Source organism: Macrococcus psychrotolerans (genome assembly GCF_038095555.1).
GTDB classification, from domain to species: Bacteria; Bacillota; Bacilli; order Staphylococcales; family Staphylococcaceae; genus Macrococcoides; species Macrococcoides psychrotolerans.
The window spans coordinates 57,672-519,044 of sequence record NZ_CP124591.1; the positions used below are offsets into that span (position 1 = coordinate 57,672).

At 36.5% G+C, this 461,373-nt stretch carries 466 protein-coding genes, 8 tRNA genes, 3 rRNA genes, 10 pseudogenes, 7 riboswitches and 1 other annotated feature (2 of these 495 running past the window's edge); of the genes and pseudogenes, 360 read left to right on the plus strand and 127 right to left on the minus strand.

All coding sequences use genetic code 11. The annotated features are described in order from the left end of the window. The 3 genes from QA539_RS00260 to QA539_RS00270 all read left to right on the plus strand — a co-directional run. Positions 1–42, plus strand: the end of a protein-coding gene (locus QA539_RS00260) for a DUF4004 family protein (RefSeq protein ID WP_219493453.1). 585 nt of this gene lie to the left of the window's left edge; the window shows 42 of its 627 coding nt (coding positions 586–627); the start codon falls outside the window, past its left edge; it ends in the stop codon at positions 40–42. Further along, entirely contained in the window at positions 17–742 is a 726-nt protein-coding gene (locus QA539_RS00265; protein WP_419895230.1) for a hypothetical protein, read from the plus strand. The genes QA539_RS00260 and QA539_RS00265 overlap by 26 nt, the downstream gene beginning before the upstream one ends. Before the next feature lie 129 nt (positions 743–871). Then, the gene (locus tag QA539_RS00270; RefSeq protein WP_419895231.1) at positions 872–1,456 is read left to right on the plus strand and encodes an NUDIX hydrolase; all 585 of its coding nucleotides are present in this window, start codon (positions 872–874) and stop codon (positions 1,454–1,456) included. Positions 1,457–1,563: 107 nt separating this feature from the next. Here QA539_RS00270 and hxlB read toward each other — a convergent pair whose 3' ends face one another. Both hxlB and hxlA read right to left on the minus strand, forming a co-directional pair. After that, positions 1,564–2,112 (minus strand): 6-phospho-3-hexuloisomerase, encoded by a 549-nt coding sequence (gene hxlB, locus QA539_RS00275; protein ID WP_219494790.1) that lies wholly within the window; start codon positions 2,110–2,112, stop codon positions 1,564–1,566. Beyond that, positions 2,099–2,734: a 3-hexulose-6-phosphate synthase gene (gene hxlA / locus QA539_RS00280; RefSeq protein ID WP_099482777.1), complete on the minus strand. Its 636-nt coding sequence runs from the start codon at positions 2,732–2,734 to the stop codon at positions 2,099–2,101. Before hxlA ends, hxlB begins: the two co-directional genes overlap by 14 nt. Before the next feature lie 102 nt (positions 2,735–2,836). On the opposite strand from hxlA, the gene QA539_RS00285 reads away from it, so the two are divergent. Next, the gene (locus QA539_RS00285) at positions 2,837–3,196 is read left to right on the plus strand and encodes a winged helix-turn-helix transcriptional regulator (RefSeq protein ID WP_012655949.1); all 360 of its coding nucleotides are present in this window, start codon (positions 2,837–2,839) and stop codon (positions 3,194–3,196) included. Between the two features lie 365 nt (positions 3,197–3,561). Here QA539_RS00285 and QA539_RS00290 read toward each other — a convergent pair whose 3' ends face one another. After that, positions 3,562–5,058 carry an LPXTG cell wall anchor domain-containing protein gene (locus QA539_RS00290; RefSeq protein ID WP_419895232.1) on the minus strand — a complete coding sequence of 499 codons (1,497 nt, stop codon included), beginning with the start codon at positions 5,056–5,058 and terminating at the stop codon, positions 3,562–3,564. Between the two features lie 1,246 nt (positions 5,059–6,304). Between QA539_RS00290 and QA539_RS00295 the strand changes: the two genes are divergently transcribed. Together QA539_RS00295 and QA539_RS00300 are read left to right on the plus strand one after the other, a co-directional pair. Next, complete coding sequence (locus QA539_RS00295) at positions 6,305–6,697, plus strand: hypothetical protein (protein ID WP_219493457.1); 393 nt, start codon at positions 6,305–6,307, stop codon at positions 6,695–6,697. A gap of 40 nt (positions 6,698–6,737) precedes the next feature. Continuing rightward, positions 6,738–8,999 (plus strand): excinuclease ABC subunit UvrA, encoded by a 2,262-nt coding sequence (locus QA539_RS00300; RefSeq protein ID WP_419895233.1) that lies wholly within the window; start codon positions 6,738–6,740, stop codon positions 8,997–8,999. A 148-nt stretch (positions 9,000–9,147) separates the two neighbouring features. Here the strand turns inward: QA539_RS00300 and QA539_RS00305 are convergent, their stop codons facing one another. Next, positions 9,148–10,476, minus strand: a complete 1,329-nt coding sequence (locus tag QA539_RS00305) for a sodium-dependent transporter (RefSeq protein ID WP_219493459.1) — start codon at positions 10,474–10,476, stop codon at positions 9,148–9,150. A 153-nt stretch (positions 10,477–10,629) separates the two neighbouring features. Between QA539_RS00305 and QA539_RS00310 the strand changes: the two genes are divergently transcribed. Together QA539_RS00310 and QA539_RS00315 are read left to right on the plus strand one after the other, a co-directional pair. After that, the gene (locus QA539_RS00310) at positions 10,630–11,121 is read left to right on the plus strand and encodes a TspO/MBR family protein (RefSeq protein WP_219493460.1); all 492 of its coding nucleotides are present in this window, start codon (positions 10,630–10,632) and stop codon (positions 11,119–11,121) included. A 126-nt stretch (positions 11,122–11,247) separates the two neighbouring features. Next, positions 11,248–11,601 (plus strand): DoxX family protein, encoded by a 354-nt coding sequence (locus tag QA539_RS00315; protein ID WP_101035576.1) that lies wholly within the window; start codon positions 11,248–11,250, stop codon positions 11,599–11,601. A gap of 44 nt (positions 11,602–11,645) precedes the next feature. Here the strand turns inward: QA539_RS00315 and QA539_RS00320 are convergent, their stop codons facing one another. Further along, positions 11,646–11,789: a hypothetical protein gene (locus tag QA539_RS00320; protein ID WP_157820802.1), complete on the minus strand. Its 144-nt coding sequence runs from the start codon at positions 11,787–11,789 to the stop codon at positions 11,646–11,648. Between the two features lie 247 nt (positions 11,790–12,036). On the opposite strand from QA539_RS00320, the pseudogene QA539_RS00325 reads away from it, so the two are divergent. After that, positions 12,037–12,147 (plus strand): annotated as a pseudogene (locus QA539_RS00325) (rhodanese-like domain-containing protein); the annotation flags it as partial. Between the two features lie 26 nt (positions 12,148–12,173). Here the strand turns inward: QA539_RS00325 and QA539_RS00330 are convergent. After that, the gene (locus tag QA539_RS00330) at positions 12,174–12,521 is read right to left on the minus strand and encodes a MerR family transcriptional regulator (protein WP_219493462.1); all 348 of its coding nucleotides are present in this window, start codon (positions 12,519–12,521) and stop codon (positions 12,174–12,176) included. Between the two features lie 76 nt (positions 12,522–12,597). Here QA539_RS00330 and QA539_RS00335 point away from each other — a divergent pair, with 76 nt between their 5' ends. From QA539_RS00335 to QA539_RS00375, 9 genes are all read left to right on the plus strand, one after another. After that, positions 12,598–13,281 (plus strand): type 1 glutamine amidotransferase domain-containing protein, encoded by a 684-nt coding sequence (locus QA539_RS00335; RefSeq protein ID WP_219493464.1) that lies wholly within the window; start codon positions 12,598–12,600, stop codon positions 13,279–13,281. A 22-nt stretch (positions 13,282–13,303) separates the two neighbouring features. After that, positions 13,304–13,969 (plus strand): NAD(P)-binding oxidoreductase, encoded by a 666-nt coding sequence (locus tag QA539_RS00340; RefSeq protein ID WP_419895234.1) that lies wholly within the window; start codon positions 13,304–13,306, stop codon positions 13,967–13,969. Positions 13,970–13,972: 3 nt separating this feature from the next. After that, complete coding sequence (locus tag QA539_RS00345; RefSeq protein ID WP_219493467.1) at positions 13,973–14,974, plus strand: NADP-dependent oxidoreductase; 1,002 nt, start codon at positions 13,973–13,975, stop codon at positions 14,972–14,974. A gap of 197 nt (positions 14,975–15,171) precedes the next feature. Beyond that, positions 15,172–15,654 carry a pyrimidine dimer DNA glycosylase/endonuclease V gene (locus QA539_RS00350; RefSeq protein WP_219493469.1) on the plus strand — a complete coding sequence of 161 codons (483 nt, stop codon included), beginning with the start codon at positions 15,172–15,174 and terminating at the stop codon, positions 15,652–15,654. Between the two features lie 90 nt (positions 15,655–15,744). After that, positions 15,745–17,115, plus strand: a complete 1,371-nt coding sequence (brnQ, locus tag QA539_RS00355; protein WP_219493472.1) for a branched-chain amino acid transport system II carrier protein — start codon at positions 15,745–15,747, stop codon at positions 17,113–17,115. A 183-nt stretch (positions 17,116–17,298) separates the two neighbouring features. Continuing rightward, positions 17,299–17,745, plus strand: coding sequence for a DUF2243 domain-containing protein (locus QA539_RS00360; protein ID WP_144781554.1), 447 nt, complete (start codon positions 17,299–17,301; stop codon positions 17,743–17,745). A gap of 52 nt (positions 17,746–17,797) precedes the next feature. After that, positions 17,798–18,496 carry a cytochrome c oxidase assembly protein gene (locus QA539_RS00365; RefSeq protein ID WP_257886439.1) on the plus strand — a complete coding sequence of 233 codons (699 nt, stop codon included), beginning with the start codon at positions 17,798–17,800 and terminating at the stop codon, positions 18,494–18,496. Positions 18,497–18,691: 195 nt separating this feature from the next. Further along, positions 18,692–19,882: an NAD(P)/FAD-dependent oxidoreductase gene (locus QA539_RS00370; protein ID WP_419895235.1), complete on the plus strand. Its 1,191-nt coding sequence runs from the start codon at positions 18,692–18,694 to the stop codon at positions 19,880–19,882. Positions 19,883–19,936: 54 nt separating this feature from the next. Further along, complete coding sequence (locus QA539_RS00375) at positions 19,937–20,869, plus strand: ketopantoate reductase family protein (RefSeq protein WP_419895236.1); 933 nt, start codon at positions 19,937–19,939, stop codon at positions 20,867–20,869. An 18-nt stretch (positions 20,870–20,887) separates the two neighbouring features. Here QA539_RS00375 and QA539_RS00380 read toward each other — a convergent pair whose 3' ends face one another. From QA539_RS00380 to QA539_RS00410, 7 genes are all read right to left on the minus strand, one after another. Next, on the minus strand, positions 20,888–21,376 hold the full coding sequence (locus QA539_RS00380) for a CHAP domain-containing protein (protein WP_419895237.1): 489 nt from the start codon (positions 21,374–21,376) through the stop codon (positions 20,888–20,890). 33 nt (positions 21,377–21,409) lie between these two features. After that, the gene (locus QA539_RS00385) at positions 21,410–22,897 is read right to left on the minus strand and encodes a catalase (RefSeq protein WP_419895238.1); all 1,488 of its coding nucleotides are present in this window, start codon (positions 22,895–22,897) and stop codon (positions 21,410–21,412) included. A gap of 215 nt (positions 22,898–23,112) precedes the next feature. After that, positions 23,113–24,063 carry a 2-hydroxyacid dehydrogenase family protein gene (locus QA539_RS00390; RefSeq protein ID WP_419895239.1) on the minus strand — a complete coding sequence of 317 codons (951 nt, stop codon included), beginning with the start codon at positions 24,061–24,063 and terminating at the stop codon, positions 23,113–23,115. Positions 24,064–24,195: 132 nt separating this feature from the next. Next, positions 24,196–25,116, minus strand: a complete 921-nt coding sequence (locus QA539_RS00395; RefSeq protein ID WP_419895240.1) for a 3-hydroxyacyl-CoA dehydrogenase — start codon at positions 25,114–25,116, stop codon at positions 24,196–24,198. Positions 25,117–25,228: 112 nt separating this feature from the next. After that, a complete protein-coding gene (locus QA539_RS00400; protein ID WP_419895241.1) occupies positions 25,229–25,993 on the minus strand; it encodes a homoserine O-acetyltransferase/O-succinyltransferase family protein in 765 nt (254 codons plus the stop codon). Position 25,994: 1 nt separating this feature from the next. Next, on the minus strand, positions 25,995–27,272 hold the full coding sequence (locus QA539_RS00405) for an O-acetylhomoserine aminocarboxypropyltransferase/cysteine synthase family protein (protein ID WP_419895242.1): 1,278 nt from the start codon (positions 27,270–27,272) through the stop codon (positions 25,995–25,997). A gap of 63 nt (positions 27,273–27,335) precedes the next feature. Beyond that, positions 27,336–27,431: riboswitch (SAM riboswitch) on the minus strand. A 74-nt stretch (positions 27,432–27,505) separates the two neighbouring features. Then, positions 27,506–28,288 (minus strand): hypothetical protein, encoded by a 783-nt coding sequence (locus QA539_RS00410; RefSeq protein WP_101040405.1) that lies wholly within the window; start codon positions 28,286–28,288, stop codon positions 27,506–27,508. A 161-nt stretch (positions 28,289–28,449) separates the two neighbouring features. On the opposite strand from QA539_RS00410, the gene QA539_RS00415 reads away from it, so the two are divergent. After that, on the plus strand, positions 28,450–28,968 hold the full coding sequence (locus QA539_RS00415) for a hypothetical protein (protein WP_219493495.1): 519 nt from the start codon (positions 28,450–28,452) through the stop codon (positions 28,966–28,968). 104 nt (positions 28,969–29,072) lie between these two features. On the opposite strand, the gene QA539_RS00420 is transcribed toward QA539_RS00415, so the two are convergent. Beyond that, entirely contained in the window at positions 29,073–29,390 is a 318-nt protein-coding gene (locus QA539_RS00420) for a thioredoxin family protein (protein WP_101141651.1), read from the minus strand. A gap of 25 nt (positions 29,391–29,415) precedes the next feature. Continuing rightward, positions 29,416–29,904 carry a GNAT family N-acetyltransferase gene (locus QA539_RS00425; protein WP_219493497.1) on the minus strand — a complete coding sequence of 163 codons (489 nt, stop codon included), beginning with the start codon at positions 29,902–29,904 and terminating at the stop codon, positions 29,416–29,418. Positions 29,905–30,036: 132 nt separating this feature from the next. Here QA539_RS00425 and QA539_RS00430 point away from each other — a divergent pair, with 132 nt between their 5' ends. Both QA539_RS00430 and QA539_RS00435 read left to right on the plus strand, forming a co-directional pair. Then, positions 30,037–30,564, plus strand: coding sequence for a hypothetical protein (locus QA539_RS00430; protein ID WP_419895243.1), 528 nt, complete (start codon positions 30,037–30,039; stop codon positions 30,562–30,564). 33 nt (positions 30,565–30,597) lie between these two features. Then, entirely contained in the window at positions 30,598–31,770 is a 1,173-nt protein-coding gene (locus QA539_RS00435; RefSeq protein WP_419895578.1) for an amidohydrolase, read from the plus strand. Between the two features lie 150 nt (positions 31,771–31,920). Here the strand turns inward: QA539_RS00435 and QA539_RS00440 are convergent, their stop codons facing one another. The 4 genes from QA539_RS00440 to QA539_RS00455 form a co-directional block, all read right to left on the minus strand. Beyond that, on the minus strand, positions 31,921–32,298 hold the full coding sequence (locus QA539_RS00440) for a DUF1722 domain-containing protein (protein WP_419895244.1): 378 nt from the start codon (positions 32,296–32,298) through the stop codon (positions 31,921–31,923). Then, on the minus strand, positions 32,295–33,185 hold the full coding sequence (locus QA539_RS00445; RefSeq protein ID WP_419895245.1) for a TIGR01777 family oxidoreductase: 891 nt from the start codon (positions 33,183–33,185) through the stop codon (positions 32,295–32,297). The genes QA539_RS00440 and QA539_RS00445 overlap by 4 nt, the downstream gene beginning before the upstream one ends. Positions 33,186–33,332: 147 nt before the next feature. Beyond that, the gene (locus tag QA539_RS00450; protein WP_419895246.1) at positions 33,333–34,325 is read right to left on the minus strand and encodes a D-2-hydroxyacid dehydrogenase; all 993 of its coding nucleotides are present in this window, start codon (positions 34,323–34,325) and stop codon (positions 33,333–33,335) included. A gap of 122 nt (positions 34,326–34,447) precedes the next feature. After that, positions 34,448–34,606 (minus strand): hypothetical protein, encoded by a 159-nt coding sequence (locus QA539_RS00455; RefSeq protein ID WP_419895247.1) that lies wholly within the window; start codon positions 34,604–34,606, stop codon positions 34,448–34,450. Positions 34,607–34,887: 281 nt separating this feature from the next. Here QA539_RS00455 and QA539_RS00460 point away from each other — a divergent pair, with 281 nt between their 5' ends. The 3 genes from QA539_RS00460 to QA539_RS00470 all read left to right on the plus strand — a co-directional run bounded on the left by QA539_RS00460 (position 34,888) and on the right by QA539_RS00470 (position 36,519). Continuing rightward, positions 34,888–35,235: a DoxX family protein gene (locus QA539_RS00460; protein ID WP_219493506.1), complete on the plus strand. Its 348-nt coding sequence runs from the start codon at positions 34,888–34,890 to the stop codon at positions 35,233–35,235. A gap of 430 nt (positions 35,236–35,665) precedes the next feature. Continuing rightward, a complete protein-coding gene (locus QA539_RS00465; RefSeq protein ID WP_219493508.1) occupies positions 35,666–35,959 on the plus strand; it encodes a HesB/YadR/YfhF family protein in 294 nt (97 codons plus the stop codon). Positions 35,960–35,979: 20 nt separating this feature from the next. Next, positions 35,980–36,519 carry a hypothetical protein gene (locus QA539_RS00470; protein ID WP_283722064.1) on the plus strand — a complete coding sequence of 180 codons (540 nt, stop codon included), beginning with the start codon at positions 35,980–35,982 and terminating at the stop codon, positions 36,517–36,519. Positions 36,520–36,565: 46 nt separating this feature from the next. Here QA539_RS00470 and QA539_RS00475 read toward each other — a convergent pair whose 3' ends face one another. Continuing rightward, positions 36,566–37,150, minus strand: coding sequence for a TetR/AcrR family transcriptional regulator (locus QA539_RS00475; protein WP_219493512.1), 585 nt, complete (start codon positions 37,148–37,150; stop codon positions 36,566–36,568). A gap of 156 nt (positions 37,151–37,306) precedes the next feature. Here QA539_RS00475 and QA539_RS00480 point away from each other — a divergent pair, with 156 nt between their 5' ends. The 5 genes from QA539_RS00480 (at position 37,307) to QA539_RS00500 (ending at position 45,376) form a co-directional block, all read left to right on the plus strand. After that, positions 37,307–39,076, plus strand: coding sequence for an oleate hydratase (locus QA539_RS00480; protein WP_219493514.1), 1,770 nt, complete (start codon positions 37,307–37,309; stop codon positions 39,074–39,076). Positions 39,077–40,263: 1,187 nt separating this feature from the next. Continuing rightward, a complete protein-coding gene (locus QA539_RS00485; protein WP_219493515.1) occupies positions 40,264–40,701 on the plus strand; it encodes a MarR family winged helix-turn-helix transcriptional regulator in 438 nt (145 codons plus the stop codon). A 12-nt stretch (positions 40,702–40,713) separates the two neighbouring features. Continuing rightward, positions 40,714–41,451 (plus strand): SDR family NAD(P)-dependent oxidoreductase, encoded by a 738-nt coding sequence (locus QA539_RS00490; protein WP_219493516.1) that lies wholly within the window; start codon positions 40,714–40,716, stop codon positions 41,449–41,451. Between the two features lie 346 nt (positions 41,452–41,797). Further along, complete coding sequence (locus QA539_RS00495) at positions 41,798–43,135, plus strand: sodium-dependent transporter (RefSeq protein WP_419895248.1); 1,338 nt, start codon at positions 41,798–41,800, stop codon at positions 43,133–43,135. A 240-nt stretch (positions 43,136–43,375) separates the two neighbouring features. Then, positions 43,376–45,376, plus strand: a complete 2,001-nt coding sequence (locus tag QA539_RS00500) for a catalase (protein ID WP_419895249.1) — start codon at positions 43,376–43,378, stop codon at positions 45,374–45,376. Positions 45,377–45,452: 76 nt separating this feature from the next. Here QA539_RS00500 and QA539_RS00505 read toward each other — a convergent pair whose 3' ends face one another. Continuing rightward, a complete protein-coding gene (locus QA539_RS00505) occupies positions 45,453–45,935 on the minus strand; it encodes a pyridoxamine 5'-phosphate oxidase family protein (RefSeq protein ID WP_219493522.1) in 483 nt (160 codons plus the stop codon). A 75-nt stretch (positions 45,936–46,010) separates the two neighbouring features. On the opposite strand from QA539_RS00505, the gene QA539_RS00510 reads away from it, so the two are divergent. The 4 genes from QA539_RS00510 (at position 46,011) to QA539_RS00525 (ending at position 49,835) form a co-directional block, all read left to right on the plus strand. Continuing rightward, on the plus strand, positions 46,011–46,181 hold the full coding sequence (locus QA539_RS00510; protein ID WP_219493524.1) for a hypothetical protein: 171 nt from the start codon (positions 46,011–46,013) through the stop codon (positions 46,179–46,181). 98 nt (positions 46,182–46,279) lie between these two features. After that, positions 46,280–47,845, plus strand: coding sequence for an alanine/glycine:cation symporter family protein (locus QA539_RS00515; protein WP_219493525.1), 1,566 nt, complete (start codon positions 46,280–46,282; stop codon positions 47,843–47,845). Between the two features lie 134 nt (positions 47,846–47,979). Further along, entirely contained in the window at positions 47,980–48,291 is a 312-nt protein-coding gene (locus tag QA539_RS00520) for a DUF485 domain-containing protein (RefSeq protein WP_086037847.1), read from the plus strand. Further along, on the plus strand, positions 48,288–49,835 hold the full coding sequence (locus tag QA539_RS00525; protein ID WP_219493526.1) for a solute symporter family protein: 1,548 nt from the start codon (positions 48,288–48,290) through the stop codon (positions 49,833–49,835). Before QA539_RS00520 ends, QA539_RS00525 begins: the two co-directional genes overlap by 4 nt. A gap of 79 nt (positions 49,836–49,914) precedes the next feature. On the opposite strand, the gene QA539_RS00530 is transcribed toward QA539_RS00525, so the two are convergent. Further along, entirely contained in the window at positions 49,915–50,586 is a 672-nt protein-coding gene (locus tag QA539_RS00530; protein ID WP_419956626.1) for an ABC transporter ATP-binding protein, read from the minus strand. A gap of 2 nt (positions 50,587–50,588) precedes the next feature. Further along, positions 50,589–51,611, minus strand: a complete 1,023-nt coding sequence (locus QA539_RS00535) for an FtsX-like permease family protein (protein WP_219493527.1) — start codon at positions 51,609–51,611, stop codon at positions 50,589–50,591. Positions 51,612–51,689: 78 nt separating this feature from the next. On the opposite strand from QA539_RS00535, the gene QA539_RS00540 reads away from it, so the two are divergent. From QA539_RS00540 to QA539_RS00560, 5 genes are all read left to right on the plus strand, one after another. After that, on the plus strand, positions 51,690–52,361 hold the full coding sequence (locus QA539_RS00540; protein WP_219493528.1) for a response regulator transcription factor: 672 nt from the start codon (positions 51,690–51,692) through the stop codon (positions 52,359–52,361). After that, on the plus strand, positions 52,354–53,691 hold the full coding sequence (locus tag QA539_RS00545; protein ID WP_419895250.1) for a sensor histidine kinase: 1,338 nt from the start codon (positions 52,354–52,356) through the stop codon (positions 53,689–53,691). Before QA539_RS00540 ends, QA539_RS00545 begins: the two co-directional genes overlap by 8 nt. Before the next feature lie 125 nt (positions 53,692–53,816). After that, entirely contained in the window at positions 53,817–54,692 is an 876-nt protein-coding gene (locus QA539_RS00550) for an SDR family oxidoreductase (RefSeq protein WP_219493530.1), read from the plus strand. Between the two features lie 111 nt (positions 54,693–54,803). Then, the gene (locus tag QA539_RS00555; RefSeq protein WP_419895251.1) at positions 54,804–55,913 is read left to right on the plus strand and encodes a YibE/F family protein; all 1,110 of its coding nucleotides are present in this window, start codon (positions 54,804–54,806) and stop codon (positions 55,911–55,913) included. Then, on the plus strand, positions 55,910–56,677 hold the full coding sequence (locus QA539_RS00560) for a YibE/F family protein (RefSeq protein ID WP_219493532.1): 768 nt from the start codon (positions 55,910–55,912) through the stop codon (positions 56,675–56,677). Before QA539_RS00555 ends, QA539_RS00560 begins: the two co-directional genes overlap by 4 nt. A 15-nt stretch (positions 56,678–56,692) precedes the next feature. Here QA539_RS00560 and QA539_RS00565 read toward each other — a convergent pair whose 3' ends face one another. From QA539_RS00565 to QA539_RS00575, 3 genes are read right to left on the minus strand one after another with little or no spacing between them, the layout of a single operon-like run. Then, positions 56,693–57,616 (minus strand): metal ABC transporter solute-binding protein, Zn/Mn family, encoded by a 924-nt coding sequence (locus QA539_RS00565; protein ID WP_283722067.1) that lies wholly within the window; start codon positions 57,614–57,616, stop codon positions 56,693–56,695. Positions 57,617–57,621: 5 nt separating this feature from the next. Continuing rightward, positions 57,622–58,449 carry a metal ABC transporter permease gene (locus QA539_RS00570; protein ID WP_219493536.1) on the minus strand — a complete coding sequence of 276 codons (828 nt, stop codon included), beginning with the start codon at positions 58,447–58,449 and terminating at the stop codon, positions 57,622–57,624. Beyond that, positions 58,450–59,151 carry a metal ABC transporter ATP-binding protein gene (locus tag QA539_RS00575; RefSeq protein WP_283722068.1) on the minus strand — a complete coding sequence of 234 codons (702 nt, stop codon included), beginning with the start codon at positions 59,149–59,151 and terminating at the stop codon, positions 58,450–58,452. Between the two features lie 128 nt (positions 59,152–59,279). On the opposite strand from QA539_RS00575, the gene QA539_RS00580 reads away from it, so the two are divergent. Further along, positions 59,280–59,918 (plus strand): metal-dependent transcriptional regulator, encoded by a 639-nt coding sequence (locus QA539_RS00580; protein WP_219493539.1) that lies wholly within the window; start codon positions 59,280–59,282, stop codon positions 59,916–59,918. Positions 59,919–59,951: 33 nt separating this feature from the next. Here QA539_RS00580 and QA539_RS00585 read toward each other — a convergent pair whose 3' ends face one another. Next, the gene (locus QA539_RS00585; RefSeq protein WP_283722069.1) at positions 59,952–60,776 is read right to left on the minus strand and encodes a formate/nitrite transporter family protein; all 825 of its coding nucleotides are present in this window, start codon (positions 60,774–60,776) and stop codon (positions 59,952–59,954) included. A gap of 344 nt (positions 60,777–61,120) precedes the next feature. Here QA539_RS00585 and ahpC point away from each other — a divergent pair, with 344 nt between their 5' ends. The 11 genes from ahpC (at position 61,121) to QA539_RS00640 (ending at position 71,365) form a co-directional block, all read left to right on the plus strand. Continuing rightward, on the plus strand, positions 61,121–61,690 hold the full coding sequence (gene ahpC / locus QA539_RS00590; RefSeq protein ID WP_012656009.1) for an alkyl hydroperoxide reductase subunit C: 570 nt from the start codon (positions 61,121–61,123) through the stop codon (positions 61,688–61,690). A gap of 106 nt (positions 61,691–61,796) precedes the next feature. Then, complete coding sequence (gene ahpF / locus QA539_RS00595; protein WP_219493542.1) at positions 61,797–63,320, plus strand: alkyl hydroperoxide reductase subunit F; 1,524 nt, start codon at positions 61,797–61,799, stop codon at positions 63,318–63,320. A gap of 88 nt (positions 63,321–63,408) precedes the next feature. Next, complete coding sequence (gene modA / locus QA539_RS00600) at positions 63,409–64,176, plus strand: molybdate ABC transporter substrate-binding protein (protein ID WP_241427466.1); 768 nt, start codon at positions 63,409–63,411, stop codon at positions 64,174–64,176. 165 nt (positions 64,177–64,341) lie between these two features. Next, positions 64,342–64,677 (plus strand): hypothetical protein, encoded by a 336-nt coding sequence (locus tag QA539_RS00605; protein ID WP_419895252.1) that lies wholly within the window; start codon positions 64,342–64,344, stop codon positions 64,675–64,677. 98 nt (positions 64,678–64,775) lie between these two features. Next, on the plus strand, positions 64,776–66,065 hold the full coding sequence (locus QA539_RS00610; RefSeq protein WP_219493547.1) for an MFS transporter: 1,290 nt from the start codon (positions 64,776–64,778) through the stop codon (positions 66,063–66,065). A 201-nt stretch (positions 66,066–66,266) separates the two neighbouring features. After that, the gene (locus QA539_RS00615) at positions 66,267–67,739 is read left to right on the plus strand and encodes a DUF6583 family protein (RefSeq protein WP_419895253.1); all 1,473 of its coding nucleotides are present in this window, start codon (positions 66,267–66,269) and stop codon (positions 67,737–67,739) included. A 20-nt stretch (positions 67,740–67,759) separates the two neighbouring features. Beyond that, on the plus strand, positions 67,760–68,920 hold the full coding sequence (locus tag QA539_RS00620; RefSeq protein WP_419895254.1) for an ABC transporter permease: 1,161 nt from the start codon (positions 67,760–67,762) through the stop codon (positions 68,918–68,920). Next, positions 68,917–69,837 carry an ABC transporter permease gene (locus QA539_RS00625; RefSeq protein WP_283722074.1) on the plus strand — a complete coding sequence of 307 codons (921 nt, stop codon included), beginning with the start codon at positions 68,917–68,919 and terminating at the stop codon, positions 69,835–69,837. The genes QA539_RS00620 and QA539_RS00625 overlap by 4 nt, the downstream gene beginning before the upstream one ends. Positions 69,838–69,841: 4 nt before the next feature. After that, positions 69,842–70,531, plus strand: coding sequence for an ABC transporter ATP-binding protein (locus QA539_RS00630; protein WP_041635758.1), 690 nt, complete (start codon positions 69,842–69,844; stop codon positions 70,529–70,531). Further along, positions 70,518–70,661 (plus strand): hypothetical protein, encoded by a 144-nt coding sequence (locus tag QA539_RS00635; RefSeq protein WP_219493554.1) that lies wholly within the window; start codon positions 70,518–70,520, stop codon positions 70,659–70,661. Before QA539_RS00630 ends, QA539_RS00635 begins: the two co-directional genes overlap by 14 nt. Positions 70,662–70,729: 68 nt before the next feature. Beyond that, positions 70,730–71,365, plus strand: coding sequence for an FMN-dependent NADH-azoreductase (locus QA539_RS00640; protein WP_283722075.1), 636 nt, complete (start codon positions 70,730–70,732; stop codon positions 71,363–71,365). Positions 71,366–71,410: 45 nt separating this feature from the next. Here QA539_RS00640 and QA539_RS00645 read toward each other — a convergent pair whose 3' ends face one another. Then, the gene (locus QA539_RS00645; protein ID WP_219493556.1) at positions 71,411–72,814 is read right to left on the minus strand and encodes a protein adenylyltransferase SelO; all 1,404 of its coding nucleotides are present in this window, start codon (positions 72,812–72,814) and stop codon (positions 71,411–71,413) included. A 140-nt stretch (positions 72,815–72,954) separates the two neighbouring features. On the opposite strand from QA539_RS00645, the gene QA539_RS00650 reads away from it, so the two are divergent. From QA539_RS00650 to QA539_RS00680, 7 genes are all read left to right on the plus strand, one after another. Beyond that, positions 72,955–74,700: an acyltransferase family protein gene (locus tag QA539_RS00650; RefSeq protein WP_419895255.1), complete on the plus strand. Its 1,746-nt coding sequence runs from the start codon at positions 72,955–72,957 to the stop codon at positions 74,698–74,700. A gap of 58 nt (positions 74,701–74,758) precedes the next feature. Then, positions 74,759–76,510, plus strand: a complete 1,752-nt coding sequence (locus tag QA539_RS00655; protein ID WP_219493558.1) for a sensor histidine kinase — start codon at positions 74,759–74,761, stop codon at positions 76,508–76,510. Further along, entirely contained in the window at positions 76,507–77,217 is a 711-nt protein-coding gene (locus QA539_RS00660) for a LytTR family transcriptional regulator DNA-binding domain-containing protein (protein WP_219493559.1), read from the plus strand. Before QA539_RS00655 ends, QA539_RS00660 begins: the two co-directional genes overlap by 4 nt. A 120-nt stretch (positions 77,218–77,337) precedes the next feature. After that, positions 77,338–77,757 carry an antiholin-like murein hydrolase modulator LrgA gene (lrgA, locus tag QA539_RS00665; protein WP_219493560.1) on the plus strand — a complete coding sequence of 140 codons (420 nt, stop codon included), beginning with the start codon at positions 77,338–77,340 and terminating at the stop codon, positions 77,755–77,757. 1 nt (position 77,758) lies between these two features. Next, positions 77,759–78,466 carry an antiholin-like protein LrgB gene (gene lrgB, locus QA539_RS00670; RefSeq protein ID WP_120786239.1) on the plus strand — a complete coding sequence of 236 codons (708 nt, stop codon included), beginning with the start codon at positions 77,759–77,761 and terminating at the stop codon, positions 78,464–78,466. A 139-nt stretch (positions 78,467–78,605) separates the two neighbouring features. After that, on the plus strand, positions 78,606–79,655 hold the full coding sequence (locus QA539_RS00675; protein ID WP_219493561.1) for an ABC transporter permease: 1,050 nt from the start codon (positions 78,606–78,608) through the stop codon (positions 79,653–79,655). A 10-nt stretch (positions 79,656–79,665) separates the two neighbouring features. Further along, entirely contained in the window at positions 79,666–80,331 is a 666-nt protein-coding gene (locus QA539_RS00680) for an ABC transporter ATP-binding protein (RefSeq protein WP_219493563.1), read from the plus strand. Positions 80,332–80,377: 46 nt separating this feature from the next. On the opposite strand, the gene QA539_RS00685 is transcribed toward QA539_RS00680, so the two are convergent. The 7 genes from QA539_RS00685 to QA539_RS00715 all read right to left on the minus strand — a co-directional run bounded on the left by QA539_RS00685 (position 80,378) and on the right by QA539_RS00715 (position 87,959). Next, positions 80,378–81,211, minus strand: a complete 834-nt coding sequence (locus QA539_RS00685; RefSeq protein ID WP_219493564.1) for a YitT family protein — start codon at positions 81,209–81,211, stop codon at positions 80,378–80,380. Between the two features lie 97 nt (positions 81,212–81,308). After that, on the minus strand, positions 81,309–84,173 hold the full coding sequence (locus tag QA539_RS00690) for a YhgE/Pip domain-containing protein (RefSeq protein ID WP_419895256.1): 2,865 nt from the start codon (positions 84,171–84,173) through the stop codon (positions 81,309–81,311). A gap of 195 nt (positions 84,174–84,368) precedes the next feature. Continuing rightward, positions 84,369–85,355, minus strand: coding sequence for a HesA/MoeB/ThiF family protein (locus QA539_RS00695; protein ID WP_419895257.1), 987 nt, complete (start codon positions 85,353–85,355; stop codon positions 84,369–84,371). Then, positions 85,352–86,119, minus strand: coding sequence for a thiazole synthase (locus QA539_RS00700; protein WP_219493570.1), 768 nt, complete (start codon positions 86,117–86,119; stop codon positions 85,352–85,354). Before QA539_RS00700 ends, QA539_RS00695 begins: the two co-directional genes overlap by 4 nt. Position 86,120: 1 nt before the next feature. Continuing rightward, on the minus strand, positions 86,121–86,318 hold the full coding sequence (gene thiS, locus QA539_RS00705) for a sulfur carrier protein ThiS (protein WP_099483314.1): 198 nt from the start codon (positions 86,316–86,318) through the stop codon (positions 86,121–86,123). Continuing rightward, positions 86,299–87,405 (minus strand): NAD(P)/FAD-dependent oxidoreductase, encoded by a 1,107-nt coding sequence (locus QA539_RS00710; RefSeq protein WP_419895258.1) that lies wholly within the window; start codon positions 87,403–87,405, stop codon positions 86,299–86,301. The genes thiS and QA539_RS00710 overlap by 20 nt, the downstream gene beginning before the upstream one ends. Further along, entirely contained in the window at positions 87,378–87,959 is a 582-nt protein-coding gene (locus QA539_RS00715; protein ID WP_283722083.1) for a thiamine phosphate synthase, read from the minus strand. Before QA539_RS00715 ends, QA539_RS00710 begins: the two co-directional genes overlap by 28 nt. Positions 87,960–88,041: 82 nt before the next feature. After that, positions 88,042–88,140: riboswitch (TPP riboswitch) on the minus strand. A gap of 89 nt (positions 88,141–88,229) precedes the next feature. Between QA539_RS00715 and QA539_RS00720 the strand changes: the two genes are divergently transcribed. The 3 genes from QA539_RS00720 to QA539_RS00730 all read left to right on the plus strand — a co-directional run bounded on the left by QA539_RS00720 (position 88,230) and on the right by QA539_RS00730 (position 89,760). Continuing rightward, entirely contained in the window at positions 88,230–88,688 is a 459-nt protein-coding gene (locus QA539_RS00720) for a hypothetical protein (RefSeq protein ID WP_419895259.1), read from the plus strand. 179 nt (positions 88,689–88,867) lie between these two features. Beyond that, positions 88,868–89,353 carry a GNAT family N-acetyltransferase gene (locus tag QA539_RS00725; protein WP_219493578.1) on the plus strand — a complete coding sequence of 162 codons (486 nt, stop codon included), beginning with the start codon at positions 88,868–88,870 and terminating at the stop codon, positions 89,351–89,353. Then, positions 89,350–89,760 carry a hypothetical protein gene (locus QA539_RS00730; protein WP_219493579.1) on the plus strand — a complete coding sequence of 137 codons (411 nt, stop codon included), beginning with the start codon at positions 89,350–89,352 and terminating at the stop codon, positions 89,758–89,760. Before QA539_RS00725 ends, QA539_RS00730 begins: the two co-directional genes overlap by 4 nt. A 104-nt stretch (positions 89,761–89,864) precedes the next feature. On the opposite strand, the gene QA539_RS00735 is transcribed toward QA539_RS00730, so the two are convergent. Continuing rightward, positions 89,865–90,653, minus strand: a complete 789-nt coding sequence (locus tag QA539_RS00735) for a TerC family protein (RefSeq protein ID WP_283722086.1) — start codon at positions 90,651–90,653, stop codon at positions 89,865–89,867. A 231-nt stretch (positions 90,654–90,884) separates the two neighbouring features. Next, entirely contained in the window at positions 90,885–91,490 is a 606-nt protein-coding gene (locus tag QA539_RS00740) for a DedA family protein (RefSeq protein WP_419895260.1), read from the minus strand. A gap of 173 nt (positions 91,491–91,663) precedes the next feature. Between QA539_RS00740 and QA539_RS00745 the strand changes: the two genes are divergently transcribed. After that, on the plus strand, positions 91,664–91,993 hold the full coding sequence (locus QA539_RS00745; protein WP_219493582.1) for a hypothetical protein: 330 nt from the start codon (positions 91,664–91,666) through the stop codon (positions 91,991–91,993). A 93-nt stretch (positions 91,994–92,086) separates the two neighbouring features. Further along, positions 92,087–93,325 (plus strand): aminoacyltransferase, encoded by a 1,239-nt coding sequence (locus QA539_RS00750; RefSeq protein ID WP_120786227.1) that lies wholly within the window; start codon positions 92,087–92,089, stop codon positions 93,323–93,325. Positions 93,326–93,373: 48 nt separating this feature from the next. Here QA539_RS00750 and deoD read toward each other — a convergent pair whose 3' ends face one another. After that, positions 93,374–94,090 carry a purine-nucleoside phosphorylase gene (gene deoD, locus QA539_RS00755; RefSeq protein ID WP_120786226.1) on the minus strand — a complete coding sequence of 239 codons (717 nt, stop codon included), beginning with the start codon at positions 94,088–94,090 and terminating at the stop codon, positions 93,374–93,376. A gap of 105 nt (positions 94,091–94,195) precedes the next feature. Continuing rightward, on the minus strand, positions 94,196–94,873 hold the full coding sequence (gene modB, locus QA539_RS00760; RefSeq protein WP_283722088.1) for a molybdate ABC transporter permease subunit: 678 nt from the start codon (positions 94,871–94,873) through the stop codon (positions 94,196–94,198). Between the two features lie 122 nt (positions 94,874–94,995). Between modB and QA539_RS00765 the strand changes: the two genes are divergently transcribed. Beyond that, complete coding sequence (locus QA539_RS00765; protein WP_283722089.1) at positions 94,996–96,153, plus strand: acyl-CoA dehydrogenase family protein; 1,158 nt, start codon at positions 94,996–94,998, stop codon at positions 96,151–96,153. Between the two features lie 10 nt (positions 96,154–96,163). On the opposite strand, the gene QA539_RS00770 is transcribed toward QA539_RS00765, so the two are convergent. Next, positions 96,164–97,078, minus strand: coding sequence for an EamA family transporter (locus tag QA539_RS00770; protein ID WP_283722090.1), 915 nt, complete (start codon positions 97,076–97,078; stop codon positions 96,164–96,166). Positions 97,079–97,232: 154 nt separating this feature from the next. On the opposite strand from QA539_RS00770, the gene QA539_RS00775 reads away from it, so the two are divergent. Together QA539_RS00775 and QA539_RS00780 are read left to right on the plus strand one after the other, a co-directional pair. Then, positions 97,233–98,144 carry an ABC transporter substrate-binding protein gene (locus QA539_RS00775; RefSeq protein ID WP_283722091.1) on the plus strand — a complete coding sequence of 304 codons (912 nt, stop codon included), beginning with the start codon at positions 97,233–97,235 and terminating at the stop codon, positions 98,142–98,144. 111 nt (positions 98,145–98,255) lie between these two features. Beyond that, complete coding sequence (locus QA539_RS00780; RefSeq protein WP_419895261.1) at positions 98,256–98,804, plus strand: biotin transporter BioY; 549 nt, start codon at positions 98,256–98,258, stop codon at positions 98,802–98,804. Between the two features lie 39 nt (positions 98,805–98,843). On the opposite strand, the gene fdhD is transcribed toward QA539_RS00780, so the two are convergent. Beyond that, a complete protein-coding gene (gene fdhD, locus QA539_RS00785; protein ID WP_219493590.1) occupies positions 98,844–99,632 on the minus strand; it encodes a formate dehydrogenase accessory sulfurtransferase FdhD in 789 nt (262 codons plus the stop codon). Positions 99,633–99,838: 206 nt separating this feature from the next. Here fdhD and QA539_RS00790 point away from each other — a divergent pair, with 206 nt between their 5' ends. The 11 genes from QA539_RS00790 to QA539_RS00840 all read left to right on the plus strand — a co-directional run bounded on the left by QA539_RS00790 (position 99,839) and on the right by QA539_RS00840 (position 111,808). After that, on the plus strand, positions 99,839–103,513 hold the full coding sequence (locus QA539_RS00790; RefSeq protein ID WP_419956627.1) for a nitrate reductase subunit alpha: 3,675 nt from the start codon (positions 99,839–99,841) through the stop codon (positions 103,511–103,513). Then, a complete protein-coding gene (narH, locus tag QA539_RS00795; protein WP_219493591.1) occupies positions 103,503–105,053 on the plus strand; it encodes a nitrate reductase subunit beta in 1,551 nt (516 codons plus the stop codon). The genes QA539_RS00790 and narH overlap by 11 nt, the downstream gene beginning before the upstream one ends. After that, positions 105,046–105,624 carry a nitrate reductase molybdenum cofactor assembly chaperone gene (narJ, locus tag QA539_RS00800; protein WP_219493592.1) on the plus strand — a complete coding sequence of 193 codons (579 nt, stop codon included), beginning with the start codon at positions 105,046–105,048 and terminating at the stop codon, positions 105,622–105,624. The genes narH and narJ overlap by 8 nt, the downstream gene beginning before the upstream one ends. Beyond that, entirely contained in the window at positions 105,617–106,291 is a 675-nt protein-coding gene (gene narI / locus QA539_RS00805; protein ID WP_099483331.1) for a respiratory nitrate reductase subunit gamma, read from the plus strand. The genes narJ and narI overlap by 8 nt, the downstream gene beginning before the upstream one ends. Positions 106,292–106,325: 34 nt before the next feature. Next, entirely contained in the window at positions 106,326–106,784 is a 459-nt protein-coding gene (locus QA539_RS00810) for a GAF domain-containing protein (RefSeq protein WP_219493593.1), read from the plus strand. After that, complete coding sequence (locus QA539_RS00815; RefSeq protein WP_419895262.1) at positions 106,771–107,802, plus strand: sensor histidine kinase; 1,032 nt, start codon at positions 106,771–106,773, stop codon at positions 107,800–107,802. The genes QA539_RS00810 and QA539_RS00815 overlap by 14 nt, the downstream gene beginning before the upstream one ends. Before the next feature lie 10 nt (positions 107,803–107,812). Continuing rightward, the gene (locus QA539_RS00820) at positions 107,813–108,463 is read left to right on the plus strand and encodes a response regulator (RefSeq protein ID WP_012656053.1); all 651 of its coding nucleotides are present in this window, start codon (positions 107,813–107,815) and stop codon (positions 108,461–108,463) included. A gap of 16 nt (positions 108,464–108,479) precedes the next feature. Further along, positions 108,480–108,986, plus strand: a complete 507-nt coding sequence (locus tag QA539_RS00825; RefSeq protein WP_419895263.1) for a hemerythrin domain-containing protein — start codon at positions 108,480–108,482, stop codon at positions 108,984–108,986. 152 nt (positions 108,987–109,138) lie between these two features. Next, on the plus strand, positions 109,139–110,296 hold the full coding sequence (locus QA539_RS00830) for a nitrate/nitrite transporter (RefSeq protein ID WP_419895264.1): 1,158 nt from the start codon (positions 109,139–109,141) through the stop codon (positions 110,294–110,296). A gap of 10 nt (positions 110,297–110,306) precedes the next feature. Then, entirely contained in the window at positions 110,307–111,296 is a 990-nt protein-coding gene (locus tag QA539_RS00835; protein WP_419895265.1) for a ThiF family adenylyltransferase, read from the plus strand. Positions 111,297–111,307: 11 nt separating this feature from the next. Then, positions 111,308–111,808, plus strand: coding sequence for a MogA/MoaB family molybdenum cofactor biosynthesis protein (locus tag QA539_RS00840; protein ID WP_219493600.1), 501 nt, complete (start codon positions 111,308–111,310; stop codon positions 111,806–111,808). Here QA539_RS00840 and moaC read toward each other — a convergent pair whose 3' ends face one another. After that, positions 111,809–112,285: a cyclic pyranopterin monophosphate synthase MoaC gene (gene moaC / locus QA539_RS00845; RefSeq protein WP_219493601.1), complete on the minus strand. Its 477-nt coding sequence runs from the start codon at positions 112,283–112,285 to the stop codon at positions 111,809–111,811. 62 nt (positions 112,286–112,347) lie between these two features. On the opposite strand from moaC, the gene glp reads away from it, so the two are divergent. The 7 genes from glp (at position 112,348) to QA539_RS00880 (ending at position 117,588) form a co-directional block, all read left to right on the plus strand. Then, a complete protein-coding gene (gene glp, locus QA539_RS00850; RefSeq protein ID WP_419895266.1) occupies positions 112,348–113,592 on the plus strand; it encodes a gephyrin-like molybdotransferase Glp in 1,245 nt (414 codons plus the stop codon). Continuing rightward, positions 113,586–114,065 carry a molybdopterin-guanine dinucleotide biosynthesis protein B gene (mobB, locus tag QA539_RS00855; RefSeq protein ID WP_219493603.1) on the plus strand — a complete coding sequence of 160 codons (480 nt, stop codon included), beginning with the start codon at positions 113,586–113,588 and terminating at the stop codon, positions 114,063–114,065. Before glp ends, mobB begins: the two co-directional genes overlap by 7 nt. Then, entirely contained in the window at positions 114,052–114,492 is a 441-nt protein-coding gene (locus tag QA539_RS00860; RefSeq protein ID WP_419895267.1) for a molybdenum cofactor biosynthesis protein MoaE, read from the plus strand. Before mobB ends, QA539_RS00860 begins: the two co-directional genes overlap by 14 nt. A gap of 4 nt (positions 114,493–114,496) precedes the next feature. Next, complete coding sequence (locus tag QA539_RS00865) at positions 114,497–114,730, plus strand: MoaD/ThiS family protein (RefSeq protein ID WP_219493605.1); 234 nt, start codon at positions 114,497–114,499, stop codon at positions 114,728–114,730. Continuing rightward, entirely contained in the window at positions 114,731–115,342 is a 612-nt protein-coding gene (gene mobA, locus QA539_RS00870) for a molybdenum cofactor guanylyltransferase MobA (protein ID WP_419895268.1), read from the plus strand. Beyond that, a complete protein-coding gene (moaA, locus tag QA539_RS00875; protein ID WP_219493607.1) occupies positions 115,323–116,333 on the plus strand; it encodes a GTP 3',8-cyclase MoaA in 1,011 nt (336 codons plus the stop codon). The genes mobA and moaA overlap by 20 nt, the downstream gene beginning before the upstream one ends. Before the next feature lie 241 nt (positions 116,334–116,574). Next, positions 116,575–117,588, plus strand: coding sequence for a fatty acid desaturase (locus tag QA539_RS00880; protein ID WP_219493608.1), 1,014 nt, complete (start codon positions 116,575–116,577; stop codon positions 117,586–117,588). Between the two features lie 34 nt (positions 117,589–117,622). Here the strand turns inward: QA539_RS00880 and QA539_RS00885 are convergent, their stop codons facing one another. The 4 genes from QA539_RS00885 to QA539_RS00900 all read right to left on the minus strand — a co-directional run bounded on the left by QA539_RS00885 (position 117,623) and on the right by QA539_RS00900 (position 121,905). Next, entirely contained in the window at positions 117,623–118,669 is a 1,047-nt protein-coding gene (locus QA539_RS00885) for an SDR family oxidoreductase (RefSeq protein WP_419895269.1), read from the minus strand. A 63-nt stretch (positions 118,670–118,732) separates the two neighbouring features. Next, positions 118,733–119,905 (minus strand): MFS transporter, encoded by a 1,173-nt coding sequence (locus QA539_RS00890; RefSeq protein WP_241427467.1) that lies wholly within the window; start codon positions 119,903–119,905, stop codon positions 118,733–118,735. A 15-nt stretch (positions 119,906–119,920) separates the two neighbouring features. Beyond that, on the minus strand, positions 119,921–120,346 hold the full coding sequence (locus QA539_RS00895; RefSeq protein WP_219493611.1) for a MarR family winged helix-turn-helix transcriptional regulator: 426 nt from the start codon (positions 120,344–120,346) through the stop codon (positions 119,921–119,923). Between the two features lie 107 nt (positions 120,347–120,453). After that, entirely contained in the window at positions 120,454–121,905 is a 1,452-nt protein-coding gene (locus QA539_RS00900) for an NAD-dependent succinate-semialdehyde dehydrogenase (protein ID WP_419895270.1), read from the minus strand. A gap of 125 nt (positions 121,906–122,030) precedes the next feature. Between QA539_RS00900 and QA539_RS00905 the strand changes: the two genes are divergently transcribed. The 4 genes from QA539_RS00905 to QA539_RS00920 all read left to right on the plus strand — a co-directional run bounded on the left by QA539_RS00905 (position 122,031) and on the right by QA539_RS00920 (position 126,607). Next, entirely contained in the window at positions 122,031–123,212 is a 1,182-nt protein-coding gene (locus QA539_RS00905; RefSeq protein ID WP_219493614.1) for a multidrug effflux MFS transporter, read from the plus strand. A 48-nt stretch (positions 123,213–123,260) separates the two neighbouring features. Then, positions 123,261–124,100, plus strand: coding sequence for a nuclease-related domain-containing protein (locus QA539_RS00910; protein WP_419895271.1), 840 nt, complete (start codon positions 123,261–123,263; stop codon positions 124,098–124,100). Between the two features lie 184 nt (positions 124,101–124,284). Further along, positions 124,285–125,043, plus strand: a complete 759-nt coding sequence (locus QA539_RS00915) for an ABC transporter ATP-binding protein (protein ID WP_419895272.1) — start codon at positions 124,285–124,287, stop codon at positions 125,041–125,043. Further along, positions 125,036–126,607 carry a hypothetical protein gene (locus QA539_RS00920; protein ID WP_419895273.1) on the plus strand — a complete coding sequence of 524 codons (1,572 nt, stop codon included), beginning with the start codon at positions 125,036–125,038 and terminating at the stop codon, positions 126,605–126,607. Before QA539_RS00915 ends, QA539_RS00920 begins: the two co-directional genes overlap by 8 nt. A 94-nt stretch (positions 126,608–126,701) precedes the next feature. Here QA539_RS00920 and QA539_RS00925 read toward each other — a convergent pair whose 3' ends face one another. Beyond that, on the minus strand, positions 126,702–127,988 hold the full coding sequence (locus QA539_RS00925) for a D-alanyl-D-alanine carboxypeptidase (protein WP_419895274.1): 1,287 nt from the start codon (positions 127,986–127,988) through the stop codon (positions 126,702–126,704). A gap of 258 nt (positions 127,989–128,246) precedes the next feature. Between QA539_RS00925 and QA539_RS00930 the strand changes: the two genes are divergently transcribed. The 4 genes from QA539_RS00930 to QA539_RS00945 all read left to right on the plus strand — a co-directional run bounded on the left by QA539_RS00930 (position 128,247) and on the right by QA539_RS00945 (position 133,309). Then, a complete protein-coding gene (locus QA539_RS00930; RefSeq protein ID WP_219493616.1) occupies positions 128,247–129,452 on the plus strand; it encodes a NupC/NupG family nucleoside CNT transporter in 1,206 nt (401 codons plus the stop codon). Between the two features lie 274 nt (positions 129,453–129,726). Next, a complete protein-coding gene (locus QA539_RS00935; RefSeq protein WP_419895275.1) occupies positions 129,727–131,322 on the plus strand; it encodes an L-lactate permease in 1,596 nt (531 codons plus the stop codon). 27 nt (positions 131,323–131,349) lie between these two features. Then, entirely contained in the window at positions 131,350–132,297 is a 948-nt protein-coding gene (locus QA539_RS00940; protein WP_012656074.1) for an L-lactate dehydrogenase, read from the plus strand. Positions 132,298–132,475: 178 nt separating this feature from the next. Beyond that, entirely contained in the window at positions 132,476–133,309 is an 834-nt protein-coding gene (locus QA539_RS00945) for a YitT family protein (RefSeq protein ID WP_219493618.1), read from the plus strand. 91 nt (positions 133,310–133,400) lie between these two features. Here the strand turns inward: QA539_RS00945 and QA539_RS00950 are convergent, their stop codons facing one another. Further along, positions 133,401–134,441, minus strand: coding sequence for an NAD(P)/FAD-dependent oxidoreductase (locus QA539_RS00950; protein ID WP_219494794.1), 1,041 nt, complete (start codon positions 134,439–134,441; stop codon positions 133,401–133,403). A 106-nt stretch (positions 134,442–134,547) separates the two neighbouring features. Here QA539_RS00950 and QA539_RS00955 point away from each other — a divergent pair, with 106 nt between their 5' ends. The 10 genes from QA539_RS00955 (at position 134,548) to QA539_RS01000 (ending at position 144,804) form a co-directional block, all read left to right on the plus strand. Further along, positions 134,548–135,369 (plus strand): ABC transporter ATP-binding protein, encoded by an 822-nt coding sequence (locus QA539_RS00955; protein WP_413474972.1) that lies wholly within the window; start codon positions 134,548–134,550, stop codon positions 135,367–135,369. Then, positions 135,362–136,357, plus strand: coding sequence for a FecCD family ABC transporter permease (locus tag QA539_RS00960; RefSeq protein ID WP_219493620.1), 996 nt, complete (start codon positions 135,362–135,364; stop codon positions 136,355–136,357). The genes QA539_RS00955 and QA539_RS00960 overlap by 8 nt, the downstream gene beginning before the upstream one ends. Continuing rightward, complete coding sequence (locus QA539_RS00965) at positions 136,354–137,361, plus strand: FecCD family ABC transporter permease (RefSeq protein WP_419895276.1); 1,008 nt, start codon at positions 136,354–136,356, stop codon at positions 137,359–137,361. Before QA539_RS00960 ends, QA539_RS00965 begins: the two co-directional genes overlap by 4 nt. Positions 137,362–137,458: 97 nt before the next feature. Beyond that, positions 137,459–138,508 (plus strand): GTPase domain-containing protein, encoded by a 1,050-nt coding sequence (locus QA539_RS00970; protein ID WP_419895277.1) that lies wholly within the window; start codon positions 137,459–137,461, stop codon positions 138,506–138,508. Positions 138,509–138,520: 12 nt separating this feature from the next. Then, on the plus strand, positions 138,521–140,194 hold the full coding sequence (locus QA539_RS00975) for a glycoside hydrolase family 13 protein (RefSeq protein ID WP_219493622.1): 1,674 nt from the start codon (positions 138,521–138,523) through the stop codon (positions 140,192–140,194). Positions 140,195–140,269: 75 nt separating this feature from the next. After that, on the plus strand, positions 140,270–140,968 hold the full coding sequence (locus QA539_RS00980; protein WP_219493623.1) for a FadR/GntR family transcriptional regulator: 699 nt from the start codon (positions 140,270–140,272) through the stop codon (positions 140,966–140,968). A gap of 118 nt (positions 140,969–141,086) precedes the next feature. Further along, on the plus strand, positions 141,087–141,824 hold the full coding sequence (locus tag QA539_RS00985; protein ID WP_219493625.1) for a (Fe-S)-binding protein: 738 nt from the start codon (positions 141,087–141,089) through the stop codon (positions 141,822–141,824). Beyond that, complete coding sequence (locus tag QA539_RS00990; RefSeq protein ID WP_219493627.1) at positions 141,821–143,254, plus strand: LutB/LldF family L-lactate oxidation iron-sulfur protein; 1,434 nt, start codon at positions 141,821–141,823, stop codon at positions 143,252–143,254. Before QA539_RS00985 ends, QA539_RS00990 begins: the two co-directional genes overlap by 4 nt. After that, complete coding sequence (locus QA539_RS00995; RefSeq protein ID WP_219493629.1) at positions 143,254–143,949, plus strand: LutC/YkgG family protein; 696 nt, start codon at positions 143,254–143,256, stop codon at positions 143,947–143,949. Before QA539_RS00990 ends, QA539_RS00995 begins: the two co-directional genes overlap by 1 nt. Before the next feature lie 120 nt (positions 143,950–144,069). Next, a complete protein-coding gene (locus QA539_RS01000; RefSeq protein WP_219493630.1) occupies positions 144,070–144,804 on the plus strand; it encodes a VOC family protein in 735 nt (244 codons plus the stop codon). Here the strand turns inward: QA539_RS01000 and QA539_RS01005 are convergent. Further along, positions 144,797–145,051, minus strand: coding sequence for a hypothetical protein (locus tag QA539_RS01005; protein WP_219493632.1), 255 nt, complete (start codon positions 145,049–145,051; stop codon positions 144,797–144,799). The two genes, QA539_RS01000 and QA539_RS01005, sit on opposite strands and share 8 nt — an antisense overlap. Before the next feature lie 85 nt (positions 145,052–145,136). On the opposite strand from QA539_RS01005, the gene QA539_RS01010 reads away from it, so the two are divergent. Beyond that, positions 145,137–146,378: a lipid II:glycine glycyltransferase FemX gene (locus tag QA539_RS01010; RefSeq protein ID WP_419895579.1), complete on the plus strand. Its 1,242-nt coding sequence runs from the start codon at positions 145,137–145,139 to the stop codon at positions 146,376–146,378. 89 nt (positions 146,379–146,467) lie between these two features. On the opposite strand, the gene QA539_RS01015 is transcribed toward QA539_RS01010, so the two are convergent. Beyond that, the gene (locus QA539_RS01015) at positions 146,468–146,782 is read right to left on the minus strand and encodes a hypothetical protein (protein ID WP_419895278.1); all 315 of its coding nucleotides are present in this window, start codon (positions 146,780–146,782) and stop codon (positions 146,468–146,470) included. 77 nt (positions 146,783–146,859) lie between these two features. Between QA539_RS01015 and QA539_RS01020 the strand changes: the two genes are divergently transcribed. The 3 genes from QA539_RS01020 (at position 146,860) to QA539_RS01030 (ending at position 152,356) form a co-directional block, all read left to right on the plus strand. Continuing rightward, on the plus strand, positions 146,860–147,717 hold the full coding sequence (locus QA539_RS01020) for an NAD(P)-dependent oxidoreductase (RefSeq protein ID WP_219493633.1): 858 nt from the start codon (positions 146,860–146,862) through the stop codon (positions 147,715–147,717). A gap of 70 nt (positions 147,718–147,787) precedes the next feature. Beyond that, on the plus strand, positions 147,788–150,970 hold the full coding sequence (locus tag QA539_RS01025; protein ID WP_419895279.1) for an efflux RND transporter permease subunit: 3,183 nt from the start codon (positions 147,788–147,790) through the stop codon (positions 150,968–150,970). A gap of 64 nt (positions 150,971–151,034) precedes the next feature. Next, a riboswitch (SAM riboswitch) is annotated at positions 151,035–151,135 on the plus strand. A 57-nt stretch (positions 151,136–151,192) separates the two neighbouring features. Continuing rightward, complete coding sequence (locus tag QA539_RS01030) at positions 151,193–152,356, plus strand: aminotransferase class I/II-fold pyridoxal phosphate-dependent enzyme (protein WP_419895280.1); 1,164 nt, start codon at positions 151,193–151,195, stop codon at positions 152,354–152,356. Between the two features lie 34 nt (positions 152,357–152,390). On the opposite strand, the gene QA539_RS01035 is transcribed toward QA539_RS01030, so the two are convergent. The 3 genes from QA539_RS01035 to QA539_RS01045 all read right to left on the minus strand — a co-directional run bounded on the left by QA539_RS01035 (position 152,391) and on the right by QA539_RS01045 (position 154,090). Next, a complete protein-coding gene (locus QA539_RS01035; RefSeq protein ID WP_219493638.1) occupies positions 152,391–152,708 on the minus strand; it encodes a hypothetical protein in 318 nt (105 codons plus the stop codon). Continuing rightward, positions 152,705–153,850, minus strand: a complete 1,146-nt coding sequence (locus tag QA539_RS01040) for an MFS transporter (protein ID WP_283722244.1) — start codon at positions 153,848–153,850, stop codon at positions 152,705–152,707. The genes QA539_RS01035 and QA539_RS01040 overlap by 4 nt, the downstream gene beginning before the upstream one ends. Before the next feature lie 81 nt (positions 153,851–153,931). Next, a complete protein-coding gene (locus QA539_RS01045; RefSeq protein ID WP_099483369.1) occupies positions 153,932–154,090 on the minus strand; it encodes an SE1832 family protein in 159 nt (52 codons plus the stop codon). 87 nt (positions 154,091–154,177) lie between these two features. Between QA539_RS01045 and ybaK the strand changes: the two genes are divergently transcribed. The 3 genes from ybaK to QA539_RS01060 are packed head-to-tail and all read left to right on the plus strand — an operon-like array spanning position 154,178 to position 156,647. Next, the gene (ybaK, locus tag QA539_RS01050; RefSeq protein WP_099483370.1) at positions 154,178–154,657 is read left to right on the plus strand and encodes a Cys-tRNA(Pro) deacylase; all 480 of its coding nucleotides are present in this window, start codon (positions 154,178–154,180) and stop codon (positions 154,655–154,657) included. Then, positions 154,647–155,708, plus strand: coding sequence for a metallophosphoesterase (locus QA539_RS01055; RefSeq protein ID WP_419895281.1), 1,062 nt, complete (start codon positions 154,647–154,649; stop codon positions 155,706–155,708). The genes ybaK and QA539_RS01055 overlap by 11 nt, the downstream gene beginning before the upstream one ends. Positions 155,709–155,741: 33 nt before the next feature. Continuing rightward, the gene (locus QA539_RS01060) at positions 155,742–156,647 is read left to right on the plus strand and encodes an AEC family transporter (protein WP_219493645.1); all 906 of its coding nucleotides are present in this window, start codon (positions 155,742–155,744) and stop codon (positions 156,645–156,647) included. A 38-nt stretch (positions 156,648–156,685) separates the two neighbouring features. Here QA539_RS01060 and QA539_RS01065 read toward each other — a convergent pair whose 3' ends face one another. The 3 genes from QA539_RS01065 to QA539_RS01075 all read right to left on the minus strand — a co-directional run bounded on the left by QA539_RS01065 (position 156,686) and on the right by QA539_RS01075 (position 159,321). Beyond that, the gene (locus QA539_RS01065; protein ID WP_283722247.1) at positions 156,686–157,471 is read right to left on the minus strand and encodes a glucose 1-dehydrogenase; all 786 of its coding nucleotides are present in this window, start codon (positions 157,469–157,471) and stop codon (positions 156,686–156,688) included. 13 nt (positions 157,472–157,484) lie between these two features. Next, a complete protein-coding gene (locus QA539_RS01070; RefSeq protein WP_283722248.1) occupies positions 157,485–158,336 on the minus strand; it encodes a GRP family sugar transporter in 852 nt (283 codons plus the stop codon). Positions 158,337–158,469: 133 nt separating this feature from the next. Continuing rightward, complete coding sequence (locus tag QA539_RS01075; RefSeq protein ID WP_419895282.1) at positions 158,470–159,321, minus strand: GNAT family N-acetyltransferase; 852 nt, start codon at positions 159,319–159,321, stop codon at positions 158,470–158,472. A gap of 236 nt (positions 159,322–159,557) precedes the next feature. On the opposite strand from QA539_RS01075, the gene QA539_RS01080 reads away from it, so the two are divergent. Continuing rightward, on the plus strand, positions 159,558–161,684 hold the full coding sequence (locus tag QA539_RS01080) for a DNA topoisomerase III (RefSeq protein WP_413474957.1): 2,127 nt from the start codon (positions 159,558–159,560) through the stop codon (positions 161,682–161,684). Between the two features lie 73 nt (positions 161,685–161,757). Continuing rightward, entirely contained in the window at positions 161,758–163,275 is a 1,518-nt protein-coding gene (locus QA539_RS01085) for an SLC13 family permease (RefSeq protein ID WP_419895283.1), read from the plus strand. A gap of 44 nt (positions 163,276–163,319) precedes the next feature. On the opposite strand, the gene QA539_RS01090 is transcribed toward QA539_RS01085, so the two are convergent. Further along, positions 163,320–164,036, minus strand: coding sequence for a PepSY domain-containing protein (locus QA539_RS01090; protein WP_219493650.1), 717 nt, complete (start codon positions 164,034–164,036; stop codon positions 163,320–163,322). Between the two features lie 255 nt (positions 164,037–164,291). Here QA539_RS01090 and QA539_RS01095 point away from each other — a divergent pair, with 255 nt between their 5' ends. Beyond that, the gene (locus QA539_RS01095; RefSeq protein ID WP_219493651.1) at positions 164,292–165,626 is read left to right on the plus strand and encodes an NCS2 family permease; all 1,335 of its coding nucleotides are present in this window, start codon (positions 164,292–164,294) and stop codon (positions 165,624–165,626) included. Positions 165,627–165,664: 38 nt separating this feature from the next. Here QA539_RS01095 and QA539_RS01100 read toward each other — a convergent pair whose 3' ends face one another. Then, positions 165,665–166,069 (minus strand): hypothetical protein, encoded by a 405-nt coding sequence (locus QA539_RS01100; RefSeq protein WP_419895284.1) that lies wholly within the window; start codon positions 166,067–166,069, stop codon positions 165,665–165,667. A gap of 400 nt (positions 166,070–166,469) precedes the next feature. On the opposite strand from QA539_RS01100, the gene rpsJ reads away from it, so the two are divergent. From rpsJ to rpsI, 36 genes are all read left to right on the plus strand, one after another. Continuing rightward, on the plus strand, positions 166,470–166,778 hold the full coding sequence (gene rpsJ / locus QA539_RS01105; RefSeq protein WP_012656105.1) for a 30S ribosomal protein S10: 309 nt from the start codon (positions 166,470–166,472) through the stop codon (positions 166,776–166,778). Between the two features lie 25 nt (positions 166,779–166,803). Next, a complete protein-coding gene (rplC, locus tag QA539_RS01110; protein WP_219493653.1) occupies positions 166,804–167,466 on the plus strand; it encodes a 50S ribosomal protein L3 in 663 nt (220 codons plus the stop codon). 26 nt (positions 167,467–167,492) lie between these two features. Continuing rightward, positions 167,493–168,116 (plus strand): 50S ribosomal protein L4, encoded by a 624-nt coding sequence (rplD, locus tag QA539_RS01115; protein ID WP_012656107.1) that lies wholly within the window; start codon positions 167,493–167,495, stop codon positions 168,114–168,116. Further along, a complete protein-coding gene (gene rplW / locus QA539_RS01120) occupies positions 168,116–168,391 on the plus strand; it encodes a 50S ribosomal protein L23 (protein ID WP_012656108.1) in 276 nt (91 codons plus the stop codon). The genes rplD and rplW overlap by 1 nt, the downstream gene beginning before the upstream one ends. A 34-nt stretch (positions 168,392–168,425) precedes the next feature. Further along, complete coding sequence (rplB, locus tag QA539_RS01125; RefSeq protein ID WP_219493655.1) at positions 168,426–169,256, plus strand: 50S ribosomal protein L2; 831 nt, start codon at positions 168,426–168,428, stop codon at positions 169,254–169,256. A 65-nt stretch (positions 169,257–169,321) separates the two neighbouring features. Then, entirely contained in the window at positions 169,322–169,600 is a 279-nt protein-coding gene (gene rpsS, locus QA539_RS01130) for a 30S ribosomal protein S19 (RefSeq protein WP_012656110.1), read from the plus strand. Positions 169,601–169,622: 22 nt separating this feature from the next. Continuing rightward, positions 169,623–169,997, plus strand: a complete 375-nt coding sequence (rplV, locus tag QA539_RS01135) for a 50S ribosomal protein L22 (protein ID WP_133419693.1) — start codon at positions 169,623–169,625, stop codon at positions 169,995–169,997. 25 nt (positions 169,998–170,022) lie between these two features. Next, positions 170,023–170,676: a 30S ribosomal protein S3 gene (gene rpsC / locus QA539_RS01140; protein WP_012656112.1), complete on the plus strand. Its 654-nt coding sequence runs from the start codon at positions 170,023–170,025 to the stop codon at positions 170,674–170,676. Positions 170,677–170,678: 2 nt separating this feature from the next. Then, positions 170,679–171,113, plus strand: coding sequence for a 50S ribosomal protein L16 (rplP, locus tag QA539_RS01145; RefSeq protein WP_012656113.1), 435 nt, complete (start codon positions 170,679–170,681; stop codon positions 171,111–171,113). Beyond that, a complete protein-coding gene (rpmC, locus tag QA539_RS01150; RefSeq protein WP_041635771.1) occupies positions 171,103–171,315 on the plus strand; it encodes a 50S ribosomal protein L29 in 213 nt (70 codons plus the stop codon). Before rplP ends, rpmC begins: the two co-directional genes overlap by 11 nt. Positions 171,316–171,337: 22 nt before the next feature. Continuing rightward, the gene (rpsQ, locus tag QA539_RS01155) at positions 171,338–171,601 is read left to right on the plus strand and encodes a 30S ribosomal protein S17 (RefSeq protein ID WP_012656115.1); all 264 of its coding nucleotides are present in this window, start codon (positions 171,338–171,340) and stop codon (positions 171,599–171,601) included. Between the two features lie 29 nt (positions 171,602–171,630). Then, a complete protein-coding gene (gene rplN / locus QA539_RS01160) occupies positions 171,631–171,999 on the plus strand; it encodes a 50S ribosomal protein L14 (RefSeq protein WP_086041702.1) in 369 nt (122 codons plus the stop codon). Between the two features lie 31 nt (positions 172,000–172,030). Then, positions 172,031–172,339, plus strand: coding sequence for a 50S ribosomal protein L24 (gene rplX / locus QA539_RS01165; protein WP_012656117.1), 309 nt, complete (start codon positions 172,031–172,033; stop codon positions 172,337–172,339). A gap of 23 nt (positions 172,340–172,362) precedes the next feature. After that, positions 172,363–172,902: a 50S ribosomal protein L5 gene (gene rplE, locus QA539_RS01170; RefSeq protein ID WP_012656118.1), complete on the plus strand. Its 540-nt coding sequence runs from the start codon at positions 172,363–172,365 to the stop codon at positions 172,900–172,902. Between the two features lie 28 nt (positions 172,903–172,930). Next, complete coding sequence (rpsN, locus tag QA539_RS01175; RefSeq protein WP_008356542.1) at positions 172,931–173,116, plus strand: 30S ribosomal protein S14; 186 nt, start codon at positions 172,931–172,933, stop codon at positions 173,114–173,116. A gap of 29 nt (positions 173,117–173,145) precedes the next feature. After that, positions 173,146–173,544: a 30S ribosomal protein S8 gene (gene rpsH, locus QA539_RS01180; RefSeq protein ID WP_012656119.1), complete on the plus strand. Its 399-nt coding sequence runs from the start codon at positions 173,146–173,148 to the stop codon at positions 173,542–173,544. A gap of 29 nt (positions 173,545–173,573) precedes the next feature. Then, complete coding sequence (rplF, locus tag QA539_RS01185) at positions 173,574–174,110, plus strand: 50S ribosomal protein L6 (RefSeq protein ID WP_219493657.1); 537 nt, start codon at positions 173,574–173,576, stop codon at positions 174,108–174,110. Between the two features lie 27 nt (positions 174,111–174,137). Beyond that, complete coding sequence (rplR, locus tag QA539_RS01190; protein WP_413474954.1) at positions 174,138–174,500, plus strand: 50S ribosomal protein L18; 363 nt, start codon at positions 174,138–174,140, stop codon at positions 174,498–174,500. Positions 174,501–174,518: 18 nt separating this feature from the next. Next, positions 174,519–175,016 carry a 30S ribosomal protein S5 gene (gene rpsE, locus QA539_RS01195; protein WP_012656122.1) on the plus strand — a complete coding sequence of 166 codons (498 nt, stop codon included), beginning with the start codon at positions 174,519–174,521 and terminating at the stop codon, positions 175,014–175,016. Positions 175,017–175,030: 14 nt separating this feature from the next. Continuing rightward, a complete protein-coding gene (rpmD, locus tag QA539_RS01200) occupies positions 175,031–175,210 on the plus strand; it encodes a 50S ribosomal protein L30 (RefSeq protein WP_012656123.1) in 180 nt (59 codons plus the stop codon). 29 nt (positions 175,211–175,239) lie between these two features. Beyond that, positions 175,240–175,680 carry a 50S ribosomal protein L15 gene (gene rplO, locus QA539_RS01205; protein WP_086037937.1) on the plus strand — a complete coding sequence of 147 codons (441 nt, stop codon included), beginning with the start codon at positions 175,240–175,242 and terminating at the stop codon, positions 175,678–175,680. Then, on the plus strand, positions 175,680–176,969 hold the full coding sequence (gene secY / locus QA539_RS01210; protein ID WP_219493660.1) for a preprotein translocase subunit SecY: 1,290 nt from the start codon (positions 175,680–175,682) through the stop codon (positions 176,967–176,969). Before rplO ends, secY begins: the two co-directional genes overlap by 1 nt. 17 nt (positions 176,970–176,986) lie before the next feature. Further along, entirely contained in the window at positions 176,987–177,634 is a 648-nt protein-coding gene (locus QA539_RS01215) for an adenylate kinase (protein WP_219493662.1), read from the plus strand. A gap of 54 nt (positions 177,635–177,688) precedes the next feature. Continuing rightward, the gene (locus QA539_RS01220) at positions 177,689–177,970 is read left to right on the plus strand and encodes a KOW motif-containing protein (protein ID WP_423245834.1); all 282 of its coding nucleotides are present in this window, start codon (positions 177,689–177,691) and stop codon (positions 177,968–177,970) included. A gap of 20 nt (positions 177,971–177,990) precedes the next feature. Continuing rightward, positions 177,991–178,209 (plus strand): translation initiation factor IF-1, encoded by a 219-nt coding sequence (gene infA / locus QA539_RS01225; RefSeq protein WP_001118443.1) that lies wholly within the window; start codon positions 177,991–177,993, stop codon positions 178,207–178,209. 35 nt (positions 178,210–178,244) lie between these two features. Continuing rightward, entirely contained in the window at positions 178,245–178,358 is a 114-nt protein-coding gene (gene rpmJ / locus QA539_RS01230; RefSeq protein WP_003156543.1) for a 50S ribosomal protein L36, read from the plus strand. 19 nt (positions 178,359–178,377) lie between these two features. Further along, positions 178,378–178,743 carry a 30S ribosomal protein S13 gene (gene rpsM, locus QA539_RS01235; RefSeq protein WP_219493663.1) on the plus strand — a complete coding sequence of 122 codons (366 nt, stop codon included), beginning with the start codon at positions 178,378–178,380 and terminating at the stop codon, positions 178,741–178,743. Between the two features lie 20 nt (positions 178,744–178,763). Further along, positions 178,764–179,153: a 30S ribosomal protein S11 gene (gene rpsK, locus QA539_RS01240; protein WP_012656128.1), complete on the plus strand. Its 390-nt coding sequence runs from the start codon at positions 178,764–178,766 to the stop codon at positions 179,151–179,153. Positions 179,154–179,233: 80 nt separating this feature from the next. Beyond that, complete coding sequence (locus tag QA539_RS01245) at positions 179,234–180,178, plus strand: DNA-directed RNA polymerase subunit alpha (RefSeq protein ID WP_219493664.1); 945 nt, start codon at positions 179,234–179,236, stop codon at positions 180,176–180,178. Between the two features lie 18 nt (positions 180,179–180,196). Then, a complete protein-coding gene (gene rplQ, locus QA539_RS01250; RefSeq protein WP_012656130.1) occupies positions 180,197–180,565 on the plus strand; it encodes a 50S ribosomal protein L17 in 369 nt (122 codons plus the stop codon). 267 nt (positions 180,566–180,832) lie between these two features. After that, a complete protein-coding gene (locus tag QA539_RS01255; protein ID WP_419895285.1) occupies positions 180,833–181,654 on the plus strand; it encodes an energy-coupling factor transporter ATPase in 822 nt (273 codons plus the stop codon). After that, the gene (locus QA539_RS01260) at positions 181,651–182,505 is read left to right on the plus strand and encodes an energy-coupling factor transporter ATPase (RefSeq protein WP_419895286.1); all 855 of its coding nucleotides are present in this window, start codon (positions 181,651–181,653) and stop codon (positions 182,503–182,505) included. Before QA539_RS01255 ends, QA539_RS01260 begins: the two co-directional genes overlap by 4 nt. After that, on the plus strand, positions 182,498–183,295 hold the full coding sequence (locus QA539_RS01265) for an energy-coupling factor transporter transmembrane component T family protein (RefSeq protein WP_419895287.1): 798 nt from the start codon (positions 182,498–182,500) through the stop codon (positions 183,293–183,295). The genes QA539_RS01260 and QA539_RS01265 overlap by 8 nt, the downstream gene beginning before the upstream one ends. A gap of 9 nt (positions 183,296–183,304) precedes the next feature. Continuing rightward, complete coding sequence (truA, locus tag QA539_RS01270; protein ID WP_419895288.1) at positions 183,305–184,126, plus strand: tRNA pseudouridine(38-40) synthase TruA; 822 nt, start codon at positions 183,305–183,307, stop codon at positions 184,124–184,126. Between the two features lie 184 nt (positions 184,127–184,310). Beyond that, positions 184,311–184,748 carry a 50S ribosomal protein L13 gene (rplM, locus tag QA539_RS01275; protein WP_219493668.1) on the plus strand — a complete coding sequence of 146 codons (438 nt, stop codon included), beginning with the start codon at positions 184,311–184,313 and terminating at the stop codon, positions 184,746–184,748. Positions 184,749–184,767: 19 nt separating this feature from the next. Then, positions 184,768–185,160, plus strand: coding sequence for a 30S ribosomal protein S9 (rpsI, locus tag QA539_RS01280; RefSeq protein ID WP_012656136.1), 393 nt, complete (start codon positions 184,768–184,770; stop codon positions 185,158–185,160). A 131-nt stretch (positions 185,161–185,291) separates the two neighbouring features. Here rpsI and QA539_RS01285 read toward each other — a convergent pair. Further along, a pseudogene (locus QA539_RS01285) lies at positions 185,292–185,702 on the minus strand (IS30 family transposase); the annotation flags it as partial. A gap of 235 nt (positions 185,703–185,937) precedes the next feature. On the opposite strand from QA539_RS01285, the gene copB reads away from it, so the two are divergent. The 3 genes and pseudogenes from copB to QA539_RS01300 all read left to right on the plus strand — a co-directional run bounded on the left by copB (position 185,938) and on the right by QA539_RS01300 (position 189,277). Then, positions 185,938–187,983 (plus strand): copper-translocating P-type ATPase CopB, encoded by a 2,046-nt coding sequence (copB, locus tag QA539_RS01290; RefSeq protein WP_283722257.1) that lies wholly within the window; start codon positions 185,938–185,940, stop codon positions 187,981–187,983. Positions 187,984–188,007: 24 nt separating this feature from the next. Then, positions 188,008–188,680, plus strand: a pseudogene (locus QA539_RS01295) (multicopper oxidase domain-containing protein); the annotation flags it as partial. Between the two features lie 54 nt (positions 188,681–188,734). Then, entirely contained in the window at positions 188,735–189,277 is a 543-nt protein-coding gene (locus tag QA539_RS01300; RefSeq protein ID WP_133445374.1) for a YdhK family protein, read from the plus strand. 391 nt (positions 189,278–189,668) lie between these two features. Here the strand turns inward: QA539_RS01300 and QA539_RS01305 are convergent, their stop codons facing one another. Continuing rightward, positions 189,669–190,010 (minus strand): hypothetical protein, encoded by a 342-nt coding sequence (locus QA539_RS01305; RefSeq protein ID WP_419895289.1) that lies wholly within the window; start codon positions 190,008–190,010, stop codon positions 189,669–189,671. A 126-nt stretch (positions 190,011–190,136) separates the two neighbouring features. Here QA539_RS01305 and QA539_RS01310 point away from each other — a divergent pair, with 126 nt between their 5' ends. From QA539_RS01310 to QA539_RS01375, 14 genes and pseudogenes are all read left to right on the plus strand, one after another. Next, complete coding sequence (locus QA539_RS01310; protein ID WP_419895290.1) at positions 190,137–191,144, plus strand: S66 family peptidase; 1,008 nt, start codon at positions 190,137–190,139, stop codon at positions 191,142–191,144. 264 nt (positions 191,145–191,408) lie between these two features. Then, positions 191,409–191,894 carry a GNAT family N-acetyltransferase gene (locus QA539_RS01315; protein ID WP_419895291.1) on the plus strand — a complete coding sequence of 162 codons (486 nt, stop codon included), beginning with the start codon at positions 191,409–191,411 and terminating at the stop codon, positions 191,892–191,894. A 230-nt stretch (positions 191,895–192,124) separates the two neighbouring features. Continuing rightward, a complete protein-coding gene (locus QA539_RS01320) occupies positions 192,125–192,475 on the plus strand; it encodes a DoxX family protein (protein ID WP_099483801.1) in 351 nt (116 codons plus the stop codon). Positions 192,476–192,592: 117 nt separating this feature from the next. Beyond that, on the plus strand, positions 192,593–193,804 hold the full coding sequence (locus QA539_RS01325; protein WP_419895292.1) for an NADH:flavin oxidoreductase/NADH oxidase family protein: 1,212 nt from the start codon (positions 192,593–192,595) through the stop codon (positions 193,802–193,804). A gap of 83 nt (positions 193,805–193,887) precedes the next feature. Further along, on the plus strand, positions 193,888–195,321 hold the full coding sequence (locus tag QA539_RS01330; RefSeq protein ID WP_219493690.1) for an NAD(P)H-binding protein: 1,434 nt from the start codon (positions 193,888–193,890) through the stop codon (positions 195,319–195,321). Between the two features lie 104 nt (positions 195,322–195,425). After that, positions 195,426–196,604 carry an NAD(P)/FAD-dependent oxidoreductase gene (locus QA539_RS01335; RefSeq protein ID WP_144781388.1) on the plus strand — a complete coding sequence of 393 codons (1,179 nt, stop codon included), beginning with the start codon at positions 195,426–195,428 and terminating at the stop codon, positions 196,602–196,604. Positions 196,605–196,832: 228 nt separating this feature from the next. Next, positions 196,833–198,458: a MutS-related protein gene (locus tag QA539_RS01340; RefSeq protein WP_419895293.1), complete on the plus strand. Its 1,626-nt coding sequence runs from the start codon at positions 196,833–196,835 to the stop codon at positions 198,456–198,458. A gap of 87 nt (positions 198,459–198,545) precedes the next feature. Further along, on the plus strand, positions 198,546–198,755 hold the full coding sequence (locus QA539_RS01345; protein WP_041635776.1) for a helix-turn-helix transcriptional regulator: 210 nt from the start codon (positions 198,546–198,548) through the stop codon (positions 198,753–198,755). Beyond that, positions 198,748–199,245: a hypothetical protein gene (locus tag QA539_RS01350; RefSeq protein ID WP_419895294.1), complete on the plus strand. Its 498-nt coding sequence runs from the start codon at positions 198,748–198,750 to the stop codon at positions 199,243–199,245. Before QA539_RS01345 ends, QA539_RS01350 begins: the two co-directional genes overlap by 8 nt. An 82-nt stretch (positions 199,246–199,327) precedes the next feature. After that, positions 199,328–199,430, plus strand: a riboswitch (SAM riboswitch). 86 nt (positions 199,431–199,516) lie between these two features. After that, positions 199,517–200,335 carry a MetQ/NlpA family ABC transporter substrate-binding protein gene (locus tag QA539_RS01355; RefSeq protein WP_283720479.1) on the plus strand — a complete coding sequence of 273 codons (819 nt, stop codon included), beginning with the start codon at positions 199,517–199,519 and terminating at the stop codon, positions 200,333–200,335. Then, complete coding sequence (locus QA539_RS01360; protein WP_419895295.1) at positions 200,336–201,247, plus strand: lactate/malate family dehydrogenase; 912 nt, start codon at positions 200,336–200,338, stop codon at positions 201,245–201,247. A gap of 307 nt (positions 201,248–201,554) precedes the next feature. Next, positions 201,555–202,106, plus strand: coding sequence for an immunodominant staphylococcal antigen IsaB family protein (gene isaB, locus QA539_RS01365; protein ID WP_419895296.1), 552 nt, complete (start codon positions 201,555–201,557; stop codon positions 202,104–202,106). A gap of 115 nt (positions 202,107–202,221) precedes the next feature. Continuing rightward, positions 202,222–203,355: pseudogene (locus tag QA539_RS01370) on the plus strand (SulP family inorganic anion transporter); the annotation flags it as partial. Positions 203,356–203,376: 21 nt separating this feature from the next. After that, positions 203,377–203,772, plus strand: coding sequence for a universal stress protein (locus tag QA539_RS01375; protein ID WP_283722273.1), 396 nt, complete (start codon positions 203,377–203,379; stop codon positions 203,770–203,772). A gap of 35 nt (positions 203,773–203,807) precedes the next feature. On the opposite strand, the gene QA539_RS01380 is transcribed toward QA539_RS01375, so the two are convergent. The 3 genes and pseudogenes from QA539_RS01380 to QA539_RS01390 all read right to left on the minus strand — a co-directional run bounded on the left by QA539_RS01380 (position 203,808) and on the right by QA539_RS01390 (position 207,524). Continuing rightward, positions 203,808–204,866 carry a YkvI family membrane protein gene (locus QA539_RS01380; RefSeq protein ID WP_219493699.1) on the minus strand — a complete coding sequence of 353 codons (1,059 nt, stop codon included), beginning with the start codon at positions 204,864–204,866 and terminating at the stop codon, positions 203,808–203,810. A gap of 127 nt (positions 204,867–204,993) precedes the next feature. Next, positions 204,994–206,244, minus strand: coding sequence for an aminotransferase class I/II-fold pyridoxal phosphate-dependent enzyme (locus QA539_RS01385; protein ID WP_419895297.1), 1,251 nt, complete (start codon positions 206,242–206,244; stop codon positions 204,994–204,996). Positions 206,245–206,383: 139 nt separating this feature from the next. After that, positions 206,384–207,524 (minus strand): annotated as a pseudogene (locus QA539_RS01390) (IS3 family transposase). A gap of 328 nt (positions 207,525–207,852) precedes the next feature. Then, positions 207,853–208,129 (plus strand) — a binding site (T-box leader). Positions 208,130–208,235: 106 nt separating this feature from the next. Here QA539_RS01390 and QA539_RS01395 point away from each other — a divergent pair. From QA539_RS01395 to QA539_RS01445, 11 genes are all read left to right on the plus strand, one after another. Then, on the plus strand, positions 208,236–209,393 hold the full coding sequence (locus QA539_RS01395; protein ID WP_419895298.1) for a 5-methyltetrahydropteroyltriglutamate--homocysteine S-methyltransferase: 1,158 nt from the start codon (positions 208,236–208,238) through the stop codon (positions 209,391–209,393). Between the two features lie 74 nt (positions 209,394–209,467). After that, complete coding sequence (locus QA539_RS01400) at positions 209,468–209,650, plus strand: CsbD family protein (protein WP_086037984.1); 183 nt, start codon at positions 209,468–209,470, stop codon at positions 209,648–209,650. A gap of 90 nt (positions 209,651–209,740) precedes the next feature. Beyond that, positions 209,741–210,208, plus strand: coding sequence for a peptide-methionine (S)-S-oxide reductase (locus QA539_RS01405; RefSeq protein WP_419895299.1), 468 nt, complete (start codon positions 209,741–209,743; stop codon positions 210,206–210,208). A gap of 66 nt (positions 210,209–210,274) precedes the next feature. Then, positions 210,275–210,676 (plus strand): HIT family protein, encoded by a 402-nt coding sequence (locus tag QA539_RS01410; protein ID WP_219493709.1) that lies wholly within the window; start codon positions 210,275–210,277, stop codon positions 210,674–210,676. Beyond that, the gene (locus QA539_RS01415; RefSeq protein ID WP_419895300.1) at positions 210,673–211,173 is read left to right on the plus strand and encodes a GNAT family N-acetyltransferase; all 501 of its coding nucleotides are present in this window, start codon (positions 210,673–210,675) and stop codon (positions 211,171–211,173) included. Before QA539_RS01410 ends, QA539_RS01415 begins: the two co-directional genes overlap by 4 nt. A gap of 114 nt (positions 211,174–211,287) precedes the next feature. After that, entirely contained in the window at positions 211,288–211,584 is a 297-nt protein-coding gene (locus tag QA539_RS01420) for a metal-sensing transcriptional repressor (protein ID WP_101141072.1), read from the plus strand. 13 nt (positions 211,585–211,597) lie between these two features. After that, a complete protein-coding gene (locus tag QA539_RS01425; RefSeq protein WP_283722280.1) occupies positions 211,598–213,973 on the plus strand; it encodes a heavy metal translocating P-type ATPase in 2,376 nt (791 codons plus the stop codon). A 24-nt stretch (positions 213,974–213,997) separates the two neighbouring features. Beyond that, complete coding sequence (locus QA539_RS01430; protein WP_050742418.1) at positions 213,998–214,198, plus strand: cation transporter; 201 nt, start codon at positions 213,998–214,000, stop codon at positions 214,196–214,198. A gap of 102 nt (positions 214,199–214,300) precedes the next feature. After that, positions 214,301–215,350 (plus strand): LLM class flavin-dependent oxidoreductase, encoded by a 1,050-nt coding sequence (locus QA539_RS01435; protein ID WP_419895301.1) that lies wholly within the window; start codon positions 214,301–214,303, stop codon positions 215,348–215,350. Between the two features lie 10 nt (positions 215,351–215,360). Beyond that, entirely contained in the window at positions 215,361–215,942 is a 582-nt protein-coding gene (locus QA539_RS01440) for an HD domain-containing protein (protein WP_419895302.1), read from the plus strand. Between the two features lie 51 nt (positions 215,943–215,993). Further along, on the plus strand, positions 215,994–216,560 hold the full coding sequence (locus QA539_RS01445) for a TIGR00730 family Rossman fold protein (protein WP_086037993.1): 567 nt from the start codon (positions 215,994–215,996) through the stop codon (positions 216,558–216,560). 23 nt (positions 216,561–216,583) lie between these two features. Here the strand turns inward: QA539_RS01445 and QA539_RS01450 are convergent, their stop codons facing one another. The 3 genes from QA539_RS01450 to QA539_RS01460 form a co-directional block, all read right to left on the minus strand. Further along, the gene (locus tag QA539_RS01450; RefSeq protein WP_219493717.1) at positions 216,584–217,978 is read right to left on the minus strand and encodes an L-cystine transporter; all 1,395 of its coding nucleotides are present in this window, start codon (positions 217,976–217,978) and stop codon (positions 216,584–216,586) included. A 564-nt stretch (positions 217,979–218,542) separates the two neighbouring features. Next, a complete protein-coding gene (locus QA539_RS01455; RefSeq protein ID WP_283722284.1) occupies positions 218,543–219,499 on the minus strand; it encodes a nuclease-related domain-containing protein in 957 nt (318 codons plus the stop codon). Positions 219,500–219,567: 68 nt separating this feature from the next. Next, on the minus strand, positions 219,568–220,320 hold the full coding sequence (locus QA539_RS01460) for a MerR family transcriptional regulator (RefSeq protein ID WP_419895303.1): 753 nt from the start codon (positions 220,318–220,320) through the stop codon (positions 219,568–219,570). Positions 220,321–220,413: 93 nt separating this feature from the next. Here QA539_RS01460 and QA539_RS01465 point away from each other — a divergent pair, with 93 nt between their 5' ends. Continuing rightward, positions 220,414–221,067 (plus strand): Type 1 glutamine amidotransferase-like domain-containing protein, encoded by a 654-nt coding sequence (locus tag QA539_RS01465; protein ID WP_283722286.1) that lies wholly within the window; start codon positions 220,414–220,416, stop codon positions 221,065–221,067. A gap of 63 nt (positions 221,068–221,130) precedes the next feature. Next, on the plus strand, positions 221,131–221,337 hold the full coding sequence (locus tag QA539_RS01470) for a hypothetical protein (protein ID WP_219493721.1): 207 nt from the start codon (positions 221,131–221,133) through the stop codon (positions 221,335–221,337). A 202-nt stretch (positions 221,338–221,539) separates the two neighbouring features. On the opposite strand, the gene QA539_RS01475 is transcribed toward QA539_RS01470, so the two are convergent. Both QA539_RS01475 and QA539_RS01480 read right to left on the minus strand, forming a co-directional pair. Further along, complete coding sequence (locus tag QA539_RS01475; RefSeq protein ID WP_283722319.1) at positions 221,540–221,932, minus strand: DUF3147 family protein; 393 nt, start codon at positions 221,930–221,932, stop codon at positions 221,540–221,542. A gap of 20 nt (positions 221,933–221,952) precedes the next feature. Then, positions 221,953–222,312 (minus strand): DUF3147 family protein, encoded by a 360-nt coding sequence (locus QA539_RS01480; RefSeq protein WP_101040840.1) that lies wholly within the window; start codon positions 222,310–222,312, stop codon positions 221,953–221,955. Between the two features lie 180 nt (positions 222,313–222,492). Here QA539_RS01480 and QA539_RS01485 point away from each other — a divergent pair, with 180 nt between their 5' ends. Beyond that, positions 222,493–222,861 (plus strand): YbaN family protein, encoded by a 369-nt coding sequence (locus QA539_RS01485; protein ID WP_413474923.1) that lies wholly within the window; start codon positions 222,493–222,495, stop codon positions 222,859–222,861. Positions 222,862–222,871: 10 nt separating this feature from the next. Here QA539_RS01485 and QA539_RS01490 read toward each other — a convergent pair whose 3' ends face one another. Next, on the minus strand, positions 222,872–223,894 hold the full coding sequence (locus tag QA539_RS01490; protein WP_413474922.1) for a LacI family DNA-binding transcriptional regulator: 1,023 nt from the start codon (positions 223,892–223,894) through the stop codon (positions 222,872–222,874). A gap of 165 nt (positions 223,895–224,059) precedes the next feature. Here QA539_RS01490 and QA539_RS01495 point away from each other — a divergent pair. The 7 genes and pseudogenes from QA539_RS01495 to QA539_RS01525 form a co-directional block, all read left to right on the plus strand. After that, a pseudogene (locus QA539_RS01495) lies at positions 224,060–225,685 on the plus strand (PTS transporter subunit IIBC); the annotation flags it as partial. A gap of 36 nt (positions 225,686–225,721) precedes the next feature. Beyond that, a complete protein-coding gene (locus QA539_RS01500; RefSeq protein ID WP_419895581.1) occupies positions 225,722–226,228 on the plus strand; it encodes a PTS glucose transporter subunit IIA in 507 nt (168 codons plus the stop codon). A 68-nt stretch (positions 226,229–226,296) separates the two neighbouring features. Next, complete coding sequence (locus QA539_RS01505) at positions 226,297–227,118, plus strand: endonuclease/exonuclease/phosphatase family protein (RefSeq protein WP_419895304.1); 822 nt, start codon at positions 226,297–226,299, stop codon at positions 227,116–227,118. Between the two features lie 70 nt (positions 227,119–227,188). Then, the gene (locus QA539_RS01510; protein WP_219493730.1) at positions 227,189–227,860 is read left to right on the plus strand and encodes a response regulator transcription factor; all 672 of its coding nucleotides are present in this window, start codon (positions 227,189–227,191) and stop codon (positions 227,858–227,860) included. Further along, complete coding sequence (locus QA539_RS01515) at positions 227,860–228,756, plus strand: sensor histidine kinase (RefSeq protein ID WP_419895305.1); 897 nt, start codon at positions 227,860–227,862, stop codon at positions 228,754–228,756. Before QA539_RS01510 ends, QA539_RS01515 begins: the two co-directional genes overlap by 1 nt. Positions 228,757–228,850: 94 nt before the next feature. Beyond that, on the plus strand, positions 228,851–229,600 hold the full coding sequence (locus tag QA539_RS01520) for an ABC transporter ATP-binding protein (protein WP_419895306.1): 750 nt from the start codon (positions 228,851–228,853) through the stop codon (positions 229,598–229,600). 1 nt (position 229,601) lies between these two features. Next, positions 229,602–231,563, plus strand: a complete 1,962-nt coding sequence (locus QA539_RS01525) for an ABC transporter permease (protein ID WP_419895307.1) — start codon at positions 229,602–229,604, stop codon at positions 231,561–231,563. A 137-nt stretch (positions 231,564–231,700) separates the two neighbouring features. Here QA539_RS01525 and QA539_RS01530 read toward each other — a convergent pair whose 3' ends face one another. The 3 genes from QA539_RS01530 to QA539_RS01540 all read right to left on the minus strand — a co-directional run bounded on the left by QA539_RS01530 (position 231,701) and on the right by QA539_RS01540 (position 234,548). Beyond that, positions 231,701–231,922, minus strand: a complete 222-nt coding sequence (locus QA539_RS01530; protein WP_041635787.1) for a heavy-metal-associated domain-containing protein — start codon at positions 231,920–231,922, stop codon at positions 231,701–231,703. 18 nt (positions 231,923–231,940) lie between these two features. Then, a complete protein-coding gene (locus QA539_RS01535; RefSeq protein ID WP_419895308.1) occupies positions 231,941–233,803 on the minus strand; it encodes a heavy metal translocating P-type ATPase in 1,863 nt (620 codons plus the stop codon). Positions 233,804–233,879: 76 nt separating this feature from the next. Beyond that, a complete protein-coding gene (locus QA539_RS01540) occupies positions 233,880–234,548 on the minus strand; it encodes a Crp/Fnr family transcriptional regulator (RefSeq protein WP_012656193.1) in 669 nt (222 codons plus the stop codon). Between the two features lie 162 nt (positions 234,549–234,710). On the opposite strand from QA539_RS01540, the gene ppdK reads away from it, so the two are divergent. From ppdK to QA539_RS01555, 3 genes are all read left to right on the plus strand, one after another. Then, positions 234,711–237,326, plus strand: coding sequence for a pyruvate, phosphate dikinase (gene ppdK / locus QA539_RS01545; RefSeq protein WP_419895309.1), 2,616 nt, complete (start codon positions 234,711–234,713; stop codon positions 237,324–237,326). Between the two features lie 18 nt (positions 237,327–237,344). Beyond that, positions 237,345–238,166 carry a pyruvate, water dikinase regulatory protein gene (locus QA539_RS01550; RefSeq protein ID WP_413474917.1) on the plus strand — a complete coding sequence of 274 codons (822 nt, stop codon included), beginning with the start codon at positions 237,345–237,347 and terminating at the stop codon, positions 238,164–238,166. Between the two features lie 96 nt (positions 238,167–238,262). Next, on the plus strand, positions 238,263–239,579 hold the full coding sequence (locus tag QA539_RS01555; RefSeq protein WP_413474916.1) for an APC family permease: 1,317 nt from the start codon (positions 238,263–238,265) through the stop codon (positions 239,577–239,579). Positions 239,580–239,596: 17 nt separating this feature from the next. Here the strand turns inward: QA539_RS01555 and QA539_RS01560 are convergent, their stop codons facing one another. Further along, positions 239,597–240,640, minus strand: a complete 1,044-nt coding sequence (locus tag QA539_RS01560) for an NAD(P)H-dependent flavin oxidoreductase (protein ID WP_219493742.1) — start codon at positions 240,638–240,640, stop codon at positions 239,597–239,599. Positions 240,641–240,756: 116 nt separating this feature from the next. Here QA539_RS01560 and QA539_RS01565 point away from each other — a divergent pair. Both QA539_RS01565 and QA539_RS01570 read left to right on the plus strand, forming a co-directional pair. Further along, positions 240,757–240,882 (plus strand): annotated as a pseudogene (locus tag QA539_RS01565) (VOC family protein); the annotation flags it as partial. Positions 240,883–240,989: 107 nt separating this feature from the next. Beyond that, positions 240,990–241,946: a CorA family divalent cation transporter gene (locus tag QA539_RS01570; RefSeq protein WP_219493743.1), complete on the plus strand. Its 957-nt coding sequence runs from the start codon at positions 240,990–240,992 to the stop codon at positions 241,944–241,946. A gap of 47 nt (positions 241,947–241,993) precedes the next feature. Here QA539_RS01570 and QA539_RS01575 read toward each other — a convergent pair whose 3' ends face one another. The 3 genes from QA539_RS01575 to QA539_RS01585 all read right to left on the minus strand — a co-directional run bounded on the left by QA539_RS01575 (position 241,994) and on the right by QA539_RS01585 (position 243,933). Further along, entirely contained in the window at positions 241,994–242,194 is a 201-nt protein-coding gene (locus QA539_RS01575; RefSeq protein WP_101141384.1) for a cold-shock protein, read from the minus strand. 292 nt (positions 242,195–242,486) lie between these two features. Further along, complete coding sequence (locus QA539_RS01580) at positions 242,487–242,687, minus strand: cold-shock protein (protein WP_086041794.1); 201 nt, start codon at positions 242,685–242,687, stop codon at positions 242,487–242,489. A gap of 298 nt (positions 242,688–242,985) precedes the next feature. Then, positions 242,986–243,933 (minus strand): DMT family transporter, encoded by a 948-nt coding sequence (locus QA539_RS01585; protein WP_419895310.1) that lies wholly within the window; start codon positions 243,931–243,933, stop codon positions 242,986–242,988. A gap of 265 nt (positions 243,934–244,198) precedes the next feature. On the opposite strand from QA539_RS01585, the gene QA539_RS01590 reads away from it, so the two are divergent. From QA539_RS01590 to thiC, 8 genes are all read left to right on the plus strand, one after another. After that, a complete protein-coding gene (locus QA539_RS01590) occupies positions 244,199–244,597 on the plus strand; it encodes a CidA/LrgA family protein (RefSeq protein ID WP_219493745.1) in 399 nt (132 codons plus the stop codon). Beyond that, positions 244,594–245,265, plus strand: a complete 672-nt coding sequence (locus QA539_RS01595; protein ID WP_219493746.1) for an LrgB family protein — start codon at positions 244,594–244,596, stop codon at positions 245,263–245,265. The genes QA539_RS01590 and QA539_RS01595 overlap by 4 nt, the downstream gene beginning before the upstream one ends. Positions 245,266–245,441: 176 nt before the next feature. Then, a complete protein-coding gene (gene lpdA / locus QA539_RS01600; RefSeq protein WP_419895311.1) occupies positions 245,442–246,800 on the plus strand; it encodes a dihydrolipoyl dehydrogenase in 1,359 nt (452 codons plus the stop codon). A 16-nt stretch (positions 246,801–246,816) separates the two neighbouring features. Next, on the plus strand, positions 246,817–247,767 hold the full coding sequence (locus QA539_RS01605) for a thiamine pyrophosphate-dependent dehydrogenase E1 component subunit alpha (protein ID WP_283722300.1): 951 nt from the start codon (positions 246,817–246,819) through the stop codon (positions 247,765–247,767). A 6-nt stretch (positions 247,768–247,773) separates the two neighbouring features. After that, a complete protein-coding gene (locus tag QA539_RS01610; protein WP_419895582.1) occupies positions 247,774–248,805 on the plus strand; it encodes an alpha-ketoacid dehydrogenase subunit beta in 1,032 nt (343 codons plus the stop codon). A gap of 10 nt (positions 248,806–248,815) precedes the next feature. Further along, entirely contained in the window at positions 248,816–250,123 is a 1,308-nt protein-coding gene (locus tag QA539_RS01615) for a dihydrolipoamide acetyltransferase family protein (RefSeq protein WP_219493752.1), read from the plus strand. 107 nt (positions 250,124–250,230) lie between these two features. Then, positions 250,231–250,647 carry a hypothetical protein gene (locus QA539_RS01620; protein WP_219493754.1) on the plus strand — a complete coding sequence of 139 codons (417 nt, stop codon included), beginning with the start codon at positions 250,231–250,233 and terminating at the stop codon, positions 250,645–250,647. Positions 250,648–250,699: 52 nt separating this feature from the next. Further along, positions 250,700–250,800: riboswitch (TPP riboswitch) on the plus strand. 64 nt (positions 250,801–250,864) lie between these two features. Further along, positions 250,865–252,580, plus strand: coding sequence for a phosphomethylpyrimidine synthase ThiC (gene thiC / locus QA539_RS01625; RefSeq protein ID WP_419895312.1), 1,716 nt, complete (start codon positions 250,865–250,867; stop codon positions 252,578–252,580). Between the two features lie 103 nt (positions 252,581–252,683). Here the strand turns inward: thiC and QA539_RS01630 are convergent. Together QA539_RS01630 and QA539_RS01635 are read right to left on the minus strand one after the other, a co-directional pair. After that, positions 252,684–253,825 (minus strand): IS3 family transposase gene (locus QA539_RS01630; RefSeq protein ID WP_198479331.1). Its coding sequence is split into 2 segments (ribosomal slippage): positions 252,684–253,555 and positions 253,555–253,825, totalling 1,143 coding nucleotides; the frame shifts between segments, so codons are not numbered across the junction. Positions 253,826–253,929: 104 nt separating this feature from the next. Further along, positions 253,930–254,433 (minus strand): DUF402 domain-containing protein, encoded by a 504-nt coding sequence (locus QA539_RS01635; RefSeq protein WP_413474905.1) that lies wholly within the window; start codon positions 254,431–254,433, stop codon positions 253,930–253,932. A gap of 160 nt (positions 254,434–254,593) precedes the next feature. Here QA539_RS01635 and QA539_RS01640 point away from each other — a divergent pair, with 160 nt between their 5' ends. Beyond that, a complete protein-coding gene (locus QA539_RS01640; RefSeq protein WP_413474904.1) occupies positions 254,594–254,806 on the plus strand; it encodes a DNA-3-methyladenine glycosylase I in 213 nt (70 codons plus the stop codon). 38 nt (positions 254,807–254,844) lie between these two features. Here the strand turns inward: QA539_RS01640 and QA539_RS01645 are convergent, their stop codons facing one another. After that, a complete protein-coding gene (locus QA539_RS01645; RefSeq protein WP_099483848.1) occupies positions 254,845–255,972 on the minus strand; it encodes an MFS transporter in 1,128 nt (375 codons plus the stop codon). A gap of 175 nt (positions 255,973–256,147) precedes the next feature. Between QA539_RS01645 and QA539_RS01650 the strand changes: the two genes are divergently transcribed. Both QA539_RS01650 and QA539_RS01655 read left to right on the plus strand, forming a co-directional pair. Continuing rightward, the gene (locus QA539_RS01650; RefSeq protein WP_413474903.1) at positions 256,148–256,648 is read left to right on the plus strand and encodes a hypothetical protein; all 501 of its coding nucleotides are present in this window, start codon (positions 256,148–256,150) and stop codon (positions 256,646–256,648) included. 242 nt (positions 256,649–256,890) lie between these two features. Next, a complete protein-coding gene (locus QA539_RS01655; RefSeq protein WP_423245835.1) occupies positions 256,891–258,243 on the plus strand; it encodes a YjiH family protein in 1,353 nt (450 codons plus the stop codon). A gap of 218 nt (positions 258,244–258,461) precedes the next feature. Here the strand turns inward: QA539_RS01655 and QA539_RS01660 are convergent, their stop codons facing one another. From QA539_RS01660 to QA539_RS01670, 3 genes are all read right to left on the minus strand, one after another. Beyond that, positions 258,462–258,773 carry a heme oxygenase gene (locus QA539_RS01660; protein WP_099483850.1) on the minus strand — a complete coding sequence of 104 codons (312 nt, stop codon included), beginning with the start codon at positions 258,771–258,773 and terminating at the stop codon, positions 258,462–258,464. A 10-nt stretch (positions 258,774–258,783) separates the two neighbouring features. Continuing rightward, the gene (locus QA539_RS01665; RefSeq protein WP_419895313.1) at positions 258,784–259,500 is read right to left on the minus strand and encodes an SDR family NAD(P)-dependent oxidoreductase; all 717 of its coding nucleotides are present in this window, start codon (positions 259,498–259,500) and stop codon (positions 258,784–258,786) included. Positions 259,501–259,586: 86 nt separating this feature from the next. Continuing rightward, positions 259,587–259,850 (minus strand): hypothetical protein, encoded by a 264-nt coding sequence (locus QA539_RS01670; RefSeq protein WP_041635795.1) that lies wholly within the window; start codon positions 259,848–259,850, stop codon positions 259,587–259,589. 207 nt (positions 259,851–260,057) lie between these two features. Between QA539_RS01670 and QA539_RS01675 the strand changes: the two genes are divergently transcribed. Next, complete coding sequence (locus tag QA539_RS01675; RefSeq protein WP_419895314.1) at positions 260,058–261,197, plus strand: CynX/NimT family MFS transporter; 1,140 nt, start codon at positions 260,058–260,060, stop codon at positions 261,195–261,197. Between the two features lie 65 nt (positions 261,198–261,262). Here the strand turns inward: QA539_RS01675 and rarD are convergent, their stop codons facing one another. Continuing rightward, entirely contained in the window at positions 261,263–262,162 is a 900-nt protein-coding gene (gene rarD, locus QA539_RS01680; protein WP_219493771.1) for an EamA family transporter RarD, read from the minus strand. Between the two features lie 125 nt (positions 262,163–262,287). On the opposite strand from rarD, the gene QA539_RS01685 reads away from it, so the two are divergent. From QA539_RS01685 to QA539_RS01715, 7 genes are all read left to right on the plus strand, one after another. After that, positions 262,288–262,944 carry a hypothetical protein gene (locus QA539_RS01685; RefSeq protein WP_419895315.1) on the plus strand — a complete coding sequence of 219 codons (657 nt, stop codon included), beginning with the start codon at positions 262,288–262,290 and terminating at the stop codon, positions 262,942–262,944. 160 nt (positions 262,945–263,104) lie between these two features. After that, the gene (locus tag QA539_RS01690; RefSeq protein WP_283722310.1) at positions 263,105–263,611 is read left to right on the plus strand and encodes a metal-dependent hydrolase; all 507 of its coding nucleotides are present in this window, start codon (positions 263,105–263,107) and stop codon (positions 263,609–263,611) included. A gap of 9 nt (positions 263,612–263,620) precedes the next feature. Beyond that, a complete protein-coding gene (locus QA539_RS01695; protein ID WP_423245844.1) occupies positions 263,621–264,802 on the plus strand; it encodes a UTP--glucose-1-phosphate uridylyltransferase in 1,182 nt (393 codons plus the stop codon). Between the two features lie 12 nt (positions 264,803–264,814). Continuing rightward, the gene (locus QA539_RS01700; protein ID WP_419895317.1) at positions 264,815–265,057 is read left to right on the plus strand and encodes a hypothetical protein; all 243 of its coding nucleotides are present in this window, start codon (positions 264,815–264,817) and stop codon (positions 265,055–265,057) included. Between the two features lie 78 nt (positions 265,058–265,135). Then, complete coding sequence (locus QA539_RS01705; protein ID WP_419895318.1) at positions 265,136–266,143, plus strand: hypothetical protein; 1,008 nt, start codon at positions 265,136–265,138, stop codon at positions 266,141–266,143. A 120-nt stretch (positions 266,144–266,263) separates the two neighbouring features. Then, the gene (gene ypfJ / locus QA539_RS01710; RefSeq protein ID WP_219493778.1) at positions 266,264–267,202 is read left to right on the plus strand and encodes a KPN_02809 family neutral zinc metallopeptidase; all 939 of its coding nucleotides are present in this window, start codon (positions 266,264–266,266) and stop codon (positions 267,200–267,202) included. Between the two features lie 83 nt (positions 267,203–267,285). Next, positions 267,286–267,756 carry a SepA family multidrug efflux transporter gene (locus tag QA539_RS01715; RefSeq protein ID WP_413474895.1) on the plus strand — a complete coding sequence of 157 codons (471 nt, stop codon included), beginning with the start codon at positions 267,286–267,288 and terminating at the stop codon, positions 267,754–267,756. A gap of 211 nt (positions 267,757–267,967) precedes the next feature. Here QA539_RS01715 and QA539_RS01720 read toward each other — a convergent pair whose 3' ends face one another. Continuing rightward, positions 267,968–269,419 carry an alpha-amylase gene (locus QA539_RS01720; RefSeq protein WP_219493779.1) on the minus strand — a complete coding sequence of 484 codons (1,452 nt, stop codon included), beginning with the start codon at positions 269,417–269,419 and terminating at the stop codon, positions 267,968–267,970. A 154-nt stretch (positions 269,420–269,573) separates the two neighbouring features. On the opposite strand from QA539_RS01720, the gene QA539_RS01725 reads away from it, so the two are divergent. The 19 genes from QA539_RS01725 to QA539_RS01815 all read left to right on the plus strand — a co-directional run bounded on the left by QA539_RS01725 (position 269,574) and on the right by QA539_RS01815 (position 283,535). Continuing rightward, positions 269,574–270,626, plus strand: coding sequence for a P-loop NTPase (locus QA539_RS01725; RefSeq protein ID WP_419895319.1), 1,053 nt, complete (start codon positions 269,574–269,576; stop codon positions 270,624–270,626). Positions 270,627–270,643: 17 nt separating this feature from the next. Beyond that, complete coding sequence (locus QA539_RS01730) at positions 270,644–271,360, plus strand: KinB-signaling pathway activation protein (protein ID WP_283722316.1); 717 nt, start codon at positions 270,644–270,646, stop codon at positions 271,358–271,360. A gap of 56 nt (positions 271,361–271,416) precedes the next feature. Next, the gene (locus tag QA539_RS01735; protein WP_419895320.1) at positions 271,417–272,715 is read left to right on the plus strand and encodes an MFS transporter; all 1,299 of its coding nucleotides are present in this window, start codon (positions 271,417–271,419) and stop codon (positions 272,713–272,715) included. A 470-nt stretch (positions 272,716–273,185) separates the two neighbouring features. After that, positions 273,186–274,739: ribosomal RNA gene (locus QA539_RS01740) — 16S ribosomal RNA — on the plus strand. Between the two features lie 89 nt (positions 274,740–274,828). Continuing rightward, positions 274,829–274,905, plus strand: a tRNA-Ile gene (locus QA539_RS01745). 32 nt (positions 274,906–274,937) lie between these two features. Continuing rightward, positions 274,938–275,013, plus strand: a tRNA-Ala gene (locus QA539_RS01750). 137 nt (positions 275,014–275,150) lie between these two features. Then, positions 275,151–278,078: ribosomal RNA gene (locus QA539_RS01755) — 23S ribosomal RNA — on the plus strand. 211 nt (positions 278,079–278,289) lie between these two features. Further along, a 5S ribosomal RNA gene (gene rrf, locus QA539_RS01760) occupies positions 278,290–278,404 on the plus strand. Together the 16S, 23S and 5S rRNA genes with 8 tRNA genes alongside form the textbook arrangement of a ribosomal RNA operon. A 12-nt stretch (positions 278,405–278,416) precedes the next feature. Continuing rightward, a tRNA-Asn gene (locus QA539_RS01765) sits at positions 278,417–278,491 on the plus strand. A gap of 4 nt (positions 278,492–278,495) precedes the next feature. Next, positions 278,496–278,570: transfer RNA gene (locus tag QA539_RS01770), tRNA-Glu, on the plus strand. A 3-nt stretch (positions 278,571–278,573) separates the two neighbouring features. Further along, a tRNA-Val gene (locus tag QA539_RS01775) sits at positions 278,574–278,649 on the plus strand. Positions 278,650–278,677: 28 nt separating this feature from the next. Next, positions 278,678–278,761: transfer RNA gene (locus tag QA539_RS01780), tRNA-Tyr, on the plus strand. Between the two features lie 5 nt (positions 278,762–278,766). After that, positions 278,767–278,841, plus strand: a tRNA-Gln gene (locus tag QA539_RS01785). Between the two features lie 6 nt (positions 278,842–278,847). Continuing rightward, a tRNA-Lys gene (locus QA539_RS01790) sits at positions 278,848–278,920 on the plus strand. 263 nt (positions 278,921–279,183) lie between these two features. Further along, entirely contained in the window at positions 279,184–280,089 is a 906-nt protein-coding gene (gene rocF / locus QA539_RS01795) for an arginase (RefSeq protein WP_419895321.1), read from the plus strand. 91 nt (positions 280,090–280,180) lie between these two features. Further along, positions 280,181–280,855: a response regulator transcription factor gene (locus tag QA539_RS01800; protein WP_101039701.1), complete on the plus strand. Its 675-nt coding sequence runs from the start codon at positions 280,181–280,183 to the stop codon at positions 280,853–280,855. Beyond that, complete coding sequence (locus tag QA539_RS01805) at positions 280,848–282,038, plus strand: sensor histidine kinase (protein WP_101039703.1); 1,191 nt, start codon at positions 280,848–280,850, stop codon at positions 282,036–282,038. Before QA539_RS01800 ends, QA539_RS01805 begins: the two co-directional genes overlap by 8 nt. A gap of 69 nt (positions 282,039–282,107) precedes the next feature. After that, a complete protein-coding gene (locus QA539_RS01810) occupies positions 282,108–282,563 on the plus strand; it encodes a DUF2231 domain-containing protein (protein ID WP_186309491.1) in 456 nt (151 codons plus the stop codon). A 15-nt stretch (positions 282,564–282,578) separates the two neighbouring features. Next, the gene (locus tag QA539_RS01815) at positions 282,579–283,535 is read left to right on the plus strand and encodes a cation diffusion facilitator family transporter (RefSeq protein WP_283711699.1); all 957 of its coding nucleotides are present in this window, start codon (positions 282,579–282,581) and stop codon (positions 283,533–283,535) included. A gap of 7 nt (positions 283,536–283,542) precedes the next feature. On the opposite strand, the gene QA539_RS01820 is transcribed toward QA539_RS01815, so the two are convergent. Next, positions 283,543–283,989: an ArsR/SmtB family transcription factor gene (locus QA539_RS01820; RefSeq protein WP_419895322.1), complete on the minus strand. Its 447-nt coding sequence runs from the start codon at positions 283,987–283,989 to the stop codon at positions 283,543–283,545. Positions 283,990–284,328: 339 nt separating this feature from the next. Between QA539_RS01820 and cdaA the strand changes: the two genes are divergently transcribed. The 7 genes from cdaA (at position 284,329) to QA539_RS01855 (ending at position 291,534) form a co-directional block, all read left to right on the plus strand. Then, a complete protein-coding gene (gene cdaA, locus QA539_RS01825) occupies positions 284,329–285,138 on the plus strand; it encodes a diadenylate cyclase CdaA (RefSeq protein ID WP_419895323.1) in 810 nt (269 codons plus the stop codon). Then, complete coding sequence (locus tag QA539_RS01830; protein WP_219493789.1) at positions 285,138–286,073, plus strand: CdaR family protein; 936 nt, start codon at positions 285,138–285,140, stop codon at positions 286,071–286,073. Before cdaA ends, QA539_RS01830 begins: the two co-directional genes overlap by 1 nt. A 12-nt stretch (positions 286,074–286,085) precedes the next feature. Next, positions 286,086–287,432 carry a phosphoglucosamine mutase gene (glmM, locus tag QA539_RS01835; protein ID WP_419895324.1) on the plus strand — a complete coding sequence of 449 codons (1,347 nt, stop codon included), beginning with the start codon at positions 286,086–286,088 and terminating at the stop codon, positions 287,430–287,432. A gap of 178 nt (positions 287,433–287,610) precedes the next feature. Continuing rightward, entirely contained in the window at positions 287,611–288,627 is a 1,017-nt protein-coding gene (locus tag QA539_RS01840) for a hypothetical protein (protein ID WP_419895325.1), read from the plus strand. Positions 288,628–288,758: 131 nt separating this feature from the next. Further along, positions 288,759–288,938, plus strand: a complete 180-nt coding sequence (locus QA539_RS01845; RefSeq protein WP_419895326.1) for a hypothetical protein — start codon at positions 288,759–288,761, stop codon at positions 288,936–288,938. Between the two features lie 402 nt (positions 288,939–289,340). Further along, positions 289,341–291,143, plus strand: a complete 1,803-nt coding sequence (gene glmS / locus QA539_RS01850; RefSeq protein WP_219493791.1) for a glutamine--fructose-6-phosphate transaminase (isomerizing) — start codon at positions 289,341–289,343, stop codon at positions 291,141–291,143. A 49-nt stretch (positions 291,144–291,192) separates the two neighbouring features. Beyond that, a complete protein-coding gene (locus QA539_RS01855; RefSeq protein ID WP_419895327.1) occupies positions 291,193–291,534 on the plus strand; it encodes a hypothetical protein in 342 nt (113 codons plus the stop codon). A gap of 133 nt (positions 291,535–291,667) precedes the next feature. Here QA539_RS01855 and QA539_RS01860 read toward each other — a convergent pair whose 3' ends face one another. Continuing rightward, positions 291,668–293,098, minus strand: a complete 1,431-nt coding sequence (locus QA539_RS01860; RefSeq protein ID WP_419895328.1) for a TcaA second domain-containing protein — start codon at positions 293,096–293,098, stop codon at positions 291,668–291,670. A gap of 182 nt (positions 293,099–293,280) precedes the next feature. Here QA539_RS01860 and QA539_RS01865 point away from each other — a divergent pair, with 182 nt between their 5' ends. Together QA539_RS01865 and QA539_RS01870 are read left to right on the plus strand one after the other, a co-directional pair. Then, positions 293,281–294,018, plus strand: a complete 738-nt coding sequence (locus QA539_RS01865; RefSeq protein WP_419895329.1) for an alpha/beta hydrolase — start codon at positions 293,281–293,283, stop codon at positions 294,016–294,018. A gap of 72 nt (positions 294,019–294,090) precedes the next feature. After that, a complete protein-coding gene (locus QA539_RS01870; RefSeq protein ID WP_086038067.1) occupies positions 294,091–294,723 on the plus strand; it encodes an endonuclease III domain-containing protein in 633 nt (210 codons plus the stop codon). Here the strand turns inward: QA539_RS01870 and QA539_RS01875 are convergent. Continuing rightward, complete coding sequence (locus QA539_RS01875; RefSeq protein WP_419895330.1) at positions 294,718–296,805, minus strand: Z1 domain-containing protein; 2,088 nt, start codon at positions 296,803–296,805, stop codon at positions 294,718–294,720. The two genes, QA539_RS01870 and QA539_RS01875, sit on opposite strands and share 6 nt — an antisense overlap. A 73-nt stretch (positions 296,806–296,878) precedes the next feature. Between QA539_RS01875 and QA539_RS01880 the strand changes: the two genes are divergently transcribed. Continuing rightward, on the plus strand, positions 296,879–297,259 hold the full coding sequence (locus QA539_RS01880; RefSeq protein ID WP_419895331.1) for a hypothetical protein: 381 nt from the start codon (positions 296,879–296,881) through the stop codon (positions 297,257–297,259). A 12-nt stretch (positions 297,260–297,271) separates the two neighbouring features. Continuing rightward, complete coding sequence (locus QA539_RS01885; RefSeq protein WP_283722470.1) at positions 297,272–297,559, plus strand: DUF3784 domain-containing protein; 288 nt, start codon at positions 297,272–297,274, stop codon at positions 297,557–297,559. A gap of 207 nt (positions 297,560–297,766) precedes the next feature. Here QA539_RS01885 and QA539_RS01890 read toward each other — a convergent pair. Next, positions 297,767–298,030: pseudogene (locus QA539_RS01890) on the minus strand (SDR family oxidoreductase); the annotation flags it as partial. Positions 298,031–298,149: 119 nt separating this feature from the next. Here QA539_RS01890 and QA539_RS01895 point away from each other — a divergent pair. From QA539_RS01895 to QA539_RS01905, 3 genes are read left to right on the plus strand one after another with little or no spacing between them, the layout of a single operon-like run. Continuing rightward, entirely contained in the window at positions 298,150–299,004 is an 855-nt protein-coding gene (locus tag QA539_RS01895; RefSeq protein ID WP_419895332.1) for an extracellular solute-binding protein, read from the plus strand. A 1-nt stretch (position 299,005) separates the two neighbouring features. Beyond that, positions 299,006–300,499 carry a sensor histidine kinase gene (locus QA539_RS01900; RefSeq protein ID WP_325885615.1) on the plus strand — a complete coding sequence of 498 codons (1,494 nt, stop codon included), beginning with the start codon at positions 299,006–299,008 and terminating at the stop codon, positions 300,497–300,499. Continuing rightward, positions 300,492–301,223: a response regulator transcription factor gene (locus QA539_RS01905; protein ID WP_283722474.1), complete on the plus strand. Its 732-nt coding sequence runs from the start codon at positions 300,492–300,494 to the stop codon at positions 301,221–301,223. The genes QA539_RS01900 and QA539_RS01905 overlap by 8 nt, the downstream gene beginning before the upstream one ends. A gap of 30 nt (positions 301,224–301,253) precedes the next feature. Here the strand turns inward: QA539_RS01905 and uhpT are convergent, their stop codons facing one another. After that, positions 301,254–302,645, minus strand: a complete 1,392-nt coding sequence (gene uhpT, locus QA539_RS01910; protein WP_325885617.1) for a hexose-6-phosphate:phosphate antiporter — start codon at positions 302,643–302,645, stop codon at positions 301,254–301,256. Between the two features lie 181 nt (positions 302,646–302,826). Here uhpT and manA point away from each other — a divergent pair, with 181 nt between their 5' ends. The 9 genes from manA (at position 302,827) to QA539_RS01955 (ending at position 313,272) form a co-directional block, all read left to right on the plus strand. Further along, on the plus strand, positions 302,827–303,765 hold the full coding sequence (gene manA, locus QA539_RS01915; RefSeq protein ID WP_325885618.1) for a mannose-6-phosphate isomerase, class I: 939 nt from the start codon (positions 302,827–302,829) through the stop codon (positions 303,763–303,765). 67 nt (positions 303,766–303,832) lie between these two features. After that, positions 303,833–303,931: riboswitch (SAM riboswitch) on the plus strand. A gap of 54 nt (positions 303,932–303,985) precedes the next feature. Then, positions 303,986–305,326, plus strand: coding sequence for an amino acid permease (locus tag QA539_RS01920; protein ID WP_283722476.1), 1,341 nt, complete (start codon positions 303,986–303,988; stop codon positions 305,324–305,326). Then, a complete protein-coding gene (mmuM, locus tag QA539_RS01925; RefSeq protein WP_325885619.1) occupies positions 305,310–306,197 on the plus strand; it encodes a homocysteine S-methyltransferase in 888 nt (295 codons plus the stop codon). The genes QA539_RS01920 and mmuM overlap by 17 nt, the downstream gene beginning before the upstream one ends. 107 nt (positions 306,198–306,304) lie before the next feature. Beyond that, positions 306,305–306,883: an immunodominant staphylococcal antigen IsaB family protein gene (gene isaB, locus QA539_RS01930; protein ID WP_283722478.1), complete on the plus strand. Its 579-nt coding sequence runs from the start codon at positions 306,305–306,307 to the stop codon at positions 306,881–306,883. 118 nt (positions 306,884–307,001) lie between these two features. Further along, entirely contained in the window at positions 307,002–307,901 is a 900-nt protein-coding gene (locus QA539_RS01935; protein WP_325885620.1) for a carbohydrate kinase family protein, read from the plus strand. Between the two features lie 82 nt (positions 307,902–307,983). Next, entirely contained in the window at positions 307,984–309,825 is a 1,842-nt protein-coding gene (locus tag QA539_RS01940) for a DUF262 domain-containing protein (protein WP_219493810.1), read from the plus strand. Between the two features lie 149 nt (positions 309,826–309,974). After that, complete coding sequence (locus tag QA539_RS01945; protein WP_325885621.1) at positions 309,975–311,552, plus strand: DUF2075 domain-containing protein; 1,578 nt, start codon at positions 309,975–309,977, stop codon at positions 311,550–311,552. Further along, positions 311,518–311,829 (plus strand): nucleotide pyrophosphohydrolase, encoded by a 312-nt coding sequence (locus QA539_RS01950; RefSeq protein ID WP_101035404.1) that lies wholly within the window; start codon positions 311,518–311,520, stop codon positions 311,827–311,829. The genes QA539_RS01945 and QA539_RS01950 overlap by 35 nt, the downstream gene beginning before the upstream one ends. 756 nt (positions 311,830–312,585) lie before the next feature. Further along, entirely contained in the window at positions 312,586–313,272 is a 687-nt protein-coding gene (locus QA539_RS01955) for an Ltp family lipoprotein (RefSeq protein ID WP_325885622.1), read from the plus strand. 171 nt (positions 313,273–313,443) lie between these two features. On the opposite strand, the gene QA539_RS01960 is transcribed toward QA539_RS01955, so the two are convergent. Continuing rightward, positions 313,444–314,585 (minus strand): IS3 family transposase gene (locus tag QA539_RS01960; RefSeq protein ID WP_198479331.1). Its coding sequence is split into 2 segments (ribosomal slippage): positions 313,444–314,315 and positions 314,315–314,585, totalling 1,143 coding nucleotides; the frame shifts between segments, so codons are not numbered across the junction. 419 nt (positions 314,586–315,004) lie between these two features. Between QA539_RS01960 and QA539_RS01965 the strand changes: the two genes are divergently transcribed. The 6 genes from QA539_RS01965 to QA539_RS01990 are packed head-to-tail and all read left to right on the plus strand — an operon-like array spanning position 315,005 to position 320,592. Continuing rightward, entirely contained in the window at positions 315,005–315,973 is a 969-nt protein-coding gene (locus QA539_RS01965; protein ID WP_419895333.1) for a LacI family DNA-binding transcriptional regulator, read from the plus strand. Between the two features lies 1 nt (position 315,974). Continuing rightward, complete coding sequence (gene rbsK, locus QA539_RS01970; RefSeq protein WP_219493819.1) at positions 315,975–316,844, plus strand: ribokinase; 870 nt, start codon at positions 315,975–315,977, stop codon at positions 316,842–316,844. Further along, positions 316,837–317,232 carry a D-ribose pyranase gene (gene rbsD / locus QA539_RS01975; RefSeq protein WP_325885624.1) on the plus strand — a complete coding sequence of 132 codons (396 nt, stop codon included), beginning with the start codon at positions 316,837–316,839 and terminating at the stop codon, positions 317,230–317,232. Before rbsK ends, rbsD begins: the two co-directional genes overlap by 8 nt. A gap of 14 nt (positions 317,233–317,246) precedes the next feature. Beyond that, entirely contained in the window at positions 317,247–318,731 is a 1,485-nt protein-coding gene (locus QA539_RS01980) for a sugar ABC transporter ATP-binding protein (protein ID WP_325885625.1), read from the plus strand. Next, positions 318,724–319,665, plus strand: a complete 942-nt coding sequence (locus QA539_RS01985; protein WP_325885626.1) for an ABC transporter permease — start codon at positions 318,724–318,726, stop codon at positions 319,663–319,665. The genes QA539_RS01980 and QA539_RS01985 overlap by 8 nt, the downstream gene beginning before the upstream one ends. A gap of 18 nt (positions 319,666–319,683) precedes the next feature. Beyond that, on the plus strand, positions 319,684–320,592 hold the full coding sequence (locus tag QA539_RS01990; RefSeq protein ID WP_419895334.1) for a D-ribose ABC transporter substrate-binding protein: 909 nt from the start codon (positions 319,684–319,686) through the stop codon (positions 320,590–320,592). Positions 320,593–320,687: 95 nt separating this feature from the next. Here the strand turns inward: QA539_RS01990 and QA539_RS01995 are convergent. Then, positions 320,688–320,777, minus strand: a pseudogene (locus QA539_RS01995) (hypothetical protein); the annotation flags it as partial. Between the two features lie 216 nt (positions 320,778–320,993). Between QA539_RS01995 and QA539_RS02000 the strand changes: the two are divergent. From QA539_RS02000 to QA539_RS02010, 3 genes are all read left to right on the plus strand, one after another. Next, entirely contained in the window at positions 320,994–321,302 is a 309-nt protein-coding gene (locus tag QA539_RS02000; RefSeq protein WP_419895335.1) for a zinc ribbon domain-containing protein, read from the plus strand. Between the two features lie 69 nt (positions 321,303–321,371). Then, a complete protein-coding gene (locus tag QA539_RS02005) occupies positions 321,372–322,241 on the plus strand; it encodes a DNA polymerase III subunit gamma/tau (RefSeq protein ID WP_101143698.1) in 870 nt (289 codons plus the stop codon). A gap of 13 nt (positions 322,242–322,254) precedes the next feature. Further along, positions 322,255–324,048: a hypothetical protein gene (locus tag QA539_RS02010; RefSeq protein ID WP_419895336.1), complete on the plus strand. Its 1,794-nt coding sequence runs from the start codon at positions 322,255–322,257 to the stop codon at positions 324,046–324,048. A gap of 67 nt (positions 324,049–324,115) precedes the next feature. Here QA539_RS02010 and QA539_RS02015 read toward each other — a convergent pair whose 3' ends face one another. After that, positions 324,116–325,066 carry a helix-turn-helix transcriptional regulator gene (locus tag QA539_RS02015; RefSeq protein ID WP_419895337.1) on the minus strand — a complete coding sequence of 317 codons (951 nt, stop codon included), beginning with the start codon at positions 325,064–325,066 and terminating at the stop codon, positions 324,116–324,118. Positions 325,067–325,184: 118 nt separating this feature from the next. On the opposite strand from QA539_RS02015, the gene QA539_RS02020 reads away from it, so the two are divergent. The 8 genes from QA539_RS02020 to QA539_RS10930 all read left to right on the plus strand — a co-directional run bounded on the left by QA539_RS02020 (position 325,185) and on the right by QA539_RS10930 (position 333,152). Then, complete coding sequence (locus tag QA539_RS02020) at positions 325,185–325,319, plus strand: hypothetical protein (protein ID WP_258182492.1); 135 nt, start codon at positions 325,185–325,187, stop codon at positions 325,317–325,319. Between the two features lie 4 nt (positions 325,320–325,323). After that, positions 325,324–325,476: a hypothetical protein gene (locus QA539_RS02025; RefSeq protein ID WP_419895338.1), complete on the plus strand. Its 153-nt coding sequence runs from the start codon at positions 325,324–325,326 to the stop codon at positions 325,474–325,476. Further along, the gene (locus QA539_RS02030) at positions 325,477–325,629 is read left to right on the plus strand and encodes a hypothetical protein (protein ID WP_419895339.1); all 153 of its coding nucleotides are present in this window, start codon (positions 325,477–325,479) and stop codon (positions 325,627–325,629) included. It abuts the gene before it with no gap. 323 nt (positions 325,630–325,952) lie between these two features. Beyond that, a complete protein-coding gene (locus QA539_RS02035) occupies positions 325,953–329,276 on the plus strand; it encodes a SpaA isopeptide-forming pilin-related protein (RefSeq protein WP_419895340.1) in 3,324 nt (1,107 codons plus the stop codon). 51 nt (positions 329,277–329,327) lie between these two features. After that, a complete protein-coding gene (locus QA539_RS02040) occupies positions 329,328–330,803 on the plus strand; it encodes a SpaH/EbpB family LPXTG-anchored major pilin (protein ID WP_419895341.1) in 1,476 nt (491 codons plus the stop codon). 59 nt (positions 330,804–330,862) lie between these two features. Further along, entirely contained in the window at positions 330,863–331,732 is an 870-nt protein-coding gene (locus tag QA539_RS02045) for a class C sortase (RefSeq protein ID WP_419895342.1), read from the plus strand. Further along, positions 331,729–332,541 carry a class C sortase gene (locus QA539_RS02050; RefSeq protein ID WP_419895343.1) on the plus strand — a complete coding sequence of 271 codons (813 nt, stop codon included), beginning with the start codon at positions 331,729–331,731 and terminating at the stop codon, positions 332,539–332,541. Before QA539_RS02045 ends, QA539_RS02050 begins: the two co-directional genes overlap by 4 nt. Before the next feature lie 317 nt (positions 332,542–332,858). Beyond that, a complete protein-coding gene (locus QA539_RS10930) occupies positions 332,859–333,152 on the plus strand; it encodes a DUF1963 domain-containing protein (protein ID WP_423245836.1) in 294 nt (97 codons plus the stop codon). A 179-nt stretch (positions 333,153–333,331) separates the two neighbouring features. On the opposite strand, the gene QA539_RS02060 is transcribed toward QA539_RS10930, so the two are convergent. Both QA539_RS02060 and lqo read right to left on the minus strand, forming a co-directional pair. Continuing rightward, positions 333,332–333,442, minus strand: coding sequence for an SE2200 family small protein (locus QA539_RS02060; protein ID WP_423245837.1), 111 nt, complete (start codon positions 333,440–333,442; stop codon positions 333,332–333,334). 13 nt (positions 333,443–333,455) lie between these two features. After that, positions 333,456–334,955: an L-lactate dehydrogenase (quinone) gene (lqo, locus tag QA539_RS02065; RefSeq protein WP_419895346.1), complete on the minus strand. Its 1,500-nt coding sequence runs from the start codon at positions 334,953–334,955 to the stop codon at positions 333,456–333,458. Positions 334,956–335,129: 174 nt separating this feature from the next. Between lqo and QA539_RS02070 the strand changes: the two are divergent. Next, positions 335,130–335,381 (plus strand): annotated as a pseudogene (locus tag QA539_RS02070) (PfkB family carbohydrate kinase); the annotation flags it as partial. 297 nt (positions 335,382–335,678) lie between these two features. Continuing rightward, on the plus strand, positions 335,679–336,905 hold the full coding sequence (locus tag QA539_RS02075) for an ArgE/DapE family deacylase (RefSeq protein ID WP_419895347.1): 1,227 nt from the start codon (positions 335,679–335,681) through the stop codon (positions 336,903–336,905). Between the two features lie 413 nt (positions 336,906–337,318). Here the strand turns inward: QA539_RS02075 and QA539_RS02080 are convergent, their stop codons facing one another. Further along, complete coding sequence (locus QA539_RS02080; RefSeq protein ID WP_283722496.1) at positions 337,319–337,831, minus strand: hypothetical protein; 513 nt, start codon at positions 337,829–337,831, stop codon at positions 337,319–337,321. Positions 337,832–338,452: 621 nt separating this feature from the next. Between QA539_RS02080 and QA539_RS02085 the strand changes: the two genes are divergently transcribed. Then, positions 338,453–339,775 carry an Nramp family divalent metal transporter gene (locus tag QA539_RS02085; protein WP_101035391.1) on the plus strand — a complete coding sequence of 441 codons (1,323 nt, stop codon included), beginning with the start codon at positions 338,453–338,455 and terminating at the stop codon, positions 339,773–339,775. Between the two features lie 262 nt (positions 339,776–340,037). Here the strand turns inward: QA539_RS02085 and QA539_RS02090 are convergent, their stop codons facing one another. After that, entirely contained in the window at positions 340,038–341,225 is a 1,188-nt protein-coding gene (locus QA539_RS02090; RefSeq protein ID WP_419895348.1) for an amidohydrolase, read from the minus strand. Between the two features lie 209 nt (positions 341,226–341,434). Here QA539_RS02090 and QA539_RS02095 point away from each other — a divergent pair, with 209 nt between their 5' ends. The 4 genes from QA539_RS02095 to bioB all read left to right on the plus strand — a co-directional run bounded on the left by QA539_RS02095 (position 341,435) and on the right by bioB (position 345,999). Continuing rightward, entirely contained in the window at positions 341,435–342,280 is an 846-nt protein-coding gene (locus QA539_RS02095; protein WP_419895349.1) for a CAP domain-containing protein, read from the plus strand. A gap of 158 nt (positions 342,281–342,438) precedes the next feature. Beyond that, positions 342,439–343,797, plus strand: a complete 1,359-nt coding sequence (gene glpT / locus QA539_RS02100) for a glycerol-3-phosphate transporter (RefSeq protein WP_413474053.1) — start codon at positions 342,439–342,441, stop codon at positions 343,795–343,797. 63 nt (positions 343,798–343,860) lie between these two features. Next, a complete protein-coding gene (locus tag QA539_RS02105) occupies positions 343,861–344,898 on the plus strand; it encodes an ABC transporter ATP-binding protein (protein ID WP_419895350.1) in 1,038 nt (345 codons plus the stop codon). Between the two features lie 108 nt (positions 344,899–345,006). Then, positions 345,007–345,999 (plus strand): biotin synthase BioB, encoded by a 993-nt coding sequence (gene bioB / locus QA539_RS02110; protein ID WP_419895351.1) that lies wholly within the window; start codon positions 345,007–345,009, stop codon positions 345,997–345,999. 8 nt (positions 346,000–346,007) lie between these two features. Here the strand turns inward: bioB and QA539_RS02115 are convergent, their stop codons facing one another. Beyond that, positions 346,008–348,077 (minus strand): RecQ family ATP-dependent DNA helicase, encoded by a 2,070-nt coding sequence (locus QA539_RS02115; protein WP_419895352.1) that lies wholly within the window; start codon positions 348,075–348,077, stop codon positions 346,008–346,010. 147 nt (positions 348,078–348,224) lie between these two features. On the opposite strand from QA539_RS02115, the gene QA539_RS02120 reads away from it, so the two are divergent. From QA539_RS02120 to QA539_RS02130, 3 genes are all read left to right on the plus strand, one after another. Beyond that, on the plus strand, positions 348,225–349,397 hold the full coding sequence (locus tag QA539_RS02120; protein WP_133453337.1) for a M20 family metallopeptidase: 1,173 nt from the start codon (positions 348,225–348,227) through the stop codon (positions 349,395–349,397). Between the two features lie 99 nt (positions 349,398–349,496). After that, complete coding sequence (locus QA539_RS02125; protein ID WP_219493863.1) at positions 349,497–350,573, plus strand: YeeE/YedE family protein; 1,077 nt, start codon at positions 349,497–349,499, stop codon at positions 350,571–350,573. A 10-nt stretch (positions 350,574–350,583) separates the two neighbouring features. After that, on the plus strand, positions 350,584–350,808 hold the full coding sequence (locus tag QA539_RS02130; RefSeq protein WP_099482697.1) for a sulfurtransferase TusA family protein: 225 nt from the start codon (positions 350,584–350,586) through the stop codon (positions 350,806–350,808). A 34-nt stretch (positions 350,809–350,842) separates the two neighbouring features. Here QA539_RS02130 and QA539_RS02135 read toward each other — a convergent pair whose 3' ends face one another. Next, on the minus strand, positions 350,843–351,253 hold the full coding sequence (locus QA539_RS02135) for a DUF2188 domain-containing protein (RefSeq protein WP_419895584.1): 411 nt from the start codon (positions 351,251–351,253) through the stop codon (positions 350,843–350,845). A 191-nt stretch (positions 351,254–351,444) separates the two neighbouring features. Here QA539_RS02135 and QA539_RS02140 point away from each other — a divergent pair, with 191 nt between their 5' ends. From QA539_RS02140 to dhaM, 6 genes are all read left to right on the plus strand, one after another. Next, a complete protein-coding gene (locus QA539_RS02140; protein ID WP_283722504.1) occupies positions 351,445–352,968 on the plus strand; it encodes an AbgT family transporter in 1,524 nt (507 codons plus the stop codon). Between the two features lie 16 nt (positions 352,969–352,984). Continuing rightward, on the plus strand, positions 352,985–353,269 hold the full coding sequence (locus tag QA539_RS02145; protein ID WP_419895353.1) for a hypothetical protein: 285 nt from the start codon (positions 352,985–352,987) through the stop codon (positions 353,267–353,269). 204 nt (positions 353,270–353,473) lie between these two features. Next, positions 353,474–353,947 carry a DUF805 domain-containing protein gene (locus tag QA539_RS02150; protein ID WP_086038111.1) on the plus strand — a complete coding sequence of 158 codons (474 nt, stop codon included), beginning with the start codon at positions 353,474–353,476 and terminating at the stop codon, positions 353,945–353,947. A 28-nt stretch (positions 353,948–353,975) separates the two neighbouring features. After that, the gene (dhaK, locus tag QA539_RS02155; protein ID WP_419895354.1) at positions 353,976–354,941 is read left to right on the plus strand and encodes a dihydroxyacetone kinase subunit DhaK; all 966 of its coding nucleotides are present in this window, start codon (positions 353,976–353,978) and stop codon (positions 354,939–354,941) included. 10 nt (positions 354,942–354,951) lie between these two features. Continuing rightward, positions 354,952–355,530, plus strand: a complete 579-nt coding sequence (gene dhaL, locus QA539_RS02160) for a dihydroxyacetone kinase subunit DhaL (protein WP_101035381.1) — start codon at positions 354,952–354,954, stop codon at positions 355,528–355,530. After that, on the plus strand, positions 355,530–355,892 hold the full coding sequence (gene dhaM, locus QA539_RS02165) for a dihydroxyacetone kinase phosphoryl donor subunit DhaM (RefSeq protein ID WP_419895355.1): 363 nt from the start codon (positions 355,530–355,532) through the stop codon (positions 355,890–355,892). Before dhaL ends, dhaM begins: the two co-directional genes overlap by 1 nt. A 39-nt stretch (positions 355,893–355,931) precedes the next feature. Here dhaM and QA539_RS02170 read toward each other — a convergent pair whose 3' ends face one another. From QA539_RS02170 to QA539_RS02180, 3 genes are read right to left on the minus strand one after another with little or no spacing between them, the layout of a single operon-like run. Next, positions 355,932–356,693: a sulfite exporter TauE/SafE family protein gene (locus QA539_RS02170; protein ID WP_419895356.1), complete on the minus strand. Its 762-nt coding sequence runs from the start codon at positions 356,691–356,693 to the stop codon at positions 355,932–355,934. After that, the gene (locus QA539_RS02175) at positions 356,678–356,968 is read right to left on the minus strand and encodes a rhodanese-like domain-containing protein (protein ID WP_099482693.1); all 291 of its coding nucleotides are present in this window, start codon (positions 356,966–356,968) and stop codon (positions 356,678–356,680) included. Before QA539_RS02175 ends, QA539_RS02170 begins: the two co-directional genes overlap by 16 nt. A 5-nt stretch (positions 356,969–356,973) precedes the next feature. Next, a complete protein-coding gene (locus tag QA539_RS02180) occupies positions 356,974–357,234 on the minus strand; it encodes a metal-sensitive transcriptional regulator (RefSeq protein ID WP_086039361.1) in 261 nt (86 codons plus the stop codon). A 149-nt stretch (positions 357,235–357,383) separates the two neighbouring features. Here QA539_RS02180 and QA539_RS02185 point away from each other — a divergent pair, with 149 nt between their 5' ends. Together QA539_RS02185 and QA539_RS02190 are read left to right on the plus strand one after the other, a co-directional pair. Then, a complete protein-coding gene (locus QA539_RS02185) occupies positions 357,384–359,822 on the plus strand; it encodes a CoA-disulfide reductase (protein WP_419895357.1) in 2,439 nt (812 codons plus the stop codon). A 10-nt stretch (positions 359,823–359,832) separates the two neighbouring features. After that, positions 359,833–361,146, plus strand: coding sequence for an MBL fold metallo-hydrolase (locus QA539_RS02190; protein ID WP_419895358.1), 1,314 nt, complete (start codon positions 359,833–359,835; stop codon positions 361,144–361,146). A gap of 66 nt (positions 361,147–361,212) precedes the next feature. Here the strand turns inward: QA539_RS02190 and QA539_RS02195 are convergent, their stop codons facing one another. The 3 genes from QA539_RS02195 to pcp form a co-directional block, all read right to left on the minus strand. Beyond that, entirely contained in the window at positions 361,213–362,736 is a 1,524-nt protein-coding gene (locus QA539_RS02195; RefSeq protein ID WP_419895359.1) for a TcaA second domain-containing protein, read from the minus strand. Positions 362,737–362,754: 18 nt separating this feature from the next. Further along, positions 362,755–363,672, minus strand: a complete 918-nt coding sequence (locus QA539_RS02200; protein ID WP_413474066.1) for a hypothetical protein — start codon at positions 363,670–363,672, stop codon at positions 362,755–362,757. A gap of 186 nt (positions 363,673–363,858) precedes the next feature. Next, positions 363,859–364,494, minus strand: a complete 636-nt coding sequence (gene pcp, locus QA539_RS02205; protein WP_419956629.1) for a pyroglutamyl-peptidase I — start codon at positions 364,492–364,494, stop codon at positions 363,859–363,861. A gap of 88 nt (positions 364,495–364,582) precedes the next feature. Here pcp and QA539_RS02210 point away from each other — a divergent pair, with 88 nt between their 5' ends. The 5 genes from QA539_RS02210 (at position 364,583) to QA539_RS02230 (ending at position 369,064) form a co-directional block, all read left to right on the plus strand. Next, positions 364,583–365,263, plus strand: coding sequence for a class I SAM-dependent methyltransferase (locus QA539_RS02210; protein WP_219493883.1), 681 nt, complete (start codon positions 364,583–364,585; stop codon positions 365,261–365,263). A gap of 114 nt (positions 365,264–365,377) precedes the next feature. Next, on the plus strand, positions 365,378–366,883 hold the full coding sequence (gene mqo, locus QA539_RS02215; RefSeq protein WP_256447897.1) for a malate dehydrogenase (quinone): 1,506 nt from the start codon (positions 365,378–365,380) through the stop codon (positions 366,881–366,883). Positions 366,884–367,052: 169 nt separating this feature from the next. Beyond that, entirely contained in the window at positions 367,053–367,994 is a 942-nt protein-coding gene (locus QA539_RS02220; RefSeq protein ID WP_419895360.1) for a bile acid:sodium symporter family protein, read from the plus strand. Between the two features lie 155 nt (positions 367,995–368,149). Beyond that, positions 368,150–368,329 (plus strand): hypothetical protein, encoded by a 180-nt coding sequence (locus tag QA539_RS02225; protein ID WP_419895361.1) that lies wholly within the window; start codon positions 368,150–368,152, stop codon positions 368,327–368,329. Positions 368,330–368,341: 12 nt separating this feature from the next. After that, positions 368,342–369,064 carry a nuclease-related domain-containing protein gene (locus QA539_RS02230; protein ID WP_419895362.1) on the plus strand — a complete coding sequence of 241 codons (723 nt, stop codon included), beginning with the start codon at positions 368,342–368,344 and terminating at the stop codon, positions 369,062–369,064. 569 nt (positions 369,065–369,633) lie between these two features. Here the strand turns inward: QA539_RS02230 and QA539_RS02235 are convergent. Then, on the minus strand, positions 369,634–371,112 hold the full coding sequence (locus QA539_RS02235) for an aldehyde dehydrogenase family protein (protein WP_419895363.1): 1,479 nt from the start codon (positions 371,110–371,112) through the stop codon (positions 369,634–369,636). A gap of 417 nt (positions 371,113–371,529) precedes the next feature. Here QA539_RS02235 and QA539_RS02240 point away from each other — a divergent pair, with 417 nt between their 5' ends. From QA539_RS02240 to QA539_RS02265, 6 genes are all read left to right on the plus strand, one after another. Then, on the plus strand, positions 371,530–372,192 hold the full coding sequence (locus QA539_RS02240) for a C40 family peptidase (RefSeq protein WP_419895364.1): 663 nt from the start codon (positions 371,530–371,532) through the stop codon (positions 372,190–372,192). 113 nt (positions 372,193–372,305) lie between these two features. Next, entirely contained in the window at positions 372,306–372,764 is a 459-nt protein-coding gene (locus QA539_RS02245) for a GNAT family N-acetyltransferase (RefSeq protein WP_219493897.1), read from the plus strand. A gap of 5 nt (positions 372,765–372,769) precedes the next feature. Beyond that, positions 372,770–373,279: a methylated-DNA--[protein]-cysteine S-methyltransferase gene (locus tag QA539_RS02250; RefSeq protein WP_419895365.1), complete on the plus strand. Its 510-nt coding sequence runs from the start codon at positions 372,770–372,772 to the stop codon at positions 373,277–373,279. Between the two features lie 19 nt (positions 373,280–373,298). Beyond that, on the plus strand, positions 373,299–373,631 hold the full coding sequence (locus tag QA539_RS02255; protein WP_219493899.1) for a zinc ribbon domain-containing protein YjdM: 333 nt from the start codon (positions 373,299–373,301) through the stop codon (positions 373,629–373,631). Continuing rightward, complete coding sequence (locus QA539_RS02260) at positions 373,628–374,764, plus strand: DUF418 domain-containing protein (RefSeq protein WP_419895366.1); 1,137 nt, start codon at positions 373,628–373,630, stop codon at positions 374,762–374,764. Before QA539_RS02255 ends, QA539_RS02260 begins: the two co-directional genes overlap by 4 nt. A gap of 75 nt (positions 374,765–374,839) precedes the next feature. Beyond that, complete coding sequence (locus tag QA539_RS02265; protein ID WP_419895585.1) at positions 374,840–375,337, plus strand: hypothetical protein; 498 nt, start codon at positions 374,840–374,842, stop codon at positions 375,335–375,337. 24 nt (positions 375,338–375,361) lie between these two features. Here QA539_RS02265 and QA539_RS02270 read toward each other — a convergent pair whose 3' ends face one another. Next, complete coding sequence (locus QA539_RS02270; protein WP_419895367.1) at positions 375,362–375,733, minus strand: hypothetical protein; 372 nt, start codon at positions 375,731–375,733, stop codon at positions 375,362–375,364. 164 nt (positions 375,734–375,897) lie between these two features. Here QA539_RS02270 and QA539_RS02275 point away from each other — a divergent pair, with 164 nt between their 5' ends. The 22 genes from QA539_RS02275 to QA539_RS02380 all read left to right on the plus strand — a co-directional run bounded on the left by QA539_RS02275 (position 375,898) and on the right by QA539_RS02380 (position 397,655). Next, positions 375,898–377,334, plus strand: coding sequence for a DHA2 family efflux MFS transporter permease subunit (locus QA539_RS02275; protein ID WP_283722520.1), 1,437 nt, complete (start codon positions 375,898–375,900; stop codon positions 377,332–377,334). Between the two features lie 91 nt (positions 377,335–377,425). Beyond that, complete coding sequence (locus tag QA539_RS02280; protein WP_219493904.1) at positions 377,426–378,526, plus strand: YkvI family membrane protein; 1,101 nt, start codon at positions 377,426–377,428, stop codon at positions 378,524–378,526. A 76-nt stretch (positions 378,527–378,602) separates the two neighbouring features. Next, on the plus strand, positions 378,603–379,613 hold the full coding sequence (locus QA539_RS02285) for an alpha/beta hydrolase (protein ID WP_419895368.1): 1,011 nt from the start codon (positions 378,603–378,605) through the stop codon (positions 379,611–379,613). A 15-nt stretch (positions 379,614–379,628) separates the two neighbouring features. Beyond that, positions 379,629–380,543 carry an NAD-dependent epimerase/dehydratase family protein gene (locus QA539_RS02290; protein ID WP_283727166.1) on the plus strand — a complete coding sequence of 305 codons (915 nt, stop codon included), beginning with the start codon at positions 379,629–379,631 and terminating at the stop codon, positions 380,541–380,543. Between the two features lie 217 nt (positions 380,544–380,760). After that, on the plus strand, positions 380,761–381,378 hold the full coding sequence (locus QA539_RS02295; protein ID WP_219493910.1) for a DUF47 domain-containing protein: 618 nt from the start codon (positions 380,761–380,763) through the stop codon (positions 381,376–381,378). An 11-nt stretch (positions 381,379–381,389) separates the two neighbouring features. After that, positions 381,390–382,400, plus strand: coding sequence for an inorganic phosphate transporter (locus QA539_RS02300; RefSeq protein WP_219493912.1), 1,011 nt, complete (start codon positions 381,390–381,392; stop codon positions 382,398–382,400). A 64-nt stretch (positions 382,401–382,464) separates the two neighbouring features. Then, positions 382,465–382,995 carry an alpha/beta fold hydrolase gene (locus tag QA539_RS02305; RefSeq protein ID WP_219493914.1) on the plus strand — a complete coding sequence of 177 codons (531 nt, stop codon included), beginning with the start codon at positions 382,465–382,467 and terminating at the stop codon, positions 382,993–382,995. Between the two features lie 125 nt (positions 382,996–383,120). After that, a complete protein-coding gene (locus QA539_RS02310) occupies positions 383,121–383,810 on the plus strand; it encodes a GntR family transcriptional regulator (RefSeq protein WP_419895369.1) in 690 nt (229 codons plus the stop codon). Beyond that, positions 383,810–385,354 (plus strand): gluconokinase, encoded by a 1,545-nt coding sequence (gntK, locus tag QA539_RS02315; protein WP_419895370.1) that lies wholly within the window; start codon positions 383,810–383,812, stop codon positions 385,352–385,354. Before QA539_RS02310 ends, gntK begins: the two co-directional genes overlap by 1 nt. Beyond that, the gene (locus tag QA539_RS02320; RefSeq protein ID WP_219493920.1) at positions 385,354–386,721 is read left to right on the plus strand and encodes a gluconate:H+ symporter; all 1,368 of its coding nucleotides are present in this window, start codon (positions 385,354–385,356) and stop codon (positions 386,719–386,721) included. Before gntK ends, QA539_RS02320 begins: the two co-directional genes overlap by 1 nt. A gap of 70 nt (positions 386,722–386,791) precedes the next feature. Continuing rightward, positions 386,792–387,427: a Bax inhibitor-1/YccA family protein gene (locus QA539_RS02325; RefSeq protein WP_012656316.1), complete on the plus strand. Its 636-nt coding sequence runs from the start codon at positions 386,792–386,794 to the stop codon at positions 387,425–387,427. An 85-nt stretch (positions 387,428–387,512) separates the two neighbouring features. After that, positions 387,513–388,226: a YebC/PmpR family DNA-binding transcriptional regulator gene (locus tag QA539_RS02330; RefSeq protein WP_086038139.1), complete on the plus strand. Its 714-nt coding sequence runs from the start codon at positions 387,513–387,515 to the stop codon at positions 388,224–388,226. A gap of 44 nt (positions 388,227–388,270) precedes the next feature. Further along, complete coding sequence (locus tag QA539_RS02335) at positions 388,271–388,756, plus strand: cupin domain-containing protein (RefSeq protein WP_419895371.1); 486 nt, start codon at positions 388,271–388,273, stop codon at positions 388,754–388,756. Next, positions 388,756–389,163: a VOC family protein gene (locus QA539_RS02340; protein ID WP_219493927.1), complete on the plus strand. Its 408-nt coding sequence runs from the start codon at positions 388,756–388,758 to the stop codon at positions 389,161–389,163. Before QA539_RS02335 ends, QA539_RS02340 begins: the two co-directional genes overlap by 1 nt. A gap of 76 nt (positions 389,164–389,239) precedes the next feature. Next, the gene (locus tag QA539_RS02345; protein ID WP_419895372.1) at positions 389,240–390,019 is read left to right on the plus strand and encodes an SDR family NAD(P)-dependent oxidoreductase; all 780 of its coding nucleotides are present in this window, start codon (positions 389,240–389,242) and stop codon (positions 390,017–390,019) included. 118 nt (positions 390,020–390,137) lie between these two features. Continuing rightward, complete coding sequence (locus QA539_RS02350) at positions 390,138–390,524, plus strand: GntR family transcriptional regulator (RefSeq protein ID WP_086038145.1); 387 nt, start codon at positions 390,138–390,140, stop codon at positions 390,522–390,524. Then, entirely contained in the window at positions 390,505–391,410 is a 906-nt protein-coding gene (locus tag QA539_RS02355) for an ABC transporter ATP-binding protein (RefSeq protein WP_086038146.1), read from the plus strand. The genes QA539_RS02350 and QA539_RS02355 overlap by 20 nt, the downstream gene beginning before the upstream one ends. After that, positions 391,382–393,289, plus strand: coding sequence for a hypothetical protein (locus tag QA539_RS02360; protein WP_419895373.1), 1,908 nt, complete (start codon positions 391,382–391,384; stop codon positions 393,287–393,289). Before QA539_RS02355 ends, QA539_RS02360 begins: the two co-directional genes overlap by 29 nt. Positions 393,290–393,337: 48 nt before the next feature. Next, entirely contained in the window at positions 393,338–394,867 is a 1,530-nt protein-coding gene (locus tag QA539_RS02365; RefSeq protein ID WP_219493932.1) for a phospholipase D family protein, read from the plus strand. A gap of 80 nt (positions 394,868–394,947) precedes the next feature. After that, a riboswitch (SAM riboswitch) is annotated at positions 394,948–395,053 on the plus strand. Positions 395,054–395,126: 73 nt separating this feature from the next. Beyond that, the gene (locus QA539_RS02370; RefSeq protein ID WP_219494806.1) at positions 395,127–396,143 is read left to right on the plus strand and encodes a methionine ABC transporter ATP-binding protein; all 1,017 of its coding nucleotides are present in this window, start codon (positions 395,127–395,129) and stop codon (positions 396,141–396,143) included. Next, the gene (locus QA539_RS02375) at positions 396,133–396,798 is read left to right on the plus strand and encodes a methionine ABC transporter permease (RefSeq protein ID WP_219493934.1); all 666 of its coding nucleotides are present in this window, start codon (positions 396,133–396,135) and stop codon (positions 396,796–396,798) included. Before QA539_RS02370 ends, QA539_RS02375 begins: the two co-directional genes overlap by 11 nt. A gap of 14 nt (positions 396,799–396,812) precedes the next feature. Beyond that, complete coding sequence (locus tag QA539_RS02380) at positions 396,813–397,655, plus strand: MetQ/NlpA family ABC transporter substrate-binding protein (protein ID WP_419895374.1); 843 nt, start codon at positions 396,813–396,815, stop codon at positions 397,653–397,655. A gap of 207 nt (positions 397,656–397,862) precedes the next feature. Here QA539_RS02380 and QA539_RS02385 read toward each other — a convergent pair whose 3' ends face one another. Next, positions 397,863–398,405, minus strand: coding sequence for a TetR/AcrR family transcriptional regulator (locus QA539_RS02385; protein ID WP_419895375.1), 543 nt, complete (start codon positions 398,403–398,405; stop codon positions 397,863–397,865). A gap of 140 nt (positions 398,406–398,545) precedes the next feature. Here QA539_RS02385 and QA539_RS02390 point away from each other — a divergent pair, with 140 nt between their 5' ends. The 3 genes from QA539_RS02390 (at position 398,546) to QA539_RS02400 (ending at position 401,606) form a co-directional block, all read left to right on the plus strand. Next, positions 398,546–399,196, plus strand: coding sequence for an HlyD family efflux transporter periplasmic adaptor subunit (locus tag QA539_RS02390; protein WP_219493937.1), 651 nt, complete (start codon positions 398,546–398,548; stop codon positions 399,194–399,196). A 12-nt stretch (positions 399,197–399,208) separates the two neighbouring features. After that, positions 399,209–400,987 (plus strand): DHA2 family efflux MFS transporter permease subunit, encoded by a 1,779-nt coding sequence (locus QA539_RS02395; protein WP_283721851.1) that lies wholly within the window; start codon positions 399,209–399,211, stop codon positions 400,985–400,987. Positions 400,988–401,066: 79 nt separating this feature from the next. Beyond that, entirely contained in the window at positions 401,067–401,606 is a 540-nt protein-coding gene (locus QA539_RS02400) for a DUF402 domain-containing protein (RefSeq protein WP_219493940.1), read from the plus strand. A 34-nt stretch (positions 401,607–401,640) separates the two neighbouring features. On the opposite strand, the gene QA539_RS02405 is transcribed toward QA539_RS02400, so the two are convergent. After that, the gene (locus tag QA539_RS02405) at positions 401,641–402,510 is read right to left on the minus strand and encodes an SDR family oxidoreductase (protein WP_283727175.1); all 870 of its coding nucleotides are present in this window, start codon (positions 402,508–402,510) and stop codon (positions 401,641–401,643) included. A 104-nt stretch (positions 402,511–402,614) separates the two neighbouring features. Between QA539_RS02405 and QA539_RS02410 the strand changes: the two genes are divergently transcribed. The 7 genes from QA539_RS02410 to QA539_RS02440 all read left to right on the plus strand — a co-directional run bounded on the left by QA539_RS02410 (position 402,615) and on the right by QA539_RS02440 (position 409,529). After that, the gene (locus QA539_RS02410) at positions 402,615–403,346 is read left to right on the plus strand and encodes a TatD family hydrolase (protein ID WP_419895376.1); all 732 of its coding nucleotides are present in this window, start codon (positions 402,615–402,617) and stop codon (positions 403,344–403,346) included. A 15-nt stretch (positions 403,347–403,361) separates the two neighbouring features. Then, complete coding sequence (locus QA539_RS02415) at positions 403,362–404,222, plus strand: LysR family transcriptional regulator (RefSeq protein WP_419895377.1); 861 nt, start codon at positions 403,362–403,364, stop codon at positions 404,220–404,222. An 18-nt stretch (positions 404,223–404,240) separates the two neighbouring features. Next, the gene (locus tag QA539_RS02420; RefSeq protein WP_419895378.1) at positions 404,241–404,897 is read left to right on the plus strand and encodes a GTP pyrophosphokinase; all 657 of its coding nucleotides are present in this window, start codon (positions 404,241–404,243) and stop codon (positions 404,895–404,897) included. Between the two features lie 166 nt (positions 404,898–405,063). Further along, entirely contained in the window at positions 405,064–406,266 is a 1,203-nt protein-coding gene (locus QA539_RS02425; protein WP_423245838.1) for a sugar efflux transporter, read from the plus strand. Further along, complete coding sequence (locus QA539_RS02430; RefSeq protein WP_219493951.1) at positions 406,263–406,745, plus strand: DUF456 domain-containing protein; 483 nt, start codon at positions 406,263–406,265, stop codon at positions 406,743–406,745. The genes QA539_RS02425 and QA539_RS02430 overlap by 4 nt, the downstream gene beginning before the upstream one ends. A gap of 156 nt (positions 406,746–406,901) precedes the next feature. Continuing rightward, positions 406,902–407,375, plus strand: a complete 474-nt coding sequence (locus QA539_RS02435) for a DinB family protein (RefSeq protein WP_219493953.1) — start codon at positions 406,902–406,904, stop codon at positions 407,373–407,375. A gap of 117 nt (positions 407,376–407,492) precedes the next feature. Next, positions 407,493–409,529, plus strand: a complete 2,037-nt coding sequence (locus QA539_RS02440; protein WP_219493954.1) for a cation:proton antiporter — start codon at positions 407,493–407,495, stop codon at positions 409,527–409,529. Between the two features lie 86 nt (positions 409,530–409,615). On the opposite strand, the gene pflA is transcribed toward QA539_RS02440, so the two are convergent. Both pflA and pflB read right to left on the minus strand, forming a co-directional pair. Beyond that, positions 409,616–410,371, minus strand: coding sequence for a pyruvate formate-lyase-activating protein (pflA, locus tag QA539_RS02445; RefSeq protein WP_419895380.1), 756 nt, complete (start codon positions 410,369–410,371; stop codon positions 409,616–409,618). Positions 410,372–410,406: 35 nt separating this feature from the next. Further along, the gene (gene pflB / locus QA539_RS02450) at positions 410,407–412,656 is read right to left on the minus strand and encodes a formate C-acetyltransferase (protein ID WP_219493956.1); all 2,250 of its coding nucleotides are present in this window, start codon (positions 412,654–412,656) and stop codon (positions 410,407–410,409) included. 248 nt (positions 412,657–412,904) lie between these two features. Here pflB and QA539_RS02455 point away from each other — a divergent pair, with 248 nt between their 5' ends. After that, the gene (locus tag QA539_RS02455; RefSeq protein WP_419895381.1) at positions 412,905–413,345 is read left to right on the plus strand and encodes a GNAT family N-acetyltransferase; all 441 of its coding nucleotides are present in this window, start codon (positions 412,905–412,907) and stop codon (positions 413,343–413,345) included. Between the two features lie 100 nt (positions 413,346–413,445). On the opposite strand, the gene QA539_RS02460 is transcribed toward QA539_RS02455, so the two are convergent. After that, entirely contained in the window at positions 413,446–413,955 is a 510-nt protein-coding gene (locus tag QA539_RS02460) for a cupin domain-containing protein (protein ID WP_419895382.1), read from the minus strand. Between the two features lie 109 nt (positions 413,956–414,064). On the opposite strand from QA539_RS02460, the gene QA539_RS02465 reads away from it, so the two are divergent. From QA539_RS02465 to QA539_RS02495, 7 genes are read left to right on the plus strand one after another with little or no spacing between them, the layout of a single operon-like run. Continuing rightward, positions 414,065–414,940, plus strand: a complete 876-nt coding sequence (locus QA539_RS02465; RefSeq protein ID WP_419895383.1) for a hypothetical protein — start codon at positions 414,065–414,067, stop codon at positions 414,938–414,940. A gap of 55 nt (positions 414,941–414,995) precedes the next feature. Beyond that, positions 414,996–415,292: a hypothetical protein gene (locus QA539_RS02470; RefSeq protein ID WP_219493961.1), complete on the plus strand. Its 297-nt coding sequence runs from the start codon at positions 414,996–414,998 to the stop codon at positions 415,290–415,292. A 41-nt stretch (positions 415,293–415,333) separates the two neighbouring features. Continuing rightward, a complete protein-coding gene (locus QA539_RS02475; RefSeq protein ID WP_419895384.1) occupies positions 415,334–416,794 on the plus strand; it encodes a DNA-binding protein in 1,461 nt (486 codons plus the stop codon). Between the two features lie 14 nt (positions 416,795–416,808). Then, positions 416,809–418,494 carry an immune inhibitor A domain-containing protein gene (locus tag QA539_RS02480; protein ID WP_419895385.1) on the plus strand — a complete coding sequence of 562 codons (1,686 nt, stop codon included), beginning with the start codon at positions 416,809–416,811 and terminating at the stop codon, positions 418,492–418,494. Between the two features lie 10 nt (positions 418,495–418,504). Next, complete coding sequence (locus QA539_RS02485; protein WP_419895386.1) at positions 418,505–419,032, plus strand: GNAT family N-acetyltransferase; 528 nt, start codon at positions 418,505–418,507, stop codon at positions 419,030–419,032. Then, the gene (locus QA539_RS02490) at positions 419,016–419,483 is read left to right on the plus strand and encodes a DUF523 domain-containing protein (RefSeq protein ID WP_219493984.1); all 468 of its coding nucleotides are present in this window, start codon (positions 419,016–419,018) and stop codon (positions 419,481–419,483) included. The genes QA539_RS02485 and QA539_RS02490 overlap by 17 nt, the downstream gene beginning before the upstream one ends. Positions 419,484–419,530: 47 nt before the next feature. Continuing rightward, complete coding sequence (locus QA539_RS02495) at positions 419,531–420,007, plus strand: GNAT family N-acetyltransferase (protein ID WP_120786668.1); 477 nt, start codon at positions 419,531–419,533, stop codon at positions 420,005–420,007. Here the strand turns inward: QA539_RS02495 and QA539_RS02500 are convergent. From QA539_RS02500 to QA539_RS02515, 4 genes are all read right to left on the minus strand, one after another. Beyond that, a complete protein-coding gene (locus tag QA539_RS02500) occupies positions 420,004–420,465 on the minus strand; it encodes a DUF188 domain-containing protein (RefSeq protein WP_419895387.1) in 462 nt (153 codons plus the stop codon). The two genes, QA539_RS02495 and QA539_RS02500, sit on opposite strands and share 4 nt — an antisense overlap. Then, a complete protein-coding gene (locus QA539_RS02505) occupies positions 420,452–421,267 on the minus strand; it encodes a hypothetical protein (protein ID WP_419895388.1) in 816 nt (271 codons plus the stop codon). The genes QA539_RS02500 and QA539_RS02505 overlap by 14 nt, the downstream gene beginning before the upstream one ends. Before the next feature lie 129 nt (positions 421,268–421,396). Next, positions 421,397–421,813: a MarR family winged helix-turn-helix transcriptional regulator gene (locus QA539_RS02510; protein ID WP_120786665.1), complete on the minus strand. Its 417-nt coding sequence runs from the start codon at positions 421,811–421,813 to the stop codon at positions 421,397–421,399. A gap of 123 nt (positions 421,814–421,936) precedes the next feature. Beyond that, positions 421,937–422,782: an undecaprenyl-diphosphate phosphatase gene (locus tag QA539_RS02515; protein WP_012656354.1), complete on the minus strand. Its 846-nt coding sequence runs from the start codon at positions 422,780–422,782 to the stop codon at positions 421,937–421,939. Positions 422,783–422,941: 159 nt separating this feature from the next. On the opposite strand from QA539_RS02515, the gene QA539_RS02520 reads away from it, so the two are divergent. The 3 genes from QA539_RS02520 (at position 422,942) to QA539_RS02530 (ending at position 427,089) form a co-directional block, all read left to right on the plus strand. Then, positions 422,942–424,540 (plus strand): ABC transporter ATP-binding protein/permease, encoded by a 1,599-nt coding sequence (locus tag QA539_RS02520; protein ID WP_283721839.1) that lies wholly within the window; start codon positions 422,942–422,944, stop codon positions 424,538–424,540. Then, on the plus strand, positions 424,521–426,137 hold the full coding sequence (locus QA539_RS02525) for an amino acid ABC transporter ATP-binding/permease protein (protein WP_419895389.1): 1,617 nt from the start codon (positions 424,521–424,523) through the stop codon (positions 426,135–426,137). The genes QA539_RS02520 and QA539_RS02525 overlap by 20 nt, the downstream gene beginning before the upstream one ends. A gap of 115 nt (positions 426,138–426,252) precedes the next feature. After that, on the plus strand, positions 426,253–427,089 hold the full coding sequence (locus tag QA539_RS02530) for a DegV family protein (RefSeq protein WP_419895390.1): 837 nt from the start codon (positions 426,253–426,255) through the stop codon (positions 427,087–427,089). A 51-nt stretch (positions 427,090–427,140) separates the two neighbouring features. On the opposite strand, the gene QA539_RS02535 is transcribed toward QA539_RS02530, so the two are convergent. Continuing rightward, the gene (locus QA539_RS02535; protein WP_120786660.1) at positions 427,141–427,575 is read right to left on the minus strand and encodes a MarR family winged helix-turn-helix transcriptional regulator; all 435 of its coding nucleotides are present in this window, start codon (positions 427,573–427,575) and stop codon (positions 427,141–427,143) included. A gap of 235 nt (positions 427,576–427,810) precedes the next feature. On the opposite strand from QA539_RS02535, the gene QA539_RS02540 reads away from it, so the two are divergent. The 8 genes from QA539_RS02540 to QA539_RS02575 all read left to right on the plus strand — a co-directional run bounded on the left by QA539_RS02540 (position 427,811) and on the right by QA539_RS02575 (position 436,000). After that, complete coding sequence (locus tag QA539_RS02540) at positions 427,811–428,722, plus strand: CobW family GTP-binding protein (RefSeq protein WP_219493993.1); 912 nt, start codon at positions 427,811–427,813, stop codon at positions 428,720–428,722. A 125-nt stretch (positions 428,723–428,847) separates the two neighbouring features. Next, positions 428,848–429,585, plus strand: coding sequence for a DeoR/GlpR family DNA-binding transcription regulator (locus QA539_RS02545; protein ID WP_219493995.1), 738 nt, complete (start codon positions 428,848–428,850; stop codon positions 429,583–429,585). Between the two features lie 10 nt (positions 429,586–429,595). Beyond that, positions 429,596–430,507, plus strand: coding sequence for a 1-phosphofructokinase (pfkB, locus tag QA539_RS02550; protein ID WP_419895391.1), 912 nt, complete (start codon positions 429,596–429,598; stop codon positions 430,505–430,507). Between the two features lie 18 nt (positions 430,508–430,525). Further along, positions 430,526–432,415: a PTS fructose transporter subunit IIABC gene (locus QA539_RS02555; RefSeq protein ID WP_219493999.1), complete on the plus strand. Its 1,890-nt coding sequence runs from the start codon at positions 430,526–430,528 to the stop codon at positions 432,413–432,415. Between the two features lie 173 nt (positions 432,416–432,588). After that, positions 432,589–433,371, plus strand: coding sequence for an alpha/beta fold hydrolase (locus tag QA539_RS02560; protein ID WP_219494000.1), 783 nt, complete (start codon positions 432,589–432,591; stop codon positions 433,369–433,371). Positions 433,372–433,598: 227 nt separating this feature from the next. Next, complete coding sequence (locus QA539_RS02565) at positions 433,599–434,936, plus strand: hemolysin family protein (protein WP_219494001.1); 1,338 nt, start codon at positions 433,599–433,601, stop codon at positions 434,934–434,936. Position 434,937: 1 nt separating this feature from the next. Then, positions 434,938–435,237, plus strand: coding sequence for a DUF3817 domain-containing protein (locus QA539_RS02570; RefSeq protein ID WP_219494003.1), 300 nt, complete (start codon positions 434,938–434,940; stop codon positions 435,235–435,237). A gap of 52 nt (positions 435,238–435,289) precedes the next feature. Beyond that, positions 435,290–436,000: a pseudouridine synthase gene (locus QA539_RS02575; protein ID WP_413474157.1), complete on the plus strand. Its 711-nt coding sequence runs from the start codon at positions 435,290–435,292 to the stop codon at positions 435,998–436,000. A gap of 65 nt (positions 436,001–436,065) precedes the next feature. Here the strand turns inward: QA539_RS02575 and QA539_RS02580 are convergent, their stop codons facing one another. Then, positions 436,066–436,851 carry a TIGR00266 family protein gene (locus QA539_RS02580; RefSeq protein WP_219494006.1) on the minus strand — a complete coding sequence of 262 codons (786 nt, stop codon included), beginning with the start codon at positions 436,849–436,851 and terminating at the stop codon, positions 436,066–436,068. Positions 436,852–436,973: 122 nt separating this feature from the next. On the opposite strand from QA539_RS02580, the gene QA539_RS02585 reads away from it, so the two are divergent. Next, the gene (locus QA539_RS02585; RefSeq protein WP_419895586.1) at positions 436,974–437,810 is read left to right on the plus strand and encodes an aldo/keto reductase; all 837 of its coding nucleotides are present in this window, start codon (positions 436,974–436,976) and stop codon (positions 437,808–437,810) included. Between the two features lie 129 nt (positions 437,811–437,939). After that, positions 437,940–438,665 carry a YwiC-like family protein gene (locus QA539_RS02590; protein ID WP_419895392.1) on the plus strand — a complete coding sequence of 242 codons (726 nt, stop codon included), beginning with the start codon at positions 437,940–437,942 and terminating at the stop codon, positions 438,663–438,665. Positions 438,666–438,708: 43 nt separating this feature from the next. Here the strand turns inward: QA539_RS02590 and QA539_RS02595 are convergent, their stop codons facing one another. The 5 genes from QA539_RS02595 to queC form a co-directional block, all read right to left on the minus strand. After that, the gene (locus QA539_RS02595) at positions 438,709–438,963 is read right to left on the minus strand and encodes a GlsB/YeaQ/YmgE family stress response membrane protein (protein WP_283721833.1); all 255 of its coding nucleotides are present in this window, start codon (positions 438,961–438,963) and stop codon (positions 438,709–438,711) included. 142 nt (positions 438,964–439,105) lie between these two features. Then, positions 439,106–439,708 carry a hypothetical protein gene (locus QA539_RS02600; protein WP_419895393.1) on the minus strand — a complete coding sequence of 201 codons (603 nt, stop codon included), beginning with the start codon at positions 439,706–439,708 and terminating at the stop codon, positions 439,106–439,108. A gap of 68 nt (positions 439,709–439,776) precedes the next feature. Continuing rightward, positions 439,777–440,490: a 7-carboxy-7-deazaguanine synthase QueE gene (queE, locus tag QA539_RS02605; protein WP_419895587.1), complete on the minus strand. Its 714-nt coding sequence runs from the start codon at positions 440,488–440,490 to the stop codon at positions 439,777–439,779. After that, positions 440,487–440,900 (minus strand): 6-carboxytetrahydropterin synthase QueD, encoded by a 414-nt coding sequence (gene queD, locus QA539_RS02610; RefSeq protein ID WP_086038220.1) that lies wholly within the window; start codon positions 440,898–440,900, stop codon positions 440,487–440,489. Before queD ends, queE begins: the two co-directional genes overlap by 4 nt. Then, positions 440,900–441,565: a 7-cyano-7-deazaguanine synthase QueC gene (gene queC, locus QA539_RS02615; RefSeq protein WP_086038221.1), complete on the minus strand. Its 666-nt coding sequence runs from the start codon at positions 441,563–441,565 to the stop codon at positions 440,900–440,902. The genes queD and queC overlap by 1 nt, the downstream gene beginning before the upstream one ends. A 171-nt stretch (positions 441,566–441,736) precedes the next feature. Here queC and QA539_RS02620 point away from each other — a divergent pair, with 171 nt between their 5' ends. The 4 genes from QA539_RS02620 (at position 441,737) to ltaS (ending at position 447,435) form a co-directional block, all read left to right on the plus strand. Beyond that, entirely contained in the window at positions 441,737–442,318 is a 582-nt protein-coding gene (locus QA539_RS02620; protein ID WP_419895394.1) for an anthranilate synthase component II, read from the plus strand. After that, positions 442,302–443,981 (plus strand): aminodeoxychorismate synthase component I, encoded by a 1,680-nt coding sequence (gene pabB, locus QA539_RS02625; protein ID WP_419895395.1) that lies wholly within the window; start codon positions 442,302–442,304, stop codon positions 443,979–443,981. Before QA539_RS02620 ends, pabB begins: the two co-directional genes overlap by 17 nt. A 370-nt stretch (positions 443,982–444,351) precedes the next feature. Then, positions 444,352–445,296, plus strand: coding sequence for a hypothetical protein (locus QA539_RS02630; protein ID WP_219494019.1), 945 nt, complete (start codon positions 444,352–444,354; stop codon positions 445,294–445,296). Positions 445,297–445,497: 201 nt separating this feature from the next. Then, on the plus strand, positions 445,498–447,435 hold the full coding sequence (gene ltaS, locus QA539_RS02635; protein ID WP_419895396.1) for a polyglycerol-phosphate lipoteichoic acid synthase LtaS: 1,938 nt from the start codon (positions 445,498–445,500) through the stop codon (positions 447,433–447,435). 234 nt (positions 447,436–447,669) lie between these two features. On the opposite strand, the gene QA539_RS02640 is transcribed toward ltaS, so the two are convergent. Beyond that, positions 447,670–448,485, minus strand: coding sequence for a ZIP family metal transporter (locus tag QA539_RS02640; RefSeq protein WP_219494022.1), 816 nt, complete (start codon positions 448,483–448,485; stop codon positions 447,670–447,672). A gap of 128 nt (positions 448,486–448,613) precedes the next feature. Here QA539_RS02640 and QA539_RS02645 point away from each other — a divergent pair, with 128 nt between their 5' ends. The 6 genes from QA539_RS02645 (at position 448,614) to QA539_RS02675 (ending at position 456,493) form a co-directional block, all read left to right on the plus strand. After that, positions 448,614–450,488, plus strand: a complete 1,875-nt coding sequence (locus QA539_RS02645) for an ABC-F family ATP-binding cassette domain-containing protein (RefSeq protein WP_419895397.1) — start codon at positions 448,614–448,616, stop codon at positions 450,486–450,488. Between the two features lie 3 nt (positions 450,489–450,491). Next, positions 450,492–452,258 (plus strand): DNA helicase RecQ, encoded by a 1,767-nt coding sequence (gene recQ, locus QA539_RS02650; RefSeq protein ID WP_419895398.1) that lies wholly within the window; start codon positions 450,492–450,494, stop codon positions 452,256–452,258. 64 nt (positions 452,259–452,322) lie between these two features. Further along, on the plus strand, positions 452,323–453,243 hold the full coding sequence (locus QA539_RS02655; RefSeq protein ID WP_423245839.1) for an ABC transporter ATP-binding protein: 921 nt from the start codon (positions 452,323–452,325) through the stop codon (positions 453,241–453,243). Beyond that, a complete protein-coding gene (locus tag QA539_RS02665) occupies positions 453,243–454,757 on the plus strand; it encodes an ABC transporter permease/substrate-binding protein (RefSeq protein WP_419895399.1) in 1,515 nt (504 codons plus the stop codon). Before QA539_RS02655 ends, QA539_RS02665 begins: the two co-directional genes overlap by 1 nt. A gap of 84 nt (positions 454,758–454,841) precedes the next feature. After that, positions 454,842–455,894 (plus strand): histidinol-phosphate transaminase, encoded by a 1,053-nt coding sequence (gene hisC, locus QA539_RS02670; protein WP_283721825.1) that lies wholly within the window; start codon positions 454,842–454,844, stop codon positions 455,892–455,894. A 65-nt stretch (positions 455,895–455,959) separates the two neighbouring features. Continuing rightward, positions 455,960–456,493: a 5' nucleotidase, NT5C type gene (locus tag QA539_RS02675; RefSeq protein WP_219494034.1), complete on the plus strand. Its 534-nt coding sequence runs from the start codon at positions 455,960–455,962 to the stop codon at positions 456,491–456,493. Positions 456,494–456,581: 88 nt separating this feature from the next. Here QA539_RS02675 and QA539_RS02680 read toward each other — a convergent pair whose 3' ends face one another. From QA539_RS02680 to queF, 4 genes are all read right to left on the minus strand, one after another. Further along, positions 456,582–457,490, minus strand: coding sequence for a diacylglycerol/lipid kinase family protein (locus QA539_RS02680; RefSeq protein ID WP_283721824.1), 909 nt, complete (start codon positions 457,488–457,490; stop codon positions 456,582–456,584). An 85-nt stretch (positions 457,491–457,575) separates the two neighbouring features. Then, positions 457,576–459,087, minus strand: coding sequence for a peptide MFS transporter (locus QA539_RS02685; protein ID WP_283721823.1), 1,512 nt, complete (start codon positions 459,085–459,087; stop codon positions 457,576–457,578). Between the two features lie 283 nt (positions 459,088–459,370). Continuing rightward, positions 459,371–460,885, minus strand: coding sequence for a peptide MFS transporter (locus tag QA539_RS02690; protein WP_219494038.1), 1,515 nt, complete (start codon positions 460,883–460,885; stop codon positions 459,371–459,373). 158 nt (positions 460,886–461,043) lie between these two features. After that, a protein-coding gene (gene queF, locus QA539_RS02695) for a preQ(1) synthase (protein ID WP_219494808.1) crosses the window boundary here: on the minus strand, positions 461,044–461,373 show its 3' portion. Its footprint extends 171 nt past the window's final position; the window shows 330 of its 501 coding nt (coding positions 172–501); its start codon lies beyond the right edge, outside the window — the gene reads right to left on this strand; it ends in the stop codon at positions 461,044–461,046.

The following is a 461,373-nucleotide window of genomic DNA, read 5'->3' on the forward strand; positions in this document are numbered from 1 at the left end:
TTGAAAAGAGGTAGTCATGATGACAACGAATCTAAATATTAATGCGATGACAACTATAGCTGCGGGAGAATATGATGAAATTAAAGTTACGGGTATAGGTTCAGTAACTGGAGATATTAAAGCTGACTTGATTAAAGTAAGTGGAAAAATGGATGCTGAGGGTGATATTTCAGTTAGAGATTTCAAAGTATCAGGAATGACTAGCATCAAAGGTTCCTTAAAAGCTGATACTATGAAAACAAGTGGCAAGACAAATATTGAGGGAAGTATAGAAGGTAATGACGTCCATGTATCTGGTATGTTAGATGTTGAAGGAAATATTACGGGTGAAAGATTAAAAGTATCTGGTTATTTAACAGTTGAAGGTGATATCGAAGTTGATCATTTTGAATGTAGTGGAAAAATTGAAAGTGATGGTTTGATAAATGCCGAAACGATTAATATTACGCTTGGGAATAATTGTTCAGCACAAGAAATTGGTGGAAAAGAAATTACTATACTAGATGGAAAGGCGACTGAGAATAAAGGTTTATTTGCATCATTGTTTATAGAAAATAAAAGTGGAAAGTTGACTTGTGATTTAATCGAGGGTGATGAAATTCGTCTAGAAAACGTGCTATGTGATGTAGTAAGAGGAAAGAATATTATCATTGGTAAAGGTTGTATTATAGAAAAAGTTGAATATACAAATACAATAGAGGTTATTGAAAATGCGACTATCAATGAGCAGATAAAAATATAAATGAAGAAAGTCACTTCTCGAAATTTGAGAAATGATTATTATTATAATCTAATAGATTAAAGTACATTAATTTATTTAGTAATAAAATAATTGATGAATTATATCAGTTCGGGGTAAGGGTGGATATTAATGAGTGAGTTATTAAATGTTTATTATAAAAATAGAAAATTAAAAGGTGTTGATAGTAGACAGAAAGTACATCAACAAGGCGAGTGGCATGAAACGTTTCAATGTATATTTATACAAGGTGATAATATATTTCTTCAAAAAAGAAGTTCTAATGTGAAAGATTATAAAGGTATGATTGATGTAACGGTTGGAGGACACCTATTGAATGATGAAACAGTTGATAATGGTACGCGTGAAATCGAAGAGGAGATGGGTATTCAAGTAGGTTTTGAAAGTTTAAGTTTTTTATGTACACTTCCTGAGGAGATGACTTCAGATAATATAATCGATAGAGAATTTATTAATATATATACTCTAGAGGTGTCAGAAGAGGATGTAAATAGTATTCACCACGACACAGAAGTAGACTATTTATTAAAGATAAACTTGGAAGACTTCTATAATTTCTGTATAAATAACACTGAAAATTGCAAAGGATATACAGTTATTAGCGATGAAGAGATTACTTTTACAAAAAATGATTTTCTACCATATAGCAATGCATACTTTATGTGTATTGGTGCATTGTTATACCATAAAAAGTAAGTGAGAATGAAATCCTTAAAGTTATCATAAATGATGTGATTTTTCTTAACAATAAAACGCCTCTCTATAATTATAGAGAGATGTTTTAATATTATTTCAAATTATTATTACTCTAAGTTTGCATGATTATTCTGCATTGTTTCTTCATCAACATTTAGGGATTCTTGAATCGTTAACACGATACTGTCTAAATAGATTTGACTGCTTTGCTCAAAGAGACTCCCTAAAGGTTGTTTTGAACCTTCTGCATCGTATTTTGTACCAGCAGGTAATACGATGGTTAAGTCTGCAATATCAGCAATTGGTGATTCGTCTTTTGTTGATAATAATAATACATATGCTTCATTATCTTTCGCTGTTTGTGCGAGCAATTTTAAATGAGCTGTAGATCCTGAACCTGATGCTATAACAAAGACATCATTTTTCTGGATTGATGGTGTAGTTGTTTCACCCACGACATAAGCTTTTTTGCCTAATTGATTTAATCTCATGGCAAAGCTCTTAATGACAAGACCTGAACGGCCTTTACCAGCTACAAATATTGATGATGCATCCATAAGATCTTTTGAAAATTTCTCTGATTCTGCTACATCAACATTTGACAATGTCTGCTTTATTTCATTTAAAATTAATTCAAAGTGATTATGCATGTGCATCAACGATTTCACGACATTTTTTAGCAGCAGCTTTTGGATCATCAGCATTTGCGATACCGCCACCTACGATAATTAGGTCAGGTTTTTCGGCTGCTACTGTTTCGATTGTATCAGGTTTAATACCTCCAGCTACAGCTACTTTAGAATTTGAAATCACTGATTTCACAGTACGTAAACTTTCTAAAGGTGATACACCTTCAGCTTGTAAATCATATCCAGTGTGAACTGCGATATAATCAGCACCCATTTTATCTAATTCAGCTGCGCGCTGTTCTAAATTTTGAACTGCGATCATATCAACTAATAGTTCTTTACCGTGTTTGTGTGCTTCTTCAATAGCGCTTTTGATTGAAGCATCTTCAGCCACTCCTAAGATTGTTACGATATCAGCACCAAACTTTATCGCTTGGCTTACTTCATATCCAGCAGCATCCATAATTTTTAAGTCTGCTAATACTTGTGTGTTATTAACTGATTTACTCATATGTTCAACGGCAGATAGCCCTTCGTTTATAACAATAGGTGTTCCAATTTCTACGATATCAATATATTCTTCTACTTCTTGTGCTAGCTTCGCTGCCTCTACTTGATCTAATAAATCGATTGCTAATTGTAATTTCATAATAATTTCCCCTCTCTATCTTTTATGTACCCATTATGGTATTATTTAAACAAAAAAACAATACTGACATTTTAGTCACTATAAATAAATGGAGGGTTTAAATTGTTAATTGAATATAATAATAAAGAATTTTATACATCGAAAGATTTGGCGTTATCTGTAATTGGAGGTAGATGGAAAATTGCAATCATCTATCATCTTTTGCATGAGGACAGATTAAGATTAAGTGAGTTACAAAATAAACTTCCTGATATCAATCAGCGTATGTTAATCAGACAACTTCGCGAGCTGGAACAAGACAAAATCATTGAAAGAACAGTGTACCCAGTAGTGCCTCCTAAGGTAGATTACAAATTGACAGAAATAGGGTTGAAACTTGATGGAGTAGTTTTTTCGATTTGTAATTGGGGAGATGAGTTTTTGCAGGTGATTAAAGGTGATAATCATAATAAGATAACATAGTGCTGCGTCGTTTAAAGATTTCTCGGAATTATAGTATAACTGGATAGGCATTAGGTATATATCGTATATGTATTTTTGAAATCAATTGTAGCAATCTATATAAGAAAAGAAGTAAGATGGAAAGATCGTAATATAAAACTAAAAAAACTGAAGCTAGGTTTTCAAAAAGAGTGAAATATATCAATTTATTGAACTCATATTCAAACTTTATTTTATAGCACAATTAAATAGTAGATAAAGTACGAATAGATTTATTTATTGCAGAAAAATATAATCGAACTAACATTAATTCAATAATAATTAAAAAGAGAATGAAGATGAAATTATTCATCTTCATTCTCTTTAAATATGTTTAGCAATGTCTATTATTTAAAACGTCTTGAGAATGCTAATAAGCTTAATCCGATAGCAGAGAAAAGTCCACCGAATAAAGTAGCGTTATTTGATTCTCCTGTATCAGGTAAGGTTTTAACATTTGTAGTTTGAGCAGCTTCAGTTTGAGCAGCTTCAGTTTGAGCAGCTTCAGTTTGAGCAGCTTCAGTTTGAGCAGCTTCAGTTTGAGCAGCTTCAGTTTGAGCAGCTTCAGTTTGAACAGCTTCAGTTTGAACAGCTTCAGTTTGAACGGCTTCAGTTTGAACAGCTTCAGTTTGAACGGCTTCAGTTTGAACAGCTTCAGTTTGAACGGCTTCAGTTTGAACAGCTTCAGTTTGAACGGCTTCAGTTTGAACGGTTTCAGTTTGAACAGCTTCAGTTTGAGTGCCTTCAGTTTGAGTGCCTTCAGTTTGAGAATTTAAAGCTTCATTAGCAGCATTTTCCCAAGCATCAGCGTGAGCATCTTCAGCGTCTTTACCTTCTTGAGCAGTAGGTGTATCAGTTTGAGGACTTAAAGCTTCGTTAGCAGCATTTTCCCAAGCATCAGCGTGAGCATCTTCAGCGTCTTTACCTTCTTGAGCAGTAGGTGTATCAGTTTGAGGACTTAAAGCTTCATTAGCAGCATTTTCCCAAGCATCAGCGTGAGCATCTTCAGCGTCTTTACCTTCTTGAGCAGTAGGTGTATCAGTTTGAGGACTTAAAGCTTCGTTAGCAGCATTTTCCCAAGCATCAGCGTGAGCATCTTCAGCGTCTTTACCTTCTTGAGCAGTAGGTGTATCAGTTTGAGGACTTAAAGCTTCGTTAGCAGCATTTTCCCAAGCATCAGCCTGAGCGTCTTCAGCGTCTTTACCTTCTTGAGCAGTAGGTGTATCAGTTTGAGGATTTAAAGCTTCGTTAGCAGCATTTTCCCAAGCATCAGCCTGAGCGTCTTCAGCGTCTTTACCTTCTTGAGCAGTAGGTGTATCAGTTTGAGGATTTAAAGCTTCGTTAGCAGCATTTTCCCAAGCATCAGCCTGAGCGTCTTCAGCGTCTTTACCTTCTTGAGCAGTAGGTGTATCAGTTTGAGGATTTAAAGCTTCGTTAGCAGCATTTTCCCAAGCATCAGCCTGAGCGTCTTCAGCGTCTTTACCTTCTTGAGCAGTAGGTGTATCAGTTTGAGGATTTAAAGCTTCGTTAGCAGCATTTTCCCAAGCATCAGCCTGAGCGTCTTCAGCGTCTTTACCTTCTTGAGCAGTAGGTGTATCAGTTTGAGGATTTAAAGCTTCGTTAGCAGCATTTTCCCAAGCATCAGCCTGAGCGTTTTCAGCAGCAGCACTCCATTGATCAGCTTGATAAGCTTCGACAGCGTCAGCTTGATAAGCACTTTGTGTAGAATCGTCAAGTCCTTGAGTTTCAGCAGCATCAGCTGGTGCGCCGAGCCCAAGCATTAAAGTAGCGGTTGTTGCAGCAACACCAAAAGCAAGTTTTTGATTGTAAGTCGTTTTTTTCATATTATTATCCTCCATTTAGTGAAATTTTAAATCTACAGAAATTATATATTAAGTAAAAAAAAAATCTACACATTTATGGAAATTATCAAAATATTATCAAATATATTATAAATGATAAAATAACCTTATATTTATTTACATATAAGGTCCAAAGCATAAGTGCATTATTCATTATTATTCTTTAAAACATGCTCGGTTCTGTTAATCATAGATATTATCAATATCTATAAATGACTTTAACTTAAATTAGCACCAACAGTTGTAAGATATTAATATCCTTTTCACTCAGTCATATACCAGAAGGCTTCAGAGCCTTTCGTCATTCGTGCACTAAATGGATAGATAAATAGATCAGACTTTCCAATCAAAGGTTCTATTTCTCTCTTCCAGCGTTCAGTATTACCAACTATTTCTTGATATGTACTGTTAGTAAAGTTGATATGACCATAGGAATGACTTACAAAGATCCATCCGTTACGTTTTAGGCATCTACAACCTTCGTTGCTTGTGCTCCGTATCTTTTCAACACCTTACTTTTTAGATTATTTGTTCGGTATCCTAATATTCTTTCGAACATACATCGAAAATTACGGATAGATATAGCTTAGTTCCATTTTAATGTTGAATTGTGTCACATCAGTAAGTATTTTTGATATGGTCGATTTGTTATGAATCTAAGATTCAATTTATTCTTGGCAGTTTTACCAACTTTCCCTTTGTATGAATTATATGTTCTATATTATTTTTCATATTTTCAGAGACACGACCTTTTTGTTTTGATTCTAAATCTAGAATAACATATTGATTATATTTCATCTGTTGAATATCTCTTTCTTGTCATACACGAAACTAGACCCTCAATAGGTATCAAATGATAAACCCGTGTTCTTAATAATGAATATTGACTATCATATATACTACTCAATGAATTATAGCCAATTTTTCTTTCTTTATATTCTTTGATAATTTTCAATTTAAAATCAAGTTCATGCTTTTTATTCAAAATAAACACCCCTAAAGTTAAATTTTAAGATTTAACTTTAAGGGTGCACTTCATTTCTATAAGTCTTTTGCATTTTTTCATACTTTCAGGGTATAAAATCTTGAATAAGAAAGATGGCTGTTTTCTTTTAGGATTGGTTACTTAACTTATAAAATTTAGTCAATAAATCCTTTAGTATAAATGTACTATATATAAGTACTAGAAAGATTAAAAGTAGATTACTATTATGATAGGAGTTTTGCTATGTTATTTAAAGGGATAGTTTCAGGATTAGCATTATACATTGTATTAGTGGCACTAGATATCCTATTTAAGACGAATACCGAGCGATTGCTATTGAATATCGATTTTATAACGGGTCAAGCGACCTCGCCGTTTTTACTGGAGGTCACATTACATCTGCTCGTAAGTATTATATTATATTTTAGTTTATCGCGATTGTTTCGTTATAAGGGTTTGTATATTGCAGCTTATATCGTTTTATTTGTAGTATTTATTGGATTATTCTTTATACTGTCACACCTATCGCTAACAATGCACTATGATCTTACTATAAAGCTGATGTTTGTATGGTTATTAGGTCATACCTTCTATTTATTCATAGTTCATCTAATGATTAAACATGCTTATAGTTAGAGTGAAATAGGGTATATTAACAAAAGTGAGGAGTGATTCAATGAAACCTATAAAGATTATTGGAGCAAAGCAGAATAATTTAAAAGATATATCACTGGAGATACCGAAACACCAGCTGACTGTCTTTACAGGGCGTTCGGGTTCTGGGAAGTCATCGCTAGTATTTAATACGATTGCCGCGGAGAGTGAGCGACTATTGAATGAAACATATAGTACTTATATACAGAACCAACTCAACCATTATGATAAGCCTGTTGTCGACCGTATTGAGAATTTGCCTGTATCAATGGTCATTGGACAAGATAGAATTGGTGGGAATTCAAGATCAACTGTAGGAACAATTTCAGATATCTATTCTGGTGTGAGATTATTGTGGTCACGTATTGGACAGCCATTTGTAGGATATTCTATGGACTTTTCTTTTAACAATACGAATGGCATGTGCAAAACGTGTGATGGATTAGGTTATGTAGAAGATATTGACTTAAATGAGTTATTACATTTCGATCGTTCATTAAATGAAGATGCGATCAAATTCCCCTCTTTTGCTCCAAATACTTGGCGTGGTAAACGGTATTTAAATACGGGATTATTTGACAATGATAAGAAATTGAAAGACTATTCTAAAGAAGAGATGGATACACTTTTGTATCAAGAACCTATTAAATTAAAAAATCCTCCATCAAACTGGCCGAAGACGGCTAAATATGAAGGGTTAATTTATCGATTTAGAAGATCTTTTCTAATCAACGATACATTTGAAAAGAAGAAGTTTATTAAAGGCGTAAATCGTATCGTCACAAAACAAGTGTGCCCAGATTGCGAAGGTAAACGTCTGAATGACAAGATATTAAGTTGCAAAATAGATGGATTAAATATTGCTGAATTTTGTGATCTAACAGTAGATGATGAGATTAAGTTTTTGAATAAAATTAATGATGATAAAGCACAGTATATTATTGAACCTTTAGTCAAACAATTAGAAGCATTAAAACGAATTGGCTTAGGTTATTTGACATTAAGTCGAGAAACGACAACTTTATCAGGGGGAGAGTCTCAAAGGATCAAATTGATTCGTCATTTAAATAGTCCGCTTACGGATTTAGTCTATATTATTGATGAACCGAGTATTGGTCTACATCCTGAAGATATAGAAAATATTAATCAAATCATGCTTTCAATTCGCGATAAAGGTAATACAGTGCTTGTTGTTGAGCATGATCCTGATGTAATTAAGATTGCGGATTATTGTGTTGATATAGGTCCGGGAAGTGGTAAGCGTGGAGGAGAGATTATATTTACTGGGAAATATAATGAATTACTTAAGAGTAATAGTCCAACAGGTAAGGCGCTATCACAACCACATGCTTTTAAAGAGGAAGTAAGGGTATCAAATGATTATATAGCACTAAAAAATATTACGAAGAATAACTTAAAAGATGTATCGGTTAATATTCCTGAACATGTGTTAACTGCTGTAACAGGTGTTGCAGGTTCAGGTAAAAGTACGTTAATACAAACAGGACTTCGCGAAAGAGAAGATGTAGTTTATATCGATCAGAAACCTGTACATGCGACGAATCGTTCAAATCTACTGACCTACCTTGATATCTTTGATGATATTAGAGGATACTATAGCAAAGAGACAGGTCTTAAAAAAGGGATGTTCAGCTACAACTCAGAAGGTGCATGTCCAAACTGCAATGGAAAAGGCGTAATAAAAACGGAGCTTGCATTTATGTCTGACTTTGTTCAACAATGTGAAGTATGTCATGGTAAACGTTATCGACCAGAAGTATTGGAAGCAAAAGTAAAAGGATACTCTATCGCAGACATGCTTGAGCTTTCTGTAGAAGAAGCAATCGATTTCTTTCAGATAGACAACGTTAATCAAGTGTTGAAGAGTGTAAAGCGTACAGGACTTGACTATATGACCTTAGGACAGTCATTAGATACTTTATCAGGTGGGGAGAGTCAGCGAGTAAAACTTAGTCGATATATTAACGAGGGTGTGAAAGATAAGATATTTATCTTTGATGAACCTACGACAGGTTTACATGAAGCAGATATAGATAATTTAAAACGCATCTTTGATTATTTAATTGATGAAGATAATACGGTGATTGTGATAGAACATAATTTGACAATGATGACTTATGCAGATTGGATTATAGACATTGGACCTCGTGCAGGATTAGGCGGAGGTAAAGTACTCTATAGTGGGGTGCCGAAGGAAATTGTCCATGAAGAAACATCATTAACTGGCAAACATTTATTGAAATATATTGATGATAGCAATTAAAGCATATTGCACATAGACAGTAAATTTAAGATATAAAACAGGCATTGTATAAATAATACAATGCCTGTTTATTTTTTTATATTTTAAGCGTTTCTTATTATTCCTCAATCTAGTTGTCATTAAAACACATGAATATAGCACTATGAGATTAAATTAACTGTGTTACAAACACAATTATAATGACAATAGGCAGAATATATTTTATTAAGGTATACCATAAGGTAAATAATTTGCTGTGTTGATTATCACGCATAAATATAGAGAATAATAATTGTTTGTTTAGTACAAATCCACAAAATAACGTTGTAAATAATACACCAAGCGGCATCATAATATTTGATACTAGAAAGTCCATATTATCAAATATTGTTCCTGCACCAAACGTAAAATCTTTATAAATACCAAATGATAAAGCAGGAAAAATACTTGTGATAAATACAGCTAAACTCAGCAGTAATGCATATTTTTTGCGCTTATTTTCATTATTTTTAATTAAGTTAGAAAGATTCAGTTCTAATAGTGAAATAGAAGATGTCAAAGCAGCAAATAAAAAGAGTATTAAAAATAACATATAGAAGCCAAAACCGAAAGTCATTTTTTCAAACAATTTTGGTAATACTAAAAATAATAATCCAGGACCTGCTTCTACTTCAATATTTAATGCGCTTGCAGCTGGGAAAATTGCGAGACCAGCAAGAATAGAAATTAGTAAGTTCATTATTACAATCCATAATGCAGACCGAATAACGTTTGTATCATCTTTAGTGTAAGATGCATAAGTAATCATACCAGTTGTTCCGAGTGATAAAGCAAAGAAAGACTGACCCATAGCATAAAGAGTACCTTCTATAGATAAATCCTCAAATCTGGGAATTAAAAAATATTTTAGTCCTTCGATAGCTCCTTCTAACATCAGTGCACGTCCGACAATAATTAAAAATAATAAAAATAATAATGGCATCATTATTTTTGAAGCTCTCTCTATACCATTTTGAATACCGAAAGATACGATCACTTCTGTGAGCATTATAAATAGCAATGCACCGAGAATAGATAATAAAGGATTGGCGATCATTTGCTCAAAATAATCTAATTGAAGTTCAAAGATATTCAAAATAATCCCTAAATAGTAGCCTATAAATAAAATAATCCATCCACCGATAACGCTGTAGAATGCGTATAAAATGAAAGCAGCAATATTTCCCCAAAGACCAATTAAGTTCATGAATTTTGAACCTGATAGTTTGCTAAAGATTGTTAACGAAAAAGTCTTGCCGGCATGCCCAATATAAAATTCAACGATAAGTAATGGAAGTCCAATTAATAAAGTGAACAAAATGAATTGAATTAAAAATGCTCCGCCACCATATTGTCCTGCTATGTAAGGAAACTTCCAAATGGCACCAAGGCCGATTGCTGATCCTGCACTTGCAAGGATAAATCCAAGAGAAGAATTCCAATGTTTATTTTTGTGCATAATTACACCCCTTCGTTTTAACGCTGTAAAGTGACATTGTATCAAATATCCTTTTTTACTGCAATATAGTATTAATGAAAGGTGAATGCTTCTTTCGGTGTTTCATTATTTATATCCTTAATTTTGGGTATAAGTATTATAGAGGTGAACAAAATGATAAATACTAAGAAAATAACTAGAACACTTATACCACTCGCTGGAGGTTTAATCGTTGGAAGGCTAACAGCTAAGGCGCAAGATGATTATAAACATTATAGAAAACCACCATTTTCACCACCTGCAATTGCTTTTCCAATTATTTGGCCAATATTATATACGTCAATGGGTGTGGCGTATCAAAGAGCAATGGCTAACGCTAAAAATGAGACTGAAAGCAGTGAACTTAAGCGTGCGCATTATACCCAGCTTGGCTTGAATTATGTATGGTCTATGTTATATTTTAATCTAAAATTCAGAAAAGCATCATTACTAGAAAGTTATGCATTATTAGCTGCAGGGAGTATTACTGCTACGAAATTTTATAAGATGGACAGAACTGCAGGACATTTGATGGTTCCTTATGTTATGTGGTTGAGTTATGCGAGTTATTTAAACGGGGGCAACTGGATTTTAAATAAGGATAAAGAAGGTTACTCTAGAGACTAACAATGAAAATATATAATATGCAATTATTTGAAGGAGATATAATATCCGAGTATATTTGTATATTGCCTTGCTCAAAAGAAGTATAGTAGAGTGGTAACGAATGTTGATAAGATAAAGGAGGAAACTATGAAATTTATTATTAGAATGATTCTTGGCACATTGTTTACAACAGCAGGAGTGTTACATTTTTTGCGTGAACCAAATTTCACGAAGATTATTCCTTCGTATATTCCATTAAAGAAAGAAATCACCTATATTACAGGTATTATGGAAGTGATGATGGGGATATATTTATGTTTGAAACGCCCAAGTGTTAGCGCGAAGAAATGGATCAACCGCTTCTTGCTGGCAGTATTTCCTGCAAATGTCTACATGGCGAGAAAGCAACTCTCGCTTGGTGACAAGCAGCTGTCTCAGTCTGCATTGTATGGCAGATTACCATTACAGTTTGTATTGATGAAATTGATAAAGTGGTTGTAGTAATATATTCAATAAAGGATAGCCGAAGTAAATATAAGCTTTGGCTATCCTTTATTATTACGTTGTAATTCAATTAATTGTTTATTTTGTTTAACGATTTCATCCGTATTACGTCTGATTTTATAGATATCCATAAATGATAAGAAAAACATGATCATTATTATAATTACAATAATAGTATTCCCCATTCAGTCCAACACCCCCTTTTGGTATATTATACCATAATAAGGAATCATTGAATAAATTATTCTCTTCTGATTATATTATTGTTTAATATAATTAGAGATTAATGAGAACATTAGAAATAATCAAGAAATTGGTTTAATATATCAAATAAATATTAGGTAAATTATTTTCTTAAACAGAGTAGATGTTATTTAAAGTAAGGCATATTAGAGGAGCGAACTAAAGATTATAAAGGAGAAGATTCTGTACTATGTAATCTGTCAATCTGGTATGCGTAGTAAACGTGCAGCTAAAGTAATGAAGAAAAACGGCATTGATGTGACAAATGTGCGTGGTAAAAGTGTTCAAGGTAAGAAATAATAATTCAAAGAAATCCAGATGATTGCTCATCTGGAAGTTTCTTTTTGTAGCTCTGTTTCGATTATATTGATATGGGAGCTAATAAGGTTTTTTTGCTCATTTAGAAACTCAAGATGCGCTTTTAATATCGTTTCAACATCTATTTTATTTTCATATAGCATATTTGTATTTGTCTGAATATCTTTTAATGGCATATTTAAGTTGCTTAAACACTTAATAAATTTGATCATTTCAATATCATCTTTTGTATACAATCTTTTATTATTACTGTCTCTTTCTATATATTTCAATATGTCTTTCTTTTCATAGTAACGTAACTTACTTTTAGGTATATCACAGTATTCTGCAACATGTTCTATATAATATTTTTCCATATGAGCATATCCCTTCTCTTAAACCAAGGTTTAACTGATATCGTATATATATAAACATTATAGAGGAGAAAATACAATGAAAAAGGCATTGATTGTTGTAACAAATATTGCGAAGTATGAAACTATAGAGAGAGCTACAGGAGCATGGTTTTCAGAAGTGACGCATTTTGCTAAGGATTTCTATGATGCAGGATATGAAGTAGATTTTGTTAGCCCTAATGGAGGATATGTTCCTTTAGATCCAGTAAGTTTAAATACTGAAATGATGTCTGAGGAAGACTGGGCATACTATACGGATCACGAGTATATGAATAAGTTTGGAAATTCATTATCGCCGTCAGAGATTAAAGCTGAGGATTATCAAGCAATCTATTTTGCTGGAGGGCATGGTGTCATATGGGATTTAAGAGATAATAAGCAGTTGAATGATATTGCATTAAGTATTTATAATAATAATGGGGTTTTATCATCAGTATGTCATGGTGCAGTTGGTTTACTTAATATTGAGCAAGATGGAGAATTTATTGTAAAAGGTAAATCAGTAACTGGATTTACAAATAGTGAAGAATCTGCAAATGGAACTATTGAGCATATGCCTTATTTATTGGAAGATGAATTTGTGAATATTGGTGCTAACTTTAAAAAGGAAGCAGACTGGAGTGCTTATGCAGTAGTAGATGGTCACGTCGTTACTGGACAAAATCCGCAGTCTGGCCATGCAGTTGCAGAGAAAGTATTAGCGATATTAGATAATCAATAATAAAATTTTAGGAGTGATGAAAATGAAATCTTTAATCATTGGAGCAAATGGTGGCGTTGGTAAACATCTCGTACGTAAATTGAATGAACGTAATATTGACTTTACTGCCGGTGTTAGAAAAGAAGAACAAGTAGAAGCTTTGAAGTCTGAAGGTATGGATGCAATATATGTTGATGTTGAAAAACAATCGATAGAGGAATTAGCAGTACTATTTAAACCATATGACCAAATTTTATTTTCTGTGGGCTCTGGTGGCAATACTGGTGCTGATATGACGATCATCGTGGACTTAGACGGTGCAGTAAAAGCGATAAAGGCAAGTGAAATTGCAGGAGACAAACATTTTATTATGGTATCAACTTATGACTCGCGTAGAGAAGTTTTCGATGCATCAGGAGATTTAAAACCATATACAATAGCAAAACATTATGCTGATGAATATTTAAGAAGTACTCAATTAAAATATACGATTGTTCATCCAGGTGCATTAACCGATGATGAAGCTATAGGTTTATTCGATATTAGTAGTCAGTTTACAGATGTTAAACACCCGTCGATTACAAGAGAAGATGTTGCAGAAGCCTTAGTTTCAGTACTAACAGATACTAGACTCAAAGGTCGAGAGTTCCAGATAATCAATGGTGAATTAAATCTAGATGATGCAGTCATCAAATACTTGGGGGAATAATGAATGAATAATGAACAAATTGTACTTGCTAAACGTCCTGAAGGACTACCACAAGCTGATGTATTTCGATATGAACCGATTGAGATAACAGCGCCTGAAGAGGGTGAAGTTCAAGTAGAATCTATCTATATCTCAGTTGATCCTTATATGAGAGGACGAATGAATGATACAAAGAGCTATGTTCAACCTTATGAAATCGATGCCCCGATTCATGGACATATCGTCGGAAAAATTATTCAGTCAAAGCATGCACAATATAAAAGTGGAGATTATATAACAGGGATATTACCTTGGAAGAAAGTGAATACGATTAGTGCAGACAAAGTAACCAAAGTTGCTTCTGAATCTGTACCTTTGTACTTATACTTAAGTGTATTAGGTATGCCTGGTATGACGGCGTATACAGGACTATTGCAAATAGGAAAGCCACAAGAAGGTGAAACCGTAGTGGTTTCTGCAGCTTCAGGTGCTGTGGGTTCAGTTGTGGGACAAATTGCCAAGATTAAAGGTGCACGAGTTGTGGGTATTGCAGGTGGGGAAAAGAAAACCTCATATTTAAAGGATGTGCTAGGTTTTGATGCTGTAATAGATTATAAAAGAGATGATTTCACGCAGCAGCTAAAATCTGCGGTACCAGACGGTATAGATGTGTATTTTGAAAATGTTGGTGGAGAAGTGTCAGACGAGGTTTTCAAATATTTAAATAAATTTGCTAGAATTCCTGTATGCGGTGCAATTTCAACGTACAATAGTAAAGAAGATATCGGACCAAGAATCCAAGGTACGTTAGTAAAAAGTCAGGCACTTATGCAAGGCTTTGTAGTAGCGCAGTTTGCTGAACACTTTAAAGAAGCGAGTGAACAATTAGCGCAATGGGTGGCAGAAGGTAAGGTTAAATCAGAAGTAACGATTGATGAAGGATTTGATCAGCTGCCATCAGCCTTCAGAAAGCTATTTACAGGAGAAAACTTTGGGAAACAAATTGTCAAGGTGGCAGAAGAATAAAGGAAAGACATGAGAATATTAATATCGAAATTATGCTCAGTACAAAGTATGTGCGTTAATCATGTAAAGATTACAGCAATTACTTTAACTGAATATATGGACTTATCGTTTTGTGGCTATCATCCACAAAACGATTTTTTTATGGATTTGATACAAATAAGGTATGATAAAGTAAATAAAAATTAAGGAGTATTATTATGCAGATCTTTAGAGTACATCCAGAGCATGAAATAAGTGCACGATATTTAGATAATAGACGGTTATCAAAGCAAGTGCTTGAACTATATCAAATTATTAGAGTGTGTCTCGCAGAGATGAAACTTATTGAAGGAAACACCAGATACTTGCATCATCCAATAGTAAAGCATGTCTATAATGAAGGACAACCATATATTATGGACACGTTCAAAATGCTTGAAGCAATGGATAAAGAGCATCTAAGAAGAGGTGGAAAACGTTCTCAAAACTTTAGGGAAGACTTGAAGGTTTTAGAAAACCAGATAGTGCAGTATGAAACTAAGTTTAGTCCATCACCACTACCGCCGATTTACGTATATGGTGATGATAAATTATATGGTGATGAAGTATATGAAGCTTATAAACGACTCCTTGAATTAAAATGGGAGAACGATACAATTGCACCTAGATGTAATATTATACAATATAAAAGGAAAAAGTAAATATACTTTTTTAATTAATCAGAAAATTCATATACTCAAACATACTTTAAAGTGATATAATTAAAAACTAAATTCACAATGAAGGAGTGTATGATTATTAACGCTAAAACGAAATTAACATTTAAAGAAAATATGTTTATCGGATCAATGCTGTTTGGACTGTTCTTCGGGGCTGGAAATTTAATTTTCCCGATTCATTTCGGTCAAACAGCAGGTAGCAATGTATGGCTTACAAACTTAGGATTTCTCATTACCGCGATTGGTTTACCATTCTTAGGTATAATCGCCATTGGTATATCTAAAACAAATGGTGTATTTGATATTTCAAGTCGAGTTAACCGTTCATATGCATACATATTCACGATCCTTCTATATTTAGTGATCGGACCGTTATTTGCATTGCCAAGACTTGCCACAACATCCTTTGAAATTGGTTTTTCTTCATACGTGACAGAACAAAACGGAAAATTGTTTTTATTTATTTTTAGTTTATTATTCTTTTTAGTTGCATGGATGTTCTCACGTAAACCTTCTAAAATATTGGATTATATCGGTAAATTCTTAAATCCTGTCTTTTTATTTCTTTTAGGGATTTTAATGTTACTTGCATTTATTAAACCGATGGGAAGCATTGGAAGCGCGCCTGTACAGGCCGACTATCAATCCAACGCCGTACTTAAAGGTTTTATCGATGGCTACAACACATTAGACGCGCTCGCTTCACTTGCGTTTGGTATTATTATTGTAACGACAATTAAGAAATTAGGGATTACAAACCCTGCGCATATCGCGAAAGAAACGGTGAAATCCGGATTTATCAGTATTATACTTATGGGACTAATCTATACATTGCTTGCCCTCATGGGAACGATGAGTTTAGGCCAGTTTAAAGTGAGTGAAAACGGTGGGATTGCATTAGCTCAAATTGCACATTACTACTTAGGTGATTACGGTATTATTTTATTATCATTAATCATTATTGTAGCTTGTTTAAAGACAGCAATTGGATTAATTACAGCATTCTCAGAAACATTTACAGAATTATTCCCGAAACGTAACTATTTAATGTTTGCAACAGTTGTGAGTATCGTTTCATTCGTCATTGCTAATGTGGGATTAACAAAGATAATTACATATTCTATACCAGTATTAATGTTTTTATATCCATTAGCGATCACGCTTATTTTACTGACGTTATTCAGTAAGTATTTTAATCATTCACGTACAGTTTATCAATTTACAACGTACTTTACGATGATTGCAGCGTTTGTGGATGGTTTAAAAGCAAGTCCTGAGTTTATTGCGAATACAGCATTCGCCAAAGGAATCGTGAACTTTGGAGATCACTATTTGCCCCTCTCATCGATCGGGATGGGATGGGTATTGCCGGCAGTAATCGGATTTGTGATTGGATGTATCGTTTATTTAGCAAGAGGGAAGAAGTCCATCACAGAGGCTTAATATTTCACGTGAAACACCTTACAGGAAATCTGTAAGGTGTTTTAAAATTATGAAAGATAGAAATCATTCAATTCCGTATTTCTTTAATAATTGAAGATAAATAAAATTTCTGACTTATTATCTTTTTTTCATTAACTCTTGTTTAAGAGGGTATGTGAAAGAAGAATATAAAGGAGGGTTTTTATGGTAGATAAACAGATAAAATCATATCGCTGGTCAGGTTTTATGTTCGGTATCGGGCTGGCTGGATTTATTGATGAGATTATTTTTCATCAGTTCTTGCAGTGGCATCATTTTTATGACAAGATGACAAATAAAGTTGGCTTGATTTCAGATGGAATACTTAATGCAATGTGCGGCTTCTTTATAATATTCGGTTTATTCTTACTGTCTGATGCACGCAGAAAAGTAAAGGTTAACTGGCGTTATTGGCTAGGTAGAGCATTAATGGGTATGGGATCATTTCAAGTATATGATGGAATTATTAATCATAAAGTATTAAGAATGCATCAAATAAGGTATGTAGATAATGTAATTACATATGACATTGTCTGGTTGATTACAGGGGGTCTCATGATTTTAATCGGATATTTACTTTCAAGAAAAAGAGACATCATACATGCAGCATAATAGTGCTACTTTTATTGTAATTGGATTAATCCTTGCGCTTTGGTATAGCAATATGTACTTAAAAGATCGAAGCTGGCCATTACACAGACTTTTATTATGGATAGCTGGTCTTATTTTTGGAGCGAGTGTTATGGTAGAACCATTTGCTTCAATGATGCACCATCGCTTTGATTATCATATGTACGGTCATTTATTGCTTGGGATGCTTTCACCACTATTACTTGTACTTAGCAGACCAGTTACGCTGTTATTAAAGACGAGTTCTGTTAACTTTAGTAGAAAAGTGTCGCGTTTGATGCAATCTAGATACGTTTCTTTTATATCACATCCAGTGACTGCGCTTATACTTAATATAGGCGGATTATGGGTGCTCTATCGTACCCCATTATTTTCTCTTATGCATGAATCGATGTTAGTTTATTATCTGGTACATCTTCATATATTTTTAGCAGGCTATCTTTTTACAAGTGTGATTCTTGCTTTCGAACCGATGATGCATAGATATTCATTTAAGTTGAGATCTATTGTACTCATCGTATCTATTGCGTTACATCAGATATTATCTAAGTCGTTTTATCCTTATCCTCCTGTTGGCGTCGAGAAGATAGATGCAGAAAAAGGAGCGATGATTATGTACTATGGAGGAGATGTCATAGAACTTATTATCATCTATCTGTTATGTCGAAATTGGTATTACTCTGTGAGACCCAATAAACATTTAATAATACAAAGAAAACCTGAAGATAGATGAGAGCAGTCAATACTTTCTAGATTATTATTCTAATAAAGCGTAGCGGAGTTTAATCATCTCACTTTTAAATTATTAATCATTAACAACCGCTAACTCACTATCGATGTTGTCGTTTTGCATTTGACTTATAAAATTGGGAATATCATAAATTATGAACTAAATATTATCATAACTACATGGAAAGAGGTAATCGATATGCATAACGGAAATTTGTATTGGCCCCATACATATGTGAAAGAAGATTATAATGATAGTTTAGAAGCGGAATATGATGTTGTGATTATCGGTGGAGGGATGAGTGGTGCACTTTGTGCTTACCGTTTCTCGAAAGCAGGATATCGCACGCTTATTGTTGAACAACACGAAATAGGTAGCGGTAGTAGTGCTGCAAATACAGGATTAATGCAATATATGAGTGATAAACTGCTGCATGAATGTGTTGAGGATTTTGGAGTATTAGAAGCTTATCATTTTTATAAAGCGAGTAAAGAAGGTTTACAAGACATCGGAGAGATTTCAAAGTTACTGCATCCGGATGTTAATTTTATACAAAGGGATAGTTTATTCTATGCATCTAAGAAAAAACATCGACAAACGATTATAGATGAATACAATGCATTGAAACGCTATGGTTTTCCGGCGGAATATGTGGCAGATGAACGGTTGAAATCAGAATATGGAATAAATAAGCATAACGCACTGATAACTCGTGAAGATGCTGAGATTAATCCATATATATTTGTTAATGAACTCGTTAAATATGCACATACACATTACAATCTCCATTGTATTGAGCATTGTGAACTTACTTCTTATAAAGCATATGATGATATTATTGAATGTAAACTTGCGGACCGAAAAGTATTGGCAAAACATCTAATAATGACAACGGGCTATGCTAAAAATAAGATAACAAAAAAATATATTCATAGAGAAACATTTGTAGCCAGTTATGCTGTAGTAACAAAACCGATTCATAATAATTTCTGGAAAGATAAAGTGATGATCTGGGAATCTACCAGACCATATCTATATATAAGACATGTCCCAGGAAATAGAGTGTTGATTGGCGGTCTAGATGAGTCTACAGATAAAATTCCATCAAAGCGACATATTGACAAAAGAGGGAAACAATTAATAAAAGCATTTAATAAGTTGTTTTCTAATATAGAAGTAGAGATGGATTATGCATATGGAGCACGCTTTGGTGAAACAAAAGATGGGAAACCGTTTATCGGCAAGCTAGAAGATAATGCTGAAGTTTATGGTCTATATGGTTACGGAGGAAATGGGACTGTGTATTCATCTTTTGGTAGCAAGTTGCTACTAGATATGATAGACGGGAAGTACAATCCTCTAAGTGAGATATTTAAAATGAAAAGATAGATAGACTTTTGGTATCAGAACGAAGAATAGCAAGATATTTAAGGAGGAATTCGTATGTATAAAATCGCAATCGCCGGAGCAGGTGCAATGGGTGGTAGAATTGGAGCTTATTTAAAGCAAAACGATGAAGACGTGGTGTTGATTGATCGTTGGCAAGATCACATCGATGAAATCAACAAAAATGGTATGGAAATTCAAACAGAAACTGAAACATATACGCTTGAAATACGAGCTATGCAACCGGAAGAAGTTAAAGAAAAATTTGATTTAATTATATTATTAACGAAAGCAATGTATGCAGAAGATATGTTAAAGGCATTAAAAGATATTGGAGCAATTACTGAAAGCACTGCAATTCTTTCAATGATGAATGGATTAGGACATGCAGATTACTTATCGAAGTATGTTCCAAAGTCTCAAATTTTCTTAGCAGTAACAATGTGGACAGCAGGGCTTAGAGGACCTGGTCAATTGTTGCTTGAAGGGAAAGGTGGTATAGAATGTCAACGTTCAGACGGACAGCCTGATGAACGTACTGAAAGGATTGTGCAAGTATTAGATAACGCAGGATTAAATGCTAAGATTAGTGACGATGTATTCTTCTCAATATGGTCTAAAGTAGCAGTGAATAGTGTGCTGAATCCTTTATGTACAATCCTTGATAAAACGATTGGAGAGTTTGGTGAATATGAAGATGCACGTGAAATGTTAACGCCAATATTAAAAGAACTTGTTGCAGTGGCAAATGCACGTGGTACGAACGTTGTATTTGAAACGTTGCTAGCGAAGATTGAGGCTACTTATCCTAATGAAGCGCAGGGATTACATCATCCGTCGATGCACCAAGATTATACGAATAAACGTCTGACTGAAATTGATTATTTAAACGGACAGATTGCTAAATATGGTGATGAGCTCGGTATTGAAACACCTACAAATGACTTAATTACGCATTTGATTCATCAGTTGGAAATGAAATATGCATAAAAAAGAAGCTTCCTAAATTTAGGAAGCTTCTTTTTGTTTAGGATTAACTTTAGGATGAATAATATTATAACGTGTCACATCTTGTGGAGTTAATATTCTACTCGTAATTTTGAAAGGCTCTGAGTAATTCATTTCTGATATCTTAAAATTACCATTTTTATATACATGCTCAATATATGCAACATGGCCCAATGACCCTCTTGAAGATTGTAATATGGAACCTTCTTTAGGTGTTTTGTTGACGAGATAACCATCTTTTTGTGCTGCATCAGCCCAATATTTTGCGTCATGCCAGTCACGTTCAATCATTGTTTCATTCTCTTTCACTTTATCGAATGCATAGGCAGTACATTGTCCATCCGTGTAAGTATTTAAAGCCATTGGATCTGGCAAGAGGGAAAGAGTAATCTCGTCAAATTTATTAGCCAGTTCATGTTTGTTTAACAACGTATATAGACCAGTACTTAAAATTATGATTACAAATATCATTGTTATGAATCTTTTCATTACAATCTCCATTATGTGGATTTAAATTAATGATTATTTATCTTCAGCGTCTAAATCTACATCGTTAATATTAATGCCCATTGCTTGAGCAACACCTTGTCCGTATAACGGATCTGCTTTATAACAATGTCTGATGTGACGATGTTTAATATGTTCTGAAACTGGCGCCATTTCATTTGCAGTATTTTCGAATAAACGCTGTTGTTCTTCAGGTGATAATAGGTTGAACAGACGTCCTGGCTGTTCAAAATAATTATTATCATCTTCACGGAAGTTCCATTCGTAAGCTGCACCATCAAGTTCTAATGCAGGTTTTTTATAACGTGCATCATCTTGGTGATCACCATACTGATTTGGATAGTAGTTAGTATGACCTCCTAAATTACCATCGACACGCATTTGTCCATCACGAGAGAATGGGCATCCCCCTCCTGTTAGGCCTTTTGGTTGGTTCACTGGTATCTGGAAGTGATTAACCCCTAGACGATAACGTTGCGTATCTCCATATGAGAATAAACGCCCTTGTAACATCTTGTCAGGAGAGAAGTCAAGTCCAGGTATAATATTAGTAGGTGCAAATGCAGCTTGTTCCACTTCAGCAAAGTAGTTTTCTGGATTACGATTTAATTCGAATTCTCCTACTGGAATTAATGGATACTCACCTTTGTACCATACTTTTGTTAAGTCGAATGGATTATCTTTATGGTTTTTTGCTTGTTCATCTGTCATGACTTGAATATACATTTTCCATTTTGGGAAATTACCTTCTTCAATTGCATTGAATAAGTCGCGCTGACTTGATTCTCTATCGCTTGCAATAATAGCATCTGCTTCATCTGAAGTTAAGTTCTCAATGCCTTGTTCAGTTCTAAAGTGGAATTTCACCCATACGCGTTCACCGGCGTCATTATACATGCTGTATGTATGAGAACCAAACCCGTGCATGTGTCGGAAGCCATTTGGAATACCACGGTCACTCATTAGAATTGTTACTTGATGTAACGCTTCAGGAAGTGAAGTCCAGAAATCCCAGTTACTTTCAGGGTTATGCATATTAGTCTTTGGATCGCGCTTCACAACGTGATTTAAACTTGCGAATAATTTAGGGTCACGGAAGAAGAATACAGGTGTATTGTTACCTACTAAATCCCAGTTTCCATCTTCTGTATAAAATTTAAGGGCAAATCCTCTAATATCGCGTTCAGCATCTGCTGCTCCACGTTCACCAGCTACAGTAGAAAAACGTGCAAACATTTCAGTTTGTTTACCGATTTCTGAGAAAATCTTAGCACTTGTATATTGTGTAATGTCATGTGTAACCGTAAAAGTCCCGAATGCACCGGAGCCTTTGGCATGCATTCTTCTTTCAGGAATGACTTCACGGTCAAAGTGCGCCATTTGTTCCAAGAAGTAGATATCTTGCATTAGTAATGGACCACGAGGACCTGCAGTCATTGAATTTTCTCTATCTCCAACAGGTGCACCAAATAAACCACGTAATTTTTTGTTGTTATCTTCCATAGTTACCTCCCAAATTATAATAATTATTTCTTAATAATTATTATAATGTACAAAAAAGATAAATGCAACTAGAACGATGAATTTATTATTAAATAGATAATAACAATTGGTAGAAAGTGTTGCCTCTTATAATTATGAAAATTAAAGAACGTACAGTAAGTAAAGTTTTACTGAACTGCACGTTTTTAAGGTGTAATACGAATATTATAGGTCTGTTAGTTGATAATATATTCAGGTGTCTTGTCATTAAGCTTTTTAAAGATATTTTGTGTTACGATATCAGCCATCATATCACGTGCTTCAAATGTTGCATTGCCAATATGTGGTGTAATCACAACGTTATCTAATGTTTTGAGCTTGTCGTTGATTTCAGGTTCAAATTCAAAGACATCAAGTGCGGCACCTTCAATTACTTTGTCTTCTAAAGCATCTGCTAAAGCTGCTTCATGTACGACGGGACCACGAGAAGCATTAATTAAATATGCAGTAGGCTTCATCATTTCAAGCTGTTCTTTATCGATCATATGTTTCATAGAAGGATTATATGCAGCGTTGATTGTAATAAAATCAGATTGCTTAAGTAGTTCTTCTAAAGAAACGTATGTTGCATCAATTCCTTTTTCGCGTTCTTCATGGCGATTTGGACCCGCATATAAAATGTTCATGTCAAAACCTTTCGCACGTCTTGCTACAGCTAGTCCGATTTCACCTAACCCGATAATTCCTAATGTTTTTCCGGATACTTCTCGGCCACGAAAGAACAGAGGTGCCCAGCCATTAAAACCAGTTGTACGGCATAAATTATCTCCTTCAACAACACGACGCGCACTTGCTAAGAGTAGAGCCATAGTTAAATCGGCTGTCGCATTTGTTGAAGCTTTTGGTGTATTGGTAACATCAATGCCTTTTTCACGTGCGTACTCATATTCAATATTATTAAATCCTGCACCGTAGTTAGCGATGATTTGAAGATTGGGTGCTGCATCAATCACTGCTTTATCAACATTTGTAGATAATAGACTTACGAGTGCATCTTTATCTTTAATACGATCAATGAGCTCTTCTTTTGTGATGAGTTTATCTCCTTCAAACAATTCAACTTCAAAATGCTCTTTTAAAAAGGCTAAGCCTTTTTCTGGAATTTCACCTGCTACTAATACTTTCATATATGATCCCCTCCGTAACTTTTATTTACCTTTATCTTAACAAATTAAAATGTAGTTTCATATTATATGGTATTCATTTCATAACTATGGTTATAACTGCAGATGGTTTATATAAAAAGAGAGATAAGGGGATTACGCATCACCCTTATCTCTTTTTTTCATAGTTTTTTTAACAAAGTTTTCTTCTCTATAACTAGGATTAGGATATTTGTAAAATCCTTCTCCAGTTGAAGTACCTAAATTCCCTTTGTCGACGTATTCTTTTTTTAGCATTTCAGCAACTGCATGCATAGCTGGATTTGCACTAGCAGAAGCAGTAGCAATATTATAAGCGGTATTTAAACCTACGACATCTAAAATAGCAAATGGTCCTAGAGGAGCGCCGGTTGCTGCCATCCAAGTACGATCAATCGTTTCGATATCTGCAATACCATGAGCGTATAATTGTTCTGCAGCCTGTAGTAATGGTACAAGCAGAGAATTTAATACGTATCCAGGCTGTTCTTTTTTTACATGTATTGGAATCATGCCTATTTCAGCAGCGAAAGTTAGGACATCCTGAACATACTGTTCATGAGTTCTATCATGTCCCATAACTTCACCCGTATTATTTTTCCACACTTCATTAGCGAAATGCAGCGCGAGGAATTTTTCTTCTCTTCCTGTATCTTCTCTGAATTGACTTGGCATCATTGTAGATGAATTCGTTGCAAAAATAGTCTTTTCTGGTGCAAGATTAGCCACAGATTTGTAGAAATCTACTTTAATATTGAATAATTCAGGAATTGCTTCAATCATTAAATCTGAATCTTTAAGAGATGCCTCTAGGTCAGATGTAATTTTAATTTTATTCAAGGTCTCCTGTGCCAGTTTTTCATTATTGAAATAATCAGCATATATTGGTACTAATTTCTGTAATTTCTCTCGTCCTGCTTTAACAGCCTCATCATTTATATCATACAACGTGACCTTAAATCCAAAGAATGCAGCTTGAAAAGCAATTTGGCTACCTAAGACGCCTGCTCCGGCGACGGTTACGTTTTTAATATCCATATCACCATCTCCTAAATATGTTATTGTTTTTAATATATCACAATATTCTGAAAATAAAAGGACGGCTAATGGCTATCTGTATGATAAAAGACAAATGATGTGAATTTGACGTTTATTCTTTTTTTAGAATAAATTCATAGATTTCTTCAGCACTACTATACCATCTTGCTTCTAAAGGTGTGCTAGAGTCATCTATAAAATAATTTTCAGGGATAGGGGTATCACTATTTATTTTTAAATCGCGTTCATATTCTTTAGCTAATGTATATTGATTGTATTCTAAATGTCCGGCAAAGTAATAATCAGTATGTTTTTTATTCGTTATTATGTCGATATCATTTCCTTTATACGATATTAAGCTCAGATCATTAATTGCTTTTATTTCGGGGTTAATTTGCATGTACCTAGACTGAGGTGAATAATAGTATGTTCTATCTTTATAAAGGGGATGGGATGGATTAATGTTATAAAGATATATTCCCGACAACTTTTTATCATTTTTTATAGGTTTGATACCGTAGTTCTTATAGAGGGCATACTGTGCTGCCCAGCAAATGAAAATCCTTTTTTTTATATGTTCTTTGGACCATTCCATAATTTTATTGAGTTCATCAATATAGGTAACTTCATTAAATTCCAGATGCTCTAGCGCTGCACCAGTAATAATCATGGCGTCATAATCAGTATCCTTAATATCGTTCAAACACTTATAATGTTGCTTTAAGTAGGAGATGCTCGTATTTTTGTAATGGTGTGAAGTCAGATAGAGATATTCAGTCTTAATATCAAAACTTAATGCATCTGTTATTCTTTTAAAGTGTTGTTCTGTTGCTTGTTTATCTGGCATGAGATTGATGATGAGAAGACGTACTGTCATATTATATTGCAGAGAGTCCTTTCTCTAAATCAGCTATAATATCATCAACATGCTCAATCCCGATAGATAAACGGATGGTTTCTGGTCGAACACCAGCTTCAAGTTGCTCGCTGTCAGTCAATTGTGCATGCGTGGTACTTGCAGGGTGTATTACTAGTGATTTAGCATCGCCGACATTTGCAAGCAATGAAAATAATTCTAGTGATTCAATGAACTTCTTACCAGCTTCATAACCTCCAGTAACACCAAATGTAAAAATAGATCCAGCACCATTAGGTAAATACTTTTGTTTTAAGTTAAAGTATTTGCTTGAAGATAATCCGGCATATTTCACCCATGCAACTTTTGGATGTGATTCAAGATACTCTGCTACTTTCTGAGCATTTTCTACATGTCTTTCTACGCGTAAGGAAAGTGTTTCAAGTCCTTGGATTAGTAAGAAAGCATTAAATGGTGAAAGTGATGCGCCAGTATCTCGTAATAATGTAGTACGAATTTTAGCAGCATATGCAGCGTCTTTAAAGGCTTCTGTAAATACTAAGTTATGATATGATGCATCAGGTGCAGAAAGCCCTTCAAATTTGCCGTTATCCCAATTAAAGTTCCCACCATCTATTATAATTCCGCCGATAGAATTACCATGTCCACCAATAAATTTAGTGGCTGAATGCACAACGATATGAGCACCGTGTTCAATTGGACGGAATAAATAAGGGGAAGCAAATGTGTTATCTACAATCAGTGGAATATCTGCTGACTTTGCGATGGCTGACAGTTGTTCGAAGTCTTCGATATTACCTTCAGGATTACCAATCGTTTCAATAAAGACAGCTTTAGTATTACCTTTAATAGCATTTCTAATATTGTCGATATTTGAAGTGTCTACGATATCAACCTCAATACCATATTTCGGTAAAGTGTGACTGAATAATGTATGTGTCCCGCCATATAGTGATGCAGATGAAACGATATGATCTCCACTTGATGCAAGTGCTAAGATTGCATACGTAATTGCGGCCATGCCTGAAGATACTGCCACAGCAGCAACGCCTCCTTCAAGCTGGGCAACACGTTCTTCTAAGACTGCGTTTGTAGGATTAGTCAATCTTGAATAAATATTACCTGCTTCTTTCAAACCGAATAAATTAGCAGCATGCTCCGTGTCATCAAACACGAAAGAAGAAGTTTGGTAGATAGGCACAGCACGTGAATGAGATGCACTATCAACTGAATGGCCAGCGTGAACCTGAATGGTTTCAAAATGGAATGAATTTGTCATATGATGACCTCCTCGTAAATTAATATAAAAAAAGAGTCTACCTAAAAGATAGACTCATAAAATACCTTATCTTTCAGGATATACCTGCTGGAATTAGCACCTAAATTAATAGGTTGCCGGGTTTCATAGGGCCAGTCCCTCCACCGCTCTGGATAAGCATATGAAATTGTTAATTAGTATAATATAACGCATTTTAAAAATTGTCAAACTATAATTTGAATTTTTAAAATATTTTATTCTAAGGTTATGCCTTCTTCGTTTCTATGTTGATTTGATATTTTATACATCTCTGAACGTAAATTTAATATTTCGTCATAGACAGCATCCAGTGATCCAGTTTGCAACGGGTCGAACGTAGTATATGTTTCGCTTGTTTCGGATGTAAGTTCAATATGAGCAATTTCTTCAATAACAGCGTCTTTCCGTAATTCTGAAATCGGTTTAATCTCATCATAAATTTCGGCATATAATGTTATTTGATTGTACTTCTTACGTGCATGAAATCTTATAAATTGTTCATTGTATTTAAAATAATGTAAGTTATGAAATGTTTGATTCATAGTTGTCTTGATCGGTTGATTAAGAATAAACTTCATAAGATGTTTATTGAAATCTTCAATTTTTAATAAATGTCTTAATAAATTAATTTTCAATAATTTACTTTCACTTTTATGAATGGCATGTATGTATTGAGCGATTTTCACTATAGAGACCTCTTTTGTCCAGGGGAAGTACGGAAATGTTACCATCACAAGATTAATATGTGCCTGTTTAATATGCAACGCAAGTCCTTTAAGTGGTACTAGATTAGAAGGTACATTTCTATTGGGAGGTGCGTCTGAAAGTCTGACAATCACATCTAATTGTGTATCGTCTAAATTGAATATCCGTTTTCCCATCTCATTTAACTGTAGTTTCCCTATATATTGGTTTCCTTTAGCATGTGCTCTTTTAGCACCTCGTGTTGTAGTTGCATAGCGTTCAATTGTATCAACGATAAAAGTAGCGTTATCCATAAAGTCACCTGCTTGTTATTTTTAATATGTTTACCCATATTTTAAATATATAATACTACATACAAATTTTTATTCCTCAAACATATTTGAAAACGCTTACTTTATCTCTTGTTTTTCGATATAATTGTATTAAGAGATGTTAAATGTTAGGGGGAATCTATATGAATAACCACCAGAAAGTATTGGTGTTTGGATGTTTACTAGCAATTATTTTATTTTCACTGATTGTATGGCAGAAATTACCGCAGGATACAGCGCAACATGAAGTGAAGACGAAAGAAATTAAGGCGATAGAAAAAGGCACCTACAATTCTATGGAAGAAGCGCAAAAGGCATTGGTGAACGATGTGATTAAAAGTGATGATCTTGTATCCGCAATCTATACGCCGAATAAAAAATGGAAGACACCATTTTATGTTATACAAGTTTCATACAAAGAAAATAAGCAGACATACTCAGGGTTTGCTTTTGTTGTACCGGAAAATGGGAAGTATAAACTAGAGCTTGCTGATATTAGAATAAAAACATATGATGGGATGCAACCGATTAAGGACAGTATAAAAATAGGTGAGAATAAAGTGCATATTTATGTAGGCACACCACTTGATAACCCATTTGCAGATAGTATCAGACATTCTTTTGTAGACGATAGTATAGAAGTGGCGTTCCAGGTAGAATAGAGTACGATTATAAGAAGGGCATATCCGCTATTAAATAACCTGAGCGATGCAGAAAATATTATTTCTGCATCGTTCAGGTTCAATGATAGATGGAGTGAAGGTAATTAATATTCTTGAAGTAGTTGATTGATACGTAGCTTTAGCATATCAAAATCGATAATACGAGCTTGTCGATGGTACTCTTTCTCATGATTAAATAAAATGACGACAGGTGAAGAAAATAAACTGAGCTGGCCCGCAGCTTCTGGAACTTCGTCTGCGAGTAGATATACAGATGGTATATTTATATCTGTTGCAATAGCCTTAACTTTTGGATAATCTGCATGACATACTGAACAACCAGTAGTCATGACGTATACAAGTGCCTTTTCGTTGTTTTGTAAAAAGGATTGTAATTCATCATATGCATGGATTTGTTTCATGTGAAACTCCTTTATTATTTATTATTTATTTCAAGAGTAACTGATAGAAATCAAGATCAAGCCATTTATTAAACTTATAACCAACGTCCTTTAAAGTGCCTGTATATTTAAAATTAAATTTTTTGTGTAGATAAATGCTACCTTTATTTTCTGAATCGATACCTGCTACCATTGTCTTGTAACCTTCGCTGCGTGCACTATCGATAATATGACTCAGCAGTTTTTCTCCGATACCCATATGTCTGAAATAAGGTGAGACATATACAGAGTGTTCTACGGTAAATTGATAAGCTGCAAAGTTTCTGAAAGGACCATAAGTAGCAAAACCAGCTACACGACCATCAATTTCAAAGATAAACACTGGATACCCTTGCTTTTCTTTTTCCATTAACCATTGTTTACGTTCCAGCAAACTCGTTTTTTCATAAGTATATATTGCTGTTGTATTTAAAATGGCATGATTATAAATGTCCAATATTTTCGGTAAGTCATTCTGAGTTGCATGTCTAATCATTATAAACCTCCACAATTTTTTAATATTAAAAGCATAACGCATTTATAATATTACGTATAATAATATGATTTAAAATATATTTCTAAAATAAGGGAATGATAGTGTAAACTAATGTTAAAGGAGTGGATGCATATGAACAACCAAAAAAAGCTAATAAGTTTTATAACCCTAATTGTAATCACAGCAGCGATTATACTATTGTGGCAATGGAATTATCAATACCCTGAATTGAGTAAAGCAGATATTAAGAAAATTGAAGGTAAGCATTATAAAGATACCGATGAATTGACTCGTCATCTTGCTCAATTAGACAACAAACAAATTGCTTCCAGTGCTACTACAAGCATTGTTGTAGAGGAGAAGGAACTCCCACTCGTCATTTTAAGTTCATTTTCTGGTGAAAGAAGTGATGCGACTTATAGAACATTTATTTATTTAATACCAGAGGGTGAAGGGTATAAAGCAGATGTACGAAAAAATGGTATAAGATTTAGTCCGGATATGAAACCTGTACTTGATGAGTTTAAATTTAACAACCATATTATCAAATCATATTTAGGACCAAAGTCGGATAACTTGATTGGAGAAGGTCAGTTAATTATGGATGACGGAAAAGATTTAGAACTTGTCGTTTATCCTGAAAAAGTTATTGGCAAGTAATGGTGTAATATCGTGAATGAAGGAGAGAGTATCGTGCATACGCGTTTAATTGAGAAGCTCGAACATAAAGAACAAAGGATGATAGAAATCAGGAGATACTTGCACGAAAATCCAGAACTTTCATATAAAGAATATAATACAGCGGAATATATTACGAATTTTTATGAAGATATGGATGTTTCAGTTGAAACAAATATTGGTGGTTTAGGTATAAAGGTAACGATTGATAGTGGAATTCCGGGACGAACGATTGGTATTCGGGCAGACTTTGATGCACTCGCCATTCAAGAAGAAACTGGGCTGCCTTTCGCTTCGAATAATCCCGGCGTAATGCATGCATGTGGCCACGATGCCCATACGGCATATTTATTAGTACTAGCAGAAACATTGTATGAAATTAAAGACACACTGAAAGGCAGAATAATTATTATTCATCAACCAGCAGAAGAAGTTCCGCCTGGTGGTGCGTTAGCGATGATTAAAGACAATATACTTGATGAGATAGACCATATGATTGGCCTACACGTCATTTCAGATTTAGAAGCGGGTAAAGTATATTATCGTCCAGGGTATACACAAACAGGCAGTGCAGCCTTTAAACTCACAATTCAAGGGCGTGGCGGCCATGGCTCTTCGCCACATACAGCGAATGATGCGATTGTTGCTGCAAGTTACTATGTTAATGCGTTACAAACAATTGTATCAAGAAGATTGAGTCCGTTTGAAACGGGGGTTGTGACCATTGGCTCGTTCGAAGGACAAGGACAGTTTAATGTCATCAAGGATAGTGTATTGATACAAGGCGATGTCAGAGGACTGACAGATAATACGAAGAAAAAAATAGAAGAAGAAATTAAAAGGATTACATATGGACTAGAAGTCATGTACGGTGTGCAGTGTCATTTAGATTACTTGGATGATTATCCTGCACTATACAATGATCCAGAACTCACTGAAGCGGTAGCCAGAAGTATTAGAACTCACTTGCAGGATATCCCTATAGAGTTAACAGAGCCACAGCCTTCTAGTGAAGATTTTGCGTATTACGCAAAAGAACGGCCATCCGCATTTATTTATGTTGGAGCAGCACCCGTAAATGGTGAAGTTTATCCTCATCATCATCCCAAATTTAATATCGATGAAAGTGCACTACTGATAGCTGCAAAATCAGTCGGTGTAGCTGTGCTTGATTATTTAAAAGCTTAAAATGGAATAAATACCTTATAGGCAAAAAGTATTGTCACACTTGAAAAGGCAATTTATTAATATACTCCTTATAAAGTAGACACTTAAAAGTGAAAGCTTTATAAGGAGCATAATTAATAACTCTATAGATTAAAGAAGAAATGTGAAACGTTAAGCCGCTTCCTTAAGAATAGAACTTTGTAATAAGTATGAGACACGATACCGAGTTGCCAGTAACAATAAATAGCTTTTAATGTCTCTATCGTTACGTGAAACATCAGTGAGAAGGCTGAAAAAATATGCTTTTTCCTCTTCGGCAGCAATCTTTTTAAAATACCCCCACATATGTTCAAAGCTATTACGCATTGAACCTTCACTCGGCTGCATATTGTAAGTCTCTTCAATAATGTCCTCTAATACCTGAGGTTCATCTAATCCATTATTCAGTTCTTGACGAATCAATAGATATTGTCTTTGACTAAAATACATAACTTTATATTTCTCTTGCTTCCATAATCGTTCTACTTGTTTGCGTGATTCCTTATTCATGACTGCCTCAATAGATCTGATAGTGCAATTTTGACATTCGGATATGAAAATTTAAAACCATGAGCTAATAATTTTTCTGGTAATACTTTTTGACCCTTTGTAACCATAATCGACTGTTCGCCTAATAGAAGCTCGATTAATTTAGTTGGAGTAACAAAGTAATGTGGACGATGAATCGTTTCAGCAATCACTTTTCCAAGCTGCTGCTGCGTTACAGGGTAGGGTGCAGTTAAATTATATATACCTGTCAAACGATGTTTATATATATAAAGTATCGCATCGACTAAATCATCCAGGTGAATCCATGAGTAAGGTTGTGTACCTTTACCTATAGGTCCCCCTGCAAATAATTGATAAGGCTTAATCATAAGTGGTAGTGCACCGCCTTTGTCGGAGAATATTACGCCGAAACGTACATAAGCAACATCAGCTCCATTCTGCTCTATTTTTTTGGCCTCTTGTTCCCATAGATGCACGGTTTCAGATAAGAAATCAAAGGGTGAAATCGTATCTTGTTCAGAATATACTGCTTCAATTGAAGGCGGATAATAACCCACCGCACTTGCAGAAATGAGTAGAGGTACACTTTGCATGTTATCGATGATAGGCAACAATTTCTTTGTAGACTCGATTCTGCTGATTTGTATCGCTTCTTTGTGTTCTTTCGTCCATCGTTGATTAAGAGAAGCTCCTGCTAAGTTGATGACGAGATCGACATCAGGAATATTCTGCTCATAATTTTCTTTGTCCCAATTGATATATGTAATATTGTCATGGTTTTCTTTATCCGAACGTGTAAGGATATACACTTCATCTTCAGAAGAAAACTTTTGTTGTAAAGCGTTTCCGACAAGGCCGGTTCCACCAGTCATTAATATTTTAGTCATAACAGCACTCCCTTTTAAAATTGTATTTTATATACTTATACCCTTTTATTAATATTTTAATGAATAAAAATTCGGTAGTACGTATAGAATTAAAATTTAATGGCGCTCTGTGTATGAGCTAATGACATTCTAGGGATACGCCTCCTTTTAATTTACTCGATTATCACAGCTACCTGTTTCAATGACTTGTTTTGCAGAATCAAGACCACCTTCTACTAAGTTCATTACGGCAGTTTCTGTATAAAAAGCGATATGCTGAGAGATGAGAACATCTTCACGCTGTATGAGTTCTAGCAGTACGTCATCTTCTACTGATTTATCGCTAAAGTCTTTCGGGAAATAAGGTGCTTCATTTTCATAAGTATCTAAGGCAGCAGCAGCTACTTTTCCTGAATTTAATGCATCCAGCAAGTCTTTAGTGTTTACAATCTTTCCTCGTGCAGTATTGACAATGAATACACCATCTTTCATTTTTGCAAATAAAGACTTATCAAACATATACGTATTTTCCTTTGTAAGTGGCATATGTATTGAAATTAAATCTGCATTTCCAATTGCTTCTTCAAGTGAGTCTGTATATGTTAAGAATGCTTCTGCTTTTTCATTTGGATCTAGATCATAGCCGATGACTTTGGCACCAAAGCCATTAAATATTTGAGCTGCAATCGTACCAATTCTTCCAGTCCCAATAATGGCAACAGTCATTGAACGGATTTCTTTACTGATGATAGATTTGTTCCAGGTAAAATCATGTTGCTTTACTTTATTTTGAATCTTTTCAGTATTTCTAATAATGTTCATGGCTGCAGTTACAGCATATTCTGCAATTGCATTTGGAGAATAACTAGGAACGTTCGATATGATTAGGTTGTGTGCAGCAGCTTTCTCAAGGTTGAACATGTCGAAGCCAGCAGAACGCTGGGCAACTTGCTTTATACCTTGAGCTGCAATTTTTTCATAAATATCATCTTCAAATGGTGCTGTCTGACTTGTTGATAGTCCGTCGTATTCTTCTAATAAATGTACGTTCTCTAAAGTTAACGGACCAGGATTAAAGGTAATTTCTACATTGTTCTTCTCGGCCCAGCTTAATGCCGCCTTTTTTTCGTCTTCTCTCGTCCCAAACATGATTAATTTCATTGTGCATCGCTCCTGTTCATATTGTTATGTATGTCATATGTGCATGAATAATTATATTGTACCTATATTGCTTTTATTACTCACGGCAAATGCTTGAATTGTTTGATTATTTAAATTATTTTTTAAAATTGATGATATGCAGTAATCTTTGCATTCAAGATAAGTCCGAAACCTGTAAGTGTGAAGACTGGTACTGCGCCGTTCACCAGCATGAGTGCAATATAGACAATGAGACTGAACATAAAGAATGACAAAGTTAATTGTACTTCTGCAGCAATCAACGCATTTCCTAGGAAATATATTACTCATGGTACTACGATGAATAATACGATACGACAAATATCAGCTGCTATCGGAACTGCAATATTTATTACGATAATGAATTTGTCAGTACAATCGGGAATACAAATGAATATTACTTATATAAGCATGTTCATACTTTCATTATTTGGATTAGTATTATCTTTACGCTATCCCAAAAATGAAAAATCAGTCTAATGGACTATAGATATATTAAATATATTATAGTATATTTAATATATTAAATTTAGGAGGCAATAAAATGCATAAACATATTGTAAATGGATACGTAGCAAAAGACATTCTCAAAAGTAGTTTACCGAAAGTGAAAAATGATGAGGCGATGGCTCAGCAATTCAAAGAAGGATTCAACCTATCTCCGAGTATGATGAAAGTCGCAGGATACTTTGAATTAATCGGTTCAATCTTCTTGATGTTATCTGTATTTAATAAAAAATTTGCAAGAATCGGTGCAATGCTAATCAATGTTATTATGTTAGGTGCAATGTATAACCACCTAAAAGCAGGTCATGGAGTAAAATCATTAAGCGCGGCAGGTAAGTACTTTGGTTTAAATATGGTTACATTATTTGATTCTTTTAGAAAATAATGTTTAACGTTGATAGATGCCCTTAGATTAGTGTCTATCAATCAAAATAAGCATGGAATTACAGTTATTTTCACAAAGTGGATGAGTAGATATAGGACATCTTCACAGGTCAAATTGGTAATTGTCAAGTAAGCTTGCTGGTCAGAACAATATTGAACTAGGTAATATTGTCACATTTGAAACACCACAATAAATAAAGCCCGAATGATGCTAGTAAATGGTGAACATTTACATCGTCATTCGGGCTTGTTTTTCATATTGTTCCACTAATTTCTTTATATGTGATATGTTTATTATACTATTTATATGCTGGAAAATAGATGATCGATTTGATTTCTATTGTTCGCAGTTTCGTATGAATCGTTTAAAGATTATCTTGAATGATAAAGTTGTAAAATATTTGCAATAAACAATAGATAGGAGAATAATTATGAATATATATATAACGGACAAAGCTAATCAATGGTTCAAAGAAGAAGTAGGACTAGGATCAGGTGACAAAGTTAGATTTTACAGTAAAATCTATGGATCCAGTAAAGTTCAGGAGAATTACTCGCTAGCTTTTACTATAGATGCAGATGATGATAAAGCAGTGACAGCTATTACTGCAGATGGCATAGTATATTATGTGAATGAGCCAGATTTATGGTTTTTTGATGGTCATGATTTATATATTGAGTACGATGAACAACTTGAAGAAGTTGCATACGATTATAAAAAATAATGCACTTGAGGTGAAGTACATTGTATCTATTAGAAATAACGGAACAAAGTTATAGGCAAGTGGTTGGTGTGTTTGACAAGGAATCAGATATTGAGCAATGGATCGCCTCGGTTCCTTTCATAAAAATGGATAAATACGGGAACACGGTGTTATTATATGACGAAATTCCTGCCTATTACGAAGTTAAGTTTGGTGGAAGTATCTATCCATTTACTCGCTATGCTTTTACAGGGGAGGACACGATCTATGTTGTATGGAACGAAATTGCTCATATTAATACGACTCAAGGGCTTGTGAATGGAACATCAAAGGTTGGCGTTTACATTTATGAAAATACAGAAATTAGACAAGCAGTTAATTCACGTGAAACTTTGAAAAAGGAGTTAGCGACATATTATGATGCACGAGATACTTCTTACTATTTCGGAGGCATTGGATCAGAAGATGGAGAGTATATTAATATTGAAAATGGACCATTTATCCATTTTGATCCAATGACAATAGAGCATTATGAAAGCTCAGAAAATATAGAGACATTTATTAAAGAGATTACAAATTAATTTATATCGATTAAAGAACTAGGAGAATACTTCCTAGTTCTTTATTTTACTTTTGAAATCTCATTTTGCTCCAGAATTGGTTTAACATTTCTTCTAGTGAACTAGACAGGTGATCGACATTGTTGCCGCCTGCTTGTAACCAGTTAAATATAATGCGCATTATACCCCCAGCGGAAAACTCTGCAAGCAGATTGATGTCTTGGTTAAAAACATAGCCGTTTTCCATCTCACGATTTAAATGAGATTCAATAATTAAATAAAGTTGTTTATAAATAATCATTGAGATGACACCATAGATTTCACTGCATATTACAGATTTTGCAAGCGATTTATTTTGGTCTAAAAATAATAATACATCGTGAATCATAGCAGCATAAAATTTTTCAGGATGATAGTGATTGTAATGTACATCATTTTTTTCATTATAAATGTTGAGGAGATGAATGATTGTACATTGATAAAAATCATATTTATCTTCGTAATGACGATAAAATGTAGAACGTCTGACTAATGCCTTTTCACAAATTTCGTTAATGGTGATGGAATCAAAATCTTTAGCATTTCCTAATTCAAGTAGTGCATTCCGTAACGCCTGTTCAGTCTTGATAACTCTTAAGTCTTTTTTATCCATATGTACACCTTCTTTTGAGACATATTTATACATAATGTCACATAAGTGACAAAACTATTTATAAAATTCTCTGAATATGAAAAATAATGCGATAGAGTAATGAATATAAAGCAAGCATGCAACTTTAAATTATATATATCGAATGGAGTGGTATTTATGTATTATAGTAATGGAAACTATGAAGCATTTGCAAGTCCGAAAAAGCCAGAAGGGGTAGATAATAAGTCTGCATACTTAGTTGGTTCTGGTATAGCGTCATTAGCAGCAGCGAGTTTTTTAATACGAGACGGGCGAATGAAAGGTGAAAATATCCATATATTAGAAGAGCTTGATCTTCCTGGAGGAAGTTTGGATGGAATATTGAATCCTGAACGTGGCTATATAATGCGTGGCGGTCGTGAAATGGAGAATCATTTTGAATGCTTATGGGATTTATTCCGTTCGGTGCCATCATTGGAAGTCGAAGATGCTTCTGTCCTTGATGAATTCTACTGGTTAAATAAAGAAGATCCAAACTATTCGAAGTGCCGCGTAATAGAAAATCGTGGACAACGCCTAGAATCAGATGGAAAAATGACTCTAACAAAAAAAGCGAATAAAGAAATCGTCGAGCTTTGCTTAATGAAAGAAGAACAGCTGAATGATGTGAAGATATCTGATGTCTTCAGTAAAGACTTCTTAGACTCAAATTTCTGGATTTACTGGAAAACGATGTTTGCATTCGAACCTTGGCATTCTGCTATGGAGATGCGTCGATATTTAATGCGTTTTATCCATCATATTGGTGGACTTGCAGACTTTTCAGCTCTAAAATTTACGAAGTTCAATCAATTTGAATCACTTGTTATGCCTTTGATCGAGCATCTTAAAGCGAACAATGTAACATTTGAATATGGTGTAACCGTTAAGAATATACAAGTTGAATGTTCAAAAGAGTCAAAAGTTGCAAAGGCAATAGACATCGTGCGTAAAGGTAATGAAGAATCAATTCCTTTAACAGAAAATGATTTAGTATTTGTAACAAATGGCAGCATCACTGAAAGTACTACTTATGGAGATAACGATACACCTGCCCCACCTACAACAAAACCTGGAGGTGCATGGCAATTATGGGAAAATTTAAGTGCGCAATGTGATGAGTTCGGTAATCCGTCTAAATTCTATAAAGATTTACCAGAGAAAAGTTGGTTCGTTTCTGCTACAGCAACAACAAATAATAAAAAAGTTATAGATTATATTCAAAAAATTTGTAAACGTGATCCATTATCAGGCCGTACAGTAACTGGTGGTATCGTTACTGTAGATGATTCAAAGTGGCAGTTAAGCTTTACGTTAAACCGACAACAGCAGTTTAAAAATCAACCGGATGATCAAGTGAGTGTGTGGATTTACGCACTTTATTCAGATGAACGTGGAGAACGTACGAATAAAACAATTGTTGAGTGTTCTGGTAAAGAAATTTGTGAAGAATGGCTTTATCATATGGGTGTTCCTGAAGAAGAAATTTCAGCACTAGCAGCAGAATGTAATACAATTCCAAGCTATATGCCGTACATTACTGCTTACTTTATGCCACGTAAAGAAGGAGACCGTCCTTTAGTAGTACCACATGGTTCAAAGAATATTGCATTTATAGGTAACTTTGCAGAAACAGAAAGAGATACCGTATTTACAACAGAATATTCAGTAAGAACTGCTATGGAAGCGGTGTATAAACTTCTAGAAGTAGACCGTGGAGTGCCTGAAGTATTCGCTTCAGTATACGATGTGAGAATTTTATTACATGCGTTATCTGTACTGAATGATGGCAAGAAACTAGATGAAATTGATATGCCATTCTATGAAAGATTGGTAGAAAAACGCTTATTGAAGAAAGCATCTGGTACATTCATTGAAGAATTATTAGAAGAAGCTAAATTAATATAATAGATTTTTATCGTTTGATATCTCTAGTGAAAACTGGTTTCATTACAGTGATTATAAAAATGGGTAAGCATCTATGAGGGTTTCCTTGGTATGTTTGCTATTGAGATCATAATATGAAACTCTGTATAACATCTTTTAACGAGGCCTAAAGTAATAGGCCTCTATTTATTTTGTTTGGAGAACGCACTTTCATATTCCTATAAGTTTATAAATAATCTGTTGTGAAATTTATAATCATTTGTTGCTATTTGAATATAATCAATACCTGAAATAGAAGATATATTTCAATCGTATAGAATAGATGCCAATCTGTTCATTCAATCAATTGACGATGTATAGTTTACGAAGAAGAACGCAGATTATTTATTAGAAACTGTTAAAGTGCATGTTCAAGACTTTGAAATGCCGACACCAGCATAATTAAGTAAACTATTTAGTAAAATGAAGAAACAAAAAACTCTTGATATCAATGCGATTATGCTGAAGAAACATCTTGCCTTGAATGTAATGATGTATCGACGAATAGAAAATATATTGTATATAAAAATAAAACGGATCAGTTTGAAGATATTTATAGTGAAATTTCAACGAATAAAGTGAAAGGGTTCTGTAATATATGTAATGCGGAATTAGATGTTGTGCTAGTTTTAAATAAAACGAAACATAATAAGAGTGATGAGACTTACACGAAGAAAGGGGATTGTATTTGTCACAATACTGTGAAGTGTAACCAAAACTTAGACAATGTAGAAGATTTTATGAATTTGTTGCGCGTACGAAATAATTAGCTAATTAAAAATGGTTGAATTTATAGTCGGAGTACATAATGTATGCTTCGGTTATTGTTTGTCTTTGTTGTAGAGATTGAGGAGTTGTTCATTTTGTTTAATATTCTCATCTTTATTTCCGATTGTCTTATAAATATCCATGAATACCAGGTGAATTTAAGATAGGTTACATTAAAGGCGCAAAGAATGTGCCACTAAATTACATTGAGAATTACAAAGGCACAGAAAATATATATGATTTACCAATCAGGTATGAGAGGTAAGCGTGCAGTAACAAGGAGTAGATGTAATTAACGTAAGAGGTGGGCAAGTATCTTTATTTTTGAGTATTTTAATTTACTATTAAATAGTTTAGTGTTAAATTATTTAATAATAAATTAATGATATAGAGGTGTATATATGGAAGAATCTAACTTCTTCAGACTTGTTCATGATGGGAATCAACTTAGCTATAAGATGATATCGTTATTTTTAAAGCACTTTGACCATAAACTTAACATTTCCCAAGTAATATTACTCGAATATATTAAGCGAAATGGTCATGCAAAGCCTTCAGACATTGCAAAAGCATTAGGTTTTACATATGGTGCAATTACGACAATGACAAACAAGCTTGTAGAAATGGAATATGTCGTGCGTATTAATCATTCAGGTGACAGACGTGTCGTAATGCTCAATATAACTGAAACAGGTTTGAAAGTGTTGGAAGAAGCAGAAAGTGTTGGAAAGCAAGTACGTAATGCAGTATATGATATATTATCTGAAGAAGAACTTAAACAAATGAAACAGATTCAGGAAAAATTATTAAATCATGTAGCATCAATCAAAACATTGTAAGGAGGAAATAAAATGGAACGTTTAAAAGACAAAGTAATTATTATTACGGGTGCAGCTCAGGGTATGGGGAAAGTGCATGCAGAGCGTGCAATTGCAGAAGGCGCTAAAGTAGTGATTACAGATATAAATGAGGAAAAGGGGCAAGCTGTAGCAGTGACATTAGGCTCAGATGCATTGTTTATCAAACATAATGTTGTAAGTGAATCAGATTGGGAAAATGTTGTACAGACGACACTTGAATATTGGGGTAAGATTGATGTGCTTGTTAATAATGCTGGTATTACATATAATATGAAAATTGAAGAAATTACTTTAGATGACTATATGAAGATTGTAAATATTAATCAAGTTTCTGTGTTCTTAGGTATTAAGTCAGTAACCGCAACTATGAAAGCTCAAAATTCAGGTGCGATTATTAATATATCATCTATGAATGGTCTTGCCGGCGGCGCAATTGGATATACAGATACGAAGTTTGCGGTAAGAGGTATGACAAAGGCAGCAGCAAGAGAATTATCACCGTTTAATATTACAGTAAACTCTGTGCACCCTGGTGTTATTCATACACCGATGCTTGAACAACCTGGCGTAAAAGAAGCGGTGGATAAATTTAAACAAATGATTCCAATGCGTCGTGTAGCGCAAGCTGAAGAAGTTTCAAATATGATCATATTCTTGGCATCAGATGAAGCAAGATATTCAACAGGCTCAGAATTTGTCATTGACGGTGGTGTAACAGCCACTGTTTAGAAGAAATTTTGATAAAATTGTTTGATTTACTTCCATCTCAGGTGGCTAACTTGATTATAAATATCGCACAGAATTTTCAGAAAATAAATTGACATAAAAAATGAAATCTGATAATATTAAATCAATTCAACGCTAAAGGAGTTAGTATTATGACAAACACAAAGCTACAGTTAAATAATTGGTGGCAGCTGTCCTGATACTTATAACCGTCATAGGTATAAGTATCTATGACGGCTTCCTTAGCATTCGCTTAAGAGGCCGATGTATGAGCGGTCTCTATACTTAAGAGATCGTGTGTACACACGGTCTCTTTTTTATTTTTATATTTATTTTAGGAGGGATTTATATGGAGAGGCAATCAGGTTTCACATCAAAATTAGGTTTTATACTAGCAAGTGCAGGTTCAGCGATAGGGTTGGGGGCGATGTGGAAATTCCCTTATGTGATGGCTGATAATGGAGGAGCAGCATTCCTTATTTTGTTTATCATTTTCACTTTATTTATTGGATTACCAATATTAATGAGTGAATTTGTGATGGGCGTCGCTGGGGAGACTTATAGTACACGAGCATTTAGTAAGTTATCTGGTAAGAAGAAGTATGATTTAATCGGCTATCTTGGTAATATCGGGGTATTTTTATTAATGAGTTTTTACAGCGTTATCGGCGGCTTCATCTTAATATATATTATTCGTACGATAAAAGTGATTTTTACTGGAGATGCGACCAAAGATTATACAGTGTTATTTGGTAGTATCATATCAAATCCATTGAATACAATTGCAGGGGTTATTTTGTTCCTGGCATTAACGGGCATTATTGTTATTAAAGGGGTGCAAAATGGTATTGAACGTGTCTCTAAGTTTATGATGCCGATGTTATTTGTAATGTTTCTCATTATGATCATTCGATCAATAACATTACCAAATGCGATGGAAGGTGTATCATTCTTTTTAAATCCAGACTTTAATAAACTAGATCAAGAAGCCATTTTATTTGCGTTAGGACAATCATTCTTTTCTTTATCTGTAGGGTTTGGAGGGATGTTGACTTATGCTTCTTATATGAAAAAAGGAACTGATCTTGTGCAAGCAGGAGGATATATTGTATTACTTAACATTTTAGTAACGTTATTAGCGGGATTAGCGATATTTCCAGCCACGGCATCTTTGGGCATAGATAATGCGCAAGGCCCTGGTCTACTCTTTATCGTGTTACCTTATGTGTTTAATCAGCTGCCATTTGGTTCGATGTTCTATTTAATTTTTTTATTGCTATTTTTCTTTGCAACGATTACGTCATCGATCAATCTTGTAGAAATCAACGTTTCAAATATGACAAAGAATGACAATACGAAACGTCTAAAGTCTGTTCTTGTGATTATTTTAGGTATATTCATTGTAAGTATTCCGTGTGCACTATCATTTGGACCGATAAGTGACATGAAGTTCTTAAAAGGAACATTCTTTGATAATATGGACTTCCTTGTATCCAATATCATGTTACCAATTGGTGTATTATGCTATACGTTGTTCTCAGGTTACGTATTAGATAAAAAGATAATGAAAGCATACTTCGTCCAGAAGCCATATCAGAATAAACTGTTTAATGTATGGATCATATTACTGCGATATGTTATTCCACTGGTCATATTATTGGTGATTATCAATCAATTGGTGCAGTAAATGCTTAGCCATTTCTTTATGTAAGTTGAACGATGATATAACGTTTCGTTTCTTCTTGGCACGACCGCTAGACATAAGGTAACCAGCTTCTTAAATAGTTTTTTATTGGTTTATTCTCTGAAAGTTCATTTCAGAGAATATTTTTGTGCATTATTTTGCTGAATATTAGTATTCCTTAATGTTTTGAATGCATTAAATAGGGAATTGTCAAATGTATAAAAACTTATAGGGGGAACGATAATGACTAATAAAAAAGATGAGCAATTAGAAGCATTTCGTAGAGACCACTCAGAAGATACTGCACTTACGACAAACCAAGGGTTAAAAATGGCAGAAGATGAATTCTCGCTTAAAGCTGGAGAACGTGGACCAACCTTATTAGAGGACTTCCATTTCAGAGAAAAAATGACGCATTTTGACCATGAAAGAATTCCTGAAAGAATTGTACATGCTCGTGGCTATGGTGCACATGGAGAATTTGAGGTATATGAAGATTTAAGTAATTATACTAAAGCGAAATTTTTAACAGATACATCTAAAAAGACACCTGTATTTGTACGTTTTTCGACAGTGCAAGGTTCTAAAGGATCAAATGATACAGTACGTGATGCACGCGGATTTGCGACTAAATTCTATACTGAAGAAGGGAATTATGATTTAGTAGGTAACAATATTCCTGTATTCTTTATTCAGGATGCAATCAAATTCCCGGACTTAGTACACGCAATAAAACCAGAACCACATAATGAAATTCCTCAAGGTGGAACAGCTCACGACACGTTTTGGGATTTCTTTGCACAAAACCCCGAGTCAACACATATGACGATGTGGACGATGAGTGATAGAGGCCTTCCGAAGAGCTTCCGTACAATGGAAGGGTTCGGTGTGCATACATTCCGTTTAATCAATAAAGAAGGAAAGTCACACTTTGTGAAATTTCATTGGAAACCTCTACTCGGCACACATTCTTTAGTATGGGATGAAGCGCAAATTATCGCGGGGAAAAACTCTGACTTTAACCGTGAAGATTTATATGAATCAATCGAAAAAGGTGACTATCCAGAATGGGAATTAGGACTACAAATTATTTCAGAAGAAGATGAATTTAAGTTTGATTTCGATATATTAGATCCAACGAAATTATGGCCAGAAGAAGAAGTGCCAGTTAAACGTGTGGGTAAAATGACTTTAAATCGCAATGTAGATAATGTCTTTGCAGAAACAGAGCAAGTTGCATTCCATCCAGGACATCTTGTACCGGGAATTGACTTTAGTAACGATCCATTATTACAAGGGCGATTATTCTCATATACTGATACACAGTTATCTCGTTTAGGTGGACCAAACTTCCACCAAATTCCTATCAACAGACCTGTATGCCCATTTGCGAATAATCAACGTGATGGTATGCACCAATCATTTGTGCATAAAGGACAAACATCCTACCATAAGAATGCAATCAATAATAATAATCCCCATACGACACCCGTTGAAGAAGGTGGATTTGAATCTTACCATGAGAAGATTGATGCACATAAAGTGCGTGCCAGAAGTGAAAGTTTTAAAGATCACTACTCACAAGCAAAGTTATACTATAATAGCTTAACGCAGCCTGAAAAAGAGCATCTAAGAGATGGATTTGCTTTTGAATTAGGTAAATGTAAGCATGATTTCGTTAAAGAAAATGCAATTGCTAATATTAATAAAGTCGATAAAGACTTAGCGACTCAAATTGCAGATAAAATTGGCGTTCAAGCCCCTACAACAGATGAAGAAGTGAAATCAGATAAGAAATCACCGGCACTTAGCATGGAAAACACAATTAAGAAGTTAGACACATTATCTGTCGCTATTATAGTTACTGCAAGTTCAAAAGAAGCAGAGATTAAAGACATCGTGCAAAACTTAAGCGATAACAAGGTTAATTTTAAACTTGTTGCTGAGAAAGCAATGACAATTGGAGCATTTAAAGTATCTGAGACATTTGATACAGTGCACTCTACATTCTTTGACGGTATTATCGTACTGGATGCAAAAGTACCCCTCTTGCCACCAGCGAAAGACTATATTGAAGCAGCAAATCGCCACTTTAAGACAATTGGTTTTAGTAAACAAGCTGAAGCAGCAATCGATGCAACATCTGTGAAAAAAGATGAGCCAGGTATCATTGAAATTGATGCCTCTGCAAACAATTATCTTGATGCATTAGTAAAACAAAGACATTGGGATAGACAACCATAAATTAAAGACCTCTACGTGAGGTCTTTTTAATTTTGAATTTAAAAAACACAGTAGAGCAATCTACTGTGTTTACATATTATTTAAGATTAAGTGATTCATTCAATGAACTGTTTTCTCTACTACCTTTTTCTTTGGAAAAAAGTGATTTAATGCCTTCAACAACAGTTTTCACTGATTCATCTGTTGCCCAGTATTCAGCAGTTTCTGGAACTACTTTAATAAGCACGACATTTGGATCTTCAGGATTTGTTTTTAAGAAAGCTTCTATTCCTTTACTCCAGTATTCTTTAATCTTGTCGTTGTCATTTACGATAAAGGCATTTCCTGAGATTGATACATATCCTTTATTAGCGAATGATAAGTTCACACGATTATCTTGCTCAATTTCTTCAGTTTTTTCAGTGCGTGTTGACATAAACCAAATATCCCCATTCGCATCTACATCTTGATAACTCATTGGTCGTGAAACGAGTTTATTATCTTGAATGGTTGTCATCATTGCAATATCATTCTTTTCAATCAGTTCAAATAACTTATCATAGATTTCTTTTTGATTCATATTATCGCCTCCATTATCTTTATATATTATAATTACCCTTAAGATTAGTACTTTATGCATAGAAAGAGGTTAAATATGGAAAGGGAATTTGTAACGATTGACGACATTATTGAGATGGGAGTTCCTTATCCGTTGTTTTCGATGTGGATGACGAATAGTCTGATTGAGGTTGCTTACCAATCAAAGAAAGAACGATTTTTCTGGAAAAAGGATATAGAGAAGTTAAAAAGGGAATACATAAATTAAATTTTCAGAATAATCTATAAATACATTGCCATACGTCTTTAGTGAATATATAATTAATAAGTGTATCACTTCACTATTATATTTAAGGGGTTGGATGTATGGAAGGGATTATAAGCTTTTTAAACGAGATTGTATGGAGTAAACCATTAGTCTACGGCTTGTTAATTACAGGGATTTCATTTTCATTAATAATGAAGTTCTTTCAAGTCAGGCATCTAAAAGAGATGATCCGACTGATGTTTCAAGGGGAGAAGTCACCTACAGGAATTTCTAGTTTCCAGGCAATTGCTTTATCGCTTGCTGGACGTGTAGGGACGGGTAATATAGTCGGTGTTTCAACAGCAATTTATATCGGTGGCCCGGGAGCTGTATTCTGGATGTGGATGACTGCATTTTTGGGTGCGAGTTCAGCATTCATCGAATCTACACTAGCTCAAATTTATAAGAGAGAGATTAACGGTGAGTATCGAGGGGGTCCCGCATATTATATTGAAGCAGGAATGAAAGGCGGATTTGCGAAAGGTTATGCGATATTATTCGCAATACTGGCAATAGTATCAACAGCATTATTATTACCTGGTATTCAATCTAACGCCATTGCAAGTTCTATGAAGAATGCTTTTGGATTCGAAGGATGGATTATCGGTATAGCGCTTGTAGTGGTTTTAGCATTAATTATTTTTGGAGGAGTTCGCTGGATTGCATCTGTAGCGACTGCAGTAGTCCCTTTTATGGCAATCTTATATATTTTATTAGCGGTTGTTATTATTGTTCTTAATATTGATAAAGTCCCTGGTTTATTTGCATTAATATTCAAGTCAGCATTCAATATGGAATCAGCGTTTGGTGGGATACTTGGTGCAATGATTGAAATCGGTGTTAAACGTGGACTTTATTCTAATGAAGCTGGTCAAGGTACAGGGCCTCATCCGGCGGCAGCAGCAGAAGTATCACACCCTGCTAAACAAGGTTTAGTTCAAGCTTTCTCGGTATATGTTGATACGCTGTTTGTATGTACAGCAACAGCATTAATTATTTTATTATCAGGTACATTCAATACAACGGACGGCTCGATGAAGGGTGATATGCCGAACTTAATTAAAGATGGCGGTGTATATGCACTAAATGCTGATGGAGAGAAGGACTACTCTGGAACAGCAATGTATGTTCAAGCGGGCATTGATAAAGCATTCCATGGAAGTGGTTATCAATTTGATCCGGCATATTCGGGTATTGGTTCATATTTTGTTGCTATTGCACTGTTCTTCTTTGCATTTACGACCATATTAGCATATGCATATATAGCAGAAACCAATGTATCTTATTTGACGAAAAATGGTAGTGTATCTTTAAATAAGTTTTTAATTAACGTCACACGTTTAATTATTGTTGGTGCAACATTCTATGGTGCAATAAAAACAGCAGACGTTGCCTGGGCGATGGGTGATTTAGGTGTAGGACTTATGGCATGGTGTAACATTATTGCGATCTGGATTTTACACAAACCTGCAATACGTGCGCTAAAAGACTTTGAGATGCAGAAGAAAGAGAAAGGTTCTGGTAAATATGCGATTTATAAACCGAATCCAAATGAGTTACCGAATGCGAAATTCTGGTTAGAAGATTATCCGAAACGTTTAAAAGAAGAGAAGATTGAAGAGTAGTTAGAGAAGGGAAGGAGTATTTATACTCCTTTCTTTTTATGCATAAATTTATTAATTAAATATTGACAATATTCTGACAAATCAATAGAATGAAATAGGGTGCATAATTACACAATGTATAAGGGGATGAGTAGATGGAACAACATGAGTATAATATGATTGCACAAAGTGAAAGTTTCAAGAAATTGCAGAAAGAACGTAAATCTTTTATATTTCCAATCTCATTATTTTTTATTGTAGCGACAATTTTATTTCCAATTCTTACAGGCTATACGAAATTTCTGAATAAAGAAGCATTCTGGAATATTTCCTGGGCATGGATCTATGCATTTATGCTATTTATTATGGTGTGGACGCTTGTAACACTCTACATGTCTAGAGCGAAACACTTTGATATTCAATCAGAAGCAATTATCAATGAATATCGAAAGGGGAATGAGCTATGAATACAACTGTAATTATTATGTTTTTGTTTTTTGTGAGTTTAACATTAATTATTACTTACTTTGCTTCAAAAAGAACAAATTCTGCTGAAGATTTCTACACAGCAGGAGGAGGACTGACAGGCTGGCAAAATGGGCTGGCCATTGCAGGAGATTATCTTTCAGCAGCCTCATTTTTAGGGATCGCTGGAGCTATTGCATTATGGGGATTTGATGGATTTTTCTATAGTATCGGATATTTAACGGCATATTTAATCGTATTATATATCGTTGCAGAACCTTTAAGAAACTTAGGGAAGTATACACTAGCAGACATGATTGCTGCTCGATTTGAACTGAAGAAAGTACGTGCAACGGCTGCAATATCATCGATTACGATTGTTATTTTCTATATGCTTGCACAGCTTGTAGGTGCTGGTGCACTGATTCAGCTCTTATTCAATATACCTTATACATGGGCGGTTATTATCGTTGGAATTATGATGACAATTTATGTACTATTTGGTGGCATGACAGCAACGAGCTGGGTTCAAATGGTCAAAGCAGTTTTATTAATGATTGGAACGATTATTATTTCTTTCCTTGTATTAAAGCACTTTAACTTTAGTATCGCCAACATGTTTGGTGCGATGAAGTCCATTGATGCACCTGAACTTAAGAGTGACTATATTAATCCGGGGTCACAAGGGAAATCGCCATTAGATAATATCTCTTTAATCGTTGCTTTATTATTTGGTACAGCAGGATTACCGCATATTCTCATGCGTTTCTTCACGGTAAATGACGCAAAGACCGCACGATCTTCGGTTATGTGGGCAACATGGCTTATTGGTATTTTTTATATCCTTACAATATTTTTAGGGTTTGGCGCAGCAAGCTTACTAACACGTGAAGAAATCATATCAGCAAACCCTGCAGGAAATATGGCGGCACCCCTTCTTGCGGATAAGCTAGGTGGAGATATCTTGATGTCATTTGTATGTGCTGTTGCGTTTGCTACAATTCTTGCAGTAGTTGCAGGACTTGTATTATCAGGTGCTTCTGCTTTTGCACATGATATTTATGGCGAAATTATTAAGAAAGGTAATATATCAGAACGTGAACAGATGAAAGCAGCAAAAATTGCTTCTTTAGCTGTATCCGTATTATCGATATTACTTGCCTTGTTTGCTCAAAATATGAATGTTGCCTTTCTAGTATCACTTGCTTTTTGTGTGGCAGCAAGTGCAAACTTACCGGTAATTGTATTTACGATTTTCTGGAAGAGGTTTAATACTCAAGGTGCGATTGCAGGATTACTGACAGGATTGATTACTTCTTTGATTTTAGTAATATTGAGCCCGAATGTTATGAATCCTGATGGAACAGCATTTATTACAGCGAATCCTATTTTTCCGTTAGCAAACCCTGCAATCATATCTGTACCTGCAGGATTTATCGGAGCGTTCTTAGGAACGTATTTAGGTAAAGCGGAATCTGAAGATAAGTTTAGAGAAGTTGAAGTAAAGTCTGTGACAGGTATTGCTCATTCTGAAGTGACACATTAAGCGTAAATTTGGCACCGTGCCAATTTCGAGCAAGAAAAAGAGGGTGAATTTGGCGCCATGCCAATTTCACCCTTATACTTTATCTTTCTTTTACTAATTTTCCGCCTTCTAATCTTAATATATGATCTGCATATTTAAAGATACGTTCGTCATGTGTAATAATAATACATGAACTGTTATTCTCTTTCACACGTTCTCTGATGACTTCAACAACTTGTACAGCACGTTCAAAATCTAAACTCGCTGTCGGTTCATCTGCTAAGATGAGAGAAGGATGGTTCATAAACGCACGTGCAATCGCGACACGTTGTTTCTCTCCGCCTGATAAGCTCTTAGGGTAAACTTTCGCACGATGTGATAACCCAAATGTTTCGAGCAAATCATCTGCTTTTTTCATCGCTTCTTTTTTATCCATACCATTTTCTAATGCCACATGTAAGAGTTGTTCTTTCACAGTAAGGAAGGGGACAAGATGAGAGGCCTGAAAGATAAATCCAATATCATCAAGGCGCATCTTTGTAATTTCGGTTTTTGATAAGTGTGATAACGATTTATCATTGATAATTACTTCACCGCTCGTGGGTTGAAGGAGTGCACCGATAATCGTAAGTAGTGTACTTTTACCAGAACCAGAGGGTCCGTACAAGCATACAACTTCCCCATCATTTACTGTAAAGTTAATATCTTTTAGTACTTCAGTTGTAGTATCTCCTTGTTTAAAGGATTTAGATATATGTTTTACGTCTATCATAATTATTCTCCTCCGATTGCTTGAATTGGATCAATTTTTAGTACTTTATATATTGAAAGCATTACACCGATTAATGCGACCACTAAGAATAAACCGATAAGTAAGAAAATAAGGTTAGGATTCAGGAAAAACGGCATTGTTGCCGGTAAATTCATGTTGATGATATAAATAACGCCGATGCTTATGAGCACACTAACCATTACAACAACGATAACTTCCTGCATAAGTTTGAAGATAAGCTTTCTATTACTTGTGCCAATGGCTTTTAAGATACCGTACTCTGTTGTTTTTTGAATTGTGATGACATAGAAGAATACAGTAATCACGATTGCTGAGATTAAGAATAAGAAGATAACCATTAAGTTTAACGGCATTTGTTCTGCTTCATAACTTGGTATTCCTTTCATCGCTGTATCAGGTGTAATCAGTTTTGCATCTTTTAAGTCATCATTAAGCTGATTCATATCAGACTTTGACATTGATTTGATAATACCGGCATTTACGGGGGCCTCTTTGAAGTAGTTGTTATAAGTTTCCTGTGAAACGAGTCCGACAGGCATATGTGCAAACATTTGGTGACGTGTGAATTCTGAAATTTTTAGTTGTTTGTCTTGATCTTTAAGTTTTAAAGTATCGTTTTCTTTAAATGTCTTTGAAGCATGTGAATCAAGATTAACTGTGTTGTCAGCAGGTAGCTTCATATAGTCTTCAGTTACTGTTGCTAATAGAAACTTTTCGTTTTTTTGTGCCTTTACCGGTTGTAACTTAAGTAACGGTATATTTTTATCTTCTAATACTTTTTGGTCATGTTTAGACAAAGGTGTATTCATTAGATTGTTATCTGCATCTTTAGATATTACATAATGACTTGCATCGATTTGTTCGATGAATGATACGTTATCTTTTCCAAGTCCTTGTGCTAAACTAGATACAAATAATACTAAGAATGAGAGTAAGAAGATAATTGCTGCAATCAGCAAGTATTTCACTTTATAATATTTAATTTCTTTTAGTGCTAAGTTCATAATGATCAACCTTTCGCTTTGTTTGTAATACATATATTAAAGGTTGAATATGAACGGAATATGAACGGAGGACATATTGTGCAAAATAATATATTAGTTGTAGATGATGAAATGGCTATTCGTCGCGAAGTTAAAGAAGGTTTTTTGCACCATGATTTTCAAGTGTATGAGGCTAGGAACAGTGATGAAGCGATTAATCTGCTGGATAATGAAAGTATCGATTTATGTATCGTCGATATTATGATGCCAGGTATTGACGGATTCCAGCTGTGCGAGCAAATTAAACAGCTCTATCAACTGCCTGTTATAATGCTTACTGCACGAGATGCATTGGGGGATAAGAGGATTGCGTTTCAAGCAGGAAGTGATGATTATGTTACTAAGCCGTTTGAGATAGAGGAAGTTATCTTTAGAGCACAAGCAATATTAAAGCGTTATGAGAAGGCGGTAGAGAAGATTGAATTCGGCGAGCTGATAATCGATGCAGAAAGTTATGAAGTGATGATGGAAGACGAGTCTTTATATCTTCCAAGAAAAGAATTTGAACTTCTATATTATTTAGTCAGACATTATCCGAAAGTTGCAACGAGAGAACAGCTTATAGAAGAGATATGGGGATATGACTTTGATGGAGATGAACGAACAGTAGATGTACATGTGAAACGTATTCGTAAAAGGTTAGGTGCATTTGACAGTGGTGTAGAAATTCAGACTGTACGCGGTGTAGGGTATAAGGTGCATCATGTTTAAAAGACTGTCTACCCGATTTATAATTGGTACATTCCATGTCATTCTCGTAAGCTCATTACTTTCGTTTATCATCGCAAACATTTATTATCACTTAACGCTAAAAGAACAGAACGACACACGTATAACGAACACTTTAATAACACAGAAGAAATATATCGAATCACATCCAGAAATAAAACCGGAAGCATTTTTCACACAACTCGCAAATTTAAATTTTCAAGTAGTAACAGTCAAGGATGGTAAGAAAGCTTTCTATGGTACACCGTTTAGAGTGAAAAATTTACCGGATAATAGCCCGTTAACGGAAACGTATCATGGAATTAAAGAACGGCCATTTAATGTATTTATTACGGGATTCTTTGATAATGAGACTAGAAATACAGTCGGTATGCCGATGAAAGTTAATAATGAAATATATGATGTTTACATTAGACCAGATGTCGGAGCGAGTATGCATGAATTTAGAATTTTTCTTGCAATACTGTTTCTATGTATTATTGTATTTTCCATCTTATTTGTATTTATTTCATCTAAATATATCGTGCGTCCTGTTGTTCAGCTAAAGGAAGCAGCCCGCAAAATTGGAGATCAGAGTGGTTATCAGACGCAAGTAAAACGTAAGGATGAAATCGGTGTATTAGCACATGAGATGAACATAATGAGTGCTAAAATACTGCATCACGAAGAAATGAATCAACGCTTTGTTGCAAATGTCAGTCATGAAATTCAATCACCTATAACCAATTTACTTGGACAAATTAAACAACTCAGACAAACAAAAGATTTTAGCCTATTAGATGATATTGAGCATCAGTCACAACGTTTAAGTGGACTAACGAAACAATTGCTGATGCTCGCTTCTCTTGAGAAGACTGGTACTATAATCGACAAAGAACACTTCAGTGGGAAGGCGCTCATTCAGGAAGTGATACGCAATCATATGTATGCACTGGACCAAAAAGACATTTTTGTCACAACAAAACTTAAAGATATCGAAATACTTGGTCATCGAGATTTATGTTATCAAATGATAAGCAACCTACTTTCTAATGCGATTAAATACAGCCCTGAAGATACTCAAATTAAGTTTGAATTAGGAGAGGGAACGTACAAATACATAAAGATTTCAGATGAAGGTTACGGTATGTCTGATAAAACTAAGGAATTATTGTTTGAAAGATTTTATAAAGCTGAAGCACATGAAGATAAAGCACCGTCTAATGGTCTTGGGATGGCAATTGTAAAAGAAATTGCTGATCTACATGACTTTGAAATAGAAGTGGAGAGTGAATTAGATAAAGGGACAATAATTACTATTAAGCTCTCATAAAGAGTACCAGATTGATAAATAATCTGGTACTTTCTCTATCTCTTTGATGTATAGTTTTATACCCTGGATAATTAAACAAGCAACGATAGGGTATACGTAATTATACAAATCAAGGAGGTCATACTATGTCAAATCCATTAAATAAATATTATAATACGTCTTATGAAAAGCAACCACAAGCATACCCAGGTATTCAGAGTGAAATGAAGCCGGTACCAGATTGTGGCGAACATTCATATAAAGGGACAGATAAGCTTACTGACAAGAAAGCATTCGTTACCGGAGGAGACTCAGGTATTGGTAGAGCAGCTGCAATTGCTTATGCTAAAGAAGGTGCAGATGTCGCAATCAACTATCATCCAGATGAACAAAAAGACGCAGAAGATGTAAAGCGTGTCATTGAAGCTGTAGGCAGAAAGTGTGTGTTATTGCCCGGTGACTTACGCGAGGCAACATTTGCGCGTGAAGTAGCAATTAAAGCATATGAAGCATTAGGCGGATTAGATATACTAGTATTAAATGCAGGTATGCAGCAGTTCGAATATGATATTGAGCAATTAGATGAACAGCAAGTACGAGATACGTTTGAAGTGAACGTTTTCTCAAATATATTTACAATCCAAAGTGTATTAAAACATTTAAGACCTGGTGCCAGCATTATCATGACAAGCTCAATTCAAGGTGTAAAACCAAGTGCACATCTTGTTGATTATGCTATGACGAAAAGCTGTAGCATATCTATGACAAAGAGTTTGGCAGCGCAACTTGGACCTAAAGGCATTCGAGTGAACAGTGTAGCGCCTGGGCCAGTGTGGACACCACTTCAAATAAGTGGAGGTCAACCACAGGATAATATCCCAGAATTCGGTAAAAAAGAACCGCTTGGTAGAGCAGGGCAACCCGTAGAGCTCGCAGATGTTTATGTTTTACTTGCAAGTGACAATGCAAGCTATATTACCGGACAAGTTTATGGTATTACCGGTGGCTCACCAATCAACTAAAATCTCCCGTTAAGGGAGATTTTTTTGTCAAATATACTTATACAGTATCAGTTTTGATTTTTTGCGATATACTGTATTATCAAACCATTATTGATTTGAAAGGAACACCCTATGGTCTTAATGAAAAATATGTTGAAACGCTCAGGATTACAGTGGTTTTCATACAGTTTGACTTTAATCATATGTATTGGAGTAATTGTATTCACGCTTAATAATGATGCACTTTACAAGCAAACAATTGCGAAGGTGACTCATGTGGAAGTTATATCGAAAGAAAGTACAATTGATGCGAATCACCGCAAAGATATTGTATATAAGCAAGTTGTAGAAATGATAGGTACGAATCATAACCATAAAGGTGAAAGGTTCATTGTTACGAATACATATACTAAAAGTAGTGCTTATGATGAGCAATATAAAAAAGGTCAGAAAGTATTTATAAAAGCCGGAGATAAATCGCAAATTATAGGTGAGAAGAGGGATACAGTTTTAGTGACTGCGCTTTCTGTGTTTACGCTACTGCTTATCATTATGGTCGGTAAGAAAGGATTCTATTCATTAATCAGTTTAATTTTAAATTTCTGTATTACGTTATTTGTATTTAATTTCTATTTATCACATAAACATATTCCGATGATACTAATAGCGAGTGTTGCAGTTGTATTATGTACAATACTCACACTCACATTCATTAATGGATTTACGAGGAAAACATGGATTGCGATTGTCAGCACACTCGCAGCCACTTTAGTAACATTGCTCGTTGTGCAAAGCGTGATATATTTAACCTCAGCTGAAGGAATTCGCTATGAAACAATGTCTTACTTGACGATTCCGCCAAAGAAAGTATTTTTGACGACCATCCTTATCGGAACCCTTGGAGCTGTTATGGATATAGCGATCACAATTACGTCATCATTACACGAGATAAAAGTAACGCAGCCTTTATCGAATACCAAGTCACTACGTGCATCGGGGTATGAAATTGGAAAGGATATCATCGGTCCGATGACAAATATTTTATTATTCGCATATTTAAGTAGTGCGATGCCAATTATTATATTGTATTTAGCAAATCATTCACCGATATGGCAGACGTTTAGTTTACATTGGTCGCTTGAACTTGCTCGTGCAGTATCCGGCAGTATCGGTATCGTACTTTCAATACCAATTACGATATGGATCGCGAGCGTGATGCTTGGAGGCGAGGTGAGGCGATGAAGACATTAACATTACTTATTATTATATTATTCATTCTCATGGCAATCGTTGGAGGTAAAAATGGAATAAAAGCTTTTCTTGCAATATTTATGAATATATTCATGTTGGCAGTCGCGATACTTTGTGTTGTGCTTAATGCAAATGTCATATTGGTGGCACTATGTTTCAGCATAATAATGGGATTATTTAATATATTAATCATTAATAAATATGACAATGTGAGTATCTCTGCTTTGATTTCAACATTTATTACGTTTATTATTTCTCTTATCTTTATATATGGAGCAACAAAATTCGGTATGATTCAAGGGTTCCCGATGGAAGATGGGGAAGAGATTGCGACATATTCATTACGTATAGGCGTATCGTTTTTCAATGTCATGCTCTTTGTTATTATGATCAGTGTGTTAGGTGCGATCATTGATTTGTCTGTTTCAATTGCATCAAGTATGGAGTATATTTATCTGAATGAGCCACATTTAACGCGTAGCGAACTGTATCGTTCCGGATTGAATGTTGCAAAAGACATATTATGTACGACAACGAATACATTATACTTTGCCTACTTAGGTACAGGGATGACACTGATAATATGGTTTAAAAATGTAGGTTATACATTTGAACAAATTATTAACTCTAAAGTATTTTCCCAGGAAATATTAATGATTATTTCTGGAGGAGTTGCGGTTGCAATCGCAATTCCTGTGACGTGTGTAACAGCAAGTTATATTATTTATCATCAATTAATAGAGCACAGCGTGTAATTACGCTGCGCTCTACTATTTCAATCCATTATGAATTGTTTTTATATTATGTTCCATCATTTTATAATAACTATCTCCGTCAGTGCCCTTTTGACCGATAGAATCTGTATAGACTTCGCCATAAATCGGTGTTTTAGTCATTTCGCTGAGTGACTGCATACTACGTTTATCGACACTCGTTTCAACGAATAAAGATTTAACCTGATGTTTTTTGACAAAGTTTATTGCTTGTTTCATCTGTTCTGGTGTACCTTGTTTTTCCGTATTAATCTCCCATATATAAGCGTGGCTCAAATCATAGTCTCTACTGAAGTATTTGAACGCGCCTTCACTCGTAATTAAATGACGCTCTGACTTTGAAATATCATTGAATTTATCTTTATACTGCGCGCTTAATGTAGTTAAGCTTTTCGTGTATTGCTCCATATTATTATGGTACACTTTTGAATGATTTTTATCTGCTTTCTCAACTGCTTCAGCGATATTTTTGCTATAAATAATCCCATTATCAATACTTAACCAGGCATGTGGATCAATTGCATTATCGTCATGACGCTCATTTAAGAAAATTTTCTTAACGCCATCACTCACAGCGATAACATTGTCATCGTCTAATTTCTTATCACCTTGTTGTAATGCTTTTTGAAACCACCCGCTTGAAGTTTCTAGGTTTAAGCCATTAAATAACACTAAATCAGCATCAGTAATTGCTTTAATATCTTTCGGTTTAACTTCATAGTCGTGCGGATCTTGTCCAATAGGTACGATATTAGTAATGATTGCATGATCACCCGCAATCGTTTTAGTCATATCATAGATAATAGAGTTTGATGTTACAATTTTTAATTTTCCTTCTTTTTTATCTTGTGAACATGCGCTTAATAAAATTGTTGCCAGCGCAAAGAAGACAATTATTTTAGAAAAATTTTTTGTGTTCATGAATTTCATCCTTTCGTAATAAATATTTTCGTTGTTTTATTGAGTGTAAATATAATGAGATAGATTATAGTTGCGATAATAACAATACATGCGCCACTTGGGACGTTCAATATATAGCTGATATAAATGCCGGTAACTGCACTGAATAATCCAAATGCAGCAGATAAAAGCATCATCTTGTGTAAGCTTTTAGAAATTAAATAGGCGCTTGATGCGGGTGTAATCAACATTGCAACGACGAGTATGATGCCTATTGTTTGTAAGCTAACGACTGTAATAAGTGCTAACAGTATCATTACAGTATAATGCCAGAAGGATGGATTAATACCATTCATTCTGCTGAAGATTGGATCGAACGTCGTTAATTTAAGTTGTCTATAGCAGACAATAATAACGAGGAGTACAGCGAGACTGACAAAGAGCGTTGTATACATTGCTTCTTTCGTTACCGTAAGTATATCTCCGAACAATATGTGATATAAATTTGTCGTCGTCTCCATCATGCTGATCATTACGACACCAACAGAGAAGAATAGAGTAAACGCAATACCAATTGCAGCATCTTTTTTCGTTTTAGAGTGGTCAGTTATTGCGCCGATAAACAAGCTTGTTAATAGACCGGTGAATAATGCTCCAATAAACATTGGTATATGCAATAGAAAACTTAGAGCAACGCCTGGCAATACAGCGTGACTCATCGCGTCACCCATTAAACTTAATCCACGTAATATAATGAGACATCCGACTACTCCTGCTGCGATTCCGACAATCGCTGCTGTAATTAATGCACGTGATAAGAAAGGATAGTTTGAGATTTCAGTAATAAAACTCATTTAAACACCTCCTTGTACAAAATATGTTTGTTTAATATTATCTTCAGTAAGTATGCTTTTAGTGGGTCCTTCAGCAATAATCCCTTTATTCAGTAGAATACATTCATCAAACAAATCAGAAGCTGATCTTAAATCATGATGAACGATAAAGATAAGTTTATGATTTGATTTTAATTTAAATATGCAATCTTTAATGATTTCATAACTTTTGAAATCAATACCAACAAAAGGCTCATCCAGAAAGTAAATATCTTTCTCCTGCATAAGGCTTCGTGCAATCAATACACGTTGTAATTGTCCGCCACTTAAATCGCTGATCAGTTTATGCTGAATATCATTTAATTCCATCAAAGTCATTAATTCATTTACCTTTTTATTATCAGAACGATGTTTCATTAAAGATGAAGCGTATAAACCAGAATGTATTGTATCAATAACAGTGATAGGAAATTCGATATCAATAGATGATTTCTGAGGGATATATGCACAACGTGTGAGTTGCTTAATTAATGGCTTATTATTGAGACTTACTGCTCCGGTTGAGCGAATAAAACCAAGCATACCTTTAAATAATGTAGATTTTCCGGCGCCATTCGGGCCTAAAACTCCTATAAGCTTTCCTGTTAATTGTTGTGTATAATTAATGTCATGAAGAATATGACGTCCATCTATAGAAACGTTTAAATTATGAATTGAAAGCATAGAGACCATCCCTTTTACAAATTTTAAAAATAAGTTTAGGCAAACCTAAACTATATTTAATATAATACTTAAAAAATAATAAAGCAATGGGAAATTTTTCATAAAATTTAAATTTTGGAGGAAGAAGTATGTTAACTGAAGAAAAAGAAGATTATTTAAAGTGTATTTATCATAACAATGGTTTAAATGACTATGTTTCGAATAAAAAAATTGCGACACATCTTGGAATCAAGCCACCGTCTGTAACTGAGATGACGAATCGATTAGAAAAAGAGGGGTATATTACTACTAAACCTTATAAAGGTGCAATGCTGACAGAAGTTGGAGAAAAAGAAGTAGCCCGAGTTGTAAAACGTCATCGTTTAATTGAATGTTTTCTGATTGAAACATTAGGCTATCGTTGGGATGAAGTACATATTGAAGCAGAAGTTCTCGAACACCGTGTATCAGACTTATTTATAGAACGTCTCGATGAAATGTTAAGCTATCCTAAATATTGTCCCCATGGGGCATTAATTCCAAGAGGCAGTTTACAGGAAGAGACTCTCCATGCTATTACAGAACTGAATACTGGTGATTCATTCACACTGTCAAAAGTTCGTGATGAAGTGAGGTTGTTATCATACTTATACGAAAATGACATAAAGATCAATGATACATTAGTAATTCAATCTATAGACGAAGCGAATCATATTATGTATTTGAATAAAAATGATCAGCTTGTAAGCTTGAGTATGGAAAATGCGAAAAAACTATACTATAAATAACAAAAACGCCGAACTCTAGTTCGGCGTTCATTATTATCCTTCTATTTCATTTCTACTTCCGTTTAAATATGCATAAACAAGTCCTACAAAGATGCCGCCTCCGATGTAGTTACCGATATAAGCGAAAACAATATTTTTTAGAACATCAATCCATGATAATGCATCGATGTTATAGAACATCATTCCTGCAAACAACCCTGCATTGTAAACAACGTGTTCGTATGCCATAAATACGAATATTACAACACCGACACCGATAAAGAATACTTTTGCCAACATTTCTTTGCATTGAAGTGAGATATAAATTCCGATATTGATAAAGAAGTTTGCGAAAATCCCTTTTATTAAAATTGTAAGCCACGTAGAATCAATCGTTTTTGCGTTAACCGTTTTTGTAAGTGCAGCGACCATTTCCGGCGTCATAACTTTAGTTCCTGTCATCATACCGAATAGTATGAAGCCCCCAATGATGTTACCTATAAAACAGTATGTAAAAATCTTCATCACCTTAGGCATTGAAATAACTTTATAATAAAGACCAACAGTCATGAACATAAAGTTACTCGTTAGTAGTTCCGAGTTTGTCAGCACAATCATAACGAGTGCGATACTAAATGAAATTGCACCAAGTAAATTAATTAAACCTGGATTCGCCCCTGCAAACTGTGTTTTGACTGCGAGCATTAACACCGTCATAATTGCAAGTAAAAATCCAGACATGACAGACTTCAGTACGTATCTGCCCGGTGCACGGTCAACCATGATTTCTTTTGTAGCTACTTGACCAACAATATTTTCGATATTAGGTTTTGAAGCGTGTGTATCTTCAAGTGTTTTTACAGGTCGTTCCAGTGTCATAATACCCCTCCATATGTATGTGCATCATTTCACAATAATTTTAACACAATCAATCAATTTTATATATAGTAATAATACAATTATTATACAATATATTTAAGGATTAATAATGACAAAAAAATTAGGATAATTATTACTATCTCTAAATGAGAATTATAGGAATTAAATGATAAAATTTAATAGGATAAAACAATTCAATAACGCTAGTGACAACTTTAATTAAAATAATTATAAAATTAAATGTCTTTAGTTGACTTGTATTACCCATCATGTATAATAAGAAATGTAGAAATTAGAATTATTCTAAATAAGAATTTTATTAGAATTTCAGGAGGAATTTATTTATGTCATTAATCAACAAAGAAATTTTACCGTTTACAGCACAAGCGTATGATCCAAAAAGTGATGAATTTGTAGAAGTATCAAATGAGTCAATGAAAGGTTCTTGGAGCATCGTATGTTTCTATCCAGCGGACTTCACTTTTGTATGTCCAACTGAATTAGAAGATTTACAAGATCAATATGCAACATTACAAGATTTAGGTGTGAACGTATACTCTGTATCATGTGATACACACTTCACGCACAAAGCTTGGCATGATCACTCAGAAGCAATCTCTAAAATACAGTACACTATGATTGGTGACCCATCACATGTGATTGCACGTAACTTCGATGTGTTAGATGAAGAAGCTGGTCTTGCACAACGTGCTACATTCTTAATCGATCCAGACGGCGTTATTCAAACGATGGAAATTAACAACGATGGTATCGGTCGTGAAGCAAGCGTGTTAATTGATAAAGTGAAAGCTGCTCAATACGTAGCATCACATGATGGTGAAGTATGTCCGGCGAAATGGAAAGAAGGATCTGAAACTTTAACACCTGGTTTAGACTTGGTAGGTAAAATTTAATTATTTAACTTAGCGTTAATATCTATAGTGCCACAACGTATATATTGCGTTGTGGTCTCTATTATCTTTAAGGTGTATAAATATACAATAAAAGGAGCATAAGTAAATGTTAGACAGTAGTTTAAAACAACAATTAAGTCAATACCTTGAGTTACTTGAAGGTGAGATTATTTTAACAGCAAGTAAAGGTGAAGATAAAACTTCACAGGATATGATGGCATTATTAAATGAAATTAGTGAAATGTCGGACAAAATATCTATTAAAGAAGCAGTGCTTAAGAGAACACCTAGCTTCACAGTTGCGCGTCCTGAAGAGGAGGCACGTGTTACTTTTGCAGGTGTACCGTTAGGTCATGAATTTACATCGTTAGTGCTTGCTTTACTGCAAGTGAGCGGCAGAGCTCCAAAACTTGATGAAGCGGTAATCAATCAAATTAAAAAGATTAATCAGCCCTTAAATTTTGAAACGTTTGTAAGTCTAACTTGTACAAAGTGTCCTGATGTTGTCCAAGCATTGAACGTAATGTCGGTGCTTAATCCAAACATTACGCATACAATGATTGATGGTGCAGTATTCAGAGAAGAATCGAAAGATATTATGGCAGTACCTAGTATTTTCTTAGATGGTGAAGAGTTTGGCAGCGGCAAAATGACGGTTGAAGAGATCGTTAATCAAGTTGGTGGAGGCGCTGATGCATCAGAATTTGATGCAAGAGAGCCTTTCGATGTCCTTGTTATTGGTGGAGGACCTGCAAGTGCAGCAGCTTCAATCTATGCTGCGCGTAAAGGTTTAAGAACTGGTATTGTTGCAGAACGTATCGGGGGACAAGTAAATGATACTGCTGCAATTGAAAACTTTATTTCTGTAAAAGAAACGACAGGTCCGGAGTTTGCTCAGAACTTAGTTGATCATATTAAGAGCTATGATATTGATGTGATGAATGCAGTGCGTGTAGAATCGATTGAGAAAATTGATGATATGAGTTATGTCACACTTGAGAACGGTGGAAAGCTTTCAAGTAAAACATTGATTATTAGTACAGGTGCAAAATGGCGTAATATGAACGTGCCAGGTGAAGCTGAATATAAAAATAAAGGTGTAGCTTATTGCCCGCATTGTGACGGTCCTTTATTTGAAGGTAAACGTGTTGCAGTTGTCGGTGGCGGAAACTCTGGTGTAGAGGCTGCGATTGATCTTGCTGGTATTGTAGAGCATGTCACTTTACTTGAATTTGGTGAAGAACTAAGAGCTGATAAAGTATTGCAGGACCGTCTTGCTTCGTTAAAAAATGCAGAGATAATTAAATCTGCAGCTACGAAAGAGCTAACAGGTACAGATAAGCTTCAAGCCTTAACTTATATAGATCGTACTACAAATGAAGAACATACAGTTGATTTAGAAGGTGTCTTTGTGCAAATTGGTTTAGTGCCAAGCACTGAATTTGTTGGAGATTTAGTAGAGCGCAATAACCGTGGTGAAATCATCGTTGATCGCAATGGTGCTACAAATGTTCCGGGTATATTTGCAGCAGGGGATTGCACGGATCAAACATATAAACAAATTATTATTTCTATGGGTGCAGGTGCAACGGCAGCATTAAGTGCCTTCGACTATTTAATTAGAAATTAAGATTATCATCAATACCACTTAAGTAATAACTTACATTAAGTGGTATTTTTATTTTGTTTGTGCTTATAATAAAATGAGGAGGAATATTATGAAAAAATTATTTATCATTCTATCAGCAGTTTTATTATTAAGTGCGTGCAATCAAACAGAAGAAATTAAGCAGCAAAAAGATAAAAAGATCATTACGGTATCTGCAGCAGCAAGCTTGAAAGATGCGCTGAATGAAATTGAACAAAAATATGAAAAAAAATATCAGGCGATTGATTTAAAATTTAACTATGGTGCCTCAGGAACACTTGCTCAGCAAATAAAATCAGGTGCGCCTGTGGATATATTTATTTCTGCTGCTGAGGATAAAGTAGACATGCTCGTTGAAGATAATAAAATAAATAAAGATGAGAAAAAATCACTACTTAAAAATCATCTCGTACTTATCTCTAACAGTCCAATCAATAATGTACATGATTTAACATCTAATAAAATAGATAAAATTGCACTGGGCAACCCTGAATTAGTTCCTGCAGGAGCATATGGTAAGCAAATGCTTGAAAATGCTAATCTTTATCAGAAACTAGAAAATAAATACATATTAACTAAAGACGTGAGACAAGTTTTGACTTATGTTGAGACAGGGAATGTAGAAGCTGGCATTGTATATGCCTCAGATTTGAAATCTAGCGAGAAGATAAAGTATTCATTTACAATTAAAGATACATTGCATGACAAAATTATATATCCAGTAGCGATTATAAAAGATACGCATCACAAAGAAGAGGCACAAAAATTCTTTAACTATGTAGCACAGCCAGATACACTTAAAATATTTGAGAAATATGGCTTTGATCCAATAATATAAGGGATGAAATAGAGAAATTAAAATTAATCGTATAAAAAGTACCGAGATAAAATTATGATCGGTAAAGGAATCATGGAGTCAATTTAAAAGCTTGATAGAACTATCTATCGAGCTTTTTATTATTGATATGCATCGAATCACAAAATTAAAGATTCGAAAAGCGAAATGTTCAAACTATATTTAAATCTTTCTAATGTAAAGATGACGTATTCAAATGAATACGGTGAATTTTCAGCTAATAAACAGGTGTTAAAATATTATTATTTAATAATATTTTTAAAAGAACAAATCACATTTTTATTAAACAGACAATTAAGGGATGGACATACAAGATGTATAGATGACGAAGTACTAGGTCATTATTTACTAGCATTTGAAAGGGTGGCGCAACAGCTAGAAAAAGGTATTTTGTTTCCTTCAGTAACACTAGAACCAATTGAGGGTTCGCATCAATTACAACAATTATTAAGTGAACTCCAACAAATAAAATTATTGAAATAAAAAGAAATTTACACTTGTTACAGAATTTATAATAAATTAATGTTATCATCCTAGAATATATATATTATTATATATATAAAATAATTTTAGGAGAAACTATGAAAAAAGATATTAAATTAATGCTATCATTACCAATTTTAAGCTGGGCACTTTATGACTTTAGCAACACTATTTTCAGCGCTAATATCATTACATTATTCTTTCCTCAATTTGTAACAGAACACTTTGGTCAAAATCCGGTAACTGAGCAATTAGCATCTACTTGGATTGCATATTCAGCAAGTATCTCGGCTTTATTGCTTATTATATTGAGCCCGATATACGGTATATATATTGATCGGACGAATCATAAGAAGAAGTGGGTTATTATATTTACTTTGATAGTATTTTTATGCACATTTGGTATGGGTTATGTCTATAAGCATCCTTTAGAAGGCAGCTTTTTAGATGTACCCTTAACTTTTTTAATCATTATAATCTTGTTCACTATTGCTAAGTTTATGTATAACTCAAGTCTTGTATTTTATGACGCAATGATGCCGAGTTTAACAAGTAAAGAAAATCACTCTGTCATTTCTGGTTACGGTGTAGCATTGGGGTATATGGGAACATTATTTGGTGTAATTTCAATCATGACGTTTGTAGGGACGAAAGAAGCTGGAGAGACTTTTATCCCAACCGCGATAATGTTTCTTGTATTTAGTCTGCCGATTTTTATGTTCGGTAAAGACGGAAAAAGACAAAAAGAAGTGCATCACACTTCATTGAAATCTGGATATAAAGAAGTGGTAGAAACATTTAAATTAGCGAAATCAAAGCCAGCAATTTATATCTTTTTGATTGTCTACTTCTTCTTAAACGATGCGCTAGCAACAGCAATTAGTATGATGCAACCTTATGCTACAACGGTTGTCGGTTTTACGAGCCAGCAGTTTATAGTTGTATTCATGGCAGCAACAGTATTCAGTATCATCGGGGCATTTGTGTTTGGATATATCGCAAAACATATAGGATCATTAAAGGCGCTGCATTACGTCGGACTCATATTGATGATTGCATTAATACTAGCGAGCCTACCTCTGCCTAAAGAAGTCTTCTATATATGTGCAGTGCTGTTCGGGATTGCGATGGGTTCGATATGGGTAATTTCCAGAACGTTAATTATTGAATTAGCACCGGAAGAACACGTCGGACAATTTTTCGGTTTGTTTTCGATGAGCGGGAAGTTGTCAGCAGTAATCGGGCCGTTTATATATGGAACCATCACACTGTTGTTAAAAGACTATGGCCCGCTTGCGAGTAGAATAGCGATATTATCTTTATTTATTATGGCGTTATTTGCATACATTCTTCATTTCAAAGTTATTAAAACGTCAAAAGTTCAATAAGATAATTATTATTTAAATAAAATATAATATTACATGTCTATAGTTAGTTAAATATAGCGCTTATGAATTTTTGTATTAAATTCAAGGGATTATATATAGAGTAACAAAATAATATAAATGGATTTATTTTGAAGATAACTATTTAAGATAAAAATAAAGTCTGATATGATTGAGTTAACAAACCAAGGAGGATTATCATTTATGAAGAAATCTAAAGGCTTGATCATCGGACTTATCGCGGCACTCGTATTGATTGGTGGAGGCGCAGCTGCATACTTTTTTATGACAAATACACCAAAAAATGCTTACCTATTAAGCGAGAAAAAATCGATGGATAACATGTCGAAGTATGTAGAAATGAGGTTTCCAGAAGAATCTAAATTTCAGCAAAAACTAAAAGATGAAAGTTATGCATCTAATTTAAAATTAGGTGTAGATGTTCCTGAGAATTTAACAGATGGATTAGGTGTTTCTAAATCTATGGTCGATTCATCGAACATTATTTTAGATTTAGCGCATAATGGTAAAGAGAAAAAATCGAAGATAAGTCTTACTCCGACAATTGCGGATAACAATATAGGAGCATTTACGTGGAGTGCAGATAAAGATAATCAATATTTGGATGCACCTGTACTAGATAAACCTTTAAATGTTCCTAATAATAAGATTGTTGATACGCTTGAAAAATTAAATCCAACATTGGTAGAAGAAGGCATGACGAATGAATCGTTGAATTTAAACAATATATTAAGTGGTGCAACGATTTCTGAGGAAGATGTTAACAAAATTGCTGAGCGTTACATTAAGATCGTTGTCGATAGCGTCAAAGATGAAAATTTTAAGAAAGACAAAGAAAAAGTAAGTGTCTTTGGTAAAAATATGGATCTAGACAAGCTTACAATGCATCTTAAAAGAGAGGATGTTAAGAAAGTTGTTCTCGCAGTGCTTGAAGAAGCAAAGGATGATAAAGAGTTACAAGAATTATTAAAGTCTCAGAATCAAGGTAAGGATGTAAAGAAAGAGATAGAGAAATTAATTAAAGATGCTAAGAAAGAAGAAGTGAAGAACTATCCTGAAATCAATTCAATTATTTATGTTGATGGAAAGGATATATTGAAACGTGATCTAACAATCAAAGGGCAAGATGATAAAGATGTAAAGGTTCTAGGGTCTTCTCAAATCAATGATAATCTTAAATTAGACTATCATCTTTCAGCAGGTGATGAGGAGATTTTAATTGTAAAAGGTGAATCTAAAAAATCAGATAAGAAATTTGAAGATTCATATCAGCTGTTATTTAATGACGGTGAAGAAAAGGAAGTATCGTTTACAAATGTGTCTACAGCAGATGGCGGAAAGCGAAATGATAAAGGGACAGTCGACCTTACACAATTGGCAGGTAGCGATATGGTACTGAATTTCAATAATGAGATGAATACAGATATAGGTAATAATGAACAAAAACAAAAAGCGGAAGTATCATTTGATGTTGAAGGAGAGGCAGTAAAAATCCTGCTTGATAGCAATACAAAGCTGAAACAAGATTTTAAAGTGGCTAAGAAGGATGCGCGTAATTTAAATACGATGTCAGATAGCGAATTATCTGATTTGCAAACAGAAGTAGAAGATAAATTTGATGAGATTTTCTCAGATGTTACGCAAGACTTTGAATAAATGATAAAGGAGTGATAAATGTGAACTATAAGTTGTTTAACATTTATCACTCTTTTTTATATAAAAAATGGTATTTGCTGCTCTATCTATTGTTACTGTTTGCTACGATTGTCGGTGTCATGATGGTTATAACGTATACTCAAACGAAAGATGAGCGATTTCGTATTGGACTTGTCGATAATGATCAGTCTTCTGAGACACGATTAATCTTAAAGTCTATTGGAGATGGCAAGAGTATCGGCAATAATCTGGAACTTAAACAAATGCCGGAGCATAAAGCAGAAAGATTATTAAAACAAAATAAGCTGGATGGTTATTTTGTGTTAGATAAAGGAATGACAGATTCTTTCTATAAATATGGAACATTGCCGATATCCGTCTATACTTATGATAAGTCATCTGTAAGAAGTGTCGTGATTTATCAGCTTACAGATTCAGTATATAGTAGGCTGATGTTATCTATGGGTGGCATTAAAAGTTACAAAGTGCTGTATCCTGAAGCCTCAAGGGAAGAAATGCTTGAAATGATGACAGATATGCTTTTTACAGGATTGAATCGCAATGGTGCATTTGATGAACAACCTGTGAAACTATATAATTCATACGCATACTATACAGTGAGTGCAATATTTATTTCAATTTATTTATTCTATTTATCATTATTTTCAGTGCTTAAGATGAATCAAGAGCATGCACTGCTTGATCGTTTAAGTCTTTTAAGATTTTCAATCGAAAAATTAACATTTGCACGAAGTATCGTAACATTATTTTATACAATAAGTTTTACGGTTTTTATGTTACTTATTTCTAATATGATGATGAACTATAAGTTTGAATACTATAATTTACAAACGTTGATAATGATAATGGTCATATATTTAATATTAATTTCGGGACTGCTATTTTTCATAGACTGCTGCTTTACAGGGATGTTAAACATTTTATTTAAGGCAATACTGACAATAGTTATTATATTGTTCTCTGGTGCTACGATACCTTCTGTTTATTTTAAGGGGCACAATGATTTCTTGTACGAACAGCCATTCAGCTATATATTCAATCAACTCGTTGAACTGCTTCTCAATAATTATTTAATTGATCAACCAGGTTACTTATGGCTTTATTTAGTCCTTAGTGTACTTACTGCCTTTATCATCTGGGTATGGAGGTATAGAAGATGAAACCTCTTATTAATTTAATATTTTTAAAGCAATGGAAAGCGTATATAGTACTTCTGACAATCCTGATATCTGTAATATGCACTACACAAGTAGTGCAACAAGCTGTGAATCAAGTATTTAGTATGCCGATTGCAATACAAGATATGGATGAGACCCCAGAGTCTCGTAAGTTGATTGATAAAGTTAAGGATGCTCCTTTCATTAATACGCAATTAATCGAGAAAGATGAAGCCTATATTGATGATGTAATTAAAAGAAAAGAAGCGATTGTTGCTTTTACAATACCAGAAGGATTTTCAAAGCGATTATCAGAACATGACATGAGGGATGCGCTTCCGTTATTTTATAGAGATGACTTTGCGGGATCTATTGCCCAGGAAATTGTAAGTAAGGCACTATATGATATGCAGATTCCATACATCGTTAAGAAGTATGTCGATAAAGATCACGAAGTCAATAGAGATAATGTAGTGCAAACATATAAAAAAGAAACACCAAAGAGCAAAATTAAACAGTTTGCAGTCAATCGAGTTGAATCACATTCAGTATCGATGAATTTTATAGTCAGTCTATTATTACTCTGTGCATCATTACAAATTGTATTACATCGAAATATTGCACAACACGCAGCATTATCGAGAATATTCATGTTTCCTCATACACGCATACAGTACCATTTATTATATGTGTTAATCCACACATTGCTTATTATGTTTTGTGTCGGGGCTGCGAGTATTATTCTTGATGCTCAGATGAGCTTATATTTTTATATTGTTGTACTCTTTACAGTAATCATTTATGAATATGTATTATCTGCACTGCTGATTTATATTAAGACGATAAGTCATAAGATGTTTATGACGGTAACTTTTTCTTTAACAATTATTACGGTATTAAATCTCTTACTGTTTGGGTGATATTATGATAACAATAGACAATTTATACAAGAAATATAAACGTAAAGTTATATTCGAAGGATTGAATACAACGTTTCGTGATAAATCATTGACCATGTTACTTGGTGAGAATGGTGCTGGAAAATCAACATTACTTCGCATGATTGCAGGGCTTGAAAACCAAGATGAAGGATACATCTTTTATAATGAACAACCATTAGATAAAAAACACATACATAAAATCCTTGGTTATATTCCACAAGATATTGCATTGTTTGAACATATGTCTGTAGATGACAACATTCATTTATTCAAAGGATTGAATCAACAAGTATTAGATGAAGATACAATTAATCGATACAAGAAGCTACTTAATCTTAATGAAACGACAGCATTAATCAATACGTTATCAGGTGGGACGAAACGTAAAGTGAACTTACTGATCGGGCTCTTAGGGAAGCCAGAAATAATTATTTTAGATGAGCCGACAGTCGGCATAGATATGAAATCTAGATATGATATCCATCGCCTGCTTAATGAATTAAAGCAACACACTTTAATGATTATGACGACGCATCATATGGATGAGGTAGAGGCCATAGCAGACGAAATTAAATTAATTGGTAAAGATCCTTTCTACAAAGAGGTACTCGCAGACTCAAACTTGCATTTTGAAAATATGTTGAAAACAGAGGATGACAATGGAACAATTTAGTGAATATCTGGAAAGTATTCAAGATGCACAAAAAATCGAAAAGATTATTCGTTTCAATATTGAAGCCAAAAAGATGTCGATACGTTCTGGAGAAAATAATAAATTTTACACTTTGAAATTAATCGGTTGATTTTATTATATTATATGGTATATTAAATATACCGAGTATATTAATTAAATCAAAGGGAGTAATTTATTATGACAAAAGTATTATATATTACAGGTCATCCAAATGACGAAACAGTTTCAAATTCTATGGCAGCAGGTAAATCATTTATCGAAAGCTATAAACAATCAAATCCAGATCACGAAGTTGTGCATATCGATCTTTATGACACATTCATTCCATTAATCGATAAAGAAGTATTTGATGGTTGGGGTAAATTACAATCAGGTAAAGGATTCGAAGCGTTATCTGAAACAGAACAACAAAAAGTTGCTCGTTTAAATGAATTAAGTGACGAATTTGCAGCAGCAGATAAATACGTATTCGTTACGCCGATGTGGAACCTGTCATTCCCAGCAGTAGTTAAAGCATATATCGATGCTGTCGCTGTAGCGGGAAAAGCTTTCAAATACACAGCAGAAGGTGCTGTAGGATTATTAACAGACAAAAAAGCATTACTTATTCAATCACGTGGTGGTATTTATTCAGAAGGACCAGCAGCAGACTTGGAATTAGGTAACCGTTACTTACAAACAATTCTTGGATTCTTCGGTGTGCCAAGTGTTGAAGAATTAGTTATCGAAGGCCATAATCAAATGCCAGAGAAAGCAGAAGAAATTAAAGCAGACGGTGTACGTCGTGCAGAAGCATTAGGAAAAACATTTTAATATAAACAAATGAAGCGGAGAGACTGTAGCAATCTCTCCGCTTTTTTATGTTCCGCAATATGTTTGATAGGGTCTATCTTTCGGCCCGGGCTGCTTATATCTATCAGCATGATCTGGATTAAAGGGCTGTGATAGTACTTGCAGTAAAGCTTTTACAGCAGATAAATCGCCGTGAATGGCATCATCTAAAGCTTCTTCTACAATATGATTTCTAGGAATCACAACTGGATTAACCTTACGCATCAATTGAATTGGATCTTTTTCGGTTTTGAGTCTATCTTGCCATTTCGTTATCCATGATGATAAAGATTCAAGTGAAGATGTTTCTTCATTTTGTAAAGCTAGAAAAGTATTTGTATAGTCCATTTCATGTTGCTCCATAAGCGATAACAGCTCATCAATCAGCACCATATCTTCTTCGCTCGGTGACTTAATACCGATTTTCTGTCCCATCATTGTTCTGTAATATACCGTATAGCTATGCTGAAACTTCTCAAGTGCGGACTCGGCTAGATGAATCGCTTCATGTTCATCAGTATGAATTAAAGGTAATAAAGTCTCGGCAAATCGAGTTAAATTCCATAACCCAATTGCAGGCTGATTGATATAAGCATAACGTCCTTGCATATCGATAGAACTAAATACAGTATGTGTATGATAATAGTCCATAAATGCACATGGCCCATAATCTATCGTTTCCCCGCTGATTGTCATATTATCAGTATTCATTACACCATGTATAAAACCAACAGACTGCCACTGTGCAATCAACTGCGCTTGTTTGTCGATTACAGTATCTAATAACTTCAAATACTTATTATTAGTGTGTATTAAATCAGGAAAGTGTCTGTCGATTGTATAATCTGCAAGTTCTTTTAAGTGTTCATATGCTGTACGGGCAGCATATTCAAATGTTCCTACTCGGATATTACTGTTAGCAGTTCTTGTAAGGACCGCACCAGGCAGCATGTTTTCGCGTAAAACTTTTTCTCCTGTTGAACAAATTGCAAGACTTCTTGTTGTAGGTATATTTAAGTGATGCATGGCTTCACTGATGATATATTCACGCAGCATCGGTCCGAGCGTAGCTTTTCCATCTCCAGAACGAGAGAAGCGCGTGGGACCAGATCCTTTAAGTTGAATATCGTATCGTTTATTTTGAGGTGTAATGTGTTCACCTAATATATGCTGTCTGCCATCTCCAAGCATCGTAAAGTTCCCGAATTGATGTCCTGCGTAGGCAGTAGAAAATGGACGTGTTCCATCAATAACAGTGCTTCCTGTTAATATTTCAGGGTGTGCCTTTAGTTGGAGAGATATATTTAGTTCACGAGCTAATCCATCATTAAATAGCACATATTCAGGATGAGAAAAAGAGTGTGGATTATTAATCACATAAAAAATCTCATTTAAATTCGTATAGGTTGTATCGAAGTTAAAAAAATTCATGAAGTACTCCTTTCATGGAATATTTAACAATATTTTCAATGAAATTTAACATTTTAATATTGTTGTTAATTGATAAAGCGTGTATTATTAAGAATGTGTAACAAATATATTACAGAATTGTTAAAAGGATGGCTAGACATATGAATCGAAAATATCTTCCTGGATTAGATGGGATTAGAGCAATTGCAGTTATTGCGATTATAATATTTCACTTAAATCCAAAATGGCTGCCCGGGGGGTTTCTTGGCGTTGACACTTTCTTTGTCATATCTGGTTATTTAATTGCAATGTTATTGATAAACGAATATGAAAAAACTGGAACAATCAATATTCTCCAATTCTGGATACGCCGAATGAAACGACTTTTCCCACCGGTATTATTTATGATACTTATCGTGATTCAATATATCATATTTTTTGATCAATCGTTATTATATCAACTTAAGAAAGATGTTATTGCAGCATTATTATATATTTCGAACTGGTGGTATATATTTGATGGACTTAGTTATTTTGAAAGTTTTGAAGCTAGACCACTTGAACATTTATGGTCGCTTGCCATCGAAGAACAGTTCTATTTGTTATTTCCGTTAACATTGATGCTACTCCTTAACAAATGGTCTAAAAAGAAAATACTGCTATTATTTTTTGTTGTTTCTTTATTGTCAGCGATATTGATGTTAACACTCTATGACCCTGCTGCAAATGTGTCGCGTATATACTTTGGTACGGACACGCGTCTTCAGACATTGCTGTTAGGAGTAATGTGTGCATTTATATGGCCGGCATTTAAATTGAAGCAAGATGCACCGAGAATTTTAGTAGTCATCATTGATTTTCTAGGCTTCATAGGTTTAATAGTCTTAATGTATAGTATCTATAAGCTAAATGAGCACAGTGCATTTTTATTTAATGGTGGATTCTATATACTTGGGATCTTTACATTATTGATTATTATGGCAGCAGTTCATCCATCATCTATAATGAGCAAGCTACTTGGTATAAAGCCGCTGACGGTGATTGGGAAATATTCATATAGCTTATATTTATGGCATTATCCGGTGATAGTATTGATGCAAAAACATTTTGTTCAAGGGCAAATTCCTATTTATATCCATATTTCATCTGTGATGCTCACAATCGTGCTGGCAGTATTGAGCTATAAGTTAATTGAACGTCCATATCGATTAAATGGTTTTAAAGTATTTACAATAATGTCTATTAAATATTTTATTACAGTTATTGTAACTTTGTATTTATGTATTTCTACACCTTACTTATTATCTGTCGTTAAAGCCGAACAACCGCAAATGCATCATGAAATTACGAAGACACTATCTAATATTCCTGACATAAAACGTATTAGCCCATTGACACCGGATGAAACGACCGAACAATTAGTGAAGAATGCTACGCCGTTACTTATCGGTGATTCTGTACTTGTTGATATAAATAATCAATTGAAAGAAGTATTGCCGAATGCTACTGTAGACGGCGAAGTAGGGCGAAATATATATAAAGCATTGAATGTTGCCGATAAATATCACTCATTTAATCATAAGGATGGAGTCGTCATCCTATTTATCGGAACAAATGGAGATTTTGAGGATGTTCAGATGAACATTTTGTTATCTAAATTTGATAAAGCGCAAGTATTTCTTGTGACTTCCAGAGTTCCAAAAGATTATGAAGCACACGTTAATGAAGAGATGTATAAAGCTGCTCGTTTATATAAGAACGTCCATATTATTGATTGGTATGAAGCTTCACAGGGCCATACAGAATACTTTGCACCTGATGGTATACATCTTGAGTATCCAGGGAGTAAACGTATGGTGTCGCTAATATATGAAGCACTTATTAACTTCGAAGAAAATAGGGAATAATATTTCTTTTTCTGACAAGCGCTAATTGTTCACGTTATAATGATGGTGGAGGTATATTATGTTTAGTTTGTTTATTCTATTGTTAGAGCGTGTTGGATTGATTATTATTGTCGCATATTTATTGATGAACGTCCCTTACTTTAAGAAGATGATGTCTGAACGCTCAAAGTTATCTTCTCAAATACAATTATTAATCGTATTTGGTTTATTTGCAGCTGTATCCAACTTTACAGGTGTTGAAATACGTAATAATGAAATATTATCAAGCCAGATATTCAGTAGGATATCAGACGATGCAGTTATTGCGAATACACGCGTACTTACAATAAGTGTTGCGGGCTTAATAGGTGGACCTATTGTCGGTATCGGAGTTGGGATTGTATCAGGAATTACTCGTTATCTAATTGGTGGGATAGATGCATATACATATGTTGTATCATCGGCACTTATTGGTCTTGCTTCGGGGTATTTCGGTTATCGTGCGATGAAAAATAATCGTTATCCTAATGTCTTTACTGGAGTAATACTCGGTGCAATTATGGAAGTTATTCAGATGATCTGTATCATTGTTTTTGCTTCGAATACAGAATATGCCTTAGATATTGTGAAACTCATTGCTTTACCGATGATACTGATTAATAGTTTGGGTGTTGCTATATTCTTGTCCATTATTATTTCTACAATTCAGCAGGAACAACGTATGCGTGCTGTACAGACGCATGATGTATTGAACCTGGCGAATCAAACATTACCTTATTTCAGAGCTGGATTGAATGAAGTATCTGCGACACAGGCAGCGCAAATTATAAAAGACTTAATGAAAGTATCGGCTGTATCAATCACTAATAAGACGGATATATTAGCGCACGTCGGAGCAGCAAGTGATCATCATGTGCCGCGCAAGAAAATTATTACTGACCTGTCGAAACAAGTTATTAAATCCGGTGAAATTAAAGAAGCACATAATAGGCATGAAATTGGTTGTACGCATCCTGGATGCCCGCTTGAAGGTGCGATTGTTATCCCTTTATACGTACATAACGAAGTAACAGGCACATTAAAACTGTACTTTACCGATAGCAATAAATTAACTTATGTCGAACGACGCCTTGCTGAAGGATTAGCGAATATATTCTCAAGTCAGATTGAACTCGGTGAAATAGAAACGCAATCTAAATTATTGAAAGACGCGGAAATTAAATCATTACAAGCACAAGTGAATCCACATTTTTTCTTTAATGCGATGAATACAATATCAGCGCTTATCCGTGTAGATAGCGAGAAAGCAAGAGAACTTCTGCTTAATTTAAGTAACTTTTTCCGTTCGAATTTACAAGGCGCAAAAAGTACGAGCATCACAATTGAAAAAGAAATTCAACAAGTAGAAGCTTATTTATCGCTGGAACAAGCACGATTTCCCGAACGTTTTAACATTCATTTTGATATAGATGAAGGGTTAAAGTATGCAAAAGTGCCGCCATTTATCATTCAAATATTAGTTGAAAACGCATTTAAACATGCGTTTCATAATAGAAAGTCTGGTAACGATGTTTACGTAAAGGTGAAAGAAGGACATCAAACAATTGAAATATCAGTAGAAGATAATGGATTTGGTATTCCGGAAGAAAAACGCGTGCATATCGGACACAATGAAGTTGCGTCTACTTCCGGGACCGGGAGCGCACTTGAGAACTTAAATAAACGTCTTATTGGATTGTATAATAGCAATGCGCGACTGAATTTCACGACAAGTGATACAGGTACTAAATTTTATACATCTATACCTTTAGAGAGGGAGGAAGATGCATGAGAATATTAGTTGTAGATGATGAACCCCTGGCAAGAAATGAATTACGTTACTTACTCAATAACATTGATGGTACATTAGTTATTGATGAAGCGGATTCTATAGAAGAAACATTGACCTCATTATTATCAGAAACGTATGAATTGTTGTTTTTGGATATCAATTTGATTGATGAAAGTGGCCTTGAACTTGCTGAAAAGATTAACAAGATGAAGCATCCGCCTAAGATTGTCTTTGCTACAGCACATGATAGTTTTGCTGTGAAGGCGTTTGAATTGAATGCATTAGATTATATATTAAAACCATTCGAACAAAAGCGTATTGAGGCAGCACTTAATAAAGCAAAAGTCTCATCTATAAACACAAATCAAGAGTCGAAATTGCCAACCTTATCGATACAGATCGATGACAAAATCTATGTCATTAATATACAGGATATTATCGCCTTGTATGTAGAAGAAGGGCAATTAAATATCGTCACTGTAAACTCAGAATATGCGATTCATGAACCATTAAGTGCATTTGAAAAGAAGCTTCCAGAGAATGTATTTATGCGCATACATCGATCTAGTATTATTAACAAGCATCATATTAAGTCAGCAGAACAATGGTTTAATTACACCTATCAAGTGAAGTTGACGAAAGACATAAAATTACAGGTTTCAAGATCATATATAAAGCAATTTAAGCACGAAATAGGACTCGAATAATTTGAGTCCTATTTTTTTGCATTTCAGCATATGATTTTTGCATTTCATCGTGAAAGCTCTCACAAATCAATGTTTAAGCGGTATGATGTACTCAAGATAAAATACGGGAGGTCATTTAAAATGACAAAAGAAAAAACATATAATTTCTTTCATCAAGTATCAGTAATCTCAGTTGTGTTACTTATTTCCAAGATGATTGAAAGCTTCATGCCAATTCCAATGCCTGCATCAGTTATCGGACTTATACTGCTCTTCATCTGTTTATGTACTGGAATTATAAAGCTCGGGCAAGTAGAAACCGTTGGAACCGCACTTACAGATAATATCGGACTGTTGTTCGTACCAGCAGGAATCTCAGTAGTAAAATCATTAGGACTAATAGCTGAAAATCCAATATTAATATTAGGTCTGATCTTTATCTCAACCTTATTATTACTATTATGTACAGGATTCTTCTCTCAGATAATCGTGAAGATGACAGAATCAAAAGTAGAAGAGCCAAAAGAAACAAAAAACTTAAAAGGAATAGAGGTGCGCTAATATGACATTACTTGACCATTTAGGTATTAACTCTGTATACTTCGGAATATTATTAACGATATTACCTTTTATGTTAGGTCAATATTTATTCAAAAAAACAAATGGCTTTTTCTTATTTGCACCACTCTTTGTCGGAATGGTGTTCGGGATTGCATTCTTATCTATAACAGGTATCAGCTATGACACCTATAGTAAAGGTGGAAGTATTATTAGCTTCTTCTTAGAACCTGCAACGATTTGCTTCGCGATTCCTCTTTATAAAAAGCGCGACGTATTACAAAAGTATTGGTTACATATCATCGGTGGTCTGTCACTTGGTACAGCGGCTGCGATGTTAGGTATATATGGAGTAGCAAAACTATTTGGATTTGGTACACAGATTATTGCATCAATGTTACCTCAAGCAGCAACAACAGCAATCGCTTTACCAGTATCTGCTGGTATTGGTGGGGTGCCAGAACTGACATCATTGGCAGTTATTCTAAATGCAGTGATTATTTATGCCCTAGGAAATAAAATGCTGCGTTTCTTCAAAATCTCTAATCCAATTGCAAGAGGTCTTGCACTTGGTACGAGCGGACACGCACTAGGGGTGTCAGCAGCAACAGAACTAGGAGAAACGGAAACGTCTATGGCAAGTATCGCACTCGTTCTTGTAGGTGTTGTAGTGGTTGTTATCGTTCCGATATTAACAAGTATTCTCCTTTAACAATTAGATATAAAAATTAAAAATATATCATCAATTCACACACCGAGACAAATATGTCTCGGTTTTTTTAGGTGGAAATTCTTATGCAAAATTAAAATAAGTAGTATGATATGAATAGACATATATCAGGAGGTAGGCAATGTTTTTAGCGTGGAAAGAAGTGATACATAACAAATTGAAATTTAGTCTGATTATCGGTGTACTCGTGCTTGTGTCCTATTTGCTGTTTTTAATTTCTGGTCTTTCTAATGGACTTATGGGAATGAACCGTGAAGCTATTGACACATGGAATCCTGACGCGGTGATTGTGACAAAAGAATCAAATCAGAACGTTGCGCAGTCGATTATGGATGAAGATGCTATAGAGGGTAAATTTGATAAAGTCGCAGGTGTAAAAAATTTACCTGTCATTATTGCTAAAGGCAATAATAAACAGAATACATTGCTATTTGGAATAAAGAAAAATGAGTTTTTAAAACCAAAAGTGACAGAAGGAAAACTGTTTAATAAAAACTTTGAAGTCGTTGCCAATGATTCCCTTAAAACGAAAGGATTTAAGCTTGGTGACACGCTAGATATCGCAGGGAGCGATGAAGATTTAAAGATTGTCGGTTTTACTCAAAACTCAAAGTATAATGCTGCAGCAGTATTATATGCGAATGATGCTACATTAGACCAGTTATCTATGAATAAATTAAAAGGTAAAGAAAATGCATTCTTTGTTAAAGATAAAGCGTTTAAAGATAAAGTGATCGATAACGATCTACAAATGATTGAGAAAGAAAATTTTATCAAAAAGCTTCCTGGATACACAGAACAAAAGTTGACTTTGGATATTATGAGTTATTTCTTATTTGCGATATCAGCATTTATTATCGGTATATTCTTATATGTCATTACAATCCAGAAAGAGCCTGTCTTTGGTTTGCTTAAAGCGCAAGGCATTAGCAACAGTTTTCTCGCAAAATCATTAATGATTCAAACACTTATTCTATCAATTATCGCAGTATTGATTGCCTTATTGCTGACGATAGGTACAGCTATGATTATACCTGACGTGGTGCCGATCAAGTTTGAATGGGATAAAATCGCAATCTTTGGATTAACAATTATGATTACAGCAATCATCGGTGGACTCTTCTCGATTCGCTCAATTCGAAAAGTAGATCCCCTTAAGACGATAGAGTAGGAGGGATAATATGATTCTTGAAATGAAACAAGTGCGTAAAAGCTTTGGTAAAGAGCAAACATATGTTGAGGCGTTGAAACCAGTAGATTTTAGTATAGATAAAGGGAAGCTCGTTGCAATTATCGGACCATCAGGTTCTGGAAAGAGCACATTATTGACGATTGCAGGTTTGCTTCAAGGTCCTACAGAAGGTGAGATAATCATCAACGGAAAAGATGTTTCAAGCTTTAGTGAAAAGAAGCGCTCCAAAGTAAGATTGAACGAAATTGGATTTATTCTTCAAGCTTCTAACTTAGTGCCTTTCTTAAAAGTAAAAGATCAATTTAAATTGCTGGATAAAGTAAAGAAAGATCATATGTCTGAGGGAGAGTTAAAGCATGAGCTTGAACATCTTGGTTTAAGTAAAGTGTTGAATCAATTACCAAATGAACTCTCAGGCGGTCAGAGACAGCGCGTGGCAATCTTAAAAGCATTATATACAAACCCTTCAATTATACTAGCAGATGAACCGACAGCAAGTTTGGACGGCGAGAAAGCCATAGAAGTAATCAAGTTATTAAGAGAAGAAGTGAAATCAAAAGATAAAGCAGGTATCGTTGTAACACATGACCATCGTTTATTAGAATATTTCGATGAAATTTATGAAATGAATGATGGAAAACTGACAAGGAAATAACCATAAAAATAATCCATAAGCGATTTAAGCTTATGGATTATTTTATTTAACTATTTCTCGCAAAATTGCCATGGACTTCTGTCGTTTGGTATACATTAATAAAGCATTTAGGATCATTCTCTTTTGCGATACGAATCACTTCAGGCAACTCATAACGAGTGAGCACCATCGTAATCATATGCTGCTTATTGTTAGAGTAACCCCCTATTACTTCAGTGATGGTGATACCGCGATAAATTTCGTCGATTAGTCCTTGTTTAACAGCATTGACGTTAGACGTTACAATTGTAGCAGTCAGCTTGATATGAGAAGTGAAAATCATATCAACGGTCTTACCCGTTATATAAATAGATAATAGGGTTAATAGAGCAATATTCCAGTTAAAGAAGAAACCAGAGCAAAGAATGATGATACCATTTAATATTGTCATGACTAGCCCTATAGACATATTACTATGCTGGCTAATAATCATGGCAACAATATCCATGCCGCCAGTAGTACCAGAATGCTTTAATATGATACCAACCCCGATGCCGACTAAGACGCCGCCGAATATAACATTCACAAAAAGTTCATGAGAGACTTTAGTGATAGGTATAAATGTCATAAAGAGAGAGATAAATATTACGCTGAGTACAGTATTAGCAATAATAGAACGATTTAATTTCCATATCCCAAGAAATATCAGGGGTATGTTGAGCAGTAAATTTAAGACTCCTGCATCAAAATTTGTTAATATATGCAGCAACAATGCAATACCACTGACACCACTACTAAGCACTCCGTGAGGTAATAAGAACAAATTGAATGCTACTGCAATTAGAAATGAACCTATTATTGTAATGATTAATTTAAATAGAATATGATTTTGATACTTCATTAAAAAACCCTTTCCTACATAATAATTACTATTATAACAAAGTACATATAGCTATAAAAGCTCGAACAGCAGTTCACTGTCCGAGCTTTAATATAATTTATTCAACAAGATTACTTGCTTTACTTCTTGCATAAAACCCTTTTTTAATCGGTTCAAATCTAGGTTTGAGTGCTAAGCCAAATGCAAACGTTAAGCCAGCAATTAAATAGAGCATACCGAGTTTAGTGAATGCAATTTCAGGAACAATTCCTCCGACCGCTTCACGTAGCAAATCTACAGCATAGGTGAATGGTAAGAATGGATGGATTGTCTGGAAGAATTTAGGTGTGACTTGAATCGGAAATGTACCCCCGCCTCCTGCAATTTGCAATACCATAATAACGATTGCGATAGCTTTACCGATATTTCCTAATAAACTCACAAGAGTATAGACCATTATTGTAAATGCAAGTCCCACAAGTATTGCGAATAGAACATTGTATACCGGATGCTTAGCATAAGCATCCAGAATAAAGAAATTACCTAAGACTACAATTGTAGATTGAGCAACGCTCAGTAATAAGAATAAGATCATACGCCCTAAATATAATTCTCTAAGTGAGAATTTACCGATGAGAGATTTATCTTTAAGTTCAGTCGTCAATAAGTTACCACTTAAGAGCGCACCTACCCATAAAGCGAGTGCTGTATAGAATGGAGCACTTGCAGACCCATAGTTTGGAATAGGGAATACTTGTGTTTCATCTAGTTGTATCGGTTCAGCAAAGTAATCAGATTGATCTTCAAGGTCATTGCGTAATAATTTGATTAATTTGTTGAACGTATCATTTTTATCAAGCTCTCTAAACTTATCAGCAGCTTGTTTAATTTCTTTTTCGATACCTGGTAGTTCTTCATTCGAGAATACCGCAAGTTCATGAATCTTATCTTGTGCACCTGGTAAGTTGTTCTGTAATAACTTTGAAGCTTCATTGTACTTAGCCATTACACTTGGCAAATCTTTTGCAGCAAAGTTACTTAGACGATTTAGATCTCCTAGTACAGACGGGAGCTCGCTTTCTACAAAATTTGATGCTTCTCCGACTTTAGATTTAAAGGTAGGGAAGTTAGCCTGAGCTGTCTGGTTAATACGGCTGAATTTTTGTTCTAATGCCGGAAGTTCAGCATTAATCGTTAACAGTGTCTCGTGTGCATTACTTGTTATTTGAACAGCATCAGCCAGTATTCGATCTACATCATTCGCAAATTGGCTAGCGTTTGATAGCTTCCCAGCTATCGTATCCAGGTTGCTGTCAATAGAGGCTAATCCATCTGTAAGAATTTGCTTCATATCAGCACTTGCAAATGCTTCAAGTGACGAGAGTGCTTTTAAAGCGTTTTGGATAGCACTATTGTCAAAACTTACTTTACCATTACCTCGTGCACCATTTAAAGTTGTGTCTAGTGATGCATTAAGTTTTGTCAAAGCATCGATAGATTGATTTAACTGTGCATTAATCTTTGATGTATCCCCAAGTCCAAGCTTTTCAGCCTGATTCATCAGTTTGATCACTTCATTATAGTAAGCGATAGATTGTTCTAAATTATGTTTATACACTTCAATATTTTTGGCAAGAACCTCAGAACTTCCTGGGCTTTGTTTGCTCAGTTCATCAAGCTGATTGATAGTATCTTGCGTCGCTGCAGCTTCTTCTTTCGTTAACTCACTGATGGCAAGCAACCCATCATTTAATGCTTGTTTAGCAGGTAATAGATCTGGTTTTTTTAAAGCTTCTGTCTGTTTTGCTTCCTCTTTAACATTTTTTTCGCTTGAGGGTTGTTCTATTGTTGCATTTTCTGAAGATGCTTGTTCAGAAGAAGGTTCTTCACCTGAAGGTAGAGATGTCTCTGTGCTATTTTTAGTCTTAGATTCGGTACTATTTTCTAGTAATCGTTCGGCTTCACCTGCTGCACCTTGTACACCTTGTGTTACGTTTTGAGCATTACTAATTTTTTCATGTACTCCGGGCATTGCACCTTGTGCACCAGTGATTGCACTTTGAGCTGTGCTCGTAGCCTGAATGCCTTTAGCGACAGCATCATTGATTTGTGGGAACTTTTGCTCAATAGTATTTGCTTTTTGTAGCGCATTTTCAATTTGGGGCATATTGTTATTAATATTGATGATCATTTGCCCAGCAGCGTTAATATCTGCGGCATGCTCATTTGCTTTAATTAATTTTCCCGCACCATCATTGATTTTGCCTTCAAACTCACTGAGTTGATAGAACTCATCAGCGTATTTTGTAATATCACCTTGATGGCTATCAATTTTATTGACTGTTTTTTTAAATTTTTGCATCTCAGGAATTGCTTTTTCTGCTTCATATACTGAGTTTTCAATTTTATGGTAAAGTGGTAATTTATCTTCTATCTTAATTCCAACACGATTACTTTCATCGAGTAGCGCTTTTGTTGCACTATCTACAAATTTTTCGTTCAGTGATTGTGTGATGGCTGTTGCCCCTGCGTTAGTCATTTTAGGTGCAATGGCATTAATTTTTTGATTCACTTTATAATCGATATGTGCACGTTTTGGCTTTTTGCGAAGTATACTCGTAACGTCATCTGAGAAATGCTTTGGAATATGAATGATAGCATAGTAATTCCCATATTCTAGCTGTTTATTCGCTTCTTTTAAATCTTCTGTAAATACCCATCCGAACTTTTTATTTTCTTTTAAGTTGGTGACGAGTTGATTACCGACATTTACTTTCTTGCCTTGGACCTCTGCGCCAGTATCGTGGTTAATGACAGCAACCTTTAAATATTCTGTATTGGAGTATGGATCCCAAGAAGACTTCAAATTAAACCACGCATAAAACGACGGTAAGATTGATAATCCAAGTAATAGTATGATAAACGAAGGTGTACGTTTAATGTTTTTTAAATCATGTAAAAAGAGTTGAAAGGCGTTTTTCATCTAATCTCCTTCTTTATATTAGTATAGTAAAAAAAATCATTCATTTGGCATTGTCAAATTTTGAAATAGCATATACTAATATAACAAATGACACTGTAAAATACAATTGATTTGTAATTATGTGACCATTCTTATTATAAATTTAAAAAACATTGAATCTACTTAAGGAGGAGGAGTATAATTTTACCCATTAAATTATACTGATATAGTGAAAAGGCTAGAAATGATTGACTTTGCTTCTGCTTTACTATATACATCATAAATGATAATACGTCCATCTTTCAACAAATGTACAGTTACATGATCTACTTTAATTATTTTAAATAAAGGTGTTGATTTTACAGTGTTTGGTATTTCTTTATGGAAGATATTACTAGGCAACTTGATAGAGTATTTACCGTAACACATCTTAGTCATATAGTGAGTATTGCTCGTAGTAGCTGGATAATCATGCGTTCCACATGTTTTACAGTTGTTATTGCGGAAAAATGTTGCCTCTGTTGATTTAAATTTCATATTAAAACTGTCGAATGTAATGAAGTGATTAGAGAAGCGACCCTTTACAACATATTTCATTACTTCTGAAACTTGTAAGCTAGCAGTAAGATGTGCTGTTTGAGGGAGTATTCCCTCTAATGAACAGTTCTGACCTGTATCCGGTGGGTCGGGTAGTAGGCAACGTAGACATGCAACTGAATAATCTATGGCATAGACTGTTCCCTTAGACCCGAGACAAGCACCGTAGATCCAAGGTATTCTAAGTTGGTGACAAATATCATTGATGACATAACGTGTATTAAAATTATCTGTACCATCAATCACAATCTTTGGTTGAAACTTTTCAAGCAGTTGCTTCAAGTTATCACCTGTAATCTCTTCGGGGATAGCGGTGACTGTTACTTCACTATTAATACGGGAAAGATGACGTTTTACAGCATCCACCTTTAATTCATATTGGTGAACATCTGTTTCATCATATAAACTTTGTCTATGAAGATTAGACAAACTTACAATATCCATATCACATATAATGATTTCTGCGGCTCCGCTTCGTGCAAGCATTTCACTGACTGTACTTCCGAGCGCACCTGCACCAATGATAAGAAATTTAGATTTTGAAAGATTGTCCTGACCTTGTTCACCAAACTGTGATGCTTTTATTTGTCTGTCATAGCGACTCATAGAAATTCCAGGCCTTCCGTAGGGCTCGATGCTTGTGCTGTATATTTCTTAGGGATTCTCCCGGCAGCAGCGCCAAGGAAACCGGCATGAACTGCGAGTTTCATCGCTTCAGCCATCTTCACAGGGTCTTTCGCGTGACTCACTGCTGTATTTAATAGCACGGCATCTGCACCAAGCTCCATCGCATATGCAGCATCGCTTGGTGAACCGATACCTGCGTCTACAATAACAGGTACACTGATGGCATCAATAATATAGCTTAAGTTCAAGGCATCATTAACACCTAGACCTGTCCCGATAGGTGAGCCGAGTGGCATTATTGCATGTGCACCAAGCGTTTCAAGTTTCTTCGCAAGTACAACATCACATTGAATGTAAGGACAGACAATAAATCCTCTCTCTAGCAGAATTTCACACGCTTTATACGTCTCAATCGCATCGGGTAATAATGTTTTACCGTCCCCAATAATTTCAACTTTGATCATATCGCACATCCCTGCAGCTCGGGCGATCTCAGCAATTTTTACAGCCTCTTCTGCAGTCTTAGCGCCGGCTGTATTAGGGAATGTAATATATTTATCTAAATCAACAGATTCTAATGGATTCGGTAAGTCTTTATCATAGAGGTTCATGCGTCGCACAGCGAACGTTAATGCATTCGTTTCGCTTGCATCTACCGCTTCACGCTGTATATCACCATTTTCAAATTTTCCTGTACCAAGGATGAGTCTCGATTCAAGTTCTATTGGTCCAATCTTTAGCATATTAACCGCCTCCTACAAATTCTAATAATTCTAATCGTTGTTCTGGTCTAATTTCAGTCTCATCCCACTTGTCTTTTTGTACGGGCATATCATCGATTACGATAACCGCACGCTTTAAATCGATATTCAAAGTTTCTAAAAATGGAACAAGCATCGTTTCTTGTGTTTCGTACAATTCATCATTTAAGTATAGTTTCATGTATATCCTCCAGTTTAAAATGATCTTTATATTTCATTGCAAGCGGATGCTGTTTATCGAACATAAGTTTATGCATCAGTGCTCCGGTAATCTTCGATAAGAGGATGCCATTACGATAATGACCGGTTGCGACAAATAGATTATCACGGACCTCATCGATTACTGGTCGCTGCAGTGGGTTATCGGGACGAAAGCCGCATCTGCTATCGACAATTTCACCATTCATGAGTTCTGGTAATAGGTCCAGCGTCATTTCTTTTAGCCAGTCGATACCTTCTTCACTTACTGTATTGTCACCATTCATCGATGTCGTTGCACCTATCACATATAAATCATCTGACTTCGGTACGATATAATGCCCATTTGTCTGGAACAATGTCTCTTTCATATCTAATGTATGGTGATGTATCGTCATCACTTCACCTTTTACACCGTGCATTTCAAGATGGATACCAAGAGATTTAAGGATGTCACCTGAATACATACCTGCTGCAACGACGATTTGCTGTGCTTCATATGTTTGCGAGCTGGTACGCACATTAAATCCATCATTTGCTTTCACGTCTATTACGCGATCGTGAATAAACGTAACATCTTCATTTAATGTCATGAGTGCCTGATGGTATTTAACAGCATTGACTTGTCCATCTGTCGGAATCCACATCGCAAGGTCATGATTGCGGATATAACCATGTGCAAACTCATCCAAACGATTTTTAACTAACTCTGTTGTCTTAAACTGTGCATTAAGAAAATCATACTGTTGAAGTAAAGATTCATGCTCGCCATGTGAAGCAATCTTTAATAAACCATGCTGCTGATAATCGATTACATAACCTAAATGTGCCAATTCATCAGCAAAATCTTTCATCATATGTTGCCCTTCCATAGAAAACTGGAAGAGAGGGGAATCAGAATAAAATTCATTTTGTGCACCAAGCATACCGCCAGCAGCATGCGTCGCTCTGCATCTACTAAAATCATCAATAATGGCAATCGAAATACCTTCTTGTTTTAAGTGATAGCATATACTCTGGCCAATAATGCCGCCACCGATAATTAAGACATCGAATTTCGTAACAACCACTCCTTTCGAACGTGCTCAAGATGTGCCTTATGCTGAAACAAACGAATACCACTGAATCCACTAAATCGAGTATCAAGCTGATGTATCGTATGTTCATCGATACCACCGATTGCAACAATCGGGATATCATATGAAAGTACTGTGCCAATTACAGACGCACTTTGAGGTGTGAGACCTGGCTTTGAAGGCGTAGGGAAGACGTGACCGAATATACAGTAATCAAGCACGCCATCAATCAGGCGCACGCTGTCCTCACTGTGCACACTCATACCGACACGAAATTCAGGATGTTGTTGCTTGAATGCTATCGCATCACCAGCACGCTCCTTAAAATGGATGCGTGTCAGACCATGCTTTATCATCAAATGAGGTGTATTATGCACAATAATCTTAGAAGGATCTATGTGCCGTTTCAACTGCATAATAAATACATCCAGCGCATCATCACACGCATCTAGACGTAGAATCACACCATCAATCAAAGCTTCTACATCCACAATCGACTGTATAACAGCATCACTCGGTTCCACGAATGGTGTAATCATATAAAACATAAGCAACCTCCAAAAAAAGACCACCCGCAAACAAACTACGGGTGGTCAAAATATATAAAAAATATATAAATATTTATAATTATATAAATGATAACTGCTTCCCTACGTTGGAATTATCCAAATCAGGTTATGAGAGTCAGACAAAGTCTTCTCAGCTCTAAGAGCACCCCTAGCCATATTCGATTATGTAATTAAGAATAGCACTCAATGGCTGATAATTCAAACTTCTAAATTTAAATGATAAAATAGAAAAAGAAAGGGGATGTAAAAATGAATGAAATAAATGAAAAACAATTAGCAGCATTGCTAGATGAACACGCTGAACTGCGTGAAAATATGAGTAACGGTGAACGAGATGATATAGATGAAGCACAATTAAAACAAGTAACGATGGGTAGATTACAAGAAGAACGCATGACATCTGAAGAAATATTAAGAGAAATCGATGAACAGGAATCACTAGATATAGAGAACGAAATCGCACATAAAGAAGTGCATATCTTCAAATATGTAATGTATACGATTGAAATCTATAAAGACGTCGAACTTACACTAGACAGACTTAGAAATTTAATGGCACATGAATATGCAGAGATGACAGAAGAAAGTCTGATTCATTATCTTAAAGACTATGAATCAGCAGGATATATCCGACTGAACGAAACAAAAACAGGTGTTACAGTATCTAAAACATTTCTCGGGGAATGTGCTTTAGCGTTAGTGAAATAAAGAAGCGGCTTGATTAGTGGCTTTTATTTGCTTACAAAAATATAAATATTAATAATTTATAATATCAAATACTTAGAAGAAAGATTAAGACATGCCTGTCATTCCAACAACTCAATATGTATAGATTAACCATAAAATAAACTTTTATAAATAATTATAAAGATATAAGGAAGGATAGCATGAATTCTAAAATAAGAAGTATGACTGAAGATGATATTCCAAAGATACAACACATTGCAAAACTCAGCTGGCATGATACATATGAAGGAATAATACCGCTTCATATACAAGATAATTTTTTAGAGATGGCCTACAGTTCATCTATGTTAGAAAAAAGGTTAGCGTTGACGAAAATGTATGTAGCAGAATTCGAAGATCAAGTTGTAGGCTTTGCAAATTTCAGCAAACCAGATGAGAATGGTATAGCTGAACTGGCTGCTATTTACTTACTCCCGGACTACCAAAATTTAAGGATAGGTAGCACGCTTATAAAGCATGGAATTTCACAGATGGAAGGAATAAAGTTTATAGACGTTGTAGTAGAGAAAGAAAATAAGGTTGGCTATAATTTTTATAAAAAATTTGGTTTTTTAGTACAGGACGAATTTGAAGATGATTTTGACAGTCACATATTGAAGTCGGTAAAAATGAGGTTAACATTATGAATACATTCCATATAGCTCTTAAACGTTTACCTGAAGAAGTGCAGGAGATGATTATGGACAAAAAGTTAAATGATGTACTTATGTATTTTATGGAACATGAAGTACAAGATTATTATTTGATGAAATACTTATCAAATATTGCACATCTTAAAGATGAAGTAGAATATCATGAAATGGTCGCAAGTATTTACCATTTTCATTTCAACTATGAAGTTGATGCATATGATGCAGCTTATTATCATTACTGGCGTTCGTTAGAGCTTACATCTTTTAACGATATAGAATTATTAGAAGAGTTTCTTCAAATTCTGGATGAACCTGATTTTGATATTATAGAAGAGGAAAATATTGAATATGTAAAAAATCAGATAAGACTATTAGAAAAGGAGTCTATTATCAGAATTTGATGATACGATAAAACCCCCAACATATAAATGTTGGGGTTTTATCATAGTCTTTATAGAGTACGATTCTCTCATATCATTTGTTGCCTATAGAATATCATATTTCATTATGAATGACTTCTCTTGTTCTGTCTTGCGCTCGTAATAAAGCCGATTGCTAATATTGAAAGTAGTACACCCCAGAAGATTAACTGCCATGGTAATGAATGTGGGAAATCATGTGGTAATACGTGTATCGAATCATGTGCGAGCACCAGTACAACAAGTTTCACACCGATCCATCCTACAATAGCGAATGCTGCTGCTTCAAGTCCTGGATATTTCTCAAGCAACTTGATGAAGTATGTTGCAGCGAATCGCATTAAGATAACACCTAACATTCCTCCCGTAAACATTACTGCAAATTGTCCTGCATTAAGTCCCATAAAATCCGGACCAACGTGAGGTAGTGTAACAGCAATTGCGATTGCTGCAAGCATTGAGTCGATCGCAAAAGCTATGTCTGCGAACTCAACTTTCAGTACAGTCATCCAGAAACCGCTGCCTTTCGATTCGTTACCTTCTTCTTCAGCAATATTCGGTACGGATGGATCATCTGCGTGATCTTTCTTTTTAAAGTATGTGTATAAACTCTTCGCGGACATAAATAGCAAGTATGCTGCACCAGCTGCTTGTATCCACCAGTACTTCGCAAGTACTGTAATAAAGAATAGTGCAATTAATCTAAACACAAATGCACCGACTAAACCATAGAATAAAGCTTTCTTTCTTTGTTCTTCAGGTAGGTGCTTTACCATTACTGCCATTACGATGGCATTATCTGCTGCTAGCAACCCCTCTAATAATACTAATACGACAATTACCCATGCATATGCTAATAAAATACTTGGATCCATATGTTCACTCCTTAAATTTTGAATATAAAAAGACCCATGCCAAAAAGTATTGGCAAAGGTCTCGCTGAATGTACATTCTTATAATGCCGGAAGTGTGTACTTCGTAATGACGACATTATAATCGGGTTACCCCTTAGCTACTCCCCTTCGACATAAGTCTTAGGATATTCGATTGATTTGATATAACTATAGCACATATTTTTTTAATTTACCATGTTAATGAAATGGTAATTATTTTTTGCGTTTATACAGATAGATAACGACTGCAGTTATCAGTATTGCCATTACGATATAAAGTACATTAGAGTACATATCAAAATATTGCAGTACTTTCTCCCAGTTCTGTCCAAGCGCCATACCTAAGTATATGAGAACGGCATTCCAGATAATTGTTCCGACTGTTGTGTAGAGTATGAAAGGAACGATGGACATCTGACTGAGTCCTGCCGGGATAGAGATTAAGCTTCTGATAAGGGGAACAAAGCGACATAAGAATACTGCTGTATAACCATATTTATTGAACCATTTGTTTGCTTTATGAATATCTTCGATGTCGAGTCTTAAGATGAAACCATATTTATCGATAATCTTTTCTATTCTTCTGAGGCCTAGGATATGACCTAAATAATAGAGGATGACTGCACCTCCAACTGCGCCGAGCGTAGAAGCGATGAGCATTCCAGCAAATGATAGTTTTGGGGACTGATCAACCATAAATCCGCCAAACGTTAATATAACTTCTGATGGAATCGGGGGGAACACATTTTCAAGTAGGATGAGTAAGAACACACCAAAGTAACCGAACTGTTCCATGACATCCATAATCCATTGCTGCATAATAGCCTCCATATAATTCTGTATAAAAGTAATATAACCCAAATGTTTAGGTTTATAAAACGAAAACAAATAGGTATGGCAACGATTTTAAGTGATTTAAAACAAATCGATATCATAAATAGGATAGAAAAGGGTATATTTAAAACAAATAAAAATTATTTTAGGAGGATATTATGGCACAATTTAGAAAAATATCAGAAGAAGAGTTATTTCCAACGGAACAATTAGGACCAGAAATCGAAGGGACGGTATTATTCCCGACACCTAATGGTATGAGTGAATTGCAAGGTGCGTACATTGCAACAAGTGAACGTTTATTTATGAATGTTGATATGGGAGAGCGTGTTTATGAACGAGTGGTTGGCATGCATGAAATTCACGGAGTTGCAAGTGAAGAGGATACATTGACTATAACGTTCGATATTGGACCGATTAAGATGGTGAATTTAAATGCTGAAGAATTGCGAGTTTTTACTGACTTTCTACAAAGTTATATTAAATAAATGATTTCAAAGCAGAGTATATGGTATCTCTGTCGTTTTCATGTAGTGAATGTTATATTAATAATAAACAGTTAAATAGAGAGGGAGTACAAGATGAAGTTTTGCGAGTTACAACCAGATGAATTTGAATCCTTTGTGAATGAGCATTTCAGTCATTACACACAATCAAGAATTCATTACGATTATAAAGTTGAGCATAATGAACCTGTACATATTGTTGGGGTTAAAGAGGGAGATGAAGTACTTGCTGCATGTCTATTAACGAGTGCACGCGCTTTTAAGTACTTTAACTATTTCTACTCGCATCGTGGTCCTGTGATGGATTATTCAAATAAGGTGCTTGTTGATTTATTCTACACAGAGCTAAGAAAGTATTTAAAATCACATAATGGTTTATTTGCATTGATAGATCCACATATTATTATGAACTATAGAGATCACGACGGTAATATTACGGAGTCAAATGATGTGGAAGGCTTTATTGGACAGATGGAAGGTTTAGGGTACCACCATCGTGGATTCCCAGTTGGGTATTCTAATGATTCACAAGCCAGATTCTTATCAGTGCTTAATCTTGAAGGTAAATCTGAAGATGAATTATTAAAGGAAATGGAATATAAAACGAGACGTAATATTAAGAAAACGTATGAGATGGGTGTTCGTTTAAGAGATTTATCGGTTGAAGAAACAGATAAATTCTTTGAATTATTTCAGATGGCTGAAGATAAACATGGATTCTCGTTCAGAGACTTTGATTACTTCGTTAAGATGCAAAAGATATACAAAGATCAATGTAGGCTTGTATTAAGTTACATTGATTTAGATGAGCATCTTGATATTCTGCATAAAGATTTAAAACAGAAAGAAAACGAATATAATAAAGAGAAATTGAAGTTGGATGAAAACCCTGGCTTCAGAAAATTACGTAATAAAGTTGATCAGCTTTCCAAAGCAGTTGATAAAGAGAAGAAGAAAGTTGCAGAAATTGAATCTTTAAAGCAGACAGATGGCAGAATTCTTCACTTAGCAAGTGCATTGTATATTCATAATGAACATGAATTATATTATTTATCAAGTGGTTCTAATCCTAAGTATAATCAATTTATGGGGCCCTATAATATGATGTTTGAAATGATTAAGTATGCCAAGAGCCTGAATTTAAAAACTTATAATTTTTATGGTGTAACGGGTGTATTCACTGAAGATGCTGAAGATTATGGTGTACTTAAATTTAAGAAAGGCTTCAATGCACATATTGAAGAATATATTGGAGACTTTATTTTACCCCTTAGCCCGTTTTATAAATTATACGAACTAAAACAGAAACTCTAATTAATAAGCCGATACTTCTTAGAAGTATCGGCTTATTGATCTATTGTATTACTCTACGATTTCTAATGCGATTTCCATCATATTAGTGAATGATGTTTGACGCTCTTCAGGTGTCGTTTCTTCGTGTGTTAGTAAGTGGTCGCTTACTGTGAAGATTCCAAGTGCACGAACGTCTCCACCAGCATAAGCAGCATTCATGTATAATCCTGCAGATTCCATTTCAACAGCTAAGATGCCCATTGAACGCCATTTATCAGTTGCGTCTTCATTCGCATTGTAGAAGATATCTGATGATAATACGTTACCAACGTGACTGACAGCACCTTTTTCATCAGCTAATTGTTTCGCACGTGCAAGTAAATCGAAGTTAGCGATTGGTGCGAAGTGACCAGGTAGTCCGTATTGCGCCACGTAGTTAGAGTCCGTTGATGCACCTTGAGCAATGATAATATCGTATACGTTAATATCTTCTTGCATTGCGCCACAAGAACCTACACGAATTAAATTTTTCACACCAAAGGTATGAATCAATTCATAAGAATAGATGCCGATAGACGGAATCCCCATACCAGTACCCATAACTGAGATACGCTTTCCTTTATAAGTTCCAGTGTATCCGAACATATTACGTACTTCATTAAATTGAACAACGTCTTCTAAATATGTGTCTGCAATAAACTTAGCGCGAAGTGGATCTCCAGGTAAGAGAATTGTTTCTGCGATTGGATTGTTTTCTGGTTTAATGTGTGGTGTTGATTTAGACATTATGTTTTCTCCTTTAATAAATATATTTGATCACTTTTAGTCTACCTTACAATGCTATCTTCTTTCAAGCAAAGGTATTATAAAGTGTAGGTTTATAGAGATTTATTATTTTCTTAATCGTTGTGTGGCGATCATCATGAAGAATGACATCACAATCATTATGAAAACCCAGGCGTATGCAAGATGCAAATCATTATTTTCAATTGCTACATATATTGCTGTCGGCATCGTCTCGGTAACACCAGGTATATTGCCGGCGAATATAAGTGTTGCACCGAACTCTCCGATTGCGCGTGCAAAGGCTAACAAAGTTCCAGTTAGCAAGGCCGCTCTCGATAAAGGTAAAGTAATATGTGTAAACATGCGAAACTTTGAAGCGCCATCAAGCTGGGCAACATGATATAAATTTTCCGGAATCTGTTCTATACCTATTTTTATTGATTGATACATTAATGGTAAAGCGACAAGAGTAGATGCGGTAATAGCGGCATAAATTGTAAAGATAATTGGCTGGTGAAAGAGTAGGTCTATAAATCTCCCCATTACGCTTTGTTTACCAAATAAGATGAGCAGTAAAAATCCTACAACGGTTGGAGGAAGTACCATTGGCATCATAATGATAGCTTCTAAAATCGTCTTTCCTTTAAAATATTTCCTGGATAATAAATAATGTAATAAAAGTGCCAATACGAAACTTAATATTGTTGCACTCACTGCGACTTTGAGCGAGATGATTATGGGTGATATAAAGTTTTCGTCATTTAATAAACTGGATAAAGTCATATTTTTCGTCCTAATTGTTAATTTGTTAATATCATTATATATGATTATATGAATACACGCTTATCGAAAATGATAGTTGTAAATAAAAGTGTTACAATTTCAATGAGAGGAGAATGACAGCAATGGAAAATGAATTATTTCTTGAAAGCAGCATCGAATTAAAATGGAAAGCATTATTCGAAGCAAACAGAGAGTGGTTAGAACGAACGGCCGCAGAAGCTGATAAAAAAGGAGTGCTTAACAATCAGCTTATCGATTGGTTGATTAAACATGAGTATCACATGCTAACTTTGCCTGTTGAACATGGTGGTGCTGGGTGTAATATTAAAGAACTTATCGTGATTCAGTCTTTACTTGGATATTATGATGAATCAACAGCCTTATCCATTGGTTGGCATCTTGGTGTTGTGGGAGAAGTATTTGAGTTAAACCTCTGGTCGGAAGAGATGATGTTGCAATTTGCTGAAGACGTAAAAAAGGGTGCAATCACGAATCGCGTTGTATCCGAAAGCGAGATGGGAAGCCCGACGCGAGGAGGTCGTCCTTCTACGAATGCGGTACATGCTGGAGAGAAGTATGTAATTAATGGCACTAAGACCTTTGCATCCATGAGTCATCGTCTGACGCACATGCTTGTAGGAGCTTACGATACTGAAGCGTCTGCTATGGGGTTCTATTATGTCCCAGCTGATAGTGCTGGTATTGAAATCGTTGAGACATGGGATACGTTAGGGATGCGTGCAACGGCTAGCCATGATGTCATTTTTAATGATGTGAACATCAATGAACGCAACAGAGTTGAAATTAATAAAGAAAAGCTTGCGAATCCATGGTTGATGCATATTCCGGCAGTTTATCTTGGTCTTGCACAACGTGCACTAGATGAAGCAGTACAATTCAGTAAAACGTATCAACCAAACTCTTTGCAGACGACCATCAGTGAACTTCCTCATATTCAGGATAAACTCGCTAAAATGGAGATGCTGATGATGCAGTCTCGTCATTTCATTTATCATGCATGCGATATGCACTTGGAAGGTAAGACAGAACATCTCGGACTTACATTCCAGCTGTCAAAACATATCATTGTCAATAATGGACTTGAAATTATTGATTTAGCAATGCGCGTATTAGGGGCAAAGAGCCTGGAACGTACAAGAATATTAGAAAGAATATTAAGGTCGATGAGAGCAGGCCTGCATAATCCACCGATGGATGATGCTGTTGAACGCAATATTGTGACTCAATTATTAAAAACACATGAAATCAATGCGCATTAATGCATTGATTTCATGTGTTTTTTTGTACTTTTTTTTCTTTAGAATTAATGATGGATATAAAGAGGACGACACCTAGTATAATCATCATTCCAATAATCTGAATAAAATTAAATGGCTGTTTCAGCCAAAGGATACTCACGATAATAGCGGTAAGTGGTTCTATACATCCAAGTAATGCAGTAAGTTGTGGATCGATATATTTCACGCTTAATAAATATAAGAAGAATGCAAGTGCAGTTCCTACGATAATCACAAAGATTAAATATCCGATGGCCACACTTCCCATCGCAAAAGGGTTAATATACCAATGTCTATTGAAAAGACTGATAAATATTCCTGCAAAGAGCATTGCCCATCCAATAATAACTAATGGTTTATTATGAACAAATAGTCGTCCAGCATACATTGTGTAGAATGCAGCTGCCACTGCGCTGAGCAATCCCCAGATGATGGCTTTGGGTGGGACGACAACGTTATTAATATTACCACTTGTAAGAAGTAGAAAAGTCCCGAATGTAGATACAGCGATGACGATAAAATCAATCAACCTAAAATTAATTTTACGTGTGCTAAGCAAATAAATTAAAATGACAATAGGTGCTAAATACTGTAGTAAAGTAGCGACAGCAGCATTTCCGGCTTCTATTGAGGCAAGAAAAGTATACTGTACTGCAAGCATTCCGAATATTGAATATATAATGAGATGTATCATAGTATAGCGATCTTTAAAGAGGTTGAAAATATTTTGTTTTCTAATAACAGCAAGTAGCAATAAGAATAATCCACTGAATATTAATCTTACAGTAATAAACCAATCAAGAGGAAGTTTAAAAGTCTGGAACATTTGTTGTGATACTGTCCCGCCTACACCCCAGAATATTGCCCCTAATGTAACAAGAATGATGCCTTTTGTCGTATTATTCATGATAGCCCTCCTTAAATTGCATATTACCTCGATTATAGAGATAGAATATATGAAATTCAATGTAATAAAAGATATAAAAAAGATATTGCTTTTGTCAATGATTGTTCATATAATTAATTGGTAATGATAATCAATATCAATTGGAGGGAAAGTAATGAAAAAAATATTAATATTATTCATCGTATGTATTATCATGCTCGCAGCATGCGGGAATAAAGATAGCAAGAAAGAGCAAAAAGAAACAACAGTAGAATTTAAAACAGATAGCGGCAAAACAATAAAAATTCCAAAAGAACCAAAACGTATCGTTGTTATGGGTGCAAGCTATGTTGGGAATTTAATTGATTTAGGTGTTACTCCGGTTGGAGCAGATCAATATGCATTCCAATCTGATATATTAAAACCGAAGCTTAAGGGTGTAGAACAGTTAAATCCAGGCGATGTTGAGAAAGTCGCTAAACTAAAACCAGATTTAATTATTTCATTTGATACTGATAAAGATAATAAGAAGTATGAAAAAATTGCACCAACAATTCCTTTTACATATACAAAGCATGATTATTTAGAAGTACACGAATTATTAGGAAAAATTGTTGGTAAAGAAAAAGAAGCAAAAGCATTTGTGGATAAATGGAATAAAGAGACGAAAAAAGATGGTAAAGAAATTAAAAAACATCTTGGTGAAGATAAAACTTATTCTATCTTCCAGTTCTTCCAAAAAGAAATCTATGTGTATGGCGATAACTGGGGCCGTGGATCAGAAATTATTTATCAAGCGTTTGACTTGAAGATGCAGGATAAAATTGTTAAAGATGTTAAACCGACAGGATGGAAGAAAGTTTCTTCTGAAAGTTTGAGTAGCTATGCAGGAGATATTGTACTCGTGTCAAGTGATGCAGGGTCTGCTACAAATACAGTAACTGAATCTAATTTGTGGAAGAACATGGATGCAGTTAAAAATAACCGCCTCGTTGAATATGATGCTGAAGATTTCTGGTTTAATGATCCAATTTCTTTAGAACATCAAAGAAAAGTTCTGAAAGACAAGTTAATGAATTTGAAATGATGAATGGCTGGATATTCCAGCTATTTTTTTATATCCATTGTTAACTTTTTGTACTAAAAGGTTAACGAATAGTGTAGAATAAGTTTATTCTGTTGAAATGAGGTTTAAGAAATGAAATTGAAAGATTTAGTGATTATCGCAATGTTTGCAGCTTTAATCTCTGCGATGGGTATTATCCCTCCAATTCCTGTGCCTGGTTTGCCTGTTCCGATTGTTCTTCAAAATTTAGGCATAATGCTGGCAGGCTGTTTGTTAGGACGTAAGAAAGGTACGTTTGCTGTATTATTATTCTTGTTGCTTGCAGCAGTGGGTGCACCTGTATTATCTGGTGGCCGCGGAGGATTCGCATTATTTTTCGGTCCGACAGGTGGCTATTTATTATCATATGTTATTGTTGCCTATTTAATCGGCTTATTTACAGATAAGATGAGACACTTTTCAGTGTGGAAAGTATTTATTGTTAATGCGCTTATCGGTGCAATTTTATGTAATTTAATTGGTGGGGCATTCATGGCGCAAAACTTAAAAATAGATCTAATGAAAGCTTATACTTCTGTATTGGTTTTCTTGCCAGGAGATTTTATTAAAGCATTACTTGCAGCACTACTTGCTGTATCTTTAAGAAAGAACCCACAAATAAAAAGAAGTTTAAATATATAATAAAAAGCGCTTAATCGGCGCTTTTTATTATGCAGAAATTTATATAATTAAGCGTTCGGGGTGACTGTATACATTAAAGCTATCCTCTCTTATAAATCCAATTGCGGTAATGTTTAAATCATCGGCAAGCTTAATTGCAAGATCTGTCGGAGCAGATTTACTTAATATTATCCCTACACCAATTTTAGAGGCTTTTATCAGTATCTCAGAAGAGATTCTACCCGAGAATATTAATATTTTATCTTTAATTGGGATGCGATTTAATATGCAATGCCCATATAGTTTATCCATTGCATTATGTCGACCGATATCTGTGCGGTGTAAGTGGAAGGCATCGCCATCGCTGATTGCTGCGTTATGCAGGCCTCCCGTTACTTGAAATGCTTTACTTTCACTTTGAAGATGCTGCATCATACGAATGACTTCACTTGGCGTAATCGTCTTCTCAGTTGTAGATACTTTAGACGTTTGCATATCATTAACAAAATAAAACTGTCTGCTTTTCCCACAGCAAGAACTGATCATACGTTTTGAGTGATTTGCATGAATTGAATGTATCTCGCGCGTGAGTGTAATATGACATAGTCCTTTAGAATCATCAAGATGGAATTTCTCGATATCGCTAAACTTTCTTATTATACCTTCTGAGGCTAGAAACCCTATGATAAGTTCTTTCATATAATCAGGTGTACACACTATTGTTGCGAATTCTTCGTTATTGATATAAATCGTTAATGGGAATTCAGTTGCAATCTGATCATGCTCCTCACGTAATCCGTCACGATTATACTTCAATATATTATTTGTAACATAAACTTCAGGCGTCATTATGATTCCCCCTTTAGTTATATCATATCAAATTAAGCACATAACGTATTTGACAATTGCTTCAAAATAAAAATTTTGAATATATTATTGAACGGTTATCTATAGGGATTCCCCTACACACTTTAGGACATTCCCCAATGGCTCTAACTTGTGAAAAGTTTCATAATCTAAAGTAAGAGGGCGAATGTCTAAAAGGAGTGTTATAAATGGCAATTGGAACAGGATTACGTTTCTTTAAACCAACAGAAAAATTCAATGGAAATTGGTCAGTATTAGAAGAGAAAAGTCGCGAATGGGAAAAGATGTACCGTCAGCGCTGGAGTCACGATAAAGTTGTAAGAACAACGCATGGCGTAAACTGTACAGGTTCATGTTCATGGAAAGTTTTCGTTAAAAACGGCATTATCACATGGGAAAATCAACAAATCGACTATCCATCATGTGGTCCGGACATGCCTGAATTCGAGCCTCGTGGCTGTCCACGTGGTGCTTCATTTTCATGGTATGAGTATAGTCCGTTACGTATTAAGTTTCCTTATGTTCGCGGGGTGTTATGGCGCATGTGGCAAGAAGCTTTAGAAACGATTGGAGATCCCGTACGTGCCTGGCAGTCAATTGTAGAAGACGAAGCAAAGGCGAAGGCATATAAACAAGCACGTGGTATGGGTGGTCATGTCCGTGTGAACTGGCGTGAAGTAACACAGCTTATTGCAGCACAATTAATTTATACGATCAAGAAATACGGTCCAGACCGTATCGCAGGTTTTACGCCAATCCCTGCGATGAGTATGATTTCATATGCATCAGGTGCGCGTTTCATCTCGTTACTGGGTGGGGAAATGTTATCGTTTTATGACTGGTACGCAGATTTACCGCCAGCATCTCCGCAAATTTGGGGTGAGCAGACAGATGTTCCAGAATCGAGTGACTGGTATAATGCCGGATATATTATTATGTGGGGTTCTAACGTACCACTAACACGTACACCAGATGCTCACTTTATGACAGAAGTTAGATATAAAGGTGCGAAAGTTGTATCAGTAGCACCAGACTATGCTGAAAATGTTAAGTTTGCAGATAACTGGTTAGCACCGAATCCTGGTACCGACGCAGCACTTGCACAGGGTATGACACATGTAATACTTGATGAGTTTTATGAAAAACGTCAGGAACCGATGTTTATTGAGTATGCAAAACAATATACAGACATGCCGTTCTTAATTATGTTAGATAAACATGAAGATACATTGAAAGCAGGACGTTTCTTACGTTCGAGTGATTTAGGAGATACTTCTGAGCATAGTGAGTGGAAACCAGTCGTATATGATGATTTATCGGAATCAATCGTTGTGCCTAACGGTACGATGGGACAACGCTGGGAAAAAGATGTGAAATGGAATATTAAATTAGAAACAGCAGACGGTACAAAAATTGATCCTGCAATGACTATTAAAGATAAAGGTCATGAAGTTGTTGAGGTTGTGTTCCCGTTCTTTGATAACGCAGGTAATGGAACATTCAAACGTCCGATTGCAGCGAAGAAAGTCACGCTTGATGATGGTACAGAACAATATGTTGCTACAATTTATGATTTAATGTTGTCTCAATATGGTGTAAACCGTTTTAACACAGATTTAGAAGCAAAAGATTATGATGATGAAAGTTCTATCTATACACCAGCTTGGCAAGAGAAGATTACAGGTGTAAAACCATCCATCGTTGTTCAAGTTGGACGTGAATTTGCACAAAATGCAATCGACACTGGTGGACGTTCAATGATTATTATGGGCGCGGGTATAAATCACTGGTTTAACTCAGATACAATTTACCGTTCAGTATTAAACTTAGTTACATTATGTGCAACACAAGGTGTAAATGGCGGAGGCTGGGCACATTATGTCGGTCAGGAGAAATGTCGTCCGATTGAAGGATGGTCCACAATTGCATTCGCAAAAGATTGGCAAGGACCACCAAGATTACAAAACGCAACGAGCTGGTTCTACTTTGCTACTGATCAATGGAAATACGAAGAATCTGGTGTAGATGCATTAACATCACCACTTGCAGAGAATGTAAAACATCAGCATCCAGCAGATTATAACGTGCTTGCTGCACGTCTGGGATGGTTACCGTCATATCCGCAGTTTGATACGAACAGTTTACTGTTCGGAGAAGATGCGCGTGAAGCCGGCAACTTTACGAATGAAGAAATATTAAAACGTGCAGTTGAAAGCGTGAAATCACGTGAAACGAAATTTGCAGTAGAAGATCCCGATAATAAGAAGAACCACCCGAAAACATTATTCGTATGGCGTTCTAACTTAATTTCTTCTTCAGCAAAAGGACAGGAATACTTTATGAAACATCTATTAGGTACAAAGCATGGATTACTTGCTGAACCTAATGAAACAGAAAAGCCTGAAGAAGTCGTATGGCGTGAAGATACTGAAGGTAAGCTAGATCTACTAATAGCACTTGATTTCCGTATGACAACAACGCCACTTTACGCAGATATCGTATTACCAGCTGCGACTTGGTATGAGAAACATGATATATCTTCTACAGATATGCATCCGTTCGTTCATCCATTTAATCCAGCCGTAGATCCACTTTGGGAATCAAGAAGTGACTGGGATATCTATAAATCTATCGCGAAGACGTTCTCTGAAATGTCAGAACGTCACTTAAAAGGTACATTCAAAGACGTTGTCACTGCACCACTTGCACATGACTCACAGCAAGAAATTTCTACACCTATGGGCATTGTTCGTGATTGGACTAAAGGTGAAGTAGAAGCAGTTCCGGGTAAAACGATGCCAGGATTTGCGATTGTAGATCGTACGTATACGGAAGTGTACGACAAATATATATCAGTAGGACCTTTGCTGGAGAATGGTAAAGTAGGCGCGCACGGCGTAAGTTTCAGCGTTAAAGAAGAATACGATGAATTACGCTCGATGGTGGGTACGTATGAAGATGATACAGTGAAAAATGGATTGCCAAGAATTGATACAGCAAAACGCGTTGCAGATGTTATTCTGAACGTTTCATCGGCAACAAACGGCCATGTATCACAAAAATCATATGAAGATCTTGAACGACAAACAGGTATGGAATTAAAGGATATTTCAGCAGAACGTGCAGCTGAGAAAATTACATTCCAGAACATTACAGCACAGCCACGTGAAGTGATACCAACTGCAGTATTCCCAGGTTCGAACAAATTAGGTCGTCGTTATTCACCATTTACGACGAACATTGAACGACTCGTTCCATTTAGAACGTTAACAGGGCGTCAAAGTTACTATATTGACCATGAAGTATTCCAGCAATTTGGTGAATCACTGCCTGTATACAAACCGACATTACCACCAATGGTATTTGGCACGAAAGATAAGAAGATTAAAGGTGGCGTAGATAGTTTGGTTTTACGTTACTTAACACCACACGGTAAATGGAATATTCACTCAACATACCAGGATAATCAACACATGTTAACATTATTCCGCGGTGGTCCAACAGTATGGATCAACAATGAAGATGCAGCACAGCATAACATTAACGATAACGACTGGTTGGAAGTATATAACCGTAACGGACTTGTTACAGCTCGTGCTGTGGTTTCTCACCGTATGCCACGTGGTACGATGTTCATGTATCATGCACAAGATAAACATATTCAAACACCAGGGTCTGAAATTACAGATACGCGTGGTGGTTCACATAATGCGCCAACACGTATTCACTTGAAGCCAACGCAACTTGTTGGGGGTTATGCACAAATTAGTTACGGATTTAACTATTATGGTCCAATTGGTAACCAACGTGATGTTTACGTTGCTGTACGTAAGATGAAGGAGGTTGATTGGCTTGAAGATTAAAGCACAAGTCGCAATGGTAATGAATTTAGATAAATGTATCGGGTGTCATACATGTAGTATTACATGTAAAAGTACCTGGACGAATCGTCCAGGTGCTGAATACATGTGGTTTAACAACGTAGAGACAAAACCAGGTATCGGCTATCCGAAGCGCTGGGAAGACCAGGAAGTATATAAAGGTGGCTGGCAGTTAAACAGCAAAGGAAAATTAGAGCTTAAATCAGGTTCTAAACTTTCTAAAATTGCTTTAGGGAAAATCTTCTACAACCCAGATATGCCTGAAATGAAAGACTATTATGAGCCATGGACTTACAATTATGCTAATCTTACGAACGCGAAAGAACAAAAGCATTCACCAGTCGCAACGGCTGAATCATTAGTATCAGGTAAAAAAATGGACTTACAGTGGGGCCCGAACTGGGAAGATGACTTAGCTGGTGCGCACATCACAGGACCAACAGATCCAAACATTCAAAAGATTGAAGAAGAAATTAAGTTCAATTTTGAACAGTCGTTTATGATGTACTTACCACGCCTATGTGAACATTGTTTAAATCCATCTTGTGTGGCAAGTTGTCCGAGCGGTGCAATGTATAAACGTGATGAAGATGGTATCGTACTTGTAGACCAAGATGCTTGTCGTGGATGGCGTTATTGTATGACTGGCTGTCCTTACAAAAAAGTTTACTTCAACTGGAAAACGAACAAAGCTGAGAAATGTACCTTCTGTTTCCCGCGTGTTGAAGCAGGACTTCCGACAGTATGTTCTGAAACATGTACGGGACGTATGCGTTATTTAGGTGTATTACTGTATGATGCTGACCGTGTATTAGAAGCAGCGACTGTAAAGGATCCGCAAGATCTATATCAAGCACAACTCGATTTATTCTTAGATCCTCATGACCCAGAAGTGATTGCTCAGGCAGAGCGTGATGGTATTGCACAAGACTGGATTGAAGCAGCACAAAACTCACCAGTATATAAGCTTGCAATTGAATACAAACTCGCATTCCCATTACACCCTGAATATCGTACATTACCAATGGTATGGTACTGCCCGCCACTTAGTCCGATTATGAACTACTTTGAAGGTAAAGATTCTATCAAGAACCCAGATATGATCTTCCCTGCAATTGAAGAGATGCGTTTACCAATTCAATACTTAGCAAACATGTTAACCGCAGGAGATGCACAAACTGTAAAAGAAGCGTTGCAACGTATGGCGATGATGCGTAGTTACATGAGAGCCGTTTCAAGTGGTAAAGACTTCGACGCGTCACGTTTAGACCGTATCGGCATGACAGCGCATCAAGTGAAACAAATGTATCGATTACTTGCAATTGCAAAGCATGAAGACCGCTTTGTCATCCCGACATCACATAAAGAAGGATACATGAATACGTATAGCGCTCAAGGTGGCGAGGGTTATACAAGCGATAACTTCGGCGCAGATTGTGACGGTTGTGGTCCAGTACCTGCTGGTAAGTCTGGTAAAGAAGTTTATGAAGATAACTTCTATGGAGGTATTTGGCGTGATTGATTTAAATAAACTTTATGATTATAAACGTGCATTTGGATTCTTTAGTCACCAGCTCATTTACCCAGAAAAATTAAATTTTCATCCAAGAGAATTCGACGGGGTGTTTGCAGAGGATCATCCTGCTTATGAAGCAATCAATCAGTACTGGAATAATATGCATGAAATTAGCTTGTCTGAAATTCAGGAAGTGTATACGTCGACATTTGACTTTGAAAAGAAGACGACGTTATACATGACATATGTTAAATTCCAGGATAAGAAAGAACGCGGACAAATGCTTGCACGACTTAAAGTATTGTATGAAATGTTTGGACTTGAAATGCCTTCATCAGAACTGTCAGACTTCTTGCCATTAATGTGTGAATTTATTTATGCAGCGGATTGGCGCGGAGATGAACGTGCAGAGGAAAGCATGGGGTTGTTATTAATGGTCATTGAAGATGGTACGTATAATCTGCTGCAAGCATTAGAACATATTAAGAGCCCATATTATCATTTAATCTTGGCGATAAGAGAAACATGTAAGGCATGTTTGATTAAAGATGAGAATGAGGTGACGTTAAATGGGTAATCAATTATTGTGGGTAATATTCCCCTATGCGTGTATTGCGATTTTTATTATTGGTCATATTTTTAGGTTTAAATATGATCAGTTTTCATGGACGGCAAAGTCAAGTGAGTTTGTAGAGAAGAAGTCGTTGATGTGGGGGAGTATTTTATTCCACTTAGGAATTATCCCGGTTATATTAGGGCATGTCGTAGGTCTAGGTATTCCTGCAAGCTGGTTGCGTGCAATTGGTGTGAGTGATCATTTATATCATATCGGTGCCGTATATATCGGAAGCATCTTCGGAATCGTCACGCTTATTGGTATGTTATTGTTGACAGCACGTCGTGTAACAAATGAAAACGTAAGAAAGCTAAGCTCGTTATCAGACATTCTTGTTAACTTTCTATTACTATTCATCGTATTTATCGGCTGTTATTCAACAATCGTAACGAATGCTACATTACCAGACTTTGATTATCGTAATACAATCTCTGAATGGTTCCGCGGATTATTAATATTAAGACCTGAAGCAGGATATATGGAAGGTGTTCCATTATCTTTCAAGATTCACGTAATCACAGGATTCTTAATTACAGCATTGTGGCCATTTACTCGTCTTGTCCATGTATGGAGTGTACCTGTAAACTATGTCGGACGCAGTCACATTATATATCGTAAACATAAATAATAAGTTATAATCAGAAGGCAAAGGAGTGTAAATGATGCATGATTATCAAGCGATGATAGACCAGCTTAGAGAATCACTGAATGTAGATTTTATCGGACTCGCGATGCCTTCTGATTTAATTTTACAGACAGATATTCACTGGCGCCATGTTTCGGGTGAAACAAATGAACGTTACAAGAAGATTGAACTAAAAAAAGGTAAGGGTGTCGCCGGTATCGTAATTAAAACAGGGCGAGACTGGATTGAGCTTGATATTGAATCCAGTAGTTTGAATGCACACCTATTTGATTTTCCGATTATTCGTTTTGAAAAGTTAACGAGTTTTATCGCTGTACCATTATGGAAATACAATAAAGTTGCAGCTGTACTTCTTATTGGGAATAGAAGTAAACGTCCGTTTACTTTAACGATGCATGAACAGCTCAAAAAAAGTCTTGAGCAAGGACTCGGTACTTTTTATTGTAAGGATGTGATCAATAGTGTCGAAACTTGAGCGTGAAATAAATGATGATGGATTGGTTGATGCCTTTTATAACGATACCGATGAACTCATCATATTTATAGATGAAAAGAACAATATACTCACAATGAATCAAGCCGCTCAAAAAGTGATTGATTTACATGACAATATTGATGGTCTGACAAGAAATCTTTGTCGCACATGTTTAGGAGTTACAAGTGAAAATGCAATAATGGAGTGCAGAGACTGTTTTATTAAACGTGAACAAAATAATCAGTCGTTTCAATTATTTCTAAAAGATGAAAATGGGGAGCCTAAACCGTATTCAGCATCTTACGTCGTGCTAAAAGAAAATAACGGCACTAAAGTACTGACATTGCAAAATATTTCCCAGCAAATAAAAACGCAGGAAATTCTTCATCAGAAAACAATTACACAAAAAATTATTAGTGCGCAGGAAAATGAAAGAAAAAGAATCTCACGAGAATTGCACGATAGTGTGATTCAAGAGTTGCTTAATGTATCAGTTGACATTCGTTTGATGAAATATAAGACTGAAGAAGAGAAAGAGAAGCATCTTCAGATGATGGAAGGTTCAATCGCACGACTAATGGATGATATACGCAATCTATCCTTAGAGTTGAGGCCTTCTTCTTTAGATGATCTTGGTTTAGTAGCAGCATTTAACTCTCATTTTAAGCAACTTGAAAAGAGCTATGGTCTTGAAGTTAATATGGATGAGAATATAGGCAACATTCGTTTTTCTAATGAGATAGAAACAGCAGTATACAGAATTACACAAGAAGCAATACTGAATGGCTTAAAATATGCGAATGTCGATGAAGTAAATGTATTTATACAAAAAGATGAAACCGAATTAACAGTAGAAATTAGCGACAGTGGAGATGGGTTTACACCAGGAGATACACCAAAAGGATCCGGACTCGGATTCTTTGGTATGCAAGAACGTGCGGCTATCGTCAATGGGTATGTTGAGATTAATAGCGAAACAGGAAAAGGTACGTTTGTAACGTTAACCATCCCACTCTAGGGGGATAAATATGAAGATTGTAATTGCAGATGATCATGCAGTTGTGCGTACGGGATTCTCGATGATTTTGAACTATCAAGACAATATGGAAGTTGTTGCAACAGCAGCAGATGGTATGGAAGCTTTCCAAATGGTCTCGCAATATAAACCAGATGTACTGATTATGGACTTAAGTATGCCGCCAGGAGAATCAGGATTAATTGCTACAGGTAAAATAAAAGAGGCATTTCCTGAGACAAAGATACTGATATTGACGATGTATGATGATGAAGAGTATTTGTTTCATGTTCTCAAAAATGGTGCAAACGGCTATATTCTGAAAAATGCTCCAGACGAAGAATTGATTAAAGCAGTGCGAACGGTCTATCAAGAGGGAACTTATATCGATCCTAAGATGGCAACGTCACTCGTGCATGAATTAATACACCATGATACAGAGTACTCAGCGAAAAATGATCATTTAAAAATATTAACAAAACGAGAATTAGAGATATTACCTTTAATTGCGAAAGGTTATGGTAATAAAGAAATAGCTGAAATGTTATATGTTTCAGTAAAAACTGTAGAAGCACATAAAGCAAGAATCATGGATAAGCTAGAGCTTAAAAGTAAACCGGAACTTGTAGAATACGCACTTAAGAAAAAATTACTTGAATTTTAAAAAAGGTAGTGACACGATGCAATTTCAAACAAAGATGAAAGCACTGCGTATTTTAGAGAATGAACACATGTTGATGCGTTCACTATTACATGAATGGTATCAAATCATGATGGATGTGAAAGCTACAGAAGCGATGCTTTCAAAATATCATAAACTAAAGTTATTAAAAGAAAAAGTGTCGGAGTTTTTACCGGTACTTGATAAGCACCAGGCAAAAGAAGAGCGATTTTTCTTTCCTGTTCTAGGAAGTTATATTGGAACAGATCAAGGTCCGATACTGACAATTGAAGCTGAGCATGATGAGATGGCACAATATTTTAATCACTTTAACGGTGTTACAAATATGATGGAACTGAGTGTAGAAGATATTAATCTCCTGTTGAATGATTTGAACGAAGGTTACGAAATTTGTATGGTGCACATGTATAAGGAAGAGAGTGTACTGTTCACAATGGCGGAAAAGGTATTTAAGATAAAAGATGAAGAAATGCTTCTAGAGGTATTGAATACAAAGATTATATAAAGAGAGAACTAAAACTTGAAAGAGTTCTAGTTCTCTCTTTATATAGGGAAATGACTCAGTTATAGGGGGAATTCCCCAATGTTAAATGTATCACAATCGCCTTACAATAGTTTTGTATAGTAAATCACAAACTAATGAAAAAGGTGAAAGAAATGGACAAATCAACAAGTAAAGTACAGTTACCCTTACAGACGTTAAGTTTAGTTGCAGGGTTTATGGCATGGACAATCATTGCACCGCTTATGCCATTTATGTCACAAGAATTTACCATTCCAGAAAGTCAGAAAGCAATTATTTTAGCGATACCAGTTATTCTTGGCTCAGTTTTGCGTATCCCACTTGGTTATTATGCCAACTTAATCGGTGCAAGAAAGGTATTCTTATTCTCGTTTATATTCTTATTGATTCCAGTATTCTTACTTAGTTTAGCACAGTCTACTACGATGCTGATGATTTCAGGCCTTTTCTTAGGTGTTGGGGGCGCAATCTTCTCTGTAGGTGTTACGAGTGTTCCGAAATATTTCCCGAAAGAAAAACATGGTTTAGCGAATGGTATTTATGGAATGGGGAATATCGGAACTGCTGTATCAGCGTTCGCAGCACCACCGCTTGCGAATGCAATTGGCTGGAGCAACACTGTTAAATCTTATTTAGTAGTTATGGCATTATTTGCGCTACTGAACTTCTTATTAGGAGATAAAGATGAGCCGAAAGTAAAACAACCATTAATGGATCAGATTAAAGGTGTATTACCAGAGTATAAACTGTATTTACTGAGCTTCTGGTACTTCATTACATTCGGTTCATTTGTAGCATTTGGATTGTTCTTGCCGAACTTCTTGGTTAATAACTTTGGATTAGATAAAGTTGATGCAGGAATACGTACAGGTATATTTATCGCGATTGCCACATTACTACGCCCAATTGGTGGCGTGCTGGGTGACAAGTTACGTGCTATGGATGTCCTTAAAGTTGTGTTTGTTGGTCTTATTATTGGTGCAGCAATGCTTTCGATTAACCATCAAATCTCTTTCTTTACTGCCGGATGTTTAGTTATTTCAGCATGTGCGGGGTTAGGAAATGGCTTAATCTTTAAATTGGCTCCGACATATTACTCTAAACAAGCAGGTATTGTTAACGGTATTGTTTCGATGATGGGTGGATTAGGTGGATTCTTTCCACCGCTAGTCATTGCGGCATGTGCTGCAAACTTTGGAACGAATAAACCAGCTTTTGCCTTCCTCGCAGTGTTTGGTATAATTGCATTAACAACAATGTTCTGGATGGACAAAAAAGAAGGCAGAAATTAGGGGATGACATATGCGGTATGACAGACAAATAAAATTTTATGGTATCGGCCAGGAGGGTCAGGAGAGATTATCTCAAAAGACTGTCGGGATTGTAGGGTGCGGTGCACTTGGTACACATCTTGCAGAATCCATGGCGAGGTGCGGTGTAAATAAAATTGTGATTGTTGATCGCGACTATGTTGAGCTTTCTAATTTACAACGACAATCACTATTTAAGGAACAAGATGCAGTTGATTCGACACCTAAAGTGATTGCTTGTGAAAGAGAATTAAAAGCAATCCGAAGTGATATACAAATCGAAACTTACATCGATCATCTTGATGCGCCGCTTCTAGAAGCGGCGTTTTTGCAATGTGATTGTATATTAGATGCAACAGATAACTTTGAAACGCGATTGTTAATTAACGATTTCGCTTATAAATATAATATCCCATGGATTTATGGTGCGTGTGTAGAGTCGACTTATGTGGCATGTCCGTTCATTCCAGGTGAAACACCGTGTTTTAATTGTGTGATGGGTATGTTACCAATCATGAATAGAACCTGTGATACAGTAGGTGTTATAGAACCTGCAGTAAGTATGGCAACGAGCTTTCAGATGGCGTATGCGTTAAAGTTATTAACAGGGACACCGTTTGATGCGAAATTAGTGTTTGGTGATGTATGGCAGATGGATCATACAGCCCTTAAATTTTCTCGTATGTATGATGATGAGTGTATGACGTGCGGAGGACAAGCAACATATCCAGAACTGCATAAACGTACACATGAAACGATGTTATGCGGGAGAGATACTGTTCAAATTACCACACAGTTTAGTGATGAAGAATTGTTAAAACATTTAGAATCATTGTCTATTACCGTGCAGGAAACACCTTATTTTATTCGGTTTAACTTTAACGGCTATCCGATTGTACGGTTTAGAGGTGGTCGTATGCTTATTCATGAAGTTCAATCGATGGCGGAAGGCAAGACAGTTTATCATCAACTATTTGGTTAGGAGCGATTAGTATGGAACATTCAAATGATGTGCGTAAACAATTAAATGTAGGTGTCATTACAGTAAGTGATACGAGAGATTATGCTACGGATAAGGGCGGAAAGGCAATTGTTGAACATTTAAAAAGTATTGAAATCGATGTTTCACGTGAACATTACTTGATTGCTAAAGACGACCAGGCTGATATTCGAGCGAGCATTATGAAATTACTGCATGATAAAGTGGATGTCATTATTACGACAGGTGGAACAGGTATTGCAAAACGTGATGTTACGATTGAAGTAGTGAAGTCTGTTATCGATAAAGAACTGGAAGGTTTCGGTGAAATATTTCGTTATTTAAGCTATACAGAAGATGTAGGTACACGAGCGATGCTCTCACGTGCGTTATGTGGTACGAAAGATAATACCGTAATTTTCTCGATACCAGGATCAGTTGGTGCTGTAAATCTCGCAATGAAAAAGCTCATTACACAAGAGATTCATCACATTGTGCATGAGCTTAATAAGTAATTAACGGTTAAAATCGCCGTTTTTGCCACCAGATTTATGTTCGAGATAAGTTGGACCGATAATCATACCTTTATCAACTGCTTTGGTCATATCATATATTGTAAGTGCCGTCGCGCTTGCACCCGTTAAAGCTTCCATTTCAACACCTGTTTGTCCGGTCGTTTTAACGGTGCAAGTGATTAATATTTCATAACCGTCAATCGTATCCCATTCAAAGGCAATATCGATACCACTTAAATTTAGTGGGTGACACATCGGGATAATTTGTGCGGTGTTCTTTGCAGCCATAATACCTGCCACCTGTGCCACGCCAAGCACATCGCCCTTTTTATTCTTGTGGTTGATGATTTGCTCATAAATGACTGCGTTTACTTTAATCGAAGTTTTAGCAACAGCAGTGCGTGTTGAGGTAGGTTTATCTGATACATCTACCATCTTAGCGCGTCCTTGTTCATTAAAGTGTGTTAAATTGTTCATCATTTCACTTCCTTTTTGTATACTATAACTATCATACTACATTTAGAGAAAGTAGGATAACGATGCTTGAAAAACGTACACCCATTCCAGTTACAGAAGCGATAGATAAATGTTTACAGCATGCTAAATATAAAATAGTAACGAATAAGTATTACACCGATAGTTTAGGCTATACATTAGCTGAAGATATTATTGCAACATATGATATACCGATGTTTGATAAGTCGCCATATGACGGCTTTGCGATTGTAAGTGAAGCGTCAGAAGGTGCAAGTGGTGATGCGCGTAAGGCATTTAAAGTTATCGATCATATCGGTGCCGGACATGTAAGTGACGCACAACTAAAAGACAACGAAGCAGTACGTATCATGACTGGTGCGCCAATTCCAGAGGGTGCAGATGCTGTCGTTATGCTTGAACAAACGTCGCTCATAGAAAAGGGTTTTACGCTTAGAAAACCATTTACACCTGGTGAAAATATTTCAAGGCAGGGTGAAGAATGTAAGCAAGGTGAAGTTGTTATTCCGAAAGGAACGCAAATTACTGCAGGTGTAATCGCAGTATTGGCGACCTTCTCGTATGAGTACGTGAACGTTTACCATAAGCCGACTGTTGCACTAATTGCTACTGGATCAGAACTTGTAGAAATGAATGAATCACTTGCACCAGGGAAAATTAGAAATTCAAATGGACCGATGATTGCATCACTTTGTAAAGCGATGGGTATTAAAGTGAAAGACTATCGTGTTCATGGTGACGACTTCGATGCGCTATACGAAGTAGTGCGTGATGCCCTGGATGCACATGACATCGTAATTACTACGGGTGGTGTGAGTGTTGGTGACTTCGATTTCATGCCTGAAATATATAACAAACTTTCAGCAGAAGTGTTATTCAACAAAGTTGCGATGCGACCAGGCAGTGTAACAACTGTAGCGGTAAGTCATGACAAATTTCTTTTTGGATTATCGGGTAACCCGAGCGCTTGTTACACGGGGTTTGAGCTATATACGAAGCCTGTACTGCGTAAAATGATGGGTCAGAGCGAAGTATATCCGACTGTGGTTAAAGCAACGCTTGCAGAAGACTTCACGAAAGCAAATCCATTTACAAGATTTATAAGAGCGGATTTAGATTACCGTAATATGACGGTAGCGCCGAGTGGATTTAATAAGAGTAATGCAGTGATCGCCATCGCAAAAAGCAATAGCATGATTGTTTTACCTGGGGGAACGAGAGGGTTTAAACAAGGTGACACTGTAGATGTCCTGTTAACAGAACTTTCTTGTGAGGATTCATCATGGTAAAAGTATTGCAAGTCGTTGGATTTAAAAAGTCTGGAAAAACAACAACGATGAATCGTATTATTAAGCAATTGAAAACACTCGATTATGAAGTGTCTGTTATTAAACATCACGGTGAAATTGGTGGACAGGAAATAGATATTCCAAGAACTCGTGATCATATAACATATATAGAGAACGGAGCAGATGAAAGCATCGTCCAGGGATATGCGTATATTCATAAGCTAAGAAAGAATGAATCGATTGAACTCCAGACTATTATCGATGAAGAAGTAACGTGTAAGGATATTGTGCTAGTAGAAGGTTATAAGCAGGCACATTACGATAAAATTGTGCTTTACAACAATGCTGAAGATAAAGAGATGCTATCTCAGTTACAAAATATTAAACTGATGGTAGATACATCCGTTGATAGTGAACAAGTGATAAAGAAATTCATACAAAGTTGGGTAGGTGATACACGTGAAACAATTTGAGGTCGTAACTATGCCGATTGATGTTGAACATTATAGAAAGATGACGGTAACGCCACATCAAGGTGCAGTATGTGTGTTTACCGGTATCGTAAGAGAATGGACACAAGGTGTTAAAACAGAGTATCTGGAATATGAAGCATACATTCCAATGGCAGAGAAAAAATTAGAACAGATCGGTCAGGAAATAAACGTGAAATGGCCGGAGACGATAGTAAGTATTGCTCACCGTATCGGTAATCTTGAAGTATCAGAGATAGCAGTGGTGATTTGTGTATCGAGTCCGCATCGCAAAGATAGTTATGCAGCAAATGAATATGCGATTGAACGCATTAAAGAGATTGTTCCGATATGGAAAAAAGAAATATGGGAAGACGGAGAACAGTGGATGGGTGGCCAAAGAGGTTACCATCCGAATTATAAGGGGTGATATGATGAAAGTATTATATTTTGCACATATTAAAGCAAAACTGGATCGCACAGAAGATCAGTTTTCGTTTGCTGAGCCTGTTAAAGTAAGTCAGTTTAGAAAGCATTTATATGAAACGTATCCGGTAATACGTGATGAGCAATTTCAAATCGCTGTTAATGAAGAGTTTGTACGCGACGAAGATGTAATTCATAATGATGATGTTGTCGCATTAATTCCACCTGTTAGTGGTGGCTAAATGATCGGTGTTATATTAGCAGGAGGTGCTTCTACACGCTTTGGCAGCAATAAAGCCCTTCACAAAATCGATGGTAAGCCATTTTACGAGCATGTATATGAAGCATTTAAAGAAAGTACCGTATCGTGCATTGTTCTGAGCACGAATAAACAGAGGACTTCATACTTTGAAGAGGAAATTAAAGAGAAGCAACTCGATATGCACGTAGTAACGGATATCGAAGCGGATTGTGGCCCGATGTCAGGCATATACACTGTAATGGAAACGTGTATTTCAGAAAGTTACTTCGTCGTCTCTGTTGATACACCGTTTATAACAACAGAAGCAATAGACTATCTTATTAGTTGTTTTAATACACGAAATGTAAATGTGCTGTGTTATAAGGATGACTTACAAGTACATCGCACAATTGCGATTTATCATCGTTCGTTACTACCTGTTATACAAGAGAGTATGAAACAAAAGCGTTATGCATTAAAACAATTGACGGTTGAGGCACAGTTTGTTCCTGTTTCAGAAGTAAGCGACGAAAGCGAATGGTATGCTAATATTAATACAAAGACTGATTTACAGAACGTAAGGAGGGTGACAAATGAAACAAATAACAGATAAATTAGGGCGCCCGATTAGAGATCTGCGTATTTCTGTAACAGATCGCTGTAACTTCCGTTGTACATATTGCATGCCGAAAGAAATATTTGGTGATGACTATGTTTTTCTGCCGAAAGATGAATTACTGTCCTTTGAAGAGTTGACGCGTATTGCAAAAGTATATGCACAGCTCGGTGTCAAGAAAGTAAGGATTACAGGTGGGGAGCCGCTATTGCGTAGAGATTTACCGGACTTAATACGCGAAATCCAAGCGATAGAAGGTATAGAAGATATCGGTTTAACGACGAATGGTTTGTTGCTGAAAAAGCACGGACAAGCATTATATGATGCTGGATTACGTCGCATAAATGTCAGTTTAGACGCGCTTGATGAAACATTTGAAGCGGTAAATGGACGTGGTATCAGTGCGGATCAAATATTAGAACAAATTGATCACGCTGTATCTATTGGTTTACAAGTTAAAGTGAACATGGTGATACAAAAAGGTATGAATGACCATCAGATGATTCCGATGGTCAAGTATTTCAAAGATAAAAAAATAACATTGCGCTTTATTGAATTTATGGATGTTGGTAATGACAATGGCTGGAATTTTGATAAAGTAATTACGAAACAGGAAATGATAACGCATATTTCAGAGCATTTTAATATTAAGCATGAACCACCGAAATACTTTGGCGAAGTTGCGAAATATTATGTTCATGATAATGGCGCAAAACTCGGATTTATTACAAGCGTGTCAGAATCATTTTGTTCAACGTGTACAAGAACACGCTTAAGTTCAGATGGTAAGATATTTGGTTGTTTATTTGCAACAGATGGTTATGACTTGAAAGAATTTATTAGAAGCGGTGCGACAGATCAGGAGTTGAAGGACAAGCTTATTGCACTATGGTCTGTGCGTCAGGATCGTTATTCTGATGAACGTACTGCCGAAACTGTGAGGCAAAGAAAGAAAAAGAAAATAAATATGAATTATATTGGTGGCTAAAATTATTATTTTAATATAATAATTTTATTAGATATAAACTATGTGTAAGTATATATATATTCATATAACAATTTTAATATAGCATATCATCGAAAAAATCGATGATATGCTATTTTTTACTTTTATTATTCAAAATAAACGTTATAATAGAGTAGTAATAAAATTAGTACTAGGTAATAATATTAACTGACAATCCTTTTCGGTATCGTGGTTTCATTATTATTTTATTTAGAGGTGACTTATGGAAAGAGACAAAAAGTTAATGTTAAGAAAGATGGTTAAGCCTTATGAGAAATCCGCACTACAAATAAGTTTAGTCCAGGTGCTAAATACACTGGTTCCTTATTTAGTACTTGTAGCGATAAGTATGTTAAGTTACAGTGTTTCTCCATGGATATCAGTAGCTGTTAGTATTGTGGCAGCATTCTTCCTAGTTCGAACGTTTATTATATTTCATGACTGTTGTCATGGTTCGTTCTTTAAGAATAAGAAGTGGAACGATGCAATGGGAAATTTTACTGGATTTTTGACGATGTTTCCGTATCAGCAATGGCGCAGAGAACACAATATTCATCATGCAACAAGCGGCAACCTTGATAAGAAGGGGATCGGTGATATATGGATGATGACCATTGATGAATATGAAGCGGCAAGTAAGTGGAAGCAACGTGGTTATCGTATGTATCGTAATCCATTTGTTATGTTTGTTTTAGGGCCGATATATTTATTGTTCGTTACAAACAGAATTAATAGTAAAGGTGCTAAGCAGAAAGAAAAATTAAATACGTATTTTCATAATATTGCAATCTTGGTCGTGTATGGATCTATTATCTGGTACTTTGGATTTGCATTCTTTGCAGCGGTATTTCTACCGATTATGTTTATCGGGTCAATGCTTGGTATATGGATGTTCTATATTCAGCATACATTTGAAGAATCGTACTTCGAAGAGAATTCAGAGTGGGATTATGTTAAAGCTGCAGTTGAAGGGAGTTCGTATTACAAATTACCAAAATTATTGCAGTGGTTAACAGGGAACATTGGGTTCCACCATGTGCATCATTTAAGTCCGAGAATTCCAAATTACTATCTCGAAACTGCACACGAAGAAGTTAAACCACTGCAGTATGCAACGACAATCACATTTAAACAAAGTCTGGAGACAATTAAATATAAACTTTACGATGAGAAAAGAAAGGTATTTATCACATTTAAAGATTATTATCGTAATTATGCAAAGAAAAGAACAATTTAAAAAACAAGAATGGAAACTAATTCCATTCTTGTTTTTATTTGAAGAAAACTTCGATAATGTAATCTAGATTCTCGTCTGTAAGTTGTAGTGTCGTTTCATTTACTTCGCTTAACAACATTTTTGTATTATTTTCTTCAAATACGATAGATTTCTTGAAATATGGTTCAAATACATGGATGAAGCCATTAAGCACAGCTTCCTCAGCATTCATTGTAGAACGTGCTGATGTTGGTGCGACAGTCAATGTGTCAAATTCTAAATGATTTTTAATCATTGCAAGCACCTTTAAATTTTCTGGGGGATTATTATTCGTTATGTGATAAATTGTTTCATGCTGTGCATGTAAGATAGCATGCGCCAGTACCTTAACGACATAATCAACTGGAACTAAGTTCGATGTACAATTATCATCTGCGAATAAGCGAAATGGCTGTTTGCCAATTAATCCTTTACGGTCCATCTTACGTTTAAATACTTTCAAAGCTTTCATAAAGCCATAAAGCGTGAACTTAGAGTCCGCTTCACCAGTCACAGAATCTCCGATAATAATCGCAGGTCGTAAAATTGAATATGTCAATCCGCTTTCAGCGACTGCGTGTTCAGCTTTAATCTTACTCTCTTCATATGGGTTATTTACTGGTGTACCAATTGGATGTAGTATTTCCTTAGCATACTCGTTTGTGCCGACAGTATATGCTGTCGATACGTATAAGAAATGCTTTGTATTTAAATCCTTTGCCAAGTTAAGTGCGTGTAATGTTCCATGATAATTGATATTAAATAGATCGTTGCGCAGTTCTTCATCAAATTTCACTAATGCTGCAAGATGATAAAAGTAATCCATTTCTGGAAGAAGCTTTATAACATCCTTGTCAAGACCGCAATTAGGCGAGGTGATATCACCTTGAACAAAGTGGAGGCGACTTTCATTTTCCTTAGTAATTAATTTATTCTTACGTGCTTCATCACGATATAGAATATACAAATGATGATTATTATTCTGTAGCAGCTTATTGATTAGTTGTGCTCCGACAAAACCGGTTGCACCCGTTAAAAATATATTCAAATTGTTCACATCCATAAATTTAATCCTAAATTATATTGTGCAGTAATTTGCAACTAGAGTAAAGAGATATGAAAAAACTTAAGAATAAAGATGTGCCTTCCTGCCATGCAGCATATAATATGCAACCATTCCGATAATTACTAGGATGCTCATGTAACGATACAAGCCATGCAACCCAAGCATCGGGATAAATAGTCCTAATATATAAGGGCCGAATCCAAGCGCAAAGTCTAAAAAGATAAAGTATGTACTCGTTGCAAGACCCATCTTTTCATGATCTGTAACTTTAACTGCTGTTGCTTGTGCAATAGACTGAAAGTTGCCGTATCCAAATCCTAGCAATGCAGCGCTTAATATTAAAGTCCAGGAAGCATGCGTGATACTTAAACACAATAATCCAAGGAAAAAGGAGATGAGTGATGGGTACATCACGATATTCGTACCCTTTCTATCCATAAGTTTACCTGTGATTGGACGGGATATCAGTACAACTAGTGCATAAGTAAGGAAGAAGAAACTTCCTGCAGTAATCAAATTGTTCTCTTTTGTGAAAAATGAAATAAAGCTGAGTACACTTGAATATGCTGTACAGCAAATAAGAACAACAATTGAAATAGGGATTGCATTACGATCGATATAATCTGAAACATGGAAGCCTTTCGGCGCGTGTGAGTTCATAGATTTTACTTCGTGGTTCACTTTAACTTGAGGCACCATTAATAGTCCGATAACTGCAAGGACTAAACAGAAAATAAAGAGTTGTCTAAAGGAAATAACCTGAAGTAATGATAATCCCAAAAACGGTCCAATAGCAGTTGCCATCACTGTACTCATACTAAAGTAACTGATACCTTCGCCACGGCGCTTTATTGGCGTGATAAATGCAGCAATGGTCCCTGTAGCTGTAGAGGCAATGCCATTGCCCATCCCATTTAAAAAACGTATTGCAAGAAGTAATGGTAAGTTGAACGATGCGAAGTAGAGGGCAGTTGTAATCGTAAATATGAGTACGCCAATTACGAGCACTTTCTTTTGACCTAAAATGTCAATATTTTTCCCAGCCCAGAATCTTCCGAATAAGCTCCCGACAATAAAGATTCCAGATACGAGGCCGGCAGTACTCGTAGAGACATGATACTCGTCAACTGCGTATCCACCGATTGTAACAAGTAATAAAAACATTGATAACATTAATATAAAATTGATCAAAGAAACCATGATAAATGGTTTAGTCCATAATTTTTCTTCCAATATAACAAATCCTTTCTATTCTTCAGTAATTTCAATTGACGAGAGTGCCTCGTTAATAATGAGTAATGTGTCAGAATCGATATTCTTTAAATAATTGGTTTGAACAGTCTCTATCATTATCATGACCTCTTCATAAGTTGTGTGTCCTTTAGCGGTAGGGGTAAGTAATCTGGACCTCTTATCTTGTCCAACTGTACTCTCAATAAATTCGTATTGAATAAGAAACTGAATTATTTTTGTTGCTGTGGGCTTTTCTATATTACGTAGCTTAGCGATTTCTACTAGTGTCGTAGATTGTTTGAGCACAATAATTTTTAGGACAAGCCATTGAGCGGAGGACAGACCGAACTGAATTAACGATTTGTTCATATGATCAACATATGCTTTCCTTAGAGCAAGGATGTGATCAAATAATTGCATTTGCTGTAGTGCTCTTGTCATAGGAAGTCACCACCTCTTTTATATAGTTAGCCTAACTAACTATATAAGTATAAAAGAATACAGAGCTTTTGTAAATAAAAAAAGATGGCATAGAAGCCATCTTTTTTTTATAGAAATTGTGTATTTACAAATTTTGCTGTTACATACTCTTTAATACCGAGATGAGAATTCTCTCGACCAAATCCTGAATGTTTTACACCACCGAATGGCGTTTCTGGATTTGAGATTGCAACTTCATTAATTCCGACCATACCATATTCTAGAGTTCTAGAAATTTGCTGAATAATAGAACTATCACTTGCATATGCATAGCTTGCAAGACCATACTCTGTATCATTAGCCATAGCGAGAGCCTCTTCGATCGTATCGAATGTAATGATAGGAATTACAGGTCCAAAAGTCTCTTCATAGAAAATATCCATTGTTTTATTAACATGATCTAATATAGTAGGTTGTATAAAGAAACCGTTTGAATACTCACCCTCAGTAAGTCTATGACCACCTGTGACAAGTGTTGCCCCTTTATCTGTAGCATTCACGATCTGCTGCTTGATTTTATCAATAGCATCTTCACGAATTAATGGTCCGATATCACTTTCCTCATTTAAGCCATTGCCAACTTTAAGTGCTTCCACTTCAGGAACAAGCTTATCCATAAATTTATCTTTAATAGAACTATGAACAAATATTCGGTTAGGTGCAATACAAACTTGTCCATTATTACGGAATTTTGCAGCTATTAGACCTTTTACAGCTGCCTCGATATCAGCATCTTCATGAACGATAAATGGAGCATGTCCTCCAAGCTCAAGAGACATTTTCTTTAAAGTCTGGCCTGACTGCTCGTATAATGCTTTACCAATAGGTGTAGAACCGGTAAAAGTAATCTTATTTACTTTATTAGAATCAGTAAATGCCTGACCGATTTCTTTAGAACTGCCCATAACAATATTTGCTACACCTTTAGGAAGCTCTGCTTGTTCGAATAATTCAAATATCGCGAGCGCTGATAAAGGAGTATCTCCTGAAGGTTTAAGAACAATTGTATTTCCTGCTGCAAGTGCTGGTGCAATTTTACGTGTAATCATACCAGATGGGAAATTCCATGGTGTAATCGCCGCAACGACTCCAATTGGTTCATAAATAATTTCATATTTATGATTGTTTGGTGCAGGGATAAGCTCACCGTAGAGACGACGTGACTCTTCGGCATTCCATCTAAAGCTTTCAGCTCCTGAAAGTACTTCTAATTTAGATTCTTTCAAAGGTTTTCCTTGTTCTAACGTCATAATTTCAGCAAGACGACCTGCATTTTCTTCTAATAAGTCAGCAATTTTATGCAGATAAGTAACACGTTCTTTAAGTTCAAGTGCTTTCCAGCCAGAGAAAGCTTCATGAGCTGTTTGAATCGCTTCTTCTACTTGTGCTTCGTTAGCTTGTGCGATTTGTGCGATTGTTTCACCAGTTGCCGGATTTATGACATCTTTCTTGTCCTGGGTTGTTACCCATTCTCCATTTATATATAAATCTGTGTGTAATTCATTGATTACATTCGTCATAATATACCTTCTTTCAATAGATTGGTTATATCTATATTTACCCTTTTTATGGATGATTAAACAAATCATATGCTTACTGTAGGAAATCTAGTATAGTAATTTATATTAAACATTGGAGGAAGTATATGAAGAAAGATAATAAGCTCATACTCATATTAACATTAGGATTACTAGCAGCTTTTGGACCATTATCATTAGATATGTATTTGCCTGCTTTACCACGTGTAGCAGATGATCTTAGCACAAGCGCTTCCTATGCTCAGCTCAGTCTGACTGCATGTATGATAGGTTTAGCAGTAGGTCAGATTATAGTAGGACCCATCAGTGATGTTACAGGGAGAAAGAAACCGTTGTTTATCGCACTTATTGGATATGCTTTATTTTCTTACTTTGCTGCGCGTGCAGCTACGATAGAATGGCTTATTTTCTTTAGATTTATTCAAGGATTTTGTGGTGGTGCAGGAGCTGTACTGTCACGAGCGATATCAAGTGATCTATATAAAGGGAAAGATTTAACGAAGTTTTTAGCAGTGCTGATGCTTGTTAATGGACTTGCACCTGTTCTTGCTCCCGTACTTGGCGGCGTTATATTGAGCATATCTACATGGCATACTGTTTTTTATATTTTAGCAATTTATGGTGTATTGATGGTACTCTTAGCACTTACTTTAGAGGAGAGCTTACCGAAATATAACAGAAATGAAGGCGCATTGAAATCAATTTGGAAAGACTTTAAATTATTGCTGACAAATAAAGCATTTGTGACGATGTTGATGCTCCAATCACTAACATATGGTGTATTGTTCAGCTATATTTCTGGGTCTCCATTTATTACCCAGAAAATATATGATATGAATGCACAGCAATTTAGTTATCTATTTGCATTGAATGGCATAGGCTTAATTGTATTCAGTCAGTTAACCGCTAAACTTGTAAATAAAATGGATGAACTGAAGATATTGAAGCTAGGACAAAATATTCAGTTCGTTGGCATGATACTTACAGTAATAGTGTTGGTGCTCCATCTTCCGGTATGGATGCTATGTGCTGCATTCTTCCTGATGATTACTCCGGTTAGTATGATAGGAACGACTGGATTTTCTATCGCAATGCAAGTACAGAATCAGGGTGCTGGCAGTGCATCGGCAATATTGGGACTAATGCAGTTCTTAATTGGTGGTATACTATCACCCCTAGTTGGTGTGATGGGGGAAAGTTCGATTATTCCATTTATCGTTATCATTATTACATGTACCGTTCTTGCGCAAAGTATTAGAGCTATTTGGGTGAAAAATATTGAAATTTAATGCAATATACGACAAATAAAACCGAAACATATGTTAATTGAAGAATGCGTGTATAGAAGAATGGAGAACTATCACTTCTCAGATGATTATTATTATAGTGCGTATGGATATCAAGGAGAGAAACTATTTAATGACACATTTCCTTTAAACGACCACTATATTCAGAGATTTAATCTAACAATGCAACACTATTATCATCACTTTGAAGTTGATCGGCTTATTATTACAGGAGAAACAATCTATGCATTAGATGTTAAAGGGCATCATCGTACATATAAAAATGAAGGAGAAGTGTGGCGAAAGGATGGTAAAACTATAAAGAGTCCGATATCACAATATAAACAAATGAAAGAAGGCATGGAATCTCTGAAACAAATGCTCGGTCTATCGCATCAACTTGTATGTAAAATGGTGTTCATTCAACCGGGATTTGATATCGATGTAAAAGAAGAAGGAATGCTCTTATTTAAGGATATTAAGTATTTAATGAAGCACATACACAGTGAGCATCCTGCTGGTAAGATAGAATTAGACACATTCAACTATTTTGAAACTATTCAAAAACCAATATCGCTATACGAACGTAGACCAGAATTCGATATGGATAATATTCAGTCGGGAATATTATGTGAAGTGTGTGGGATGCCGATTACGTTAGGAGATAATAAAGATAAAAATGTTTCATGCATAATTTGTAACCAAGTTAAAACAAAAGAAGAATGGGTGTATACGACATTAGTGGAATTAGAACTGTTATTAAATAGAGGTATTACCATTACAGAAGCAAATAAGTGGATTGGAAGGCGACATAGAAACATTGTAAGACGAGTTTTGAATAAACACTTTGTTTGTAATGATGAGTATTATAAATCGGCAAAAAAAGCATAGAAAGTGGCACACATGAGCGTTGAAGTGTGCCAAAAGTAATAGAAGACTTAACCTGTGGCTCCCCTTGTATAGTAAATGACAGCCAGATACAGGCCTACGATGCATCGTTAATGTTTTATGGAATAAGACTATTATTTATACGATTGTATATATTATAATAAATGTAAAACGATGGGAGAATGCTATGGATGATTTTAATTTTGTAATTGAAGCGCATGATTTAACGAAAGACTTTGATGGGAAGCTTGCTGTGAACCATATCGACTTGAATGTAAAAAAAGGGGAACTCTATGCATTTTTAGGGCCTAACGGTTCAGGTAAATCTACAACAATTAAGATGTTGATGGACTTACTTCAACCTACATATGGATCAGTTTCAATGTTTAATAAAAGTTTGCAAGGTAACGCTCTAGAAATTAAACGTCGAATTGCATATATTCCCGATACACCAAACACGCTCGGTAAACTTACAGGGGATGAGTATTTAGATTTCTATGCATCGATATTCCAAATGGATAAAACGCAATATGGAACAAAGAAGAACGAACTATTATCTTTGTTTGAACTTGTCGGGAAAACCAATCAGCAAATTGAAAATTATTCGCATGGTATGCGCCAAAAGATTGTACTGGTGGCCAATTTAATGCATGAGCCTGAAATTATCTTTTTAGATGAGCCGACAGTTGGATTGGACCCGCTTAGTACTCGGAATTTAAAGAATTACTTACGCCATCAAGTAAGTCTTGGAAAGACAGTTTTTTTAACGACGCATATATTAGAAATTGCTGAACAACTTGCAGATCGTATCGGTATTATTTACGAAGGGAACTTAAAGGTGGAAGGGACGCTTCAGCAGTTATATGCACTTTACCCAGAACATAGTCGCAGCCTTGAAGACATATTCCTTGCAGTGACTGGTAAGCATGAGGTGTCATATGATTAATGCGATGCTGAAGATGGAGTGGCGCAGTTTTTTAAATACGTTCAAAGGAATGTCTGATAATAATAAAGGATGGACGATGTTTGGTATCATCATAAGCATTATTATTTTTGTACCGTTGACAATCGTATTAATAACGAGTGGTTACACAAAAGAAGATGCACAACAGCAAATCATATTTACTTCTTATATTTATCTTATTATGTCATTAGTATTATTTTTTAGTTCAGTAAAAACGATTATTAATGATTTTTTTATTGCGAAAGATATTCAGCAGTTAATGACATTGCCAATTAGTATTGCGCATATTTTTTTAGTTAAGATGATAAAGATGTGGCTATTATCGGTATTGTGGATTTATTTGATTGTTTCAATTACTATGGCTGCTAACTTGTACCGCCAATTAGATAATATTCACGTAATATTTACGACACTTATCACGATGCTCGGTTTATGTCTAATATATACTGCACTCACGTTTGCTTTTATCTATATGCTGACTAAAGTATTGCCGAAAAACAAAATAAATGAAATCATGACCGCATTAATTGGTGTGTTTGGTGCAGTAAGTTATTTTATTTATATAGGACCACTTAATTTCATCGGCAGAACATTGACACCGTTACCAGACTTTTTATTATTTAATCAGCTAAGTGAGTTGATGCATTTAGAATATGGAGTCCCGACGGCATACATCGCTGCAACTGTGATAATTATCATTGGAGCCATTATCTATGTGATATTATTTAAATTATTATTGAAATATGGGCAGCATGATTTTGCAACAGAAACCATTCAAAGAAAAACAACTGTTTATAAACAACAAATCATGGCACCTGTTCAAGCGTTTCGATTTAAAGATTTGAAGATGTTGTTCAGAGACTTCAGAGAAGTAGCAAATATGCTGCCGCAAGTGATTATTCCGATTCCTTATTTCGTATTTATCATTCTGCAGTCAGGAGGAATAAAGGAGATGCTTGAGTGGTCTGAAGCTACTAAAGCAACAACGCTATTTGGTGTTGCTATTGGAGGAACAGGATATGTTGTAACAATCCTATCTGCACAATTTGCTGCGAAAGATGCAGAACAGTTTGATATGCTTTATAGTTTGCCGATTAGTTTCAAAGATGTAGTAAAAGCTAAGTGGCAGATGGTTTCTGTGTTGAGTGCTTCATTATTCTCTGTTCCTCTTATTATTTTCGGTCTGTTTATTCAGCTTAATATTATTTATATATTATTTAGTGTAATTTCAGCTTTTATAACAGCGTTTAGCTTATCGCTCCTTGGAATCAATATCGGTTTAACTGAACCTCAAATAAGTAAGAAGAATGTAAATAAACGTATTTCTGCTGGTATGAGTTTTATTCTGCTGATCATACTCGCATGTTTTATCGGTGTAGTTGTCTTTTTACAATTCATCATTGGTAGTATGCATCTAAACTTATTGCTGCATTATATAATTGTCTTAATGTCGGTAGCGTTATTCGGTTTAATCATTTATTTAACGACATTTAGAAAGTGTATCGAGAAGTATGAACAAGGATTAAAGATTACAATAGTAGATTGAATTATATAATAAACAGCCTGAACGATTCTCGCACATTCATGCATCGTTCAGGCTTTTAAATGGAATCAAGATATATGTCAAAATAGTATTCCTATTACTCATCCCATAAATTTCTAAAGAGATGTGGCTTGTAATAATACAACAGTAACAATAGTCCAGTAATAATGGATACAGTACTTACTAAAACAATCCACCACATATTTTCCTGGAAGAATAGACGTTGTTCATACTTCTTGTTATCCTCAGCTTTAACAGTTGGAGCATGGTATTCATTTGAGACAAATGCACGTTTGTAGTGATAAGAAAGTTTGTCATCCTTAAACTGGAATGATCCTTTTATATCGTTCTTAACAATGTCATATAAGTCTGAGTGCACATATAATTCTTGACCGTTAATTGTATGTACGCCTTTAGCGAGTACTTTCTTATATGCATATTCGTTATATACTTTGTCCATTATTGCATTGGCCATAATATTTCTATTAAATTCTGCTGGTGGGTCGTACCAGCTTTCAACACCCATCATCACTTGTATGATACGCATATCATTTTTCGTACCTGTTATTGCGGTATTGAAGCCGGCCGTATCACTCGAACCTGTTTTAAGACCGTCAACCCCTTTATACCCAAGTTTAGCGCCTTCTAATGAATGATTGTATGTATGAAAGGTTTCTTCATCGATGGTACCTTTTTTTACAGTAACATTGACGCTCTTCGTATATTTCAGTATTTCTGGATATTCACTCACGAGGTGCTGGCATAGTATCGCATAATCTTTAGCACTCGATATATTATCTTCATTTTGCGGATATTTCTTTGCTTTATATTCATTCAGCAAGTTATTAGGTGCACCTACAGGATTATAGAACTTCGTACTGTTCATACCGAGTCTTTTAGCTTCTTGATTCATCATATCAATGAATTCAGAATCATTTTCTGTTACGAGACTGGATAACATATATGTAGCTGCGTTACTTGAATTTGTCAGCATGATTGGCATAAGTTCATCAACGGTATAAACTGCATTTAATCTCAGTTTGTTATTACTTAATGCGGGTAACTTTGAAATATTATAAAATTTATCCGTTACTTTAACTTTAGTACTGTAAGTGATCTCACCCTTATCCATTTCCTGCAATAATAGATATAGTGTCATCAATTTGGACATTGAAGCAAGGGGCCATTTCGTATCGATATCATCTGAATAGAGTACTTGACCATTTTTTTGTGCTATTACAATAGTTCCTTTAGGGTTATATGATGCATCAATATAATTTCCAGCATCATTTGCAATTTCATAAGGTTCTTTAGCGAGTGCTGGGTATGAAAATAAAAATAAAAAAATTATTAAAAATGATAAGACACGGTTTAAAACTTTCATTCTTTGACCTCGATTTATTTATTAAAAATATAGATTTATTCTATCATAATTATTGAAGACTATAAATTTTATATTATAAAAATAAAAAAGCAAATGTTACTTATACTATCGCTAGCCAAAATGCCTCAATATTCGATTTTTAGACTAAAAAGCTTATATAAACGAACAAAAGTTCGTTTTTTATTGTGAAAAAGTGTGCTTAAATCAAAAAAACAATGTTATAATCATGAAAGTAAAATTAAATTAAAGGTGGAAAAGATGAATACTTATTTAATATTGAACATTGTTGGTATCTTAGTTTTTATTCTTGTTGCATTCTTGTTCTCTCGTGATAAAAAGAACATCGACTGGAAATCAATCATAATCATGTTAGTGCTTAATTTATTTTTAGCGTGGTTCTTTACACAATTCCCATACGGCAGAATCGGTGTTCAAAAAGTAGCAGATGCGTTTAGTTGGATGTTACAAGCAGCGTATTTTGGTATCGGAATGCCATTTGCAAGCTTTACTGCACCTGGTCCTGGTAAGATGGATATGGCTGTTTCAGCTTTGCTGCCTATTCTTTTCGTAGTACCGCTTTTTGATATTTTAATGTATATCGGGGTATTACCATTTATCATTAAATGGATGGGTTGGGTAATCGGTAAGGTTACAGGGCAACCGAGATTTGAATCATTTTATTCTATTGAGATGATGGTTTTAGGAAATACAGAAGCTTTAGCGGTATCTAATACACAATTAAGACAAATGAACGAAGCACGTGTCCTTACCATTGCATTGATGTCTATGAGCTGTATTTCAGGTTCTATCGTTGGTGCATATATCTCTATGGTGCCTGGAGAATTAGTATTAACTGCAATTCCTTTAAATATAATCAATGCAATCATCATAGCGACAATCTTAAATCCAGTTAAATTAACTCCTGAAGAAGATTATGTTGTTGAAATTAAAGCTGAAAAACGTCAGCCGTTCTTCTCCTTCTTAGGGGATTCAGTACTTGGAGCAGGAAAATTAATCTTAATTATTATCGCATTCTTAATCGCATTTGTATCATTAGCGCATTTTATTGATATGCTATTAGGATTATTCCCAGGTAATTTAACATTAAGTATTATTTTAGGATGGATTATGGCGCCGTTTGCGATGCTTTTAGGTCTACCTTGGGCAGAAGCGAAAGTTGTCGGTGGTCATATGGCCACAAAGATTATCACTAATGAATTTGTTGTTATGTTAGGGGTTAAAGATCAACTAAAATCCTTTTCACCGCATATGACAGCAGTACTTGTAACATTCTTGATTTCATTCGCTAACTTCTCAACTATTGGTATGATCATTGGAACCTTAAAAGGTATTGTTAATGAGAAAACTTCTGATTTCGTAAGTAAATATGTACCGATGATGTTACTATCAGGTATTTTAGTATCATTACTGTCTGCAGCATTTGTTGGATTATTTACTTGGTAAGAAAATTTAGGACTGAGACATTAAGTCTCAGTCCTCTTTATTTATTTCTTTCTTTATGTTTAAGTAGCTGATTATCGTAAATATATAAAGTAAAATCTCTAATCTGATTGGAATCGCTTTCTCTGTATTATTTGTGAAAATAATCACAAAACTATTGCAATCCCTCTATACAGGTAGTATTATAAAACTGTGATAAAAAATATTTAAATAAAATACAACAGTTCATTTCATGATATTATGATTATTTTATATTAAAGGAAGAGGAGAATGTCTTATGTTTGTCAGTTCGTTTGATCCATTCGGTAACTTAGCAATATCAGCTATCGTTGCAGCAGTACCGATTATCTTGTTTTTGTTATGTTTAACCGTCTTTAAAATGAAGGGGATAAATGCAGCATTGATTACGCTTGTAGTAACAGCAGTTATTGCTTTATTCGTTTTTAAATTGCCTGGAGCAGTCGCTGCAGGAGGCGTAACTGAAGGTGTTGTTCAAGGATTGTTCCCGATTGGTTACATCATTATTATGGCAGTATGGCTTTATAAAGTGTCAGTAGAAAGTGGTAAGTTTAAGATTATTCAAGATTCTATTTCTGGAATTTCACCTGACCAGCGCATTCAGTTATTGCTTATTGGATTTTGTTTTAATTCTTTCCTTGAAGGTGCAGCTGGGTTTGGAGTACCTATCGCAATTTGTGCAGTGTTACTTGTACAACTTGGATTTAAGCCACTTCAAGCTGCGATGTTCTGTTTGATTGCTAATGCCGCTTCTGGAGCTTTTGGAGCAATCGGTATCCCGGTAGGAATAGTGAATACACTAGGCTTAAAAGGTGGCGTTACGGCAATGGACGTGTCACAGATGACCGTGTATACACTCCCTATAACAAATATTGCTATTCCATTTATCCTCGTATTTGTATTAAATGGTATGAAAGGAATTAAAGAAACTTTACCGGCAATTTTAGTTTCAGGTTTAACTTATGCAGTTACACAAGTGTTGATTACAATCTTTATGGGACCTGAACTTGCAGATATTATTCCATCTTTACTTGCGATGGCAGCATTGGCGATATTCTGTAACAAATGGCAGCCGAAGAATATATTCCGATTATCAGATGATCAAGTTGAAACAGCACATCATCCTATTAAGGAGATTATCTCAGCCTGGAGCCCCTTCATCTTCTTGACAGGACTTGTACTTTTATGGAGCTTACCTGCATTTAAAGCACTGTTTGCAGAAGGTGGCATATTACAGAAATCGATTCTGACATTCCAGATGCCAGGAACGTTCAATGAAACATTGCAAAAAGGTGTAATGCTGAAACTAGATTTAATCGGAGCGACAGGGACAGCAATCTTGCTTGCAGTTCTAATTACCATCGTCACTTCACCTAAAATCAATTTTGGTAAAGCATTTGAATTACTTGGATTAACAATTAAAGAACTATGGATACCAGTTATTACAATCTGTGCAATTTTAGCGATTGCGAAGTTAACAACTTATGGTGGTTTAACTGTAGCGATGGGTCAGGCCATTGCCAAAACAGGTTCAATATTCCCGCTACTTTCACCTGTACTCGGTTGGATTGGGGTATTTATGACAGGCTCTGTTGTAAATAACAATGTTCTATTTGCTTCTATCCAGGCAACAGCAGGTCATACGATTGGCACAAATCCAGCGTTGCTTGTTGCAGCGAATACAGCAGGTGGTGTTATGGCGAAGTTGATTTCTCCTCAATCTATAGCGATTGCTACTGCAGCTGTTGGTGAAGTTGGTCAAGAATCGAAGCTATTAAGTATGACATTGAAATATAGTATTGCATTACTTGTATTTGTTTGTATTTGGACATTCGCACTTAGTTTAGTACTTTAATCAATTATTATTAAAGGAGAGATAAAGATGGAAAAATTTAAAGGCAATAAAGTAGTTCTTGTTGGTAATGGTGCAGTAGGATCTAGTTATGCATTTGCGATGTTAAACCAAGGTGCTTGTGATGAATTTGTGATCATCGATCTTAATGAAGATAAAGCTAAAGGTGATGCGATGGACTTGAATCACGGTGTCGTTTATGCACCGAGTCCAATGCAAGTTAAATATGGTACGTATGAAGATTGTCATGATGCATCTTTAATTGTTATTTGTGCGGGAGCAGCACAAAAACCTGGAGAAACACGACTAGATTTAGTTGGTAAGAATATGAAAATCTTTAAATCCATTGTCGATGAGATTATGAAAAGTGGATTTGACGGTATCTTCTTAATTGCAACGAATCCTGTAGATGTATTAACATATGCTGTCCAAAAGTTCTCTGGATTACCAGAAAATCAAGTTATAGGATCTGGTACAATACTTGATACTGCACGTTTTAGACATTTATTAAGTCAAGAGTTTAACGTTTCTCCTAACAGTGTTCACGGTTATATTATCGGTGAACATGGAGATTCAGAATTAGCGGTATGGAGCGGTACAAATATTGCAGGTAATTCACTTTATGATATTTTAAATGAAAATCCTGAAAAACAGAAACTGATAGAAGAAATATTTGTCAATACGCGTGATGCGGCTTACGAAATTATTAAAGCTAAAGGTGCCACTTATTACGGTGTTGCAATGGGCTTAATGCGTATTTCTAAAGCAATCTTAAATAATGAGAACGTTGTACTGACAGTATCTGCGAAATTAAATGGTGAGTATGGCCATGACGATGTATATATCGGTGTCCCTGCGATTATTAACAGAAACGGCATCAGAGAAGTATTAGAAACACCATTAAATACAGAAGAAAAAGAAAAGTTTGCAAAATCAGTAGAAACTTTAAAAGCGATTCAAACACCATTTTTTAGCTAAATAATTTAATCAATGATTAATTGAATGCAATGGATAAACCCTGGACGGTACGAGGAAATTTCTCCTTCTATTACTGTTTGGGGTTTTTATAAGGAGAGAATTATTGTATCACTGTTGAAAGTGACTTAAATTTTAGTTAAGCTTATTAACAATGATTATGACAAAAAGGAGGATATATATGAAAATCTCAGCAAAATCGATTTTCTTCGTTATATTAGGTTCATTAATTTTCTCACTTGCAGTGAATGTATTTATTATTCCTGCAAATTTGGGTGAAGGCGGCGTAACTGGGATGTCATTGATTTTCCTTTATAAGTTTGGTTGGTCACCCGCAATTACGACGTTAATTATGAATGTAGTCTTGCTTATTGTGGGATTTAAATTTTTATCTAAACGTTCGATGATTTTAACGATTATTTCTATTATTTCGCTTTCTGTATTTTTGAAGCTTACAGAGCCGTTACAACTTCATCTTAAAGAAGTGCTTGTAAGTACCATCTTTGGAGGGTTTCTCATTGGTGTAGGTATTGGAATGATTGTTCTCGTTGGTGGTACAACTGCAGGAACTACGATTTTAGCGAGAATTGCACATAAATATCTGGATGTAAACACTTCATATGCGCTACTGTTCTTTGATTTGATTGTTGTAGCTTTATCACTAACTGTTATTTCGGTAGAACGTGCGTTACTAACTGTGCTAAGTTTATATATCGGCACAAAGGCGATGGATGTAATGATCGAAGGATTGAACCCTAAGAAAGCCATTACAATCATCTCTCAAAACCCAGATCCGATAGCGAAGATGCTGGATGAAGATATCGGGCGAGGTGTTACAATTTTGAATGGCCGTGGTTATTATTCTAAAAGAGAAACAGATGTACTTTATTGTGTAATCAATAAGCTGCAGTTAACACGTACGAAACGTATGATTAAAAAAATTGATGAGCAGGCATTCGTAGTCGTACATGATGTACGTGATGTACTTGGTAACGGATTTATGACAGAAGACTAATGCGCTAAATATAAAACCCGGCTGATGTGTTAATAACACAACAGTCGGGTTTTACTGTGATTATGATCTATTTTGACAGAAGAGATATTTCTTAGCCTAAGGATGTATCGGAATGAATGAAAGCATCTCTGATATTTTTATTTTCTTCTTCAAATAAGGGGTTGTGGCTTGAAACGACACCATACTGTTCAGCAGATGGATCGATATATGATTTAATTTTGTTGACTGCTATTGCAGCATCGTGAAAGCAACCGGCGATTAAATTCACTTTTGCATCGTGTTTCAATATATCACCGATAGCATAAATACCATCGATATTTGTACTGCCATCTGCATTACCTGCAATATAAAAATTATCTGCACGATGAAGATTGATATCGCTTTTATCAAGGAGTTCGGAATCCATGTGAAAACCATGATTAATAATGACTTCATCTACAGCTAAAGTATAAATAGTATTATCTTGTTTTTTGATGACTGCAGAAGTGATATAGTCATCTTGAGCATTAAAAGAATGTATCCATTGGTTATTGAGCTTAATGACACCTAGCTGATCTAATTGATTGACCATTTCTTCATGGCCTTTGAAATCTTCTTTGCGACAAATGATGTGTACACTATTAGCATAAGGTGCTATGTCTCTCGCCCAGTCAATTGCAGTATTTCCTCCGCCAGATATCAAGATGTCCTTATCTTTAAATCTTGTGAGGGAAGGGACGACATAATGAAGATTATTGATTTCAAATCTTTCCGCATCTTGAATATCTAATTTTATCGGATTAATAATACCTGAGCCAATTGCAATAATAACACTACGAGAAAAATAAGAGTGCTTATTAGTGATCACTTCAAATGAATGACTGTGGTGTTTTTTTATATTGATTACCTTTTCGTTGAGATTCACTTCGGGACGAAAGGTTTTACCTTGAGTTACTAAGTCTGTCATTAGTAATGCTGCGGGTTTAGGTGTTGTGGCACCGATATCCCATACAATCTTTTCTGGATAGAGATTGAGTTTGCCTCCAAGCTTATCATTATATTCAATTATTCGGGCATCTAGACCTCTTAATCCTGCATAGAAACTTGCATATAATCCAGCTGGGCCTCCGCCGATGATTGTTACATCTTTCATATTCTCAGTTCCTTTCTGCTCAATCTTGCTATAATAAATATTATACATTAAAATATCAATATTGATAATCATTATCAATTAATGATAAGAGAGAAAGTTGGGTATCATGAGCAGATTACAAGGGAATAAAGTAACAATCAGTTACGGAGATAAAGAAATTGTAAAATCATTGGACATTTCCATTCCAGATCATAAGATCACATCAATCATCGGTCCAAATGGATGTGGTAAATCTACATTACTTAAAGGTTTATCGCGTATATTATCCGTGAAGACAGGTGAAATTATACTTGATGGAAAAAGTATTCACGAGCAATCAACTAAAGAAGTTGCTAAGAAAATTGCAGTACTTCCTCAGTCACCCGATGTAACAGATGGTCTAAGTGTAGAGGAACTTGTAAGTTATGGTAGGTTCCCATATCAAAAAGGATTCGGACGTCTATCAGCTGAAGATAAGATGGAAATTGACTGGGCACTTCGTGTGACTGGAACATGGGACTATAAAACACGTAATGTAAATGATTTGTCAGGGGGGCAGAGACAACGCGTATGGATTGCTATGGCGCTTGCACAAAAGACGGATATTATCTTTCTTGATGAACCTACAACGTATCTGGATATTTCACATCAACTTGAAATACTGGAGCTTATACAAACATTGAATCGAGAAGAAGGATGCACAATCGTTATGGTGCTTCACGATATTAATCAGGCAATTCGCTTTTCTGATCATTTAATTGCAATGAGAGAAGGTGAGATTATTAAAGAGGGTACGCCAGAAGAAGTTCTGACGAAAGATATATTGGCGAAAGTATTTAATATTGATGCGGAGATATCTAATGACCCGCGTAACGGTAAACCGATGCTTGTGACTTATGATTTACTATGCAGACATTATATGAAAGACGTAGCTCGAAATCATGAATAGAACTTACCTCTTCAAAAATTATTTTTACTCAGGGCTTTTATTATCAATGATTTTTTTAGTTATTACGTTGTTACTTTCTTTTATGTTAGGTTCAGAAAATTATAGCCTCTACGAAGTCGTTCAAGCTGTGTTTCATTATAATAATAGTGAGGTCCATAACATCATCCGCGAAATTCGAATGCCACGTGAAGTTGCAGCGATGCTTGTTGGAATGAGCCTTGCTTGTAGTGGTGCAGTAATGCAAGGAATAACGAGAAACCCACTTGCAGATCCAGCACTTATCGGTCTGAATGCGGGGGCATTGTTATTTATCAGTATTATGTTTGCGATAGTACCAGGTGCAAACTTTATAATGATTATGTTATCAGGATTTATAGGTGCGATTATCGGTGGGACAATTGTACTTATGCTGGGAAATTCAAAGCGTGGAGGATTTAACGCGATGAAAATTATTTTAGCGGGAGCAGCGGTAAGTACATTGATGACCGCACTTGCACAGGGAGTTTCGATATATTTTAAGACGAACCAAAGCAATTTATTATGGTCAAGCGGAGGTGTAACAGGAACAACGTGGCAACATATATTTTATGCAGCACCGGTGATTCTGATTACGCTGTTGCTATTATTTATCTTCAGTAGACAGCTTACAATTTTAAGTGTAGGAGATGAAATGGCTGCAGGATTAGGCGTAAATACATCAAAGACGAGAGTGTTATTCTCAGTGCTCACGATGATACTTGCAGGTGTGGCCGTTGCTTTAGTCGGATCCCTTGCTTTTGTAGGGTTAATGGTTCCCCATATTGCTAGAATGCTTGTAGGTATTGATTATAGAAAGTTATTGCCATTTACAACGATACTCGGTGGAATCTTCGTAGTTTGGGCGGATATTATTGCACGTCAGACAGGTGAGGCACCTATTGGAGCGATTGTCTCGATTATCGGTGTTCCATTCTTTATATATCTTGTCAGAAGGGATGGGACGATGTGAACATAAATAAGATAACAAGACAGTGGTTCGTGATGATTGCACTTATAATATTATTGTTTATTGTGATTATCATCAGTATGACAACAGGCGACTTTAAAATGGCCCCCAATACTTTTTTACGCACATTATTTGGAGCTGGTGATGAAACAGAAACTATGATTCTTTATGAGTTTCGATTGCCGAGATTACTCATTACGATAATGGGAGGCGTCGCACTTGCTCTAAGCGGTGCCATTTTGCAAAGTATTACGAAGAATCCTCTTGCGGACCCTGGGATAATGGGAATCAATGCAGGGAGTGGCTTCTTCATTGCGCTGTTGATGATATTTATACCTGTAGATAGTAGCAACTTTATCTATGTGTTACCTCTTTTTAGCATGATGGGCGCTTTGATTACAATCGGTGTCGTGCTTAAATTAAGCTATGATAAAGAAACAGGTATTAATCCGGTAAAGATGATACTTATAGGAATCGGTCTTTCTACTGCTCTTAGCGGTGCGATGATGATGCTGACTTCAACTTTTAATAAAGAAGATGTAGAGTTTATATCGAAATGGCTTGGCGGGGAAATCTGGGGAGACAGTTGGTCATTTGTAATCATGCTAGGGGTAATATTGTTAATCTGTCTGCCATATATTATGCAAAAATTAACGGTACTGAATATATTGAATACTCATGATCATGTAGCGACAGGTGTTGGTGTTAATTTATCAGTAGAACGTCGTAATGCGGTGATTATTTCAGTCTTATTATGTGCAGGTGCTGTATCTGTATGTGGAAGTATCGCATTTGTAGGCTTGATAAGCCCCCACATCGCACGACAACTTGTTGGTGCAAGACATGAACGTTTTATCCCGGTGACAATCGTGATTGGTACAATATTACTCAGTTTTGCAGATATGGTGGGACGCCTTCTCATATCTCCTGCAGGTATACCGGCGGGTATTCTCGTAAGCATTATAGGAGCACCATATTTTCTTTATTTGATGAGAAAAAATCTATAGCCCCCACATTAATTCAATAGTATAAAATATTATATTGATGCATAATATATTATGCAAAAGGGAATGTATATTAAAAGAATGAAGTGGAGTGGGTATGATGGATAAGCATCCATTAATAAGTGCGTATACGTCTTTTGTGAGAAATAGGTCAAACGATAAGATAGGAGTTATTGGACAGCCTGATGCAGGAAAAAGTGCGCTTATCAACTTGCTTTGTGAGAGTAAAGCATATATATCTGTTCAAACGGATGCAACGCTTGAGACTAAAGCTTATGCTTATAATGATTATGGTTATCTTGTTGATTTTCCAGGTGTTGGAACGGAAGTTATGACGGTAAAAAAATATAAAAAAATTATTCAGAATGTAAATATAAAGCATTATCTATATGTATTTTCGAGTAAGATAAAAGCAGTAGATATAGAAATAATTAAATATTTAGCGAAGCAAGGCAAAGACATTACTTTTATATACAATAAAGTGGATACATTAATCGATGTGCAAGGTGAAGATAATAAAGAAGCGTTAATTCGTGATAAAGATGTAGAACTTAATGTGATGATGAAAGAAATAATCCATAAAAAACAATCTTATACATTTACAAGCGTAGTAGATCATACGGGTATTGATTCGTTAAAATACGTGCTGGACGAAATCTTTGTGACTGAAGAAGCGTTATTTATTAGTCGATATCAAGACAATAAATATAAAGAAAGTTATTTAAATTATAAGACCCAATCCGCCTTTCCTAAATTGTTTACGCCAAGCTTTAAAACTATCCTTTTGAAAGCGAACTATAAATCATTAGAGCGCACTATAATGGAGCACTTTAAAATACAGGAAGAAGACATTATTGAACATGCACAAAAATGCATTACAATTCAGGAATTAATTGATGAATTTGAACAACAAAACTCGGATAAAAAGGTGAGCAAAGCGATGACGCTTACTAAAATCGTGCAGCTTTTAAGAAGTTCCTTTAAAATAAAAAGTGTGAATCCGATTTCGATGGTTGTTACATCTATGCTTGAAGTTGGAATTAGCAATGCATTTCCGGTATTACAAGCTATCAGTAAGTATATGAATGAAATTCGTCAGATTGCGGATGACATGATTGTTGAAGAACAGAAAATTTATAAACAACAATAGGAGGTTATCATTTTGTGCACTAGAAAATGGTGGAAAGAAGCGGTCTGTTATCAAATCTATCCAAGAAGCTTTAAGGATTCTAATGGTGATGGAATTGGTGATATCAATGGTATCACGGAGAAGCTCGATTATTTAAAGGATCTAGGTATCGATGTCATATGGGTGAGCCCGATATTTGAGTCTCCTAATGATGATAATGGATATGATATTAGTGATTATCAAGAGATTATGCGAGATTTCGGGACAATGGAAGACTTTGATCGCTTGCTTTATGAAGTACATGCAAGAGGCATGAAATTGATTCTAGACCTTGTCATTAATCATACAAGTGACGAACACAGCTGGTTTGTAGAAGCGAAGAAGAGTAAAGATAATGAATTTCGTGACTGGTACATATGGAAAGATGGCAAAGATGATAAAGAGCCTAACAACTGGGCTAGTATATTTGAAGGATCAGCATGGGAGTACGATGCAACGACAAATCAATATTACATGCACGTATTCAGCAGAAAGCAACCAGATTTAAACTGGGAAAATGAAAACATGCGCCAAGCGATATATAATATGGTGAACTGGTGGCTGGACAAAGGTATCGATGGATTCAGGGTGGATGCGATTAGTCATATTAAGAAAAGTTTTGATAAGGGAGATTTGCCTGGAGCAGATAAGCTGGGCTACGCAGAATCTTTCGAAGGACATATGAATCAACCAGGTATTCAAGAGTACTTGCAGGAACTTAAAGAAAATACATTTGATAAATATGACATTATGACAGTGGGTGAAGCCAATGGTGTAACGATTGAAGACTCAGAAGAATGGGTCGGTGAAGAGAACGGCAAATTCAATATGGTCTTTCAATTTGAACATTTAAATCTATGGGATCATAACGTAGGTAAGAGCTTTGATATTAAAGGGTATAAAGATGTTCTGAATAGCTGGCAAAAAGGACTTGAGGATAAAGGATGGAATGCGCTATTTATTGAGAACCATGATCGTCAACGGGTGTCATCTACATGGGGAGATGATGAAGAATATTGGTATGAAAGTTCTACAAGTCATGCTGTTGTATATTTCTTGCAGCAAGGAACACCATTTATATATCAAGGGCAAGAAATAGGTATGACGAACTACCCATTTGAAGATATTATAGATTTCGATGATGTACATGCAAAGAATATTTATAATCAAGAACTCAAAAAAGGTGTACCTAAAGAAGAAGTGATTGAGATGCTAAGACGTATCTCAAGAGACAATACGAGAACTCCGATGCAGTGGGATGATACGAAAAATGCGGGATTCACGAAAGGAACACCATGGCTTAAAGTAAATCCAAATTTTGAAGATATCAATGTATTTAAACAAGAGAAAGATGAAAATTCCATCTTAAATTTCTATAAGCAGTTAATCCAGCTTAAGAAAAAACATCTTACATTAACATATGGGACATTTGATTTAATCTACCCTGAAGATACTAAAGTATTTGCATATACGAGAACGTATGAAGGTGATCAGTTTATAATCATTGGAAATTTGAGTCACGACAAAGTGACGTTGAAAAAAGATGAATCGCTTAAAATGAGTGATGAATCCCTTGTACTCTATAACTATCAGAAAGAAGAAAGATCTGAGGACATATTTACTTTTCAGCCTTTTGAGGCGCGTATATACCATATCGAAAACAGGTGACGCATTGCGTTACCTGTTATTTTTTATATTCTATAGTTTGGTATAATAAAGGTATTAAAATAGCGAGGGATATATATGGGGAAATTAGAACGCAAGAAATTATACGAAGAGATTGCCGAAGTAATTACTGAGAAGATAAAAAACGGAGAATATAGTAGGGGAGACAAGCTGCCTTCAATTCAAGCTTTGTCTAAAGAATACGGTGTTGGACAGGCCTCTATTCGTGAGGCGCTAAATGCATTACGTGTGATTGGGCTGTTGGAAATAAAGCATGGTGAGGGTACATTTGTTAAAGCGATTGAAACCTCTGCATTTACACCTGAAATAGCGCTATATGACAAGGAAGATATCAAGGATCTCCTTGAAGTGCGTAAAGTGCTTGAAATTGGATCTGTCAGAGCAGCTGCGATGCATAGATCCGAACAGCAATTGGAAGCGATACACTATACATTAAAACAAATGGAACAGGCAATGCATGACAGGGAAATAGGCGAAGAAAGCGACTTAAACTTTCATCTTTCTATTGCAGAAGCTTCTAATAATAAATTGTTAAAGCATATGTTAGTAGAAGTATCAGATAAAATTAAGACAGTGATGAAAGAAACGAGACAGATTTGGTTATTTAATGAAGAAAAATCAATTGAAAAGCTTTTTAATGAGCATACAGAGATTTTTCTGGCTATAAAAAATAGAAATATAAAACTTTCTGAGAAAAAAATGCTTAAACACCTGGAAGATGTGGAAGAAGTATTAATAGCGCATTATAAAATATAATTTTGTCACTTGCTTTTAGAAAAACGTTGCAATAGAATAGAACTATTGGTCACCGAGTCATATGATGACTGGTTAATTTCAGCTGTGGGCACACTGAAAAAAATTTGGGGGTATAACTATGAAAGTAAGCTTATTCAGTACATGTTTAGTAGATGTATTCGAAAAACGTGTGGGTATTGCAACAGTAGAATTATTAGAGAAACTGGGATGTGAAGTAGATTTCCCGGCAGCACAAGTATGTTGTGGACAACCTGCTTATAACTCAGGGTATCACGAGGAAACGAAGAAAGCTGCGAAGAATATGATTAAAGCTTTCGAGCAATCAGAAGTTGTCGTTGCACCTTCAGGATCATGTGTAACGATGTTTAAACATTATCCGGATCTATTCAAAAACGATGCAAAGTGGCAAGCACGTGCACAGGAACTTGCAGATAAAACGTATGAAGTTACGCAGTTCATTGTAGAAGTGCTAGGTATTACAAATGTAGGCGCAAAGCTTGATGGTGTAGCTACAATTCATCCATCATGCCATATGACACGCCTGTTAGGGAATGTGACTGCGCCTGCTAAACTTCTGAATGAAGTAGAAGGACTAGAAGTTGTTGAATTACCTAACTACTATAACTGTTGTGGTTTCGGTGGAACATTTGCTGTTAAAATGAGCGATGTTTCAGGTGAAATGGTAGATGAAAAAGTAGATTGCATCGTTGAAAGTGGTGCGGATTATTTAGTTGGTGGAGACTGCAGTTGTTTGATGAATATTGATGGTAGATTAAGACGTCGTGGTGTTGATGTGAAAGCTGTACATATCATTGAAATCTTAAATAACCAAGTGGAGGCGGTGACTACACGATGAGTATGAGAATAGGTAACGAAACGTTTAAGCAAGCAGTTAAAACTGAACTTAAAGATGAATTTATGCGTGGTGCTGTCAGTAGTGCGCAAGATAGATTAAGAGAACGCAAGCTTAAAACACAAGAGGACCTTGGAAACTGGGAAGAGTGGAGAGACCATTCTGAAGAGATTCGTCAACATACGCTTGCAAACCTTGACTATTACTTAAACATGCTTTCTGAGAATGTCGCTGCTAAAGGTGGTCATGTATTCTTCGCTGAAACAGCAGAAGAAGCCAATCAATATGTTCAAAAAGTACTACGTGACAAAAATGCTAAAAAAGTAGCAAAATCAAAATCAATGGTAACTGAAGAAATTGGTCTGAATGAAGCGATGGAAGCGGTAGGATGTGAAGTCATCGAGACAGACTTAGGAGAATATATTCTTCAAGTCGATGATCATAATCCACCTTCACATATCGTTGTACCTGCACTTCATCTTAATAAAGAGCAAATCGAAAAGGTCTTCAAAGAAAAACTTGGATATGATAAATCAAGTCAGCCGGAAGAACTTGCGTTATTTGCGCGTCAAAAGTTACGTGAAGAGTTTCTTTCTGCTGATGTCGGGATTACAGGATGTAACTTCGGTGTTGCAGAAAGTGGTTCATTCAGCCTAGTTACAAATGAAGGTAACGCACGTATGGTAACAACATTACCTAAAACTCAGATTACAGTTATGGGTATGGAACGTTTAGTTCCTACACATGAAGAACTGGAAGTATTAGTATCAATGCTTACGCGTTCGGCTGTAGGACAAAAATTAACAAGTTATGTGACAACTTTAACAGGCCCACGTGCGGAAGATGAAATTGATGGTCCGGAAGAGTTCCATTTAATTATTGTTGATAATGGACGCTCTAAAATTTTAGGAACGCAATTCCAATCTATTCTACAATGTATTCGTTGTGCTGCTTGTGTAAATGTTTGTCCTGTTTATCGTCAAACAGGTGGTCATTCATATGGTTCGATTTATCCAGGACCAGTTGGAGCGGTATTATCGCCATTACTTGGTGGATATGACACGTACAAAGAATTACCATATGCTTCTACATTATGTGGTGCTTGTACTGAAGCATGTCCTGTTAAGATCCCGTTACATGACTTATTGCTTGAACACAGACGTGTTATTGTTGAGGAAGAACATATGTCACCAGTTGCAGAACGTCTTGTCATGAAAGGTTTTGCACAAGGAGCTAGTCATTCAACTTTATTTAAATACGGTACTAAAGCAGCACCAGCATTAATGTCTCCGTTTGAAAACAAAGATAAAGGTATGATTACTAAAGGTCCTAAGCCTTTACAAGCATGGACAAATTCTCGTGATTTCCCAATGCCGGATGATGAAAACTTCCGCGATTGGATGCAAAAAAGATTGAAAAGAGGTGCGAAATAATGGAAAGAGGCACAATTCATAATAAAGGTTCATTCTTAAGTAACATCTCTAAAAATCTACAGCGTGAAATGCCGCAGCATGTAGAACGTCCAGAATGGCAATATCGTCCTCAAGATAAGACGCTTACAGGTCTTACGCAAGACGAACTATTAGAAGTTTTAAGACAGCAATGTAACTTCATTCATACTGATCTCGTTGAAACGACGACAGATAATATTAATGAAACATTGAAACAAGTTATTGATAAATACGGCAACGGGGAAGTTATTGCATGGAACGACAAACGTTTCGCTGATTTTGGAATCGATTTAGAAGCGCATGATGCCTTTATCTGGGATGAAGCAAAAGGTGCTGAGAACTTACAAGTCGCAGAACGTGCGAATGTCGGGATTACTTTCAGTGATGCAACACTTGCAGAGAGTGGAACGGTTGTATTATATGCGGATAAAGGTAAAGGGCGTAGTGTAAGTTTACTTCCTGCGACTTATATAGCCATTGTCCCTAAATCTACAATTGTGCCAAGGTTTACACAAGCTGCGCAACAGATGAATGCTATGATGGAAGACCAAGAAAACTTCCCTACATGCATTAATTTGATCACGGGACCATCAAATTCAGCAGATATCGAAATGAAACTTGTTGTTGGTGTTCACGGACCTATTAAAGCAACGTATATCGTTGTAGATGATAAATAGTTTAACAAAAACCAGCTATTGTATAACACAATGGCTGGTTTTTATTTATTAAATTAATAAATGATGATTGCTTTAGTTTTTATAGTATTTAACTTAAAATAGTATCAAGAGGTGAGGACAGTGGAATTAAAGTTTGATCATATTATTCATCATGTGCAGAATTTAAATGATGCTAAAATTGATTTTTTAAAGGTGATTAATGGTGGAAAGCATGAGCAGTTAGGGACATACAATAAATTATCTTATACTGATTTATCATATATTGAATTTATCGATGCGTATGATCGTGCACTCGTTCATAAAGCAGCACAAAGTGCAGAAGAGCGTTTAAGTTTTGCAGCATCACTTGAACGTACAGATTATGTTGAAGGATTTAAGCGATTATGTTTTAGAACGGATGATATCGATGCACTTAAGCAGCACTTTAATCAATTAGGTGTAAAGACGGTTGGGCCGTCATGTATGCAGCGCGTGACACCAGAAGGGCAAGTTATTGAATGGCAGTTGCTCTATATTGATGAAGAGAGAAATTATGAATTACCATTCTTTATACAGTGGGGAGCGTCAGATGACGAACGCATGCAGTCACTCTCTCCATATTTCCAGGGAAATCTCAGGATTGAAGGAATCGATATAGAAACGACAGATTTTAATGAGATGGCAGAGGTATATGTAGAATGGTTAGGTTACGAAGTCACAAGTGGTGTGATCAATAGTTATTTTAAACTAGAGAAACTAGGGTGTCCTGCGATCTACTTAATTCCTGGCAATACAGATACAATTAGAAGTTTAAAAATAAAAAGTGATGCACCTGCAGTACATCACTTTAGAAATGCGATTTATCAATTTAACTAGCATAAACGTTATTATAAACTGTCATAACGATAAGATAAATATGGTATGCAGCAACAATCAGCGAAATCAATGCTATATACATTGTTGATTTTGATACTCTTGTAATCAAATAGAGTAGTGAAATGATTGTAGTAAAACTTGCTACAATAATATGTAAGCTTAACATATCGATAGAATCCTGCTGGAATAATGAAACGAGTATACTATTAATAATGATTAAGATAATAAGCAGTAAATTTTTAAACATATGCCACCTCTTTACTTTAATAATAAAAGTATAACAATAATAATTAAATATTTGTTGTAAAACGAAAGGAAAGAATAAAATGACAGTGATGAGAAAGAATGTATCCAATGAAGTACACGATAACTTTGTAAAAACACATGCAAATGGTGATATGCTGCAGCTATCAACGTGGGCAGATACAAAACGATTGACAGGATGGTATAGTAGACGTATCGCTGTAGGAAGAGATGACGAACTCGCTGGGGTGGGACAGCTGCTATTTAAGAAAGTACCGAAGACACCGTATACCATGTGCTACGTATCGCGAGGCTTTGTGTGTGACTATCATGACAAAGAAGTCGTGACAGCACTTGTTGATGCGGCAATTGAAGTTGCACGTCGTGAGAAAAGTTATTCTATTAAAATTGATCCGGATGTTGAAGTAGATACGGTTCCAGGATTAATTGAATTTATGAATACATTAGGCTTTGTTCATAAAGGATTTAAAGATGGACTTCATCCAGACTACATACAACCACGTATGACGATGATTACGGACATTGATATGGATGAAGCTGCACTTATACAGTCATTTGAAAAACGCAATCGTTCAACGGTAAAGCAAAGCCTGAAAAAAGGCGTACAGTGTGAAATCGGAACACGTGAAGACCTTAAGATTTTTGCACAGCTTATGAAAGAAACTGGAGAACGGGATGGCTTTCTAGTCAGAGATATCTCCTACTTCGAAACGATATACGATGCGCTTAATCCAGCTGGAGACGCAGTACTTTTTCTTACTAAATTAGTTCCAGATACTGTGTTAGAGAATTTAAATACAACATTAAAGAGAAATCATGAGGAGAAAGAGAAAGTTTTATCAAAAAAACAGACGAAGAAAACTGAAAACCAATTAAAAGACATAGATATCATCATTGAAAAGGTACAAAAGCAGATTAATGAAATAGAAGAACTTAAAGAAACACATCCGGATGGTAAATATTTGTCAGGCGCAATTCTGACATTTTGTGGTAAGAAAGCTTATTATTTATACGGTGCATCTAGTAATGATTATCGTAGCTATCTACCAAATCATAAAATGCAAATCGAAATGATGAAATATGCGCGTAGTAAAGGCGCAGTATCTTATGATTTCGGAGGGACAGATAATAATCCCGACAAAGATTCTGAACACTACGGTTTATGGCAGTTTAAGAAGAGCTGGGGGACACATTTGAGTGAAAAAATCGGCGAATTTGACTACATACTTAATAAACCTGTTTATACATTAATTGAAGTTGCGAAGCCAAAAGTAAAAGCGTTGACGAAGAAGATTAATAAGAGAAGATAGCAGTATTTTGAGGTAATGTTGAAAATGCTGTAACGAAGCAATTGGATGCAGTACAGAAAAGAGTGATGACAAGTAAACACCACTCTTTTTTATTCACTAAAAAATTTAAAGACACTCACCTTCGTTTCCATATAAAGATATGGATCAATAAAGGTGATATATAGAATAAAAAAGAAGTTGAATAAACTAAATGCTGTTAAAAGTATAGAAAGAATTCTATAAGTGAAGTTGTTCATCAAGTTCTGATCGGTTGTAAAGTGATATTGTATACCTGAGAAAAACGTAATGATGCAAAAAACCATCCAGAAATATGTTGTTAAAAATACGATACCGCTATGAACAAAATAGCTGCTTATAAACACAGTTTGCATAATGATAAGTAAAAACATAATTACTTTTTGCATTCTTTTCACTCCTTTACCTATAATTGTAATATATAACTGTAAATTATCAATACAATATGACAAGAGAGGTTTTCAAAATGAAAATTGGTTTTATTGGAACAGGTGTAATGGGAAAAAGTATGGCTGAGCATATAGGGGACAAACTATATATTTATAACCGTACGAAAGAAAAAGCAATGGCACTAATCGAACAAGGACATATATGGTGCGATACGCCTACTGAAGTTGTAGCACAATCCGATATTGTCTTTACGATGCTTGGCTATCCGGTTGATGTAGAAGCTATCTATCTTGCACCAGATGGATTGATTAATAATGGTAAACAAGGTCAAATATTTATTGACTGTACAACGAGTAGTCCTGCACTTGCCCAAAAGATTAATCAAGAAGCAAATAAGAAAGGAATATATGTGTTAGATGCACCTGTAAGTGGTGGAGATATTGGTGCCAGGAATGGAACCTTGAGTGTAATGGTTGGTGGAGATGAAGCGATATTTGATAGAGTAAAACCTTTAATCGATAAATTCAGTAGTTCGGTGACATACTTTGGTGATGCAGGAAAGGGTCAACATACAAAGATGGCGAATCAAATTGCTATCGCTACAAATATGATCGGTATGGCTGAAAGTCTGTATTATGCACATAAAGCAGGGTTAGATGTTGAAAAAGTGCTAGAAACAATCAGTAAAGGAGCGGCAGGAAGTTGGTCATTATCTCACTTGGCTCCAAGAATTTTAAAAGAAGACTATACTCCTGGATTTTATACGCATCACTTCCTGAAAGATATGAGCATCGCGCTTGAAGAAACAAAGAAGATGGGTATCGAACTTCCCGGTCTCGAATTGAGTTATAAGTTATATCGTAGTCTTTCCGATGAACTAAAAGAAACGACAGGGACACATGCGATATATCAATATTATACACAAACAAGATAAGGATATTGGTAAATTTTAAATAATAAAGCTACAATAAATACATAAAATTCGTATAAATGGAGGAAAGACTTTGATAAAGAAAATTATTGATTTTTCTTTGCATAATAAACTTGCAGTATGGTTAATGACACTCATTATCCTAAGTGCCGGCGTATATAGTGCAATGAAGATGAAGATGGAAATGCTGCCGAGTATGTCGACACCTGTAATTTCTATTACAACACCTTACCCAGGTGCTACACCTGAAGACGTGTTAAATGGTGTTACAGATCCAATAGAGAAGAAGGTTAAAAATTTATCGAGCGTAGATAAAGTAACGAGTCAATCGTTAGAGAATGCATCTGCAGTCACTGTTCAATATAAGTTTGGAACAGATATGGACAAAGCGCAATCAGAATTAGAGAAACAAATTGAGAAGGTTGATCTTCCAGAAGGTGCGCAAGAGAAACAGATTTCACAAATGTCGATGTACACTTTCCCAATCATTAGCTATTCACTTTCAAGCGATAAGGCAGATATTAAAAATCTGACAAAGCGTATTAAAGAAGATTTAGTTCCAGAAATTGAAGGTGTAGAAGGTGTTACAAATGTAACGTTTTCTGGACAAGAAGTTGAACAAGTTGAGCTACAATTTGATGATAAGAAGTTAAAGAAAAATAATTTAACAGAAGAGTCTGTACTTCAATTCATTAAAGGTGCTACAACCGATGCACCACTTGGATTATATACGTTTGGTAGCAATTTAAAGAGTATCATCGTAAATGGTCAATTTACTAGTGTGGATGCTCTTAAAGATTTAAAGATCCCATTATCAGGCGGAGATAATCAAGCTGATACTGCTAAAGCCTCACCTGAAGAACAGGCGGCGCTTGCGAAGATGATGCAGGCCGGTAAAGTACCAACAGTAATGCTTTCTGACATTGCTACGATTAAAAATGTAGAGAGTCGTGAATCTATTTCTAAGACAAATGGTAAAGATTCACTAAGCATACAAGTCATTAAGTCAGATGATGCGAATACTGTAGCGTTAGCAAACGATGTAAAAGATAAAGTAAAGGAATTTAAGAAGAATAATAAAGATATTAATGCTGTACTGATGATGGATCAGGCAAAACCGATTGAAGACTCTGTAAAAACGATGGCAGAAAAAGCAATTATTGGAGCATTGTTTGCAGTGATCATGATACTCGTGTTCCTAAGAAATATCCGTTCAACGATGATTGCGGTCGTATCCATTCCGATGTCTATATTAATGGCAATGTTAATCCTTAAACAGATGGATATTTCACTTAATATTATGACACTTGGAGCGATGACAGTTGCAATTGGCCGTGTTATTGATGACTCTATCGTCGTTATCGAGAATATATTCCGACGTATGTCTGACCCTAAAGAGAAATTGAGTGGTTCTGAGTTAATTAGCAGCGCGACTAAAGAGATGTTTATACCGATTATGAGTTCGACGATGGTCACAATTGCAGTATTCTTACCACTTGGACTGGTGTCGGGTTCTATCGGTGAAATCTTTAGACCTTTTGCTTATACAGTCGTATTTGCATTGTTGGCCTCATTATTAATTGCAATTACGATTGTACCGATGCTTGGACATACATTCTTTAAGAATGGTATTAAAGGGCATCATGATGATGAAGCAAAGGTAGGGCGTATTGCAAGTTTCTATCATAAAGTATTAGAATGGTCTTTAAAACATAAGCTTATCGTCTCACTATTAAGTATCGGTCTCCTCCTTGGTAGCTTGTTCTTAACGCCATTTCTAGGGACGTCATTCATTTCAACAGGGGAAGATAAGTTTCTTGCATTAACTTACAAGCCTAAACCTGGTGAAACTGAAGAAGAGGTTGTAAAAAAAGGTGAGCAAGTTCAGAAAACTTTAGCTGAGAATAACGATGTAGTAAATATTCAGTACTCAGTTGGAGGAGAAAATCCATTTAACCCGGTTGCTACTAACGATATGGCAATGATGGTTGAATATAAGAAGGATACACCAAAGTGGGAAAGTGAAGCGGAACGTGTATTGAACAAAATCGCTTCTTTCAAACATGAAGGAACTTGGAAGAACCAGGATTTTGCAACGGGTGGTTCGACCAATACAGTAACGGTTACTGTTAACGGTCCATCGATGAATGAAATAAGACCGGTTACAGAGCAGCTTGAGAAAGAAATGAAAGACGTTAATACTGTTACGAATGTAAGTTCATCATTAACGGATAGTTATGATGCATATACATTAAAGGTAGATCATAACAAGTTATCTGAACGCGGACTAACTGCAGGTCAGATTGCAATGGCATTAAATCAACGTAGTGATAATAAAGTTGTCACTAAAATAGGTGATAATGGCAAGTCGACAGATGTTGTTCTGACAAAAGAAAAAGAATCAAAATGGACAAAAGATAAATTAGAGAATACAAAGATTACTTCACCACTCGGTAAAGAGATTAAGTTGAGCGATGTCGTAACGATTGAAGAAGGAAAGACGTCAGATACAATTAAACGTGAAGACGGTAATATATCGGCTACAGTAGAAGGTAAGATTAAAGGAAAAGATGTTAGCCAGGCTACACAAGATGTTGCAAAGAAAGTAAACGCATTAAAACACCCTTCAAATGTTGATGTACATATTGGAGGAACGAGTGAAGATATCGGCGAGAGCTTCTCTCAACTCGGACTTGCGATGCTTGCCGCTATCGGAATCGTTTACCTGATACTTGTACTGACATTTAAAGGAGGACTTGCGCCACTTGCCATATTATTCTCGTTACCGTTTACGATTATCGGGGTAATATTAGGACTTCTCGCGTTTGGGGAGACGCTTTCTGTACCATCGATGATTGGTATGCTCATGCTCATTGGTATCGTTGTTACGAATGCGATTGTGCTGATTGATCGCGTTATCAATAAAGAAGCAGAAGGATTATCAACACGTGATGCATTGCTTGAAGCAGCGATGACTCGTGTGCGTCCAATCTTGATGACTGCACTTGCTACAGTAGGCGCATTGTTACCATTACTGTTTGGAGGAGACGGCTCTGTGCTTATTTCTAAGGCACTTGCTGTAACAGTAATCGGTGGATTGACTTCTTCAACATTATTAACATTAATCGTTGTCCCTGTAGTGTATGAAATATTAATGAACTTGAAGCAGAGATTTACGAAAGATGAAAAAAAGATTAATCCATTTATACCAACGCATGATGCGTCAACACGTGTGCATATTAAAGATAATAGATAAAATATTCTGAATACAGTTGACGTATTGTTTGAACTATACTATAGTGATATCACCAATTAAATATTTCTTATCCAGAGAAGTGGAGGGAACTGGCCCTATGATACTTCAGCAACAGGCTTTAAGTACTGTGCTAAATCCAGCAAGCATATGCTTGGTAGATAAGTGCCACATCGGCGTCATTGCTACTGAAGCAATGACGCTTTTCTATTTTAAAAGGAGCGAATGTCTGTGAGTTCTAAATTATTAAGTTCAATACCTGAAAGTTATTTTGGTAAGACGATGGGTAGGAAGCTTGAAGTCGGGGATAAACCATTGATTAATACAGCAGTTGGTATCCCTGACCAACAAGTGGATCGTACGGTGCTGAAAGCTTTACAAGATGCCATTGTCAATCCTGATAACCATAGATACGGCGTATTCCGTGGCAAGGAGGCATTGAAGAAAGAGATTCAGAAGTTTTATAAAGATGTCTATGATGTTTCATTGGAGGATGATGAAATTTGTATTCTTTATGGTACGAAAAATGGTCTTGTTCATATCCCTACATGTGTCATTGAACCTGGTGAAGGTGTATTACTCCCTAATCCTGGATATACGGATTATCTTGCTGGTGTAAAGCTTGCTCGAGGATTACATTATGAATTGCCATTACACCCTGAAAATCATTACCTACCTGACTTTGATAATATAGATAAAGCGCAACTTAATAATACAAAGCTGATTTATCTTAACTATCCATCTAATCCAACTGGGGCAGTAGCGACTCAAGCATTCTTTGATGATACAATTATGCGTTTTAAAGATACTGAAACAAAGATCGTCCATGACTTTGCCTATGCTGCTTTTGGATTTAATGGTAAGAATCCAAGCATTCTTGCTTCACCTCATGCGAAAGAAGTTGCTGTAGAAATATATTCGTTATCTAAAGGCTTTAATATGTCCGGTGTACGTGTCGGATTTGCTGTAGGGAATAAAGAGATTGTGAGTGCTCTGAACTATTTTCAGGATCATACTCAAGTTGGTATGTGGGGCGTTGTACAAGACGCAGCGAAAGCAGCGCTCGAACTAGGAGAACCTTATCTAGAAAGTCAAAACAATATATTTAAAGCACGACGCGATAAAGTGACAGCGTATTTAAAACAACTTCAAATTCCATTTGAGCCGATGGACGGTGGTATATTTTTATGGGTACGAGTGCCAGACGGTTTTGAGGGGGAAGCGTATACAGATTATTTATTAAAGCAAGAATCAATATTAGTAACTCCAGGAATCCCGTTTGGATCACGCGGTAAGAATTACATTAGAATCTCACTTGCGATTGATGATCTGTTGATAGATGAACTGCTTGAGCGCTTAAAAAATACAAAAGAATTATATATAAAATAAGAACTTACAAAGCATTACTTTGTAAGTTCTTATTTTATAGGTATATCGCACAAAGTACGATAATCATTAGCGCCATAACGATAGAGAAGAGATTAAGAATTAGCTTTGCTTTCTGGTCATTAAACTTAAATTTATAGTTAGAAATCTCTATATTTAAAAATAAACAAAGTGCAAGTAATGTAATCCAGAACTTTATCGTTCCAAGATGCATCAGTGCAACGAAGATGAAGACAACGAACACAGCACCAAGTATGATTCTTAAAAAATCCAGCAGACGCATGTTAATCATATAGATGCTTGTATAACTTACGATCAGATACATCATCATAAGTAAAATAATTAATATAATCATACGACTCTTCCTTTCTTATAATAAATAAATAGTAGGATTAAACCAAGTACGGAAGTGAGTGCACCGAAATAAAATGGCATTTCTAAATTTCTGGAAAGCAGTGCAGTAAATAACAAAGGACCGAGAATACGACCTAAACTATCCATACTGTAACTGATAGAAGTAAGTTTTCCCATTTTATTATTCGAAGTTTCTTTCGTCAATTGACTCGTCAGTAATGTTCTTACAAGGGCATTACCAGACATAAGGAGCACAAGACAGAGTCCGGCATAAAATAAATTCATGGAAAAAGGCAGCATAATAAATGCAACAATTGTAATCAATTGTCCTGTTATGATCACTGGTTTTTCTTGACCGTGCTTCACTTTACGTAAGTACCCACCTTGTAATCCAGCATTAACAAGCCCGCCAATCATAAAGAGCATTCCCATTTGTGTTGCAGTAATATTAATCTTCTCTATTTCAAAGAGCTGAAATGAGCTCTCCATCCCACTCATCGTAAACGTCACAATAAATGTTGATAATAAGAGCATATAGATTGCCGGAGTTAACAGTTTAGTGTTCACAGTAGTCTGTTCTGTATCACTAGAATGCTGTAATGTTTCCTTAATAGTGAATAGACAGAACAAAGCAATAACGGTTAATATTGCAGCAGTTGCGAAATACGGAATCTGATAGCTGATTCCAGATAGTAGTCCTCCAACTGCTGGACCGAATATAAATCCAAGTCCAATCATCATCCCCATGAGTCCCATATATTTGTTGCGCTCTTCATGTGTGGTCATATCACTGACCATGCTCGTCGTAGTAGAGAAGCATGCCCCTGAGAATAGCCCTCCAAGAATTCGAGAGGTATAAAGCATAGGTAAGTTATCGATAAATAATCCGAATAATACGAAGCTTAAAGTAAAACCAATAAGTCCGATGATCAATATTTTCTTACGACCATATTTATCGGATAGATACCCCCAGACTGGTGCTACAATAAATGAAACGATGGAATAAGAGGCAAGCAGTAACCCCATATGAAATGCATTTAAATTTAAACTATGTACTAGAGCAGGTATTACAGGTATTACAATACTGAATCCAAAGTATATAAAGAACTGAATCATCATCAGCAGTTTAAATTGTTGTTTCATTGAATGCCCTCCTTAAAGCTATAGTACTATTGTAGCGAAAGTTAAGCTTAAATCCTATATTTTTATAATAAAAAAGAGCACTTACAGTTGTGCCCTTACTTGTGCAATCTGATTTTCGATTTCAACAAGTTTCTCTTCTAGTCGTGGAGAAGCCTGACCAGTAGACTCTACTTTTTCTAAATCGTTTTGAATACGCATATATTCTTCTTTTAGCTCTAAAAGTTGCTGGTTAAGATCCATAATATCCTTCCTTTCGCTCACTTTATATATGAAATATACCTTAAAATGATAATATAATAAAGAAACAAAGATTTGGAGGTATACATCATGACAAAGAAAATTAAGACAAATGCGTTAAGAAAGCTAGATCAAAAGAAGATAACATATGAAACATATACATATGAAGTGACGGATGAGTTAGACGGTGTTACAGTCGCAAATAAAATTGATAAACCTTATGCTCAAGTATTTAAAACATTAGTATTGCACGGGAAATTAAATTATTATGTTGCAGTTATTCCTGTTGCAGCAACGTTAGACCTTAAATCAATGAGTAAAGTTGTCGGGGAGAAGAAACTTGAACTCTTGCCTGTAAATAATCTTGAGAAATTAACGGGTTATATTCGTGGGGGGTGTTCACCTGTGGGGATGAAGAAGCTGTTTCCGACAGTTATCGATAGTAGTGCAGAGCAGTTTGAAGAGATTATTGTGAGTGCAGGACAACGAGGAATACAGATGCAAGTACCGCTTCAATCATTAGTCAATCTTATTCATGCGAAAGTGAGCCCGATTACACATGAGGATTAAAGACAATTATCTAAAATTAAATATAAGAAATAAACGTACGATTGTCACGAGTGATGTACATGGAAGGCCAGATTTATTAGAACAATTATTGAAGAAGGTGGATTTTTCACACGAAGATATTCTTATAATTAATGGTGATATTATAGATAAGGGACCCGACAGTATACAAATGATTACATATGTAGAACGTCTAATGGCGCAGGGCAATGTATATATGACATTAGGTAATTGCGATAAAATATTCGATGAACTGGAAGAAGCATTTCTATATGACTATATGGAGTATCGCTATACGATTGTTCATGAGATGCTGAAGCAGTTAGGAAAGACACGAGACGACTATTCATCACAAGATGAACTGGCGAAAGAGCTTAGAACGAAATTTGAACATCTTCATAATGTAGTGAAAGATTTGCCGTTGATGATAGAAACTGAAGATTATATATTTGTGCACGCAGGAGTCGATGAAGATTATATGGAGACGACAGAGCGCGATGCGCTGAATATGCCATTTTTCTATAACCAACCACATCAACTTGAGAAGACAGTAGTAGTGGGTCATTTCCCTGCTTGTAACTTTGTCGAACAAGGGGTATACCAACATAATATTAAAATCCATCCGAATCACAATACAATTGCCATTGATGGGGGTAATCAGGTCAAGACAAGTGGTCAGCTGAATGGACTCATCATCGAATCAGATGGGACATTGCACACAACGTTTGTTGATGATTATGAACAATGTATGGTTATCCAGTCATTTGATCCAGGACTTCAAATGCCGCATAGCTTTACCTATCCTGATTACAATATTACAGCTTTTGAAGGGGATGAATATTTTACTTATTGTGAGTGTGGTGAACACGATGGTTGTATGGTGAAAACCGAATTCATCGATTTCGAAGCACAACGATTAAAAGATGATTATACAGATTATTTCCACACGGTAGAAGCTGGAGCGTTCGTCAGCGTGATTCAGCGTTATACAGGTTATGTTCAGATTAAGAAAAATGGTATTGTTGGGTTTGTTCCGGAAGAAGTACTGGAATAGATACGTACATCAATACAGAAAGAAGGCTGATTTGTGACACAGACATTTATAATGATTATCGCTTTAATATTAACAGGATATTTAATGAAGCGCCTAAACTATATAAAAGAAGAAGAAGGCGGTGTTATTGCTAAACTTATCTTCAATTTAACATTGCCCTCATTGGTCATCGTAACATTAAGCAGCGTTAAGATTGAACCTTCTTTAATGCTCTTGCCTGTAATTATGGTAATCTATGTTGTTATCGCTAAACTGATTGTTATCATTCTATTTCTCAAGTACAATAATCAGATTAGAGGTTCTGTAGGAATGATGGCTGCGGCATTTAATATCGGCTTGTTCGCCTATCCTCTAGTTGGTGAGATGTTCGGTGCAGAGGGATTATTATATTTTGGGATGTTTGATATCGGTGGTTCCATCGGTATGTTTGGTATTACGTATTTTGTAGGAAATTATTTCAGTGAAGGTGGAGACACGTTTGACATCCGATATTTACTTATGAGCTTAATGAAGACAGTACCACTTATGACATATATCATCATGCTCACGATAAACTTACTAGATATACATATACCAGGTGAAATCATTGAATTCTTTAAAATAATTTCACAGGCGAACATGCCTTTATCCATGATATTGCTCGGCGTATATTTAAACTTTAAGGTGGATACATATTATTTACCATTAGCAATTAAATATTTATGTTTCCATTATGGATTTGGACTTATTGCGGGGTTGATATGTTATTATACGTTACCATTTAATGAAATGTTCAGAACAACATTGCTTATTGGATGGCTACTTCCTATAGGAGTGGCAATCATTCCTTATGCAATACAATTTAAGTATAAAACATTACCGCTCATAGCGATGATCTCTAATATTACAATCGTTATTTCTATTATTATTTTATATATCTTTCAAAAGGTAATCTTATAAAAAAATATATAAAAGGATAAAGTGGCATTTGCGCCGCTTTATCCTTTTCCTCCCATAAACGAAGGATATTTTGTCATTCCGCCGTCGACATAGAGCGTTGTACCCGTAATATAGGCTGCCTGTGCGCTTGCTAAAAAGAGTGCCGCGTTGGCAACGTGTTCAGGTTCCCCAATAAAGCTCATAGGTATCATTCTTTCGGTTTCTTCACGTGTAGCAGGATCTGCAAATTTTTCTTTCGTATGTTCTGTAACGATAGCGCCTGGTGAGATATTATTTACTCTTATCCCTTGCGGGGCAAATTCCATGCTTAACGTTTCCATCATTAGCTTTAATCCGCCTTTACTTGCAGCATAGTTAACATAATTTGGCCATGGGATAACATCGTGCACACTTGACATATTAATGATGACACCTTTTTTATTTGATTCAGTGAAATGTTTAGCAGCTTCTCGGCTGCCGATAAACGCACCGGTTAAGTTAATATTCATGACATGATTAAAATCTTCTGCTGACATTTCAAGAGAAGGTGTTGCCTTTTCAAATCCAGCATTATTAATCATAATATCTATCGTACCAAAGTGTTTTACTGCTTCTGATACCAGTGCAGTGACTTCGTCTTCTTTAGAAACATCGGCTTGAATTGTAATCGCATCACCACCAGACTTTTTAATCGTTTTAGCAATTTCTAATGCTTCACTTTCACTTGAATTATAATTCACCACAACTTTACAGCCTTCCGTGCCGAACTTTTCTGCCATTGCTTTACCAATACCGCTTGAAGCGCCAGTAATAACGACAACTTTATCTTTTAAATCTTTATACATAAATCTCACTCCTTTATTGTTTTGCATATCCTAGTAGGAATGCTGCGATGATAATTAACATAATTCCTGCGGCAATACCGATATATTGTTTCTTTGTTTTCTTTTCTCTTAACAGGAAGATCCCGCCGAGTGTCGAAACTACGACAAGCATCTGTGAGAATGAAAAGCTTGTTGCTACACCCACTTTAGGCTGAGAATAAAACATTGCCATATTACCTAAAGCCCATAACACACCAGGGAACATGTTTTTTACAATTGCTTTTTTCTTCGGATGATGCTTTAAAGTAAGCAGTAATCCACCGAGAACCATACCGATTGACTGAGGGAATAGTGCGCTCCAGCCTTCGACGCCAAAGAACTGACCGATAACGACATAAGTTACATACCCTAAAGTAGAGATTAACAATATGGGGAGGGCTTTTTTAAGATTTCCTTTCGTCTGGTCATCTTCTTTACCTTTTAGTGAGGTTAACATGACCCCGATAATTAAAAGTGTTAATGCTATAACTCCGAGAATAATTGAAGTCATGGTCTTCCATTCGTTGAAGAATATGACTGAAATCAACGTTGTACCTACGAGTTGTAAGCCTGTTGAAATTGGCATTGTCTTAGAAACACCGATAAGCTCAACACTTTTAAGCTGATTTCCTTGACCAAACGCCCAGAATGCACCAGAAACCATACCGACTAATAGAATTTTTGTATTTAGTTCTGGCTGAACCATGATATAAGTAATCGAGCCGATGATAAAGGCACCGATGACAGTCCCCATAATTTGTTCATAAGGGGTTCCGCCTACTTTAACATTAATTAAGACGACACTTCCCCATAGTAATGCTGGTAACAAAGCAATTAATATATCCATAAATTCTCCTTTATCCTTTTATTATTAATTACCCTGTTGATGTTTCAGAAAACGTATGCTTTTGAAACTTGATTTGTAGATATACACAAAGAGACCCTTAAATAATGGCTGAACATTATTTAAGGGTCTTTAATTATTCTATAGTATATTTAAAATGATTCATTTCATTTATTTTTTTGAATCCAAGTTTCTCGTAGAATGCTATATCTTTTTCCCGCTTACTTTTCACGGAAAGCTGTACACTCGTCGCGTGATGTTTTTTAAATGCATGGTCTACAGCGAAAGATACAAGGTCGTGGCCAATGCCTTTATGACGGTATTGTAAATGCGTATAGACGAATCGAATGTCGCAGCTATCGTCATCATTGATCTGCATCCAGATGAAGCCTTTAGCAATACCTTCATTCAAATAGAGGTAAAGTTCATGACTATTCCCGATAGAATTCAATATTTTATCACGCATTGGTTTATAGTCCATATACATATCTTTCATAATTTCTGTAAAGCTCTTTTTATATACAGGTTTATATTTAATAACTTGAGGTACGAGAGATGTCGTTTTATTTTGATGGGTTGTCATGGTATATGTCGTTCCAAGATATTGCGTTCGTAAATTTTTCATAACAGTCTGGCCAAAACGATGATCTTCATGCAGGCTGAAGTAATAGGTCTTCAAGCTAGGGTGTGTTATAAGGAAATCTTGCCACATCACTTTGATCATATTCAATGTTATTTTGTCTGTATGTTTCGTAATTGGACCAAGAATGTGCGCCTCTTTATCGTTAATAGGCTCTATACCAAATGCAGCGATGATTTCCTCTTCATCTTTAATGAGCAGCATATCTTCTTTTTTGATGTGATGAAGTTGTTCTTCTATACCTTGTAATGTAATACGTATATATCCGACGTGATGTTCGTTATGCTGATTGAGGTCATATAAGAACTTTGCTGTTTTGTGTATATCTTCCATTTGTGTGATTTTCAAGTGATCACTCCTTAAAGTGTGCTGACAATACTTCATGTGTTATATTGATTTGATGTTACATGTGGATGTAAACTTTTTGCGTCTTCAAGTGCATGAATATTATCTGGGAAATGTAACGATTTAATACGCCATCCTCCTTAAGTAAAGCATACAAGATAGTACCTAAAATCTCAATTTAATCATATGAAATATATTCTGTTATAATAAAGATTATTAAAGAATAGAGGACGGATATTATGAAATCAGTAGTGTTAGCAGAGAAACCTTCAGTCGCACGTGATATTGCACGTGTACTTAAATGTAATCAAAAGAAAAATGGATATATGGAAAATGACAAATATATCGTCACTTGGGCATTAGGACATTTAGTTACAAATGCTGATCCCGAGCAGTATGATGCAAAGTTTAAACAGTGGGATTTAAATATGCTGCCCATTATACCAGAGCGTATGAAGACGGTTGTTATTGGTAAGACCCGTAAACAATTTAATACAGTGAAAGCACAGATTGAACGTCAAGATGTGAATGAGATTATTATTGCGACTGACGCAGGACGTGAAGGAGAACTTGTTGCGCGCCTTATTATCGAGAAATGTAAAGGAAACAAACCGATGAAACGTCTCTGGATATCCTCAGTTACAGACAAGGCAATAATGGACGGCTTTAAGCATTTGAAACCAGCACAGGCATATCAAGGATTATATGAAGCGGCTATGGCACGAAGCGAAGCGGATTGGATTGTTGGTATTAATGCAACAAGAGCACTAACAACGAAATATGATGCGCAACTTTCTACAGGTCGTGTACAGACGCCGACGCTTCAGATGGTCAAAATACGCCAAGATGCAGTGCAGAAATTTCAGCCGAAAACATATTATAGTATCGAGCTTGTAAGTAGAAGTGATAAGTTCAAGTGGCAAAGCGGGAATCAAATCTTTGATGAATCAAAAGTAGATGGACTATTGAAAGACATACAAGGAAAGCAAGCCATTGTTCAAGATGTAGTCTCTAAAGAAAAGAAACGCTATCCTGGAAAACTCTATGATTTAACGAGTTTGCAGCAGGACGCTTATAAGCGCTTCAAATATTCAGCGAAAGAAACATTGAACGCGATGCAAAGTCTATACGAGACCCATAAATATGTAACATATCCAAGAACGGATTCAAATTACTTAACGACAGATATGGAAAGCTCACTTAAAGAACGTGTCGCATCCCTTGGTGCTACGCCGTATAAAGATCAAGTCGTGAAATTACTAAAGACACAAATTAAAGGTGCCAGTCACTTTATTAATAATGCGAAAGTATCAGATCACCATGCCATTGTTCCGACTGAGATTAGAGCGAATTTAGAGACACTTGGAGCAAGAGAAAAGAATATATATTTACTTATTGCGGAACGTTTCTTAAGCAATTTAATGGAACCCCATATATATAAAGAAGAAACCATTACTGTACAGATTGGAAAAGAAATATTTACGCTTAAGACCGAGACGACTGTGAAAGCAGGATTTAAAGCATTGTATGAACAGTCATCCCTTGAGCGTCATAACGCGTACCGTAAAGGAGAAACATTAAGTTCTGTCAGCCTGAAGAAGACAACCGGTGAAACACAGCCCCCAGCTTATTTAAATGAGGGGACATTACTTAAAGCGATGGAGAACCCGGCATCTATCTTTAATATCGATAAGGAGAGTACGTCGACATTAAAGTCTGCAGGTGGTATTGGAACAGTAGCGACACGAGCAGATATTATTGAGAAGCTTTATAACTTAAATGCGATAGAAAATAATAACGGTAATATTAAAGTGACGAACAAAGGACGTCAGTTATTAGAACTTGCACCTGATGCACTCAAGTCGCCCGAACTTACAGCAGACTGGGAATATAAATTAACACGCATTGAAAAAAATAAGTATGGAAGAAAACAATTTATGCATGAGATGATAGATTTCACAAAAGAAATCATTGCTGAAATTAAATCGAGTGATGAGAAATTTAAACACGATAACTTAACGAGTACAGAATGCCCGACTTGCGGTAAGTTTATGTTAGAGAAAAAAACGCGTAACGGTAAGATGCTTGTCTGCCAAGATCCAACGTGCGGCACGAAGAAGAATGTTCAGCGTAAAACGAATGCGCGTTGCCCAGAATGTAAGAAGAAGCTGACGCTACATGGTAAAGGGCCAAAAGCAATGTACAGTTGTGTATGTGGATTTAGAGAAACGCAAGAACAGATGGATAAACGCTTCAATTCGAAGAAGACAGGAAAAGTATCGAAAAAAGAAATCAATAAATATATGAAGAAAGAAGAGCCAATCAATAATCCTTTTGCCGATGCACTCAAAAACTTAAATTTATAAGTAAACTAAATACCTATTGTTCAACACTTCACAAATTGTTAAAATAGAAGTGAATAAAATAGGGGGTGTATCTATGGAAAACGTAAAACAAAAGAATAATCTTAAACCAATTTGGATTGTCTTGAGCTTTCTTGTATTGATTACGATCGTATTACTACCGACACCTGCTTCTTTACCAGTGATGGGTAAGATGGCACTTGCAATCCTTGCTTTCGCTGTTATTATGTGGGTGACTGAAGCGGTGAGTTATCCTGTTTCAAGTACGATGATCGTTGCTTTAATCATCCTGCTAATTGGATTCAGTCCGATTGAGAAACTTGGGCCATCGATGGGTAATCCGATGGCTGCAGGTAAACCGTTAACTGAGGATGCCTTGTTCGGTACACAGAATGCATTAAAGATTGCATTTAGTGGATTTTCAAGTTCAGCAGTAGCGCTCGTTGCAGCTGCACTGTTCTTAGCGACAGCCATGCAAGTGACAAACTTGCATAAACGTCTTGCGCTTTTAGTACTCTCAGTAGTAGGGAATAAAACGAATGCAGTAGTCGCAGGTTCTATCATTGTTTCCATCATTCTTGCATTTTTCGTTCCTTCAGCAACTGCACGTGCAGGCGCTGTCGTACCGATTCTGCTTGGTATGGTTACAGCGTTTGGTGCTAAGAAAGAATCCCGCCTGGCAGCATTGCTTGTGATTACCGCTGTTCAAGCTGTGTCTATATGGAATATCGGTATTAAGACGGGAGCCGCTCAAAATATGGTTGCTATGGGCTTTATCAATAAAACCTTTAACGAAGATATCTCATGGGGTCAGTGGTTTATGTATGCGGCACCGTGGTCCATTATTATGTCGATTGTCTTATACTTTGTTATGATCAATTTGATTAAACCTGAAACGAAAGAAATTGAAGGTGGAAAGGAACTTGTAAAGGCACAGCTAGCGGAACTTGGACCGGTAACACCGAAAGAATGGCGATTAATTGCAATCTCAGTAGCATTGCTCTTGTTCTGGGCAACTGAAGGTAAGTTTCATCCAATTGATTCTTCATCGATTACTTTAATTGCGTTAGCTATTATGCTCACTCCGAAGATTGGCATCTTCTCGTGGAGCGATGTAGAAAAATTGATTCCATGGGGAACAATTATAGTATTTGCGATTGGGATATCCTTAGGGAACTTATTACTGCAAACGACTGGGGCGCAGTGGCTCAGTGATAAGACTTTTGGATTGATGGGGTTAGAGCATTTGCCATTACTTGCTACAATTGCTTTAATTACGATATTTAATATTCTGATTCATTTAGGATTCGCAAGTGCAACAAGCTTATCAAGTGCACTTATACCAGTGTTTATTGCACTTACAAGTACATTAGGATTAAAGGATAATGCAGTTGGATTCGTATTAATACAACAATTTGTTATTAGTTTTGGGTTCCTATTACCAGTATCAGCGCCACAGAATATGCTTGCATACGGTACAGGTACATTCACGGTTAAAGATTTCTTGAAGTCAGGGATACCTTTAACCATTATTGGCTATTTACTTATCCTGCTCTTTAGCGCAACTTATTGGAAATGGATTGGATTAATATAATCAATGAAAAGAAAGATGCTGAGACGAATGTCTCAGCATCTTTTTTATGCATCTTGAGATAAGATTTTCATATCTTTAGCATCAAGTTCAAACTCTTTCGTTTTGCCATCTTGTCCTTTTAACTCAACATTATATTTAAATTTTCCATCATCATGATCAAGTGACCATTCTTTAATCTCACCATTGTAAACTTTTTGTGCTGCTTTAATAATTTTATCAGCAGGCACAAACTCACCGTAATCAAATGTTTTTTCGTTATCTTTATCATCTTCTACTTCAGAAGAGATAATTTTGTTTTGTTCAGCGTTTACTTTGATTTCATGAGTCTTTTTGTTTGTATCGATTAAGGAAATTTTGTAAACCCATTGGCCCATATCATGGTCGAATGAAATGCTTTCTAAATCGCCATCAACTTTCTTCTGTGCTGTTTTAATTGCTTCTTCTGGTGAAAGTTTAATGTCATCTAGTTTAATAGAAGCTTCATCTTTGTCATTATCATCATCTGCTTCAGTCGCTTCATCTTTATTATCCACGTCATCTGAATCTTCTGTACTGCTTTCGCCTTCTTGTTTTGCATCATTATCTTCATCGTTGTTATCATCTTTATCATTTGTATCTGTCGCTTTAGTATCAGTAGTTTCTGATTGCTGTTCCTGTTTAGTTTCATCCTTTGGAGATTTCTCAACATCATTTGTGTCATTATTACATGCAGCAAGTGCTAAAGCTGAAGATAGGATTAAACTTAATATTTTAAATTTCATAATTATAATTCCTCCTTTAATTATTTATATAATTTATTCCCTGAATATATACCGAAAAAACATTCTAATAATCTATATGCAGTTTTTATATGATTAAGACATAATAACTATAAAAAGTTTAAAGGATAGGACTTTACAATAAGAAAAATGATTAAAATACGAATATTAAAATTAATATTCGTAAAAATGTATTGATTTTTCCGAACATTGAGATTAGACTATACAAGTATAAAAATTAAAAAAGGGAAGTGCACAATGAGAAATTATTTTAAGTTTGATGAATTAGGCACAAACTATAAGAGAGAGATACTTGGTGGATTAACGACATTTCTATCAATGGCATATATATTAGCGGTCAATCCTGCAATGCTATCGCTTGCTGGTATTGAAGGTATTCCGGATAGTATGCGTATGGATGCTGGTGCGGTCTTTGTTGCGACAATCCTTGCATCAATAGTAGGTTGTTTATTTATGGGACTGATTGCAAAGTATCCGATTGCGTTAGCTCCTGGTATGGGATTGAATGCGTTCTTTGCATTCACAGTCGTATTACAGTACAACATTCCGTGGCAGACAGGTTTAACGGGTGTACTATTCTCGGGATTATTCTTTGCATTACTGACGATGACAGGTTTACGTGAAACGATTATCAACGCAATTCCTTTCGAACTGAAGATGGCGGTATCAGCGGGGATAGGTCTTTTTATTACCTTTGTAGGTTTAAAAGGTGCAGGCATTGTAAAAGGGAATGAAGCGACTTTAGTATCATTAGGTAATGTCCATGACCCGCATGTATTATTAGCGGTTGGTGGCATTGCATTGACAATTATTCTTATGGCAAAGCGCGTTCCGGGAAGCATCTTTATCGGGATGGTATTAACAGCGATATTTGGTATGCTCTTCGGACTTATTGATGCACCAAAGCAAATTGTCGGTTCAGTACCAAGTATCGAACCAACGTTCGGAAAAGCATTCGATGCATTTGCACATCCAGAACAAATCTTTAACCTGCAATTTCTAGTGATCGTATTAACATTCTTATTTATTGACTTCTTTGATACAGCGGGTACACTCGTTGCTGTTGCAACGCAGGCGAATCTAGTGAAGGATAACAAATTGCCGCGCGCAGGACGTTCTTTATTTGCTGATTCATTAGCGACAATCGTAGGTGCCATTTTCGGTACGTCTACGACAACTTCATATATCGAATCTTCAGCAGGGGTTGCAGTAGGTGCCAGAACCGGATTTGCAAGTGTGATTACGGCATTGTGTTTCGCGTTAGCACTTTTCTTCTCGCCTCTTATGTCGGTTGTAACGAGTGCTGTGACTGCACCTGCTCTAGTAATCGTAGGTGTATTAATGGTAGCGAACTTAAATAAAATAGAGTGGCACAAGTTTGAAATTGCAGTTCCTGCATTTCTAACGATTATTATGATGCCACTTACGTATTCGATTGCTACGGGTATTGCATGTGGATTTATTTTCTATCCGATAACGATGCTGATGGCAAATCGCAGAAAAGAGATTCACCCAATAATGTATTTCATGGCAGCAGTATTTATTTTATACTTTATGTTTATACAGCATTAAAAATAAGGCGCTCAGACATATGTCTGAGCGCCTTATTTTTAATTTTCTTTATTATAATCTCTCACAGTCTCACCGCTGCGGTATGGATCATAGTGAGTCGTATTTCCGCGATATTCTCTCGTATTAATGACAATAAAGATATACGCAATCATTAAGAACGCCATTAACCAATGCATGAACATTCCGAGTATCGGGAAGAATGCGAAAGCGTTCGCTAACAACCCTGTAAGTGCAATAACGGATAATGAAAATCTAGCTTCATTAGAGCGGTCGAGTGCAGATAACAAAAACATAATAAAGTACAGCGAAATATTCGTACCAAGTGGTGCCCATGCCAAGCTTAAAATATATGCACCCCCAATACCAGGGATTCCTAGAAATATTTCTTTCAATAACATAATGATGCCGAGCGTTAACAAAGTCATTTTCATCATTCGCTTCATATATATGAGCCTCCATTAGTAATATACTTGTAACAAAAATACTTTTGTTACATTAATTATATCATGTTATAATAAACTATTGAATTGTACTGCTTAGTGTATTAGAAGTTACCTAAAGATATAATATCTTCTATATAATATGTAGAATTCTTTTTTTAATAGTTGATAGAATTCCCCCAGACGAACTTATTTTAATACTCTCTAAAAAACTTTTTATAAATATCTAGTTATCTATTGCTAAATGACTAATATTCGTGTATTATATCTACTGTTGGACTTTAAAAAGCGATGAAGCGAGAGGTTACTGACACACCCGGCCGCTTTGCCATGGCGATGTGTGAGACAATTTTCGTGGAGAAGTCTATCAAACTAAAATAGACGTACAAGAGGAGGTAAAATTATGGCAAAACAAAAAATTCGTATTCGTTTGAAAGCGTATGATCACCGCATCATCGATCAATCAGCTGAAAAAATCGTAGAAACTGCAAAACGTTCAGGTGCAGAAGTATCAGGACCGATTCCGTTACCAACGGAAAAAACAGTTTACACAATTATCCGTGCCGTTCATAAGTACAAAGATTCTCGTGAACAGTTCGAGCAACGCACGCACAAACGTTTAATCGACATCGTTAACCCAACACCTAAAACAGTTGATGCTCTTATGGGCTTAAACTTACCATCAGGTGTAGACATCGAAATCAAATTATAATAAAAAGTAGGAGGTGCGACTTTCGATGACCAAAGGAATCTTAGGAAGAAAAGTAGGAATGACTCAAGTTTTCGGTGAAAACGGAGAATTAATTCCAGTAACAGTAGTAGAAGCAGCACAAAACGTAGTATTACAAAAGAAAACTGAAGAAGTTGATGGTTATTCATCAATCCAAATCGGTTTTGAAGACAAACAAGCTTATAAAGCAGACCGCAAATCAAACAAATTTGCAACGAAACCAGCTGAAGGCCATGCTAAAAAAGCAGGCACAGCACCTAAGCGCTTCATTCGTGAATTCAGAAACGTAGATACTGAAGCTTACGAAGTAGGTCAAGAAGTCACTGTGGATACATTCCAAATTGGTGACATTGTTGACGTGACAGGAGTTTCTAAAGGTAAAGGTTTCCAAGGTGCAATTAAGCGCCACGGACAGTCACGTGGACCAATGAGTCACGGTTCTCGTTACCACAGACGCCCAGGTTCAATGGGTATGGCATCTGACGCTTCTAAAGTATTTAAAGGTAAAGCATTACCAGGCCGTATGGGTGGTAATACTGTTACTATGCAAAACTTAGAAATCGTTAAAGTAGACGCTGAAAACAACGTTGTCTTAGTAAAAGGTAATGTTCCTGGACCTAAAAAAGGTTTAGTTAAAATTCAAACTTCAATTAAAAAAGGTAATAAATAGTATCTGCGAAAGGAGGAAATAACATAATGGCTAATTATGATGTATTAAAAGTAGATGGAACAAAAGCGGGTTCAATCGAATTAAACGATAACGTATTCGGAATCGAACCTAATCAACATGTATTATTCGAAGCGATCAACTTACAAAGAGCTTCAATGCGTCAAGGTACTCACGCAGTCAAAAATCGTTCAGCAGTGAGCGGTGGTGGACGTAAACCTTGGAAACAAAAAGGTACAGGTCGTGCACGTCAAGGTACAATCCGTGCGCCACAATGGCGTGGTGGCGGTATCGTATTCGGACCAACACCAAGAAGTTATTCATACAAAATGCCTAAGAAAATGCGTCGTTTAGCTTTACGTTCTGCTTTATCAGCGAAAGTACAAGAAAACGCATTTACAGTTTTAGAATCATTAACATTTGATGCTCCTAAAACAAAAGAATTCAAAAACATGACAACAACTTTAGAATTACCTAAAAAGGTATTGTTTGTCGTTGAAGCTGAAGATGTAAACGTAGCTTTATCAGCACGTAACATTCCTGGCGTAACTGTTATTACTACTACTGGCTTAAACGTATTAGATATCGTTCATGCGAACCAAGTAGTAATGACTAAAGGTGCAGTTGAAAAAGTAGAGGAGGTGCTTGGTTAATGGAAAATCGCGATATTATTAAGCGCCCCGTTATCACTGAACGTTCATCTGAACAAATGGCACAAGATAAATACACTTTTGATGTAGATACACGTGCTAACAAAACACAAATCAAAATTGCAATTGAAGATATCTTCAATGTAAAAGTTGATAAAGTAAACGTTATGAACTACAAAGCTAAGAAAAAACGTGTTGGCCGTTACAACGGTTACACAAACAAAAGAAGAAAAGCGATCGTAACTTTAAAAGAAGGTTCAATCGACTTCTTCAACTAAAATAAACATTTACCATTAAGGAGGTAAAACGACAATGGCAATTAAACATTATAAGCCAATAACAAACGGTCGTCGTAATATGACAGGTTCAGATTTCGCTGAAATTACGTCAACGTCACCTGAAAAGTCATTACTTGCTCCCCTTCCGAGAAAAGCGGGACGTAATAACCAAGGTAAGTTAACTGTACGTCACAGAGGTGGCGGTCATAAGCGTCAATACCGTATTATTGATTTCAAACGTAATAAAGATGGTATCCCTGCGAAAGTGGCAACGATCGAGTACGATCCAAACCGTTCAGCAAATATCGCATTATTACATTACTTAGATGGTGAGAAACGATACATCATCGCACCTAAAGGTTTAACTGTAGGAACTCAAGTAGTTAACGGACCAGAAGCAGATATTAAAGTAGGTAACTGTTTACCACTTCAAAATATCCCAGTTGGTACAGTTATCCACAATATCGAGTTAAAACCTGGTAAAGGTGGACAATTAGTACGTTCTGCTGGAGCAAGTGCTCAAGTACTTGGTAAAGAAGGTAAATACGTATTAGTTCGCTTAAAATCTGGTGAAGTTCGTATGATTCTATCAAGTTGCCGTGCTACAATCGGTCAAGTTGGTAATGAACAACATGAATTAATCAACATCGGTAAAGCCGGACGTTCAAGATGGAAAGGTATCCGTCCTACAGTTCGTGGTTCTGTAATGAACCCTAACGATCACCCACACGGTGGTGGTGAAGGTCGTACTTCAATCGGTCGTCCATCTCCAATGTCACCATGGGGTAAACCAACTCTTGGTAAGAAAACTCGTAAGAAGAAAAACCGTTCTAACAAACTTATCGTTCGTGGACGTAAAAAATAATAATAACTTACTCAAGTTAGCGGCCTAGCCGCTAACGTAGCAGTAAGAATGAGGGAGGCGCCATAATGGCTCGTAGTCTTAAAAAAGGACCTTTCATCGATGATCACTTAATGAAAAAAGTTGAAGCATTAGAGGAAGGCGGCAAAAAAACAGTAATCAAAACTTGGTCACGTCGCTCTACAATTTTCCCAAACTTTATTGGACACACTATCGCAGTATACGATGGTCGTAAACACGTACCTGTATACGTAACTGAAGATATGGTTGGACATAAATTAGGAGAATTCGCACCTACACGTACTTACAAAGGTCACGGTGCAGACGACAAGAAAACTAAACGCTAATTTCAGATAAGGAGGAATAACCATGGAAGCAAAAGCGGTTGCAAGAACAATCAGAATCGCACCTCGTAAAGTGAGATTAGTTTTAGATCTTATCAGAGGTAAAGAAGTAGCGGAAGCTATTGCTATTTTAAAATTAACAAATAAAGCATCATCACCAGTAGTTGAAAAGTTATTAATGTCAGCATTAGCAAATGCAGAACATAACTATGATATGAATATCGATACTTTAGTTGTTAAAGAAGCTTATGCAAACGAAGGACCAACTTTAAAACGTTTCCGTCCACGTGCACAAGGTCGTGCAAGTGCCATCAATAAACGTACAAGCCACATCACTATCGTTGTAGCTGATAAAGAAGTTAAAACTTCAAACACTGAAGCTCAAGAAGAAGCAAAATAATATATCTCATTAAGGAGGGAATACAGTGGGTCAAAAAATTAATCCAATCGGACTTCGTGTCGGAATTATTCGTGACTGGGATGCGAAATGGTTTGCAGAAAAAGATTTCGCAACTTTATTACATGAAGACTTAAAAGTTCGTAAATATATCGAAGAAAACTTAAAAGACGCTTCTGTTTCTCGTGTAGAAATCGAACGCGCAGCAAATCGCGTAAACATCGCTATCCACACTGGTAAACCTGGTATGGTTATCGGTAAAGGCGGTTCAGAAATTGAAAAATTACGTAACAACTTAAACAGCTTAACTGGTAAACGTGTTCACATTAACGTTGTAGAAGTTAAGAAAGTTGATATGGATGCAAGATTAGTAGCGGAAAACATTGCACGTCAATTAGAAAACCGTGTATCATTCCGTCGTGCTCAAAAACAAGCGATCCAACGTGCTATGAAGTTAGGTGCTAAAGGTATCAAGACTCAAGTATCAGGACGTTTAGGCGGCGCAGACATCGCGCGTGCTGAACAATATTCAGAAGGAACTGTTCCACTTCATACATTACGTGCTGACATCGATTATGCACATGCTGAAGCAGACACTACTTACGGTAAACTTGGTGTTAAAGTATGGATCTATCGTGGAGAAGTTCTTCCTACAAAGAAGTCTAGTGAAGGAGGAAAATAATAATGTTATTACCAAAACGTGTAAAATACCGTCGTCAACATAGACCTAAAACAACTGGTCGTTCAAAAGGCGGAAACGAAGTAACATTTGGTGAATATGGTTTACAAGCAACAACAGCTGCTTGGATCACTTCTCGTCAAATTGAATCAGCTCGTATTGCAATGACTCGTTACATGAAACGTGGCGGAAAAGTCTGGATTAAAATTTTCCCTCACACACCTTACACTAAAAAACCTTTAGAAGTACGTATGGGTTCTGGTAAAGGTGCAGTTGAAGGATGGGTAGCAGTAGTAAAACCTGGACGTATTATGTTTGAAATCGCGGGTGTACCTGAAGAAGTAGCACGCGAAGCATTGCGTTTAGCATCTCACAAACTACCAGTGAAAACTAAGTTTGTAAAACGTGAAGAATTGGGTGGTGACACAAATGAAAGCTAAGGAAATTAGAGATTTAACCACTTCAGAAATTGAAACTAAAGTAAAGTCGCTTAAAGAGGAACTTTTCAACCTACGCTTTCAGTTAGCTACAGGTCAACTTGAAAATACAGCACGTATTCGCGAAGTTAAAAAATCAATCGCGCGTATGAAAACTGTTGTACGTGAAAGAGAAATCGAGCAACAAAAAACTGAACAAAAATAATTTTTGATAGGAGGGTACTCTTGTGAGCGAAAGAAACAATCGTAAAGTCTACACAGGTAAAGTTGTATCTGACAAAATGGATAAAACAATCACAGTTGTAGTAGAAACTTACAAAACACATTCTTTATACGGCAAACGTGTAAAGTATTCTAAAAAATACAAAGCACATGATGAAAACAATACAGCTAAAATGGGCGATATCGTTAAGATTATGGAAACACGTCCTTTATCAGCTACAAAACGCTTCCGTTTAGTAGAAGTTGTTGAAGAATCAGTAATCATTTAATAAGAAATTAGATAAAGGAGGTAACTCGAATGATCCAACAAGAATCACGCTTAAAAGTAGCAGATAACTCTGGTGCTCGTGAAGTATTAACTATTAAAGTATTAGGCGGATCTGGCCGTAAAACAGCTAACATTGGTGACGTAATCGTATGTACAGTTAAAAATGCTACACCAGGTGGCGTTGTTAAAAAGGGTGACGTTGTTAAAGCTGTTATCGTTCGTACTAAATCTGGTGTTCGTCGTAATGACGGTTCATACATCAAATTTGATGAGAACGCTTGTGTTATCATCCGTGATGACAAAGGACCTCGTGGAACACGTATCTTCGGACCTGTTGCACGTGAATTACGTGAAGGTAACTTCATGAAAATCGTATCATTAGCACCTGAAGTATTATAATAAACACTAATTAAGAGGAGGTGTCTACGACATGCATATTAAAAAAGGCGACAAAGTTATCGTTATCACAGGTAAAGATAAAGGTAAAACAGGAACTGTAATTGAAGCACTTCCTAAAAGAGATCGCGTAGTTGTTGAAGGTGTTAACATCGTAAAAAAACACCAAAAACCTACTCAAATGAATCCTGAAGGCGGCATCACAGAATTCGAAGCTGCAATTCATGTTTCAAATGTTATGTTATTAGATCCAAAGACAAACAAACCAACACGTGTTGGTACAAAGATAGAAGACGGTAAAAAAGTACGTGTAGCAAAGAAATCTGGAGAAATCATTAAATAATTATCTGGAAGGAGGTTCTCACATTGACACGTTTAAAAGAAAAATTCTTAAATGAAATCACTCCTGAAATGATGAAAAAGTTTGAATACTCATCAATCATGGAAGTGCCAAAAATTGAAAAAATCGTAGTAAACATGGGTATCGGTGATGCAGTTCAAAACTCTAAAGTTTTAGACTCAGCAGTTGAAGAACTACAAGCAATCACAGGTCAAAAACCAATGGTTACTAAAGCAAAAAAATCAATCGCAACATTCCGTTTACGTGAAGGTATGCCTATCGGGGCTAAAGTTACTTTACGTGGCGAAAGAATGTATGAATTCTTTGATAAATTAGTTAACGTTTCATTACCTCGTGTACGTGACTTCCGTGGTATTTCAAACAAAGCGTTTGATGGTCGCGGTAACTACACATTAGGTGTAAAAGAACAATTAATTTTCCCTGAAATCGATTATGATAAAGTAAGTAAAACACGTGGAATGGATATTGTTATCGTAACGACTGCTAACACTGACGAGGAAGCTCGTGAATTGTTAACACAATTCGGTATGCCATTTCAAAAGTAATCTCTAATATAAAAGGAGGCTAAATTTAGTGGCTAAAAAATCAATGATCGCTAAACAACAGCGTAAACAAAAGTTTAAAGTACAAGAATATACTCGTTGTGAACGTTGCGGACGTCCGCACTCAGTAATACGCAAATTCAAACTTTGCCGTATTTGTTTCCGTGAATTAGCTTATAAAGGTCAGATACCTGGCGTTAAAAAAGCAAGCTGGTAAAATTCAAACCTGAAAGGAGGATATTTTAAATGACTATGTCAGATCCAATCGCAGATATGCTAACTCGCGTACGTAACGCAAACATGGTACGTCACGAGAAATTAGAATTACCTGCATCAAACATCAAAAAAGAAATTGCTGAAATCCTTAAACGTGAAGGATTCGTAAAAAGTGTTGAATATATCGAAGATGACAAACAAGGTGTTATCCGTATGTTCTTAAAATACGGTGCTAACAACGAACGTGTTATCACTGGTTTAAAACGTATTTCAAAACCTGGTTTACGTGTTTACGCTAAAGCTGATGAATTACCAAAAGTCTTAAATGGTTTAGGTATCGCATTAGTTTCAACTTCTGAAGGTGTATTAACTGATAAAGAAGCGCGTCAACGTAATATTGGTGGAGAAGTATTAGCTTACATCTGGTAAGAATTAATTAAAGAAGGAGGTGCCGACAAATGAGTCGTGTTGGTAAAAAGATTATTGACATCCCAAGTGGTGTTGAAATTAAAATCGACGGTAATACTGTTACAGTTAAAGGACCTAAAGGTGAATTAACGCGTACATTTAACGAAGAAATGACATATAAATTAGAAGACAATACTTTAGAAGTAGTTCGTCCATCTGATTCTAAAGCTCATAAAACAATCCACGGAACTACTCGTGCTTTAATCGCAAACATGGTTGAAGGTGTTTCTAAAGGATTCGAAAAGAACTTAGAATTAATCGGGGTTGGTTACCGTGCACAAATGCAAGGTAAAAACTTAATCCTTAACGTTGGATACTCTCATCCTATCGAAATCGTGGCTGAAGAAGGCATTACTTTATCAGTAGATAAAAACACGAAAGTAAAAGTTGAAGGTATTTCTAAAGAGCGTGTTGGAGCAATTGCTTCAAACATCCGTGCTACTCGTCCACCAGAGCCTTACAAAGGTAAAGGGGTTCGTTACGAAGGCGAATATGTTCGTCGTAAAGAAGGTAAAACTGGTAAGTAATCTCTAAAATAGGAAAGGAGAATATTCATGATCACTAAAATCGATAAGAATAAAGTGCGTATGAAAAGACACGCTCGTGTACGTAGCAGATTAGCTGGAACTACTGAGCGTCCACGTTTAAACGTATATCGTTCAAACAAACACATCTATGCACAAGTGATTGATGACGTTAAAGGTGTAACTTTAGCTCAAGCATCAACACAAGATAAAAACTTAGGACTTGAAACAACTTCTAACGTAGAAGCTGCAGTTAAAGTTGGCGAAGCAGTAGCAAAGTTAGCAGTTGAAAAAGGCGTTAAAGCAGTTGTATTTGACCGTGGAGGATACTTATTCCATGGACGTGTGAAAGCATTAGCTGATGCAGCTCGTGAAAACGGTCTAGAATTTTAATAAAAGGAGGAACTCTTAATGCGTCGTGAAAAAGAAGTTAAAGAATTTGAAGAACGCGTAGTAACGATCAACCGTGTATCTAAAGTTGTTAAGGGTGGACGTCGTATGCGTTTCACTGCTTTAGTTGTTGTCGGTGACAAAAATGGTCGCGTTGGTTTCGGTACTGGTAAAGCTCAAGAAGTACCAGAAGCAATTAAGAAAGCAATTGAAGATGCTAAGAAAAACTTAATCACTGTTCCTCGTGTGAAAGGTACTACACCTCACGAAGTTACAGGAAGATTTGGTGCAGGAAGCGTATTAATTAAGCCGGCAGCACCTGGTACAGGAGTTATCGCTGGTGGACCAGTCCGTGCCGTGTTAGAATTAGCAGGTATTACTGACATTCTTTCTAAATCTTTAGGATCTAACACACCAATCAACATGGTTCGCGCTACTGTTGAAGGTTTAAAAGAACTTAAAGTTGCTGAAGATGTTGCAAAATTACGTGGTAAATCAGTCGAAGAATTATACAATTAAGGAGGGCATTCAAAATGGCTAAAATTCAAATCACCCTCACTCGTAGTATCATCGGTCGTCCTGAGACACAACGTAAAACTGTTAAAGCTCTTGGTTTAACTAAGATGCATTCATCAGTAGAAGTTGAAGACAACCCTGCGATTCGTGGGCAAATTAACAAAGTAAGTCACTTAGTGACAGTTAAAGAATTATAATATAATTATCAATAAAAGGAGGTGCCGAAATGAAATTACATGAAATGAAACCAGTTGAAGGTGCTCGTAAAGAACGCAACCGCGTTGGTCGTGGTATGGCTTCAGGTAATGGTAAAACAAGTGGTCGTGGACACAAAGGGCAAAAGGCTCGTTCAGGTGGAGGCGTACGCTTAGGTTTCGAAGGTGGACAATTACCTTTATTCCGTCGTTTACCAAAACGTGGATTTACTAACATCAACCGTAAAGACTATGCGATTGTTAACTTAGATCAATTAAATCGTTTCGAAGATGGTACAGAGATTACTCCAGCATTATTAATTGAAACAGGTGTTGTTTCTAACGAAAAATCTGGAATCAAAGTATTAGGAAACGGTGAATTATCTAAGAAATTAACAGTAAAAGCTCACAAATTCTCAGCTTCTGCTAAAGAAGCAATCGAAGGTAAGGGCGGAACAACTGAGGTGATCTAATGTTCAGAACATTTATCAATTTCTTTAGAACTAAAGAAATTCGTAGCAAGATCATGTTTACACTCGCAATGTTAATTATCTTTAAAATCGGAACTTATATTCCGGTGCCTGGTGTTAATCCATCAGCATTTGAAAGTCAAACCAACAAAGGTATCACTGACTTGTTCAATACCTTTGGTGGTGGTGCACTTAAAAACTTCTCAATACTCGCGATGGGGATTATGCCTTATATCACTGCATCAATCGTAGTTCAGTTATTACAGATGGATGTCGTCCCGAAATTTACTGAATGGTCAAAGCAAGGTGAAGTGGGTCGTAAAAAGCTAACACAGTTTACACGTTACTTCACGATTATACTGGCTTTCATTCAAGGATTTGGTATGAGTTATAGTTTCAACAATATGCTTGGAGGTCAATTGATCACCAACTCAAACGTATGGAACTTCCTACTTATCGCTATTGTATTAACAGCTGGTACCGCATTCTTAATGTGGTTAGGAGAACAAATTACAGTCCGTGGTGTAGGTAATGGTATTTCAATTATTATCTTCGGTGGTATACTATCATCTATTCCATCATCATTAACTCAGTATTATCAACAACGTTTTGTAGGTGCTGATGACACGACGATGGCGATTATAGAAGCGATCGGAATATTGGTTGGTATGATTATCTTAACTGCAATCGCTGTATTCTTCTTACAAGCTATACGTAAGATTCCTATTCAATATGCAAAAAGAACAACGACAAATCGTTTAGCACCACAAGCTACTTTCTTACCTTTAAAAGTAAATTCAGCAGGTGTTATTCCAGTTATCTTCGCGATGGCATTCTTTATGCTACCGAAGACGTTACAGTTATTGTTCCCTAAAGCTGAGTGGGCGAAGACGTTAGCGACACATTCTGATCCGGCACAACCAATTGGTATGGTTGTTTATGTGATACTAATTATTTTATTTGCTTATTTTTATGCATTTGTGCAGGTTAATCCTGAACAAATGGCAGATAATTTAAGAAAGCAAGGTAGTTACGTACCAGGTATTCGTCCTGGTAAGAACACACAAAACTATATTACGAGAGTTCTTTATCGCTTAACTTTCGTTGGGTCAATTTTCTTAGCTGCAATTGCAGTATTACCTTTACTCGTTTCTGATTTCTTAAATCTACCACAGGCACTACGCATTGGTGGTACAAGTTTATTAATCGTAATCGGGGTAGCGTTAGAAACAATTGCACAATTAAAAGCTCAACTTGGTCAGCGTGAATATAGAGGATTCAAAAGACGTTAATGTCTGGAGGGCATTTTATGAATATCATTTTAATGGGCTTACCTGGAGCAGGTAAAGGAACTCAAGCGAGTGAAATTATTAAGAAATACCCGATTCCCCATATTTCTACTGGAGATATGTTTAGAGCTGCTATCAAGAACAACACCGAACTTGGACAAAAGGCAAAAAGCTTTATGGACAACGGTGAACTTGTTCCTGATGAAGTGACAATTGGTATCGTTCGTGAAAGATTATTAGAAGAAGATGCTAAGCGCGGATTTTTACTTGATGGTTTTCCAAGAACAGTTGAACAAGCTGTTGCATTGAATGACATGTTAGCAGAAGCTGATCGCAAGATTGAAGCAGTTGTTAATATTGACGTTCAAGAAGAAGAGCTGATGAATCGTCTGACAGGACGACGCATTTGTGAAACTTGTGGAACAACTTATCATTTAGTATTTAATCCACCTAAAGTAGAAGGTATCTGTGATATCGACGGTGGTAAATTATATCAACGTGCAGATGACAATCCTGAAACAGTTCGAAATCGTTTAGATGTTAATATCAAACAAACGAAACCACTTGTTGATTTTTACACTGAACAAGGTGTATTATTTAATATTGACGGTTCGAAAGATATTAAGGATGTTACTGCTGAAGTTGAAGCTGTTTTACAAAAGCTTTAATCGTTTACCTAGAATTCACCTCTTTGGTGAGATACAAGCGTGGATGTGATCAGTTTGAATCAAGCGAACATTGGTCAAATTGTCACGATAAATCGTGGCAAAGATAAAGGACTATATGGAGTAATTATTTCTATTATTGATCAACGATTTGTACTTGTTGCAGATGGAGATAAACGGAAGATGAAACATCCTAAGAAAAAGAACCTGTCGCATTTAATACTAAGTGATGTTATCTCACCTGAAATTAAATCGAGTATTTCTGAAACAGGTTTTGTAACAGACGCTAAATTACGTTACGTTTTGCAAAAATATACCGCTCGAATTTCGGAATCTTGATAAAAAGGGGGAATTTGATAATGGCTAAACAAGATGTAATTGAATTAGAAGGTACTGTACTTGATACTTTACCAAATGCAATGTTTAAAGTAGAATTAGAAAATGGTCATGAGATCTTAGCGCATGTTAGCGGTAAAATTCGTATGAACTATATCCGTATTCTACCTGGCGACAAAGTAACAGTAGAAATGAGTCCCTACGATTTAACTCGTGGACGCATTACGTATCGTTATAAATAATAAGAACTCCAATATTAAATTAGGAGGTAAGAAACATGAAAGTAAGACCATCAGTTAAACCCATTTGTGAAAAATGTAAAGTTATTCGCAGAAAAGGTAAAGTAATGGTAATTTGTGAAAATCCGAAACACAAACAAAAACAAGGATAAGAAAATGGAGGTGTAATAAATGGCACGTATCGCAGGTGTAGACGTACCACGTGAGAAACGCGTAGTTATCGCATTAACTTACATTTATGGTATTGGTAGAACTTCGGCACAAAAAATTCTAGCAGAAGCTAACGTTTCTGAAGATACTCGTGTGCGCGATTTAACAGAAGACGAGTTAGGTAGAATCCGTGAAAGCGTTGATGGATACAAAGTAGAAGGGGATCTTCGTCGTGAAGTGAACTTAAACATCAAACGTTTAATGGAGATTGCATCATATAGAGGTATTCGTCACCGTCGTGGTTTACCAACACGTGGACAAAATACTAAAAACAATGCACGTACTCGTAAAGGTCCAGTTAAGACTGTGGCTAACAAGAAGAAATAAAAAGTAAAGGAGTGAGCTAAATGGCACGTAAACAAGTATCACGTAAGCGTAGAGTGAAAAAGAATATTGAAAACGGTGTTGCACACATCCGTTCAACATTCAACAATACAATCGTAACAATTACTGATGAATTCGGTAATGCTTTATCATGGTCATCTGCTGGTGCATTAGGTTTCAGAGGTTCTCGTAAATCTACACCATTCGCAGCTCAAATGGCTTCAGAAACTGCTTCTAAAGCAGCAATGGAACATGGCTTAAAAACTGTAGAAGTAACTGTTAAAGGACCTGGTCAAGGTCGTGAAGCAGCAATTCGTGCGTTACAATCAGCTGGTTTAGAAATTACAGCAATTAAAGACGTTACTCCAGTTCCACATAACGGTTGTCGTCCACCGAAACGTCGTCGCGTATAATTTTCAATTAGTATCAAGGACACTTATAATAGTATATAGGACTAAAAAAATTATTCGACGTTGTTGAAGGAGGATATATAATGATTGAAATCGAAAAGCCTAGAATTGAGACAGTAGAAATTAGTGAAGATTCTAAATTCGGTAAATTCGTAGTTGAACCGTTAGAACGTGGTTATGGTACAACATTAGGAAACTCCTTACGTCGTATCTTATTATCTTCATTACCAGGTGCGGCTGTTAAGAACATTGAAATCGAAGGCGTATTACATGAATTTTCAGCGGTTGAAAACGTTGTTGAAGATGTTACATCAATTATCATGAACATTAAGAAGCTAGCGCTTAAAATCTATTCTGATGAAGATAAAACGTTAGAAATCGATGTTAAAGATGAAGGTGTCGTTACTGCTAAAGATATCATGCACGACAGCGATGTTGAAATTTTAAATCCAGATTTAAAAATCGCAACAGTATCTAAAGGTGGACACTTAAAAATGCGTTTAATTGCAAATGCAGGACGCGGTTACACTTTAGCTGAAGAAAATAACACAAGTGATTTACCAATTGGGGTTATTCCAGTTGATTCAATCTACACACCAGTTGAACGTGTAAACTACCAGGTAGAGAATACACGTGTGGGTCAAAGTACGAACTTTGACAAATTAACTTTAGATGTATGGACTGACGGATCGATCACACCACAAGAAGCAATTTCTTTAGGTGCCAAGATTATGACAGAACATTTAAATATCTTCGTTGATTTAACTGATGAAGCACAAAATGCTGAAATCATGATTGAAAAAGAAGAAGATCACAAAGAAAAAGTTCTAGAGATGTCTATAGAAGAACTTGATTTATCAGTTCGTTCTTATAACTGTCTGAAACGTGCAGGTATTAATTCTGTTCAGGAATTAGCTGACAAATCAGAAGCTGATATGATGAAAGTTCGTAACTTAGGACGCAAGTCTTTAGAAGAAGTTAAGTTCAAATTAGAAGACTTAGGTCTTGGATTAAGAAAAGAAGACTGATAAAGGAGGTTACGATTCATGGGTTACAGAAAATTAGGACGTACGTCTGATCAACGTAAAGCAATGTTACGCGACTTAGCAACTTCTTTAATCGTTAACGAGCGTATCGAAACGACTGAAGCGCGTGCAAAAGAATTACGTAAAATCGTAGAAAAATTAATTACTTTAGGTAAACGTGGAGATTTACATGCGCGTCGTCAAGCAGCTACTGTATTACGTCGTGTTGAAATTTTAAACGAAGATGAAACTACGCAATTCGCAATTCAAAAATTATTCACTGATATCGCGCCACGTTACACTGAGCGTCAAGGTGGATACACTAGAACTATGAAAGTTGGACCACGTCGTGGAGACGGTTCAGAGATGGTAATCATCGAATTAGTTTAATCAGTAAATTATCAAGAATATGGATTCACTTATCTTACACATACACACACTTTAAGCAAATGAGTGCAACGATAATGTTTGCCACACACAGATATTGTCTAGCTCAGAGTAGCCTGCCAAATTGAATAACCACTTGCGTGAACTCAACTGGCAGGGTGCGCGCTTTTTTTCATTAAACCTGGCATCCCGGGTTTTTTGTTTTATATAGCTATTTTTTGTGTTAAATGTCTGATGGATGTTTAACAGAGAATATAGCATGTTATACTAATGAAAAAGATTCGAGGTGATAATATGCAGTCTGCTGTCGTAGTAAATCATTTATCTTATCGTTATGAAGATGGCCCATATGTACTGAACGATGTGTCATTTACAATTGAACATGGAGAATGGATATCCATCGTAGGACATAATGGCTCCGGAAAGTCGACGTTACTTAAACTTATGGGTGCAATCATGCCAGTCACTGAAGGTGAAGTCTATATAAATGGCATCAATGTGACTGAAGATACATTTAGCGATGTTCACGAAAAGGTTGGAATCGTGTTTCAAAATCCAGATAATCAATTCGTTGGTGCAACTGTTGAAGATGACGTTGCGTTTGGACTGGAGAACTATGGGATTCCTTACGATGAAATGCATAAAAGCGTTCTGGATGCACTGAATGATGTCGATATGGGTGCATATTTAACACACGAACCCCATCACTTATCTGGCGGGCAGAAACAGCGTGTTGCAATTGCAGGTGTCATTGCATTGAGTCCAAATATTATTATATTAGATGAAGCGACAAGTATGCTGGATCCTGAAGGCAGAATAGAAATATTAGAAGTGATTCGTAAATTACAACGTGAGAAGAACTTAACAGTTATACATATTACGCATCACCTAGAAGAAACGCTTCAGAGTGATCGTATATTGGTGATGAATAAAGGTTCACTTGTTTTATGTGGGACACCTGAAGAAATATATACCCATAGTGAGGCTTTAATCGATATAGGGCTTGACCTGCCATTTGAGATGAAACTGAATCGGTTGATTTTTAACGAAGATGCGTTTGTTACAGAAATGGAGCTGCTGAACAAATTATGACGATTACATTAAATAACTTAGGCTATTATTATTCAAAAGGGACTCCATTTGAAGTGCGTGCCCTCTATAATATCGATATGCATATTGAAGCACATATGTTTTATGGCATAATCGGCCACACAGGCTCTGGAAAGTCGACTGTTATTCAGCATTTCAATGCGCTCGTTAAGCCAACTGAAGGTAGTATTACGATAGATGGACTAACCATTACAGGTAAGACAAAGAATAAATACTTAAAACCGATCCGTAAGAAAGTTGGCATGGTCTTTCAATTTGCTGAACAGCAATTATTTGAAGAAACTGTGCTAAAAGATATTATGTTCGGACCGCTCAATTACGGAGTAGCACCAGAAGACGCTAAAGCACGTGCATACGAGCTTGTAAAACAATTTGGTATGGAAGAGTCCATATTAAATAAGAGCCCGTTTGAGCTCTCAGGAGGGCAAATGAGACGTATTGCGATAATGGGTGTGCTTGCAATGAATCCGGACGTGCTGATTCTTGATGAACCTACTGCGGGACTCGACCCGAAAGGACAGCAGGAAATTATGGATATGTTTCATCAATTACAGCACGAATTAAATATTACTGTTATCCTTGTGACCCATCAGATGGAGCAGGCAGCCCGCTGTGATTATCTTTATGTTATGCATCAAGGCACTGTTGTTGAGGAAGGGACACCTGAAGCAATATTCAGCAAAGATCTATCATATTATGATATCCATCCACCACATATTGTTACTTTGCAACGACAAGTTGAAGCGAAACACAATATAAAGTTTCCGAAGCTTGCACTCAATATAGAAACGTTTGCAGATATGTATAAGGACTGGAGGGAATCCAATGCTTGATAAGATGATTCTCGGACGCTTTGTGCCTTTGCAGAGCTTTGTGCATCGGTTAGACCCGCGCATGAAGATGATCTTCGTCTTTATAATGATGATCTTAATTTTCTTGATGAATAACTGGCAGTCCTATGCAGTAGGCATTATCCTGATATTCATCATATTGAAAGCATCTAACTTATCGTTTATGTTTTTGTTCAACGGATTAAAACCAATACTATTCTTACTCATCTTTACATTGCTCATGCACGTCTTCTTAACAAAAGGAGGTGCGACACTCGTTGATTACGGCATCATTAACATTCAGTCACAAGGGGTAATAATGGGGATTATGATTAGTTTACGCTTTACACTCATTGTCTTCTTAACGACGATTATGACACTGACAACGAGCCCGATTGCACTCACAGATGCAATAGAATCTATACTTAAACCGTTTAAGAGGCTGAAACTCCCGGTTCATGAACTGGCACTGATGATGAGTATTGCGCTGCGTTTTATACCGACACTTATGGATGAAACACAAAAAGTGATGAAAGCACAAATGTCACGTGGTAGTGATATGACAGCAGGAACGCTTAAAGAGCGTATCAAAGCGGTAATACCATTACTTGTACCACTCTTCGTGTCCGCATTCAAACGCGCAGAAGATTTAGCCATCGCAATGGAAGTGAGAGGTTATAAAGGGGATGTCGGTCGCACGAAATATCGTAAACTCGACTGGCATATATATGACACCTTGTCACTCTTAACACTCATACCGATAACACTACTCATCCTTTATTTAAAAAATTAGGAGCATATTATGGAACGCATATTATTACAACTACAATATAATGGTGCGAACTTTCAAGGATTTCAGATACAAAACGAAGGACGCACCGTACAATATGAGTTAGAACGCATATTAAAACGCATGCACAAACAATTTGTACGAATACACCCGTCATCACGTACGGACAAAGGTGTGCATGCGCGCATGCAATACGTCCACTTTGATACACCACTCTCAATCCCAGAATCAAAGTGGCAGCATGCCTTTAATTCCGCATTACCTGACGACATATACATTACACAAGTAACGAAGATCAGTGAACATTTCCATTCACGATACGACTGTATCGGCAAAGCATACCGCTATAAAGTATACGTATCAGAACACCGTAACGTGATGTATACAGGACAGATGACATACATTAAAACAAAGCTGGACGTTAACAAAATGAACGACGCAGCACAACATTTTCTTGGGACACATAACTTTACCTCATTCTGTTCAGCAAAGACAGAAATAGAGAATAAAGAACGCACACTTTACCGCTTTGAAGTAACTGAAACACATGAAGGCTATGATTTCTTAGTTATCGGAAGCGGCTTCCTCTACAATATGGTGCGCATCATGGTGCAGTATTTAATCGACGTCGGCACAGGACAAAAAGATGGCGACAGTATCCCTGCAATCATTCAGGCACAAGACCGAACAAAAGCAGGCAAGACCGCACCAGCAGAAGGACTCTACCTGGAGAAAATCTATCTCGACATTGAAACATTAAAGCAAGATATACCACAAGGTACAGCCACTATCTTTAAAAACCAGAAACATACGATGAACGACGAACAACTTTAACGAAAAATGAAAAATAAACACATAAATTATAGGAATACCATTGACAAACACCACCAAAATGTTATAAGATAAACAACGGTATTGTTTAATATCAACCACGACAATAAGCCCCGGAAACTTATTGTGTTACAGATATATAGACAGGATTTAGAGGGAACTTTTTTTATTTTAGGAGGAAAATATTATGCGTCAAACATTCATGGCAAACGAATCAAACATTGACCGCAAATGGTACGTAATTGATGCTGAAGGTAAGACTATGGGTCGCCTTTCATCTGAAGTTGCATCAATCTTACGCGGTAAACATAAACCAACATTCACACCACACGTTGACTGTGGAGATCACGTGATTTTAATCAACGCTGAGAAAATTTACTTATCAGGTAACAAACCAGAAGACAAAATTTACTACCGTCACTCAAATCACCCAGGCGGAATTAAATCAATCTCTGCTGGTGAATTACGCGAGAAAAACCCAGTGCGTTTAATGGAAACTTCAATCAAAGGTATGTTACCTAAAGGTTCTTTAGGAGACAAAATGTTCAAGAAGTTACACGTATATGCTGGAGCTGAGCATCCACATACAGCACAACAACCTGAAAACTACGAGTTACGTGGTTAATTAAGAGGAGGACAATACATTGGCACAAGTTGAATATAAAGGCACAGGCCGTCGTAAACATTCAGTAGCACGTGTTCGTTTAATTCCTGGTGAAGGAAACATCACTATCAATGGACGTGACGTACGTGACTACCTACCATTTGAATCATTAATTTTAGACTTAAACCAACCATTCGATATCACTGAAACTAAAGGTAACTACGATGTTCTAGTAAACGTTAATGGTGGAGGATTAACTGGTCAAGCACAAGCTATTCGTCATGGTATCTCACGTGCTTTATTAGAAGCAGATCCAGAATACCGTGGTTCATTAAAACGCGCGGGTATGTTAACACGTGACCCACGTATGAAAGAACGTAAGAAGCCAGGTCTTAAAGGCGCTCGTCGTTCACCACAGTTCTCAAAACGTTAATATCGTTGCTATATCAACGTTTACAGCACTTCTCGAAATTATTCGAGAGGTGCTTTTTTATATGGTTTGTGCATGAATAATACCCCGTTAATACCCCTGGACTTGATAAGTTCATGTTATATTTTCGTTTGTCAAAATAAGCTAGACAATTTCTCATCTTCGATGAAACTCATAAATACTTCCAATGGTGTTTTATAGCCCAGTGATTTTCTAGGACGATGATTAATATTTTGAGCAACACTAATGATATGATCATCAGTGACTGAATTAAAGTCTAATTCTTTATCTAATCCACTGCGTCTAAGTATCCCGTTAGAATGTTCATTCAATCCACGTTGCGACGGAGTGCCGGGGTCAGCAAAGAATATTGAGATATCGTGTCGGTTACAGATTGTTTTCCAGTTGGAGAACTCCTTACCACAATCGAAAGTAATCGATTTAAATATATGTGGAGGTAAAGCTGAAAACATAGAGTGAAGAGCATCTTCAATATCATCTGTCTTGCGACCTTGAGGTCGTATAGTGATAATCAGGATATCAAGTATAAAACCAGCGCCTGTGCCTAGTTTGCTCTCAACTTCAATATTCCTCCATGCAATGCCACAATTTCTTTGGCGATGGACAAACCAAGACTAAAGTTTCTATTTAAATGGCTATCAAATTTTCTGAACGCTGAAAAATAAAAAATACTAAATAGTATATACGCTCAGGGGGTATATGTTATACTCACATTATCTTATTACTATCTCTAAAAATATAAAATTAGGAGGTTTTATTTTGCCGAATAATGAAAAACATCAAAATCATGAGAATCATAGCCATCAAGAACATGAGAATCACGCTAGTCATGACGATCATGCACATCATCATCATGGAAATTTTAAAATTAAATTCTTTATTTCTTTGATTTTTGCGATACCGATTATTATCTTATCGCCCATGATGGGGATTAAATTACCGTTTCAATTTTCATTTACAGGGTCAGATTGGATTGTATTAATTCTTGCTACTATTTTATTCTTTTATGGAGGAAAGCCATTTTTATCAGGGGCTAAAGATGAAATTTCAACTAAGAAACCTGGAATGATGACGCTTGTTGCTCTAGGTATTTCAGTTGCTTATATTTATAGTTTATACGCCTTTTATATGAATAACTTCAGTGGTTCATCCACACATACAATGGACTTTTTCTGGGAATTAGCGACTTTAATTTTAATCATGTTATTAGGTCATTGGATTGAAATGAACGCAGTAGGTAATGCAGGCAATGCACTGAAGAAAATGGCAGAACTTTTACCTAATACTGCAGTGAAACTGATTGATAATAATCAACGAGAAGAAGTTAAAATATCAGATATTCATATTGGCGATATTGTGGAAGTCAGAGCAGGCGAAAGTATACCTACAGACGGAATCATTGTTCAAGGAGAAACATCAATTGATGAATCATTAGTTACTGGCGAATCAAAAAAAGTTTATAAAACTCATAATGATGATGTTATTGGGGGTTCAATTAATGGTTCAGGCACAATACAAGTTAAAGTGACAGCTACGGGTGAAAACGGCTACCTATCTCAAGTTATGGGTCTTGTTAACCAAGCACAAAACGATAAGTCAAAAGCTGAACTCCTCTCGGATAAAGTCGCAGGTTATTTGTTTTACTTTGCCGTAGGAATTGGGCTGATTTCATTTATTGTATGGATGCTTATTCAAAATAACGTTGATTTCGCACTCGAACGACTTGTAACCGTATTAGTTATTGCTTGTCCTCATGCATTGGGATTGGCAATACCTTTAGTTACAGCACGTTCTACTTCTATAGGTGCACATAATGGTTTAATCATAAAAAACAGAGAATCTATAGAAATCGCACAACACATTGATTACATCATGATGGATAAAACTGGGACACTTACTGAAGGTAACTTTTCAGTGAATCACTATGAAAGTTTTACGAACGAGCTAAATAATGAAGAAATATTGAGTCTATTTACTTCATTAGAAAGTAACTCTAATCATCCACTTGCCACTGGTATTGTTGATTTTGCTAAAGGCAAAAATATTTCATATGCTACTCCTCAAGAAGTTAATAATATTCCAGGTGTAGGCTTAGAAGGCACAGTTGATAATAAAAAACTCAAAATAGTGAATGTTTCTTATCTCGATAAAAGCAATTTTGATTATAATAAAGAACAATTTACGAATCTCGCTCAACAAGGGAATTCTATTAGTTACCTAATTCATGACCGACAAGTTATTGGTATTATCGCACAAGGGGATAAAATTAAAGAAAGTTCAAAACAAATGGTTTCGGATTTATTATCGAGAAACATTACGCCAGTCATGCTTACAGGCGATAATAAAGAAGTGGCACAAGCAGTGGCTGAAGAATTAGGCATTAGTGATGTCCACGCGCAATTGATGCCCGAAGATAAAGAAAGAATTATCCAAGATTATCAAAGCAATGGTAGCAAAATCATGATGGTTGGTGATGGTATCAATGATGCGCCAAGCCTTATTAGAGCAGATATTGGTATGGCAATTGGCGCAGGGACAGATGTAGCTGTTGAATCGGGGGATGTCATACTCGTTAAAAGTAATCCTTCTGATATTATCAATTTTTTGTCCCTTTCAAAAAATACGATGAAAAAAATGGTTCAAAATTTATGGTGGGGCGCAGGATATAACGTGATTGCAGTTCCTCTTGCAGCTGGTATATTAGCTCCTATTGGTTTAATATTATCACCTGCTATGGGTGCAATACTTATGTCTTTAAGTACGATTATCGTAGCAATTAATGCATTTACATTAAAATTAAAATAAAAGAGGTAAATATAATGTATAAAAATGTTCACAATTTTAATTACGTTATTTTCTATAATGTTTATGGTTCCTAATGATACTTTTGCAGATGGTAAGCATAACATGATGGACATGAAAGAAAATGATCAAAAGCGAATTGATATGATGGATATGAAAAGTCATGACGAAAGAAAAAATTTGAATTCTTCACAAGGAAAAATGAAATAACATTTCCCAAAGTTTTAGAGCCTAAAAAAGATAACAATGGTTATAAAAGTTATACATTAAAAGCGCAAAAAGGAAAGACAGAATTTTACAAAGTTAATTTCTCTAACACTTTAGGATAAAATGGAAATTTACTTGGCCCAACCTTAAAATAAAAAAAGGAGATAAGGTTAAAATTAAGTTAGTCAACAACTTAGATGAAAATACAACATTTCATTGGCATGGGTTAGAAATAGATGGAAAAGTGGATGGAGGCCCTTCTCAAGTTATAAAACCAGGAAAAGAAAAAACAATAAAATTTGAGGTTAAACAAGAGGCTGCTACATTATGGTATCATCCCCACCCCTCCCCAAATACAGCTAAATAGGTTTATAATGGTTTATCAGGGTTATTATATATAGAGGATGACAAAAAGAATAATTATCCTAGCAATTATGGGAAAAATGATTTGCCTATGATAATCCAAGATAAAACATTCTTGAGCATGAAGATAATGGAATGATGGGACAAATAAAAGTAACAAAATAATTTATAAGGAGAATTCAATATGATGAAAAAATTGAGCTTAATTATAGTAGCTTCAGGATTAGTATTATCAGCTTGTTCAACTGGTGAGGAAGAAGAAAATTCTAAAGATCAAAAACAAGAAAACCATATGAATCATAAGAGTGAAAGTAAAGCCCCAGATAATATGAAAAGTACAGATGACAGTAAATATAAAAAGGACGATAAAATAACAATTACAGCTGATCATATGCCTGGTATGAAAAATGCCAAAGGTACTGTGAAAGGTGCTTATAAAACGTATGCTTATGTCGTGAGTTACACACCTACAAATGGTGATGAAAAAGTTAATAATCACAAATGGGTCGTTAATGAGGAAGTTGCAGATGCCCCTGAAAATGGATTCAAGAAAGGTGATACAGTTAAATTAGAAGCTGACCATATGCCTGGTATGAAAGGTGCAGAAGCTCAAATTGATGATGTAGAAAAAACAACCGTTTATATGGTGGATTATAAATCAACAGAAAACGATGAGATGGTTAAAAATCATAAATGGATGACAACTGACGAACTAAAATCTCGTTAATGTCTATCATTTTAAAGCTTTAAAGTATTTAGTTAGTTATTCACAAATGCAATATGAATTCCCTTTGTTAAGTAGACAAGCAAATAAATAAAATTTATGGCTACTCTCATTATCGTGGATATGAGAGTAGCCATTTGTATAGAAAAATCAGGAGTTATTTATGTTTTTTGCAATTTAACAAGTAAAATTACTGCAATATAAAACGGAAAGTGACAAAGTGAATTAGGAATTAAATTCAAAGCATATTAGTAACTTAAACGACCGTTAAACATATAAAAATTCTATATGTAGAAATATTAATTGAATTAGATACAATATAAACATTAAATGAGAACTAGAAAATTCTAGCTTAATTTTACAATCGACGTATTTAAAACTTTTTTGATGATGATTAATGAGGGTATTTATTTTTAATTAACTTATAGACAGCTTTATCGAATGATTCATCACGATCAACTTCACTTGAATCGATTGTAATAAATTCAAAAAGTTGCGTAGATCCTTTCTCTACAACAAGATGGTGTGCAAGTCCTTCAATATCTGAAATTAAGTCTTCATTTTTAAAAAATACCTTTTCAGGTATATCAGTAATCGTTAATATATATATCATATCTTCTTCCCAAATAAAGACTTCAAGCGATGTATTGTTATATGTAGGTTCTGGATATACTGATCCTGGGAACATATACCAATGTTCAAGGTTTGGCAATCTTAAGTTTCTAGTTAATGTCATTATAATACTCCTTTGATAGTAATTAGTGGCAATTATATATAAAATAATAGAAAATACAAATAATTGTATTAATTAATAAAAATGATTGTTTAAAGAATAGTATTGAATATTTTGGAGGGATTATAAATGATCAAATATCCAACGCTTAAAGATAATTTTACAATAGGTATTACTGCACCTTCTTCTGGTATCCCTGAGAATTGTCATCATTTTATGGACGAGATTAAAGAACGTTTTAAAGATGTAAACTTGATTATCGGTGATACGGTAATGACGCAATATAAAGCAAAATCAAGTCATATGAATAAGCGAGCTAAAGAACTTAATGAGTTTTTACAAAGAGAAGATATTGATATTATGATTCCTCCATGGGGCGGAGAACTTGCCATTGAAATAATAGATAAGATTGATTATGCTAATATTCAACCGAAATGGATAATGGGTTATTCGGATACGAGCCTTATCCTTCTTGCAATTACTTTGAATACTGGTATAGCGACAGCGCATGGCACGAATATTGTGGACTTACGTGGAAAATATTCAGACAAAACAACGAGTGCATGGGAACGTGTATTAAAACTTCAGAGGAATGAGGAAATAGTTCAATATTCATCTGATATGTTTCAGAACAGCTGGACGCATCATATTCCAACAGATTACATATTTAATTTTACTGAGCAGACAAAGTGGAAGTCATTAAGTGGAAACAATGTAAAGATTGAAGGACGTTTACTTGGAGGATGTATTGATGTCATCTCTCATATTGTAGGAACACCATATGGAGATGTGGATCGATTTAGAAATGAATACATAGGTGAAGAACCGGTATTATGGTATCTAGAAAACTGTGAGTCATCTTCAGTTACGTGTCGAAGAATGTTACTCCAGATGAAGTATGCGGGCTGGTTTGATAATGTAAGTGGTATTATCTTTGGGAGGACTCAAGTGGATGAAGCGGTGGATGGATATACAATGATTGATGTATATGAAGATATTGCCGATGAACTAGATATACCAATACTATATGACGTTGATTGTGGGCATCAACCTCCGCAAATTACTTTTATTAATGGTGCATACGGTATAGTTGAGTTTGATAATGGAAAAGGAAAGGTTACGCAGAAGTTTATCTAATTCAAGTCGAGATGACGTTAGGACTTTAGGTGTTACTTCTCTTGGTCCTGACAGTATCTAGCGTATTGGCGGTTTATGAATTTAAGGATTGATAATAAAGCCTATTATTGATGTCGAGATTAGTGCGAGTGGCTTGAAGATAGAACTAATTATACAGTTGCGAAAGAAGTATTTTTGAGATTAATTATTAATACTAGATAAAGTTTTGTCAGTAATGCGTTAAGATATCATTGCTTGTAATTAAATGAGAGAGGTGCGGTGTATATGAAGGTGGATATTGATGGTTTCAAGAATGAGGATGCCAAGGAGATAGTAGCACTTATTCATCGTGCCATGTTTGAGACGAATATCACAGACTACTCAAAAGAGGATTTAATTGAAGATGCAAAAGTAATTACTGAGGTTTCTGTCACGGAGCGTGCATCATGGACACACTTTTATGTATTTAGAGCCGATGATAAAATTGTCGGTACTGGTGCAATCGGTCCATATTGGGGTAGCGAAATAGAAAGCAGTTTTTTTACGATTTTTGTGTTGCCTGAATATCAGGGACAGGGTATAGGACATCTTATTATACACACCCTAGAGAGCGATGAATACTACAAGCGTGCTCATCGTATAGAAATTCCAGCTTCCATAACAGCTGTTCCTTTTTATGAGCGATACGGTTATGTATGTAAATGTGATAATAAGCAACCCGACGATGAGGGGATTGTTAGAATGGAGAAATATAGAAGTGATAATGTATAGATCTTGGGGTGGGTACTACTTTTTATAGTATTATAATGGCCTCTATATCTATTGCTCTAAAGAGTAGGGACTCAGATTGTTTTCTAATGATTTTAGTTATGTAGGGGTTTTATAGATGGTTAGCTATCGGGTGTTAATAGAGCCGTGATGGTTATTATGAGACATATAAATGTTTTTAAACGTGAATAATTGGATATAGTAATAATAATAACTTAAAGGAGAGGTTCAGTATGTTTAACTATATGAACAACTTGTATATTGCCAAGGAAATGTACAATGCAGGTAAAGGGAAACTACAAGGAAACGAGGATTTAGCTAAATTATTTGATGAGTTCGGTTATTCGGAAGAAATGATGAAAGTTGTCGGTGGTGTTGAGACAGCCGGTGCAGCGTTACTTGCGCTATCTATCTTCAGCAAGAAGTTTAATCAGGCGGGGGCATTACTTGTAGAAGGTGTAATGCTTGGTGCAATCTATTCCCATCTAAAGGCGGGACATGGTTATGATGCAACAAAGAATGCACGTAATATTCTAGCTTTAAATACAACTTCATTGCTTACAAGCTTCAAAAAAGATAAATAAGCTTCAACTGACACCTCCTGAATCATTCAGGAGGTGTTTCTTTATGATTAATATGGTGCATTGAGGGAAGATACAAAGTATGAAATGCTTTAAATTTGAAGTGAAGGAGTAAATGATATGACAGTAGAAAAATTATTTGAACCGCTTGAATTAAGCAATGGTGTAACAATAAAGAATAGATTATATAAAGGAGCGATGAGTGAAGGTATGGCAGACGGTAACCATCGCCCGACAGAAGCACTTGTTAATGCCTATCAGCATTGGGCTGATGGAGGTATCGGTATGGCGCTTACCGGCAATGTTATGGTCGATCGTCGTTATCTTGGTGAGCCGGGGAATGTCGTTGTAGAAGATGAGCGAGATCTAGATATACTTAAGCGCTGGGCTGAAGCGGGTAAACGTAATAACAGCCATATCTGGATGCAGATTAATCATCCCGGTAAACAAAGTCCAAAGTCGGTATCTCAACAGCCTGTAGCTCCTAGTGCCATTCCCATTAATGGGGATGCCGGCAGTGGATTTAACCCACCACGTGAGATGACATTGAATGAGATTAAAGAGACGATAGAGCGCTTTGTAACTACTGCAGTAATCGCTAAGAAAGCAGGATTTACAGGTGTTCAGATACATGGGGCTCACGGTTATTTAGTGAGTCAGTTCTTATCAGCAAGGGATAACCGTCGCTTTGATGAATACGGGGGGACACTAGATAAACGAATGAAGTTCTTAGTGGAAATCTATACGGGTATGCGCGAGGCGTTAGGTGAAGAGTTTCCGATCAGCTTAAAGATCAATTCAACGGACTTTAGTGACAAAGGGTTCTCCCTAGAAGATTCTATCACTGTAATCAAGAAGATGGATGAACTCGGAATCGATCATATCGAAATTTCAGGTGGAGATTATGAGAAGCCGGAAATGATGGGTGACGGAGAAGTATACTTCCTGGACTATGCAAAGAAAGTAAGTGATATGGTAGAGGTGCCGATTTCTGTGATTGGAGGGTTCCGTAAGCAGCAAAGCATGATCGATGCCATCACAGAGACGAACGTATCAATGATCGGTATTGGACGTCCGCTTGTACTGAATCCTGAGCTTCCAAATCAGCTGCGTGAAGGAACGTATGAGGATGTTACTTTACCAAGACTGACGACCAAGGTTAAAGCCCTGGATAAAATGATTGGAGGCTTCGTTGGCTTAGCGTACTACGAACAGCAAATCAGAAGATTAGGCAATAACCAGAAGCCTGTAGTGCATACGAATGCATGGAGTCCGCTATTTGAGCTCGCTAAGACACATGGTGCGAAGGCGTTTTCGAAAAGAAGAAGATAGATACAGAAGATTAAATTCATTATACCGGTTATAGATGGATCAGATGGGGTATGGACTAATACTATAGAATAGGAGGACGTTTAATGAAGGTACTATTAACAGGCGCTTCAGGTTATATCGGCGGAAATTTATTGGAACAATTGAAAGAAGACTATGACATTGTAGCTGCTTCAAGAAGTACAGATAATAAAGAAGATGAAAAGAACGTAACATGGAAGAAAGTGGATCTCTATGCACTTGAGGATATTGAAGAAGCTATGGAAGGCGTGCATACAGCAATTTATCTCGTGCACTCTATGATACCCTCTGCGAAATTAACTCAAGGTTCATTTATGGATATGGATGCAATATTAGCAGATAACTTTGGCCGTGCGGCGAAGAACAAAGGTGTGAAACATATCATCTTTATGAGTGGAATTATGCCGGACGAAGAGGATGAGAACTTATCAAATCACTTACATAGTCGTAAAGAATGTGAGAAGATTCTGGGCTCTTACGGTGTTCCTGTATCGACATTACGTGCAGGGCTGATTATTGGACCAAAGGGTTCTTCATTCCCGATTCTGAAGAAATTGACAAAACGATTGCCTGCGCTCGTGCTTCCGAAGTGGGCATATAGTAAAACAGCACCTGTGGCCTTAAAAGATGTAGTTAAAGGATTAGCAACATTAGTTAAGCGCGAACCGAAACAAAATGAACAGATTGATATCTATCATGAAGTAACGGATTACAAAGGAATGTTTGAAGCCACTGCATCAGCTATGAAGAAGAAATTACCTATGCTTGATGTACCGTTCATTCCAGTATGGATTACAAAGTTACCTGTCGCATTAATCGCTGGTGAATCTAAGGAACTTGTTTATCCATTAATTGATAGTCTCGTGCATGATATGACACCTTCTAAGAAGAATTATGTAGAAGGCATATCCAATGCACCGACACCGTTAAAAGAAAGTATTGAGACTGCTTTAAAAGATAGTGATGATGAGAAGAAAGGTAAGAAAAAAGCACCTTCTATTGCGAAACAGCTTCAAAAGAATGACGTTAAGTCTGTTCAACGTATTACGATCCCTTCAAGCTGGACGATTGAGCAAACGGCAAACTATTATGTTAACTGGTTATCACGTATCGGTTACTCATTTATCAATACTTCGATTGAAAATGAAGTATTGAATATTTCATTACCAATTTTCAAAGACCCTATCCTTATCCTGGAAAAATCACAAAAGAAATCATCAGAAGATAGGGTGTTGTTCTATATAAAAGGCGGTAAGTTTGCTAAGGTAAACGAAAGCAGCAGAGCACGACTTGAATTCAGACGTATCCTTGATACGAATGAGTGTATAATTGCAATCCACGAATATGAACCATCGCTACCTTGGTTTGTATACACAATTACTCAAGCACGTGTGCATTTGTTAGTGATGAAACTCTTTGGTCTTGAGACTAAGATTTTAGCGAAAACCTTGGATTCTAAGTATCTCGAAGATAAAACAATGACATTACAAGATAACTAAGATTTACACTCACCTTAAAGGTGAGTGTTTTTTTATTCTTTTTTATTCATATCGTTAATTTAATAGGGTATATAATAACTAATAAACTTACTAGGAGGGAAACAATGAAGAAATATCAAGTAGTGATTCTCGGAGCAGGTGCAGGTGGGTTATCAAGTGCAAGCAGATTATTGAAGTCTGGTATAAAGGATATCGCTATCATCGATCATGCAGATCAACATGCTTATCAGCCAGCTTGGCCTCTCGTTGGTTCAGGTGAAGAGAAGAAGACACGTACAGTAAAAAGCATGTCACGTGTAATCCCTAAAACAATTGACCACATCCAGCAACGTGTTACTCGTATTCAGCCTGTAGAGCGTAAAGTGTATTTAGATAATGATGATTTTATTATGTACGAATATCTCGTCGTCGCACTTGGCATACAATTAGACTTTCAGGAGATAGAGGGACTTGAAGCTACGCTAGGCAGAAATGGTGTTACGACAAACTACCTCTATGATTATACAGATTATACCTATGAATTATTAAAACAAACCAAGACAGGTAATGTAATAATAACGAAACCGAAATCAGTAATTAAAGGCGGAGTTGCTCCTGAAAATACATTGTTTACCTTTGATGAATTTATTCGTGATCAGAAAGATAATAAGGCACATCTTATTTTTAAATCAGGGAAAGACACATTATTTCCTGTGGAAAAATATAGACGATATATGGAGGAACATTTAAATAATAAGCATATTGAATATCAACTCAATCAAGAATTGATTAAGGTAGACGGTGACAAGAAAGAAGCGACATTTAAAGAATGGGCTACAGGAGAAACATATACATTACCTTTCTCTATGATTGTTGTAACACCACCTATGAGTGCGCCAGATGTTGTGAAAAATTCGACCTTAAGCGATGAACAAGGGTGGCTGGATGTTAATCCATTTACGCTACAACATGTTCGTCATCAAAATGTATTCGGTATCGGAGACTGTACGAATTTACCAACCATAAAGATGGGAGCGGCAGTAAGAAAACAGATGCCCGTACTTGTCAGTAATCTACTTTCACAGATAAAAGGCAAGCAGTTAAAAGCGCATTATGATGGTTCCACAGCTTGTCCAATAGCAACAGAATATGGTCAGGCTTTTATAGCGGAATTTGGATATGATATGAAACCGAAGGAGTCTATGCCGATAGATCAAGGGAAGACGAATCCGTTATTATATCAAGTGAAGAAACGTGGGATACCATTGATGTACTGGAATGCCTTGTTGAAAGGCAAAGCATAATATTGAACCGAAAGATGACATAGAGAACCGACTCTGCGAGACAGAGTTGGTTTTTAATTTTGTATATAATTGTAAATTGATATTTATTGTTATCAGAAAATTAAGTATAATATGTATAAGAAGTGGCTACGAGACTATTAGAAATTATTAAAACGAATGAACCAGAGTTTTTTAATAATCTTGTGCATATGTTTTAGATGTGATTTAGAAAATTAACGGAGGTTCAGCATGCAGAGTTTCTGGGTTTATGTATTAATAACAATCGTGTTAATTGGTATAGGTATTGGTTATAGTGTCTATGACAGTATTCAACTGAAGCGTAAAGTAAAAACATTGTTTAACAAGCAGGCGACACTTTTCAAACAAAAAGGCAATCATATTATGTTTGATCATTATTATAAGCATATTAGTAAAGAAGAGGCACGATGTATTGATGATATTACATGGAATGATCTAAGTATGGATCAGTTATTTCATCGTATAAACTATCACTTTACATCTGTTGGTGAGGAATATACATATACGTTACTGCGTAATTTCCCGGGACATCATGTTGATGAAACAATGTTGAATAAGATTACTAAGGATGTAAGATATCGTGAGAAATTGTCATTTATATTAGCGAAGCTTGGTAGAAATGCGAATAATGATGCAAGCCGGTTTACAGTGCATTATCAGAAAAAAGAGTGCTACAACAAGCTGATGATACTCGTAAGTTTCTTACCTATACTGAGTTTAGCTATGTTCTACTTCGGTGTTTCTATTGGTATATTCAGTGTAATCCTTGCAATGGGTGTCGTTATGGGGCTATCAGTAAAGTTTCAGTCGCAAAGTGATCTCGTTTATAACGATTTATTCTATGCAATTAAGATTATTGATACGGCAAACGAAATAATGAAGTTGAACGGCCGTAAATCAAATGATAGTAAGATGAAATCCGTTAAGTGGATGAGCTATTTTATGTTAAATGATAATAAGAATGAAGGGAACATTGCGCTTACAATGATTAATGCGATTAAGCAGATGTTTTTAATTGATTATCATTTGTATCATCGCGCGCTTGCGATACTTCATAAGCATCAAGAAGATTTCGCTGCATATTTCAAAGTAGTAGGACAAGCAGATGCAAGTTATAGTACTGCTTTATGGCGAACAACATTACCATATTTCGCTATTCCTGAAGCGGCTGAAGAAAAAGCGCTTGAAGCGGAGGAAGTGTATCACCCGTTACTTGATCGTGCTGTAGCGAATGATTTTAAGTATAAGCATTCTGTACTGTTAACAGGGTCTAATGCCTCGGGGAAATCTACGTTTATGAAAACGATGGCGATAAATTTAGTAATGGCTCAAGGTCTGAATACATCGACAAGTGAAAGATTTGTGTATCAACCAGGAATCATAGCCACTTCAATGAATTTAGAAGATAGTTTAGCGAAAGGTGATAGTTACTTTATCGCAGAAATTAAATCAGTAAAGCACCTCATAGAAGTGCTTAAATTGACATTACCGACCTATATATTCATTGATGAAATATTGCGTGGAACGAACACGAAAGAACGCATTGCTTCAGCAACTGCAATACTAGACTATTTGAATTTACATCAAAACAGTTTGCTATTTGCAGCGACACATGATATTGAATTAACTGAAATATTGACACACTTTGATTTTTATTACTTTAAAGAAACACTGACTGAAGATAATGATATAACATTTGATTATACAATCAGAAAAGGTGTTACAACGACTTCGAATGCAATAGAACTCATGCGTATTCACAATTATCCAGAAAGTATATATAACCAGGCAAAAATGCAGCTTAAACAATTAGAACAACTGAATGTAAGGACTTAAGCACCGCCTACGCGGTGCTTTTTATATATGTTAAAAATACTTTACATAATGTTAAGTATAATGTACATTAGTGGTGAGGTGAACAACATGCTAAAGTCTCATTTAAAGGAGTACCGCGCTAAATTTAATATGAATCAAAGTGAGTTAGCAAAAAGAGTTGGTGTCACAAGACAGACGATTGGTTTTATCGAAAAAGGTACGATTTCACCGTCTATCACGTTAGTGTTAAAGATTTGTCGTGTATTTCAATGTAAAGTTGAAGATCTTTTTGAATTGGAGGATATTGAAGATGAATGAACAACAATTTAAAAGAATTTATCCGTTATTTAATCTAGTCTGTATTGTGTGTATTGGATTACTGATCATCCCACTGAGTATGGTTATGCGTTATACGATTAATGAAGGTGATGTATTGTTTTCTGTTCATATCAACCCATACAAGTATGGTGATATGTTTTTGTACTTTATCATTGCGACAGTGATAATTAATATGATATTGATGGCTGTAAGTACAATATTTCTCGTATGGGCAAAGAAAAAGTTTAGAAAAATTAATTTAGTTCCTGAGATTAATGATCACGATGAAGGAATGAGTTTTGTAACATATGAATCGATGAAACGTTCTTATACTTGGTTGAGCGTGCTGTTACCGTTATTTACAGCTGTTATATTTTTAGTTCCAGATAATTTTGTGACCAAACCCACTGTACTAGGTATATTGCTGTTTATGTCTGTAATTATGTATTTAACGTATTATGTTAGAAATAGAAAGTTATTAAAGGATTAAAATAGAATTTTCAAAATATTCATTGACATCATTAAGATGTTTAATTATGATAGTAATCAATAAATAAAATAAAATATTTTAACTCTTATCCAGAGAGGTGGAGGGACAGGCCCTATGAAACCTCGGCAGCAGATTCTTAATGAACACTGTGCCAATTCCTGCAACGCAAGTTGTAAAGATGAGACGAGACTATACAGAAATTTATCCTGTGGACTTGTTCTTGTCCACGGGATTTTTTTATTTGAGTTAAAAAATTAGGAGGAAACTATGCATGAAAAAAGTATTAGGTTTAATTAGTGCAGTCATATTATCTGCATCTTTAGCAGGCTGTAGTTCAACTGAAAAAGAAGAGGATAAGAAGATTGTTGTTGCAGCTTCCCCTGCACCGCATGGAGAAGTTGTTAAACATGCAGCGGTTGCGATGAAGAAAAAAGGATATGACGTGGAAGTTAAGATTGTCAACGACTATAAAGTACCGAATAAGTTACTGCAAGAAGGCGATGTTGATGCTAACTTATTCCAGCATGTGCCATACTTGAAAGCTGAGAAAAAGACGCATCATTATGATATTGAAGAAGTAGGAAAAGTGTTCACTACGCCTATGGGGGTTTATAGTAAGAAGTATAAGAACCTAGATGAAATTCCATCTGGCTCTGAAATCTTCGTATCAAGTAATCCGGCTGAAGAAGGGCGTTTCTTATCATTCTTTGTCAATAAAGGTGTGATCAAGCTGAAAAAAGGTGTAAAGATTGAAGATGCACACTTTACTGATATCGTTGAAAATAAAAAGAATCTAAAGTTTAATAACAAACAAAGCGCAGAGTTCTTACCGAAGACGTATCGTAATGGTGAAGGGGCTGCAGTAATTATGAATTCTAACTACGCAATTGATAATGGGATTACACCGCATAAAGATGCCATCGCGTTAGAGGATGAATCTTCACCATTTGCAAATATTCTTGCTGTTAAAAAAGGCCATAAGAATGATAAGAAGTTTCAGGATTTGATTGAAGTACTTCAGTCTCAAGATATGAAAGATTATATTAATAAGGAATTCAACAAAGACGTCATTCCATATGGAGGGAAGTAGATGAAGCTAGGAATCATTGGTGTTGGACGTGTGGGCAGTCAAGTGCTGACTGACGTACAGTATTTGAACGTATTTAACGAGATTGTCTTGATTGATAGTGACGAAAATGTTGCGACTGGAGAGGCAATGGATCATTTGCACAGTCAAGGTATTGGTGTCACGAATCATATCAATATTTATGCGGGAACATATAAGGATTTAAAGGATGCGGATGTTATCGTTATAGCGGCCAGTACAAAGACAGATACATCAATTCCAGATCGCACTGCGCTAGCAAAGGCGAATACAGTGATTATTAAAGAAATCACTACACGTATCGGTGAAGTAACGACCGATGCCTTGCTTGTTATTATTTCCAATCCTGTCGATGCGATGACGTACATCGCTTCAAAGTATTATCCGGAGAGTAAAGTGATAGGTACTGGTACGTTATTAGAAACTTCACGTTTTAAAACTTTAATTGCAAATCATTACAACATTGACCCTAAAAGTGTTGAAGGGTTTGTGATAGGAGAGCATGGAGCACATGCTGTACCGCTCTGGAGTAAAACGCGTATTCATGGTATAGCGTTAGAGGAATATGAACAGCTTAGTGGTAACCATAAGATAGATAAAAATGAGATAACTGAGGCGATTGATAGCGTGTCATTTGATGTATTCCATCAAAAAGGCTGGACCAATGCAGCGATATCAAAAATCACTGTATTGCTTATCAAATCGCTTGTGCTCAATGAGCGTTCAATTTTCCCATTATCAACGAGAAATGAGGATATAGCATATAGCTTACCAGTACTTGTAGGAAAGGAAGGCATCATCCAGAGATTAGATATTTCAATAGATAATCAAGAAGCAAAGGATTTAACAACAGCTAAACAATTTATTAGAAATACAATAGAACAGCATTATAATTAAGACCTTGTAAAATTACAGGGTCTTTTTGTATGCATGTGGTTTCTAAGGATATTGTAAAAGGGATACGTAGTCATGATGCTAAACTGCTGATGAGAGCTAGCTTTATGTGAACGGCATAAAAGGTTGAAAGAATATTACATCTAATTAAAGAAAGAATTCCCAAGTCATTAGTCCATCAGAATGAAAGGATTTTTATTTTATTTAGTTTTAACTAATGATTAAAAATGTTTTGTGAGCACCATTCAGGGTAAATAATTAATGTAGAAAATGATGAGAATAATGAAATTATATTTTAGGAGTGGTGGAAATGAAATTTGTAAAAGTACTAGGCGCAACAACTTTAGCGGCTGCCATGTCGTTAGGTGCAGTGCAGGGCGAAGATGCCCTTGCTAAGCATTCAACAGCTGAAGTTCAGAAGCCTTACTATAAGTACTCTGGTTATACGAGCGGAAATGCCAAGTTTATGCTGGATAAAGATTTCGTGCGTGCAGTTAAAGTAAATAACGTAACCGTAAATGGTTATAAAGTAGACCTTAAGCGTATGATTTCAGGAGTTTCAGGCACAGGTTATACTAAGAAAGTTTATGATCAGAACTATACATTTTTTAAGGGGACTGATAAAAATCCATATACAGCGACTTTAGATGTGAGTAACAATGAACTTAAATTCGATGATGTGAAGAAAGTGTACGGCAATGAATACCTTTTCAAAGGTAAGATGATATCTAGTAGTAATAAAGCGGTGCCTTCTAAAGTTGATGGTGTTTACATTTACAACTTGAATGGTAACAGTATACAGTTCCTCGTGGAAAAAGGTTATGTGCAAAAAGTAATATTGGGACATGTTGGCATGGCATAAAAAATTTGCGCTTCAGTTATGAAGCGCAAATTTTTTATGCTATGAATTGGTTCTACAGTTGTGTAAAAGTAATTATGTTATACTGTCAAAGTATCTTTTTTTGTAGGAGGAATTTATGATAGACACATTAAAACGCGAATGGCTTACACAGCCTTTACAAAATATATTAGCGGGTATCGTTGTTTCACTTGCACTGATACCTGAAGTGATTGCATTTAGCGTCATTGCAGGAGTAAATCCAATGGTGGGACTGTATGCTTCATTTGTTATAGCGGTAGTCATCGCCTTTACAGGTGGAAGAAGTGCGATGATTTCTGCAGCAGCAGGTGCAATTGCACTGCTCGTGTTCTCTTTAGTGAAAGAACATGGCGTAGATTATTTATTTGCAGCGACCATCCTGATGGGAATATTACAAGTCATCTTTGGAATATTTAAAGTAGGTAACTTACTCAAATACATACCTAATACAGTGATGATTGGATTCGTAGATTCCCTTGCAATACTCATCTTTACATCACAATTACAGCACATCTTTAATATTAGTGGTGTGACTTATATATTTACTGTGGCAACAATTGTGATTGTATACGTCCTACCCAAATTTTTTACGAAAGTACCAGCACCACTCATTGCAGTCGTACTACTTACAGCAATTTCAATTATGATGCATGCTGATGTTAGGACAGTAGGTGATATCGGAGAAATTAAACGTACATTACCGCATTTGTTTATACCTGATGTGCCCTTCAATTTCGAAACGTTTAAGATTATCTTTCCGTACAGTTTATCGATGGCGGTCGTAGGTCTTGTAGAAAGTCTGCTGACGGCACGTATTGTAGATGATACATTGAAGAGTGACAGTGATAAGAATAAGGAATCACGTGGACAGGGCGTTGCTAACATCATTACAGGATTCTTCGGTGGTATCGGTGGATGTGCAATGATTGCACAAACTGTATTGAATTTGAAATCGGGTGGAACGACGAGATTATCATCGATTGCAGCGGGATCATCTCTTATGTTTTTAATAATTGTTCTTGGTGATTACGTCGTTCAGATCCCAATGAGTATTCTTGCAGGGATTATGGTTGTGGCTGCAATAAGTACATTTGATTTTGGGACATTCAAATTTTTGAAAAATGCAAGATGGATTGACATAATAGTAGTGTTAGTGACTATTACTTTAGTACTTATGACCCACAATTTAGCCATTGGTGTTATTGCTGGCAGTGTGCTGAACTTTGTATTTAACAGAAAAGAGGTGGCTTAAATGTATCAATCCGTTCTTATTGCGGTAGATGGATCACATAATAGTATGCGTGCAGCAGAAGAAGCGATAAAGCTCGATGCTAAGCATTATACGATTCTTTCCGTTATTACAGCAGAAGACTCAAAAGAAAGTGTATTGCATGGTACAGGAGATAGTGAATCAGATCGTAAAGAGGAACTGGAGGATATTATTGCAAAATTCTCTGGACATCACTTTAATGTGCTATTTGAACATGGTTATCCGAAAGAGAAGATTGTGGAGGTTGCGAATCATCATAATCATGATTTACTCGTTATCGGAACGCGAGGATTAAGTGGATTAAAAGAAGTCGTTATGGGTAGCGTAAGTCGTCATGTTGTTAAACATTCTGATATTAATGTACTTGTCGTAAAATAAAACAGGCGATTCCACTTGGAATCGCCTGTTTTATTTTAGTCTTTCAAGTTAAAGTGTTTAAACCCTTTATAAATTACAGGGAAAAATAAGAGTAAACCGACGATTCCCATAATAGGGAAGACTGTTGCGACAAGTTTTGAGAAACTGATAAACGTCATTAAAAATGTAATTATTGCAATAACAACAATTATGATATAGTAATTTCTGCTGTAGGGTTTCGTGATTCTCGAGATAAATGCATAGTTTAAACCAACGACCGTATTATAGATTACAGCAATCATTATTACCGAGAAGACAATTCCGATGGCTGGATGAATTTCCTGTGCAAGCAGTAAAGTGGGTAAGTCAACTTTTACGATATGTTGATACTCTGTAATAAGCCCTAAGTTAATTAACATTAATAATGCCATGATGATACTTCCACCCAATAAACCGCCATAGATTGCATGCGTTCCTTTTTTTAGCTGACCACCCATGACTGATAAGAAACTGAATGCTGCAGCAATCTGTAAACTAGAATAGTTAATTGCGTCAAACCACCATGGGTAGAGTCCTTTATTATCGGGGATGCTAATAATACCGTCAGAGATATTGAAGTCATGTTTCATCATATAAAAAATTGAAATAATCAATACAATCGCAATTAAGAATGGGGTTACCATACTGAGGACACGAATAATTTTATTGAACTGCATACATAACGTTAAGCTCACAAGTGCTATAAAGATTAAACCACTTAACCAAAATGGAATATTGAAACTTTCATTGATTGTACTTGCACCCCCGACACTCATTACGAGTGCCAGACCGAGCAAGAAGGCAGTAAGAATAAAATCAAAGATCAACGAAATTTGTTTTGGTAAAAAATATTTAATACTTGTAGCATGATTTTCACTTTTAACAACATGACCACCCTTCATGACAAACATACCACCTAAAGTAACAAGAAGGCCTGTCAATAGAATGCCCCATATACTATTGCTGCCATGTGACGTAAAAAATTGCAGTACTTCTTGTCCGGTAGCAAATCCTGCACCCACGACAACCCCTACAAATGCAAAAGCAACGACCAGTATTTCTTTAAAATCTTTCATAATAACCCCTTCCAGGATAAAAGCAAAATTTATCTATATAAAATTTTATGATAGCGTTCTTAAAAGGCGATATCCATGAGTTCATATTGTTTAAAGCGATTCCTTTAAACAGGAATCGCTTTAAATATTATTGATTTTCATATAATTTATTTAATGTGACATAGTTTATAACGACACATAGAATATCCATCGCTTCTTTCAGCTCTTCCACATTTAAAAATGATGGTGCAATACGGATAACGCTATCGTTAGGGTCTTTGCCATAAGGATGTGTCGCACCGGCTGGTGTAACTTTTAAACCGAGTACACTACACTTCTCTACAATTTCACTTGCACAATGATCCAATACCTCTATCGTGATAAAATAACCACCTTGAGGTTTGTTCCATTTACAAATTTCTGGTGAATACAGTTTCTCAGATAAGTATGTATCCACAACATCGAATTTCGGAGCCATAATTTCTTTATGTTTACGCATATGTTCAATCAAACCATCTTTGTCTCCAAAAAACTTGACATGACGCAGCTGATTTAACTTATCATGTCCGATTGTTTGAACACCGAATAACGATAATAAGTACTTAATGTTTGTTTCACTTGTAGCAAGTGCTGAAATACCTGCACCAGGGAAAGTCATCTTAGAAGTAGACATAACCATTAAAGCACGCTCAGGATTACCGGCACTTTGACACGCATGAAGTAAGTTTTTCACTTTGATTACTTCTTCACCTAAGTGATGGTATCCGTAAGCATTGTCCCATATAATTCTAAAGTCATCAGCAGCTGTGTGCATGTTTGCCAGGCGCTCTACAGTTTCGTCAGAATAGTTATACCCTTGAGGGTTCGAATAGAGTGGGACACACCACATACCTTTTATTGCAGGATCATCTTTTACTAGAGATTCAACCTGATCCATATCAGGGCCGTGATCTGTCATTGTTACAGGTATCATTTCGATGCCATATGACTCACAAATTGTAAAGTGACGATCATATCCTGGCACTGGACACAAAAATTTTACCTGTTGATCCTTCCAAGGTAGCGCATCTTCAGACACTCCGTAGAACATGAACTTATTAACCATATCATGCATGAGATTCAAACTTGAATTGCCGCCAATATAAATCTCATTTTGAGACACATCGAATAAATCTGCAAATAATGCCTTTGCTTCTGGAATACCACTGGGAATACCATAGTTGAAGTATGATAAGTACGTATCAGCATCCTTGCTCTTTAATACATCGAGCATCTCGAATGATAAAGCCAGCTGTTCTCCTGATGGTTTTCCGCGCGTCATATCAATGTTGATATCCTCTTTCATCAATTGATCATATTGCGCACTATAACTTTGTAATGCTTCTTGAATGTTCGTCATGAATTAAACACTTCCAATCTGTATTATTACTGTCATTATAGAATATTTGACTGTTGATTTACAGTAAGATAAAAATAAAAATCCACCCCCAACAGGGCACTGCACCCTTACTAAGGGAGCTCAATAAAAACACTATTTTCTAGGCTGCTAATTTCCTATATTCTATAGGGGATAAGTAGCCTAGTTTTTGTTGAATTCTAACTTTATTATAGTTTTCAATGTAATTTTCGACAATATCTATTACAATGGTATTAGAGCTTCTAAGCTCACTGTTTAAGTAGAATGTTTCACACTTTAGAGAGGCATGAAAACATTCTATTGGGGCATTATCAGCTGGCGTTCCCTTACGGGACATGCTTCTGGTAATGCCTTTTTCTGTACATAGGGCATAGTATTCATAAGAAGTATAAACACTTCCTTGATCACTATGTAATATAGTACCTGGTTCCAATTGAAGTTGTTTTAATGTCTCATTTACTAATTCTTGATTTTGTTTATTACCGATTTTATATGCCACAATTTCACCATTGTAAGCATCCATGATAGATGAAAGATACAACATTGTATTCCCGAAGGGTAAATAAGTGATATCTGTTAAAAGTACTTCTAAAGGTTTCTCTGCTTTGAAGTTTCTATTTAATAGATTATGTGTTTTATAATATGCATTCCCTGGTCTTTTCGATTTTTTCATTCGTACTTTACAATTTAAATTATGTTTTTGCATAATCCTTTGTACTTTTTTGTGATTAATTGGTTTATTATTTTTTCTATTTAACAAGGCAGTTATTTTTCTATAACCATATGTAAAACGATGTTTCTTACATAGTTCTATAATTTCTCGTTCATCCTCAGATATACTGAAATCTTTGTTTTTCCATCTGTAATAATTTGATTTTGGAATATCTAAAGTTTCTAAAATGACTTTCACTGTATATTTAGATTTCAATTCATTTACTAATTCAACAACTACCTCTGGACCACTTCCTTTCCAATTCCTTGTACTTTTTTAAAATTTCATTTTCTACTTCTTTGCGCTTTAATTCAATTTTTAGCGTCTCAACAGTACTCAATTCTTCATTTCCTTTTCCGTAGGAATATTGTTTACCTACTTGTTGATTGAATCTATGTGTTTCCCCATTTCTATACCATTTCCACCACACTTTAACTTGAGATTCATTTTTAATATTTAAAGCATCCATTATTTCTCTTGTACTATATCCTTTAAGTTTCATTTCTACTACTTTATATTTTATTTCAACTGAATATGCCACTCTTTTCATAGAAAAAACACCTCCGTATAAATTCATTTTAATATGAATTCAACGAAAGTGTTTTTATTTTACTCCCATATCATGGGGTTAGCGCAACAGATAGGGTGGATTTTTATCAAAAATTAACTCCAACAGAAAAAGTTAATTTTCTCTTTATATCAAAAGGAAATATGAAGAGCAATCGTCTTAGATTGCTTCTTTATATTAACATATTTTTAAATGTGTTTTATACATAAATACAAAGTGAGGAAATAAATTTTTATTAAATTAATGAAATATTCAGAAAAATAGTTGACAACATAAATAGTGATGTGTATAATTTCTAGTAATTCAATATTACAAAGCGATAAAAAGGAAAAGTAGATATCGGAATTTACACAGAGAGCTTCAGTTTGGTGAAATGAAGTTAAAGGAAAGTATTGAAAAATGGCCTTTTTTGCTACATGCTGAACGATAATTCTAGTAGGTTCTGTCGAGAGTAGGCACTCGTTATCATTGCCTGAGTATTACACATAATTAATGAAAATTTCTATAAATGTGCGTACTTGCTGAGGTATAGTTAGCGATAGCTATACGAATAAAGGTGGTACCGTGGGAGACCCCTCACCCTTTACTAAATTGTAAAGGAGTGAGGGGTTTTTTGGATTCTGATATGTATGACATGATACATAAGCCTTGGCAAATACAATATATAAACCACACATTTAGGAGGAATTTATTATGACAACTTTAAATACAGTACAACAACCATTATTTGATCACGTAGGGAGCTTTTTAAGACCGCAAACATTAAAGAAGGCACGTGAGCAATACTTAAATCAAGAAATTACATATGATGCATTGAAACAAGTAGAAGATCAAGAAATTAAAAAGCTGATCGATAAACTCGTATCATTAGGATATGAAACTGTAACAGATGGTGAATTTAGAAGAAGTTACTGGCATCTTGACTTTTTCTTTGGATTTAATGGAATAGAACAGCAATTACTCGGTCAAGGGTACGTCTTTAATAAATATGAAACAAGAAGTGATAGTGTGAAGTTTATCGGTAAGATTTCTGGAGAACACCATCCTTTTGTAGAACACTATAAATTTGTCAGGGACTATGCACCGAAACATGTGACGGTAAAACAGACAATCCCAGCTCCGGCACAGTTCTTAGTAGAACTGACACGCCCCGGTGTAAAAGAAACAGTAGATGAATATTATGTATCACGTGAAGCAGTCAAAGATGATATCGTTAAGGCATATACTACAGTAATACAAGAACTGTATGATGAAGGATTACGCGTGCTTCAACTAGATGACTGTTCTTGGGGCATTCATGTCTCTGAGGGCACATTAGAGAAGATACACGGTGACGGTAACAGCGAGAATCTGGATGTGGAAGCACTCAAAGAAGAGCTATTAGACATTAATAACCGTGTAATACACAATGCACCGAATGACCTTATCATCAATACACATGTATGCAGAGGGAATTACCGCTCAGACTTTGCGAGCACTGGTCCATACGATAAAGTTGCAGATCAACTCTTTGCGAAAGAAGACGTTGATGCGTATTATCTTGAATATGATACGGAACGCGCCGGAGGATTTGAACCACTTGCGAAAGTTTCTGGGGAAAAACACGTCGTACTCGGTCTGATTACTTCTAAGTTCCCAGAGTTAGAAGATAAAACGGAAGTAATTGCACGTATTAAAGAGGCAAGTAAATATATTCCTTTAGAGCGACTAAGTCTAAGTACACAGTGTGGATTTGCTTCTACAGAAGAAGGCAATGAACTCACAGAAAGTGACCAGTGGGCGAAACTTGAACTTGTGAAAGAAATTGCGCTACAAGTTTGGGGCGATGGAGAAAATGAATTGCCAGCATAACATATAAAAATAAAATGTTTAAATAGGAAATATGTGGGTAAAATATAGTATTACATGAAAGAAAGGTGATAATAATGACTAATGAAGGTAAATTTGAACAATTAAAAGGCAACGTACAAGAAACAGTTGGTAATGCGACTGGGAATAGAGAACTAGAGCAAGAAGGTAAAGAGAGTAAGATTTCTGGTAAAGTGAAAGAAGTATCAGAGAACGTACAGGATAAAGTCAACGAAGCAGTAGATAAATTCAAAAAGTAATCTCTAGCATTGAGGTAAATGTAGTCATACATTTACCTCAATTTTTTTGTGTATAATGATAATTAATACGAATCAGAGAGGTGAACGAAATTGTATACAATATATTTAGCTGGAGGATGCCTCTGGGGTGTGCAGGCGTTTTTGAAGACGGTACCTGGTGTAGCTAGAACTGAAGCGGGTAGAGCGAACGGCGAGACAGCAACATTAGACGGACACTATGATGGCTATGCTGAATGTGTGAAGACGATATGTGAAGATACACTAGCACTACATGAGCTGCTAGATGATTTCTTTCAGATTATGGATCCGTATAGCGTGAACAAGCAAGGGATTGATGAAGGTCCGAAATATAGAACGGGAATCTATAGTGAAGATGAAGTGTTATTACAAGCAGTAAGACGCTATATAAATTCACGAGAAGATAAAGAGAAGGTTGTTGTAGAAGTGCTGTCACTAAATAATTATATCCGTAGTGCAGACGAACATCAGGATTATCTGGACAGACATCCAGGTGACTATTGTCATGTACCGCTTGAGATGATGAGGAAATATAGATAAGTGAAAAATCTAACATTATTATAAAATATATGAAGGGATAAAATATTAATCAGTGTGGTGATTTATATGTGTATATTTTGTGAAGGTATAAGTGAAAATCAAAAACTATTGGAAACTCAATATTTTTATGTGGTTTATGATATTGATCCAATTCAGTATGGACATTTATTGATCATATCAAATAATCATTTTGAAGATATTCGTGATTTGGAAGAAGACGTTTGCTTAGAATTGTTTAAAATTGAGAAATACTTAATTTCAATTTTAGAAGATGTATTTAAAGTGGATGGTGTTACAATTGTAAGAAATAATGGTAATATTATGGATGAAGGATTACATTTTCATCAGCACATGATTCCTCGTTATGAGCGGGATGGATTTTGGGATAACGTTAAAACCAGTGGACGCAAGATTGACACAAGAAGTTTAAAAAATAAAATTCAAGAATATAAAAAGGTAATGAAATGATTGAATTTAGAAAGTTAACAATCAAAGATAAAATTGTTTTTGAAGAATATATGAGAGAGTGGAGCGATCTAGAAGAAATTATACCAACTGCTACAAACTATAAGCGTTATAGTAGCTTTGAAGATATGATTGAAATATTTGAAATGAGAGAGTCTGGTCAAGAATGGGTGAAGAATACTACATTTTTTTACTTTATAGATGGTGTTATTATTGGTGCTGCTAATATTAGACATACTCTTACAAAGGACTTATTGAACACCGGTGGACATATCGGGTATGGTGTAGGCCGAAGTTATAGAGGGCAAGGCTATGCCACTAAAATTCTTCAGAAATCCCTTGCTTTTGCACGTTCTATTGGAATTGAGAAAGCTTTAATTACTTGTGATGAAGACAATATTGCTTCAAGCAGAGTAATCATAAAGAACGGAGGGTTAGAGGATAAACCATATTATCAGTCTAATGGTGTTAAAAGTAGACGATTTTGGATTGACATATAAGGTATCATGTTGACAATGCATGATACCTTTTTTAATGATTTGACATATACCATATAGGGGTATAAAATGAGGATGAAATGAAAGATACCCCCATACAGTATAGGAGATGATGATATGTCGGAGCACCAGCATATTGCGACACCGAGAGATCATGAAGAGAAAGAAAGGTTAATCAAGCGTTTAAAGCGTGTTGAAGGTCAAGTGCGCGGTATTCAGAAGATGATAGAAGAAGATCGTTATTGTATCGATATCCTCGTTCAGATAAGTGCGATTGAGTCAGCGATGAAACAGGTAGGTTATGCGATCACAGAGCGTCATATGAAGCATTGTGTGAGTGACGCGATTAAAGCAGGTGATGGGAACGATTCAATCGAAGAGTTGATGAAGGTATTGAAGCAGTTCAATAAATAAGGAGTGGATATGTATGGCGAAACAAGAAGTTACTTTACCGATAGAAGGGATGACGTGTGCAGCTTGTTCGAATCGTATTGAGAAAGTGCTGAATAAGATGGATGGTGTCGAAGCTCAGGTAAATTTAACGACAGAGCGAGCAACCGTTCATTATGATGAAGATAAATTGAGTTTGAGTGATATTTCTGAACGTATAGATAAGCTAGGATATCAAGTCCGTCCAGCACATGCAGAATTTGATATTACTGGTATGACGTGCGCGGCTTGTTCGAATCGTATTGAGAAGGTATTGAATAAACAGCCTGCTATACAGAATGCTACGGTGAACCTTTCTACTGAGGTTGCAACGGTCGATTATTATCCGGGAAATATGGATGAGTCTGATATTATTGAACGTATTAAGAAACTAGGATATGATGCAACGCTTAAGAGTGAGGAGCAGTCAGATCGTAAAGAAAATGAACTGCGACGTAAAAAGTATAAATTGATATTAGCAGCGGTACTGTCTCTGCCTCTACTACTTACGATGTTGACGCATCTGTTCGGAATTCATTTGCCGCATATCTTTATGAATCCGTGGTTTCAGTTTGCATTTGCGTTTCCAGTGCAATTTATTATTGGATGGCAGTTCTATACTGGTGCTTATAAAAGCTTGCGCAGTGGATCAGCAAATATGGATGTACTCGTGGCACTTGGAACAAGTGCAGCATTCTTCTATAGTTTATACGAGAGTATTAAATGGATGAGAGGTTTAACGAATGATCCGCACCTTTACTTCGAAACAAGTGCGGTATTGATTACATTAATATTGTTCGGTAAGTATCTGGAAGCACGTGCGAAATCACAGACAACAAATGCATTATCGAGTCTATTAAACTTACAGGCGAAAGATGCACGTGTTATGAGAGATGGCAAAGAGCAGATGGTAAGCATCGATGCATTGCAAGTAGGAGACCAAATCATTGTAAAGCCTGGCGAGAAAGTGCCGGTAGATGGTGTTATTATTAAAGGTAACTCTTCTGTTGATGAATCTATGTTAACTGGTGAATCGATTCCTGTTGAGAAGCATATGGGTGATAAGGTTATCGGTGCTACGATGAATAAGAATGGTAGTTTCACAATGGAAGCTACGAAAGTTGGTAAGGATACTGCTTTGCAGTCAATCGTCAAGATAGTAGAATCAGCACAAGGTTCTAAAGCACCGATACAACGTATGGCAGATATTATATCTGGATATTTCGTCCCGATTGTTGTAGGTATCGCGATACTCACGTTTATCGTATGGATGTTATTTGTTAAGCAAGGGTTTGAAGCATCACTTGTTGCCGCGATATCAGTACTTGTTATTGCTTGCCCATGTGCATTAGGGCTCGCAACGCCGACATCTATTATGGTAGGAACAGGTCGAGCAGCAGAACGCGGCATTCTCTTTAAAGGTGGAGAACATCTGGAACGTACACACGAAATCGATACTATTGTCTTGGATAAGACTGGAACGATAACAAAAGGTGAACCTGAAGTAACAGATTTCACAGGAGACGATCGTGCACTTCAATATTTAGCAAGTAGTGAGCAGTCTTCAGAACATCCGCTAGCAAGTGCGATTGTAAAGTATGCTGAAGAACAAGCAGTATCGTTGAAAGAAGTATCACACTTTGAAGCGGTGCCAGGACACGGAATTCATACACAAATTGATGATGAAGATATATATGTTGGTAACCGCAAGCTGATGCAGCAGTATAATATTGAAATAGCAACATTTGAGCCCAATATGCAATTATTTGAAGCGCAAGGTAAAACTGCGATGATGATAGCTTATGAAGGTAAAGTGCAAGGTGTCGTTGCAGTCCAGGACACGGTGAAACCAAGTGCGAAGGATGCCATTGATGAACTGAAAGTGATGGGCATAGAAGTAATTATGTTAACCGGTGACAATACACGTACTGCTCAAGCAATTGCAAGTGAAGTTGGCATTGATGAAGTAATCGCTGAAGTCTTGCCGGAAGATAAAGCAGAGAAAGTTAAAGCATTGCAGGCCCAAGGCAGAAAAGTAGCCATGGTGGGAGACGGAGTAAACGATGCGCCAGCGCTTGCATTAAGTGATATCGGAATTGCTATCGGTACGGGGACAGAAGTCGCGATAGAAGCGGCTGATGTGACGATACTAGGTGGGGAACTGACACTGATTCCAGAAGCCATTAAACTTAGCCATGCAACAATTCGAAATGTAAAACAAAACTTAGGATTTGCGTTTGGTTATAATGTTATCGGTATTCCATTTGCAGCATTAGGCTTATTAGCACCGTGGATTGCTGGTCTTGCTATGGCATTATCATCAGTAAGTGTTGTCAGTAACGCTCTAAGACTCAAATCTGTTAAAATTAAATAAAATAGAAGTAAAGGGGAGTCTATTATGGAAACAGTATTAAAAGTAAGTGGTATGACATGTGGACATTGTAAATCGGCTGTAGAAGGTGCAGCGAAAGAAGTCGCAGGCGTAAGTGGCGCAGCAGCAGATATTGAACAAGGACTTGCAACAATTACGCATGACGAATCAGTAAATATTGCTGATGTAAAACAATCCATTGAAGATCAAGGTTATGATGTGAAATAGGATGAACGGGTATCGATTGATACCCGTTTTTTTAATTTTGATTTTTTGTGAAAGTGATATATAATTTTAATTAGATATAAAAAATATACTAGGAGTGAGAGGATGAAAATAGAATTAGGGTTAACGTCATTCGGAGATAACGGTTCAATTCATACGATAGAGGGGAAACTGCCGGCCATTCCTGCAGATGAACGTATCAGAAATCTCGTTGAAGAAATACAGCTTGCTGATCAGCTGGGTCTTGATATCTATGGTCTTGGTGAGCATCATCGTGAAGACTATGCAGTATCAGACCCAGTGACGGTGCTTGCTGCAGCTGCAGGTTTAACGAAAGATATTAAATTAAGTTCTGCAGTAACTGTTCTGTCAAGTGATGATCCTGTACGTGTGTATCAGCGTTTTGCGACATTAGATGCGATTAGTAATGGACGTGCAGAGATTATGGCGGGGCGTGGGTCATTTATTGAATCATTTCCTTTGTTTGGTTACGATTTAAATGATTACAACGAATTATTCGATGAGAAGCTTGCATTATTATTAGAAGTAAATAAAAATGAAGTTGTTAATTGGCAAGGGCATCATCGACCTTCAATTGATAATAAGATTGTGGTGCCAAGAGCAGTACAAAAAGAATTGCCGATTCATATTGCCACGGGTGGTACACCAGAGTCATCCGCTCGAGCTGGTATGCTGGGGTTACCAATTACATATGCGATAATTGGAGGTAATCCTGAACGTTTCAAACATAATGTAGATGTTTATCGTCATGCATTGAATGCATCTGGTTTTGATGCAGATCGAGCATTTATTGCAACGCATTCGTGGGGGTATGTTGCAGCGACTGATGAAGAAGCCTTTGAAGCATATTATCCTTCTACGAAAGCGAGTCATGATCGTTTAGCAAGAGAACGAGGCTGGCCAATGTATTCTGAAGCGCAGTTTATGAATGAAATCGAGCACGGTGCCTTATATGTAGGTAGTCCAGAACGAGTCGCTCAAAAAATTATTAAAACTGTAGAAGCACTGAGTTTAAATCGCTTTATGCTACATTTACCTATAGGATCGATGAAACATGAACTGACGATGAATTCAATTCGTTTATACGGTGAAAAAGTTAAACCGATCGTAGATGAATATTTCAAAGATAAATAAGGAGGATATAATGACAATTCAGGCAGTGGCAGAATTTGCTCGAGAAATTGAAAAACTAAAAACAGTGAAGCGCAGAAGCGATACGCTGGACGGGCGATTTGAAAACAGTGCAGAGCATTCATGGCAAGCCGCCCTTATCGCTAATGAATTTGCTCCGTATTATCCAGAAAATATTGATATTTCAATGGTCACTCGAATGTTACTCGTACATGATTTAGGAGAAATATATGCAGGGGACACCTGGGTATTTGATGACGAAGGAAAGGCTGATGCATTTGAAAGAGAGAGGGATTCTTTAAGTAAGGTGATTGCGAGCCTGCCGCAAGCTTCTCAAGCTTCCATTCTTTCTTTATGGGAAACATTTGAACGTGGAGAAAGTCATGAAGCGAAGTACGCGCGAATTATAGATGCCCTTATCGCACTTACCAATTTACATGAAGTTAGTGAAGTGAATTATAATCCATACAATCTGACAAAAAGCCAGGTCGTGCGTAAAAAACAGTTTATCGGTGAAGATGCACCTGAAATCTGGGCATACGCACAAGACTTGATTCATCAATGTGTACAAAAAGGATTGTTAATCGATGAATAAACCGTAACAATTTGAGATAATAAAGTATACATTGATAAAGGTGGAAGTGAAATGAGAATTATTGTATATTGCGGTGCAAGTGAAGGGAATGAAGCCATCTATCTAGAAAATGCGAGAACATTAGGTAAGTGGATTGCTGATAATCACCATTCCCTTGTATATGGTGGAGGAAATGTAGGATTAATGGGAGAAGTTGCAAATACTGTGCTCGAACATGATGGACGTGTAGTTGGTGTCATTCCAAAGTTTCTAGCTGATAGAGAAATTGCACATAACGGTTTGACGGATTTAATCGTAGTAGATAACATGTCCGAACGAAAGAATAAAATTCTTGAAATAGGAGATGTTTGTATCGCATTACCAGGAGGACCCGGCACGCTAGAAGAAATTAGTGAAGTCGTTTCATGGTCACGTATTGGACAAAATGACAGACCTTGCATTTTATATAATGAGAGTGGGTATTATGACCTTTTAGAAGCATTCTATGACAATATGGTCGATAAAGGTTTTCTGACACAAGCAGATAGAGACAACGTATATTTTGTTAAAAGTATTGAAGTATTAAATGAAGTGATAGAAAACTATAGAGAACCTGAAATAAGAATATATAAAAAATAAGATCCAGAGCTGGATCTTATTTTTTATGCTTCAGTTTGTTCCACAACTGCGTGCTTGTCATTAAAGATATTACGGTTAAATGTTCCGAGCATACGAGAAGTTACCGTACCACTTAGCATACTGCCATTTACATTTAGTGCAGTACGTCCCATATCAATCAATGGTTCAACAGTAATTAATACACCCGCAAGTGCGATAGGTAATCCCATAGATGAAAGCACAATAATCGCTGCAAACGTTGCACCACCACCAACACCTGCAACACCGAATGAACTAATTGCGGTAATCACTGCGAGTTGAATGATAAATTCAGGTGACAGTGGGTTAATACCTACAGTTGGTGCAATCATCACTGCAAGCATCGCTGGATAAATTCCTGCACATCCATTTTGTCCCATCGTTGCACCGAATGATGCTGACATATTCGCAGTTGCATCATCCACTCCAAGTGCATTTTTCTGTGCAGAAATGTTAAGTGGAATTGCACCAGCACTAGAACGAGAAGTGAAGGCGAAGATTAAGGTCGGAATAACTTTTTTAAGATATGTAATTGGGTTTAATCCAAATACAGCTACAAGAACGAGATGAATAATGAACATCGTAATAAGTGCAGCATATGAAGCAAGCACAAATTTCCCAAGCTCCATAATGCCAGCAAAGTTTGTGCTGGCAATCATATTTGCCATAAGCGCAAGCACCCCGAATGGAGTTAAACGTAAGATGATTGTGACAAGGCGCATAACAACAGCAAATATAGCATCCACCATCTTTGTAAACATTTCCGCATGTTCAGGTTGTTTGCGACGTACGCCAAGCACAGCAACACCGACTAAAAATGAAAAGATAACAACAGAGATAACTGAAGTCGGACGTCCACCCGTCATATCCATAAAGATATTTGACGGAATGAAATTCACGATACGTTGAGGCATCGTTTTTTGTTCCATCGTATCAAATTTCTGCTGAATCTCTGTACCGCGCATTTTTTGATCTTGTCCGATATGAATTTGATCTGCATTTAAATCAAAGAGTAGTGCGGATCCGATACCAATAAGTGCAGCGACTAATGTCGTCGTGATTAAAGTTCCGATAACCCATGCTGCCATCTTACCTAAACGGTCTGCGGCATCTAAGTTGATAATCGAGCGAATAATTGACACCATGACTAGCGGTACGACGATAACCATAAGTAGTTGAACATATCCGCTACCGATAATTGAATACCAGTCAAGCGTATTTTCAGTTATCTTGCTGCCAGATCCATAGGCAACTTGAAGAAAAATTCCGAGAAGAATCCCGAGTGCCATACCAGTAAACACACGCTTTGAAAATGAAATGTGTTTCTTATGCATTAGAATTAGTAATCCTATAAGAATACTAAGAATTAAGACGTTAAAAAAAGTTAACCAGTTTTCCATCTGATTAAATACCTCCGAAATATTATTTTGTAGACTTTACTACTTTACAATGGAAAGTAATATATTTCAAGAGTAGAATTGAAAATGAATATAATAAACAGAGGTGGCGAACAAAGATGAAGTCCGCCACCTAGGTAGTGGGAACTAGTTATTTATCGTTGTATGTGGCGAACAATGATGAAGTTCGCCACATAGGTAGTGGGAACTAGATGTTTATCGCTGTATGTGGCGAACAAAGGTAAAGTCCGCCACCTAGGCAGTGGGAACAAGGTATTTATCGCTGTATGTGACGAACAAAGGTAAAGTTCGCCACCTAGGTAGTGAGAACTAGATGTTTATCGCTGTATGTGGCGAACAAAGGCAAAGTCCGCCACCTAGGTAGTGAGAACAAGATGTTTATCGCTGTATGTGGCGAACAAAGGTAAAGTCCGCCACCTAGGTAGTGAGAACTAGATGTTTATCGCTGTATGTGGCGAACAAAGGCAAAGTCCGCCACCTAGGTAGTGGGAACAAGGTATTTATCGTTGTATGTGGCGAACAAAGGTAAAGTCCGCCACCTACACCTCAGTCATTTACCCAGACAATTTTATAAGTATATTCATCATGCTTTTCTTTCAATATAAATGATGCATGTTCAGAAGCGATATAAGCTTTTCCACATGTTTTACCTATCGATGCATAGTTTTTGCTCATAATTTTCTTGATTGTCGTTTTTCCTATACCTGTGAAGTCAACAATTTCAGATGTTTTTACATGACTTTGTTTAAGAAGTGCTATGGTATCGAATGCGATGTGTACAGCTTCTTGCTTTGAAACACGTCTGCCACATTCACAAATAATACGTCGTTCTTTATTTTGAAACGATCTTAAAAAATTTTTACAAGAAGGACACTTTATTCCTTTCTTCATATCCTGGAAAGGATAGTAGTATATTCTTTCATGTTTGCTGTCTTTTTTATGGAATTTAGAAAGCGTCGTCAAAGCACTAATATCAACATCATTTGGTGGTTTAATGAGCGCATTTACAATACGGTCGATATCCTTATGAAAAATAATATGTGAATGACCATTAAATCCTGTAACAATAAAGTCCGGATTAATAAACACGGCATAGCTTAATATTTTATAGTCCAGATTATGTTTCATGCAAAACTGCTTCAATTTAATATGCGCTCCCTTAAATTGTGATATAGGATCCTTGATAACATAGTTCTGTTCACTGACAAAGTTGTTATCAATAAAAGCATAATGCCCGGAAAAATTTTTAATATCAAAATGAAATAAATAACCATCATGAATCACAAGAAAATCATATTGAACTTCACCGTGATAATTTAACCTCAGATCCCATAACTTTGTACCACCGCAATTTTTAATGCGTTCGTAAAACTGTTTTTCTCCTATATAGCCAGAATATAAACGCTTGTATTGTGCTTCATCGAAATCGTCTAAGGTTATTCGACCTTGCACTTCAAATAAATATTTGACATAAGAGCTTGGCTCATAAGTTTTTACAAACATTTCGTCACCTCTACTTTAATATATACCGATAAAACAAGGGTGACAAATTACAATTTTGAAAATATTATTTATTTTGTGTAATGCAAAATCGTTTCGCTTAAACGTTGGCAAATTCCTTCAACACGGTCGTTATAGTACTGTGCAAATCGCTCATCCTGCACGTAAAGTGATGCCATATTTCTATGATATTCAGTGCTATACATCCCGCTCATTATTTCAAGCCACGACTTATGATATTCAAAAATCTCTTTACCGATTGAATCACTAATGTCCAGATTTTCATTTATCATGACCTTTAATAATCCAAACATCTTACGTTCGGTATCCACCGCCTTATCATATGAATCTTGAGACAAATATTTATAATGCGCATGGCTTTTATTTAAAGACTTTTCATTATATTTGTCTCTCAGTTCTTTACCATATAATACTTCATTCTCTTTCAGTTTTTCTTCTTTAAATGCTTCAAACTTCTGTTGTTCTGTCATTTGAATCTCTCCTTTTTGATATGAAATTGTGCTATCGATGACTTTAATAAGTTTATCGATATGATTTGCCTGTTCGATTAAGCGCTCACGTTGCATGCTGAGGTGTGATAATGTATTCCCGTTTGTTAACATTCCCTTTATCTCTTCTAAAGAGAACTGCAATGATTTATAAAATAATATCAACTGCAGACGGTCCAGTTCTTTAGAAGAATACATGCGGTAACCTGATTCGGTATAATGATGTGGTTTAAGTAGATTAATCGTGTCATAATAGCGTAAAGTGCGTGCACTTATACCTGTAAGTTCGCTTACTGCTTTTACTGTATAATACATTGCATCACCTCCTTTAATTAAATTACACCTTTACGCAACGTTAAGGTCAACAGTTGTGGTAAAATTAATAAAAATTTACACGAGGTGACATCTATGACAAACATACTCATGAGCACATTCCAGGCCAAATCAAGCTGGAATAATATATTACAGAAGTACTTAGAAAATAAAAAAGTGCTCGTCATTCCTTTCGCATTTGGTGATATCGTAAAAAATGAACGAGATTGGCTGAAAATATATGGACTCCGCAGCAAATATTATTTACAGATGGTGAATCCGCTCGTGAGTTTTGGAGTGAATAAAAAAGATATTTCCTGGGCAAAGTATTATTCCGATACATCTCGGACTTTAAAAGAGAAGATTAATAAAGCGGATGTACTGTTCTTCTCGGGAGGATACCCAGATTTAATGATGAAGCGTCTGAAGGATATGGATGTAATAAAATCGATTCAGAAGTTTAAAGGAACAGTTATTGGTTTCAGCGCAGGTGCGATGGTTCAGATTGAAAACTTCCACATTACGCCTGACAAGGATTATAATCACTTCTCCTATCATTATAGTTTAGAATTGTTACATGGATTTGATGTTGAAGTTCATTATGAGAAGTCCGACGACCATGATGCATATATTGATAAAGTAATCATGGAAAGAAATATTCCGGTATATGCGATAGGAGATAACGGTATCGTTATTGTTGAAGACAACCAATTTAAAAGCTATGGAGATGTGACGTTTTATCATGTATAATACGTCCCACTAGATAATTCTTTAAGTTTTATTTATGATAACTATATTGAAAGGAATGATTTTATGCCGATGATGAATGTTTATGTAACGCTTGAAGAGAAGAAGATGATTCAGGCAGTTGCTGAAGCTTTGGATATGAAAGTGTCAGATGTTTTTAAAACATATTCAATGAAAGAAATAGAAAGTAAAGCACGTGATCTTGATATTGATCAAGTGTCAGTAAAGCAGGATAAACAGCATAAAGCGATGATGCGTGAGCTTGGGTTATAGTGTTTACAACTCATTTTATGCGCTTTATAATATTTCTAAAGGTGGCTTTGTGCCGGTTTTCATTTATATGATGATTACAGCGCCTTCCGATATGGAAGGCGCTTTTTATTTTGGAGGTTATAATGAAGGTTAATTTGTTTTTACTTGCGATGATGGCATTTTTAGCAGGGTTAAATGAGCTTGTGCTAGCAGGTATTCTACCTTATTTTGCGTGTGTAGAGGAATGTTTAAGGGATTTATGTGCTACAGCATGATGAACGAGGCTGACAACTTTAGAAATTGTAAGCGCGCTCCCAAACCATGCGATAAATCCTGTAACTATACTCAGAGCATAGTTTGAAGTTGTGCTTAACATACTCCATGTAACGAGTATGCTGATCAAACCGCCAGTCATGCCGAATACAGCACCGCGACATACGTTCGTTGCAAATTTATTACCGTACTCCATACCTGCAATTACAAGGGAAAGGAGGAATACAGCGGGGAATGTTGCGAATATACCGCCAAAATCTTCCCATGGGATTACTTTTGAAATGATATAGCTGAAAGCAACAGTGCTTCCGCCGATGAGGAATTTTAATAATAGTATTTTTATTTTCATCTGAAAGACTTCCTTTAGATATTTTTGAATGCGAATAATACGCAAGAAATAACAAACCAGCAAAGCGTTGATAACACAGCGCCTTTCTTAAATCCTGTCTTAGGTACAAAGTATGATGCGAAGGTAACAGTTAAGATGCAGCTCGTAATACCGATGACGGCACCGCTGCTTAAATTCATCGAAGCATTTACTAAATCTTCGCCGTGGTGATCGACTGATAGTGCAAGTATTGCTGCTAGAAATACAGCAGGAAGTGTAGCAAAGATACCACCGATTTTACCACCTACTTTACTTGCAATGATAGATGCGCCAGCTACTGCAGCACCACCGATGATAAAGCGTAATATTAACCCGGACAATGATATTCCGAACATTCAGGTCATCTCTTTTCTTTATTCGTGATTAATTTCACAATTAAGAATAAGCGTGTTTTAATATATTGTAAAGTCATTTAAACATAATGCCACGTAATTGTCACAAGTATTACTTTACTAACTTGTTGGTAAAACATACTAAATTCCTATACTATTAAGATACGAACAAATTGTAGGAGAATGCTTGTGAAATATTTTTTGATTGCTATAGGAATCATATCGACTGTACTTGGCTTCATCGGTGCAGCATTACCACTTTTGCCAACAACGCCATTTTTACTGCTGGCAGTATTCTGTTTCGCACGCAGTTCTGATCGTTTTCATGAATGGCTCGTGCGAACAAGGCTATATAAAAGTTATGTACAGGAGTTTTATGAACAAAAAGGATATACGATGAAGAAGAAATTTCAACTATTACTGTCAGTATATATCGTTGTTGGATTTTCAATGTATATGGTCGATCATTTATATATTAGGATTGGACTTGGAATAATGTTGTTCCTACAGACGGTGGTACTGTTTACGTTTGTGAAGACGATTAAAGAATGAAAGGCACGCATCATTTTGATGCGTGCCTTTTTGCGATTACTGTTTCTCTTTCAATCAGTTTATGTGGAATAACAAAACGCGTGCCCTCTATTCTGTCACCTTTTATTAGGTTTGCAAGTTTATGCATCGCTATTTGACCGAGTTTTTCAGTTTCTATATCCAGCGTTGTTAAATAAGGATGCGTGAGCGTTGAAAATATTGAATTGTTAAAGCTAATCACTGAAATATCATCTGGCACTCTATAACCATATAATTCAACCAGCTGAATAATACGCAAAGCGAAAATATCATCCAGTGCGATAATTGCTGTCGTATTTGTAGCCTGTATTTTATCTTCAAATTTGATGTAGTCATCTGGCGCATTTAGTGTCAGGCTTTGATGTGCATTTAACTGTGCCATCATCATCGATTTCTGATAGCCGAAGTATCGTTCATAGAAAATGTTCTCTGTTGTCGTATTTGTGATAAAGAGTATGTTTTGATGGCCATTTTTGATTAAATAATCAGTCGCTTGCTGACCGAGGAGCTGGTTATCATTATCTACATAAATTGTATTTGAAAGTGCGTCATAAGGTTGTCCGATTAATACGAAAGGAATACTATGTTTACGCAAATATTCAATGATAGGATCATCAATGACAGAGTATGTAATGATAAAGCCGCCAACTTGCTTTTCAGTATGCATCGCTTTAACATTCTCGAACAATGTATCGATGTCTTTCGCAATTGCAAGAGCTGTGGTTAAGTTATGAGTTCGTGCTTCCCCGTTTATCGCTTCAATAATTTCAAGGAAGAATGGATTAGCAAGACGCTCTTTGGAATCGAGTGGTGGCAAAATGATGCCTACAGCACTCGTCGTACGCTTCCCAAGATTCCTTGCAGAAATATTCGGAACGTAGCCGAGTTCATCCATTACTTTCTGAACTTTCTTCTTTGTCGCCTGTGAGATGCTCGGATGATCATTGATCACGCGTGACACTGTGCTTGTTGCAACACCTGCAGCGTGTGCAACGTCTTTAACGGTTATTGCCATAGTTTTCCTCCACGTTACATGATTTATCTCTATGATGGAGCAAACGATTGCATTAGTCAATACGCTTATAAAAGCTTATTAAAGTTACTATTTACAAAAATAAGTTACAGTGATATATTGAATTCAACGAAACCGGTTGCATAAAAATAAAAGGAGTTGAATGTAGTGAAAAAATTATTAAGTTTTGAATTCTGGCAAAAGTTCGGAAAAGCATTGATGGTCGTTGTTGCAGTAATGCCAGCTGCTGGGTTGATGATCAGTATCGGGAAATCGATTCCATTAATCAGTCCGGATATGCAGATGTTGATTACAATTGGTAGTGTCATAGAGAGTATAGGTTGGGCGATTATTGGAAATCTACATCTACTCTTTGCGTTAGCAATTGGTGGAAGCTGGGCGAAAGAGCGTGCAGGTGGGGCATTTGCAGCAGGAATCGCATTTATATTAATCAACCGTATTACAGGTGCGGTCTTTGGTGTAAACAGTGCAATGTTAGCAGATGACAAAGCGTTTACACACACGTTATTCGGCACTAAGATTATGGTGAAAGGGTTCTTTACGAGTGTGTTAGAGGCACCGGCTTTAAATATGGGTGTGTTCGTAGGGATTATCGCAGGTTTTGTTGGTGCCAATGCATATAACAAATATTATAACTACCGTAAGTTGCCAGATGCATTATCATTCTTCAATGGTAAACGTTTTGTACCGTTTGTCGTTATTTTATGGTCGACAATTGTAGCGATTGTACTATCAATCGTATGGCCTTATATACAGGCTGGTATTAACAACTTCGGTCTATGGATTGCAACATCTAAGGATACAGCGCCTATCTTAGCACCATTCTTATTTGGATTTTTAGAGCGTTTATTATTACCATTTGGATTACACCATATGCTTACAATTCCAATTAACTATACGCAACTTGGTGGAACATATGAAATTCTTTCTGGTGGACAAGCAGGGACGAAAGTGTATGGACAAGATCCTTTGTGGCTAGCATGGGCAACAGATTTAGTAAACTTAAATCACGCTGGAGATACAGCGCAATATCATCACGTATTAAATACATTCACACCTGCACGTTTTAAAGTAGGACAAATGATTGGTTCAAGCGGTATTTTAATGGGGCTTGCTTATGCGATGTACCGTAACGTTGATAAAGATAAGAAACCGAAATATAAATCAATGTATTTATCAGCTGCAATCGCAGTATTCTTAACTGGTGTAACAGAACCTTTAGAATTTATGTTCATGTTTGTAGCAGCACCACTTTATGCGGTATATGCAGTTATTCAAGGTGCAGCATTCGCGATGGCAGACGTCATCAACCTACGCGTTCATTCATTTGGGACAATCGAATTATTAACACGTACACCTCTTGCGCTTAAAGCGGGACTTGGCGGCGACTTGATTAACTTTGTGTTAACAACGATTGGATTTGCAATCGCAACATATTTCATTGCAAATCTCTTAATCAAAAAGTTCAATTTTGCAACACCAGGACGTAACGGAAATTATGAGATTGATGGAGAACCTAACGCAACAGAAGTTGTAGCAGCAGATAAGCAAGTGATTCAAGTCATTCACTTATTAGGTGGGAAAGAGAATATTAAAGATGTCGACGCTTGTATGACAAGACTGCGAGTAAGTGTTAATGATAAAGCTAAAGTTGCGACAGAAACAGAATGGAAGAAAGCTGGAGCAATGGGATTAATCGTTAAAGATAACGGTGTACAGGCTGTTTATGGTCCTAAAGCAGACGTATTAAAATCAGATATCGAAGATTTATTACAGTCGGGCGCTGATATTCCAGAGCCAGAAGAAACAATGGTTCAGCCAACTATACTGGACAACTCTGATGGTGCTGGATTTACAGGTCATGTACATCAACTACGTTCAGTTGCAGACGGAGAAGTCATCGATATTACTTCTGTGAACGACCCTGTATTCTCACAGAAGATGATGGGTGAAGGCTATGCAGTAAAGCCGGAATCAGAAGAAGTTGTGTCACCGGTAGATGGAGAAATTATTAGTATCTTCCCGACGAAACATGCAATCGGTATTAGAACGAATGATGGGATAGAAGTGCTTGTGCATATGGGTATTGAAACAGTTCAAATGAAACAACCAGCTTCACGCGTTGTTGTCAATGACGGTCAGAAGGTAAAAGCCGGAGATACATTAGCTTATATGGATCTCGCAGCAGTGAGAGCAGAAGGTAAGGATACGACAATTATTATCGTAATGACCAATAGCGATAAAGTTGATACATTACAATTAAATAAAACAGGAATCGTTCAAAAAGGTGAAACAGTTGGTACGATGACAGTTTAATCAAAAAGACAGTCTTTGGACTGTCTTTTCGTTATAATGGGGATAATTAATGATAAGGAGCGAATGCAGTGAAAGTACTAACATTAAATACCCACAGCTGGTTAGAAGACAATCAAGAAGAGAAACTAAATGTTATCGTGGCGCGTATACTGAAAGCAGACTATGACATTATTGCACTTCAGGAAGTAAATCAATTATCGGAGAATGACGTTATCGATGCACCGAATAATCTTTGCCCTCTATTGGATCAAACGCCTATTAAAGAAGGCAACTTCGCATACGAAATTGTAGAAAAACTACGTGCCCTCGGTGTAACCTATTACTGGAGTTACGCGATGAGTCATATTGGTTATGACATCTATGATGAAGGTAGTGCATTGCTATCTAAAGCACCGATTGATCCATATGCAGTATTTGTTTCGATAGAAGAAAGTCCTGATGACTATAAATCAAGAAAGATACTATTTGGAAAAACAAATGTAGGCGATAATGAGATGCTCGCAGTCAGCTGTCACTACTCGTGGTGGACGACATTTGCAGAAGGGTTCAGCTATGAATGGAATAATACAATTAATGCATTGTCACATTATGAGTTGCCGAAGCTTTTAATGGGAGACTTTAATAATCCAGAAGGTACAGAGGGATATGCATATGTATTAAAAAGTGACGTGAATATACAAGATACATATACAGTCGCAAAAAAGAGAACAGGCAGTCATACCATCGAGAAAAATATTGCAGGGTGGGAAGATAATGATGGTAAGCTAAGAATTGATTTTATCTTCAGTACCCCTGAATTTAAGGTATTACATCACGGTACAGTGTTTGATGGAAGAACAGAAGCAATTGTGAGCGATCACTTCGGAGTAGAAGCGGAAATAGAACTTTAAAAGTACCAGCCATGTGCTGGTACTTTTTTGTTTGTTGACTATTATGGCATAATAAAATTGAGGTGAGCATATGAAGATTATGATTGTTGAAGATGATCCGGTGATTCGTGAACATCTTGCTGAAGCACTTAAAAAATGGCAGTACGAAGTATACATTGCAAAAAACTTTAATGATATCATTGAAGAATTTAATGATTACAAGCCGCATATAGTACTACTAGATATTAATTTACCTGCTTATAATGGTTATCACTGGTGTCAGGAAATAAGAAAGATTTCTCAAATTCCGATTATATTTATCAGTAGTAGAAATGATAGTATGGATCAAGTGATGGCAATGCAGATGGGTGCTGACGACTATATCGAGAAACCATTTAATATGACGGTTACAGTATCCAAAGTTCAGGCGATGCTAAGAAGAAGTTATGACTTTTCCATTTTAGAAAAAGGGATGGAGATTAATGGTGTGGAACTGATTCCAGAACAGGCAAAATTGATGTTTCACGAGGAACATATAGATTTAACGTTGACAGAACTTCAGATTATGCAAAGTCTATTTAAAGCAAATGGAGGTTTTGTCAGTCGCAATGCACTCATCGAATCATGCTGGGAGTCAGAGCATTTTATTGATGATAATACGCTTGCTGTCAACATGACACGATTACGTAAAAAGCTTCAGAAGATTGGGCTTGATAATTTTATTGAAACAAAGAAAAATGTCGGATATCGAGTGGTGAAGTAATGGGTTTTATTAAATATAAATTGAATGAAATCATTATTATTATCGTGCTTTCATTATTATTTGGACTAATTATGATGCTTTATAATACTCCTTTAGAAGGCATTGTATTAACTGCAGGTATTATTATATTTTTAGGAATTATTTATTTCAGTTACAGTATGATGATATATAAAAAAGTGTGTACGGTACAAGAAGAAAATTTACAATTGAAAGAAGAAATTCAGGACATAAGAAATGAAAAGATCGAGTATCAAAGTGAAATAGAGTCATACTTCCTATTGTGGGTTCATCAAATGAAGACACCAATCACTGCTTCAAAATTGTTGCTGGAAGCTGAAGATATTCAAACAATTTCACAGATGCGTCACGAGATTCTGCAGATTGATAATTATACGAATCTCGCACTCAGTTATCTAAAGCTAATGAATGAAAAGACAGACATGGTTTTTATGGAGGTGCGAATGGATGATTTAATCACCCCTCTCATTAAACGTTACTCAATTCAATTTATTCATAACGATACAAAGCTGCATTACGAAAAAATATACGACAGTGTATTAACTGATGCGAAATGGACTAGTGTGATGATAGAACAAATTTTAAATAATGCACTGAAGTATGCACGTGGTAAAAATATATGGATCAAATATAGCGAAGCAGAAAATATCTTGTCGGTAAAAGATGATGGAATGGGGATTAATACTTCTGATTTGCCCAAGATATTTGAAAAAGGCTTCTCCGGATATAATGGTAGATTGAATGATAAATCTAGTGGTATAGGTTTATATATTGTTAAAACGATTGCGCGTAGAATGAATGTCTCTGTTTCAGTAGAATCTGAATTAGGCAAAGGGACAACTTTTCATATGAAATTCCCGAACCTTACAAATTTGTAAGGTTCATTTTTATCTTTGTAAGAATAGATGAAGGTCAGGAAGTTCACGACCGAGTACAATTTACATATAGATTAAAATTAAAGGAGTGACTTTCATGTTATTAGATATTAGAAATGTTAAAAAAGTGTATGGAAAAGGTGCCAATCAAAATGTTGCACTAAAAGATATGAACTTTTCAATTGAAAAAGGAGAGTTTGTTGCAATCATGGGTGAATCTGGTTCTGGGAAGTCGACTTTACTCAATATTATTGCAACATTTGATAAACCGACAGAAGGGAGTGTTTTCATAGCTGGACAGGATATTGGTAAACTTAAAAATAAAGCAGTTGCAAAATTTCGAAGAGATTCACTTGGTTTTGTGTTCCAGGATTTCAATGTATTACATACAATGTCGAACAAGGATAATATATTAATGCCGCTTGTACTAAGTAACAAGAAACCTTCCGAAATGAATGAACGTTTAGTCCCTTTGACAAAGCAGCTCGGCATCAGTGAATTGTTAGATAAATATCCGCATCAAATCTCCGGAGGACAACAGCAGCGTGTTGCGATTGCGCGTGCGCTTATTTCAATGCCAGACATCTTACTTGCTGATGAACCTACGGGTGCACTTGATTCTAGAACGTCGAGTGAAATCATGCATCTATTTCAAAATATAAATGCCGCTGAACAAACGATATTAATGGTGACACATTCGAGTATCGATGCAGCATATGCAAAGCGTGTCGTATTTATTAAAGATGGTATTCTTTATCATGAAATTTATCGTGGTGATGAAACGCAAGCAGAATTTCAAAAACGTATATCTGATAGTTTGGCAGTGTTATCAGAAAGAGGTGTATAAAATGACGCTTAAATTAATTTGGAAGCTCGTCGTTAAGAATTTCAATATGCTAAGAAGTATAATTGCTCCTTTTATTCTGGCTGCCGGCGTAATGTTTGGTCTGGAATATATTATGGTGTCACTCATTAATAATGATTATATACAAAAAAGACATGAGACCTTGCCGATGCTTATTTCTTATGCGAATATCATTGCTGGAATACTGACAGTTATATTCGTGATCTATGCAAATCATTTCGTGATGAAACAACGTAAGCAGGAATTTGCACTTCATATGATTTTAGGATTAGAGAAAAAACATATTCGATTGATGATCTGCTTAGAAATGATCATCCAGATGGTCTTAATTGGATTTATCAGTATCGTGGGCGGTTACTTGTTCGGGAATCTTGTATTTTTAATTCTGAACAAACTGGTAAAAGGTTCAGGTATTACGTTGATGAACTATCCATTCGATGTGAAAGCTGCAATTGTTATAAGTGTGATGATATTATGCGTATATATCCTTCTTTTTATACTGAATCATATAATGATTACAATACAAAGTCCAGTACAGTTGATGCGTTCTCAAAAAGCAGGAGAGGAGAAGACGCGAAAATGGTTTACCGTACTTTGTTTTATATTCGGAAGTATATTTTTGAGTTACGGATATTATCGAGCGATGACTGTTGAAGGTATATTGTCATCTTTTCAGACAATATTTTTTGCAGTACTCGCTGTCATGATAGGAACATATTTACTCTTTATGTCATTAACAATCATCATTTTACAATTATTAAAGAAAGAAGAGAGAATCTATTATCAACCGAAGCACTTCTTTTCTATTTCTGGGTTGATCTCTCGTATGAAAAAGAATGCGATTGGATTGGCAAGTATTACGATGCTTGTGACATTTTTGGTTGTAACGCTGGGTATGACACTGACCGCATATAGAGGGATGGAGAGTCAGGTGTCAGGAAGGTTGAATCAGGATTACCATATCGATATTTACAGTAATACAGATGTTCAGACAGTTAAAAATGAAATTAATCGTTATGCACAAGTTGATTATTACCGACAAGGGGACACTATATTTTTTCCGCTACAGAACATAGAAGGAAACTTGAAGAAGTTGCCTGATAATGCAAGAAGTGCAGATGCAAAAACGATGATCTACGCTGTAGTAACAACAGTGAAAGATCATAATCAATTGCATGATGATCATCTTCAAATCAAAGGTGATGAAGTCATATTAAGCGCAAACACAAGTCGATTTAAAGGGTATCAAGAAGTTAATCTTGCAGAAAAATCAACTAAAGTTGTGTATAGCGATAAAGATTATCTGGGTAACCAGCTAGCGATAGATGCACTTTACATTGTCGTTAAAGATAAATCTGTATTTGAACAAATAAGGCAACATTACAAATCTTATGATCCGAATAAAGAGAAAGCGATGCCTTCAGAAATCACTACAAGCATGGAGTTCAATATTATAAAGGGTGAGAAAGAGTTTAAGAAACATATTTCTGAAATACAGAAAAAGATTGGAACACAAATTGAAAGTAAGTTAGAGATTAAGAAGATGATTTTTGAGCTTAATGGAGGGCTTATATTTATTGGAATTGTAGTGTCAATTGTACTATTGACAGGTATTTTCTTAGTATTATATTATAAGCAGTTATCTGAAGGTTATGAAGATAAACGTAATTATAGTATTATGAAGAAAGTTGGATTGCCTGATGAATTGATTAGATCGACAATTCATAAACAAATATTCTGGGTGTTTGGACTTCCTATTATAGTGACATTAGTGCATACACTATTTGCATCAAAAATAATTTATAATCTGCTAGGGGTACTTGGTATTCGTGATAGATGGATGTTTATTACAAGTTATATCGGCGTGACCATGGTTATCATGCTAGTTTATGGCTTGATGTACTTAATTACGAGCAGAAAATATTATAATATTATTAACGAATAATGCCAGCCGCGTGCTGGTATTTTTGTTTGGAAAATTTCTGCACGCACGCGTCCTGGAACGTGCAGCACCTCATTATTATGAGCAAAAAAGAAACGTGCAGAAATTTGAAGTCATTTCGTCTGCACGTTCCTAAATTGTTATTTAACTGATACTTTTAATACTTCGTATCCAAGTTTTTCTATTGCTTGCTGAACCTCTTCGGGTTCAACGATTGCTGGATCAAATTGCATCTTCGCTTTACTTGCGTTAAATAATACTTTCGGTGCTTCAACACCTTTAATATTCTTCAGCAATCCTTCGATAGATGCTAAGCAAGATGGACAAGTTAATGTTTCGAGTTGTAATGTTAATTGTTTCATAATGATTTCCTCCTAAGATTATTTTTTTGATTTAAATTGAATTAATCTCATCGCGTTTAGTATAACAAGCAGCACACTTACTTCATGAGCGAACATACCTATCGCTAAGTTTACACCGCCCATGATTATACCGATGAGTAGTAAGATTACTGTAATAAGTGCGATTGCGATGTTTTGTTTTAATATGCGCATTGTTTTTCTTGCAAGATTAATTGCATGTGCATATTGTGTCAATGAGTCGTTCATCAGAACGAGATCTGCGGTCTCCATAGAGATATCTGTTCCGCCTTTCCCCATAGCCAGTCCTACATCTGCGATTGCAATTGCTGGCGCATCATTAATGCCATCACCGGCCATTGCAACTTTTTTACCTTGCTGCTGCAGTAATTGAATGTGTTTCAATTTATCATCCGGCATCATTTCAGCTTGATACGTATCCAGACTTAATTGCTGGCTTACAGTGTGAGCAGTTCTTGCGTTATCTCCTGTAAGCATGATGATTTCTTTAATTCCGTTATCACGCATTGTTTGAAGTGCTTCTACTGCATCTGAGCGGATCGCGTCAGCAATCGCGATAATGCCAGTAAATGTATTATCGATTGCGATAAATGTAACAGTATTACCTGACGTTTCTAATTGTTTCGCCTGTTGTTCGTATTGTTCTTGTATCATAATATGATGGGTCTGCATTAGTTTACGATTTCCTATTAATACAGTGTGATGGTGGATTTCACCTTTAATCCCTTGTCCTTTAACTGTTTTTGTTGTAATCATTTCGGATTGGTCGAAAGCTACTCGTGCTTTTACGTATTGCACGACTGCCTTACCAAGATGATGTTCAGAGGTCATTTCGATTTGGCCGACGAGAGATAATATTTCTTGTTCTGTAAAGTGTGTCTTGTCAAATTTAACAGAAGTTACTTCTGGACGACCTTTCGTTAACGTACCAGTTTTATCGAAGACAAGTGTGTCTACTTTTGATAATGTATCGATCACTTCTCCACCTTTAATGAGCGCACCATTTTTAGCGCCATTTCCAATTCCAGCGACATTTGCAACAGGGGCGCCAATAACGAGTGCTCCTGGACATGCAATGACTAGAAACGTAATAGCCAGGTGAAGATCGCGTGTGATAAGCCAGACGATTAATGATAGTATTGCAATACTTGGTGTGTACCATTTTGCAAATCTATTCAGAAACTTCTCTGCTGGTGATCTTGCATCTTGTGCTTCTTCTACGAGTTCTATAATTTTTGCGAACGTCGTGTCTTCATCTACTTTTTCAGTGAATACTTCAATATATCCAGTATCAATAATGGTACTGCTGTAAACTTTGTCATTTTCTTTCTTTGATACTGGGTGTGACTCTCCTGTTATGGATGCTTCAATAATATGAGCCTTTCCTTTAATGATATAACCATCCACTGGCACAGTCCCGCCAGAATATACGACGACTGTGTCACCAATATTAATATCGTCAATATCGACTTTTTCAATTTCTCCGTCTCTTAATCGGTTTGCATCTTGTGGTGCCATGTCAACAAGTTTGCTAATTGAATTACGTGTAATCTTAAGCGTTCTTGCTTCAAGATAACTTCCGAATAAGAATAGGAATGTTACAACAGCTGATTCAGTATATTCATGAATATATAGTGCGCCGATAACTGCAAGCGTTACAAGTAGTTCAATGGAGAAGACTTTCAGCATAAGTGATTGCCATGCTTTTAATGCGATTGGCATCATGGCGATTAATGTTGCGATAATAAGGAAAGCGTTGCTAAAGCTTTGTACATCTGTCCATTTTAATAATAATCCAGATATAAGAAATATAAATGTAATCAGTGTCAATGTGTTTACGTTCTGATAAATCCTCTTCTTCATTGTCTCTGCTCCTTTCGTAATATGTGTTGTCCTTTCACATATTATGATAAGGGAGATTCCACTTTAATAAATTGACTTAGATCAATTTATTGAGGTTTTCCTGAAGAATTCGATATGTTTTATGATTAATCTTCTTTATAATCTGTTCTTCTTCTAATTTATTGAAAGTACGATTTAATGTTTCAGGCTGCATACTTAAATAAGACGCAATATGCTTTTTCGTTAAAGATAAGTTCAGCATATTCCCCTCACGATAGTTTTCGATATACATCATTAGTTTAGAACGGCTATCCAGTAATGAAATATTCGTTGTCTGCGTTTCAGATTCTGACAGACGTTTTGCAAATGTTTCGATAAAGGTAATGCTGATGCTAGGATATGTGTGCATTAATTGATATATATCCTCTCTTTTTATAATACAGATTTCAGCATCTTCTAAGACTTCAGCGTAAGATGTGTTGTTCAAAGAAGGATTGAATAATGATATTTCTCCCGTATAGTCACCGTGAGAAAGTATTCTAATCAGCTGTTCTTCACCGTTTTCATTGAGTTTATAAATTCTGACACGCCCTTTATGCACAACATAGAGAGAATCGATTGTATCTCCAGCTAAATAGAGATGTTCTTTTTTAGCAAAAGATCGTTGCATAATCTTGTTGAAAATAAGCTGCATCGTCTCTTCGTCAAGATGATTGAATATAGGTACTCTCTGCACGCATAATTCATAATTATGATGACATTCCATAATGAAGCCTCCGGTATCTTTTAATCTCATCCTAACATATATAATTGATGAGTTATCAATTTATGATTGTCATTTTCTTTTTAATGTGACATACTAATTATTGTATTAGTATGACCTATTAAAGCGAATGGTATAACACATTAATTATATGAGGTGAATGATTTGAATAAAAAGATCTATGCTTTTGAAGAAGGTACACAAGATATGAAGGACTTATTAGGTGGTAAGGGTGCGAATCTTTCTGAGATGATGCGCCTCGGTTTACCTGTTCCTAATGGTTTCACGATTACGACTGAAGCCTGTATTGAATATCTTGCACAAGGTGAGCAGTTAACAGATGGTTTATCAAATGAATTAAAGACATATATTAAAGGTTTAGAAGATAAGACAGGTAAGGCTTTCTCTTCTAAAGAAAATTTATTACTCGTATCTGTACGTAGTGGTGCGAAGATTTCGATGCCAGGGATGATGGATACAATTTTAAATTTAGGGTTAAACGACGAAAATGTTGAAAGTTTAGCTCAAGTGACGAACGATGCACGCTTTGCGTATGATTGCTACCGTCGTTTGTTACAGATGTTCGGTAGTGTTGTATACAATATCCCGATGGAGGCCTTTGAAGGTTTCTTTGAATCATTCAAAAAAGAAAAAGGCCATCAGATTGATGCAGATATTCCTGCTGAAGATTTAAAGGTGATTGTCGAGAAATATAAAGAAATTTACGTTGAAGAAGCGTATAAGCCTTTCCCACAAGAGCCGTTTAAACAGTTGACAGAAGCGATTGAAGCGGTATTCAAGTCATGGAATAATGATCGTGCGCGTATTTATCGTGACTTAAATGAAATTCCTCATGATATCGGTACAGCGGTAAACGTTCAGGAAATGGTCTTCGGAAACAGTGGAGACCGTTCAGGTACAGGTGTAGCCTTTACACGTAATCCAGCGACAGGTGAACATAAGTTATACGGTGAGTACTTACTCAATGCACAAGGTGAAGACGTTGTTGCGGGAATCCGTACACCGAAAGAGATTGAAACATTAAACGAGCAGATGCCACAAGTGTATCAGGCATTTGTTGATGTCACGAAGAAATTAGAAGCGCATTACAAAGATATGCAGGATATTGAGTTTACCATTGAAAACGAAAGATTATTCATTTTACAGACGAGAAATGGTAAACGTACAGCAAAAGCTGCGATTAACATCGCTGTAGATATGGTACATGAAGGTGTCATTTCTAAAGAAGATGCCGTTGCAATGGTAGATGTAAAATCAATAGATCAGCTGTTACATCCTAACTTTAATGAAGAGGCATTAAAATCTGCTGAATTAGTATCAGATAAAGGTTTGCCAGCTTCTCCTGGTGCTGCAACAGGTATTATCGTCTTCTCAGCATTAGATGCAAAAGCGAAAGCTGAAGCAGGTGAAAAAGTTATATTAGTTCGTCCGGAAACTTCTCCAGAGGATATTGAAGGTATGATTGCTGCTGAAGCGATTGTAACGACACATGGGGGTATGACGAGTCATGCTGCTGTAGTTGCCCGTGGTATGGGGAAATGCTGTGTAACTGGATGTTCAGATCTTGAAATTAATACGAAAGAAAAATACGTAAAATATGCTGGTAAAACGCTATCTGAAGGTGATGTAATCTCAGTTAACGGGTCAACGGGTGCTGTATATATCGGTGAAATTGAAACGACGAAAGCTGAAGCAAGTGATGTCTTTGAAGAATTTATGGGCTGGGCAGAAGAAATCGCACGTTTATCTGTACGTATGAATGCTGAAACTGAAGGCGATATTAAAGCGGGCTATTCATTTAACGCTAAAGGTATCGGTTTAGTACGTACTGAACATATGTTCTTTGGTGAAGAGCGCTTAGTCGAAATGAGACGTTTCATCTTAGCATCTACATACGAAGAGCGTGTAGAAGCATTAAATAAAATTAAAGTGTATCAAACAGAAGACTTTGAAGGCATCTTTAATTTATCCGGGGACCGTCCGTCAATCGTCCGTCTATTAGATCCACCATTACATGAGTTCTTACCGAAAGGTGGAGAGGAAGTTAAAGCAGTTGCAGATCAGTTAGGTGTAACGACAGACTTCCTGGAAAAACGAATCAGTGAATTACATGAATTCAACCCAATGCTCGGTCACCGAGGTTGTAGATTAGCAATTACTTATCCTGAGTTATATGAAATGCAGACTGAAGCAATTATTACAGCTGTGCTTAATCTAAAACAAAAAGGGATTGAAACGAAACCGGAAATCATGATTCCGTTAGTTTCAACATCACAAGAATTTGTTATCTTAAAAGATGTCGTAAAGAATAAAGCTCAGGAAATCATGGATGCAAAAGGTGTACAAGTTGACTACCTAATTGGTACAATGATTGAAACACCACGTGCATGTTTAGTTGCAGGCGAACTTGCTGAGCACTCAGAATTCTTTAGTTTTGGTACAAACGATCTAGCACAATTAACATATGGTTTCTCTCGTGATGATGCAGGTAAGTTTATTAATGAATATATCAACCGTGAAATTCTTAGCGTCGATCCTTTCCAAACATTAGATGTAGAAGGTATGGGACAATTAATCAAGATTGCAGTTGAAAGTGCGAAATCAGTGAATCCATCGATTAAGATCGGGGTCTGTGGTGAGTTAGGTGGAGATCCTAAATCAATCCATTTCTTTAATGGCTTGGACATTGATTATGTATCATGTTCACCATTCCGTGTGCCAGGCGCAATTCTTGCAACAGCTCAAATTCAGGTGGAATAATATCGGGAGGCAGTACATTTGAGTAAGTATGAAGAAGACGATCTATTGATTTATATTGTTTCTGATTCTATCGGTGAAACAGCGGATAGAATGCTCCATGCAACATTGTCCCAATTTCCTAAACTAACTTCTGTCACAGTCAAGAAGTTCTCATTTGTAAAGGATGAAGAAGCGTTTAGAAATATATTGGAACTCGCGCATGATAAAAATGCAATTGTTGTTACAACACTTGTTAATCCGGACTTTAATGAAATAGGTAAAGCGTATGCTGAAGAAGTTGGATTATCATATATTGATTATATGACAGGTATGATTAAGGTGATTGAGCATCATACGGATATGGAAGCAAGACATGAAAGTGGTGCATTACGTAAGTTGGATAGCGATTACTTTAAGCGTATTGAAGCGATTGAGTATTCGGTGAAATATGATGATGGTAAGAACTTTAATAATTTAAGTGAAGCGGATGCATTAATTATAGGGGTATCAAGAACATCAAAGACACCACTCAGTATGTACTTAGCAAATAAAGGGTACAAAATTGCCAACATCCCGCTCGTGCCGGAATCACCAATCCCAGAATCAGTATTTCAAGAGAAAAACTTAAAAGTGATTGGTCTTACCGCAAGTCCCGAATATATTATGAACATCCGTACTGAACGCGTGAAAATTCTTGGGCTGACAGGTCAAGCAGAATACAATAATCTGCGTCGTATTAAAGAGGAGTTAAGTTACGCAGAAGAAGTGTTTAATCGTCTGAATGCAACGGTAATTAATACGGAATTTAAGTCGATTGAAGAATCTGCATTTTATATCGAGAAATATTTAAATAAAAAATAAACCGCTATTGTTAAGCGCAGCAAATTTATTGCTGCGCTTTTAACAATTTAAAGCAAGAATATGCTATCATGATAAATGCTCAAAAAGGAGGATGTTATGGAAAATAAAAATATAATTCAAAAAAATATTGGATTCTTTCCGGCACTTGCACTCGTTATGGGAACTGTTATCGGTTCAGGTGTTTTCTTTAAAGTATCCAATATAACAGAAGTGACAGGAACACCAGGAATGACTTTGCTTGTATGGCTGCTAGGAGGATTGATTACAATCTGCGCTGGCCTTACAGTCGCAGAGCTTGCAGCTGCAATTCCAAGGAACGGTGGATTGACAACATATATAGAATATACTTATGGCAAATTTTCAGGGTTTTTGGCAGGATGGGCACAAAGTTTTATCTACTTTCCAGCGATGATTGCAGCACAGGCAATTGTATTTTCAGAACAAGTACTCAACTTATTACATCTTAAAGACGGGTGGATTGTGCCAGTTGCATTTATTGCAGTGGCTTCGATTTACCTGATCAATATTATCGGATCTAAGGCAGGTGGTATTCTGCAGTCTGTAACGCTAGTGGTTAAACTTATTCCCTTGATCGTTATCATTATATTCGGTTTGATGAATACTGGAGACGTTGAAGTATCGCTTGCACCGAACACCGGAGATACGGGAATTAACTTCTTTACAGCGATTGGTGCAGGGTTACTTGCAACGATGTTTGCGTATGATGGCTGGATTCATGTCGGTAATATTGCCGGGGAAATGAAGAATCCAAAGCGTGACTTGCCGCTTGCAATTGTTCTAGGGTTAGGATTAGTTACTGTAATTTATTTATTAATTAACGCAACGTTCTTATATACATTGCCGATTGATGAACTTAAAGGGAATTTAAGTGCAGCTACAGATGCATCAGAAATTTTATTAGGAGATATGGGTGGAAAACTCGTTACGATTGGTATATTAATTTCAGTTTACGGTGCATTAAATGGCTATACAATGACAGGAATGCGTCTACCTTATGCTATGGCAGAGAAGAACATCCTGCCATTTAAAGAATCATTTATGAAAGTGACAACGGCAGGCATTCCTTGGTTCAGTGGACTGGTACAAGTTATTATTGGAGCGATCATGATTACTTCACGCTCGTTTGATGCAATTACTAATATGCTTGTATTCGTTATCTGGGCGTTCTACGTGATGGCGTTCTATGCAGTGTTTATACTAAGAAAGCGTGAAAGTGAGTTGGAGCGACCATACAAAGTTCCGTTATATCCATTGATACCAGCCATTGCAATTATTGCAGGTTTATTTGTAATGGTGAATACATTATTCACACAACCAGTATTAGCGATTGTTGGGATCATTATAACGTTGCTTGGAATACCGATTTATAAGATGAAGATTAGAGTAAAATAATAAAATGTATCAGTCTATCAATAGGCTGATACATTTTTTATTATTTCACTAAATATTTCTTTAGCAGTATTATTCTTTGCAAGTCTAGGAGCCTGTCCACACCATAAATGGAGATCCTCTACTTGATAATGCAAGGCTGCTTGTTTTCTTAATGAGCTTGTTAAATCATTTTGATACGGATATGGTAGAATGTCATCGTTAAATTTTTCTAATTGAGAGATCAGGAGATTCTTGATACCACGGGCTTCTTTGCCGCTTATTGCTTTCGTCAGTACAGTATCGGTTTCTGATGCATTGAATATTGCTTCTTTATGAATAACAGGCGCCTTGCTTTCTTTGCTTGTTAAAAAGGCGGTACCCATCTGAACACCGGATGCACCGAGTGCGAGAGCAGCATTTATTCCACGATGATCCATTATGCCACCAGCTGCTATGATGGGGATGTTAATTACGTCAGCAACTTGTGGGATTAAGGCAAACAGACCGATATTGTTTGTCGTTTTGAAATTTGCACGATGTCCACCTGCTTCATAACCTTGAATGACGACTGCATCCATTTTTGCTTGTTCACAAAGGAATGCTTCTTCGACTGAAGCTGCGCTGCCAATAACTTTAATATCATTGGATTGTAACTTAGAAATCATCTTGTTGTCTGGAATACCGAACGTGAAGCTTACAATAGGGACGTGCTTTTCAATAATGATATCAATCATCTGCTCAAATGATTCATATGTGTGTGATTTTATGTCTGGCACATTGAGATTATATTTAGAGTAATACGGCTCTAAAATCGACTGCATTAATTTAATAGCACTTTCATCTACATCAGGATGTTCGGGAACGAATAAATTAACAGCAAAAGAATTTTGTGTTAGTTGATGTACTTCATTAATTTCAGTTAACAGTTGTTCATGGTTCATATAGCCCGCACCAATCGTACCAAGGCCGCCTTCGTTGCTGATCGCTGCTACAAGCTCAGGTGTGGTCGAGCCTGCCATACCTGCTTGAATGATTGGATAATCTATATTTAATAAGTTGCATATCGGATTTTGATTAGACATCTCAGGACTCCTTTCTATATGAGTAAAGATATCATAATTACAAATGTGCGAAAAAGAATTTGATTATATATTGTGTTACATTAAATGGAATTACACTATACACTTAGAAGTCTATCATGACACGATTAATTCCATACTTAGTATTTGAAAGTACAAAAGAAGCTTTAGCATATTATGAAGACGTATTTGGTGCAACAGAAGTAAATCGTTTACCAGTAGGAAAAGAACAAGCTGAGCAATTCTTGTGTGGTGTTATGGGTGCGCTGGATGTTTAACGGTAACTAAAATTATTTTAGAGCAGATAATCAGCTCTTCTTTTGTGCTATATTATCATTAAAGGGGGAGAGAGATGACGCTAACAATAATGTATCAGAACAAAGAACATTTACTTAAAAAAGTAGAACATGACGAAGATATCCCACAGGATGCATCTTTTATATGGTATGACTTTGAAGGTGCGAATGAAGAAGAACGCCTGATATTTGAAAAGCATTTTGAATTGAATGAGCTGACGATTGAAGAAGTAATCAATAAAAAATCACGACCAAAATATAAGAAGTTTCCAACATATGAATATCTCGTATTCCAGAAAATAGAAAAGTCAACGTTTGAAGCAGAGACAATCAATATCCTCATGAAAGATAATGTTCTTATTACATATCACGACGAAGATAATGAGCCGTTAGATGAATTGGATGCAGTTGCACAGGAGCTAGAAGAGAATGCACCAGACACTTTAACGCCACATACGGCAACGCTGATGTTGCTTGATAAGATTGTAGACTTTTATACAGAGATTGTTGAAGAGATAGAGACGAAAGTGCTTGAATTTGAAAAAGGACATGCGAATGATCGCATGAAGAACTATATTATGAATGATATATTTGAGCTACGCTCGGAAATGATAAAGACAAAGGGCATTATTGTTCCGATGAGCGAACTCATAGATGAGATAGAAACTGATGATACGTTGATTCAGACGAAACATGATCATTATTACATCCACCATATTAGAGATCATGTGATTAAGCAGCAGAATATGATAAAGAATGCACATGAACTGACCGATGAAATCAGAAGTAACTATGAGTCATTTAATAACTATCGGATGAATCGTGTGATGCAAATTCTTACCTTGGTTTCTACAGTATTTCTACCACTTACTCTGATCGCAGGGATATATGGTATGAACTTCGAATATATGCCGGAGTTAAAGTGGCATTATGGGTATTTCACTGTGTTATTCATCATGTTTTCCATCATGATTGGGTGCATGATTTATTTTAAGAAGAAAAAATGGTATTAAAAAAACAAGCACTCACAATTGTGAGTGCTTGTTTCCAACATTAAATATTATAATTTAACGATGTTAGCAGCTTGAGGTCCACGTTGACCTTCTTCGATATTGAATTCAACTGCTTGACCTTCTTCTAAAGATTTGTAACCTTCACCTTCGATAGCGCTGAAGTGAGCGAATACGTCGTCTCCGCCTTCAACTTCGATGAATCCAAAACCTTTTTCTGCGTTAAACCATTTAACTGTACCTTGTGTCATAATAATGACCTCCAAAAAATTATTAAATAATATCTAATGTTTTACAAAGAAAACTTCACATATTACAAAAAGTTTCGACTAAACACGATTACTCTTTGTAATATGTGAAGTTCTTTGTTTCTTGCATATGTTCGATATATTTGTACTAAGTATATAACGGATATTCTATGTTGTCAATTAAAGATTACTTTTAAATATTGAATAGAAGCGATAAAGGGCTTACGTATCATGTTTAGATACATAAAATAAAAAAACGAGTACTCTTATGAGTACTCGTTTCCAACATTAAATATTATAATTTAACGATGTTAGCAGCTTGAGGTCCACGTTGACCTTCTTCGATATTGAATTCAACTGCTTGACCTTCTTCTAAAGTTTTGTAACCGTCTCCTTCGATAGCACTGAAGTGAGCGAATACGTCGTCTCCACCTTCAACTTCGATGAATCCAAAACCTTTTTCTGCGTTAAACCATTTAACTGTACCTTGTGTCATAATAATGACCTCCAAAAAATTATTAAATAATATCTAATGTTTTAAGAAAAAACACTTCACATATTACAAAAATAGTCGGCTTACATGATTACTTAGGTAATATGTGAAGATCCTTTGTTTCTTGCATATGTACGATATATTTGTACTAAGTATATAACGTATATCTAGATTTGTCTACAAAAAGTAGTCATAAAAATCCAAAATGAGTAAATTTATATTATAAAATTCATATAAAATGGATGCCCATTACAGTAGGTATAAGCTTTCGTGAAATTTTCATTCATCAAAAATAATTTTTCTAATTCATACGAATTAATACGATAGCTAAGAAGATAAAGGCTAATCCTAGATATTGGACCCCCGTTACTTTCTTCTGTTTAGCACCGATCCATCCAAATGAATCAAGCAGGATGCTACAAATGATTTGTCCGGATAAACAAATAATTACAACGAGGCCTGTGCCCATGATTGGGACTAGATATGACATACCGAATACGAAGAAAGAGCCGAGTATTCCACCTATCCAGATCCATTTCGGTTTATATTTGCCGATAGCAAAGCGAATCTGAGTGATTTCCTTTCTTATAATAGTTACGATGATGAATAAAAATATGGTACCAACTAAAAATGAAACGAATGCTGCATGTACGGGTGATGCTAATATACTGCCGAGTTTTCCATTAATTGCAGATTGAGTGGCCATGAGCATGCCGCCTGCAATCCCGGTAATCTGAAATGGCAACTTTGATTTAGTATCTTCTTCGAAATCCATATAGGCCTGTTGTTTGCGTTTTCTTAACCATTCGGGTAGTGCGATAACCATTACAACACCAGCGACTAAGATTAAAAGTCCAGCACACCTTAGCAATGTCAAGTGGTGCATCGATGCCTGGAATAGCCCGAAGTGATCAATCATGATACTCATTATAATTTGGCCCATAATCGGTAATACGACAGTCTGCACGCCCCCAAGCACAGGAAACAGTAGAATATTTGCAGTAAGGCCAATTAACCCTAATAATCCCCCAAGCCATATCCATCCGGGTTCCTCTATGAATATTGAAGGATGAATAAGTACAGTATGTTTAGTAAATAAAGTGATAAAGAATAAAAATATTGTACCCACACTAAAAGATACAAACGATGCAACAAACGGTGACAGCACATAGCTTCTTAATCGTGAATTAACAGCTGTCTGAATCGGTACGACGATACCTGCGGCAAGCGCAAATAGAAAATAAAACATATTAGTCTCTCCTTTTATATATATAGTACTTAAAAACAACGATAAACGCCATATCTGAAAAAACGAGAGCGTAGGTACAGTTCTTGAAAGAATCTTTTTTTACTTTTCTGAAAATATTTCAATACCTTGATTTCAAGTATTGACGGGTTTATAATAAAATATAAATTCATTTATTATAAAAAAATATAAAATATTATTTTATTTACAATTTGTTCATCATTTAATGAATGCTGAACAAATTGTAAATAATGATGGAGGTTAGAAATTGGAAAAGCTATATCATTATTTATACTGGACATTGCGTGTTGTGCTGCAGGTAAGTTTGCTCACTTTGTTTTATCTGGCGGGAGAATTTGTTAACGCACATACATTAATCACAATTCCAGGCAGTCTGATCGGATTGATTCTTTTATTTATTGCCTTGGAAATAAAGGTTGTTCGTCCGGAATGGCTCGGTTTAGGTGTCAATGCACTGCTTAAGATTATGCCGATATTGTTTGTACCAACATTAGTAGCGCTTATGAACTATGGTCCACTTTTTATGAAGAGTGGTTTATTTCTAATGTTTGATCTGGTACTTTCTTCGCTTATTATCTTCTTTATGACAGGATGGTTTACACAAATGGCGGTTAACTATAAGAAGAAAAGAGGAGAATCTCTATGATAGAAACATTAAGTTTATTATTTCTTACTATAATATTATTTACAGGAGCGGTTGCACTGAACAAACGTTATCCTAAAGTATGGACATTGCCTATCTTCACAGTAAGCGGGTTGATGATAATCATACTTATTGGTTTTCATATTCCTTATAAAGAGTATCAGCATGCGACTGCGATTTTCAATTTTCTATTAGGACCTGCAATTGTAGCTTTCGCATTGCCGCTCTATCAAATGAGAAAAGTAGTAGTAAAATATCTCCACTTCATTGTAGCAGGCTTCACTATGGGGCTTATGGTGTCCCTTTTAGCAACGTATTTGCTCGCTATGGTATTGCCGCTAGATAAGACACTTGTGCATTCACTATGGGAGAAAAATGTGACATTGCCTGTTGCGATGAATATTGCATCTTCTACTAATGGTAGCGTAGCGTTAACATCCATTGCTGTGATTATTAGCGGCTGCATTGGATTTAGTTTCGGGCATAAGGTGATGAAGTGGATGAAAATCGATCACTTTGTAGCACGTGGTGTCGCCATGGCCGCGGTTGCACATGTATTTGGTACAAACACATCAATGGCACTTAGCAAAGAAGAAGGTGGTATCGCACTTGTAACGATGATTGGGACCGCAATACTTGCGAGTATTGTTATACCGATGTTAATTGTGTGAGTAATATCACGAAATATAATGATATAAGATGGATTTCTCAAAGAACGCCGTTATAAGGCGTTCTTTTTTATTCACAAAAATTTAACTAAATATTCTGAACAATTAATTGAAAACGCTTACTTTTAGGTGTAGAATTGAACTGTATAAAATAATGTATCGGAAAGAGGGTGTTAAGGTTGAAGGAAAAATACGATGTTGCAGTAATCGGTGGTGGCCCTGGTGGATATGTCGCAGCGATTCGTTTAGCTCAGTACGGTAAGGAAGTTGTGCTCTTTGAAGCAAACAATCTCGGTGGTACATGCTTGAACGTTGGCTGTATACCATCAAAATCATTACTTAGATCTGCTGAAATCGTCGAAACTATAAAGCATTCGGAAGAATTTGGCGTAATGAGTAAGGGATTTAATATTGATTACAAAGTAATTAAGTCACGTAAAGATGAAATCGTTAATCAACTTGTTACCGGTGTAGGTTACTTACTCAAGAAAAATAATATTACAATAAAAAATGAGTATGTTGAATCTATTGAGCAGTCAGAAGTTTTAACGAAAGAAAATCGTTATGATGTATCGCAAATTATTTTAGCAACAGGTTCAAAACCATTTGTTCCTAAAATAGCAGGTATTGATGAAATAGAGTTTGATACGACAGATACAATATTCCAATGGACTGAACTACCGGACAAGATGGTTATCATTGGTGGTGGTGTCATTGGTGTTGAAATGGCACAAGCTTTTGCATCATTTGATGTTGAAGTTACAGTGGTTGAAGTGGCTGAAGAAATTTTGTTAACGGAAGATAAAGCGGCGCGTGATCTTGTGAGAAATCACTTAAAAGACCAAGGCGTCCATATCATTGAGCATGCTTCGATTAAAAAAATCGAAAAAGGAATGCTTAAACTTCAAGATAAGACGATACCTTTTGACAAAGTATTAATTGCAACAGGTAGAAAGAATAATTTAGAACTCGCAAAGAAATTAAACGTAGCTTTAAGTGAAAATCAAAAGTTTGTTGAAGTTAATGAAAACATGCAAACAAGTATAAAACATATATATGCAATTGGAGATATCGTACCAGGATTGCAGTTAGCACATGTAGCTAGCCATGAAGGTACCATTGCAGCAGCCCATATCTGTAAAGAACCATTTAAATCTGGTGATAGTAACGCAGTACCGCGATGTGTCTATACGACACCAGAAATAGCTTCATTTGGTATGGATTTAGAAACAGCACTTAACCAAGGCTTTGATGCACATGTTTATCAATATGATCTCTCAGGAAATGGTAAAGCAATGGCTTATGGCGATACGCAGGGCTTTGTAAAGATTATCAGTGAGCAAAAGTATGGAGAAATTCTAGGAGCTGTCATCTGTGGTCCGCATGCGACCGAATTAATCAGTACCATACTCGCAGTGAAAGAATCAGAAGGTACGGTATTTGAAATGAAAGATCAAATATTTGCACATCCAACAGTTTCAGAATCTATTGGAGAAGCGAGTCTAGATTATTTTGATTTAGCAATTCATAAACCTTAAGTAGGAGGAGTTAATTATGGAAAAAGAAAAAGCATTATGGGTTTATCGTAAAATGAATGAAATCCGTGAATTTGAGGATGAAGTGCATAGAATATTCTTAACAGGGGAAATCCCTGGATTTGTTCACTTGTATGCCGGTGAAGAAGCAGTAGCAGTAGGCGCTTGTGCAGAATTAACGGATGATGACTACATCACGAGTACACACAGAGGACATGGTCATGCGATTGCAAAAGACTGTGATATTCTCGGAATGATGGCGGAAATATTTGGACGCAAAGATGGCCTGAACAAAGGGAAAGGGGGGTCTATGCATATTGCTGAAGTTGAAAAAGGAATACTTGGTGCAAATGGTATTGTAGGTGCAGGATTCCCATTAGCAAATGGTGCAGCATTATCGATAAAAACGTTAAAGCAAGATGCTGTTGCAGTATGTTTCTTTGGAGATGGTGCATCTAACGAAGGTACTTTCCATGAAGGGCTTAACTTCGCATCGATTTTAAACTTACCTGTTATCTTTATCTGTGAAAATAATGGATTTGGCGAAGCAACCCCTCATAGTTATGCTTCTGCTTCAGAAACAATTGCGGAAAGAGCGTCAGCATATAATATGCCGGGTCATCTAGTGGATGGTAAAGATGTAACTGCTGTCAATGAAAAAATGATAGAAGCGGTGAAAAGAGCAAAAGCAGGTGAAGGCCCAACATTGATTGAATGTAAAACATATAGAAATTATGGACATTTTGAAGGAGATAACCAAAGTTATAAATCGGATAAAGATGAATTACGTGAAGTAGATCCGATTACGATTTTTAAAGATAAGGCACTTGAAGCGCAGTGGTTTACTGAAGAGGAAGCCAAAAAAATTGAAGACGAAGCAAAAGCGTTAATAAAAGAAGCGGTTGAATTTGCAGAAAATAGTCCATTACCAGATGAAGCATCTTTACTTGAAGATGTTTATGCAGATTAAGGAGGAATAATAATGAGTAGAGAAATTACTTATATGGCTGCAGTAACTGAAGCTATTGATCAAGCGATGGAGAAAGATGATACAGTCATTCTGTTAGGTGAAGACGTTGCCGGTGGGAATACGATTGAACATCTTGAAGGCGATGAAGCTTGGGGAGGTGTATTCGGTTTAACGAAAGGTATTGTCGGTAAGTATGGACGTGAGAGGGTTATTGATACACCAATTGCAGAACAGAACTATGTGGGTGCAGGAGTTGGTGCAGCAGCTACAGGGCTGAGACCGATTGTTGAACTGATGTTTAATGATTTTATCGGATATGCGTTAGATGCACTTCTGAACCAAGGGTCAAAGATGCGTTATATGTTTGGTGGCAAAGCTAAGATTCCGATGACTTTGAGAACCGTTCATGGTGCAGGCGCTTCTGCTGCTGCTCAGCACAGTCAATCATTATACGGAATGTTTGGTGCGATACCTGGAATAAAAGTTGTGGTGCCATCAAATCCTTATGATGCGAAAGGCTTACTTTTAGCTGCAGTAGAAGATGATAACCTCGTCGTATTTTCTGAAGATAAAACTTTATATGGCATGAAAGGTGATGTGCCTGAAGAATATTATACAGTGGAAATTGGTAAAGCGAAGATTATTAGAGAAGGAGAAGACTTGTCGATTGTTGCAATCGGTAAGATGGTCCAAATTGCTCTAGAAGTTGCAGATGAACTGGAAGCTGCAGATATTTCAGTCGAAGTTATTGATTTAGTTACTGTTTCTCCATGGGATCAAGAAACAGTACTTAACTCCGTGAAGAAAACGAACCGCCTTATCGTGATTGATGAAGCAAATCCTCAGAGTAGTACAGGGCACAGTATTTCAGCTGTCGTCGGCGATAAAGCTTTTGATTATTTAGACGGACCTGTCAAAGTAATTACTGCACCTGCGACACCAGTGCCATTTGCATCAAATTTAGAGAAACTATATATTCCAAGTAAAGAACGTGTTCTAGAAGAAGCAGATGAAATAATTCAAGACTTAAGAAAGTGAGGTGTGATTCATGAGTTCAAGAATAAATATGCCGAAATTAGGAATGACAATGACAGAAGGTACTATAGATGAGTGGTACAAATCAGTCGGAGATGAAGTGAAAAAAGGAGAAGCGGTCTGTATGATTGCTTCTGAAAAACTAACTTTAGATGTTGAAGCACCTGAAGATGGGATTTTAACAGAAATTACAGTGGAAGCTGGAGGCAGAGCTAAAGTTGGAGAACAGATGGGATTGGTTGGAGACTCATTAGAGGATAACCAGTCTCCTGAACGTTCAAATCAATCGACTGATGATGAAGCGATAAGTGAATCAGGTGAAGAAACGAATGAAAGAGCCGCAATAAAGGATGCGGCCGAGAAATCTCCTAGCTTTAATAGAAGTCATGAGGATGAATTGAATAAGAAAGCACGCGATGAGGACACTCCTACATCACAAAGTAACTCTGAAAGCAACCGAATCTTTATTACCCCACTTGCCCGTAGAATAGCTGAAAGCAATGACATCTCAATTGAAGAGGTTACAGGGACTGGCGGTAATGGCAGAATCACAAAGAGAGATATAGAAAAAGCAATTGATCACGTAAAAGTAAGTTCGACGACTGAGTCTACTGAAGCTACTCAAGTAACGGCAGAAGGCAAGCCATTATCGAATATGAGACGTGCGATTGCTGACAACATGATGCATAGTTTACAGTCAACCGCACAATTAACGTTGCACCAAAAAGTAGAAGCAGATGCGTTGCTGAAATTTAATAAGAAGTTAAAAAAAGAGGTTAGCAACAATGAATTAGATATTAAAGTAACAGTTACCGCACTGATTACAAAAGCCGTTGCATTAGTACTTAAAGATGATGCAAGAATGAATGCAACTTACAGTGATGAGAAGTTATACCATCATAAAGATGTGAATATTGGAATTGCAACAAGTCTGGAAGATGGACTGATGGTTCCAGTGATCCATAACGCTGAAAGTAAATCTATAGGTGAAATTTCAAGTGCCATCGAAACTTTATCTGCTGCGGCGAGAAATGGAGAGTTGTCTCAAGGTGCAATGAAGGATGGAACATTTACCATCACAAATATCGGTGCAGGCGGTATAGAATACTTTACACCGGTACTTAACGCACCGGAAGTTGGGATACTAGGGGTTGGTTCATTACAAAGTGAAGTAGCATTAAAAGACGGCAAACCGTATGAGAAAAAGATGTTACCTCTGAGTCTCACTATTGATCATCAAGTTATAGATGGTGCAGATGGAGCGGAATTCTTGAGTCGTATTAAAACATTTATCGAGCATCCATATTTGCTGATATTGTAGATAGAGAGGGCATAGCCCTCTCTATATTATTTTGAACATGCACAAAAGATGTATAATTCAGCGACTTAACGTATAATAAAGGTAATTGACTTAATGGAGGAATTACGATGAACAAATGGATTAAACGTGGAATCGTTGTCGGTGCAGTTGGTTTTGGTGCCGTTCAATCAGTGAAATATTTAAAGCAGAATGAACAAGTGAAACAACGTTTGAATGATCTTAAGAATATCAAAGAATATAATGATCTGCGTATTGCACTGATGGAGGTTATTGAGGCATTTAATAACCCTAAGCAATTAGAATCGAAATTTGCAGAAGATGTGCATACTGAAAGCAATGAACAGACAAGCAACGCGCAAGCTACACATACAGAAGAGCCTTTCATTGCAGATGCAGTGAAACGTGTATTGGATACAAAAGCCGTTGAAGATCTTCTTGGTGATAAAGCTGATATCGATATGATGAAATCATTGATCGATGAAACGAAAGAAGTAGAGAAGCTCGTGCGTAGCTGGTTTAATTAATATTTGCAACATGAACAAATCAGTGATATTGTTTATGTGTACAACTTAATAAGACGATTGCTAGGGGAGCTCTTATGAGCTGAGAAAGGAATATCCTTGACTCTTTGAACCTGTTTGGTTAATACCAGCGTAGGGAAGCGAGCGTGTATACTTATGATATTTTTTTGTCGTGAAACTTCACCTCCTAGTAATGAATCTAACTAGGAGGTTTTTTTGTATGGTAAATTTGAAGAAGTCATTTCCAGCAAGTAAGAGAATCTTTAGAGCGGGTAAGGGCGAGGATACGGATATTAAAGTACCTTTCCGTGAAATTACATTAACGGATACTGTGACAGATCAAGGCACTACTTCCAATGCACCAGTTGTTGTCTACGATACGGGTGGTGTATATCACGATGATGCATATAATATTGATGTTGAGCGCGGTATCCCTAAATTACGTGAACGATGGATTGATAGCCGTGACGATGTAGAACAATATACAGGACGCAGAGTACTTGCGGTTGATAATGGTTTTAAAGATATCACGCATAATAAGTTTGTAGAGACGCCATTTAAGTATGATCCAAAACGTGCGCGTGATGACAAAAACGTGACACAGATGCATTATGCAAAGCAAGGAATCATTACGAAAGAGATGAAATTTGTCGCGATTCGTGAGAACGTCGATCCTGAATTTGTACGTAGTGAGATTGCAAGAGGGCGAGCAATTATTCCGAACAATATTAATCATCCAGAATCTGAACCGATGATTATTGGTAAGAACTTTAAAGTGAAGGTTAATGCGAATATCGGAAACTCTGCAGTATCATCATCTATCGAAGATGAGATTGAAAAGATGGTGTGGGCGACACATTGGGGAGCCGATACGATTATGGATTTATCTACAGGTAAGAATATTCATGCGACACGTGAATATTTACTGAGAAATTCACCGGTACCTGTTGGAACAGTACCTATTTATCAAGCATTAGAAAAAGTGGATGGCATTGCTGAAGATTTAACGTGGGAAGTGTATCGAGATACGTTGATTGAACAAGCTGAACAGGGCGTAGACTACTTTACAATTCATGCGGGTGTATTGTTAAGGTATGTGCCGATGACAGTAAATCGTCTGACTGGTATCGTGTCACGTGGAGGTTCGATTATGGCACAGTGGTGTTTAGCTCATCATGAAGAAAGCTTCTTATACACACACTTTGAAGAAATTTGTGAAATCTTAAAGACTTATGACATTGCAGTATCACTTGGTGATGGTTTAAGACCAGGTTCAATTTATGATGCGAACGATGAAAGTCAGTTGGCGGAACTGAAGACGCTTGGTGAACTAACGAAGATTGCCTGGGCACATGACGTTCAAGTGATGATAGAAGGACCAGGACATGTGCCGCTTCATAAGATCAAAGAGAATCAGGAACTTGCAGATTTCTATTGTAATGAAGCACCATTCTATACGTTAGGACCATTGACGACAGATATTGCACCTGCATATGACCATATTACATCAGCGATTGGCGCTGCAAACATCGGTTCATACGGAACAGCGATGCTATGCTATGTTACACCGAAAGAACATCTCGGACTACCGAATAAAGATGATGTAAGAACAGGTGTTGTAACATATAAGATTGCTGCACATGCAGCGGATCTTGCGAAAGGCTTACCAGGTGCTGATGAACGAGATAATGCTATCAGTAAGGCACGCTTTGAATTCCGCTGGATCGATCAGTTTAATTTGTCGCTAGATCCAGAACGTGCGAAGGAATATCATGATGAAACACTACCTGCTGAAGCGGCGAAAGTCGCACACTTCTGTAGTATGTGCGGACCTAAATTCTGTTCGATGCGTATTTCCCATGATTTACGTAAAGATAAAGGAATGCAGGAAATGGCTGATAAATTCAAAGCACAAGGTAGTGAAATTTACTCTTAGAATTTGCTGTGAATCGGAGCGCAGTTTATTCATATATAAAAGCACCACCCTTATACCAGGGCACTGCACCCTTACTAAGGGAGCTCAATAAAAACACTATTTTCTAGGCTGCTAATTTCCTATATTCTATAGGGGATAAGTAGCCTAGTTTTTGTTGAATTCTAACTTTATTATAGTTTTCAATGTAATTTTCGACAATATCTATTACAATGGTATTAGAGCTTCTAAGCTCACTGTTTAAGTAGAATGTTTCACACTTTAGAGAGGCATGAAAACATTCTATTGGGGCATTATCAGCTGGCGTTCCCTTACGGGACATGCTTCTGGTAATGCCTTTTTCTGTACATAGGGCATAGTATTCATAAGAAGTATAAACACTTCCTTGATCACTATGTAATATAGTACCTGGTTCCAATTGAAGTTGTTTTAATGTCTCATTTACTAATTCTTGATTTTGTTTATTACCGATTTTATATGCCACAATTTCACCATTGTAAGCATCCATGATAGATGAAAGATACAACATTGTATTCCCGAAGGGTAAATAAGTGATATCTGTTAAAAGTACTTCTAAAGGTTTCTCTGCTTTGAAGTTTCTATTTAATAGATTATGTGTTTTATAATATGCATTCCCTGGTCTTTTCGATTTTTTCATTCGTACTTTACAATTTAAATTATGTTTTTGCATAATCCTTTGTACTTTTTTGTGATTAATTGGTTTATTATTTTTTCTATTTAACAAGGCAGTTATTTTTCTATAACCATATGTAAAACGATGTTTCTTACATAGTTCTATAATTTCTCGTTCATCCTCAGATATACTGAAATCTTTGTTTTTCCATCTGTAATAATTTGATTTTGGAATATCTAAAGTTTCTAAAATGACTTTCACTGTATATTTAGATTTCAATTCATTTACTAATTCAACAACTACCTCTGGGACCACTTCCTTTCCAATTCCTTGTACTTTTTTAAAATTTCATTTTCTACTTCTTTGCGCTTTAATTCAATTTTTAGCGTCTCAACAGTACTCAATTCTTCATTTCCTTTTCCGTAGGAATATTGTTTACCTACTTGTTGATTGAATCTATGTGTTTCCCCATTTCTATACCATTTCCACCACACTTTAACTTGAGATTCATTTTTAATATTTAAAGCATCCATTATTTCTCTTGTACTATATCCTTTAAGTTTCATTTCTACTACTTTATATTTTATTTCAACTGAATATGCCACTCTTTTCATAGAAAAAACACCTCCGTATAAATTCATTTTAATATGAATTCAACGAAAGTGTTTTTATTTTACTCCCATATCATGGGGTTAGCGCACCAGACCGGGGTGGTGCTTTATTTTATATAGTCATTGAAATTTTGTACATTGAAAGGAAATTTATCTGCTTCAATATTATTTTTCAGTTCTTGTAAAGAAACGAGTGCGAAATTTGCGAGTTGAAATGGATAGTTGAACTTTGCACTATTTTCCAGGAACATATCGTTATTTCTAAGGATCCATTCGTCACTATCTGTCTTCACATAGTCTAGATCTAAGTCTAGATAAGCAATGTTCCCATCTGTATCGCGCTCACAAGGAGAAGAAATGTTACAAAATATCTTGACCGGCTGATAAGTCTTATCTAAAGCGATAGAAACAGAATATCCGTGGATTTTTGAAAGAAAATGGAGCGTTTCATATTGCAATGGAATATCAATATTTCTAATAAAGTGTCGGAGTATTGTCGTTTCATCACAGATGACAAGAAAGTATTCATCTGTTTCTTTTATCAGGGTACCTTCTACCTCGATGTGAGGTCGATGTGGATATTTGTGGGATTTAATCTTTAACTGTTCCAACAATGAACCTCCTTATCTTATTGTGAAGTACAAATCCAATTATAATATGAATTGTAAGCCTTTGCATAGTGAGAGAAAGAATATTTATAAAGTATTGGTAAACATTTACGAAACTTTAAATGAGCTGTAACACGATTCTGATAACTATCTAGTAATATTAGTGGAAATCGTAAGAATGATACGTAATCGTTTGAAAGTACTCAGTATAATGAGTAATGTACAGGTATTTATGGAAGTAAGGGAGCAGTATGGAACGTTCGATCGTTATATATGGCACTTTACGAATGGTATGCCGGTAGTTAAATTTGTAGGGCCTGTTATTATATATGGGTACCTCGGTGCAATTGGTATTATTCAGGATAAACTGAAATAGAATAAATAAAAGTGCTGAACCTATGGGTTCAGCACTTTTTATCTTTTGATAGTATAGGCGAGGACGATACAAATCACTGCTAAACATATTGAAACATAAGGTGTAATCGCAACATCAAAATTATTGATAATGATGCCTCCAATAAGTGCACCAAATCCTATACCAGCATTGAGCGCACTCATATTCCACGCCATAATACTGCTGGAATCTCCTTTAACCTGTTTAATAATCCCGATTTGAATTGCAGGGTTCGTACTCCATTCAAATATATTCCAGATGAGCATCACGATAAGTAACAATGCAAATACAGGTAATGATAATTTAAATAGAAAGATAGACAACGTATACATCGTTAATGCGATCAATAACCATTTTCTGCTGCCCATTTTATCAGCCATTCTGCCGCCGAAGCTCGTGCCTGCGATACTTCCGATACCACAAACAAACAGTAGAATCGAAACTTGTTCTAACGTATATCCTTCATTTAACATCATCGGACTGATGTAAGTGAATACAATATAATTAGAGGCTAATATAAAGAAGGTGATACCGATATACTTTGCAGCTTCTTTCGGATAGAGCAGTTTTGAAGATTTATCTTCATCTTCTGATGTCTTAATTGTATTAGGAAGCTGGAACATTAAGAGGATTGTTGCAATAACACTTACAAGTACAATCATCCAGAATGTTGCACGCCATCCGAGCATTTCACCGAGCTTTGTCCCTATTGGAACACCAAATACATTTGCACCGCTAAAACCGATATAGACAAGACCGAGCATCTTACCTCGCTCTCGGGGGTCGCTCAAGATTACAGTGAGGGCAAGCAACTTCACGACAATGATACTGGATGCTGCGGATGCGATGATACGACCGATGACGACGATCCAGAAATCGTTACCTACAGCATTGATTATATTACCGATAATAAATATGATCATGCTAATTAAGAGTACCCATTTTGGATTGTAGCGTTCAGTAAGTTTGACGAGTATTGGACCGCTAATTGCTACTGTAAATGCATAGATCGTGACAAGTTGGCCGGCAAGTGCGCGAGAGATATGCAGATCATCGCTAATCAAAGTGAGAATACCCGCAACGACGAGTTCTACCATTCCCACTACAAATACGCTAAGTATAAAAGTAAAGAGTTTGAATTTTGACATAATAGATCCTTTCAATGTTTGAATGCATTAAGATTATACCAATATTTGATAAATTAAACACGCATAAGAAATTAAAATAAAATATTCAGATAAACGGTATTGTTCATTGTCAATTGTACGAAAAAATTGCATAATGAAGATGAAAAGGTTTTCATAATTGGAAGGAGTGGTCAAGATGATTAGACAGATTACACAAGTAGACCTACAAGATGCCGTTGACCGCATAGCAGAAATTTATTTGACAAACTTTAACGACCGTAGACCGTTAAGGGAAATGAGCAATGATATTTTAAAACTGAGTGAGCATCCAGGATTTAGATGCTTTATTAGTACACAACTTGGGACAATCGATGGTTATTTATACGGTTATACGAGCGGACGCGATCAGTTTTATAGACAGTTACTGGACCAGTTTTTGTCACCCGCACAGCAAGGAATGCTTGATGGTGCATTTGAAGTCGTTTCTATCGCTGTAGATAAGCACTTCCATAAGAACGGGATCGGTACACAGTTATTAGATGCACTGCCACCAGGAAAGTACTATTTAACGAGTGATGTACATGATATCGGTGCCAATGCATTCTATTATAAGAACGACTGGATACTGCTCAAGGGAAATATGTATTTACATCCTAATATACCGCATAAGAATTTATATTATAAAGAAATAAAATAGCAGCTAGAAGTGTAAAAAAGCCCTTATAGAAGATACGCAGGAGTGTAAATTTTATGAGGACTTTTTTATGAGATAACGCTTATATGAATGTAAACAAGACACTTATGCGTATAAAATGAAGAAATGTTTTAAAAGATTAGAAGTATAAAAGATAAACGATCGGAAATTCTTCTTTTCGTACACTATCTTATATGCTAAAATGAATAAATATTAACTTTTGCGTATAAAAAATGGAGGGTATTATGATGCATTCTGATAACAAAACGGGTAAGATGGGGCAGTTTAAATTTATCATTCCTAGTCTTATCGGTATATTCTTATTTTTAACGCCACTCAATGTTGAAGGTAAGACGAGTTTGCCCGTTGCAGTTTTAGCAAAGTGGCTGTTATCGACTCTCGGTAATTTCACACCAACTTTAATCTTCATCGTTATTATTCTTTCTACGTTACTAACATTTTACTTTAGTTTTATTAACCATCCGAAGACGAGTTATTTCAAACAACTGTTCGAGGTGAACTGGATCTGGTTTATTATTCGTCTTATGGGTGCCATTTTTGCAACCATTGTCTATTTTAAAATGAAAGTCCCATTTGTTGATACTGAAAATACAGGTCAGCTCATATATAGTGGATTATTACCGACACTAATCGCTGTATTTTTCTTTGCGGGATTATTTCTGCCATTTTTAATGGACTATGGATTACTGGAATTTCTTGGACCGATGTTCTCTAAGGTGATGCGTCCCCTCTTTACATTACCGGGACGCTCTGCAGTGGATAATTTAGCTTCATTTATTGGAGATGGGACTGTAGGCGTTATGATTACATCTAAACAATATGATGGGAATTTCTATACGAGACGTGAAGCAACAGTCATTGCGACAAGCTTCTCCGTTGTGTCAATCACGTTTGCGATAGTTGTATGTGAACAGATTGGACTAATGAATCACTTCTTCTATTTCTATGGAACTGTTATTGTGTCATGTTTAGTTGCAGCGATGATTATGCCGCGTATTTGGCCGTTATCGAAGATTCCGGATCATTATGCTGATGGAACGACTGAAATTAAAGAGGAAGTGATTCCTGATAATCATAATGTCATCAGCTACGGGTACGAAAATGCGACTAAGACTGCAATTAAAGCACCTGGATTTAAAACATTCTGGTACCAAGGATTTAAAACAGTAGGAGATATGTGGTTTGCGGTACTACCTGTCGTAATGTGTATCGGTACAGCAGCAACAATCATTGCTGAGTATACACCGTTCTTCCAGTGGATTGGAATGCCGTTCGTACCTTTATTAGAGTTACTTCAGATCCCTGATGCAGTTGCAGCATCTCAGACAATATTGATTGGCTTTGCAGATATGTTCTTACCTTCAATACTTATTACAGATTCTGAATATGATCTTACACGTTTTGTTATCGGTGCGCTAAGTATCTCTCAGCTGATTTATTTATCAGAAGTGGGTGGTGTTATATTAGGCTCTAAAATACCGGTAAGCTTACCTAAGCTATTTGTTATCTTCTTGATGAGAACAATCATCTGTTTACCGATTATCGTGTTAATGGGACATTTACTATTTAGTATATAAAAAGGTCGTGACACGAGCGTTCAGACACGAGTAAAATCACGAAAAGATTGCAAGAAACGTTCTTTGTTTCAAGCAATCTTTTTGATTTTGTCGAAGAGTCTGCTCGTGGAGCGCCGTCAAAAAAAAGGTCGTGACACGAGTGCTCAGACACGAGTAAAATCACGAAAAGAGGACAGGAAATGCTTTATTTCCTGTCCTCTTTTCTATATATAATGCTCTTAAATTTCTGTTTCCAGCTTTGCGATGACAATTTCTGAACCAAGCATTGGTGATTCTCCTTGAGGTTTATCGCCGCCATGTGAATGTGCCTGTTTGAAGGCATCGCTCGTTTTCCATGCTTCAAAGTCTTCTAACGTTTCCCACCATGTATTGACATAAAGTTCGTCATGATCTTCTAAGTTCTGAATAGACCATGTTTCAATTTTATGGAATCCTTTTAATTCTTGGATTGCGCCACCTTTTGTAAACATCGGTGCCATCTTTTCAGCGAATCCTTTTTTCATTTTAATTCTATTTGTTACGATATACATGAAATCACTCCTAAAGTTTTGTTGGGTTTGTTGCCCATATTTGATTCGTACGTACAAATGTTCTGCGGTTGATCTTAAGCTGCGAAACGATGACTTCAGCAATATCTTCTGGATGTGTCATCGATTCAGGGTCGAGCGATACTTCACCGATTAAGTCTGTTAATACGGCAGAAGGATGAATCAAGAACGTTCGAATGTTGTGCTGACGCATTTCTCTCATAACACCATCAGATAATCCTGATAATGCAAATTTACTTGCAGAGTATGCACTTGAAGTCGGGCCGGCATTTACAGCGGACATTGAGCTCATATTGACGATGTCACCTGACTGCTGATTGATCATATGTGGCAGAACCTCCTGCATAAAATGAAACGGGCCATACACATTTACAGCCATCATCTTATTTAAGTCTTCTTCAGTTGTTGTGAGAAATGAGCTGTTATGCATAATACCTGCATTATTGATCAATATATCGATACGTTCAAATGTTTCCAGTGTATGTGCAACAGCTGCTTTAATATCGTCTTTGTTTGCACTGTCACATACAATCGCAGTTACATCTACATCAAACTGGGAAAGTGAGTCCACCGCCGATTCTAGATGATCGATGTTACGGCCTGTAATCGCAATATGTACACCTTCATGTGCGAGCGCCTTAGCGATCTGTAAACCGATACCTCTCGAACCGCCTGTAATAAGTGCTGTTTTGTTTTTTAAGCTTTCCATGATATTGCTCCTCTATAAGTAATGATAAGTTGATAGCTTGTAGTGAAAAAGAAGAGGGTGACAGATGTCAAACCCTCTTGATGGCATTATTTATTTAATTCGTTAATGATTTTTTTATCGTTATGTGTGTAGATAATGTATTTCTTGTCTTTTGTGTCTAAAAGCACTCGGTTTGTTTTACCGAAAGTAGAGCCGATACGTACGATCTTTTCGTCGCTCGCTTCTTCAGCAGTTGCGTAAATATTCGTATCTTCTTTAACACTTAAAATATCTTCGTTTGGAATAGTGATATCAGCAACACGCCATTTAATATTTACTTCTTTGTCGTCTTTAGTAATTCTCATTGCCATTTCTAAACACATCCTTATCGTTTTTATACCATAAATATAACGCTTTTTATCAGTATATTCAAATAAATTGATGTGATTAGATGAATTTAAACGAAATTCATCTTTAATGAAAGAAATTAGTGTTTATTTGTTGATTTATCTTAAAAAACTTGTAGGAATTGATTATCATATACAATGAAGGGATTTGATGAATTGAGATATAAGTCTATGTTTTTATTATTAGCGGCAGTGATTGTCGTTGCGGCGACATTGCGCGCACCATTAACAGTAATTGGTCCGATTATTTCTGAAATCGGAGATACCTTATCATTAAATCATACGATGCTTGGGGGACTGACTACAATTCCACTCATTATGTTTGGTATCGTATCGCCTTTCGTCGCGAAAATAAGCGCAAAGGTTGGCATGAGTATGACGTTGTTTGCGGGAATGTTACTACTGTTAAGTGGACTGATAATCCGTATTATTCCAAACCTAACATGGCTTATCATAGGAACGATGCTCGTTGGTACAGGTATTGCCATAGGAAATGTGATACTACCAAGCTTTGTTAAATGGCGCTTTCCAGCACATATCGGACTGATGACGGGTGTATTTGCCGCTACGATGAACTTAACAGCAGGAATTGGCGGCGGATTAAGTGTACCTCTATCACATTATAACGATTACGGTTATCAGTTCGCATTAGGATTCTGGATTATTCCCTCGGTAATTGGGCTTATCGTATGGCTGCCACAGTTAAAGCATAATCCAAAGCCAGAATTTTCGGTAAGCAGACGTAAAATTTATCACTCTAAGTTAGCTGTTGCAATTGCACTGATGATGGGATTTCAGTCGATGAACTTTTACAGTACTGTGACGTGGTTTCCTGAAATACTGATTCATTACGGTGTATCACAGGAAACAGCGGGATATATGCTGATGTTAAATCAATTTGCACAGCTTCCGATGACATTTATGATGCCTGTCATCGCAATGAAGATGAACAATCAACGTCCGTTAGTGATTGCTCTTACGATACTCTTCTTAATAGGTTTCACGGCCTTGCAGTTTAATCATATCGTATTAATTGTGATTGGAATGATTGCAACCGGTCTTGCTGGAGGAGCAGCATTTAGTCTATGTATGCTATTTTTCTCATTGCGTGCTCGTACAAATGAAGATGCAATCAAGCTGTCAGGTTTCAGCCAATCGGTTGGCTACCTTATTGCAGGGATTGGACCGGTCTTGATGGGATACTTAAATGATATGACAGGAACTTATACGACAAGTTTCATAATGTTTTATGTTATCGCTATCTGTATGTTTATCTTTGGTATGATTGCTAGTAAGAATGAATATGTATAATGCTTGTTCATAGCGATAATGATTTGATCATAAATTAAAACCTAGACGCAACAGCGTCTAGGTTTTTACAATTTTATTTTTCTGGATTTCTTGTATTGTACCCACTTGCTTAAACTATATATTATCAAGCCGCTCCAAATACAGCTGAATGTAATCGCATGTGTCAATGTAAAGGGTTCGCCGAACATAAAAACACCTTGGAGTAAGATAAGTGTTGGTGAGATATACTGTAGTAATCCAACAAGAGAAAGTGGAATACGCTTTGCACCGGCACTGAATAAAATAAGAGGAATCGCAGTTACGATACCGGAAAATAGAATTAGAAAACTTTCAAAGTTATTTCCGAAATATGTTTTTTGGTCTGTGGTTAATAATGCGATACCAAGAAAAGCGATAGGTAATATAAAGAATGTTTCTAGTGTAATGCTATAAAGCGCATTAATATTGACTACCTTCTTCATTAAGCCATATAACGCAAAGCTCAGTGCCAGCGTGACTGAAACAATAGGGAATGTTCCAACAGAGAATGTCATATAGAGCACACCAATTGCAGCGAGTAGAATGGCCAGTGTCTCTGTTCTGGTAAAGCGTTCTTTCAGAAAGAGAAATCCAAGAGCAATGCTCATCAATGGGTTGATATAGTAGCCCAGACTCGCTTGCAGCACATGATTATTATTAACAGCCCAGATAAATATACCCCAGTTGAAGGTTATCACGATGCTAGCGATAATAAGTGCGATAAATTCACGTTTTCTCTTAAATAAACTTTTCGTTTCTTTGACTAAAGGGGATAGCTTCTTTGTTACAGCAAGCACAATGATCATGAAGACAAATGACCAGATAATACGATGAAATAAAATCTCATAATCATTAAAACTACTCACTGCACGCCAATACGAAGGTAAGATTCCCCATAGAAGATATGCTAGTGCTGTATATAGAACGCCTTTTTGTGTATTGTCCATTATCTCACTCCTTTACATGATGATTATAGCAATCACAAAATTATGTAGCAATGTGCAAGTTCTTTACATTTTTTAAAATGTGTTATAATATTCTGAGCAATAGATTGCTATTAAGGAGAGACATAATGAATAGACTTATAATGCTGATATTGACGAGTGTGTTAGTACTAACAGCATGTAATGATGGACAAGAAAAAGAGCGCAAAGAATCAACGCCTAAAGTAGAAGTTAAAGTGAACCCTGAAAAAAAAGAAAGTAAGAAAACTACTGAACAAAACGATAATAAAACAAAAAGCAAAACAGAAAATGCTGCACCTGAATCATCTGAAGAACAAGTAGTAACACACCCCTCTAATCAAGACTCCGTTGATCAGGATAATATTGATACCACAAAGTATAACGATTCTAGAAATTGTCTTATCGGTGGTGGAGAAAGTGCCGGGTGTGCAGTATTAGCTGAGACGAAGGAATATTCAAAAGCTTGGAATAATTTGACGAACGAAGGATATAACTGTAAAGATGGTGCATGTTATCAGTTGAATCCATCTACGCAAACACAGGACTCGACACATACAGCTACAAACAAAAGGCCAGAGACCGTACAGCCGTCGACGCAACCGACAACAGAAACACCGACAACAGAAATGCCGATAACGACAACGGAAACACCGACACCGACAACGGAAACGCCGACAACGGAAATCGTTACGACTGAGCTCCCTTCAACTGAACAATCACAAACAGTTCAGCCGAACCAATATGAAGACACGACAGATGAATAATATTAATGAGAGAAGCAATTTAAGCAGCGTATGAATCTTAAGAGCGGCGCTCAATCGGTTAAACAATAGACAAAAACTATGAACTCTTCGCGATGTCATAGTTTTTTCTTTGTTATCTATACTATAATAAAGACCTATAAAATTTAATGGAGGTACATACGTGACAGGAAAGACTCATATCGCATGTGGTGTATTCATTGGGACGCACTATGCGGTTTCTCACGCATATAATATCAGTCAGTTTGCAGCAATCATCGGAACGTCTGCACTTTTTAGTATTGTTCCTGATATTTGTCATGCAGGCAGTAAAATAGGGAGAAGGATATGGCCCATCAGTACATTAATCCGTGTACTCTTCGGTCATAGAACGGTGACACATTCTATATTGTTTATGCTGCTCGTGTCGACAGTGTTATACTTACTTCAAGTACAGAATATTTATATTATCAGCGCTAATCTTGGGATTATGAGTCATTTAATATTAGATATGATGACACCATCAGGCGTGACACTATTCTTCCCGTGGACTAAAAAGATAAGATTTCCGTTTAAAATCAAGACAGGTGGTGTTATAGACCACTCGCTTGCAACGGCATTCAGTCTTGTGACAATGTATATTGTCTATAATGAGATCATCCATAGAACGATAAGTTGGATAAAATATTAAAGGAGCTTTATTATGGAAAAGAACTTAAAAAAATATCATCATCATCAACTATTAAATCAGATGGAGTTATTGTCGCAAGTTGAAAAACAAAAACTTGAAGAAACGTTATCCATTCAGGATTTTGAAAAGATAGATCAGTTATATCAAGATGTCTATGTTCATCGAAAGATTGCGCTTCCGGAAGATGTTCAGGATATCGCAACAACCATTATTAGTGAACAATCAACTGAAGCGCTGGCACATATGAATGAATTAGGACAAAGTGCCATTAAAGCAGGCAAGTTTGCCGCAGTTCTAATGGCTGGTGGACAAGGCACACGTCTCGCGCATAATGGGCCGAAAGGTACATTTGAATTTGACGGTGTGAGTCTGTTTGAACTTCAGGCAAGACAAATAAAAGCATTGATTGAAAGCTTGAACGTTTCAATACCTTGGATCATTATGACGAGTGATATTAACCATAAAGAAACCATCGCTTTTTTTGAAGCGCATGATTATTTCGGATTGAATAAACAGGATGTCTTCTTCTTCATTCAACCTAATATTGTAGCATTGAGTGAAGGTGGAGAGCTATTACTCAATGAGGACAAACAGCTGCTTACAACACCGAACGGTAACGGTGGAATCTTTGAAGCATTGAACGCATCAGGTACGAATAAGCTGTTACAAGAAAGAGGCGTTACACATATTTACATGAATAATATCGATAATGTACTAGTAAAAGTGCTGGACCCGATACTTTGTGGCTATGCAGTTGAAAGTGACGCAGATGTTACAACAAAGACGATTGCAGCAAAAGATAATGAAAGTGTCGGCCGTGTCGTGGAAGTGGATGGGAAAAAACAAGTCATTGAATATACTGAGCTTCCTAAAGGAGAAGAGAATCATTTCCGTAATGCGAATATCGGAATTCATATATTTAAGCTTGATTTTGTTGTGAATCATGCACAAAGTGAAATGCCTTATCACTTGGCGATTAAACAGCTGCCACAGTTAGATGAGAATTTTACTGTTATTGAAGCTACAGCATTAAAGTTTGAGAAGTTCTACTTTGATATATTCAAATATGCGGATACCTTTAAGACGGTACAGTTTGATCGTAATGAAGAGTTCAGTCCTTTGAAGAATAAAGAAGGAAAAGATAGCATCGCAACAGCTTACGACGATTTGTTGCGCACACGTCGACTATAAGAGGTGACCAATTTGAAAAATAAAACAACAATCTATGTGATGTTGATGATGCTTTTGATTGCAGCCATAAATCTTGGACTCAGTTATCATTATATATTTAATGTCGAAGGTTTGATGTGGATGGGATTTGTATCACTATTTGCCGCATTGTTATTAATGATGCTCACCGTGCAATACTACAAGCATCAAAAAAAGCAGGATCATTCTAATATAAATGCCCATATTAAATCTGAAGATGATAGAATCTTAAAGTAATTTTTACAATATTTTTACGATAAATTCATATAAATTCCAGTACAATATAAGCATATCAATAGATAAGCGAGGGTTTATATGAAACGACGATGGTTATTACCTCTAGTACTCAGCAGTATCATTGTTGTATTACTTATCGCAACAGCTTATGCATTCTTGAGTAGACGGCAGGAAACATTATTTGTTGACGAGTATATGAAACGCTATCATCTCACAGTTAAAGGTACGATAGGGCAGACACGTATCCCTTACTTTCAGCGTGGTAATCAATCACGGCCAGCGATACTTCATGTAAGGCAAGGGGACAAAGTAACTAAAGGACAGGCGCTCTTTAGTTATGAGGATAGGGCCATCGCCGCAAATGAAAAGGAGTTAAGTCTGAAGATTGATAATCAATTAATTGCAATCAATCAGATTGAAGGACAACTCGCTGTAAAGCAAGAAGCATTTGAACAATCTGCGAGCCCGCGTATTAATGCAGAACTGAACTGGCTGATAAGTGAGTATGAGAAACATAAAAATGAACTTGAGATATTAAAAACGAAGGAAAGTGCGGCAAGTGAAGCGGTTGATCAGCTGACAATCACTTCCGAGACAACAGGAATAGTAAGTGAAATTAATAAAGAACAGCTGCCGCAATTTACAAATGCTAAACAGCAGTTTCCAATCGTAACAATTGCTGCAGCTGAAACTTTCATTACAGGTGAAGTGGATCAAGAGCTATATAAGCAACTGGAAAAGGGGATGCAGTTCGACTTTGAAATAGATGGAAAATCTTATAAAAGTAAACTCACATCACTGACAAGAACAATCGAGCATAGCACTGCAAAATATTATTATAAAGCAGTTGTAGATATAGATGAAGCCTATGTCGGTGAAGTACTCACTTTTGAAATTTACCCGAACGTTAAAGATCATATATGGTTACATAAAGATTATGTGAATAGAAAAAAGCATACATATTATGTTCAAAAGTGTTATGGGAATCGCGTTAATGAAGAGATTATCCATGTAAAGAAACAGTCCGGACAATATTACCTTGTTACAAAAGGGTTATCGTCAGTCGATGAACTGAAAAAATATTGATATAGGAGATTGGGATATTCCCCAATCTCATTTTTAATGTTTCCATAAATAAATGATTGTGCGCATTGAAATTTGGGTAATGATATTTAAGATAGTAACGGCCTATGAGGAGGAAGACGTATGAAATGGCAAGGTAGACAGGGGAGTTCTAATGTAGAAGATGCGAGAGGCTCTGGTGGCTTTTCTGGTGGCAGCCCGATGGTTATCGGTGGCGGTGGTATGGGATGTTTAGGAATCATCGTCATGATTGTTATCGTATTGTTGGGTGGTAACCCGATGGATTACATGGGTGGTGAAAGTCAACCTACGCAAACACAAAATCAGCAACAAGATAATGGCAACAATGATATTTTTGATACAGGAAACGTTAAGACGGATGCCGGGAACGATGGCGCTGCGACGGAACAATCTTTAGATGAACGTGGACAGTTTGCATCAGTTGTACTGAAAGATACGGAAGACGTTTGGCATAAGATATTCCAGGATTATGATAAATCTTATACTGAACCGAGAATGGTGTTATATTCAGATGCAGTACGTTCAGGATGTGGACAAGCAAGTGCTCAAATGGGACCATTCTATTGTCCGGTTGATCAGAAGATTTATATCGACCTATCTTTTATGGACGAACTGGATCAGAAGTTCGATGCGCCCGGAGATTTCGCAATGGCTTATGTTATTGCACATGAGGTTGGACATCACGTGCAGAATGAACTTGGAATCTTACCGAAATTCCATCAGTTAAGAAACCAATTATCTGAAACTGAGTACAATAAATATTCTGTTGCTGTTGAGTTGCAGGCAGACTATTTTGCAGGTGTCTATGCAAAGCATGCACAAGAAATGGGTTATACAGATGATGGAGATTTAGAAGAAGCGATTAAAGCTGCCCATGCAGTTGGAGACGACACAATTCAGAAGAATGCATTAGGACGTGCAAATCCAGATACTTTTACACATGGTTCTAGTGCCGAACGTATGGACTGGTTTAAGCGTGGTTATGAAGCAGGAGACTTTAGTCAGGGGAATACATTTAAAGCAAGGGGTTTAGACTTTTAAATAGTGAAAAATGAGATATACTCTTCTATAAGGGTATATCTCATTTTTGATAAGCGCCCATTAACGTAAAGGATTGATGGATTGTGAAACTAAAGAGACCGAATATTTCCTGGATGGCGCTCCTGTTTGTACTATCTGTAGTGTTAATTTCTGGAATAGCCTTTATATTGATGGTTTTCTTCGGAATGTATGGGCTCAGTAGATTACTTATTTATTTCCATCTTGCAGAGTTTACATATAATGAAAGTGTGATAGATAACAGCTTTTATTACGGTTCATATTTAATCATCGGCTACGTACTATTGTTTATTATTGAATATATTATGGACGAATTAAAGCGTATGCTTCCAGAGAATAAGTTTTTTCATGGCTGGTATTTTCATATCATAGCAGTAAGTCTTTCGACACTGGTATTTTACTTCGGTGTGCATATTAATTATCAGCATATTAGAATACATTTTCTTGTCGTACTGGCGATTATTAGTGCACTATACTATTTAACAGAACTCTTCTATCCTGATAGCGTGGATTTGAATAATAAAGATGATAAATGATGAAATAAAGAAGGGTAGCTAGCAATAGGTTGCTAGCTACCCTTTCAATTTTGCTTGTGGCAGAACACTTCTGTCACGACCTATTGACGGCGTTCTACGAGCAGACACTTCGATAAAATCAAAAAGACACCCTGAAACAAAAACCGTTTCTTGGTATCTTTTCATGATTTTACTCGTGTCTAAGCGCTCGTGTCACGACCTTTTTTCATCCTTATTCTTCTTCGCAGTAGACTGATACGCTGCCCGGGTTAACTTTGAAGAGGCCATTTCCTTCTTCATCAATCGTGATTGTATCTTCTCTTGTATTGGTGTAGTCATACCAGACTTCGCCGGCGCGTTCTTTGCCAACGAACATCTGTTTTTCTGCTTCTTCTTCACTGGAATTGATAATTACAGCACAACCAGTCTTATTGCCATTGCCGCGTCTGACAAATCCGATAATATTTGGGTGATCGAAGTAATCATCTTGTTCCCCGTATGCTTTATTTTGTCTGATATAAAGTAATGGATCGATTGCAAGCTGCTTTCCTTCGACCGGATGATCTCCGCCAATGCCATAATAATCACCATAGAATATACATGGATAGCCATCTTTACGTAATAATATTAGCGCATAAGCACTTTGTTTGAACCAGTCTTTAACGAAAGATTCTAATGCTTCATCTGGCTGAGAGTCATGGTTATCAACAAAAGTGACTGCAAGTTCAGGGTGTTCTTCAACAATTGTATCATCAAATAATGTACGTAGATCATAGGCGCTGCCCTCTTCAGAAGCGGTTTTAAAGTTGAAGTGCAGCTTAACGTCGAATAAATCAGTGTTGTACTCTGCCTCTTCAAGAAACTTTTCATTCTTTCCAAGGTCTGCATTCCAATATTCACCGAGAAAATAGAAGTCTTCTCCAGCATGTTCACGCATTGCGTCACTAAAGTCTTTAATAAAATAGCTTTCGATATGTTTCACAGCATCCATGCGCATGCCATCTATCCCTAATGTATCGATGAGCCATTTTCCCCATTCGATTGTATGTTGTCGTACATCGGGATGTTTGTAATCGATATTCGTAAACATCAAGTAATCGAAGTTCCCTTTTTCGTTATCTACGAATGCATTCCAGTCTTTATTTTCCCCTATTATTTTAAAGATGCCCTTGCGACCTGTTTTGTGATCGTAGTCAGTACCGTTGAAGTGTGTGTGATTCCATTTGAAATCACTATATTTATTATTACGACCTGGAAAATCAAATTTTGTATAGGCATCGATTTCGAAAGGTTCTGAGATAACGTGGGTACGATCATTTGTATCAACTTCTACGACTTTAATTGTTTCTGTTTCATCTGCGCCAGCCTTATGATTGAGCACAATATCGGCATAAACTTTTATGCCGTTCTCATGACAAGCTTTAATGGCATCTAATAATTCTTCTTTCGTCCCATATTTAGTACGCACTTGTCCTTTTTGGTCGAATTCCCCAAGATCATATAGATCATAGATGCTATAACCTGTATTCATTACATGGTCTGCTTTGCATGCAGGTGGTAACCAAACCGTATCAATGCCTTTTTCCTTTAGTTTTGGGGCATCTTCTTTCAGGCGTTTCCAATGCGCACCATCTCCATTTGCATGCCATTCGAAATATTGCATCATCGTATAATTTTTTGTCATGTGATTCTCCTCATCCTTTCGGTAATCAATTATCTATGTTATACCCATAAAATGACGAATACATCACAACTATATCATTTATAGTAATTTCTTTTATACAAAGTCGATTCTTTTTGTTAAACTAAAACTATTAGAAGATGAAGGAGCGTTTAAATTGTTAACTAAAGAACAAGTCATAGAGATTATCGGGGAATTAGAAGATCCAGTAATTAATGTACCTCTCTCTGAAACAGAGGGGATTAAAGAAGTTAGTATTAAAGAAGAGAAAGAACATGTCTCTGTTAAAGTGATGATTGCAAAGCTTGGGGGTCAGCCTCAACTTGATCTTCAGATGCAAATTGTAGAGAAACTGAAGGAGAATGGCGCAAAAACTGTAGGGATACGTTTTGAAGAGATGGATGAGTCAATGCTCGAGCAGTTCCGTGGAGTTTCCACTTCGGAAATTGAAAAGTTAGTCGATCCAAATAATAAGGTAACATTCATCTCAATTGCCTCAGGTAAAGGTGGCGTTGGGAAATCAACGGTTTCTGTGAACCTTGCTGTCGCACTTGCGCGCTTGGGGAAACGTGTAGGGTTAGTTGACGCTGATATATATGGTTTCAGTGTTCCGGATATGATGGGAATTTCAGAACGACCTGAAATTGATGGTGAACGTATTATTCCTGTATCTCGTTTTGGGGTAAAGGTGATTTCAATGGCGTTTTTCGTAGAAGAGAATACACCTGTCATTTGGCGTGGGCCAATGCTTGGGAAGATGATCAATAACTTCTTTAACGAAGTGAATTGGGGAGATCTGGATTATATTCTCTTAGATTTACCACCAGGCACAGGAGATGTTGCACTAGATGTACATACAATGTTACCAAAGAGTAAAGAAATCATTGTAACAACGCCACATCCAACAGCTGCATTTGTTGCTTCAAGAGCGGGTGCAATGGCGCTGCATACGGAGCACGAAATTCTTGGTGTAGTAGAGAATATGAGCTATTTCGAAAGTAAAGAAACAGGAAATAAAGAGTATGTATTTGGTTCAGGTGGTGGACAAAAGTTAGCTGAAGAGCTCAATACAGAGTTGCTCGGACAACTTCCGTTAGCTCAACCGGACTGGAACCATGAAGATTTTGCACCTTCTGTCTATCAAGAAGACCATCCACTTGGTATCATCTATACACAAATGGCTCAGAAGGTAATCGATAAAACAAAATAAATTAAAGAGGTACAATCGTGACTTTAAAAAATTTAGGTAAATTCTATGGCATCACGTTACTTATAGGACTTGTTGTCACAGTAATCGTCAGTCTTATATTCGGATATGATAAATTAACGGTTTATCTTGTTCGAGGTGAATTAGGGGAGTTCCTGGCAGCGCTAATCTGGTTTATGGGATATGGACTGTTAATTGCATCTATTAGTCAGCTTGCATTCTTCGCATACTTGTTTATCCATCAGATGGGACAAGGGATATTCAGAAGCGGCTGGAATGCGATTCAAGTTGTGATTATTTTATTTGCAATCGTCGATCTCGTGTATTTCAGATATTTACGTTTCGGACAAAAAGATGGAGATATTCTTAAATTTATCTGGATTCCAATTTTAATCGTCATCTTCGGTATTGTTGTAAGTATCTATAAAAATAAGCTGACAGGTAAAAACGTCTTTATTCCTGCAATGTTCTTTATGGTCGTAATGACAACGGTAGAACTCATACCGTTTCTGAAGGTTAAAGATATGATGTGGCTGTATTGCACCATCTTTGCGCTGCTTTTATGTAATGCATTTCAGTTATTGTCATTGCCGAAATATAATAAGGCATCTTATGAAGAACGTAAGGCACGCAAGCTTGCAAATGGCACTTGGGTAGAGGAAACACCAGAGTCACCTAGTAAGGTTGTAAAGAATACGCAAGTTGTCACACATAAGAAAAAACGAAAAAAGAGATAATGATATGACCTAGCTCATTGGAGTTAGGTCATTTGTCATTAAGAAATGAGGAGAAAATGAAAAGAGGATTAATTAGTGCGCTCGTGATTATTATGTTTATGAGTGCTATCGAAACATCAATCGTGTCACTCGCAACTCCTGCAATTGGCAAAGATCTAGGTGTTAAAGAATCGCTTGCTTTAATATTTACCAGCTATATGATTGCTATTGTAGTGATCACACCGCTTGTCGGGGAAATTATGAAACGTATCGGATCTAAGTATACAATGATATTCGGTATTGTCGTATTTATAGTAGGAAGTATGTTATCAGGGGCGTCATTTACGTTTCCAATGCTTGTTGCATCACGTCTTATTCAAGGGCTTGGTGCAGGGATCATGATGACGATGGGGAGTATTATTCCGAAGATTGCGTTTGAAATTCCATATCGCTATAAAGTAATGGGTATCGTGGGAAGTGTCTGGGGCATTTCAAGTATCGTAGGCCCACTTTTAGGCGGATTAATATTAACTTACTTAAGATGGAGTTTTTTATTTTACATTAATGTTCCTGTAGCAATAGTTGCGATTGTTCTTGTGCTGAAGTTCTTTAAATTTGATGAACAGCCGTCTAAGGCGAAACTTGATGTTAAAGGGTTACTGCTTTTCTACGCATTTTTAATCTGTTTGATTACTGGCTTCACTGCTGGAGGGCTGCTAAGTATGGCAGCATATATAGTAGCAACTACATTACTCGTTATATTTGTTAAGTTTGAATTGAAAGTACAATCACCATTTATACCAGTACGCTCCTTTAATAAAAGAATAGGTATAACGATGGGAACAGATATGGTATACGCAATGCTATTGATGGGAACGAACATATTCTTACCGTTTTATTTGCAGACAGAAAAAGGGTTGTCACCATTACTTAGTGGTTTAACGACCTTCTCGATATCAGTATTCTGGCTGACATCTACCTTTATATTGAAACGTATTGAACAACGCTTTAACGTTAAGCAAGTCTATCAATTAAGTTTCTTCTATATGATTATCGGTGCAGCGATTATACTAGTTACAGAAAGTGTTATTGCAGTAACGATTGGATGTATATTTCTAGGGTTGAGCTATGGTACTGTATTTACGAAAAATGTCGTAACCATTCAAGAAAGTGCGGCACCACATGAACTCGGCAGTATGATGAGTACTTATAGTTTACTTAAGTTTATCGGCTCAACTACTGGATCGATAGTCATGTCGTTTGTCTACTATAGCAATGTATTACACAATATTCATAACAATATGGCGGTAATGGTCATCATTGCGCTTATACTCATCATTATCTATCAGTTTTTATATAGAGAAAAGACGGCTTAGTGAAAGTGTTCTGCCGAAACGACAACCCGGATAATACAGGTAAGATTCTTATCTGTATTATCCGGGTTGTTATATATATGAAAAATATTAAATAAAGTATTGACTTTAATATAGCAACTTGTTAAGATATAAAAGTCGCAAAAACAAGCGACGCCAACGATTAAGCGTTTGAAAAACAAATTGAAAAAGTGTAAAAAAGACTATTGAAACTTTGTTCTCAAACATTTAATATTAATTGAGTAAGAACGGCGCACAAAACATTTCAAATAAGAAATCGTGAGTGTAAAACTTCTTCAAAATAAAGCTTGCAAACAAGAAAGAAACGTGTTAAACTTTTATCTTGTAGCAACAAAAATGAACATTGAAAACTGAATGACAATATGTCAACGTTAATTCCAATAATTTGAGTGATTAAGTTCACTCCCAAGAGTGATTGCCTCAAGCAATCAAAGAGCTTTATCAAGCAATCTATTATGGAGAGTTTGATCCTGGCTCAGGATGAACGCTGGCGGCGTGCCTAATACATGCAAGTCGAGCGAACAGACGAGAGTGCTTGCACTCTCTGATGTTAGCGGCGGACGGGTGAGTAACACGTGGGTAACCTACCTATAAGACTGGGATAACTTCGGGAAACCGGAGCTAATACCGGATAATATCTAGCTTCGCATGAAGCGATAGTGAAAGACGGTTTTGCTGTCACTTATAGATGGACCCGCGGTGTATTAGCTAGTTGGTGAGGTAACGGCTCACCAAGGCAACGATACATAGCCGACCTGAGAGGGTGATCGGCCACACTGGGACTGAGACACGGCCCAGACTCCTACGGGAGGCAGCAGTAGGGAATCTTCCGCAATGGACGAAAGTCTGACGGAGCAACGCCGCGTGAGTGAAGAAGGTTTTCGGATCGTAAAACTCTGTTGTAAGGGAAGAACAAGTACGTTAGTAACTGAACGTACCTTGACGGTACCTTACCAGAAAGCCACGGCTAACTACGTGCCAGCAGCCGCGGTAATACGTAGGTGGCAAGCGTTATCCGGAATTATTGGGCGTAAAGCGCGCGTAGGCGGTCTCTTAAGTCTGATGTGAAAGCCCCCGGCTCAACCGGGGAGGGTCATTGGAAACTGGGAGACTTGAGTACAGAAGAGGAGAGTGGAATTCCATGTGTAGCGGTGAAATGCGCAGAGATATGGAGGAACACCAGTGGCGAAGGCGGCTCTCTGGTCTGTAACTGACGCTGAGGTGCGAAAGCGTGGGGATCAAACAGGATTAGATACCCTGGTAGTCCACGCCGTAAACGATGAGTGCTAAGTGTTGGGGGGTTTCCGCCCCTCAGTGCTGCAGCTAACGCATTAAGCACTCCGCCTGGGGAGTACGGTCGCAAGACTGAAACTCAAAGGAATTGACGGGGACCCGCACAAGCGGTGGAGCATGTGGTTTAATTCGAAGCAACGCGAAGAACCTTACCAAATCTTGACATCCTTTGACAACTCTAGAGATAGAGCTTTCCCCTTCGGGGGACAAAGTGACAGGTGGTGCATGGTTGTCGTCAGCTCGTGTCGTGAGATGTTGGGTTAAGTCCCGCAACGAGCGCAACCCTTATCTTTAGTTGCCATCATTAAGTTGGGCACTCTAGAGAGACTGCCGGTGACAAACCGGAGGAAGGTGGGGATGACGTCAAATCATCATGCCCCTTATGATTTGGGCTACACACGTGCTACAATGGATGGTACAAAGGGCAGCAAAACCGCGAGGTCAAGCAAATCCCATAAAACCATTCTCAGTTCGGATTGTAGTCTGCAACTCGACTACATGAAGCTGGAATCGCTAGTAATCGTAGATCAGCATGCTACGGTGAATACGTTCCCGGGTCTTGTACACACCGCCCGTCACACCACGAGAGTTTGTAACACCCGAAGCCGGTGGAGTAACCTTTTAGGAGCTAGCCGTCGAAGGTGGGACAGATGATTGGGGTGAAGTCGTAACAAGGTAGCCGTATCGGAAGGTGCGGCTGGATCACCTCCTTTCTAAGGATAATTACGGAAACAGACCATCAGGTCTGTAGGAATTGACATTGACATATTGTATTCAGTTTTGAATGTTTATAGATTATAATGGGCCTATAGCTCAGCTGGTTAGAGCGCACGCCTGATAAGCGTGAGGTCGATGGTTCGAGTCCATTTAGGCCCACCATTATAAATATTCTGCAATTTAATTACCTTTATGGGGGCTTAGCTCAGCTGGGAGAGCGCCTGCTTTGCACGCAGGAGGTCAGCGGTTCGATCCCGCTAGTCTCCACCATTAAATATTGTACTTTGAAAACTAGATAAAGTAAGAAGATATAAAGATTTTACCAAGCAAAACCGAGTGAGTTCATATTTGAATTCTTGAAAAAATCGCGCGTCTGCATTTATGCAGACATCACAATATTAATAACAGATTAAGTTATTAAGGGCGCACGGTGGATGCCTTGGCACTAGAAGCCGAAGAAGGACGTTACTAACGACGATATGCTCTGGGGAGCTGTAAGTAAGCTTTGATCCAGAGATTTCCGAATGGGGAAACCCAAGCATGAGTTATGTCATGTTATCCATATGTGAATACATAGCATATGAGAAGGCACACCCGGAGAACTGAAACATCTAAGTACCCGGAGGAAGAGAAAGAAAATTCGATTCCCTTAGTAGCGGCGAGCGAAACGGGAAGAGCCCAAACCAGAGTGCTTGCACTCTGGGGTTGTAGGACACTCAATACGGAGTTACAAAGGAATAGTTTAGACGAATGACTTTGGAAAAGTCAGCCATAGAAGGTAAAGGCCCTGTAGTCGAAAAGTTATTCTCTCCTGAGTGGATCCTGAGTACGGCGGAACACGTGGAATTCCGTCGGAATCCGGGAGGACCATCTCCCAAGGCTAAATACTCTCTAGTGACCGATAGTGAACCAGTACCGTGAGGGAAAGGTGAAAAGCACCCCGGAAGGGGAGTGAAATAGAACCTGAAACCGTGTGCTTACAAGTAGTCAGAGCCCGTTAATGGGTGATGGCGTGCCTTTTGTAGAATGAACCGGCGAGTTACGATTTGATGCAAGGTTAAGCAGTATATGTGGAGCCGTAGCGAAAGCGAGTCTGAATAGGGCGAATGAGTATCAGGTCGTAGACCCGAAACCAGGTGATCTACCCATGTCCAGGTTGAAGTTCAGGTAACACTGAATGGAGGACCGAACCGACTTACGTTGAAAAGTGAGCGGATGAGGTGTGGGTAGCGGAGAAATTCCAATCGAACCTGGAGATAGTCTGGTTCTCTCCGAAATAGCTTTAGGGCTAGCCTCGCATGATGATTACTGGAGGTAGAGCACTGTTTGGACTAGGGGCCCCCCTCGGGTTACCGAATTCAGACAAACTCCGAATGCCAGATAATTTAATGCGGGAGTCAGACTGCGGGTGATAAGGTCCGTAGTCGAGAGGGAAACAGCCCAGACCACCGGCTAAGGTCCCAAAATATATGTTAAGTGGAAAAGGATGTGGCGTTGCCCAGACAACTAGGATGTTGGCTTAGAAGCAGCCATCATTTAAAGAGTGCGTAATAGCTCACTAGTCGAGTGACGCTGCGCCGAAAATGTACCGGGGCTAAACATATTACCGAAGCTGTGGATTGTCCGTAGGACAATGGTAGGAGAGCGTTCTAAGGGCGTCGAAGCATGATCGTAAGGACATGTGGAGCGCTTAGAAGTGAGAATGCCGGTGTGAGTAGCGAAAGACGGGTGAGAATCCCGTCCACCGATTGACTAAGGTTTCCAGAGGAAGGCTCGTCCGCTCTGGGTTAGTCGGGACCTAAGCCGAGGCCGAATGGCGTAGGCGATGGACAACAGGTAGATATTCCTGTACCACCTAAGATTGTTTGAACGATGGGGGGACGCAGTAGGATAGGCGAAGCGTACTGTTGGTTATGTACGTCCAAGCACTGAGATTGAGTATCAGGCAAATCCGGTACTCACCAAGATCAAGGTGTGATGGGGAGCGAAATTATAGTAGCGAAGTCGTTGATTTCACACTGCCAAGAAAAGCCTCTAGTTAGAAATTAGGTGCCCGTACCGCAAACCGACACAGGTAGTCAAGATGAGAATTCTAAGGTGAGCGAGCGAACTCTCGTTAAGGAACTCGGCAAAATGACCCCGTAACTTCGGGAGAAGGGGTGCTTTTTAGGGTGCAAGCCTTGAAGAGCCGCAGTGAATAGGCCCAAGCGACTGTTTATCAAAAACACAGGTCTCTGCAAAACCGTAAGGTGAAGTATAGGGGCTGACGCCTGCCCGGTCTTCGGAAGGTTAAAAGGAGTGGTTAGCGTATGCGAAGCTACGAATTGAAGCCCCAGTAAACGGCGGCCGTAACTATAACGGTCCTAAGGTAGCGAAATTCCTTGTCGGGTAAGTTCCGACCCGCACGAAAGGCGTAACGATTTGGGCACTGTCTCAACGAGAGACTCGGTGAAATCATAGTACCTGTGAAGATGCAGGTTACCCGCGACAGGACGGAAAGACCCCGTGGAGCTTTACTGCAGCCTGATATTGAAATTCGGCACAGCTTGTACAGGATAGGTAGGAGCCTTTGAAGCGTGAGCGTCAGCTTACGTGGAGGCGCTGGTGGGATACTACCCTGGCTGTGTTGACTTTCTAACCCGCGCCACTTATCGTGGCGGGAGACAGTGTCAGGCGGGCAGTTTGACTGGGGCGGTCGCCTCCTAAAGAGTAACGGAGGCGCTCAAAGGTTCCCTCAGAATGGTTGGAAATCATTCGCAGAGTGTAAAGGCACAAGGGAGCTTGACTGCGAGACCTACAAGTCGAGCAGGGTCGAAAGACGGACTTAGTGATCCGGTGGTTCCGCATGGAAGGGCCATCGCTCAACGGATAAAAGCTACCCCGGGGATAACAGGCTTATCTCCCCCAAGAGTTCACATCGACGGGGAGGTTTGGCACCTCGATGTCGGCTCATCGCATCCTGGGGCTGTAGTCGGTCCCAAGGGTTGGGCTGTTCGCCCATTAAAGCGGTACGCGAGCTGGGTTCAGAACGTCGTGAGACAGTTCGGTCCCTATCCGTCGTGGGCGTAGGAAATTTGAGAGGAGCTGTCCTTAGTACGAGAGGACCGGGATGGACATACCTCTGGTGTACCAGTTGTCGCGCCAGCGGCATAGCCGGGTAGCTATGTATGGACGGGATAAGTGCTGAAAGCATCTAAGCATGAAGCCCCCCTCAAGATGAGATTTCCCAACTTCGGTTATAAGATCCCTCAAAGATGATGAGGTTAATAGGTTCGAGGTGGAAGTACAGTGATGTATGGAGCTGACGAATACTAATCGATCGAAGACTTAATCAATTTTATAGATTTTTTATTCGGGATTGCCGGGTAGAATCTAATATATCTTACTTACTTTATCTAGTTTTGAAAGTATAAACTAAAGGTTGAGACGCGCGTCATGGTCCGTATCATTTTTGATAGATCGACTGAGAATCGCAAGATTCGATATGAGATCTAGAAAATGAATAGGGACAGCGAGTTGAAACTGGATATCATATTCTTTCATTTGTCTGGTGACGATGGCAGAGAGGTCACACCTGTTCCCATACCGAACACAGAAGTTAAGCTCTCTAGCGCCGATGGTAGTTGGTCTTACGATCCGCGAGAGTAGGACGTTGCCGGGCAATATTTATTTATCCACAGTAGCTCAGTGGTAGAGCTATCGGCTGTTAACCGATCGGTCGTAGGTTCGAGTCCTACCTGTGGAGCCATTTAGGCCCCTTGGTCAAGCGGTTAAGACACCGCCCTTTCACGGCGGTAACACGGGTTCGAATCCCGTAGGGGTCACCATTTGGAGGATTAGCTCAGCTGGGAGAGCATCTGCCTTACAAGCAGAGGGTCGGCGGTTCGAGCCCGTCATCCTCCACCATTTATTCTAATAATGAACTTAATATAACGGAGGGGTAGCGAAGTGGCTAAACGCGGCGGACTGTAAATCCGCTCCTTCGGGTTCGGCAGTTCGAATCTGCCCCCCTCCACCATCTATTGGGCTATAGCCAAGCGGTAAGGCAACGGACTTTGACTCCGTCACTCGTTGGTTCGAATCCAGCTAGCCCAGCCATTTTTAGAGCCATTAGCTCAGTTGGTAGAGCATTTGACTTTTAATCAAAGGGTCAGAGGTTCGAATCCTCTATGGCTCATCTGAAAGCATCCTGTATAGGATGCTTTTTTTGTTGTGTTTTTTATTTTTAATCAACTTTCTATTAATAGATTATTAATATTATACATAAATATCCATTTTATTCATTTATACATAAAAATATTGAATATTCACTTTATAAACAGTAAAATATATTAGAGATAGATTTCTAAATAATCTGAAATTATTTTCACTACTTTTGTGAGTTTTAATTTCGTTGATTTAGATATATTGATATATGAATTTTTTAAAGGGGAATGAATGATGAATAAGACAATTGAAATTATTGGTGCGCCAAGTGCGTTCGGGCAACGTAAGTTAGGGGTAAATATGGGACCGGATGCAATGCGTTATGCTGGTTTAGTAGAGCGCATAGAAGCAATTGGACATAAGGTAGTAGACAGTGGGAATATTGAATCACCTGTAATTGATATGAAAGTGTACAAAAGCGAACAGGACGGTGGTTTAAGAAATTTACCAGAAGTTACTACTTTTTGTGAGACTTTATGTGAAGCTGTTGATACATCAGTGCAAAATGGACATTATCCATTAGTTATTGGTGGCGATCATTCTATTGCGATGGGTACGATATCAGGGATTGCAAAGCATTATGATAATCTAGGAGTAATCTGGTATGATGCCCATGGTGATCTGAATGTCGCGGATTCATCACCTTCTGGTAATATTCACGGAATGCCGTTACGTGCATTAATTGGCGACGGCCATGAAGATTTAGTGAATATCGGTGGTTATGACAAGAAAGTTAAAGTTGAAAATATTGTCCTTATTGGTATGCGTGATCTTGATGAGGGAGAAAAGGCGTATATTAAAGAGGTAGGTATAAAAACCTATACGATGGCAGATATCGATCAGCTCGGTATGAAGACAGTGATCGAACAGACATTAGAGCACTTATCAAATTGTGATGGTATCCATTTATCACTTGATGTAGATGCACTGGATCCAAATGAAACACCAGGGACAGGTACTACAGTTCCAGGTGGTATTACGTATCGCGAAAGTCATCTTGCAATGGAAATGCTAAATGACAGTGACAGAGTGACTTCGTTTGAAATCGTAGAAGTGAATCCATTGATAGATATTAATAATCAAACAGCAGAACAAGCGGTAGGGCTAACGGGTTCATTTTTTGGAGAGAAGTTGCTTTAATATAATGAGAGATTGGGACAATTGTTTCAATCTCATTTTTTATTTGTTCAATTCGTGTACAATATAAGTAATAAACTATTGGAGAGAAAAGATGCGATTATTATTAGTCGAAGATGATTTAAAGCTTGGAAAATTTACAAAGCTGATGCTGCAATCACAAGGGTATGTCGTTACGTGGGTCAAGAGTGGTAGTGAAGCAATGGATTATATTGTACTTGAAACTTTTGAAGTAATAATCCTCGATTGGATGCTGCCTGATATTTCTGGTGTCGATGTTATAAAACGATGTCGATTGGCAGACGTAAATATACCTATAATTATGATGACAGCACGTGGCACAATAGATGATAAAGTTGAGGGATTTAATGCTGGTGCTGATGACTATATCGTAAAACCTTTTGAATTTGATGAGCTTCATATGCGCATATTAGCATTAGGTAGACGTAGTTTCGGTCGTATGACCAATGAACTTAAATATGAAATGTTTGAAATTGATTATCACGAGCATAATATCAAATTCAATGATATTGTTTTGGAACTCACGCGTAAAGAGTATTTATTAATGAAAGTATTGATTGAACATAAAGGTGGTATAGTTTCTAAAGATATGATTATGGAGCACGTTTATACAATTGATGAAATTGTCTCTGATAATGCCATAGAATCACTCATAAGAAGAATTAGAGCAAAGATTGGAAATGATATATCACCTTTTATGATTAAAGTAGTTCGTAATATGGGATATAGGTTAATTAAGCATGCGTAATCAAATAAGAAGATTATTATTGTTATTTGCACTTTTATTATTTTTGCTTCTCATTTCATTTTCTTTTATTATATATTTTTCTACTAAAAATTCGGTAGATTATCAGCAGCAATTATTATCTGAATCTGTCATCAATCAGGAAGTTCAAGAACATATTATAAACAATAATGGTAATATTAAGATTAAGCAATCTGATCATACTGAACACAAAAATATACCTACGCTTTATTTTATTACAGATGGAACTCGTATTATTAAGCAATCTGAATATGGTCATCGATTGATTCGTTATATTCAATCTCATACGCATCATAAAGAATATGTTCATCATTATATTGCATATGAAAATAGACATTATCATGTTTCAAGTAGACGTGTCAGTGCTGATAATACATATTATATTTACACTATAATAGATAGTACAGAATCTTACCATGCACTCAATAAACTTAAACATATGCTCATTGGTGTCACCTTTATATATTTATTCTTAATTATTATTCTTGCATATTTGTTATCAATATTTTCTGTAAAACCATATAAGAAAGCAATAGAGTCGCAAAGAGTATTTGTACAGAATGCTTCACATGAATTAAAGACACCTATTTCAGTTGTTAAAGCAGGATTGTCAGTTTTAACGGTGTATGAGAAAGATAATTTAACCTCAATAGGAAAAGAAACCATTACCGATTTAAATGATGAAATTGAGCATATGAAAGACTTGGTTAATCAACTCTTATTACTAGAAATAGTCCAAGGTTATGAGATGACTCGTATCAACTTAAAACCGCTTTGTATTGAAGTTACACAAAGATATCAGAAGTTATTAAATAATAAAATCCAATTAAAACTCACAGATACTTATATCTCTGGCAATAAAGATGCAATTGTACAGGCATTAAATATATTATTTGATAATGCTATAAAATATAACGATTATAATGTTGGAATACAGATAAAGCTCAATCAAGGTAAACTGATATTTAAAGATAATGGTGCTGGCATCACTGATAATGAACTGAAAAATATCTTTGAAAGGTTTTATCGTGGTAAAGAAGTGGGTAGTATAGAAGGAACAGGTATTGGTCTTGCATTGTTTAAAGAAATTATGAATGCACACGATGCAGATGTAGAAGTATTTAATAAGAAGGGCCTACAATTTAATATTTTATTCAAAAAGTAATGTAATGTCAGTTTCATCTCAGTTTCATTGTTTATATTAAGTTTATCAAAAGAACAGGAGATGATTAAAATGCCATTACATCCACTTATCGTACATTTTCCAATTGCATTATTAATTATGGGTACAATCATAGAAATATTAGCATTAAAATATAAAGAAAAATTAAGTCTAACCGGAACAATTTTATTAACAACAGGTTTGATAACAGGAATTATTTCTTATTTAACCGGAGATTCTGCTGAACATTTTGCGGAAATGCATTTTGGGGAAGTAGAATATCTTATCCACCAGCATGAAGAGATGGCACAGCTTTCACTTATTACATTCGGCATTGCCACTGTATTCAAATGGATTACAATGTTTACATCGAAATTCAATAAAGCGTTAATCTCCCTTGTGATTTTATTTTCAATTGGAGGTAGTGTCGCTTTAGGTATTACTGGACACTTAGGTGGAAAGATCGTTTATGAAAACGATAAAGTGAAACAAGCACAAGTTCAAATACAAGACACAGATAAAGATTAAGAAAGAGGTAACGTAATGAGAAGAACAAATTCACCGGAGTATTTCCATCACGTAGAGCATTTAAAGAAACAGAATCAATCGAGAAGAACCTTATGGGCGTCATTGCTGATTACGTTATTCTTCACGGTTGTAGAGGTCGTAGGGGGAATCCTGTCAAATTCACTTGCATTGCTTTCTGATTCAATGCATATGTTAAGTGATGTTCTTGCGCTTGGGTTATCGATGATTGCGATATATTTTGCGAGTAAGAAACCAACTTCAAATCACACATTCGGCTTTTTAAGGCTGGAAATATTAGCTGCATTTCTAAATGGTCTTGCTTTAGTGGTCATTTCAATCGGCATCTGTTATGAAGGTATTATGCGTATGATTCATCCGCAAGCGGTAGATGTCAAGCTTATGCTTATCATCTCTACAATCGGTTTAATTGTCAATATCATCCTTACATTTATCTTGATGCGCTCACTTAAAGGTGAAGATAATATTAATGTGCAAAGTGCATTATGGCATTTTATTGGCGATCTACTGAATTCGGTAGGTGTGATTGTAGCTGTTGCAGTTATTTACTTTACAGGCTGGGTTTTGATAGACCCAATTTTAAGTATACTGATTTCGATCATCATCTTCCGTGGTGGATATAAGATTGTACGTAATGCATGGGTCATCTTAATGGAGCGTGTACCAGAAGGGTATGATTCCGATGCGATTATTGCAGATATTAAAGCTTTTGACGGTGTACTGGATGTGCACGAATTCCATCTATGGGCTATTACGACAGAACATTACTCGATTACAGCACACATTGTTGTAGATAATTTAGACGGTGTACGAAACTATGAACTGATCAATGCAATCAGTAACATGCTTAAAGACAAATACAAGCTTGGGCATAGTACATTACAAGTTGAACATTTACAGAAGAATCATCTCGATGAGCCTTACTTTGATAATATTAAAAAGGAGATAGAATAAGCGTTGCTTATTCTATCTCCTTTTTAATTGTCACCCTATAAGTTGTATTGCCATTTTTATCTGACGCATTCTTAATATATTTCTTAAGTTCTTTTTTAAATTCTGTGAAAGATTTGTCGTTAAGCTGTAGATTAAATACGTGTTCTTTTGATTTCTTTAAGGCGCAGTCACTGAACTTAAGTAAATCTGGTGAGGGTATTAATGTCTTTGCTACCGGTGCATAGAACTTCTGAATGATGCTATGTTTTTGTTCTGTTTTAACGATTTCAATTATTCCGTTCTTTTCAAGTTCTGCGAGATGATAGTGAATCTTTGCGCGAGGAATGTCCAGTTCATCAGCTAATTGCTGGCCTGTCTTAGGTTTAGCTGCGATTAATTCAAGGAGTTTAATACGGAATGGATCGCTTACACATTTCAACTGAGGCAAATTATCAATCATTAAAGTTTCTAACATACGGTTACTCCTTCATATGAATTCTTTTTTTGAGATGATATCTTTTATTACATCATGCTGAAATCCATTGCAAATGATGGTAAAATAATTAACTTTATTTTACCATCATTTATTTAATAAATAGCAACTTTATAACAATCTTTACATATACTTAATAGATTGTTTACAATAAATAATTTATACTAATAAACGTAGCTCCAAGTAAGAACGCAAAGATTTATCAGCTAAAAGGAAGTTATTAATAATCGAATGAATATTGAAAAAATGTATTAAACTATACGAGGAAAAGCGCCTTAACATGATATAATATAGGTTAGTATGAATTATGGAGGAGATACAATGCAATTGACGCATGTTTTTGATAACTTGAGTACGATAAAAGTTATCACAGGCATCATTGACCTCTTAATTGTATGGTATGTTATCTACCTTATGATCAATGCAATCAAGGGTACGAAAGCAATACAATTATTAAAGGGTATCTTCTTTATTCTGATTGGTAAATTAATCAGTGACTCTTTAGGTTTAACAACCACTTCTAAGATATTTGATATGGTAATCGACTGGGGATTCCTGGCCATTATCGTTATTTTTCAGCCAGAATTAAGAAGAGCGCTCGAGCAGTTAGGTCGAGGAAGTTTGTTCAAACGTAATGCAGCAAATTTAAAGATGAGTCAGGCTAAGCTGACAGATGCGATGGTGAAATCCATTCAGTATATGGCAAAGCGTCGTATAGGTGCTTTAATTGTCTTTGAAAAGGAAACAGGGTTGCAAGATTACATAGAAACAGGGATACCGATTTATGCAGATATCTCTACAGAATTAATGATTAATATCTTTATTCCAAATACGCCGCTCCATGATGGTGCGATGATTATTCGAGGCGATAAGATTGCAGTTGCTGCGAGTTACCTGCCGTTATCAGATAGCTCTAAGATACAAAAGAGCCTTGGAACGAGACATCGTGCAGCTGTTGGTATATCAGAAGTATCTGATGCATTTACAGTTGTTGTCTCGGAGGAGACAGGCGATATATCTGTTACTTACAATGGCAGACTGCGCAAAGATGTATCACTTGAAGTGCTGGAGGCACTGCTTACAGAACATTGGTTCAGCGCCCACTTATCTAAGAAAGGTGTGGTGAAATAATGTTAGAGAATAAATGGGGATTAAGACTCGTTGCATTTTTACTTGCACTCGGCATCTTTTTACAAGTGAATAATGTGTTTGAAGTTATCGGCAATGATCAATTCTCACAGACACAGCAGACGGTTATTACCGATGTTCCCGTGAAGACGGTCTATGACGATGAAAACTTATATTTATCCGGAGCACCGAAGACCGTCAACGTTAAAATAAGTGGCCCTCAATCTATCGTTAAGAAGACTCAGAGCTTAATGGACTTTACGGTTGAGCTGGATTTGTCCAATTCTAAAGTTGGGGATTACAAGAAATCATTTAAAGTGACAGGCATCTCTGATAAATTAAAATACGAAGTTATTCCGAAAGAAGCAAACGTATCCTTATCTGAAAAGATAAAAGATACGAGAAAAGTAGAAGCAGAAATTAGTTCTTCACGTATTGCCTCAGGGTATGAGCTTGTCGGACAGGAGGTTGACCCTTCACAAGTGACGATTATCGGAGGAGAAGATGAGATAAACAAGATTGCTTATGTAAAAGCAACGTTATCAGAATCTGAGAAATTAACAAAATCAACAACTTCTCAAGCTGAAGTTAACGTATTTGATGCAAGCTTGAATAAACTAGATGTTACTGTAAAACCTAGCAAGGTTAAAGTTAACACAAAAATTGTGCCGACATCAAAAGTAGTAGACATAGAAGCACAAGAGACAGGTAAGCTTTCTTCAGGACTTAAGTTAAAGTCGCTGAAGCTATCTGAAGATAAAGTAGAACTCTTTGGTAAACGTTCTGTGTTAGATGGGATAGGCAGTTTAACAATTGATGTAGACTTATCTAAAGTTACTGAAAGTACTACGATCAAGCAGAAACTAGCGTTACCTAAAGACGTTACAAGTTCTAATCCGGAAACTGTTGAAATTAATATTGAAGTAACTAAAAATTAAAGGAGATTTATTATGGGTAAATATTTTGGGACAGACGGTGTAAGAGGCGTTGCAAACAGCGAATTAACACCAGAGCTAGCATTTAAACTAGGACGTTTTGGGGGATATGTACTTGCGCATAACGATACAGAAAAACCGACTGTCGTTGTCGGTAGAGATACACGTATCTCAGGAGTGATGTTAGAGTCAGCACTTGTTGCAGGACTATTATCAACAGGAGCTGAAGTCATGCGTTTAGGCGTTATTACAACGCCTGGAGTTGCGTACTTAACACGTGAGATGAATGCACAAGCGGGTGTTATGATCTCAGCGAGTCATAACCCTGTACAAGATAATGGTATCAAGTTCTTTGGTGCAGACGGGTTTAAACTTAGTGATGCACAAGAAGCGGAGATTGAAGCATTGCTTGATGCTGAAGAAGACACGTTACCACGACCTGTCGGTGTAGAACTTGGACATACTTCAGATTACTTTGAAGGTGGACACCGTTATTTAAGCTACTTGAAATCAACGATTGAAGGTGACCTTGAAGGATTGAAGATTGCACTTGATGGTGCACATGGTTCTACGTATTCACTTGCACCATACTTATTTGGTGACCTTGAAGCGGATACAGCAACAATCGGATGTAATCCAGATGGTAATAATATCAATGACGGCGTTGGCTCAACGCACCCAGAAAAACTTGCAGAATTAGTATTAGATACTGATAGCGACTTTGGACTGGCATTCGATGGTGATGGTGACCGTATTATTGCGGTCGATGAGCAAGGTCAAATCGTCGATGGTGACCAGATTATGTTTATCTTAGCACAGGATATGGATGCTAGAGGAGAACTTAAAGACCATATGGTCGTGTCTACAGTTATGAGTAACCTTGGATTCTATAAAGGATTAGAATCTTTAAATATTAAGTCTGATAAGACGAAAGTTGGCGACCGTTACGTAGTAGAAGAAATGCGTCGTAGTTCATACAACTTAGGTGGCGAGCAGTCAGGACATATCGTAATGATGGATCATAATACGACAGGAGATGGCCTGTTAACTGGAATTCATCTCGCAAGCATTGTGAAACGTTCTGGAAAGACTTTAAGTGAACTTGCAGGTCAAATGACAAAGTATCCACAACGACTTGTAAATATCAAAGTATCTGATAAGCATGCTGTTGAACAAAACGAACACGTAGCAGCAGTGATTAAGGAAGTTGAAGATGAAATGAACGGAGAAGGCCGTGTATTAGTACGTCCATCTGGAACTGAACCGTTAGTACGTGTAATGGTCGAAGCGAAGACAGATGAAGATGCAGAGCGCTTCGTTAATAAAATTAGTGATGTTGTAAGAGAACATATGGGGTTATAATATTGTACACTGAAGAAATTTTAATTTCTTCAGTGTTCTTTAGTATGAAGACGTATATGTACTACATCAAGAACCGATGTGTCATAGTACTCTAAAATGAAAATAATAAATTTACTTAACTATGTTTAACGCTAATGTGAGATAATATAAACAACTAAAATCAATAAGGGGTATTTCTATGAAGAAAATTTTAATTCCAGTAGTCACACTCACTTTAATATTAACTGCTTGTGATGAAAATTCACAAGATAATGAGAAAAAAGGCGTATCACAAATCACAACATCTTCTACAGAAACAAAAAATAATTCATCTACTAAGAATAAGGAACAAAATGTATCTCAACAAGAAAACCAGGAATCAACGACAAACAATGGAAATCAAGTTAAAAATGAAAACCAAGTGAATGATGATACAAATAAAGAAGATTTTATTTATCGGTTTACACAGGAACAAAAATCAGCAATGGAAGATGAATTTCTCAGATGGGCTGATGAGAGAGCAAAGACAGCCGGCTTAGCTGTTTCTAATTATTACTTTAATCATGGTGCGGGTGGACATGGAGACTGGTTTGCATCAAGTGAAGATGGAGATATACAAGTTCAGGATTTTGATAATCCTGGTCCAACGGGTTTTAAAATCAGAGGAATTGGTGGCGTTGTATTTTATACTTCTAAATCAGGAGAGACAGGTATAACTGAGGAACTAAAGGATGCAATTACAGCAGTAGGTTATTCTAAACATGCTGATTTAAGCAAGAATATCCATAAATATATACTTGCTGATAACGGTAAAGTTTACGAGCTTATAAAGTCAGCTAAAGAGATGTGTTTCTCTTGTGGATTTGGAGAGTATAGTGACTCTGGCACTAGAGAAGGTGGCTTCGGTGGAGAAGATCAATTCAAAGTATCTCAAGATATCGACGCACAAAAGAAATGGCAGGAAATATTAAATAAATATAAGCCGAATGCAGAAAAAATTAGTGCAAAGCCGGAACAAAGTAAAACAACTGCTAATGGTAAATATTCGTTTATCAATGATAAAAATGAGATTGATTTCAGTAATCCTGCATTTAGACAATATTACTTCTTTGAATCACATCATGAAGAAGCGTTTGGTGTACGTGTAGGAATGATTGAAAACCAAGTGAAAGATATTTTAGGTGCACCGACAGGAGAAACAGTTTTAAGTGGTTAAGGTGCGGTATCTGCAAAGCTTTATGGAGATATTGCGATTGCGTACTCTAGTAGCGTCGTTAGTTCGATTGCAGTTCATCCACAACGTAAAATTACAGAAGCTGAGGCGTACGTTATTTCCCTAACCCAACAATGAATAATGTAGAACGTATTCGTAATGGTGAGGCGAAAACGGGACCTGAAAAGTATCCGTTCTTCTTATACGACAGCAACCATGGAAATGGTTATCAAATCGTCGTTGACTTTGATGATGCAGGAAATATTAAAGAAATTAGGAATCAAAAAGAAACTATTGAGCCAATAAAACGTTAAGTGTACTATTTAAAATCATTTAAACCATTGGAAGTTATATAAATCCAATGGTTTAACTTTATATTATTTCCATCTAATGCATACATACTTGTTATACATTGATATTGATAGAATATTCTTGTATGAACTGATACCTATATAGTACAATAGTCTAAGTTTAGTAAACTATTTCATTCGAAAAGGAGGATTGTAACAACTTAATATACAGCGCCAGAACAGGAAACTGTTGACGAGGACGGATGGTCATCGAATTTTCGGCGGATGCCATCCCGGATAAAGCGATTCGATAGCTGATGAACAAACCACCTGGGCAACTGGGTGAACAAAACGCATCAGCACCGCATAATAAGACTACTAAACAAAAATACAAAATTGAATTGGAACTAGCAGGAGGAAATTATTATGTGTGGTATCGTAGGTTATATTGGAACAGAGGATGCAAAAGAGATCCTTTTAAAAGGTTTAGAAAAATTAGAATATCGTGGGTATGATTCAGCAGGTATCGCTGTACGTAACGGAGAAGATGTACGTGTCTACAAAGAGAAAGGCCGTATCGCAGAACTTCGTAAAGTTGTAGATTCAAACTTTGATACAACGACTGGTATTGGACATACGCGTTGGGCAACACATGGTGTACCAAATCACGAAAACTCTCATCCGCATCAATCTGAAAGCGAGCGTTTCACATTAGTGCATAACGGTGTGATCGAGAACTACGAGCAATTAAAGAATGAATATTTATCAGGTGTGACATTTAAATCAGATACTGATACAGAAATTATCGTTCAACTTATAGAACACTTCTCTAAACAAGGTTTAGAAACAGAAGCAGCTTTCGTTCAAGTATTAAAATTATTACATGGTTCATATGCATTAGGTTTATTAGATACACAGAACCCAGACGTTATCTACGTTGCGAAGAACAAATCTCCTTTACTTGTAGGTTTAGGTGATGGATTCAACGTTATCGCATCAGACGCGATGGCGATGTTACAAGTAACAGATACTTATACAGAATTACACGATGGTGAAGTTGTTCTTGTAACGAAAGAAAGCATCGACATCAAGGACCTAGAAGGTAAGAAAGTGAAACGTAAACCTTACAAAGCTGAAATCGATGCATCAGATATCGAAAAAGGAACATATGCCCACTACATGCTTAAAGAAATTAACGAACAGCCTGCTGCGATGCGTAATATCATCCAGGAATATCAAGATGAAAAAGGAAACTTAAAGATCGATAAAGATATCGTTAAAGCAGTACGTAAAGCGGACCGTATCCATATCATTGCCTGTGGTACATCTTATAATGCAGGTCTTGTTGGTAAAGAATACTTAGAGAAATGGGCAGGTATTCCAACAGAGGTACATGTCGCTTCTGAATTCGTCTACAACATGCCATTACTGTCTAAGAAACCATTGTTCATCTTTATCTCACAATCAGGCGAGACAGCGGATAGCCGTGCAGTATTAGTGGCAACGAAGAAATTAGGACACCCTGCACTGACAATTACAAACGTAGCTGGTTCAACATTATCACGTGAAGCGGATCATACATTGATTCTTCATGCAGGACCTGAGATTGCAGTTGCGTCTACAAAGGCTTACACTGCACAGATCGCGGTATTATCAATCTTAGCGCAAGTCGCTGCAGCAGATGCAGGTATTGATACGGGCATTGATCTATTACCAGAACTTGCGAAAGTGACTTCAGCGATTACAACAGTGATCGATGATGCTGAATTAATGGAGAAAATTGCAAAGGACTTCTTAGCAACTACACGTAACTGTTTCTTCATCGGACGTACGATGGATTATTACGTAGGTGTTGAAGGTGCGTTAAAGCTTAAAGAAATCTCTTACATCCAGACAGAAGGATTTGCAGGTGGGGAGTTAAAGCACGGTACAATCGCATTAATTGAAGAAGGAACACCAGTTATTGCATTAGCAACTCAAGAACGTGTGAACTTATCAATCCGCGGTAACGTGAAAGAAGTTGTAGCTCGTGGTGCACATCCATGTATCATTTCAATGGATGGATTAAATCAAGAAGGCGACACTTATGTGATTCCTCATGTTCATGAAATGCTAGCGCCATTAGTATCGGTTGTAACAACACAGTTAATCGCATACTATGCAGCGTTACACCGTGGAGCAGACGTAGATAAACCACGTAACTTAGCAAAATCTGTAACAGTTGAATAATTGAATAAATAAGCATCTCATTTAATGAGATGCTTATTTTTGTAGGTATGTGTTTGATATAAGCATACTTGATAATACAATAGATATGTATTTAATCGTTGAGTCCATCTTCAAGGATTATGACTATTATGCACTGCTTGTTAAGATTGATGAGCGCTCAACATATGAGACAGATAATGATAAAGACATCGAGTATATCTTATTAAGTAAGCAGGAAATGAGTGACTGGATTGAGCGTAAGAGCAAGAATCAAAGCGGAATGATAAACTGCTATGTGCAGTACTTACAGGATAAAAATAACGGCAGCTTACTGAAAGTGATAGACTCAAGAGAGCATCCGATGATTTCATTAAAAGACTTCTACCGACGTACGATGATGATTGAACAGTAAACAGTTTTTCATCCCGATGGCATAAAATACTTACGCATATCAATTTAATAAATAGAGGAAAAGTTCTACAACCAAATAAACCCGAGCAGTGCAGAAAACGTTTCTGCACTGCCCGGGTTTTATTGAAGAGATATTATTCATATGGATTAGAACGATCGATCTCTTCTCCTGTTTCATCGTATTCAACCACTGTTCCATCTTCATACACATCAAATGACATCACAGGGTCGCCATCATCATCAAAGATACCAAAACCATATCCGAATGACTTAACCTCAGGTGTACGGACATCACCGTAGTCACTTAAATCAGATACGCTAAGATGATCTTCAGCTGCCTGTATTGCATCATCAGCTGTTTCGACCATAATAATATCAGATCCGCTGTCAGACTCAGTATCAGAATCTTCATCGTCATTTGAATTTCTTTTAGCACGTTCCTCGGCTGCTTTTGCGCGTGCCTCAGCGGCTTCTGCACGTTCTAATGCTGTCTTCGTTTCTTCTTTCTCTTGTTCTTTTTCTGCGATATAGGCATCGATATCATCTTCATCGAATGATAATGTCACGCTATTTGAACCTTCAGCTAAATCGATGTCTGTTAACGTTTCTGTAGGGGTCTTGAAATTCTTGCCATCAAGTTCACCTTCAGCATAGATGCTTAATGAATCACCTTTATATGGTCCGTAAGTTGTCTTATTACTATTGTAATCCACTTCGTTATCATTAACGAATACTTGTGTTTCTGAAGCATCAAGCTTACTATCACCTTCAACCTTAATATTGATGAAATGTTCATCGAATGCTAATTGGGCTTGTGGTTCTGACAAAACATCAATATCAAGCGTCCCGTCTGTAGACTTCCCGTCTATTATCTTCTTGGCATCTAATGCATATTTTCCGGCTACGAATGTACCGATTTCTGTTTCTTTGCCATTTGCTACAGCGATAGTGTGTTTCTTGCTATTGAACGTAAATTCGATCTCTGTATCTTCTTTACCGTCAATCGATACTTTATGGAGTACAGGTTCGAAGTTATACTTAGGGAACACACTGAAATATTTTCCGTTACGCTTTAAGTCTAAGATGTCATGCTCACCAATTTGAATCGTAGTTTCATTCTTACCCTGTGCAGCGCCATGAAGTTCATTCATAAACTCATCTTTCTTACCAGACTTTTCAATCACCGTTGCAAAGGCTTTCGCTTCTTCTTCAGCAATACCATCTTGACCGACTGTCAGCAAGTTGCTGAGTGATTGATAGTCTTTGTCATTGATGGCAGTTTCGATAGATTTAGCATGTGTTTCAGGGCTATATTTATGATTGAGGAAGAAGTATGCGCCGATGAGTGCAGTGAGTAACAGTCCGATGAGTAGAAATGGCCATACAGGTTTCTTTTTCTTCTTATTTTCCTGCACTTTCTCTTTCTGTCTGCTCTGAAGCGGTTCTGGTGTCGTACTGTTATGAGTAACTTCACTTTCTTGAGGAGGAAGTGGTGTACCACAGTTCGTGCATACTTTGTGTGATAGTGGTGCTTCCTGACCACAGTTTGTACAGAATTTCTTCATCGTCTGTCTCCTTTTATATAATGATATATTAATTCTAAAGTAAAAAAATACAATATACAATATAAATTAAACGAGAAGACAATATTTACAACTTATTAAAATAACCAACATTCGTATAGAATGATAAAGATGAAATTATGCATAAGAGCGATTATAATAATAATAAAAAGAAGGAGTTCGTTATGACTACAATAATGAAAGGTGCAGAAAGTTATTATCACCAGGGAAATAATATAGGGATATTGTTATCTCACGGTTTTACAGGGGCGACGTTCAGTATGTTGCCACTTGCAGAAGCGTACAGTAAGGCAGGGTATACGGTATGCTTACCTCGGCTTGCCGGTCACGGTACAAACTTAGAGGATATGGCGGCTTCAACATATGAAGACTGGGTTGAAAGCATTGAAGAAGGACTAACAAAGCTTAAAGAAACGTGTGACACAATCATTATGTCAGGCTTATCCATGGGAGGGACGCTGACGCTTTATATGGCAGCAAAACATCCGGAGATTAAAGCGATTATTCCGATTAATGCAGCGGTTGTTATCCCGTATATGCACGCGGCAGCACATGTGGATCTCGATATTATACCGGGAAACGGTAGCGATATTAAAAAGCAGGGTGTACCTGAAATCGGTTATCAAGATACACCGGTGAAAAGCATATTAGAGATTCGTAAGTTAATGCGTACTGTAGAAGAAAGTTTATTCCAGATTAAATGTCCTGCACTGATTTTCGTAAGCCCTGAAGATCATACTGTACCTGCATTTAATGCGGATCTAATCTATACGTCAATTCACAGTGAGTGTAAACACATCATTGAAACCCCGAATAGTTATCATATGTCTACACTTGATAACGACAAGGAATTCATTATAGAGCAATCACTTTCATTTGTAGAAACAATTATAAACGGCTGATTATTCAGCTGTTTTTTTGTCTGGAAGATTCATCTGACTGATTACCGGGTAATTTCAAATAGGAGGTAATATATGAAACTTACAGTACAGGAACTTTATGATTGTTTATATGATAATCTCGGGCCACAAGGATGGTGGCCGGCAGAAGATAATTTTGAAATTATCATTGGTGCGATTTTAGTTCAGAATACAAATTGGCGCAATGTAGAGCGCTCCTTATCGAATTTAAGAAACGCGACACAGTTCGATCCAGAACGCATATTAAATCTGCATCTTTCTGAATTACAAAGTCTGATCAGACCAAGCGGTTTCTATACGAATAAATCTGCTGCAATTATAGCAGTATTAACTTGGCTGAAAAGTCATGAATATGATTTCAGGGCGATTGATAAGCTATATACAACAGAGCTTCGCAACGAGCTGCTAAAACTTCGTGGTATTGGATTTGAAACGGCAGATGTGTTACTCGTATATGTATTCGAACGTGTCGTATTTATCGCTGACACATATACGAGACGCTTATTCAATGCGCTTGGTGTTCAAAGTAAAAGTTATATGGACCTATATAATAAGGTCACCTTACCTGACACATTTACACCGCTTCATGCTCAGGAATTTCACGGGCTACTGGATGAATTCGGTAAACGTTATTTAACCGCGAAAGGTGTGAAGGGTGCGACTTTTTTAGATGACTACTTCTTATGAGAATATCATCGTCTGCATATTACTTTGTGCAACAATCACAGGCCAGTAGAACGGTGCGTCTTTCCAGCCGGAGTCACTGTGACCGTTCTGTCTGAGCAGTATAACGCTTGGATGTGTTTTACCGAGCTTATATGCCGTCTGCAATTCATCGTGACCTGTGTCTGGTCTGTCAGCAAACCTTTCGTCACTACGTAATCTGCTGATATTACGATTCGTTCTGACGATGACCCATACGAGGTCATCTTCTGATAAGTATTCAATCATCTCAACGTAGCGTTCCATCTGAAATGGTAAATGAGTATAAATAAGTGTCTCATTGATCGCCATCAATATATCACGTACGTGGTGGACAGGGACGAGTACATTTTGGCCGGTATGACGTACAGCATGTTTTTCTAATGCACTGACCATTTTATCGATGCGTTTCATCGCCTGGTTTAACTTCGTTTTGTTGACCGTTTCAAAGCCAACTGGTAAGAATCGTTTACGAGGTCTCACTGTAATCAGTTCAGACATTAACAATTTATTAGGGTTACAAGGGACGATCTCTCCTTGTGCATCTTTCGTTAAGAACTTCACGGTATGATCCTGTTTCATAATCGCTTCGCGTAACCCTTCATCAAAGAAATGCATACGCTGCATCGCACTATAAATTCGGGGTGTCGTATAGAAACGAGTGACCTCCATATCTTCCATCGGACGAGCACCATACATACGTGAATGCTGCAGCACAGTGTCCTGCTGGAACTTACGTGGATCACGGCCATAATAGAAACCGATTAAGTTGCCGACAGTGATACCGCGATCTAATATTTGACCGCCGATAAAGAAGGTCATCGGCGTACGTAGTCTCAGCTCACCATTATAATCGAGCAGTTGAGTGACATCTTGTTCAGAATTGACGATTTCAATTAACAGCTCTTCATCAATTATTGATGACTTCACAGATTCCAGAACATCAGTGAAATCTGGCATATGATTTACAGAATGCTTTAAATCTTCATAAGCGGTATGAACTAAATCACGAAATAATTGAGGATTTTCTGTAATGCTTTCCTTTAACTTCCACTCCATACGACTGACGACATCATATTGCCACACGTGTGCTTTTTTCGTCGTAATCGTATGCATAATAAAGCTGTATTTCGTAATGTGATCATTACTTAGATGTCTTACTTTCGCACCGACGATAAAGTTCATCAGTGCATGACGCAAACCTTCCAGGTTCTTAGAAGTTAACAGATAATCATCTTTCACACGTCTATTATCAGACTTACGTAATATTTCAAGTTCACTTTCATCGATTGCATGATATAAACTGCGCGCTGCAGGTGATTGTTCCTCAAAGTAAAACTTGCCACCAACATACTTATCATGCGTCGGGACGAGGACTGTAAACGCCGGACGCTTCGGCTGATAGCCACGTTCTGCAAGCACGTCAGCATCCGGCTGCAAGTATAACGAGTAAGGCGTTGCTGTAACTTGTAAGTATGCAGCAGTCGGCAACATCGCTTTAATATCATCCAGCTTTGTCGCGATTTTCTTCAGTTCTATTAAATTACGATCCTTATCTTCACTATAAACAACCGACGCATAATCCGCTTCATCATCGATAAACATTACTTTACGCATCTTCATCTCAGGATAACCGATAAAAAACTGTTCAAGTCGCGCCACATTCTTAATTTCTTTCTTCACGATGATGATCTGTTTCTGCTTCAGTTCATACTTACGTATCTTCGGCATATGGATAATATCATGCACAATGACCTTATCCTCATCCATTGCACGTCGAAACTCTGCTGCGACACGCGCATATGTCTGACGGGCAAGCGCATTTGAATTCTTCGTTAATATCACGATGCAGTCGAACACATCATCCAGCGCAAGCGCCATCGTACCGATATAACTACGCGTCTTACCTGACTGGATACGCCCGAGCAGCATGCCTGGACGAAACGTCTCCGTAGAATGCACCTTTAACTGCGCTTTTGTTTGCTGCATGACTTCAATTTCTTCTTCGCTGTAATGATTCAGCTGATTTACACACCCAAAAAAATACCCATCTAATTTCAACTGCACTCAATCTCCTGTTTATTGTATAATTGTATATTCTACTATAAACTTAAACTAAAGACATGAAAGGAGTGTAATTATGAACAGAAAACCATTTTTCTATATTATGATATTCTTCCTGACATTCATATTTGCGAATGTCATTCGAAATATTACAAGCGGTGAACCGTTAGAAAACTATTTAATCTATGCGCTCGTCGGACTGTTCATATTAGCTTCAATCATCTCAGACTTCATTAAGATCTTTATGGATGGAACAACGCGCACGCTTACAATGGGCAGCAGGATAACGGCACTTATGTATGCAGTTATCATCGCACTATCAATTAAAGGACTCACAATGTCTCACGAATCTTTCGACCGTGCAATTTATATTGCATATATTATCTTCAGTGCGATACTGCTCGTCTTAACACTTTATATGGACCGTGTGAGAAGAAAGTCAGAAGCAGTTAAATAAGGAGAGAGGCTTATGATCATCATCGTTATATTATTCTTATTGCTTGGTATTTATATGTTAACCGGACGTGGAGGGTTTCTTATTGCCGGATATAATACGTTACCTGCAGAACAAAAAGCGAAGTATGATGAGAAACGTCTATGTAGATTTGCAGGTGCTGTGTTCATTATAGCTACTATGTGCTTAGTACTTATCGAATATACAGAAGTCAATGAAGTGTTTGGTATCGCAGGATTTATCACTATAATATTGGCATTTGTCATCTTAGTGAATACATCTGATTATTTCAAAAAACGATAGTATGGTGGTTCAAATGAGATATTATTGGCACTGAAAATGGCACTCAAACTAGATTTGAGTGCCATTTTTTTAAGGATTCTTCGATTTGGCCATGAAATTGGCACTGAAACCTTAAGTCTTGAAATATTCTTTGGGCCATAATATTAACATTCATCTGCATCGTAGATTTCTTCGCTACTCATCTAGAGTGAGAAAACTCACTGTACATTAATTAAATACCATACCACCATCAATAATCAATGCTTGACCTGTCATATAATCACTGTCAGGCCCAGCTAAATATGAAACACAAGCAGCAACATCAGCTGATTCAGATAAACGTTTTAAAGCAATATTTTTCGCAAATTGTTCCATTCCCCATTCAAAAGGTTTTTCAGCTTCTTTAGCTGTTTGTTCAGCAATACCGTTCATCATCGGTGTTTTTACCATGCCAGGGCAATACGCATTAACTGTTATCCCTTTATCAGCTAGTCTGCTTATCTTTATAAAGCAGTAGGAAAATTTCATAAAATATTTTTGTAGTAATACTCTAATAACAATTTATTACCGTTATAATAGAATTATATTATACAGACAGATGGTGAATGTGGATGAAGAAATTAATATTCGTAATAGTATTGATACTAATATTATCTGCGTGTAGTCATCCTGAGCAGAAAAAGAGCGATTTAATTGTCTATTCTCCATATCCGGAGCGTTTTATAAATCCAATTATTCAGGATTTCGAACATGCAACAGGTCAACGCGTACAAGTGATTCATGACTCTACACGTAAATTAATAAAACGAATTGAACACACCCCTATGGAGAATCGGGGGCATGTGTTTGTTGGAGGTTCTTTAAGTGAACTTGAAGGCAGCAGAAGTATTATTCAAGGAGAAATCCAGCCATTCATTTATATGCCATCCGTATTTATTGTAAATAAGGATTTGATAGGAGACATACAAGTCAGCAAATATCATGATTTATTGAATCGAGATTTATATAAGCAGTTCAGTTATCCGAATCCGGAACTGACCAATACAGGCTATCAGCATAGAAGTGCTCTGGAGACAATCTATAATAAATCACAATCAGAGAGGGTATTAAAATGTGGTGTAAAGCTGGATAAGACTGCTGATGTAATGGAACATGTGATTTCCGGCAGAAGCTACGTAGGACTGACTTACGAATATACTGCGATGGATTATATTGATGCAGGGTATCCTTTAGAAATTGTCTATCCTTCAGACGGCACCATTATCAATACAGATGGAATTGTCAGAATCAATGGCACTACCCATCCAAAGCGTGATGATTTTATTCAGTATATGCTAAGTAAAGAAGTTCAGCGTCATATTTCAGATGTATTTCATGTCAAATCAGCACGTAAAGACATACCATTCAAAGCGTATAAAGTATTGAAACCTCTGGAAGAAATTAATGTCCTTCAAAGGGGGGAGTAAGATGAACCATCAGCTATATAAGCGCAAAATTCGGCGCACGCTTATTTTGTTTGCGATTCTTCCCGTGTTCTTGCTTACAATGATAGGGCTATTTGCTTATTATGCGATATACATTATGAAGACCGATCATGAGCTGAATCAGGTCAATAAAGCGATGGTCAGTATGATTGAGAACGATAGGAAGCACATCCAGGAGCGATACCGCGACTTTACTAAAAATATCCCGGGAAATACTACGGATATATATCGCACTTTATACGAACGGAGTAATGATAGAAAACAGCACTACATCTTTAAGTTTGAATACGATAAGCTCTATACAAACAACTATGGCGATATCGCGACGATACCTATGTATGAGCAAGATGGGGAGCAATCCCGACTTACTATAAGTGTCCCTGCAAATGTACTTAAAGATGTGATGCATTATCATGACTATCATTATGTAGTTACGGACTTGTATGACAACATATATTACAGTAGTGATGATCATCCTGTAGGTGACAAATATTCATACGATGAACGCATGCAGATTACAGCATTTCATAAAGATGATCAGTTAAAGCTCTATGTATATCAGGATCTGACACAGACAATTGACAGGGGCATCATTTTAATCAGCATTTTACTTGGCACATTCTTTCTTTTGATTATGATTACCATGTATTCCAGCAAACGTCTTGCACATCGACAAACACAGGATATCGACGAAATAATTGCACATATCAGGCAAGCTCAAGTCAGAGCGTTGACCACATACGAGCCTTTAACTGCGCAAAGCGAACTCGAAATCATCAATCGCTATGTATTCGAATTGTCTCAGCTCAATGAACGATTATTAAAGTCGACGAAAGAATCGAACGAAGCATTAAGACAATCACAGCTTAAATCATTGGAGAACCAGTTCCAGCCTCACTTCATCTTTAATACGATGCAGACAATTAACTATATGATAGATACAGATAAGAAAGCTGCTAAGAAGATGATGATCAAGCTCTCCTCGATATTACGTTATGCCTTACGTGTGAAAGAATCTGAAGTAACTTTCAAAAAAGAAATCGATTACCTGGAAGACTATGTGTTTATACAGAATATTCGCTTTGATCAGGCGATTCATTATACGATTGATATTGATGAATCTCTTATGAACCTGCAGACTGATAAGCTGTTGATTCAGCCGCTTATCGAAAATGCAATTAAATATGGAGCGATTGAGAATGGATTGAATATTAAAGTGCGTATTAAACCACTCCGTAATGGCGATATATATATAGCGGTATATGATGACGGTATAGGCATGACCAAAGAAAGGCTAAAAGAAGTAAGGAGCATGATCAAACATTATAAACTTCGAAATATTCATATCGGAATGCAGAACATACATCAGACGTTACGCGTTAAGTATGGTGAACATTACGGTATGAAGGTGTATTCAGCATATAATAATGGCACATTGGTAACGTTACGTGTGAAGAAGGGAGGTACATATGTATAAAGTACTGATTGTTGATGATGAGCGGATGATACGTGAAGGATTAAAGTCATCCATTGACTGGCAGAAACTGATGTTTAGTGATGTATATCTTGCAAAGGACGGCATAGAAGGTCAAGATATGATATTACAGTATGAACCAGATCTTGTCATTACAGATATTAAGATGCCGCGTATGAATGGTATTGAAATGATGGAAGCGACACGTCAAATTGATTATGAGAAGCTGATCTTATCAAGTTATGATGACTTTGAGTATGCTAAAGCAGCGATACAGTTCAAAGTCGTAGATTACCTGCTTAAACCGATCGATGAAGATGAGCTCAATACCTTGCTGCAAACCATCGTAAAAACATTCAAAACAACAAAGCGTACAGTGCCTGAAATATTGAGGCCGGTATTAATGACAGACTTTGATAATTACTACATTAATCAGGCAGTTCACTTTATCAAGGCTAATATACAAGCTGAACTTGATAACGAGATTATCGCGAACGAACTCGACATTAGTACATCATACTTAATGCGTACTTTTAAGCAGTTTACCGGAATAACGATTAATGATTTTATAAACCGTTATCGTGTATATCGCTCGCTTGATCTGCTTGAAAAACATCTTAAAATCTATGAAGTCTCTGAACAAGTAGGCTATAACGAATATAAAGCATTCAACTATAACTTCCATAAATACTTGAAGATGACACCAAATCAATATATGAAATCATAAAAAAAGTCGAGACGCTTGTCTCGACTTTTTTTATGATTTCATCTTACTTTCTAACTTTCTAATCTTTTTTTCTTCCGCTACAGCAACGATACTTAGTAATATCATACCAAGAATCAGCGCCGCATAGAACACGATAAATACATCCGTCCAGCCATGTAATACATATCCAAAGACATTTAATCCCTTACTTTCTGGGTCAGCGATCATCGCTAAACCAATCTTAGCCATCGAGTCACCGAAGAGGTAACCGAATGTACCAGTCATACCGTTGGCTACACTGATCGCACGTTTCGGTACAAATCCTACGAGAGAGACACCGATCAACAGCTGAGGACCGAATATTAATGCACCAAGACCGAACAATGAGGCATTGACCATACCGACACTTGTCGCGTTCTTGTAGAACATTACAACAAACACAATGAGAAACATACACATAATTGCAACGAGTGCACGACGACCTTTCAATAAATCAGAAACGTAACCCCACATCAAGCTTGCAATTAAAGCGCCAATTTCAAAGTAAAAAATAGTATTCACTGCATCTCCTGCATTGAATCCAAGATGCTCAGTCACATATAATGGTGCCCAGTTATCAATACCGATACGCACAATATATACGAATATATTAGAAACACATAGAATCCAGATGATCGGATTCTTAAGGATATATGTCTTGAATATCTCCCACTTCGTCATATCCTGAGATGCAATATTCTCCTCGTCCACAGGTTCTTCGAAGATATCTTCACAGCGATTCCATCCTAACTCTTCAGGATCATCCTTACCGATGAAGAGTGTGACGATACCGATGATTAAAGCGATGATACTAGGGAAGATGAACATTCCGATAACATTACCGTGGAAGAACATGTTCGCACCCCATAATGCAAGACCCCCTGCAATGGCACCACCAATATTATGTGAAGCATTCCAGAAACCGAGATAACGCCCACGCTTTGTTCTTGGGGCCCATCTGGAAATTGTAGAATAACTTGCCGGACCACCGACAGATTGGAACATACCGTTTAATCCCCATAACACAATCAAGAAACCGATCGCTGAACCGAAGTAACTCAGCGTGAATCCCATAATCAGTACAATGATAGACGACATAATCAGTAAGAACGAAATAATACGTTTCGTATTTCTACCATCGATCATGTAACCGATTAATGATTTACCAAGGCCATAAGTGATACTGAATGCAAGACCGATGTAACCGAGCTGTAAAGTTGTGATACCAAGTTCTTCTTTTAACATCGGTTGTGCAGCTTTGAAGTTGTTTCGGATTAAATACATTGACATGTAAGCAAAGAATACAACGAAGAAAGCCTTTAAAAATTGTTTACGCCATTCCTTTCTCTGAACAGGAATAGGGATCCCTTTATTAGGAATCTTCTGGATATCAAAAAAGTTCATAAATACGCGCCTCCTTTTATTTGTCTTCAGTGTAATCAATTATGAAAACGTTTAATATACGATAAAATATTATTTTGTCTGAAGGAGTGAACGAAATGAGCCTTCGATGACATAAAATCCTGTAAATATAAAGGATGCCCTCCCTATAATGAAGTTAAATTTATAGGAGAGGTTGAGAGAAATGACATTAATGATACAACCAGTATTCAAAGAACGCATCTGGGGTGGCAGGCATTTGAAGGAATTTGGATATGAGATTCCGAATGATAAAACAGGGGAGTGCTGGGGTATTTCAGCACATGAGAATGGTCCGAATATGATTGTGAACGGAGAACATGAAGGCAAGACATTAAAAGAGTTGTGGGAAGAAAACACAGGACTATTTGGCGTTCAAACGACAGATAAGTTCCCACTCCTTACAAAGATTCTTGATGCGAATGACGAATTATCAGTGCAGGTCCATCCAGATGATGCATATGCACAAGTACATGAGAACGGAGAACTCGGTAAGACAGAATGCTGGTATATCATCGACTGCGATGAAGACGCTGAAATCATCTACGGGCATAATGCGAAAGACAAAGCCGAGCTGGAGAATATGATACATGAGGGCAAATGGAATCAACTTTTTAATTCCATTAAAGTCAAACCAGGGGACTTCTTCTATGTGCCTAGTGGAACAGTTCATGCAATCGGTAAAGGCATCCGTATATTAGAGACACAGCAGAATTCGGATACAACATACCGCATCTATGATTATGACCGTACGGATAAGGACGGTCATAAACGCGAGCTGCATATTGAGCAAAGTATTGATGTAATTTCTTTTAATGAAGATAATTCAGGCACAGAAGCGGAAGTTACTGAAGTACAGGGAAATGTCATTAGAACATATATCTCTAACAGTTTCTTTACAGTGAAACAGCTACTGATAGAAGACCATTATGAATATACGAAACAACAAGACTACACATTGATGAGCGTGCTATCAGGTGAAGGAACGCTAACTGCTGACGGACAAGTCTATACAATCAGAAAAGGCGATCATTTTATTCTGACGACTGAAGATAAGGAAATTAAGCTCCAAGGTAAACTCGATATTATTGAGAGCTATGTATAGTATTTAGGCGTATAAATAATGCGTTGACCTTTTGAAAACACTAATGTATGATTAATATCAACTAAATAACTTATACAGAGAGATGGAGGGAATTGGCCCTGTGAAATCTCAGCAACCGGCGTTTGCACGGTGCTAAATCCAACAGGTGATTCCTGAAATATGAGTGTAGACTTTATACCCTTCTTTTTCAGAAGGGTATTTTTTTTATGGAGGGATAGATATGTCAAATGGTTTCAGAAGAGGAATGGAAGCACGTCATGTGATGATGCTGAGTTTCGGAGGTGTCATCGGCACAGGGTTATTCTTAAGTACAGGGTACACATTACAGCAGGCAGGGCCTATCGGAACAGTGGTGAGCTATGTTATTGGTGCACTGCTTGTTTATATCGTGATGAAATGCATGGGTGCTCTAGCAGTAGCACACCCCGATGTTGGAGGATTTCATACGTATGCGAATATTTATATTCATCAGTCGATAGGGCATGTCGTTGCCTGGAGCTACTGGCTATGCTGGACGATTGCGCTGGGATCCGAAATAACTGCGGGTGGTATCTTATTTCAGAAATGGTTTCCGGATTTTCCGGTATGGTTGTTCAGTCTGGTATTCATCCTCGTGATTGTCGGGATAAACTTTACGACAAGTAAGATGTATGGTGAAACAGAGTTCTGGCTATCACTGATTAAAGTAATTGCCATCATTGCGTTTATTATTATTGGCTTATTAATATTATTCAATGTCGTACCGTCTGACTTAAAGCCGGTCACTTCAAGTGAGAAGCTATTTGATGTACCGAATGGATTATTCGGCATCTTTATTACGATGCTTGCGGTAAACTATGCGTTCAGTGGGACGGAGCTCATTGCGATAGCAGCGGGAGAGACGAAGCATCCTGAGAACGTAATACCGAAAACCATTCGCTCGACAGTATGGAGACTCGGGTTACTATTTATCGGGACCATCGTGATCATGGTCTTACTCTTACCAACGGATCAAGCGAGCTTACTCGAAAGTCCATTTGTTTCGATATTGGATAGCGTCGGAATTCCTTATGCCGGAGATATTATGAACTTCGTTATATTGACGGCATTGCTGTCAGCAGCAAATTCAGGACTTTATGCATCCAGCAGAATGTTATGGAGCCTATCAGAGCAAGATAATGTATTACCAATCGCAAGAAAGCTGAATAAGAACGGTATGCCGGTTAACGCGACAATCATTAGTTTAGCTGGAGCATTACTCAGCCTGTTATCAAGTGTGATTGCACCGACGACTGTCTATTTAGTACTGGTCTCTGTTGCAGGATTTGCCGTAGTCGTTGTATGGATGAGCATCTGTGTGGCGAGGTTCAATCAATTAAGAAGAGAAGGTGTTACACAACGTACAGCATATATCCTACCGGTAGCAGGATTTGCATTATGTCTTATTTCTACAATCGGCGTACTCTTTGACCCGAACCAAAGACTTGCGACACTGATTGGATTACCATTCTGTATTATCGTCGGACTAATTCATTATTTCCTGAAGAAGAAAGGGGCACATATTCATGCAGCTACGAGATAAGTTACAGCAAGACATCGTAATATTAGACGGAGGCTTTGGAACGACTGTAGAACAATTCGGATACGATGTGAAACACGAACTATGGTCATCGAACTTAATCCAGTCCCATCCGGAAGCGGTGTATAAGGTCCATAAAGCATTCGTAGATAGCGGTGCAGAGATTATACTGACCAATACGTATCAGGCATCTGTACAATCATTCTTAAATATTGGCATTGATAGAGAAACAGCACGCACATATTTAGCGAAAGCGGTGGAACTCGCAACGCGCGCAGCAGGCAATCGAGCAATCGTTGCAGGATCACTTGGGCCGTATGGTGCGATGCTCGGTAATGGCTCAGAGTATACAGGGGACTATGAAGAAACTGAAGCTGATTATATTCAGTATCATAAAGAACGACTAGATATACTAATCGAAACAGGTATAAGTGTCTTTGCGTTTGAGACCATCCCTAACATAGAAGAAATTAAAGCAGTGAGAACACTGCTGCTTGATTATCCACATATTGAGACATGGATTTCAGTGACACTGAAAGATCATGATCATCTGTCAGATGGCACACCACTTGAAGCAGTGATTGAAGTAGTGAATGAGATTGAAAATGTATTAGCATTCGGTGTGAACTGTACGAGCGTGAACGTCATCGATGCAGCAGTGGATAAGTTGATCACACTAAGTGACAAGTCGTTAATACTCTACCCTAATAGTGGACGTCAATATGATGCAGTTCACAAAGTATGGATTGATCGGGAGGATGCATCGCTTGTTGAAGCGGCACCACGCTGGAAAGAAAAAGGAGTGAAGATTATCGGCGGATGCTGTCAGGTAGGGCCGGGGGAGATAAAGGAACTCGGGACTGCTTTAAAATAGAAGTTAATATACAAATAATTAAATATAATAAAGAAATAATAATAGTGTATCTTGATAACCTTATTTTGTATATAATAATACAAAATATACAAAATAAGGAGAATATCATGAAACGTTTGAGAAATTTATTTATTGCACTGATTGCTGTACTTTCAATAATCAGTATTTCAACACCGGCAAATGCTGCAGGATACTACTATAAGTACAATGGGTATAGTGGTAATAACTATCAATTTGTAAAGTCTAAGGCATTTATTAATGCGGTGAAGAAGGGTAAAGTCACTGTTAATGGAAAGACGGTTGTCAATAAGGTACCTATGGAATCAGTCGACAAATCATCAGAGACAATAATGACGTATAGTCTTGAGAACAAAAAGATTAAATCGAAATATATTCAAAGAAAGTATGATAGCGTATTCTTCCTGAATGATCATCTAAAGACGTACGCAATTATAATGCCCGTTAAAAAAGGTAAGATTACGAAACAACAATTTATCAAAATGTATGGTAAAAACTATGCTGAAGTGCAAGTAATCGATAATGAAATAAGTGTATATTATAAATTCAAAAATCATTACTTTGAAGGTGCTTTTAATAAAAAGAATCAACTGATTGCTGTCTCGATGAGTTCGCATATTGGCGGACAATTCGGCAAAGAATTTGACCAAATGATATTTGGGAAATAATATGAAAATGCTGCAGTGTCTATGCTATAGATCTGCAGCATTTTCACTATATCATTTGCAGACACCATCTTAAAATTTGATAAGTAGTATAATGAAAGAAAAACTTATGAGGTGTGCTATGGACAAATGCTTAATTATTGGATCAACAGTCTGTGACGTAGTGATTAATGTAGATCAGCTACCGACGACAGCAGGTGACGTACATATATCAAATCAGACGATGGCACTTGGTGGATGTGCATACAATGTAGTGTCAGTATTACATCATCTAGGTGTGCCTTATACATTTGTATCCCCTGTGGGCACAGGAATGTACGGGGAGTTTGTCGCACGTGAGCTGGAGAAGCAAGGGATACAAACTGAAGTACGCGTCGAGGGAGAGAACGGATGCTGCTATTGTTTCGTTGAACATCATGGCGAACGTACATTTATGTCGCATCACGGTGTAGAGTATACGTTTAATCCACAATGGTTAGACGGTTTGAATTTAGATGATTACAAGTATGTTTATATATGCGGGCTAGAAATTGAAGAACGTGATGGAGAGCAGTTGATTGATACGTTAAGCAATGTTGATGCAACAATCATCTTCGCACCAGGACCACGCGGGAACTTGATTCCTCAAGAACGTATGGAACGCGTGTATCAACTCTCACCGATTGTACACTTGAATGAACAGGAGATTAAGGAGCAAACAGGTTGTGACACGGTTGAAGCGGCACTTGAAGTATTGTATGAGAAGACTCATAACAAGATTGTCGTAACACAAGGAGCGCAAGGTGCAATGACATATGACGGTATAATCACGCATGTGCCGGGAGAAAGCGTGAGAGTTAAAGATACGATTGGTGCTGGAGACAGCCATGCAGGTGCATTTATATCGAGCCTTGCTAAAGGAATGGATGACAAATCTGCACTGACATTCGCAAACAAAGTCGCAGCACAAGTAGTACAAGTGAGTGGGGTTGGATTGAGTGATGAGGTGTGGGGAAGAATGAAAAACTATAAAATTTACTAATGGGAAAATTATCAAATAGTAGTTGATCAAAGTAGTATTATATGATCCAATAAAGTAAATATATTTATTGAGGTGATTTAATATGCATGAAATAACTTCAGAAATGATTTCATTAGGTCAATTATTACTTGATGATAACAAATTGTTTTATATTCCAGAATTCCAAAGAGATTTTGTATGGAAAGATGAACAGGCAAGGGAATTAATTAATGATTTAAAAGAAGACACAGATGGATTTATAAAAGATAATGATGATTTACAAGGATATTTACTAGGAAATATTGTATTAATTGAAAATGATAAAAAACGTTATCTTGTAATTGATGGTCAACAAAGATTAACAACTTTGACATTACTTTTTAAAGTTTTATATGAAAGAATAGATAGCATAATTGAAAGATCAGAAGGTAAGGAAAGAGACAGGTGGTTAAAAAGAATTGGTCAAATAAGTAATGGTTATCAGGTTGTAGATGATGAAGATAACTTTAAAGGATTAAGAATTATTCATGATGAAGGATTGACATTTGGCGGATTTTACAGAGACTTAATAACTGACAAAATATCTGAAGATACTTTAATTATTAGTGATTCAGATAATAATATAAGGGAAGTGTATAATACGTTATCTGATGAATTATCTAATCTTAATGACGCACAAATGAGTAAATTTATCTCTTATATTAAAAATAAAGTGAAGTTAATAGTAACAACTGCACCTTCTGAAGGTAAGGCTTTTCAGTTATTTGAAGTATTAAATGATCGTGGTCGTTCATTAGAACCAATGGATTTAGTAAAAAATACATTTTTAAAAATCATAAGACAAAGTGGTTATAGTGATGAAGATGTTAAAATACTCAATATGAATTGGAAAGAGTTTATAGAGAACCTTCAAATAACGCCTAAAAAGAAAATAGCATCATCTATATTTATGAAACATTTTATAGGTTATGAATATAATAAAAATATAAAACAAGATCGATTATTCGATTTTTTTAAGAATCATTTAAAATTATCAGGAGATGACATTATCTCTCTAGTTAAAAAAATAAATAGATATTCTAAAATATATACATCAATAGAAAAAAATTCACTCGAGAATTATTATTTAAAAGATAATCAAGATATGTTTCTTATTTTTAAGCAATTTGGAATAAAACAATTTCATCCTATACTAATGAGTTTCTATGATGCTCCTGAAGATATAAAGACAGAAGTTGCTGATTTATGTTGTAGATATGGAGCATCGATTATCTTTTCATCTACACAAACAAATGTGATTGAAAAAGAAATGGTAAATATTATAGGGAAGATAAAGAGTAGAAAAACTTTTCAGGAAAAGTATGAATCTTTGAGGAGTCATATACAATCATTAATAAATAACAATTCTGAAAAATTAGTTACCAATATTGGAAAAAATAATTTTATTAATTCCACTGGAGGTACTCAAAAAAAGGTAAGAGATATGATGTATTTTATAGAATTGAAATTCAATAATAACACTCTTATTATTAGGCCTCCTAAGGGTAAAAGAATAACGATAGAACATATTTTGGCAAAGAAAACGGAAATAAACGATATGAATATTTATGGTTTTAATGATACTGATGAAATGAATAGGCACCTTAATCGAATTGGAAACCTAACTTTATTATATCATGATGAAAATACATCGATTGGAACAAGACAGTTTATAGAAAAATATGATACATACTTAAAATCTGACTTTATAGTTACTAAGTCAATTGTTACGAAACTTGAAACCACAATTAAAAATGGTGCAGAGACTGAAAGAATTAAGTTGTTGAATGAACACCAGCCGCAATATTTAAAAAATGAAAAATGGACGAAAGAATTAATTGAATTAAGAAGTAATAAAATTTCATGTTTAGTAGATTTAATAATTAAAGGCAGTATAACAAAATAGTTAATACATTTATTTTATGATTCCATGAAAATATTCCTAACTTCAAAAGTTGGGAATATTTTTATAAATTAATCAATAAATCATATTTGAATCATGAAATAATACATTCTTTGCTATAATTATATTAACTAATTGTAAGGAGTACATAGATGGAAAATATAAAGATAAACTATTACGACTTTAACAAAAATGTATTACCTGATATCAAGGATCCTGTATTAGACGGTTATCCAATTGTATATATTTTAAATAATGATTTATCACATCCTGAAGCATACATAGGCCAGACTGTACAAGTAAAAAGTAGAATGAAAAATCATTTAACAAATAAAGATAGAAAGAAATTAGATAAAATGATTTTAATTGGACATGATAAATTCAATCAATCTGCAACCTATGATATAGAGACAAACCTTATTAATCATTTTATCGCTGATGAAAAATATAAGTTACAAAACAAGAGTCAGACTGCTCAGCAAATGACACATAACTACTATGACAAGTCATATTATCATTCTGTAATTTTTGAAGACATATGGGATAAATTAAGAAAAGATGGCATTGTGAAGCACACAATAGAGGATATCCGTAATCGAGATGTGTTTAAACTTTCGCCGTTTAAAGAGCTTTCTGAAGCACAGATGGATTTAAAAACTAAAATTATTGAGTTTTGTAATAATCATATTAATGATGACAAAAAAGCTGTATTTTTAATAAAAGGTGATGCTGGGACTGGCAAAAGTGTTGTTTTAAGTTCGACATTTAATACGATTCAAGATTTATCAAAGAACAAAGATTTTATATATTTAGAAAACACAATAGAAAACAATCTATTTAACTCTAAAAATTACTTATTAGTAAATCATAATGAAATGTTGAAGACATATGTAACTATTTCTGAAAGCTTACCTAATTTAAAGAAAAACAACTTTTTAAAACCAACGCCATTTATAAATAAAAGTAAATCTGGGAAGATAAAAGCAGATATTACTTTAGTAGATGAGGCGCATTTGTTATTAACACGACCAGATAGTTTTAATTCATTTAAAGAAAATAATCAGTTAGAGGAAATCATCAAGCATAGTAAAGTAACGATAATCGTATATGACGAAAGACAATATTTAAAGATTAAATCTTCATGGTCTGAAAATATATTGAAGAAAATTTTAAAAGGTACAAATAGTGAAGAATTTGAATTTAAATTTTTTGATAATGCTTCCCGAATGCATCAAGCAATTGTTGAGAAGAATGAAGAATTTAAACTATCTCGAGTTGTGTCAACATTTGATTACGTACATAAAAAAGATGGAAATGATTACTTTGTTGATGAGCCTGAATTTTCATTAGCCTGGAATAGAACTGATTATAAAAGTACTTGGGCTGAGGAACCTCAAACAATTAGAGAGGTTGGATCGATATATACAATTCAAGGGTTCGATTTAAACTATGTAGGAGTAATTCTTGGGCCTTCTATTGGATATGATAAAGAAAATCATTGTTTAAAGATTGATGTAACTAAGTATAGAGATACTGAAGCTTTTAGGCAGTCTTCTGAAGAGGTTAGAACAAAAGAAGAATTAATTAAAATGAAAGAACAAATCATTTTAAATTCAATGAATGTGTTATTAAAACGTGGTGTTAAAGGTTTATATATTTATGCAAGTAATGAAGAACTTAGAAAAGTATTATTGAATGGAGGTCTTCCACTTGAATCAAGAAATCATTGATTTAATTAATAAGTTTAGAGAAGAAAGAAACTGGAATCAATATCACAATCCAAAAGATCTATCTCTATCATTAAGTTTAGAAGCGGCTGAACTTTTGGAAAACTTTCAATGGATATCAAGTGATGAAGCCGTTGAGAATAATAGGGAAAATATCGCTGAGGAGTTGGCGGATGTATTTATCTATGGAATACAGCTAGCGGAAGAAATGGGTTTTGATATAGAGAAGATAATTAGGGAGAAAGTTAAGAAGAATGGAGAAAAATATAAAATATCTTAAACATAAGCAATAAATATAAAAAATTGATGTTGATATTTCTTCTTCACAATCTTTTCAATAAATTCATTAGGAATTGATATTTGCATAATGTATCTCCTAAATACCATTACTAAGGCTCGTGAATACGACTTAATTTATAAAAAATAGAGATTGATTCCCTTTGTGTCAGTCTCAATAATTTTACAATAGTTTCAATTTCACTTATCGTAAAATTATTACCATCATTCCTTCGTTTTTCTGTATAAAGAGAGCAACTTTTATCTAATTATCCAAACTGACTATTGAAATAGAAGACAATCTGCCATCAAAACTAAGCGGATTATACAAAAGATATATTGATTGATCTCATGGAAACATCGTCTTATCAGGAAAAATAGGCTATTATATTCAGAATGGACATCTTGAAACTTCTTATGGAGATATTACTAGTGTATACAGACGACAATATAATGTTGATGCAACAAGACAAGAATTAAGAGCAAGAAGATATAGACATAAACTTATCCTACCTTTAGAAAAATTGATCAAGTGTTATGAACATGGTCATTGAGGAGATATATACGAAATGTGTCTTTTCTTAGAAATTGAGCGTGGCCACTTTAATAATATTGTTGATGATTATAAAAGTAAGTTTGGTTATTATGTAAAATATGATAATCACAGAATACAATTTTAACCTTTAAAAATCGAAAAATATTAATTTGGATATTCAGCTTTTAGCGTTTATCATATAAATTAAACAAGGAGATGGTTATCTTGGCAAAAAAGAAAGAAGAACAAATTTATTACGATGCCAATGGAAATCCCGTTGACATCAAAAAGAAACGCAATCCTTTCTTAATGGGTTGTCTTGGTCTACTCGCTTTATTTTTACTTTTAGGAGCATGTGGTGCAATATTCGGCAGTGAAGATGGTGGTAAAGAAACTAGTTCTACCGAAGAAGCTACTACAGAGGAAAAGACTGAAGAGAAAAAAACTGAAGAAGATGCTACTACTGAAGAAGTAACCACTGAGAAAGTAACGACCGAAGAAGCTACTACAGAGGAAAAGACCGAAGAAGTCACAACTGAGAAAGTAACAACGGAAGAAGCTACTACTGAAAAAAAGACTGAAGAAGAAAAAATCAGTTCGACTACACCAACAAGAGAAATGAAAAATGCTTTATCTGCAGCAGAAAATTATGTAGATTTAATGCCTTTTTCTAAAGCAGGTTTATATCAACAACTTACTTCAAATGCTGGTGATAAATATCCACCTGAAGCTGCCCAATACGCTATAGATAATTTAAAAACTAATTATAAAGAAAATGCATTAAAAGCTGCTAAAAGTTACTTGGATTTAATGCCTATGTCAAATGATGAACTTTATCAACAACTTACTTCAAATGCTGGTGATAAATATACAGCAGAAGAAGCCCAATATGCTATTGATAATTTAGATTAATAAAACTCAAAATAAGGTATGGCGGTTATATTACATTTAACCCTGCTGAATTTATTGAATAGAAAGTAAAAGACACAGTGAAAAAAGCCGAGGATATCACCCATAAAAAAAACTCAAGTCATGGTAAGGCACTGCACCCTTACTAAGGGAGCTCAATAAAAACACTATTTTCTAGGCTGCTAATTTCCTATATTCTATAGGGGATAAGTAGCCTAGTTTTTGTTGAATTCTAACTTTATTATAGTTTTCAATGTAATTTTCGACAATATCTATTACAATGGTATTAGAGCTTCTAAGCTCACTGTTTAAGTAGAATGTTTCACACTTTAGAGAGGCATGAAAACATTCTATTGGGGCATTATCAGCTGGCGTTCCCTTACGGGACATGCTTCTGGTAATGCCTTTTTCTGTACATAGGGCATAGTATTCATAAGAAGTATAAACACTTCCTTGATCACTATGTAATATAGTACCTGGTTCCAATTGAAGTTGTTTTAATGTCTCATTTACTAATTCTTGATTTTGTTTATTACCGATTTTATATGCCACAATTTCACCATTGTAAGCATCCATGATAGATGAAAGATACAACATTGTATTCCCGAAGGGTAAATAAGTGATATCTGTTAAAAGTACTTCTAAAGGTTTCTCTGCTTTGAAGTTTCTATTTAATAGATTATGTGTTTTATAATATGCATTCCCTGGTCTTTTCGATTTTTTCATTCGTACTTTACAATTTAAATTATGTTTTTGCATAATCCTTTGTACTTTTTTGTGATTAATTGGTTTATTATTTTTTCTATTTAACAAGGCAGTTATTTTTCTATAACCATATGTAAAACGATGTTTCTTACATAGTTCTATAATTTCTCGTTCATCCTCAGATATACTGAAATCTTTGTTTTTCCATCTGTAATAATTTGATTTTGGAATATCTAAAGTTTCTAAAATGACTTTCACTGTATATTTAGATTTCAATTCATTTACTAATTCAACAACTACCTCTGGGACCACTTCCTTTCCAATTCCTTGTACTTTTTTAAAATTTCATTTTCTACTTCTTTGCGCTTTAATTCAATTTTTAGCGTCTCAACAGTACTCAATTCTTCATTTCCTTTTCCGTAGGAATATTGTTTACCTACTTGTTGATTGAATCTATGTGTTTCCCCATTTCTATACCATTTCCACCACACTTTAACTTGAGATTCATTTTTAATATTTAAAGCATCCATTATTTCTCTTGTACTATATCCTTTAAGTTTCATTTCTACTACTTTATATTTTATTTCAACTGAATATGCCACTCTTTTCATAGAAAAAACACCTCCGTATAAATTCATTTTAATATGAATTCAACGAAAGTGTTTTTATTTTACTCCCATATCATGGGGTTAGCGCAGTAATGTGATTTGAGTTTTTTAATGTATAGCTTATTATATAATTGATAAAATTATATTAATTTTTAATATTTAATTATATATAATGTTGGAATGTAAATCGCATGACTTACAGTAAGATGACATATTTTGCGATAATACAAAAACGTAACTGAGGGATTGAAGGCCACCCAGACCAGATTATAAGTTGTATTTATGGCGTTTCTCTCTCTTCATATTAGGGTTCAATGATTCCGAATTATTCTATGTACTAAACAAAACCAAACATCATTGTAATCGATTTCATTTCGTGATATATTTTATGTAATCGGTTACACAACGTGAGGAGAGTTAGGATGGCGACGATAAAAGATGTGGCGAAAGAAGCGGGTGTATCCGTTGCTACGGTATCTAGAGCGATGAATAGCTCAGGGTACGTGCACGAGGATACCTTGAAGAAGATTAATAGAGCGATTGAGACTTTAAAGTATAAGCCTAATGAGACAGCACGTACGCTGTATAAGAAACAGTCGAAGATTATTGGTTTATTGTTGCCGGATATCAGCAATCCATTTTTCACTGTCGTGGCGCGTGGGGTTGAGGATGCTGCGCTGGAGCGAGGGTTTCATGTTGTTATCGGCAACAGTGATCAGAATCGGGATAAGGAGCGTCAATATATTGATACGTTCCGGCTGCATAACTGTGTCGGTTTGATTTCTTCTGCGCTCGTATGGGAGGATGTGTTACAGTATATTCAATCTTCAAAGATGCTGCATGTGATGTTAGACCGTATCGGTGAGACAGAGTACTCTGTTGAAGCGGATCATTATAAAGGTGGCGTGTTACAGGCGGAATGTTTGCTGGATAATGGCTGTAAAAACATTTTAGTGATCAATGGTAATATGAAGTTTAGTTCTTTCAAGCATCGTCTAGAGGGTGCGATCCACACGCTTGAAGAGAGTGGTGCTGTCTTTGAGACCCTTGAGTTGAATAGTGAGGGTGTCGGTCATGCGTTGCTGGATCAGATACGGTATAAGGCGTATGACGGGATTATCTGCTATAACGATTTAATCGCGATCCAAGTCATGGGGCTGCTACAGCATAATGGTGTCAACGTTCCGGGTGATGTTCAAGTGGTGGGTTATGATGACATACAAATCAGTGCGTCGTATTTCCCGAGTCTAACGACGGTAAGGCAGCCTTCGTATTTACTAGGGAGACTCGCGTGTGAGCAGTTAATTGATCTGCTGAATGGTAAGCAAGTGAGAAAAGAGATAAAGATAGATGTAAGCTTAGTTGAAAGAAAAAGTACAAGGAGTGAATAAAATGCGTGAGATTTATGTGATAGGTAGTGCTTCGATTGACTTAGTGGTTAAGAGTGACAGACGACCGCTGAAGGGTGAAACGATATTAGGTGAATCATTCTTTATGACAACCGGCGGGAAGGGATCTAACCAGGCGGTGAGTGCGAGTCGTCTAGGTGGTAAGGTTAAGATGGTCGGTGCTGTAGGAGCGGATGACTTTGGGCAGCAAATCTTAGCAAACTTTAGAGAGAATAGCGTTGATGTATCCAATGTGGAATCGGTTACACATGTATCGAGTGGGACGGCACATATTACATTATCAGAAGATGATAACTCGATTATCGTCGTGCCGGGTGCAAACTTTGCCGTGACAACTCATCAAGTCGCACAAGTTCTGAGTGAGGCTGCAGAAGATGCGATAGTGGTACTCCAAAATGAGATTCCTAAAGACGTCATATTGTTCACTATTGATAAGTGTTATGAACTCGGATTAACGACAATCTATAATCCAGCACCATTTATAGAAATCGAACTGGATTATTTGAAGAAGGTGACTTACTTCACGCCTAATGAAACAGAAGTGAAAGAGTTGTTTGGTGAAGACTATGAGGAGGTCATCCAAGATTATCCGAACAAGATGATCGTAACACTAGGTGACAAAGGTGCCGTATTTTATAATGGTCAGCTTGTCAATGTGCCGGGTATTAAAGCAGACGTAGTGGATACAACAGGCGCCGGTGATACCTTTAACGGTGCACTTGCAGTGGCATTAAGTGAAGGGATGGCACTTGATGATGCGATCTTATTTGCAAATAAAGCGGCGAGTATTTCTGTAACAGGCTTAGGTGCACAAGGCGGTATGCCTTATAGAGCGGTGATGACAGATGTATAAGACAGGGACGTTAAACAGTGAGATCTCTAAAGTGTTAAGCGACTTAGGACATACAGATACGATTGTCATCGCTGACTGTGGATTGCCTGTTCCAAAGGGTGTACAGAAGATTGATCTTGCAGTCAGACAAGGCTTACCTTCATTTATTGATGTCGTTGATGAGATTGCACGGCACATGGTCATTGAACACGTCACTTTAGCTGAGGAGATAAAGGATAGCAACCCAGCAGTGTTGAAAGAGGTTGACAGCATAGTGAAAGGTATACCGAATGACTTTGTGACTCATGAACAATTTAAGGCGCTGACAGAAAACTCGGAAGCCATCATAAGAACAGGAGAAGCCACGCCGTATGCAAATATTATTTTAAGAAGTGGTGTTAATTTCTAAGAGGGGGTGCTTTCATGATTAAAATGACGAATATCCATAAAGCATTTGGTGATAATAAAGTCTTACAAGGTGTAGATTTTGTGCTCAATGATCAGACCGTACATGCTTTGATGGGAGAGAATGGTGCCGGTAAATCAACATTGATGAATACCTTATCCGGTATTCATTCGAAAGATCAAGGAGAGGTCACTGTAGACGGCACGACAGTGAATTACAAGTCGCCGAAAGAATCTGAAGCAGCAGGGATTCAGTTTATTCACCAGGAACTTAATATATGGCCCGAGATGACGGTGCTCGAGAATTTATTTATCGGCAAAGAGATTACAAATAAGTTTGGCAAGATTGATGAAAAGAAAATGAAGCAAGAAGCATTACAAGTATTTGACCATCTCGACTTCAGCCTGCCGCTCAATAAATTAGCAGGTGAATGTTCGATCGGTGAGCAGCAGATGATTGAAATCTCAAAAGCACTGATGACCGATGCTAAAGTCATCATTATGGATGAACCTACTGCAGCACTTACAGATAAAGAGATTGATAAATTATTCATCCTTATCGATAAATTAAAGTCTGAAGGCGTCAGCTTCGTCTATATTAGTCATCGTATGGATGAGATCTTTAAGATATCAGATGAGATTACCGTCATGCGTGATGGTGTAACAGTGATGCGTAAACGCACGGATGCAACGAGTTATAACGAACTTGTTCATGCGATGGTAGGACGTAGTCTAGATCAGCAGTTCCCAGACAGAACAGTGGAGCCAGGAGACGTGATACTGGAAGTCGATCATTTATCCAATGATGCATTTGGTATGGATAATATTTCATTCAATCTAAGGGAAGGTGAAATACTAGGTTTCAGTGGATTGATGGGGGCAGGGCGAACAGAAATCATGCGCAGCTTATTCGGCATCGATAAAGGTGATAAAGCCGTTAAGATACTAGGGAAGAATGTTTCCATTAACAATCCGGGAGACGCAATAAGAAACGGTCTTGCATTTATCACAGAAGACCGAAAAGATGAAGGCCTCGTACTTGATGCATCTATTAAAGACAATATGACCATGGCTAACATTAGAAGCTTTAGTCAATCTGGAGTTATTAAAAATGACCCTTTAGAATTATTTGTCAAACAAATGCAAGATAGATTGTCCATAAAATCTAATAAAGAATTACCGGTATCTTCGCTTTCAGGAGGGAACCAGCAGAAAGTCGTGATCGCAAAATGGGTAGGTAACGGACCGAAAGTATTAATATTAGATGAACCTACTCGCGGGATTGATGTTGGGGCTAAACGTGAGATATATAATCTCATGAATGAGCTTACTGAACGTGGCATATCAATCATCATGGTATCTTCAGAAATGCCCGAGATCATCGGATTAAGTGATCGCGTATATGTACTACAAGAAGGCGTTATTCGTGGAGAATTAACTGGAGATAACATCACGCAAGAGAAAATAATGACGCTCGCTACAGGAGGCGAATTAAATGAATAGTAAATCATTACAAAAGAGGGGTTTAATTGAACGCTTAGGACCATTATTAGGATTGCTTATTTTAGTAGTGATTATCACAATACTTAATAACGGCTTTATTGCACCGAATAATATTTTAAACTTATTAAGACAAGTTTCGATCAACGGATTAATTGCATTTGGGATGACATTTGTAATCTTAACTGGTGGGATTGATTTAAGCGTCGGTTCTATTCTTGCGCTATCCAGTGCGCTGACTGCAATACTGATCACAAGCGGTGTGGATCCAGTGTTAGCATTGTGTCTTGGTACATTGATCGGGACACTGTTAGGTGCCGTCAATGGTGTACTTGTTACTTTTGGTAAGATGGCACCATTCATTGCAACGTTAGCGACGATGACAATTTTCAGAGGACTGACACTGGTTGTAACGAACGGTAACCCTATTACAAATCTGGGAGACAATTTCTGGTTCCAGGTATTCGGTAAAGGGTATTTCTTCGGGATCCCAGTACCTGCAGTAACGATGTTGCTCGCATTTGGCGTGCTATATTTCTTGTTACATAAAACAGTATTTGGTAAAAACACATACGCGATCGGTGGTAATGAGAAAGCAGCATTTATTTCCGGTATTAAAGTCGATAAAGTCAAAATATTGATCTATTCTATTTCAGGATTAATGGCAGCGCTGGCAGGTGGCATACTGACATCACGTTTAAATTCTGCACAACCGACAGCGGGTACATCATATGAACTTGATGCCATTGCAGCAGTGGTGCTAGGTGGTACATCACTAACAGGAGGAAAGGGTCGAATATTCGGTACATTAATCGGCGTATTGATCATTGGTGTGCTGAACAACGGCTTAAACTTATTAGGAGTTTCTTCTTTCTACCAGCAAGTGATTAAAGGTATCGTAATTCTAATTGCCGTATTGATCGATCGCAAAAAATAAAACTAAAGAGGTGTAGCAATGAAAAGGATATTACCATTATTACTTATCGCTCTGTTAACTTTATCAGCATGCAGCCTAGAACCACCAGCATATCTAAAAGAAGATAAAGCAAATAAATCAAACAAAGATATTACGATTGGCGTAAGTTTATCAACATTGAATAATCCGTTCTTCGTCTCCATTAAAGAAGCGATACAAAAAGAAGCCAAGAACAATAACTTCAAAATCAAAGTAGTAGATGCGCAAGATGATTCAGCGAAACAATCCAACGATATCGATGACTTGATTCAGCAGCAGGTGGACTATTTAATCATTAATCCAACTGACTCAGCAGCCATATCTTCAGCAGTTCAAAATGCAAATGCTCAAGATATCCCTGTAATTACGTTAGACAGATCCGTTGAACAAGGAAAAGTAACGCAGTTTATAGCATCTGATAACGTCGCAGGGGGTAAGATGGCAGGGGAGTATATCGTTAAACAAGTAGGAGAAAAAGCAAGTGTCGGCGAACTTGAAGGCGTGCCTGGTGCCAGTGCAACGCGTGAAAGAGGAAAGGGATTCCATATTGTTGCTGACAAACAATTAGAAGTAGCATCAAAACAAACAGCTAAATTCAATAGAGCAGAAGGTTTGAATGTCACTCAAAATATGATCCAGTCACACCCTGACATTAAAGCGATCTTTGCCCATAATGATGAAATGGCACTAGGTGCGATTGAGGCAATTGGTACAAAAGACATACTCGTCGTAGGCTTCGATGGCAATGACGATGCGATGAAATCTATCAAAAATAAAAAACTAGATGCAACCATTGCACAACAACCCGCATTGATGGGTGAAGATGCAGTTAAAGCAATATTAGATTTAAAAGATGGAAAGAAAGTTAAATCAGAAGTAAAAGTACCGCTAAAACTTGTGGAACAATAAAGAAGGAAAAAGACCTGCAAAATATAAATTTGCAGGTCTTTTTGATGATTTTTAATCCATTTATCTAACGCCGAAGGTGTTAAATCGTATTCTTTAACAATATCATATTTAGATTTTCCGTTTTCAAATAATCGTACCATTTGAAGTTTAAATTCCGGCATGAATGTTCTTCTTTTTCTAGCCATATATAAATCGCGCCTACTTTCTTAATTTAACATTACTCCACTCAGGGGAGTTGTTCAGTTAAGTGTAGACGATTCAGTCATTCATACGTTAAGAAGATATCCTAATTATCCAAGTGAAAAAATATAGAAATATACAATTTTTATAAATATTTAGTAGTTTATAGAAAAAGATTATAATAATATATATTTATACAAAAAAATAAAGGGAAAATGAATATGAAATTTTGTTCGGAATGTGGAAATAAATTAATGCCTGGTGCTAATTTTTGTCCTGAATGTGGTCAAAGAATTATGAACTCTACACCTAATGAAATAAATGAAGACACAATAATTAATGACATACATAATGCTAGTAAGGTTGAACAGATTAGTGAAGTTAGAATAGAGATTAATCGTAAATATAATTCTGAAGATTATATAACATCAGTACTTTCTCAGCCACATGTAGACGGATTTGAATTAATTCCTAATATTGAAGAAAGGAAAATTGTAAATGCTGCAATATCTATAGCTGTTAATTACTAAGTGTCACGACAATTTCTGACGTGCCTATTTGGTATTTTAATTATAATAAATGAATAAGGAGACTATATAATGTTAAATGGTGATTTCAAAAAATATGGCATAAACTTATTAAAAGAAAGTGTTGAGGAATATAATAAAGCACAACAACATGTAGTTGAGTATTCAGAGAAACTCTTTGAAAATAGAACTAAAATGAGTGAAACCATTTTAGATTCTTGGGAACTGTTGAATAAAATTAAGAATAAACCAGAAGATTTAAAAGTGGAAGTTAAAAAAATACAAATTAATTTTGAGAGATATGAGAATTTTATTGCTGAAATTGAACGAGAACTTAAATCTTCAAATATCGCACAAGGGGGAGCCCTTGGTGCAGGTATAGCAGGAGGAGTTGGGGTTGCTGCATTTGGTCCTAGTGCTGCTATGGCTATCGCAACAACATTTGGTACAGCTTCAACAGGTACAGCTATTTCTACTTTAAGTGGTGCAGCAGCAACTAATGCTGCTTTGGCATGGTTAGGTGGAGGAACACTTGCCGCAGGTGGTGCAGGTACTGCCGGAGGATCTGCATTATTGGCTTTAGCAGGACCTATTGGGTGGGGTATTGGTGCAACTGCTTTAGTAACTACTGGGTTATTAAAGAGGTCTAGTAATAAGAAAATTGCTACTAAAGCTATTCACCAAGCTGAAGAAAATGAAGTACAGACTAAAATATTAAAAGGCACAGTAGAAGAAATTAGTTTGTTAAACACTGCTACTATTAAAAATAATAAAGAATTAAATAATTATTTGAAAAATATAACTCCAATGCTTGAGAGTTTGAATTTAGATTATCAGCAAATAAGGTTAAATACTAAATTGAAAACTGATTTAGGTGTGCTTATAAATAATACATTAGCTAGTATAGAATTATTAAATAAACCGATAGGAAAGGAAAGTTGATTTGGAGACTACTGTGAGATTTGATGAATTTTTAGAAATGAATTACTTAGATAAATTACATGAAATCAATATAAAATCTTCAAATGATTCTGTAAATAGATTAATAGAAGAAAACAAAAAATTAATAATAGCAGAACTCATAAAAAACTTTGGACTTCAAAACTATTTTTCTATGTTTGATAATTTTAAAGATGGTGGAAACGTAACGACAGTTAATAATGCAAGAAAAGGTCATTTTCATGATGAAAAAGTCCAACAACGTTACAATAAAGTATATAATCGGAAAGATTATGAAAGAAATGTTTATAGTACGGATGCTAATGGTAATAAAGTATTGGAAGCTGCAGGTCTGAATACATTAAGGACAAATATTACAGATAATGTACAAATCAATGTTGGTGACAGGATAACTGTTGAGAATCCGAATAAAGGGATTACTCAAAAAAATAAGATAAGAGCGAAAGTTTCCAGTAATGCTGAAAGGCAAATGAATAATTTTCATAAAAATGTAATAGATAATGACGGGAATATTAAAGATGGATATACAAAAGATCAGGTAGGATACCTAGAAAGAAATGAGAATGGGAAATATAAGATAGTAGGAAAAAATGAAAAAGATAACGGTATGCATATTGACCATATTACCTCAGGAAAATCAATTCATAAAGATGATCATTTTAGACTTTATTTATCTGATGAAGATAGAGCTAAAATGGCACTGCACGAAAAGAATTTAACAATGACAACTGGGGCAGCAAATCAATCTAAGGGGGAACAAGGGGGATGTGACTGGGCTTCAAAAAAAAGAAAAAACGGGCAAACGAATGCAGAGTATTTCAATAAGGATGTAGAAGTAATTAAACAAAAGAAAAAAGAATCAGAACGTTTTCTTAAAAAAATGAAGATAAAGGGTGCAGCAAAATACTATACGACTGAAGGAGTAATAGGCGGTATAAAGCAAGGATCAACACAAGGATTAAAACAAACTTTAGGTATTGTTTTATTCGAACTTATTAATCAATTTAGTATTGAAATAAAAAAATATATTAAAGATTTTAAGACTTATAATACTATAAAAGAAAAGATAATTGCATTTAGAAAATGCTGTAATAGAGCTAAATGGAATGTAATAAAAAATATAAAAGCGTTTTTAGGCTCATTTATGGATGGATTTATCTCAGGTTTTATTGCTAATGTTGTAACAATAATAATAAATGTATTTCAAACAACAATGAAAAATGTAGTGAAGTTAATTAATGACGCAGTACAAGGAATATATTCAGCGATAAAGATATTAATTTCAAAAGATGCTTCAGAAGATAAGTATAAAAATGCTTTAAAAGTTTTTACAAGTGTAATGATTGGCTCTTTTGGAGGGTTATTAGGAATATCATTACAAACTTACTTGTCTACTACACCTTTCGCACTGTTTGCTGATGTTATTTCTTCAACTGTAACAGGAATTTTAACTGGAGTAACTATGGCATGTACACTATATATGATAGACGATTATAAAGAATTTATTAATAGTTTAAAGGGCTTATTTACTGCAAATAAAGTTTCTATAGAGGAGATTAAAGCTAAGCACGAAAGTATTAAAGAAATAATCGAAGTTGAATATCAAAAAGTTCTGAATTCTATACTAGATGAATATGAAACTTTAATTGTGAAAATTAATGCAGCTTATGATAGCACTATTCCTTATACAGAACGATTTCAAAATAGTATCGTTTTGGCTGAAACATTAAATGTAAGCAAGCATAAAATTATTAGAGATGATGATATGATAGATGATTTTTTCAGTTAACTAAACAGACAACATTAAATATTAAGACCACTTTTATTATAGCTTTAATAAAAGTGGTCTTTCATTATTATTCATAATTCCCCTGTATTGCTTTTACCTCTTCTCTCATCTTATCCACCATTGACTGTGGTGATAACACTTTTACGCGTCTTCCTTGCGATAATAGCCACATAAGTATACCGTCTCCAATAACTTCAACTTCTACGACATATTTGTTGTTCTTGTGATCATTCTTAACTGTTTTAGCTGTTGGGAAGCGGTCTAATACAGATTCTATAATGCCACCATTAAATTCAAAGCGCACGCGCTGCAGATTTCCGCCATACATAAAATAGATTCTGTCTTTAATCTTCATAGGAGAGAGATAGTGTGGTGGTGTGTGATGGAAAGTCTCGTTGATCACTTCAAAAGTTTCTATTCTGTCGATTCGAAATATGAGCGTGTGACCTTTCTCGTTTATGCCAATAATATAGAAATAAAGTTCAGAGAAAGTAATGAAGTATGGTTGGATTGTATGTGTTCTTTCCTGATTCATAGCATTAAAGTAGTTGAACTTTATGTGTTTTTTATTATGAATCGCTTCATGTAACTGCCATATTCTGTTAATCATCGGCTCATTTAAGTTGATGGGATGATATGATTTCTTTTCTGATGCGAGTACCTTATCGATAAATTGTCTGTCGTCATAAGTTAAAAGACTCGTCATATTATTAATAACGGAGCTCACTTCCTCAGTACTTAGTGCTCTTGAAGCGATAAGAATCTTTAGCAGTACGAGTGCCTGTTGTTTTGAGAATGATAATGAAAGTTCTCCCTCTAATACATACTTCTGATTTGCAGCATGGTAATTAATATTTAGATTGTGTGTTTCCTCAAAAAAGTTATTAAGATCCTTAATATATCGTTGCAACGAACGTTCTGACTTATAATCCATGATTTCATAGATTTCATCTTTCGTTATTGCACGACGTTCTATAAATGCGATGTATAAATTCAAGATTGAAGTACTTTTCGTCACAGTTTTTTCTCCTTTAGATGATAGATAAATTATATCACATAGGTTTCTGACAGTATGACAATTTTTGACGCACCCAATATATATAATTAAAGTATCAAATACGTAAAGGATGATGACAATGTTTAAAGATGTAGTTAGAGCAATGACACAATCACAGCAGGATAAATGGGTTACAGTGCTTCAGGCAGCAGGGACAATTACAGCTGCAGTGGCATCGGTTATTGCCAGTGGTGCATTTACGGACAAGGATTAATCGTATGTGGAAATATCGTAAGTACAAAGTTGAAGTTAATGGGAGAACATTTGATGGTAAGGTTGCACAACATGTTGGTAAATTTGCCTATCAGAATATTAGAAGGATAAAACTAATGGACAAATTAGGCGTGAAAGTGCATAAAGAGGTGTCATAATTGCAGAATTTTATTGAAACGATTAAATACATCTATTCAGACGATGAAGATAAACCTGAAATTTATAGAATAGCTTACGGCGTTGTAAATCTCTCAATAGCTGCAGCGCTGTCGACCATTTGTCATGCCATATTGATCAGTATCTTTAACTGATATGTAATTATGGGATAATTTGTCATGGCTATGCAGTAGATTATATTACTAATATAATCTACTGCTCAGAAGGGGTTAGGGTTTGATAGGTTAGGCGCTGGTTTACTTGATTGCAATAAGATAGTGCAAGACTTTATTTTTTTATAATATGGATTGTCTGCAATAAAAAATGTAAAAAATTAAAAATAGTACTAGTATTATATTGAAATAATGTATATAATGAATTGGGTTTAAAACTTACACAATGTTTTATGGTAATAATTGAAATAATAGTTTAGTTGCATGATAATATTGCACAATATAAAAAGGATGAGAGAGTGGTAATGAGCATTAACAAATTATTAAATATGCTGACGAGCCTTATAATTGTAATTACTTTCTGCTTGAGCCCGAGCTTGGCTTCAGCACAAGATAATGATAGCGTCCCTGAAACTAGCGATCCGAGTGTGTTGTATGTGGAGCAGAAGGGTGAAAGTAATAATAAGGTAAAGTGGCATCTGAAGGTAAATGAAGCAAATTCAAGATTGAAGGACGTAGTCATTAAAATGGAACTGCAAGGTGGACATAATATCAGTCTTGCGGAATTAAATATGTTACTGAATGCCAAAGGTGTAACAGTAACGCAACCTGATCCACAAAAGAAAGTATTTCTACTGAGCATCAAAGCATTAGAGGAACCATTAAATGTTGAGTTTTCTTCTGTAATTACAGATAATCAGCAGTCTAACTGCAAGGTGTTGTTATCAGCAGACATAAATCAGCACGTGACAGCAAGCGATATCTACTTTGTTAAAACACAACTAAGTGGAAAGATTCAATATAAGGATGTGCCTGATAAAGTAACACCTACGGCACTAGAAGTTGAACTGATTGATAAGCAGCATCAGGCTGTTGTCGACCGTACTGTTGTAAACGCTGATCATCTCGAATATACATTTGATCAACTCAACAAATTTAACATTGATAATCAGCTGATAGAGTATGAAGTGCGCCCTAAGGCAACTGGCAACTACAAAGTTGATGTAAAGGCAAACGATATCTTACTGCAGTATCTTTCTACAAAGATAGAAGGGGATATTCGTAACGAGTCGGACAAACCGCTAAATATAAAGATTATCAATAAAGCAACAGGATCAATCGTGGATGAAGTGCTGGTAGACGGAGCACAATCTCGTTATACAAAAGACAACCTACCGCTTAACGATGATCAAGGGAATAGAATCGATTACGATATTAAAGTAGAGGACACAGAAGGATTTAAGGCTACAACGTCAAACTTTGATATTGAAATCACTAAAGAAAAAGCAGAAAATACTCATCCTGAGAATAGTGTAGAAACAAAACAAGACGACCAGCCTAAAGCAGCTGTTAAAGTAGCGGAGAAAGATGAAACTTCAGCCGAGCCTACAGCACAACCAAAGGCAGTGGATAAAGCAAAGGCAGAGGATAAAGCAAATGAAACTTCTGCAAAGCAAGATATAAATAAAAGTACTGCGAATAATTCATTGAAAAGATCATTAGTCTATGCAGCACCTAAAGAAATCCCGCTGCTTAGCACATTCAGTCTTGCTAACACGAACTTACTTGGCTTTGCACCAATGAACAATGTAACTGGAGTAGCTGACGATCCATATCCTACATATAAAGGTCAAATTAGCAACATGGCTTGGGATGAAAAAGGACTGTATCGAATTAGAACACCACAGCCTGTTGAGTATAATGAATCATTTCAGTGGAAACAAGCACAACCGACTTCAACTGAAAATGAATATGCAATTGATTTAAAAACACAAGGCCGTGCATCTGTTACACAAGAAACGGTAGATATCGTTCTTGTGGTAGATAATTCAGGAAGTATGCGTCATATTATCGGAAATGGAAAGACACGCTGGCAGAACATGAAAGATGATGTATTCCAATTCATAGATGAGGTAACCCAGGCTAATACAGCGGCTAACACTAAAGTAAGAATTGATGTCGTTAACTTTGCTTCAATAGTGAGACCGGAGCGTAATCCAGGATTTTCAGGGGATCCTGAAATTATTAAATCTAAGTTCTATTCAAGTTATCTAAGTGATTCAAATGGTGGAACATTTACTCAGCGAGGTCTAAGAAGTGGTTCTGAGCTACTTAGTAAATCTAGGGCTTCAAAGAAAGTGATGGTTGTGCTTACAGACGGTGCACCGACTTTGAGTTACAAAGGGATTAGTGCTACCGGTAGTGAGAACATCACATCGTTTAGCAACTATGTTAAAGGGGATGGATCAGACTTTATACTGCATGGCAGGTCATATTATGCAGATCACGATCCTTATACTGTAATAGATTATAGTACATACAATCCTTATTTTATAAATCGATATATAAAAATTACCAATCATGGTCAGCCAACGATTTCAGAAGCGAAGTTAATTAAGAACTCAAGGCCAGATTTTGATATCTTCTCTATTGGATTAGATACAACTGTTCCAAACGCAAATGCAACCGAAGAGGATATGAATAAAGTGCTCAGTAACATTGCATCAAGACCGGAATATGCATTTACAACAGAGGACTCTGCTTCAGAATTGTCAAAAACATTATCAAAGATTTCACAAAGTGTATCGAATAGTATCTCTAATGGTGTTGTAACAGATCCGATAGGTGCTATGTATGATCTCAATTTAGGTAGTGACAATATATTTGATAAGTCCGATTATACATTAACCGCCTCCAACCCAGATCTAGTAAAGAATGTAACGGTTGATTATGATCTAAACACAAAGACATTAAAGATGAATGGATTAAATTTAGGAAAAGGTGAATGGGTCAATCTCAACTACAAAGTAAAGCTGAGAGTAACAGACGACAACTTTGTCGAAAATCAGTGGTATCCGATGAATGGTACTACAACACTGAAACCTTCTAGTGCCTCTATCAATTTAAGAGAGTATCCAGTTCCTGAAGCTAAAGCGAAAAGTCCGTCTTATAACTTTGTATTTAATAAGATAGATGATAATGAAAAACCATTACAAGGAGCGGTTTTTGAACTGAAAGATGTCAGTGGGAATACATTGAGCCGAACTTCTAGTTCTAGTGGACAAGTGCTATTTGATAACTTAAAAAAGGGACGATATAGTCTGACAGAAAAAAGTGCACCGAATGGCTTCATAAAAGATTCTAAAGTTTACACTGTCGTTATTGCTAGTAACGGTGAAATTAGAATAGATAATGTACTTTATACTGATACAAATAAATTTAAGATAATTAATAAGAAGTTATTAGGTTCAATAGAGGTAATCAAACATAAGACCGGTAACGAAAATGAACTGTTACCTGGTGCGAAGTTTGAACTGAGAAATTCAACAGGCAACCTAATTGGTACACTGACGACTGGAACAGATGGAAAGGTATTATTTAAAGCATTACCTCTAGGTAACTACACACTGAAAGAAGTTCAAGCGCCAAAGAATTATCAGTTAAATAGTGAACCTATTAATATTACGGTTAAAAACGATGAAAAAGTGATCGTTAAAGTTCCTAACAAAAGCAACAGTGATATCTTACCGAATACTGGGGGAACAGGAACCATATTCTACACTTTATTAGGCCTACTTATCATGGGAATTGCCGTGTGGAGCAGAAAGAAAGTATTTATTCGACAATAATTATCCTGCATCAGCAGTTTATTATAGAAATTAAAAAATTAGGAGGACTATATGTCTAAATTTACACAGCGTTTGTCAATATTTTTAATAGTTACACTTGTATTAGGGCTAGTATCACCTGTAAAAGCATCAGCAGCAACAGGGAAAGTAACAGATTTAACAATTCATAAAATAACAGGTTCTGAAGAAACAACAGCCACTTATGATCAGTTAGTAAATGGTACTGCGCCTGCAGGATCAAAGCCGATTTCTAATATTTCATTTACTTACTGGAAAGTAACACCAGAACAATTAAAGCAGTTGAAAGCGAATCCTCAGAATTATGATACGTTAGAAAAAGTACGTACTTTACTATCAGAACCGACAGGAACAACTCCGAAAACAGCAGCAGACGGAACAACTAAAGTACCAAATTTAGCAGAAGGTTACTACTGGTTCATCGAAGATAAATCAACAGCAATTAAAGATGCTAAAGCAGTACCATTTGGACTTGAGCTTCCGATTACTAATGAAGCAGGAACAGGTTACATTAATGATCTACATGTATTCCCGAAGAATACATTACAAGACTTACCGACAATCGATAAGGATGTTAAATCTGATAATACAAAGTCTGCATCATTTGCAGTAGGTGAATCATTCAACTGGATCATTCAACCCTCTGTACCAAAGGGTATCGAAGAGTATAAAACGTTTGAAGTTACAGATACAATAGATTCAAGATTGACATTTCAAGGTACGGAAAAAGTAAAAGTTACGATTAACGGTAACACACTTTCTTCAGGGGACTATACAGCAACTTACAGTAATAATAAATTAGTAGTAAGCTTTACAAAAGCAGGTCTAGGTAAATTAAATGTAGAAAATCCTAAACTGGAAATCTTTGTGCCAACAATGATCAATGACACAGCGGTTATGGGATTACCTATCAGTAATGATGCTACTTTAAACTTTGATAATGGTCACGGTGTCACAACTCAACCTGGTACAGACACACCACCACCTACTGTACCTGATACAGATATTCCGAAAGTCTATGCTGGCGGAAAGAAATTTGTTAAGACAAATGGTCAAGGTACTAATCTAGGTGAAGCAGAATTTGTTATCATGAATGGTGCAGGAGACTACCTTGTTCAAGACGGTAACCTTAAAGTTTCATGGACGAAATCTGAAAACGATGCGACGAAATTTATCTCATCAGCAGATGGTAAATTTGAAGTCAAAGGATTAGCGTATGGTGATGACAATACTAATAATACAGGTGCAACAACTTATAAAATTAAAGAGGTAAAAGCACCTAAAGGTTACTCATTACCAACAAATCCAGTTACAGAATTTACTGTAAACTCAACATCTTACCATGCTGACCCATCAGCTACAGTATTAGCAGATGCAACAGCACAAGAAATCATCAATAAGAAAACTGAAATACCAAACACTGGTGGAATCGGTACAGTTATCTTTACAGTGATAGGTGTTGGACTAATGGCGCTGGCTTTAGTATTCTTTAGAAGAAAGCAAGCATAACTTTGTAAAATGTGGTGGACACTGTCCACCTCATTTTTTTGATAAGGAAGGCGATTTTTTTGAAATCCGAAAAGAAAAAAAAGAAAAATATAATCTCTAATTTGATATTCGGCTTGATATTCTTCGCTGGATTCGGCATATTGATCTATCCTATGATCAGTGCGATATATTATGACTATGAAGCGAGTAACGAAGTTAATGATTTCAATAAAGAAGTTGAACTGCTGTCAGATCAGCAGATTAAAGCACGTATCGATAAGGCGAAAGCATATAATCAGTCGTTAACAGGAAATGAAGCCTTACACGACGCCTATAGTAAAGCACAAGAACAAGAAGGTCAACGTGAATATGCAAAGATGCTGGAAGTACATGAGAAAATAGGTCATGTTGAGATACCTGCTATTCATCAGGATATCCCCTTATTTGCGGGAACAACTGAAAGAGTGCTTCAAAAAGGACTGGGACATCTTGAGAATACTTCCTTACCTGTAGGTGGAAAGAACACCCATAGTATCATCACAGGACACAGAGGGCTGCCTGATAAAAAGTTGTTTACCGATCTTGATAAAATGAAGATAGGGGACATGATATATGTTCATAATATTCAGGGGATACTAGCCTACAAAGTAGAACGTATCAAGGTGATAAAGCCGGACGATTTCAGTGATTTGAAAATAAAGAAAGATACAGACAGATTAACACTACTGACATGTACACCATACATGGTAAATTCACATCGGCTGATAGTGACTGGCCATCGCGTTCCATATACGCCTGAAGCGACGGGCCATCAATCGACTCAGGAACCATGGTGGTATAAATTTTTATATGTCTATAAGAATTATTTGATAGGTATCGGATTATCTATTGTAATCTACCTGCTCTATCGATATTTCAAAAAATATAGAAAGAAAAAAGTAGATCGATGAGCAAGAAGACGGCAATTATTGTCTTTATTGCAGGTTTGCTTATCTGTTTGTATCCTTTGGTTGTAAAAGTCTATTACAATTACGATATGTCCTATCAATCAAAAGCATTGGATAGACAGTTTCAAGTGAACGATACACATCAGAAAGTGAAATATGCACAGTTTGAAGCCTATAACCGTGATATGCTATTATCTCAAAATATTGAAACACCTAAAGTTAAAGTCCAAACCAACAATCAATATAATGAACAACATGCCAAAGATGATACAATAGCAACCATAAAAATTCCGAAACTCAATCTTCACTATCCAGTATATGATCAAGCTACCCCTGAGAACTTAAATAGAGGAGTATCTCGAGTAATAGGCACAAGTTTTCCGGTAGGTGGGCGTTCAACTAATAGTGTCTTAGCAGCACACAGCTACTCACCCTATCATGAATGGTTCACACATATCGATAAGCTTGATAATGGAGATAAGATTATTATCAATAACTTCAAGGAAACTCTTTACTATAAAGTATATGACAGAAAGGTAGTCAGTCCCGATCAGGTAGAGGCATTATCGATTATTAAAGGAAAAGATATTATTACGTTATTAACATGTACGCCTTCTGGAGCAGATAGAATATTAATCTATGCAGAGAGAACAACAAAGGATGGCAATAAGATAAAGCACCCTAAAACACAGCCTCTTTCTCAGGAGCAATCGTTGATGGAAAGATTGAAAGTGCTTTCGGAGTCATGGTTTGTGATAGTCGTAATTCTCTTGTTGTCATTAGCTTTTATAAAAAAGATTATGAATCAATAATATGAATACAGTGACTGCACTTTTAATCGATGGAGAAAAAGTTTATCAAATAAAGTATCACCTTAAATCTTTAACGAAAGATAACCTACGTATTGATATATTCGATACGTAGGTTATTTTCATTGTGGTTATAGAGCATGGGTAGTTAAAGTGATAATCTAAGTTAACTTTACCACCGAATGTTTTCTCCAGCCCTTCGACTTGGTTTTTAATGGCTGCGTATGCAATATCTTTTGATGGTTCGTCGAGATAACGTGTCGTTCCTTTTAATACGACTTTGTCTTGAATGACGATATCGAAGGTTGAAGAACCTACATATGTCTCTTCTTCATGAATTCCAATCTTCCCTTGGTCTACAAAAGGAGAGAAGTGAATACCATAGGCCTCGTCGAGATTATCTAGAATGCCTGACGCATGGATATGATGATGCTGTGAAAGCGATATTTGAAACTTTATTACCAGAGCAGCCGATTCATCAACTTGTGCTTCAAATCGATACAGACGATGATGAAGGAGTAGAAATTGCATGGCACGATGATGGTATCAGCAATATTCTAATGAAATCAGAAGATTTAAAGGTAATGAATTTTGATAAGTACATTTATACATGAGATAGATTATAAGGAATACTGAGGTTCGTTTAACCAAATTAAAAAGCAAGATTTCTATATATAGAAATCTTGCTTTAAAATACGTAACTTAACTAAAAGTTTCGACTTTTGTGTTCACTCTAGACAGGTGAACTTTTTTTATCACTAAAAGGTTTGGTTTTACAAAATATATTTTAATATTAATATTCTATATTTGGCATTGCGTTTACTCGTTTTTGATAACGCTTAAGGGCATAAAAACCAGCACCACTAATAATTGTTACGATTAATAATTTTTTCAAGCTCACCATTCCTTTATTTTAGCTATTTATTATTTTGGTAATAATTTAGTTCTAAATCTTTTGACGTTTGTTGACGAATTTTTTTCATCAATTCTGTGTCATCAATAAGTGATTGACCATATGACGGTATCATTTCTTTAATTTTAGATGTCCATTCAGATTCATATTCAGGGAAGTTTTTCTCAAGCACTTCTAATGCGACTGAAACTGAAGTTGATGCTCCTGGAGATTCTCCTAATAGTGCAATCACTGTATGATCTTTAGAGTTAACAACTTCTGTACCGAATTGAATAAATCCTTTACCATATTCAGGTGTGTCTTTAATGACCTGTACACGTTTACCTGCTGTATATAATTCCCAATCTTCATCACGTGCTTCTGGGTAGAATGTACGTAAATGATTCATACAACCTTCTTTAGTCATTAAGATTTGGTCGATAGAATACTTGATTAAAGGTAAATTCTTAACTGCAGAAGATAATAATGTTGCAATATTATATGGTTTAACAGATTTAAATAAATCTAAATTAGAACCATTTTTTAAGAATTTAGGGCCAATACTTGCGAATGGACCGAATAGTAATGTACGTTCACCATCAATATAACGTGTATCTAAGTGTGGTACAGTCATTGGTGGTGTCCCATGTGGCTCTTTACCATAGACTTTCGCGTCATGTTGCGCGATGATGTCTGGATTAGTACAAATTAAGAATTGACCTGTAATCGGGAAGCCGCCTAGATTTTTACTTTCAGGAATACCTGTTTTTTGTAAAAGTGGGATTGCACCGCCACCAGCACCGATAAATACATAATCAGCAATTTCAGTTTGAACGCCACCACTATTAAGTTGACGTACTTTTACTTCCCATTTGCCATCTTGTCTTTGATTAAAATCGATAACTTCGTGATTGTACTGAACATCAGCATTTGGGTGCTGTTCAATATTTTGAGCCATTTTACGTGTTAGCTCTCCGAAGTTCACATCTGTACCTTCATTGATTTTACTAGCGGCCATAATATCACTTGGACTGTGACCTTGCATCATTAATGGAATCCATTTTCTCATTTCTTCGATATCTTCTGTAAATTCGATATTATCGAACATTGGAGATTCTTTCATCACATGATAACGATCTTTTAAGAATTGGACGTTATTTTTACCTCTAACAAAACTGATGTGAGGTAATGGTTGAATGAAGTCTTTAGGGTCTGAAATATTTTTACTTTTAACTAAATGCCCCCAAAACTGTTTTGAAATTTCAAACTGTTCATTAATTTCTTTTGCTGTTTCAATGTTGATTGATCCATCAGGTTGTTTCACTGTATAGTTCAATTCACATAAAGCAGCGTGACCTGTTCCTGCGTTATGACGCTCATTTGAACTTTCGAGACCAGGGCGGTCTAAACGTTCATAAAGTTTTATATTCCAACTTGGTTCTAATTCTTTAAGCATAGAACTAAACGTTGTACTTAAAACCCCAGCGCCAATAACAACAACTGTTTTTGACTCTTGTTTATTCATATGAATCTCCTTCCTATTGCTTATAAATGATAGTATAGTACAATCATGTTGAAATTTAAAATACTTAGCTTGGAATAAAGAAATAAATTTTATTTCATAAAATTAGTACTTAATGATTGTAGTATAGATACCTTGTGAGTAGTAACGATAAAAATTTTAACGAGATAGTGAGCTATTGTAACATTTGGAGAAAAAGATGCAGTATTTTATAATGGTCAGCTTGTCAATGAGCCGGGTATTAAAGCTGATGTAGTAGATACAACAGGCGCTGGTGATACATGTAACGGTGCACTTGCTGTGGCATTAAGTGAAGGGATGGTACTTGATGACGCGATCTTATTTGCAAATAAGGCGGCGAGTATTTCTGTAACAGGCTTAGGTGCACAAGGCGGTATGCCCTATAGAACGGTGATGACAGATGTATAAGACAGGGACGTTAAACAAGTGTGTATTTGTTCTCGATGATCAGACCGTACATGCTTGATTGAAGAGAGTGGTGCAGGTAAATTAGCATGGATGAATATCTTAACCGGTATTCATTCGAAGGATCAAGAATAGAACGTAGTATATAGCACAACTGTGAATTACAAATCGTCGAAAGAACCTGAAGCAAGAAGCACTAGAAGTATTTCATCATTTGTATAAGTGTTAGTAATTCTATATAATCGTTGTAAAATGATACTATACTATATATTAGGATAGTAGAGATGAGGAGTGGGACATATGTCTATTATAAGTGAAGAAGAAAAAGTAAAAATATTGTCGGATGTTATCGCAATTAAAAGTGTGAATGACAATGAACTTTCGGTGTGTGAATATCTACAAAAACTGTTAAGCCAGTATAATATAGAATCTACGATTGAAAAAATAAACAAAAGTAGAGCAAATCTCATCGCAGAAATAGGGGAAGGTAAACCCGTATTAGCTTTTTCAGGCCACATGGATGTCGTTTCAGAAGGTAACAGTGAAAATTGGAAATACGATCCTTTTGAAATGACAGAAGAAGATGGCAAGCTTTATGGACGTGGTACTGCTGATATGAAATCAGGGTTAGTTGCTATGGTAATAGCAATGATTGAAATCAACAATGCAAATCTTCTGCAGAAGGGCACGATTCGCTTACTGGCAACTGCTGGAGAAGAAATGGAACAAAAAGGTTCAGCACAACTTTATAGCAACGGTTATATGGATGATGTAGATGCACTTATCATTGCTGAACCGTCAGAGTCAATGATAGCTTATGCACATAAAGGTTCTATGAATTTTCGAGTAACATCCAGAGGGAAATCAAGTCATAGTTCTGCTCCTTTTATGGGTCAAAATGCGATAAAACCTTTAATAGAAGTTATTAGAGAAGTTGAAAATGAATTTAATCATGTCTTGAAGGATGTAGAATTTAAAGTTCTAGATTTTTCATCTCTTTCAGATAAAGTTAAAAAGGAATTTAATATTGAAATAAGCAGTGAATCATTAGGTTCTGCTATATTGACGAATACAATTATACAAGGTGGTAACCAAGTCGATTCTATACCTGAACATGCGGTAGCTGAATTTAATGCAAGAACAGTACCTGAGTTTGATAATGATAAGATGAAACAATTGTTTAATAAGATTATCGAAAAGCATAATAAAGAAGGCAATCTAAGTTTAGACATAGACCTAGATCTTCCATCCGTGGCGACAAATGAAAATAATAGGCTAGTGACACTAACAAAGAAACATGGGGAGAACCATCTGAATATGAACCTGTTAGTAGCACCTACTATGGGTGTCACAGACGCTTCAAATCTTCTTAAAGATAAGGATGAAAACTTTCCGTTCGTGATGTTCGGCCCTGGAAATCCATCTTTGGCACATCAGACTAATGAATATGTTGAACAAGAAAAATACATAAAGTTTATAGAAATCTTTAAACAGACGGCATTAGATTATTTGAACGAAAAAAATTAAAGAATCTAGGGTATAAACACATTCTCTTACTAGTGAAATTTGACTTCAGGTGCTGACACAATTCATTTTAGCTAAATGGTTAGGGTGCTTAGCTAACTAGATTTTACACCCTTATATTGCATCGATTGTAAAATTAAGCTAGACAACTAAAAAAGCCTTCTGTGCTAAACTCAATATGTATTTCCGACCAAAGAAAACATAAGGAGTTAGTACAGAATGGCCTATAAACATCTTAACACGGATGAACTCACGTTCATAGAATCATATTATCATCAAATCGAAGGTGAGAAATTGTCTAGCTTATTTTGACAAACGAAAGGATTTAATACTTGAAGACATTGAATTAAACGTAGCGATTCATCTCATTAGTAGAAAATGGAGTTAAAAATAAAAACTGTAATTGCCAAGTGCAATTACAGTTTCTTTATTTCAACCTTTAGATCTGATAATAAAGCGATAAACTTATCTCTATTCGCTGGAGTAACATATTCTAATAAGATACTTTCATATTTTTCAAACTTGCTGTCAATACTTAATTTATCTTCTGCAATGTGAGGATTTATTCTCATGAGTAATGCGCCTTTGAAGATAAATTTAAGCGTTACACCAATTGAGACGCTTCTCGTTTTTGTATATTCAGGCAATAGCAGTTTGTAGTTGTTAATTGTATTCTTAAGTTGATCACTCAGCTGAACACGTAAGCGAAGTTCTTTCGTTTCCAGTTCTTCCTTATCTATATATCTTAGTTTGATAGAATTATCGTGAATCACCTTATCCCAGTTCGTGATTGCCGCAACATCATCAATCGCTTTAGCGATAACCATTGCCTGCGTCATATTAGCACTTGCTTCTTCTTCATATTTTTCTTTCAGTAGTCTGAAGTATTCAGAAGTTTCTATTGAAATTCTAGCTTGAAAGTAATCCATTTTTCTCATCCTTGTAACTGAATTCATATTATCAGTGTATATGATATTACGAGAATTTACAAAGAAGATTCTTCAACCAGCTTGCTTATGATGGTAATGACTAGAGCAATGGTAATACTATATAAAAATAGTAAATATAAGAATAAATTGTACGCGAGTACGATTTAACACCTTTAGCGTTAGGGAAATAGATAAAGCAATATCAAACTACTGGTTATTCAATCATCAAGATAACTTGTCAGATGAGTAAAAGGAGATGATTAAATTGTGCAAAGAATTTCAACAATTAAAGATGGAAAACGATATTTTAAAGCAAGCAGCTCTGATTAGCAGTAATGCGATGGTTTTGTGATTGTAAATGAAAAACAAGTTATTACTCTTAGGAAGAAGAGTCCTAGTCACTATACAAGTGTGATGTACCTTCTCTAAGTTTGTAGCCAATCAAAACTACATATATGAATAATATCAGTCCCCGCGTTTCGATTGAAGCGTGGGGTTTTATTGTTGTGTAGATTACGCATGGGGTAACGACAGAGAATAAAAGAATATATTTTATTATTTAAAAAATTTTTTTAGGTTAACCTAAAGTTATGGTATATTATTGTATAAGGAGATGATAATATGAATAAAAGTCTGGAAGAAATAAATGGTAAGGTGTCTTTTGATAGTGAGGCACATGGCATCAAGAAAATGATTATGTATCTGGGACCAGGGCTGTTGGTAGCCGTCGGTTATATGGATCCAGGAAACTGGATCACATCAATGGCAGGGGGTGCGCAGTTTGGGTATACGCTGCTCTTTGTCATACTGTTATCCAGTCTGTCAGCGATGCTCTTGCAAAGTATGTGCGCGCGTCTTGGGATTGCTAGTGGTATGGACCTCGCTCAGGTTACCAAGCATATGAGCAATAAGCCTGTGTCCATCGCTGCGTGGGTTGTTACAGAGCTTGCAATTATGGCGACAGATATCGCGGAGATTATCGGTAGTGCCATTGCTTTAAATCTGCTGTTCAACATTCCTTTAGTTATCGGAGTAACGATTACTGTTGTAGATGTCTTACTGCTGCTTGTCATCATCAAGCTGGGTTTCAGGAAGATAGAAGCTATTGTTGGTGTTTTAGTGTTCACGGTCTTATTTATCTTTATGTTTGAAGTATATTTTTCTTCACCTGAATGGAGAGACGTGTTGGAAGGATTTCTGCCAAGTACAGCTATCGCTACAAACAGTAACCTACTATATCTTGCTCTTGGAATCATCGGTGCAACCATCATGCCCCATAACCTTTATCTGCACTCATCTATCGTGCAGTCTCGGAACTATATACGTGATAATGTTGCTAAGAAGAAAGAGGCTATTAAGTATGCAGTGATCGACTCACATATTCAGTTGACGATTGCTTTTGTAATCAACTGTCTTATATTGATACTTGGGGCTTCGTTATTCTATGGCAATGGAGAAGAACTCGGCAGATTCTATGATCTATATAATGCGCTAAAGGCATCGACATTCACAGGTGCAGTAGGCGGCGCATTGATGAGTACATTATTCGCTATAGCATTGTTAGCTTCGGGTCAGAACTCGACAATTACAGGAACATTATCAGGTCAGATAGTTATGGAAGGGTTCCTTAACATAAAGATACCGCAGTGGGCAAGACGACTGATTACAAGGATGATTGCTGTAATTCCTGTTTTCCTATGCTTGTGGTTGTATGGTTCAAGTGCAACAAAGATTGAAGATTTGCTGATTTTTACACAAGTATTCTTAAGTCTTGCGCTACCATTCAGCATTATTCCGTTAACGTTAGCAACAAGCAACAAAAAGATCATGGGAGAAGCGTTCGTCAATAAAACATGGGTGAATGTCATCGCCTGGCTGTTAACAGTAATCCTTAGCGTACTGAATATGTATTTGATTGTAGAGACGGTAAAAGAATTTTTATAATAATGATGTAAAAATTATATAATTGAATATGGCACTATTAAAAATGGATATAATGTACTTAGTTAAAAACTACAAATTAAAATTTAGAGCGTAGTGGATTGTATGAGTTTCTCAACTTCAGAGTATTAATTATCTAATAAAAGTAATGAAGTTGGTAATAATTTTATATTAAACATAAATTGAATCATTTAATATAAACAAGAAATAACCTAGGTATTGATATGTTCAATACCTAGGTTATTTCTTGTGTTTTTATTGTCTATCACTCCATCCTACCGAGCACTACTTCCCCAAGTGACTTCGCACAGATCATCATCGACTCTTCATTAATTTCAAACTTCGGATGATGGTTTGGATATGGATCTGCTATTCCTTCAGGTTTAGCACCGACGATGTAGAAGGTTCCTGGTGTTTGCTTTAAGTAATAAGCAAAATCTTCTGATCCGGACAGTGTATCGCCTTCAACGACTTCATCAAAGTAGCTGCCTTCACTTTGTTTAAGAATATCTCTAACTGCACGTGTTTGTTCAACGTGGTTATAGAGTACGGGGTAGTTAAAGTGATAATCTAAGTCAACTGTAACACCGAATGCTTTCTCCAGCCCTTCGACTTGGCTTTTAATGGCTGCGTACGCTATGTCTTTTGATGGTTCGTCCAAGTATCGTGTCGTTCCTTTTAATACAACTTTGCCTTGTATGACGTTGTGCGTCCCTGGTGCTTCGAATGCGCCGATGGTTACGACGACTGAATTTTTAGGGTCTGTACAACGTGATACGACGGTTTGTAGTTGTGTGACAAAGTAAGAAGCGGCAACGATGGCATCCTTTGTATTCTGAGGCATTGCAGCATGGCCGCCTTTGCCTTGAATGACGATATCGAAGGTTGAAGAACCTGCGTATGTCTCTTCTTCATGTATTTCAATCTTCCCTTGATCAACGAAAGGAAAGACATGGATGCCATAAATTTCATCGAGATTATCCAGGATGCCTGATGCTACGATATCTCTTGCACCACCTGGTGGTTTCTCTTCAGCATGCTGATGGATGATGCGGATTGTCCCTGATAATTCATCTTTTAGTTCGATCAGTGCATCGGCAAGTGTTAATAAGTACGCCGTATGGGCATCATGACCACAAGCGTGCATTAATCCGTCACGCGTTGATTTATATGCTAAGTTCGTTTCCTCATGTACCGGAAGTGCATCAAAGTCTGCGCGTAACCCGATGTTCTTCCCTGGGTTCCCACTTTCGATATCAACAACGACTGCAGTGCCGCCACCAACATTGGTATGTACTGTGACATCCTTTCCTTTATAGAAGTTCTCGATAAATGCAGCAGTTTCATGTTCCTCGAATGATAATTCAGGATGTGCATGCAAATAACGTCTGATTTCAATCATTCGCTCCTGCTTTTCATCTAGTTTCTTGAATAATGTGTCTTTGAGTGTCATATTGTATCCCCCTCATTTTTCTATAATATATCAGATTTAAGTTATGAAATGTTGCTGGGCGAAGTATATCGGCATCTACTGCTGACAATATAAAATTAAAAGGAAATATAATTTTCATTTTTTAAGATAAAGTGTGATAAAAGTTACAGCAAAATAGTATGCATCGTGTCATAATTTCTTTTCGATATTATAAGAAACGGGGTCAGGCCATGAAGCAACTTCTAAAAGTAACGTTCACATTAAGTTTATTATTCTCATCTATTGGAGTGATAGATGACCAGCAGGTATATGCAGCAGCTATTGATAACAAAGGAATAGCATCACAGTATCAGGACGGGCGTTTTAATACAGACACATTAGATGCGGGTCATGGCTATAGCGTAGGGAAGAGAACGTATATTGGTGACAAAGTGACCAAAGTAACGCTCTCGGCAAAAGGGAATCTGCTGACTATGTATAAAGAAAGCGATGATAATAAGTTTCAGAAGGCGAGTAATAAAACACTAGAGAATAAAGTATGGGTAAATAGGAATGGACAATTGTTTATGTTGAGCACTAGCGCAAACTATCGTGCGATTAAGGGATTTAATAATAACGAGTTCTTTAATACAAGAAAATTTAATGATGAAATCATTAAACTCATCAACAAGGATAGAAAAACAAAAGGGTTGAGCCCCCTGCAATATCGTCCTCAATTGCAAAGCGGAGTAGATGTCCGTGCGAATGAACTTGCAAGCTACGGCAAGATAAGGGTTAACGGTGTAGCACACGTACGACTCAATGGAGAGCGCTATATCACTGCCTTTCCGGCGAATGTTCGTAAGCAGGTTGCAGGAGAAAACTCACTGCTGAGTAGTTACATGGGCAATCCATATACACTGGTTTCAGAAAGATATCTAGCTAAAGTATGCTTTGAACAATGGAAGAAGAGTCCGAGCCACTATACAAGTATGATGCACCCTAAATTTAAAGGTGTTACCTCTTCTGTTAAGCTTGGAAAGGGCGATGGTACATTCTCGAAGTTTGTAGCGAATCAGAACTTTACATACAAATAGATACGAGTCCGCGATTGATGATAAACAGATCCACTGAATGATCAGTGGATCTGTTTTCATATTAAGCTTAAATTTTTTGTAAAGGCTTTCTTTACGAATTATGTCTAGTTTGTTAAGATTGTAAAGATAATGTAAATATAGAAAACAGGAGGAAATTTATGTTAAAGTTTTTACAACCTGCGCCTAAAGCACAGCCTTTAGACAGCAAAGAAGTTGACGCAGAGTACAAGAAGTTACGTCTGCAGGTCTTTATCGGAATCTTTATTGGCTATGCAGCTTACTATCTATTAAGAAAGAATTTCTCGCTTGCGATGCCGGCACTTATTGAACAGGGATTCACAAAGACCGATCTCGGTTTCGCGTTATCGGCGGTATCTATTGCATACGGTATTAGTAAATTTGTGATGGGAACGGTATCAGACAGGAGCCACGCCAGAAACTTCATGGTGCTTGGTCTTGTACTGACGGCAATCGTCAACTTGCTGCTTGGCTTTGTTCCGTTCTTTACCTCTTCAATTGCCATTATGTTTGTCTTATTATTCTTAAATGGTTGGTTCCAGGGTATGGGCTGGCCGCCTGCTGGAAGAACATTAGTCCATTGGTTCAGTGTATCTGAGCGTGGGAGTAAAACAGCACTATGGAACGTTGCACATAACGTAGGTGGTGGAGTGATGGCACCGCTTGCTGTATTTGGTATCACACTGTTTACAACATACAACTTTGGCTATCTAAAAGGTTTTGAAGGTGCGTTTATTTTCCCGGCACTGATTGCCTTAGTATGCGCTGCAATAACGTTCTATTTCATGAAGGATACACCTCAATCACAAGGATTACCACCGATTGAAGTATATAAGGATGATTATCCGAATAAAGCACATGAGACATTGGAAGAAGAATTAACGACGAAAGAGATTCTCTTCAAATATGTACTGAATAACAAGTGGGTCTGGATGATCGCAATCGCTAATATCTTTGTCTACTTCGTAAGATATGGTGTATTAGACTGGGCACCGACGTATCTTAATGAAGAGAAAGGATTTCAGCTTAACGAATCCAGCTGGTCTTACTTCTTATATGAATGGGCAGGTATTCCGGGGACCTTATTGTGTGGCTGGTTATCAGATAAGGTATTCAAAGGGCGTCGTGGTCCAGCAGGATTTATCTTTATGATCGGCGTAACGATCGCAGTAATCGTCTACTGGCTGAACCCTGCAGGCAACCCGTGGATTGATAATATTGCACTGATTACTATCGGGTTCTTGATCTATGGACCGGTAATGCTGATTGGCTTACAAGCACTGGATTATGTACCGAAAAAAGCAGCAGGAACAGCAGCAGGACTTACTGGATTGTTCGGTTACCTGGCTGGTGCGGTGATGGCGAATATCCTGATGGGAGTAGTCGTTGATAACTTTGGCTGGGATGCAGGATTTATGCTATTGGTCGGAGCCTCTGTACTTGCGACATTAAGCTTTACCTTCACGTGGAACGTGCGTGGACAAGAAGTAATTAAATAGGACAAAAAATGCATAGAGTATTCTATGCATTTTTTTTATAATACAGGTAAGGAGGTGTGGAGAATGCTGAAGCTAGAACATATCAGTAAACGTTATAGAGAAGATTATGTGCTCAAGGATATCTCATGTGATGTGCAGCTTGGTGAGTTCTTCGTCCTTGTCGGCCCGAGTGGCTGTGGGAAGAGTACGCTGCTAAACATGATTGCGGGTCTTGAGGATATCACAGAGGGTGAACTCTATATTGACGGGCAGCTTGCAAATCATCTGCATCCGAAAGCACGTTCATTGTCGATGGTGTTTCAGAACTATGCGTTATATCCGCACATGACGGTTGAGAAGAATATTCTGTTTACGCTAGAGAATCGTAAGGTACCTAAAGCGGTGCGTTATGACAGGATGTTAGAAGCGGCGAAGCTTGTTGGGTTAGAAGATTATTTGAAGAAGAAACCCGGCGAACTCTCTGGTGGCCAGTGTCAGCGTGTGGCATTAGCGCGTGCCATCGCCAGTGAATCGAAGCTGTGCTTAATGGACGAACCGTTATCTAACCTGGATGCCAAGCTGCGCGGCCAGATGCGTGTCGAGTTACGACAGTTACAGCAGCGCCTCGGTATGACGATGATTTATGTAACGCATGACCAGGTTGAGGCGATGACGATGAGTGATCGTATTATGGTCTTGAATGAAGGGCAGGTACAGCAGATTGGCACCCCGCTTGAAATTTATAATGAGCCAAACAATAAGTTCGTTGCGAGTTTTATAGGGTCTCCTGCGATGAATATTGTACGTGGTGATGTAGTGGATGGTATAGTGCAGTTCGGTGACTTCAATCTACCAATTAACATGCCGGTTGCTGATGGTACGATAGAGGTAGGGTTCAGACCCGAAGATGTGACACGTGATGCGTTAGGGGCGCCCGTTACTGTAACGGCATGCGAGATGTTAGGAGATACGACGGTCGTCACCTTCATAGTCAATGGCGCGCAATGTATCGCTAAGTTTTCAGAGCAGGTGATGCTTGAGATTGGTGACGAGATTCGCATCTCGATCAATGATAAGAAAGTTCAATATTTCGATTCTGAAAGTGGAGTAGTGATTAAATAAACGGGCAATCGCCCGTTTATTTTTTTTGAATGATTGTTAACTTATTTTAAAAATTAGTTTACAATATAATGGTGCAGTTATATTGTAAAAGTATACAGGGGGGATTTTATGTTAGCACAACGTATTATTAATGGAGAAAGTATTTCAAAAGCAGAAGCATTATCGTTATTTGTCGATAATAATATAGATACATATGACTTACTCCATGAAGCATATCAAGTGCGTAAATATTATTATGGTCGTAAGGTGAAACTGAATATGATTCTTAATGCGAAGAGTGGGATTTGTCCAGAAGACTGTGGTTATTGCGGACAATCGAAACTGATGAAGAATAAAGACAAATATTTACTGGTTGATAGTGAACAGATTAAATCAGGTGCAGATTTCTGTGCAACACATGACATCGGCACTTATTGTATTGTTATGAGTGGGCGAGGGCCAAGTGATAAAGAGGTTGATCATATTGCAGATACTGTTGAAACAATTAAACACGAACATCCGCAGCTTAAGATTTGCGCTTGTCTCGGTCTGACGAATGACGAACAAGCGAAGAAGCTGAAATCGGCTGGCGTAGACCGATATAATCACAATATTAATACGAGTGAAAATTATCATGATGAAGTCGTAACGACACATACATATCAAGACCGTGTCGATACCATTGAAATCATGAAAGCCAATAACATCTCGCCATGTTCAGGTGTAATATGTGGGATGGGTGAGACAGATGAGGATATTATTGATATGGCATTAGCGCTTCGAGCGATAGACGCAGATAGTATCCCGGTAAACTTCCTTCACCCTGTGAAGGGGACGAAGTTCGGTAATGAAGATAACTTAACACCAGAACGCTGTTTAAGAATATTATCGATGTTCAGATTGATTAATCCATCGAAAGAAATCCGCATTGCTGGGGGTAGAGAAGTGAATTTAAGAACATTACAACCCCTTGCGATGCAGGCAGCAAACTCCATCTTTGTAGGAGATTATCTGATTACCAATGGACAGCCGAATGAACTTGATTATAAGATGCTGGAAGATCTAGGGTTTGAGATTGATATAAATGAATCTGAAGTAAATGAAGCAGCACTCAAAATTTGAGTGCTGCTTTATTCACTACTATTATGGATCAACGCAAATGGATAGACTTTATCAGCGCTTTCTAGAAGCTGTGCTGCAATAACGGTCATCGTCCATCTGGAATTTACGACGTCGTCTATAAGCAGTATGTTCTTACCTGCGAGTTGCTCATGATTGACGATATGAATCGTGTCTTTAATATTTTGTTCCTGCATCATAGAATTTTTCATTTCTCTTTGTAATGCGCCAGGACGTATCTTTTCCACAGCTTCAATGTAGTCGATGTTAAAACTTTGAGCAAGCTGCTCGGCCAATGTTTTGACGAGTCCTGGATTCCTTAAACTTGGAACGGGAACAATCGCATCAATTTCATTCTGATATATCATATCTTTCAAGAAATGGCGGACTGTTGCTACCGTTTTTTCAGAAACCTGATCGTGTTCTTTTTCTAGCATAAATCGTCTGCCGATAGGAGAATATGCATCAGTTGTATATGTCCATCCGGGTTGCATCTGTAAGTGTTCTTCAATCTTTTTGTTATAAGCTGTACGTTTTCTTGGTGCTATCTCACCATGTAACTTATTTTTATATTGCGTCGCTGATTCAAGGTATGGATTATCATTTGTCATTGGGACAAATATACGATTTCTGCAATAAGTACACATGCCACAGACTTCTTTAATGTCTGGGGCATCAAGTTCTTCGGCAATGTATTTCATATAACAGCCATCATAGTTAATAAATCGTTTGAGGTTGTTTAATTCATTCATGCGCGTATCATTGAGTTTGTTCTGAAGCTTAGCATTTTCAGTCGCATCAAATGTATTTTGTTCGTTGATGACATACTTTCTTTTGTGCAGCTCAATATATTCATGGACATAGAGATACTTTAGAACACCTGCAAGCTTTGTCGTATTCAAGTTGAAGTGTGGGAGTATCTCATTACGTGATAAGCCTTCCGGATACTGTCTCAGCAAATCGAGAATCTGTGACAATAGCTCTGGGTCTTTGTAAGATGAATCTATAAATGACTTGATAATTTCTTCATCTTCATCACCATGCAGAAGGATAGCAAGGGCAGGTTTTCCGTTTCTGCCTGCACGACCGATTTGCTGGTAATACGATATTAAGTTTTGTGGCAGTTGAAAGTGCATTACGAATCCGATGTCTGATTTATCATAACCCATGCCAAGTTTAATTGTGGCAACGATGACACGTAGCGTACCTTCATGAAAGCGTGCGAGTACCGCTTCCTCTGTATTATTACCGAATTCATCCTGCATACCGGAATAATAAGCTTCTGCGTTGATATTATGCAGTTTTAAGAACTCGGCTACTGAATCACACTCTTTCTTTGTGAGACAATAGATGATGCCTTGTGACTTGCTTATGAAAGAGTGATTCAGTAATGCGTCAGTCACAAAAGCAAGACGCTCAACTTTAGATTGTACCGGATTAATTTGAATAGAAATATTATCGCGCATTAAGTTGCCGCGAAAGACAGCTAAATCATCACCGAGCTGATCTTTAATATCATCGATGACACGATCATTGGCTGTAGCAGTCGTACCTAATACTGCGATAGAATCTGGTAATGTCTTGAGTAAGTTGACGATACGTTGATAATCCGGTCTGAAATCATGGCCCCAGTCTGAGATAGAATGTGCTTCATCCACAACAATCAGCTCGATATCATTGATTGCAGTCAGTGCTTCTATGAAACGTGGATCTGATAATTTCTCCGGTGAGACGATGATAGCATCTGCTGCATCGAGGTTGGAATAGATGCTATCCCATTCATCGCGATTATTACTGTTGATTGTTACAACATTCAACCCGAGCTTTGCAGCTGCATCAATCTGGTTGTGCATCAATGCAAGCAGTGGACTGATAATGATCGTTGGACCACTGCCGTCTTCTCTTAATAGCTTTGTAGCTATAAAGTAAACGATAGATTTTCCCCAACCGGTCTTCTGTATGACGAGCACTTTTCTTTTATTTGCTACTGCTTGTATTGCTTCAAGTTGCCCATCGCGGAACTGAGCGACGTTGCCATATGACGTCTGTAATAACTGAAGTGCGCGACTTTCAATATTCATTATGGAACCTCCCTTTGATATTATCATAACATGCTTTTTCTATGCGCTCAGCTTATAAAAAGCATACAGTTCAATATGCTTGATTATTGCGTCTTACAACATATCATACGTAATATATTTTACAATATGTATAAGGAGAGGATTATAATGCATAAACGATTATTAGACAGACTGAAAGCAAAAGAAGAGAAGATGATTAAGATTCGCAGATATTTACATGAACATCCTGAACTATCCTTTAAGGAAGAAAATACATCTGACTATATCGCAGATTTTTATAGAGATTTGGATGTTTCAGTCGAACGTAATATTGGACCCCGTGGGATTAAAGTTACGATTGATTCAGGGAATCCTGGCAAAACATTAGCTATCCGTGCAGATTTCGATGCGTTGCCAATACAGGAAGAAACAGGCTTACCCTATGCGTCTAAGGTCGAAGGTGTGATGCATGCATGTGGTCATGATGCACATACAGCATATATGCTCGTCCTCGCTGAAACACTTGCAGAACTGAAGGATACGTTTAAAGGTAAAGTAGTGGTCATCCATCAGCCTGCAGAAGAAGTACCGCCTGGTGGAGCGAAGGCAATGATACAAGAGGGTGTCTTAGAGGACGTTGATCACGTATTAGGTTTACATGTCATGAGCACGATGAAGACAGGGACCATCTATTATCGACCTGGTTATGTTCAGACTGGACGTGCTTTCTTTAGATTGAAGATTAAAGGAAGGGCGGGACACGGTTCAAGTCCGCATATGGCGAATGATGCAATTGTTGCATCGAGTATATTTGTCACGAGTGCACAAACGATTGTATCTAGACGGCTTAGTCCGTTTGATGCAGGAGTCGTGACGATAGGTTCGTTTGATGGGCAGGGGCAGTTTAACATCATACAGGATACCGTATCATTAGAAGGTGATGTCAGAGGGCTGACGGATCAGACGAAAGAAGTAATCGAAACAGAGATTCGACGCATTGTTAAAGGGATAGAAGTGATGTTTGACGTAGAGTGTGAACTTGATTATCAGGATGACTATCCTGCCCTTTATAACGATCCTGAATTTACGCAGTACGTTGCAGATACACTTCAAAGCGCAGATCTAGACTTTGATGTTGCACTGACCGAGCCGCAACCCCCATCAGAGGATTTTGCCTATTATGCTAAGGAGAGACCTTCATCATTTATTTATGCAGGGGCGAGCCCAGAAGATGGACATATATACCCGCATCACCATCCGAAATTTAATATCAACGAAAGATCATTACTGATTGCAGCTCAAGCAGTTGGCACGGTCGTCATAGACTATTTAAATCAATAAAAAGGTGCACAAATAAAAAAATGATTGCAAAACTTCCCGAATTTCGGTACTATAGTATTTATTTCTTACTAAAACTATCGGAATTATAGGAGGCTAGTTATGGGCTGGACTATTTTTAGCGGTTTAATTATTGGTTTACTACTTGGATTTGTGATGCAGCGTACACGTTTTTGCTTAACTGGAGGCTTCAGAGATATGTACGTTCAAAAGAACAATAAAATGTTCTATGCATTGCTTGTCGCGATTACAATACAAGCGATTGGATTAGCAATATTAACGTCTTTACATGTGCTCGAAATTCCTTATGATGCATATTCTGTAATCGGTACGATATTCGGTTCATTTATATTTGGTGTGGGTATCGTTCTTGCAGGTGGCTGTGCAACGGGAACGTGGTATCGCGCAGGTGAAGGATTGATTGGAAGCTGGATTGCATTATTTATGTATGCACTGTTTGCAGCGATTACGAAGAACGGTGCATTAAAACCAGCGCTTGATAAGGTAAATGGTATGACAGTTGTAGAATCAAAGATGAGTACAATGTTTGGTTTACCCTATTGGGTATTAGTTTTAATATTAAGTGCACTTACATTATTCTTTGTCGTTAAAACATTAAGAAAACCTAAAGTTGCGGTACCGAAATTGAAGCAAAAATTTACTGGCGTACGTCATCTATTCTTTGAAAAGAAATATCATCCTTTCTTTGCGGCAGTACTTATTGGGCTTATCGCACTTGCTGCATGGCCGATGAGTTACTCGACAGGTCGTAACTATGGCTTAGGAATCACAACACCGTCAGCCAAGCTATTACAGTTCTTAGTCAATGGTGATGTTACGCTGCTTGACTGGGGTGTATACTTGGTACTTGGAATTCTTATCGGTTCATACATTGCGGCAAGAGGATCAAGAGAATTTAAATGGCGTCTTCCAGATAAGATTACGATTCGCAACAGCGCAATAGGCGGTGCATTGATGGGTATCGGTGCAGCATTTGCTGGAGGATGTTCTATCGGTAATGGCTTAGTATCCACTGCCACGATGAACACACAGGGCTGGCTGTCATTATTATTTATTATTCTTGGAACTTGGTTTATGAGTTATTTCTTATTCGTGAAGCCGATGAAACAAGCGAAATCTGAAATCGCGGCTACAAAGGTTAAAACACAGACAGTATAGGAGGATAAATATGTTATATGAACTTGGAACTGTAGGAATGGTATGTCCCTTTCCTTTAATAGAAGCGCAGAAGAAAATGGAAGCATTAAGTTCAGGTGATGAACTTAAAATAGATTTCGACTGTACACAAGCGACGGAAGCAATTCCGAACTGGGCAGCTGAACAAGGCTACCCTGTTACAAACTATGAACAGTTGGATGATGCTTCTTGGACGATTACCGTTCAGAAAAAATAAACTAAAGGATCCGGAAAATTTTCCGGATCCTTTTTTATGTGTTTTTATTATGCGTGATGACCTTCGTCCCTTTATTATCAGCGATTTCATGTGCGCGTTTAACGGCTTCAGCTTTAGTGGAGAAACTATCGGAGGCGCGCTTTGCACCTTTCGACCTAACTTTCCAAGTATCTTCGAAGTACACTTCTACATCATTATCCATAAGTTCTGGATTGCTCGTACCCTCGTCATTATGAAGCGTAATTTTTTTATTCTTTAATTCCTTAAGTTCTTCTTGTGAAGCGGATTGATACCACTTCTTAGCTTGAGCTGTTGCAATTGGAATAAGATCTGATTCTTTATAACCTTCTTTCAGCATCGCGTTTGCAATATCAATCGCTTTCTTACGTTCGAGCTGTTCAAAGTGTTTCCATGTGTCCGGATAATCATCCATTGTCCACATAATATCATCTCCTTTTATATACTATAACCAATTATCTAGGTATTAATCATCTGTAATCAGCGATAATCGATTCATAGTTGAAAGAACGGCATTTCTTTTTATATTGAATTTTAATCTGTGTGTTGCATTTATACAACTGTTTATGTAAAATACACATATAATATTTGAAATACAATCGATGAGGAGGAGATGTGATGGTAGAACAAAAGATAAAGAAGAAAGGGTTTATCGATCGATCTTTAGATATCATCGAGAAATCAGGGAATAAATTGCCTGATCCAGTTGTTATTTTTATTTCACTATGTCTTATCATTTTGTTTGCTTCATTTGTTACTGGAACGATGGGTGTTTCTGCTAAGAATCCAGCTGACGGTAAAGTGATTGAAGCAGTGAACTTATTAACGCCTGAAGGTATTGCTAAGATTATTTCAGAAGCAGTTAATAACTTTGCAGCATTTCCACCACTTGGCCTCGTCCTTGTTGTGATGATCGGTGTAGGAGTTGCAGAGAAAACGGGGTACTTTGAGACGTTAATGAAGTATACCATTGAGAAGACACCGCGCAAGATTATCGTTCCAATGATTGTATTGGTAGGAATCCTTGGAAATGCTGCGGGTGATGCGGCACCAATCGTACTTCCTCCAATCGCTGCGATGGTCTTTATTAAGCTTGGTTATCATCCAGTCGCAGGGCTTGTTATGGCTTATGCCTCAGCACTCGGTGGGTATTCAGCAAGTTTAATTATTGGGATGAGTGATGCATTAATCGTGTCGTTTACAGAACCGGCGGCGAAACTTGTCGATGATAGTGTTCCAGTAAATGCGGTGATGAACTACTATTTCCTATGTGTCTCTACAGTAGTGTTACTCATTGCTGCTTGGTTTGTTACAGTCAAGATAACAATACCTAGATTTGGAGCATATAAAAGCGATGTGCATACTGCTGCTGAAGATGTCACGCCAATAGAACGTAAAGCAATGATCTATGCAAATATTGCATTGCTGATTGCGATGGTGATTGTGATGTTTTTAGCGGTTCCTGAGAATGGATTGTTGAGAAATGCGAAAACAGGAAGCCTTATTCAGGACTCTCCACTTATGAATGGAATCGTTCCAATTATAACAGTGCTGTTCTTCGTGCCAGGACTGGTCTATGGCTTTGTAGCAGGGACGATGCGTTCTACGAAGAAGTTTGCAGAGATGCTAGGGGATGCGATGAGTACGATGGGACCATTTATCGTAATCGTATTCTTCGCTGCACAAATGCTTGCGTATTTTAAATGGAGTAATCTTGGAACGATCATCGCGATTAAAGGGGCGGAGGCTTTGCAAGGGCAAAACGGCGTTGTACTGATACTCGGCGTATTAGCTTTGTCTGCGTTTATCAATATGCTGATTGGTAGTGCATCAGCCAAGTGGGCAATCATGGCTCCTATCCTAGTCCCGATGTTGATGCTACTCGGATTCCATCCAGCATTTACACAAGTAATCTACCGTGTCGGAGATTCGATAACAAATCCGATTACACCGATGATGCCTTACTTACCACTATTATTGTCTTATGCACAACGCTATGTGAAGGATATCGGCCTTGGAACATTGATTGCAGCATTGATGCCGTTCTCTGTAGCATTCGGTATATTCTGGACAATATTATTAATTGCTTGGTATTTAACAGGACTTCCAGTGGGACCAGGAGGACCGATCCATTTGAAATAGGGTGTAGAATTTAAGAGTGAAATTGGCGCCGTGCCAAATTCGGGCAAGAAAAGAAGAGCGAAATTGGCGCCATGCCAAATTCGGGCAGAAAAAGAAGAGCGAAATTGGCGCCATGCCAAATTCGGGCAGAAAAAGAAGAGTGAAATTGGCGCCGTGCCAAATTCGGGCAGAAAAAGAAGAGCGAAATTGGCGCCATGCCAAATTCGGGCAGAAAAATAAGGGTGAAATTGGCGCCATGCCAAATTCGGGCAGGAAAAGAAGAGCGAAATTGGTGCCATGCCAAATTCGGGCAGAAAAATAAGGGTGAAATTGGCGCCGTGCCAAATTCGGGCAGAAAAAGAAGAGCGAAATTGGCGCCATGCCAAATTCGGGCAGAAAAATAAGGGTGAAATTGGCGCCGTGCCAAATTCGATATATGATTGACTTAAGGTCTTAAGAAAGATGTCAATAAAATGGCATCTTTTTTTATGTTAAAATGGAATAAACTAGAAAAAGAGGTGTGGCAATGAATTCATATTTATCATTTTGGAAGCGAGCATTTGATTTTAAAGGAAAGTCTTCTGTAAATGACTTTAAAATACCATTCAATTTTCATTTGTTATTAGCTTTCATTATTTTTCCTTTCGTACATAGTTTTGTTGGTGGAAAGCTGTGGACAATACAAGATATCAAGATAGGTAATTTAATGATACCAATTAAGATTTCAAGTTGGGTACTTTATTTATATGTCATTACATACATTCCTACACTTGCTTTAACAATGAGAAGATACCACGATTTAAATGAAGAAAAAGAAATGGGATTATTATTTGTAACATTTCCACTTATTTATATCATTGGGACGTTTATGCTACTTATTGCTGGGCAGGGATTACCTGATACTTTGATGGTCTCAATCATTATCGTCATCCTCCTGATCCTACCTTTAATATGGTTTATTGCAGAATGGTTTAAATTATCATTTAAAAGTATAAAGTAATATAATTAGGGTGAAGGAGGCGTTAATTTTGAAAAAATTACTTAAAGAAAAGACATCGTTTGTATCAGATATGTTAAAAGGAATGGCTCTTACTGATGAATCTCATGAAGTGGTTGCAGATTCTATTATTGTACGTAAAGAAAAGAAGATAGGAAAAGTTGCGCTTGTATCAGGCGGTGGTAGTGGCCATGAGCCGGCACATGCTGGTTATGTTGCTGAGGGCATGCTAGATGCAGCAGTTTGCGGTGAGGTATTTACTTCTCCAACACCGGATAAAGTTCTTGAAGCCATTAAATCAGTTGCAACAGATGCGGGTGTATTACTGATTATTAAAAATTATGCCGGAGATGTCATGAATTTTGAGATGGCGATGGAACTTGCTGAAATGGAAGGAATAAAGGTTGATCGCGTGATTGTACGTGATGATGTTGTAATTGAGAATAAAGAGCAACGCCGCGGTGTGGCAGGTACGGTCATCGTTCACAAAGTTGCAGGTTATTATGCTGAACAAGGGTTATCATTAGAAGAAATTAAATCAAAAGTTGAAGCATTACTTCCGAATATTGCAACCATCGGAATGGCGATTGAGCCTTGTATGGTCCCTACAACAGGTCGATATGGATTTGACCTGGCAGATGACGAAATGGAGATTGGTATTGGGATTCATGGTGAGAAAGGAATTTATCGTGAAAAGATTGAACCAATTGATAAGGTTATCGAAAGGCTGATGACTGAAATAGAAGCGAATTTAGAGTTTGATGACGCAGTAGTAATGCTTAATGGCATGGGAGGTACACCGCTAAGTGAGCTTTCGGTAGCCGCGCATTACTTAGATGAATATTTTAAATCAAAAAACAAATCAATTACTAAATTTCTTGTAGGTGACTATATGACAGCATTAGATATGCAAGGATTTTCGATTACAGTAGTCAAATCAGATGAAGCATTGATTGAAGCATTAAGTGCAAATACTAAAAGCAAATATTTTTTGTAGGAGTGGTTGGATGAATGCACAAGAACTTTCAGTAAATTTAAAGGCATTATATAAAGTATTTGAAGAAAATGAAATATTGCTTACAAACTTAGACCGTGAAATCGGTGATGGCGATCATGGTGTGAATATGCTCCGAGGATTTAAAGCAGTCGATGAAAAGTTGTCAGGTGATACGATCAGTGAAGTCTTGAAAAATTGTGGTATGACACTGATGAGTGTTGTCGGTGGGGCGTCAGGTCCGTTGTATGGTTTCTCATTTGTAAAGATGTCACAAGTTGCTGAAGAAGAAATTAGCCGTGACAATGTTAGTAAGCTGATTGAAGCTTTTAAAGATGCGGTTGCAAGCCGTGGTCAAGTTTCAGGTGGAGAAAAGACGATGTATGATGTGATCAGTAAAGTTAGTGATGCATTGAATCAAGGTAATATCCCATCGATTGAAGCATTACAGCAGTATGCAGAAGAAACGAAGGATATGATGGCGACAAAAGGTCGAGCAGCTTATTTTAAAGAACAGTCGATAGGTACAATTGATCCTGGTGCACAGAGCAGTGTATGGGTGTTAGATGCCTTACTTTCGGGAGTGAGATAATGGAAATATTAATTGTAAGCCATAGTGAAGCTATTGCTAAAGGGGTTAAAGCTTTGCTTGAACAAATGGCACAAGATGTTGTTGTAAAGGTTACTGGAGGTATAAATGGAGAGATTGGTACGTCTATAGATGATATTATGCAAATGTTTGATAGTGTCGAAGGAGAAGCACTTTGCTTTTATGACATCGGATCTAGTAAGATGAATATAGAGATGGCCTTAGAAATGAATGACTATAGTAATATCCATATTGCACATTATCCGATTGTTGAAGGTGCGTTTCTAGCAAGTGTAGAAAGTAAGATTGGTAAAGGCTATAAAGAAATACTGGAAAGCTTAAGTAACAACTTTAAAGAAAAATAAAAAAGCGTGAAATTGGCGGTGTGCCAATTTCACGCTTTTTTATATCATATTTATTATCATCTTAATTGCAGCAAGGGCAATCAATAGTGCGAGTATTACTCTTAATAATTGCTGGTTCGTCCTCTTTGATACTTTCGTTCCGATAGGCGCAAATAACAAACTTGCAATGACTAAAGGAATCATCATTACAAAATCAATTTGACCTGTCATCGACTTCATGAGAAATGTGCCAATGGATGAGATAAATGCAATCACAATGCTACTCGCAACTACAATTCTGAAAGGTGCTTTAAAAATTGCAAGCAATACAGGAACAATAATGAATGCGCCCCCTGCACCGACGATTCCAGAGAGTATCCCTATCGCAAGTGCTGTGATAAACAGTGCGATTTTATTGAAGTATGTGCACTCATTCTCTGGCTTTACTTTGACAAACATTAAAAATACGGCAACTATTGCTAAAAATGTATAGACGATATTGATTAATGATTCATCAAATATTGAAGCACTATATGCGCCGATTAAACTTCCAAGGAATATACCAGCTCCCATTGGTACAATGATCCCTTTATTGAGGTCAGGGTTATGCCGCTGACTCATGCCGCCGCTCATCGTACTAAAGAATACTTGTGCTGCCGTGAGTCCGGAAGCAATTTCTGGTGTTACCTTATATCCGAATATTGGTGGAATAAATAGCAGCATCGGATAAATTACAATAGCTCCCCCGATTCCGACAAGTCCTGATATAAATGCACCAAATGCTCCAATTAAAGAGAGAATTAAGATTAAAGACGTGCCCATTCGATCATGCCGCCTTGGACATTTGTCGTCTTAATATCAAACTGTTCCAAATAGTCACATGCCATACCACTTCGGTTACCTGAACGGCAAATAATAATGTAGTCATCGTCTTTATTAAAGTCACTTACATGCTGATCCAGTTCAGATAATGGAATATTTTTAGCTTCTTCAATATGTCCTGCTTCAAATTCATCAATTTCTCTAACATCGATTAACTGTACTTCGGCATTTTGTTCTAATAGTTGTTTTAAACTTTTTACTGTAATTGTATTCATATGCATTACCTACTTTTTATTAGTAGATTTACTGCTTCTTTTACAAGATTGTCAGTATCCGTATTATTTTTTACGTTCTCTTTTACACATTCTGCTAAATTCTCACTTACAATGACGCCGATTAATCGTTCAATCCCACTTCGTGAAGCACTAAGCTGTGTTACGACATCTTTGCAATCTTTGTTTTCTTCCATCATCTTCAGGACGCCATTTAATTGTCCTTGCAGACGCTTTAGACGATTGATCTGATTTTTATCGTATTTCATAATGGTCCTTCTTTCTAATTTATTGATATCCATACTATATACCCCTCTAGGTATCTGTGTCAATTAAAAAATACCCCCATAGGTATTTGACAAATGAATATTGTTCGTTGTATGATACCCCCATAGGTATGAAATGAGGAGGAAACAATATGAGAAAGATTATGATTATAGGTGGTGTTGCAGGTGGCGCATCTGTAGCAGCACGTTTGAGACGATTAAATGAACAAGATGAAATAACGATTATTGATAGAGGTCCACATGTATCATTTGCAAACTGTGGATTGCCTTATTATATCGGTGATGAAATAAAAGATAGAGATAAATTATTAATTCAAACACCTGAACTGATGAATAACCGTATGAATATTAATGTCAGAACGAATACGGAAGCCACTCAGATCAATTCTGATAATAAAACAGTCGTACTTAAAACAGAGCATGGGGTTGAAGAAGCATCTTATGATGTCCTTATTCTATCGATGGGAGCGCGTGCGATTGAAGTACCGATTGAAGGTGCAAAACAAAGCCATGTCTTTACTCTAAGAAATATTCCGGATATGGATAAAATAAAATCTTACATAAATGAGCACAATGTTAAAACAGCGTCTGTCGTTGGTGGAGGATTTATTGGATTAGAGATGGCTGAGAATTTACATGCATTAGGAATTGATGTAACCCTATTTGAGTTAGGTGATCAAGTGATGCCGGGCATGGATAAAGATATGACTAAATTATTAGAAACACATATGGTGCAGCGCGGTGTCCATTTAAAGTTAAAGACTTCTATTAAAGAAATTAATGAACATAATGTCATTGCAGAAAATGGGGAAGTCATTCAAAGTGATATGGTTATTATGGCTATAGGGGTCATTCCAGAGTCTGCAATTGCTCAAGAAGCAGGGATTGAGACGGGGGTTAAAGGTGCTATCAAGACAAATGATGTCTTTGAAACATCAATAAAAGATATATATGCTATTGGTGATGTTGCTGAGATTACACATAAGATTTCACAGCAGGATGTACATATCCCGCTTGCGTGGATTGCGAATCGAGAAGGACGTCTTCTTGCTGATCACCTTAATGGAAAGGTGATAGAAAAGATGAATCCAATCGGTACGGCAATTGCGAAAGTATTTGATCTCACTGCAGCAAGCACAGGACTTAATGAACGTACATTGAAGATGCAGGGACTTGATTATCATATTATTCATGTATCTGGACAATCAAATGCGACATATTATCCAGGTGCTGAGCCGATGACGATCAAGGCGCTGTTTAGTCCTGAAGGCGAAATTTATGGTACGCAGATTGTAGGACGAAAAGGTGTGGATAAACGTATCGATTTGATTGCGAGTGCAATGACATTTAACCAGGATATCAGAAGCCTCGCTCAAATTGAAATTGCATATGCACCACCATTTTCATCAGCAAAAGATCCGGTTAACATGGTGGGGTACATCGCACAAAACGTACTGGATGATGAGATGAAGATGGTTCAATACGATGAAATTGAAAATTTTAATCAATTGATAGATGTACGTGAACCGATTGAATACGACATGGGTACTATTGGCAGTGCGAAGAATATTCCACTTGGCACGCTGCGCGATCGTCTGGATGAACTTGATATAAATGAACCAGTAGCCATCTTCTGTCAAGTCGGTCAGCGTGGCTATAATGCAGCACGTATATTACAGAATAATGGGTTCGATATCGTCAATCTTGACGGTGGATTTAAACATTATAAAGCGATGCATGAAACGGTAAATACACCGGAAGTGAATGAAAAAGAGCAGATACACATTAAAGAACGTACTAAGAAGGAGCAGCCGATGAAAAAAGATGATAGACGTATTATTGAAGCAAGTGGACTACAGTGTCCTGGCCCTATTCTAAAAGTAAAAGAAAACATGGATGAAATGAAAGACGGAGAGCAGCTTGAGATTCATGTGACGGATTTCGGTTTCTGTACAGATATCGAAGCTTGGGCTAAGAATACAGGAAATACAATGATCAGCAATGAAATGAAGGATGGCAAAGTCGTTGCAGTAGTACAAAAAGGTGCTGACTTACCGATTAACGTGATGGACGACAGAGAAGGACATCAGCTTGTTGAAACGAAGAATGGTGCAACGATGGTTGTATTCAGTGGCGATCTTGATAAAGCGTTAGCATCATTTATTATTGCAACAGGTGCAGCATCATATGGTAAGGAAGTGACGATGTTCTTCACGTTCTGGGGCCTTAATGTGATTAAGAAACCTGGTGTGACTGTTGCAAAAGAAGGGCTCGATAAAATGTTCAGCAAGATGATGCCGAAACATGCGGGAAAACTCCCGATATCTAAGATGAATATGGGTGGAGCAGGTGCACGTATGATTCGTCACGTAATGAACAAGAAGAAAGTAGATTCTTTAGAAACAATGATCGAAAAAGCCCAATCTATGGGTATTAAGATGGTTGCATGTACGATGAGCATGGATATTATGGCAGTGACAAAAGAAGAGTTGATCGATGGCGTTGAATACGGCGGCGTTGCAACATATCTTGGTGATACAGAACAATCAAACTTAAACTTATTTATTTAGGAGGCATATTATGTATTTTAAACAATTTTTTAACGAACAACTTGCACAGTATTCTTATTTAGTAGGATGTCAAAAAACAGGAGAAGCAATTGTCATTGATCCGCTACGTGATGTTACACCTTATATAGAGACAGCAGAACAAGAAGGATTACGCATTACGCATGTGACTGAAACACATATCCATGCAGACTTTGCGTCAGGTATAAGAGAAGTCATCAATATGGGAGCACGAGGCTTTGTATCGGGGCATGGCGGTCTTGACTGGACGTATCAAGATATTGAAGCAGACATTATTCATGAAGGAGATGCCATTAAAGTAGGGAATGTGAAACTTGAAGTCATGCATACCCCAGGGCATACTCCTGAAAGTGTTAGTTTCTTACTCTATGATAATGGAATGGATGTACCGATGGGCTTATTTACAGGAGACTTCATCTTTGTCGGTGATGTTGGACGTCCCGACTTATTAGAAGAAGCGGCTGGTATTAAAGATACGACAGAAATAGGCGCAAGACAGATGTTTGAGTCACTGAAGAAGATGAATGACCTTCCAGATTTCATTCAAATATGGCCAGGTCATGGTGCAGGCAGTGCATGTGGTAAATCCTTAGGCGCTGTACCGATGACGACACTCGGCTATGAACGTGCAAATGGATGGGCGTTCCAGATTGAAGATGAGGATGCATTCGTCAAAGCATTAACGAGCGATCAGCCGGAACCACCGTATTACTTTGCTGAGATGAAGCGTATAAATCGTGATGGTGTAGCGCTTATGCATCACAATATTGTAACACCAGTAGAGACTATTACAGAACAAGCGATAGACCTAAGAGCAAAAGAAATCTATGCAAAGAATATGTCAGAAGGAATCAATGTACCATACAATAAGAAGTTTCTATCATTTGCAGGATGGTATTTAGATTACAGTCGCCCATTACAGCTTGTTGGAGAATTTGATGAAGTGCAACAAGCAGCGTATGATTTGAAGATGATAGGCTTTGACGATGTTCATACTTATGTTAATGTCGTTGATGGAACTGCATATCAAACAATCGAACCAGAAACATTTAAACAGCTGAATAAGGATGATATCAATATACTGGACGTGCGTACGAAAAAGGAATGGGATGAAGGACATTTCGACGGTGCTGCACATGTTCATTATGGCAAACTGCAGCAAGCATCTATTCCATTTGCAAAAGATGAAACAATATATGTGCATTGTCAGTCAGGTGTTAGAAGTGCGATTGCGATGAGTATTCTAGAAAATGAAGGATATACGAATATAATCAATGTGAGTGGCGGCTATGCTGCTGTAAAATAAAAAAGATGACAGGAGTTTCCTGTCATCTTTTTGTTGTATTCGTGTTAAACCGCTCGTGTCGCGACTTTATTTAATCCAAGGATCACTATCTTCCTCAGCTTTTTGAGTTAAATACTTGATTGTATCACTATTTTCCATAACGATGACTAATACGAATTTGTTTCCACGTGTACCATCGATATAGTAAACAGTATCCCCATCTTCGTTTTTAGTAGTATATTTAGGTGGTCCGAAGAATTCTTCAATATTATCAAGATCCCAATCTTCATAAGAATCTGGCACGATTAAGATACGCTTGACTTTGTCTTTATCATCATATTCGATGCCCATATTTCCATATGCTTTCATGTTTTCTTTATTAGAATCGATATATTCTGAATCATCACCTAATAAATCTTCGACTTCGTCTTTCGTCATTCCAACTTTAATATCCTGGAATTCGTCGATGTGAATTGCACGTGTATATCCATCGATAAATTCATCGCTTGTTAAGCTGATTGAACGACGCTCACTTTGTTCTTCTTCCTTTTTCGCCTGCTTTTCATAATTCTCTTCTTTGTATTTAGAAATAAGTGCTTCATCAAACGTTACTGTAACTTCTTGAGGCATAGTGTCTTCTGTCTTCTTGATTGTTACTTTTTCTTTAGTTGACTCAAATTCTTTATCGTCAGCTGTACCTTTTGCCTGAACTTCAACTTCTTTTCCAATCTCAAAAGGTCCAACAGTATATGAATCTTCTCCTGTTGTAGTTTCTTTACCATTGATGAATATTTTATAGTCGCTATCATCTAGAGCGTATGTACCTTCTAGAGAAATATGCAGGTAAGTGTATTCAAAGTCCTCTTTAGCTGTCAATCCTGTACCCATATCGATGATAAGGTTACCTTTGAACTTCTTACCTTCAATTTCTTTTGTTGCAGGAATCGTATAATTTCCGAGAGGTAAGCTACCGAGTTTGACGCTTTCATCACTTTTAAGATGAGCTGTTTTTTCTTTGCCATTTAATTTGTATGTTAATTTACTTATTTCATTGGCAGAGACAGAAACTTCATGTGATGGGATATTGAAGGCATATTTTTGGAATAGGCCCAATGCTTTTCCATCTTGCGCAACTTTCAGCACCTCATCTCCATCTTCATCTGATACTGAGGTGATCGGATACCCTGTCTGTTTCATTGAAGCCGTACTCGTTTTAATGTTTTCCATGAATGTGCGTGCTTCATCATTTGCATATAAGTAATCGATAAATGCTTTCGCTTCGCTTTTACCAATCTCTTCATCACCGCATGTTACAAGGGTGCTTAATTTTCCAGCGTCTTTATTTTTTACGGCATCTGATATTTTATTTGCAACTGACATAGAATCGTACTGACTTTGTATCAATTTATAGATTCCAAATAATAATACGAGTGCTGCTATTGCACCGATAATGAGTGATTTCGTCTTCTTATCCATAGGTTGGCGTGGTGCAGGAGCAGGTGTAGAGGCTGCGTGTTGATTATTCTGATTAATTTCTACAGGAGTCCCGCACTTTGTACAAACTTTCTGACCGGGCTTTATTTCGTTACCACATTTACTACAATACTTCATAATTCAATGCTCCTTCTATTAGTTATTAAATAATCCATTAAATAATTCGCTAAATTCTCCTAACTGGCTTTGAACGATACTTGTAATAATCGATTTAATAAGTTCCATAGCGATATCTTTAAAGATGATTAAAGCAATTAATGTGATGATTGCGTAGATTGTAATAATAAGATAAGTAGGAATTTTGCTGGCAATGTGTGCTGAATACTTACTGATTAAATAAATGCCAGAGAAAATTAATAGAAAGACCCCAATAATTGTCATTGCAGATGCAATTTTATAAGAATCTACGACATAGAGAAGTAATCCTAGGGCGATAAAGATAATGCTATAGACATTGATGAGAACGAAATCTGATAGTACTTTAGCTAATGTTAATCCATTATTGATTAAGAATTTAGAAAGTAAGAATGTAGCCAGGAATAAAATTGCTAATAACAAAAAGCTGCTAAATAGTAATTTTGTAATGATATCACTTTTTGATGTTCCAAAATACCCAATATCATCAGGTATTGCAAGTGCTAATAAAATACCGACAATAATTAATCCTGCAAGTACAAGAATAGAACTGAGCGCTAGTGTGAAGTGGTGATTACTAGTAACTTCTTCGTCATGTGCACGAAATGCTTGTCTGAAGAATCCTTTTCCTTCATTGACTAATGCCTTAGATTGCTCATTTACCTGTTCTTTATTGATGATTGGCTGTGCAGGTGGAACTTGATGTGTCTGTTGAGTGGTCTGTTGCTGAGTTACTTGAGGTTGTTCTTGTTGGTCATTATGTATTACGCTGTCATTCTTTGGTTCATATGTTACTGTATTGTCTGCTGTCGAATGACTTTCAGTTTGTGATGCCTTTTGCGCACGAAGATCATTTCCACATTCGCCGCAAAAGGCATCATTAATGCCGACTTCATTATTACATTGATTACATCTCATATTATTCCCTCCAAATTTATATTGTCTTTTCAATTATAGAATAAAAATACACTGTATACTATGTAAAAAGTAAAAATATATGAAAAATTATTAAAAATCAATGTCATTTTCAGTTATTTTAATGTTAGTTTTCATTAGTTTTATTATTAATGTATGTAGTAAAAAAGACATCCTGATAAGGATGTCTTAATGGATACGTCCAGTAGTGTACTGGATATCTTCTTGATATGTGAGTGCTGCTTCGATTGCAAGATGCAATGCTTCTGTAACTGTTGCAATTGGCATTGAGGGATGTGTATCTGTTTGTTCAGGTGCGAAAGGAACATGGATAAAGCCACCACGAATTGAAGGGAATTCGTTTTGTATCATGTATAACAATTGATACATGAGTTCATTGCATACAAACGTTCCTGCGCTATAAGAAACTTCAGCAGGGATCTCATGGTCCTGTATACTTTTAACAATCGCTTTAACAGGTAAATTTGAAAAATATGCATTGTCCCCGTCTTCATGAATAGGTATACCTGAAGGTTGAACACCCGCATTATCCGGTATACGCGCTTCGATCAGATTGATTGCGACTTGTTCTATAGTTATTTTATCACGTCCACCTGCTTGACCCACGCAGATGACAATATCAGGAAAGTTCTTCATGATGGTTGCCTTTAATTGTTCAGCACCTTGTTGGAATACTGTTGGCAATTGTTGTTTTATAATCTCTGCGCCCATTATAGTATCCGGGAGTCCTTGGACTGCTTCGAATGATGGATTGATGGTTGCATCACCGAATGCATCGAATCCTGTTACAATAACACGTCTCAATAGAATCATCCTCTCTTTTTGTTATTACTATTTTATACATAAATTGAACAGATGTATAATATAAGTAACGATAATGGGAGGTAATGAAATGACGACATTCAATGCTTATCAGGCTAATAAATATGACGCTTTCTTTGAAACTAAAAAAGGTAGATATATCTATGAAGTGGAAACAAGAGATCTACTCAACATGCTTGATCTAAAACCTGGCATGCGTATCCTGGAAATCGGCAGTGGTACAGGGCTATATATCACGAAGTTTGCAGAGCAAGGTATCAAGATGGTTGGAATTGATATTTCTGAACATATGACAGCGATAGCACAGCAGAAAATTGACCATCTAAAGCTTGACGCAGAAGTGCATGTAATGGATGCAAATCATATTGATTTCCCGGAAAATTATTTTGATGCTGCTTTTTCTATGGGGGTTTTTGATTTTATTGAACAACCTGAAAACGTCTATCAGTCAATCAGTAAAGTGGTAAAGCCGGGTGGTAAGATTGTGATAGCAACTGTAAATCGTGAAAGTCAATATGGTGAACTTTATATGAGTCCAGAATTTAATCAAGGTAAAGTATATGCACATGCACATTTTAAGTCGCTGGATGATTTAGTTGCGATGCGACCTGACCATGTATTTCAGAAATCAGCATGTTTATTTGTTGCTTATGATGCAGAGGAATCGATGTTTACATTAGAAAAGGAGGAGGAATTAAGAAATACAATTGCTGGTGGATGGATTACTGTAGGATTTATAAATAAAAAATAGAACTGTAGTATTATAATTTCTTGTATCCGGTTACATTTTTTTAGATTAAATGCGATGCGAGTATTACAAATGACAAAAAAAGGTCTATAATAGAGGTATTGTATTTTATCAAAAATGGGGGCAGAGATAATGAAACGTAAATTTAAAGAAACAGATGTAATCTTGATCGGTGGCGGCATTATGAGCGCGACACTCGGTGTATTGTTAAAAGAACTTGATCCATCAATTAATATTAAAGTGTTTGAAAAGCTAGGAGCTTCAGGACTCGAAAGCTCTAACGCCTGGAATAATGCGGGGACAGGACATTCAGCACTGTGTGAACTGAATTATACGACAGAAGATGAGGACGGTAATATTGATATTACAAAAGCGAGTGGTGTTAATGAACAGTTTCAGTTATCTAAACAGTTATGGGCGTACTTAGCACAGCAAGGCAAATTAAAGGATCCTGGCAACTTTATCATGCCCGTACCGCACTTAAGCTTTGTGGAAGGTGAGCAGAATGTAGATTTCTTGAAACGTCGTCTTAAAGCTTTATCTGATAATCCGTTATTTGAAGGGATGGAACTTACGGAAGACCATGACAAGATGCGTGAATGGGTTCCGTTGATGATGGAAGGCCGTAATCCGAATGAAAAGATTGCAATTACACGTATGGAAGCAGGTACGGACGTTAACTTCGGCGCATTAACAAATGACCTGTTCGATATTATGACAAGTTATGATGGTGCAGTTATTCATTATAATCATACAGTGAAAGATATTAAGAGAAATGACAATGACAGCTGGGATGTTAAAGTCTATGATCAAAATCATAAGACAACTGAAGTCCATAGTGCGAAATTCGTGTTTATTGGTGCTGGAGGATACGCTTTACCATTATTACAGAAGACAAAGATTCCTGAGGCTAAAGGGGTAGGCGGCTTCCCGGTGAGTGGATTATTCTTAGTATGTAAAGACCCATCAATTGTTGAACAGCATCTTGCAAAAGTTTACGGTAAAGCAAAAGTAGGTGCACCCCCAATGTCAGTGCCGCATCTAGACACACGTTATATAGACGGTGAACGTGCATTACTCTTTGGACCATATGCTGGATTCTCTCCAAAGTTCTTAAAAACAGGGCGTTATACAGATTTAATTGAATCTGTAACACCAGGCAATATTACGAATATGCTTTCAGCAGGTGCGAAAGAGATGAAATTAACGCAGTACTTAATTTCCCAAGTTATGCAGAATCATGAAGCACGTATGGAAGAATTACGTGAATTCGTACCGAATGCGAAATCTGAAGACTGGGAGATTGTTGTCGCAGGACAACGTGTTCAAGTTATTAAAGAAACTGAAGATGGCGGCAAAGGAACGCTCCAATTTGGTACGGAAGTGATTACAAGTGAGGATGGTAGTATCGCAGCCTTACTAGGAGCATCACCTGGGGCTTCAACTGCAGTCCATGTTATGCTACGTGTAATTAATGAATGTTTCGGTGAGCGTATGACAGAATTTGAACCAAAGATAAAAGAGATGATTCCATCATACGGTAAGAAGTTAGCAGAACACCCTGAACTGTTTAAAGAAATTAACAAACAGACAGCGAGTGCTTTAGGATTGAAAGAGAAGTAATGATAGATGACTTATAATTTAGTTTGATATATGACTCGAACGATGCTCATAAGCATTGTTCGGGTTTTATTGTACTTGCAGCATCATAATTCATGACTAGCTTAATCATTATGTCAATCGCATGCATTATGATATTTTAAATATAATATTAAGAAAAGAAGGATGGCCTATGCTTGAACGTATAAACATTGTATTACAGAAGTACATCGCTGTATTGACGCTATTGTCTTTATTATGTGGCGTTATCTTTGATGGATATTTGAAGCATCTTATATTTATTGTGCCCTATATTTTTGCCTTTATGACATTTAGTGGCAGCATCCGTATGAAATTCAGAGACCTTCGTATATTTCTGGAAGCGAAGGGTACAATTCTGTATTGTATGTTCATATTGCACGTTGTCATGCCCGCCATCAGTTATGTGATTGCATCGACATTGTTTGATGATCGACTGTTAGTGATTGGGTTTGTTATGCTTATGACCGTCCCGACAGGCGTTACAAGTCTGATCTGGATAAGCATTGGTAGAGGAGATGTCGCACTTGGCATCGCTGTGATATTGCTGGACACATTATTAGCACCAGTCATCATCCCTTTCGTGCTGCATCTGGTGTCCGGGACGACAGTTGAGATTGATACACTCAGTCTCGTTATTGGATTGATATTCATGATTGTTGTACCTACAATCATTGCGATACTCTTGAACGAACTCACAAAGGGTAAGTTTCCGGACTGGATCGGCAATCGTTTAAGTCCATTTTCTAAAATGGCACTTTTCCTTATTGTATTGATTAACGGAAGCGCGATTGGTCCTTATGTGAAAGATATGAATCTTGAGTTACTGAAGATTATTGCGGTTGTATTTGTTATCGTGGTTATAGGTTACATCATTGCAGTAGGATCTAGTTACTTTATGCAGCATAGCTATGCACGTCATGTGTCGATGACCTTTTTAGGGGGGATGAGAAATATCTCTACCGGTGTCATAGTTGCAACAACATACTTTCCACCAAAGGTTGCAATGCCAGTGGCTTTTGGTATGCTGTTTCAACAGTTATTTGCAAGTATCGTCAGCACACAGCTAGAAAAGAGACGTCCTGGAGAAAACTAAAATTTAATTTTTCGACGGAATTATTAAAGAATTGCAGAAAATACTGCGATTCTTTTTATTTTTGCAGGAAATAATTGAAAAACTGCAGAAGCTTTGATTTTACTCGATTTGCGTTGAAAAAAATTACGTATTATATTGAATTTGAGGTGATATTTTTGATAAAAAAGGTTCACAAACCGAGTACAGTACAAGCGTATTTATATGAATTAGAAAATCGAGTACATATGGAGCTAGACGACTATTATAAATTTGTGAAATATAAGAAAGGCTTTGAAGGTGAGCTCAGGTTCTTTGAAATGATTGAACATCTAGAAGGAGAATATATCATAATATGAGATATCAATATCATGAAACCTGTACGCGTGCAATTCGATTTTATTATTATTACGGCAAATAACATATTGCACTTTGATATCAAAAATTATAGTGGTAATTATCGTTATCAGAACAACCGGTTAATGAGTGAACAAGGTAAAACGGATAAAGATATCTTTATACAGTTAGACAATGCAGATTCCTATTTAAAACAGCTCATTGCAAAGTACGAGATGCCTCAAAAACTGATCAGTAAAATTATATTTATCAATGAAGATTTCAATTTAACAGGCTTTAGTGGAAAAGACTGTGTAATGTTCTCGCACGAACTTGAACCAGTGTTTAATTACTTAAAGTCATGTAAAGGAATCACACAGCAAATGATCAACTTCGCAGATGCACTTATAAAGCTTCATGACAATGAAGGTGTTGACAACCGAATTCATTATTACAATCTTGAAGATTTAAAGTTAGGCCTGCGCTGCCCGAAATGCAGGAAGATGGAGATGAGCAGAATTCGAAGGAAGACTTATTTTAAATGTAGTTGCGGAAATAAATTGAAAAACGAAAATGCAGTATTACAAGCTTACGAAGTATTAGCTTTGTTTGGTAAGGATAAAGTGAAAAGAAAAGATATTGTAGATTTTACTGGTTTATCAAATCGTACGGTAACGAGATTGATGAATCAGCATTTCTATAAACATTCACATTACAGAGGTACTTACTATAAGAAAGGTGAACAAATTAATATTTAGATAGATTTAATTGCAGGATGGCCCGTAAATTAAAAACATGGGCCAAAATCAGGACCGAGGTGAGAGGAAGTGAAGCAAGATGGCTCATAAAAAATAAACATGAGCCAAGATGAAGACCGAGGTGAGAGAAAATTAAGCAAGTTGGCTCATAAAAAATAAACATGAGCCAAGATGAGCAGCGAGGTGAGAGGAAATGAAGCAAGTTGGCTCATAAAAATAAAACATGAGCCAAGATGAGCAGCGAGACGAGAGGAAGTGAAGCAAGTTGGCTCATAAAAATAAAACATGAGCCAAGATGAGCAGCGAGACGAGAGGAAGTGAAGCAAGTTGGCTCATAAAAATAAAACATGGGCCAAGATGAGCAGCGAGACGAGGGGAAGTGAAGCAAGTTGGCTCATAAAAATAAAACATGAGCCAAGATGAAGACCGAGACGAGAGGAAGTGAAGCAAGATGGCCCGTAAATTAAAAACACGAGCCATCTCGCTAGTAATCAGGCGAAAGTATATTACAAGACCTAAAAAATACCTCATCCACAATGGATGAGGTGTGCATCATATCATTCAGCGTATTACTGATAGATACCTTTGGCTTTATCTGAGTAATCGATATAAATATTTTTTACTTGTTGGTAGTGACGTAACGTATCTTTGTAAGTTTCGCGTCCGATACCTGATTTCTTGTAACCACCGAATGGAGATCCTGCTGGAATCTGGTTGTATGTGTTGATCCAGATTCGACCAGTGTCTATTGCATTAGCAACTTGCAATGCATCATTTAAGTTTGCTGTGAAGATACCGCCAGCTAAACCATATTCTGAATCATTCGCTTTCTCGATAACTTCTTCTTTTGTTTTAAATTTAGATACCAATACGACTGGCCCAAAGATTTCTTCTTGAACTAAACGTGATTTGTTATCTTCAAATTCAACGATTGTCGGTGGGAAGAAGAATCCTTTATCACATCCATTATCCATTAAGCGTTTTCCGCCAGTAACGATATTAAGTCCTTCTTCTTTAGCAATTTCGATATATTCTTCAATCTTATCGATTTGTGCCTGTCCTGTTTGTGAACCATAATGATTATTTTCATCCATAGGGTCACCTACACGTACTTTTTCAAAAGCATCTTTAAGTTTGGCTACAAACTCATCATAGATACCTTCTTGAACGTATAGTCGGCTACCTGCTGAACAAACTTCTCCTTGGTTAAATAAAATACCGAGTTGTGCACCTTCAATTGCTTGCTCAATATTTGCATCATCGAAGATAATGTTCGCACTTTTACCTCCAAGCTCTAAAGTCGCTGGAACGATACGTTTTGCTGCAGCTTCTGCAACACCGTAACCGACTTCAGTAGAACCTGTAAATGATACTTTTGCTACATCTTCATGATTGAAGATTGCGTTACCTGACTCCGAACCTTTACCTGTTAAAACATTTAATACCCCTTTAGGTAAGATGTCCTGAACAATTTCAGCAAACTTCAGTAATGATAACGGTGTTGATGATGATGGTTGAATAACAACGGCATTACCAGCAGCAAGCGCAGGTGCTAACTTCCAAGAAGCCAGTAGCATTGGGAAGTTCCATGCAACAACTGCACCTACTACACCGATGGGTTCGTGTTTAATAATACTGATGACATCTGCATCTACTTCTTTATTTGTTCCTTCATCAGCAAGTATGACACCTGCAAAATATCGGAAATGTTCAATTGCCATTGGAATATCAATATTTAATGATTCACGTATGGCTTTACCACTATTTAATGATTCAATTTTAGCAAGTTCTTCACGATGTTCTTCCATTTTGTCTGCAATTTGATTTAATAGTTTTGCTTTTTCGTTGTGAGAAGTGTGGCGCCATGTTTTAAAAGCTTCCTCAGCTGATTTCACAGCTACATCTACATCTTCTTCTGTTGCTTTTGCAATCTTAGCTAATACTTCTCCTGTGGCTGGATTTGTTACATCTAAGGTTTCTCCTGCAGCACTATCTTTAAATTCACCATTAATAAATAATCCATATTGTTCTTTTAATAAGTTACTCATGATCTTCCTCCTAATAGTAAAATCGTATTGCTCCTATTTATTGTACATCTGTACGCTCTTCATAAGCAATAGAATTGCTTATATATTCAGAAGATTTTGCAAATACTCTGTATATACAACAAATAGGTTGATTTTCTCAAATATTATATTTCAATGCTGTAATATTTTTGGATAATACTTACAATTACTATTTTCGAATATTAGTTACAATCATTGATACGACAATATTTATTAAGGAGATGAATTTATTACAGCTATATATAAAATATATCACTTAAGTAACAAATCATTAACAATGCTCAAAATCATGTTTAAACGTGATATAGTATTTTCAGTGCTCAAGAGCGCAGTAAAAATTAAAAACTAATCTAAAACTATTTTAATATAACGATTATATTACACGGAGGAATTTTAAATATGAAAAAGACAGCATTAACTTTAACAACACTTGCAACATTATCGACATTAGGTACAACTCAAGCTGATGCATCGGCGTACGGTAGAACAGATGTTGCTCAAACTTCATCTTCAGTAAGTTCAATTGATTCAAGTGCATATAACTATACATATAATAATGATGGTTCTTACACTTATACTTATAACTACGACGCACCTACTTCAGTAGTTGCACAAACAGCTACACAAACAGCTACACAAACAGTTGCACAAACAGCAGCACCTGTAGTTTCACAAACTTCTACAACTTCAGAAGTGAAGAAAGCTCCTGCAACAACGGCAGTTAGCGGAAATGTTGCATCAGTAGCATTAAGTGTTGCAGCTGGTAAATCTTATGTATATGGTGCGAACTCTGCTTCAGCAGTAGATTGTTCATCATTTGCACAACAAGTATTAGCAGCAATGGGGAAATCAATTCCTCGTACTACTTATGCACAAGCTGCAGTAGGTACACAAGTATCAGCACCACAACCAGGGGACTTAGTATTTTTCAACAACTACAGCCACGTTGGTGTATATATCGGTGGAGGACAAATGGTAGATGCATTAAACCCTTCTGAAGGTATCGGACAACGTTCAGTAAGCTATGTTAGTGGACATGTAGACGGATACTACCGTTTCTAAGATTAAACGTGTTATGGCACAGTGCAGTTGCACTGTGCCTTTTTTATATTTAACTTTATTAATTCTATGTCGTATATTACAATCAAATAAATATGGTGCGGGAGGCGATATAATTGTGGGAATATAAGAAATTTGAAGCATTAACACACGATGAAATTTTTCAGATCTTTAAACTTAGAATAGATACATTTGTAGTTGAACAGCAATGCTTTTATCCAGATATTGATGAAAGAGACTTAACTTGCATCCATTACTTCACTAAAGAAGATGATAAGATAGCGGCATATGCTAGAATTATCGTTGACGGACAAACGGTGAAACTGGGTAGAGTAATTGTGAATCCACAGTTTCGTGGTAGAGGGTTAGCGAGAACACTTATCCAAAAAGGACTTGATTATATAAAAGATAATTATCCGGATAAAAATATTTCCTTAAGTGCACAAGCTCATCTAAAAGATTTCTACAGCAGTTTTAATCTATCACCAGTATCTGATATTTATTTTGAAGATCTAATCCCCCATATAGATATGGCGCGTAAACCTTATGCAATAGATACACAACTGGAAGGATGAATGATTTGAAAGTTTATATAAGTTGTTTTCTCGTGCAGGATATCGAATTTATTATAGCTTCTGATGAATGCGGTGTCATTTATTTAGCGAACGAACATACACATGAATATGTCAATCGCCATATTGAACGTTTCTTCAGTCAAGCGACAAAAGTTACTGGCTATGAAGCTGACCAGTATCATACGCATTATATTGAAGAGCTGAATCTTTATTTTGCGGGCAAGAAGCAGCAGTTAGAATGGCCGCTTAATCTTGCAGGGACAGACTTTCAAAAGTCGGTATGGCAGACCCTGCTTACGATTCCATACGGTGAAACACGATCGTATAGCGATATTGCATTGCAATCAGGTAATATGAAAGCTGTCCGTGCGGTAGGAGGTGCTATTGGTGCAAATCCCGTGATGATCGTTGTGCCTTGTCACCGTGTTATCGGCAAGGATGGAACGTTGACAGGATTTAGTGGTGGTTTAGATTTGAAGGATAAATTATTAAATATAGAGAAAATACAATTATAAAAATTAAAGGAGTAAGCTAATGACAATACCAGCATGTCCCAAATGTAATTCAGAATATACTTATGAAGATGGTTTAAACTATGTATGTCCAATGTGTGCACATGAGTGGCCGCAGCAAGAAATCATTGAAGAGATAATCGTAAGAGATGCGAACGGTAATATTTTAAGTGATGGGGACAGTGTAACAGTAATTAAAGACTTAAAGGTTAAAGGAAGCTCCTCTGTGATTAAACAAGGAACGAAAGTAAAGAACATTAAACTAGTTGATCCTGATAATGGACATGACATTGACTGTAAGATAGATGGATTTGGTCAAATGAGCCTTAAAAGTGAGTTCGTAAAAAAATTATGACAAAACGTATAGAAAGTATCGATATTATGCGTGGAATCAGTGTCATGGGGATTTTATTTATGAATATCGTTGGTTTTCATATGAATGAAGTTTTTACGAATCCTCTAGATCACTTTCAGCTGCCTTTAGATAGAATGCTATATTACCTTGATATGTTATTCGTGCACAATTCATTCTATCCTATTTTTTCATTTTTATTTGGGTTTGGCCTCGCTATTATGGCAACGAATATTAAGCAGCGCGGTGGAAATTTTATTCCGGTATTGTATAGAAGGGTATTCGCACTACTTGCGTTTGGCTATATTCATGGATTACTGATCTTTTATGGGGATATATTAAATGTATATGCAGTGCTCGGCATGATTGCAATCCTCTTCTTACTTATGCCGAATATCGTCAGTCTGATTGTTGCGCTCATGATATCTGTCATTTTTCTGCTGATAAATTTGATGGTTATCATTACTGTAATACTCTCACCAGATGCAATTCTTTCTGCATCTTCCAGCAATGCTGCACAGCGCTGGATACAAGTGATGCAAAGCGGAGACTTCAGTCAAATACTCGCGCTGAACCAGCAATTCTTTCTGGAGAATTTCACAGCATTAAGTTTAACAGGGATATTTGGTTATGGATTATCGGTTCTGCCTTTTATCTTATTTGGAATGTATGCGATGCGTGCTGATATGATTGGCGCTATACTTAAACATAAACGTATGATGATGATAACGGCAACAGTATCGCTTGCCCTAGGATTACTGATTAAATATTATGTCATCTATGCACATCTGGATATGTATGCGGCTCAGTCGTTCATATTCTATGGCGGTACATTAGTAGCAGTTTGTTATTTTATCGTAGTTGTCCTGCTTACAGATAATAAACAGTTCTATAAGGTGATGCAGCCATTTTACTATGCGGGTAAGATGAGTTTTTCATTATATATATTGCAGAGTATCTGTATGTTCATCATATTTTATGTGCTACGTTTATATGCGAAGCTGGATCTGTATCAAGTATTCATGATCGCACTGTGTATTATAATTTTTGAACTGGCCATTGCTACATATTATATGAAAAGACATAAATATGGACCATTAGAATGGGTATGGAGGAAAATTACATACTTAAAATGAAGGCTTAAGCGATAGGAAATAAGGTGAGATTATGGTACAATGCTAATCGAAAAGGTGGTGTATCAAATGCATAATATACAGGAACGCTTAGCTGAATCCATACTTAGCGGAAATTTTCATATTGCTGAAGATATAATGAATCAGACAGACTTTCTAGAGTTTGAAGAAATATTTATTAGTGCATGTCATAAAAGTGAATCTGTGATGTACTATACATTTATATTAGAACAGATGAAAAAAGAGGAGACAGTAGAACTCCATGACTTAGCTTTCTTGTTACTTGTCTATCCGCTTTGTGAAGTTAATGGGGCTTTTCATAGTGCATATTATCATGCTGAACGTGCTGTATATATGACTGATTCTAAAGAAATCAAGAATTTGTTACAGTTGCTCTTCTTGTACACTGTACCGAATCCAGTGCTTTCTGACAGAGAAGCATTTGATACAGCTCAGCAGATATTATCTATTGATTCGAATAATCAGGTCGCGAGAAAATTGATGCAAAAAGCCGCTAAGCAATTAGATCAAGTTGTTATTGATATTAAAGACTTTAATCACTATAAAAACGCCTAGACATATTAGATGTCAGGCGTATTTTTATTGTTCAAGCCATATCTCTATTGGAACGATTATTGGAAAGTGTCCTCTGTCTTCGGATAGCTTTGTAACGAGTGCCGATGCTTTTGCGTACAATGGAAGTGCGAACATGGTTTCATTTGCTTGAATTTCTTGTAATATATTAATTTCGGAAGCAGCTTGAATCAGTAATGTAGATTCTATGACTCCATCAACCTGTGTGCCGAAATGACCAAACATAAAGGTAAGTTTAAAATCAAACATATGCGGATCTTCCTGGCTTATTTCATAATCTATTCGATGCATTACAGTAGGTTCTTCAGAATGACTTTCAAAATCACGTACATGTGCTTCGCGTACAAATGTCTGTAAGATTTGTTTGTTAAGTTCCATAATAAGCTCCTTTTATTAAGTTAGTTTCATAATGAAATAAAGTATTGAGAAATGCAAATAATTATCCTTTATAACATAAAGCATATAAAATAAATCTCAAGAGATATTGTTTTTACGTGAAACGTGCTATAAGATGTATAGACAACTATTGTTTTGGAGGAAATATGAAAAAATCTACTATAATCATGATTACATTTTTAATTGGCGCATTCTTTACTTTTTTAAATGAAACCTTACTGAATATCGCCTTGACAAAGATTATGACAGTCTTTCATGTCGATGCACCGACTGTTCAGTGGCTTGCTACTGGATTTATGCTTATCATGGGGGTGCTGATGCCATTATCTGCTACTATAATTCAGTGGTTTACAACACGACAATTATTTATAGGATTGATGTCCGTCTTCCTTATTGGAACATTGGTAGCAGGGTGTGCGATCAATTTCCCTATGCTGCTGGCAGGTAGGATGATTCAGGCGGCAGGTACAGGATTGTTGATACCTGTTATTATGAATGCGATGCTGCTATTATTCCCGCCGCATGAACGTGGAAAAGTTATGGGGAATTTCGGCCTTGTTATGATGTTTGCACCTGCAATTGGGCCAACCCTTTCTGGTGTAATCGTTGATACATTAGGATGGAGATGGTTGTTTTTTGCGGTCGTACCATTCGTTTTATTTTCAATCGGATTTGCGTTTAAATATCTGGATAATGTCGGCGAAGTGACGAAACCGAAAGTCGATATATTCAGTGTTGTCTTATCAACAATAGGTGTTGCAGGTATTATATATGGCTTTAGTTCTGTCGGAAATATAGAAGGTGGATTTAGCAATAAAGCGGTATTCTTACCGATTCTTAGTGGACTTATTTCCCTGGTAATCTTTATTGTCCGTCAGAACCATCTGACATCACCACTACTTGATATGTCCGTTTTTAAGTATAGCAACTATAGTAAAGGGATGTTTATCTTTGTCGTTGTTGTGATGGCGATGTTCGCTTCTGAGATTGTGATGCCGATGTACTTACAAGGGCCGATGGGATTTAGTGCCAAAGTTGCAGGAATGATACTGTTGCCTGGTGCTTTATTAAATGGCGCGATGAGTCCAGTTATGGGACGAATATTTGATAAGATTGGTCCACGTAAGATGATCATTCCGGGCATGTTTGTTCTGATGCTCGTCATGATATTCTACTCGACGATTCACCCAGGAATACCACTATATATATTTATCATTGTTTATATGGTACTCATGGTATCTATTTCGATGATTATGATGCCAAGTCATACGAATGCAATCAATCAGTTACCAAAGCATTTGTATCCACATGGCACAGCAATCGGTAACATGATACAGCCGATTGCGGGTGCAATGGGGATTTCGGTCTTTGTAAGTATAATGACGCATGGTCAGCAACAAGCGTTAGAAGGAATAAGTAATCCTACCCATTCACAGACTCAAGCAGCACTGACGTATGGTGTACATCACGCTTATTGGTTTGCAATAGCCCTTACAGTCATAGGGTTTATTACGGCATTATTTGTTACACGTTCTAAGGCACCTGAAGGTGAGACATTCGGACTGCCTGAAGAACAAAATTAAATTTAACGTTTATGACTTTTAATATCGGGTAATAAAGACATGTTGTGAAATATTCATAGCACGTCTTTTATTATATTAAGGGAGAGGTTGGATGTCTAAAGGTAATATAGAATCAATGAAAATCGGTGCAGCTTACGTGGGTGTTATTGTAGGTGCCGGCTTTTCAACAGGTCAGGAAGTTTTGAAATTTTTCACGAATTATGGTATTTACAGCTATTTTGCAATACTTATTTCTGGAATTATGTTGACGTTCTTTGGCCGTCAGATCAGTAAGGTTGGTTATGGATTAGATGTAGACAGCCATGAACCAACGATTACATACCTTTTTGGTGAAAAATTTGGTAAAATCATTGACTATATTTTAGTGTTTTTCTTATATGCAATATCGGTGATCATGGTCGCAGGATCAGGGAGTGCGTTTCATGAAAGCTTTGGGATACCGATATGGTTAGGTTCGTTACTTATGATTATTGCTGTAGTAGGTACGTTGCTGATGGACTTTAACAAGATTGTCAGAGCACTTGGAGTTGTAACGCCATTCTTGATTGTCGTTGTAACAATTATTGCAGTTTATTTCTTCTTTAAAGGGCATGTGCCATTAAGCGAAGTAGATAAATACATCGATCCTTCAAAGCAGCCATTTAAATCGAAGTTTCTTCCAGAAAGTTCACTTTGGTGGTTCTCCGGCTTAAACTATGGTGGCTTAGCATTTGCTACTGGCTATAGTATGTTAGCTGCAATTGGTAGCGATGCCTCGAAGAAACATATTGCAGGCCGTGGTGCCTTTATCGGTGGGATTACATTACTTGTACTATTATTGATGGTAAACTCTGGCTTACTGAGTGAACTGGAATTAGTTCAAGATTCAGCGATTCCAACTTTAGTGTTAGGACGTATGATTCATCCGGTGCTTGGTATAGCATTAAGCATTATTATGCTGATGGTAATGTATAATACGATTGTCGGTTTAATGTATTCGTTTACAGCACGCCTGACAACACCTTATTCAAAGCAGTATATTATATTGCTCATCGTATCGATGGTTATTGGTTATGCTTTAAGTTTTGTTGGCTTTGTAGAGCTTGTAGGAACAGTTTACCCAATAATGGGCTATGTAGGGTTATTACTATGCCTAGGACTGTTATTTAAATATATTAAGCGTAAAAAGGCAGGGAAAAATCACATCGCGTAAGCGTTGTGTGTTCCCGGCTTTTATTTATATCGACGGATAATAATGTTACAATTAGCGTAGATTGAAGGGAATAACAATGAAGAAAAGATACTTATTAATTATAATTTTAGTTGCTTTAACTGTGATGGCGTTTGCATTAATATTTGGATGGTATAAAAAAGAAAATCCCGCATTAAATCATGATACGGTATTCGATGAACTTGGTGTGGCAATGAATGTTAAGCTGATTTCTGACGTCCAATATGGCAAAGATGCACCAAACTCACAAATGGATATTATTATGCCGAAGAAAATTAAATCAGGAGACAAATTACCGCTTATTATATGGACACATGGCGGGGGATATATCGCAGGTGATAAAAAACATAAAAATGCCTATCTTGCACGTATTGCAGAGCGGGGCTTTATTATTGCAAATATGAACTATGCGCTTGCACCTGCCCATAAATATCCCGTACCTTTAATTCAGGAAAAGCAAGCTGCACAGTTTATGAAGCGTAATACATTCCATCTTCCGATTGATTTTAATCAAATTATTATTGGCGGAGATTCAGCAGGAGCACAAATTGCAGCGCAGTTTGCAGCAATTCAAACGAATGAATTATTAAGAAAAGAAATGCAGGAAGAAGCGGTCTTTGCCCCGGACGATATTAAAGGGGTAATATTATTTGGTGGATTATATGATATGGATACGGTAAGAGCAACAAAATTTCCACGAATTGAAGATTTTATGGAAAGCTATACTGGAGAAAAATATTGGGAGCGCGAGTTTAAACAGATTGATCAGATGTCTATTACGCAGCAAGTAACAGGAAAGTACCCTCCAACATTTCTGACAGTAGGAGATGCAGACCCATTTGAAAGTCAGGCAATAGAACTGGTCAAAGTGTTGCAAGAAAATAAAGTACCGAATTCGACCTCATTTTTTGATGGCTCACATCGATTAAGACATCAATATCAATTTCATATGAATCTAAAGGAATCTCAAATAACATATGATAAAGTGATTAAGTTTCTGAGCACGTTTACTGATCAAGCATTGTACAATACGTTAGAAGAAGAACCGCTTACAACGAAAACGAAATAGCAGGAGGAATGCACCTTGAAAGATAAAGTATTACTCACAGGCGCAACAGGATATATTGGTAAATATATATCAAGTCAATTGGCAGCACAGTATGATATTTATGCGATGAGTAAATACCCGAGCGAACCATTAGAAGGCGTCACCTGGCTTACTGGCGATATGTTCTCTTTGAATGACTGTATTGATGCGATGGCCCACGTAGATTTTGGAATATACTTTATTGATCCCAATAAACGTTCCAGCAGAATGAACGATACAAAGTTTCGTGATATCAATGCTATCAGTGCAGATAATTTTGCACGTGCTGCAGAGATTGCACAATTGAAAGCAATTTTCTATGTATCTGGTACAACAGAAGATCAGGAAACATTGAATATTCTGCGTAGCTACAAAACACCGGTTCATGCCTCAGTCACATCAGTTAAACGTAAAGGTGTTGTTGCACAAACACAGAATTCAGAAATCAATGATGTGAGAAGTATTCAACGTACGTTGATGCCGTCAAACTGGTCGGTAGCTGACTTGAGTCATCATTATTTTAATTGGTTGAGTGATATGGCCTTTAATATTATTAACGTAAAACGTCAAGATAATGTATATACGATTTATGCAGCGGGCAAGCATGTACTTACGTTATCTGAGGATGAAGGAAAAAGTGATGAAAACAGAATGGTTTATAAGATAACAGACGGTGCATTATACAAAAATACACTAACAAGTCGTGCACGTATGGAGTTTAGAAGATTGAAGCACACTGACACCCTTATCATTGCACTTCATGATTACGAACCTACGATACCATGGCTCATCTATATATTGATACAATTACCGGTGTATCATCTTTCAATGAAAATCTTTGATGTTGAGATGCGTATTGCTCGCTTTCAGGAAGATAAAGCAAATGGTATAGAAAAACAGTATACAAAGTAACAAACGGCTGTATAATACAGTCGTTTTTTTGGAGGTTCATTTACATTTTTATATTACATTTTTGTAAAGAATGTAAAGAAGGTTTATTATATCAACGGTTTGCATACGCTTACTTTACAGACTTAATACATTTTTAACAAAACGCTATTAAAAGTTAACAATTTCCTTTAAAATAGCGATGTAGAGAACTATGGTGAAAATATTAGGAGGCAATATCATGTTTAATAAGAAGAAAGATAAATTTGCGGTTCAATTAGAAGCGATGGCAGAGAATCTAGATCGTGCTGCTGTAGCATTTGGTGACATGACATTTCACAATGCGTTTGATTTAAAGAAATATGCGGATACAATTAAAGCCTATGAAACAAATGGTGATGAACTGATGCACCAAATGATTTCAGATTTAAATCAAACATTCATCACACCGATTGAACGTGAAGATATTCTTGCTCTTTCAAATGCAATTGATGATGTTATGGATGCTATGGAAGAAACATCAGCAATGTTTGAAATGTATTCAATTGAATACTCAGATGAGTATATGGCTGAATTTGTTCAGAACATTCAAGGATGCGCAAAAGAAATTAAGATTGCAGTGACGCTCGTTGCTGAGAAGAAGTTATCCCATGTGCGCGTACATTCGATTAATATTAAGGAACATGAAACAAACTGTGACGGTATTTTAAGACAGTCAATTAAACATATCTTATCTGTAGAAACGGATCCGTTAACTGTGATGAAAGTAAAAGATATTTATCAGTCTTTAGAGGATATTGCTGATAAATGCCAGGCAGTTGCGAATATACTTGAATCTATCATTATGAAGAATAGTTAAGGAGCATTTTTATGGAACCGATTATTATTTTTACATTTGCGATTGTGTTCTTCGCGTTAGCTTTTGATTTTATCAATGGTTTTCACGATACGGCGAATGCAATTGCAACTGCAGTCTCAACGAAAGCTTTGAAGCCTCGTCATGCGATATTGATGGCAGCTGTACTGAACTTTGTAGGAGCAATTCTTTTTCATGGGGTAGCGAAGACGGTTACGAAAGATATTGTAGACCCATTTACGTTACAAAACGGTCAAGTGGTCATCCTTGCGGCATTAATCAGTGCGATTACATGGAACTTAATCACATGGTATTTTGGGATTCCGAGTTCGTCGTCACATACATTGATTGGATCAATTGCAGGCGCTGCAATTGCATCAGGTGGTTTTGGAATTCTGGAATATGCAGGATTTACGAAGATTATTGTAGGGTTATTGATTTCACCATTACTTGCATTTATCGTTGGTTATATCATGTATACAATTATTAAAACAGTATTTAAGAATGCAAACTTAACGAAAACAAATCGTAATTTCAGATTCCTGCAGATTTTCACAGCAGCAGCGCAAGCTTTTGCACACGGGTCTAATGATGCGCAAAAAGCGATGGGTATTATTACGATGGCATTAATCTCAGCCGGGATGCAGACCGGAAGTACTGAACCTCAGACATGGGTACAGCTTTCATGTGCAGCAGCGATGGGATTAGGTACAGCAGTAGGAGGATGGAAGATTATTAAAACAGTTGGTGGTAATATCATGAAGATTCGTCCAGCCAACGGTGTTGCAGCAGACTTATCATCTGCATTTATCATCTTTGGAGCAACACATTTTCATCTACCTGTATCCACAACGCACGTTGTATCCTCTTCAATTCTAGGTGTGGGATCAAGTCACCGTGTTAAAGGCGTGAAGTGGACGACAGCACAGCGTATGATTATTACATGGGTGATTACATTGCCGATTTCAGCCATCATTGCAGCGATTATCTATTTTGTTGTTAACTTCATTACACATATTTTTTAATTAAATCATACATATTCGGGTAAACTGTTAACAGTTTATCCGAATTTTTTTAGGAGGGATAAGGATGGAACATATAGTATTTGTACATAGTGCAAGTGAACAAACAAAAGAGAGTGGTAGTAATCCTTTGCTGAGAACGATTCCGCAAGGTGAGTACGTGTGGCATAAGCACCGCTATCCAAGAGACAAGGGACAGGTCTATGAATTATGGGTGGAACCATTCATTGAAAGTTTGAATGAAATTGATGATCATGAACCTGTCACCTTAATTGGGCACTCGTTCGGTGGCACTGTAATTATGAAGTACTTAACTGAAAATCAAGTGACACAAAAAATTAAACAAGTGATTCTTATCGGGTCCCCTTTGTTTGGCTGCGATGACAAGTTTAGCGATGAGCAGAATAAGTTAAGAGAAGATGCAGAGGACTATATCGATGTACCCATTACGCACATTCAGTCTGTTGATGATGATCGTGTAGACATCAAACACCAAATGTGCTGGCAACAACAATTTCCACAAATGAATATCATTACAAAACAATTCGGGCAGCACGAATTTCATGATGGTATAGATGAATTGAATCAATTACTTTAATTAGAGGAATAAAGATAAATAAAGTGCTAGCTTTATTTATCTTTATTTTTTATTTCAAACGAAAGCGTTTACAGTTTGTTAATTTTATATTACCATACTTGTATACAAGTAGGCGGAGGTAAACCATGATACCTAAACAATGGATGGATCAACTTTCAACAGGAGAGCAGATAGCATTAGATTTGAGGTATAAGATTATTTCTAAGCAGATTAAGGATGGAGAGAAGCTTTCAGAGAATACATTAGCTCAGATGTACAAGATGAGTCGTTCACCCGTAAGAGATGCGGTAAAAATTTTATCTAATGATAAATTGATTCGTTTAGAACGGATGGGTGCAGTGATAATGGCTTTATCAGAAAATGATATAAAAGAACTTTATGACATGAGACTGATGATTGAAAGCTTTAGTTTTGAAAAGATCAGAAAAAAGGATATATCTAAAGTCGTACTGGAACTCCATAAGAAACTTGAAATGATGAAAGTAGCGGTTAAATTTAATGATGCTGCGGAGTTTGCTATGCAGGATATTCTTTTCCATCAGACGATGATCGAAAGTATTCACCATAAGCAATTAGAAAAGTTATGGATGAGCATTAAACCGACAATGCTGATACTGAACCTAATTTCGATGGAGGAAAGAATGAAGTTTAATAAAGGTGATTTTGAACGCATCTTTAAGAATCATCATGAATATATCACGACTGTTGAACAAAGAGATAGAAAAGGTTATAAAAAAGTACTTCATATGAATTTTGATGATGTTCATGAAGAAATAGATGATTTATTCTATTCTCAAACGAAGGAGGAAAATTAATGTTTAAAATAGGTGTAGATATCGGTACGACGAGTACTAAAGCGGTAATCTATAAAAATCAAGGTGAGATAGTGGGTGTACATCATGTGGAGTATCCATTATTAACACCTACTACAGATACAGCGGAGCAACATCCGAATGACATCTTTGAAGCGGTTTTAGAAACCATCCGTATGGTTGTGAAAAAAGCAGAAGCCGCTAAAAATGAGATTGATTTTATTAGCTTTTCTAGTGCAATGCATAGTTTGATCTTGATGGATGAACATAATAAACCACTTACTAATAGTATTACGTGGGCAGATAATCGGAGTTATCAGTATGCAGAAAAGCTGAATCGTGAACATGATGGTCTTGCTATCTACCACCGTACAGGGACACCGATTCACCCGATGAGTCCGTTGACCAAAATGTTATGGCTGAAAGAAACGGAAACCAAGCTTTATCAGTCGACTAAAAAGTTTATTGGAATAAAAGGTTATGTGTTCTATCAACTCTTTAAGAGATATATCGAAGATTATTCAATATTAAGTGCCACGGGTATATTTAATATTCGCCAGCTTGATTATGATGATGCTGTGCTCAAGCTTTTAGAAATAGACAAAAGTCAGTTATCTGAAGCTGTAGATACGACGACACTGTTAACAGGAATAGATAAGCAATATGCGGATATCATGAATATTGATGTCAACACACCATTTGTTATCGGTGCGAGTGACGGTGTACTTAGTAATCTCGGTGTAGATGCATTTAAGCCTGGAGAAGTTGCAGTAACTATTGGCACAAGTGGAGCGATTCGCACAGTAATTGATCAACCGAAAACAGATAGTCAGGGGAGATTGTTCTGCTATGCTTTGACAAAGGACAAATGGGTCATTGGCGGTCCTGTGAATAATGGTGGTGTCGTCTTGCGCTGGATACGTGATGAATTTGCTTCAAGTGAGATTGAGACAGCAAAGCGTCTCGGTGTCGATAGCTATGAAGTATTGACTAAGATTGCTGAACGCGTGCCACCAGCGAGTAATGGCTTGATCTTTCATCCTTTTCTTGCAGGAGAACGTGCGCCACATTGGAATGCAAATGTGCGTGGCTCATTCTTTGGATTAACCCTCTCGCATAAAAAAGAGCATATGATTCGTGCGGCACTTGAAGGTGTCATCTTTAATCTCTATACGGTTTATATTGCGCTTTCCGTGTTGATGGATGAAGAAGTAAAGACATTAAAGGCAACAGGAGGATTTGCAAAAAGTGCACTATGGCGACAGATGATGTCCGATATTTTTGAACATGAAGTGATTGTACCGGAGAGTATCGAAAGTTCTTGTCTTGGTGCTTTTATTCTCGGTCAAATTGCAATTGGAGAAAAAGATAACTTTGACCATGTCAGTGCTATGGTTGGTGCAACAAAGCCACATCAACCGATTCAGCAAAACGTATACATCTATCGCGAGGTATTACCGATTTATATTAAGATGACACAACAATTGATGGAAACATATGATGACATTGCTGCGTTTCAAAGAAAATATGAAAAGAGGGAAGTATAATGGATTTTATCGTACAACAATGGCCGTTATTTACAGTCGCTATAGCTATTATTATTCTACTGGTCTTAATTATGGGACTCAAACTTAATACGTTTATATCATTAATCATCGTCGCTTTTTTAACGGCACTTATGCTAGGGATTCCTTTAGATAAAGTCGTCGCTACGATTGAAGCAGGAATGGGTGGGACACTTGGACATATTGCGCTCATCTTTGGTTTAGGTGCGATGCTTGGGAAGTTGCTTGCTGATGGTGGGGGAGCAACGAGAATTGCACATACGCTCATCGATAAATTTGGACTAAAACATATTCAGTGGGCTGTTGTTGTGGCATCCTTCATTATAGGGATTGCACTATTCTTTGAAGTCGGTCTTGTATTACTGATTCCGATTGTGTATACCATTGCGAAAGAAACGAAACTACCCGCACTTTATTTAGGTATTCCTATGGCTGCAGCACTTTCTGTAACGCATGGTTTCTTACCGCCACATCCTGGACCGGTCATGATTGCAAAAGAATATGACGCAAACCTTGGTGAAGTATTAATATATGGCTTTATCATTGCGATTCCTGTAGCAATCATTGCAGGCCCGTTATTTACAAAGTTTGCAAAGAAAATTACGCCGACAGCATTCACACGTGAAGGAGACATCTCGTCTTTAGGTAAAAACGTGAATTTCAAAATTGAGGAAACACCAGGATTTTTCATTAGTACACTTACAGCATTATTTCCTGTATTATTAATGCTGATTTCCACAATTGTTAAATTAATGGTAGAAGCACAAGGAATAAATGTAAATGGATTGATCAAGGCCATTTACCTAATTGGTGATGCATCTACTGCCATGCTGATTTCAATATTGATTGCTGTAATCACAATGGGTCTCTCTAGAGGGCGCAAGATGAAAGATGTGATGCAGTCGGTTACAGATGCAATCTATCCAATTGGGATGATGATTCTGATAATCGGTGCAGGTGGCGCATTTAAACAGGTATTGATTGATGGTGGCGTAGGTAAGCATGTCGAAACATTATTTACGCATTCAGACTTTTCACCGATTCTGTTAGCTTGGCTTGTTGCAGCAGTACTTAGAATTGCATTAGGATCTGCGACAGTTGCTGCGATTTCTACGACAGGTATCGTTATTCCGTTGCTTGAAGCGTCTGATGTGAATTTAGCATTGGTTGTTCTTGCAACAGGTGCCGGGAGTGTCATCGCATCACATGTGAATGATGCAGGATTCTGGATGTTTAAAGAATATTTCGGGTTATCCATTAAAGAGACAGTGCTGACATGGACGCTTCTAGAGACGATCATATCTGTGAGTGGTCTCGTCTTTATTATGATTTTCAGCCTGTTTGTATAATCAAATCGCTCGTAAATGTAAGTTGTAAACTGTATAATCATTATATAACACTAATTAAATGAGGGATTATATGAACAATTATTATAATGCACAACCTGTGACACGCGCATCAGCGTATCGTCAAACGTTTTTATTCTTTATGTATTACTGGATTATCTTTGCGGTAGGAACATATTTAGGACAATTTGTGCCAGCGGGATTAAGATTTACGGTTTCTATGGCAATTTTTGCACTTGTAATGTTATCGTTATTCGTGCGTGCTTCACGTAAGTTTGGATTCTTAATTTCTAACTTAATGGCGTTTGGGATGGGGATTGTAAGTTACGGTACATTTATGTACTACATGTCAACGTTAGGTGAAGCTGCATTCTATCAAAACGTTGCACTTGCTGTAGGGGCATTCTTAGCCTTTGGTTTAGTTGGATACTTTGTAGTAGGAGATGCATCTAACTTAGGGCGTCTATTATTCCCAGCATTAATCGCATTAGTATTTGCAAGTTTCTTAGGCATATTCATTCAAATTCCAATGTTCCAGATGGTGATTACAATTGCAGGACTTGCAATCTTCTTCTTGTATACAGTATATGACTTTAACCGTTTAAAACAAGGAAACTTCTCACCACAGGAGATGGGATTTAGCTTATTTATCAACCTATTGAATATCATTTTAGATATTTTACGATTAGCAAGTATTTTAAAAGATTAAAGGCATGCGCCTTTAATCTTTTTTGTGTAATGAAGGATTAATGTGTATAATAATGACATAAATTATTGAAAGAGAAGTGTATATTATGGGTCGTAAATGGAACAACATTAAAGATAAGAAAGCTGCAAAGGACAAGGATACAAGTAGAATCTATGCGAAATTCGGTCGTGAAATCTATGTCGCAGCAAAGTCTGGAGAGCCAGATCCTGAATCGAACCAAAACTTGAAATTCGTTCTTGAACGTGCGAAAACATACTCTGTACCGAAACATATTATTGATCGTGCTATCGAGAAAGCTAAAGGCGGTGCAGAAGAGAACTACGATGAACTACGCTATGAGGGATTTGGTCCTGGTGGTTCGATGTTAATCGTAGACGCCCTTACAAATAACGTTAACCGTACAGCGAGTGACGTTCGTGCGGCGTTTGGTAAGAACGGGGGGAATATGGGGGTATCCGGTTCAGTAAGTTATATGTTTGATAATACTGCAGTGTTTGGATTTGATGGTAAGAGTGCAGATGAAACGCTGGAAATTCTGATGGAAGCAGATATTGATGTACGCGATGTAATAGAAGAGGACGGGCACGTTATTGTCTATGCAGAACCTGATCAATTTGCAGCAGTACAGAACACATTGAAAGAAGCAGGGATTGAAGAATTTACTATAGCCGAACTTTCAATGGTCCCTCAGACTGAATTAGACTTATCCGATTCGGACTTAGAAGTATTTGAAAAGTTAGTAGACGCGATTGAAGATTTAGAAGACGTACAGACTGTACACCATAATGTAAATGTATAATTTGTAAGCACTGAAGCGATTTCAGTGCTTTTTTAGGAGGAATTATGAATAAACAGGATTTTATAGAGACATTGCAATTACAACCACATCCAGAAGGGGGCTATTACTATGAGACATATCAATCTGAACTTAAGATAGATGATAAAAGACTATATACAAGCATCTATTTCTTGCTAGAGTCAGGAAATATTTCACACTTTCATCGTATACAGTCGGATGAACTGTGGTATTTCCATGCAGGTGATTCACTGACGATTCATATGATTCATCCTGATGGGAGTTATCAGTCTGTTAAACTTGGGCTCGATGTGAAAAAAGGTGAAGTGCCACAATATCTAGTACCAAAGAACACGATATTTGCATCTACAGTTGAAGGAGAAGATAGATGGAGTCTCGTTGGCTGTATGGTCGCACCAGGATTTACATTCGAGGGCTTTGAACTGTTTACGCAAGATGAACTGATAGAGTGGTACCCGAGACACCAAACGATTATCGAAAAATATGCATTAAAGCACAAGGGGAATGTATAATGAAAAACAAAAAAATTACGCCATTTATGATGTTTAATGGAAAAGCAGAAGCGGCAATTGAATTTTATACCGCTGTATTTCGTAATAGTGAGATCATTTCTATGATTAAGTATGATGAACAAGGACCAGGTGCACCCGGGACGGTGAATCATGCAGTGTTTACAATTCATAACGAACAGTTTATGGCAATTGACAACGCGAATGGTACAGATATTCCTTTTACGCCGGCGCTAAGTTTTGCGGTTGAATGCGAATCTGCTGAAGAGATTGAATTCTTATATGATCAGTTAAAGGAGGATGGACAAGTGCTGATGGAACTTGCGCCGATGCATCCAGTGTCAGAGAAGTTTGCATGGGTAGCTGATCAGTTTGGTATCAACTGGCAATTAAACCTATCCATTGGATGATAGCACCTTATTGATAAGGTGCATTTTTTTATACTTACTTTAATATTTGTTATGATGAGAGAAAGGAGCTGAGGATATGGATTTAGGTTTAAAGGGTAAAGTAGCTATAATTACAGGTTCAAGTAAAGGTATCGGTAAGGAAACTGCGACGGTATTAGCTGCAGAAGGTGCTCATGTAGTGATTGCTTCCCGTCATGAAGACGAACTGATTGATGTTGCAAAGGAAATTAGGGAGCAAACAGGTCAAGAAGTATCTTATCAAGTATGTGATGTTACGAAGGAAACGGACTGTAAACAATTTGTTCAAAAAGCAATCGATACGTATGGAAAGCTTGATATACTCATCAATAATGCAGGAAGTGCGTTTGCTAAAAATTTCGAAGATGTTTCGCTGGATGACTGGCAGGATGATCTTGACCTCAAACTATTCGGTGCGCTTCATATGTTACATGCAGCATTACCAGAACTTAAGAAGAATGGGGGCGCCATAGTCAACCTTACAGCCATTGCTGGCAAAAACCCTCCAGCCGATACAACACCAACCTCTGTCACGCGTGCAGCAGGACTTGCATTGACGAAGACATTAAGTAAGGATCTTGCACAGTATAATATTCGTGTGAACGCTGTATGTATCGGTCTGATTCGCAGTGGTCAGATTGAAAAACGCTGGCAGGAGGAAGCACCTGAAAAGCCTTGGGAAGAATATGCAAGAGATCCTAAGTTTGAAATTCCGATTGGTCGGATTGGTGATACTAGAGAAGCGGCGAATGTCATTTCATTCTTAGTAAGTGATGCAGCAAGTTATGTTACGGGTACTGCTGTAAATATCGATGGTGGTAAATCACCAAGTCTTTAATGAAGATAGCATCGGGATATTTCCTGATGCTATTTTTTTTTGTCAAAAGGTTGACGAATGCTGTATTAAGTGTATTATATTATATAGTACAGTTAATACAGTAGAACGGAGAGGTTTTATGATATCAATCGACAATAGGAGTCGTATTCCGATATATGAGCAGCTTATCAATGGATTTAAGCTTCAAATTATGAATGGCGTTCTGCTACCGGATGAAAAGCTGCCGTCCGTGAGACAGCTTGCGCAAGAGTTAACCATTAATCCGAACACTATTCAAAAGGCATACCGTGAACTAGAACATCTAGGTTACACCTATTCAGTCCCAGGTAAAGGAAGCTTTGTAAACACCATTCAAAATGAGATGAATAAGGAGCGCATCAACATGTTAACAGAGACATTGCATAAAACAGTGCAGGAATTACTATTTCTAGGTCTGACGAAAGAAGAGATTATAGCAGCAATTGAAAACATGAGGGGTGAGCACGATGACAATCAAACTGAATAAGGTCAGCAAGTCATTTGGAAAGTTCAAAGCGGTGGATGAAGTTGACTTAATAATAAAGCAAGGTTCAATTCAAGGGTTACTTGGAAGTAATGGGGCAGGTAAGACAACATTGCTCAAGCTAATTGCAGGTATCTATAAAAGTGATACTGGACAGATTACAGTAAATGATATGGATATATTCGAAGACATCCATTATAAGGCGCATATGATCTTTATCTCTGATATTCCTTATTTCTTTGGACATGCGAGTCTGGATGAGATGTCTGAGTTCTATAAAATGATGTTTCCCGATTTCAGTGAAGAACGATACAAACAGCTTGTAAAAGTGCTTAATATGAATCCATCTAAGAAGATTGCAAAGTTATCAAAAGGTATGCAGCGTCAATGTGCATTTATACTAGCGATTGCAGCACGTCCTAAAGTTATGCTGCTGGATGAACCGTTTGATGGATTAGACCCGATTGTCAGACATACAATCAAGAACATCTTGATTCAGGATGTTACTAATCATGACATGGCTTTGTTCGTGTCTAGCCATAATTTAAGAGAAATGGAAGATTTCTGTGATGCGGTAACTTTGATGCATGAAGGACGCGTATTGATGACACGTGACCTTGATGACTTAAAAGGAAATGTAGCTAAAATACAGATGGCTTTCAGCACATTACCTGATGAATCATTCTATAAAGGGATGAATGTTATCGAGAAAGTGACTAAAGGACGTGTAGTTACTTGTATCGTAAAAGACAACCTAGACAGAGTAGAAGAATATATTACAACAGCAGATCCACTGCTCTATGATATATTACCGCTCACATTAGAAGAAATCTTTACATATGAATTGGGAGGTTACGGTTATGCAATTGAAAACATCATTGTGGAATAAAGCGCTGTTCAGAAACTTATCACGCAATATCATGTTTTTGACGGTAATTAATATCATCTGTACATTTATTTTAGTGCCGTTCTCCTATTTTATGATGGATGTTGAAGGTACGAATAATATTAGTAAGTATATTATCGGCTCATTAAATACAGCAGGGCTATATTTCTTTGGCGCAATGATTTATGCAGGATTAAGCGGTATTTTTATTACCTATTTCTTTAAAGGGCAAGGTGCATCTGACTTTATTCATAGTCTGCCGATAAAACGTTATCGTATTTTAAATACAGTTTACCTAACATATTTTACGCATGTGCTCCTCAATTTATTGATAAACGGTGTTATCACATTAATATTCGGGATTAAATTTAATGGCATAAATATTGAGAAAGTGCTGATATGGGTGCTGTTAAGTTTACTCATTCATCTGTTTATCTTTAGTTTAACTGTATTGTTAGGCTTATTGATAAATAATTACTTAAGTCATACTGTTGGGACGATAGCACTGCTTATTTCCCCGGTAATTATGGGAACACTAATCTATACAACGCATATGGTATTATTCAAAGGTCTTTCGGAATATCCTACTGTGCTGCTTAATGATATTACGATACCTGTAAAATTTATGGAATTCGTGATTGCAGATCGCTATCACTTTGTCTATTTGATCGTGGTGTTTGTAATATCAATCGTCATGATTGCACTTTCTTATTATGCATATATGCGACGTAAGAATGAGCGCATCAATGAACCTTATGCGAATCAGTTTATCTATTTGATTATTTATTTTATTATGCTGTTTATAGCGACCATGCTAGGAGGATTGATATTCAGCTCATTATTTAGTGAGATGAAGATTATATCACTCATCATCTATGCAATCGCATTTACAGTTGCGTTCATACTAATGGAAATGATTTCACAAAAGTCTGCTCGAATCACTTTCGATAAGCGACTTTATATCACTTCGTTCGCGATTGTAGCTGCTGCGTTGATATTAGTTTTTATTTCAGGATATATGCGTGAACAATTTATACCTGATAAAAAAGAAATCTCATCTGTCGCAACAACTTTTGAAGATGCTAATCAAATATACATGAATCAAAGTTTGCTGAACGATACGAAAGTAAGCAATCAAGCATTTATTGATAGTGTTGTCGATGCGCATAAACAATTAAAGAACGCAAAAAAAGGTGTATATAACAATGATGTAGCAGTCCGTACGATACATATTCAGTATATTATGAATAATGGTCGAGTAGTTGATAGAAATTATGAAGTCTTTGAAAAAGATTATGATAACTACATTAAGCGTGTCAATACAGAAGACAATATGAAAGCGCTAGTCACTGCACTTGATCTTAGTAAGCATAAAAAAGATCAAATTTCTATTACCCATGAAGTGAATAACGATTCATTTACGGGTGACAGCATGAATAACAAACAAAAAGAAAAGCTTATAAAAGTTCTGGAAACAAGTATTAAAGAAAGAAGTTTTAATTCAAATCTTGAAGCAGGAAAAACAAAGTATAGTATTACTTTCGATTATGAACATGTTAAATCGAATGGAATGGTTACCGAGTCTGGAAGTTATGACGTTCCGATTTCGATATACGATACGAAGTTAATACAATTTCTAATTGATGAGGAAATCATCTCTGAGCCGAGTGATGTACTAAAAGATGGCAACGTATATGAACTTCCACGAAAAACATCTTTTGAACATGTCAGAAATATTGAAACGATAAATGAAGTAAAAGGTGCGAAAAAAATAGACAGAAAAGAATTTAAACGCATGGTAAACGCACAGCAGATTGATTCAAAAGGGCAACGAATCTTCGTTATTGATAGCCCGGAAAAATCATTTATATTTATAAAATAAGCAGGGAACTCCCTGCTTTTTGTTATAATTTATATGAGGAGGTGTGCTATGGCGACAAAAAGGAAAGCAGTTCAGACAAGAAAGCAATCTACAGCTAAAAAGCGTCCTGTGAATAAAATGCGTAAGACAAAAAGATCAAGGTCAAAGTCAAAGTTTAAATTCAAGCATTTCGTTATTCTAGGATGTATCATTTATATATGCAGTGTCATCTATGGTGCGTTCAAACCATTGCCAGGTGGCGTCAGCAAATGGTTTGAATCAAGTAAGACAAATGATGTGAAACTACTTGTAGACAAAACGTATGAGAAAGAAAATCATATGTATTATAACCATGAAATATTCAATGAACAGTTGAAAACGATTCAAGAAGCAGATGATTTTATCATTTTAGATATGTTTTTATTCAACAATACATATGACGGACAAAAAAAATTCACAAAGCTGACAGAAACACTGACGCAAGCATTGATTGATAAGAAAAAGGAAAGTCCCAATATTCGCATCTACATGTTGACAGATCCCATCAATTCTTTTTATGGAAGCTATACACCAGAGCACTACAGAAAATTGCGCGATAACGGTATCGTACTCTATGAAACGAACCTTGTGAAACTAAGAGATTCCAATCCACTTTATTCCGGGTTATGGCGTCCGACATTAAGATGGTTCGGTAATAATGAGAACGGAATAATCACGAATATATTTTCTAAGGACGCACCAAATGTTACTGTAAGAGGATTCGGCAGATTGTTGAATATGAAAGCGAACCATAGAAAAACACTGGTCACTGAAGATGCAGCAATAATCTCAAGTAGTAACCCCCATGATCCGAGTGCCCATCATCAGAATATTGCAGTAAAAGTGACAGGTAAGCTACAGGAAGATTTGATAAAAAGTGAAGTGAGTGCACTTAATATGAGTGGCAGTAAGCTGTCCGCAAGTGACTTTAATATTACGCACCGTGCATATAGTAGTGACATGGACTATACTACAACATTAGTCACAGAAGGTAAGATTAAAGCTGCACTGCTCGAACAGATCAATATGACGAAAACGGGAGATCGTGTGAAAATGGGGATGTTCTATCTTTCTGACAGAGATATCATTAAAGCATTGATAAAAGCATCGAAACGAGGTGTCGGGATTCAGATGATACTGGATGTGAATAAAGAAGCATTTGGTAAGGAAAAACCTGGTATTCCAAATAAACCGGTCGCACATGAGCTAGTATCCAAATCAAATGATAGGATCCAAGTAAAATGGGCGGTAAGTCATGGTGAACAATTTCATGCGAAGTATACGTTATTCCAATATAAAGATAGCAAGACGAGTACACTGGTACTCGGTAGTGCTAATCTGACACGTCGTAATGTTGGGGACTACAATATGGAGACAGATGTTATTATTAGTGGACGCAGTGATCTTCCGGTCTTCCATCGACTGAATCGGGAATTTAGTGCGATGTGGAATAATGAACAGGCTTATGTTACAGACGATTATGAAGTGAAGAAAGATCCGTCATTTATTAAAGATGTCATATACAGAGTCCAAGAATTTACAGGAATATCAAGTTTCTAATATAAAAAAAGTTGAGTAAATTCTGAAAATACATTGACTTATAAATCTAACCCATGTAATATAAAAAACAACTTAATCATATTTTATCAAGAGAGACAGAGGGATATGGCCCGACGAAGTCTCAGCAGCAGACTCTTTAGAGAGCACTGTGCTAATTCCATCAAGCTTTAGCTTGGCAGATAAATGTTGACCGTCAAACGCTCATTTAGCTCAGGCTAAGTGAGCGTTTTTTATTTTAAGGAGGAAAGAATGAATGGGAATTATTGAAGTACGAGACGTGACGAAGGTTTATCGCACGAAAAAAGGTGACATCAATGCTTTAGACCATGTCAGCTTAACTATTGAAAAAGGTCAGGTCTTCGGCATTGTAGGATATTCAGGTGCGGGTAAATCTACTTTACTTAGACTGATCAATCGACTTGAAAAACCGTCGACAGGTCAAGTGTTTGTTGAAGGTAATGAGATTACAGCATTGAAAGAAAGTGCGCTTAGAAAGCAGCGACAGAATATTGGAATGATCTTTCAGCAGTTCAACTTATTTAAATCGAAAACAGTCAGTGATAATATCCGGTATCCATTAAAGCTGACAAAGAAATATAGCAAGCAGGAAATTGAGGCGCGAGTGGATGAACTCTTAAACTTTGTTGGCCTGAGTGACAAGAAAGATGACTATCCAAATCAACTTTCAGGAGGACAGAAGCAGCGTATTGGTATTGCAAGAGCCCTTGCAACTGAACCGGATATCTTATTATGCGATGAAGCAACGAGTGCCCTGGATCCAGAGACAACAGACGATATCCTGGAATTACTCAAGAAAATTAATCAGCGGCTCAATATTACGATTGTTATTATTACGCATGAGATGGAGGTCGTCAAAAAGATTTGTGATGAAGTGGCTGTAATGGAAAAAGGGAAGGTTGTTGAGCAGAATAAAGTGTTCGAGTTATTCACTTCACCGCAACATGCAACAACAAAACGATTTGTCCACAGTGTGCTGAATGATGATATCCCTAAAGATATTGACATTAGTAATCGACGTTTATATCGTTTTATATTCAATCATGAACAAATATTAAAACCGGCACTAAGTGAAGTTGGACGTCAGTATCATGTAGATTTCAATATTTTATACGGCGGTATAACGGAGTTAACCGATAAGTTATTTGGTAATTTACTGATTGAAGCGGTCGGACAACCAGAACATATAAACAGTGCGCTAGACGATCTCATACAAAAAGGCATTAAAGTAAAGGAGGTTGAAGGATTTGAAAACTGATATTACGACGTTCTATCCCGTTATTATCGAACAGACAATTAATACACTGATCATGGTTGCGATCACGTTAATCTTTGCAACGCTCATTGGACTACCAATTGGCATACTGCTTTATGCAACAGCAAAAGGTAATATACTCGAGAATAAAGTAGTGAACAGTATATTGAACGCCATTATTAATACGATACGCCCAATACCTTTCATCATATTTCTAGTAGCATTGATTCCGATAACGCGAATTTTAGTCGGGACATCTATCGGCATCTGGGCAGCAATATTTCCGATGACACTTGCAGCCTCGCTTTCTATCGCTCGAATTGTAGAAAATAACATCGTGTCTGTAGATAGAGGAGTCATTGAAGCAGCTGAAGCGATGGGATCAAGCAAGTTCGACATACTGTTCAAAGTACTCATCCCAGAAGCTGCAGGCGCTTTAATATTAGGTCTTACATTTACAACTGTATCTTTAATAGAATTCTCAGCTGTGGCAGGACTTGTTGGTGCAGGTGGAATTGGATATTTAGCATTTACTTATGGATATCAAAGATTTGACGTGCTGATCATGTTTATAACAGTCGTCATTCTGATTATATTAGTACAGATTACACAATTTATCGGTAACAAAGTAGCAAGCATATATACAAGTAGATTATAAAAGGAGAAAAGAATATGAAAAAATTATTGGTATTATTATTATCGTTAGTGGTTGTACTTGCAGCATGTGGAGGAAAAGAGGATAAAGATAAGACAGTAAAAATCGGTGTTACAGGTATAGATTCAAAGGTATGGGAAGTTGTTAAAGAAGAAGCGAAAAAAGAAGGCATTAATATTGAGTTTGTAGAATTTCAGGATTACACAGCACCAAATAATGCTTTGAATGAAGGTGAAATCGATTTAAACGCATTCCAGCATTTCGCATTCTTAGACCAATTTAAAAAGGATCATAAATTAGACCTTTCAGTTGTAGGGACTACAGTATTTGCACCACTAGGTGTATATTCAGAAAAAGTAAAAGATATTAAAGATATCAAAAAAGGTGAAACAATCGCAATTCCAGATGATGTAACAAATCAAGCACGTGCACTTCGCTTATTAGAAGCAGGTGGACTGATTAAGTTATCAGATGACTTCGGATTATTTGGTGGTCCAGACAAGATTAAAGAAAACAAGTTAAACCTTAAGATTAAACCGATTGAAGCACAGCAGACACCACGTGTATTACCAGATGTTGCAGCAAGTATTATCAATAACGGTGTTGCAGCGCGTGCAGGATTTAGTCCGCAAGATGATCCAATTTACTTAGAAGATTCAAATAGTGAAAATGTTGCACCGTATATCAATGTAATTGCTGCACAGACGAAAGATAAAGATAACAAGACATATAAAAAGATTGTAGAACTCTATCATTCAGATAAAGCGAAAGATGCATTGAAAGAAGACACAAAAGATGGCGAAATTGCGAAGAACTTAAGCACAGACGAAATTAAGAAAATTGAAGAAGGATTAAAATAAAAGGACGTGACACGAGCGTTCAGATACGAATGAAATCATGAAAAGATGGCAAAAAATGGTCTATGTTTTGGGCCATCTTTTTGATTTATTGAAGTTTCTGCTCGTGGAACGCTGAAAATAAAAGGACGTGACACGAGCGTTCAGATACGAATGAAATCATGAAAAGATGGCAAAAAATGGTCTATGTTTTGGGCCATCTTTTTAAGATTAGCGATTAATTTTCATGATGTTATTATGAATAATCTTGCTGATAACTTCAGGAGGTTCCGGACAATCATTTTGTAACCAGAAATACAACACACCGAACTGGCCCCCTAATGTGTAACTGATAAAATAATCAGGATACTGAAGACTAGCAGTTGTTTCAAGGACGTGCATATAATTATTGCGCCAATTTGATAATAATTTCTGTGTAAAGTTTTGTGCAGGATGCAAGGTGAGTAACACTCTGAAGAATTGTCTGTGCTCATGAATATACTGGAATATGTGTTCAAGGTATTTTTCTATTGATGATTTTTTGTCTCTCTGTAAGTGAAGGTCATGCAGATCAGTATATAATATTGATTCTAGATGTGAAATATGTGAATCTATCATGCTATCCAGTAATGCGTATTTGTCTTCAAAATAAGCATAGAAAGTAGAACGATTAATACCAGCTTTATTACATAGCATCTTTATCGTTATTTCTCTGAATCGGTGTTCTTCCAGCAATTGTATTAAACTGTTTTCGATTAACTGTTTTTTGTCCATACATGACTCATTTCTTCTTATTTAATAGTATTATCTATTTATTTTACTTAATTTCCAACAGATTCACAAATATTGTTGGTTGATTGTTTAGTAAATCATTATATAATATTGTTTATGCGAAAAATTGGGAGGAAGTAAACATGAAAAAATTAGTAATGATCAATATTTTAACTTTAATCATCTTAGCAGTGCTTGGCGTAGTCGCTTTTCACTTCTATGATGAAGCAACAAACTATGTAAAGACGGACAATGCGAAGATTGACGGAGAGCAAGTCTCTATTGCAAGTCCAGTTGCAGGTAAACTAGTTTCATTCAATAAAACGGTAGGCGACAAATTATCTAAGGATGACAAACTTGGTACTGTAGCAGGTGCTGGTCAAGACGGTAACCCAACTAAGGTTGATATTACGATGCCACAGGATGGCACGATTGTGAAGAAGCAAGCAACAGAAAATGGATTTGTAGGTGCTGGTACTCCGATTGCCTATGCTTACGATATGAATCAATTATTCGTTACTGCAAACATTAAAGAAACTGAACTTGACGGTGTTAAAAAGGGTCAGGATGTCGATGTATATGTCGATGGATATAAAGATACGACTTTATCTGGGAAAGTTGAACAAATTGGTTTAGCAACAGCATCTAGCTTTAGTCTATTACCTTCATCAAATGGTAATGCAAACTATACGAAGGTAACTCAAGTTGTTCCAGTTAAGATTGAACTTTCAAAAGGAAAATCGTTAGACATTTTACCAGGAATGAATGTAACTGTACGCATTCATAAAAACTAAGGAGGTTATCGTATGACCTCGATGATTATTTTATACAGCTTATTTTCTTTGCTGACATTCTTCGTCGTTAATAGAGTAATGCTTAAAAGAAAGCGCAAAGCTCAGCATCGTTCTATTCAAAAACAAGATAAAAAAGTATATGAACCAGTGTCAAACGCACAAGTTAAACCTACAACTGCACCGAAAATAAGTGAATCACATATACAAGATGAGAAAATGGAACAGGAAATAGATGTCAATCGTCCTGTACATGAACAGGTGAAAAAGCCTGAAGCACTTGTAACGTTCGGTAAAGGTATCACTTTGGCGAAGATTATTACTGCGCTCATGGCGGGGATGTTCGTTGCAATATTAAATCAAACGTTAATAAACGTGGCACTCCCTGTTATGATTAATGACTTCAGTATTTCTACTTCAACTGCACAATGGTTAACAACAGGGTTTATGCTTGTAAACGGGATTCTCGTTCCTGTCAGTGCTTATTTGATTCAGAAGTTTACGTATCGTCAGCTCTTTATGTTTGCGATGATTGCATTTACAATAGGTTCTGTTATCTGTGCCATAAGTACGAACTTCCCTGTAATGATGACAGGTCGTGTAATTCAGGCGGTTGGAGCAGGAATCTTGATGCCACTTGGAACAAACGTATTTATGACAGTCTTCCCGCCTGAGAAACGCGGAGCTGCAATGGGAATGATGGGGATCGCCTTCATTCTTGCACCTGCAATTGGACCGACATTAACGGGTTGGGTTATTCAGAACTATCATTGGAATGTGATGTTCTATGGGATGTCTGTTGTAGGAATACTCGCAATTATTATCGGTTTCTTCTGGTTCAAAATCTATCAACCGATAAGTAATCCTAAGCTAGATGTCCCTGGTGTCGTATTTAGTTCACTAGGATTTGGTAGTTTGCTTTATGGTTTTTCTGAAGCGGGGAATAAAGGCTGGGATTCAGCAACTGTAATTACAATGATGATCATTGGACTCTTATTCGTTGCATTATTTGTTTATCGAGAAATTTCTATGAAAGCTCCGATGATGGATTTACGTGCGTTAAAGTATACAGGGTTTTCATTTACATTGCTGATCAATGTAATTGTAACGATGAGTTTATTCGGAGGTATGTTACTTCTGCCTGTATATCTTCAGTCTATTCGAGGTTTTTCTCCTTTAGATTCAGGATTACTACTATTACCTGGCTCGCTACTCATGGGACTCATGGGACCTATATCGGGTCGTCTGCTTGATAAATTTGGAATTAAGCCGATTGCGATATTTGGATTATTTATTATGACGTATGCAACATGGGAACTCACAAAATTGAGCATGGACACTTCTTATTCAACGATATTAGGTATTTATGTACTGCGTTCTTTCGGTATGAGCTTTATTATGATGCCCATTATGACTGCAGGTATGAACGCATTACCACAAAGAATGATTCCGCATGGCAACGCCATCAGTAACACGGTACGTCAGCTTGCAGGATCTATCGGTACTGCTGTACTGGTTACGATTATGACACAACAGACCACAGCACATGTCGGTGATATTTCGAATACAATGGATAAGACGCATCCAGAAATTGCAGGACAGTTTGCTGAGATTGGTCGCAGCGTCGGATCACAAGAAGCGGGTGGTCAACTTGTAATGGGATATCTTCAGAAGGTCGCAACAATCAATGGTATTAACGATGCCTTCTGGGTAGCGACAGCGCTAAGTGCACTGGCATTTATACTGTCCTTCTTCTTAAAAGGAAAAGAACATTATCGTGCTGAAGAGCTTTAATTAAAAATAAACAAGTAAGGCATAATTATTTGTCATACTTGTTTATTTTTATATAATAAAGAATAAGGAGTGAGGCGATATGAAGACAAAGTACATTGATAAAAGAAGTTGGCGTCGTCTCTTAAAGAAACATTATAAGGAAATTCGTGTCAGTGATGAGTGGTTTGATGGGATAATCGGTGAGATTGAGATGATAAAGGTAAAGTCACCGCTAGAAATTAAGGTTATCGATCAAAGCATTGTAGTAGCTGACAACGGGTTTCGCTGGTTGCAAATCTTACCGAAAGATAAGCACTATAGCATTACTGTAATGTATGATGCACAAGATAAGCCGCTACAGTATTACTTCGATATTAATGATGAGAATATTGTGGAAATGGGTGAGGCAAGAACCCATGATCTCTATCTTGATGTACTTGTATTACCTGACGGACGCTATGAACTAGTAGATGAGGCAGATGTGAAACGTGCACTGAAAAAGCAGGTTATTACGCAGGCGCAATATGAACTTGCCTATAAGACTGCTCAAGAAGTGATGGATGAAGTGAAAGACAACTTCATATGTTTTGAACAGCTCGCAAGCAAGTGTAAAGCCGAAATTAAAACGGAAAGGACATAGTCGTCCTTTCCGTTTTAATTTTATTCAACGCATTTTAACCTGAAATGTAGTCTCCACCATTGATATGAATTGTTTCACCAGTGATATAAGATGCATCGTCACTAGCAAGGAATACATATGCCGGTGCAATCTCGCTTGGTTGCCCGCGACGTTCGAGGGCGGTTTCCTGTCCATGTTTCTCAACCTTTTCAGCAGGGAACGTTGCAGGAATGAGCGGTGTATAGATTGGTCCTGGGGCAACAGCATTTACTCTAATGCCTTCTTCTGCTATGTTTTGTGAGAGTGAACGTGTAAATGATGTAATCGCACCTTTAGTAGCAGAGTAATCAATTAATGTTTTAGAACCTCTATAAGCAGTCACACTGCTCGTATTAACAATGGCATCACCTTTAGAAAGATGCGGTAGTGCAGCTTTAGTAACATACATCATACCGAATATATTCGTTTCGAATGTTTCTTTAATCTGATCACTAGAAATATCAAGTAAACTTTCTTGTGGATACTGTACGCCTCCATTATTCACAAGAATATTTAAACTTCCGAATTCCGATGTAACATCTGCGATTAATTGATTACATTGTTCTTCTGATTTAAGATCGAAAGCATAGGCCTTTGCTTTAACGCCAAGTGATTCTAGACGTGCGACTGTATCTTTGGCGTCTTCATGTTCATTATAGTACCCAATCGCAATGTCTGCACCTTCTTTTGCATAACATATGGCTACAGCACGACCTATACCTGAGTCACCACCGGTAATAAGCGCGACTTTCCCTCTTAATTTATCTGATCCTTTATAGTTATCATCTTCTGCAATCGGTTTTGGATCCATTTCTTTTTCGATACCAGGCTGTTCGGGTTGTGTATAACCTTTAATTTCTTTATCGATCTTTTCATATTTGTTCATTATGACTCCTCCTCAAAATAATAGTAATAATTAACTATTCCTTTTATGTGACCCTTTAAAACATTGTGTAAAATTTATGTTAAAATCAAAATGAGGTGTTTATGATGATAGATGCACATATTCATATCAATCAGTATAGCGATAAAGATATTCAAGATATCATGTCGCAAAATATACAATGTGTTGCCGTTGCAACAGACTTGAAGAGTTGCTATCGACTACTTGCACTTAAGAATGAAAATATTCATATTGCTTTAGGGTATCATCCTGAGCAGCGCATTGATAAAAATGAAGTAGAAGAAATTCTTCGCTTAATCGATACGCATCATCATGAGATTGTGGCAATCGGTGAAGTGGGCTTGCCGCAATATTTAATGCGTCAGGATCAATCGATAAAATTGCAGCCGTATATTGATATATTGAAAGCATTCATGAATAAAGCGAGAGCCCATCAACTCCCTGTCATACTCCATGCTGTCTATGACGATGCGAGAATAGTGATGGAACTCTTAAGAGAATATCAAATTCAAAAAGCACATTTTCATTGGTTCAAAGCAGATAAAGATGTATTGGAAGAGGTTTTAAATAGTGATTACATGGTCAGTGTAACGCCTGATATTCTATGGAATGTAAAGACCAGAAGAGTAGCCCAGGCTTTCCCGCTCCATCGACTCATGATAGAAACGGATGGACCGTGGCCACACGAAGGGTTTGAAGCAAAAGAGATTAAATCGCAACTTTCTGCTATAATAAAGGAGCTAGAGCTGTTTTATCCGAAGGCAGAAAACATAGAATCTATTATGACGTATAACACGAAAGCTTTCTATCGAATTTAAGATTGAGGATATAATATGAAAATAGATGATTACAGATTACTTGTAGCTTTGGATGAGGAAGAGACGCTTCGTAAAGCTGCTGAAACCTTATATATTTCTCAGCCCGCAGTCAGTCAGCGACTCAAGACCATTGAGAACGACTGGGGCACGGAAATTTTTATTAGAACGAAGAAGAAGCTGATTGTCACAACCCACGGCGAAGCGATTATTAATCACGCACGTAAGATGCTGAAAGAAGAGACAAATCTTAAAGAAATGATTCATTCTTCTGAAGGCGTGGTGAACGGGAACCTGTCAATTGGTGTATCCTCGTTGATTGGACAGACAGTACTACCGACTGTACTTGAACGTTTTGTACATGAGTATCCTAATGTGAAGATTCAGTTGCAGGTTGGTTCCAGTACACGCATTATGAATAATCGTCATGACTTCCACGTGTCCGTTATACGTGGCACAAAGATAATGAACCTCCATAATGAACGACTGATGCAAGAAAAGCATTATTTTATTTATCCGAAGGGTAAGAAGGATGTATTAGATACATTACCGATGATTGAATTTCAGGCAGATCCGGTCTATTTGAAAGAGATAGAACAATGGTACACTGAGTTATTCAACAAAGAATATGCACCACAGATAAAGACAGATCAGATAGCGACGTGTAAGGCACTCCTATTAAGTGGGGTAGGGATGACTGTACTTCCTGAAATTGTAGCAGAAGATATTGATCGTAAAGAGTTTGAAGTTAAGCTTGTCGAGGCACATGGACAGGAATTATTAAGGGAGACATACATATCCTATGAGAATGATATATTGAGTCTCCCTCAGGTGAGTGCGTTTATCGCATTATTAAAAGAAGTCGTCAACGGCTTATGAATTGAAAGAGGATAGCAAATGGATATTGAGAATGTAATGCAAAAAATAGAAGACCAATCCGAAATCATCAAGCTGGTCGAAGATTTTTCTTATTTATTTAAAGAATATGAGATGGGCTTATTAGAATTAAAAAGTGATATAGAGGTCATCGACTTAGAATGGCAGGCGAAGTATGGTTATTCTCCATTTGAACACATAAAGACACGTATTAAGTCACCCATCTCACTACGTGACAAAATAAAACGAAAAGAAATAGACTTTAATTTAAAGAGCATACAGGAGAATATATTTGATATTATTGGTGTAAGAATCGTTACAACGTTTGAAGACGATGTCTATAAAATATATGATATTTTAAAGGGACGTAATGATCTTAAAATTGTACGTGTGAAAGATTACATAAAAAATCCGAAACAAAGTGGCTATAAAAGTCTGCATCTAATCGTTGAAACAGAACTAGTGCTCTCTGAAGGTGTGAGGTGGGTCCCTGCAGAAATTCAGATTCGCACATTAGCCATGGATTTCTTCGCATCTACAGAGCATAAGCTACAATACAAATATAATACCAAGAAATTAAATGACAGCATACGCCGTGAACTGAAGGAAGTCGCGGATGTTTCAAGTGAACTGGATCGTAAGATGACAGAAGTGCGTAATACCATATTATTAGATTAAAGAGTCGCAGCACGAAGTCACTGGTATATGATATAAAAAGATGACAGGAGTATTTCCAGTCATCTTTTTAGGTTGATCGGCTACATCATTAAGTCGCAGTTCTCACATAAAAAAGTAATTTCATATATAATAAAACAAAATGAATCTAACGAAAAGAGTGTGTTCAATGTTTCGAGATCTTCTCACAATTAAAAACTATAAATTATTTCTTATCAACATGATTCTGCTTGGTATGGCTTTAGCGATTACAGTGCCGTTTTTTGTCCTGTATGCAACTCAAGAACTCGGAATGACACGAGGATTATATGGCGTTATGATGGCGTTGTTTGCCTTGGCTGGATTTATGGTCAACACAATTGTTGCAAGGTTTTCTGATCGGGCAAACTTTAATCGTAAGTATATGATCATGTTTTCAGTAATGATGGCTGCAATCGCATTCAGTACGTATTTCTATATCGATAATCCTGTCGTTTTCATCATGATATACGTGTTTTTTGGAGGTATGGGTGCGCCTGCTATGCCACAGCTCTATGCATCAGCGCGAGAAAGCATCAATGTGTCAGCTTCAAGTAAAAATGCTGTATTTGCGAATACACTCCTTCGTTCTATGTTTAGCTTCGGCTTCTTGTTCGGACCGCTCGTTGGGACGGTCTTGCTTAAGAAGTTTGGATTTGCTGGAATATTTGGTGGTACAATTCTGCTTTATATTATCGTATTACTGTCGTTCTTATTCTTTTATAAAGAGATTAAAGTAGAAAAACCAGCGCATGCTAAAGGTCACATTGAGCCAGTTGCACCGAACCTTTTGAAAGATACGTACTTGCTTATCCCGTTCCTTGCTTTTGTATTCTTACATATTGGACAATGGATGTATACGCTGAACATGCCTTTATTCGTAACAGAATTCTTAAATGCAGATGAAGCGAATGTTGGTTATTTAGCAAGTTTATGTGCAGGACTTGAAGTTCCGTTTATGATTATTCTAGGTATACTAGCAAGCAGATTTCAAACGCGTACATTATTGATGATTGGTGCAGTATTTGGTGGAGGCTACTATCTTTCAATCGGTTTATTTGACAGTGTGACAGCGATGCTCATCGGTCAAATTGGGTTAGCGTTCTTCTTAGCCATACTGCTAGGTTTAGGAATCAGTTACTTTCAGGATATATTGCCGGACTTTCCAGGATATGCATCGACATTATTTTCTAATGCGATGATTGCAGGACAATTACTCGGCAACCTACTTGGTGGAGTCATGAGTGACGTTGTAGGACTTGGAAATGTATTTTATGTATCTTCGTCATTCGTATTAATTGCATTTATTTTATTAATATTCACGAAACCCATAAAGATGGAGGATTTAGCATGATGATAGTATTATGGATGGTCGTCATTATTAGTTTTATCGCAGCATTCGTTGGGCTGGTCGTACCAATGCTGCCAGGTGTGCTGTTGATGTGGGTAGGATTTTTTATCTATCATTTTGGTATCAATAACGAAGAATTGACATGGTTCTTCTGGATTGCGATGGCGATGCTGACTTTTGTTACGTTAATCAGCGACTATATAGCTGGCAGTTACTTCGTCAAAAGGTACGGTGGATCAAGAGCAGGAGAATTTACAGCAGCAATCGGTATCATTATCGGTAGCTTCCTTTTTCCACCGCTCGGCATTATCATCGTGCCGTTTATAATGGTATTATTTGTTGAACTTTTTATCCAAAGAGATATAACAAGAGCTTTTAATGCGAGCATCGGATCGCTCTTTGGATTTTTGACAAGTACCGTCGCCAAGTTTTTAATATTGATTATTATGGTCATCTGGTTCGTACTGGATGTGTTGATATAGACTTTGGTGGAAACAATAGTCTTGTTAATAGATAGTGATGTGGCAAGTTAGCGCATAAATAATACACATGAGCCAATTTTCTATAATCAAAATGTTTCATAAGCATCAATTGGTGGGATATAATAACTAATAATAATAAACCTAGGAGGAACATATATGTTTCGCAGCAAAAATGATTTTATTACGCAGTATCGTCAGGAAGGTGAAACGACTCTCGCCTGTATAAGAGAATTAACAGATGAATCTTTAACACAAGCGGTAACTGAACTAGATAGAACTTTAGGAGAGCTTACCTGGCATATCGTTCAAAGTCTCGGTGGGTTTGCAGAACGCGCAGGTATTTCAGTAGAAGGTGCGAACTATAGCTCTTCTATGCCAGAAACGAAAGCGGAGATTTTAGAGGAGGCAGAGAAGATAGTTAACAATACGTTAGCAGCCTATGAAGCTAGCCTAACAGACGAGAATTTGAATGATGATGTTGATTTCTTTGGACATAATCTCGCTAAAGGTGCTTTACTTTATTCAAATATTACACATTTGGCTCATCATAGAGGACAGATGACAGTATTGATGAGACAAGCGGGTCTTAAAGTCCCTGGCATTTATGGGCCATCACGAGACAGTGAATAATAAATAGTTTATTCAAGTGGACTGTATCTATTTTTTACAGTCTGCTTATTTTTTTGAATTAAATTTACAACTTTGAATCGTTAATAGCATCAAATATAAATATTGGAGTGGTCAGTTTTGGAGAATTTTATCGTAATACTCAGTTTGGTACTTGCAGTTATCATTTCTACCGTGATTCATTTTTACATCCCTAAAGTTCCGCTCGCTTTTATCCAGATAGCTATAGGGATGCTCATTTTTTTAACACCTATCCCTCTAAATGTAGATTTTGAACCGGAACTCTTTCTAATTGGTATTATCGCACCATTACTATTTCTTGAAGGTTACACTGTATCCAGGCTATATATGATCAAATATTTAAAACCGATTATATTGATGGCGCTAGGCCTTGTCTTCACAACTGTAATTGGTCTGGGATACATTACACATAGTATGATTCCATTTCTACCGATGGCTGCATGCTTTGCACTCGCTGCAATTATTTGTCCGACTGATGCGGTGGCAGTTCAGGCGATTGCACAAGATAAGAAACTCCCGCGTGGACTGATGACGATTCTTGAAGGAGAATCTTTACTGAATGATGCAGCGGGGATATTAAGTTTTAATATCGCGATTGTCGCTTTAACGACAGGTGTATTTAGTGTCACAGGTTCGATCACACAGTTCTTTATCTCTTCATTAGGTGGGTTAGTTGTGGGTCTGTTTATAGGATTAATCTTTGTACAGATTAGAATCCTTCTGGTTAGAAAAGGGTTTGAAAATGAATATATTTATATATTAATACAGCTCCTTACGCCTTTTGTCATTTACATGGCTGCTGAAAGTATTCACGTTTCAGGTATTATTGCAGCTGTAGTTGGCGGAATCATCCATGGAATTGAACGAGATAGGTTATCTCAAGCGACGACACGTTTGCAACTTGGGTATAACAATACATGGGGATTACTCTCTACTGTTCTGAATGGCTTTGTCTTTACATTGCTAGGGTATTTAATCCCTCAAGTTACACTTTCGCTGACTGAACATGATGAAAAAAGTATTTTTTCAACAATGATATACACGCTTGTAATCGCATTACTTGTTTATATTTTTAGGTTTATATGGGTATTTGTACTCTATAATAAGTTTTATATTCCAGAAAGTCGTTTTGAAAAAGTGCTAAAGCATGAAGATATTGATAAATTTGATAAGAGACCCAATCGTTTTAAGTATGCGTTAATTGCTACTGTGTGTGGTGTGCATGGCACAATCTCTATGGCCATAGCATTGACGATACCAGTAGAAATCATGAACGGAGAGTATTTCAACTATCGCGATAACTTACTATTTATCACAGCAGGTGTGGTGGTCATTAGTTTAGTTGTTGCACAAATTTTCTTACCACTATTAACACCAAAAGCAGAAGATAATAGCGTAGATTCCCACCTTGATTTCAGAGAAGCATATATATTGATCAAAGAATTTGGAATGAAATATATTCATAAACAAACTACACCTGAAAACAGTATGATTGCCGGAAATCTCATACGTCAGTATACGATGCAGGTTGGATTTTATAGTGAGGTAAGTGACAGAGAGTATAATCCGAAAGAGTTTGATAGACTGCATGCGATTGCACTTGAAACAGAAATGAAAACGCTTGATGAACTGGTAGAAAATGATGAGATTACACAGAGTGCATTTAACAACTACGTTCAATATATCGAAAGAACAAAGATATTCGCCTCGACAAGCTTCTTCAGAAGAATGGTGTTTTTAATTCGCATGCATGGTAAGCGTAAAGCATTTGAAAATAGATTGAATCAGTCAAGTTCGCTCTCGCTAAAAAATAGTCTGTTAGAAATTCAAAAAATTGCATCACGTGTACACTATAACGTTGTGCAACGATTGTCCGAAGAAATAAGTAGAGAGAATCGGATAGAAGTTGCGCTTGTGTCAGATAACTATTTGAATCGGGTAAATCAGATTAAGAGAAATGCCACGAATGAAACGATTGATGATGATGAAACGTTATTTGCGCTTGATGTATTAGCAGTCGAAAAAGATATGGTAGCAAGGCTCGTGAAAAAAGCTAAGATCAGTCGTGAAGTAGCAGTTGAGTTGAGACAAGCATTGAACTATGATGAAATGATGCTGTTGGATACGGAAGACTAGACAGACATTGATACCATTAACGAATAAGAAGGAAGCCTGAAATGATACTCTTTCAGGCTTCCTTCTTATTCTTTCTAATAATAGTATCAAGCATTTAGGGGAGTTTTACCTTGGAAATCAACATATTCATATGCGAGATTTACAGCATCATCCGTTGGTGCTTCAACGTCTTCTAACGGATATTTAATACCAAGTGCTTCCCATTTATGAACACCAAGCTGGTGGTACGGGAGGATTTCGAACTTTTCAACATTTTCTAGACTATTGATGAACTGACCCAGCTTGATGAGATCATCTTTATCGTCAGTAACACCTGGCACTAACACGTGTCTAATCCATACGGGCTGTTTTCTATCTGATAACATACGGGCAAATTTTAGTATATGGGTATTGGGTTTTCCGGTTAAACTTAAGTGTTTCTCATTATCGATATGTTTAATATCGAGTAAGAATAAATCTGTATTTTCTTGTACAGGATCAAAGTGATTCATAAATGCTGGCGTTTCATTAAAACATCCTGCTGATGTATCGATACAAGTATGGATACCTTCTGCCTTTAATCTTTTGAACAGTTGTTCTATAAACGGTAACTGGAGCAGTGGCTCTCCGCCACTGATCGTTACGCCACCGCCTGATGCGTTGAAGTAGGGGAGGTAAGGCACAATTTCTTCAACCATTTCTTCAGCTGTCACTTCGCGTGAAGGTGTTCCAATTTCCCAAGTATCAGGATTGTGACAGAACTGGCAACGAAGCAGACACCCTTGTGTAAATAAGATGTAGCGTAAACCAGGTCCGTCAACCGTCCCTAAACTCTCGATTGAATGTATATGTCCTTTAATCATTTAAATCCCCGTCCTTCTTGTTAATACTTATATCATTACATTTTTTCGTGGAATGTTCTAGAAATAACATCCAGTTGTTGTTCACGAGTTAATTTAATAAAGTTTACTGCATATCCTGATACACGGATTGTAAGCTGTGGATACTCTTCTGGATGCTCCATTGCATCGAGTAAAGTTTCTCTGTTGAACACGTTAATGTTTAAATGGTGACCATGCTGCATCGCATATCCATCTAATACTGCAACTAGGTTAGATTGCTGTGCATCGTCTTCTTTACCTAAAGATTTCGGTACGATAGAGAACGTATTAGAGATACCATCTTTACAGCAGTCATATGGTAATTTTGCTACTGATGATAATGATGCAAGTGCACCTTTAGTGTCACGACCATGCATTGGGTTCGCACCAGGCGCGAAAGGTTCTCCTGCTTTACGTCCGTCAGGTGTGTTACCTGTTTTCTTACCGTATACGACGTTTGAAGTGATTGTTAACACACTCATTGTATGCTCTGAATCACGATATGTTTTATGTTTGCGAAGTTTTGCCATAAATGATTCTACAAGTTCAACTGCAATATCATCAACACGTGGATCGTTGTTACCGTATTGAGGGAATTCACCTTCAGTTTCGAAGTCGACAACAAGTCCGTTTTCATCTCTGATTGTTTTTACTTTCGCGTATTTAATAGCTGATAATGAGTCAGCTGCAACTGAAAGACCAGCGATACCTGTAGCCATCGTACGAATGACCTCAGTATCATGTAACGCCATTTCAATTCTTTCGTAGCTGTATTTATCATGCATATAGTGAATAACATTCAATGAGTTAATATATACGCCAGCTAACCATTCCATCATTTGATCGAATTGTTTGTATACAGTGTCATAATCTAAGACTTCATCAGTAATCGGTGCAAAGTTTGGACCTACTTGAGCGCCAGACTTTTCATCAATCCCACCGTTAATAGCGTATAACAATGTTTTTGCTAAGTTCGCACGAGCGCCGAAGAACTGCATTTGTTTACCAATCTTCATCGCTGATACACAGCAGGCGATACCATAATCGTCACCGTAGCTCTCACGCATTAAATCATCGTTTTCGTATTGGATTGAGCTTGTTTTAATACTCATCTTAGCACAGTATTTCTTAAAGTTTTCAGGTAAACGCGTAGACCAAAGTACAGTTAAGTTTGGCTCTGGTGCTGGACCTAAGTTATCTAATGAATGTAAGAAACGGAATGAACTTTTCGTTACAAGTGGACGGCCATCAATACCAACCCCACCGATAGACTCTGTTACCCAAGTTGGATCTCCAGAGAATAATTCATTGTAGTCTGGTGTACGTGCAAATTTAACTAAACGCAACTTCATAATGAAGTGGTCGATAATTTCCTGAACTTCCATCTCAGTGATGGTACCCGCTTTAAGATCACGCTCAGCGTAAATATCTAAGAATGTAGATACACGACCTAAACTCATTGCTGCACCATTTTGTTCTTTAATTGCAGCAAGGTATGCAAGGTAAGTCCATTGAACAGCTTCTTTGAAGGTCTCAGCTGGACGGCTTAAATCAAATCCGTATATTTCACCCAACTGTTTCAATTCGTTTAATGCACGGTACTGTTCAGATACTTCTTCACGTAAACGAATAATATCTTCGCTCATCACACTAGATAAGTTATGGAAATCTTTATGCTTTTCTTTCATTAAGAAATCCACACCGTATAAAGCGACGCGACGATAGTCACCGATAATACGGCCGCGACCGTAAGCATCTGGAAGACCAGTGATAACGCCGGCTTTACGGCAAGCTAACATTTCTTTAGAGTAAGCATCGAACACACCTTGGTTATGTGTCTTACGGTAATCTGTGAAGATACGTTCAGTTTCGGCATCTAACTCATAACCATACGACTCACAAGCTGCTTTCGTCATACGAATCCCACCGAACGGCTGCATTGAACGTTTGAAAGGTTTTTCAGTTTGAACACCAACGATTGTTTCCAGGTCTTTGTCTAAATATCCAGCATCATGAGAAGTAATGCTAGATACAACTTTAGTGTCCATATCCCACATACCACCACGTTCGCGTTCTTCTTTTGATAACTGCATCACTTGTTCCCAAAGTTTTTTCGTAGCTTCAGTAGGACCAGCCAAGAATTCATCTTTACCTTCAAAAAGTGTGTAGTTCAGTTGAATAAATTCACGCACATCAACGCGTTTGTTCCATTTACCTGATTTGAACCCTTCCCAAGCATTTGTTCTTTTTGTCTCTTCTTTAAACATATAAATCCCTCCAGAATTTTTTGTTCACCAATTCACAAACTTAGTATAACAAGGATTACGTGAAAAGTATCACAAAAGCATAAAAAAATTTAAAAAATGCAAAAACCCTTCATACCAGTACTTTAACTGTAATGATACAGAGGGTAAAAAAGAGACTATTATATATAACAGATTGAAACTTTTATTCTTATGATTCTAAAAAGTAGTTTTAAAAAATAAATACATGTACAATAATTGAGGTGATTACAATGAAAGAAATAACAAGCGAGGACCCGCTGATCGAGCAAATTGCATGGATACATGAGCAGATACCGAAATCCTATGATAGCCACTATGTAACGACTGAACTTGAAGTGAAACTCAGGACTGAATCTATACGATTGCTGATGAAATATAATCATGATCGTATCATTATAGTCGAAAAAGCACGATTATCAGCCTTTATCTGGTTTCATATTGGAGAGAAGACACATGTTAAGTCCTTATATGTCCATCCAGATGAACGCGGCAAAGGATATGCACATAGGCTTAAGCAATATGTAGAGAGATTATCATTATCCGCAGATGTCCACTATATCTATGGACACGTTCATCCGGATAATCACGCTATGAGAAGACTTAACCACCAGCTTAGCTATAGGGCAGATGATAAATTGATGTATAAACATATTGAAATGCCATATGATTAGCACATTATACATCGATGAAAGAAAGATTGGTTTTAATCAAGGAATTATTTAAAAATGGCGTTTCAGACTTTGTTGAGTCTCGAAACGCCGTTTTTCTACGTTAGCCACCTCTGACTGTACTGCACTGATAAATATTATGCCATTCTTTAAACATCGGGCCTGTACTTCCACCTACAGGGTCGGTGTCAGGTAATGGTACAGTATTGATGATCTTGTTTACTTCATTTATATTCTCATAAGATGTCAATGTTTGTGCTGCTGTTGTATCTGGATATGCACCTACAATAGTAAAATCGTCACTTTGTTCTAATTTTTTATGACCGTAACCTGCTGGTAATAATAGAACATCACCTTGTGTAACTTCAATATTTTGGCCGTTCTCCCCACCGATTAATAGTGTGCCACGACCACTTTTTACCCCAAGGACTTCATGCTGGTTGGGATGGAAGTGATGATAATCAAATACACCATTGGTCCATATATTATGCCATGCATTATTTTTAAAGCGTGTTTCGAAATGACTTTCCTCTGTATTATATATAATTACCGGCAGAATCATATGGTTGGGTGTAGAAGGGGATGTGGGTGTGTGTAATATTTTATATTTCATAGGCTATACCTCCTTTTATATGTAGTATACCCCTTGTAAAGGGTGTTAATACAATATATTTTATTGTTATTATGATAGAATATAGATATATTGTGAAGGTGGGATTGTATTGAAATATGTAACAAGTGTACTGGCACTTACTCTAGTGCTGAGTGCATGTGGTAATAAAGAGACAGACTTAAAGCAGTCTGTAGAAAAGCTTGACGCAAAAAAAGCGGAGCTAACGAAAGAATATCATGCGATTAAAGAAAAAAATGATAAACTAGATGAAAAAATAAAAGCAAATGAAGATAAATTAAAAGAGATAGAAGAAAAAAATGAAGCCGAAATTAAAGAACAGATTGCAAAAGAGGAAGCGGCTAAAAAGCTAGAACAGGAAAAGCGTAAGACGAGAGCTAAGCTAAAGAAAGAAGAACGATTAAAGCAGCAGCAAAAAGTTAAGGAAATGTTAGCTGCTAAAACGATGCCGAACACTATAGAGACAACAACGCACGGCAAATCGACACTTGTGAAGTCGATTGATAATGTTAATCTATCGATACATGATAACGGTGTTGAGAGCAATGTTAAGCGTCTACAGATTTTTAAGATTACAAACATAGAAAATCAAAAGGTTATTTTTAAAGGCGCATCTTCCGGTTATACACTTCTTTATGAAGTCCATACGAAAAATAATAATCAGGCTCCTGTCTACTATAATAATACGAGCAAGCTTGTAGTTGGAAAGACTGTCATTTATTCTGATGCGACATCATTTATTCCTCAGGAATTACAAGAAGATTTCGTGAAGTCTGAAGAACGGGCGTACAATGAATATGGGCCAAAGGAGTCTACAGTGAGCTATAAATCGATTGCACTAGATGAAAAGACATATCAAGCTTTAACACAAGATGGAGGAAAACTCTATTTATTAGGTGGTACATCGACAAAGCCGAATAGTGAAGCACAATCAGAAATTGTATCAGAACCTTATACGATTTCCTGATGTTTTTCTTTTATAATTAAGGGAATAATAAATTAAATATATTAGAGGTGATATCATGCATGAAGAAAAGTTCGTATTAATGGAAGGCGAAACGATGACATTGACTGAAATTGCAAGTGAGTTAGAGCATATTACAGGCTATACAGCACTTGATACTTTTGGAGATATTGAACGTGTTGTTGCACAAAAGCCAAACTTTGAGCAAGATTTTGAAACGTATATAATCAATTATCAGTTTAACGAGTCTGAAGATGAAGTTGATGTAACTGTTACAACCCGAAAGGATGGCAGACAACATCTTAAGAAGGATAAAGTTAAGATTAGATTAATATCATATAAAACGAGATCATAAAGCCTTAGCATCTGTTAAGGCTTTTTATAAAGGAGAAGGTTATGAAGAAGTTGATACTTTTATCCATATTGTTTCTCACGGGATGCACGCAGCCAGCACAGTTTTATGATGGACAAGCTGATGTCCTATTTGATGCTGCACATGGACAGACTGCAGGTGAAGCAGATTGGGTGATTGACGGTGCTTTCTCTAGTTTCAATGATGTAATTCGTGATATGGATTATAAAACAGTGAGCACTGATTATGACACGACATTAACATATGAAAAATTAAAACAGTACAAAGCAGTCATTATACCTGAACCTAATATTCCCTTTAAAGTTGAAGAACAGGAGGCTATTCAACGTTTTGTCGGTGAAGGGGGGAGTATTATGATGATTGCTGACCATTATAATGCTGATCGAAATTTAAATCGATTTGACTCTTCAGAAATATTCAATGGGTATCGAAGAGGCGCATTTGATGATATTACAAAAGGATTATCACACGATGAAAAGCAATCAGAGCGTATGCAGAATGTGAAAGGTTCAGATTTTCTTTCAGATACATTTGGTGTACGTTTTAGATATAATGCCCTCAATAATGTCAGGATTGATGCAGATTCAGCATACGATGCTTTCGGTCTTCTGGATAATGTGCAAAGTATCAACATGCACGCAGGCAGTACAATAGCAATTACGAACCCTAAAATCGCAAAAGGAATTATCTACCCAGGCAAACTATCACAAAATGATCGCTGGCCGCACGCGGTTGACCAAGGGATATACACAAAAGGGGGTAAAGATGAAGGCGCCTTCGTAGCGATCAGTAAGTATAAAAAAGGAAAGGCTGTCTTTATCGGTGATTCTTCGATAGTAGAAGATGAAACACCAAAGTATGTACGTGAAGACAACGGTAATACGAAGAGAACGTACGATGGTATTGAAGAAGCGAGTCATAAAGTACTGCTCAAAAATTTGGTTACCTGGATGATGAAACCTGAAGCTTATACTACATTAGAAGGTAAAGTGACGCCAGATCAGAAGACACCCCTATTAAGAATGGAAGTTCCACAGCAATCTAAGGAACCAAAACAAGAACCTTGGGGACAACCTGGCCACGGTTACAAGTGGTATGACCCTACTACTTTTGAACAGGGGAGTTTCGGTGCAGATTCAAATAAACGAGTAGAGAATAAGTCCGTTACAAAGAAATCTGAGCCACTTGAAATACAGGCGCCATCATCCGTTTATTCGGGAGACTATATCAAGATCGATATATATAGTCAAAAGCAGATGAAAGATGTTGCAATCGAACTCATAGATAGTGATGGAAGACAGGTAGGATTATTTAACGGTCGTCCACCAGGGAAATCTGATACATATAATATGAGCGCAAAAGAAAATCGCTTTCATTGCTATTTTAATGGTAAGATTGCAAGAGAAGCAGCGCATTCAGTTACGATTAAAGTGTATGTGAAAGGACAGATGATACATAGTAAGCGTATAGACATAAATAGCTGAAAAGAGGTCGGACAGTGAAGCTTATAAAGTTGATTGTGAGTATTGGAATATGTTCATTAACATTTACTTGTAATGTTCAGGCAACTGAGAAACAGCCAAATAATAATGTACAGTTGCAGAACGCTGAAAAAGTAAAGACAAAACCGATAATTACCCAGAAGAAGACAGTTCAGACGAAAGCAATACCACCTTTTAAATCCAGACCTTATAAAGGACAGGTCATTAATGAAAATGTACTGGTTGTATTAATGGATTTTAGTAATGCGCCACACGGAAAGCTTACGCAGAAGGATACCGAAAACTATATAAAATCATATGATAAGAAATACTATAATGACCTGTTCTTTGGTAAGAATGTCACAGGTCCAGGAGGATACAAATATCATTCACTTAAATCCTATTATAATAGTGCATCAAGTGGCAGTCTCTCATTAACAGGACAAGTAGCGGGATGGTATCGTGCGAAACATCCGATTCAATATTACGGTGCTAACAATGATGCACGGGCTTCTGAGCTGGTTATGGAAGCAGCGGAAAAAGTTGCTAAAGACAAAAAGATTGATATGAAACGCTATGACAGATTTGATTATTATGATCTTGATAAAGACAAAAAAGTAAACGAACCCGATGGTATCATCGATAAGTTTGTTGTCGTATATAGTGGTATCGGTGAAAGTGAAGGTGGTGGGAAATTTGGACAGAATACGATCTGGGAACATGTTTCCGAAGTGCCATTCACTAAAGATAATAAGCCGTCAACGATTCCGGGAACCTATAGCAAGAATTCAAAGTTTCTAAAGAAACGACTAGCAATTGCAGAATATGGCATGATATCTGAAGACAGTACAGTAGGGACAGTAGCACATGAGTTTGGACATATGCTTGGACTACCTGATGAATATGACACAGCGAGTAGCTCGGTGAGTCATGCAGGTGAACCAGTTCGTTATTGGTCGCTTATGAGTTATGGTAAAGATGCCGGAAAGATTCCTGGATTGAACCCTGTCAGTATGAGCCCTTATGCTAAGATGCTTATTCAGAGAATCTACGGTGGTAACTGGATTCGTATCAATGAAGTAGATTATAAGCAGATTAATGCGAAGAAAAAGTATTATTTGCTGGATCAATCTGCTTATAAAGGACAGAACAATAACGTCATTAAAGTAAACTTGCCCCCGTTACAAAAGAAAGTAAAGGGTAAGCTAAAGAGCTATAAGCGCTATTATTTAATTGAGTGGAGGAATCATACAGGTTTAGATATCGGTTTATCGAGAATTAAAGATTCTTTTGGCATAAATAAATATGGTAAAGGAATGCTTGTGTGGTATGTGAATGAATATTATAAAGATAATAGTAATTTATCTAAACATTTTGGTGAAAGTTTGATTGGCGTAGTCGATGCGAGCCCTGGAAATATTCGTACTTCTGGTGGGTATATGCCGATGACAGATATACAAATTTTTGATGCGCCATTCAATACAAGATCTTTTGGGCAATACAATTCGAATAAAAACTATTTCTTCAAGAAGAAATCTACAGCACCAGTACTACTTTTTGATGACAGGAATTATTCGAAAAAAGCGATGTTAAATATGCAGGCCCCAGATAGTAGCCGTGTATTACCTCAACTTGGTATTAAAATTAAAGTTGAAGACCAAAATAAAGAAGGTACTGTCGGAAAGATCAGTATATATAAATGAGGGGTAATCGATGACATACTTTGAAACGGAACGTCTCATTTTTAGAAATTGGCATAACTCAGATCTTGCGCATTACATTGAACTGAATCGGAATTTTGAAGTGAGAAGATACTTCCCGGATATACTGAGTAAGGAAAGAAGTGAGCGTATCTTTGATATCATGTACAAAGAAATAGAGCGTGACAAACATGGTTTGTTTGCAGTGACTTTAAAAGATGGCACATTTATCGGTTTTATTGGGACGCTGTTTGCTGAATATGACGCTTCAATCCCACATAGTCCATTTTATGAAATTGGCTGGAGGATATTACCGCAGTTCACTGGTAATGGATATGCGACAGAAGGTGCAGAAGGTCTGATAGATTACATGCGTATGCTAAAGATAGAAGATTTATATGCGTATACATCTGTAAATAATATAAAGAGTATCAATGTAATGAAGAAGTTAGGAATGAAGGATGTTACAGCATTTGTTCATCCGCACTATCCAGATGAACAAATATTATATAGGAGTGTAGTGAATGATCTTAATCAGTAGCTGTCTTGTAGGACATCCAGTGCGCTATGATGGCCGGAGTAAAACAAATGAAATTATTGCTAGATTAATAGATATGAAAGAGGCGATACATGCTTGTCCGGAAATGCTGGGTGGATTGACTGTTCCCCGTGCACCTGCTGAAATTGTAGGGGGAGATGGCGATGATTGTCTGGATGGAAAGGCGCGTGTGATAACGATTCATGGGACTGATGTCACTGCTGAATTTATCGCAGGGGCCAAGCAGACATTACAGTATTGTATAGATTACAATGTATCTACTGCTGTATTAAAAGCAGACAGTCCAAGTTGTGGTAGCGATCAAATCTACGATGGTTCATTTAACGGAAAGCTGAAAAGTGGGGACGGTGTAACTGCAGCTTTACTACGAAGACATGGTATTCATGTCATAAGTGAAGTTGAATTTGTTAATAATCTAGATGACACACTTTAGTTGAGTAGAATATGTTATGATATTTATTATTGAATGGGGTGAAACGAATGATAACGATTGAACAAGTGAAGGATAGTGCATCGATATCTTTAGAACAATACATGCTGCCAGCAAAACAGATGTTCTTCTCAGGACATCCACGTTACATATTATCCGTTCAAAGAGCAGATTATGCTGCTTTTATTATTAAGAAGGATAATGATGTCATCGGTGTCTTTGCTCTGGATAGAGGTGATATTCTAAATAAGATAGATGCCCCTAGTACAGCAATTTACCTGCGTGGGTTATCGATAGATTATAAATATCAGGGCAGTGGTATTCTAAAGGAAGTCCTGCCTTTGATAGAGACTTATATTAAATCGAACTATGCAGATGTGTGGGCGATTTATTTAATGGTTAATGTAAAGAATGATGCATACTACGCTTTTATCAAATGCGGCTTCATCGATCAGAAGATGATGGTACGCCAAGGATTTAGCCGTCTTAAAGTATTAAAGAAGATAATAAATAACGTCCCTGATTAATAATTCGGGGACGTTATTATTTGTTCAAGCGTTGTTTTGAATTTCGTTCTGTCAGAAGTAGTAAATTTGGCAGGACCTTTTATTCGCTTGTTCATCTTTCTGGATTCATGGTTGATAAATCGTGTGATCAGCAATGCATCAAGGTTGGATTTGGTATATATAAATCCAGTATGATGCATGACAAGCGCTTTATTGATGACAATACTTGCTAATCCATAATCACCAGTTATGACAATGTCATCTTTGTCGACAAGAGATAATATTTTGTAGTCCGCACTATCGCTGGCAGTATCGACATATATCGACCTGACATCTGGACCATATATTTTTGATGAATGATGTGCATAGTCTTTTACAAGAATCACTTCAATGTGATATTTTGCAGCAATGTGTACTGTTTCATCAATCACAGGAGAGCTATCGGCATCGATGATGATTCTGTAGTTAGCGTCTGCCAATTTTTTCGGCCATCTGTTTTCTGTGTCGTTCAAAAAGCTGTGCATTACTAAAGTCTTCATCATTAGGCATTTGTGCATTATGATAATTGTTCGGTTTATGTGGTTCTGTTAACTGATGTTTCTTTAAACCAAATAGAGAACGGTTTTGCTTTGGCGTTTTCACTTTATAGTTTTTGTATTTCTTTAACGCTTTAATTCTTAGTTTTTCGTTTTCTTCTTTTAGCTGGAGCTCAGCTTTATGTCTTTCTTCAATTGATTTGTTGAGCTTCTTACCTAATTGATCGATTTCTTTCTTAACCTTCTTATCTTGTTTAGAAGTTACCGTTTGAGCTGCGTGGAAATTTCCTTTTTCTGCAAGCTTCATTTCTTTGATCAATCGTTTTTCTCGTGCTTTCTCGTTTTTTTCTTCATCACGTCTTCTTGATTCAATAGACTGTGACAATGTTTGACCTAATGTGTTAATCTGTTTTTGCTCAACTTTCTTCTGTTTCTTTTCTTCTTTCGCTTGCTGTACAAATGGTTTCATCTTTTTTTTGTAATGGAGGGCTTTTTTCTCATCTTTATATTTGTCTGCAATAAATGAAGATGTCTTTACAGCACCTCTTTTAATAGTTGTTGTAGCGCCTTTTGCTTTTCTTGCGGCTGTTACTGTTTTATCCTTTGTAACGTCATAGGCTTTAACCGATAAGCCTGTCAGTTGTTGAACTTCTCTCTGCTCTTTCAGTTTATGACGCTCATTGATCAGAGGGACAAGAATGACTGCAGCAACGTTTACTGCTGTTTTAACTTTGTTTTTATTCATATGCAAGCTCCTTTGTATGTAGTTAATAGTATTATAGTATAGATACCCTATAATTAATAAAATTAACAAGAGAGTGGACAATTAATGTCCACTCTCTTGTTAATATTTAAGATGCTCTATTTGATTGATTTAATAAGTCATATTGTCTGAAAGTTTCTTTGAAAGTTTTATAAGTAGTTGATATTCTTCGACCGAGAGATCACTGCTCATATACATATTGAGTGGTATGTCTTTAAGAGGTTCAATCAACTTCTTAGCTTTCTCTGTTAATATTACTTCAACTACACGTTCATCCGAAGACATTCTTCTTCTTTCGACAAGACCATTCGCTTCCATCTTCTTAACGATTGGCGTAATTGTACCAGATTGAAATGCTAACCGTTCTCCGAGCTGTAATACTGGGAGTACGTTATGTTCATCCAGAACCATTAATACGAGGTAATGCTGATAGCTTAAAGAATAGGATTTAAGCAATTCTCTATTATACTTCTTGATGATTTCTCTTTGGACAAGATATAGTTGATAGTCAAGAGTATCTTTGTTCATAATATTGACTCCTTCTATTCAACTTCTTGACTAAACTATAACATCAATTGTGAGAGAATGATAGTAAATTTCATAAAGATGAAAGAAGCAACCAATAAAAAAAACAGCAGTGAATACTGCTGTTTAGATTCCCTTGCCGATACCGAATCCAAAATAAAGTACTGCAATAACAGCGACAAGAATGAGACGGTATATTGCAAATGGCATAAGTTTTACACGATTGATTAAACTTAGGAACAGACGAATAGATAATACCCCGAAAATAAATGCAGCGATAAAACCAACAATATAAAATAAAATCTGGTCGCTATGAATATATTGTATATTGCTCGCTAAACTTTTAGCACTTGCTGCAAACATGATAGGAACTGCCATGATAAATGTAAAATCACTTGCAGCTTTATGGTTCATCTTAAGCAGCACACCCGCTGAAATCGTTGATCCACTTCTTGAGAAACCTGGCCATAATGCAAGACATTGTGCAACCCCGATGATCAGTGCTTGCTTATAGGTCATTTCATCTACAGTCGTTGTATGTGTTACCTTCTTATTGAATAGGTCTGCTGCAATCATCAACAGCGCACCTAAAGCAAGTCCGATAAGCACAGTAGGGACACTGAAGAGATGTTTGTCAATAAAGTCATCGAACAATAGTCCCATAATTCCTGCAGGTATTAACCCGATAAATATATGAAGTAAATTAAGACGTGGACCCTCAGTCTTAGTTTTTTCTATATGGAGCACTTCCAGAAATCGATGTCTGAATATCCAGGCAGCAGCAAATATTGAGCCGAGCTGAATCACAATTTTAAATGTATTGGCCGATTCCTGGCTATTAAGTACGTACTTTGTCTGTAACCACATATCATCAACTAAGATCTGATGTCCTGTTGAAGAAACCGGCGCGAATTCTGTAAGTCCTTCTACAATCCCTAATATTAATGCTTTAACAAGCTCAAAAAAAGTCATGTGTTAACCACCTTTTAGTCATTATTTAATATTTCCATGAACACTTAAAAGATTATAGCATAAACGACACTTTTCCACACTTTTCATTTCTATGAAATATAAGCGGAAAAGTTTATATTTATAATAGATGCCGTTATAATGCTTTATAGGAGTGATAATGTGAAATTTTTAACAAAATTATCTTTTAACTATAGATGGGCCCACGTTATATTTTTTATATTAAGTATATTATTGAGTGTTATTATTGTATTGCAAAGTATACAAATTGGTAAGGTGGTTGATGCGGTACTTTATCAGCATAAGATAGATTTTACTTTTGTTCTGTTTACGATTTTTATCATTTTAATATCTAGAAGTAGTGTACAGATGGGACTGAAGGTAACTGGAAACACGCTCAGTATTAAGGTGAAACATCAACTCAGAGCGTTTTTAAGCAAGAAAAAAGATGATGCAGGCACTGTTATGAATAACATACAGCAAGGTATAGAGGGGATTCATCCATTCTTTAGTGACTATTTGCCACAAGTGTATCGTTCTACGTTTATTCCATGTTCAATTCTGGTATTTTTATGTTTCTTTCATTATCAGACTGCACTAATTATGTTAATTACAGCACCTTTTATTCCTATATTCTATATTATTATAGGTATTAATACTGAAAAAGAAGCGACACGTCAAATGCTGAGTCTCAATAGGTTCTCAAACTACTTTCTAAATGTTATGAAAGGTATAATGACGATTAAAACATTTGATTATGAAGAAAAAGCGCTGAAGCAAACAGCACAATATTCAGAACGTTACAAAGAACATACGATGAAAATTTTGAAGACAGCGTTTCTTTCTACCTTAATGCTGGAATTTATCTCGATGCTATCAATTGGTATCATTGCTTTAGAAATTGGACTGTCACTGCTAGTGTTTCATAGTGTAAGTTTTTATACGTCAGTCGTAGTGCTGATGCTTGCGCCGGAATTTTATAATGCGCTCAAGGATCTTGGTCTAGCATTTCATACAGGTAAAACAGCAGCGGGTTATGGAGAAATATTGAGTGAGCAAATGACAGAATCCGTGCCGCAAGTGGAGTATATCACTGAAGACATTATTCGTTTTACAAACGTTAAGACGCATTATGACAATAGTGAGTTTACTCTTGACATTCCAGAGCTTGATTTACCGCTTGATCATTATACGATCGCTGGTGCGAGTGGTTCTGGCAAATCAACATTCGCGAAATTACTGTGTAATAGGGTTCCTTTTGAAGGACAGATGTCGTTAAGTAATAAGTTACAGAATGAAGTTGTCTATTTATCTCAGTTTGATGCAATTCTTTCTGATAGTGTGATCAACAATATCACGATGTTCAATGATTACAACTTTGAACAAGTCGTGGCACTAGCGAAAAAATTTAGGCTTCATGAGCGATTTACAAGGATGCCTGATGGTTATGACACAGTTATTGGACCAGAAGGTGAACAGCTTTCTGGAGGAGAAACGAGAAGACTATCATTAATGCGTGTATTTTTATATCCGAAAAAGCTGATTATTCTTGATGAACCAACGGCAATGCTGGATAAAGAAAGTCGAGATATCATACTCGGGGCAATTGAAGAATTAAAAGCGCATAGTTATATCATGATGATTGCCCATCATGAAGAAACGGTGAAGCAAAGTAAGCGACTGGTATACGTCCAGAATGGTCGTATTACACGTGTTTCAAATGAAGAAATGAGGTTGAATAATGATGAGATGGATGAATGAGTGGGTCAGTAAATCGATTATTTTATCAATTGTTATCGGTTTATTAGGAGCACTTACATCAATCGGAATGTTTAGTTTAAGTGGTCTCATGTTATCGAAGAGCGTATTGAATGTGCCGCTATATACTTTAATTGTCCTTGTCGCAACAATTAAATTGTTCGGTGTCGTACGCGCAATATGCAAATATTTTGAGCGTCTTATCTCTCATGACGCAACGTTTGAGATGCTTAAAGATATCAGGGTTAGGACTGTAGGTATACTACTTGAAAATTTTGAGCATATACAGTCAGATTACAAATTGTCTGATGTGCTGAACCGTACTGTCAATAATATTGAAAAACTTCAGAATAAATTGTTGAGAGTGATCTATCCACCGATTATCGCACTATTAACAACATTAACTGTAATACTTGTATATATTCAGTATAGTATGTATGCCGTAATTGTGATTGCAATTGCCATGATGATAATGATTATTGTACTTCCTAATATATTCGCAAGACAGCTGGAAGTGGTTGTCCATAATAAATATGAATCGACTGCACAATATGAAAATAAGCTCATGGATTATCAGCTGCATTATGAGACAATTCAAATCTTTGATGAAAACCACCGTTTTGAGCAGCAGTTAAATAAACTGCAAGATCGTATGGAATCGAGCATAGCGAAAGAAAATAAAGTTATTACTCTGTATGATTTTCTGTTAAATGCGATATCTATGGCAGCAATATTCTCAACGATTACTGTCATGATTGTTGATCCTTCACTAAATGTGATGATGTACTTAAGTCTTGTGATGGTAACCATTACATTATTTGAAATGAGCATACCGATGGTGCATTATCCCTACCACAAAGCGGAATCGAATCGCGCAGAAGAAGAGATTTCTGAACTAACATATAATGATGTAGAAAAAATCAACCTCCCGTTTGAAGCGTTAGAATTGTGTGACGTATCTGTTAAGAAAAAAAAATTGATTCTAGATACAATCAATCTGAAGATGACAAAAGGTCAAAAGATAGGGATTGCTGGTCGTAGCGGTTCTGGGAAAACGACTTTGGCGCATACGATACTGGGCTTAAATCAGATAGAAGGAAATTATATGTTAAATGGAAATTCTATACAATTACCTGTCGATCTGCTGTCAATGTGGAATGTCGCGACACAGGATACGCATTTTATCGAAGGAACAATCTCTGAAAATATGTTTTTATCTGTTGCAGATAAGGAATTAGAAGAACTGCTTCTTCATTTTAACTTGCCCTTTAAAGCCCAAAGTACCGTAGAAGCTTTCGGAAGTAATCTATCTGGAGGCGAAAAGAAACGACTACATTTTATAAGGATGATATTAAGAAATAAACCGTTATGGTTAATGGATGAACCATTTAATGGCGTAGATAACGAAAACATTGAAATTATGATGGCATACTTAAAACGAAATCAAATTACACTGATACTCATAAGTCATGATACTGAATTATTGAAAACGATGGATGAAATCTTAGTGATGGATGCAGGTAAGATTGTAGAAAGAGGAACATTTCAACAATTGTACAAAAATAAAACGACATTGTTTAATGCACTTTCAGAGGTGTAATAATTATATTAATATAATTAAAATGTAATTCTTTTGATATTATGATTAATAAATTATTATTTATATCAAATATTATGATAAAATAATAATAAATAATAATCAGGAGGATAAATTATTGAAAGTCGCATGGATTACAGATACTGCATCAGGATATAAGATTGGTGCTCATCAAGATATATTCGTCGTGCCAATGGGTGTGATATTAAATGATAAGCATTACCAGGATCAAGCAGAATTATCAGTGGAGGAATTCTACTCTTTACTGCAGGAATATGGAGATGGAGCGAAAACAACGCAACCTAATTTTCAGGCACTGCATGAAATTTATGAACATATTGAAAAGCTCGGTTATACGCATGTTATTGCGATACATCCTTCAAGCGAACTCACGGGATCGTTCCAGAATTCGGTGAAAGCAAGTCAAGAATCTTCACTAATCAGTGCAGTTATTGATTCAAGAATCGGTAGTTATCCGATGAAAGCAATGATTAATAAAGGGATATCTTTATTTGAAGAAGGGTATTCTTTTGAAGAGGTCGTTGATAAGTTAACGTCTTATACAGAGGATACAGTCCTATTCTTACAACCGAAAAACTTAAGCCAGATGAAAAAAAGCGGACGTGTCTCTAAGACACAGAGCTTTATGGCAGGATTATTAAATATTCAGCTGATTCTTCAGTTTGAAGAAGGTAAAATCTACCCTATAGAAAAGGTGAGAACCAAGAAGAAAGTCATCGCGTTGATGAAAAAGTGTGTTGATGAGGCACTTAAAACTGCACAACCGAAAGAAATCTGTGTGGTTTACGCAGGTGATAGAAGCGAAGCAGATATTTATATCGGATGGTTAAAAGAAAAATACCCAGATATTCATATTACCAATGAATTACTTGTCCCAGTTGCTGGTGTTCATCTAGGTTATGGCACGGTAGGAATAGGCTGGATCAATGCATAGATAAAGAGGATTGGTGTACACCAATCCTCTTTATTATGTTCAAATGATAGATTAATCGTTTGACAGATTATTAATAAGTTTGTTCAAGAGTGTACTATAGCATTTTCTCTCTTCCTCCGTGAATTGAGAGACTTCATTGATGATTTCAGTCACTTGATATAAATCATCCTTCATTGCAATACTTTTATCTGTTAAAGAGATGAACACTTCTCTTTGGTCTAGTTCTGAACGTGTACGAACAATTAAGTTGTTAGCTTCCATACGTTTTAGGAGGGGTGAAATTGTCCCGGTATCTAATGACAATTCGGTAACGAGCTTCTTAACATTTACTGGAGACTCATCCCATAAAATTGAGAGTACAAGATACTGGGGATAAGTGATATTATATTTCTTGAAAACTTTATTCGAATAATATCTATTTACTTGGCGGTGTGCATTATATAGATTGAAGCACAGCTGTTTATCTAATCTGAAGTTTTCTGACATTTATTTCCTCCTACTTTATGCGCAAAAATAAATGCGTTTGCTTTTTGCATATCTCTATATTTAGTATACTCTATAATAAATGAATCACCTAACGCATTCTTTTGTAATTTAATACAAAAAAGAACGATATTCAATGCTATTTACAATCTTTAAGTATGGGTGTTAAAGCACCTTACTTATGTTTATTGTTTAATGGAAAAAATATATAATACTCTAAAAAAGGAAGGTTAAATTTATGTCTCAGAAGATGAAAATCATTATTCTTAGTGGGTTTTTAGGGAGTGGTAAGACAAGTTTATTACTCAATATATTAAAACATAATAAAGAAAACAACGATTCCAATATCGCAATATTAATGAACGAACTTGGTGGTTTTAATGTTGACTCTAAAATCATTGGAGAAGAAACGCCATATAACGAATTATTGAATGGCTGTATCTGCTGTGATTTGAAGCATGATGTCGCTGTGCAGATAAGCGATCTCTATCATCGACATCATCCGGACTATGTCATTATCGAGGCGACTGGTGTAGCACATCCTGTAGAGATTTATGATGCATGCACAGATCCAGTGCTTACACCGATTGCCGATGTATATAATATTACTACGATAGTAGATGCTAAGCGTTTTCTGGAAAGAAATAAATATACGGAATCTACAAGAAGACTGATGGAAGAACAGGTAAAATATGCTGATATTGTGATTGTAAATAAGGTGGATATGATAGAGGATGATGAACGTATAGAGGTAACACATCAGCTATTAAACATCAACGCACGTGCCACAATGACAGAAACATCATATAGCAAGATTGAATTCAACCTTTTAGAGCAAAAAGGGAATGAACAGCATGCGCATGTGCATATGCACCATGGAATATCATCTGTTGTGTATACGTTTGATGGACCGGTTGATTCACGTGCGTTCGTAAGTTGGTTGATGCAGTTACCGGACAGTGTTTTGCGTGTAAAAGGATTTATTAAGTTTAGAGAGAACAAAGAACAGACTGTACTGTTTCAGTATGCCTATGGAATTCCTCAATATGAAGAAGAGGCAATGAACCTACCACTTAAACTGGTCGTTATTGGTGAAGGACTGGATAAGCACAAAATTATGGATCAATTAGATCAACTGCAATTTAGTTAAGAAATGTGAATATTTTATCACATTTCTTATTTTTTTTTGCATTTTTATGATTGAAATTGAATGAGTTTGATTGACAATGAATGAAAACAATCATATTATGAAAGTGTTCACAAAGGAGGTCTTCTATGCTGACGATTGAAAGACACAATACGATATTAAGACTTTTAGAGATACATGAGATTGTTACGCTTCAAATGCTTATTGATGAGACGCATTGCAGTGAGTCTACAATAAGAAGAGATCTCTCTACATTAGAAAGTGAAGGTCAGCTGATTCGCATTCATGGAGGCGCAAAAAAGGTGACCGAAAAACATCGAGATGTCGCGCTGTCTGTGAAGTCTACGAAGAAAACGAAGGAAAAAGAGGAAATCGCAAAAATTGCTGCAGCACAAGTGCGGAATAATGACTGTATCTACCTGGATGCAGGCAGCAGCACATTGATGATGATTCCTTATCTGGATCAAGCACATATTACCATTGTAACGAACGGCCTGACACATGTGCCGCCACTTGTTGAGAAAGGTTATGAAGTTTATATGATTGGCGGTTATATTAAACCAGATACGCATGCAAGTATTGGCGTACAGGCGATAGAAAGTTTAAGGCAATTTCGCTTTGATAAAGTATTCATGGGTGCAAACGGTGTGCATTTGACACAAGGTATAACGACGCCCGATATCGAAGAAGCCTATATTAAGCGAAAAGCGATTGAAAAAGCTGAACAGATTTACTTTTTAGTTGATGACAGCAAGTTTGATGAAGTGACATTTGCGAAAGTGTCAGACTTACAAGAAGGCAGAACGATGTTAATTACGAATCGTGAGAATGACCTTCAGCACAAATATGGTAAATATTTAATATAGGAGGTAGTATATGATTTATACAATAACATTGAATCCATCTATCGATTATGTGATGTTTACGGATGGATTTGAAGCAGGCGCATTAAACCGTGCACATACGACTTATAAGTTTGCAGGTGGTAAAGGTATCAATGTTTCAAGAGTACTTAAGTCGCTGAACACAGAGTCCACCGTACTCGGTTTTCTAGGGGGATTTCCCGGGCAATTTATCGAGGATAAGTTGAAGGCGAGCGATATCCAGGTGGATTGTGTTCAAGTAGAGAGTGATACAAGGATCAATGTGAAATTGAAAGGCGCAAGTGAAACAGAAATTAACGCACCAGGTCCTGATATTAATGAAGAAAATATTCAACAGCTAATGAACAAGCTTAAGGCGTTAACATCTGAAGACACTGTCGTAATTGCAGGTAGTATTCCTTCTTCGATGCCAGCTGATATTTATGCACAGATTGCAGAGCTTTGCCATGAACAACAGATTAAATTTGTTGTTGATGCAGAAAAAGCTTTATTAAACTCAGTGTTACCTTATAAACCAGTGTTTATTAAGCCAAATATTGTGGAATTAGAAGAAATGTTTAATACAACGTTGACAACAGATGATGCAATTTATGAAGCAGCGAAACGGTTATTGCATAAAGGTGCGCAGATGGTATTTGTTTCTATGGGTGGAGATGGTGCGATGTTAGTCACTGAAGAGCGATGCTTGAAGGCAACGGTACCGAAAGGACAAGTTGTAAATACTGTCGGCTCAGGAGATTCGACAGTAGCAGGTATGGTTGCCGGATTAACGAACGGCTTATCATTAACGTCTGCATTTAGACAAGCGATTGCTTGTGGTACAGCGACAGCATTTACAGAAGACTTAGCAACGAATGAAGAAATTCAAGAGATAATAAACCAAATACAAATTGAAGAGCTTTAATAATTAGGAGGGAAAATAATGAGAATCACTGATTTGCTTACATTTGACACGATGGCAATGGATTTACAAGCGACAACGAAAGACGGTGTGATCGATGAGTTAGTCGATACATTATCAGCTGCTGGTATTTTATCAGACAAAGCATCATTTAAAGAAGCGATACATGCACGTGAAGCACAGAGTACTACAGGTGTTGGTGAAGGGATTGCAATTCCCCACGCGAAAAATGATGCGGTTAAGAAACCAGCCATAGCATTTGGTAAAGCGGTAGATGGCATCGATTACGATTCACTTGATGGGCAACCAGCGCGCTTATTCTTTATGATTGCAGCACCTGCAGGAGGTGCACAGACGCATCTTGAAGCTTTAGCGAAGTTATCAGGGATATTAATGAATGAAGATGTTAGAACTGAATTATTACACGCAAAGACAAAAGAAGAAGTTATTGAAACAATCAACTTACACGATGAAATTGAAAAAGATGAAGAAGTCGTTTTAGCACCTACTGGAGATGAGGATGATGATAATCTCGTGCTAGCTGTTACCGCATGTCCTACAGGAATCGCACATACGTATATGGCAGCAGATGCACTGAAGAATCAAGCTGTTAAGATGGGTGTGCCGATTAAAGTTGAGACAAATGGTTCAGGAGGCATTAAAAACAGATTAACAGAGGAAGAAATTAAAAAAGCAAAAGGTATTATCGTTGCAGCAGATGTGAATGTTGAAACAAATCGTTTCCATGGTAAGAATGTTGTGACAGTACCAGTAGCAGATGGCATTAAGCGTCCTGAAGAGCTGATTAATATGGCTTTAGATACATCAAGACCAGCATATACTGCAAAGGATGATAAAGGCACTACGAATTCAGGTGGAGAGCGTAAAGGATTTTATAAACACTTGATGAGCGGTGTATCTAATATGCTACCTTTCGTTGTTGCAGGTGGTATATTAATGGCCATTGCATTTATGTTTGGGATTACATCGTTCGATCCAACCAAATCAGATTACCATCCGTTTGCAGAAGCATTATGGGCGATTGGGAATAAGTCTGCATTCGCTTTAATGGTTCCGATATTAGCAGGTTTCATCGCAATGAGTATTGCAGACCGTCCTGGATTGGCACCAGGTATGGTTGGTGGTATGTTAGCTGTTATGGGAGGTTCAGGCTTCCTTGGTGGACTGATTGCCGGATTCTTAGCAGGTTATTTAGTAGAAGCGATTAAGAAAATGTTAAGTGGTATGCCACAAGCATTAGATGGATTAAAACCGACGCTATTATATCCACTGCTTGGTGTAACAAGCACGGGATTAATTATGTACTACATTATCAACCCACCAGCGAGCTGGTTAAATAAATTAATGGCAGATACCTTAAATAGTATGGATGGAACAAATATCGTATTGCTGGGCTTAGTATTAGGTGGTATGATGGCCATTGATATGGGTGGACCGTTCAATAAGGCATCATACGCATTTGGGTTTGCAGCAATTGAAGCGGGGAACTATGCACCGATTACTGCTGCGATGATAGGTGGAATGGTTCCACCATTAGCAATAGCGCTATCAATGATTTTATTTAAGAAAAAGTATACAAAGACACAACGTGGATCAATCGTTTCAAATATCGTAATGGGAGCATCATTTATTACTGAAGGTGCAATTCCGTTTGCAGCAGCAGACCCATTACGTGTCATCCCATCAATGATTGCAGGAAGTGCAACAGCTGGAGCACTTGCAATGGCATTCGGTTGCCGTGTCCCAGCACCACATGGTGGTATATTCGTAATTGGACTTGATAAAGCACACTGGCCGATGTTCTTACTTGCATTATTCATTGGTGTTGTCGTATCAGCAGTCATTTACGGTTTGATTAAGAAACACCCAGAAGAACTAGAAGTGAAATAAAGTATAAATTATAACCTGCCGTACTAAAATAAAAGTTCGGCAGGTTTTTTATAAATATTTTCAATAGATTGACATATTATAAATCTTTTCTCATTATTTACTGCGTAATATATAATAAATGGGGTATAATATCATTACTTATTAATTGTGAAATAAAAGAACGGATGATATGGATGCTATATTATAAAACATATATAAAAGATAAAGACGCACCTTGGATTACATTTATTCATGGTGCAGGGGGAAGCTCGACGATTTGGTTTAAACAGATACGATACTTCAGAAAAGATTTTAACATATTACTCGTAGATCTTCGCGGACATGGACGTTCATCGGAAGTAATCTGGAAGAAGGAGGACTCATTTAAGACACTTGCCTCAGAAGTTGTCGAAGTACTGGATGAACTTGGTATCCAAAAGACACATATTATCGGAATGAGCTTGGGGACAATCGTTTCTCAAACAGTGGCGAACAAATATCCTGAACGAGTGATATCACTCGTGTTAGGAGGTGCGATTATATCGCTTGATATTCGTACGAAATTCTTGCTGATGATTGGACGACTAACAAAGAATCTTATTCCGTTTATGTTGCTATATAAACTGTTTGCATGGATTATTATGCCGAAGAAGGCTCATGAAGAATCACGTCTCGCTTTCATAAACGAAGCAAAGAAGATGAGTCAGAAGCAATTTGTGAAATGGTTTAGTTTGACGAAACTAATCAATCCTTATCTAAGTCATCTGCAAGTCGCAACGAAGACCATACCGACATTGTTTATTATGGGAGAAGAGGATTATTTGTTTATCCCGCCAGTTGAAAAGGTAGTGAAAGAAAATGGAAACTTTAGCCTAGAAGTGATTAAAGATTCTGGACATGTATGTAATATCGATCAGCCAGAACGTTTTAATGATTTGAGTAAGACATTTATTAATATCCATTCCGCTAATGCTTAAAGCTTTAATTTAGATATTACAGTGTACTTAAATACACTGTAATATTAATGTACACAAATTTGTGATAAAATATTGAGTAATCTACCGAGGAGGTGACTACTGTTGGGAAGGTCATAAATTGTATAAAAGCAAATTTAAATCAAGAAATAATTGTAACAAAAATCAAATGTGACTTGCGTAGTCACCAAACATATTTCGGAGGTGAATCCCTAGTATTAGGGAATTAATTGGACATACAGACCATATCAAATTTATTATTATTCGCATTATTAATCGCACTCACTGCATTATTCGTAGGATCAGAATTTAGTTTAGTTAAGGTAAGAACTTCAAGAATTGATCAGCTTGTATCAGAAGGTAATTCTGCTGCAAAGATTGTACAACATATGGTGCATCATCTAGATTATTATTTATCAGCATGTCAGCTTGGTATTACAGTAACAGCTTTAGGGCTTGGTTGGATTGGTGAATCAACATTCGAAGCATTAATTCATCCTGTTCTACATTTATTCCATATCCCAACTGATTTGAGTAAGCCAATAACGATATTCTTAAGTTTCTTTATCGTTACATTTATTCACGTAGTTATCGGAGAACTTGCACCGAAGTCTCTAGCTATCCAATATGCCGAGAGGATGACTTTAGCATTTGCTAGACCCCTTTATTTCTTTGGTATTATTATGAAACCATTGATCTTTGCTATGAACGGTACGGCCCGTTTAATCTTACGTATCTTTGGTGTCCAGCCTGCAGATCATGAACAGGCGATGAGTGAAGAAGAGCTGAAGATTATTATGACCCAGAGTTATCAAGGTGGAGAAATCAACCATACAGAGCTTGCGTATATGCAGAACATCTTTAGTTTTGACGAGCGATTAGCAAAGGATATTATGGTACCGAGAACGCAGATGGTATCATTAACACAACCATTCAATATTGATGAGTTGTTAGAAGTGATTAACGAACATCAATTTACACGTTATCCAATTACTGAAGATGGCGACAAAGATCATATTATTGGATTTATTAATGTAAAAGAATTTCTAACGAAATATGCTTCAGGTAATCCTGTACGTATTAAGGATCATATTCATGATCTGCCGTTAATTCATGAAGTGACACGCATTAGTGATGCTTTAATTAAGATGCAGCGTGAACGTGTGCATATTGCACTTGTTATTGATGAATACGGCGGTACAGCAGGGATTATTACGATGGAAGATATATTGGAAGAGATTGTCGGAGAGATTCGTGATGAATTTGATGATGATGAAGTGAATGATATTATTAAGACTGGAGACGATACATATCAGATTAATGGTCGTGTATTATTAGATGATATTACCGAGAAGTTTGGTATAGAGTTTGAAGATTCAGACGATATTGATACGATAGGGGGATGGATTCAATCGCAAAATCCCGATATTGAGAAAGATGATTACATTGATACTAAGTATGACAAATGGGTTGTATTAGAATCTGAGAACCATCAGATTATCACTGTTGCGTTGCATAAAGACTTCAATGCTTCAAGAAATAATCCAGACGAAGAAGAGGAAGCGTAATATGGAAAGTAGTACTTTGAAGAGTGTGTTTAGATTCTTTGGTTTCCTAGAAGGGGGCTCACTCTTGTTATTATTAGGTATTGCAATGCCCCTTAAATATTCAGCTGGAAAGCCTGAAGTTGTAACAATAATAGGTTCAATTCATGGGTTTTTATTCACAGTGTATGTAATTACATTAATATTAATAACGATTCGTACGAAATGGCCCATGAAGTGGCCGGTCATCGGTCTTATTGTAGCATTCATACCATTTGGCACATTTGTGTATGATCATTATTATATTCGTTCAAAATATTATTGAAGCGTGTGAGGCAATGCCTCAGACGCTTTTACTTTGAAAGGTTGCTGGTTGTATGAGAATTAATAAGTATTTATCAGAAGCGGGCATTTGCTCACGTCGTGGAGCTGATAAGTGGATCGAAGCAGGACGCATAAAGATTAATGGCGTTAAAGCTGAACTTGGCAGTAAGGTGACAGAAGGTGATAGTGTTGAAGTTGATAACAAAGTTGTGACATTGAACACAGATAAAGGATACGTATATATTAAACTGAATAAACCTCGTGGTATTACATCGACAACTGAGCGCCATATTAAAGGGAATATCGTTGATTTTGTGGGGCATAGTGAACGTATATTTCATATCGGTAGATTAGATAAAGATTCAGAAGGCTTAATCTTGCTCACGAATGATGGTGATATCGTAAACGAAATATTACGTAAGGAAGGTCGACATGAAAAGGAATATATCGTAACTGTTGATAAACCCATAACTGATGATTTCGTGAAACAGATGTCAGAAGGTGTGGCAATATTGGATACTGTGACATTACCTGCAGAAGTTGAGAGATTAAATGCGAAGACATTCAAAATTATATTAACGCAAGGATTGAATCGACAAATCAGACGTATGACAGAAGCATTAGGATATGAAGTGAAGCAATTGCGTCGAATTCGCGTGATGAATATATTGGTGGATGACTTAAAACTTGGAGAATGGAAAGATTTAACTGAAAGTGAAAAGGATGAACTTTTTTCGACGTTGAAGTATGTGCCAAAACGTTAAATATAAGTAAATCAGAAAAGAAGCGCCAAAACGATTAAAAAGTATCGTTTTGGCGCTTCTACGCATTAATCACTGAACATATCAAATAGTCCACCGATACCGCTTTCTCCCTTTTGTTTACCAGTAACAGGAGCTGCAGCAAAGATTCGACTTGCGAATCTTGAGAATGGCAGTGATTGCACATAAACACTTCCTGGGCCACGTAATCGCGCTAAAAATATACCTTCGCCCCCAAAAAGTTTTGTTTTAAGTCCCGGTACTGTCTCGATATCGTACGCTACATCTTTTGTCATACCTACTAAACAGCCTGTATCTACGAGCAAAGTTTCTCCAGGTTGTAGATCACGTTTCATAATGGCACCTCCTGCATGGATAAACGCCATACCATCACCTGATAAACGTTGCATGATGAATCCTTCTCCACCGAAGAAGCCAACACCTAAACGTTTCTGAAGTGCAATTCCAATTTGTACGCCTTTAGCAGCTGCTAGAAAAGCATCTTTCTGACAAATAAATTCTCCTCCCAATTGAGATAAATCAATCGGAATGATTTTACCTGGATATGGTGCTGCGAAATAGACATGGTCTTTACCTGTTCCACGGTTTGTAAATGTTGTCATAAACAAACTTTCACCTGTTAATGTACGACGGCCTGCTGCAAATAATTTATCCATAAATCCATTGCCACCGCTTGTTGAACCATCACCAAAGATTGTTTCCATATGAATATTTGGGTTGATCATCATCATACTGCCCGCTTCAGATATCACTGTTTCATTTGGATCAAGCTCAATTTCAACATATTGCATATCATCGCCATAAATTTTGTAGTCTATTTCGTGATTGTTCATTATTTTCCTCCATTTATTAAGATTATCATTATTATACTAAATATTTGAAGCGTCTAAAAATATAATGATATTCATTTTGTAAGAAAGCTTGTTTAGTGTATGATTTAATAAAGGAGATGATAATTATGAACCATATTCAGTTAAACAATGGTGTAACTATGCCACAAATTGGACTCGGTGTGTACAAAATTTCGGATGAAGAAATGTCAGAGGTCGTTAATGCCGCACTAGATGCAGGGTACCGTGCGTTCGATACGGCGCACTTCTATTTTAATGAAGCCTCGCTCGGTAAAGCATTGAACGAAAGCAATATACCACGAGAAGAACTGTTTATTACGACGAAACTGTGGAATGATCATCAAGGTTATGAATCAACGAAGAAAGCATTCAATGATTCGCTTCAGAAATTAGATATGGATTATGTAGATCTTTATTTGATTCACTGGCCATGTCCGGAAGACGAATTATTCGTTGAAAGTTATAAAGCGATGGAAGAACTGTATCACGAAGGGAAGATTAAAGCGTTAGGGGTCGCTAATTTCAAAGAACATCATCTGAATAAGTTACTACAAGAAACAACTGTAGTACCTGCAGTAAACCAAATTGAGTATCATCCGATTTTTAATCAAGATACGCTGCAGCAGTACTGTAAAGATAAAGGCATTGCAGTTACTGCGTGGAGCCCATTAATGCGAGGCGGAGCACTGTTTGAAGACGAAACGTTGAAGCGTATCGCAGAAAAATATAACAAAACAGTAGCACAAGTCATTATTAGATGGCATATCGACAGTGGCCGAATCGTCATTCCTAAGTCATCAAACATAGAACGTATTAAAGAGAATATTGATGTTTGTCATTTTGAGTTAATGGAACAAGATATAGAAGCAATTAATAATTTAAATAGAAATGAACGTCAATTTAAAGATCCGGATAAGATTAAAATTGGGGATATGAAGTAAATATTGAATAAACGATGAGATGGTGATGTTCAATGGCACCATCTCTTTTTCATGAGTTCGTCACAATTAATGGTTTTTAACATATATATTAAATGTATGTTTGTTGTACAATAAGTTTGAGGTGAGCGTATGAAATTTAAAAAACCAAATCAGCATGGCGCATGGGCAATGATTATTATGCCTGTATTGTTCGGAATGTTTGCAACAAAGTTTAATATATTTCAGCTGCTCTTTTTTGCAGGATGGTTTATGACATTTTTCTTTGCAGATCATTTTCTGTTTTATGTGAAGCAGAGAAAGAAGCAAATCGGATACTTAAAGTGCGCATTATTGTTTTTATTCATCGCTGCAATTTGTTATATACCGACAATCATTTATGAATATAAAGTTATGATGTTTTTCTTAGCAATGCTACCGTTTGGTATTATCAATTATTTCTTTGCAAAAGCACGTAACGAACGCCATATTGTTAATGATTTCTCAGCAGTTATGATTTTCTCGATTGCAGGCGTGCTGACATACTATATTCAATCTCATCAATTTGAATGGCCGATGATTTATGTATTCGGATTAAGTGTAGCGTACTTCATTGGAACAGTATTCTACGTGAAGACGATGATTCGTGAGAAGAAGAATATCCATTATCGTAATATGTCATGGGTATACCATGTTTTACTTGTTATCGTAGGCTGCTTTATTCATCCACTGTTACTCATCGCATTTTTACCGAGTTTGATTCGTGCAGTAATATTATACGGCAAGCAGCTTAAACCCATTAAAATAGGGGTGCTGGAAATTGCGAATGCGGTGTTTATTACAATATTTATCGGTTTATTTTTTAATATCATCACATAAAAATAAGAGCAGCGAATTCGCTGCTCTTACTGTTTGCCGTATATTAACGACGTTTGTGCATTAATTGTAATACAATTGATACGATTGCAATTAAAAGGATTGTACCTACTAATGCAGGGATAATACTTACGCCCCAAATTGTTGGTCCCATTTCTCCTAATAAGTTACCACCGATAGATGCACCGATAAGACCGGCAATGATATTACCGATTTTTCCGCCTGGAATATCAGTACCCATAATCATACCTGCGATCCAACCAATCAGACCACCCATAATAATTGTTAAAATAAAGCCCATAATAATTTCCTCCTATATTAAACAATTTAAACGAATATTATAAAAACGTTTATAAGCGTTTCGCTTATGATTCATAAATACCACGTAAAAAAGGAGATAAACATTTTTATTAAAATTAATTTTAATATAATCATAAAAAAGCTTATTGATTGTTAAACAGTAAACTTTTTTTAATATAAATGATGTATAGTATTCCTAAAATGAAATAGACGTAATTATATGGAATAAACATTACGAGTAATATAAAACTAATTGCAAATAAATATTCTCCGATACGTTTCGGATGGTTAATATATTTGTATATATTTAAATATTCAAACTGAAACCACTTTACTGTACCGTTTACTTCTGATAACTGATACATAATAAGACCGATGATAAAAAATGAAACGCTCAAATATGGACTTGATAAATAAACAGATTCGTCACTGTGCATAATAATAAATGGTATTGATATATTAAAGAGTAAGGCTAATAATAAGTGCAGCCATTTATAGTGAATATAGATGTTATAGTTATCGGAATGATAATAGCGTAAGTATAGATGCATGACACTTATCGAACCGATAAAAAGCACGAATGTTTTAGAAATAAAGTTTGCATGTCCAAGTAATGGATAGTTCGTTAATACTACGATCATCGTAGATATATTCAAATGAATATATGTCATGTTCTGTTCTTTAAAGTTAAAGAACAGAAATACGAAGAGCGTCATTAATAAATTTCCTATCAGCAAGTAACTCATAAAGTGTCTCCTTAAATTTCAATCGTGTTTCAATTATAACGTTTACATAAAATGAAACACAATGATTATTATACACCTTTTTTGTTACTCCAGAGCAATGTGTGCAGTTGTGGCGTTATATACACATCATTCATTTCACTGTCCGGCATTACTTTATCGATTAATGTTTCGTAATGTGAAAGTAGTCTTGAAGTATGGTCTTCTACAGTATCATCAAGATAGGGATTACCAACTTGTAAATACATTTTAATATGTGGGTAGCGTTTATGAATCATTTTGCTGAAATGATAATCGTCATCATTAAAGATAACCACTTTTAATGTTACTTTATCTGAATTCAGCTCACGAATCACAGCGTCCAGCTGGTCTAAATCGTGTGTCATCGTTGAACTTGGCGGTTTCGGGCTAATCGTCAACTGATCGATTTCAGTCATCCAGCTCTGGAATTTCGTACCTTGTGTTTCGAGCGCCACTTCAATACCTTTATCGTGTAATAACGATACAAATCCAGCTAAATTTTTTATCAGCGCAGGATTACCACCCGATATCGTGACATGATTAAACTGATTAGGTGCAATAGACTGAAGACGTTCATAGATTGTTTCGGGTAATAACATTTCAATTTCATCTTTCATCGTACCATCCCATGTAAACTTCGAGTCACACCAAGCGCAGCTGGAGTCACAGCCTGCTGTTCTGACAAACATCGTCTTGCGCCCGATAACTGCACCTTCACCTTGAATCGTTGGACCGAATATTTCTAGTACAGGTATCTTCATTATCGTTTACCTCTATATAATACGTAGCTTGTTGGTGTTTCACGTAAATAGACTTGCAGCACTTTTGGTCCATGTGAAAGTGTATCTAAATGTGCTTCAATTTTTTCGAATATGAGCTTCGCAACGCTTTCTGTTGATGGTGGTGTGCCTTGAAATGCTTCTAAATCATTCATTAAACGATGGTCAAACGTATCATTGATGATAGATTTTATATCTCTGAAATTAACGAGAAATCCCATTTCATCTAGTTCATTTCCACCAATTGTTACATTCGCAAAGTATGTGTGTCCGTGAACACGGCTGCATACACCTGCCTTCTCATTCGGAATAAAGTGTGCGGCAGAGAAGTTAATATCTTTGTTCAGTTCAAATGCATAATTATGATTCACTTGAGGATATAGTTGCTGCATCATTATAAGTCACCGCTTTCTTTTTCTTGCAAGTATTGGTTAAGACCTTTGTTTCTCAGTTTACAGCTTGGGCACTCCCCGCAGCCGTCTGCAGGGATTCCGTTATAGCATGTTAATGTTTTGTTACGAACATAGTCCAGTTGTCCTAACGTATCTGCAAGCGCCCAAGTTTCTTTCTTATCAAGCCACATTAATGGTGTATGAATTTCAAAGTTTAGATCCATCGATAAGTTAATCGTGACATTCAGCGACTTAATAAAGTTATCACGGCAGTCAGGGTACCCTGAGAAGTCAGTCTCGCATACGCCAGTAATGATATGCTTCGCATTAATCTGATACGCAAGTGCCGCCGCAAAGCTCATAAACAGCAAGTTACGCGCAGGAACGAATGTATTTGGAATATCATCCTCTTCGATTGTTAAGTCGTGGTGCGTCAATGCATTCGGTGATAACTGTGAGAGTAAAGACATATCAAGGACATGATGTTTTAAATTCTGTTCTTCTGCAATTTGTTTTGCGATATCGATTTCAAGAGCATGACGTTGCCCATAGTTAAAGGTTACAAGTTCTACCTCATCATAATGATGCATCGCATAGAACATGCATGTTGTGCTATCCTGACCGCCACTAAAGACGACCAGCGCTTTGTTAGAATTCAGTTGTTTCATTATATTCACTCCATTAAAAAAGACACCAATCCTAGCGGTGTCGTTCTAGTTTTTTATAGAGGGTGTGCGCTAGGAACCTCTTATATTGAATTCGCTACTCATTATAACAGAAAAGCGTGTATAATAATATCTGTTACTTCAAGAAAACGTTTTTAGAAATGAGTGAAGTTTATGATTTTAATGATAGATCACGATGATTCGTTTACATATAATATCGTTCATTATTTAGAGGCAATGGATGAAACTGTTCACGTCGTACGTTCTAAAGTTGTGACCATTGAACATATAGATCGATTATCGCCGGAATTTATTATTCTATCACCAGGTCCGGGACATCCGGCAGAAGCAATTATCGCACATAAAGTTATCGATACATTCGGAGGCCGTATTCCGATTCTTGGCATATGTCTTGGTTTTCAGGTGATCATGCAGCACTTTAATCATGAAATTAAGAAGCTGTCACCAGTACACGGGCATATCGGCCATGTAGAACATGACGGTACAGACTTATATCAAGGTGTAGAAGCGCCGGCACAAGTTGCAAGGTATCACTCTTTAGGAACGATGGACAAGATTCAAAGGCCATTAATCGTTACCGGTATAACGGATAATATTGTGATGAGTGTAGCACATGAATCATGGCCGATTTACGGTATTCAGTTTCATCCAGAATCTGTACTCACAACTTCCGGCTATATGATGCTCAACAATTTCTTATCGTTAGGACGTGAATTTCATGCGCGCGGTCATTAACTTTCGGCTCTATCGCGATGGTAAGACGATACCTGTTCAATATACCTTTACGAACCCTGTAAAAGTAGATAGAGTATATACAGAAGACGGTATGCTAAATGCTTTAACAGAAGCAGAAGAGAGTGGATTATATGTTGTCACTGCGATTAAGTATGAAGCGGCGAAACTGTTTAATCCACTTATGAAAGTTCATCATATAGATGGGCCTCTTGCATTGTTTTATTACTTTGAAGATTATGATGCATTTGAATATGTAAATGCAGAACCATTAAAAACACAGTTTACTTTTGAACAATCTGCTGAAGAAATCATGAAAGCTGTAGAATCTATCCAGGAATATATTCGACAAGGTGTCACGTATCAAGTTAATTATACGACACGACTTAAAGCAACATTAACAGAAGATCCATACGCACTCTATCAATACTTGAGTGCACAAAACGGCAACTATACGGCTTATGTAGAAGATGGGGACGATTATATCATCAGCATTTCACCGGAACTCTTCTTCCAGTATGATGTACTGAATAATCAGCTGTTAACGAAACCGATGAAAGGTACGCTTGAGCGTGGCAGTAACGAAGCAGAAGATGCTAAAAACTACGAACGGCTCAAAAACTCAAGTAAAGATAAAGCAGAGAATGTGATGATCGTCGATTTATTGCGTAATGATTTAAGTCGTATCGCGAAAAAGGGCAGTGTGAAGGTCGATCAACTGTTTGAAGTGGAACGCTATCAAACAGTATTCCAAATGACTTCAACAATTACGGCAACGAATAACAACCATTCATTGTATGAAATTATGCGTGCGCTTTTCCCGTGTGGCTCAATTACTGGCGCACCTAAAATTTCGACGATGAAAATTATTAATGAACTGGAGTCACCAAGAGGAATTTATTGTGGGACGATTGGTTTTATTAAGCCAGATGATTATATGATATTTAATATTCCGATTCGTACAATCTCCTTGCACCATAATGAAGCAGTATATAGCGCAGGCGGTGGGATTACAATTGACTCACATCCACAAGCGGAATATGAAGAAATTATCGCAAAGACACAAGTCGTGCAGCCACGCTTTAATTTAATTGAGACGATGCGCGTTACTGATAGTATTATCCAAAGAGAAAAGTACCATCTGGAACGATTATGGCATGGCATTACAGCATTTAATATTAATGTAGATTTAGACAATGTAAAAGCATTTATTCGTGATAATAAGCCAAAGAATGGAAGGTATAGAGTCACACTTAGTGTAAATGGAAATTTAAATGCTACGACAGAACCGTTACCAGATAAGAAAGTATTTACTGCGGAGCTCCTCCCATCTGTGCAAGGTGAAGAACGCTTCTATCAGCATAAGACTTCCGTCCGTACCCACTATACACAGCCAGAGCAGGAGCTTGCACTATATTATGATAGGTATCTCTTAGAATTTAATATAGGAAATTTAGTCTATAAAATTAATGATAACTATTATACACCGAGTGCGCAGCAGTATATTCTTGAAGGTTGCATGAAACAGCAGCTACTAGATGAAGGCAAGGTTTCAGAACAGGATATCACGATTGAAGAATTTATAGAAATGTACGCATCAGGACGACTCACTGTTTATATGATCAATAGTTTAAGAGAGTGGTCTGAAGTGAAAATCATTTTGTAATTGATGCGCAAATAAAAAATTTAAGTTACAATATAGTATAAATTATTGAGAGATTAGGTGATGCAATGTTTTTAAATATAATCATCATACTGATGTTGCTGACAGGTTTATCGCTTGGCGTCTACATAATGAACAGGGTAATTATCGACGAGTTCAAAGCTCAAAATATAAAACAAGCTTATATTTATCTTTATATAACAATGTTCGGCGCATTATTAGTTGTTGCGGTAATAACGTTTTGCTTCCAGAATATACTGATTGATTTTTCAAATTTATTCTACCGATCATAGTTATCGGTAGTTTTTTTAGGTCTTTGGGCTGATGTATGGTTATGTAAATGAATTTATAATAATTATAAAGGAGCAATCAAATGTCAATTGTATTCGAAACGACGGGCGTATTTACGAGTCTGCAGCAGATCAATGATGTCGCATATGCAGCAACTTCATTGTCTGGACCCTGTGATAGTCTGGCGCATATATTAGGTAATGCATTACTTGGTAATGATATAACGAGAGAAACGTTAGAGATGACCTTCACTGCACCAGTGATACGTTTTGAAGAACGTACGCTGATTGCGTTAACCGGCGCAGAATTCTATGCCTATACAGACGAGCGTGAGATTGCACCTTTTAAAGTGCATTTAATGGAAAAAGGTGACGTGCTAAAGTTTCGTCAGCCCAAAAAAGGGACACGTGTATATATGGCTGTTGCAGGTGGGATGCACTTTGTAAACAATCTGAGCGGCAACATTGTCTTAAAGGCGGGAACACGAATCGAGCTTGAACGTGATTATAACGAACTCCACAAAAAAATGTTTGATAACCTAGAACATCAGAAGTGCGCTACTTGGGGAATCGATGCCTATTCGCTCGCGCGACTTTATTATTCAGATGTATTTCATATTATCAGTACAGCAGCACTCGATACTTTATCAAGAAAACAGCTGACACAAGACACTTATACAGTGACGCAGCACTTTGATAGAACGGGGTTTATACTGGAAGGGCAGAAAGTGAAATTGATTTCAAATAATAATGTTTCTGTTGAGCGCTGCGGTACACTACAAATTACGCATCAGCATGACATCGCGATATCTTTGAAGCACATTACCCAAGATGATGATTATGTTCAGTTCGCTTATATCGCAGATTATCATCTCGCTAAGCTTTCCCAGAAGAAACCCGGTTCGAAGCTGTTATTTAAATGGGTGGATCAAGAAGAGATGGTGCGTCAAAAAGAAAGTTATGAAAACTGGATTAAAACGGTTATGCATCAAATTGCTTTCCAGCACAATATTGAGTTAAGTAAATAAATGCTCTAAAGAAACAAATTACACATTTGTTATCATTTTTAAGTAATAATACTTGAAAATTGTTGCGAATAAGTATAAATTAATATATTGTACGATAAATATTACAAGACTGTTACAAAGAATAATTAATTGTAAGTATTATAAACATCATTAAATAAAAATATTGTCTGAAGTATATAGATAGTCTGAATAAATGGAGGTATGAAGATGAAAGATAAAAGGATTACAGTTTTTATGTTTTTCCTGTTAACTGTTATCACAGTTTCGATAAAGACATATTTTGCCTATTATATTGATTTATCATTAGGCGTTAAAGGATTAATCCAGAACTTAATATTACTGATGAACCCCTATAGTTTGGTGGCACTAATTTTAAGTGTGTTTTTATTCTTTAAAGGTAGAAAAGCTTATTGGTTTATTTATATTGGAGGGTTTCTGTTAACATTCCTTCTTTATTCTAATGTCGTTTACTTCAGATTTTTCTCAGATTTTATTACTTTTAGTACATTAAACCAGGTGAGCAACGTAGAATCAATGTCAGGTGCGTTGTGGAGTTCATTTAAATGGTATGACTTTATATATTTCCTGGATATTTTTGTATTCTTATATTTATTATTGATGAAAAAGCAGTACTTTTCTACACGTTCATTCAAGAAAAAGTATATCCCGGTTGTAATGGGTGTTTCAGTATCTTTATTTTTCCTGAACCTGGCCTTTGCTGAAACGGATCGTCCCGAATTATTAACAAGAACGTTTGACCATAAATATTTAGTCAAATATCTTGGGCCGTATAACTTTACCGTATATGACGGTATCCAGACGATTCAGAATAACCAGCAAAAAGCACATGCGAGTTCGGATGACTTAGCGCAAGTGCAGTCATATACAAAAACGAAATATGCTGCACCAAATGGTGCTACATTCGGTATTGCTAAAGAGAAGAATGTGATTAAGATTCATCTTGAAAGCTTCCAGACATTCTTGATTAACTATAAAGTGAACGGCGAGGAAGTAACACCATTCTTAAATTCACTTGCTTCAGGAAATAAAGATTTTATTTATTATGATAATTTCTTCCATCAGACTGGCCAAGGTAAGACAAGCGATTCAGAATTAACGATGGATAACTCAATTTATGGCTTGCAGCAAGGCTCAGCTTATTCATTGAAAGGTGATAATACGTATCAGTCGTTACCTGCGATTATGAATCAGCAACAAGGATATTCAACTTCTGTTATGCATGGAGATTATAAAACATTCTGGAACAGAGATCAGGTGTATAAACACTTCGGTATCGATAAATTCTATGATGCGACGTATTATGATATGAGCGAGAAAAACTTAGAGAACTTAGGATTGAAAGACAAAGAGTTCTTTAAAGAGTCAATCCCATATTTAAAGAATGAGAAACAACCGTTCTACTCTCATCTGATCACATTAACAAATCACTATCCATTTACGATTGATAAAGCTGAAGCAACAATAGATTCACCTGAAACGGGTAACCCTACTGTCGACGGGTATGTACAAACTGCAAGATATCTAGATGAAGCAGTTCAGCAGTTTATAGAAGATTTGAAAAAGGAAGGACTCTATGATGATTCTGTAATATTAATTTACGGTGATCATTATGGTATATCTGAAAACCATAATAAAGCGATGGCAAAATTATTAGGCGAAGAAATTACGCCAACAAAATTTATGGACCTACAGCGTACAGGTCTATTTCTTAAAGTGCCAGGTGTTGAAGGTAAGGTTGATCATACTTATGCAGCTCAGGTAGACGTAGCACCGACGTTATTACATTTACTTGGAATTGACGCTAAACCATATGTGATGTTTGGGACGGATTTATTCTCTAAACAGCACAAGGATACTGTAACTTTTAGAAATGGTGATTTCATAACATCAGAATATAAATCGATTAATGGTATCTTTTATAGTAACAAAACAAACCAGCCTCTAACAGATAAAAAGCAAGAGGCTGCAGCAGAAACAATAAAAAGACAAGCTGAAAAAGAATTAGAAATGTCTGATGCGCTTATCAATGGTGACTTGTTAAGATTCTATAACAATCCAGAGTTTGAGAAAATTAACGCTTCAAAATACCATTATGATAATGGTGACGTATCTCAATAATAAAGAAAGCCGGTCAATATAGAAAACTTAAATTGTTTTCTATATTGACCGGTTTTTATTTTGCTGAGGGCCAAGAATCGCATTTTTATTAAATTCAGCGATGAATAAATGATTATTGACGGTGAAAAAAATGCTGACCCTGGCGACAAAATTCAAACGACGCAGAAAACAAAGAACATTTTCTTGGCGCCGTTTTTATTTTGCTGAGGGCCAAGAATCGCATTTTTTTCAACCTTAGCCCAGTGCGACGTCTAATATCATCATAATTGTAAATCCGACCATGAGTCCCATTGTAGCTAAGTCTGTATTATCTCCAGACTGAGATTCTGGTATCAGCTCCTCTACGACTACGAATATCATTGCACCTGCTGCAAATGCAAGTGCGTACGGTAAGAGTGGCGTTACAAGTAAAACAGCACCTGCTCCGATTACTGCAAATATCGGTTCGACGATTGCTGAACCGTGTCCGAGATTAAATGCTTTCATCTTAGACTTACCATCACCATGTATTGGCAAAGATAATGCTGAACCTTCAGGTATGTTTTGAATACCAATACCGATTGCAAGCCCTATTGCACCCATTAGTGCAGCACTATTTCCGCTGACAACACCACCAAATGCGACACCTAAAGCTAATCCTTCAGGAATATTATGCATCGTAATTGCTAAAAAAAGTAATGTAGATTTCTTAAGATTTGTTGATGGTCCTTCATTAACATGCCCAGGATTAGAGGCATTTGGATGGATATGTGGAATAACGACATCGAGCAGGCGGATAAAGAGACCGCCTAATAAAAAGCCGATTGCAGCTGGTAACCATGGTGTTACGCCATTGTCTTCACTAAAACTGATTGCTGGTGATAACAAAGACCAGAAGGATGCAGCAATCATAACGCCCGCGGCAAAGCCTTGCATCGTATTCAGCACTTTATTATTTACAGTCTTGAAGAAAAATACGATAGACGCACCAAGTCCTGTCATCAGCCATGTAAAGATTCCTGCGATTCCAGCCTGTACCATTGGTGATAACTCACTAAACCATTCGAACATATGTACCTCCTTATAAAAAAACTGTATAATATTATATTGATATTTATAATACATAACTATATCATATACGTGTTTAATGAGATATTGTTTCTTATATGAAATAAAGAAAATAAGTGGGAGTTTATATTATGGAAGCATATAAAATAGAAAATTTGACAAAGCAGTACGGTGTAAAAACGGTATTCGAAAACCTTAGCTTAAGCATTTCAACCGGCGATAAAATTGCACTTGTTGGTATCAATGGAACAGGTAAAAGTGCGCTGTTAAAATGTATTGCTGAAATAGAGGAACATAATGGAACAGTGACTCATCCTAATGGATTTACAATCGAGTACGCAGCACAATCGCCTGTACTAGATGAATCACTTTCAATTACTGATAATGTGCTGGATCGTGCGCATCCAGTGATGCAGTTGTTTAAGAAATATAATCACATATTAAAACAGATGGAATCAGATTATAATGACACATTGGCACATGAACTTAGCGAAATTCAGACGCAGATTGAACAAATGGATGGATTTACATATCGCAGCTCTGCAGAAGCAATTCTTACGAAACTCGGAATATTGAATCTTGAGGCGCCGATTACTACACTCAGCGGTGGACAGAAGAAGCGTGTTGCGCTTGCAAAATCTTTACTTAAGGCACCTGATTTACTGTTACTTGACGAACCGACCAACCACCTTGATTTTGAATCCATATATTGGCTCATTCAGTTCATAAAAAATTATAAAAAAGCTGTTCTCATAGTGACACATGACCGTTACTTCCTGAATGAGATTACGAACCGTATTGTTGAATTAAGAAATGGTAAGCTCTATCAGTATCGTGGTAACTACGAAGATTACGTCGTTCAAAAAGCCGAAGATGAACTTATCCTTGCCAATCAGGAACAGAAGGAAAAGCAATTGTATAAACAAGAACTCGCCTGGATGCGCAAAGGTGCGAAAGCGAGAACAACGAAACAGCAGGCGAGAATTGACCGTTTCAGTGATATAGAAGATAAAGTGAAAGCGCAGAAGAAATCGGAAACGATGGAAATCAATCTTCAAAATAAGCGTCTGGGTAAGCAAGTATTTGAACTAGAATCGGTTGGTATGCACTTTGACGATAAAATATTATTTGAAAGCTTCAGTGATATTGTGCAGACGACAGATCGTATCGGTATTGTTGGTCAGAACGGCACAGGAAAGTCCACGCTATTGAATCTGCTTTCTGGAGAGCTTACACCGAAAACGGGGACGATCAAAGTAGGCCAGACAGTGAGAGTCGGATATTACCGACAAGTAGAGATAGAACTTGAAAAAGATATGCGTATGATCGACTTTTTAAGAGAGAAAGCTGAAATAGGTTTCACTTCTACAGGTGAAAAGATTTCCGTTACGCAATTACTGGAACGCTTCTTATTTCCGTCCGCTGTTCACGGTACCTATATTAGTAAACTGAGTGGTGGAGAACGTAAGCGCCTCTATTTACTAAGTATATTGATTCAAGGACCTAACGTATTATTACTGGATGAACCGACAAATGATCTGGATACAGAGACATTGACCGTCTTAGAACAGTATCTTGAGTCATTTAAAGGTGCTGTCATCACGGTCAGCCATGATAGATATTTTCTGAATAAAGCAGTGACTTCCTATTGGTATGTACATGAAAATACAGTTCATAAAATACTAGGAGATTTTGAAGATTACCTGGACTTCAAATCACAGATAGAGAGCAATATTATCGTACAGTCGCCAGAGAAAAGTGAGAAACATAAAAATCAAGAAAAGGGAACAAAACGTGTATCCTATAAAGACAAACGCCGCTTTGAATTTTTGACAGATGCGATTGAATCATTAGAACAGGACATTGCAGATATTGATAATAGAATTGCACAAGAGACGACAAATTATGATAAACTCAATCAATTGACGATTGAACGTCAGGAGAAAGAAATACTATATGAAACGTACTTTGAAGAATGGGATGAACTTTCTGCACGAATGGAGTAGGTTATGAAACACATATTACAAGAGTATTTTGGTTATTCCAGCTTTAGGCCCGGACAGCAACAATTAATAGATTATGCGATAAATAATATTCCGACACTTGGCATTCTTCCGACAGGTGGCGGGAAATCTATATGCTATCAAGTGCCGGGCATCTACAAAGGAGGATTGACGCTCGTCATAAGCCCGCTCATCTCATTGATGAAAGACCAGGTGGATGCACTCAATGCGAGTGGTATTAAAGCTAGCTATATCAATTCTTCATTAACGAAACAGGAAATGCGTGCAGTTGAAACGCAATTAATTTCAGGTGAGTGTCAATTTCTGTATGTTGCGCCTGAACGATTTGATAATTATTCTTTTCAGCAGCTGTTATACGCCCTTGATATTCGACTTGTCGCTTTCGATGAGGCACATTGCATATCAAAATGGGGACATGACTTTAGACCCAGCTACCGTGACGTCGTACAAAAGGTGATGACGTTACCTCATCATTTTACGCTTATGGCATTAACAGCGACGGCTACCGTAGATGTTAAGAAAGATATATGCAGCTTACTGCATATTCAACTGGAGCATGTTGTTGAAACAAGTACAAAAAGAGAAAACTTGAAGTTCATCGTAGACCCGACGTATCAGAAACAAAAGATGGTGATTGACTATATAAAGAGTCATAGTGATGCATCAGGAATTATCTATGCCAGCACAAGAAAGCAAGTAGAGTTGTTAAGTGAAGTGTTTGAAGTGAATCAGATTCGTCATACATTCTATCATGCCGGACTTAAGAAGGAAGAAAAAGAACGTAATCAAAGTGCTTTCGTTCGAGATGATATTCCGGTAATGATTGCAACGAATGCATTTGGAATGGGGATTGATAAATCCAATGTCAGATATGTCATTCATTATAATATGCCGCAGGACTTAGAGAGCTATTATCAGGAGGCAGGGCGTGCAGGCCGTGATGGTTTGAAGAGTGAGTGTATTTTAATGTATTCAGAAGCGGATATTAAGCTGCAGCATTTCTTTATTGAGACAGCGCCTGAACCAGTGCAGGAATTAAAGAAAGACAAACTGAGTAAAATGATTCAATATACGAAGACGAAGCGCTGTCTGCAGTCAACCATCATTAATTACTTTAATCCAAATGAACCACTGAAAAATTGTGGTCAGTGCTCTAACTGTCTGAGCCAGGATGAGAACTATAATATGACGACAGAAGCGAAACAAATATTAAGTTGTCTGATCCGCATAAAGATTCCTGTAACTAAACATCTGCTTTCTAAAGTGCTGCACGGAGAAAATGATGATCAGATTCACAACGAATCACTGCACAAGCTCTCTACTTTTGGGTTATTAAAGGACTGTGAGGCGAGCGCTGTGCAATCATTTATCGATACGTTAATCTTTAATGGCTATATAAGAATCCATGATCACTATCTATATTGTGATGAAGCAGCAAAAGCTATCTTATTTAATGATGAACAGGTGATGACATATTATAAACCGAATCAATACAATGAGAAAGTAAAAATTACAACGATAGGTGCTGTAGATGATACATTGTTAAGGGCACTTAAGACCGCACGTAAAGAATTAAGTGAACGGCTGGATATACCACCATTTACTATATTTTCTGATCATACACTTGAGCTCTTTGCTGATAAAAAACCTGTTTCTAAAGAAGATATGATACTAATCGAAGGTGTCGGATCATATAAGCTAAAACATTACTGCCCAAAATTTATTGAAGTGATTCAGGATTATGTAAGCTAATGTGTTGTTTAACTTCTAGAGTTTAGGTTATATATATTACATTAAATTCTATAAGAGGTGCAACATGATAAAATTTAAACATGTATCGAAACGTTATGGTGAAAATACGGTTGTGGATGATATCAACTTTGAAATTGAAGAAGGAGAGTTCTTTGTTATCATCGGACCTTCGGGTAGTGGAAAGACAACGACATTGAAGATGATCAACAGATTGGTTCCGTTGTCGGAAGGTTACATTTACTTTAAAGATCGACCTATCAGTGATTACAAACTTGATGAGATGCGCTGGGATATCGGCTATGTACTACAACAAATTGCATTATTCCCTCATATGACAATTAAGGAGAATATTAGTCAAGTACCTCTTATGAAGAAATGGTCTCAAGAACGTATCGATAAAGATGCGGTGCACTTATTGAATATGGTTGGACTTGAAAGCGAAGCATATTTACATCGTTATCCTGATGAATTATCCGGCGGACAGAAACAACGTGTAGGTGTTGTTCGTGCGTTAATGGCGGATCCTCCAGTAATATTGATGGATGAACCATTTAGTGCACTAGATCCTATCTCACGTGAAAAGCTGCAGGATGATCTCATTCGTCTTCAATCAGAAATTAAGAAGACGATAATCTTTGTTACACATGATTTATCTGAAGCTTTGAAGCTTGGTGATAGAATATGTTTGATGAATAATGGGAAGATAGAACAGATTGGAACACCTGAATCATTCATCAATGCCCCGAATAATGAATTTGTTAAGACATTTATGGGTGATGCGGTGCAAATTAAGCAATATGCTAGAAATATAATGAGGCCAATCGATGTAGCTACTTCAGCACAAGTAGCACCGGATACTTCATTGCATGATGTCTATGCCTTACTCACTGAGCATGAATATATCGCTGTAATGGAAGATACAAGAAGAATTGGTGTTATATCACGCAATGACGTATTACGTCAACTGAGTAAGGAGGCGATGTAATGAATACGTTATGGCAGACGTTTAGTGAACGTAAGTATGAATTATTGCAAGCATTGTTCGAACATATTCAAATTTCATTTATTGCTTTATTAATTGCAACATTCATTGCGATACCGATTGGAATCTATTTGACACGTCATTCGAGGATTGCTGAACCTATTATTAATGTGACAGCGGTATTACAGACAATTCCATCTCTTGCATTGCTCGGGTTGATGATTCCACTATTCGGTATTGGGCGAGTGCCGGCAATCATAGCCCTCGTCATCTATGCTTTACTGCCGATTCTGCGCAATACATATACAGGAATCAAAGAAGTAGATCCTTCACTGAAAGAGGCAGCGAGCGGAATCGGTATGAATACATTCCGTCAGCTGACAAAGGTTGAAATTCCTTTAGCGATGCCGGTCATTATGGCTGGTATCAGAACAGCGATGGTCTTGATCATCGGTACTGCGACACTTGCAGCATTTATAGGTGCGGGTGGCTTAGGAGATTTAATTCTTCTTGGTATAGACCGTAATAATACAAGCATTCTCCTGTTAGGAGCAATTCCGGCAGCACTACTTGCATTAATATTTGATTTCCTGTTAAAGCGTATGGAGAAATTGAGCTACAGAAAGCTTATCTATATTCTCGGTGTGATGCTGATTGTATTCTTACTTGTAGCAGTGGGACCTTTATTATTTGGTAAAGAAGAGAAGCTGAAATTTGCAGGGAAGCTTGGAACAGAACCAGAGATTATTACAAATATGTACAAATATGTCATTGAAGAAAAGACAGATGCCTCAGTTGAGGTTTCACCAGGTATGGGTAAGACAACATTTTTATTCAATGCTTTGAAATCAGATAATATTGATGGCTACCTGGAGTTTACAGGGACAGTGCTTGGAGAAATCACTAAAGAAGATCCTGAGGCAACGACAGAAGCTGAAGTTTATCAGCAGGCTAATGAAAGTCTGAAGAAAAAATATGACATGGCTTTACTAAAACCAATGAAATACAACAACACATATGCACTCGCAGTAAAGAAAAGTTATGCTGAAGAACATAACTTAAAAACGATATCTGATCTTGAAAAGGTGAAAGATGATATCAGAGTAGGGTTTACTTTAGAATTTAATGATAGAAATGATGGTTATAAAGGAATCCAGAAGAAATATAATATCAAGTTTAATAACGTGAAGACGATGGAACCGAAGATTCGTTATCAGGCAATTGATCAGAATAAGATAGATCTGATGGACGCTTATTCAACGGATGCAGAACTTAAGAAATATGATATGGTCGTGCTGAAAGATGATAAACACCTATTCCCACCATATCAGGGTGCGCCTTTATTAAAACAAAGTACAATTGAGGAACATCCACAGGTTGTCGATGCATTAAATGAACTTGCAGGTAAGATTACGGATGAAGAAATGCAGAAGATGAACTATGAGGTTGCATATAACAATAAGACGCCAGAAAGTGTCGCAAAGGCATATTTAAAAAAAGAAAAGATTATAAAATAAATTAATTTGTTAAAAAGATAGCAAAAATTTGCTATCTTTTTTTATTTTCTCTATCATAATATAAAATGAATTGGAGGGTCTAATATGAAACCACAACTAGAAAGTCTAGGCGTCTACAAGGCGGGATTATCAGAGGAAGCATTAAAGCGCAAGTTTAATGTTGAGGGAGACTTCAGCAGACTGGCATCGAATGAAAATCCAATGGGCCCGTCCCCGGAAGTATACAAAGCCATTCGCTCACAAGATGCACTCAACTATTATCCTGATCCAGAAGCGGTACACTTAAAAGCATCACTCGCTCACTTCTATCAGGTAGATAGTGACCAAATTCTCATAGGAGCTGGATTAGATGAAATTATCATGATGATTTCGCGTGCACGTCTGAATCCCAAAGGCCACATCCTGACGAGTGAAGGTACTTTTATTCAGTATACGACACATGCACTGATTGAAGATAATGAAGTGGTCAGTGTACCGTTGAAGGAAGGGAAGTTTGATCTGGAAAGTTTTAAAGATAAGATGAATGATGAGACAAGTATCATCTGGATCTGTAACCCGAATAATCCGACAGGTACTTATGTTACTGAAACAGAATTAACTGGATTTTTAGAGAGTGTACATGAAGATGTAATGGTCGTACTGGATGAAGCATACTTTGAATTTGTTCTGCGTGAGGATTATCCAGATGGCGTAGCGTTACTTAAACGCTTCCCGAATCTGATTGTGCTCAGAACATTCTCTAAAGCCTATGGGTTAGCAGGACTACGTGTAGGATATGCCATAACATCTAAAGCATATATTGATGTGTTCAATAAAGTAAAGCTGCCGTTTAACGTGACAGCACTTTCGCTAGTCGGAGCAATTGCTGCATTAAAAGACCAGCAATATTTAAAGGATTATGTTGCTCATAATGATAAAGAACGTAATAAATTCTTTGAAGCGGATTACAAAGAACACCTTATAGATAGCGTAACAAACTTTATATTTGTGAAGACGAATCAGGCTGAAGCGTTATTCGAAGCATTGATTAAGGGTGGAGTAATTGCTAGACCGATGCCTAACGGGGTAAGAATATCAATTGGTACGCGTGACGATAATGAAAAAGTTCATAAAGTACTCAATTCATTCTTCAGTTAATCAAATTACTACAATTAGCAATCTAGATTGCTTATAATAATAGTAATACAGGATAAAGGATGATTATGATGAGACAGTCAATTGCAATTGATATGGATGAAGTACTTGCAGATACATTGAAGAAAGTTATCTTTCAGTTTAATGAAAGTGCAGGTATGTCCTTAACAAAAGAAGATTTGTACGAAAGGAAACTTCGCACAGAATACCCAGAACACGTGGATAAATTAGACAAGCTGTTACTAGATCGAGGTTTCTTTAGAGATTTAGAAGTATTTCCTGATGCAGTACGTGTCGTAGAGCGACTCAACCATCATTATGATGTCTATATTGCTACAGCTGCGATGGATGTGCCGACATCATTCGATGCAAAATATGAATGGCTGAGAGAGCATTTTCCATTTTTAGATCCACAGCATTTTATCTTCTGCGGTAATAAAAGCATTGTTGGAACAGATTATCTGATAGATGATAATCCGAGACAGCTGCGCGCATTTAAAGGCAAAGGTATTATCTTTGATGCGGTACATAACCGAAGTATTTCTGAATTTGATAGAGTAAATTCATGGAACGATGTTGAACGTTATTTCCTGGATAAATAGATACTAAGCTTTATATATGTAACGACAACACCCAAACCATATCTATATGGTTTGGGTGTTGTCGTAATAATGATAGTATCTATATCTATTAAAATAATGTATTCACTGGCGCTGTTAAGATCTTAAGTTTATTTGGAACAATCGTAACGTCAAGCGGTGTCACAAGATCAATTTCTCCGTCTACATCTACTGACAGTTCATCTTTTGTTTTCAGATGAACATGTTCTCCGGAGATGTGTTCAATATTCTGACTGATTTCATTCCAGTTGACTTCTGATTTCTCACCGATCATGTCTGTAAATGATTTAAGGCCGCTATCTTTAAAGATGAATACATTGAGAATGCCGTCACTTGGTGAAAGTTCAGATAGTGGTATGCGATTTCCGCCGATAAACTGACCGTTTGCGATAATAATCATAGAAGATGTACCATATGATTTGGTGCCATCAACTTCAATTTCATACTCAAAGAAGGTAGGATTAGAGACATTTTTGATCATAGAGAAGAAGTAGCTGAACTTGCCGATTTTACTCTTTACTTGTGGATTGACCCCTTCAGAGTTATCAACCATGAGACCCATTCCTGCAAAGTTAAGTGCATAGCGTTCATTAGTCTTTAGCACATCATAATATTTAACTTCTGACTCGAGTAGCTGAGTAGCAGCACGTACAGGGTCCGGGTTTAGATTTAACGTTTTTGTGAAGTCATTAAATGTGCCACCTGGGAGGATTCCGATTGGTTTATGGTAGCCGCCATCAATCATCCCGTTAATCAGTTCATGTACAGTACCATCACCACCAAGAATAAGAAATATATCATATGGCTGTGAAGACTGTGTAAGTAGTTCATAGATCTCACCTTGCTCTAAGCTTCTGTAGATTGTTAAATGGGTAATTATCTGTGATAGATGCTTTGTAACCTCTCCGATGATTTCGTGTACATCACCTTGTCCTGCTTTATCGTGATAAAATAATATGCCGTTATTAAATTTATGCACATTGACACCTTCTTATTGTTATTTGTTATGTTATATTATATACCTCGTTTGCCCAAATTAAAAACACAGCGCATAGGCGCTGTGTCTAGTGAATACCATCCATTTTCTTTGAAATCCATTTATTCATTAACAATATGATAACAAACAGTATCATGGCAATCGTACCAATAAAAATAAAGTATTTCGTATAACCAAGTGGTTCTATAAGTTTTACAAACTGTGCATTTAATCCTTGAGCTGTAGCATTCGATAAGAACCATAAGCTTAGCATTTGTGAATTAAATGCGACAGGTGCCAATTTAACAGATACCGAAGAACCTGTCGGGGATAAACATAATTCTCCGATAACACATAGTAAGAAAGATAAAACTAGCCATAACGGATTGATGAGGTGTGTCTCATTTTGTGTTAATGGAAGAATCATCACTAAGAAACTCAATCCTGCAAACAAAATCCCTAAAGTAAATTTAAATGGTGTCGTTGGATTACGCTTACCTAATTTAATCCATAATGTCGAAATGACAGGTGCTAATATTACGATAAATAATGGATTTAATGATTGGAAGTATGCAGCTGGCAACGTATAATCAATACCAAATAAAGGTTTCAAGTCCAGCTGAGTTCTTTCAGCTGCAAATAATGCCAGGGTATTTGCGCCTTGTTCCTGAATGACCCAGAACATTACACTCGCTAAGAACAATGGAATATATGCAAGTAATCTTGAACGTTCAGTTGATGTCACATCCTCACTTCGATACATAGTGAACCAGTAGACGATAGGGAGTACAATGCCGAGAATCGTTACGACGAATGAAAATGTATTAAATGTAAGGATTCCCATCATTAAAGTAACTACAATGATACTAATAAGTGCAATTGCTGCGATAACAATGTTTCTTGAGTAACGTTTCTTTTCTTCGCCTTGTAATAGGTTTGTAGGCTCATTTCCGACTAAACCGAGTGATTTACGATTGAAGATGATATATACGACTAATGCAAGCGCCATGCCAAGGGCTGCTGCTAGAAATCCGATATGATAGTTATATTGTTTTTGGAGTGCACCAACAATTAATGGGGAAAGAAAGGCACCCATATTAACAGACATATAAAAAATTACAAAACCACCATCCATACGACTATCATTTTTATGATACAGTCCGCCGACGACATTAGAAATATTGGGTTTCATTAATCCGGATCCCACAATAATTAAAAACATAGATGCTAGAAATGTAGGAACTCCAAACGGTAAGCTCATTGCAATATGTCCGAGCATAATTAATGTTGCCCCGTAGAGCAGGGCTTTTCGGGAACCAATCAATCTATCGGCAACCCAGCCACCTAAAATTCCTGTCATAAAGATCAATGATCCATACATCGATCCAATACTCGCGGCAGTTGTCTTATCTATACCCAGCCCACCGTTAGCAACCGTATCATACATGTAATAAATTAAGATTGCGCGCATCCCATAATAACTGAAGCGTTCCCAGAACTCTACAAAGAATAGAATCCCTAATCCTCTAGGATGTCCGAAAAACCCAGTCTGTGGTACACTTTGTACCATTTCTTCACGGGAGTATTTCGTTGTTTCCATAATTTCACCTTCCGTAATAAAAATATTCTGAAAATTAATGTTATTTCAGAATATAATTTTACCATTAAATTAATATCATTCAATAACTTTTTAAAAAGACGAAATTTTCAAAAAGTTGATATGCTAGTTTCGTTTAAAGAGTTAAAGTGTTATGTTTTAATTTTAATATAATATATTAATTATAATATGTATTACTAATATAATAATTTCACGATATTAAGCAACTCAAAAACACCCTTAAAGCATCCTATATACTTTAAGGGTGTTAAAATTTATAAAGTTATTAGTGAATCCCTTTCATGAAGCGTTTCATAAAAGGACTTACAATAAGTAATACAATCCCTAATCCGATTGTAACCATTCCGATGTTACCGAAGTATGTTGCGTTATTAACAGTATCATAATATTTAACGAGTACTTGACCGTTAAATAACTGCGCGACTGTGTTTGCTAAGAACCATATACTCATCATTTGAGATGCGAATACACTCGGTGCAAGTTTTGTTGTTACTGATAAACCAGTAGGTGATAAGCAAAGCTCAGCCATTGTTACTAGCAAGTAGCTTAATACTAACCAGGCCGGATTCATTAAAGCGTCGCCGTTATGCGTTAATGGATAAACCATCACGACATAGCTGAAACCTGCTAAAAATAGTGCGATACTGAACTTAACTACTGTTGGTGGATTAAATCGTCCAAGTTTTACCCATAACCATGCAAATAGTGGTGCAAGTGTTACTATAAATAATGGGTTTAGTGACTGGAACCAAGCTGGTGGAATTACAAAGTTAATGGCACCATTTGTCACTTTAGCTAAATCTAACTGTGTATTCTTATCGGCAAACGCAGCAAGGATTGTTGAACCTTGCTCCTGAATTGACCAGAATACAACAGATGCTAAGAATAATGGAATATATGCTGCTACACGTGATTTCTCTTCAGATGTCGTCTTTTTGGATACGAACATCATAATAAAGTAAACAACTGGCAGACCAATACCCAGTGCTGTTACAAGTGACATAAATGTTTGTAAGTTTAAGTTTCCAGTAAGTTGGGCGAATAAGAAATAAATTACAAATGCAATAACAATCACTGTTACATATGTGAGTGTTTTCTTTTTATCTTCAGGTGTTACTGGGTTTGGGATGTCCAATCCAGATAGCCCTAAAGTGGGTTTAGCACGTAATACATAAATAATTAGTCCAAAGAACATTCCGACAGCTGCAACAGCAAATCCGTAATGGAATCCGGCATTTTTCTGTAGCCATCCGACAATTAATGGTGAAATAAATGCACCTAAGTTAATAGACATTACAAATAGTGTGAATGCTGAATCTACCTTCGGATCGTTCTTCTCATAAATTTCTCCGACATTTGAAGAAATATTCGGTTTAAGCAATCCTGTACCTAAAATGATAAATAATAGTGCGACAAGTAACAAGGTGAAGTTATTCGGTAGAGATAGTAATATATGACCGATCATGATGAGAATCGCGCCATATAATATGGCTTTTCGCGTTCCGATAAATCGGTCAGCAAGCCATGCACCTACCACACCGCTCATATAGATCATCGCACCATATATTGATACGATTTGTAATGCAAGTGCATCAGGTAATCCAAAACCGCCATCTTTAACAGAATAATATAAGTAATAAACTAATATTGCTTTCATTCCATAGTAACTGAAACGTTCCCAGAACTCAGTTATCATAAGTGTAAACAGACCTTTAGGATGTCCAAAGAATCCAGTTCTCGGCATACTATTTACAATTTCTTCCCTTGTATGTTGAGACATTCATTTTCCCCCTTCAAATTTAAATACTATAATAAGATAATATTGTACACCTAAAAGAATATTTAGACAATTCGAATTTTGAATAATTTTAAAAAGAATGTAAATAATAAAAATAACGAAGCGGAGATTTTGAAATCTCTCAGCTTCGTTATACCGTGCTATCTATTTGTAATCGTTTCAGGATATAAATCATGATTCATCAGACGATAAGATGCCATTTCTTCATATTTAGTTCCTGGGCGCCCGTAGTTCGTATATGGATCAATTGAAATACCACCACGCGGTGTGAACTTACCCCATACTTCAATGTAGTGTGGGTCCATAAGTTCAATTAAATCATTCATAATAATATTCATACAGTCTTCATGAAAATCTCCATGGTTTCTGAAGCTGAATAAGTATAGTTTTAATGACTTTGATTCAACCATCTTGATATTTGGAATATAGCTGATATAAATTGCAGCGAAGTCGGGTTGTCCTGTAATCGG

What these genes read in the sequence shown, in the direction of transcription:
- QA539_RS00810 (WP_219493593.1), top strand. Translation starts at nt 106,326, where the DNA reads ATGCATGATTATCAAGCGATGATAGACCAGCTTAGAGAATCACTGAAT.
- QA539_RS02560 (WP_219494000.1), top strand. Translation starts at nt 432,589, where the DNA reads ATGCTATATTATAAAACATATATAAAAGATAAAGACGCACCTTGGATT.
- QA539_RS00995 (WP_219493629.1), top strand. Translation starts at nt 143,254, where the DNA reads ATGGAAAGAGGCACAATTCATAATAAAGGTTCATTCTTAAGTAACATC.
- QA539_RS00630 (WP_041635758.1), top strand. Translation starts at nt 69,842, where the DNA reads ATGATAACAATAGACAATTTATACAAGAAATATAAACGTAAAGTTATA.
- QA539_RS02300 (WP_219493912.1), top strand. Translation starts at nt 381,390, where the DNA reads ATGGAACCGATTATTATTTTTACATTTGCGATTGTGTTCTTCGCGTTA.
- QA539_RS00320 (WP_157820802.1), bottom strand. Translation starts at nt 11,789, where the DNA reads ATGGGGAATACTATTATTGTAATTATAATAATGATCATGTTTTTCTTA.
- QA539_RS01905 (WP_283722474.1), top strand. Translation starts at nt 300,492, where the DNA reads ATGTATAAAGTACTGATTGTTGATGATGAGCGGATGATACGTGAAGGA.
- QA539_RS01985 (WP_325885626.1), top strand. Translation starts at nt 318,724, where the DNA reads ATGAATAGTAAATCATTACAAAAGAGGGGTTTAATTGAACGCTTAGGA.
- QA539_RS01095 (WP_219493651.1), top strand. Translation starts at nt 164,292, where the DNA reads ATGAGAAATTATTTTAAGTTTGATGAATTAGGCACAAACTATAAGAGA.
- QA539_RS01650 (WP_413474903.1), top strand. Translation starts at nt 256,148, where the DNA reads ATGATTAGACAGATTACACAAGTAGACCTACAAGATGCCGTTGACCGC.
- QA539_RS01300 (WP_133445374.1), top strand. Translation starts at nt 188,735, where the DNA reads ATGATGAAAAAATTGAGCTTAATTATAGTAGCTTCAGGATTAGTATTA.
- QA539_RS02035 (WP_419895340.1), top strand. Translation starts at nt 325,953, where the DNA reads ATGAGCATTAACAAATTATTAAATATGCTGACGAGCCTTATAATTGTA.
- QA539_RS01315 (WP_419895291.1), top strand. Translation starts at nt 191,409, where the DNA reads ATGAAGGTGGATATTGATGGTTTCAAGAATGAGGATGCCAAGGAGATA.
- manA (WP_325885618.1), top strand. Translation starts at nt 302,827, where the DNA reads ATGACATTAATGATACAACCAGTATTCAAAGAACGCATCTGGGGTGGC.
- QA539_RS01490 (WP_413474922.1), bottom strand. Translation starts at nt 223,894, where the DNA reads ATGGCAATAACCGTTAAAGACGTTGCACACGCTGCAGGTGTTGCAACA.
- ahpF (WP_219493542.1), top strand. Translation starts at nt 61,797, where the DNA reads ATGTTAGACAGTAGTTTAAAACAACAATTAAGTCAATACCTTGAGTTA.
- mobA (WP_419895268.1), top strand. Translation starts at nt 114,731, where the DNA reads ATGATCGGTGTTATATTAGCAGGAGGTGCTTCTACACGCTTTGGCAGC.
- ybaK (WP_099483370.1), top strand. Translation starts at nt 154,178, where the DNA reads ATGACAAAGAAAATTAAGACAAATGCGTTAAGAAAGCTAGATCAAAAG.
- QA539_RS00940 (WP_012656074.1), top strand. Translation starts at nt 131,350, where the DNA reads ATGGAAAAATTTAAAGGCAATAAAGTAGTTCTTGTTGGTAATGGTGCA.
- QA539_RS02690 (WP_219494038.1), bottom strand. Translation starts at nt 460,885, where the DNA reads ATGTCTCAACATACAAGGGAAGAAATTGTAAATAGTATGCCGAGAACT.
- QA539_RS02140 (WP_283722504.1), top strand. Translation starts at nt 351,445, where the DNA reads ATGGTAGAACAAAAGATAAAGAAGAAAGGGTTTATCGATCGATCTTTA.
- QA539_RS02310 (WP_419895369.1), top strand. Translation starts at nt 383,121, where the DNA reads ATGATACCTAAACAATGGATGGATCAACTTTCAACAGGAGAGCAGATA.
- QA539_RS02210 (WP_219493883.1), top strand. Translation starts at nt 364,583, where the DNA reads ATGACGACATTCAATGCTTATCAGGCTAATAAATATGACGCTTTCTTT.
- QA539_RS00340 (WP_419895234.1), top strand. Translation starts at nt 13,304, where the DNA reads ATGAAATCTTTAATCATTGGAGCAAATGGTGGCGTTGGTAAACATCTC.
- QA539_RS02645 (WP_419895397.1), top strand. Translation starts at nt 448,614, where the DNA reads ATGGAAGCATATAAAATAGAAAATTTGACAAAGCAGTACGGTGTAAAA.
- QA539_RS00295 (WP_219493457.1), top strand. Translation starts at nt 6,305, where the DNA reads ATGTTATTTAAAGGGATAGTTTCAGGATTAGCATTATACATTGTATTA.
- QA539_RS02595 (WP_283721833.1), bottom strand. Translation starts at nt 438,963, where the DNA reads ATGGGCTTTATTTTAACAATTATTATGGGTGGTCTGATTGGTTGGATC.
- QA539_RS02570 (WP_219494003.1), top strand. Translation starts at nt 434,938, where the DNA reads ATGGAAAGTAGTACTTTGAAGAGTGTGTTTAGATTCTTTGGTTTCCTA.
- QA539_RS00905 (WP_219493614.1), top strand. Translation starts at nt 122,031, where the DNA reads ATGAAGAAAGATAATAAGCTCATACTCATATTAACATTAGGATTACTA.
- rbsK (WP_219493819.1), top strand. Translation starts at nt 315,975, where the DNA reads ATGCGTGAGATTTATGTGATAGGTAGTGCTTCGATTGACTTAGTGGTT.
- QA539_RS00350 (WP_219493469.1), top strand. Translation starts at nt 15,172, where the DNA reads ATGCAGATCTTTAGAGTACATCCAGAGCATGAAATAAGTGCACGATAT.
- QA539_RS01830 (WP_219493789.1), top strand. Translation starts at nt 285,138, where the DNA reads ATGTTAGAGAATAAATGGGGATTAAGACTCGTTGCATTTTTACTTGCA.
- QA539_RS02475 (WP_419895384.1), top strand. Translation starts at nt 415,334, where the DNA reads ATGAAGAAGTTGATACTTTTATCCATATTGTTTCTCACGGGATGCACG.
- isaB (WP_283722478.1), top strand. Translation starts at nt 306,305, where the DNA reads ATGAAACGTTTGAGAAATTTATTTATTGCACTGATTGCTGTACTTTCA.
- glmM (WP_419895324.1), top strand. Translation starts at nt 286,086, where the DNA reads ATGGGTAAATATTTTGGGACAGACGGTGTAAGAGGCGTTGCAAACAGC.
- dhaM (WP_419895355.1), top strand. Translation starts at nt 355,530, where the DNA reads ATGGAAATATTAATTGTAAGCCATAGTGAAGCTATTGCTAAAGGGGTT.
- QA539_RS02085 (WP_101035391.1), top strand. Translation starts at nt 338,453, where the DNA reads ATGAATAAAAGTCTGGAAGAAATAAATGGTAAGGTGTCTTTTGATAGT.
- pflA (WP_419895380.1), bottom strand. Translation starts at nt 410,371, where the DNA reads ATGATTAAAGGACATATACATTCAATCGAGAGTTTAGGGACGGTTGAC.
- QA539_RS01860 (WP_419895328.1), bottom strand. Translation starts at nt 293,098, where the DNA reads ATGAAGAAATTCTGTACAAACTGTGGTCAGGAAGCACCACTATCACAC.
- QA539_RS01615 (WP_219493752.1), top strand. Translation starts at nt 248,816, where the DNA reads ATGAGTTCAAGAATAAATATGCCGAAATTAGGAATGACAATGACAGAA.
- QA539_RS02410 (WP_419895376.1), top strand. Translation starts at nt 402,615, where the DNA reads ATGATAGATGCACATATTCATATCAATCAGTATAGCGATAAAGATATT.
- QA539_RS02105 (WP_419895350.1), top strand. Translation starts at nt 343,861, where the DNA reads ATGCTGAAGCTAGAACATATCAGTAAACGTTATAGAGAAGATTATGTG.
- QA539_RS02590 (WP_419895392.1), top strand. Translation starts at nt 437,940, where the DNA reads ATGAAATTTAAAAAACCAAATCAGCATGGCGCATGGGCAATGATTATT.
- QA539_RS01330 (WP_219493690.1), top strand. Translation starts at nt 193,888, where the DNA reads ATGAAGGTACTATTAACAGGCGCTTCAGGTTATATCGGCGGAAATTTA.
- QA539_RS01460 (WP_419895303.1), bottom strand. Translation starts at nt 220,320, where the DNA reads ATGTATTATACAGTAAAAGCAGTAAGCGAACTTACAGGTATAAGTGCA.
- QA539_RS00830 (WP_419895264.1), top strand. Translation starts at nt 109,139, where the DNA reads ATGGACAAATCAACAAGTAAAGTACAGTTACCCTTACAGACGTTAAGT.
- queC (WP_086038221.1), bottom strand. Translation starts at nt 441,565, where the DNA reads ATGAAACAACTGAATTCTAACAAAGCGCTGGTCGTCTTTAGTGGCGGT.
- QA539_RS01455 (WP_283722284.1), bottom strand. Translation starts at nt 219,499, where the DNA reads ATGTTTGTAAAAACTTATGAGCCAAGCTCTTATGTCAAATATTTATTT.
- QA539_RS01965 (WP_419895333.1), top strand. Translation starts at nt 315,005, where the DNA reads ATGGCGACGATAAAAGATGTGGCGAAAGAAGCGGGTGTATCCGTTGCT.
- rpsM (WP_219493663.1), top strand. Translation starts at nt 178,378, where the DNA reads ATGGCACGTATCGCAGGTGTAGACGTACCACGTGAGAAACGCGTAGTT.
- QA539_RS00565 (WP_283722067.1), bottom strand. Translation starts at nt 57,616, where the DNA reads ATGAACACAAAAAATTTTTCTAAAATAATTGTCTTCTTTGCGCTGGCA.
- recQ (WP_419895398.1), top strand. Translation starts at nt 450,492, where the DNA reads ATGAAACACATATTACAAGAGTATTTTGGTTATTCCAGCTTTAGGCCC.
- QA539_RS02050 (WP_419895343.1), top strand. Translation starts at nt 331,729, where the DNA reads ATGAGCAAGAAGACGGCAATTATTGTCTTTATTGCAGGTTTGCTTATC.
- QA539_RS01570 (WP_219493743.1), top strand. Translation starts at nt 240,990, where the DNA reads ATGACGCTAACAATAATGTATCAGAACAAAGAACATTTACTTAAAAAA.
- QA539_RS00715 (WP_283722083.1), bottom strand. Translation starts at nt 87,959, where the DNA reads ATGTTTTATATGATTACACCATTCGTGGAACCGAGTGATGCTGTTATA.
- mmuM (WP_325885619.1), top strand. Translation starts at nt 305,310, where the DNA reads ATGCAGCTACGAGATAAGTTACAGCAAGACATCGTAATATTAGACGGA.
- rplQ (WP_012656130.1), top strand. Translation starts at nt 180,197, where the DNA reads ATGGGTTACAGAAAATTAGGACGTACGTCTGATCAACGTAAAGCAATG.
- QA539_RS02280 (WP_219493904.1), top strand. Translation starts at nt 377,426, where the DNA reads ATGTCTAAAGGTAATATAGAATCAATGAAAATCGGTGCAGCTTACGTG.
- QA539_RS02515 (WP_012656354.1), bottom strand. Translation starts at nt 422,782, where the DNA reads ATGACTTTTTTTGAGCTTGTTAAAGCATTAATATTAGGGATTGTAGAA.
- QA539_RS00385 (WP_419895238.1), bottom strand. Translation starts at nt 22,897, where the DNA reads ATGGAAGATAACAACAAAAAATTACGTGGTTTATTTGGTGCACCTGTT.
- ypfJ (WP_219493778.1), top strand. Translation starts at nt 266,264, where the DNA reads ATGAAATGGCAAGGTAGACAGGGGAGTTCTAATGTAGAAGATGCGAGA.
- QA539_RS00935 (WP_419895275.1), top strand. Translation starts at nt 129,727, where the DNA reads ATGTTTGTCAGTTCGTTTGATCCATTCGGTAACTTAGCAATATCAGCT.
- QA539_RS02630 (WP_219494019.1), top strand. Translation starts at nt 444,352, where the DNA reads ATGTCAATTGTATTCGAAACGACGGGCGTATTTACGAGTCTGCAGCAG.
- QA539_RS01045 (WP_099483369.1), bottom strand. Translation starts at nt 154,090, where the DNA reads ATGGATCTTAACCAGCAACTTTTAGAGCTAAAAGAAGAATATATGCGT.
- QA539_RS01465 (WP_283722286.1), top strand. Translation starts at nt 220,414, where the DNA reads ATGACAAACATACTCATGAGCACATTCCAGGCCAAATCAAGCTGGAAT.
- QA539_RS00450 (WP_419895246.1), bottom strand. Translation starts at nt 34,325, where the DNA reads ATGAAATTAATCATGTTTGGGACGAGAGAAGACGAAAAAAAGGCGGCA.
- QA539_RS00290 (WP_419895232.1), bottom strand. Translation starts at nt 5,058, where the DNA reads ATGAAAAAAACGACTTACAATCAAAAACTTGCTTTTGGTGTTGCTGCA.
- rpmJ (WP_003156543.1), top strand. Translation starts at nt 178,245, where the DNA reads ATGAAAGTAAGACCATCAGTTAAACCCATTTGTGAAAAATGTAAAGTT.
- QA539_RS02285 (WP_419895368.1), top strand. Translation starts at nt 378,603, where the DNA reads ATGAAGAAAAGATACTTATTAATTATAATTTTAGTTGCTTTAACTGTG.
- QA539_RS01445 (WP_086037993.1), top strand. Translation starts at nt 215,994, where the DNA reads ATGAGAATTATTGTATATTGCGGTGCAAGTGAAGGGAATGAAGCCATC.
- QA539_RS02295 (WP_219493910.1), top strand. Translation starts at nt 380,761, where the DNA reads ATGTTTAATAAGAAGAAAGATAAATTTGCGGTTCAATTAGAAGCGATG.
- QA539_RS00725 (WP_219493578.1), top strand. Translation starts at nt 88,868, where the DNA reads ATGAATTCTAAAATAAGAAGTATGACTGAAGATGATATTCCAAAGATA.
- QA539_RS00560 (WP_219493532.1), top strand. Translation starts at nt 55,910, where the DNA reads ATGAAGACATTAACATTACTTATTATTATATTATTCATTCTCATGGCA.
- moaA (WP_219493607.1), top strand. Translation starts at nt 115,323, where the DNA reads ATGAAACAAATAACAGATAAATTAGGGCGCCCGATTAGAGATCTGCGT.
- QA539_RS01450 (WP_219493717.1), bottom strand. Translation starts at nt 217,978, where the DNA reads ATGGAAAACTGGTTAACTTTTTTTAACGTCTTAATTCTTAGTATTCTT.
- QA539_RS00650 (WP_419895255.1), top strand. Translation starts at nt 72,955, where the DNA reads ATGAATCGAAAATATCTTCCTGGATTAGATGGGATTAGAGCAATTGCA.
- QA539_RS00780 (WP_419895261.1), top strand. Translation starts at nt 98,256, where the DNA reads ATGAAATTGAAAGATTTAGTGATTATCGCAATGTTTGCAGCTTTAATC.
- QA539_RS01350 (WP_419895294.1), top strand. Translation starts at nt 198,748, where the DNA reads ATGAATGAACAACAATTTAAAAGAATTTATCCGTTATTTAATCTAGTC.
- QA539_RS00885 (WP_419895269.1), bottom strand. Translation starts at nt 118,669, where the DNA reads ATGGATGTGAACAATTTGAATATATTTTTAACGGGTGCAACCGGTTTT.
- QA539_RS00745 (WP_219493582.1), top strand. Translation starts at nt 91,664, where the DNA reads ATGGCACAATTTAGAAAAATATCAGAAGAAGAGTTATTTCCAACGGAA.
- QA539_RS01990 (WP_419895334.1), top strand. Translation starts at nt 319,684, where the DNA reads ATGAAAAGGATATTACCATTATTACTTATCGCTCTGTTAACTTTATCA.
- QA539_RS00765 (WP_283722089.1), top strand. Translation starts at nt 94,996, where the DNA reads ATGGAAAATGAATTATTTCTTGAAAGCAGCATCGAATTAAAATGGAAA.
- QA539_RS00490 (WP_219493516.1), top strand. Translation starts at nt 40,714, where the DNA reads ATGGAACGTTTAAAAGACAAAGTAATTATTATTACGGGTGCAGCTCAG.
- QA539_RS02095 (WP_419895349.1), top strand. Translation starts at nt 341,435, where the DNA reads ATGAAGCAACTTCTAAAAGTAACGTTCACATTAAGTTTATTATTCTCA.
- rplX (WP_012656117.1), top strand. Translation starts at nt 172,031, where the DNA reads ATGCATATTAAAAAAGGCGACAAAGTTATCGTTATCACAGGTAAAGAT.
- QA539_RS02510 (WP_120786665.1), bottom strand. Translation starts at nt 421,813, where the DNA reads ATGAACAAAGATACTCTTGACTATCAACTATATCTTGTCCAAAGAGAA.
- rplF (WP_219493657.1), top strand. Translation starts at nt 173,574, where the DNA reads ATGAGTCGTGTTGGTAAAAAGATTATTGACATCCCAAGTGGTGTTGAA.
- ahpC (WP_012656009.1), top strand. Translation starts at nt 61,121, where the DNA reads ATGTCATTAATCAACAAAGAAATTTTACCGTTTACAGCACAAGCGTAT.
- QA539_RS02455 (WP_419895381.1), top strand. Translation starts at nt 412,905, where the DNA reads ATGAAAGAAATAACAAGCGAGGACCCGCTGATCGAGCAAATTGCATGG.
- QA539_RS00730 (WP_219493579.1), top strand. Translation starts at nt 89,350, where the DNA reads ATGAATACATTCCATATAGCTCTTAAACGTTTACCTGAAGAAGTGCAG.
- QA539_RS02040 (WP_419895341.1), top strand. Translation starts at nt 329,328, where the DNA reads ATGTCTAAATTTACACAGCGTTTGTCAATATTTTTAATAGTTACACTT.
- QA539_RS01485 (WP_413474923.1), top strand. Translation starts at nt 222,493, where the DNA reads ATGCTTGTGAAATATTTTTTGATTGCTATAGGAATCATATCGACTGTA.
- QA539_RS01325 (WP_419895292.1), top strand. Translation starts at nt 192,593, where the DNA reads ATGACAGTAGAAAAATTATTTGAACCGCTTGAATTAAGCAATGGTGTA.
- QA539_RS01980 (WP_325885625.1), top strand. Translation starts at nt 317,247, where the DNA reads ATGATTAAAATGACGAATATCCATAAAGCATTTGGTGATAATAAAGTC.
- QA539_RS02360 (WP_419895373.1), top strand. Translation starts at nt 391,382, where the DNA reads ATGCAATTGAAAACATCATTGTGGAATAAAGCGCTGTTCAGAAACTTA.
- QA539_RS02185 (WP_419895357.1), top strand. Translation starts at nt 357,384, where the DNA reads ATGAGAAAGATTATGATTATAGGTGGTGTTGCAGGTGGCGCATCTGTA.
- QA539_RS01520 (WP_419895306.1), top strand. Translation starts at nt 228,851, where the DNA reads ATGTTATTAGATATTAGAAATGTTAAAAAAGTGTATGGAAAAGGTGCC.
- QA539_RS00405 (WP_419895242.1), bottom strand. Translation starts at nt 27,272, where the DNA reads ATGACAAATTCATTCCATTTTGAAACCATTCAGGTTCACGCTGGCCAT.
- QA539_RS01015 (WP_419895278.1), bottom strand. Translation starts at nt 146,782, where the DNA reads ATGCAAAAAGTAATTATGTTTTTACTTATCATTATGCAAACTGTGTTT.
- QA539_RS00300 (WP_419895233.1), top strand. Translation starts at nt 6,738, where the DNA reads ATGAAACCTATAAAGATTATTGGAGCAAAGCAGAATAATTTAAAAGAT.
- QA539_RS00970 (WP_419895277.1), top strand. Translation starts at nt 137,459, where the DNA reads ATGGATAAGCATCCATTAATAAGTGCGTATACGTCTTTTGTGAGAAAT.
- QA539_RS00895 (WP_219493611.1), bottom strand. Translation starts at nt 120,346, where the DNA reads ATGACAAGAGCACTACAGCAAATGCAATTATTTGATCACATCCTTGCT.
- uhpT (WP_325885617.1), bottom strand. Translation starts at nt 302,645, where the DNA reads ATGAACTTTTTTGATATCCAGAAGATTCCTAATAAAGGGATCCCTATT.
- QA539_RS02275 (WP_283722520.1), top strand. Translation starts at nt 375,898, where the DNA reads ATGAAAAAATCTACTATAATCATGATTACATTTTTAATTGGCGCATTC.
- hxlA (WP_099482777.1), bottom strand. Translation starts at nt 2,734, where the DNA reads ATGAAATTACAATTAGCAATCGATTTATTAGATCAAGTAGAGGCAGCG.
- QA539_RS01005 (WP_219493632.1), bottom strand. Translation starts at nt 145,051, where the DNA reads ATGTTTAAAAATTTACTGCTTATTATCTTAATCATTATTAATAGTATA.
- QA539_RS02025 (WP_419895338.1), top strand. Translation starts at nt 325,324, where the DNA reads ATGTGGAAATATCGTAAGTACAAAGTTGAAGTTAATGGGAGAACATTT.
- rpsK (WP_012656128.1), top strand. Translation starts at nt 178,764, where the DNA reads ATGGCACGTAAACAAGTATCACGTAAGCGTAGAGTGAAAAAGAATATT.
- QA539_RS01410 (WP_219493709.1), top strand. Translation starts at nt 210,275, where the DNA reads ATGTGTATATTTTGTGAAGGTATAAGTGAAAATCAAAAACTATTGGAA.
- pflB (WP_219493956.1), bottom strand. Translation starts at nt 412,656, where the DNA reads ATGTTTAAAGAAGAGACAAAAAGAACAAATGCTTGGGAAGGGTTCAAA.
- QA539_RS02545 (WP_219493995.1), top strand. Translation starts at nt 428,848, where the DNA reads ATGCTGACGATTGAAAGACACAATACGATATTAAGACTTTTAGAGATA.
- QA539_RS01655 (WP_423245835.1), top strand. Translation starts at nt 256,891, where the DNA reads ATGATGCATTCTGATAACAAAACGGGTAAGATGGGGCAGTTTAAATTT.
- QA539_RS01255 (WP_419895285.1), top strand. Translation starts at nt 180,833, where the DNA reads ATGAAAAAGATTCGAGGTGATAATATGCAGTCTGCTGTCGTAGTAAAT.
- QA539_RS01815 (WP_283711699.1), top strand. Translation starts at nt 282,579, where the DNA reads ATGAGAAGAACAAATTCACCGGAGTATTTCCATCACGTAGAGCATTTA.
- QA539_RS02125 (WP_219493863.1), top strand. Translation starts at nt 349,497, where the DNA reads ATGGGCTGGACTATTTTTAGCGGTTTAATTATTGGTTTACTACTTGGA.
- QA539_RS00535 (WP_219493527.1), bottom strand. Translation starts at nt 51,611, where the DNA reads ATGAACTTAGCACTAAAAGAAATTAAATATTATAAAGTGAAATACTTG.
- rplB (WP_219493655.1), top strand. Translation starts at nt 168,426, where the DNA reads ATGGCAATTAAACATTATAAGCCAATAACAAACGGTCGTCGTAATATG.
- QA539_RS00400 (WP_419895241.1), bottom strand. Translation starts at nt 25,993, where the DNA reads ATGACAGTACGTCTTCTCATCATCAATCTCATGCCAGATAAACAAGCA.
- QA539_RS00415 (WP_219493495.1), top strand. Translation starts at nt 28,450, where the DNA reads ATGAATAACCACCAGAAAGTATTGGTGTTTGGATGTTTACTAGCAATT.
- QA539_RS00775 (WP_283722091.1), top strand. Translation starts at nt 97,233, where the DNA reads ATGAAAAAAATATTAATATTATTCATCGTATGTATTATCATGCTCGCA.
- QA539_RS02405 (WP_283727175.1), bottom strand. Translation starts at nt 402,510, where the DNA reads ATGAACAAATATGAAAAGATCGATAAAGAAATTAAAGGTTATACACAA.
- QA539_RS02320 (WP_219493920.1), top strand. Translation starts at nt 385,354, where the DNA reads ATGGATTTTATCGTACAACAATGGCCGTTATTTACAGTCGCTATAGCT.
- QA539_RS00465 (WP_219493508.1), top strand. Translation starts at nt 35,666, where the DNA reads ATGAATATATATATAACGGACAAAGCTAATCAATGGTTCAAAGAAGAA.
- glmS (WP_219493791.1), top strand. Translation starts at nt 289,341, where the DNA reads ATGTGTGGTATCGTAGGTTATATTGGAACAGAGGATGCAAAAGAGATC.
- glpT (WP_413474053.1), top strand. Translation starts at nt 342,439, where the DNA reads ATGTTAAAGTTTTTACAACCTGCGCCTAAAGCACAGCCTTTAGACAGC.
- thiC (WP_419895312.1), top strand. Translation starts at nt 250,865, where the DNA reads ATGGTAAATTTGAAGAAGTCATTTCCAGCAAGTAAGAGAATCTTTAGA.
- QA539_RS00440 (WP_419895244.1), bottom strand. Translation starts at nt 32,298, where the DNA reads ATGAATAAGGAATCACGCAAACAAGTAGAACGATTATGGAAGCAAGAG.
- QA539_RS01435 (WP_419895301.1), top strand. Translation starts at nt 214,301, where the DNA reads ATGAAAATAGAATTAGGGTTAACGTCATTCGGAGATAACGGTTCAATT.
- QA539_RS02385 (WP_419895375.1), bottom strand. Translation starts at nt 398,405, where the DNA reads ATGGACAAAAAACAGTTAATCGAAAACAGTTTAATACAATTGCTGGAA.
- QA539_RS00410 (WP_101040405.1), bottom strand. Translation starts at nt 28,288, where the DNA reads ATGGATAACGCTACTTTTATCGTTGATACAATTGAACGCTATGCAACT.
- rarD (WP_219493771.1), bottom strand. Translation starts at nt 262,162, where the DNA reads ATGGACAATACACAAAAAGGCGTTCTATATACAGCACTAGCATATCTT.
- QA539_RS00985 (WP_219493625.1), top strand. Translation starts at nt 141,087, where the DNA reads ATGAAAGTAAGCTTATTCAGTACATGTTTAGTAGATGTATTCGAAAAA.
- QA539_RS02600 (WP_419895393.1), bottom strand. Translation starts at nt 439,708, where the DNA reads ATGAGTTACTTGCTGATAGGAAATTTATTAATGACGCTCTTCGTATTT.
- modB (WP_283722088.1), bottom strand. Translation starts at nt 94,873, where the DNA reads ATGACTTTATCCAGTTTATTAAATGACGAAAACTTTATATCACCCATA.
- QA539_RS00475 (WP_219493512.1), bottom strand. Translation starts at nt 37,150, where the DNA reads ATGGATAAAAAAGACTTAAGAGTTATCAAGACTGAACAGGCGTTACGG.
- QA539_RS00500 (WP_419895249.1), top strand. Translation starts at nt 43,376, where the DNA reads ATGACTAATAAAAAAGATGAGCAATTAGAAGCATTTCGTAGAGACCAC.
- QA539_RS00420 (WP_101141651.1), bottom strand. Translation starts at nt 29,390, where the DNA reads ATGAAACAAATCCATGCATATGATGAATTACAATCCTTTTTACAAAAC.
- QA539_RS01515 (WP_419895305.1), top strand. Translation starts at nt 227,860, where the DNA reads ATGGGTTTTATTAAATATAAATTGAATGAAATCATTATTATTATCGTG.
- QA539_RS02415 (WP_419895377.1), top strand. Translation starts at nt 403,362, where the DNA reads ATGAAAATAGATGATTACAGATTACTTGTAGCTTTGGATGAGGAAGAG.
- QA539_RS02330 (WP_086038139.1), top strand. Translation starts at nt 387,513, where the DNA reads ATGGGTCGTAAATGGAACAACATTAAAGATAAGAAAGCTGCAAAGGAC.
- rplO (WP_086037937.1), top strand. Translation starts at nt 175,240, where the DNA reads ATGAAATTACATGAAATGAAACCAGTTGAAGGTGCTCGTAAAGAACGC.
- QA539_RS02665 (WP_419895399.1), top strand. Translation starts at nt 453,243, where the DNA reads ATGAATACGTTATGGCAGACGTTTAGTGAACGTAAGTATGAATTATTG.
- QA539_RS00460 (WP_219493506.1), top strand. Translation starts at nt 34,888, where the DNA reads ATGCATAAACATATTGTAAATGGATACGTAGCAAAAGACATTCTCAAA.
- queD (WP_086038220.1), bottom strand. Translation starts at nt 440,900, where the DNA reads ATGATGCAGCAACTATATCCTCAAGTGAATCATAATTATGCATTTGAA.
- QA539_RS01430 (WP_050742418.1), top strand. Translation starts at nt 213,998, where the DNA reads ATGGAAACAGTATTAAAAGTAAGTGGTATGACATGTGGACATTGTAAA.
- QA539_RS00915 (WP_419895272.1), top strand. Translation starts at nt 124,285, where the DNA reads ATGGATGATTTTAATTTTGTAATTGAAGCGCATGATTTAACGAAAGAC.
- dhaL (WP_101035381.1), top strand. Translation starts at nt 354,952, where the DNA reads ATGAATGCACAAGAACTTTCAGTAAATTTAAAGGCATTATATAAAGTA.
- QA539_RS01265 (WP_419895287.1), top strand. Translation starts at nt 182,498, where the DNA reads ATGCTTGATAAGATGATTCTCGGACGCTTTGTGCCTTTGCAGAGCTTT.
- QA539_RS00750 (WP_120786227.1), top strand. Translation starts at nt 92,087, where the DNA reads ATGAAGTTTTGCGAGTTACAACCAGATGAATTTGAATCCTTTGTGAAT.
- QA539_RS02060 (WP_423245837.1), bottom strand. Translation starts at nt 333,442, where the DNA reads ATGGTGAGCTTGAAAAAATTATTAATCGTAACAATTATTAGTGGTGCT.
- QA539_RS00550 (WP_219493530.1), top strand. Translation starts at nt 53,817, where the DNA reads ATGTCAAATCCATTAAATAAATATTATAATACGTCTTATGAAAAGCAA.
- QA539_RS00880 (WP_219493608.1), top strand. Translation starts at nt 116,575, where the DNA reads ATGGAAAGAGACAAAAAGTTAATGTTAAGAAAGATGGTTAAGCCTTAT.
- QA539_RS00425 (WP_219493497.1), bottom strand. Translation starts at nt 29,904, where the DNA reads ATGATTAGACATGCAACTCAGAATGACTTACCGAAAATATTGGACATT.
- brnQ (WP_219493472.1), top strand. Translation starts at nt 15,745, where the DNA reads ATGATTATTAACGCTAAAACGAAATTAACATTTAAAGAAAATATGTTT.
- rplN (WP_086041702.1), top strand. Translation starts at nt 171,631, where the DNA reads ATGATCCAACAAGAATCACGCTTAAAAGTAGCAGATAACTCTGGTGCT.
- deoD (WP_120786226.1), bottom strand. Translation starts at nt 94,090, where the DNA reads ATGTCTAAATCAACACCACACATTAAACCAGAAAACAATCCAATCGCA.
- QA539_RS00265 (WP_419895230.1), top strand. Translation starts at nt 17, where the DNA reads ATGATGACAACGAATCTAAATATTAATGCGATGACAACTATAGCTGCG.
- QA539_RS00375 (WP_419895236.1), top strand. Translation starts at nt 19,937, where the DNA reads ATGTATAAAATCGCAATCGCCGGAGCAGGTGCAATGGGTGGTAGAATT.
- QA539_RS01340 (WP_419895293.1), top strand. Translation starts at nt 196,833, where the DNA reads ATGCAGAGTTTCTGGGTTTATGTATTAATAACAATCGTGTTAATTGGT.
- QA539_RS01950 (WP_101035404.1), top strand. Translation starts at nt 311,518, where the DNA reads ATGGAGGTCTTCCACTTGAATCAAGAAATCATTGATTTAATTAATAAG.
- QA539_RS00960 (WP_219493620.1), top strand. Translation starts at nt 135,362, where the DNA reads ATGAATAGAACTTACCTCTTCAAAAATTATTTTTACTCAGGGCTTTTA.
- QA539_RS00720 (WP_419895259.1), top strand. Translation starts at nt 88,230, where the DNA reads ATGAATGAAATAAATGAAAAACAATTAGCAGCATTGCTAGATGAACAC.
- QA539_RS00660 (WP_219493559.1), top strand. Translation starts at nt 76,507, where the DNA reads ATGAGAATATTAGTTGTAGATGATGAACCCCTGGCAAGAAATGAATTA.
- QA539_RS00575 (WP_283722068.1), bottom strand. Translation starts at nt 59,151, where the DNA reads ATGCTTTCAATTCATAATTTAAACGTTTCTATAGATGGACGTCATATT.
- QA539_RS01070 (WP_283722248.1), bottom strand. Translation starts at nt 158,336, where the DNA reads ATGGATATATTAATTGCTTTGTTACCAGCATTACTATGGGGAAGTGTC.
- QA539_RS00305 (WP_219493459.1), bottom strand. Translation starts at nt 10,476, where the DNA reads ATGCACAAAAATAAACATTGGAATTCTTCTCTTGGATTTATCCTTGCA.
- QA539_RS02345 (WP_419895372.1), top strand. Translation starts at nt 389,240, where the DNA reads ATGGATTTAGGTTTAAAGGGTAAAGTAGCTATAATTACAGGTTCAAGT.
- QA539_RS02005 (WP_101143698.1), top strand. Translation starts at nt 321,372, where the DNA reads ATGTTAAATGGTGATTTCAAAAAATATGGCATAAACTTATTAAAAGAA.
- QA539_RS00360 (WP_144781554.1), top strand. Translation starts at nt 17,299, where the DNA reads ATGGTAGATAAACAGATAAAATCATATCGCTGGTCAGGTTTTATGTTC.
- QA539_RS02260 (WP_419895366.1), top strand. Translation starts at nt 373,628, where the DNA reads ATGACAAAACGTATAGAAAGTATCGATATTATGCGTGGAATCAGTGTC.
- QA539_RS01595 (WP_219493746.1), top strand. Translation starts at nt 244,594, where the DNA reads ATGATAGAAACATTAAGTTTATTATTTCTTACTATAATATTATTTACA.
- QA539_RS01380 (WP_219493699.1), bottom strand. Translation starts at nt 204,866, where the DNA reads ATGAAAGATTTTAAAGAAATACTGGTCGTTGCTTTTGCATTTGTAGGG.
- QA539_RS00530 (WP_419956626.1), bottom strand. Translation starts at nt 50,586, where the DNA reads ATGATAGACGTAAAACATATATCTAAATCCTTTAAACAAGGAGATACT.
- QA539_RS02525 (WP_419895389.1), top strand. Translation starts at nt 424,521, where the DNA reads ATGATGAGATGGATGAATGAGTGGGTCAGTAAATCGATTATTTTATCA.
- QA539_RS01555 (WP_413474916.1), top strand. Translation starts at nt 238,263, where the DNA reads ATGGAAAATAAAAATATAATTCAAAAAAATATTGGATTCTTTCCGGCA.
- QA539_RS00920 (WP_419895273.1), top strand. Translation starts at nt 125,036, where the DNA reads ATGATTAATGCGATGCTGAAGATGGAGTGGCGCAGTTTTTTAAATACG.
- QA539_RS01800 (WP_101039701.1), top strand. Translation starts at nt 280,181, where the DNA reads ATGCGATTATTATTAGTCGAAGATGATTTAAAGCTTGGAAAATTTACA.
- QA539_RS01885 (WP_283722470.1), top strand. Translation starts at nt 297,272, where the DNA reads ATGATCATCATCGTTATATTATTCTTATTGCTTGGTATTTATATGTTA.
- pabB (WP_419895395.1), top strand. Translation starts at nt 442,302, where the DNA reads ATGCGCGCGGTCATTAACTTTCGGCTCTATCGCGATGGTAAGACGATA.
- QA539_RS01585 (WP_419895310.1), bottom strand. Translation starts at nt 243,933, where the DNA reads ATGTTTTATTTTCTATTTGCGCTTGCCGCAGGTATCGTCGTACCGATT.
- QA539_RS01420 (WP_101141072.1), top strand. Translation starts at nt 211,288, where the DNA reads ATGTCGGAGCACCAGCATATTGCGACACCGAGAGATCATGAAGAGAAA.
- QA539_RS02350 (WP_086038145.1), top strand. Translation starts at nt 390,138, where the DNA reads ATGATATCAATCGACAATAGGAGTCGTATTCCGATATATGAGCAGCTT.
- lrgA (WP_219493560.1), top strand. Translation starts at nt 77,338, where the DNA reads ATGACAAAAGAAAAAACATATAATTTCTTTCATCAAGTATCAGTAATC.
- QA539_RS01090 (WP_219493650.1), bottom strand. Translation starts at nt 164,036, where the DNA reads ATGAAATTTAAAATATTAAGTTTAATCCTATCTTCAGCTTTAGCACTT.
- QA539_RS01400 (WP_086037984.1), top strand. Translation starts at nt 209,468, where the DNA reads ATGACTAATGAAGGTAAATTTGAACAATTAAAAGGCAACGTACAAGAA.
- QA539_RS02130 (WP_099482697.1), top strand. Translation starts at nt 350,584, where the DNA reads ATGTTATATGAACTTGGAACTGTAGGAATGGTATGTCCCTTTCCTTTA.
- QA539_RS02120 (WP_133453337.1), top strand. Translation starts at nt 348,225, where the DNA reads ATGCATAAACGATTATTAGACAGACTGAAAGCAAAAGAAGAGAAGATG.
- QA539_RS01480 (WP_101040840.1), bottom strand. Translation starts at nt 222,312, where the DNA reads ATGTTCGGAATATCATTGTCCGGGTTAATATTACGCTTTATCATCGGT.
- QA539_RS01530 (WP_041635787.1), bottom strand. Translation starts at nt 231,922, where the DNA reads ATGAAACAATTAACATTACAACTCGAAACATTAACTTGTCCATCTTGC.
- QA539_RS02430 (WP_219493951.1), top strand. Translation starts at nt 406,263, where the DNA reads ATGATGATAGTATTATGGATGGTCGTCATTATTAGTTTTATCGCAGCA.
- QA539_RS01020 (WP_219493633.1), top strand. Translation starts at nt 146,860, where the DNA reads ATGAAAATTGGTTTTATTGGAACAGGTGTAATGGGAAAAAGTATGGCT.
- QA539_RS01510 (WP_219493730.1), top strand. Translation starts at nt 227,189, where the DNA reads ATGAAGATTATGATTGTTGAAGATGATCCGGTGATTCGTGAACATCTT.
- QA539_RS01215 (WP_219493662.1), top strand. Translation starts at nt 176,987, where the DNA reads ATGAATATCATTTTAATGGGCTTACCTGGAGCAGGTAAAGGAACTCAA.
- QA539_RS01705 (WP_419895318.1), top strand. Translation starts at nt 265,136, where the DNA reads ATGAAACGACGATGGTTATTACCTCTAGTACTCAGCAGTATCATTGTT.
- QA539_RS02555 (WP_219493999.1), top strand. Translation starts at nt 430,526, where the DNA reads ATGAGAATCACTGATTTGCTTACATTTGACACGATGGCAATGGATTTA.
- QA539_RS02675 (WP_219494034.1), top strand. Translation starts at nt 455,960, where the DNA reads ATGATGAGACAGTCAATTGCAATTGATATGGATGAAGTACTTGCAGAT.
- QA539_RS01820 (WP_419895322.1), bottom strand. Translation starts at nt 283,989, where the DNA reads ATGTTAGAAACTTTAATGATTGATAATTTGCCTCAGTTGAAATGTGTA.
- QA539_RS00640 (WP_283722075.1), top strand. Translation starts at nt 70,730, where the DNA reads ATGACAAAAGTATTATATATTACAGGTCATCCAAATGACGAAACAGTT.
- QA539_RS00840 (WP_219493600.1), top strand. Translation starts at nt 111,308, where the DNA reads ATGGAACATTCAAATGATGTGCGTAAACAATTAAATGTAGGTGTCATT.
- QA539_RS00335 (WP_219493464.1), top strand. Translation starts at nt 12,598, where the DNA reads ATGAAAAAGGCATTGATTGTTGTAACAAATATTGCGAAGTATGAAACT.
- lqo (WP_419895346.1), bottom strand. Translation starts at nt 334,955, where the DNA reads ATGAATAAACAAGAGTCAAAAACAGTTGTTGTTATTGGCGCTGGGGTT.
- QA539_RS00555 (WP_419895251.1), top strand. Translation starts at nt 54,804, where the DNA reads ATGGTCTTAATGAAAAATATGTTGAAACGCTCAGGATTACAGTGGTTT.
- QA539_RS00900 (WP_419895270.1), bottom strand. Translation starts at nt 121,905, where the DNA reads ATGACGAATGTAATCAATGAATTACACACAGATTTATATATAAATGGA.
- modA (WP_241427466.1), top strand. Translation starts at nt 63,409, where the DNA reads ATGAAAAAATTATTTATCATTCTATCAGCAGTTTTATTATTAAGTGCG.
- rocF (WP_419895321.1), top strand. Translation starts at nt 279,184, where the DNA reads ATGAATAAGACAATTGAAATTATTGGTGCGCCAAGTGCGTTCGGGCAA.
- QA539_RS02080 (WP_283722496.1), bottom strand. Translation starts at nt 337,831, where the DNA reads ATGGATTACTTTCAAGCTAGAATTTCAATAGAAACTTCTGAATACTTC.
- QA539_RS01675 (WP_419895314.1), top strand. Translation starts at nt 260,058, where the DNA reads ATGTTTTTATTATTAGCGGCAGTGATTGTCGTTGCGGCGACATTGCGC.
- QA539_RS00740 (WP_419895260.1), bottom strand. Translation starts at nt 91,490, where the DNA reads ATGCAGCAATGGATTATGGATGTCATGGAACAGTTCGGTTACTTTGGT.
- QA539_RS02470 (WP_219493961.1), top strand. Translation starts at nt 414,996, where the DNA reads ATGCATGAAGAAAAGTTCGTATTAATGGAAGGCGAAACGATGACATTG.
- QA539_RS01935 (WP_325885620.1), top strand. Translation starts at nt 307,002, where the DNA reads ATGGACAAATGCTTAATTATTGGATCAACAGTCTGTGACGTAGTGATT.
- moaC (WP_219493601.1), bottom strand. Translation starts at nt 112,285, where the DNA reads ATGAACAATTTAACACACTTTAATGAACAAGGACGCGCTAAGATGGTA.
- QA539_RS01320 (WP_099483801.1), top strand. Translation starts at nt 192,125, where the DNA reads ATGTTTAACTATATGAACAACTTGTATATTGCCAAGGAAATGTACAAT.
- QA539_RS01920 (WP_283722476.1), top strand. Translation starts at nt 303,986, where the DNA reads ATGTCAAATGGTTTCAGAAGAGGAATGGAAGCACGTCATGTGATGATG.
- QA539_RS02355 (WP_086038146.1), top strand. Translation starts at nt 390,505, where the DNA reads ATGACAATCAAACTGAATAAGGTCAGCAAGTCATTTGGAAAGTTCAAA.
- QA539_RS00270 (WP_419895231.1), top strand. Translation starts at nt 872, where the DNA reads ATGAGTGAGTTATTAAATGTTTATTATAAAAATAGAAAATTAAAAGGT.
- QA539_RS00345 (WP_219493467.1), top strand. Translation starts at nt 13,973, where the DNA reads ATGAATAATGAACAAATTGTACTTGCTAAACGTCCTGAAGGACTACCA.
- rplW (WP_012656108.1), top strand. Translation starts at nt 168,116, where the DNA reads ATGGAAAATCGCGATATTATTAAGCGCCCCGTTATCACTGAACGTTCA.
- QA539_RS00645 (WP_219493556.1), bottom strand. Translation starts at nt 72,814, where the DNA reads ATGAATTTTTTTAACTTCGATACAACCTATACGAATTTAAATGAGATT.
- QA539_RS00835 (WP_419895265.1), top strand. Translation starts at nt 110,307, where the DNA reads ATGCGGTATGACAGACAAATAAAATTTTATGGTATCGGCCAGGAGGGT.
- QA539_RS00930 (WP_219493616.1), top strand. Translation starts at nt 128,247, where the DNA reads ATGAATACTTATTTAATATTGAACATTGTTGGTATCTTAGTTTTTATT.
- QA539_RS00675 (WP_219493561.1), top strand. Translation starts at nt 78,606, where the DNA reads ATGTTTTTAGCGTGGAAAGAAGTGATACATAACAAATTGAAATTTAGT.
- QA539_RS02230 (WP_419895362.1), top strand. Translation starts at nt 368,342, where the DNA reads ATGAAACCTGTACGCGTGCAATTCGATTTTATTATTATTACGGCAAAT.
- QA539_RS00680 (WP_219493563.1), top strand. Translation starts at nt 79,666, where the DNA reads ATGATTCTTGAAATGAAACAAGTGCGTAAAAGCTTTGGTAAAGAGCAA.
- lrgB (WP_120786239.1), top strand. Translation starts at nt 77,759, where the DNA reads ATGACATTACTTGACCATTTAGGTATTAACTCTGTATACTTCGGAATA.
- rpsE (WP_012656122.1), top strand. Translation starts at nt 174,519, where the DNA reads ATGCGTCGTGAAAAAGAAGTTAAAGAATTTGAAGAACGCGTAGTAACG.
- QA539_RS00580 (WP_219493539.1), top strand. Translation starts at nt 59,280, where the DNA reads ATGTTAACTGAAGAAAAAGAAGATTATTTAAAGTGTATTTATCATAAC.
- infA (WP_001118443.1), top strand. Translation starts at nt 177,991, where the DNA reads ATGGCTAAACAAGATGTAATTGAATTAGAAGGTACTGTACTTGATACT.
- QA539_RS02195 (WP_419895359.1), bottom strand. Translation starts at nt 362,736, where the DNA reads ATGAAGTATTGTAGTAAATGTGGTAACGAAATAAAGCCCGGTCAGAAA.
- QA539_RS02325 (WP_012656316.1), top strand. Translation starts at nt 386,792, where the DNA reads ATGAACAATTATTATAATGCACAACCTGTGACACGCGCATCAGCGTAT.
- QA539_RS02115 (WP_419895352.1), bottom strand. Translation starts at nt 348,077, where the DNA reads ATGAATATTGAAAGTCGCGCACTTCAGTTATTACAGACGTCATATGGC.
- QA539_RS01040 (WP_283722244.1), bottom strand. Translation starts at nt 153,850, where the DNA reads ATGAAACAACAATTTAAACTGCTGATGATGATTCAGTTCTTTATATAC.
- QA539_RS00430 (WP_419895243.1), top strand. Translation starts at nt 30,037, where the DNA reads ATGAACAACCAAAAAAAGCTAATAAGTTTTATAACCCTAATTGTAATC.
- glp (WP_419895266.1), top strand. Translation starts at nt 112,348, where the DNA reads ATGCTTGAAAAACGTACACCCATTCCAGTTACAGAAGCGATAGATAAA.
- QA539_RS00700 (WP_219493570.1), bottom strand. Translation starts at nt 86,119, where the DNA reads ATGCTAAAGATTGGACCAATAGAACTTGAATCGAGACTCATCCTTGGT.
- QA539_RS01385 (WP_419895297.1), bottom strand. Translation starts at nt 206,244, where the DNA reads ATGACGAACATTCAAGAAGCATTACAAAGTTATAGTGCGCAATATGAT.
- QA539_RS00925 (WP_419895274.1), bottom strand. Translation starts at nt 127,988, where the DNA reads ATGAAAGTTTTAAACCGTGTCTTATCATTTTTAATAATTTTTTTATTT.
- QA539_RS00685 (WP_219493564.1), bottom strand. Translation starts at nt 81,211, where the DNA reads ATGAAGTATCAAAATCATATTCTATTTAAATTAATCATTACAATAATA.
- QA539_RS02335 (WP_419895371.1), top strand. Translation starts at nt 388,271, where the DNA reads ATGAATAAACAGGATTTTATAGAGACATTGCAATTACAACCACATCCA.
- QA539_RS01310 (WP_419895290.1), top strand. Translation starts at nt 190,137, where the DNA reads ATGATCAAATATCCAACGCTTAAAGATAATTTTACAATAGGTATTACT.
- QA539_RS02075 (WP_419895347.1), top strand. Translation starts at nt 335,679, where the DNA reads ATGTCTATTATAAGTGAAGAAGAAAAAGTAAAAATATTGTCGGATGTT.
- cdaA (WP_419895323.1), top strand. Translation starts at nt 284,329, where the DNA reads ATGCAATTGACGCATGTTTTTGATAACTTGAGTACGATAAAAGTTATC.
- QA539_RS00480 (WP_219493514.1), top strand. Translation starts at nt 37,307, where the DNA reads ATGTATTATAGTAATGGAAACTATGAAGCATTTGCAAGTCCGAAAAAG.
- QA539_RS01415 (WP_419895300.1), top strand. Translation starts at nt 210,673, where the DNA reads ATGATTGAATTTAGAAAGTTAACAATCAAAGATAAAATTGTTTTTGAA.
- QA539_RS02220 (WP_419895360.1), top strand. Translation starts at nt 367,053, where the DNA reads ATGCTTGAACGTATAAACATTGTATTACAGAAGTACATCGCTGTATTG.
- QA539_RS01305 (WP_419895289.1), bottom strand. Translation starts at nt 190,010, where the DNA reads ATGACATTAACTAGAAACTTAAGATTGCCAAACCTTGAACATTGGTAT.
- QA539_RS01560 (WP_219493742.1), bottom strand. Translation starts at nt 240,640, where the DNA reads ATGTCTAATCAAAATCCGATATGCAACTTATTAAATATAGATTATCCA.
- QA539_RS02175 (WP_099482693.1), bottom strand. Translation starts at nt 356,968, where the DNA reads ATGAATACAATTACAGTAAAAAGTTTAAAACAACTATTAGAACAAAAT.
- QA539_RS00605 (WP_419895252.1), top strand. Translation starts at nt 64,342, where the DNA reads ATGTTCAAACTATATTTAAATCTTTCTAATGTAAAGATGACGTATTCA.
- QA539_RS00505 (WP_219493522.1), bottom strand. Translation starts at nt 45,935, where the DNA reads ATGAATCAAAAAGAAATCTATGATAAGTTATTTGAACTGATTGAAAAG.
- QA539_RS00690 (WP_419895256.1), bottom strand. Translation starts at nt 84,173, where the DNA reads ATGAAAAACGCCTTTCAACTCTTTTTACATGATTTAAAAAACATTAAA.
- QA539_RS02485 (WP_419895386.1), top strand. Translation starts at nt 418,505, where the DNA reads ATGACATACTTTGAAACGGAACGTCTCATTTTTAGAAATTGGCATAAC.
- QA539_RS02235 (WP_419895363.1), bottom strand. Translation starts at nt 371,112, where the DNA reads ATGAGTAACTTATTAAAAGAACAATATGGATTATTTATTAATGGTGAA.
- QA539_RS01580 (WP_086041794.1), bottom strand. Translation starts at nt 242,687, where the DNA reads ATGACACAAGGTACAGTTAAATGGTTTAACGCAGAAAAAGGTTTTGGA.
- QA539_RS01245 (WP_219493664.1), top strand. Translation starts at nt 179,234, where the DNA reads ATGATTGAAATCGAAAAGCCTAGAATTGAGACAGTAGAAATTAGTGAA.
- QA539_RS01900 (WP_325885615.1), top strand. Translation starts at nt 299,006, where the DNA reads ATGAACCATCAGCTATATAAGCGCAAAATTCGGCGCACGCTTATTTTG.
- QA539_RS00395 (WP_419895240.1), bottom strand. Translation starts at nt 25,116, where the DNA reads ATGGATATTAAAAACGTAACCGTCGCCGGAGCAGGCGTCTTAGGTAGC.
- QA539_RS00990 (WP_219493627.1), top strand. Translation starts at nt 141,821, where the DNA reads ATGAGTATGAGAATAGGTAACGAAACGTTTAAGCAAGCAGTTAAAACT.
- QA539_RS00615 (WP_419895253.1), top strand. Translation starts at nt 66,267, where the DNA reads ATGAAGAAATCTAAAGGCTTGATCATCGGACTTATCGCGGCACTCGTA.
- rbsD (WP_325885624.1), top strand. Translation starts at nt 316,837, where the DNA reads ATGTATAAGACAGGGACGTTAAACAGTGAGATCTCTAAAGTGTTAAGC.
- ltaS (WP_419895396.1), top strand. Translation starts at nt 445,498, where the DNA reads ATGAAGATGAAAGATAAAAGGATTACAGTTTTTATGTTTTTCCTGTTA.
- QA539_RS02425 (WP_423245838.1), top strand. Translation starts at nt 405,064, where the DNA reads ATGTTTCGAGATCTTCTCACAATTAAAAACTATAAATTATTTCTTATC.
- QA539_RS01670 (WP_041635795.1), bottom strand. Translation starts at nt 259,850, where the DNA reads ATGGCAATGAGAATTACTAAAGACGACAAAGAAGTAAATATTAAATGG.
- QA539_RS01525 (WP_419895307.1), top strand. Translation starts at nt 229,602, where the DNA reads ATGACGCTTAAATTAATTTGGAAGCTCGTCGTTAAGAATTTCAATATG.
- hxlB (WP_219494790.1), bottom strand. Translation starts at nt 2,112, where the DNA reads ATGCACATGCATAATCACTTTGAATTAATTTTAAATGAAATAAAGCAG.
- QA539_RS00625 (WP_283722074.1), top strand. Translation starts at nt 68,917, where the DNA reads ATGAAACCTCTTATTAATTTAATATTTTTAAAGCAATGGAAAGCGTAT.
- QA539_RS02655 (WP_423245839.1), top strand. Translation starts at nt 452,323, where the DNA reads ATGATAAAATTTAAACATGTATCGAAACGTTATGGTGAAAATACGGTT.
- rplM (WP_219493668.1), top strand. Translation starts at nt 184,311, where the DNA reads ATGCGTCAAACATTCATGGCAAACGAATCAAACATTGACCGCAAATGG.
- mqo (WP_256447897.1), top strand. Translation starts at nt 365,378, where the DNA reads ATGGGGGCAGAGATAATGAAACGTAAATTTAAAGAAACAGATGTAATC.
- QA539_RS00370 (WP_419895235.1), top strand. Translation starts at nt 18,692, where the DNA reads ATGCATAACGGAAATTTGTATTGGCCCCATACATATGTGAAAGAAGAT.
- pfkB (WP_419895391.1), top strand. Translation starts at nt 429,596, where the DNA reads ATGATTTATACAATAACATTGAATCCATCTATCGATTATGTGATGTTT.
- QA539_RS02340 (WP_219493927.1), top strand. Translation starts at nt 388,756, where the DNA reads ATGAAAAACAAAAAAATTACGCCATTTATGATGTTTAATGGAAAAGCA.
- QA539_RS00330 (WP_219493462.1), bottom strand. Translation starts at nt 12,521, where the DNA reads ATGGAAAAATATTATATAGAACATGTTGCAGAATACTGTGATATACCT.
- QA539_RS01085 (WP_419895283.1), top strand. Translation starts at nt 161,758, where the DNA reads ATGGAAAACGTAAAACAAAAGAATAATCTTAAACCAATTTGGATTGTC.
- QA539_RS02580 (WP_219494006.1), bottom strand. Translation starts at nt 436,851, where the DNA reads ATGAACAATCACGAAATAGACTACAAAATTTATGGCGATGATATGCAA.
- QA539_RS01865 (WP_419895329.1), top strand. Translation starts at nt 293,281, where the DNA reads ATGACTACAATAATGAAAGGTGCAGAAAGTTATTATCACCAGGGAAAT.
- QA539_RS02270 (WP_419895367.1), bottom strand. Translation starts at nt 375,733, where the DNA reads ATGGAACTTAACAAACAAATCTTACAGACATTTGTACGCGAAGCACAT.
- QA539_RS01355 (WP_283720479.1), top strand. Translation starts at nt 199,517, where the DNA reads ATGAAAAAAGTATTAGGTTTAATTAGTGCAGTCATATTATCTGCATCT.
- QA539_RS02490 (WP_219493984.1), top strand. Translation starts at nt 419,016, where the DNA reads ATGATCTTAATCAGTAGCTGTCTTGTAGGACATCCAGTGCGCTATGAT.
- QA539_RS02505 (WP_419895388.1), bottom strand. Translation starts at nt 421,267, where the DNA reads ATGAATAAAAACAAAGTTAAAACAGCAGTAAACGTTGCTGCAGTCATT.
- QA539_RS01575 (WP_101141384.1), bottom strand. Translation starts at nt 242,194, where the DNA reads ATGACACAAGGTACAGTTAAATGGTTTAACGCAGAAAAAGGTTTTGGA.
- QA539_RS01660 (WP_099483850.1), bottom strand. Translation starts at nt 258,773, where the DNA reads ATGTATATCGTAACAAATAGAATTAAAATGAAAAAAGGATTCGCTGAA.
- truA (WP_419895288.1), top strand. Translation starts at nt 183,305, where the DNA reads ATGGAACGCATATTATTACAACTACAATATAATGGTGCGAACTTTCAA.
- QA539_RS01940 (WP_219493810.1), top strand. Translation starts at nt 307,984, where the DNA reads ATGCATGAAATAACTTCAGAAATGATTTCATTAGGTCAATTATTACTT.
- narI (WP_099483331.1), top strand. Translation starts at nt 105,617, where the DNA reads ATGGGTAATCAATTATTGTGGGTAATATTCCCCTATGCGTGTATTGCG.
- QA539_RS01395 (WP_419895298.1), top strand. Translation starts at nt 208,236, where the DNA reads ATGACAACTTTAAATACAGTACAACAACCATTATTTGATCACGTAGGG.
- QA539_RS02200 (WP_413474066.1), bottom strand. Translation starts at nt 363,672, where the DNA reads ATGAGATGTAATCAATGTAATAATGAAGTCGGCATTAATGATGCCTTT.
- rpsJ (WP_012656105.1), top strand. Translation starts at nt 166,470, where the DNA reads ATGGCAAAACAAAAAATTCGTATTCGTTTGAAAGCGTATGATCACCGC.
- rpsS (WP_012656110.1), top strand. Translation starts at nt 169,322, where the DNA reads ATGGCTCGTAGTCTTAAAAAAGGACCTTTCATCGATGATCACTTAATG.
- QA539_RS01080 (WP_413474957.1), top strand. Translation starts at nt 159,558, where the DNA reads ATGAAATCAGTAGTGTTAGCAGAGAAACCTTCAGTCGCACGTGATATT.
- QA539_RS01030 (WP_419895280.1), top strand. Translation starts at nt 151,193, where the DNA reads ATGTCTGTGAGTTCTAAATTATTAAGTTCAATACCTGAAAGTTATTTT.
- thiS (WP_099483314.1), bottom strand. Translation starts at nt 86,318, where the DNA reads ATGAAACTATACTTAAATGATGAATTGTACGAAACACAAGAAACGATG.
- QA539_RS00485 (WP_219493515.1), top strand. Translation starts at nt 40,264, where the DNA reads ATGGAAGAATCTAACTTCTTCAGACTTGTTCATGATGGGAATCAACTT.
- QA539_RS00770 (WP_283722090.1), bottom strand. Translation starts at nt 97,078, where the DNA reads ATGAATAATACGACAAAAGGCATCATTCTTGTTACATTAGGGGCAATA.
- QA539_RS00950 (WP_219494794.1), bottom strand. Translation starts at nt 134,441, where the DNA reads ATGAAAGATGTAACAATCATCGGCGGAGGCCCAGCTGGATTATATGCA.
- rplD (WP_012656107.1), top strand. Translation starts at nt 167,493, where the DNA reads ATGGCTAATTATGATGTATTAAAAGTAGATGGAACAAAAGCGGGTTCA.
- QA539_RS01055 (WP_419895281.1), top strand. Translation starts at nt 154,647, where the DNA reads ATGAGGATTAAAGACAATTATCTAAAATTAAATATAAGAAATAAACGT.
- QA539_RS01735 (WP_419895320.1), top strand. Translation starts at nt 271,417, where the DNA reads ATGAAAAGAGGATTAATTAGTGCGCTCGTGATTATTATGTTTATGAGT.
- QA539_RS00315 (WP_101035576.1), top strand. Translation starts at nt 11,248, where the DNA reads ATGAAATTTATTATTAGAATGATTCTTGGCACATTGTTTACAACAGCA.
- QA539_RS02365 (WP_219493932.1), top strand. Translation starts at nt 393,338, where the DNA reads ATGGCGACAAAAAGGAAAGCAGTTCAGACAAGAAAGCAATCTACAGCT.
- QA539_RS01540 (WP_012656193.1), bottom strand. Translation starts at nt 234,548, where the DNA reads ATGGAATGTCATCATAATTATGAATTATGCGTGCAGAGAGTACCTATA.
- gntK (WP_419895370.1), top strand. Translation starts at nt 383,810, where the DNA reads ATGTTTAAAATAGGTGTAGATATCGGTACGACGAGTACTAAAGCGGTA.
- QA539_RS00735 (WP_283722086.1), bottom strand. Translation starts at nt 90,653, where the DNA reads ATGGATCCAAGTATTTTATTAGCATATGCATGGGTAATTGTCGTATTA.
- QA539_RS00820 (WP_012656053.1), top strand. Translation starts at nt 107,813, where the DNA reads ATGAAGATTGTAATTGCAGATGATCATGCAGTTGTGCGTACGGGATTC.
- QA539_RS01620 (WP_219493754.1), top strand. Translation starts at nt 250,231, where the DNA reads ATGAACAAATGGATTAAACGTGGAATCGTTGTCGGTGCAGTTGGTTTT.
- rplC (WP_219493653.1), top strand. Translation starts at nt 166,804, where the DNA reads ATGACCAAAGGAATCTTAGGAAGAAAAGTAGGAATGACTCAAGTTTTC.
- QA539_RS00945 (WP_219493618.1), top strand. Translation starts at nt 132,476, where the DNA reads ATGAAAATCTCAGCAAAATCGATTTTCTTCGTTATATTAGGTTCATTA.
- QA539_RS01535 (WP_419895308.1), bottom strand. Translation starts at nt 233,803, where the DNA reads ATGAAGAAGAGGATTTATCAGAACGTAAACACATTGACACTGATTACA.
- QA539_RS01345 (WP_041635776.1), top strand. Translation starts at nt 198,546, where the DNA reads ATGCTAAAGTCTCATTTAAAGGAGTACCGCGCTAAATTTAATATGAAT.
- QA539_RS01360 (WP_419895295.1), top strand. Translation starts at nt 200,336, where the DNA reads ATGAAGCTAGGAATCATTGGTGTTGGACGTGTGGGCAGTCAAGTGCTG.
- QA539_RS01605 (WP_283722300.1), top strand. Translation starts at nt 246,817, where the DNA reads ATGGAAAAAGAAAAAGCATTATGGGTTTATCGTAAAATGAATGAAATC.
- QA539_RS02190 (WP_419895358.1), top strand. Translation starts at nt 359,833, where the DNA reads ATGTATTTTAAACAATTTTTTAACGAACAACTTGCACAGTATTCTTAT.
- QA539_RS01840 (WP_419895325.1), top strand. Translation starts at nt 287,611, where the DNA reads ATGAAGAAAATTTTAATTCCAGTAGTCACACTCACTTTAATATTAACT.
- QA539_RS01645 (WP_099483848.1), bottom strand. Translation starts at nt 255,972, where the DNA reads ATGTCAAAATTCAAACTCTTTACTTTTATACTTAGCGTATTTGTAGTG.
- QA539_RS02390 (WP_219493937.1), top strand. Translation starts at nt 398,546, where the DNA reads ATGAAAAAATTAGTAATGATCAATATTTTAACTTTAATCATCTTAGCA.
- QA539_RS00495 (WP_419895248.1), top strand. Translation starts at nt 41,798, where the DNA reads ATGGAGAGGCAATCAGGTTTCACATCAAAATTAGGTTTTATACTAGCA.
- QA539_RS01880 (WP_419895331.1), top strand. Translation starts at nt 296,879, where the DNA reads ATGAACAGAAAACCATTTTTCTATATTATGATATTCTTCCTGACATTC.
- QA539_RS00570 (WP_219493536.1), bottom strand. Translation starts at nt 58,449, where the DNA reads ATGAGTTTTATTACTGAAATCTCAAACTATCCTTTCTTATCACGTGCA.
- QA539_RS00520 (WP_086037847.1), top strand. Translation starts at nt 47,980, where the DNA reads ATGGAACAACATGAGTATAATATGATTGCACAAAGTGAAAGTTTCAAG.
- QA539_RS02305 (WP_219493914.1), top strand. Translation starts at nt 382,465, where the DNA reads ATGGAACATATAGTATTTGTACATAGTGCAAGTGAACAAACAAAAGAG.
- QA539_RS01375 (WP_283722273.1), top strand. Translation starts at nt 203,377, where the DNA reads ATGTATCAATCCGTTCTTATTGCGGTAGATGGATCACATAATAGTATG.
- hisC (WP_283721825.1), top strand. Translation starts at nt 454,842, where the DNA reads ATGAAACCACAACTAGAAAGTCTAGGCGTCTACAAGGCGGGATTATCA.
- QA539_RS00955 (WP_413474972.1), top strand. Translation starts at nt 134,548, where the DNA reads ATGAGCAGATTACAAGGGAATAAAGTAACAATCAGTTACGGAGATAAA.
- QA539_RS02575 (WP_413474157.1), top strand. Translation starts at nt 435,290, where the DNA reads ATGAGAATTAATAAGTATTTATCAGAAGCGGGCATTTGCTCACGTCGT.
- isaB (WP_419895296.1), top strand. Translation starts at nt 201,555, where the DNA reads ATGAAATTTGTAAAAGTACTAGGCGCAACAACTTTAGCGGCTGCCATG.
- QA539_RS00585 (WP_283722069.1), bottom strand. Translation starts at nt 60,776, where the DNA reads ATGACACTGGAACGACCTGTAAAAACACTTGAAGATACACACGCTTCA.
- QA539_RS00695 (WP_419895257.1), bottom strand. Translation starts at nt 85,355, where the DNA reads ATGAGTCGCTATGACAGACAAATAAAAGCATCACAGTTTGGTGAACAA.
- QA539_RS00390 (WP_419895239.1), bottom strand. Translation starts at nt 24,063, where the DNA reads ATGAAAGTATTAGTAGCAGGTGAAATTCCAGAAAAAGGCTTAGCCTTT.
- QA539_RS02395 (WP_283721851.1), top strand. Translation starts at nt 399,209, where the DNA reads ATGACCTCGATGATTATTTTATACAGCTTATTTTCTTTGCTGACATTC.
- QA539_RS02540 (WP_219493993.1), top strand. Translation starts at nt 427,811, where the DNA reads ATGTCTCAGAAGATGAAAATCATTATTCTTAGTGGGTTTTTAGGGAGT.
- QA539_RS01035 (WP_219493638.1), bottom strand. Translation starts at nt 152,708, where the DNA reads ATGATTATATTAATTATTTTACTTATGATGATGTATCTGATCGTAAGT.
- QA539_RS02240 (WP_419895364.1), top strand. Translation starts at nt 371,530, where the DNA reads ATGAAAAAGACAGCATTAACTTTAACAACACTTGCAACATTATCGACA.
- QA539_RS00515 (WP_219493525.1), top strand. Translation starts at nt 46,280, where the DNA reads ATGGAAGGGATTATAAGCTTTTTAAACGAGATTGTATGGAGTAAACCA.
- rpmC (WP_041635771.1), top strand. Translation starts at nt 171,103, where the DNA reads ATGAAAGCTAAGGAAATTAGAGATTTAACCACTTCAGAAATTGAAACT.
- QA539_RS02495 (WP_120786668.1), top strand. Translation starts at nt 419,531, where the DNA reads ATGATAACGATTGAACAAGTGAAGGATAGTGCATCGATATCTTTAGAA.
- QA539_RS02090 (WP_419895348.1), bottom strand. Translation starts at nt 341,225, where the DNA reads ATGACACTCAAAGACACATTATTCAAGAAACTAGATGAAAAGCAGGAG.
- QA539_RS02020 (WP_258182492.1), top strand. Translation starts at nt 325,185, where the DNA reads ATGTTTAAAGATGTAGTTAGAGCAATGACACAATCACAGCAGGATAAA.
- QA539_RS00610 (WP_219493547.1), top strand. Translation starts at nt 64,776, where the DNA reads ATGAAAAAAGATATTAAATTAATGCTATCATTACCAATTTTAAGCTGG.
- QA539_RS01100 (WP_419895284.1), bottom strand. Translation starts at nt 166,069, where the DNA reads ATGAAGCGAATGATGAAAATGACTTTGTTAACGCTCGGCATCATTATG.
- rpsH (WP_012656119.1), top strand. Translation starts at nt 173,146, where the DNA reads ATGACTATGTCAGATCCAATCGCAGATATGCTAACTCGCGTACGTAAC.
- QA539_RS01945 (WP_325885621.1), top strand. Translation starts at nt 309,975, where the DNA reads ATGGAAAATATAAAGATAAACTATTACGACTTTAACAAAAATGTATTA.
- QA539_RS01805 (WP_101039703.1), top strand. Translation starts at nt 280,848, where the DNA reads ATGCGTAATCAAATAAGAAGATTATTATTGTTATTTGCACTTTTATTA.
- QA539_RS02535 (WP_120786660.1), bottom strand. Translation starts at nt 427,575, where the DNA reads ATGTCAGAAAACTTCAGATTAGATAAACAGCTGTGCTTCAATCTATAT.
- QA539_RS00825 (WP_419895263.1), top strand. Translation starts at nt 108,480, where the DNA reads ATGCAATTTCAAACAAAGATGAAAGCACTGCGTATTTTAGAGAATGAA.
- QA539_RS01425 (WP_283722280.1), top strand. Translation starts at nt 211,598, where the DNA reads ATGGCGAAACAAGAAGTTACTTTACCGATAGAAGGGATGACGTGTGCA.
- QA539_RS00980 (WP_219493623.1), top strand. Translation starts at nt 140,270, where the DNA reads ATGGGGAAATTAGAACGCAAGAAATTATACGAAGAGATTGCCGAAGTA.
- QA539_RS00525 (WP_219493526.1), top strand. Translation starts at nt 48,288, where the DNA reads ATGAATACAACTGTAATTATTATGTTTTTGTTTTTTGTGAGTTTAACA.
- QA539_RS01870 (WP_086038067.1), top strand. Translation starts at nt 294,091, where the DNA reads ATGAAACTTACAGTACAGGAACTTTATGATTGTTTATATGATAATCTC.
- QA539_RS02000 (WP_419895335.1), top strand. Translation starts at nt 320,994, where the DNA reads ATGAAATTTTGTTCGGAATGTGGAAATAAATTAATGCCTGGTGCTAAT.
- QA539_RS00655 (WP_219493558.1), top strand. Translation starts at nt 74,759, where the DNA reads ATGTTTAGTTTGTTTATTCTATTGTTAGAGCGTGTTGGATTGATTATT.
- rpmD (WP_012656123.1), top strand. Translation starts at nt 175,031, where the DNA reads ATGGCTAAAATTCAAATCACCCTCACTCGTAGTATCATCGGTCGTCCT.
- mobB (WP_219493603.1), top strand. Translation starts at nt 113,586, where the DNA reads ATGGTAAAAGTATTGCAAGTCGTTGGATTTAAAAAGTCTGGAAAAACA.
- QA539_RS01720 (WP_219493779.1), bottom strand. Translation starts at nt 269,419, where the DNA reads ATGACAAAAAATTATACGATGATGCAATATTTCGAATGGCATGCAAAT.
- QA539_RS02150 (WP_086038111.1), top strand. Translation starts at nt 353,474, where the DNA reads ATGAATTCATATTTATCATTTTGGAAGCGAGCATTTGATTTTAAAGGA.
- QA539_RS02170 (WP_419895356.1), bottom strand. Translation starts at nt 356,693, where the DNA reads ATGGGCACGTCTTTAATCTTAATTCTCTCTTTAATTGGAGCATTTGGT.
- QA539_RS00365 (WP_257886439.1), top strand. Translation starts at nt 17,798, where the DNA reads ATGTACTTAAAAGATCGAAGCTGGCCATTACACAGACTTTTATTATGG.
- QA539_RS01810 (WP_186309491.1), top strand. Translation starts at nt 282,108, where the DNA reads ATGCCATTACATCCACTTATCGTACATTTTCCAATTGCATTATTAATT.
- QA539_RS01500 (WP_419895581.1), top strand. Translation starts at nt 225,722, where the DNA reads ATGGTTCAGCCAACTATACTGGACAACTCTGATGGTGCTGGATTTACA.
- rplP (WP_012656113.1), top strand. Translation starts at nt 170,679, where the DNA reads ATGTTATTACCAAAACGTGTAAAATACCGTCGTCAACATAGACCTAAA.
- secY (WP_219493660.1), top strand. Translation starts at nt 175,680, where the DNA reads ATGTTCAGAACATTTATCAATTTCTTTAGAACTAAAGAAATTCGTAGC.
- QA539_RS02255 (WP_219493899.1), top strand. Translation starts at nt 373,299, where the DNA reads ATGACAATACCAGCATGTCCCAAATGTAATTCAGAATATACTTATGAA.
- QA539_RS02180 (WP_086039361.1), bottom strand. Translation starts at nt 357,234, where the DNA reads ATGAAATACGATAAAAATCAGATCAATCGTCTAAAGCGTCTGCAAGGA.
- fdhD (WP_219493590.1), bottom strand. Translation starts at nt 99,632, where the DNA reads ATGACGCCTGAAGTTTATGTTACAAATAATATATTGAAGTATAATCGT.
- QA539_RS00445 (WP_419895245.1), bottom strand. Translation starts at nt 33,185, where the DNA reads ATGACTAAAATATTAATGACTGGTGGAACCGGCCTTGTCGGAAACGCT.
- QA539_RS00510 (WP_219493524.1), top strand. Translation starts at nt 46,011, where the DNA reads ATGGAAAGGGAATTTGTAACGATTGACGACATTATTGAGATGGGAGTT.
- QA539_RS02460 (WP_419895382.1), bottom strand. Translation starts at nt 413,955, where the DNA reads ATGAAATATAAAATATTACACACACCCACATCCCCTTCTACACCCAAC.
- QA539_RS02380 (WP_419895374.1), top strand. Translation starts at nt 396,813, where the DNA reads ATGAAAAAATTATTGGTATTATTATTATCGTTAGTGGTTGTACTTGCA.
- QA539_RS02400 (WP_219493940.1), top strand. Translation starts at nt 401,067, where the DNA reads ATGAAGACAAAGTACATTGATAAAAGAAGTTGGCGTCGTCTCTTAAAG.
- QA539_RS01895 (WP_419895332.1), top strand. Translation starts at nt 298,150, where the DNA reads ATGAAGAAATTAATATTCGTAATAGTATTGATACTAATATTATCTGCG.
- QA539_RS01665 (WP_419895313.1), bottom strand. Translation starts at nt 259,500, where the DNA reads ATGGAAAGCTTAAAAAACAAAACAGCACTTATTACAGGCGGTTCGAGA.
- QA539_RS01845 (WP_419895326.1), top strand. Translation starts at nt 288,759, where the DNA reads ATGAATAATGTAGAACGTATTCGTAATGGTGAGGCGAAAACGGGACCT.
- QA539_RS02620 (WP_419895394.1), top strand. Translation starts at nt 441,737, where the DNA reads ATGATTTTAATGATAGATCACGATGATTCGTTTACATATAATATCGTT.
- QA539_RS00865 (WP_219493605.1), top strand. Translation starts at nt 114,497, where the DNA reads ATGAAAGTATTATATTTTGCACATATTAAAGCAAAACTGGATCGCACA.
- QA539_RS01685 (WP_419895315.1), top strand. Translation starts at nt 262,288, where the DNA reads ATGAATAGACTTATAATGCTGATATTGACGAGTGTGTTAGTACTAACA.
- QA539_RS02435 (WP_219493953.1), top strand. Translation starts at nt 406,902, where the DNA reads ATGTTTCGCAGCAAAAATGATTTTATTACGCAGTATCGTCAGGAAGGT.
- QA539_RS01335 (WP_144781388.1), top strand. Translation starts at nt 195,426, where the DNA reads ATGAAGAAATATCAAGTAGTGATTCTCGGAGCAGGTGCAGGTGGGTTA.
- QA539_RS00380 (WP_419895237.1), bottom strand. Translation starts at nt 21,376, where the DNA reads ATGAAAAGATTCATAACAATGATATTTGTAATCATAATTTTAAGTACT.
- QA539_RS00310 (WP_219493460.1), top strand. Translation starts at nt 10,630, where the DNA reads ATGATAAATACTAAGAAAATAACTAGAACACTTATACCACTCGCTGGA.
- QA539_RS01470 (WP_219493721.1), top strand. Translation starts at nt 221,131, where the DNA reads ATGCCGATGATGAATGTTTATGTAACGCTTGAAGAGAAGAAGATGATT.
- QA539_RS01260 (WP_419895286.1), top strand. Translation starts at nt 181,651, where the DNA reads ATGACGATTACATTAAATAACTTAGGCTATTATTATTCAAAAGGGACT.
- QA539_RS01440 (WP_419895302.1), top strand. Translation starts at nt 215,361, where the DNA reads ATGACAATTCAGGCAGTGGCAGAATTTGCTCGAGAAATTGAAAAACTA.
- QA539_RS00790 (WP_419956627.1), top strand. Translation starts at nt 99,839, where the DNA reads ATGGCAATTGGAACAGGATTACGTTTCTTTAAACCAACAGAAAAATTC.
- QA539_RS02420 (WP_419895378.1), top strand. Translation starts at nt 404,241, where the DNA reads ATGGATATTGAGAATGTAATGCAAAAAATAGAAGACCAATCCGAAATC.
- QA539_RS01065 (WP_283722247.1), bottom strand. Translation starts at nt 157,471, where the DNA reads ATGTATAAAGATTTAAAAGATAAAGTTGTCGTTATTACTGGCGCTTCA.
- rplV (WP_133419693.1), top strand. Translation starts at nt 169,623, where the DNA reads ATGGAAGCAAAAGCGGTTGCAAGAACAATCAGAATCGCACCTCGTAAA.
- QA539_RS10930 (WP_423245836.1), top strand. Translation starts at nt 332,859, where the DNA reads ATGTCTCTTCTTCATGAATTCCAATCTTCCCTTGGTCTACAAAAGGAG.
- QA539_RS02685 (WP_283721823.1), bottom strand. Translation starts at nt 459,087, where the DNA reads ATGGAAACAACGAAATACTCCCGTGAAGAAATGGTACAAAGTGTACCA.
- QA539_RS00545 (WP_419895250.1), top strand. Translation starts at nt 52,354, where the DNA reads ATGTTTAAAAGACTGTCTACCCGATTTATAATTGGTACATTCCATGTC.
- QA539_RS00635 (WP_219493554.1), top strand. Translation starts at nt 70,518, where the DNA reads ATGGAACAATTTAGTGAATATCTGGAAAGTATTCAAGATGCACAAAAA.
- QA539_RS02640 (WP_219494022.1), bottom strand. Translation starts at nt 448,485, where the DNA reads ATGTTCGAATGGTTTAGTGAGTTATCACCAATGGTACAGGCTGGAATC.
- bioB (WP_419895351.1), top strand. Translation starts at nt 345,007, where the DNA reads ATGTTAGCACAACGTATTATTAATGGAGAAAGTATTTCAAAAGCAGAA.
- rplR (WP_413474954.1), top strand. Translation starts at nt 174,138, where the DNA reads ATGATCACTAAAATCGATAAGAATAAAGTGCGTATGAAAAGACACGCT.